General features: G+C 41.5%; 390 protein-coding genes, 3 tRNA genes, 3 rRNA genes and 10 pseudogenes (2 of these 406 running past the window's edge). 195 read left to right on the top strand and 211 right to left on the bottom strand.

All coding sequences use genetic code 11. From position 1 onward, the window contains the following. The 3 genes from AC20MK_RS07165 to AC20MK_RS07155 all read left to right on the top strand — a co-directional run. Positions 1–3,050 carry the 3' portion of a hypothetical protein gene (locus AC20MK_RS07165; protein WP_487355184.1) on the top strand. It extends 1,246 nt beyond the left edge of the window, so 3,050 of the gene's 4,296 nt are visible here — the last part of the coding sequence; its start codon lies beyond the left edge, outside the window; its stop codon occupies positions 3,048–3,050. Between the two features lie 288 nt (positions 3,051–3,338). Further along, positions 3,339–4,472, top strand: coding sequence for a hypothetical protein (locus tag AC20MK_RS07160; protein ID WP_487355183.1), 1,134 nt, complete (start codon positions 3,339–3,341; stop codon positions 4,470–4,472). A gap of 223 nt (positions 4,473–4,695) precedes the next feature. Next, positions 4,696–5,478, top strand: a complete 783-nt coding sequence (locus tag AC20MK_RS07155) for a hypothetical protein (protein WP_487355182.1) — start codon at positions 4,696–4,698, stop codon at positions 5,476–5,478. Positions 5,479–5,724: 246 nt separating this feature from the next. Here AC20MK_RS07155 and AC20MK_RS07150 read toward each other — a convergent pair whose 3' ends face one another. The 3 genes from AC20MK_RS07150 to AC20MK_RS07140 form a co-directional block, all read right to left on the bottom strand. Continuing rightward, entirely contained in the window at positions 5,725–8,325 is a 2,601-nt protein-coding gene (locus AC20MK_RS07150; RefSeq protein ID WP_487355181.1) for an S-layer protein domain-containing protein, read from the bottom strand. Between the two features lie 118 nt (positions 8,326–8,443). Further along, positions 8,444–9,280, bottom strand: a complete 837-nt coding sequence (locus AC20MK_RS07145; protein WP_487355180.1) for a mechanosensitive ion channel family protein — start codon at positions 9,278–9,280, stop codon at positions 8,444–8,446. 2 nt (positions 9,281–9,282) lie between these two features. Further along, complete coding sequence (locus tag AC20MK_RS07140; RefSeq protein ID WP_487355179.1) at positions 9,283–10,305, bottom strand: hypothetical protein; 1,023 nt, start codon at positions 10,303–10,305, stop codon at positions 9,283–9,285. Between the two features lie 508 nt (positions 10,306–10,813). On the opposite strand from AC20MK_RS07140, the gene AC20MK_RS07135 reads away from it, so the two are divergent. Next, positions 10,814–12,424, top strand: coding sequence for a glycosyltransferase family 4 protein (locus AC20MK_RS07135; RefSeq protein ID WP_487355178.1), 1,611 nt, complete (start codon positions 10,814–10,816; stop codon positions 12,422–12,424). Between the two features lie 30 nt (positions 12,425–12,454). Here AC20MK_RS07135 and AC20MK_RS07130 read toward each other — a convergent pair whose 3' ends face one another. Then, complete coding sequence (locus tag AC20MK_RS07130) at positions 12,455–12,697, bottom strand: zinc ribbon domain-containing protein (protein WP_487355177.1); 243 nt, start codon at positions 12,695–12,697, stop codon at positions 12,455–12,457. A gap of 288 nt (positions 12,698–12,985) precedes the next feature. On the opposite strand from AC20MK_RS07130, the gene AC20MK_RS07125 reads away from it, so the two are divergent. From AC20MK_RS07125 to AC20MK_RS07115, 3 genes are all read left to right on the top strand, one after another. Further along, a complete protein-coding gene (locus AC20MK_RS07125) occupies positions 12,986–13,222 on the top strand; it encodes a thioredoxin family protein (RefSeq protein WP_487355176.1) in 237 nt (78 codons plus the stop codon). 58 nt (positions 13,223–13,280) lie between these two features. Further along, positions 13,281–13,667, top strand: coding sequence for a putative zinc-binding protein (locus AC20MK_RS07120; RefSeq protein ID WP_487355175.1), 387 nt, complete (start codon positions 13,281–13,283; stop codon positions 13,665–13,667). A 151-nt stretch (positions 13,668–13,818) separates the two neighbouring features. Further along, positions 13,819–14,784, top strand: a complete 966-nt coding sequence (locus tag AC20MK_RS07115; RefSeq protein ID WP_487355174.1) for a permease — start codon at positions 13,819–13,821, stop codon at positions 14,782–14,784. Between the two features lie 114 nt (positions 14,785–14,898). On the opposite strand, the gene AC20MK_RS07110 is transcribed toward AC20MK_RS07115, so the two are convergent. From AC20MK_RS07110 to AC20MK_RS07100, 3 genes are all read right to left on the bottom strand, one after another. Beyond that, positions 14,899–15,492 (bottom strand): CBS domain-containing protein, encoded by a 594-nt coding sequence (locus AC20MK_RS07110; RefSeq protein WP_487355173.1) that lies wholly within the window; start codon positions 15,490–15,492, stop codon positions 14,899–14,901. 424 nt (positions 15,493–15,916) lie between these two features. After that, positions 15,917–17,500 (bottom strand): sensor histidine kinase, encoded by a 1,584-nt coding sequence (locus AC20MK_RS07105; protein WP_487355172.1) that lies wholly within the window; start codon positions 17,498–17,500, stop codon positions 15,917–15,919. 401 nt (positions 17,501–17,901) lie between these two features. After that, positions 17,902–18,693, bottom strand: a complete 792-nt coding sequence (locus tag AC20MK_RS07100; protein WP_487355171.1) for a beta/alpha barrel domain-containing protein — start codon at positions 18,691–18,693, stop codon at positions 17,902–17,904. A gap of 364 nt (positions 18,694–19,057) precedes the next feature. Here AC20MK_RS07100 and AC20MK_RS07095 point away from each other — a divergent pair, with 364 nt between their 5' ends. Together AC20MK_RS07095 and AC20MK_RS07090 are read left to right on the top strand one after the other, a co-directional pair. Then, positions 19,058–19,798 (top strand): Nif3-like dinuclear metal center hexameric protein, encoded by a 741-nt coding sequence (locus tag AC20MK_RS07095; RefSeq protein WP_487355170.1) that lies wholly within the window; start codon positions 19,058–19,060, stop codon positions 19,796–19,798. Next, a complete protein-coding gene (locus AC20MK_RS07090; protein ID WP_487355169.1) occupies positions 19,795–19,980 on the top strand; it encodes a hypothetical protein in 186 nt (61 codons plus the stop codon). Before AC20MK_RS07095 ends, AC20MK_RS07090 begins: the two co-directional genes overlap by 4 nt. Positions 19,981–20,034: 54 nt before the next feature. Here AC20MK_RS07090 and AC20MK_RS07085 read toward each other — a convergent pair whose 3' ends face one another. Both AC20MK_RS07085 and AC20MK_RS07080 read right to left on the bottom strand, forming a co-directional pair. Then, positions 20,035–20,571: a tRNA (cytidine(56)-2'-O)-methyltransferase gene (locus AC20MK_RS07085; protein ID WP_487355168.1), complete on the bottom strand. Its 537-nt coding sequence runs from the start codon at positions 20,569–20,571 to the stop codon at positions 20,035–20,037. Positions 20,572–20,576: 5 nt separating this feature from the next. Then, a complete protein-coding gene (locus tag AC20MK_RS07080; protein WP_487355167.1) occupies positions 20,577–22,097 on the bottom strand; it encodes an AMP phosphorylase in 1,521 nt (506 codons plus the stop codon). A 339-nt stretch (positions 22,098–22,436) separates the two neighbouring features. Here AC20MK_RS07080 and AC20MK_RS07075 point away from each other — a divergent pair, with 339 nt between their 5' ends. From AC20MK_RS07075 to AC20MK_RS07065, 3 genes are read left to right on the top strand one after another with little or no spacing between them, the layout of a single operon-like run. Then, positions 22,437–24,335 (top strand): type II/IV secretion system ATPase subunit, encoded by a 1,899-nt coding sequence (locus AC20MK_RS07075; RefSeq protein WP_487355166.1) that lies wholly within the window; start codon positions 22,437–22,439, stop codon positions 24,333–24,335. Beyond that, entirely contained in the window at positions 24,328–25,248 is a 921-nt protein-coding gene (locus AC20MK_RS07070) for a type II secretion system F family protein (RefSeq protein ID WP_487355165.1), read from the top strand. The genes AC20MK_RS07075 and AC20MK_RS07070 overlap by 8 nt, the downstream gene beginning before the upstream one ends. 2 nt (positions 25,249–25,250) lie before the next feature. Beyond that, entirely contained in the window at positions 25,251–26,237 is a 987-nt protein-coding gene (locus AC20MK_RS07065) for a type II secretion system F family protein (protein WP_487355164.1), read from the top strand. 116 nt (positions 26,238–26,353) lie between these two features. Here AC20MK_RS07065 and AC20MK_RS07060 read toward each other — a convergent pair whose 3' ends face one another. The 3 genes from AC20MK_RS07060 to AC20MK_RS07050 all read right to left on the bottom strand — a co-directional run bounded on the left by AC20MK_RS07060 (position 26,354) and on the right by AC20MK_RS07050 (position 27,911). Continuing rightward, positions 26,354–26,926 carry a FumA C-terminus/TtdB family hydratase beta subunit gene (locus AC20MK_RS07060; protein ID WP_487357081.1) on the bottom strand — a complete coding sequence of 191 codons (573 nt, stop codon included), beginning with the start codon at positions 26,924–26,926 and terminating at the stop codon, positions 26,354–26,356. Continuing rightward, positions 26,926–27,792 carry a fumarate hydratase gene (locus AC20MK_RS07055; RefSeq protein WP_487355163.1) on the bottom strand — a complete coding sequence of 289 codons (867 nt, stop codon included), beginning with the start codon at positions 27,790–27,792 and terminating at the stop codon, positions 26,926–26,928. Before AC20MK_RS07055 ends, AC20MK_RS07060 begins: the two co-directional genes overlap by 1 nt. 33 nt (positions 27,793–27,825) lie before the next feature. After that, positions 27,826–27,911, bottom strand: a tRNA-Leu gene (locus AC20MK_RS07050). Between the two features lie 230 nt (positions 27,912–28,141). Between AC20MK_RS07050 and AC20MK_RS07045 the strand changes: the two genes are divergently transcribed. The 6 genes from AC20MK_RS07045 to AC20MK_RS07020 all read left to right on the top strand — a co-directional run bounded on the left by AC20MK_RS07045 (position 28,142) and on the right by AC20MK_RS07020 (position 33,208). Beyond that, positions 28,142–28,594, top strand: a complete 453-nt coding sequence (locus tag AC20MK_RS07045; protein WP_487355162.1) for an ester cyclase — start codon at positions 28,142–28,144, stop codon at positions 28,592–28,594. Positions 28,595–28,716: 122 nt separating this feature from the next. After that, on the top strand, positions 28,717–30,465 hold the full coding sequence (locus AC20MK_RS07040) for a site-2 protease family protein (RefSeq protein WP_487355161.1): 1,749 nt from the start codon (positions 28,717–28,719) through the stop codon (positions 30,463–30,465). Positions 30,466–30,529: 64 nt separating this feature from the next. Continuing rightward, on the top strand, positions 30,530–31,534 hold the full coding sequence (locus AC20MK_RS07035; RefSeq protein WP_487355160.1) for a potassium channel family protein: 1,005 nt from the start codon (positions 30,530–30,532) through the stop codon (positions 31,532–31,534). Between the two features lie 9 nt (positions 31,535–31,543). Continuing rightward, positions 31,544–32,230, top strand: coding sequence for a potassium channel family protein (locus tag AC20MK_RS07030; RefSeq protein ID WP_487355159.1), 687 nt, complete (start codon positions 31,544–31,546; stop codon positions 32,228–32,230). A 22-nt stretch (positions 32,231–32,252) separates the two neighbouring features. After that, positions 32,253–33,026 carry a sulfite exporter TauE/SafE family protein gene (locus AC20MK_RS07025; RefSeq protein WP_487355158.1) on the top strand — a complete coding sequence of 258 codons (774 nt, stop codon included), beginning with the start codon at positions 32,253–32,255 and terminating at the stop codon, positions 33,024–33,026. Between the two features lie 86 nt (positions 33,027–33,112). Continuing rightward, positions 33,113–33,208: transfer RNA gene (locus AC20MK_RS07020), tRNA-Arg, on the top strand. 84 nt (positions 33,209–33,292) lie between these two features. Here AC20MK_RS07020 and pheT read toward each other — a convergent pair. Further along, on the bottom strand, positions 33,293–34,915 hold the full coding sequence (gene pheT, locus AC20MK_RS07015) for a phenylalanine--tRNA ligase subunit beta (protein WP_487355157.1): 1,623 nt from the start codon (positions 34,913–34,915) through the stop codon (positions 33,293–33,295). 219 nt (positions 34,916–35,134) lie between these two features. On the opposite strand from pheT, the gene AC20MK_RS07010 reads away from it, so the two are divergent. From AC20MK_RS07010 to rnhB, 3 genes are read left to right on the top strand one after another with little or no spacing between them, the layout of a single operon-like run. Beyond that, a complete protein-coding gene (locus AC20MK_RS07010) occupies positions 35,135–37,438 on the top strand; it encodes a type II/IV secretion system ATPase subunit (RefSeq protein WP_487355156.1) in 2,304 nt (767 codons plus the stop codon). Positions 37,439–37,455: 17 nt separating this feature from the next. Further along, positions 37,456–39,606 carry a type II secretion system F family protein gene (locus AC20MK_RS07005; RefSeq protein WP_487355155.1) on the top strand — a complete coding sequence of 717 codons (2,151 nt, stop codon included), beginning with the start codon at positions 37,456–37,458 and terminating at the stop codon, positions 39,604–39,606. Between the two features lie 45 nt (positions 39,607–39,651). Then, complete coding sequence (rnhB, locus tag AC20MK_RS07000; protein ID WP_487355154.1) at positions 39,652–40,293, top strand: ribonuclease HII; 642 nt, start codon at positions 39,652–39,654, stop codon at positions 40,291–40,293. Positions 40,294–40,373: 80 nt separating this feature from the next. Here the strand turns inward: rnhB and purQ are convergent, their stop codons facing one another. From purQ to AC20MK_RS06980, 4 genes are all read right to left on the bottom strand, one after another. Beyond that, positions 40,374–41,069 (bottom strand): phosphoribosylformylglycinamidine synthase subunit PurQ, encoded by a 696-nt coding sequence (purQ, locus tag AC20MK_RS06995; protein WP_487355153.1) that lies wholly within the window; start codon positions 41,067–41,069, stop codon positions 40,374–40,376. Further along, positions 41,070–41,318, bottom strand: coding sequence for a phosphoribosylformylglycinamidine synthase subunit PurS (purS, locus tag AC20MK_RS06990; RefSeq protein WP_250868002.1), 249 nt, complete (start codon positions 41,316–41,318; stop codon positions 41,070–41,072). Between the two features lie 154 nt (positions 41,319–41,472). Continuing rightward, positions 41,473–42,018: a CDP-alcohol phosphatidyltransferase family protein gene (locus tag AC20MK_RS06985; RefSeq protein ID WP_487355152.1), complete on the bottom strand. Its 546-nt coding sequence runs from the start codon at positions 42,016–42,018 to the stop codon at positions 41,473–41,475. Between the two features lie 105 nt (positions 42,019–42,123). After that, entirely contained in the window at positions 42,124–42,741 is a 618-nt protein-coding gene (locus AC20MK_RS06980) for a tetratricopeptide repeat protein (protein WP_487355151.1), read from the bottom strand. A gap of 241 nt (positions 42,742–42,982) precedes the next feature. Here AC20MK_RS06980 and AC20MK_RS06975 point away from each other — a divergent pair, with 241 nt between their 5' ends. Further along, complete coding sequence (locus AC20MK_RS06975) at positions 42,983–44,455, top strand: asparagine synthase-related protein (protein WP_487355150.1); 1,473 nt, start codon at positions 42,983–42,985, stop codon at positions 44,453–44,455. A 1-nt stretch (position 44,456) separates the two neighbouring features. After that, the gene (locus AC20MK_RS06970) at positions 44,457–45,152 is read left to right on the top strand and encodes a diphthine--ammonia ligase (RefSeq protein ID WP_487355149.1); all 696 of its coding nucleotides are present in this window, start codon (positions 44,457–44,459) and stop codon (positions 45,150–45,152) included. A gap of 86 nt (positions 45,153–45,238) precedes the next feature. Here the strand turns inward: AC20MK_RS06970 and AC20MK_RS06965 are convergent, their stop codons facing one another. Beyond that, positions 45,239–46,591, bottom strand: coding sequence for a multiheme c-type cytochrome (locus AC20MK_RS06965; RefSeq protein ID WP_487355148.1), 1,353 nt, complete (start codon positions 46,589–46,591; stop codon positions 45,239–45,241). Positions 46,592–47,257: 666 nt separating this feature from the next. Here AC20MK_RS06965 and AC20MK_RS06960 point away from each other — a divergent pair. Continuing rightward, positions 47,258–49,909 (top strand): annotated as a pseudogene (locus AC20MK_RS06960) (PAS domain-containing protein); the annotation flags it as partial. A gap of 36 nt (positions 49,910–49,945) precedes the next feature. Continuing rightward, positions 49,946–51,379, top strand: a complete 1,434-nt coding sequence (locus AC20MK_RS06955; protein WP_487357080.1) for a PAS domain-containing sensor histidine kinase — start codon at positions 49,946–49,948, stop codon at positions 51,377–51,379. A 522-nt stretch (positions 51,380–51,901) separates the two neighbouring features. Here the strand turns inward: AC20MK_RS06955 and AC20MK_RS06950 are convergent. Further along, the gene (locus AC20MK_RS06950) at positions 51,902–52,099 is read right to left on the bottom strand and encodes a hypothetical protein (RefSeq protein ID WP_487355147.1); all 198 of its coding nucleotides are present in this window, start codon (positions 52,097–52,099) and stop codon (positions 51,902–51,904) included. A 366-nt stretch (positions 52,100–52,465) separates the two neighbouring features. On the opposite strand from AC20MK_RS06950, the gene AC20MK_RS06945 reads away from it, so the two are divergent. Further along, positions 52,466–52,723 (top strand): hypothetical protein, encoded by a 258-nt coding sequence (locus AC20MK_RS06945; protein WP_487355146.1) that lies wholly within the window; start codon positions 52,466–52,468, stop codon positions 52,721–52,723. Positions 52,724–52,814: 91 nt separating this feature from the next. Next, on the top strand, positions 52,815–54,248 hold the full coding sequence (gene pyk / locus AC20MK_RS06940; RefSeq protein WP_487357079.1) for a pyruvate kinase: 1,434 nt from the start codon (positions 52,815–52,817) through the stop codon (positions 54,246–54,248). 45 nt (positions 54,249–54,293) lie between these two features. Here the strand turns inward: pyk and AC20MK_RS06935 are convergent, their stop codons facing one another. Then, positions 54,294–55,379, bottom strand: a complete 1,086-nt coding sequence (locus AC20MK_RS06935; RefSeq protein WP_487355145.1) for a (Fe-S)-binding protein — start codon at positions 55,377–55,379, stop codon at positions 54,294–54,296. Positions 55,380–55,427: 48 nt separating this feature from the next. On the opposite strand from AC20MK_RS06935, the gene AC20MK_RS06930 reads away from it, so the two are divergent. Next, positions 55,428–56,684, top strand: coding sequence for a GntP family permease (locus tag AC20MK_RS06930; RefSeq protein WP_487355144.1), 1,257 nt, complete (start codon positions 55,428–55,430; stop codon positions 56,682–56,684). 42 nt (positions 56,685–56,726) lie between these two features. After that, positions 56,727–57,272 (top strand): O-acetyl-ADP-ribose deacetylase, encoded by a 546-nt coding sequence (locus AC20MK_RS06925; protein WP_487355143.1) that lies wholly within the window; start codon positions 56,727–56,729, stop codon positions 57,270–57,272. A 71-nt stretch (positions 57,273–57,343) separates the two neighbouring features. Here the strand turns inward: AC20MK_RS06925 and AC20MK_RS06920 are convergent, their stop codons facing one another. From AC20MK_RS06920 to AC20MK_RS06910, 3 genes are read right to left on the bottom strand one after another with little or no spacing between them, the layout of a single operon-like run. Beyond that, positions 57,344–58,549 carry a hypothetical protein gene (locus AC20MK_RS06920; protein ID WP_487355142.1) on the bottom strand — a complete coding sequence of 402 codons (1,206 nt, stop codon included), beginning with the start codon at positions 58,547–58,549 and terminating at the stop codon, positions 57,344–57,346. 32 nt (positions 58,550–58,581) lie between these two features. Beyond that, positions 58,582–62,760 carry a NosD domain-containing protein gene (locus AC20MK_RS06915; RefSeq protein WP_487355141.1) on the bottom strand — a complete coding sequence of 1,393 codons (4,179 nt, stop codon included), beginning with the start codon at positions 62,758–62,760 and terminating at the stop codon, positions 58,582–58,584. A 21-nt stretch (positions 62,761–62,781) separates the two neighbouring features. Then, entirely contained in the window at positions 62,782–63,480 is a 699-nt protein-coding gene (locus tag AC20MK_RS06910) for a hypothetical protein (RefSeq protein WP_487355140.1), read from the bottom strand. Positions 63,481–63,769: 289 nt separating this feature from the next. Here AC20MK_RS06910 and AC20MK_RS06905 point away from each other — a divergent pair, with 289 nt between their 5' ends. After that, positions 63,770–65,461, top strand: a complete 1,692-nt coding sequence (locus AC20MK_RS06905; protein WP_487355139.1) for a hypothetical protein — start codon at positions 63,770–63,772, stop codon at positions 65,459–65,461. A 678-nt stretch (positions 65,462–66,139) separates the two neighbouring features. After that, positions 66,140–67,519 carry a PAS domain-containing protein gene (locus tag AC20MK_RS06900; protein WP_487357078.1) on the top strand — a complete coding sequence of 460 codons (1,380 nt, stop codon included), beginning with the start codon at positions 66,140–66,142 and terminating at the stop codon, positions 67,517–67,519. A 121-nt stretch (positions 67,520–67,640) separates the two neighbouring features. Here AC20MK_RS06900 and AC20MK_RS06895 read toward each other — a convergent pair whose 3' ends face one another. Then, positions 67,641–68,603 (bottom strand): mechanosensitive ion channel family protein, encoded by a 963-nt coding sequence (locus AC20MK_RS06895; protein ID WP_487355138.1) that lies wholly within the window; start codon positions 68,601–68,603, stop codon positions 67,641–67,643. 235 nt (positions 68,604–68,838) lie between these two features. Here AC20MK_RS06895 and AC20MK_RS06890 point away from each other — a divergent pair, with 235 nt between their 5' ends. Next, entirely contained in the window at positions 68,839–69,546 is a 708-nt protein-coding gene (locus tag AC20MK_RS06890) for a DUF432 domain-containing protein (RefSeq protein WP_487355137.1), read from the top strand. Beyond that, positions 69,543–70,382 (top strand): mechanosensitive ion channel family protein, encoded by an 840-nt coding sequence (locus tag AC20MK_RS06885; protein WP_487355136.1) that lies wholly within the window; start codon positions 69,543–69,545, stop codon positions 70,380–70,382. The genes AC20MK_RS06890 and AC20MK_RS06885 overlap by 4 nt, the downstream gene beginning before the upstream one ends. Before the next feature lie 30 nt (positions 70,383–70,412). Here the strand turns inward: AC20MK_RS06885 and AC20MK_RS06880 are convergent, their stop codons facing one another. Next, positions 70,413–70,847, bottom strand: a complete 435-nt coding sequence (locus AC20MK_RS06880; RefSeq protein ID WP_487355135.1) for a phosphate-starvation-inducible PsiE family protein — start codon at positions 70,845–70,847, stop codon at positions 70,413–70,415. Positions 70,848–70,921: 74 nt separating this feature from the next. Continuing rightward, on the bottom strand, positions 70,922–71,842 hold the full coding sequence (locus AC20MK_RS06875; RefSeq protein ID WP_487355134.1) for a mechanosensitive ion channel family protein: 921 nt from the start codon (positions 71,840–71,842) through the stop codon (positions 70,922–70,924). 533 nt (positions 71,843–72,375) lie between these two features. Here AC20MK_RS06875 and AC20MK_RS06870 point away from each other — a divergent pair. The 4 genes from AC20MK_RS06870 (at position 72,376) to AC20MK_RS06855 (ending at position 75,552) form a co-directional block, all read left to right on the top strand. Then, positions 72,376–72,495 carry a symporter small accessory protein gene (locus AC20MK_RS06870; RefSeq protein WP_487355133.1) on the top strand — a complete coding sequence of 40 codons (120 nt, stop codon included), beginning with the start codon at positions 72,376–72,378 and terminating at the stop codon, positions 72,493–72,495. A gap of 3 nt (positions 72,496–72,498) precedes the next feature. Beyond that, a complete protein-coding gene (locus tag AC20MK_RS06865; protein ID WP_487355132.1) occupies positions 72,499–74,091 on the top strand; it encodes a sodium:solute symporter family protein in 1,593 nt (530 codons plus the stop codon). 135 nt (positions 74,092–74,226) lie between these two features. Further along, positions 74,227–75,036 (top strand): DUF1638 domain-containing protein, encoded by an 810-nt coding sequence (locus tag AC20MK_RS06860; protein WP_487355131.1) that lies wholly within the window; start codon positions 74,227–74,229, stop codon positions 75,034–75,036. Positions 75,037–75,120: 84 nt separating this feature from the next. Continuing rightward, positions 75,121–75,552, top strand: a complete 432-nt coding sequence (locus tag AC20MK_RS06855; RefSeq protein ID WP_487355130.1) for an FAD synthase family protein — start codon at positions 75,121–75,123, stop codon at positions 75,550–75,552. A 46-nt stretch (positions 75,553–75,598) separates the two neighbouring features. Here AC20MK_RS06855 and AC20MK_RS06850 read toward each other — a convergent pair whose 3' ends face one another. Both AC20MK_RS06850 and ribH read right to left on the bottom strand, forming a co-directional pair. Beyond that, entirely contained in the window at positions 75,599–76,741 is a 1,143-nt protein-coding gene (locus tag AC20MK_RS06850) for a pyridoxal phosphate-dependent aminotransferase (RefSeq protein ID WP_487355129.1), read from the bottom strand. Positions 76,742–76,791: 50 nt separating this feature from the next. Then, entirely contained in the window at positions 76,792–77,208 is a 417-nt protein-coding gene (gene ribH, locus AC20MK_RS06845; protein WP_270096836.1) for a 6,7-dimethyl-8-ribityllumazine synthase, read from the bottom strand. A 151-nt stretch (positions 77,209–77,359) separates the two neighbouring features. On the opposite strand from ribH, the gene AC20MK_RS06840 reads away from it, so the two are divergent. Further along, positions 77,360–78,406: a calcium/sodium antiporter gene (locus AC20MK_RS06840; protein ID WP_487355128.1), complete on the top strand. Its 1,047-nt coding sequence runs from the start codon at positions 77,360–77,362 to the stop codon at positions 78,404–78,406. 67 nt (positions 78,407–78,473) lie between these two features. On the opposite strand, the gene AC20MK_RS06835 is transcribed toward AC20MK_RS06840, so the two are convergent. Beyond that, a complete protein-coding gene (locus AC20MK_RS06835; RefSeq protein WP_487357077.1) occupies positions 78,474–81,137 on the bottom strand; it encodes a cation-translocating P-type ATPase in 2,664 nt (887 codons plus the stop codon). A gap of 411 nt (positions 81,138–81,548) precedes the next feature. Then, complete coding sequence (locus tag AC20MK_RS06830) at positions 81,549–81,716, bottom strand: hypothetical protein (protein WP_487355117.1); 168 nt, start codon at positions 81,714–81,716, stop codon at positions 81,549–81,551. A 395-nt stretch (positions 81,717–82,111) separates the two neighbouring features. Between AC20MK_RS06830 and AC20MK_RS06825 the strand changes: the two genes are divergently transcribed. After that, a complete protein-coding gene (locus tag AC20MK_RS06825; protein WP_487355127.1) occupies positions 82,112–82,381 on the top strand; it encodes a hypothetical protein in 270 nt (89 codons plus the stop codon). A gap of 21 nt (positions 82,382–82,402) precedes the next feature. Then, positions 82,403–83,224 carry a NosD domain-containing protein gene (locus tag AC20MK_RS06820; RefSeq protein ID WP_487355126.1) on the top strand — a complete coding sequence of 274 codons (822 nt, stop codon included), beginning with the start codon at positions 82,403–82,405 and terminating at the stop codon, positions 83,222–83,224. 161 nt (positions 83,225–83,385) lie between these two features. Here the strand turns inward: AC20MK_RS06820 and AC20MK_RS06815 are convergent, their stop codons facing one another. Continuing rightward, on the bottom strand, positions 83,386–83,808 hold the full coding sequence (locus AC20MK_RS06815; protein ID WP_487355125.1) for a hypothetical protein: 423 nt from the start codon (positions 83,806–83,808) through the stop codon (positions 83,386–83,388). A gap of 204 nt (positions 83,809–84,012) precedes the next feature. Between AC20MK_RS06815 and AC20MK_RS06810 the strand changes: the two genes are divergently transcribed. The 7 genes from AC20MK_RS06810 to AC20MK_RS06780 all read left to right on the top strand — a co-directional run bounded on the left by AC20MK_RS06810 (position 84,013) and on the right by AC20MK_RS06780 (position 94,497). Beyond that, positions 84,013–85,818, top strand: a complete 1,806-nt coding sequence (locus AC20MK_RS06810) for a glycosyltransferase family protein (RefSeq protein ID WP_487355124.1) — start codon at positions 84,013–84,015, stop codon at positions 85,816–85,818. Positions 85,819–85,894: 76 nt separating this feature from the next. Next, on the top strand, positions 85,895–86,884 hold the full coding sequence (locus AC20MK_RS06805) for a galactose-1-phosphate uridylyltransferase (protein ID WP_487355123.1): 990 nt from the start codon (positions 85,895–85,897) through the stop codon (positions 86,882–86,884). Positions 86,885–86,988: 104 nt separating this feature from the next. Then, complete coding sequence (locus tag AC20MK_RS06800; protein WP_487355122.1) at positions 86,989–88,116, top strand: glycosyltransferase family 4 protein; 1,128 nt, start codon at positions 86,989–86,991, stop codon at positions 88,114–88,116. Positions 88,117–88,175: 59 nt separating this feature from the next. Next, positions 88,176–89,306: a glycoside hydrolase family 57 protein gene (locus AC20MK_RS06795; RefSeq protein ID WP_487355121.1), complete on the top strand. Its 1,131-nt coding sequence runs from the start codon at positions 88,176–88,178 to the stop codon at positions 89,304–89,306. Beyond that, positions 89,303–90,505 carry a glycoside hydrolase family 57 protein gene (locus AC20MK_RS06790; RefSeq protein ID WP_487355120.1) on the top strand — a complete coding sequence of 401 codons (1,203 nt, stop codon included), beginning with the start codon at positions 89,303–89,305 and terminating at the stop codon, positions 90,503–90,505. Before AC20MK_RS06795 ends, AC20MK_RS06790 begins: the two co-directional genes overlap by 4 nt. A gap of 21 nt (positions 90,506–90,526) precedes the next feature. Next, positions 90,527–92,470 (top strand): glycoside hydrolase family 15 protein, encoded by a 1,944-nt coding sequence (locus AC20MK_RS06785; RefSeq protein ID WP_487355119.1) that lies wholly within the window; start codon positions 90,527–90,529, stop codon positions 92,468–92,470. Between the two features lie 44 nt (positions 92,471–92,514). Further along, positions 92,515–94,497, top strand: coding sequence for an amylo-alpha-1,6-glucosidase (locus AC20MK_RS06780; protein WP_487355118.1), 1,983 nt, complete (start codon positions 92,515–92,517; stop codon positions 94,495–94,497). Between the two features lie 148 nt (positions 94,498–94,645). Here the strand turns inward: AC20MK_RS06780 and AC20MK_RS06775 are convergent, their stop codons facing one another. Beyond that, positions 94,646–94,813 (bottom strand): hypothetical protein, encoded by a 168-nt coding sequence (locus AC20MK_RS06775; RefSeq protein ID WP_487355117.1) that lies wholly within the window; start codon positions 94,811–94,813, stop codon positions 94,646–94,648. A 481-nt stretch (positions 94,814–95,294) separates the two neighbouring features. On the opposite strand from AC20MK_RS06775, the gene AC20MK_RS06770 reads away from it, so the two are divergent. The 3 genes from AC20MK_RS06770 (at position 95,295) to AC20MK_RS06760 (ending at position 99,938) form a co-directional block, all read left to right on the top strand. Beyond that, the gene (locus AC20MK_RS06770) at positions 95,295–95,726 is read left to right on the top strand and encodes a VOC family protein (protein WP_487355116.1); all 432 of its coding nucleotides are present in this window, start codon (positions 95,295–95,297) and stop codon (positions 95,724–95,726) included. 413 nt (positions 95,727–96,139) lie between these two features. After that, on the top strand, positions 96,140–97,756 hold the full coding sequence (locus AC20MK_RS06765; protein ID WP_487355115.1) for a NosD domain-containing protein: 1,617 nt from the start codon (positions 96,140–96,142) through the stop codon (positions 97,754–97,756). Positions 97,757–98,207: 451 nt separating this feature from the next. Next, complete coding sequence (locus AC20MK_RS06760) at positions 98,208–99,938, top strand: NosD domain-containing protein (protein WP_487355114.1); 1,731 nt, start codon at positions 98,208–98,210, stop codon at positions 99,936–99,938. Between the two features lie 62 nt (positions 99,939–100,000). Here the strand turns inward: AC20MK_RS06760 and AC20MK_RS06755 are convergent, their stop codons facing one another. Next, positions 100,001–100,483, bottom strand: coding sequence for a hypothetical protein (locus AC20MK_RS06755; RefSeq protein WP_487355113.1), 483 nt, complete (start codon positions 100,481–100,483; stop codon positions 100,001–100,003). Between the two features lie 337 nt (positions 100,484–100,820). Here AC20MK_RS06755 and AC20MK_RS06750 point away from each other — a divergent pair, with 337 nt between their 5' ends. The 3 genes from AC20MK_RS06750 to AC20MK_RS06740 all read left to right on the top strand — a co-directional run bounded on the left by AC20MK_RS06750 (position 100,821) and on the right by AC20MK_RS06740 (position 104,257). Further along, positions 100,821–101,501, top strand: coding sequence for a cohesin domain-containing protein (locus AC20MK_RS06750; protein ID WP_487355112.1), 681 nt, complete (start codon positions 100,821–100,823; stop codon positions 101,499–101,501). A 348-nt stretch (positions 101,502–101,849) separates the two neighbouring features. Next, entirely contained in the window at positions 101,850–103,898 is a 2,049-nt protein-coding gene (locus AC20MK_RS06745) for an ATP-binding protein (protein ID WP_487355111.1), read from the top strand. A 179-nt stretch (positions 103,899–104,077) separates the two neighbouring features. Continuing rightward, on the top strand, positions 104,078–104,257 hold the full coding sequence (locus AC20MK_RS06740; protein WP_487355110.1) for a hypothetical protein: 180 nt from the start codon (positions 104,078–104,080) through the stop codon (positions 104,255–104,257). Positions 104,258–104,282: 25 nt separating this feature from the next. Here the strand turns inward: AC20MK_RS06740 and AC20MK_RS06735 are convergent, their stop codons facing one another. Beyond that, complete coding sequence (locus AC20MK_RS06735) at positions 104,283–104,564, bottom strand: DUF2769 domain-containing protein (protein ID WP_487355109.1); 282 nt, start codon at positions 104,562–104,564, stop codon at positions 104,283–104,285. A 259-nt stretch (positions 104,565–104,823) separates the two neighbouring features. Further along, positions 104,824–105,249, bottom strand: coding sequence for a hypothetical protein (locus AC20MK_RS06730; protein ID WP_487355108.1), 426 nt, complete (start codon positions 105,247–105,249; stop codon positions 104,824–104,826). Between the two features lie 384 nt (positions 105,250–105,633). On the opposite strand from AC20MK_RS06730, the gene AC20MK_RS06725 reads away from it, so the two are divergent. Next, positions 105,634–107,373 carry a nuclease-related domain-containing DEAD/DEAH box helicase gene (locus AC20MK_RS06725; RefSeq protein WP_487355107.1) on the top strand — a complete coding sequence of 580 codons (1,740 nt, stop codon included), beginning with the start codon at positions 105,634–105,636 and terminating at the stop codon, positions 107,371–107,373. A 150-nt stretch (positions 107,374–107,523) separates the two neighbouring features. On the opposite strand, the gene ribC is transcribed toward AC20MK_RS06725, so the two are convergent. The 9 genes from ribC to AC20MK_RS06680 all read right to left on the bottom strand — a co-directional run bounded on the left by ribC (position 107,524) and on the right by AC20MK_RS06680 (position 118,402). After that, complete coding sequence (gene ribC / locus AC20MK_RS06720; RefSeq protein ID WP_487355106.1) at positions 107,524–107,988, bottom strand: riboflavin synthase; 465 nt, start codon at positions 107,986–107,988, stop codon at positions 107,524–107,526. 15 nt (positions 107,989–108,003) lie between these two features. Beyond that, entirely contained in the window at positions 108,004–109,146 is a 1,143-nt protein-coding gene (locus AC20MK_RS06715; protein ID WP_487355105.1) for a pyridoxal-phosphate-dependent aminotransferase family protein, read from the bottom strand. Between the two features lie 173 nt (positions 109,147–109,319). After that, complete coding sequence (locus AC20MK_RS06710) at positions 109,320–109,877, bottom strand: CBS domain-containing protein (protein ID WP_487355104.1); 558 nt, start codon at positions 109,875–109,877, stop codon at positions 109,320–109,322. A 68-nt stretch (positions 109,878–109,945) separates the two neighbouring features. After that, positions 109,946–111,874, bottom strand: a complete 1,929-nt coding sequence (locus AC20MK_RS06705; protein WP_487355103.1) for an ATP-binding protein — start codon at positions 111,872–111,874, stop codon at positions 109,946–109,948. A gap of 115 nt (positions 111,875–111,989) precedes the next feature. Continuing rightward, positions 111,990–113,918, bottom strand: coding sequence for an ATP-binding protein (locus AC20MK_RS06700; protein ID WP_487355102.1), 1,929 nt, complete (start codon positions 113,916–113,918; stop codon positions 111,990–111,992). A 231-nt stretch (positions 113,919–114,149) separates the two neighbouring features. After that, positions 114,150–115,331 carry an ABC transporter permease gene (locus tag AC20MK_RS06695; RefSeq protein ID WP_487355101.1) on the bottom strand — a complete coding sequence of 394 codons (1,182 nt, stop codon included), beginning with the start codon at positions 115,329–115,331 and terminating at the stop codon, positions 114,150–114,152. Positions 115,332–115,334: 3 nt separating this feature from the next. After that, a complete protein-coding gene (locus AC20MK_RS06690) occupies positions 115,335–116,279 on the bottom strand; it encodes an ABC transporter ATP-binding protein (RefSeq protein WP_487355100.1) in 945 nt (314 codons plus the stop codon). Next, positions 116,276–117,310 carry a COG1361 S-layer family protein gene (locus AC20MK_RS06685; protein WP_487355099.1) on the bottom strand — a complete coding sequence of 345 codons (1,035 nt, stop codon included), beginning with the start codon at positions 117,308–117,310 and terminating at the stop codon, positions 116,276–116,278. The genes AC20MK_RS06690 and AC20MK_RS06685 overlap by 4 nt, the downstream gene beginning before the upstream one ends. A 60-nt stretch (positions 117,311–117,370) precedes the next feature. Further along, positions 117,371–118,402 carry a COG1361 S-layer family protein gene (locus tag AC20MK_RS06680; protein WP_487355098.1) on the bottom strand — a complete coding sequence of 344 codons (1,032 nt, stop codon included), beginning with the start codon at positions 118,400–118,402 and terminating at the stop codon, positions 117,371–117,373. 413 nt (positions 118,403–118,815) lie between these two features. Here AC20MK_RS06680 and AC20MK_RS06675 point away from each other — a divergent pair, with 413 nt between their 5' ends. After that, positions 118,816–120,735: an ATP-binding protein gene (locus AC20MK_RS06675; RefSeq protein WP_487355097.1), complete on the top strand. Its 1,920-nt coding sequence runs from the start codon at positions 118,816–118,818 to the stop codon at positions 120,733–120,735. Between the two features lie 100 nt (positions 120,736–120,835). Here AC20MK_RS06675 and AC20MK_RS06670 read toward each other — a convergent pair whose 3' ends face one another. Beyond that, the gene (locus AC20MK_RS06670) at positions 120,836–121,957 is read right to left on the bottom strand and encodes a DUF8173 domain-containing protein (protein WP_487355096.1); all 1,122 of its coding nucleotides are present in this window, start codon (positions 121,955–121,957) and stop codon (positions 120,836–120,838) included. 441 nt (positions 121,958–122,398) lie between these two features. Here AC20MK_RS06670 and AC20MK_RS06665 point away from each other — a divergent pair, with 441 nt between their 5' ends. The 5 genes from AC20MK_RS06665 (at position 122,399) to AC20MK_RS06645 (ending at position 129,197) form a co-directional block, all read left to right on the top strand. Then, a complete protein-coding gene (locus AC20MK_RS06665; protein WP_487355095.1) occupies positions 122,399–123,244 on the top strand; it encodes a metallophosphoesterase family protein in 846 nt (281 codons plus the stop codon). Between the two features lie 754 nt (positions 123,245–123,998). Continuing rightward, the gene (pscS, locus tag AC20MK_RS06660) at positions 123,999–125,378 is read left to right on the top strand and encodes an O-phospho-L-seryl-tRNA:Cys-tRNA synthase (protein ID WP_487355094.1); all 1,380 of its coding nucleotides are present in this window, start codon (positions 123,999–124,001) and stop codon (positions 125,376–125,378) included. A 10-nt stretch (positions 125,379–125,388) separates the two neighbouring features. Further along, positions 125,389–126,684 (top strand): O-acetylhomoserine aminocarboxypropyltransferase/cysteine synthase family protein, encoded by a 1,296-nt coding sequence (locus tag AC20MK_RS06655; RefSeq protein ID WP_487355093.1) that lies wholly within the window; start codon positions 125,389–125,391, stop codon positions 126,682–126,684. Between the two features lie 2 nt (positions 126,685–126,686). Continuing rightward, positions 126,687–128,153 carry a homoserine O-acetyltransferase MetX gene (gene metX / locus AC20MK_RS06650; RefSeq protein WP_487355092.1) on the top strand — a complete coding sequence of 489 codons (1,467 nt, stop codon included), beginning with the start codon at positions 126,687–126,689 and terminating at the stop codon, positions 128,151–128,153. 339 nt (positions 128,154–128,492) lie between these two features. Next, the gene (locus AC20MK_RS06645; protein WP_487355091.1) at positions 128,493–129,197 is read left to right on the top strand and encodes an ATP-binding protein; all 705 of its coding nucleotides are present in this window, start codon (positions 128,493–128,495) and stop codon (positions 129,195–129,197) included. 405 nt (positions 129,198–129,602) lie between these two features. Here the strand turns inward: AC20MK_RS06645 and AC20MK_RS06640 are convergent, their stop codons facing one another. The 14 genes from AC20MK_RS06640 to AC20MK_RS06575 form a co-directional block, all read right to left on the bottom strand. Continuing rightward, a complete protein-coding gene (locus AC20MK_RS06640) occupies positions 129,603–132,740 on the bottom strand; it encodes a type I restriction endonuclease subunit R (protein WP_487355090.1) in 3,138 nt (1,045 codons plus the stop codon). A gap of 17 nt (positions 132,741–132,757) precedes the next feature. Next, on the bottom strand, positions 132,758–133,942 hold the full coding sequence (locus AC20MK_RS06635; protein ID WP_487355089.1) for a restriction endonuclease subunit S: 1,185 nt from the start codon (positions 133,940–133,942) through the stop codon (positions 132,758–132,760). Further along, positions 133,939–136,524, bottom strand: coding sequence for a type I restriction-modification system subunit M (locus AC20MK_RS06630; protein ID WP_487355088.1), 2,586 nt, complete (start codon positions 136,522–136,524; stop codon positions 133,939–133,941). The genes AC20MK_RS06635 and AC20MK_RS06630 overlap by 4 nt, the downstream gene beginning before the upstream one ends. Before the next feature lie 194 nt (positions 136,525–136,718). After that, a complete protein-coding gene (locus AC20MK_RS06625; protein ID WP_487355087.1) occupies positions 136,719–139,781 on the bottom strand; it encodes an ATP-dependent helicase in 3,063 nt (1,020 codons plus the stop codon). A gap of 586 nt (positions 139,782–140,367) precedes the next feature. Then, positions 140,368–141,495, bottom strand: coding sequence for a HEAT repeat domain-containing protein (locus tag AC20MK_RS06620; protein ID WP_487355086.1), 1,128 nt, complete (start codon positions 141,493–141,495; stop codon positions 140,368–140,370). Positions 141,496–141,877: 382 nt separating this feature from the next. Continuing rightward, positions 141,878–144,283 (bottom strand): phosphoenolpyruvate synthase, encoded by a 2,406-nt coding sequence (ppsA, locus tag AC20MK_RS06615; protein ID WP_487355085.1) that lies wholly within the window; start codon positions 144,281–144,283, stop codon positions 141,878–141,880. Positions 144,284–144,460: 177 nt separating this feature from the next. Then, complete coding sequence (locus AC20MK_RS06610; protein WP_487355084.1) at positions 144,461–145,204, bottom strand: hypothetical protein; 744 nt, start codon at positions 145,202–145,204, stop codon at positions 144,461–144,463. A gap of 146 nt (positions 145,205–145,350) precedes the next feature. After that, positions 145,351–147,792, bottom strand: a complete 2,442-nt coding sequence (locus tag AC20MK_RS06605) for a vWA domain-containing protein (protein ID WP_487355083.1) — start codon at positions 147,790–147,792, stop codon at positions 145,351–145,353. Beyond that, complete coding sequence (locus tag AC20MK_RS06600) at positions 147,789–149,660, bottom strand: DUF7408 domain-containing protein (RefSeq protein WP_487355082.1); 1,872 nt, start codon at positions 149,658–149,660, stop codon at positions 147,789–147,791. The genes AC20MK_RS06605 and AC20MK_RS06600 overlap by 4 nt, the downstream gene beginning before the upstream one ends. Next, positions 149,660–150,541, bottom strand: a complete 882-nt coding sequence (locus tag AC20MK_RS06595; RefSeq protein WP_487355081.1) for a DUF58 domain-containing protein — start codon at positions 150,539–150,541, stop codon at positions 149,660–149,662. The genes AC20MK_RS06600 and AC20MK_RS06595 overlap by 1 nt, the downstream gene beginning before the upstream one ends. A gap of 57 nt (positions 150,542–150,598) precedes the next feature. Further along, positions 150,599–151,573 carry an AAA family ATPase gene (locus AC20MK_RS06590; protein ID WP_487355080.1) on the bottom strand — a complete coding sequence of 325 codons (975 nt, stop codon included), beginning with the start codon at positions 151,571–151,573 and terminating at the stop codon, positions 150,599–150,601. Positions 151,574–151,730: 157 nt separating this feature from the next. Then, positions 151,731–152,624, bottom strand: coding sequence for a DUF7502 family protein (locus tag AC20MK_RS06585; protein ID WP_487355079.1), 894 nt, complete (start codon positions 152,622–152,624; stop codon positions 151,731–151,733). A gap of 60 nt (positions 152,625–152,684) precedes the next feature. Continuing rightward, positions 152,685–153,539: a prephenate dehydratase gene (gene pheA / locus AC20MK_RS06580; protein ID WP_487355078.1), complete on the bottom strand. Its 855-nt coding sequence runs from the start codon at positions 153,537–153,539 to the stop codon at positions 152,685–152,687. Positions 153,540–153,586: 47 nt separating this feature from the next. Beyond that, complete coding sequence (locus tag AC20MK_RS06575; RefSeq protein ID WP_487355077.1) at positions 153,587–154,972, bottom strand: sulfatase-like hydrolase/transferase; 1,386 nt, start codon at positions 154,970–154,972, stop codon at positions 153,587–153,589. A 669-nt stretch (positions 154,973–155,641) separates the two neighbouring features. On the opposite strand from AC20MK_RS06575, the pseudogene mtaA (AC20MK_RS06570) reads away from it, so the two are divergent. From mtaA (AC20MK_RS06570) to AC20MK_RS06520, 11 genes and pseudogenes are all read left to right on the top strand, one after another. After that, positions 155,642–156,658 (top strand): annotated as a pseudogene (gene mtaA, locus AC20MK_RS06570) (methylcobamide:CoM methyltransferase MtaA). Between the two features lie 149 nt (positions 156,659–156,807). Continuing rightward, complete coding sequence (locus tag AC20MK_RS06565) at positions 156,808–158,466, top strand: methylamine methyltransferase corrinoid protein reductive activase (protein ID WP_487355076.1); 1,659 nt, start codon at positions 156,808–156,810, stop codon at positions 158,464–158,466. A 286-nt stretch (positions 158,467–158,752) separates the two neighbouring features. After that, the gene (locus tag AC20MK_RS06560) at positions 158,753–162,103 is read left to right on the top strand and encodes a PAS domain S-box protein (protein ID WP_487355075.1); all 3,351 of its coding nucleotides are present in this window, start codon (positions 158,753–158,755) and stop codon (positions 162,101–162,103) included. Positions 162,104–162,223: 120 nt separating this feature from the next. Further along, positions 162,224–162,988 carry a methanol--corrinoid protein MtaC gene (gene mtaC, locus AC20MK_RS06555; protein WP_487355074.1) on the top strand — a complete coding sequence of 255 codons (765 nt, stop codon included), beginning with the start codon at positions 162,224–162,226 and terminating at the stop codon, positions 162,986–162,988. A 6-nt stretch (positions 162,989–162,994) separates the two neighbouring features. After that, positions 162,995–164,383 carry a methanol--corrinoid protein co-methyltransferase MtaB gene (mtaB, locus tag AC20MK_RS06550; RefSeq protein WP_487355073.1) on the top strand — a complete coding sequence of 463 codons (1,389 nt, stop codon included), beginning with the start codon at positions 162,995–162,997 and terminating at the stop codon, positions 164,381–164,383. Positions 164,384–165,188: 805 nt separating this feature from the next. Next, positions 165,189–165,959 carry a methanol--corrinoid protein MtaC gene (mtaC, locus tag AC20MK_RS06545; RefSeq protein WP_487355072.1) on the top strand — a complete coding sequence of 257 codons (771 nt, stop codon included), beginning with the start codon at positions 165,189–165,191 and terminating at the stop codon, positions 165,957–165,959. A gap of 13 nt (positions 165,960–165,972) precedes the next feature. Beyond that, entirely contained in the window at positions 165,973–167,358 is a 1,386-nt protein-coding gene (gene mtaB / locus AC20MK_RS06540) for a methanol--corrinoid protein co-methyltransferase MtaB (RefSeq protein WP_487355071.1), read from the top strand. A gap of 385 nt (positions 167,359–167,743) precedes the next feature. Further along, positions 167,744–168,298 (top strand): acetate uptake transporter, encoded by a 555-nt coding sequence (locus AC20MK_RS06535; protein ID WP_487355070.1) that lies wholly within the window; start codon positions 167,744–167,746, stop codon positions 168,296–168,298. A gap of 109 nt (positions 168,299–168,407) precedes the next feature. Next, on the top strand, positions 168,408–169,256 hold the full coding sequence (locus AC20MK_RS06530; protein WP_487355069.1) for a cation diffusion facilitator family transporter: 849 nt from the start codon (positions 168,408–168,410) through the stop codon (positions 169,254–169,256). Positions 169,257–169,295: 39 nt separating this feature from the next. Beyond that, a complete protein-coding gene (locus AC20MK_RS06525) occupies positions 169,296–171,212 on the top strand; it encodes a hydantoinase/oxoprolinase N-terminal domain-containing protein (protein WP_487357076.1) in 1,917 nt (638 codons plus the stop codon). 163 nt (positions 171,213–171,375) lie between these two features. Continuing rightward, a complete protein-coding gene (locus AC20MK_RS06520; protein WP_487355068.1) occupies positions 171,376–172,521 on the top strand; it encodes a GTP-binding protein in 1,146 nt (381 codons plus the stop codon). Between the two features lie 178 nt (positions 172,522–172,699). On the opposite strand, the gene AC20MK_RS06515 is transcribed toward AC20MK_RS06520, so the two are convergent. The 5 genes from AC20MK_RS06515 to AC20MK_RS06495 form a co-directional block, all read right to left on the bottom strand. After that, complete coding sequence (locus AC20MK_RS06515) at positions 172,700–173,398, bottom strand: RAD55 family ATPase (protein ID WP_487355067.1); 699 nt, start codon at positions 173,396–173,398, stop codon at positions 172,700–172,702. A 97-nt stretch (positions 173,399–173,495) separates the two neighbouring features. Then, positions 173,496–174,587 carry a hypothetical protein gene (locus tag AC20MK_RS06510; RefSeq protein WP_487355066.1) on the bottom strand — a complete coding sequence of 364 codons (1,092 nt, stop codon included), beginning with the start codon at positions 174,585–174,587 and terminating at the stop codon, positions 173,496–173,498. Positions 174,588–174,597: 10 nt separating this feature from the next. After that, positions 174,598–176,241, bottom strand: a complete 1,644-nt coding sequence (locus AC20MK_RS06505) for a DUF835 domain-containing protein (RefSeq protein ID WP_487355065.1) — start codon at positions 176,239–176,241, stop codon at positions 174,598–174,600. A 153-nt stretch (positions 176,242–176,394) separates the two neighbouring features. Then, positions 176,395–177,501, bottom strand: a complete 1,107-nt coding sequence (locus AC20MK_RS06500; protein ID WP_487355064.1) for an MFS transporter — start codon at positions 177,499–177,501, stop codon at positions 176,395–176,397. 170 nt (positions 177,502–177,671) lie between these two features. Further along, positions 177,672–177,899 carry a hypothetical protein gene (locus AC20MK_RS06495; RefSeq protein ID WP_487355063.1) on the bottom strand — a complete coding sequence of 76 codons (228 nt, stop codon included), beginning with the start codon at positions 177,897–177,899 and terminating at the stop codon, positions 177,672–177,674. A 196-nt stretch (positions 177,900–178,095) separates the two neighbouring features. Here AC20MK_RS06495 and AC20MK_RS06490 point away from each other — a divergent pair, with 196 nt between their 5' ends. Then, on the top strand, positions 178,096–178,608 hold the full coding sequence (locus AC20MK_RS06490) for a shikimate kinase (RefSeq protein WP_487355062.1): 513 nt from the start codon (positions 178,096–178,098) through the stop codon (positions 178,606–178,608). Positions 178,609–178,638: 30 nt separating this feature from the next. On the opposite strand, the gene AC20MK_RS06485 is transcribed toward AC20MK_RS06490, so the two are convergent. The 21 genes and pseudogenes from AC20MK_RS06485 to AC20MK_RS06385 all read right to left on the bottom strand — a co-directional run bounded on the left by AC20MK_RS06485 (position 178,639) and on the right by AC20MK_RS06385 (position 197,674). Next, complete coding sequence (locus AC20MK_RS06485; protein WP_487355061.1) at positions 178,639–180,000, bottom strand: DUF711 family protein; 1,362 nt, start codon at positions 179,998–180,000, stop codon at positions 178,639–178,641. A gap of 14 nt (positions 180,001–180,014) precedes the next feature. Next, the gene (locus AC20MK_RS06480; RefSeq protein WP_487355060.1) at positions 180,015–180,293 is read right to left on the bottom strand and encodes an ACT domain-containing protein; all 279 of its coding nucleotides are present in this window, start codon (positions 180,291–180,293) and stop codon (positions 180,015–180,017) included. A gap of 388 nt (positions 180,294–180,681) precedes the next feature. Next, positions 180,682–181,626: a calcium/sodium antiporter gene (locus AC20MK_RS06475; protein WP_487355059.1), complete on the bottom strand. Its 945-nt coding sequence runs from the start codon at positions 181,624–181,626 to the stop codon at positions 180,682–180,684. Between the two features lie 44 nt (positions 181,627–181,670). Next, positions 181,671–182,111: a universal stress protein gene (locus tag AC20MK_RS06470; RefSeq protein WP_487355058.1), complete on the bottom strand. Its 441-nt coding sequence runs from the start codon at positions 182,109–182,111 to the stop codon at positions 181,671–181,673. Between the two features lie 73 nt (positions 182,112–182,184). After that, on the bottom strand, positions 182,185–182,709 hold the full coding sequence (locus AC20MK_RS06465; protein ID WP_487355057.1) for a VIT1/CCC1 transporter family protein: 525 nt from the start codon (positions 182,707–182,709) through the stop codon (positions 182,185–182,187). 99 nt (positions 182,710–182,808) lie between these two features. Then, the gene (locus AC20MK_RS06460) at positions 182,809–183,213 is read right to left on the bottom strand and encodes a response regulator (RefSeq protein WP_487355056.1); all 405 of its coding nucleotides are present in this window, start codon (positions 183,211–183,213) and stop codon (positions 182,809–182,811) included. 120 nt (positions 183,214–183,333) lie between these two features. Beyond that, entirely contained in the window at positions 183,334–183,807 is a 474-nt protein-coding gene (locus AC20MK_RS06455; protein ID WP_487355055.1) for a class II SORL domain-containing protein, read from the bottom strand. An 86-nt stretch (positions 183,808–183,893) separates the two neighbouring features. Next, a complete protein-coding gene (locus AC20MK_RS06450; RefSeq protein ID WP_487355054.1) occupies positions 183,894–184,142 on the bottom strand; it encodes an AcrB/AcrD/AcrF family protein in 249 nt (82 codons plus the stop codon). A gap of 13 nt (positions 184,143–184,155) precedes the next feature. After that, on the bottom strand, positions 184,156–184,425 hold the full coding sequence (locus AC20MK_RS06445) for a monomethylamine transporter (RefSeq protein WP_487355053.1): 270 nt from the start codon (positions 184,423–184,425) through the stop codon (positions 184,156–184,158). Positions 184,426–184,441: 16 nt separating this feature from the next. Further along, positions 184,442–185,812, bottom strand: a complete 1,371-nt coding sequence (locus AC20MK_RS06440) for an APC family permease (protein ID WP_487355052.1) — start codon at positions 185,810–185,812, stop codon at positions 184,442–184,444. 252 nt (positions 185,813–186,064) lie between these two features. Then, positions 186,065–187,441: pseudogene (locus AC20MK_RS06435) on the bottom strand (monomethylamine:corrinoid methyltransferase). 15 nt (positions 187,442–187,456) lie between these two features. Next, positions 187,457–188,110: a methyltransferase cognate corrinoid protein gene (locus AC20MK_RS06430; RefSeq protein ID WP_487355051.1), complete on the bottom strand. Its 654-nt coding sequence runs from the start codon at positions 188,108–188,110 to the stop codon at positions 187,457–187,459. Between the two features lie 378 nt (positions 188,111–188,488). After that, positions 188,489–188,893, bottom strand: a complete 405-nt coding sequence (locus AC20MK_RS06425; RefSeq protein ID WP_487355050.1) for a response regulator — start codon at positions 188,891–188,893, stop codon at positions 188,489–188,491. 12 nt (positions 188,894–188,905) lie between these two features. Then, entirely contained in the window at positions 188,906–191,092 is a 2,187-nt protein-coding gene (locus AC20MK_RS06420; RefSeq protein WP_487355049.1) for a histidine kinase dimerization/phosphoacceptor domain -containing protein, read from the bottom strand. Between the two features lie 36 nt (positions 191,093–191,128). Further along, entirely contained in the window at positions 191,129–191,908 is a 780-nt protein-coding gene (locus AC20MK_RS06415) for a helix-turn-helix transcriptional regulator (RefSeq protein ID WP_487355048.1), read from the bottom strand. Positions 191,909–191,921: 13 nt separating this feature from the next. Next, positions 191,922–192,707: a helix-turn-helix transcriptional regulator gene (locus AC20MK_RS06410; RefSeq protein WP_487355047.1), complete on the bottom strand. Its 786-nt coding sequence runs from the start codon at positions 192,705–192,707 to the stop codon at positions 191,922–191,924. 215 nt (positions 192,708–192,922) lie between these two features. Then, positions 192,923–193,153, bottom strand: a complete 231-nt coding sequence (locus AC20MK_RS06405; protein ID WP_487355046.1) for an AcrB/AcrD/AcrF family protein — start codon at positions 193,151–193,153, stop codon at positions 192,923–192,925. Between the two features lie 12 nt (positions 193,154–193,165). Further along, positions 193,166–193,429 carry a monomethylamine transporter gene (locus AC20MK_RS06400; protein WP_487355045.1) on the bottom strand — a complete coding sequence of 88 codons (264 nt, stop codon included), beginning with the start codon at positions 193,427–193,429 and terminating at the stop codon, positions 193,166–193,168. 13 nt (positions 193,430–193,442) lie between these two features. Then, on the bottom strand, positions 193,443–194,819 hold the full coding sequence (locus tag AC20MK_RS06395; RefSeq protein ID WP_487355044.1) for an APC family permease: 1,377 nt from the start codon (positions 194,817–194,819) through the stop codon (positions 193,443–193,445). A gap of 807 nt (positions 194,820–195,626) precedes the next feature. Next, positions 195,627–197,003, bottom strand: a pseudogene (locus tag AC20MK_RS06390) (monomethylamine:corrinoid methyltransferase). A gap of 17 nt (positions 197,004–197,020) precedes the next feature. After that, a complete protein-coding gene (locus tag AC20MK_RS06385; protein WP_487355043.1) occupies positions 197,021–197,674 on the bottom strand; it encodes a methyltransferase cognate corrinoid protein in 654 nt (217 codons plus the stop codon). Positions 197,675–197,837: 163 nt separating this feature from the next. Between AC20MK_RS06385 and AC20MK_RS06380 the strand changes: the two genes are divergently transcribed. The 7 genes from AC20MK_RS06380 (at position 197,838) to AC20MK_RS06350 (ending at position 203,850) form a co-directional block, all read left to right on the top strand. Then, the gene (locus AC20MK_RS06380; RefSeq protein WP_487355042.1) at positions 197,838–198,248 is read left to right on the top strand and encodes a helix-turn-helix domain-containing protein; all 411 of its coding nucleotides are present in this window, start codon (positions 197,838–197,840) and stop codon (positions 198,246–198,248) included. Positions 198,249–198,600: 352 nt separating this feature from the next. Next, positions 198,601–199,476, top strand: a complete 876-nt coding sequence (locus AC20MK_RS06375) for a damage-control phosphatase ARMT1 family protein (protein WP_487357075.1) — start codon at positions 198,601–198,603, stop codon at positions 199,474–199,476. Between the two features lie 129 nt (positions 199,477–199,605). Further along, complete coding sequence (locus AC20MK_RS06370) at positions 199,606–199,794, top strand: CooT family nickel-binding protein (RefSeq protein WP_250867935.1); 189 nt, start codon at positions 199,606–199,608, stop codon at positions 199,792–199,794. 143 nt (positions 199,795–199,937) lie between these two features. Then, positions 199,938–200,945, top strand: a complete 1,008-nt coding sequence (locus tag AC20MK_RS06365; protein ID WP_487355041.1) for a type II glyceraldehyde-3-phosphate dehydrogenase — start codon at positions 199,938–199,940, stop codon at positions 200,943–200,945. Positions 200,946–200,966: 21 nt separating this feature from the next. After that, complete coding sequence (locus tag AC20MK_RS06360) at positions 200,967–201,767, top strand: bifunctional fructose-bisphosphatase/inositol-phosphate phosphatase (RefSeq protein WP_487355040.1); 801 nt, start codon at positions 200,967–200,969, stop codon at positions 201,765–201,767. A gap of 4 nt (positions 201,768–201,771) precedes the next feature. Continuing rightward, positions 201,772–202,608, top strand: a complete 837-nt coding sequence (locus AC20MK_RS06355) for an NAD(+)/NADH kinase (RefSeq protein WP_487355039.1) — start codon at positions 201,772–201,774, stop codon at positions 202,606–202,608. A 72-nt stretch (positions 202,609–202,680) separates the two neighbouring features. After that, positions 202,681–203,850, top strand: coding sequence for a homocitrate synthase family protein (locus tag AC20MK_RS06350; RefSeq protein ID WP_487355038.1), 1,170 nt, complete (start codon positions 202,681–202,683; stop codon positions 203,848–203,850). Positions 203,851–203,923: 73 nt separating this feature from the next. On the opposite strand, the gene AC20MK_RS06345 is transcribed toward AC20MK_RS06350, so the two are convergent. From AC20MK_RS06345 to AC20MK_RS06335, 3 genes are all read right to left on the bottom strand, one after another. Beyond that, positions 203,924–204,481 (bottom strand): TIGR00288 family NYN domain-containing protein, encoded by a 558-nt coding sequence (locus tag AC20MK_RS06345; protein WP_487355037.1) that lies wholly within the window; start codon positions 204,479–204,481, stop codon positions 203,924–203,926. Between the two features lie 207 nt (positions 204,482–204,688). After that, entirely contained in the window at positions 204,689–205,111 is a 423-nt protein-coding gene (locus AC20MK_RS06340) for a hypothetical protein (protein ID WP_487355036.1), read from the bottom strand. Then, a complete protein-coding gene (locus AC20MK_RS06335) occupies positions 205,108–205,986 on the bottom strand; it encodes a rhomboid family intramembrane serine protease (protein WP_487355035.1) in 879 nt (292 codons plus the stop codon). Before AC20MK_RS06335 ends, AC20MK_RS06340 begins: the two co-directional genes overlap by 4 nt. 391 nt (positions 205,987–206,377) lie before the next feature. On the opposite strand from AC20MK_RS06335, the gene cdhA reads away from it, so the two are divergent. From cdhA to AC20MK_RS06300, 7 genes are all read left to right on the top strand, one after another. Beyond that, positions 206,378–208,792 carry a CO dehydrogenase/acetyl-CoA synthase complex subunit alpha gene (gene cdhA / locus AC20MK_RS06330; RefSeq protein WP_487355034.1) on the top strand — a complete coding sequence of 805 codons (2,415 nt, stop codon included), beginning with the start codon at positions 206,378–206,380 and terminating at the stop codon, positions 208,790–208,792. A gap of 2 nt (positions 208,793–208,794) precedes the next feature. Then, entirely contained in the window at positions 208,795–209,310 is a 516-nt protein-coding gene (cdhB, locus tag AC20MK_RS06325; RefSeq protein ID WP_487355033.1) for a CO dehydrogenase/acetyl-CoA synthase complex subunit epsilon, read from the top strand. Between the two features lie 48 nt (positions 209,311–209,358). After that, positions 209,359–210,762, top strand: coding sequence for a CO dehydrogenase/CO-methylating acetyl-CoA synthase complex subunit beta (gene cdhC / locus AC20MK_RS06320; protein ID WP_487355032.1), 1,404 nt, complete (start codon positions 209,359–209,361; stop codon positions 210,760–210,762). Positions 210,763–210,774: 12 nt separating this feature from the next. Further along, positions 210,775–211,527 (top strand): ATP-binding protein, encoded by a 753-nt coding sequence (locus AC20MK_RS06315; RefSeq protein WP_487355031.1) that lies wholly within the window; start codon positions 210,775–210,777, stop codon positions 211,525–211,527. A 39-nt stretch (positions 211,528–211,566) separates the two neighbouring features. Further along, positions 211,567–212,883, top strand: coding sequence for a CO dehydrogenase/acetyl-CoA synthase subunit delta (cdhD, locus tag AC20MK_RS06310; RefSeq protein ID WP_487355030.1), 1,317 nt, complete (start codon positions 211,567–211,569; stop codon positions 212,881–212,883). A 3-nt stretch (positions 212,884–212,886) separates the two neighbouring features. Next, entirely contained in the window at positions 212,887–214,293 is a 1,407-nt protein-coding gene (gene acsC, locus AC20MK_RS06305; protein WP_487355029.1) for an acetyl-CoA decarbonylase/synthase complex subunit gamma, read from the top strand. 70 nt (positions 214,294–214,363) lie between these two features. Continuing rightward, positions 214,364–215,308 carry an alpha/beta hydrolase gene (locus tag AC20MK_RS06300; protein ID WP_487355028.1) on the top strand — a complete coding sequence of 315 codons (945 nt, stop codon included), beginning with the start codon at positions 214,364–214,366 and terminating at the stop codon, positions 215,306–215,308. A 38-nt stretch (positions 215,309–215,346) separates the two neighbouring features. Here AC20MK_RS06300 and cobN read toward each other — a convergent pair whose 3' ends face one another. Beyond that, on the bottom strand, positions 215,347–220,533 hold the full coding sequence (gene cobN, locus AC20MK_RS06295; protein WP_487355027.1) for a cobaltochelatase subunit CobN: 5,187 nt from the start codon (positions 220,531–220,533) through the stop codon (positions 215,347–215,349). Between the two features lie 588 nt (positions 220,534–221,121). Between cobN and AC20MK_RS06290 the strand changes: the two genes are divergently transcribed. The 7 genes from AC20MK_RS06290 to AC20MK_RS06260 all read left to right on the top strand — a co-directional run bounded on the left by AC20MK_RS06290 (position 221,122) and on the right by AC20MK_RS06260 (position 228,708). Beyond that, positions 221,122–222,348 carry an NAD(P)/FAD-dependent oxidoreductase gene (locus AC20MK_RS06290; RefSeq protein ID WP_487357074.1) on the top strand — a complete coding sequence of 409 codons (1,227 nt, stop codon included), beginning with the start codon at positions 221,122–221,124 and terminating at the stop codon, positions 222,346–222,348. A gap of 127 nt (positions 222,349–222,475) precedes the next feature. Next, positions 222,476–223,537, top strand: a complete 1,062-nt coding sequence (locus tag AC20MK_RS06285; RefSeq protein ID WP_487355026.1) for a 60S ribosomal export protein NMD3 — start codon at positions 222,476–222,478, stop codon at positions 223,535–223,537. A 23-nt stretch (positions 223,538–223,560) separates the two neighbouring features. After that, the gene (locus tag AC20MK_RS06280) at positions 223,561–224,706 is read left to right on the top strand and encodes an ATP-grasp domain-containing protein (RefSeq protein WP_487355025.1); all 1,146 of its coding nucleotides are present in this window, start codon (positions 223,561–223,563) and stop codon (positions 224,704–224,706) included. A 218-nt stretch (positions 224,707–224,924) separates the two neighbouring features. Beyond that, a complete protein-coding gene (locus AC20MK_RS06275; protein ID WP_487355024.1) occupies positions 224,925–225,422 on the top strand; it encodes a transcription factor in 498 nt (165 codons plus the stop codon). Positions 225,423–225,424: 2 nt separating this feature from the next. Beyond that, positions 225,425–225,928 (top strand): TIGR00295 family protein, encoded by a 504-nt coding sequence (locus tag AC20MK_RS06270; protein WP_487355023.1) that lies wholly within the window; start codon positions 225,425–225,427, stop codon positions 225,926–225,928. Positions 225,929–226,061: 133 nt separating this feature from the next. Further along, positions 226,062–226,694: an archaeal proteasome endopeptidase complex subunit beta gene (psmB, locus tag AC20MK_RS06265; RefSeq protein WP_487355022.1), complete on the top strand. Its 633-nt coding sequence runs from the start codon at positions 226,062–226,064 to the stop codon at positions 226,692–226,694. 103 nt (positions 226,695–226,797) lie between these two features. Beyond that, positions 226,798–228,708, top strand: a complete 1,911-nt coding sequence (locus AC20MK_RS06260) for a beta-CASP ribonuclease aCPSF1 (protein ID WP_487355021.1) — start codon at positions 226,798–226,800, stop codon at positions 228,706–228,708. A gap of 16 nt (positions 228,709–228,724) precedes the next feature. Here AC20MK_RS06260 and AC20MK_RS06255 read toward each other — a convergent pair whose 3' ends face one another. Beyond that, complete coding sequence (locus AC20MK_RS06255) at positions 228,725–229,378, bottom strand: HAD family hydrolase (RefSeq protein WP_487355020.1); 654 nt, start codon at positions 229,376–229,378, stop codon at positions 228,725–228,727. 142 nt (positions 229,379–229,520) lie between these two features. Here AC20MK_RS06255 and AC20MK_RS06250 point away from each other — a divergent pair, with 142 nt between their 5' ends. Together AC20MK_RS06250 and AC20MK_RS06245 are read left to right on the top strand one after the other, a co-directional pair. After that, positions 229,521–229,646, top strand: coding sequence for a hypothetical protein (locus AC20MK_RS06250; protein ID WP_487355019.1), 126 nt, complete (start codon positions 229,521–229,523; stop codon positions 229,644–229,646). Next, entirely contained in the window at positions 229,643–229,855 is a 213-nt protein-coding gene (locus AC20MK_RS06245; protein ID WP_487355018.1) for a ubiquitin family protein, read from the top strand. The genes AC20MK_RS06250 and AC20MK_RS06245 overlap by 4 nt, the downstream gene beginning before the upstream one ends. A gap of 78 nt (positions 229,856–229,933) precedes the next feature. Here the strand turns inward: AC20MK_RS06245 and mreA are convergent, their stop codons facing one another. The 6 genes from mreA to AC20MK_RS06215 all read right to left on the bottom strand — a co-directional run bounded on the left by mreA (position 229,934) and on the right by AC20MK_RS06215 (position 236,254). Continuing rightward, on the bottom strand, positions 229,934–230,308 hold the full coding sequence (mreA, locus tag AC20MK_RS06240) for an MreA family transcriptional regulator (protein WP_250869086.1): 375 nt from the start codon (positions 230,306–230,308) through the stop codon (positions 229,934–229,936). A 678-nt stretch (positions 230,309–230,986) separates the two neighbouring features. Next, positions 230,987–231,979, bottom strand: coding sequence for an aspartate-semialdehyde dehydrogenase (locus tag AC20MK_RS06235; protein WP_487355017.1), 993 nt, complete (start codon positions 231,977–231,979; stop codon positions 230,987–230,989). A 442-nt stretch (positions 231,980–232,421) separates the two neighbouring features. Further along, complete coding sequence (locus tag AC20MK_RS06230; RefSeq protein WP_487355016.1) at positions 232,422–234,008, bottom strand: sodium:solute symporter family protein; 1,587 nt, start codon at positions 234,006–234,008, stop codon at positions 232,422–232,424. Continuing rightward, positions 234,008–234,127 (bottom strand): symporter small accessory protein, encoded by a 120-nt coding sequence (locus AC20MK_RS06225; protein WP_487355015.1) that lies wholly within the window; start codon positions 234,125–234,127, stop codon positions 234,008–234,010. The genes AC20MK_RS06230 and AC20MK_RS06225 overlap by 1 nt, the downstream gene beginning before the upstream one ends. A 415-nt stretch (positions 234,128–234,542) precedes the next feature. Then, on the bottom strand, positions 234,543–236,135 hold the full coding sequence (locus AC20MK_RS06220) for a sodium:solute symporter family protein (RefSeq protein ID WP_487355014.1): 1,593 nt from the start codon (positions 236,133–236,135) through the stop codon (positions 234,543–234,545). Beyond that, the gene (locus AC20MK_RS06215) at positions 236,135–236,254 is read right to left on the bottom strand and encodes a symporter small accessory protein (RefSeq protein WP_331522285.1); all 120 of its coding nucleotides are present in this window, start codon (positions 236,252–236,254) and stop codon (positions 236,135–236,137) included. Before AC20MK_RS06215 ends, AC20MK_RS06220 begins: the two co-directional genes overlap by 1 nt. Positions 236,255–236,669: 415 nt before the next feature. Here AC20MK_RS06215 and AC20MK_RS06210 point away from each other — a divergent pair, with 415 nt between their 5' ends. Further along, positions 236,670–239,177, top strand: coding sequence for a sensor histidine kinase (locus AC20MK_RS06210; RefSeq protein ID WP_487355013.1), 2,508 nt, complete (start codon positions 236,670–236,672; stop codon positions 239,175–239,177). A gap of 75 nt (positions 239,178–239,252) precedes the next feature. Here AC20MK_RS06210 and AC20MK_RS06205 read toward each other — a convergent pair whose 3' ends face one another. Beyond that, a complete protein-coding gene (locus AC20MK_RS06205) occupies positions 239,253–240,077 on the bottom strand; it encodes a molybdopterin synthase (protein WP_487355012.1) in 825 nt (274 codons plus the stop codon). 130 nt (positions 240,078–240,207) lie between these two features. Between AC20MK_RS06205 and radC the strand changes: the two genes are divergently transcribed. Beyond that, positions 240,208–240,897 carry a RadC family protein gene (gene radC / locus AC20MK_RS06200; RefSeq protein ID WP_250869092.1) on the top strand — a complete coding sequence of 230 codons (690 nt, stop codon included), beginning with the start codon at positions 240,208–240,210 and terminating at the stop codon, positions 240,895–240,897. 258 nt (positions 240,898–241,155) lie between these two features. Here radC and AC20MK_RS06195 read toward each other — a convergent pair whose 3' ends face one another. Together AC20MK_RS06195 and AC20MK_RS06190 are read right to left on the bottom strand one after the other, a co-directional pair. Continuing rightward, entirely contained in the window at positions 241,156–242,115 is a 960-nt protein-coding gene (locus AC20MK_RS06195; RefSeq protein ID WP_487355011.1) for a hypothetical protein, read from the bottom strand. A 55-nt stretch (positions 242,116–242,170) separates the two neighbouring features. Further along, a complete protein-coding gene (locus AC20MK_RS06190) occupies positions 242,171–243,250 on the bottom strand; it encodes a type I restriction endonuclease (RefSeq protein ID WP_487355010.1) in 1,080 nt (359 codons plus the stop codon). Positions 243,251–243,640: 390 nt separating this feature from the next. Between AC20MK_RS06190 and mmp11 the strand changes: the two genes are divergently transcribed. From mmp11 to AC20MK_RS06170, 4 genes and pseudogenes are all read left to right on the top strand, one after another. Then, a complete protein-coding gene (gene mmp11 / locus AC20MK_RS06185; protein WP_487355009.1) occupies positions 243,641–244,549 on the top strand; it encodes a methanogenesis marker protein 11 in 909 nt (302 codons plus the stop codon). Next, positions 244,546–246,081 carry a thiamine pyrophosphate-dependent enzyme gene (locus AC20MK_RS06180; protein ID WP_487355008.1) on the top strand — a complete coding sequence of 512 codons (1,536 nt, stop codon included), beginning with the start codon at positions 244,546–244,548 and terminating at the stop codon, positions 246,079–246,081. The genes mmp11 and AC20MK_RS06180 overlap by 4 nt, the downstream gene beginning before the upstream one ends. A 333-nt stretch (positions 246,082–246,414) precedes the next feature. Continuing rightward, entirely contained in the window at positions 246,415–247,224 is an 810-nt protein-coding gene (locus AC20MK_RS06175) for a tryptophan-rich sensory protein (RefSeq protein WP_487355007.1), read from the top strand. 244 nt (positions 247,225–247,468) lie between these two features. Then, a pseudogene (locus AC20MK_RS06170) lies at positions 247,469–247,795 on the top strand (transposase); the annotation flags it as partial. A 78-nt stretch (positions 247,796–247,873) separates the two neighbouring features. Here the strand turns inward: AC20MK_RS06170 and AC20MK_RS06165 are convergent. Then, positions 247,874–248,677, bottom strand: coding sequence for a dienelactone hydrolase family protein (locus AC20MK_RS06165; RefSeq protein WP_487355006.1), 804 nt, complete (start codon positions 248,675–248,677; stop codon positions 247,874–247,876). A gap of 54 nt (positions 248,678–248,731) precedes the next feature. Between AC20MK_RS06165 and AC20MK_RS06160 the strand changes: the two genes are divergently transcribed. Further along, entirely contained in the window at positions 248,732–248,905 is a 174-nt protein-coding gene (locus AC20MK_RS06160; protein ID WP_487355005.1) for a hypothetical protein, read from the top strand. An 84-nt stretch (positions 248,906–248,989) separates the two neighbouring features. Here the strand turns inward: AC20MK_RS06160 and AC20MK_RS06155 are convergent, their stop codons facing one another. Further along, a complete protein-coding gene (locus tag AC20MK_RS06155) occupies positions 248,990–249,736 on the bottom strand; it encodes a class I SAM-dependent methyltransferase (protein ID WP_487355004.1) in 747 nt (248 codons plus the stop codon). A gap of 163 nt (positions 249,737–249,899) precedes the next feature. On the opposite strand from AC20MK_RS06155, the gene AC20MK_RS06150 reads away from it, so the two are divergent. Both AC20MK_RS06150 and AC20MK_RS06145 read left to right on the top strand, forming a co-directional pair. Further along, positions 249,900–250,733 (top strand): TrmB family transcriptional regulator, encoded by an 834-nt coding sequence (locus AC20MK_RS06150; protein WP_487355003.1) that lies wholly within the window; start codon positions 249,900–249,902, stop codon positions 250,731–250,733. A gap of 158 nt (positions 250,734–250,891) precedes the next feature. Continuing rightward, positions 250,892–251,224, top strand: a complete 333-nt coding sequence (locus tag AC20MK_RS06145; protein ID WP_487355002.1) for a winged helix-turn-helix domain-containing protein — start codon at positions 250,892–250,894, stop codon at positions 251,222–251,224. Between the two features lie 667 nt (positions 251,225–251,891). Here AC20MK_RS06145 and AC20MK_RS06140 read toward each other — a convergent pair. The 7 genes from AC20MK_RS06140 to AC20MK_RS06110 all read right to left on the bottom strand — a co-directional run bounded on the left by AC20MK_RS06140 (position 251,892) and on the right by AC20MK_RS06110 (position 257,983). After that, positions 251,892–252,506: a YkgJ family cysteine cluster protein gene (locus tag AC20MK_RS06140; protein ID WP_487355001.1), complete on the bottom strand. Its 615-nt coding sequence runs from the start codon at positions 252,504–252,506 to the stop codon at positions 251,892–251,894. A gap of 620 nt (positions 252,507–253,126) precedes the next feature. After that, a complete protein-coding gene (gene phoU, locus AC20MK_RS06135) occupies positions 253,127–253,777 on the bottom strand; it encodes a phosphate signaling complex protein PhoU (RefSeq protein ID WP_487355000.1) in 651 nt (216 codons plus the stop codon). 4 nt (positions 253,778–253,781) lie between these two features. After that, entirely contained in the window at positions 253,782–254,549 is a 768-nt protein-coding gene (pstB, locus tag AC20MK_RS06130; RefSeq protein ID WP_487354999.1) for a phosphate ABC transporter ATP-binding protein PstB, read from the bottom strand. 22 nt (positions 254,550–254,571) lie between these two features. Then, positions 254,572–255,432 carry a phosphate ABC transporter permease PstA gene (pstA, locus tag AC20MK_RS06125; RefSeq protein ID WP_487354998.1) on the bottom strand — a complete coding sequence of 287 codons (861 nt, stop codon included), beginning with the start codon at positions 255,430–255,432 and terminating at the stop codon, positions 254,572–254,574. Then, the gene (gene pstC, locus AC20MK_RS06120; protein ID WP_487354997.1) at positions 255,429–256,322 is read right to left on the bottom strand and encodes a phosphate ABC transporter permease subunit PstC; all 894 of its coding nucleotides are present in this window, start codon (positions 256,320–256,322) and stop codon (positions 255,429–255,431) included. The genes pstA and pstC overlap by 4 nt, the downstream gene beginning before the upstream one ends. A 37-nt stretch (positions 256,323–256,359) precedes the next feature. Next, positions 256,360–257,217: a PstS family phosphate ABC transporter substrate-binding protein gene (locus tag AC20MK_RS06115; protein ID WP_487354996.1), complete on the bottom strand. Its 858-nt coding sequence runs from the start codon at positions 257,215–257,217 to the stop codon at positions 256,360–256,362. Positions 257,218–257,410: 193 nt separating this feature from the next. Continuing rightward, positions 257,411–257,983 carry an acetate uptake transporter gene (locus AC20MK_RS06110; RefSeq protein ID WP_487354995.1) on the bottom strand — a complete coding sequence of 191 codons (573 nt, stop codon included), beginning with the start codon at positions 257,981–257,983 and terminating at the stop codon, positions 257,411–257,413. A 226-nt stretch (positions 257,984–258,209) separates the two neighbouring features. Here AC20MK_RS06110 and AC20MK_RS06105 point away from each other — a divergent pair, with 226 nt between their 5' ends. Together AC20MK_RS06105 and AC20MK_RS06100 are read left to right on the top strand one after the other, a co-directional pair. After that, entirely contained in the window at positions 258,210–259,577 is a 1,368-nt protein-coding gene (locus AC20MK_RS06105; protein ID WP_487354994.1) for a dihydroorotase, read from the top strand. 68 nt (positions 259,578–259,645) lie between these two features. Further along, entirely contained in the window at positions 259,646–260,551 is a 906-nt protein-coding gene (locus AC20MK_RS06100; RefSeq protein WP_487354993.1) for an RAD55 family ATPase, read from the top strand. On the opposite strand, the gene AC20MK_RS06095 is transcribed toward AC20MK_RS06100, so the two are convergent. After that, positions 260,528–261,154, bottom strand: a complete 627-nt coding sequence (locus tag AC20MK_RS06095; RefSeq protein WP_487354992.1) for a DUF1614 domain-containing protein — start codon at positions 261,152–261,154, stop codon at positions 260,528–260,530. The two genes, AC20MK_RS06100 and AC20MK_RS06095, sit on opposite strands and share 24 nt — an antisense overlap. A gap of 533 nt (positions 261,155–261,687) precedes the next feature. Here AC20MK_RS06095 and AC20MK_RS06090 point away from each other — a divergent pair. Then, complete coding sequence (locus AC20MK_RS06090) at positions 261,688–261,867, top strand: hypothetical protein (RefSeq protein ID WP_487354991.1); 180 nt, start codon at positions 261,688–261,690, stop codon at positions 261,865–261,867. Positions 261,868–262,059: 192 nt separating this feature from the next. On the opposite strand, the gene AC20MK_RS06085 is transcribed toward AC20MK_RS06090, so the two are convergent. The 3 genes from AC20MK_RS06085 to iorA are packed head-to-tail and all read right to left on the bottom strand — an operon-like array spanning position 262,060 to position 265,887. Beyond that, the gene (locus AC20MK_RS06085; RefSeq protein ID WP_487354990.1) at positions 262,060–263,376 is read right to left on the bottom strand and encodes a phenylacetate--CoA ligase family protein; all 1,317 of its coding nucleotides are present in this window, start codon (positions 263,374–263,376) and stop codon (positions 262,060–262,062) included. A gap of 19 nt (positions 263,377–263,395) precedes the next feature. Further along, on the bottom strand, positions 263,396–264,010 hold the full coding sequence (locus AC20MK_RS06080; protein WP_487354989.1) for an indolepyruvate oxidoreductase subunit beta: 615 nt from the start codon (positions 264,008–264,010) through the stop codon (positions 263,396–263,398). Further along, positions 264,007–265,887, bottom strand: a complete 1,881-nt coding sequence (iorA, locus tag AC20MK_RS06075) for an indolepyruvate ferredoxin oxidoreductase subunit alpha (RefSeq protein WP_487354988.1) — start codon at positions 265,885–265,887, stop codon at positions 264,007–264,009. Before iorA ends, AC20MK_RS06080 begins: the two co-directional genes overlap by 4 nt. A gap of 487 nt (positions 265,888–266,374) precedes the next feature. Between iorA and AC20MK_RS06070 the strand changes: the two genes are divergently transcribed. The 7 genes from AC20MK_RS06070 to AC20MK_RS06040 all read left to right on the top strand — a co-directional run bounded on the left by AC20MK_RS06070 (position 266,375) and on the right by AC20MK_RS06040 (position 273,971). After that, a complete protein-coding gene (locus tag AC20MK_RS06070) occupies positions 266,375–267,787 on the top strand; it encodes a sodium:solute symporter family protein (protein ID WP_487354987.1) in 1,413 nt (470 codons plus the stop codon). Positions 267,788–268,034: 247 nt separating this feature from the next. Then, positions 268,035–268,382, top strand: a complete 348-nt coding sequence (locus tag AC20MK_RS06065; protein ID WP_487357073.1) for a hypothetical protein — start codon at positions 268,035–268,037, stop codon at positions 268,380–268,382. A 91-nt stretch (positions 268,383–268,473) separates the two neighbouring features. Continuing rightward, positions 268,474–269,979 (top strand): flavin monoamine oxidase family protein, encoded by a 1,506-nt coding sequence (locus AC20MK_RS06060; protein WP_487354986.1) that lies wholly within the window; start codon positions 268,474–268,476, stop codon positions 269,977–269,979. A gap of 118 nt (positions 269,980–270,097) precedes the next feature. Further along, positions 270,098–270,769, top strand: a complete 672-nt coding sequence (locus AC20MK_RS06055) for a hypothetical protein (protein ID WP_487354985.1) — start codon at positions 270,098–270,100, stop codon at positions 270,767–270,769. A 497-nt stretch (positions 270,770–271,266) separates the two neighbouring features. Next, positions 271,267–272,391 (top strand): acyltransferase family protein, encoded by a 1,125-nt coding sequence (locus tag AC20MK_RS06050; RefSeq protein ID WP_487357072.1) that lies wholly within the window; start codon positions 271,267–271,269, stop codon positions 272,389–272,391. Between the two features lie 12 nt (positions 272,392–272,403). Then, entirely contained in the window at positions 272,404–273,402 is a 999-nt protein-coding gene (locus AC20MK_RS06045) for a hypothetical protein (RefSeq protein ID WP_487354984.1), read from the top strand. Between the two features lie 101 nt (positions 273,403–273,503). Continuing rightward, complete coding sequence (locus AC20MK_RS06040) at positions 273,504–273,971, top strand: GNAT family N-acetyltransferase (RefSeq protein WP_487354983.1); 468 nt, start codon at positions 273,504–273,506, stop codon at positions 273,969–273,971. Positions 273,972–274,231: 260 nt separating this feature from the next. Here the strand turns inward: AC20MK_RS06040 and AC20MK_RS06035 are convergent, their stop codons facing one another. The 4 genes from AC20MK_RS06035 to AC20MK_RS06020 form a co-directional block, all read right to left on the bottom strand. Beyond that, a complete protein-coding gene (locus AC20MK_RS06035; protein WP_487354982.1) occupies positions 274,232–274,354 on the bottom strand; it encodes a CxxC-x17-CxxC domain-containing protein in 123 nt (40 codons plus the stop codon). A 514-nt stretch (positions 274,355–274,868) separates the two neighbouring features. Then, positions 274,869–275,309: a hypothetical protein gene (locus AC20MK_RS06030; protein WP_487354981.1), complete on the bottom strand. Its 441-nt coding sequence runs from the start codon at positions 275,307–275,309 to the stop codon at positions 274,869–274,871. Positions 275,310–275,349: 40 nt separating this feature from the next. Next, a complete protein-coding gene (locus AC20MK_RS06025) occupies positions 275,350–276,339 on the bottom strand; it encodes an NAD(P)-dependent alcohol dehydrogenase (RefSeq protein WP_487354980.1) in 990 nt (329 codons plus the stop codon). Positions 276,340–276,383: 44 nt separating this feature from the next. Continuing rightward, entirely contained in the window at positions 276,384–277,109 is a 726-nt protein-coding gene (locus AC20MK_RS06020) for a DUF4386 domain-containing protein (protein ID WP_487354979.1), read from the bottom strand. A 108-nt stretch (positions 277,110–277,217) separates the two neighbouring features. Between AC20MK_RS06020 and AC20MK_RS06015 the strand changes: the two genes are divergently transcribed. Then, positions 277,218–277,451 carry a hypothetical protein gene (locus tag AC20MK_RS06015; protein WP_487354978.1) on the top strand — a complete coding sequence of 78 codons (234 nt, stop codon included), beginning with the start codon at positions 277,218–277,220 and terminating at the stop codon, positions 277,449–277,451. A 129-nt stretch (positions 277,452–277,580) separates the two neighbouring features. Here the strand turns inward: AC20MK_RS06015 and AC20MK_RS06010 are convergent, their stop codons facing one another. The 4 genes from AC20MK_RS06010 to AC20MK_RS05995 are packed head-to-tail and all read right to left on the bottom strand — an operon-like array spanning position 277,581 to position 280,870. After that, a complete protein-coding gene (locus tag AC20MK_RS06010; RefSeq protein ID WP_487354977.1) occupies positions 277,581–278,315 on the bottom strand; it encodes a DUF4386 domain-containing protein in 735 nt (244 codons plus the stop codon). Positions 278,316–278,345: 30 nt separating this feature from the next. Then, entirely contained in the window at positions 278,346–279,050 is a 705-nt protein-coding gene (locus tag AC20MK_RS06005; protein ID WP_487354976.1) for a DUF4386 domain-containing protein, read from the bottom strand. A gap of 37 nt (positions 279,051–279,087) precedes the next feature. Next, positions 279,088–280,086, bottom strand: coding sequence for an NAD(P)-dependent alcohol dehydrogenase (locus AC20MK_RS06000; RefSeq protein ID WP_487354975.1), 999 nt, complete (start codon positions 280,084–280,086; stop codon positions 279,088–279,090). A gap of 34 nt (positions 280,087–280,120) precedes the next feature. Continuing rightward, positions 280,121–280,870: a DUF4386 domain-containing protein gene (locus AC20MK_RS05995; RefSeq protein ID WP_487354974.1), complete on the bottom strand. Its 750-nt coding sequence runs from the start codon at positions 280,868–280,870 to the stop codon at positions 280,121–280,123. Positions 280,871–281,164: 294 nt separating this feature from the next. Here AC20MK_RS05995 and AC20MK_RS05990 point away from each other — a divergent pair, with 294 nt between their 5' ends. From AC20MK_RS05990 to AC20MK_RS05970, 5 genes are all read left to right on the top strand, one after another. After that, positions 281,165–281,689 (top strand): pentapeptide repeat-containing protein, encoded by a 525-nt coding sequence (locus tag AC20MK_RS05990; RefSeq protein ID WP_487354973.1) that lies wholly within the window; start codon positions 281,165–281,167, stop codon positions 281,687–281,689. A 135-nt stretch (positions 281,690–281,824) separates the two neighbouring features. Then, positions 281,825–282,133 (top strand): CRISPR-associated protein Cas1, encoded by a 309-nt coding sequence (locus tag AC20MK_RS05985; protein WP_487354972.1) that lies wholly within the window; start codon positions 281,825–281,827, stop codon positions 282,131–282,133. A 620-nt stretch (positions 282,134–282,753) separates the two neighbouring features. Beyond that, positions 282,754–283,374, top strand: coding sequence for a magnesium transporter (locus tag AC20MK_RS05980; protein ID WP_487354971.1), 621 nt, complete (start codon positions 282,754–282,756; stop codon positions 283,372–283,374). After that, entirely contained in the window at positions 283,371–283,931 is a 561-nt protein-coding gene (locus AC20MK_RS05975) for a magnesium transporter (protein ID WP_487354970.1), read from the top strand. The genes AC20MK_RS05980 and AC20MK_RS05975 overlap by 4 nt, the downstream gene beginning before the upstream one ends. Positions 283,932–284,070: 139 nt before the next feature. Continuing rightward, complete coding sequence (locus AC20MK_RS05970; RefSeq protein ID WP_487354969.1) at positions 284,071–285,276, top strand: potassium channel family protein; 1,206 nt, start codon at positions 284,071–284,073, stop codon at positions 285,274–285,276. A gap of 24 nt (positions 285,277–285,300) precedes the next feature. On the opposite strand, the pseudogene AC20MK_RS05965 reads toward AC20MK_RS05970, so the two are convergent. After that, positions 285,301–285,409, bottom strand: a pseudogene (locus tag AC20MK_RS05965) (IS5/IS1182 family transposase); the annotation flags it as partial. Between the two features lie 308 nt (positions 285,410–285,717). On the opposite strand from AC20MK_RS05965, the gene AC20MK_RS05960 reads away from it, so the two are divergent. From AC20MK_RS05960 to AC20MK_RS05940, 5 genes are all read left to right on the top strand, one after another. Then, positions 285,718–286,155 carry a hypothetical protein gene (locus tag AC20MK_RS05960; protein ID WP_487354968.1) on the top strand — a complete coding sequence of 146 codons (438 nt, stop codon included), beginning with the start codon at positions 285,718–285,720 and terminating at the stop codon, positions 286,153–286,155. A 200-nt stretch (positions 286,156–286,355) separates the two neighbouring features. Continuing rightward, positions 286,356–287,105, top strand: coding sequence for a phosphocholine cytidylyltransferase family protein (locus AC20MK_RS05955; protein WP_487354967.1), 750 nt, complete (start codon positions 286,356–286,358; stop codon positions 287,103–287,105). A 232-nt stretch (positions 287,106–287,337) separates the two neighbouring features. Next, positions 287,338–288,453 (top strand): pyridoxal phosphate-dependent aminotransferase, encoded by a 1,116-nt coding sequence (locus AC20MK_RS05950; protein ID WP_487354966.1) that lies wholly within the window; start codon positions 287,338–287,340, stop codon positions 288,451–288,453. After that, positions 288,453–289,094 carry a CDP-alcohol phosphatidyltransferase family protein gene (locus tag AC20MK_RS05945; protein WP_487354965.1) on the top strand — a complete coding sequence of 214 codons (642 nt, stop codon included), beginning with the start codon at positions 288,453–288,455 and terminating at the stop codon, positions 289,092–289,094. Before AC20MK_RS05950 ends, AC20MK_RS05945 begins: the two co-directional genes overlap by 1 nt. 308 nt (positions 289,095–289,402) lie before the next feature. Further along, a complete protein-coding gene (locus tag AC20MK_RS05940) occupies positions 289,403–290,416 on the top strand; it encodes a hypothetical protein (RefSeq protein ID WP_487354964.1) in 1,014 nt (337 codons plus the stop codon). Between the two features lie 221 nt (positions 290,417–290,637). Here AC20MK_RS05940 and rpiA read toward each other — a convergent pair whose 3' ends face one another. Further along, complete coding sequence (gene rpiA, locus AC20MK_RS05935; protein ID WP_487354963.1) at positions 290,638–291,333, bottom strand: ribose 5-phosphate isomerase A; 696 nt, start codon at positions 291,331–291,333, stop codon at positions 290,638–290,640. 41 nt (positions 291,334–291,374) lie between these two features. After that, a complete protein-coding gene (gene aspS / locus AC20MK_RS05930) occupies positions 291,375–292,706 on the bottom strand; it encodes an aspartate--tRNA(Asn) ligase (RefSeq protein WP_487354962.1) in 1,332 nt (443 codons plus the stop codon). A gap of 420 nt (positions 292,707–293,126) precedes the next feature. On the opposite strand from aspS, the gene AC20MK_RS05925 reads away from it, so the two are divergent. The 5 genes from AC20MK_RS05925 to pdxT all read left to right on the top strand — a co-directional run bounded on the left by AC20MK_RS05925 (position 293,127) and on the right by pdxT (position 300,006). Continuing rightward, complete coding sequence (locus tag AC20MK_RS05925) at positions 293,127–293,738, top strand: ASCH domain-containing protein (protein WP_487354961.1); 612 nt, start codon at positions 293,127–293,129, stop codon at positions 293,736–293,738. A gap of 270 nt (positions 293,739–294,008) precedes the next feature. Beyond that, positions 294,009–295,907 carry a DNA topoisomerase (ATP-hydrolyzing) subunit B gene (gene gyrB, locus AC20MK_RS05920; RefSeq protein ID WP_487354960.1) on the top strand — a complete coding sequence of 633 codons (1,899 nt, stop codon included), beginning with the start codon at positions 294,009–294,011 and terminating at the stop codon, positions 295,905–295,907. A gap of 10 nt (positions 295,908–295,917) precedes the next feature. After that, positions 295,918–298,410, top strand: coding sequence for a DNA gyrase subunit A (gene gyrA / locus AC20MK_RS05915; RefSeq protein ID WP_487354959.1), 2,493 nt, complete (start codon positions 295,918–295,920; stop codon positions 298,408–298,410). A gap of 67 nt (positions 298,411–298,477) precedes the next feature. After that, positions 298,478–299,374 (top strand): pyridoxal 5'-phosphate synthase lyase subunit PdxS, encoded by an 897-nt coding sequence (pdxS, locus tag AC20MK_RS05910; protein WP_487354958.1) that lies wholly within the window; start codon positions 298,478–298,480, stop codon positions 299,372–299,374. A 35-nt stretch (positions 299,375–299,409) separates the two neighbouring features. Then, the gene (gene pdxT, locus AC20MK_RS05905) at positions 299,410–300,006 is read left to right on the top strand and encodes a pyridoxal 5'-phosphate synthase glutaminase subunit PdxT (RefSeq protein WP_487354957.1); all 597 of its coding nucleotides are present in this window, start codon (positions 299,410–299,412) and stop codon (positions 300,004–300,006) included. A 6-nt stretch (positions 300,007–300,012) separates the two neighbouring features. Here the strand turns inward: pdxT and AC20MK_RS05900 are convergent, their stop codons facing one another. Then, on the bottom strand, positions 300,013–300,768 hold the full coding sequence (locus AC20MK_RS05900) for a class I SAM-dependent methyltransferase (protein WP_487354956.1): 756 nt from the start codon (positions 300,766–300,768) through the stop codon (positions 300,013–300,015). A 225-nt stretch (positions 300,769–300,993) separates the two neighbouring features. Here AC20MK_RS05900 and AC20MK_RS05895 point away from each other — a divergent pair, with 225 nt between their 5' ends. Next, positions 300,994–301,398: a pyridoxamine 5'-phosphate oxidase family protein gene (locus AC20MK_RS05895; protein WP_487354955.1), complete on the top strand. Its 405-nt coding sequence runs from the start codon at positions 300,994–300,996 to the stop codon at positions 301,396–301,398. Between the two features lie 100 nt (positions 301,399–301,498). On the opposite strand, the gene AC20MK_RS05890 is transcribed toward AC20MK_RS05895, so the two are convergent. Genes AC20MK_RS05890 through AC20MK_RS05880 form a run of 3 tightly spaced genes read right to left on the bottom strand, consistent with a single transcriptional unit; the run spans position 301,499 to position 303,212 of the window. Continuing rightward, positions 301,499–301,804 carry a helix-hairpin-helix domain-containing protein gene (locus AC20MK_RS05890; RefSeq protein WP_487354954.1) on the bottom strand — a complete coding sequence of 102 codons (306 nt, stop codon included), beginning with the start codon at positions 301,802–301,804 and terminating at the stop codon, positions 301,499–301,501. After that, positions 301,801–302,532: a SagB/ThcOx family dehydrogenase gene (locus AC20MK_RS05885; protein ID WP_487354953.1), complete on the bottom strand. Its 732-nt coding sequence runs from the start codon at positions 302,530–302,532 to the stop codon at positions 301,801–301,803. The genes AC20MK_RS05890 and AC20MK_RS05885 overlap by 4 nt, the downstream gene beginning before the upstream one ends. Positions 302,533–302,570: 38 nt before the next feature. Beyond that, positions 302,571–303,212, bottom strand: coding sequence for a class I SAM-dependent methyltransferase (locus AC20MK_RS05880; RefSeq protein WP_487354952.1), 642 nt, complete (start codon positions 303,210–303,212; stop codon positions 302,571–302,573). Between the two features lie 69 nt (positions 303,213–303,281). On the opposite strand from AC20MK_RS05880, the gene AC20MK_RS05875 reads away from it, so the two are divergent. Next, positions 303,282–303,860: a DNA-3-methyladenine glycosylase I gene (locus AC20MK_RS05875; RefSeq protein WP_487354951.1), complete on the top strand. Its 579-nt coding sequence runs from the start codon at positions 303,282–303,284 to the stop codon at positions 303,858–303,860. Positions 303,861–303,921: 61 nt separating this feature from the next. Here the strand turns inward: AC20MK_RS05875 and AC20MK_RS05870 are convergent, their stop codons facing one another. After that, complete coding sequence (locus AC20MK_RS05870; RefSeq protein ID WP_487354950.1) at positions 303,922–304,626, bottom strand: DNA alkylation repair protein; 705 nt, start codon at positions 304,624–304,626, stop codon at positions 303,922–303,924. 382 nt (positions 304,627–305,008) lie between these two features. Here AC20MK_RS05870 and AC20MK_RS05865 point away from each other — a divergent pair, with 382 nt between their 5' ends. Beyond that, complete coding sequence (locus AC20MK_RS05865; protein WP_487354949.1) at positions 305,009–305,560, top strand: TMEM165/GDT1 family protein; 552 nt, start codon at positions 305,009–305,011, stop codon at positions 305,558–305,560. Between the two features lie 424 nt (positions 305,561–305,984). Here AC20MK_RS05865 and AC20MK_RS05860 read toward each other — a convergent pair whose 3' ends face one another. From AC20MK_RS05860 to purE, 3 genes are all read right to left on the bottom strand, one after another. Next, the gene (locus AC20MK_RS05860; protein WP_487354948.1) at positions 305,985–306,209 is read right to left on the bottom strand and encodes a hypothetical protein; all 225 of its coding nucleotides are present in this window, start codon (positions 306,207–306,209) and stop codon (positions 305,985–305,987) included. A gap of 322 nt (positions 306,210–306,531) precedes the next feature. Beyond that, positions 306,532–307,077: an LbetaH domain-containing protein gene (locus AC20MK_RS05855; protein WP_487354947.1), complete on the bottom strand. Its 546-nt coding sequence runs from the start codon at positions 307,075–307,077 to the stop codon at positions 306,532–306,534. Between the two features lie 705 nt (positions 307,078–307,782). Further along, complete coding sequence (gene purE, locus AC20MK_RS05850) at positions 307,783–308,337, bottom strand: 5-(carboxyamino)imidazole ribonucleotide mutase (protein ID WP_487354946.1); 555 nt, start codon at positions 308,335–308,337, stop codon at positions 307,783–307,785. A 40-nt stretch (positions 308,338–308,377) separates the two neighbouring features. Between purE and AC20MK_RS05845 the strand changes: the two genes are divergently transcribed. From AC20MK_RS05845 to AC20MK_RS05815, 7 genes are all read left to right on the top strand, one after another. Then, positions 308,378–308,476, top strand: a complete 99-nt coding sequence (locus tag AC20MK_RS05845) for a phosphoribosylaminoimidazolesuccinocarboxamide synthase (RefSeq protein ID WP_487357071.1) — start codon at positions 308,378–308,380, stop codon at positions 308,474–308,476. A gap of 158 nt (positions 308,477–308,634) precedes the next feature. Beyond that, complete coding sequence (locus AC20MK_RS05840; RefSeq protein WP_487354945.1) at positions 308,635–310,677, top strand: cation:proton antiporter domain-containing protein; 2,043 nt, start codon at positions 308,635–308,637, stop codon at positions 310,675–310,677. A gap of 123 nt (positions 310,678–310,800) precedes the next feature. After that, the gene (purC, locus tag AC20MK_RS05835) at positions 310,801–311,562 is read left to right on the top strand and encodes a phosphoribosylaminoimidazolesuccinocarboxamide synthase (protein WP_487354944.1); all 762 of its coding nucleotides are present in this window, start codon (positions 310,801–310,803) and stop codon (positions 311,560–311,562) included. 55 nt (positions 311,563–311,617) lie between these two features. Next, positions 311,618–311,905, top strand: a complete 288-nt coding sequence (locus tag AC20MK_RS05830) for a sugar-specific transcriptional regulator TrmB (RefSeq protein ID WP_487354943.1) — start codon at positions 311,618–311,620, stop codon at positions 311,903–311,905. 632 nt (positions 311,906–312,537) lie between these two features. Further along, on the top strand, positions 312,538–313,350 hold the full coding sequence (locus tag AC20MK_RS05825) for an anti-sigma factor (protein ID WP_487354942.1): 813 nt from the start codon (positions 312,538–312,540) through the stop codon (positions 313,348–313,350). Between the two features lie 218 nt (positions 313,351–313,568). Further along, positions 313,569–313,970: a VOC family protein gene (locus AC20MK_RS05820; protein ID WP_487354941.1), complete on the top strand. Its 402-nt coding sequence runs from the start codon at positions 313,569–313,571 to the stop codon at positions 313,968–313,970. A 253-nt stretch (positions 313,971–314,223) separates the two neighbouring features. Further along, positions 314,224–314,601, top strand: a complete 378-nt coding sequence (locus AC20MK_RS05815) for a DUF5684 domain-containing protein (RefSeq protein WP_487354940.1) — start codon at positions 314,224–314,226, stop codon at positions 314,599–314,601. 85 nt (positions 314,602–314,686) lie between these two features. Here the strand turns inward: AC20MK_RS05815 and ftsA are convergent, their stop codons facing one another. The 3 genes from ftsA to AC20MK_RS05800 form a co-directional block, all read right to left on the bottom strand. After that, entirely contained in the window at positions 314,687–316,042 is a 1,356-nt protein-coding gene (gene ftsA, locus AC20MK_RS05810) for a coenzyme F390 synthetase (protein WP_487354939.1), read from the bottom strand. Positions 316,043–316,054: 12 nt separating this feature from the next. Next, a complete protein-coding gene (locus AC20MK_RS05805) occupies positions 316,055–317,620 on the bottom strand; it encodes an ABC1 kinase family protein (RefSeq protein WP_487357025.1) in 1,566 nt (521 codons plus the stop codon). Between the two features lie 249 nt (positions 317,621–317,869). Continuing rightward, the gene (locus AC20MK_RS05800) at positions 317,870–318,034 is read right to left on the bottom strand and encodes a hypothetical protein (RefSeq protein ID WP_487357024.1); all 165 of its coding nucleotides are present in this window, start codon (positions 318,032–318,034) and stop codon (positions 317,870–317,872) included. Between the two features lie 13 nt (positions 318,035–318,047). Between AC20MK_RS05800 and AC20MK_RS05795 the strand changes: the two genes are divergently transcribed. The 3 genes from AC20MK_RS05795 (at position 318,048) to acs (ending at position 322,050) form a co-directional block, all read left to right on the top strand. Continuing rightward, positions 318,048–318,920, top strand: a complete 873-nt coding sequence (locus AC20MK_RS05795) for a 4Fe-4S binding protein (RefSeq protein WP_487357023.1) — start codon at positions 318,048–318,050, stop codon at positions 318,918–318,920. A 363-nt stretch (positions 318,921–319,283) separates the two neighbouring features. Beyond that, positions 319,284–319,685: a DUF3795 domain-containing protein gene (locus AC20MK_RS05790; protein WP_487357022.1), complete on the top strand. Its 402-nt coding sequence runs from the start codon at positions 319,284–319,286 to the stop codon at positions 319,683–319,685. A gap of 475 nt (positions 319,686–320,160) precedes the next feature. Continuing rightward, positions 320,161–322,050 carry an acetate--CoA ligase gene (acs, locus tag AC20MK_RS05785; RefSeq protein ID WP_487357021.1) on the top strand — a complete coding sequence of 630 codons (1,890 nt, stop codon included), beginning with the start codon at positions 320,161–320,163 and terminating at the stop codon, positions 322,048–322,050. Positions 322,051–322,537: 487 nt separating this feature from the next. Here acs and AC20MK_RS05780 read toward each other — a convergent pair whose 3' ends face one another. Together AC20MK_RS05780 and AC20MK_RS05775 are read right to left on the bottom strand one after the other, a co-directional pair. Continuing rightward, entirely contained in the window at positions 322,538–323,926 is a 1,389-nt protein-coding gene (locus AC20MK_RS05780) for an amidase (RefSeq protein WP_487357020.1), read from the bottom strand. A gap of 426 nt (positions 323,927–324,352) precedes the next feature. Then, a complete protein-coding gene (locus AC20MK_RS05775) occupies positions 324,353–324,769 on the bottom strand; it encodes a DUF1801 domain-containing protein (protein ID WP_487357019.1) in 417 nt (138 codons plus the stop codon). A gap of 73 nt (positions 324,770–324,842) precedes the next feature. On the opposite strand from AC20MK_RS05775, the gene AC20MK_RS05770 reads away from it, so the two are divergent. Then, positions 324,843–325,250, top strand: a complete 408-nt coding sequence (locus AC20MK_RS05770) for a VOC family protein (protein WP_487357018.1) — start codon at positions 324,843–324,845, stop codon at positions 325,248–325,250. A gap of 226 nt (positions 325,251–325,476) precedes the next feature. Here the strand turns inward: AC20MK_RS05770 and AC20MK_RS05765 are convergent, their stop codons facing one another. After that, positions 325,477–325,668, bottom strand: a complete 192-nt coding sequence (locus AC20MK_RS05765; RefSeq protein WP_487357017.1) for a TRAM domain-containing RNA chaperone — start codon at positions 325,666–325,668, stop codon at positions 325,477–325,479. 423 nt (positions 325,669–326,091) lie between these two features. Here AC20MK_RS05765 and AC20MK_RS05760 point away from each other — a divergent pair, with 423 nt between their 5' ends. Next, positions 326,092–326,376, top strand: a complete 285-nt coding sequence (locus tag AC20MK_RS05760) for a hypothetical protein (protein WP_487357016.1) — start codon at positions 326,092–326,094, stop codon at positions 326,374–326,376. A gap of 145 nt (positions 326,377–326,521) precedes the next feature. On the opposite strand, the gene AC20MK_RS05755 is transcribed toward AC20MK_RS05760, so the two are convergent. After that, positions 326,522–326,896, bottom strand: coding sequence for an HNH endonuclease (locus AC20MK_RS05755; protein ID WP_487357015.1), 375 nt, complete (start codon positions 326,894–326,896; stop codon positions 326,522–326,524). Between the two features lie 157 nt (positions 326,897–327,053). Here AC20MK_RS05755 and AC20MK_RS05750 point away from each other — a divergent pair, with 157 nt between their 5' ends. Next, entirely contained in the window at positions 327,054–327,341 is a 288-nt protein-coding gene (locus AC20MK_RS05750) for a putative quinol monooxygenase (RefSeq protein ID WP_487357014.1), read from the top strand. Positions 327,342–327,520: 179 nt separating this feature from the next. On the opposite strand, the gene AC20MK_RS05745 is transcribed toward AC20MK_RS05750, so the two are convergent. From AC20MK_RS05745 to AC20MK_RS05700, 10 genes are all read right to left on the bottom strand, one after another. After that, complete coding sequence (locus AC20MK_RS05745) at positions 327,521–328,138, bottom strand: DUF8147 domain-containing protein (RefSeq protein ID WP_487357013.1); 618 nt, start codon at positions 328,136–328,138, stop codon at positions 327,521–327,523. 87 nt (positions 328,139–328,225) lie between these two features. Next, the gene (locus tag AC20MK_RS05740) at positions 328,226–329,653 is read right to left on the bottom strand and encodes a 2-oxoacid:acceptor oxidoreductase family protein (protein ID WP_487357012.1); all 1,428 of its coding nucleotides are present in this window, start codon (positions 329,651–329,653) and stop codon (positions 328,226–328,228) included. A gap of 2 nt (positions 329,654–329,655) precedes the next feature. Then, a complete protein-coding gene (locus AC20MK_RS05735) occupies positions 329,656–330,717 on the bottom strand; it encodes a 3-methyl-2-oxobutanoate dehydrogenase subunit VorB (protein WP_487357011.1) in 1,062 nt (353 codons plus the stop codon). A 22-nt stretch (positions 330,718–330,739) separates the two neighbouring features. Then, positions 330,740–330,982 carry a 4Fe-4S dicluster domain-containing protein gene (locus AC20MK_RS05730; protein WP_487357010.1) on the bottom strand — a complete coding sequence of 81 codons (243 nt, stop codon included), beginning with the start codon at positions 330,980–330,982 and terminating at the stop codon, positions 330,740–330,742. A gap of 119 nt (positions 330,983–331,101) precedes the next feature. After that, positions 331,102–332,775 carry an AMP-binding protein gene (locus AC20MK_RS05725; protein ID WP_487357009.1) on the bottom strand — a complete coding sequence of 558 codons (1,674 nt, stop codon included), beginning with the start codon at positions 332,773–332,775 and terminating at the stop codon, positions 331,102–331,104. A gap of 52 nt (positions 332,776–332,827) precedes the next feature. Then, positions 332,828–333,382: a helix-turn-helix domain-containing protein gene (locus tag AC20MK_RS05720; protein WP_487357008.1), complete on the bottom strand. Its 555-nt coding sequence runs from the start codon at positions 333,380–333,382 to the stop codon at positions 332,828–332,830. 174 nt (positions 333,383–333,556) lie between these two features. Continuing rightward, a complete protein-coding gene (locus tag AC20MK_RS05715) occupies positions 333,557–334,948 on the bottom strand; it encodes a COG1470 family protein (RefSeq protein ID WP_487357007.1) in 1,392 nt (463 codons plus the stop codon). 279 nt (positions 334,949–335,227) lie between these two features. Then, positions 335,228–337,675 carry a heavy metal translocating P-type ATPase gene (locus AC20MK_RS05710; protein WP_487357006.1) on the bottom strand — a complete coding sequence of 816 codons (2,448 nt, stop codon included), beginning with the start codon at positions 337,673–337,675 and terminating at the stop codon, positions 335,228–335,230. Further along, positions 337,672–337,881: a heavy-metal-associated domain-containing protein gene (locus tag AC20MK_RS05705; RefSeq protein ID WP_487357005.1), complete on the bottom strand. Its 210-nt coding sequence runs from the start codon at positions 337,879–337,881 to the stop codon at positions 337,672–337,674. Before AC20MK_RS05705 ends, AC20MK_RS05710 begins: the two co-directional genes overlap by 4 nt. 83 nt (positions 337,882–337,964) lie before the next feature. Next, the gene (locus tag AC20MK_RS05700) at positions 337,965–338,168 is read right to left on the bottom strand and encodes a heavy-metal-associated domain-containing protein (RefSeq protein ID WP_487357004.1); all 204 of its coding nucleotides are present in this window, start codon (positions 338,166–338,168) and stop codon (positions 337,965–337,967) included. 234 nt (positions 338,169–338,402) lie between these two features. On the opposite strand from AC20MK_RS05700, the gene nadA reads away from it, so the two are divergent. Then, positions 338,403–339,323, top strand: coding sequence for a quinolinate synthase NadA (nadA, locus tag AC20MK_RS05695; RefSeq protein ID WP_487357003.1), 921 nt, complete (start codon positions 338,403–338,405; stop codon positions 339,321–339,323). A gap of 38 nt (positions 339,324–339,361) precedes the next feature. Here the strand turns inward: nadA and AC20MK_RS05690 are convergent, their stop codons facing one another. The 4 genes from AC20MK_RS05690 to AC20MK_RS05675 all read right to left on the bottom strand — a co-directional run bounded on the left by AC20MK_RS05690 (position 339,362) and on the right by AC20MK_RS05675 (position 342,936). After that, positions 339,362–340,234, bottom strand: coding sequence for an ATP-binding protein (locus tag AC20MK_RS05690; RefSeq protein WP_487357002.1), 873 nt, complete (start codon positions 340,232–340,234; stop codon positions 339,362–339,364). Positions 340,235–340,277: 43 nt separating this feature from the next. Beyond that, positions 340,278–341,132 carry an ATP-binding protein gene (locus AC20MK_RS05685; RefSeq protein WP_487357001.1) on the bottom strand — a complete coding sequence of 285 codons (855 nt, stop codon included), beginning with the start codon at positions 341,130–341,132 and terminating at the stop codon, positions 340,278–340,280. Between the two features lie 27 nt (positions 341,133–341,159). Then, positions 341,160–342,395 carry a cation diffusion facilitator family transporter gene (locus AC20MK_RS05680; RefSeq protein ID WP_487357000.1) on the bottom strand — a complete coding sequence of 412 codons (1,236 nt, stop codon included), beginning with the start codon at positions 342,393–342,395 and terminating at the stop codon, positions 341,160–341,162. 76 nt (positions 342,396–342,471) lie between these two features. After that, positions 342,472–342,936 (bottom strand): NifB/NifX family molybdenum-iron cluster-binding protein, encoded by a 465-nt coding sequence (locus AC20MK_RS05675; RefSeq protein ID WP_487356999.1) that lies wholly within the window; start codon positions 342,934–342,936, stop codon positions 342,472–342,474. Positions 342,937–343,119: 183 nt separating this feature from the next. Between AC20MK_RS05675 and AC20MK_RS05670 the strand changes: the two genes are divergently transcribed. After that, the gene (locus AC20MK_RS05670; protein WP_487356998.1) at positions 343,120–343,821 is read left to right on the top strand and encodes a DUF169 domain-containing protein; all 702 of its coding nucleotides are present in this window, start codon (positions 343,120–343,122) and stop codon (positions 343,819–343,821) included. A gap of 256 nt (positions 343,822–344,077) precedes the next feature. Then, complete coding sequence (locus tag AC20MK_RS05665) at positions 344,078–344,758, top strand: DUF169 domain-containing protein (protein WP_487356997.1); 681 nt, start codon at positions 344,078–344,080, stop codon at positions 344,756–344,758. Between the two features lie 123 nt (positions 344,759–344,881). Here AC20MK_RS05665 and AC20MK_RS05660 read toward each other — a convergent pair whose 3' ends face one another. The 3 genes and pseudogenes from AC20MK_RS05660 to AC20MK_RS05650 all read right to left on the bottom strand — a co-directional run. Then, the gene (locus tag AC20MK_RS05660; protein ID WP_487356996.1) at positions 344,882–345,457 is read right to left on the bottom strand and encodes a c-type cytochrome; all 576 of its coding nucleotides are present in this window, start codon (positions 345,455–345,457) and stop codon (positions 344,882–344,884) included. Positions 345,458–345,577: 120 nt separating this feature from the next. Beyond that, the gene (locus tag AC20MK_RS05655) at positions 345,578–348,397 is read right to left on the bottom strand and encodes a DEAD/DEAH box helicase (protein ID WP_487356995.1); all 2,820 of its coding nucleotides are present in this window, start codon (positions 348,395–348,397) and stop codon (positions 345,578–345,580) included. A 49-nt stretch (positions 348,398–348,446) separates the two neighbouring features. Further along, positions 348,447–348,629, bottom strand: a pseudogene (locus tag AC20MK_RS05650) (IS5/IS1182 family transposase); the annotation flags it as partial. 414 nt (positions 348,630–349,043) lie between these two features. Here AC20MK_RS05650 and AC20MK_RS05645 point away from each other — a divergent pair. The 4 genes from AC20MK_RS05645 to AC20MK_RS05630 are packed head-to-tail and all read left to right on the top strand — an operon-like array spanning position 349,044 to position 352,986. Next, the gene (locus AC20MK_RS05645) at positions 349,044–350,039 is read left to right on the top strand and encodes an ankyrin repeat domain-containing protein (protein ID WP_487356994.1); all 996 of its coding nucleotides are present in this window, start codon (positions 349,044–349,046) and stop codon (positions 350,037–350,039) included. After that, positions 350,036–351,109, top strand: coding sequence for a radical SAM protein (locus AC20MK_RS05640; RefSeq protein WP_487356993.1), 1,074 nt, complete (start codon positions 350,036–350,038; stop codon positions 351,107–351,109). The genes AC20MK_RS05645 and AC20MK_RS05640 overlap by 4 nt, the downstream gene beginning before the upstream one ends. Before the next feature lie 12 nt (positions 351,110–351,121). Next, positions 351,122–352,318 carry an AAA family ATPase gene (locus AC20MK_RS05635; protein ID WP_487356992.1) on the top strand — a complete coding sequence of 399 codons (1,197 nt, stop codon included), beginning with the start codon at positions 351,122–351,124 and terminating at the stop codon, positions 352,316–352,318. Then, entirely contained in the window at positions 352,315–352,986 is a 672-nt protein-coding gene (locus AC20MK_RS05630; RefSeq protein WP_487356991.1) for a uracil phosphoribosyltransferase, read from the top strand. Before AC20MK_RS05635 ends, AC20MK_RS05630 begins: the two co-directional genes overlap by 4 nt. A 414-nt stretch (positions 352,987–353,400) precedes the next feature. Here AC20MK_RS05630 and AC20MK_RS05625 read toward each other — a convergent pair whose 3' ends face one another. From AC20MK_RS05625 to AC20MK_RS05600, 6 genes are all read right to left on the bottom strand, one after another. Further along, on the bottom strand, positions 353,401–354,012 hold the full coding sequence (locus AC20MK_RS05625) for an ABC transporter permease (RefSeq protein ID WP_487356990.1): 612 nt from the start codon (positions 354,010–354,012) through the stop codon (positions 353,401–353,403). Then, entirely contained in the window at positions 354,006–354,638 is a 633-nt protein-coding gene (locus AC20MK_RS05620) for an ABC transporter permease (RefSeq protein WP_487356989.1), read from the bottom strand. Before AC20MK_RS05620 ends, AC20MK_RS05625 begins: the two co-directional genes overlap by 7 nt. Before the next feature lie 29 nt (positions 354,639–354,667). Beyond that, positions 354,668–355,798 (bottom strand): ABC transporter ATP-binding protein, encoded by a 1,131-nt coding sequence (locus tag AC20MK_RS05615; protein ID WP_487356988.1) that lies wholly within the window; start codon positions 355,796–355,798, stop codon positions 354,668–354,670. 79 nt (positions 355,799–355,877) lie between these two features. After that, on the bottom strand, positions 355,878–356,804 hold the full coding sequence (locus AC20MK_RS05610) for a glycine betaine ABC transporter substrate-binding protein (RefSeq protein ID WP_487356987.1): 927 nt from the start codon (positions 356,802–356,804) through the stop codon (positions 355,878–355,880). Positions 356,805–357,018: 214 nt separating this feature from the next. Then, on the bottom strand, positions 357,019–358,242 hold the full coding sequence (locus AC20MK_RS05605) for a SufB/SufD family protein (protein ID WP_487356986.1): 1,224 nt from the start codon (positions 358,240–358,242) through the stop codon (positions 357,019–357,021). After that, positions 358,221–358,970 carry an ABC transporter ATP-binding protein gene (locus AC20MK_RS05600; RefSeq protein ID WP_487356985.1) on the bottom strand — a complete coding sequence of 250 codons (750 nt, stop codon included), beginning with the start codon at positions 358,968–358,970 and terminating at the stop codon, positions 358,221–358,223. Before AC20MK_RS05600 ends, AC20MK_RS05605 begins: the two co-directional genes overlap by 22 nt. 410 nt (positions 358,971–359,380) lie before the next feature. On the opposite strand from AC20MK_RS05600, the gene AC20MK_RS05595 reads away from it, so the two are divergent. Further along, positions 359,381–359,599, top strand: coding sequence for a hypothetical protein (locus AC20MK_RS05595; RefSeq protein WP_487356984.1), 219 nt, complete (start codon positions 359,381–359,383; stop codon positions 359,597–359,599). Positions 359,600–359,771: 172 nt separating this feature from the next. Here AC20MK_RS05595 and AC20MK_RS05590 read toward each other — a convergent pair whose 3' ends face one another. From AC20MK_RS05590 to AC20MK_RS05575, 4 genes are all read right to left on the bottom strand, one after another. Next, entirely contained in the window at positions 359,772–360,323 is a 552-nt protein-coding gene (locus AC20MK_RS05590; RefSeq protein WP_487356983.1) for a hypothetical protein, read from the bottom strand. A 182-nt stretch (positions 360,324–360,505) separates the two neighbouring features. Beyond that, on the bottom strand, positions 360,506–360,877 hold the full coding sequence (locus AC20MK_RS05585; RefSeq protein ID WP_487356982.1) for a class II SORL domain-containing protein: 372 nt from the start codon (positions 360,875–360,877) through the stop codon (positions 360,506–360,508). A 221-nt stretch (positions 360,878–361,098) separates the two neighbouring features. Beyond that, positions 361,099–361,434, bottom strand: a complete 336-nt coding sequence (locus tag AC20MK_RS05580) for a DUF1622 domain-containing protein (RefSeq protein ID WP_487356981.1) — start codon at positions 361,432–361,434, stop codon at positions 361,099–361,101. 290 nt (positions 361,435–361,724) lie between these two features. After that, complete coding sequence (locus AC20MK_RS05575; protein WP_487356980.1) at positions 361,725–362,108, bottom strand: DUF5830 family protein; 384 nt, start codon at positions 362,106–362,108, stop codon at positions 361,725–361,727. A 447-nt stretch (positions 362,109–362,555) separates the two neighbouring features. On the opposite strand from AC20MK_RS05575, the gene AC20MK_RS05570 reads away from it, so the two are divergent. The 4 genes from AC20MK_RS05570 (at position 362,556) to AC20MK_RS05555 (ending at position 367,911) form a co-directional block, all read left to right on the top strand. After that, entirely contained in the window at positions 362,556–363,725 is a 1,170-nt protein-coding gene (locus tag AC20MK_RS05570) for a quaternary amine ABC transporter ATP-binding protein (protein ID WP_487357070.1), read from the top strand. Positions 363,726–363,728: 3 nt separating this feature from the next. After that, positions 363,729–364,559, top strand: a complete 831-nt coding sequence (locus tag AC20MK_RS05565) for an ABC transporter permease (protein ID WP_487356979.1) — start codon at positions 363,729–363,731, stop codon at positions 364,557–364,559. A 77-nt stretch (positions 364,560–364,636) separates the two neighbouring features. Next, on the top strand, positions 364,637–365,512 hold the full coding sequence (locus AC20MK_RS05560) for a glycine betaine ABC transporter substrate-binding protein (protein ID WP_487356978.1): 876 nt from the start codon (positions 364,637–364,639) through the stop codon (positions 365,510–365,512). 254 nt (positions 365,513–365,766) lie between these two features. Continuing rightward, the gene (locus tag AC20MK_RS05555; protein WP_487356977.1) at positions 365,767–367,911 is read left to right on the top strand and encodes a PAS domain S-box protein; all 2,145 of its coding nucleotides are present in this window, start codon (positions 365,767–365,769) and stop codon (positions 367,909–367,911) included. A gap of 136 nt (positions 367,912–368,047) precedes the next feature. Here the strand turns inward: AC20MK_RS05555 and AC20MK_RS05550 are convergent, their stop codons facing one another. From AC20MK_RS05550 to AC20MK_RS05535, 4 genes are all read right to left on the bottom strand, one after another. Continuing rightward, complete coding sequence (locus AC20MK_RS05550; protein WP_487356976.1) at positions 368,048–368,296, bottom strand: ATP-binding protein; 249 nt, start codon at positions 368,294–368,296, stop codon at positions 368,048–368,050. Between the two features lie 24 nt (positions 368,297–368,320). Then, complete coding sequence (locus AC20MK_RS05545) at positions 368,321–370,024, bottom strand: PAS domain S-box protein (RefSeq protein ID WP_487356975.1); 1,704 nt, start codon at positions 370,022–370,024, stop codon at positions 368,321–368,323. Between the two features lie 133 nt (positions 370,025–370,157). After that, positions 370,158–371,006, bottom strand: coding sequence for an EamA family transporter (locus AC20MK_RS05540; RefSeq protein ID WP_487356974.1), 849 nt, complete (start codon positions 371,004–371,006; stop codon positions 370,158–370,160). 218 nt (positions 371,007–371,224) lie between these two features. Continuing rightward, positions 371,225–373,240 (bottom strand): ATP-binding protein, encoded by a 2,016-nt coding sequence (locus AC20MK_RS05535; protein ID WP_487356973.1) that lies wholly within the window; start codon positions 373,238–373,240, stop codon positions 371,225–371,227. Positions 373,241–373,660: 420 nt separating this feature from the next. Here AC20MK_RS05535 and AC20MK_RS05530 point away from each other — a divergent pair, with 420 nt between their 5' ends. The 5 genes from AC20MK_RS05530 to rocF all read left to right on the top strand — a co-directional run bounded on the left by AC20MK_RS05530 (position 373,661) and on the right by rocF (position 379,048). Then, entirely contained in the window at positions 373,661–374,824 is a 1,164-nt protein-coding gene (locus AC20MK_RS05530) for a poly-gamma-glutamate biosynthesis protein PgsC/CapC (RefSeq protein WP_487356972.1), read from the top strand. After that, positions 374,821–376,410 carry a Mur ligase family protein gene (locus tag AC20MK_RS05525; protein ID WP_487356971.1) on the top strand — a complete coding sequence of 530 codons (1,590 nt, stop codon included), beginning with the start codon at positions 374,821–374,823 and terminating at the stop codon, positions 376,408–376,410. The genes AC20MK_RS05530 and AC20MK_RS05525 overlap by 4 nt, the downstream gene beginning before the upstream one ends. A 158-nt stretch (positions 376,411–376,568) precedes the next feature. Then, a complete protein-coding gene (locus tag AC20MK_RS05520; RefSeq protein ID WP_487356970.1) occupies positions 376,569–377,207 on the top strand; it encodes a MarC family protein in 639 nt (212 codons plus the stop codon). A gap of 286 nt (positions 377,208–377,493) precedes the next feature. After that, positions 377,494–377,850, top strand: a complete 357-nt coding sequence (nrdD, locus tag AC20MK_RS05515; RefSeq protein WP_487356969.1) for an anaerobic ribonucleoside-triphosphate reductase — start codon at positions 377,494–377,496, stop codon at positions 377,848–377,850. Positions 377,851–378,151: 301 nt separating this feature from the next. After that, complete coding sequence (gene rocF, locus AC20MK_RS05510; RefSeq protein ID WP_487356968.1) at positions 378,152–379,048, top strand: arginase; 897 nt, start codon at positions 378,152–378,154, stop codon at positions 379,046–379,048. 191 nt (positions 379,049–379,239) lie between these two features. On the opposite strand, the pseudogene AC20MK_RS05505 reads toward rocF, so the two are convergent. Together AC20MK_RS05505 and AC20MK_RS05500 are read right to left on the bottom strand one after the other, a co-directional pair. Further along, a pseudogene (locus AC20MK_RS05505) lies at positions 379,240–380,469 on the bottom strand (aspartate aminotransferase family protein). A 63-nt stretch (positions 380,470–380,532) separates the two neighbouring features. After that, on the bottom strand, positions 380,533–382,005 hold the full coding sequence (locus AC20MK_RS05500; protein WP_487356967.1) for an aldehyde dehydrogenase family protein: 1,473 nt from the start codon (positions 382,003–382,005) through the stop codon (positions 380,533–380,535). A 421-nt stretch (positions 382,006–382,426) separates the two neighbouring features. On the opposite strand from AC20MK_RS05500, the gene AC20MK_RS05495 reads away from it, so the two are divergent. From AC20MK_RS05495 to AC20MK_RS05475, 5 genes are all read left to right on the top strand, one after another. Beyond that, on the top strand, positions 382,427–383,884 hold the full coding sequence (locus AC20MK_RS05495; RefSeq protein ID WP_487356966.1) for a radical SAM protein: 1,458 nt from the start codon (positions 382,427–382,429) through the stop codon (positions 383,882–383,884). Next, the gene (locus tag AC20MK_RS05490) at positions 383,881–384,723 is read left to right on the top strand and encodes an arsenite methyltransferase (RefSeq protein ID WP_487356965.1); all 843 of its coding nucleotides are present in this window, start codon (positions 383,881–383,883) and stop codon (positions 384,721–384,723) included. Before AC20MK_RS05495 ends, AC20MK_RS05490 begins: the two co-directional genes overlap by 4 nt. Before the next feature lie 191 nt (positions 384,724–384,914). Further along, positions 384,915–385,115 carry a hypothetical protein gene (locus tag AC20MK_RS05485; protein ID WP_487356964.1) on the top strand — a complete coding sequence of 67 codons (201 nt, stop codon included), beginning with the start codon at positions 384,915–384,917 and terminating at the stop codon, positions 385,113–385,115. A 224-nt stretch (positions 385,116–385,339) separates the two neighbouring features. Beyond that, positions 385,340–386,797, top strand: a complete 1,458-nt coding sequence (locus AC20MK_RS05480; RefSeq protein WP_487356963.1) for a TrkH family potassium uptake protein — start codon at positions 385,340–385,342, stop codon at positions 386,795–386,797. Then, positions 386,794–387,453, top strand: a complete 660-nt coding sequence (locus AC20MK_RS05475) for a potassium channel family protein (RefSeq protein ID WP_487356962.1) — start codon at positions 386,794–386,796, stop codon at positions 387,451–387,453. The genes AC20MK_RS05480 and AC20MK_RS05475 overlap by 4 nt, the downstream gene beginning before the upstream one ends. Before the next feature lie 81 nt (positions 387,454–387,534). On the opposite strand, the gene AC20MK_RS05470 is transcribed toward AC20MK_RS05475, so the two are convergent. From AC20MK_RS05470 to AC20MK_RS05445, 6 genes and pseudogenes are all read right to left on the bottom strand, one after another. Then, on the bottom strand, positions 387,535–387,792 hold the full coding sequence (locus AC20MK_RS05470) for a hypothetical protein (protein ID WP_487356961.1): 258 nt from the start codon (positions 387,790–387,792) through the stop codon (positions 387,535–387,537). Positions 387,793–389,133: 1,341 nt separating this feature from the next. Beyond that, on the bottom strand, positions 389,134–390,573 hold the full coding sequence (locus tag AC20MK_RS05465; RefSeq protein WP_487356960.1) for a dicarboxylate/amino acid:cation symporter: 1,440 nt from the start codon (positions 390,571–390,573) through the stop codon (positions 389,134–389,136). Positions 390,574–390,750: 177 nt separating this feature from the next. Further along, positions 390,751–390,930: pseudogene (locus tag AC20MK_RS05460) on the bottom strand (IS1 family transposase); the annotation flags it as partial. Positions 390,931–391,308: 378 nt separating this feature from the next. Next, positions 391,309–391,384 (bottom strand) — tRNA-Gln (locus tag AC20MK_RS05455). A gap of 78 nt (positions 391,385–391,462) precedes the next feature. Next, positions 391,463–391,864, bottom strand: a complete 402-nt coding sequence (locus tag AC20MK_RS05450; protein WP_172367394.1) for a hypothetical protein — start codon at positions 391,862–391,864, stop codon at positions 391,463–391,465. A 28-nt stretch (positions 391,865–391,892) separates the two neighbouring features. Next, positions 391,893–392,213, bottom strand: a complete 321-nt coding sequence (locus AC20MK_RS05445; protein WP_487356959.1) for a DUF2551 domain-containing protein — start codon at positions 392,211–392,213, stop codon at positions 391,893–391,895. Positions 392,214–392,329: 116 nt separating this feature from the next. Between AC20MK_RS05445 and AC20MK_RS05440 the strand changes: the two genes are divergently transcribed. From AC20MK_RS05440 to AC20MK_RS05415, 6 genes are all read left to right on the top strand, one after another. Continuing rightward, a complete protein-coding gene (locus AC20MK_RS05440; RefSeq protein WP_487356958.1) occupies positions 392,330–392,845 on the top strand; it encodes a hypothetical protein in 516 nt (171 codons plus the stop codon). Between the two features lie 3,318 nt (positions 392,846–396,163). Then, on the top strand, positions 396,164–398,278 hold the full coding sequence (locus AC20MK_RS05435; RefSeq protein ID WP_487356957.1) for a thioredoxin domain-containing protein: 2,115 nt from the start codon (positions 396,164–396,166) through the stop codon (positions 398,276–398,278). Positions 398,279–398,331: 53 nt separating this feature from the next. Continuing rightward, a complete protein-coding gene (locus tag AC20MK_RS05430) occupies positions 398,332–398,874 on the top strand; it encodes a TlpA family protein disulfide reductase (protein ID WP_487356956.1) in 543 nt (180 codons plus the stop codon). After that, entirely contained in the window at positions 398,868–399,572 is a 705-nt protein-coding gene (locus AC20MK_RS05425) for a cytochrome c biogenesis CcdA family protein (protein ID WP_487356955.1), read from the top strand. Before AC20MK_RS05430 ends, AC20MK_RS05425 begins: the two co-directional genes overlap by 7 nt. Then, positions 399,569–400,675, top strand: coding sequence for a DUF3179 domain-containing protein (locus tag AC20MK_RS05420; protein WP_487356954.1), 1,107 nt, complete (start codon positions 399,569–399,571; stop codon positions 400,673–400,675). The genes AC20MK_RS05425 and AC20MK_RS05420 overlap by 4 nt, the downstream gene beginning before the upstream one ends. Before the next feature lie 38 nt (positions 400,676–400,713). Continuing rightward, the gene (locus AC20MK_RS05415; RefSeq protein ID WP_487356953.1) at positions 400,714–401,250 is read left to right on the top strand and encodes a DUF2115 domain-containing protein; all 537 of its coding nucleotides are present in this window, start codon (positions 400,714–400,716) and stop codon (positions 401,248–401,250) included. 5 nt (positions 401,251–401,255) lie between these two features. Here AC20MK_RS05415 and sp36 read toward each other — a convergent pair whose 3' ends face one another. The 7 genes from sp36 to AC20MK_RS05380 form a co-directional block, all read right to left on the bottom strand. Then, positions 401,256–401,435 carry a Sp36 family protein gene (gene sp36 / locus AC20MK_RS05410; protein WP_011498679.1) on the bottom strand — a complete coding sequence of 60 codons (180 nt, stop codon included), beginning with the start codon at positions 401,433–401,435 and terminating at the stop codon, positions 401,256–401,258. A 121-nt stretch (positions 401,436–401,556) separates the two neighbouring features. After that, a complete protein-coding gene (locus tag AC20MK_RS05405) occupies positions 401,557–403,764 on the bottom strand; it encodes a PocR ligand-binding domain-containing protein (RefSeq protein WP_487356952.1) in 2,208 nt (735 codons plus the stop codon). 295 nt (positions 403,765–404,059) lie between these two features. After that, the gene (locus AC20MK_RS05400; RefSeq protein ID WP_487356951.1) at positions 404,060–404,608 is read right to left on the bottom strand and encodes a GNAT family N-acetyltransferase; all 549 of its coding nucleotides are present in this window, start codon (positions 404,606–404,608) and stop codon (positions 404,060–404,062) included. Positions 404,609–404,776: 168 nt separating this feature from the next. Continuing rightward, a complete protein-coding gene (locus AC20MK_RS05395) occupies positions 404,777–405,382 on the bottom strand; it encodes a hypothetical protein (protein ID WP_487356950.1) in 606 nt (201 codons plus the stop codon). A gap of 272 nt (positions 405,383–405,654) precedes the next feature. Next, entirely contained in the window at positions 405,655–406,260 is a 606-nt protein-coding gene (locus tag AC20MK_RS05390; protein ID WP_487356949.1) for a hypothetical protein, read from the bottom strand. Between the two features lie 238 nt (positions 406,261–406,498). Further along, positions 406,499–407,659: a sensor histidine kinase gene (locus tag AC20MK_RS05385; RefSeq protein WP_487356948.1), complete on the bottom strand. Its 1,161-nt coding sequence runs from the start codon at positions 407,657–407,659 to the stop codon at positions 406,499–406,501. 194 nt (positions 407,660–407,853) lie between these two features. Further along, positions 407,854–409,344 (bottom strand): small ribosomal subunit Rsm22 family protein, encoded by a 1,491-nt coding sequence (locus tag AC20MK_RS05380; protein WP_487356947.1) that lies wholly within the window; start codon positions 409,342–409,344, stop codon positions 407,854–407,856. Between the two features lie 149 nt (positions 409,345–409,493). On the opposite strand from AC20MK_RS05380, the gene AC20MK_RS05375 reads away from it, so the two are divergent. Beyond that, positions 409,494–409,919: a cupredoxin domain-containing protein gene (locus tag AC20MK_RS05375; protein WP_487356946.1), complete on the top strand. Its 426-nt coding sequence runs from the start codon at positions 409,494–409,496 to the stop codon at positions 409,917–409,919. Positions 409,920–409,984: 65 nt separating this feature from the next. Here the strand turns inward: AC20MK_RS05375 and AC20MK_RS05370 are convergent, their stop codons facing one another. Next, complete coding sequence (locus AC20MK_RS05370) at positions 409,985–410,827, bottom strand: MerR family transcriptional regulator (protein ID WP_487356945.1); 843 nt, start codon at positions 410,825–410,827, stop codon at positions 409,985–409,987. A gap of 225 nt (positions 410,828–411,052) precedes the next feature. Between AC20MK_RS05370 and mtaA (AC20MK_RS05365) the strand changes: the two genes are divergently transcribed. Further along, positions 411,053–412,090: a methylcobamide:CoM methyltransferase MtaA gene (gene mtaA, locus AC20MK_RS05365; protein ID WP_487357069.1), complete on the top strand. Its 1,038-nt coding sequence runs from the start codon at positions 411,053–411,055 to the stop codon at positions 412,088–412,090. A gap of 55 nt (positions 412,091–412,145) precedes the next feature. Here the strand turns inward: mtaA (AC20MK_RS05365) and AC20MK_RS05360 are convergent, their stop codons facing one another. Then, a complete protein-coding gene (locus AC20MK_RS05360) occupies positions 412,146–412,970 on the bottom strand; it encodes a nitroreductase family protein (RefSeq protein ID WP_487356944.1) in 825 nt (274 codons plus the stop codon). 215 nt (positions 412,971–413,185) lie between these two features. Here AC20MK_RS05360 and AC20MK_RS05355 point away from each other — a divergent pair, with 215 nt between their 5' ends. Together AC20MK_RS05355 and eif1A are read left to right on the top strand one after the other, a co-directional pair. Then, complete coding sequence (locus AC20MK_RS05355) at positions 413,186–414,091, top strand: pirin family protein (RefSeq protein WP_487356943.1); 906 nt, start codon at positions 413,186–413,188, stop codon at positions 414,089–414,091. A 412-nt stretch (positions 414,092–414,503) separates the two neighbouring features. Then, positions 414,504–414,824, top strand: a complete 321-nt coding sequence (gene eif1A, locus AC20MK_RS05350; RefSeq protein ID WP_487356942.1) for a translation initiation factor eIF-1A — start codon at positions 414,504–414,506, stop codon at positions 414,822–414,824. Between the two features lie 254 nt (positions 414,825–415,078). Here eif1A and thrC read toward each other — a convergent pair whose 3' ends face one another. Further along, complete coding sequence (gene thrC / locus AC20MK_RS05345) at positions 415,079–416,422, bottom strand: threonine synthase (RefSeq protein WP_487356941.1); 1,344 nt, start codon at positions 416,420–416,422, stop codon at positions 415,079–415,081. Between the two features lie 230 nt (positions 416,423–416,652). On the opposite strand from thrC, the gene AC20MK_RS05340 reads away from it, so the two are divergent. The 4 genes from AC20MK_RS05340 to AC20MK_RS05325 all read left to right on the top strand — a co-directional run bounded on the left by AC20MK_RS05340 (position 416,653) and on the right by AC20MK_RS05325 (position 419,368). Next, on the top strand, positions 416,653–417,480 hold the full coding sequence (locus AC20MK_RS05340; RefSeq protein ID WP_487356940.1) for a hypothetical protein: 828 nt from the start codon (positions 416,653–416,655) through the stop codon (positions 417,478–417,480). A 103-nt stretch (positions 417,481–417,583) separates the two neighbouring features. After that, positions 417,584–417,853, top strand: coding sequence for a hypothetical protein (locus AC20MK_RS05335; RefSeq protein ID WP_487356939.1), 270 nt, complete (start codon positions 417,584–417,586; stop codon positions 417,851–417,853). Between the two features lie 7 nt (positions 417,854–417,860). Continuing rightward, positions 417,861–418,394, top strand: coding sequence for a winged helix-turn-helix transcriptional regulator (locus tag AC20MK_RS05330; protein ID WP_487356938.1), 534 nt, complete (start codon positions 417,861–417,863; stop codon positions 418,392–418,394). Positions 418,395–418,435: 41 nt separating this feature from the next. Next, complete coding sequence (locus tag AC20MK_RS05325) at positions 418,436–419,368, top strand: nucleoside recognition domain-containing protein (RefSeq protein ID WP_487356937.1); 933 nt, start codon at positions 418,436–418,438, stop codon at positions 419,366–419,368. 39 nt (positions 419,369–419,407) lie between these two features. On the opposite strand, the gene AC20MK_RS05320 is transcribed toward AC20MK_RS05325, so the two are convergent. Continuing rightward, the gene (locus AC20MK_RS05320) at positions 419,408–420,787 is read right to left on the bottom strand and encodes a hypothetical protein (protein WP_487356936.1); all 1,380 of its coding nucleotides are present in this window, start codon (positions 420,785–420,787) and stop codon (positions 419,408–419,410) included. A gap of 236 nt (positions 420,788–421,023) precedes the next feature. On the opposite strand from AC20MK_RS05320, the gene AC20MK_RS05315 reads away from it, so the two are divergent. From AC20MK_RS05315 to AC20MK_RS05305, 3 genes are read left to right on the top strand one after another with little or no spacing between them, the layout of a single operon-like run. Continuing rightward, positions 421,024–421,986, top strand: coding sequence for a serine O-acetyltransferase (locus AC20MK_RS05315; RefSeq protein ID WP_487356935.1), 963 nt, complete (start codon positions 421,024–421,026; stop codon positions 421,984–421,986). Positions 421,987–422,039: 53 nt separating this feature from the next. Continuing rightward, a complete protein-coding gene (cysK, locus tag AC20MK_RS05310) occupies positions 422,040–422,969 on the top strand; it encodes a cysteine synthase A (protein WP_487356934.1) in 930 nt (309 codons plus the stop codon). Between the two features lie 5 nt (positions 422,970–422,974). Further along, complete coding sequence (locus AC20MK_RS05305; protein ID WP_487356933.1) at positions 422,975–423,286, top strand: cupin domain-containing protein; 312 nt, start codon at positions 422,975–422,977, stop codon at positions 423,284–423,286. A 58-nt stretch (positions 423,287–423,344) separates the two neighbouring features. Here the strand turns inward: AC20MK_RS05305 and AC20MK_RS05300 are convergent, their stop codons facing one another. The 5 genes from AC20MK_RS05300 to AC20MK_RS05280 form a co-directional block, all read right to left on the bottom strand. Continuing rightward, positions 423,345–423,551 carry a hypothetical protein gene (locus AC20MK_RS05300; RefSeq protein ID WP_487356932.1) on the bottom strand — a complete coding sequence of 69 codons (207 nt, stop codon included), beginning with the start codon at positions 423,549–423,551 and terminating at the stop codon, positions 423,345–423,347. 234 nt (positions 423,552–423,785) lie between these two features. After that, positions 423,786–423,906, bottom strand: a 5S ribosomal RNA gene (gene rrf, locus AC20MK_RS05295). Between the two features lie 69 nt (positions 423,907–423,975). Beyond that, positions 423,976–426,901: ribosomal RNA gene (locus tag AC20MK_RS05290) — 23S ribosomal RNA — on the bottom strand. 211 nt (positions 426,902–427,112) lie between these two features. Next, a 16S ribosomal RNA gene (locus AC20MK_RS05285) occupies positions 427,113–428,588 on the bottom strand. The 16S, 23S and 5S rRNA genes sit together here, the layout of an rRNA operon. 721 nt (positions 428,589–429,309) lie before the next feature. Further along, positions 429,310–429,828, bottom strand: a complete 519-nt coding sequence (locus tag AC20MK_RS05280; RefSeq protein WP_487356931.1) for a pentapeptide repeat-containing protein — start codon at positions 429,826–429,828, stop codon at positions 429,310–429,312. A 406-nt stretch (positions 429,829–430,234) separates the two neighbouring features. Between AC20MK_RS05280 and AC20MK_RS05275 the strand changes: the two genes are divergently transcribed. The 5 genes from AC20MK_RS05275 to AC20MK_RS05255 all read left to right on the top strand — a co-directional run bounded on the left by AC20MK_RS05275 (position 430,235) and on the right by AC20MK_RS05255 (position 435,441). Further along, positions 430,235–431,353 carry an iron ABC transporter substrate-binding protein gene (locus AC20MK_RS05275; RefSeq protein WP_487356930.1) on the top strand — a complete coding sequence of 373 codons (1,119 nt, stop codon included), beginning with the start codon at positions 430,235–430,237 and terminating at the stop codon, positions 431,351–431,353. A gap of 38 nt (positions 431,354–431,391) precedes the next feature. After that, the gene (locus tag AC20MK_RS05270; protein WP_487356929.1) at positions 431,392–432,483 is read left to right on the top strand and encodes a FecCD family ABC transporter permease; all 1,092 of its coding nucleotides are present in this window, start codon (positions 431,392–431,394) and stop codon (positions 432,481–432,483) included. Continuing rightward, positions 432,483–433,235, top strand: a complete 753-nt coding sequence (locus AC20MK_RS05265) for an ABC transporter ATP-binding protein (RefSeq protein ID WP_487356928.1) — start codon at positions 432,483–432,485, stop codon at positions 433,233–433,235. The genes AC20MK_RS05270 and AC20MK_RS05265 overlap by 1 nt, the downstream gene beginning before the upstream one ends. Before the next feature lie 198 nt (positions 433,236–433,433). After that, the gene (locus tag AC20MK_RS05260) at positions 433,434–434,870 is read left to right on the top strand and encodes a TrkH family potassium uptake protein (RefSeq protein WP_487357068.1); all 1,437 of its coding nucleotides are present in this window, start codon (positions 433,434–433,436) and stop codon (positions 434,868–434,870) included. 382 nt (positions 434,871–435,252) lie between these two features. After that, positions 435,253–435,441, top strand: a complete 189-nt coding sequence (locus AC20MK_RS05255; RefSeq protein WP_487356927.1) for a CxxC-x17-CxxC domain-containing protein — start codon at positions 435,253–435,255, stop codon at positions 435,439–435,441. A gap of 296 nt (positions 435,442–435,737) precedes the next feature. Here AC20MK_RS05255 and AC20MK_RS05250 read toward each other — a convergent pair whose 3' ends face one another. Together AC20MK_RS05250 and AC20MK_RS05245 are read right to left on the bottom strand one after the other, a co-directional pair. Next, entirely contained in the window at positions 435,738–436,757 is a 1,020-nt protein-coding gene (locus tag AC20MK_RS05250; protein WP_487356926.1) for a hypothetical protein, read from the bottom strand. Between the two features lie 145 nt (positions 436,758–436,902). Continuing rightward, on the bottom strand, positions 436,903–438,186 hold the full coding sequence (locus AC20MK_RS05245) for a gluzincin family metallopeptidase (protein WP_487356925.1): 1,284 nt from the start codon (positions 438,184–438,186) through the stop codon (positions 436,903–436,905). Positions 438,187–438,486: 300 nt separating this feature from the next. Here AC20MK_RS05245 and AC20MK_RS05240 point away from each other — a divergent pair, with 300 nt between their 5' ends. Further along, the gene (locus AC20MK_RS05240; RefSeq protein WP_487356924.1) at positions 438,487–439,656 is read left to right on the top strand and encodes an ABC transporter permease; all 1,170 of its coding nucleotides are present in this window, start codon (positions 438,487–438,489) and stop codon (positions 439,654–439,656) included. Between the two features lie 143 nt (positions 439,657–439,799). On the opposite strand, the gene AC20MK_RS05235 is transcribed toward AC20MK_RS05240, so the two are convergent. Next, positions 439,800–440,738, bottom strand: coding sequence for a UbiA family prenyltransferase (locus AC20MK_RS05235; RefSeq protein WP_487356923.1), 939 nt, complete (start codon positions 440,736–440,738; stop codon positions 439,800–439,802). A 262-nt stretch (positions 440,739–441,000) separates the two neighbouring features. On the opposite strand from AC20MK_RS05235, the gene AC20MK_RS05230 reads away from it, so the two are divergent. Beyond that, on the top strand, positions 441,001–442,302 hold the full coding sequence (locus AC20MK_RS05230; RefSeq protein ID WP_487356922.1) for a phenylacetate--CoA ligase family protein: 1,302 nt from the start codon (positions 441,001–441,003) through the stop codon (positions 442,300–442,302). 75 nt (positions 442,303–442,377) lie between these two features. Beyond that, positions 442,378–443,226: a methanogenesis marker 8 protein gene (locus AC20MK_RS05225; protein WP_487357067.1), complete on the top strand. Its 849-nt coding sequence runs from the start codon at positions 442,378–442,380 to the stop codon at positions 443,224–443,226. A gap of 76 nt (positions 443,227–443,302) precedes the next feature. Here the strand turns inward: AC20MK_RS05225 and AC20MK_RS05220 are convergent, their stop codons facing one another. The 5 genes and pseudogenes from AC20MK_RS05220 to AC20MK_RS05200 form a co-directional block, all read right to left on the bottom strand. Further along, positions 443,303–443,701: a formylmethanofuran dehydrogenase gene (locus tag AC20MK_RS05220; protein WP_487356921.1), complete on the bottom strand. Its 399-nt coding sequence runs from the start codon at positions 443,699–443,701 to the stop codon at positions 443,303–443,305. Then, on the bottom strand, positions 443,702–444,946 hold the full coding sequence (locus tag AC20MK_RS05215) for a formylmethanofuran dehydrogenase subunit B (RefSeq protein WP_487356920.1): 1,245 nt from the start codon (positions 444,944–444,946) through the stop codon (positions 443,702–443,704). It abuts the gene before it with no gap. Between the two features lie 16 nt (positions 444,947–444,962). Continuing rightward, on the bottom strand, positions 444,963–445,421 hold the full coding sequence (locus AC20MK_RS05210; protein WP_487356919.1) for a (Fe-S)-binding protein: 459 nt from the start codon (positions 445,419–445,421) through the stop codon (positions 444,963–444,965). A 55-nt stretch (positions 445,422–445,476) separates the two neighbouring features. After that, a complete protein-coding gene (locus tag AC20MK_RS05205; RefSeq protein WP_487357066.1) occupies positions 445,477–445,761 on the bottom strand; it encodes a ferredoxin-thioredoxin reductase catalytic domain-containing protein in 285 nt (94 codons plus the stop codon). Between the two features lie 57 nt (positions 445,762–445,818). Continuing rightward, positions 445,819–446,106 (bottom strand): annotated as a pseudogene (locus AC20MK_RS05200) (thioredoxin family protein); the annotation flags it as partial. Between the two features lie 229 nt (positions 446,107–446,335). Between AC20MK_RS05200 and AC20MK_RS05195 the strand changes: the two are divergent. Next, complete coding sequence (locus tag AC20MK_RS05195) at positions 446,336–446,527, top strand: hypothetical protein (RefSeq protein ID WP_487356918.1); 192 nt, start codon at positions 446,336–446,338, stop codon at positions 446,525–446,527. A gap of 205 nt (positions 446,528–446,732) precedes the next feature. Here the strand turns inward: AC20MK_RS05195 and AC20MK_RS05190 are convergent, their stop codons facing one another. From AC20MK_RS05190 to AC20MK_RS05145, 10 genes are all read right to left on the bottom strand, one after another. Then, positions 446,733–446,978: a winged helix-turn-helix domain-containing protein gene (locus tag AC20MK_RS05190; RefSeq protein ID WP_487356917.1), complete on the bottom strand. Its 246-nt coding sequence runs from the start codon at positions 446,976–446,978 to the stop codon at positions 446,733–446,735. A 524-nt stretch (positions 446,979–447,502) separates the two neighbouring features. Further along, a complete protein-coding gene (locus AC20MK_RS05185; protein WP_487356916.1) occupies positions 447,503–448,180 on the bottom strand; it encodes a hypothetical protein in 678 nt (225 codons plus the stop codon). Between the two features lie 81 nt (positions 448,181–448,261). Then, positions 448,262–449,974 (bottom strand): COG1361 family protein, encoded by a 1,713-nt coding sequence (locus tag AC20MK_RS05180; RefSeq protein WP_487356915.1) that lies wholly within the window; start codon positions 449,972–449,974, stop codon positions 448,262–448,264. 62 nt (positions 449,975–450,036) lie between these two features. Then, a complete protein-coding gene (locus AC20MK_RS05175) occupies positions 450,037–452,262 on the bottom strand; it encodes a hypothetical protein (protein WP_487356914.1) in 2,226 nt (741 codons plus the stop codon). Positions 452,263–453,038: 776 nt separating this feature from the next. Then, positions 453,039–453,725: a hypothetical protein gene (locus tag AC20MK_RS05170; RefSeq protein WP_487356913.1), complete on the bottom strand. Its 687-nt coding sequence runs from the start codon at positions 453,723–453,725 to the stop codon at positions 453,039–453,041. Between the two features lie 81 nt (positions 453,726–453,806). Beyond that, positions 453,807–455,519 (bottom strand): COG1361 family protein, encoded by a 1,713-nt coding sequence (locus tag AC20MK_RS05165; RefSeq protein ID WP_487356912.1) that lies wholly within the window; start codon positions 455,517–455,519, stop codon positions 453,807–453,809. 62 nt (positions 455,520–455,581) lie between these two features. Then, positions 455,582–457,810: a hypothetical protein gene (locus AC20MK_RS05160; protein ID WP_487356911.1), complete on the bottom strand. Its 2,229-nt coding sequence runs from the start codon at positions 457,808–457,810 to the stop codon at positions 455,582–455,584. 479 nt (positions 457,811–458,289) lie between these two features. Continuing rightward, positions 458,290–458,685, bottom strand: a complete 396-nt coding sequence (locus AC20MK_RS05155) for a Mov34/MPN/PAD-1 family protein (protein WP_487356910.1) — start codon at positions 458,683–458,685, stop codon at positions 458,290–458,292. A gap of 97 nt (positions 458,686–458,782) precedes the next feature. Beyond that, positions 458,783–460,195 (bottom strand): TIGR00297 family protein, encoded by a 1,413-nt coding sequence (locus AC20MK_RS05150; RefSeq protein WP_487356909.1) that lies wholly within the window; start codon positions 460,193–460,195, stop codon positions 458,783–458,785. Positions 460,196–460,248: 53 nt separating this feature from the next. Beyond that, a complete protein-coding gene (locus tag AC20MK_RS05145; RefSeq protein WP_487356908.1) occupies positions 460,249–460,986 on the bottom strand; it encodes a Sir2 family NAD-dependent protein deacetylase in 738 nt (245 codons plus the stop codon). A 160-nt stretch (positions 460,987–461,146) separates the two neighbouring features. On the opposite strand from AC20MK_RS05145, the gene AC20MK_RS05140 reads away from it, so the two are divergent. Next, positions 461,147–461,373, top strand: the beginning of a protein-coding gene (locus AC20MK_RS05140) for a diaminopimelate decarboxylase (RefSeq protein ID WP_487356907.1). The gene runs 1,036 nt beyond the window's last position; only the first 227 of its 1,263 coding nucleotides appear in the window; the start codon lies at positions 461,147–461,149; its stop codon lies beyond the right edge, outside the window.

Genomic DNA, 461,373 nt, shown 5'->3' with positions numbered 1-461,373 from the left:
ATAACCTTATGGATGCCGGTTCAGTGAAGTACTATTCCGATGAATGGTATGATCTTGGATCTACTACTGATGGAATTGTTTCCCGAGAATTATTGCCTGAAACATACACATTCGAGATGACATACGAGCATGCATCCAACGATATAACTCAGGATGTTGGAACTGATCCAACAGTGGTTTTCTCCACTGTCAACACAAGCGTTGAACTCAGGGATAGTAATAATGACCTTATGGATGCGGGTTCTGTGAAGTACTATTCCGATGGCTGGTACGATCTTGGAACTACTACTGATGGAATTGTTTCCAGGGAATTATTGCCTGAAACATACATATTCGAGATGACATATGAGCATGCATCCAACGAAATAACTCAGGATGTCGGAACTGATCCAATAGTGGTTTTCTCAACTGTCAACACAAATGTTGAACTCAGGGATAGTAATGGTAACCTTGTGGATACCGGTTCCGTGAAGTATTATTCTGGTGACTGGCACGATTTCGGAACTACCACTGATGGAAATGTTTCCGGGGAGTTATTGCCAAACACGTACAGATTCAGGATGACCTACGAGAACATATCCCACGATATATCTCAGGATATCGGAACTGATCAAACAGTGGTTTTCTCCACAGACAACACTAATGTTGAACTCAGGGTGCTAGTAACAGTAGATCTGCAGGATAGCATGGGTTCACCTATCAGCAACGGTGCCGTCAAATACTACAGTGGGGGCTGGAATGACTTCGGTACGACTGATGAGAATGGTCAAGTGAGCAAAGAACTGCCAATTGGAATGTACAAGTTCAGGATGAACTACGATCATGGATCCAACGATATATCTCAGGATGTCGGAACTGATCAAACAGTTGTTTTCTCCACTGTCAACACAACCGTTGAACTCCGGAATAGTAATGGCAACCTTATGGATGTCGGTTCTGTGATGTACTATTCAGGTGGCTGGCACGATCTCGGAACTACCACTGATGGATATATTTCCCGGGAATTATTGCCTAACACTTACAAGTTCAGGATGACCTATGAGCATGCATCCAACGATATCTCTCAGGATATTGGAACTGATCCAACAGTTGTGTTCTCCACGGTCATGACAACCGTTGGACTCAGGGATAGTACTGGTAATCTTATGGATAACGGTGTGGTAAAGTATTATTCCGGTGGATGGCACGATTTCGGCACTGCCACTGATGGAAGTGTTTCCAGAGAATTATTGCCGAAAAGGTACATATTCAAAATGACATATGAGTATGCATCTAACGATCTCTCTCAGGATATCGGAACTGATCCCACAGTGGTTTTCTCCACGGTCATGACAACCGTTGGACTCAGGGATAGTACTGGTAACCTTATGGATGACGGTGTGGTGAAGTATTATTCAGGTGGTTGGCACGATTTCGGCACTGCCACTGATGGAAGTGTTTCCAGAGAATTATTGCCTAACAGATACACATTCAAGATGAGCTATGACCATGCATCCAACGATATCTCTCAGGATATCGGAACTGATCCAACAGTTGTGTTCTCTACGGTCAATACAAACGTTGAACTCAGGGATAGTGATGGTAACTTTGTGGATGCCGGTTCTGTGATGTACTATTCCGGTGGCTGGTATGATTTCGGAACTATTTCTGATGGCAATGTTTCCCGGGAATTATTGCCTAACAGGTATACGTTCAAGATGAGATATGATCATGCGTCCAACGATATCTCTCAGAATATCGGTAATGACCCAACAGTTGTGTTCTCCACTGTCAACACAACCGTTGAACTCAGGGATAGTGAAGGTAACTTTATGGATGCCGGTTCAGTGATGTACTATTCAGGTGGCTGGCACGATTTCGGAACTATTTCTGATGGCAATGTTTCCCGAGAATTATTGCCTAACAGGTACACGTTCAAGATGAGATACGGGGATGCATCCAACGATAGATCTCAGGATGTCGGAACTGATCCGACAGTAATGTTCTCCACTGTCAACACAACAGTTGAACTCCGGGATAGTGATGGTAACCTTATGGATTCCGGTTCTGTGAAGTACTATTCCGGTGGCTGGCACGATTTCGGAACTACCTCTTATGGAATTGTTTCCAGAGAATTATTGCCGAACAGGTATACTTTCAAGATGAGTTACGATCATGCTTCCAATGATATATCTCAGAATGTCGGAACTGATCCAATAGTGGTTTTCTCCACTGTCAACACAACCGTTGAACTCCGGGATAGTGATGGTAACCTTATGGATGCTGGTTCTGTGAAGTACTATTCCGGTGGCTGGCACGATTTCGGAACTATTTCTGATGGCAATGTTTCCCGGGAATTATTGCCTAACAGGTACACGTTCAAGATGAGCTATGATCATGCATCCAACGATATCTCTCAGGATATCGGTACTGATCCAACAGTTGTGTTCTCTACGGTCAACACAACCGTTGAACTCCGGGATAGTTATGGTAACCTTATGGATGCCGGTTCTGTGAAGTACTATTCCGGTGGTTGGTACGATCTCGGAACTACCTCTGATGGCAATGTTTCCCGGGAATTATTGCCTAACAGGTACACGTTCAAGATGAGTTATGAGCATGCATCCAACGATATTTCACAGGATATTGGAACTGATCCAACAGTAGTTTTTTCCACGGTCAACGCGATCGTTGAACTCAGGGATAGTGATGGTAACCTTATGGATACAGGTTCTGTGAAGTATTATTCCGGCGGCTGGTATGATCTCGGAACTACCACTGATGGAATTATTTCCAGAGAATTATTGCCGAACACGTACAGATTCTTCATGACCTATGAAAGTACATCCAACGATATCTCTCAGAATATCGGAACTGACCCAACAGTTGTGTTCTCCACAGGAAAGTCCATTTCAGATTCTGATACATGTACCCACTATTACTCTGCTGGTTGGCAAGTATTCACTAACGACATGGAAATGCTTCCAGGGTCATATAAATTCAGTTTTAGTGATGAAACGCCGGACACCTACTACAATATAGAGGCTGATATTACAAACGCCATCCATTAAATACAATATCGAGAGAGAAAATTATTGTAGAGAATTGATATTTTCAATTTCAATTCTCTTCTTCTTTTTTATACTTGTTTCATTCATCTAATATAATTTCAAATTGTAAGTTGCATCTCTATAATAAAGAGGATAAGCAAAAAAGTCAACAAACTCATTCTATTCATAAATTTCATTGTACGCCAGTTTATTTGAATATCTCTGCAGAGCCGAACCATCATGCTTATATTCTTGAGATTGTAGTGTATCTATGGGGCATCTTATTAATTTCTTATAGGGGGTTATAAAATGAAATATACTTATCAGGATTCTACTGAATTGTCGGTGCAAGTGGATTTTATCCAGGATCTGCAGAATTTCATGAAGGTCTCGAAGGAAGTCATACCTCTTGAAAGGTCTGCAACAAAAATTAAAAAAGAAAATAAAGAAGACGTAGTGATCCTGGAGAATACAATTAAGGAAATTGATCAGTTCCAAAAAGACACAACCGATTTTATCGAAAAGATCACGCAAGGAATTGATTCAAAGCACATTATTGAAATCAGGGATCTGATCCTTGATACATGTTCATCTGTATCTGCAAGCAAGGATAATGAATTATTTGAAGAAATTGAAGAAAAAACTAAACTTGCTCAGCATGAGGTGAAAGACCTTGAATCAAAAATGCTCTCGATCTTGAGTCCCTTTTTTGAAATTTCCGTATATGATGCTGATAATTCATACTCTGCTTTTGTAATGGATAAAAGAATGATTGGAACGCAGTTTAGTTCTATCAACAATATGCAATATGAATTTGATCTGACCTTCACTGATGGTCTGATCAAAGTTGAAGATCTGCAAGAACTCACATTACCGATCTGGTCTATGAGTGGGATATTGCATAAAGAGAATAAATTAAAGAAGATCAATGTCTCTGACTTCTATGTCAAATCCATCGATTATGACGGTGAGAACCTTAAAACGGTGATCGAAGATAAAGATTCTGAACACAAATTCACAATATCGGGAGATGAGAATACTTACATAATTCACTATGGCGAATATGATATAACAGGTGATAGTGCCCTGGCAGATTCGATAAACATGGGCTATGTCGATATAATTGCAAAAAAACTCAAGGAAATATTCTCTGAATCTGTAGGATCAAAGAAACTTAAACGGATCTTACTTGATAACAAAAATGCTATGGATGATAACAGGATCCTGGAATGTCTCAAGATCATCGCCACTGAATATGGTGAGATCATTAAGGAATGCACTGACAGAGGATATGCAAAAGAAGAGGTCACCATAAAGATAGAGCAGCCTGATGGTACAAGAACTGAAAAATTCATTGCAAAGTCAGATATTTTGAGCCAGCTTTCAGCAATCGGTGGCGAAGGACTTGAGATTGCAGGGATACTTGGGGTTGCAAATAGATAATTATCATGGGTGAATGGATAGATCTTATCTCAAATAAAATGGGGGTTTATGGAATGTAATTGTTGCAGAAGCAACAACTATATTCTCTCTTATTGGTTCCGGGTAGATGAGCTGGGATTTGTCTACAAATATTGAATTGATCAATTCTAATTTTGATACTAGCATAGCTTTATATCTTTGACCTTTCTTACATTTAATGGGAATAATCTTTTGGGGGTAAACTATGAAGAAAATACTTGAAGAGATAGATCAAGACGTAGATAAATTGGTAGAAAAGACTGGCGAAGAAGCAAAAGTTATAAATGAAAAGATTAAGATGAGGCTTGCTTCCTTTGCTACAGATGTGAAGTCTATAGATATCAAGGCTGATATCCAAAAACTTGGAGTAAAGGTGGATCAGCTGGTTGACAGGACCGGAAGTTCTGCAAAAAGGCTTGCTTCCGAGGTAAAACAGGAAATTACCGTTATAACTGACAGGATATCCATGCAGAAGCATATGGATGATCTAAGTAGTGATCTCGATGAACTGGTGGTAAAGACTGGAAGCGAAGCATCGAAGCTAGGAACAAAAATAAAGCAGGATATGCGATCCCTTGCAAGTTCTGTTAAATCCATAGATCTCAGGAAAGAGATCGATGATGTCATTACCAGAGTCGATAAGCTTGTAGATTCTACAGGAGAAGCTGCAAAAACATTGAGATCTGAAATCAAAAATGAACTAGTTTTGATCAACAGCAAGATCGATCTGAATCATCGACTTGAGAAACTTTCCAATAATGTCGATGAACTGGCAGAAAGCACTGGTAACGAAGCATCGAAGCTGGGACTGAATGTAAAAAAAGAGATGAAATCTATATCAGATTCGATCAGATCGATTGACATAAAGGAAGAGATCGAGGCGATCATCTCCAAGGTTGAAAGACTTGTAGATTCTACAGGTGAGAGTGCAAAAAAGCTGGCAATTGAGATTAATGAAGATATTAAAGATCTCTTGAAAAAGATTTGAAATTTATTAGATGGTATTAAATCAAGCGGTGTTTCTGCTTTCACCACCGCTAATTTTTCTACAGGGTAGGTTTCACCTGTTACTGTAGCTTCATTAACAAGAGATTCTTTTGAGTCCCATCTCCAACTTTTCATTATAGTGATGCCTAGTTATGCATCCAAGCATTCTCAATGTTTGTAATTAAAAAAGTTCTCTGCCCATTAAGGGCAGGGAGTTTCAATTACTTTCAATTTCGATCTCCTGATCTCAGTCCTCCTTTCTAGATCTCATTGCGACAAATGCTGCAGAGACCAGAATCAATACTGAAACGAAGATTCCCAGGCCCGGAATTCCACGAGTCACGGTGTAAGTTCCTGATTCGATTCCGATCTGGACTAGATATTCACCTGCTTCTGATTCAGTATGTGTGAACTCAACCGTGGTTTCCTCATCTACACCAAGGGTAACACTCTTGGAATCTACGACTTCTCCATTTATCTTGAGCCGTACATCGACATCGCCCTCATCGGTACCGGTGTTCATAACATCGATCATGATCGTTACAGCTTCCCCTGCATCGACCTCTGCAGGTGCTATAACGAGGTTAGAGAACTCAAATTCTGGTTCAAGAGCTATTACTTCGAGGTTAAACTCTGCATCCAGTAATCCTTCAGCTTGTGATGTTATCTTGTGAACTCCGGAATCCAGTACCTTGAAGGAAAGTGTGCCTTTTGCAGAAGTATTGCCTATCGAGACCCCATCATAGAATATCTGCGCGCCTGCAACCGGATCTGCACCGATGGCCTTTATCGTGGAAATTGTGATCGTATCTCCTTCATACACGACTTCAGGCGAGACTTCAATGGATACCTTTCTGGTCACATCATCAGGAGATATGACTTCCACTTCTTTATCTGCAGATGCAAATTCTTCTTTCTCAGCACTGACACTAAAAGTGCCTATCCTTGTCGGCCTATATGATATCGTGCCCTCATCAGAGGTCAGTCCAACCTCATCGCCATCGAATTCAACAAGTGCTTCGCTGACAGCTGCACCACGGAAGGTCACTTTTATGTCAATGGTATCACCCTGGACCAGCACAGAAGGCATTTCAATTGAAAGTGCCCGAGATGGGGGTGTGGTATGTGTTACGAATGGATAGTATCTGATAGTGTCGGAATCTGCGACTTTAAAGGAGATATCGCCCATGATCGGTATGGTCTTATCTTTTGAAAGTGCAATTGATTTCTCATTCTCCATCTCGATCGTCTGGGAGTTGATCCTCGTTATTTCCATCTTGTCGTAATTATCCCCATTATTAACTTCGACGAACTTCTCAGATATCTGGAACATTCCTTGCACAAAGACTGCATTTGTTTCCGTTCCTCTGAATATCTCTGTAAAATGGACTACTATTATTGGTACGTTCTCAGCGGATCCCAGATCCTTTTCAAATACTAGGTCAGCATTTGATTGTATGACCCCACTGTCAACCTCTTTGCCATTTCTCATCAGTGCGACCAATATCTTGTCACCGGAGATATCCACCTCTACGACCTCGATCTCATACCCTTCTTCGAGCACAAGGGACGAACCAGCGACAAGAGTACTCTTCTTGTCATTATCGATCAGCACTTTGGAGAGCTGACCCTCAGAAAGCATGCTTGTCTCATCAGTGAACCTGTTATCTGGGTACCCTGCAAAGTATTTCTCCGCCATGAACCCTACAACATTGAATTTGCCCCACTGGCCATACTCAAAGCTCACTTCCTCCGCCACTGTTGAATATACAAGGTCACCTTCTTCGATCGTCCTGCCATCAAGGCTTACTACCTCAAGTGATTCGGTTCCTATTCCCTCATCGATGTTGTAGTAGAAACCTTCAAAGTTGAGTGGTGTCCAGGTCATATTCTCTTCTTCAGTAATAGTGCCCCTAAGCTCATAGGTTCCGGGTGCCGTGAGGTCCAAAAATGGAGCAAATCTCAATGTATCATCGTCAGCTACAATAAACTTGAGTTTGCCCATGATGTCTATTGTCTTTCCTCTGCTAAGAGATATGCCCTCATTATTCTCCATTGATATCTCGCTTGCACTTACAGTTTGGATCTCCATTTTGCCAAAATCATCTCCACCATCGATCTCCACATACTGGTCCGAGATCTGGAAGGTACCCTGAACAAAGATCGCATTTGTTTCCGTTCCTCTGAATATCTCTGCAAAGTTTACAGCTATTATTGGTACGTCCTCAGCGGACCCCAAATCCTTTTCGTAAACATAGTCATTTCCTGAGGACAACACAGTACTTTCAACCTGTTTGCCATCCTTTGTAAGTGAAACAAGTACCTTGTTGCCGTCAAGGTCGACTTCAACTATGCTAAGCTTATAGCCTTCTTCCAGAACCAACGAGGATCCTGCGAAGAAAGACTTTTTGTCGTCATCATCTGTAAGCACTTTTGCCAGCTGACCTTCTGACATTAAACTGACATCATCCCTTGCAAATGCGGAGTCATCCGTGTATCCTGCAAAGTAACGCTCTGCCATGAAACCGATAACCTGGTATGAACCCCATTCATTGTGCTCAAAATCGGTTTCTACAGGCTTTGTAGAATAAACAAGATCACCGTCACCAATTGACCTGTCGGAATCACTGTCAAGATCGATGGTCAGTGTTTCCGAACTTATTCCGGAATCAAGATCATAATAGAATCCTGAATAGCTTTGAGCTGTCCAGGTGTATTCAAGCGTCATATTTGCATCTGCATCCCAGATCCTGTCTCCTGTGGCCCCCTGTGCAGATGCTGCGGTACATATCAAGCTGAATAGTATCAATATTATCAGCATATATTTAGCATGTGTGCTAATTTTCATAGTTTTACCCCCATTATCATGCCTCAAAATGGTTAATTCCAAGGCATACAGTAAAATTAGTATTCAATATTATTTAATATGTTTTTTTATATCCTTCATGATATGTTCAATGATCTCTTCATTGATCCTTTTGATCTGCCATTGAGCCGGAAGCTATTAAATTTGCACCTGGTGGTTTTATGCCCTTCTTTTTCAACTCTTTCCAAGCCCTGTTGCTTACGTCCGACTCAAAGTTGAATTCGTATCTAAGGTCACGTGTATATGCCTTTGCTCGAAGTCTTATGTAAAAAGGAAAGCCCTTGGTATGTATTGTAACTGGATGTTTTTCAGACATATAGACGAACCTTGAAGTTACTACTGCCTCCTTTAGTATCTTCCTGGCGATTTTCATATCAGACCCATGCTCAAGGAATATGTCTGTGATGACCATCATCTCGGAATTTCCAGAATTTGCACTTGATACTGATTGTGTGAATATGACATAATTTGGGATGGAAACGTAGTTATCATCTGGTGTGGTGATCGTCGTAGCCCTTATTCCGATGTCCTTTACCTCTCCATACTGGTCTCCGATCCTTATCTTGTCCCCTATCTGATAGGGCTTTTCGAATACTATTATAATTCCTCCGATCATATCTGCAAAAAGGTCTTTGAGTCCAAAACCTATTGCAGCACCGAGAAGTCCTCCAAAGAGGATAAGTTCCTGGGCAGATACCTCGAGAAGTTTAGCCATTATATAGTAAACTGTGTATCCGTATATTGAAAACTTCAAAATTGGAAGGAGCATCTTTATTTTAATTCTGTACTTTCCCACTTTCTCTGAGAAAGCTGTCAATAAAATAGAGATCACTCTTGTGACCATATATGCGATGACAAGCAGTGAGATTATGCTCAATAAAGTCCCGGTATCGATCGAGGGTATGCCTGCTAAACTTCCTACTTCTTCTCCAACCATGGTCACACCAACCTCGATCTTTTAAGGATGTTTGTAGCACATTTGAGCATTTCAGGCTTGATCGTGTACTGTTCCTCCTCACTGCTTATAATATCCTTTTTTGATAGTACTTGCAGTGCCCTTTCGATGTCAATATCATCTCCTGCAATTTCCATTATATCTGATCTACTGGTCTTCTGCATTGAAACTAAAATGGAGAGGATGAACGATTCATCATCATCAAGTTCCATGTCCTGGCATGGGTCCTTTATATCCCCCGGTTTTATCTGGGGATATATAAGGTATCGTTCCCAGATCGCTTTTGACATTCCTGGGTTGCCCTGTGAGGTGGAATATATCTTTTCAAAGACTTTTTCCTCTGGTGTGAGGATGATCTTTTTTCTTGAGATCTTGCCTTTTATCTGCCTGTAATTTACTTTTAAGTGGGGAATACCTATCTCTTTATTCAAAAAAGTAGTACTATCAATAACAACGCTTATCATCTTCTCTTTATGATCGGTTGGATCTTCAATGAATTGTATCTCTCCTTCTTTGTATTCGGAGAGTATGAATTGTCTTGCTTGCTCTTGTGTAAGCCCCTGGAGTTTTATCTGAACTGGGAAATATTTTCCTATTCCATGTGTATTTTCCAGATAATTCCAGGAATGGATGTTCCACGTGGTTATGTATTGTTTATTTTCCTGGGATGTAATATTCTTTAGAAAACGCTCTATAATATCGAATCCGCCGATCTTATGTCTATAGAGTAAGTGACAGTTTTCAATTATCTTTATCTTTTTTTGTTTTTCAGTCTCTTGCAGTTTTTTTTCATCTTTTATGACAGATGAAAGGGATATCATCTCTACCTTATTTTTGTTCATACTGCATATTTCGTTTATCAGGGTGGTCTTTCCTGCAAACGGTTCTGCTATTATGGCTATGCTTGTCCCTTTGCCATTTTTAAATTCATCAATAATGGATTGGATCTGTTCGATCTCATTTTCCAGTCCTATTATCGAAAGGCCAGCTTCCCCCGCCGTTTCCATAATATTAAATTGTGTTTTGATGCTAATATAATTAATGGATTTGTAGAGATCATTTTGATCAAGGAGTTTTGGATCACTGTTTCATTCATCTGTTATTCATTTGAGTCTCTTCTGGTCTATCGATCAGCAGGTATGCTGAAGTAAACTGATACAGGACGATGCCTGTTTTCACCTGTTGGTGAACTACCCTTGAATTTCATTATTTTTGAGCATATCTGCAGAGCCCACATGTTCACTTTTATAGAGGTCTAATGATGCGATAAGCGATCTGAAAATAATAATATTATTTAGACTTCCTGCCGTATTCCGTGTATGTGGTTATGAACAAATTAATACAGTAACAATTATGGATGCTAATATAAGAAAGAATCATTTATACCAGAAAATAGCATTGTTATTGGGGCTGTGAAATATCTTCAGTAATTTAGAGGACAACTCCAAATGATAATGTTAAATATGTATGCAAAGATTTTACTATCCATATCTAAAATAATTGGGTTGAAATACAATGGGGAAAAATTTAAAGATCGGGATGTTCTCTTGGGAGAGTTTACATTCTATAAAAGTGGGCGGTATAGCTCCGCATGTTTCCGAACTTGCTGAAGCTCTTGTGGAGGCAGGACATTCAGTACACATATTTACCAGAAATAATGGACTTGATCCATATGAGAAGGTCAATGGAGTTCACTATCATCGGGTAGAACATTCTCTCGCAGGAGGCATTGTCCAGCAAATGGATAGCATGTGTGATTCAATGTATTCGAGATTCCTTGATGTTACGAAGGAATATGGCAAGTTCGATATATTGCATGCACATGACTGGCATCCTTTCAATGTGGTTTCAAGGATCAAACATGAATTTGGTATACCTTTTATGTTCACATATCACAGTACCGAATGGGGGCGGAACGGTAACAAACATGGAAACTGGTGGGAAGCCGAGGAAATATCTCACAGGGAATGGAAAGCTGGCTATGAATCCGTGAAGGTCATATCTACGTCACAACAACTTACAGATGAGATCAAGTTCCTCTACCAGATACCTGATGAGAAGATATCTATCATTCCAAACGGTATCTTCCATGGAAAAATAAAAAAGGATGTTGATGCCGGTGAAGTGAAAGAAAGATTAGGTATTCATCCTCTCGCACCAGTTGTTCTGTTCATAGGACGTATGAGCTACCAAAAAGGTCCGGATCTGCTTGTTGAAGCTATCCCTAAAGTAATGGATCATCGCTGGGACACGAAATTTGTTTTCATCGGGGAAGGTGAAATGCGCCCTCCCTGTGAAGCTCTTGCAAATGCAGAAAATGTTTCAGATCATTGTCATTTCCTGGGATATGCGGATGATGAAACGGCCAGGGACTGGATCAATGCCTGTGATATTCTCTGTATTCCAAGCAGGAACGAACCGTTTGGGATCGTTGTTCTTGAAGGGTGGGATGCTGAAAGGACCATTGTCGCAACAGATGCTGTCCAAATAATCAATAATTTCGTTGATGGTATCCTTGTCTACAAAAATCCGGATTCTATTGCATGGGGCATAAATTACGTACTTGATAATCTCTCCAATAGTAGCATGAGAAAAGCTGGTAAAGAACTTATCGAGACCAGGTACAACTGGCTCAAGATCGCAGAAAATACAAGTGAAGCATACAATTTGGATAATCAAAATGATTGGATGCATGGGACGACACTTGGTAACTCAAAAAAATTTCGGTGGAAAATTGATGATGATCTCAACCTTTCCATAAGTAGGGAATATAATTCGTCAAATGGTACACTCAAGGTTGATAAGCTTATAACGAAAGATGAATTGAAAAAATTGGATGATTATATGGCAGAGGGACAGTGGGAAACTCTCTCAAATAACGTATCAAAATTAAGAAACGGTACCGAAAAAGAAGGAATTGGCAAATTCCTTTATAGTGATCTCCATTGGACAAATAAAGAAGCTCGATTATCAAGCCAAATCGGCTCAATATTCTATCGAGCTGGGGTTTGGGAGTACAATGGAAAAAAGAGGGGAATTCAATTTCGAAGAATAACAGATGAGTGGCAAAAGTTGATGAAAAGCTACTATGGTGGATTCAGTGAACTACCACATGCTTACGAATGAGGCTTCCTGATTCATTCTTTGAACTATCGTTCAGTGGAAACCGCATACAGTACATAATTTAGAAGATGGGTCTAACTGACCGATCTTCAATAATGTTTTTCCGTACCAATCTGCTTTATATTCGAGTTGTCGGAAAAACTCACTCCATGAAACATCACTTCTCGCTTGTGCAAAACAATGATCTTTTAACATGCCTGAAACATTCAAGGTTTCTAATGCAATTGCTTGTTTCTCTCTTATGAGTTTAGAAGTGTTTTTGTGCAGGAAATCCATTCTATGATCTCGTATTTTTCGTGAATTTTTGCCATGACGTGCCTTGATCAATTTCTGTTATTTGATTATTTTTGTTTCTTAATCATATGTTTTTATAAGATTTTCATTCTACCAATGCTGTTTGGAATATGTTTGGAAGTTGCAATGTATTTCAAATTAATTTGAAACCGAAATCTATAAATATCCATTTCAACATTATTTGAAATAGAAAGTTTCAATATTATTTGAAATACTTTCAAATTGCTCAAGTAACAAAGATCGTTATAAATAAAGACTGGATGTGATCGTATGAAAATAGAAATACTCGGTACGGGATGTGCAAAGTGCGTCAAGACAAAAGAAGTAGTTGAAAAAGCCCTCCAGGAAAGCGGACTCCAGGCGGATGTTGTCAAGACTGAAGATTATGAGACCATTCTTTCCTATGGTGTAATGATCACTCCCGGGCTTGTCATTGACGGTGAGGTAATGATCGCCGGCAGAATCCCCAGTGTGGACAATGTTAAAAATTGGATCACCGGACAATAATACAGCCCCATGTCCATGATACGGTATTAAGATCATAAAATCGAAAAAGGTGTTGAAAATGACTGAAAGTATGAAATGTGGCTGTGAATGTGAGTGTGAGTCAGAGATCGTTGGTATCTATCCATGTTCAGGCTCAGCGAATGTGGGCATCATCTCTAACCAGCTGGCAATAGGACTGACAAAAGCCGGAAAGGGCAAGATGCTGTGTACCGCCGGAATAGGTGCTAAGATCCCTGGTCAGTTGAAGTCTGCAGAAGGGTGTGACAGGGTGGTTGTGATAGATGGCTGTCCAATGAACTGTGCCTCTAAAATTTTCGAGAACGTCGGGATAGCAGTGGATGGACATATAGTTGTCACTGAACTTGGCGTGAAGAAGACAAGGGATATGGATATCGAGGATTCGGTGATCTCAGAGAGTCTGGAAAAGTGTGTCAAGCTTTTCTGATCGCTCCCTGTGATAATTGTGAAAACGAAATGGATGCTAAAATGTAATGCATCCACTAAAACAGTGATGTTCTAAAATACATGACAGGTGCGAGCCAGCCATATAATTCAAAGATGCTGGTCCCTGTTTATTTACTCTGGAGGAAATGATAATGGTTGACGTGTTCTATCCCATGCAGTGGGTAGCAGATAAGGTCACCTACGATCTACTTGGGATCGAAGCTACTACAGGTCTTGCAAAAAGCCTGAATTTTATCATCTACGATGTACTGAAGATATTTGCACTTCTTTCTGTAATGATCTTCCTTATAGCTTACATGAGGTCCTATATTACTCCTGAGAAATCCAGAAGGATACTTGGAGGTAAAAAAGGACCGGTATACAATGTAGCTGCATCACTTGTGGGTACTGTCACCCCGTTCTGTTCATGTTCATCCGTTCCGATCTTCATCGGTTTCATTGAAGCGGGAGTACCTCTTGGTGTGACATTTTCATTCCTCATCACCTCACCCCTTGTTAATGAAGCGGCCATTGCTGTGCTTTGGGCCACACTGGGATTCAAGGCTACTGCACTCTACGTTGTTTCAGGTGTCGTTATCGGTGTTGTCGGAGGTTCTGTAATAGGCCTGCTCAAGCTGGAGAAGCACGTTGCAGGTTTTGTCTATGATGTTCACTCCTTACCTTTTAAGGAAGCTGAGATGAGCTCCAGGCAGAGGTTCGATTACGCTTCTGATGAGGTCAAGAGCATTGTAGGAAATATCTGGTTCTATGTCATTATAGGTGTAACTCTTGGAGGTATATTTCACGGATTTGCTCCAGAAGGAATACTTGCACAGTATGCAGGAAAAGATAATCTCCTCGCTGTCCCGGTTGCAGTATTAGTAGGCGTCCCTCTCTATTCCAATGTCATGGGTCTGATCCCCGTGGTTGAAAGTCTTATTGGAAAAGGACTCCCCATCGGTACTTCTCTGGCATTCCTTATGTCTGTCACTGCAGTATCACTGCCTGAGATGATCATACTGAAAAAGGTCCTGAGCAATGAACTGATCGCCCTTTTCGTGGCGATCGTGGCATTAGCTGTGATATTCACAGGCTATATGTTCAATGCGGTCCTGTAAAAATGGATGCCGGATGAGCAAGATATTGGATCTTGCTCTTCTTGCTTTTTCCAAAAATATCAATAGGGCTCTTCCACTCCAATACTTCCATTGTGCAGCTCAGTGATCTTCCCTTTAATCTTCTTCATCTCTGCAGCTCTCGCACAATATTCTTCCATTTACCGTTGCAAGATCAACTAAATAGTAACCACATCTCTGGCATATTCCCCCATGATATTCCTCTTCCGCCATAACATATTCCTCGTGGTTCATTTCGATATGGTCAGCCAGTATCGTAGTCAATCCGGGTGTTATCATAAGTAGGTCCCTGACTGTGATTATACCCTCGATCTTCCCATTCTGCATTACAGCAAGCCTGCGGATATTGGTCTTAGACATTATCTTAGAAGCATCTATGACATTCGTGGATGGTTTGATCATTATCAAGGGGGAAGACATGAGCATGGAAGCAGAGACATTTTCAGGTTTCTTGTTCTTTGCCGTTATCTTTTTCATCATATCTCTTTCAGTTATGATTCCCACTGCTTCACCGTTCTTTGTTACGATTATGCTGCCCACATTGTGCTTTATCATCTCCTTTCCGACTTTTAGAGCACTTTCCTCGATATCTGTGGTGATCACTTTTTCTGTCATTACTTCCTTGACCGAGATATATTTCTCGATCTCTTTGATAGATTCGTCTGTCTCTTGATCATTTATAGTGTCCATAACCAGTTTCCCCCATTCCTATTTTTAAAAATGAGATGTTAATCCCACTGTACTATTAATTTCCCACTATTCAGAAAGTTTGTTTTTGATTATATATATGTGCTTGTGTTCAATTTAACTCCTTAATGCAGCTAGGGTGATAATTGAGAATTATGGTCGAGATGAGTCGATCACAATGAAATTATTTCGAAATTGAGCTATGTCTCTATGAGTCGTTTACTTTGGATGCTAGTGTGAAGGGGGAGTTTGGGAAATGGGCCTGAATGTCTTTAGGTTCAGGGTGAGTGTTTTTCGCAGTAACTGCAAATGTTCTTAAGGTCGGTCACTGACGTATGTATTATGAATTGAGGATCTCTGCAAAGTTCCCAGCTTCCTCTCTGCAGGCCAAAGAAAGTTCTTTATACTTCACCCGAAAAAATGAGCCTCATGCTTTCTTTACCGTTACCCAGAAAACACTGCCCTTTGCAGCAGGATTGTCTTCCACTCCAATGTGTCCGCCGTGCAGCTCGGTTATCTTCTTTGCTATAGCAAGCCCGAGCCCTGTACCCTTGACACCACTTTTGTCCACTCGCTTGAAACGTTCGAACAACTTCGGCTTGTCCTCATCTGCAATACCTGGACCAAAGTCTGTGACAGTTACTTTCCACTCGTCACCGGAATCCAGTATATCTATGATCACTCTTTCTTTTTCGGGACTGTATTTTATGGCGTTTGATAGGAAATTGACAAAGACCTCTTCTATCATGGGATTTACCTTTGCCACATATGCACTATCAGGCATTACTTCGATGTTCATACCCCTTTCATCGATCTGGAGTTTGAGATTTTCCACGATCTTCCTTAACATCAGGGCAATATCCATGTCCTTGAACTCTATATTCTCAATGGTATCCAGTTTTGCAAAGCTGGCTGCACTCCTGATCATCTCGATAAGTTTTTCGTTGTTCCTGTCGATGGTCTGCAGGATCTTTATCCTTTCCTCATCTTCCTCACTCTCGAGCAGGATGTCGGTATATCCTTTAACTATCCCTGCCGGATTGAGTAGATCATGGCGCAAAATATCTGTAAAGAGGTCTTTCATCTCATTAGACTTTTTTAACTGATCTGCATGTTCCCTGAGGTTCTCGATACCTTCTCTGCGTTGCATGAGATTCCATAATCCCTGCATCAGCAACGTTAATTGCCGCACGTCTGATCTATCATAATCCCCATCCTTGTTGCCCACCCCGGCGGTGGCAACTATTCTTTCCCCTTCGAACACAGGTATGGTCAGGTAATTGAACATCTCCACATGACCGGGTGGAAATCCTTTCTTGAGGGGGTCAGGAGCAAGGTAATCATTGACTATGATTGGCTTCCTTTGTCGTATGGGCTCTCCCCAGAGTCCGATATTTTTCACAGGATACACGAATTTCTTATCCGGGATAGTACATTCCTGCATCACACTATTGGACCATGTGTGCATTATTAGGAGGCTCTCATCTTCGTTGAGAAATGCAATGTAACCGATTGTGCTCTGCGTAAGCCTGACAGCTTGTTCATGCACAAAATCAGCTATCTTCTGCATTGGAACTTCGGTCATCTGTTCAAGTTCCAGGAGGGCCTCAAGACGATACTCGTCAAGCTTCAGGGCATTTTCCATTTCTACCCTTGAAGTTACATCTTCCAGGATACAAACAGTACCATGGGGGGTATCCTGGTCCGAGATACCAGGACTGCAGTATATCTCTATCTCTATCTCTATCTCTATTGCATCATCCTTTTCAGGAGGATGAAAATTGACCTGATATTGTGCAGACTCTCCAGAAAGGGTTGTTCCGATAATATTTTGCATGTCTTCATCTATGAAAATATCGGCCATGTTCGAACCGACAATGTCCTTTTTCTGCATATTGAGAATACTGGTGAGTTTTTCATTGCAGAAGGTGATCATCCCATTCTCATCGAAGTAAATGATGCCCAGTGGAGAACTTTCAAAGATCATGCGATAGTAATTATCAGATTCCAATTGTCACACCTCATTCCATAGTTTGTCTGGTCCACAAGCAAAAGATCATGTGGGATATATCGATCAAGGAGCTTATTACATCGTGAAACTAAGTTTACCGCTCATAATATTCAGTAACTCTTTGTGTTCAAGTTCTTCATGTTTAGACATTTAAGACCCCCAGTTGCCTTACATTAATTTTGTGATTACTTATTATTTACTTATTATGCTGGCAGAATGCATATAGCACAAATGGTAATTAAAAGTATTATCACTAATTTATGGGGTTTCAGGGGGTCAACAGAGAAAGCTAAAGACTTCATTTCTCTGTGAAAAATTGATATTCTTCAGGACCTTACGTTATTAAGATAATGCTATTCTTCCTATCGATGGGAAATATTGGGATCTTGACAACATCCCGTTCACAACCTCTCTATATTAGTTGTAAGGTCGAAAGGCTCTGCATAGAATGGGGCTGTGGTAACGACAAAATCCACTGAAGCTGCATATTTGGGGATGTCCTCGAATGAAATACCGCCGACAGCAAGCTCGAGCTTTGGATTTATCTCTCTAAGCTTTGGTGCCACTTCCTTCAGTTCCTCGGGGCTGTAGTGGTCGAGTAGCAGGATATCCGCTATGGTGGCGTACTGGAAAACTTCTTCTTTTGTGCGTGGTTCTATCTCTATCTTCCTCATTGCCCTGAGCTTATCAAAGGAACCGACCACGTTGAAGTGGTTCTGTGTTATCAGTATGGAATCACTAAGGGAATTTCGATGATGGTCCCCGCCACCGACATGTACGGACCTTAATTCGTATTTACGAAATCCGGGATGTGTCTTTCTGCTTGTGGCTATCATGATGTCAGGATTCACTTCTTTTGCACTGTCCACCATTTTCCTTGTCTTTGTGGCAATGGCGCAGGTCATTGAAAGGAATGTCTGTGAGATCCTCCAGAGCTTGAAAAGTTTACGCAGGTCGCCTTCCGCTTCAAAAAGCACAGCATTCTCTGCAAACTCCTTCCCGTTTTCGAGATGCATGTTCACTTTCAGGTCTTTCTTCTCATAGAATTCTGCCAGATCATCTGCACAGGAGGCAATACCGGGATCTCTTGACCTTATTGTCAGACTTCCTTCTCCTTCTATGCCGAGCAGTTCTGTGGTCTCATCTCCGTAGGGGCAATCCTCAAGCAGATAATGTTCGAATTCTTCGATCATGGTTTCACCTATTGTTTCATAATTTTGATATAACATCATATCTGTTAAAAATACGATCGTATGACCACTTTGGTCAATAACTGCTGTTGTTCTGACGGAGTAGATGAACGGACAATGTGGCAGTTCTAATGGAGAGCTTAGTGGAAATCAGCTATCCAATTATGCCTGTTTGCAATATTTAGCGGTCATACATTCGAATTTAACATAGTCTAAGCAAGCGTTATGTATGAACGAACATAACGGTTATAAATGTATCGATTTGGCAATGTTTCATTGTTTAAGCTGCTTAAATTTGACATTTTTGGCTCAACTTGGTCTTGTTTTTCCGATAACTTGATATTTCCAAGAATTTTATTGATATAACATGGAGCTATCAAAAGTAGTCGAAACACTTGAGGAGATCGCCCCTCCTGAACTTGCAGAGGATTTCGATATTGGGCGAATAGGTCTAACCCTTGATCTCGACAATGATATCAAAAAGATCGCAGTTGCACTTGATCCTACCGAATATGTGCTGGAGCGTGCAGCACAGATAGGTGCAGACCTACTCATTACCCATCACACATTGATATTCCATTCTGTGAACCTGATCTCAAAGGAACTTGCAGGCCTGCTGAAAATTGCACTCGACAATGGTATCTCCCTTTATTCGATGCACACGAACTATGACAGCTCAAAAGGCGGTGTGAACGATGTGCTCGCCCAAAGTATGGGGCTTAATGATGTATATGATGTGGGTATGGGGCGTATTGGTACTATTGATGAATGTCCTTTGGATGTGTTCATCGACCATGTGGCAAAAAGTCTGAACACCCATCTTCAGTATGTTGGGGAAAAGGATACTATTAAAAAAGTAATGGTCTTTGGTGGTAGTGGTTTCAAGGATGAATATCTCGATATCGCAAGGGACAACGATGTGGATGCCTATGTTTCCGCTGAACTGAAACACGATGTTCTCCGCAGTTATGATGATCTGCTCCTGATAGATGCGACCCATTATGCAACAGAGAACCCTGCAATGGAAACTCTCTGCGAACGTTTGAAGGACCTATTAAAGCTCGATGTTGAATTCATTGCGAACGATCCTTTCATCAAGGTGAGATGATGGCAGAAAAAGAACATGAAGAACTTTCCGATGAAGAACTGGACGAACTGATGATGGAGCAGTCAAAAGCACCTGGTTGCAAGAAACACCGCGGTTATGGGAAGTTCGATAAACCTCCGGTCAATAGGGGTGTTGCGGCCGCTTCTTCCGAAGAAGGTGACGACGAGTTCAATGAAAAGTAAAGTAAAAAAGAAATGCTGGATCGAAAATCTCAAAAAGAGTAGACCAAATTGGTCTCACTCTTCTACAATATTGTTAATAACTCGTTTTCCTCGTTCCATTGGAACAATCGTGAGTTCCGCATCTCCAAATTCAAGATTTAGCGGCTCTTCCTGTGAGATCCTGTCCATGGTGAGGGCGACAGCAGCGACTTCGGAATGCGGCTGATTACCAACGGCAACATTCCAGTCGGCCAGATTATATATCTCCGTGGGTACCTTTTCAGCACCGACCACTATCATGAGCTTGTCGCACAACTTGATCTCTCCGGCAGCATCAGGAAGATTGATCCCGTACATGGAAAGGTGGCATACTTTACCGCCTTCCTCTTTCCATTTTTCTATCTCGCTCTTCCAGTTGACATCATTCTCAACATAGAAATCGCCACCCCAGCGCTCGGCTACATCCTCGATGGCATTCTTAATGCCTTTATCATTTGATGCCAGGAGCATACCTTCAGCACCGAGGGCGCGAGCTGTAAGGCCTACGTGGGTGGTAATTCTTTTATCTCTCTCTGGACGATGTCCGAGTCGGAGGATCACAATCCTTTGCATTTTAATTATATCTCCTTGAAACTCTGGATGCGCTCCAGCATCATTCCCTCTACAATGAACGGTGGTCTTTCCTTAGCGCTCTTGGCCGCGTTTTCAAGTTTCGATTTCTTCTCTGCATAAATGGTCATCACAGGATCTCCTTCTTTCAAAGGTTCTCCCTGTTTCCTATGCAAACGTATTCCTGCACCTTTATCGTTAGGTGCTCCTGCAAGCCTTGCGATCTGAACTAGACGCTTGTTATCCATCTCAAGTATATATCCGTTAGTGGGGGCAATGATATCTTCAGTGAATTCTCCCACAGAAATGTCCTTGTGGGTCACATCAGGATTTCCACCCTGTACCTTGATTATTTCTCTGAATTTCGCCAGTGCTTTTCCGTTCTTGAGGGTCTCAATGGCAAGGTCATATCCCTGATCTTTGTTAGCTACATTTCCCATCTCAAGAAGCATTCCTGCAAGTGATGCACTCTTCTCTATCAGGCTGTTTGGCCCCTCAAAGCTCTCAAGGACCTTCAATGCCTCGATCACCTCAAGTGCAGGTCCGATAGTGCGCCCCACAGGTGATGCGCCATAGGTCAGAGCACAATCCACATCCATACCAAGCCTGTCTCCTAGATTGATCAAGTCTCTTGCGAGCTTTCTTCCTTCCTGTACGTTCTTGATCTTCGTACCGGGTCCTGTGGGTATGTCCATTACTACATGGTCGGCACCAATAGCACCTTTCTTTGCCATGATAGACGCAAGCATCTGGCAATGAGGGTCAATTGAAAGTGGATATTCTACCTTTATGAGCTTATCATCTGCAGGTGCGATGTTAGTAGCACCACCCCATACAAGTACGCCACCAACCTCTTCGGTCATCCTTTTAATTTCAGCAGCATTGAACTCCACGGGTGCAAGTATCTCCATAAGGTCTGCGGTTCCTCCTGCGCCAGTGATGGCTCTTGAGCTGGTCTTTGGGATAAGTAATCCGTTTGCAGCTACTATCGGAACGATGAGCAATGATATCTTATTACCGGGAACTCCGCCGATGGAATGTTTGTCCATTATCGGATGGCTATCGAATTCTAGCTTGTCTCCAGAATCTATCATGGCACGAGTAAGCCATTCGGTTTCATCATCGGTCATGTCATTTATATATGTGGCAGTGAGGAATGCAGCAATTTCTATCTCGGCAAGGTTCTCTTCGACAATATCCTTAACAAGTAGGTCTATCTCTTCCTTTGTGAGCTTCTGTCCATCCATAGTCTTCCTTATAATATAGGTTGATTTTGGTTTTTCAGCAGGGAATACCTCGACCGTCTCAGTCCATTCCTTATTCAGTGCCTCCTTTACTTCATGGTATAGCCCTATCATTCCGGGTGATATCATATCTTCCGTAAAATCCACGATGGCTGTTAGGGTCTCGTGGTTCTTTATGCGTATCCTATCTCCTTCATGGACACCTAGCTCCTTAGCATCAATTGTGTTCAGGATAACTTTATATTTGCCTACTTTGACATCAATGGGTTGTACTTTTAGTTGCATTGTTTCACCTTTATCTTTTTAGTACTTTCATTTTTCTGGATATATAGGTTTACATTGGCTGACATTTCTGGGGTGGGTTGATGCTAGTTTTACTTCTTGTATAACCAATAATCTTTTATAAAACGCTACTATAATAATTATAATGATGGTGATGCTGTGCAACTTGTAGTAATCGTATGCACTCATTCTGCACAATAATGAAGACATATCATGGGGGTAGGTCCTATATTTTGGTCCATCAAAGAATATCGATCACAAAGGGTTTGGTAGAATGGTAAAAAGTTCTGATACTGGATTCGACGCAAAAAAAACGAAAATATGTCTGCGGAGAATATTGCAATGAATACAATAGATGTGGTAGTGGATGACTTGTCATCAAGTCCATCTTCAGAAGAAGTGGGTAAGGGCAAGTCTTCGGAAGATCAATTGTCAAATATTGTAGAGGTTGTTGAGGGTGATTCTCAGGCTGAGCTACTTTCTAAAGAAGAGGTCGACGGCGATATTGAGGAGTTACTTGATCTTGCCGATGAAAATGTTGACGATTCCTCTAAGTTACCGGATGAGATCAATTCAGCATGGGAAAAGACCCTGAGAGAACTTGGTGCAAAGAAAAGCATTCCAAAGGATCTTCCTCTTGAGATCAAACCGGATTCGTTTTTCAAGAAGTTCTTGAGTATGATCAGCGCAAAAGCTTTTGAACTGGAAGATTATGATCTCGCAAAACATGGTCCTCTTGTGGAAATAACTCTTCCAGAAGGTTCTGCTTATAAAGAAATGGAATTCTATAATGTGAATCCGCCATATTCTTACATTAGGGTAGCTTATAATCCTGAAATTCATGAATACCTGTACCAGGTACTTGAACCTGAACTTTCCAAAGAGGAAACAAGGCTCTTCAAGATGATAAAAGAACGTCTTGGCGAAGTTATGGATGTTCATCTGAAAAGTATGAACAGACTTGATTCCGAAGAGTATTTGAGGTCAAATGTTAATTCTTTCCTTATCGATTACAGGATCAGACTCACCTCCGTAACTCGCGAGAAGATCAATTATTACATTATTCGTGATTATCTTGGTTATGGTGAAGTAGATGCCATTATGCGTGATCTTGAGATCGAGGATATTTCAGGTGATGGTCCGAACACTCCTGTTTATGTATATCATAAAAAGTATGAATCCATACCTTCCAATATAATTTTCGATGATGAAGATGTATTAAATGATCTGATCATAAGGCTAGCTCAAATTTGTGGCAAACATATTTCCATTGCGAATCCGATCCTGGATGCAACATTGCCTGATGGTTCCCGTATACAGATGACTCTTGGAAGGGAGATCACCACAAGGGGAAGTACTTTTACTATTCGTAGATTCAATGAGAATCCAATTATGCCTGCTGATCTTGTAGGATATCATACATTTTCTACTGCAATGCTTGCATATCTCTGGCTTGCTGTTGATTCAAGTAGGAGTCTTATTTTCGCAGGCGGCACTGCTTCAGGCAAGACCACTGCGATGAATGCCGTTTCCACTTTTATTCAGCCTGAAATGAAAATTGTTTCCATCGAAGATACAAGAGAATTGAACCTTGCTCACCCTAATTGGATACCTGGTGTTACGCGTGATGCTTTTGGAGGTGAAAATAAAGGTTCCATTGAGATGTATGAACTTTTGAAGGCTGCACTTCGTCAGCGTCCGGAATTTATCCTCGTGGGTGAAGTTAGGGGTGCCGAAGCATATGTGCTTTTCCAGGCGATGTCCACAGGGCACACAACATTTTCCACTATGCATGCAGATTCCGTATCATCGATCGTACACAGGCTTGAGAATCCTCCCATCAATGTGCCCAGGATCATGATCCAAGCACTTGATATTGTAGCAATTCAGGCACAGGTAAAAATTGGGGATGAGAGGGTAAGGAGATGTAAATCACTTACCGAGATCATAGGAGTTGATCCGAGAACTGGTGAACTTCTGACGAACGAAGTATTTGTATGGAATGCAGCAACAGACATGTTCCAATATTCCGGTCGTTCCTATATCCTTGATGATCTAATGGAATCAAGAGGCTGGGATGATGCCAGGGTCAAGGAAGAATTGCAGCAGCGTCAAGACGTCATCGAATGGACGCGCTTGAAGAATATCACATACTTCAGGGATTTCTCCAAGATAGTGGTTGCGCACAGGCGTGAGCCTGAAACATTAATGAAAGTTGTAAGGCAGGATCTGAATGGATAAATATCTCAATATAGCTTTTGCGCTTTTTGGTAGATACTATATGGACAAACGTTCAAAGTATTTCAACTTAAGGCAAAATCTACTAAGGTCCAGGATGAATATGGGATATGATAGGTATCTTGCTGGCGTCCTCATGGCATCTATCATCGCCACATTATGTATATTTCTCCTATTCCTTTTTGTTATAGCACTCATTGGTGTGCCGGTGATAGAGGCGAACCAATTTGGTTTTCCAGCGTGGACTGCTGCTTATCGTCCTTACCAGCCTATCCTGGTAGCGGTCTTTGGAGGTTTTACTATTGCAGCTTTATGTTTTGGCAGTGTTTATTCCTTCCTGAACTATTACCCTGCCATTGTTGCAGGTGATAGAAAACGTAGGATCGAACAGATGTTGCCTTATGCTATCAACTATATGTCTGCAATGTCTGGCGCGGGGGTTCTTCCAGTCGATCTTTTCCGTGCTCTTTCAAACAATGACATCTATGGTGAGATGTGTGTTGAAGCAAAGTACCTTGTACGTGATCTGGAAGTTCTTGGCAGCAACCTTGTGTCTGCAATGAAGAACCTTGCATCTGCAACACCATCTCCGATGTTACAGGAATTCCTTCAGGGTGCGATCACCGTTGTAACTTCTGGTGGCGAGCTTGATCCATATTTCAAGATAAAGGCTGAACAGTATATCATTGATAACAGGCAGAGGCAGAAAGAGTTTCTGGAAACTCTCGGTCTTCTTGGTGAGACCTATGTTACTGCATTTGTAGCTGGTCCTTTGTTCCTTATTATCACAATAGCTATTGTATCACTCATGGGTGGTGCGGATGATATGTTCCTATACATTCTTGTTTATGGCCTGATCCCAGTTGGAAGTGCGATGTTTCTCGTGGTAATAAGTTTACTAACTCCGGAGGAATGATCATGAAGTTCAATAAAAAGACCGGAAGAAATATTGTTGAAATTGATGAACTTGATGAGGATCAGCTCAGTGCCCATGAAGAGCAGGTCATCCTAATGAAGCTTGATGATGTCAAGAAAGATGACCGTTTAAGAGATTTTATGAAGGATCCCAAAGGTTCCTTTTCAACATATCCTTATTATGCCATGATCTTCAGTGGACCGGCAGCAATTATATTCATGATCGCTGGTTTGTACTTGACCTGGGGAACACCCGGCATTGATAATGTTCTAATTATTTCAAGCTGGATATTTATGCTCCCTCCTGCATTGACATACTATCGTAAAGCAAGTTACATCAACAAGGTAGAGGAATATCTTCCAAATTTTCTTCGTGATATTGCAGAGATGAGCAGAGCAGGTCTAACCCTTCCGTCTGCTGTAGGGACTGTTGCAAAAGGTGAATACGGTGAAATGACCGCGGAGATCCGTAAGATGGATGCTTCTCTTTCCTGGGGTATCTCTTTTGAGGACACGCTTGAGAATTTCGGAAAAAGGATGAACACCAGTCTTATTACCCGGTCAGTCGCACTTATCACTCAGGCAAATCGTGCGGGAGGTCGTGTTTCTTTTGTCCTCGAGGCTGCTGCAAGGGATGCAAGTGAGATCAAGACCCTTGAAAGGGAGCGCCGTGGTAACATGGCTGTTTATGTTGTGATCAGTTACATGTCATTCTTTGTATTCATTTTCGTGATATTGATGCTGGCCACAAAGTTCGTTCCTACTATGCACATGGCAAGTGTGGCTTCATCTTCTGCACCTGCCGGTGGTTCTTTCATAGGTAGTTTCGATGCTGATAATTTTGTACGCATACTTTTCCATGCCACCATCATCCAGGGTTACATGAGTGGCCTTGTTGCAGGGCAGATGGGGGAAGGGAAGTTGAGTGCCGGGCTGAAACACTCTTTCGCCCTGACGCTAGTTGCATGGCTTTCATTCATAGTGCTTTAAACAGTAACTGGACTATGAATGTTGGCTGATCGAATAGTTGGAACATCGGTTGAACGAATGAATTAATGAAAGAACGCCCAGTCAAATAAATGAATTAAAAAAAGAATATCAGAAGCTCAAAGTTTTAAAAATGAGCTTCTTGCCTTTTCTTTTATCGACATGAAAAGGTCTTGTCCTTTTGTGTCTATTCCTACTATAAGAGGTCCGAATTCATCAACTTCAAGTTCCCACACAGCTTCCGGCATTCCAAGGTCGAGCCAGTGAACTGCAGGTACGTTCTTTATGGAGCCTGATGCAAGGGCGGCACATCCGCCGGTATAGGCAAGATATACGCATTTTTCTTTCATGGCATCGGCCACATTGTTCATTCCGCCTTTTCCAATGAGGACGCGAACATTGAAGTTCTCAAGAAGTGCAGGTGTCATCTTCGACATCCTGTCACTTGTTGTGGGGCCTGCTGCAACGACTTTCCATTTTTCATCTGTCTGTTGCATAAGTGGACCACAATGGTATATGGCTGCACCTTCAAGGTTGAATGGAAGTTCTTTACCTTCTTCTTTTAGTTCGAGGATCCTCGCATGTGCTTCATCACGAGCCGTCAGTACTGTTCCGGAGATATAGACAATGTCGCCGGCGTTGAGTTCTTCGATATCTTCTTTTTTCAGGGGGGTGCTAAGATGATATTCCATCATTCGTCACCTCCGAGGACAACGGATGCGTGTCTGTTCGCCCAGCACTGGATATTGATGGCTACAGGAAGCGAGGCGGTGTGGCAGTAGGAAGTAGCAAGATGTACAGCAAGGGCTGTGGTATCCCCTCCTAGTCCCATAGGGCCGATGCCGAGTGAATTTATGTCCTTAAGGATATTCCTCTCTTCTTCCGTCATGTCCGTTACCTTGCGCAGCAGGGCAGATTTTGCAAGGCGAGCGGCCTTATCAAAGGACCCGCCGATGCCAACTCCTACGATTATTGGGGGGCAGGGTCTTCCGCCAGCGTTGAGAACGGTCTCAAGGATGAATTTCCTGATATCTTTCAGTTCTGTGGGATTCATCATCTTAAGTGCACTCATGTTCTCCGAGCCTGCACCCTTTGGCGCGACCGTTATCTTCAGCTGATCGCCTTCGACAAATTCGTATTTGATATCGGGGAGGCCATCCCCTGTGTTATCGCTACTGTTGCTTCTTGTTATGGGGTGTACCGCATTTGGCCTGAGGGGTACTTCCTGTGTGGCTATCCTGGATGCTTCAAGGATAGCTCCTTTAAGGTCAATATCAAGTTTCAGTTCCCTTCCGATCTCTACATAAAAGATAAGGATGCCTGTGTCCTGGCAGAGGGGGATGTTGTTGTTGCTTGCAATATCAATGTTCTTCAGTATCGCATCGATCTGTGATCTTGCAACGTCACTTGACTCATTTTGTCTTGCGCTTTTAAGTGCGTCTATAACATCATCAGGGAGTTGTGTCTCTGCCTCTCTGATCATGTCTACAGTGGCCTCAACTACATTTTTGTATGTCACCATGCTTGTCACCATGTCTGTCACCATGACTATTGTCATGCTTGTAAAAAAAGATCAATTTAATAATTAAAATGGTGCGGGAGAAGGGATTCGAACCCCCGAACGTCTACACGAGCAGATCTTGAGTCTGCCACCGTTGGCCACTTGGTTACTCCCGCATTTGAGAAATACGTTGCTATTAATAGCAGTATTTGTTATAAATATATCTATTCAAATTATTTGCATTTGTTATTATCAGATGCGTTTATTTAGGTTCTTTAATATGTGTCTTTGATATGTTCTCATTATGAATTTATTATAATTTGTTCGAATTCTTATGTTATCATTACAAATATTCTGTTATTTTTGGAATTATATTTATTAGTGAGTAAGTAATTATATTATCCTGATGACAACCGTTCGATCTGATAGTAATCTATCTTCTGGTCCATGCAGTGGCAATGAGGATAATATAGAGCTTGTTCTGAGTGTAGCCAGTCGTGGATGGCATCCGGAAATGCTGATCAAGAAGTGCAGCAATGATTATCAGATGCATTTCGGGGGTTCTACCCTTGATCTTGAAGGATTGATCGAGTTCATGGGAGCTATCCATTATGCCCTTCCAAATCTTGTGTTCGAGATATATGATGTCATTGCAGAAGGTGATAAGGTAGTGACACGTTGGAATGCAAGTGGTACCCATCTTGGTGAGTTTCAGGGAGTTGTGGCCACAAAAAAACCTGTGCATTTCACCGGAATAACTATCAGTCGCATTGAAAATGGAAAAATAGTTGAAGACTGGGAAGAAGTGGATCAGCTTAATTTTGCACAGCAGTTCGGTTCCTTCTCTGATATGTTGTGATACTGTTCATTCTTATCCTTATGAAATCTCTTTTATAGAAACAGATGACTTTACAAATGACAATAATACATTAATTAAAAACGTGATCTTAATTTCAGTACCACTAACAAAGGAGAGTCCATTTGGTCAGCACTAGCACCTTGTTTGCCCTTTTCCTTGTATATTGGGCAATCATATCAATACTTGACAAGAAAGGAATACTTGAGCGATACAACATATCTACCTATGGTCCTGTCCTTATGATCAGGACGGTCAAAGGTCAAGCTTTATTGGATCTTCTTGCACGCCCGAAGAGAAGTTGGAGGACCTTTGCGAACATTGGCATTGTTCTTATGTTCGTTGGCATGTTCGCCATGTTCTTCATAATCATACTTTCAGATGTTGCAATGCTGGCCTCTATAGGCGAAAGCACATTGCCGGAACCTGGGAAGTTCAATGAGGCAAGGAATATTTTTCTGATACCTGGTGTCAATGAGTTCATACCCCTGACTTGGGGTGTTATAGCCTTGCTTGTTACTCTTGTAGTCCATGAGTTCTCCCATGCTATCCTCTGTAGGGTCGAGGGTATCAGGGTAAAATCCATGGGAATTCTCCTTGCCATCGTTCCCATAGGCGGTTTTGCCGAGCCTGATGAAGAGGAGCTCTTCGGGGTCAAAAAGGAAAATACAGAAGGCCTTAGTGCTGATACCACCGATGGCCCCATCGAAAGACGTATTCTGGGCACCGTTAAAGAAGTAGTACCTAAAAAAGTTGCTTCCAGGGAGCAGAGGGCAAGGATACTTGCTGCCGGGGTAATGTCCAATTTCGTTGTTGCTTTAATAGCATTCATCCTTTTCTTCGGTCCGGTCCTTGGTGCTATAGCTCCAATGAGCGATACCATGATCATCAATGTGACCTCTGATTCGCCAGCCGATATTGCAGGGCTTCAGGACGGTATGGTCATAACACAGATAGATGATACTTCTATACAGAAGGCTAATGACATTATTCTTTACATGAACAATATAGAAGCAGGGACAGTTGTTCAGGTACATGCTTCAAAGGATCAGAACTTATTGGTCTATGATGTTGAGGTAGGAAATGATACGGATGATGGTATAAAGGGCATATATGTCAATAATATCGTTGCGGACTCTCCGGCTGAAGCAATTGGTCTTGAAAGCGGTATGCTGATAATAAAGATCGATGATACTCCAATTGGTTCATCGGAAGATTTTGTCACCTTTATGAACTCCACCAAGATAGGTCAGATCATCTCTGTGGAAACCGTGATAGCTGATAAGGCTGCAGAAGAGAACGTCTCTTCTGAGGTATTTGAGATCGAACTGGCTTCCCATCCAGATAATGGTTCCGATAAAGGGTTCCTTGGTATCTATTATGGTTCCAATGGACTTGAAATTGTACCTCTTGGTATGTCCATAGGCGAATTCCCTGCAAAGGACTACCTTGCGGCTCTGAAAGCTATACCTTCGATGCTTGGAGGATTTACTGGCTGGATAATCATTCTGGGCCTTCCAATATTTGGATTTGCAGGAGAGGGTTTCCCCGGATTTAGTGGTCAGCTTGCACAGTTCTATTCTCCGATAGGATGGGGTGAACCATTAGGAATAGGCGTATTCTGGATCGCGAACACATTGTTGTGGGTAGGTTGGCTCAACTTTTATGTTGGCCTGTTCAATTGTCTGCCGGCAGTACCACTCGATGGTGGTCATGTGTTCAGGGACTATCTGCACGCTTTTATCAGCAGGTTCATTTCTGATGAAACCAAAGCAAAAGAGGTATCTTCCGCCATTGCAGCATCCTTTACAATGCTGATACTGGCTTCGTTCCTCTTTATGATATTCGGTCCTTATATTGTACACGGATTCTAAGTGTACAATACCTTTGCATAGGTCTGATATTAAGAATAAAATATAGATATAAGAGGTAAATTGGATGAAGTACCCAAATTTCTTACGCACGCATATGGCAGGGTATATTGGCATGTCCATTGCTGTCGTTGTTATCTATATTTTTATTTTTATTAAGATCATGCAGTTTGAGCAGCAGCTCGAGCACATAAACTTCCACGATGCCTTCTACTGGGTGGTCTCAACTATCACAACGGTTGGTTATGGTGATATCGTATTCAGGTCGGTTATCGGAAAGTTATTTTCCATAGTTGTACAGGTGTCTGGTATTTCCATGTTCTTTGGAATTCTGATAACCCTTGTTGTAACTCCCTGGTTCGAGAAGACAATGAAACTTCCTTTACCTGCAAGGGTTCCTAAGAAGATGTCCGACCATATTATTGTTTGTGGCTATAACCAGCTTGTAGAGACATTGATCGAAGAGTTCCAGGAGCAGGAAATGGACTTTGTCATCCTTTCGGATGATGAGGAAGTCCTTCGTTCCATAAATAAAAAACATATCCCGTGTTTGTATGGTATAGCCAGTGAGGAGTCCTCCCTTGAGAATGCGAATATCCATTCTGCAAGGTTTCTCATTGCCAATATGTCGGACAGTGAGAATGCGAATATCACTCTGACCGCACGCAAGCTAAGTGATGTCCGGATAATCGCTGTGGCCGAGGATGCATCTAATGTGAAGTACCTGAAATATGCAGGTGCTGACAGGGTAATTTCGCCAAAGCTCGTGCTTGGCAGGTTCATTGCAAAAAAGGCGGTAGATCCTATCCTTGGAATGGTTTCCGGTGCAACCGAGTTCTTTGATGGTTATCGAATCGTGGAACTTCCGATACAGTCAAAAAGCACTCTTGTTGGAATGACCCTTTTTCAGGCATCGATAGAAGATAGGACGGGTGCCAGGGTAATAGCTCTGCGTAAAAGCGGGAAGTTAACATTCGATTTTGATCAAAGTGATAGAATTAAACATAATACTGTAATCCTTGCAGCCGGTACAGTGGAACAACTTGCAAAACTTGAAAATTTAGCTGGGTGAAGCATTGCTATGAGAACAGATGAACATTTGATAGTACTTGGTTATGGTGATGTGGGTAAACGCATTGTAGAGGTGCTCCAGGACCATCAGCTCAACTTTATGGTCGTTGATACAAGTGAGCAAAAATTTTCAAATGCTGATTTCCCTTATGTTGTAGGCAATGGTACGGATGAAGATGTCCTTAAGGAAGCCGGAATCGATAGAGCATCAACTTTGATAATCACTTTGAACGATGACAATGATGTCATTTTTGCAACCCTTATTTCACGTGGCATGAAACCGGATTCTCTCATATTCTCGCGTGCTAATTCTGTAAGGTCCATTGATAAGATATACAAGGCAGGCGCTGATTATGTGGGCTCTCTTTCCATTGTTGCAGGACAGATGCTTGCAAAGATAACTTCTACCTGTTCAAAATATGAATGTGACCACCTTTTCGAAGATATTGTTCTCTATGAGGGGATAGGGATCGAGAAGTTCCGGTTACATGAAAATTCTCCCATGGTCGGTATTTCTATAGTTAAACTTGATCTTATCAAAAAGATTGGTTGCAGAGTACTGGGGGTTGAACGTGGTAAGGAAGTAACTATCGATCCGCATGACTCGTTCGTTCTTGAACTTGATGATCTGGTTGCAGTTGTAGGTAGCAGGGAACAGATGGAACTTTTCCACAATGCGTACGTGATCAAGAATTGATATATTCCTGGAAAACGATATCATGGATCCTTTTACTCTTATCGCATTGGTGCTATTGCTTTCCATCCTCTTCTCATTTCTCGGAATGGGTGGTGCTGTTATCTATGTGCCGCTGTTCTATTGGCTCGGTATCGATCTTATAACTGCCATTGCAATGGCTCTCATGCTAAATGTGGTCACAACTGCTTCTGCATCCGTTACTTATCTAAGGAAGAAAACAGTTGACCTCCCGACAGCAGCACCGTTCATCTTATCCTCTGCAATAGCTGCGCCCTTGGGTGCGTATGTTTCCACTTCTGTACCCGAAGAGTTCGTTCTTCGTGTCTTCAGTGTGGTCGTAGCTGCTGCCGGTGTGCTCATGATACTCTCGAAAGATGTAGGGGAGAATGATACTGCTTCTAATATGGGTGTAAAGGAACGTTTTGCTATCGGAATAATAGCGGGTATGTTCATAGGTTTCATTGCAGGATTATTGGGGGTCGGTGGCGGTATTTTCCTTGTACCTATACTCGTGTTCCTGGGTTTCAGTGTCAGGCGTGCCCCTGCAACATCTGCTCTGGTGGTGCTGTTCTCTTCCCTTTCCGGTTTCCTTTCCCACATAAGCAATGCCCAAATAGAACTTCATACGCTGGCGATCCTTGGGATCGTGGCCTTTATCGGAGGTCAGCTAGGGTCTCATCTCATGTACCTTAGAGTTTCATCCCTGCGTGGATTCTTTGAGAACTATTTTAAAAAGATATTCGGTCTGCTGTTGATACTGATATCCATGATGCTACAGTTATCCCTTCTCAAATGATGGTATACTGCGTTCTATGATTCTGATTTCATGATGGAAAGATTTAATAGTAACAATTACAATGATAGCATCGTAATTTTGAAAGAGGGCCCGTAGGGTAGCCAGGACATCCTCGTGGGCTTCGATGTAGTATTTTACTGCGAAGACACCCACTGACCCGCGTTCGAATCGCGGCGGGCCCGTATCTTTTTTATCGGTTTTGAAGTCTTTAAAATATCAAATAAAAAAAGAATTGTTCCCGGATATTTCCGGGAATGGTCAAATACTCATTCTGTAAGGTCTATCTCAAATCCAACGATGGGCTGTCCGAGACCGAAGTTTGTAATAACTTCAGGATATAGCTCTCCCATCATTCCGACCTTTTCACCGTTGACAAGAATGTCTGCACGCCTGCCTTCGATAAATGCCGGGTCATCAGATACGGCGACCTCGTATTCGATATCCCGTTCCCTCATGACCGCGTCAAGGACCTCTCTTATCTCTGTGAAGTTAGCCTGGGCGTGTATGGAGGCTGCTGCGAGGTGCAGGCGGTTCCTTGAATTAACGACTACCTCACCTACTTCAAAGAGGCGCTGTGGCAGTTCATGATGCTGGTTCAGGGAAAATATCTCAATAAGGTTCGGCAATATGGTGGTACGTACCATTGTCTGGTCTTCGCTTATGGGATGAAGTACGAAGGTAACATCGTCTGTCTCTTCCCTGTTCATCCATTCGAAATGTACCTTCTGGCTTGTGAGGGTGAAAGGCATGACCTCGGAGTAACCAAGGCTCACCATTATCTCGCGCATGACGCCTCTTGTAATTGAGATGGGGTGTGCACATCCAATGGTCGCACTCTTTGGAAATTCGCTTTTGATCTTATCAAAGCCGTATCCAATGGCAATATCCTCGACGATGTCATAATTATGGAGGATATCAGCTCTGTAGGTCGGAACGCTTATCTCGAACAATTCGCCGTCCTCAAGGACGGTTGCATCGAACCTCATTCTCTTTAGTTCGTTGATGATCTCATCAGCTGTGAGTTCTATGCCTATCAGTGAATCTATCTCTGAGCGAGGTACCTTGAGAGTCCTTGGTGTCATGTCCGGTGTGACCTTTTCGGTCCCGTCAGGATACACAACCTTTACTGACTCTATCTTTCCGCCTCTCTCGGCAAGTGCGCTCACAACGATGCTGAGTGCGGTATATACTGCATCTCCAAGACCTGTGACGTCAACGAAAAGGTCTGTGGTACTCTCCTCGACCCTTGTAAGGGTTCCGTTGATGATCGGTGGGAATGAAAGGACGTTCCCTTCAGAATCACTTATCAGGGGATATTTCTCCATTCCTTCGAGGATGTTTGCAAAGCGAACACCCTTTGGATGCTTTTCAAGTATCTCATCCATTGTCATCGGCTCAGTAAAATCAAGAGGCACGAACTCGAAGTCAGGGTCGACAGCCTGGTATTTGAAAGGTGGTCTGATGTTCGCCATATCGTGAACCCCTATAGACACTTTCTTCCTGTTCCTTCCAAGGCCCCAGTGCAGGTCTTCCTGCAGGTCCATCAATGACTTGATGGAGCTGGATGTGAAATTGATACCCCTTACAATAGCGCATCCTATGACAGGTCTTACATCCTTTATTCCTTCTTCGAGCTCTATATGGATGCCAGATGGCGTTACTTCATATTGGCAAAGGCCGGTCTCGATGTTCATAAAACCTCTCATTGCTCTTGCCACTCCCTCGACACTGTAAAGATCAGGTCGGTCAGGGAAGAACTCGATGTCGATGGCTTCCTTTTCAATACGCTCGATATCCGCGCCTATCATTGGCACGCGGTCTATGATCGTATCCTTGTCTGCTTTAGTTAGTGATTCCAGATCCTCGTATTGTAAGGTGATTATTGGCATGGGGGATATCTCCATGGTCATCTATTCATGACCAGATTGCAATTTGAACCGATAATAGAACGAACATGTATAGCTTTAGATTTAATATTTTTCATTACTTTTCATTATAATACGCAAATCAACATCAATAAGTATAATAATAAGTAATCATAATAATGATAATGATAACATTGGTTGCCATATCTCTGGTATTGGCTCCATATGAACCATTGCGGTGTAATGATGGTCAAAAAGACAGAAAAAGGAACAGACGAATCTGGATCGGATGATGGAATAGATGCCGATCTGAAGGCTGCTGTTAAAAATGATCCTGATCTTATAAATGGTACAGAAGAGAGTTTGTCAGGACTTCAGACCTTGAGCACAAAAGAAATAGCTCAGGAAAATGAGATCAGGACTTTCCCACATCCTTCTTCCAACCATGAAGAGCCAGAGGCCTTTAAACCCGAAAAAGCGTCTTCTTCATCAACTCTTGATCGGTTTGCTTTTGAAGAGCCAAATATATTCAAACCTGCGTCAGGCATGAATATTGAAAAAGAAGACCTTGATGCTGTTATACTGAGACCACGCAGTAAAAATAACTCGTATCCTTTGGATATCCCGGAAACTTCCGACGATAAAGAAATGGAAGAGGAATTAGGAATACTTCTGCCAAGGTCCGATAAATTTGCTAATCCTCATCTTTCTGCCCATGATCCTACAGAAGAATGGGTGCCTGTTGGGGCTAAATATGCTAATATTGACCAAGTATCACCTTCCGAAGATAAAATAGAACCCACATCGGTGAATTCGGAGGCAAATATTGTTAATGTCACGGATGAGACCTTTGATATGGATAAAAAAGCTGATCAGCAGTCCAACGAAATACATGATGATCAACTTGCTGAAGGGACTGATGAAGCACTTGTTGAACAGTCTGTAGATGCTAGCTCAAAACCTGTTTCTGCTGAAAATATCGGATTTATTCAGAAGATCAAAAATCTTTTCTCTCATGAAAATGAAGAGATAGAGGCATATAACCCAGAATTACATGGTATGCTTTCCTATTTTGAAGGTATCGATAATTATGAAGAAGTTGATCGTTACTGGGTCAATGAACCTTATGTTTTCATTGTCATCCTTTACAACGAAGATAATAATGACCATATCTATTATGCTGTTGAACCTTCGATGTCTGATTTTGAAACAGTTTTCCTGGCCGAGGTACAGGACAGACTGCGTAATAAACTTCTTGTAGAAAAGATCGATGAAGATGATAACAAGGAAAAGGTAATTGAAAGGGAAATAAGGGATATAATCAAGGATTATGCTATCGGTATAACTCCTGCAATGCTCGAAAAGATCTTCTATTACACCAGACGTGATTTCATAAGTTTTGGTAAGATCGATCCTTTGATGCACGATGATTCCCTTGAGGATATTTCGGGTAATGGGCACAGCAAACCTATATTCCTGTATCATAAAAATTACCAGAATATTGCTACAAACATTGTTTTTGATGAAGAGGAATTGAACTCTTTTATAATACAGCTTGCACAGAGGAGCGGCAAACACATCTCTGTTGCTGACCCGATGGTGGATGCCACCATGCCGGACGGCTCAAGGATACAAATGACGTTGGGGACGAGTGTCACTACCCACGGCAGTACTTTCACTATCAGGAAATTCAATGAAGTGCCGATAACCCCTGTAGACCTTCTGAAATGGGGCACTTTTTCACCGGAATCTATGGCATATCTCTGGCTATGTATAGAGAACAATAAGAGCCTTATCTATGCAGGCGGTACTGCCTCAGGAAAGACATCATCACTGAACGCAGTATCTCTTTTCATTCCTGAAAAAGCGAAGATCATCTCCCTTGAAGATACAAGGGAATTGAAATTACCACATCCGAACTGGATACCGGGTGTAACAAGGGATTCGTTCACATCGGATGAGAGAGGGGCAGTGGACATGTACGATCTTTTGAAGGCTGCACTCCGTCAGCGTCCAGAATACCTTCTTGTGGGTGAAGTTCGAGGTAAGGAAGCACTCACTCTTTTCCAGGCCATGTCCACAGGCCATACCACATTTTCTACAATGCATGCGGATTCAGTTCCATCTGCAATTCACAGACTGGAAAATCCTCCTATCAGTGTTCCGCGTAACATGATACAGGCACTTGATATCATGAGCATTCAGGCGCAGACCTTTTCCCAGGGCAAACGTGTCAGGAGAAATCTGAAACTTGTGGAGATCGTTGATATAGACCCTAATACGCACAATATCAGGACTAATGACGTGTTTGTATGGGATTCGAATACTGATATTTTCCACAGGACCGGTGAATCCAAAGCCCTCCTAGACATACGTATTCAAAGGGGCTGGGATGCTAAGGATGTCAATAATGAGCTAAGGAACCGTCAGCGTGTTCTTGAATATATGGTAAATAATGACATCAATGATTTCAAACAGATATCGAACATAATCAATACATATCAATCCAATCCGGAAAAGATCATGAAGAAATTAGATCTGCTCTGATCCTCAGGAGTATCAAAGTGACGGAAAGCAACTCTTTGGAAAAAAAAGATGAGCATGTTGAAGCCCAGGCTTCTTCCACTGTTGAGAAGACATCGCTACTTGCAAAGCTAAGGAACAAGTTCTCTGGCAGTACAGACGATACGACCTATTCCAAAGAGAAGGCCGGTACATATTTTAATATTCTCAAAAAAATACCTTTTGCATTGCTTGGTGATTATGTCCAGGAGAGGAAAGATAAGTATGAGAACCTTCAGTTACATATTTTCCAGGCCAGGATCCCCTTATCTTATGAGGTCTATGTCTCTAATGCAATATTCTATTCGTTACTAAGTTGCGTGTTCGGCCTGCTAATAGGTCTTTTTATTGCGTATATCTCTATCTATGTGGTAGGATTGCCGGAATCCATGACAAAACTGGAATTCTCTGCATCAAGTGCATGGATATTCCAATTCAGGAATATATTCGTAGGTCTTCTTATCACGGTCTTCTTTGCTGCTTCACTTGGTGGTGTTATATATGGTCTGTTCATGCTTTATCCCAAGTTTCAGGCGGGTGAAAGGAAGGGTAATATTGACAGGAATCTTCCGTATGCGGTCACTTTCATGTATGCACTTAGCAAAGGTGGTATGAACATAATAGAGGTGTTCAGGTTGCTTTCCCGCTCAGGCAGTACCTATGGGGAAGTTTCGAATGAGGTCAATGCCATTATCCGCGAAATGGATTATTTCGGGTATGATATGAAGACCGCTATCTTGAATATCAGTGAGAGGACCCCTTCTGATAGATTCAGTGAACTAATGGATAATCTTATTACAATTATCGATAGTGGTGGCAGCATTCCACGCTATTTTCAAGATAAAGCCGAACAGTATCTTCAAAAAACAATTATCGACGAGAAAGGGTTTTTGGAGACCCTCGGACTACTTGCGGAGTCGTATGTGACCGCATTCGTTGCTGGTCCTTTGTTTATTATAATCATGGGCGTTATGATGGCGGTCATGGGTTCCGGTTCGGCGATTATGGTCTATGCTATCATATATGCTGTTTTACCTATAGGCTCTCTTATGTTCGTGGTAATGATCAGTATCATAACTCCGAGTGAAATGGGTGAACCTGAACTATTGCCTACCAGAACCATACTTGAGCACGGTATTCCTGATCTTCCTTCATATCTGGAACCGGTTTATGATGATGCAGGAGAACTTGTCAATGATGATGAAGAAATTGTCCGCAATAGAGAATATTATCTGAATTTTGCGAAATCCAAAAAATCACTTTCTTTCAGGAAATTCCTGAAAAATCCTTTCGATCTGGTGATGCACAATCCATTATATTCTCTTGCTATCACAATTCCTGTGGCAATTCTTATTCTTATTATATCTTTCGGGTTAAATATGGAAAGTCTTGCGACAACAGCACAAAAGGTTGGATTCATTGACGACTATCTCGTGCTTGTACTGTTCATTGTTATGATACCAATGGCACTCTTTCATGAGATAATGTCCCGTAAGAAAAAGAATCTTGAAAAGAATTTCCCGGATTTTTTGAAGAAGCTCGCAAGTACCAATGAGACCGGGATGACACTTCGGGATTCTATCAAACTAATGGCAAATTCAAAATCCGGACAGCTTGAAAATGAGATCAAGATGATCTGGGCAGATATCTCATGGGGAATGAATGTCAATGATTCTCTTGTCAGATTTGCCAACAGGCTCCGAACACAGGTAATTGCACGTTCACTGACGCTTATTACAAAGGCCAATGAATCAAGTGGTGATGTTGGTGAGGTGCTTCTGGTAGCGGCTCGCGATGCGGCTTCCGAACAGTCAATGAAACGTGAACGTGCCATGAGCATGATGATCTATATTGTGATCATCTATATCTCCTTCATGGTGTTCGTAGGTGTTATCTATGTTATTTCCACGACATTTCTAGCGGAGATGGCAGCGGCTGGTGAAAAGATGGCAGAATCCGGGGGTAGTGGAGGTTTTCTGGGCAATTTCGACCTTGATGCATATATACGCCTTTTCATGCACGCGTCTCTTATTCAGGGTCTAAGTTCAGGCCTTATGGCAGGTGCTATGGGCGAAGGTAGTGTAATGTCCGGGCTTAAGCATTCAATTATCATGATGGGAATCGGCTACCTTATATTTACTGTGTTCGTATGAGTAGTATACTCTAAGACCATGGTAATCATATCAAGGAAGATCTCAATGAAGATACTGGGAATTGATGAAGCAGGAAAAGGTCCGGTCATCGGGCCGATGTGCATAGGCGGTGTGAGGATCGATGAGGAGCGAAGCAATGCTCTGAAGAATCTGGGAGTTGCGGATTCCAAGAAGCTTTCCCCGAAAAGAAGGGTGCAACTTGCTGCCCAGATAAAGAAATATGCGGATGGTTGGTTCGTTTATGAGGTATCCCCCAATCAGATCGACGAGCTTCGAAAACTGATGAGCATGAACGATATCATGGTACTTGCTTTTGGTTCGGTCATCGAGGAACTTCCTTCAGACAAGATATATGCGGATGCAGCGGATGTGAAGGAGGAACGTTTTGGAAAGCGTCTTCTTGACAATTATATGGAAAAGCATTCAGATATATCAGCTCCGGAAGTTATCTCTAAACATGGAGCCGACGATCTATATCCAGTTGTTTCAGCGGCTTCTATACTGGCAAAGGTAAGGCGTGATGAACTTATCGAGCAGATAAAAGTAGACTTAGGTGTTGACATCGGCAGTGGTTATCCCTCAGACCCCAAGACCAAGAAGTTCCTTGAGGAATGGTATCGTGAGAATGGCTCTTTTCCCGATATTGTCAGGCATTCATGGAAAACGGCACAGAAGTTCATTCAATGATCAAATGAATGGGATCTGCTAGTAACTTATAAGATCAATTAAAAAAAGAATTAAAAAGATAATGGGAGTATAACAGGTGTTCACCTGCTTGAAATATACTCTACCATTGACTTGAACATCCTGATCCCATCATTGGATCCGAGGACTTCCTCAGATGCCCTTTCAGGGTGGGGCATAAGACCCATTACATTTCTGTTGCCGCTGAGTATCCCTGCAATGTTCTCCTGTGAACCATTGGGGTTTACCTCATCGGTCGCATGACCTTCGCTGTCAACATATCTGAACGCTACGAGATCCTTGTCTTCCATGTTCGAAAGGGTTGCTTCATCGGCGTAGAAGTTACCTTCCATGTGGGCTATGGGTATGCTGATGACCTCTCCTTTCTTGAATGCGGATGTAAATGGTGAATCGCTTGTTTCGACCCTTAATTTTGTCCATTCGCATCTGAACTTTGGATATTCATTGGTGGTAAGTGCTCCATCCAGGAGACCTGATTCAGTGAGTATCTGGAAACCGTTGCAAATTCCCATTATAGGCTTTCCTTCGTCTGCCATCTTCTTGATGGAGTCCATAATAGGTGTTCGTGATGCGATAGCACCTGCGCGCAGGTAGTCGCCGTAGGAGAATCCTCCGGGGATGATGGCACCTTCGTACTTATCAAGGTCGTGTTCCTTGTACCAGACAAGTTCTGCATCTGTTCCAACAACATCTTCCAGTACATGCAGAACATCAAGATCGCAATTGCTTCCACCAAATTGAATGATGGCGATAGTCATTTAAACTTCCCTCAAGTCGATCGTATAATTATGGATCATCGGGTTTGCAATAAGTTTCTGGCACATTTCATCAACTTTAGTCTCTGCCAGCTCTGCGGACTCTTCCTCGAGATCGATGATATATCTCTTTGAGGTCTTGATATCGTTTGTGTGGTAGCCAAGGTGTTCAAGTGCTCTCTTGATAGTAGTGCCTTCAGGGTCCAGCATTCCTGACTTACGTTCTATGGTTACTTCTGCACGGTATTGCATTTTTTTCCTCTGTGTTTACTTATGATGTGATTATGGCTATTAATGGACACCAAGCAATTAAAAATATCGCTTTGACAATGATCCCTTTCTTAATGTAGTGTGCTCATTATCTGATCGATATCTTGTACCTTAAATTATTATCTTATATATAGGTTCATAAGGTCTGTTTGGCTTTCCATATCCTTTGTAAAAGCGTTACGTGTGTAAGGATGGCGATAAGTGCTACTGCGACCATGATCTGAGAACTGAATGCTCCCAGTACCAGTATGATCATGCGCTCTGACCTCTCCGCGATACCAACGTTCATCGATGAAGAGCCTGCGGCTTCGGCACGGGCACGCGTGTAGCTGACCATGTAAGAACCGATCAGCGCGATGATACACAATAACCACAAAGGTGCCTGTAGAAACGTGGGTTGCAGTATCATGCCTGTTATTGAACCGTATATGATCCCGGCAAAGATAATCGCGTCAGCATATCTGTCACATACCGAATCAAGTACTCCTCCAAAGGGCGTTATCATCCCTGATGCTCTTGCAACGGCTCCGTCAAGAACATCAAATATGCCACTTAGCATTATATAAGCAGCTCCCATTATCAGATCCCCTGTGGCGAATTCGATGGCAGCCAGAAAACTGATGCCAAGGCCTATCACAGTAAGCACATTTGGTGAGATCGGAATATTCTTTGCAATTGGCAATGCAAGTGTTCTAATATTGTTCTTCAGTTCATTGAAAATAGTTCATCCCTCATGAGATCAAGGATCATCTGTCTGACTGTACAACTTGTAGGCTGGATCTAATTATTATGTTTCATCGATTTTTAGCTTTGCCATTGCTGCGGCCATATTGGTCTTTGCATCTTTATAATCGGGATCTGCATTCAAGACCTTTGCAAAGCAAGTGATGGCTTCTTCATATTTTTGCATGTGGTGGTAAGCGACACCTTTTTTGTTCCATGTAATAGTGTATTTTGAATTAAGTTCCATGGTACTATGGACATTCTCATAACATTCAATTGCATCTTCATATCTGCCAAGCATGTCAAATATGATTCCCTTATTTATCCATGCATTATCATATTTTGGGTCGATATCAAGAGCTTTTGAATAAGATCTTATCGACTCTTCATTCTCACCAACATAAGAATGAGCGATACCCTTGTTGTACCATATATCAGGATTATCGGTATCGAGCTCAAGGCCCTTCTCAAAACAGTGGATGGCTTTATCATAAATGCTAAGGTCGCAATATGCAATGCCGGTGTTGGTCCAGACCAATGCGATAGCTTCTTCATTCCATAACAGGGGGTCCTTTGATTCGGATTCAAGTACTGCAGTATAGTACTCTATCTTCTCATCCGGGTACTCTGCATAGAATCCCATATGGAATAGTTGCTCTACTGTCTTGCCTTTTCCTTCCACTAAAGTCTAACTCCGTTTTTATTTTTGAAACAAAAAATAAAAGCATACCGATTATCAAATATACAATATTTTGATGGCTTTTTATTCCAAATGACCTACATTATTAGTGCATAATTAGAATATATAATCAGTGGTTCATTGTTAAATATCCAGTAATTATCCAGTCTTATTCTATCAATGTATATATTCCATGTGCCGATTTCCGATAAATAAATATATGGTCGACAAGTGTTCCAACTACATGGGCAGAATCGCAGGTTTCTTTAAATTGGCTTCTTCCATCATGCCGGTTAAGATCTTTAATGAAATGGAAGCTCGTGGTGAATACAAAGCTTTCATCTATACAGGCGATGGCATTCATAAGGTGTGTTCTGCCTCTGAAATACAGTCCATATCACTCAATGAAGCCATGATCGGTTTTGATAGTCTGGTAGCTTCATCCCCATTGAGTTCATCATCAGACCAGTTCGAACTTATCGGGGATACTGACATCTACAATTTAGATGAGCTTGCACGTGAACTTCATTGTGATGCTGTGGAGAACATGTCAATTCTGAAACGACTTTTGCAGGATACTTTCAGCCTCGAAAAATGCAGCGATCATGAGATGTTCCAACGCTTTGATAGTTCATTAAGGACTATTCGCGGGGTTTATGCGATTTCTTGTCATATGGGTGATAAAGTGTTTCTCGCAAGGGACCTTATCGGTGTGAAACCTCTCTGGTACGACACCTCATCAGGCTTTGCATTCGCTTCGGAAAAGAAGTTCTTAGAAATGTCCGGGCTTCATGATGTGGTGGAGCTTGATCCTCGACAGATCCTATGCTATGATCTCAATAACGATACTATAAAGGCATACGACAGGGAATTTTTGCAGGGACTTACAGAACATAAAGGATCTTTCGTGGAGGTCCGGGACGATCTTATTTCTTTGCTTGAAGAAGCGGTATCCATTCGTGTGCCTGATGAGGATTTTGGTGTGATGTTCTCTGCAGGAATTGATTCCACTATCCTCGCCCTGCTCTGCAAAGGCTTGGCCGAAGCTAAAGGTGTAAAATGTAATTGTTATACGGTGGGACTTTCAGGGCAGACCCCGTCACCGGATATCATCTGTGCCAGAAAGCTGGCAGATGAGCTTGAACTTGAATTAAATGTACATGAGATCGATCTCGATACTGTGGAAGAGTATCTAAGTACAGTTGTCCCTTTGATAGAGGATGCGACCGTTCCGAAGACAGGTGTCGCATTGACGATGTATGCAGCTTGTAAGGCTGCAAAGAAGGATGGCATAAATGTATTGTTCGCAGGTGCCGGAGCTGATGAACTTTTTGCCGGATATAACAGGTTCAAGAGTTCAGTATCTATAAATGAGGATTGTATCAAGGATATCCTGGAAATGCATGAAGTGAACACGTATCGCGATGATACGGTTGCGGCGTTCACGGGGATGCGAGTGCGCCTTCCTTATCTCGATGGGAAGTTTGTGGAATTTGCCCTCGCTATTCCAAAAGAGTATAAGATATCCGATGAGATGAACAAGATCATCCTGCGAAAGGCAGGTGAGGAGCTTGGGCTGCCAAAGTATGTGGTCGAGCGGGGAAAGAAGGCCGCTCAGTATGGTAGCAGGTTCGATCAGGCTTTAAAGAAGCTTGCAAAAAGAGCAGGTTTTGCGAATAAGACAGATTATATCAATAGTTTTCAGGAGAGTAGATAAAGTGAAACTCGGCGTTCTTTTCAGTTCAGGCAAGGATTCCTGCTATGCATTGCATATCATGCAGGAAAAAGGAAATTCAATTGAGTGTTTGATCACCATAAAAAGCAAAAATCCTGATTCTTATATGTTCCACACCCCGAACATCGACCTGTCAAGGTTACAGGCAGAAGCCATGGGATTCCCTCTTCTGGAGACTTTTACAGAGGGAGAGAAGGAGCTTGAGCTTGATGATCTAAAGAATGCCATTCTGGAAGCACAAAGGGAATACGGTCTTGAAGGGATCGTGACAGGTGCCCTGTATTCCAATTATCAGAAGGACCGGATCGAGAAGATATGCAATGAGCTTGGTCTCGAGGTGTTCTCACCGCTGTGGCATATGGATCAGGAGCAGGAAATGCGGGACCTGCTTGACAAAGGGTTCAGGTTCATTTTCAGCAGCATAGCTGCCTATGGTCTTGACAGTGGCTGGGTCGGAAAGGAAATAACTTCTTCCGAAGTGGATAAGCTCGTAAAGCTCAATGAAAAGATCGGCTTGAACATTGCAGGGGAAGGCGGTGAGTTCGAGAGTTTTGTCATCGATGCACCAATGTTCAAAAAGAGGATACAGATAAACAAGTATGATCTTGTGGAGAGGGATGAATATACAGCGAAGGTCATTATAGAGGATGCTGTGCTTGTGGATAAGCCAGTTGAATGACCCAGGTCTAATAAATTAATGATGGTGGCACAATGTCACATTGTGCTTTGCCATCTTACCTCAAGATAAAATTAAGGTATTTTTCATTACTTTCCTTTTCTTGACATGATCAATACTATGCTCAGGATCGATGCTACCAGGACCAAAGCTTCAAATCCGGGAGTGGCTTTTGTATCATTTTCGGTTCTTTCAGAACTTACATCGATACCAAGACCTGCTTCTATCTCTGCGTTAAGCCTGATCTGTTCTGCCATTTCCACAATTTCAGCTTTGTCCTTTAGGAGCTCATAGAATCCGTGCCATTGCACGTAATCCGGTCCCATCATGAATGCACCCATTCTTGCACGTCTGCCTTCGTGGTGCCAGAATTCATATATCTTGAACTCAACAGGTTCATCAAAGTCCTGCTCTGTCAGCAAGCCATCTTCCCTTAGCTCATTAACTATTGAACTTGAATCTGCATATTTTTTGTTGTAGAGCTCTACAGTAGCATCTGCATTTTCGTAATAGTTGTCCACCCATGTCTCTGAATGGCATTGTTCGCAAACGGAGGTCATCCTCTCACGTTTTTCCTGCCAGGTGGTTCCGTCGCTTATTGGAGTTCCCAGTATGTTAGCCGTGTTGTCGGTATGCCTGGATACAGGTGGTTCAAGTTCCCATGAAAGACGTGAACTCACATCATGGGTGGCCTTTAGCTCATCTGTTCCTGACATATGACAGACTGCACATGTAGGTGCTCGATAATCTTCTCCGGCTTTCCATTCTTCATCGAGCCAGTTCCAGTCATTGCCTTCCGTACTGTATATGCTTCCGTGCTTTGATTCAAAGTAGATCTCGGTCTGCGGATGGTCAGGTCCAAGATGGCATTGCTGACATGCTTCAGGCTTTCTTGCCTCTTCAACTGAAAATACATGGCGTGTGTGGCAGGATGCACAAGATCCTAAACTACCATCTGGATTTATCCTTCCAATCCCATTGTTCGGCCACACTGCAGGGTCTTCTGTACTTTTGCCGGTCATATTGGTGCCGTGACATGCCTGACAGCCGTTGACAGTTGCATTGTGACTGGCGGTTGTATATCCATCAAGTGTGATCTCGCTTTCAAGATATGGTAGTTTTTCACCGTCAAAATCGACCTCATAATAAAGAGTGCCAAGGGAATGCAGGCTTCTTGTATTCTCCTCGAATGCAGCAGCGTGACAATTGCCACAGTCAGCAGCCGATACCACCGGGGTCATGTAAAGTCCCATATGTGCTATGGCATCCGGATCATCAGCTTCAGCAGTATGGCAGCTCTCACATGTTATGCCCGCTTCAGCATGCTTACTGTTCTCCCAATCATCGATGACGGCTGGAAATTTGTTCATGGAACTGTGACAGTCAAGACAATTGTCAGATACAGCAGCAGATACTGATATTGTAACAATTATCAATGTCAATATTGCTAAAAGAGTTAGTTTTAATATATACCCTTTCTTCATTCTCTACCACCCGGATCGTAATTACAATACAAGGTAAAACGATAATATTCCCCTTTATAAATGCGTCAAACTCCAATAAAAGGATTTGTAGAAGCGTTACTATTCATTATATGAAGAATGCCAATATGGAAGATCAGGCTCTGTAGAAATAAGTAAAAAATACATTCTTGAAATTGGAATCAATTATTTCGATAGATATTCATCGATTTGTTGTGCTAATTTTGTGGACAATATTTTTATTAGCATGTATACTAATTAATAAGTATCAAATCTGATTGCTCAAGAAACGATCATATGTTTCTAATAGTGCAGAAAAACGAAGTGTTTTGGATTGTAGGGCTTGCTCTCTCCGACACTATGAATTCGTGATATCAAGGTGCTAAAATATCCTTGTGCAAACACGATCAAATTTTAAGATATATGAAAGAACGCATCAAAATATTCAGATACGCTTGTGTGAAAAGCATTGCATACAGCACATTCCAATATGAAATATATTGAAAAGAGTGGCAATTACTAGAGGATACTACTACATAGAACGCTTTATATGTAGAAATTAATAATATATTTAGAATAAAGTGCTGTGCAATTTCTATATCATATATAATCCGAGGAGACCTGTTGATGAAAAAAGAGAAAAGCCGCATTGACAGCATATTGCGTGTAGCATCTATTGGTATTGGAACAATTCTCGATAAAAATATCCTGGAAGCTGATGATGAAATTTGCCGGATCATGGGGTATGAAATATCTGAACTGGTCGGTAAAGATGCTCGCATGTTCTATCTTTCAGACAGTGATTTCGAAAAGGCTGATCGTGAGATCTACAACAATCTGAAAGGAGCAAGCATCTCTAACATTGAACAAAAATTGAAACGAAAGGACGGACATATCATTGATGTTTTTATGAGTTTTACACCAGTGGACCCAGAGGATCTTTCAGAAGGCTACACCTTCACAATTCAAGACATCACTGGAAAATTACTTGCTGAGAGGAATGTTGAAGAGAAGAAAGAAAGGCACATCCGGAGTATTTTCCAGGCAACACCCACAGGAATAGGGGTAACCTGGGATCGCAAGCTACTTGATGTCAATGAGAAGATGTGTCAGATAGTGGGACGTTCAAAAGAAGAGCTTGTGGGGGCAAGTACGCGAATACTCTATCCAACATCAGGGGAATATGAACGTGTGGGAAAAGAACTGGAAGTCCTTATAGACAAAAAGGAACCTGGTGTTGTTGAATCCAGGTGGATCAACAAGGATGGTGGCATAAGGGATGTCTACATGACGTTTGCGCTAATAGATGTTGATGATCCTTCAGCAGGACTTACATTTACAGTGCAGGATGTTACAGAAAGAAAACTGGCAGAAGAAGAAATATACAAACTAAACCAGTTCCAGCAAACGATAATTGAAAGTGCAGATGTCTGGATAAACGTCTTCAACAAGAATGGTGAACTTGTAGTGTGGAACAATGCTGCCGAATCAATAAGCGGATATTCCAAAGAAGAAATGCTGGGAAGCACCAGGATATATGAAATGCTTTGTCCGGACGAGACCGAGTTTAAAGAAGTAGCTGGTGCTAAAAAATCCATTTTCGGTGAAGGAAAGAGGATATCTGATCTTGAGACCTCGATCACAAGAAAAGATGGGGATAAGCGAATAATATCATGGAACTCAAGAGAACTTTTTGATGAGGATCAAAATGTTGTCGGGTCCATAGTTATTGGAAATGATATTACGAGGCAGAAAGAAGCCGAGAAGATCAATAAGCAACAGGTTCATTTCATGCAGGAACTTATCGATGCGATCCCTGCACCTATTTTTTATAAGGATTCGGAAAACATTTACCTTGGTTGCAATAATGCTTTCGCAGAATTCACAGGGATCCCAAAAGATGATCTGATCGGAAAAGGTGTTTATGAGCTGTATGAAAAAGACATCGCTAATAAATACCGCAAGATGAATATGGATCTTCTTAAAAAGGGTGGCTCACAGACATACGAATACTACTTACAATCATCTTCCGGCCATAGACGTGCAGTTATTTTCAATAATTCGATCTTTACAGATATTGATGGGAACACTGCGGGACAGATAGGTGTAGTATTTGACATAACTGAACGTAAAGTTGCAGAAGAAGCCTTAAAAGAGCATTCTCATTTCATACAGGAGCTACTCGAAACAATTCCTGCACCTGTATATTATAAAGACAAGGAAGGGACATACCTTGGATGTAATAGAGCTTTTGAGAACTTTTCCGGCCAAAAAAGTGAAGACCTGATAGGAAAAGTAGCATATGATGTGTATGATGAAAAGCAGGCTGCGGAATATATCCAGATGGATCGGGAACTTGTAGAAACAGGTGGTATGCAGTCATACGAATCAGAAGTCGTGTACGCAGGAGATAATACAAGACATAATGTCCTTTTCAATAAATCTGTATTTACAGACATGAATGGGGATATAGCCGGGATCATAGGAGTCATTCTTGATATTACAGCCCACCTAAGATCAGAAGAAGAAAAGAAAAAGAAAGAAAGACACATCCGAAGTATTTTCCAGGCAACACCCACAGGCATAGGAGTTACCTGGGATCGCAAGCTACTTGATGTCAATGAGAAGATGTGTCAGATAGTGGGACGCTCAAAAGAAGAGCTTGTGGGGGCAAGTACGCGAATACTCTATCCAACACCAGAAGAGTATGAACGTGTGGGAAAAGAACTGGAGGTCCTTATCGACAAAAAGGAACCGGGTGTTGTTGAATCTCGGTGGGTCAATAAGGATGGTAACATAAGAGATGTCTACATGACATTTGCACTAATAGATGCTGACAATCCTTCAACAGGACTTACATTTACGGTGCAGGATGTTACAGAAAGAAAAATAGCGGAAGAAAAGATATACAAATTAAACCAGTTCCAGCAAACAGTAATTGAAAGTGCAGATGTCTGGATAAACGTCTCCAACAAGGATGATGAAGTAGTTGTATGGAACAATGCTGCAGAATCAATAAGCGGATATTCCAAGGAAGAAGTTCTGGGTAAGAGCAGTATATAGGAGTGGCTTTACCCAGATGAGGTCTATTTTAAAGAAGTGGTTAGTGCTAAAAAAGCGATCTTCGATGAAGGAAAGAGGATATCTGATCTTGAGACCTCGATCACAAGGAAAGATGGAGCTAAACGAACCATATCATGGAACTCAAGGGAAATTTTTGATGAGGACAAAAATGTTGTCGGGTCCATAGTCATTGGAATTGATATTACAAGGCAGAAAGAAGCTGAGAATACTATAAAGCAACAGGTTCACTTCATGCAGGAACTTATCGATGCGATCCCTGCACCGATCTTTTACAAGAACAAAGAAAATATTTACCTTGGTTGCAATGATGCTTTCGCAGAATTTACAGGCATACCAAAAGAAAAGATGGTCGGTAAAGGTGTTTATGAGCTGTATGAGAAAGAGATCGCAAATAAATACCATAAGATGAACAAGGAACTCATTGAAAAAGGAGGAACTCAGACATACGAGTACTACTTACAATCATCTTCCGGACAAAAACGTTCAGTTATCTTCAATAATTCGATCTTTACAGATATTGATGGGAACACTGCGGGACAGATAGGTGTGGTATTTGATATAACCGAACGTAAGATGGCAGAAGATGCCTTAAAAAAGCATTCTCATTTCATACAGGAACTACTCGATACGATTCCTGCACCTGTATATTATAAGGACAAGGAAGGGGCATACCTTGGATGTAATCGAGCTTTTGAGAACTTTACCGGTACAAAACGTGAGGAACTTATCGGAAAGGTTGCTGATGATGTTTATGAAATTCATCAAGCAGAAGAATATAACAAAATGGATCGTGAACTCCTAAAAAATAAAGGGACCCAGATATACGAGGCCGAAGTCGTTTATTCAGGAGATAATACAAAACACAATGTAATTTTCAACAAATCTGTCTTCACTGATATGAATAATAATGTTGCAGGATTAATAGGAGTTATTCTGGACATTACCGAACGTGTAAGATCAGAAAAATTACTTGAAGTATATTCTCAAGAGCTTGAGCATTCAAATGAACTCAAAGGCATCTTTACGGACATCATGCGACATGACCTTTTGAATCACGCAACTGTGATAAGTGGATATACATACATGATGCTTTCTTCAGAAGATGATGAAACGAAGCTGAAAAGATTGGAAAAGATCGATCTCAGTACCAAGAAACTGATAGACCTCATTGAAAGTGCGGCGGCCTTTGCCAAACTGGAATCAACCGATGATCTGGAGTTTGAGAACATTAATGTTGGTAACATGATAAATGACATTATAGCCAACTTTGAGTATCAGGCAGAAGAAAAGGGTGTGGGTATCAAGATAAGGTCGGAAGGGTCATGCACTGCACTTGCAAATCCAATGATAGAGGAAGTTTTCGTCAATTTCATATCAAATGCATTGAAATACGGATCTGACAAAGAGGACATAGTGATCAGGATCGAAGATACTGGTGATAACTGTAAGATCGCGGTCACTGATTCAGGTGAAGGCATTTCAGACGAAGATAAGCCATTGGTATTCGAACGCTTCAAGCGTGTGGGAATCAGTAGTGCAAAGGGAAGCGGACTTGGCCTCGCGATCGTAAAGAGGATAGTTGACCTGCATAAAGGCAAAGTTGGTGTGGAAGATAATCCTGAAGGACAAGGTAGTATGTTCTGGGTCACATTGAAAAAAGCATAAATAACTATTGAGGTGGCTTTAATATTTAGGGAATGGGGGGTTAAATGAAAAAATTCACAACTGAATAGCTTCAAAAGTACAATGGTAAAGATGGAAAAAGTGCTATGTTGCACAGGTGAATGCATATGATTCTTGAGGTTTTTAATGCCTCATTTGTTTTTGCAACAAATAATAATATCAAATCATATGGCCTACCTTTTGCAGTTTTATTTAAGCAAGAGATATAATGTGGTTAAATCTGATCTTAATAAGGATATAACATTCGGGCTTTGTAGAAATCCTTTTCTTAAAACCCAGGTGATAATCTATAAATTTAATACTCAAATTTAGCAGTTTAAAGCTATACTAGGAAATGTATACGCAATCTACTAAATTTAGAATATCAAAAATAACTTCATCTTTGTAGTTCGTGGCCGAAAATCTTCTGTTATTGTGCACCTAAAACTAAGTATCAAATCAAATGTCCTTATAAGACCGATCAATGTATGTCTTGGACACGAGGACTTTGTCTCCCCGATGACTTTACTTTTTTGTTTCCTTTTCAATTGCTTTTTTTGTATCAGTTTTGCTTTCTGAACCCTTGCACCATTCATCGATCACAAGGTCATCAGCACTTTTGCTATCGGAATTTTCAGTGGATATCTCACACCAGCTGTCTATCTCATCATCCAATGTAGGCAATTCTATATCTTCTTCCTTTTTGTCTTTTTTGTCTTTCATTGATAGCCCCTATTTACTATATCTAAAGGAAGTTGAAATATTTACTGGTTTTTGATGTTACAGTTACCAAGGTATCAAATGCACCTGTTCCAAATAAACAGTAGACATTTAAGTCAAAAGACCAATATTTTGATCGGGGTGTAATCTTAAATACCGATATTGCAAAGATCCTGGTTCTACTAGGTTTATTATGGCTTCTGCTTAAAATTTATGTGTTGCTTAAAGAAATGTCTCTGTTTCAATTTTGAAAAGCTATCTGGAACGCAAGTTTCTCATTTCCACAATAAGCTTTATCAGTTCAGTAGCCATTAAATCACATTACGATTACGATATGTGTCGTTCATAATTTCTTAAGAGGTATTCTATATGGAAAATGACCCGTTCAAGCAGATCCAGAGGCAGATAGATGAGCTTAAGCGCCAGCTGGATGAGAAGGATAATAGGATCGCTGATCTGGATGAACAGATCGTTGAACTGACCAGTTATATCAATATGCTTCATGAGCGATTTTCAGGGCACTCTGATGAGATGAACCAGCTTTTCGATGCAAATCCTTCACAAAAAAGGGGAATTTACGCCCGCGACTCAATTGTCTATTCTGCTGATACTGAAGAGCTTAAATAACCGTATTTGCTTTTCCCTTCTTTTTTTGTAGTACCTCTCTAAAAAAGGTAATGTTTTAAGTCAGCCGGTCAATAATTGAGCAGTGAGTTTAATGAATCTGCCTGACCACAAGACCAAGATCGTATGTACTATAGGACCCGCTTCTTCTTCAGAAGAAATGCTGCGTGAGCTTATCTTTGCAGGAATGAACGTGGCGAGGATCAACTTCTCGCATGGCAGTTTTGAGGACCATAGTAAAGTTATCCGGCTGATAAAAAAGCTGTGTGATGAGCTCAACGTTGTCGTTTCGGTGATGGCAGATCTTCCGGGACCGAAGATACGTGTGGGCGAGATCAAAGATTCCCCTATAAATTTACAGAAGGGGGATAAGGTGAAACTGACCACTGAAAGGATCGTAGGTTCAAAGGACCTTATTCCTGTGGACTTTGACAAGCTTCCTTACTGTATAGCTAAAAAGTCTGATGTTTATTTCAATGATGGTTTCATTCAGATGAGGTGCAGTGGTATTTGTAGCAATGAGGCTGAATGTGAGGTTATCGTAGGTGGTCAACTCTCATCCCACAAGGGCGTGAATCTTCCCGGTATCGACCTTTTGCTTGATCCTGTCACTGAAAAGGATATTGAGATCCTGGATTTTGCATTGGACGAGGGTGTGAACTGTTTCAGTATCTCGTTCATCGAGCAGGGTTCCGACATACAGAAGATAAGGGATCATGCTGCTAAAAAAGGAAGGGAGGTGTTCCTTGTGGCGAAGATAGAAAGAGGTCCCTCGGTCGAAAATATCGATGACATAATGGATGCTACCGATGCCTTGATGATAGCACGTGGTGATCTCGGTGTGGAAATTCCAATAGAGGAAGTTCCCATCGTACAGAAAGAACTGATACACAAGGCCAATCTACGTGGAATTCCAGTTATAACCGCTACTCATATGCTCGAATCCATGACCGATAACGTACGACCAACACGTGCCGAAGCTACGGATGTTGCAAATGCTATTCTTGATGGTACCGATGCTATCATGCTTTCCGGAGAAACAGCAGTTGGTAAGTATCCGTTGGAGGCCGTTCATACGATGGTCAGGGTCGCAAGGAAGACCGAAGCATGGCGTGATAGTACAGAAGGGGGAATGGGTCTCATAAGGAATGCCATCGGTGAGACTGAGATGGGTATAAGTGATGTCATTTCCTTGCAGGTCTATGATGCTATTCGTAAATTATCCATCGAATTCGTAGTGACACCCACTTATTCCGGGGCTACCCCAAGACGTATCTCACGCTTTAAGCCGGAGAACTGGATAATCGCCATGAGCCATCTTGAGCTTACATGTGAACAATTGGCATATTCCTATGGTGTCTATCCAATTTATGTGTCCGATGACAGTGAGGATATCGAAAAGAAAGTGCTTGTTGCCCTCCTGTCCAGTGGGATAGGCAAGCCAGGTGACACGATCGTTCTGACACAAGGCTATTCAGGCGGCACCAACCTGTTGAAGATAATCGAGATCGAGCATTTGGTCGAGTGATCTTTCGAGCATTCAATTATTTGTTCTGCATGGTGAGATGCGTTCTTAAAGAACGCTCTCCAAAAGCAGTTCAGTAATATCCTTTATCCTGAACTCTTTTTCTTCCTGTCGGCATACATCCTCAAGATGATGATAGCAGAACGGACAGTAAGAGACTATGCCATCAGGATGGTCCTTTGCTTTTTCTATCGTTATCATACCGACCTTTGATGAGATCTCCGGGAAGTTCGGTTTCACGCCTGCAGGTCCTCCGCAGCACCCGTGTTTACCGCCGAACATCTCTGTGACCTCAACCTGCATGGACCTTAGTATATCTCTTGGAATGTCTGACATCTCCAGAATAGCACAGGCATCTCTTACAGCTACTTTTCTGTCCAATGCCTTGGGGACGAGCTTGCCTTCCTGTATAAGATCTCTGAACAATTCAAGAGAATAGACCATTTCGAATTTAGGTTCCCTGAAAAGTCTGGCATATTCTTCCTTTAGTACAATATAGCAGCCGGGACAGGAAGCTATTATCTTTTTGATCCCGAGGGATTCAATATATTCGACATACTCTTTGGCATATTCCTTTGCTTCTTCCATATGACCGTTGTCAATGAGGAAAAGACCACAGCATCTCTCTTCAGGAATAGTCCTTGGTGTGATCGCTGCCTTGTTGAGCACTTTTATTGTAGAGCGGGCGATATCCTGGTGTGCAAAGGCTATCCAGCAGCCTGCCATGTAAGCTACATCGGATGTTTCGGAAAGCTCGATCTCATCGTTTATCCAGGAGTTCCTCAGTGTGACATCCTTTCTTCCGGGGCTTCCGGCTTCGATGATGTTCTTGCATATCTGTGATGTTCTTGCAGGCTCCTTTCCCTGTTCTGCCAGTATCTTCCTTTCTCTCTGAATGATATCGGTGATGGGGATGTTCATGGGGCATATATCGTCACATGCACCACATCTGGTGGAAAGATAGATGTCGTCTACCTCGTCCTGATCAAGCTCATCACCCTCGATAAGTTTCTGTAACAGCATTATCTTCGATCGGGGTGTATATTTGTTGTCCGTGACCTTTGCGATATGACAGACATCATAACATTTTCCACAGTCGATACAATAACTAATAGCAAGCAGGTCTTCATCCATATTATTGCTCCGATGCTATCATATATGTCCTGATACATCAAGGCTCGTATGGAATCCCTGCTTCTGTTCGTTCTCACAATAATCTTCATCAGTGTCCTTACCATTCGGTATCATATCACTCCGTTCCTGACACTTATAGCAGCAGCTTTTCTTTTTGGGACCTTCAGCGGAATGGACTGGCTCATACAATATGTGACAGGTGGTGCCGGTCGTATCTTTTCTCTGCTGGGTATCCCTATCTATTGTGGTGCGGTCATTGCACAGATATTAAGGCATGGGCATTTCATAGAAAAGATAGTCGAAGACGTTAAACGCACCATCAAGGCTCCTGACATGGCAGCCGGAGTGGTAGGTTATCTTCTTTCCATTCCTTTGATGTGCTGTCTCACCACCTATGTTGTGATGCTTCCTCTCATCGAGCAGATGGAAAAGGAGCAGTCTACAGGAGGGAGACTGTTCTACATGGCAGCATTTGGAAGTGTGCTTTCCTTTGTGCTTATACTGCCATTGCCGGTCGTTTATAGCATGACCACGGCATTCGGAGTTTCCAATTCGGATACTTTCAGTATCAATTTCATCACTGTCCCCCTTTCCCTGTTCCTTCTGGGCACAGGTTATGTGGTCGCAAAAAGGCTATCCTCGGGTTCCCAACATCCTCTTCCGGAACTTTCGGGCCTTGTAGAACCTGCTATGCTCGAATTACCAAGATGGAAGGTCTGGTTGCCCATAGCATTACCAATAATCCTGATATCCATTGGTTATCTGTTCTCCCCGCTTTCAATAATAAGTGATGTCAATATCGCCCTTGTGATATCCGTGTTCGTTTCCCTGTTGCTTGTTGATGAAAAACCTCGCAAGATAGCCCTTGAGAAAGGAACGAAGAATGCAGGTATAATTCTCTTTGACCTGTGCGGTGCAGGTGCACTTGGTTTTGTGATAGCTGCCAGCAGTTTTCCGGATGATGTTTTTGCTCTTATCAATGGTGTGTTCCCTGTCGTTGTCGTCCCATTCGTTCTGGCGGTGCTGATCCAGACGGCACAGGGTTCGCGTATAGTGACAGCTGTAATAACATCCACCATCGTTGCAGGAACTGATATTATCACATCCGTTCCGACAGTTCCGCTTATCCTCATGATAAGTGCCGGTACTCTGATAGTCTCCTATGTCAGTGACCCATATTTCTGGTTGATACAGCGTTCCACAGGTGACAGTATACCGACCGTTGTACGCAGGTTCACTCTGCCGCTTGCAGGTGCAGGCGTCCTTATCTTTTGCTGTGCCATGGTCTTGTTCATGTTCGCATGATCAAGCATAACTATAAATCCACACAAATTCCAACAATGATACATGCTTTCTGAAAGAATAGTGGTCACTAAAGGTGATATTGTAAAACTGAACGTTGATGCCATCGTAAATGCTGCCAACAATTCCCTTCTTGGCGGCGGTGGGGTTGATGGTGCTATACATAAGGCAGCAGGACCACAACTTCTTGAGGAGTGCAAATTTCTCGATGGATGCCTGACTGGCGAGGCTAAAATAACCTCCGGCTATCGTCTTCCTGCAAAATATGTCATCCACACGGTCGGTCCGATATGGAAAGGAGGTTTTTCGGGCGAGGATAGCATGTTGTCCAAATGTTACCGTAACTCTCTGAAGGTCGCTGTAAAGAACGGTGTGAGAACGATCGCTTTTCCCTCGATAAGTACGGGTGCATATGGTTTTCCTGTGGAGAAGGCGGCGAAGATAGCCATGCGTGAGATAGCTGGTTTTCTTGAGAAGAATAAGACCATTGAGAAGGTATTGGTCGTCTGTTTTAATGAGGAGGCTTTCAGGAGCTATTCGAATGCTCTGGAAGAAGTTTTGGGTAGGATTGAGGGCAATGATCCTCTTTAACGTCAAGTAGGTAAATTTAGTGGTCTGCAATCAAATAGTTGTAATTGCAAATTGTCTCCTCACTTAACTACTTATTTAACAATGTGATATTTTATTCCAGCAATCAATATTAATCCAATTAATATGGGTGTTAGTATGTAAAATAAATTGTAATTTTCTTCTTTATCGTCATTTTGGACCTTAGTCCCCTCACAACTAATCCGGTCCATTCCATCTGGTGACGGGGGTGGGGATATAGATATTGTAGTGTAGGAACCATCAATTTTGCTTTTCTTCTCCTGCTCTCCATAAACAACAGAATTTATAACAAACCCTCCAGTATCAGCAGGATTCAGGGGCATGGAATTTCCGGTTATTGTGTAAGGTATTGTATAATATATCCTTGCAAAGAACACGGGAGTTCCTGAATAATCATAAGTGAACGAATCAGACCAGGTATCGTCAGGCTTGAGGTTTACGTCCAAGTCATATTCCTTAATTTGTGTTGTTTCGTTCAACATCGTGTCTGATACATAGACCTCAACTCTGTATAGAGAATAATTGAAATCGCTTGCATCCTCTACGATAACTCCTACTTTCCATCTTCCTTCTGTAATCATTTGTTTTTCAACTGTAAATGTTGTTGATGTAACAGCTGATAATGATAGATTTCTTGATGCCACAATTGCTGTGCTGGTAAATGACAGGCTTGAAGGTTGTAGGATTATGTCTGATTCTGGAGTTGTTCTGAAGATAAGGTCAAGGCTTTCACTGGAGTGGGGTGGTATCGTGAAGTTCTTCCACAGTGACCTGTTCTCTGCCCAGTCCATGTTGCCTGCTGAAGTGGTGTAGCCTGTGTAATTAAGTTGGACTGGGAATGATTTTTCAAATGAAAGTATGTCAATCTCCTCGCTTCCCGGGTTGTTTATCTCAACCCTATAGACAATTTCCTGTTCAGCATTCAGGTTGAGGGTGGAAGGTGCCGTAGTCTCTATAACTCTTGGTAATGCTATTGTTCCTGAGCCTGGGAGCTGATAGGATATTATGGTCGTGCTGTTTGGCACCAGCTCATTTATGTATTTTTCTGTGGGTGTTATCCCATCACTAAAAATTATATTGATGTCAGATACACTGTGATTTGACGAGGGGTTTGTGATTGACAGATATCCTGTAATATTCCCACAATCGTATGTTCCGTCTGAATAGAAGGCGAGATCGTTGATGTACTCAGTTGTGTCAAGTTCAAGGTTCAGGGACACCGCACCAGCTTGTGGGAGAAAGATTACCAGACTTAACATGATCGCAATAACTATGCGTTTGTAACAATATTTCATACAGTATCAATCCCCACGGTGAATGCATCAGTTAGGGAGTATTTTCCGTTTCCTATGAGAGTATAAGTAATATTCTTGCTCTCTCCGGCAGCAAGGTCCAATGACCAGTAGTAGATGTTAGACTGCGAACCATTGTAATTTGGCACTGGATCTGCTATAGTTAAGTTGGCAGGGATGAGGTCATAGGCTCTGATCCCCGTACTATCGAAATCAACAAGGCTTGTAAGGTTCAGGGTTACATTATAGTTGTCTGAAGATGTTCCGGATTCAATGGTCTTTGTGATGCTGAAGTTCATGTATTGTGTTGCTACACCATTGACTGTGATTGTAACTGTATTTGTATCATCCAGTTTTCCATCAGATGCTGTAAAATTCACGTACTGTACACCAATATCATCATTACCTGGTGTCCATGTGAATACGTTGTCTGTGAGATCGCCGAAGGTAGCATTTGTGCTGTAGCTCAGTGTATCGTCATCAGGATCGGTTGCATTGAGTGTGATGGTCAGTAATTCTGATTGGTTGACCTCGAACAGAAGCGGCTCAGCTTCCAGCTTGACAATCCATGTATCTGTGTACCATGAATCTTCTGGCATCATATCACCAACAAGTATGAACTCTTCTTCAGAGGTCAGGGCAACGGAATACATATATTCGTCAGAGCTTCCACCAATTGTTCTATTCCATAGCTCGTTCCCTTCTGAATCTGTCTTGAAGATCCACCCATCGTATTTGTAACTTCCAGCGGGTGATTCCGTGTTACCTGCAACTATATATCCTCCGTCATCTGTTATCTGGACATCATAGCTCTTTCCGGCTTGCACATCTCCAAATGTGTTGTTCCATGTGTGATCTCCATTGCTGTCCGTCTTTATCAGCCAGATACTTCTGGATCCCCCTGAATTTGTTCTTTCTCCTGCAACGATGTATCCTCCGTCATCGGTTTGCTTAGCAGAGTATGCCTTGTCATCCCGTGTCCCATCTAGACCATCAAAGGTTCTGTTCCATTCCTCTGCGCCGCTTGAATCAATTTTTATCAACCATGCGTCACGGGAACTGGCTCCAAAAGAACTGGTCTCTCCTGCAATTATGTATCCTTCATCACTTGTTTGCTGTATGGAGTAAGAGTAATCACTACCTGAACCGCCAAATGTCTGATTGGAAACATGATTCCCATTTTCATCAGTTCTTACCAGCCATGCATAGTCTACGAATTCCAATACTTCATTAATGTAGGAAGTCCTGCCTGCAAAGGCATATCCTCCATCACTGGTCTGTATTACGGATTGTGCATAGTCTTCCATGTCTTTTCCAAATGTCTGATTCCATTCCTCTGTTCCGTTAGAATCCGTTTTTATCAGCCATGCATCCGTGCTGCCTGCTCCAAAGGACTTTGTCTTTCCTGAAATGATGTATCCGTTATCGCTGGTCTGTCGGACCGAATAGGCATAGTCGTCACTCGTACCACCAAAAGTATTGTTCCAGTCTTCGGCTCCATTTGAATCCGTTTTTATCAACCATGCATCAAAGTAACCGTTTCCAAAAGAGTCTGTGTATCCTGCAATTATGTACCCTTCATCACTTGCTTGCTGCACGGAGTATGCATAATCTCTATCACTTCCACCAAACGTCTGATTCCATTCCTCCGCTGGTGCAGTATACTCTCTATTATCACTTAGAACTGAAAGTATAGGTGCACGATTTGCTGGAGGCGTGGTACATGGTGAAGCTAGTGGGAGATAGTCGTAGTGATCCGGTGTTGCAATCGTATAAGTCTCGTCGCATATGCCATCACCATTCGCATCAGAGTTATTGGTCTGGCTAAACCCGGTACCGTCTGGTGTAAGCCAGTAGTTGCCGCCAAGATAGGAACCACCTGCAATATTCATGCCTGCAGTCTTTGTGGTGTTCCAGATATTACTGTTGGTTCCAAGAAAATATGCGTTGTTAGAGTTGTTTAAGTAGTTGTTGAAGAACAGATTGTTGTTGGAAGAAAACATATAGATGCCATCGTCATTATTCTCCAGCGTGTTGTTGTTAAGAGTGTTGCTTATGGAAAGGACTAGGAGGATGCCGATGGGATTATTTGCTGCTGTGTTGCTGTTTGCCGTGTTGTAGTAGGAAAGTTGTAGTAAAAAACCACTAGCAGAATTGTTCACCGCTGTGTTGTCGGTCAGAGTGTTATTATCGCAGGAATCAGTGACACCATACAAACGTATGCCCATTGAATTTTTCTCTAACATGTTACTGCTCAGAGTGTTATCGTCAGAAGAAAACAAATGGATACCATAGAAAGAGTTGTTCACTCCCTTATTGTTGCTCAGAGTGTTGTTGTGGGAATAACGCAGATGGATACCGTCGTAATTATCTCCCGCTATGTTACTACTCAGAGTATTATTGGAAGAGGACAAATAGATACCCGCCTTCTCAGAGCCTGTAGCACCGCTCACATTGAAACCGGTAATGGTCACACCATCAGACGAAACATCAAATACATGATAAGATGAAGATGCAGCAGTTACATTCGTGACCGAAGCACCACCAACTGAGGTGATGTTCAGTTGCTTGTTCACGTCCACATTCTCATTATACGTGCCTGGATACACAAGAATTGTGTCACCCGCGGTAGCAGCGTTGACCGCTGCCTGGATGGTGGTGTAGTCACCTGTCTCATCCTTTTTCACGAGTATGTGTGGCGTTGTGGTTGCAGTATCATTAACCCAAGTAATATTGATATTTTTGGAAGTATCAACTGTCCTTGTGCCGATGGTATAACTGGTGGATGTTGTCAATTCTGTAGCTGTGTAAGAGGTACCAGTCACGTTTTCCATGAACTCATTATTAATGTAGACCATGGTATAATTGAAATCAGTATCATTGGGTTTTGTCCAAGTCCAGTTGATGGATGTTGATTTTACGAGTGTGTCAGCCAATCCGGTTACACTGGCGGGTGGTGTGGTATCCGGTGCAACATTTGTTTCCAAAGTATATGTTACAGATATGGGTATCCAGTCAAGATTGACAGTGTTATCTCCTATGTCCTCAACTTTAATTTGTATATTGTCGTCATTTATTTTTTCAGGAGTCCATTGTGTCCAACTTGCAACGTTAGTGAAATAAGTTGCCTGGGTGCCTGTTAATTCCTGAGAGTATGTTTGTGTTAACCATGTATTTCCACCATCGCAACTTAACTGAAGCTTTATGCTGTCAGGGCTTCCTCCGGGAGGATATGATGACATGGCATAAATTCTTACATTTACTGCGATTATATTTGCGTTATCAGGTATGTTAAAATTATAGCCCGAATAAATATTCCATGCCCCATTAAAAACTGAATAATTTCCATCATTTGCATAAGCATTGGTTGGATCTGTACACGTACCATTGTTGTTAGTAGGGGAAATGTATAAGGTTTTGTAGATTGGTATTGGTTCAATATCGATTGGGTCTATTTCGATTGGATCAATTTCTATTAGGTTAGTAGCACTAAATTCCACATCTGCAGTCATGGTTGGTGTGGTAGTTGTTTCCAAAGATTGTAATGTACTGGGCGCCAGGTTCTCGCCAACAGGTGCATATATTTCGAATTCTGTGCTGATTGAGCTTGTTATATTCTCATCATCAATAGCCGTAATACTCACAATTTTCGGGCCTGTTGAGTTGGCGAGGTAATTCGTCGAAAAAACACCATCTAATGCATAGGTGTTAATGGTCAGGTCATCTATCGTAATATTCACTGATGCGTTCACTGATGCTTGAGTAGCAGCATCTGTGATATTCCCAGATAAGATTATGTCACCTACCGGATATTGTTGCTCAATATCTGTATTTATGGAAAGTGTCCGTATGTTGAATTCGCATGTTTCGCTGATCTGTTCTCCACTTACAAGGATCGTATATTTCCCGAGCACCACACTCTGATGCGAAGAGTATTCTGTAAGATAGCTATCTACGTACGGGGTAAGTATTAGCTCGGTCAGACTGTTCCATGGGTCGATGACATAGGCCGTGACATTCGATGTTTCGTTTATGGATATATGCACGGTTTCCCATGGATTATAGGATGTCTTGTCTGTGCTGATTATCGGCTGATCGGCAAGTGCTGTTGATGCACACTGGATTGTCATTGATATGATTACTATCAGTACAAGTAGCTTGAATAGCACAGATTCCATCCCTCTTACCCCCATTTTATCTCATTTATCGAATTTCCACTGGCGGTATGTCCAAATACATATTATTCCAAACATCAGGATCAAGAAGATATGTGACCACTTGAATGGCAGATTTGGGAGTGGAAGAGCTCCGTACTCAAAGTTCAGTTCCCATGTATTGTCGTCGATATCACTATTTGTCCAGACCACTGTATCATCGATCTTCAAAGAAGGAGAGTTTGAGTATGATACATGCTTTCCGTTAATATCTGCTTCTACCCTTGCATTTTCTATGGGTATGCTGGATGGCTGTATCATATATGTGATACCGTCAAAGAGTAACCCTTGTTCGACGATGTCATCAGTTGTGTATTCTATGATTATTGTCCTGCTCTGCCCTGGTATCACAGGCGTCCAGAAGCCATAACGTATGGTTGTGAGATTATCTTCTTCTATCACCAGGATATCTGTTATTACGCTGCCATCATCAAGCCTTGCAGAGACATCGGAGACAACCATCCCCTGTATTTTTTCCGTGAATGGTATGGATATCCCCAGTAGATCTGAGCTCTGCTCCCTGCTGAGGGTGATATATCCATATCCTGGAACAACTGACTTATCTATGACATTTTTTATTGTAAGCTCTTCCGTCACATGGGCTGTGGTGGAGTCGACTTCAATGGATACATTATAGTTTTCCCATACTTCTACAGTGGTACTAGCACACACTGGTATGATCATTTGTGAAAATGCTATGATAATTATTAGTGCTATTGTTCCTGTTTTTATGTGTGACACACCCTATTATATAGTATATCCATTCAATTTTTATAATGAGACTTCATTTTATTAAACAACTTTTATATACCATAATGATTTAATCTTACTGTATATACGATGATGATGATAATTCCTATTTCCATCATAATGATGTGTGCAAGTATCATGATAATTATGATATGTTATTATTATTATTAAATAGTATTTATTTGTATGTACTTATAACGTTTAATGGGAGGGAAATTACTACATGTATAAAGTAACCATAGAAGGAATCTTCAGACAAACCTTCATTGGAATTGTATTGATATCTATATTGACTCTACCGGCTGCTGCCACAAGTGTGCTGGATATCCAGGTCACGGAATCTTTGAATGTGGAGGATCTGTACAACGGGACACTTACTCAGGGAACTGCCACAGGTTCAGGTGTGATCACCATAACAAATGAATTGTCATCAACATTCCTTTATGACATTTCACTTAACTTCAGCAATGGCACAACTCTTTCTTCTTCATGGATTCCTTCTTCGGGTATGACCCTTGACACAAGTGGGGATGACTATGTAATAGTCCATATCAATTCTCTTGCTGACGGAGCAACGGAGACCATAAACTATGTATGTTCCGGTTCAAGACCTATACTTTTCGAGGAAAGCTATAGTTCTGATAAGATACTTGTTGGTGATAGCACCAATGTTTCCCTAACACTGAACAACACAGCAAGTTCTACTATTAGCAATATCGAACTTGTCAAGACTGCAACAGACAGCGATGATGACTCGACTCCTGATTTCCTATTCTCCAATAATGAATCCGCTGATGGAAGTACACTGATATCAGTCAGTGAGAATGTGATCACATGGAATGGATTTAGTTTGAATGCTGGTTCAACTGCCACCCTCAACTTCACAGCCACAGAGAACGATGCGGATGCACATGCGAATTCAGAATCTCTGTCCTCAGTTGAATATTATATGGGCAATGCGACCCTGCAGTTTACAATTAATGACGGTACAACTTCCGGTAGTGGGATCACATTGAATGGAGATCCGACAGCGATCACATCAAATTTCGAGATAAGTCTTGACAAGAACCAACTGGATCAGTCAGAGGGCGGAAATGGCGATGGTGATGACTGGGGATTCACACCTACGATCACCAACACGGATTCTGAAAGTATCGATTTCAGCATATCTGCAGTAAATGTATATGTTACGAACAGCACTGCTCTGGACAAAGATTCGGCTGTTGCCACTACTTCATATGAAAGCGTATCCCTTACAGCTAATGCATGGACAGGGACAGAATGGGATGTATTGGATTTCCCTGACCCTGTACCAGTTGGTTGGATCGATGTAGATCTTTCCGTAGACCTTTCAGATACTCAGTTAACAGACAACTATGCCACAACCAATGGGACATATACGCTCATTGAGAAGATATACATCATCAACGGATATCTTGTTGAAGCAAAGAAGACCATCACCAAGAACGCCACAGACGATAATTATGATGTTTCTCTCTGGGTACACAACAAGGGTAACCTTGCAACGCCACCACATGTGGTCGTATATGACATTGTTCCACAGAATTTCTCTCTGATATACAATGAGACCGACCCTACTGGCAACACTGCAGTAGTATCTCCTATCCAGGGAATAGCATACTGGTGGGATGTTGGTTCTCTCGAGGCAGATGGGACTGTGGGCAACCAGACATACATCAACTATACGGTATCGGGTGAGGGCATTTATCGGATGTCTGACCTGTTCATACTTGGTATTGATCCTGCCTATTCACTGAATATGCCGAGTACGCCGGTGCTGACAACAGGAACAAAGGTTGCAACAAGTACAAATGTTGAATCCGTTATGTCTGTGCTGATGCTCGTCTCCCTGCTTGTGGGAGTCGTGGGTATGCGCAGGAATAAGAGATATTGACCTAAATAGATCGAAATGGGATAATTCCCTTGTGGTTTTTATCCCTCCTCCCTTTTTGGTTTTAGATATTTTTTATTGTTCTAACCTAAGTTTGATATTTTGACCTCTTTCATAAGAGAATGTATTCTCGGCTTTGTAGTAAGCAGGTAATTAAAGTAAAATATAAGGTACTAATGCACAACACTGACAGGGGGTGGCAAAATTGGATGAGCTTTATTTGAGGATTTCTACAGAGCCTATTTTTTCATTTGATTGCAGGTACTGATTAGATCCTATCAACTTTTAAATCAAGGTAATTGTTGAAATGTTAATATGGTCGATTGAGATTTCTTTTGTGATTTGAAATACATGTCGAAGAAATTATACCACGCCTAAACACATCTCATGATATTATTATATGTGATTGAACTGAGATTCACGAACTACTATTGTTTCATAATTACATCATTATAATGAATAACTTTATATTTAGAAATAGTGTCATTGCTTACATCTAATTTATTTGCTCTATAATATAATTTATAATCGCAAATTTTTACAAATGGGGATAGATTAATGGGTAATAGTTTAAAAAAACGAATCTTAACCTTTGAAAAGGAATTATTACTAAAAAACCAAGCGATTGAATCAAGTATTAATGCTATTGCGTTAACAGATATTGAAGGAAATATCGTCTAAATAAATACTTCTTTTTTAAAGATGTTTGGATTTGATAACAAAAACATATTTTTGCGTAGAAATGCGGATAGTTTTTGGGATAAACAAGTTGAAGCAACAGAACTAATTGAAAATATTCATAATAAAGGTTCTTGGTCTGGTGAACTCTCAGTTCGAAAAAAGGATGGCTCGCTTCTGATAACTTTAGCTTCCGCTAACATCATTCGGGATAATTTGGATGAGAAAATTGCTATAATGATATCGTTTATAGATGTTTCCAAGCAGAAACAATTGGAAAACGATTTTCAAACGATATTTAATTCCGTAAACGATGGAATCATTATATATTCTCTTGAAGGAAAGTTTTTGGAAGCAAATCAGATTACTTTCGATAGCTTGGGGTATCTGAAAGACGAATTAATGCAAATGACGGTAATGGACATAACACCTCCTGAAATTAGGGAAACAATAGGCGAGCAAATTATTGAAAAAATGCATCGGGGAGGTGGGATCGTCGAAACTATTAGTAGATGTAAAGACGGTTCTTTGGTACCAGTTGAACTTAACATTCGTCCAATCAAATACAAAGGAATTAATGCAATCTTAGCCGTTGCCAGAGATATAAGTGAACGTAAGAAAGCAGAAGCTGATTTGAAGATGAGTGAAGAGAAATACTTCACTCTTGTAGAAAATGGGAACGACGGGATTATTGTAGTTCAAGATGATTTGCTTAAATTTGCAAATCAAAAGTTCATGGATATCTGTGGTTTTTCAAAAGATGAAATAATCGGAAAATCTTTTTTTGATCTTATTTCAACTGAATATAAGAAAATAGTACAGGAAAGGTATAATAAGAGATTTCGCAGCGAAAATATTCCAAACAATTATGAAATTGAGATTCTTTCAAAGGATGGAAACTTTATTCCAGTAGAAATAATTGGATCTATTATCGCATATGAAGGCAAATACGGAGATATGATAATAATTCGTGATATCACTGAGCGAAAGCATATAGGGGAAGCTTTACAAAAATCAGAAAAGAAGTTCAGAGACATTTTTAACAACTCTAATGATTCAATTATCATATATGATCTAGATGGTAGTATCATTGAAGTGAACGAAGTTGCTTGTAAATTCACAGGTTATAGCAGGGATGAAATGCTGAGTATGTCGGTGATGGACTTAGATTCTCCTGAACAGGCAGCAAAGATACCTGATAGTATCAAGTGTTTACAAAAGGGAAAACGTGCTATATTAGAGAGCGCAGCTATTTGCAAAGACGGCACTCCTATCCCTATAGAACTAAGTAACCGCCTTATTGAGTATGAAGGCAAAACCGCTGTACTCAGCATTGCCAGAGATATTACAGAACGAAAAAAAGAACATAAAATAACAAAGTGAAACAAAATAGAAAGACGTTGTTTTGTCAATGGACGTTAGATTCTATGCTGGAAGATTATCTAAGATCAAACTCTTAAAAATAGTGGATCGAAAGATCACACCACCGTTTCCTCGTTCTTAATTACGACCTATTTACTGTAATTTGCGAAGATCTCATTATGTCAATACTTGTTGCAGTGCCCAAATAAATGTCCTTTTCTTGTTCGAGTGCCTGAAAGAGTTTCTGGACCAGCATATGTTTTATTTTCCTTCGCTGGCGAGGGTCCACCACATATCTGATACGCATATCTATCCAGTTATCCTGAGGCTTCATGTATAGCTTAGTTTCCGCATCATAGGAGGTGATGAAGTATTTCTCACTCATGTACAGGAGTTCTTTTTTCGCAGAATCTTCAAAATCATGTATGGCATCTTTTGTGACCTTCGTTGCAATTTCTTCTGCTTTTTTCCAGTTGCTTCCGTATACCAACATGATCTGTACTTCGTCCCAAATGAAGGAGAAGTCCTTAGTGTAGTTCTTAACCGTACCACTTAAGATGAAACTGTTCGGTAGCTGAACGATCCGACCGGTATATTGATCCCCGTCAACCCATTCGCGGATCTCCATTATGGTGGTGCTGTAATTCTTTATATCAAGTACATCTCCGATTATATCTCCCACTTCTATCCGGTCACCAGCCTTGAAAGGACGGGATATAAAAATAATTAGCCCGCCAGCTATACTTTTTAACAGGTCCTGAAGGGCTATAGCAACACCTGCACTTAGTATACCATAGGCTACTATCAGGCCGGTGGTTTCTCTGAACCACAAGGCAAAAAGGGATGCCAGAACAAGGAATGTGATTATTATTGAGACCGTTTTGCGGAACGTGTACCTTTCTTTGTTATCATGTACTTTTAATTTAACAATGTCTTCGGCAATGGCCCATATTATGTAGAATACTAGGACAATGATCACAGAATGCAGTAATTTTATCAACAGGGTCTCATAACCAATTAGATAGTCTGTAAAATAAGTGATATATGTGATGAATATTGCTATGGATAACAAAACAACTATATTCAGCCCTCTCAAAAACCCCATAAAATTATTTTATGAGCTCAATCATTATTAACCCTTTTGTTTAAAGAATGGATCACAGAATTGAAATATAGATCTCTACGAAAATTAAACGAATGAGCCACTATCTGGAACTTTAATTCATATTAGTGAAGGAAATAAAAGTTTTTGATACAGGATAACATTCTTCTATAAAGGTAAATAACATAAGAACAAAAGCATATTCTACAAAATCATTGTTTAATAAATCTGGAGCATCATGTACGGATCATATACTATACCTTTCAGATCAGAAAAAGAAGGGCTGGCTATATTAGTGGAGAAAGAAGGGGAGACCTATCTTTATAGAAGGCAATTTCTCGATGAGATTCTGGAGAAACTCCTGATGAAAGGCGATGGGAAGGTCCTCATAAACCCAATTGAGCCTTTGAACAAGCCCAAAAAGATAACCTCTAATTTGCTTATAGAATTTGATAAAACTGTAACCATCGCTCCGATGGCAAGAGTGAAGGTTTACATAAAATTTCCGGTGGAGATGGGGATCTTCATTTCTGCTAAAGATGAGTTCGAAATAATCGATATCCTTACAATTGCAAAGGAAAAGTTCACCCTCTACGGAGAGGCAAGTGGCGGGTTGATATGTAAGTACTGGAAAAGTGAGGTATATTCCACGATCCCTTCTTCAGATCCAATGTATGAAGGAATTATGGAATTGTCCATCATAAATAGTACGAACCATTGGGTAGAGGTGAGTAAATCTGTTTTTAATGCTTATGGCATGAAGATCTACTATGACCATGACCTCGTATCCATGAAAGCTAACATGAAAATAATGAGTTCTATTATTGCAGAAACGGATTTCATTGATTCTCCTATAAGATACGGGATGGAGAAGTCAATGGAACTGTATACTGCCAAAAGGATCTATGTGAACGGAACCAAATGTATCATGGAGGCGGGCTTTTGATCCTTTCAGATATATCGGAGATCTTTTTTGCTAGTGGTGCATTGATCATCAATATCGTCACTGCTGTTGTAGTCTTAATGCTCTCTGTGTTTATAGGTAAAGTACTGGCATTATATTTGAGAAGGTCACTCAAGGAAAAAATGGATAAAAGCCATCTGGACATTATTCTAAAGGTGGCATACTATGGCATAGTAACAATAACTGTCGTATTTATCATTCTCCCAATTTTGGGAGTTGCACCCTCAAGTCTGTTGGTTGCAGGTAGCATATTAGGACTGGTAATAGGTTTTGCCAGCCAGAGTATAGTTGGTAACCTTATATCTGGCCTATTCCTGATATTTGAGAGACCCATAAAGCTGGGCAATCAGGTAAATATCGATGGGAATGTGGGTGTCGTAGAGGACATCAGCCTGATCTCAACCATAATCAGGACCTTTGATGGGCTCTATGTAAGAATTCCTAATGAAAAAGTTTTCACAACCACAATAACAAACTATGTGGCCAATGTTGCAAGAAGGTTTGATTATGTCGTTGGAATAAGATACAGTGACGATGCCGATGAGGCCATAGGCATAATCAAGAACCTTATAGAAGAACATTCATTTGCTCTGAAGAACCCCGCACCGGGTGTTTTTGTTAGTGAGCTTGGAGACAATTCAGTTAATATAAATGTGAAGATATGGGCACCTTCAACAGACTGGTATGCTCTTAAGACCGAACTTCTCTGGAAGATAAAAAAGACCTTGGAAGAAAATGGAATTGAGATCGCCTTCCCACAGCGTGTGGTCTGGTTTGCAAATGAATCAAAGGATCAGCATATTGCTGATCCTGAGTAAAATTTTTATTTCATTATTTGATGCTTATTTTCAGGAGATATTCTGGTCTTCCTTGGGTGAATATTTGACGGCTAGGATTCTTATTGCACCCAATGCCAGTAGCACTGCCGATAGGGTTAGCATAAATTCATATTCAATTTTTTGGCCATAAATTCCAATTGCAATCTCACGCATAACGATCAAGATCGTGGCATCTGTTATATATGTAAGTCTGATTCGTTCATGTTCACGATAATCAATAAAAGCCTTGAAAAAGTCAATAAGAACAAAAACTGTGAGGACACTATAGACTATGTTTGTAAAACTTATCTGAATAAAATTGCCATCAAAAATCCCTATTATAATTAAGCCAAGACTCGCCAAGATCTTTAACACTCCCACAATTACCGCGAGTAGCAGTATATAAAGGATGAGTGTAGTGACATAGCGTATCACAATATCAAATATTTTATCATGAGTTAACATAACTCCCTCCCTTGAAGAGTTGATCAACAAGAAGTTTCTAACTGATGTTAAAAATAAAAAAAAGAAAAGTGGGATTATTTCTTCTCTTTGGCATATGCCACAAGTGCCTCTTTGATCCCCCACTTGAAAGCCACGACAACGGCGATTCCCCATGCAAGTGGTCCTATCAGCAGATAGAAGATGCTCGTATCGATGAGCATCGTATCAAGTGCCAGCAATACCAGTACTAGTGCAAGGAATCCCTTGAGTAATGGGATCCAAACATTACTTCCTTCTACTTCCATTCCTTCCATGATACCTTTTAGGTAATCTGTAAGGAGATCAAGTACCAATAGTCCAACTATAAGTATGAGAACACCTGCAAATAAACTGGGTATATAATTGAGTACTGCTGCTAGGAAATTAGATACAACATCCAATCCCAGGATATTAGAAGCTGCCAGAATGAAGATCAAGTATCCAAAGGCTTTTATGATACCTGCAATTATTCCCGAAATTTTCAAGTTCGCTGCTTCAAGACCTTTTCCAATGCCGCTGCTTCCGATATTTTCATCAATACCTGATGCTATCAAGAGCGTCTTTACGATCCCTGCCAGGAAATCAACGATAAGCACTCCAATTATAAGAACTATAGCTGCCGATACTATAAGGGGCAGGAATAATATGATCTGGGCAAGGAAATCAGCCACTATCTGTATCTTCAGTATGTCTATAATAATTACAGCAAAGATGATGTAGATGAACCATTTGATTACGCTATCGAACATTGCCACGGTGGTCGATCCGGTTCTTTTTATCATACCGCCTAAGAATGTTTTATCAATGAGGTCATCCAATCCTATCTTATCAAGGACCTTTGCTCCGATCTTTCCAAGTATTTTCCCGACAAACATTCCTACTATCAGCAATACTATGACAGCGACAAGTGTCGGAATAAATGCAATGAACTGATCCACCATTCCAAATAAACTTTCCAGTATAGGTGATTCCACCATTATATATTCCCCCAATTATTTATTTATTTATTTTATTTATTTTTGTAGAAGAAATGTTCTAAACCCGGATATCTCTCCTACACCACTCCATATTTAAGTTTAGTATGTTCGTATTTAAGGCTTCTGCCTAAAATATTTCGTATAGTAATTTGAAACAAAATATATTAAAAATAGGCTAAATATCTTGACTTAAAACCTAGTCTTTCCAGTGTTCTGTAGAAATCCTTATAAGACGAAAAGGTGAAGTTTGCATAACTTGTACTTAACAAAAAATGGTACCATAATTACAATATAAGTTTTTTACAGGATCATTTTCTTCCATTTCTTTTTGTGATATGTTTGTAATATGAGGCTGTTCATTCTAAATCATCTATGTACTTTTAGTTTCATTGATGTCTTTTTTAAGTCATCCGATTATACCATTTTACAAGAAAAACTTCGAAACATTAATGTATGGTACATGTTAACAGATATCAACATCAGTGTGTGTTATGTGGTAGCATATATCAGGCAAAAAATGGCAAGTGATAATTATGTTAGGAATTGATGATCCTCAAATCTGGTTGGCATACATACTGTGCATTGTTAGTGCATTGGGTTGTATGGTGTATGGTCTTTTAAAGTGGAACGAAGAAGAAACTGAGGAGTGGTGATAAGTGGCGGTAAATACTTCAACGCTCGGCATTTTCATTCTTGTATATCTTCTCGCAGTCTTCTATTGTGGCTGGTTGGCTTACAAAAGGACGAAGGATGTAGATGACTACATGCTTGCCGGAAGGAAAGTAAATCCTTATATTCTTGCTCTTTCTTATGGTGCTGCTTTCATCAGTACAGCGGCCATCATCGGTTTTGGAGGAGTGACGGGAACACTTGGTCTTGGAACTCTTTGGCTTGTGTTCATGAATATCTTTGTAGGTATCTTTATAGCGTTCGTGGTATTTGGTGCAAGGACCAGAAGGATAGGTTTGAACCTTGGTGCTGTAACTTTTCCTGAACTTCTCGGAAGGCGTTTCCAGTCTCGTTTCATTCAAGGTTATTCCGGTGCTCTCATTGCCCTTTTTATGCCTCTCTATGCAGGTATCGTCCTTATTGGCGGTGCAAGGTTCATGGAAACCGCACTTTCAATAGATTACAATATTGCAGTACTTATCCTGATAGTCATCGTAGCGGCTTATGTTATTACAGGTGGTCTGCTTGCTGTCATGTACACCGATGCACTTCAGGGAACTTTGATGCTTTTTGGAATGGCAATTCTTCTGGTACTGACCTATGCTAAGCTCGGTGGTGTCGTAGAAGCTCATCAGGCACTTACGAACCTTGCTCCAATGGTTCCTGAATCTCTTGCAGCAGGTGGTCATCAGGGCTGGACTAGAATGCCTGAATTTGGTTCTCCGATCTGGTGGACAATGGTCTCGACCATTATTCTTGGTGTTGGCATTGGTGTATTGGCACAGCCACAACTTGCTGTCAGGTTCATGACAGTCGATAGCAAGAAATCCCTTAATCGAGCAGTTTTCGCAGGCGGTCCGTTCATTCTTATGATGGCAGGCGTGGCATACATTGTAGGTGGTCTTTCAAACGTCCATTTTTTCAATACGGTGGAAATGATCTCCATCGATGTTGCAAAAGGAAATCTCGATCTTATCATGCCTGAATACATTAACAGTGCAATGCCTGAATTGTTCGTTATCTTTTTCATGATAACTTTACTTGCAGCGGCGATGTCCACATTAAGCTCACAATTCCACACAATGGGAACAGCTATCGGACATGATTTTTACCGTGAGTTCCTCATGAAAGGGAATGCACGTAGTACTGTTACTGTTACCAAATTAGGTATCATTGTGACCATTATATTCAGTGTCATACTTGCATACATTCTACCTATCAGCATAATAGCAAGGGCAACCGCTATCTTCTTCGGACTTTGTGCAGCAGCTTTCCTTCCGATGTATATTGGTGCATTGTTCTGGAAGAGAATGACAAAAGAAGGTGCGATCGCGAGTTTGATCATAGGCACTTTCAGCAGCCTGTTCTGGCTGGCATTCGTGCATGTAAAGGAAGCAGCACCTCTTGGCATCTGCAAGGCTCTTTTTGGAACCGATACTTTACTTACAGGTACCTGGACAGTCGTTGATCCAATTCTTATTGCCGTTCCTCTTGCAACGATAGCTGCAGTGAGTGTAAGTCTTTTGACAAAACAGCCATCAAAGGAACACCTTGACACGTGTTATGGTAAGAAGTTCTGATATAAGTTCATTGAAATACACGATATTGGGCAGCATTTGGCTGCCTCTTTCTTTTTTTTGCCTTTTTAAAATGATGAACATCCTTATATAGTTCCGATAATCAACATTATCCAGCTATTGTATGAGGAATAACAGATGCCTGTAATGAGTCTTATTGGATGCCGGATGTTCGAGGATGAGATAGTCCATCTGGTGGAGAACGATCCGCTTATAGATGAGCTTATTGTGGTGGAGAACAAGGATTGTTCTCGTCTGGTTGAAAAGCTTGATGATATCGGAATTTCCTACAAGCTTGTTCCTGCAACATCCCTTAATTCTGCTTACAAGGACAATTGTGCAGACAAATACTGTTTCATCATCAATATCCTTGAGTTTGCTCTGCATGCTATTCCTCAGAACCTTAAGTCCGAGGTATATAAGGCAGTTGAGGACATGGCGGTCTTTTCCGATGGTGTCCTGCTGTTCTACGGGCTTTGTGGAAATGTTCTTGGCAAGATCGAGGAAGATCTTGATGATCTGGATTGCAGGATCTGTATACTCAAGGAAGAGAATGGCGAGATCGTTGATGATTGTATTGGGGCTGTACTTGGTGGCAGGGATGCATATCTTGAGCACCTTAAGAGTTTCAAGGGTGTAGGTACGTTCTTCCTGACTCCTATGTGGGCAGCCAATTGGGGGGATATGCTCGTTGCCGGAGGTTTTGGTAAAGACCCGAATGATGTTGAAACCTCAAAATGGGTGTTCGATTCCATTGGCTACAAGAAAGTTGCAAAATTGAACACCGGTCTGAAGTATGAAAAGGAGTTCGATGATGTCGTTAAGGAATTTGCTGATATCTTTGAGTTCGATATTTTGAACATCGAGGGTACCCTTGACCTTGTGGAGAGATGCTATCGTAATTTCAGGGATGAAATTCTTGAAGGTCATCATGAAAAGCTCGATTGAGCATTCTTCTTTTACATACTGTTATTAAGGATATTGTCAATGATTAGAGCAAAATTAAGCTATCTATAACTATGGTGATATTTCTTGACACGAGTACTTGCTACGGGAACTTTTGATCTTCTGCATCCGGGACATGTTTTTTTCTTGACACAGGCACATAGTTTAGGGGATGAGCTCTATGTCCTTGTCGCAAGGGATTCCATGATAAAGCACAAGGCACGACCCATTGTTCCTGAAGGACAGCGCCTTGAGATGATAAGTGCTTTCGGGGTCGTGGACAAGGCCCTTCTTGGAAGCGAGAGTGATATCTTTGAGCCTTTAAAAGATATCGACCCTGATATCATCGTCCTGGGACATGACCAGTTCTTCGATATCGCTGAGCTTGAAAAAAGTCTGGGTGAGAGGGGCTTTAAAGCAAAGGTAGTACGTGTCGATGATGCGATGAAATGTGAACTTTGCAGCAGTGGAAGAATTATTAAGAAGGTACTCGAAAGATACGGACCAAATGAGAAATGAAAGTTCTCTTAATGATTCCTAAAAAAGGTAGAAAAAAGATGTGAGATCAGAGGAGTGTTTCCTCTATCCTCTGAAGTGCCTGTTTAATCCTTTCCTGTGATGTTGCGTAGGATATTCTTACGAAATCCTTTCCACTGACTCCGAATGCCGAGCCTGGTGTTACGGCCACGTGGGCTTCCTGAAGCAGTTTTTCAGCTACCGTATCACCGTTGCCGAATTCACTGACATCGGCAAATGCATAGAAAGCACCGTCCGGTCTTTTACATTTGATGCCAATGGAGTTCAGTCCATCGATGAGGATATCCCGTCTTGCTTTGAACTCTTTGAGCATGTCATTGACAGGTTCCTGTGGACCTTCAAGGGCAGCTACACCGCCGAATTGTGCGAAAGTGGTCGCACTGCTTACTGAGTGTGAGTGTATCTTCTTGAACCCTTTCATGAGCTCAGGTATTGCTGTTACGTAACCAAGTCTCCAGCCTGTCATTGCGTATGCTTTTGAGAATCCGTTGACCGTTATGGTACGTTCATGCATGCCGTCGAGTGAACCCATGCTGATATGCTTTTTGTCGTAGATGATCTTCTCATATATCTCATCTGACAGCACCAGAAGGTCGTGGTCGATGGCAAGGTCTGCAATTGTCTTGAGCTTTTCCTTGTCAAATACTCCGCCTGTAGGGTTGCATGGTGAGTTCACCACAATGAGCTTTGTCTTGTTCGTGATGAGCTCCTCGATTCCGTATGGCATGAAACCGTTATCAGGGTCTGTTGGTGCCCAGACGGGGTTTGCACCTGCGAATTTGATGCAGGGGCTGTAGGATACCCATGACGGGTCCGATAGGATAGCTTCATCATTATCATCGAGAACTGACATCATGATCTCGAAGATAGCCTGTTTTGCACCGGGTGTGACGAGCACGTCATCTGCGGTCACTTCCAGTTCGTTCTCTGTCTGTAACTTGTTCGCGATGGCTTCCCTCAGTTCAGATATCCCTGTGGAAGGTGCGTAATGGGTTTCACCGCGGTACATGGCATCTGCTGCTGCTTTACAGATATGTTCAGGTGTGTTGAAATCAGGCTCGCCGAGGCTGAAGCTGATGATGTCGATACCTTCGCTTTTCATCTTGTTCGCAGCGTTGGCGATCTTGATCGTAGCTGACTCTTCTACACGTTCAAGTCTGGAGGATGGCATTTCAGATCACTCTCTATATATTCGTTTTTAATTCAAGGATAATTCTAATATCACAGACGCTGGACCAGTTTCACAGCGGCTTCAACGGCACGCTTGGCATAATCCACACGCTGATGTGCTTCCATACGTGTCATTCCCGGTCCTGCTATTCCAAGGGTCACCGGCTTGTCATATTCAAGTGAAAGGTCTATTATCTTCCTTGCTGCCTGCTGCACGACTATCTCATCATGTTTGGTGGCACCTTCGATGACGATACCAATGGTTATAACAGCGTCAATATCATCCTTCAAGCAAAGCTTCTTGATAGCAAGAGGCATATCATAAACGCCAGGAACAAGGATAGTTTCTGTAACTTCTGCACCAAGGAACTTTGCGTGTTCAATTCCCATAAGTTCCATCTGGTAGGTCAGATCTCTGTTAAATTCAGCTACTACAAATCCCAATCTAATAGTTTCACTATCACTCAAAGCATTTAACTCCTTTACAATGTCTTACTTATTATTTATTAAACATCAATCTTGCATATAAATATGCGTATGGGCTATTAGAGCATCAAATTCCTTTTATTTAACACTATCATACACAAAGATAAATAGGAATACTTTCAAGTAACAGTTGATGCTATCGAACGTCATTATCCTGCTTATCGGTCTTATCCTGCTTGTCAAGGGCTCGGACTTTTTTGTCAGTTCAGCATCTGCCATTGCAAAAAAACTAGGAGTTTCAGAGTTCATTATTGGTTTGACACTTGTTGCTATTGGAACTTCGATACCTGAGCTTGCTTCTTCTATGGCTGCTTCACTTTCACACTCAAGTGGGATCGTGATCGGTAATGTTGTAGGTTCAAATATTGCAAACATAGCCCTTATAGTTGGATGTGCTGCGTTCATCTCGGTGGTGAAGACCGAATCAGATATGCTCAAAAGAGATGGCTACATTATGCTTTTTGCTTCCGCTCTTTTCTTCCTTCTTGCATTTGATCTTCAACTGTCAAGAGCTGAAGCAGTTATACTTATCCTTTTCTATCTAGCTTATGTTTTCTTTTTGTTCGAGGATAAGTCAAAATATGAAACTCGATCATATTTCGGGGAGTTTATCAGTTATTTTATCAAATTCAAATATGTGGGGTCTATTAGCCAGCGTATTCGAACAGGGATCAATAACCACAATTCTGGTAAAAAACAAGAGAATAAAAAGGAACTTGGGAATCTCTATAAACATCTTCTGATTCTTGCCTTTAGTGGAACTGCAGTGATATTCGGTGCTAAATACTTTGTCGAGGAAGCAATATTCTTTGCACAGATCTTTCAGCTTCCCGACACTTTCATTGGGGTTACACTGGTTGCAGTAGGTACCTCCCTTCCCGAACTAATGGTGACCATATCTGCTGCACGTAAAGGCTATGGGAACATTGCAATTGGGAATGTCATCGGTTCCAACATCACGAATATCTTTCTGGTACTGGGGCTCTCTGCATTTGTGTTCCCTCTTGAGATAACCGGACTTAGCATCATGTTCACGATCCCGTTCATGATAATGATCAGTGTCGTTCTGTTATGGTTCATCCAAACTCACTGGGAGATCAGGAGAATAGAAGGGATCGCATTGCTCTTGCTGTATTTGATCTTCCTTATATTGTTGTTCAGTTTCGGTGCAGATGTCTAAATCGTGCCCATAGATTAGCCTTTCGATCATTGGTTGATCGGTCAAACAACAGCATAGTTTGACTTGATCACCACTTCAGGAAAGTCTTTGCAAGCAATGATCCCTTTCTGATGTAATATTTCCTTATCTCATCCTGCACGAACAGCAATATTGCAAAAGGAATTGCAAGTACAAGATATTCCATTGGTACCGGTGCTGTTCCAAATACCTTGTTCGCAAATGGATTGAACATTATCATGGAAAGTATCCCTAATTCGCTCACTACCGCCAGTAGTATCATTTTATTCGTGAACATATTCCTGGATAATGCAGACTCGATTCTTGTACGGGATACAAGCAAATTTGCTATCTGGCAGATTATGACCGCAGCAAAAAATGCCATTATGGCCTGTCTGTAGAGAAGATCATTGCCTAGTAAGGCCTGTCCCCAGGTCCACCCCCCATCCAGAAGTACTGCAAAATAACATGTAAAGCCTGCCAGGGCTTCGATGGGTCCTTTCATTCCATAGGATGTCAAAAGTATCTGTGGTGTCAGAAGCCTTTCATATTTAGAGCGTGGAGGACGCTTCATTATGTCTCCTTCCCCTTTCTCAACAGCCAGTGCCAGTGCCGGAAGTATGTCTGTACCAAGGTCGATGGCAAGGATCAGCTGCACGTTCATGGGCAGGGGTATCGAAAGCAGAACAAATGCAATGAATGGCAGTATTTCCGGAATATTGCTTGTAAGGATGTAGGCAATGAACTTCTTGATGTTATCGAAGACTGTCCTTCCTTCTTCCACTGCATTGACGATGGTGGCGAAATTATCATCAAGAAGGATCATGTCGGCAGACTCTCTTGCAACATCCGTACCGCTCCCCATGGCGACACCCATGTCTGCGTTCTTTATTGCAGGTGCATCATTGACGCCATCCCCGGTCATGGTCACGATCTCTCCCCTTGACTGAAACGCCTGTACTATCTTCAATTTCTGGACCGGGGATGTTCGTGCGAATATAATATACGGAGCCTTTAGTTTTTTTGAAAGTTCATCAATTGATAATTTGTCCAGCTCAGCACCTGTGATCATCACCGGCTCATGTCCATTGCTACTAAAACCAACGTTCTTTGCAATGGAAAGGGCAGTTACCGGATGATCTCCTGTTATCATCACTACTTTAATTCCCGCCCGGTGACATTTGTGGATAGCATCTTTGACCTCAGGTCTGTGAGGATCGACCGCACCGGCAAAACCGATAAATGTAAAACCTTTGTCGTATTCGATCTCCTCATCTGCCCTGCGATAGGCAAGAGCAAGCACACGCTCACCCCTTCCAGCGATCTTCAAATGCATATCAAGGAGCTTGTTCCGTTCATCTTCGGTGATGGGTACTTCGTCCCCGTCCATCAGGACATGGTCACACATTTTAATAACAACTTCAGTTGCGCCTTTAAGGTAGGATTCCTGTTCACCCTGATCAGTATGATAAATGACCTGCATTCTTTCTTTCAGGGAGTCGAACGAATATTCCATTAGGCGGGTATTATTTCTCCGCATCAGATCAATATCAGTAAATTTGGATGCGTACATCAACAACGCACCTTCGGTGGGGTCTCCCTTATATCTCGAAGGTCCTTCAACGAGCCTTGAATTATTGCAAAGTACTGCTACTTTCATTAGGATGTCCGGTGGGACTTCCCCATTGCTCACATCAATTTGCTCGAAGCCCAGGGTCATTGAATGTATGGCCATTTTGTTCTGGGTCAGTGTCCCGGTCTTATCAGTACAAATGACCGTGGTAGATCCAAGGGTTTCCACAGATTCGAGCCGTTTGATAAGTGCATTCCTTTTTGCCATTCTTTTTGAAGCCAGGCTTAAGGATAGGGTCACAGTCGGAAGCAATCCTTCAGGGACATTGGCAACTATGATACCTATTGCAAAAATGAGATTCAACAGGAACAGGTCCTGTGTCACAAAGCCGATCGTAAAGAAGGATATTCCGAGAAATATTGCAATTACGGAGATGACCCTGATGAAATTATTGAGCTCTTTGCGAAGGGGCGTTTCAACTGATGCTGTCTGTTCCGTCAGGGTTGCAAGCTTTCCCATCTGTGTATTGTGCCCAGTTCCATAAACAACGGCTTTTCCGTTACCTGTCAATACAAGCGTTCCCGAGAAGACCATATTCCTGCATTCGAGTATGTTTGGGTGAGTGCATTCAAGGGAGCGTAACTGTGGCTCAGCCTCACCGGTCAATGACGAATTGTCAACCTTTAAAGTATTCTCTTCAATGAGCCGGCCATCAGCAGGGACCTTGTCTCCTTCTTCAATGAATATGACATCTCCGACAACCAGTTCGGGTGCCAATATTTCCTTTATTTCCCCATCCCTCAGGACCTTGGCAACAGGAGGTATAAGCTGGCGAAAACTCGCCATTATCTGTTCTGCCTGATATTCCTGTATAAAGGTGAACGTGGCATTGAGAATAACAACTCCAAAAAGCGCAATGGCGATGTACAAGTTGCCTTTTCCAGGGTCCAGCAGCTCTGATGTATAGGCAAGCAAAGCCCCTGTAATAAGCAGGACCGAGAAAAAATTGTTGAATTGCTTTAGGTACTTTTTAAGAACTGATTCTCTCCCTATATTCTCAAAAATATTCCTTCCACATATCTCCAGCCTTTCTAAGGCTTCACGTGTTGTTAATCCCTCGATACCAGCATCGAACCTTTCGAGGAAATCTTCAAGAGAAATGCTATGCTCATCGCCTTTTGTCTCGCAATCAAGATCTTTATCGTTGAGTATAATGTTACCCCCGTACTCTCAACATATTTGCAGATATAACTGTAATAATAGGATATAGATTGTTCTATCTGTTCAAATTACAGGGTTAAAATATTCATGGATCTTTTTAGAAAAGGCGAAGTTCCGGCAGATCGGCTTTTCAATTTAATACGTGCTGTTTTTCAGGAAAAATAGAACGAATCCAAGCACAGCTCATGAATCATGTTTATAGTATAGAAAAGTGCAAGCCCATGAAACATATCTGAATATTTCCGGGCGGAATTGGTATCATTTGGTTGTGATCACAAATTTGTAAAATGGAGAATAATAAAAAGGTGATGAAGTAAAGGAGTTTCCGGTCTTAAGGAAGATTCCTTTACTTTAGAAGAGGTTAGCATAAGATGAAAGTCTGAGGAAGGCCATCAGAGCAATGGATACTGTAAGGGTGGCAATGAATGCCCCGTTTCCATCAATTTTAAGTCCTCTATTTGTCCATTCAAGGATACTGTCTTCATCATCCATTGTAGTGCCTGCGTAGTATGTTTCCATTTCTTCTTTCCCCCTGGTTTTATGGGCAATGAACATCTATCACGATTAATCATTGCACACATCTATAATGATTAATCATTTATTAAGGTTTCGGAGTAAAGGATTATTTGTATAATTCATATTTTTCAAGATGCCTATGTCCTCGCACAGTAAGTTGGAGCTATAGGTAACGCGAAAAATGTGCACAACGTCTTTGCAAAGCTGGAATTGTTGTGTAAAATAAATATGATATGTGCCTAAAATTAGCAACATTTATTACTAATTCAGTTTCCAAAAAAAGTATTAATACTTTAAAAACAATTTTCATAAATAAACTAAATTCTGAATATATCTTTTTAATTATCTGGTGGGGGTAAGTGATGAGAATTAAACAAAGTATGATAATTTGTTTTGGAATGGCTTTAGTATTGATGACCATTGGAACAGCAACCGCAGGTACATTCACAGTGAATAACAGCACTGGACCATTAGCAGATTTCACATCGATACAAGCTGCCGTAGATGCTTCATTTGATGGGGATACAATCCTTGTTTTTCCAGGATTTTATGAAGAATACGTGGATGTGAACAAGCAACTAAACATAACGTCAACTGGTGGCTCTGCAGTCACGCATATCACTGCTGCATCAAGCGGTGGTAATGGGTTCAAAGTTACTGCTGATTAGGTAACCATTAGTGGGTTCAATGTGAGCGGCGCTACAGGTTATCAGAAAGCAGGCATCCATTTGACTTCTTCCAGCAACCATACGACGTTAACGGGCAACACGATATCGAACAATTACTTTGGAATCATGCTGTTTCAGTCCAGCAACAACACGCTAATCAATAACAAGGTGTTGAACAACACTTTTGGTATCTATATGCTTCGTTCCAGCGACAACACGTTGACCAACAACACGGCATCGAACAACAAGTTCGGTATCACCCTGGAGTCTCAAGGCAATAGCGCGTTGATCTGCAACAACACTCTGATCAGCAACACGGCGTTGAACAACAAGTTCGGTATATATATTACTTTTTCCAACAGCAATACGTTGATTAGCAACACGGCGTCAAATAATAGCTATAGCGGCATCTGGTTACATTCTTCCGGCAACAATTTCATCTACAACAACTACTTCAATAACTCTAAAAATGCTGGTTTTTCCAGGAATGACAAGAGCAATGTCTGGAATACCACAAAGACCGCAGGTCCAAACATTGTTGGTGGGCCATTCATTGGCGGAAACTACTGGGCAAAACCGGATGGTACAGGTGTCAGCCAGATCAATGTAGATGTGGATTGTGACGGGATATGTGATTCACAGTATAATATTGACGGGAATAATATCGACTACCTTCCGTTGTGTTTAGTTGCATACAATCCATACGATGAAAATAAGGACTTTATAATTGATATTGGTGAAGTGAGTGCAGCAATCAATGACTACCGTTTACAGGGCTCAACATCGATTTCAGATATCAATGAGCTGATAGATATGTATCGTTTAGATGAGCCCTATTGTTAAGAATTAGTTGAGGGGAATTATCCCCCTCTAATATTTTGTCAAATATCTTGGTTTTATGTCTTCACAACATATCGATTTACCATTATTACTTTTTGATTTACTGATGAATTAACAATTGGTAAATTAACCTTAAATTCCTTCAAACATACTTTTCGTAAATATCATTGTGACCCCCTGTCCGCTGGAACCCCGAGCATCCTGTTGGCAAGCCAGGGCGATGTAGCTGTTACGATCAGCACGAGTAACCAGATACGTCCTTCGAAGATATTGTAATCATATAGCAGGCGCTCCCATGAGTGACCTATGATAAAATGTCCGAAGAGGAATTCAAAGGATATTGTCAGGCACAACCACATCAGGCCAACATAAATGAACTGCACAGATGTCCCCGAAACATCTGAATGTTTCAGGAATACGTAGGTAACTGCAAATATGATCGTGCTGAAGATCATCGAACTTATCTGGTGGGCAAGAAGTTCACCTGTGTAGGGTGCATAAAACCCTCTTGCTATACCATTTAATATGGCAGGTACTATGAACAGCAACCAGACACCAAAGGAATACAAGTAAAGTTTTGGGATCATATTAGTAAATTTGAGTTTCACTGATAAAGACTTATTCTCGTATTCAAAATTAATATTGCAAGTTTTCAGCTTTAATTCAGCACGTGTGGTCAATTTCGTGTGTTTATCTTGGTTGAGGCTCTCCACATAGCCTATAACTTTACGAAAACTAATATAGTATATTGCCAGTGTCTATAAACAATTAATAAGTCCGGGGGGTACTGGGTGATCGAACGTAAATGTATTATTATTGCCGGCGAAGAAGCTGGTCCAAAGTCCAATAAGATGGGCGGTATATGGAATGTTATTGATGCGGAAGTAAAGAATCTTGCACAAATGTTTGAAGACGGGACCATCGAAGAGGAATCTATTCCAAGGATCTTCGTTGTGGGCTCTTATTATGGGCATAGTGGTTCGGATTGGAACAAGGGTCTGAACCGTATCACAGACATGAGTGAATTTGATGATTTTGTTCCTGATGAAGAACTTTCAATGATCATTGAAGAACTCAAGGTAAAAGGCATTGAAGTTGTTGTTGGGGCCATAAAGATCAAAGGGGTAGAAATTGTTTACTTGATGTTCAAGACCAATGATTTTTGCAGGGTGATCGTTGAATATAAAGGCGAACACATTTGCCTGGAAAATAAGATCAAGGCTGAAGCTTATGACCTCATTGGCCTTGATTCCTTATCCTTTGAGGATATGGGGAACAGGACCGAATATGCACATTATCTAAATCTTTCATATGCAATATCTGAATTTGTTCATACTCTCGTATCTCTCAGGGAAGATACTGCCGGTGCCTATGAAGATAAACTGATATCCGAATTTGCCAGTTCCTTGATGCCTACATTGTATGTTTCATTGCACTGTCACGAGTTCGGTGTATTTTATGCAATTGCCAGACTCAAGAAGATCGGTGTTACGATCAATACAGTTGCAACCTATCATGCAACTATTCCAGGAAGAGTTGCAGGACATCTTTCCATAAGGAAAATACGTGAAAATGATAGTTCATTTGGTGATGGGGTTCCAAAGAATATGGCGACTCTTGAGTCGTTGTCCTCATATGCAGATGTTGTAACTGCAGTAGGAGATTCTACAAAAAAAGAGATCAAATTGTTCTATGACATTGATTCCATTGTTGTAAGGAATGGTATCGATCTTGAGATCGAGGATATCGATGAACTATTGGATAAAAAGTTAAAATGCCGTACTAAGATCCAGGAATTAACTGCCAGTAAGCTTTATAATACGCATCACAGTGTAGAGCTTTTACCGGAAAAGATCATTCCTATATTCTCTATATCACGTATCGAAATTGAGAATAAGGGTTATCCTGACCTGCTGGATTCACTTCTTCTTCTTGACAGGATGGTGAGGATCGAGGTCGAATCCGGTAGGCTTGATAATAATTACAGGGTCGTGTGTTTCATCATAACTGCTCACGGTCCAAAAACAAATCTGCCGGATAATTTCCCGATCATGCTCAATGAAGATATACTGATCGGTGAAGAATTAAGGATCCAAAATATGATCGAGAACAGGGGACTTGAATGTTCCAAACTTCCAAATGGTGATAGGTACGTTTCTGCTATTCTTTATCCCCAATGGTTGTCAGATCATGATGGCGGTTTCAACATGAATGTCGATGAATTCATGGCTGGTTGTATTGCCGGCATATTCCCCTCACGATACGAGCCTTTCCTGTTGACTGGTCTTGAAGCTGGAAAGGAAGCAACTCCCAGCATTGTCAGCAAGGTTTGTGGATTCAGTGATGCGTTAAGCACTGCCAAGCGTCTGGTGATGGGAATGGGTGGGGTGCTGGTGGTTGATAATATCGATCTTGCCTATCTTGAAACGATAGCAGATTACGCACTTAAAATGGATTACTTCATAGACACTTACACCGATGATAAGACAAAATACAACTTCCTCTGCCAGGAAGCAAATCTTCTTGCTAAGGATATGAACTGGCAGGAACCTACTAAGCAATACTATGAGATGCTCACAGGTACAAAATCAAAATGAGCTAAGGACCTGTAAAAGAAAAGTTTTGCTCTTATGAAAAGAAACTGAATATATCTATATTGGGGATGATGGGAATATGTCAGAGATACGCAAGCACTATTTTCTGGATGAATATTGCATAATAGCACCAGGAAGAAGTAAAAGGCCTTCAGTGTTCAAAGCAGAAAAGAAAGAAAAGGCCGCCAATAAATGTGTTTTTTGTGCAGGCGAAGAAGAAAAAACACCTCTTTCAACTGCTGTTTATAAAAATGGCAGCATTCTGAAAGATTCCGAGAGTTCAAGAGTAACAGGGTGGGATGTACGTTGCATACCAAATCTTTATCCTGCACTTGCTCCGGATGCAAGTGAAGTTAATTCAGATCATGAGGTATTTCCAGGGTATGGTTTTCATGAAGTTATAGTTGAAACACCTGCGCATGAGAATATGATCCCTGATCTTTCAGATGAAGAGATGTCATTACTTATGAAGGTCTATCAGGACCGTGTAATTCACTACGAAGCGATTGATAAGATCGAATACGTTTCGCTGTTCAAGAACTGGGGGGAAAAGGCCGGTGCGTCTCTGGAACATACTCATTCCCAGCTAATAGCGATGCCCATTAAACCTCCGCTATTAATGGAAGAGATGAGGGTCATAGGATCATTTTCAAGATGTCCTTATTGTGACATCGTAGAAAAAGAAAGCAAAAGTGAGAGGCTCTTGTATGAAAATGATCATTTTATAGTCATAACACCATATTGCTCAAAGGTCCCGTATGAGATGTGGATCCTGCCTAAGGAACATACAAATCATATCTCAGGTTTTGATCAGGACCATTTAGACTCTCTGGGAAAAGCAATACGTTCTGTTCTCTCATGTCTCCGGGACAATATGGGTGAGATACCTTATAATTACATGTTCTATCAGCTAAGAGATGAACCTAGATATCACTTTAACTTGAAGCTTCAACCGGTTACAACGAAAGCAGCGGGTTTTGAGAAAAATACCGAAGTATACATCAATACAATGCCTCCGGAAACAGCTGTGAAATATCTTCAGGGTAATTTTGAGGTTGGTTCTGAATGATACGCTTAAGTACATGTGCAAATATTTAACTAATACTATAAACTAATTGGATTTGAACTAAAATGGGGAAAAATTTAAAGATCGGGATGTTCTCTTGGGAGAGTTTGCACTCGATAAAAGTGGGTGGTATAGCTCCGCATGTTTCCGAACTTGCTGAAGCTCTTGCTGAGATGGGACATTCAGTCCACATATTTACCAGAAATAATGGTTTTGATCCATATGGTGAGGTCAATGGGGTTCACTATCATAGAGTGGACCATTCTCTCTCAGGCGGTATCGTTCAGCAAATGGATAGTATGTGTGATTCAATGTACTCGAGCTTCCTTGATGTTACGAAGGAATATGGCAAGTTCGATATATTACATGCACATGACTGGCATCCTTTCAATGTGGTCTCAAGGATCAAATATGAATTTGGTATTCCTTTCATGTTCACATATCACAGTACCGAATGGGGACGTAATGGTAACAAACATGGAAACTGGTGGGAAGCCGAGGAAATATCTCACAGGGAATGGAAATCTGGCTATGAAGCCACGAAGGTCATATCCACCTCACAGCAACTTACAGATGAGATCAAGTTCCTGTACCAGATACCCGATGAGAAGATCTCGATCATTCCGAATGGTATCTTCCATGGAAAGATAAAAAAGGATGTTGATGCCGGTGAAGTGAAAGAAAGATTCGGCATCCATCCTCTTGCACCCGTTGTGCTGTTCATAGGGCGTATGAGCTACCAAAAAGGTCCGGATCTACTTGTTGAAGCCATCCCCGAAGTGATGGATCATCGCTGGGACACGGAATTTGTTTTCATAGGGGAAGGTGAAATGCGCCCTCCATGTGAAGCTCTTGCAAATGTCGAAAAAGTTTCAGACAATTGTCATTTCCTGGGATATGTGGATGATGAAACGGCAAAGGACTGGTTCAATGCATGTGATATTCTCTGTATTCCGAGCAGGAACGAACCGTTTGGTATAGTTGTTCTTGAAGGGTGGGATGCTGAAAGGACCATCGTTGCAACAGATGCTGTTCAAATAATCGATAATTTCGTCGATGGTATCCTTGTCTACAAAAAGCCGGATTCTATTGCATGGGGCATAAAGTACGTACTCGATGACCTATCCAATGGTAGCATGAGAAATGCCGGTAAAGAACTTATCGAGACCAGGTACAACTGGCTCAAGATCGCAGAAAATACAAGTGAAGCATACCTTGATGCTCTCAAGAACTAAATTATGGTTATCAATAGTGTTGATGCCATCAATAATATAATAAAATAGGAGGTTTGGGAATGCAGTCGGTTTGCATCTGTTCAGAAGTACATCTTCCTTGTGTGCTAAAATGGTACTGGCCATCGGAGGGCTATCGCTCTCCGGAATTCGAAACATATTTTGATCAGTCCAAAATGTACTCTGCTTTAGAAAAAAGTGTCCCGGAGATAATTCGTACGAATGAAGCTTTGCTTGATTCCATAGATAACGGCGCAAAATATACCTTTGATATCTCCGGTATATTTTTAGACCAATGTAAATGGAATCCTGCTGTAGTAGAATCATTTCAGGAGCTAAAAGACAGGGGTGCCGGGTTTTCAGCATCAACCTATTATCATTCCATATCATCTCTTTTTCCTGATAATAAGGAATTTAAAGAACAGGTCTCAATGCATCGGGATAAGATCAAGGAAACCTTCAATACCAATCCCCGTACCTTCATAAATACTGAACTGATACTTACAAAGGAACTAAGTGCTCTCCTTAAGGAGATGAAGTTCAAGTGCCTCATTTCAGAAGGTTCGGAGAATCTATTGTATGGGAATGATCCAAACCATGTTTATGATAATCATATACCCACGCTGTTACGTCACATACCCTTAAGTGAGGATATAGAGATCCGCTTTTCAGATCAGAAATGGATAAGTTATCCTTTGATAGCTGATAAATTTGCTTCATGGATAGCCAACATGGAAGGCGATGTTACCACATTACATTTCAAATACAGTTCTATCCTTTCCCATCAGCATAACAGAAGCGATATACTTCAATTCCTCATCGACCTTCCGGCAAGTTTTGAGAAATATGGAATTTCCATGATAACACCTGAAGAAGCTTTGAAGAACTTTAAGACAAAGGAACTTCCATCTATCATGAACAAATCCACTTCTCGCTATGGGATGCATAATCTGATGGGTAATCACCCGCAGCACCTGTACCTGCATGAACTGATAAGTATCGGTGAGATCCTCCAGTCCAAAAAAGGTGCTCCTGAATATGATAAACTGAACTGTATCTATCGATACTTGCAGCAAAGTGAAATATTGCTGGAGATGGGGTCTGATAACCAGAATCTCGGTTATGAAAAGGCAGTCAATATCTTCTCCGCACTTTCGGACTTTAAACGCGCAATACTGGAGGTGAAGGTATGAAATCCGTATGTATGTACTTCCAACTCCATCAGCCGTATCGTTTGAAGTGGTTCTGGCCGGATGATTCTAAAGGGTTTGAAAGGTATTTCGATGTTGCAATAAACAGGAATATCTTCGAGAAGGTTGCTCGTAAGTGCTATCTTCCAGCCACGACCCTTCTGGCAGAGCTCGTTGACCAGCATGAAGGCAATTTCAAGTTCAGTGTTTCAATAACCGGCACTCTTCTAAGCCAGTGTGAAAAATGGAATCCTGATGTACTTGACGTTTTCACCCAACTTGCAGACTCAAAACGGGTGGAATTTATCGATGAGACCAATTATCATTCCCTTGCAGGTCTTTTCGATGATAAGAACGAGTTTCGGGAACAGATCCTGGAACATCATGAGCTTACTTCAGACCTGCTTGGTGTAAAACCACAGGTTTTCAGGAACACGGAACTCCTTTACAATAACAGTGTTGCGGAAACCGTTTCATCCATGGGTTACAAAGCAATACTCACAGAAGGGGTTGATCAGCTGTTGGATTCCCGATCCCCTAATTATGTATACAAAGCCAAGGACTGTGGTCTACCTGTTCTTCTCAGGAACTATAAGATGAGTGATGACATAGGTTATCGTTTCTCTGCGAGATGGTGGGAAGAGTATCCATTAACTGCTGACAAGTGGGCATACTGGGCGGCCACAGAACAAGGAGATTGTATGAACATCTTCATGGATTACGAGACCTTTGGTGAACATCAATGGTCCGACTCCGGTATCTTTGATTTCCTCAGGGCCTTACCTGGTGAGGTTCTCAACAACGGTATTGAGTTCAATACTCCTTCTGAGATAGTCGAGAAGTATGAACCTGTGGGAGAGGTAGATGTCGGGGACTTTAATACTATCTCATGGGCAGATATGGAGAGGGATACAAGTGCATGGCTTGGTAACGACATGCAGCGTAGATGCTTCGAAGAGGCAAAACGGCTTGGACCCTATGTGAAAAGAACGAATGATCCCAAGCTCATCAATATATGGAGGCATCTTCTTACATCTGACCATTATTACTACATGAGTACAAAATGGTTAGGGGATGGAGATGTACATTCATATTTCAGTATCCATACATCACCCTATGATGCGGCCATAAATTTCATTGCAGCATTGTTGGATTTCAAAACCTGTGTTTTCAGGAAACTGGCTGAAATGAACAAAGAATGATCCTTGAAAGGAGGGATATATTTGATCAGGCATCCAAATGCTATACTCGGCAATGATAAACTGCTTGTATCAATGGGTGAGAAGGGCAATATACTGGGATATTTTTACCCAAGGCGGGATTGGGCTCAACACATTGGTGAGTCCAAAGCCTGCATTTACACAGGTGGGAAGTTATTATGGACGGATTCTCCAGAATGGACCTCTAAACAGGAATATGTGGATGATACGAATGTAGTCACAACCCATCTGTCCCATTTTTCCGGTATCGAAGTATCAATTCATGACTTTATGCATCAGGATATGCCGGTCCTTGTACGGAAGTATGAGATCACATCAAAAGAGCATATCAGTGGCAAATTCTATTATTATTCTAATTTTCAGGCAGGAGAGACCCATCGAAGAAACTCTGCTTTTTGTGACCCGGATGCCGGTATGCTTGTTCAATACATGCAGAACTTCTACATTGGTCTGTCAAGTGCTCCGAAATTTGAGGAATGGCAGGTTGGCAAGATTCAGGAGAACGGATGGGTGGCAAGTGCCAGAAGTGATATGGAGGATGGTTATCTCCAGCGAAATGTTGAAGAGATCGGGAATCTGGACAGTTCGATCGGATGGGAAATTGACCTCTTGCCTGGTGAAAGTACAACCGTCACACTGTTCATCGGTATCTCTTCAGAAAGACAGTTGATATACAACCTGCTTGCTGATGTTATGGAACAGTCCCCTGAGAACATAATTCATGGATATGAGGATCGCTCGGTTCGATGGTTATCAAAAAAGCTATATTTAGAATTACACGTACTGGATGATGATCCCCTTTTCAAAAAAGAGGTGAATAGTCTATACGTTCGTTCATTACTTTCTCTGAACTTACTGAATGACCCTGATAAGGGGTCATTTGTAGCTTCTCCGGAGTTCGACCCTGCTTTTGAGATGTGTGGTGGGTATGGTTTCTGTTGGAACAGGGATACTGTAGAAGTCGTTCTTGCTCTGTTGAATGCCGGCTATACTGAATTTGCGGCAAAGTTCTTTGAATGGTGCAAAAGAACACAACTTCCTAATGGTTCGTGGTTCCAGAGGTACTGGCTTGATGGAAAGGAAGCTCCTTCCTGGGGAAATTTTGATGATTCGACCCAGATCGATGAGACCGGTTCAACGCTTTATGCGATCGATCAATATTACCTAAAACTGGAAGTGGTTGAAAGATCTGAATTTCTTAATACCATGTGGGAAACGGTGCTTAGGGGCGCAGAATATCTCATGGGAAGGACCTCCAAAGGTCTTCATGATCCCTGCAGGTGCCTGTGGGAATCCGATAAAGGCATATTCAGCTATACGAATGCTGCTATCTATGCCGGTCTGAAAGGTGCTGCTCATCTGGCCAGGGACAATGGTGAACCTATATTTGCAGAAAAATGGTTCGATAGGGCTGACATTGTCAGGAGGGAGACCATTGAGAAACTGTGGCTTGAGGAAGGTTATTTTTCCCGGGGCATTATTGAAAACAATATCCACAGGACCGTAGATTCGAGCATGATAGGGACTTTCATTCCTTTTGCTCTTCTTTCACCGAACGACCCTGATGAAAAGGCCATGATACTCTCAATGGTAGAGCATATCGAGAGGGTTCTCAGGGTTCCTGTCAATGGCTATTTTGGGATCAAACGTTATGAGAATGACAATTATATAGATGGTAATCCGTGGGTGGTGACAACATTATGGCTCTCCCGGGCCTTGCTCGCTCTTGCTATATCACTGGAGAAAAAGGACGATGAGTATGACCTGCTGGTGAATAAGGCAATTGAATACATTAAATGGACAATTAGAAGCACTACCAGCACCGGTCTTTTGTCCGAGCAGGTGGATAAGAACACCGGGCAAGCTGCATGGGCCAGACCTTTAGGCTGGAGTTGTGCACTATTTATAGAGAATGCTCTGCTTCTGAACGAATTAAAAGAAGCGTGAAAGGGATATGGTTCGAACTGAATATATCTTAAGGTGTAATTCGGATGTACTCATATACAACATATAATGGTGAATTCGATCATACATCCGCTATTTCCCGTGAATGGCTTATCACGAACGGTATCGGGGGATATGCATCATCTACCATCATTGGTGAGAATTCCAGAAAATACCATGGTCTCCTGGTCGCTTCTACAAATCCTCCGGTCGACCGAAGGGTGCTGCTTTCTTCTCTTGATGAAGAGCTCATTGTCGGAAATGAGGTCTATCGCCTTGCAAACCATAGGTATCCTGATACAGTGTATCCTTCAGGTTTCAAATATCTCGATCGATTTTCCGCTTCTCCTTTACCGACCTTTGAGTATAGTATCGGGAACATTAAGCTGATAAAGAAAGTATTCATGATCCATGGACAGAACACGACAGTTGTCAGGTATGAGCTATTAAATCCTGATAATGAGGATATCGTTTTCCGTATATTGCCTCTTGTGACCAACAGGGATTTCCACCAGCTTAAAAGGGCAGATGATATCAGTTTTAGTGAAGTATATGATGCTACAGGAGTTCAGCTGAGAACTGGTGATGGTGTTCTGCAACTGCGGTCCAATATGCAATATGGTAAGGAACCCCACTGGTATTATAATTTAGAGTATGACAGTGAAAGGGAACGGGGGGAAGCTTATCAGGAAGATCTCTATAACCCTGGCCATTTTGGAAGACATATTCGGGATAATGTAAGTGAAATTTATGTTGTAGCTTCGACCGGTATTTCAGAAAATATGGATATTGATCTTGAACTTGTTAATTCTGAATATGAAAGGGAACTTTCAAGGCAAAGGTATCTGCATGACTGCTGCGATCTGACCGATGATCTCGCAAAGAAGCTCGTCAATGCTGCAGACTCTTTCATTGTGCAACGCAACTCTACCGGTTCAAAAACCATCCTTGCAGGTTATCATTGGTTTGCTGATTGGGGACGGGATGCGATGATATCGCTTCCGGGACTTACTCTTGTGACAGGAAGATTCGATGATGCAAAAGATATTCTGACCACCTTTTCGGAATACTGCTCAGAAGGCCTTATACCAAACCGTTTTTCAGATGACGGTTTTTCTCCTCCTGACTATAATACAGTTGATGCTTCCCTATGGTTCATACATTCTCTTGGGCGATACTATTCCTATACCAAGGATGTCGAATTTGTTAAGAAGATGTGGGATACGGTTGTGTCAATTATCCATAATTACATCGAAGGAACCCTATACGGGATCCGTATGGATGAGGATGGACTCATTGAGCATGAAGGTCAGCTTACCTGGATGGATGTGAAGATAGGGGATCGGGAGATTACACCCAGGGCCGGAAAAACCTGTGAGATCAATGCTTTGTGGTACAATTCTCTCTGTATTGCCAGCTGGCTGGGGGAATTGATAGGTGTGGACACAAAGCGGTATCTTGAGATTTCTCAATTGACAAAAAGCAACTTCGTTGATACTTTCTGGAATCCGACGGAGAAGTGCCTTTATGACTGCGTCTCTGTAAATGAGGACATGTCTGTCAGTAAAGATGCATCCATCAGGCCGAACCAGATATTTGCAGTATCATTGCCATATACGATGCTTGATCCTGACAAGGAGAAAATGATCGTTGAAAGGGTAGGTGAAGAACTCTTAACTCCTTATGGTCTGAGGACCTTATCACCGGCTGATGGGCAGTATATGGGAAGATATAGGGGTGACAGGGATTCCCGGGACCGTGCATATCATAATGGCACGGTCTGGCCCTGGCTACTCGGACCATTCGTTACTGCATATACAAAGGTGCACGACAGATCCCCCTCAAGCCTGGAATACTGCAGACAATTGTTGCTCGATCTTGGATCTCATCTTGATGAGGCTGGGATAGGAACTATTTCCGAGATATTTGATGGTGATCTTCCACACAGGCCGGATGGATGCATTTCCCAAGCATGGAGCGTTGCTGAGATATTACGGGCTTATGTCGAAGATGTGAATGTTCAAAGTTAACACTGGTTGGGAAAAGTAACTCGAAAAATAAGCTTCAAGGCTAAAAAGGCAGAATTGATAGTTACCTTTGATCAGAAATCTGTAAAATGGTGATAAGTAAAAAGCTGACAAATAAAGGAGTTCCCGGTTTTACGGAAGGCTCCTTTATTTAGAAGAGGTTAGCATAAGATGAGAGTCTGAGGAAGGCCATCAGGGCAATGGATACTGTAAGGGTAGCAATGAAAGCTCCGTTACCATCGATCTTAAGTCCTCTGTTTGTCCATTCAAGGATACTGTCTTCATCATCCATTGTAGTGCCTGCGTAGTATGTTTCCATTTCTTATTTCCTCCTAATTTTATGGGCAGTGATTATCTATCACGATTAATCATTGCACACATCTATAATGATTAATCATTTATTAAGGTTTCGGAGTAAAGAATTATTTGTATAATTCATATTTTTCAAATTACCTATGCCCTCGCACAGTAAGTTGGAGCTATAGGTAAAGTGAAATCTAGCTTAGCATTCCGTTTTATTAGATTGAAAGTGTGTTTTTCTAAACTGTATAGTAAATTGAAAATATATACAAATTGAATAAAGTGTGCTCAATTTATTTACAATGCTATATAATATCTCCAATTTATACAGTTCTATATATACACCCCTTAAAATCAAAAAACTTAATAAGTTCCCAACTCCTAAATAAATTGTGCGTGAAAAAACGAGCATTTAGCATCACAGCTCAAATCGATAAATAGTTCAATGCTCAACTGCTCGTCAATACACACTGAACTTACAACAATTACAGGTGGTAGATATGGTAGACAATGATTTTCCGGCACCGTATGAGGGGTTTGTGCTCACACATACGGTGATAGTGAGTGATGTTAAAGCTTCGTGCGAATGGTACAAGAAAATTTTCGACGGTAAGGTGGTAATGGAGCCAAGTGCCGATGGTACCCCATGTATCATCAAAGTGGCAAATAGTTGGATCATACTCAATTTTGGTGGCGGAGAGCCGACGGACGACAAGCCTAATACTACCGTCGCTGTGAAGCAAAACCATGATATATTGAGTGCGTTCTTAAATGTTCGAGTGGCTGATCTTCAAGATTTTTATGAATCACGAAAGGAACTCGGTGCTGAGTTTATAACAGAGCCCAAAGATCACAGTGCTGAATATCGTTGCTATATGGTAGACCCAGACGGCTACTTGATAGAAGTTGGTGAAGCTAAGCCTCGTGAATAATTCCGCACCCGATCCTACACATATTATGTAGACCACTAGTCACAGCAACTTTTAGAAACTATTGCCCATGTCCTATGAATATGCAATGGTTGCAGAGGATAAATTTGTAGAAAACTAATAATCGACTAGTAAAATGCTGAATTTCATTTTGTTAAAGCCTGATGTTCGGATATTGTACCTAGCACAGAAAGTCGGCTATATAGGCAAGTCTATTTTTTTGTACGCTGATCTTTTGAAAAGTTAATAATCTAAATAATGAAGTTATTTTATTATTCATTTCGATTTTTATGGCTCTCGAATTAGTAACATTTTTTAGAAATTTTGATTACCATTAACTATAATTCCTTGTAGTACAAACATCAAACTGTATAAAATTTCATGATAAAGTTTAACAATTTTGGTGGGGGATTTAAATGTTAATTAAACAAAGTATAATATTTTGTTTTGTAATAGCTTTAGTATTAATGACCATGGGAACTGCATCAGCAAGCATATTTACAGTGAACAACAGCACCGGACCAGTAGCAAATTTCACATCGATACAAGCTGCCGTGGATGCTGCACTCGATGGCGACATTATCCTTGTCTATCCGGGAACATATATTGAGAACGTGGACGTGAACAAGCAACTAAACATCACATCAATAGGCGGCTCTGCCGTCACGCATGTCACGGCCGTATCTTCCAGTGACTATGTCTTCGATATTACTGGTGACGGAGTGACCATTAGCGGGTTCTATGTGATCGGAGCGGGTTCTGCTCATGGAATCTATCTCAATGAAACTGAAAATTGCATTGTTATTAACAACAAAGTGTCGAACAATCCCTATGGCATCTTTCTGTATCGTTCCAGCAACAACACACTTATCAGCAACACGGCATCGGGAAATTCCCGTGGCATCTATCTGTATCGTTCCAGCAGCAACAATACGCTGATCAGCAATACGGTATCAGGTAATTCCCTTGGCATCTATCTGGGTCGTTCCAGCAGCAACAACACACTCATCAGCAACAAGGCATCGGGAAATTCCCTTGGCATCTATCTGTATGATTCCAGCAGCAACAACACACTTATCAGCAACACGGCATCGGGAAATTCCCATGGCATCGCTCTGGATTATTCCAGCAGCAACAACACTTTGACTAACAACACAGCGTCGGATAACGGCCAAGGTATGGATCTTGATTATTCCAGCAACAACACTTTGACTAGCAACACAGCGTCGGATAATTCCAATGGTATCACTCTGTGGTCTTCCAGTAACAACACACTGATCAACAACAAGGTGTCAAACAATACCTACTACGGCATCGTTATGGATTATTCCAGCAACAACAGTTTGGCTAACAACACAATATCGAATAATACCTTAGGCGGGATCAATCTTGATGATTCCAGCAACAACATGATTATTAGAAACAAGGTATTGAGCAATATCGGGCATGGTATCAGACTGGAATATTCCTACAACAACACGTTGACCAGCAACACGGCTTCGTACAACAATGGTATTGGCATTGATCTATATGTTTCCAGCAACAATACGCTGATCAGCAACACAGTATCGAACAATACCTACTACGGCATTCTTCTGCGAGGTTCTAGCAATAATCTCATCTACAACAATTATTTCAACAACTTTGTTAACACTGATTTTTCCAGGAGCAACACAGGCAATATCTGGAATTCCACAAAGACCGCAGGTACAAATATTGTAGGTGGTCCCTATCTTGGTGGAAACTACTGGGCAAAACTGAATGGTACAGGTTTCAGCCAGATAAATGTTGATATGAATTGTGATGGTTTCTGCGATTCACCTTTAAGTAAATATGAATTGGATATGAATGACATTGACTACTTGCCGTTGTGTTTAGTTGCATTCAATCCGTACGATATAAATAAGGACTATGTGATCGATATTGGTGAAGTAAGTGCAGCAATCGATGACTACCGTACACAGGGAACAACATCTATTGCAGAACTCAGTGAACTGATAGATATGTATCGTTCAGGTGAGCCCTATTGTTAAGAATTAGTTGAGGGAATTATCCCCCATCTAATATTTTTTCAGGCATCTTGGGCCTTATACCTTTGTAACATATCGATCTACTATTTTTGCTCATTAATTTACTGATTAATTAATAATTGGTAAATTAACCTTCTATTCCTTCGATCCATACATCTCGTAGATATCATTGTAATCCCCGGTCATTTGTAATTCCAAGTACCTGTTGGCACAGTGGATGTCGCTGTTACAACAAATACAATTAAACAGGTGCGTCCTTAACTGGAATTTTTGTGTAAAATAAATATGATTTGTGCTTAAAATTCGCAACAGTTATTGCTAATCCAGTTTCCAAATAAATTATTAATACTTTGAGAACAATTTTTAAATACAATCTAAATTTTAAAAATATCTTCTTAATTATTTAGTGGGGTAAATAATGAGAATCAAACAAAGTTTGATAATTTGTTTTGGAATGGCTTTAGTATTAATGACCATGGGAACTGCATCAGCAAGCACATTCACAGTGAACAACAGCACTGGACCAGTAGCAGATTTCACATCGATACAGGCTGCAGTAAATGCGACAGTTGATGGCGACATCATCCTTGTCTATCCAGGAACATACAATGAGAATGTGGACGTGAACAAGCAACTAAACATCACGTCAACAGGCGGCTCTGCCGTCACGCATGTCACGGCTGCATCTTTCAGTGACTATATCTTCGATGTTACTGGTGACGGAGTGACCATCCACGGATTCAATGTGATCGGCCCAGGCTCTGCTTATGGAATCTATCTTCATGAAATTGAAGATTGCATTGTTATTAACAACAAAGTGTCGAACAATGCCTATGGTATCTTTCTGGATCCTTCAAGCAACAATAACACACTGATCAGCAACACGGCTTCGGGTAATTCCTATGGCATCTATCTAGGTCATTCCAGCAGCAACAACACACTGATCAGCAACACGGCTTCGGGTAATTCCTATGGCATCGTTATGGATTATTCCACCAACACCACTTTGACTAACAACACAGCGTTAGGTAATGGCCAAGGTATCGTTATAGATGATTCCACCAACATCAGTTTGATCAGCAACACAGCATCGGGTAATGGCCAAGGCATCGCTATGGATAATTCCACCAACATTACTTTGACTAACAACACAGCGTCGGGTAATGGCCAAGGCATCGTTATGGATTATTCCACCAACAACATTTTGATCAACAACAAAGCGTCTGGTAATGGCAATGGCATCATTCTGGATAGGTTCAGCACCAAAAATACGCTAATCAGCAACACGGCATCGAGCAATACCCAGGAAGGTGTCGTTCTGCTTTCTTCTCACAACAACAACCTGACCAGCAACACAATATCGAATAATACCGTCGGCGGGATCAATTTGATTTTTTCCAGTTACAACATGTTGACCAACAACACGGTATCGGAAAATATCGGGACTGGTATCAGACTGGAATTTTCCTACAACAACACGCTGACCAGTAATACGGCGTCGAACAATCTCGGATCTGGCATTACTCTATATGATGCCAGTGACAACAATACGCTGACCAGCAACACGGCATCGAACAATATCGGGACTGGTATCAATCTGGTGCAATTTTCCGACTACAACACGCTAACCAACAACACGGTGTCGAACAATACCTGGCATGGCATCCATCTAAATGATGCCAGCAGCTACAACATGCTGACCTGCAACACTGTGTCGAACAATACCAGGCATGGTATCGATCTGAATAGGGCCTACAACAATTTTATCTACAACAACTACTTCAACAACTCTGAAAACGTTGGTTTTACTAGTACCTGGGGTAACACAAGCAATATCTGGAACACCACAAAGACCGCAGGCACGAACATCATTGGCGGCCCCTATCTGGGTGGAAACTACTGGGCTAAACCGGATGGCACAGGTTTCAGCCAGATCAATGTAGATATGGATCGTGATGGTTTCTGCGATTTACCCTTAAGTAAATATGAATTGGATATGGATAACATCGACTACCTGCCGTTGTGTTTAGATGCATACAATCCGTACGATATAAATGAGGACTATGTGATCGATATTGGTGAAGTGAATGCGGCAATTGATGACTACCGTACACAAGGACCAACATCTATTGCAGATATCAATGAACTGATCGATATGTATCGTTCAGGTGAGCCTTATTGTTAAGAATTAGTTGAGGGAATTATCCCCCATCTAATATTTTTTCAAGCATCTTGGGTTTAACACCTTCACACATATCGATCTACTATTCCTTCTCTTTTATTTACTGATAAATTAACAATTGGTAAATTAACCTTCAATTCCTTCAATCCATACTTCTCGTATATCTCACTGTGATCCCCTGTCCGTTGGAACCCCAAGTATCCTGTTGGCAAGCCAGTAGATATCGCTGTTACAACTAACACAAGTAACCAGATACGTCCTTCGAAGACATTATGATCATAGAGCAGGCGCTGCCAGGAGTAACCTATGACAAAATGCCCGAAGAGGAATTCAAAGGATACTGTCAGCCGCAGCCACATCAGCCCAACAAAAATGAACTGCCTGGATGTCCCCGAAATACCTGAATGTTTCAGGGAAACATGGATGACTGCAAATATGACCGTGCATAAGATCACCGAACTTATCTGGTGGGCAAGAAGTTCACCGGTATAAGGTGGATAAAGCTCTATTGATATACCAGTTAATATGGCAGGTATGATGAACAGCACCCAGATACCAAAGGAATACTAATAAAGTTTCGGTATATAATTAGTAATTTTAAGCTTCAGTGATAAAAACTCATTCTTTTATTTAAAAATTAATAATGTAAGTTTTCAGTTTTAATTCAGCAAAGTAGAAAGTTTACGGTAAACTTTCAATATATTATTTTATGGAATAGTTTGGTTATTTTTCAAGTAATAATTTTAGCTCTAATATATCAAATAAAGTAGATTCTTTTAACTCTTGTATAAATTCTCTATTAAGAAGTACCAAATTGATTTGTTTATAATATATATTATATTATTATAGACATGGTTGAATAATTATATATGGGTATAAATCCTCATGCTCTATAATAAGGAGGCCCTACCTATCAAACTCATTACAATAATAACTATATTTTTACTTCTGTTTGTTTTTGGCTGTTTCAATTCAACTGCAGCAGGCGTAACACTTGAACCATCAACTCAAATGGCCACAAGTGGTGAAAGCTTCACCGTGGATGTTTTTATAACTCCGGATGTTGCAATTACAGGACTACAGTTCGATCTCGAATTTGACAGCTCAAAGATGCAGGTAGAAAGCGTATCTGAAGGCAGATTCTTAAGTCAGGATGGAGCTGCAACATTTTTCAACGACGGAAACATAGACAACAATGCAGGGATCCTTTCAAACGTTTACGGTTTGATAATGGGTTCTCCAAGCATCCTAGAACCCGGGTCATTTGTAAGCATTACAATGAGTGTTAAAGAGCAGGCTGCAAGCACATCAACAATTTATCTGAAAAACGTGATCATAAGTGACCCAGCAGGAAACCCCATAGATTTCGTGATCAAAAATACGACTTTGAATCTTAACGAAGCCCCTGTAGTTACATACAATCCATACGATGAAAATAAGGACTATATGATCGATATTGGTGAAGTGAGTGCGGCAATCGATGACTACCGTAGACCCGGGACAATATCTATTGCAGAACTCAGTGAACTGATAGATATGTATCGTTCATGTGAGCCTTATTGTTAAGAACTAGTTGAGGGGGTGTTATCCCCCATCCTATGTACAGCAATTCGCAGAAGCCCCCTTATCCTGAAACTGATGCCATGACATGTCATCCACATTATTTTTATACCCTCCAAAAGCTTTTGTACAATTTTAAAGCCGTTGTCCATTTTGATGCCTCAGTACATTTTACGCATCCGATGCCGATTATAACGGGATTGGGCTATATCTGAACGACAACAACCTATCTATTAGATCAAGAGTTCCTGTTTCTTCTACTCTTGATCGACTCCTTTATGACTTTTTGAAGATTGTGATCTTCAACGCACAGCAAGTCGGAGATATGGATAAGGGCAATTGTGGGGGACTTTGATGAGCGATCTATCTATCGAGAAGGGACTACTGGAGAGTGAAGAGATATACAAAGCGTTGTTTGAAGGTACTGCCGAGGGGATACTTGTTGCAGATATTGAAACAAAAGAATTTCTGTTTGCCAATCCAGCTATGTGCAAAATGTTGGGTTATACGGAAGAAGAATTGCTGCAAAAAAGTTTATTTGACATTCATCAGAAAAATGATCTGCAATCTGCGATCTCTGAATTTGAGGACCAGGCACGAGGGGAGAAAACCTTATCGTCATCCAGACCATGTTTGCGAAAAGACGGAACAACGCTATATGCAGATATTAACACAACCAATATCCTGATAAATGGAAGAGAATGCAATGTAGGTTTCTTCACAGACATCACTGAGCGTAAGGAGGCAGAGGAGGAGCTCAAATGGGAGTCCACTGCCAACAAAGTATTGGCGGAGTTATCGAATGCATTGATCGATCCTAAAGAGACAGTAGAGAATATTACGAAGCTGGTTATGGATCTCGCCATGGATCTCACTATGAGTAAACATGGATTTGTTTCTACCATTGACCCTGAAACAGGTTCCAATGTTGCACATAGCCTTACCGAGATGATGGAAGTGTGTCAAGTCTCTCTGGAAAACAAACGGATTGCTTTCCCGATAGGTGAGGCTGGAGTTTATCCCAGTCTCTGGGGGCATGCGTTGAACACGAAAAAGGCCTTTTATACCAATTCTCCTCGGACTCATGAAAGATCCGGTGGAATACCAAAAGGGCATATCGTACTCAACAATTTCCTCAGTGCTCCGGCTGTGGTACGGGACGAACTATTTGGACAGATCGCACTTGCCAATTCTGAAACAGGTTATACAGAACGGGAACTTTATGTGATCAAAAGAATTGCTGATCTCTATGGCCTATCAATGGAACGCAAGCGGATGGAAGAAGCCCTGCGTAAGAGTGAGGCTAGTTTGGGCAATGCACAGCGTATTTCCCATGTTGGAAATTGGGATTGGGACATCGTCAACAATGAGCTGCACTGGTCAGATGAGGTCTATCACATCTTTGGGCTGGAACCCCTGGAATCCAGGGCTACTTATAAGGCGTATATAAGATCCATCCATCCTGATGACAGAATGTTTGTTCTGGAACATGTAAATAAGGCAATATATGAAAACAAACCGTATGGTATTGACCACCGCATCCTTTTGCCCGATGGCTCAGAACGTATTGTTCATGAGCAGGGCGAAGTTACGTTTAACGAAACCGGTCATGCTATTCGAATGGCTGGCACAGTTCAGGATATTACCGTTCGCAAGAAAGCAGAGGATGCAATGTTCAATGCAAAACTTGTTGCAGAAGCTGCCAACAGATCCAAGGACGAATTTATTGCAAATATGACCCATGAATTAAGAACTCCTCTTAACGCTGTAATCGGATTCTCTGAAATGCTAATGCTGGGAACTTTCGGAACGCTCAATGATAAACAAACAAAATATGCGAACAATATCAATTCAAGCGGAAAACACTTGCTGGATGTTATCAACGATATCCTTGACCTTTCAAAGATCGAAGCTGGAAAGATGGAATTACATCCTGAAGAATTCAACGTGTCTTCTGCAATAGAGGAAGTGAACATGTTGGTCGCACCCATGGCCGAAAAAAAGAGGATAGAGATATCTACCGATATTGCAGACAATACTATTGTTGTTGAAGCTGACAAGACCAAGTTCAAGCAGATACTATACAATCTGCTGAGCAATGCCATTAAGTTCACGGATCAAGGAGGGTCAGTGACAATTGGAGGAAAGATCTCAGAGGACCTTGTGCATATTTCTGTAAAGGATAGTGGAATTGGCATTTCACCAGAGGATCAGGATAAACTGTTCAACCCTTTCTTTCAGGCGGACTCTTCAAGTACCAGAAAGTATGGGGGTACCGGTCTTGGCCTTGCCCTTATCAAGAAATTTGTTGAAATGCATGGTGGTGAGATCTGGGTCGAATCCGAAGTTGGAAAAGGCAGTATCTTCACATTTACAATTCCTATGGCGAGCAAAGTGCAATAAAATATTATTCAGGAGTATTAGTGATATTATTAAAGGCTATATAGCACCTGAATATTAACATAAGTAATATTACTAAACTCCTCTGTTGCTATCGATTTTCTCTTTTATCGATGCAAAACCTGTATAAAAGTAAGTATTGAAACGATCAAAATGATCAGCGATAAAAAGACCTTCTTATTTTGATGAGAAATAAGCTGAGATGCACGAACTCCAAGCTGGGCACCCAATATGACACCAGAAAAAAGAAAGGGCTGAAGAATACGGCACCTCCGATTCCTGCAGCCATTGCGATCATAGAGATTAGAACGCCCACCGGGAACATGAACCAATATTCGATCATATCGATCCTGTTGATATGAAGGTGTTAAAATACACCCTCATCAATTATTTTCCATTCATTTCAAGACAATAATACGAATCTGAAAGTTCATTTTCAGTATATACCTTGCAGTCCCCGCAGACGCATCCTTGTTTCTCGGTAATACATTTACTTTTTCCAAAAGCACAAAATAGTCCTTCCATATGTTCAGCTTCTGAAACATCACCTTTCATCATGTGCATCATATTACTTGGCATAGCCTTTGCCTTGCATGCAAACGTATAACTTGGACATTTCATACACATGCACTTACTTAGATTATCTTTACTTTTCTCTACATTTCCCATTGTACCACCCTTATTTGATGTAAATTACATCATTTTCTAAAAAACGACTATGTATGTCACATGTCGTATATTTATAAAATGTACAGTGTTACTATTTAGCCTTTTTGGATTTTGAGAAAGCCAGCCACAGAGGAGGCATCAGTTCTAGTTCCCGTTCCCATTCTCTGTCAACTCTGTGGTTCGAATCTAACCATAGGTTTTCTACAGAGCCCAAAAAGCTAGAATTAATGTCCTGTATTAGTGCCTGACAACACAAACATCAGCGATCCCAGACTCCTGCCTGACCCTGGGACAGTATCCTGTTGGCAAGCCAGGGGGATGTCGCAGTTACGATCAGCACAAGCAACCAGATGCGCCCCTCGATGATATTGTAATCATATAACAGCCGCTGCCAGGAGTAACCTATGACAAAGTGTCCGAAGAGGAATTCAAAGGATACTGTCAGGCGCAGCCACATCAGCCCAACATAAACGAACTGCCTGGATGTCCCCGAAACACTTGAATGTTTCAGGAAAACATAGGTGACTGCAAATATGACCGTGCACAAGATCACCGAACTTATCTGGTGGGCAAGAAGTTCACCTGTATAGGGTGCATAAAGCTCTATCGATATACCATTCAATATGGCAGGTATGATGAACAGCACCCAGACACCAAAGGAATACAAATAAAGTTTCGGGATCACATTAGTAATTTTGAGCTTCAGTGATAAAAAGTTATTCTTTTATTTGGAAATTAATATTATAAGTTTGTAGATTTAATTGAGTATTTATGTGTTAATTAGATATGTATTGTCCAGATTATGAACATTTGTACTTTGTTAAGGTTCGAATCTTATCTCTCACACATTAAGTTAGGGATATAGATAACTCTATTTTTTTGTACGCTACGTCCTTTAAAGTTCAAAATTTGTAATGAAACATTGTTTTAATAGATGTATAATTTTTAGATAATAAACCCTTGATTTTAAGATTTTTCAAACAATTTTTTAAATAAATTTTATGAATTTTGTCAAAATTTAGTAAGTTATAAGTATATATGAGTTTATTTAATGATGGGGTGGATAAATTTGGCAAATATATATCCAGAGTGGGAAGATATCAATAAATTCCACAACGAACTTACTGAAGGGGAACGTCATATTGCAGAATATCTGCATTCAAATCTATCTGATGAATGGAAAATTTATGTTCAACCCTTTTTAAATGGTACTAGGCCAGATATTGTTTTATTAAGCCAGCAATTTGGTTTAATTATTATTGAAGTCAAAGATTTGATTCTTGAAAAGTATTATTTTGAAAATGGTACGTTATATGTAAAAAAAAATGGGAATCATCCTGTACCAAATCCAGTCAATCAAGCTAGACACTATTACGATAAATTGAATATTCTTATTCCTAAGTTAGAATCAAAAGTCAAAAAGGATAATAAACTAATACGTAAAATTACTTACTTTCATAAAGGATCGCAGAATTCCGTTGATAAATTTTTTCCAAAGGCTTGGAGCAATGAGACATTAGTTGGCAGTGATGGGCTTCATACCAAAAAACTAAATGATTTTATTTATTATGCTATCAATAAACGCCACAATTTAATGGACTCTGAAACTGTTAAGCATATTAAGACATGGCTTCAACCACCATTTCATTCTAAAGAACAGGGTGAGACTATTACTCTCAATAGTGAGCAAAAGAATCATGCCAAACCTAAGCCTGGCTCACATCGTTTAAAAGGGGTGGCTGGAAGTGGTAAAACATTAGTCGTAGCACACAGAGCTGCAGCTTTGGCAGCAAATGGACATAAAGTCCTCATTGTATCATATAACAAAACATTAGTGCACTATATGCATGATATGGTTAAAAGAACACCTTTTGATTTTGAGAATAAACAGATTGTTTATAATCATTTTCATGGATTTTGCAATGATGTTTTGAATGAATTGGAATATCCTAAACCATATAAAGAAAATGATAAAACATATTATTTAGAGAATATTGTTCCTTTTGTCAACAAAGCACTTAATAAATTTGTTGAAAATGGAGAAAATATTGAAGAATACAAATATGATGCAATTTTGATTGATGAAGCTCAAGACTTTAAAGCCGAATGGATTGAATTATTAAGACTATTCCTTAAGGGCCGAAAAGAGTTTTTGTTAGTTTGTGATGAAGCACAGAACATTTATAAGCGTGATTTAAGGTGGACTGACAATATAGGGACAAAAAAAGGTTTTACTGGACCATGGGGAAAATTATCCAAATGTATTCGTCTTCCCAAGTTGATTGCTGAAGAAGCTAATCGTTTTTCAAAAATGTATCTATCAAATATTGAGCTACATCCAATACCCACTCAAACCAAATTATTTGAATTTGATCCTATATTAAAGTGGATATCTTGCAAAAATGATGATGAAGCAAAAGACCAAATTGAAGCTGCATATAAATACTTATTTAGTGAAATTTGTCAACATCCAACTGATATTGCCGTGCTTTTCCAAGAAAAAAAAATGGGAAAAGAAATGGTTGAAATATTTGAAAATAAAAATATTAATGTAAACCATGATTTTAATAATCGTCACAAGAACTCATTCTGGATGGGGGATTCTCGCACTAAAATGAGCACAATCCATAGCTTCAAAGGATGGGAACTAAAAAATATTATAGTCGTTGTAACATTAAACAAACCACATCAAATATACACAGCAATATCAAGAACTATGGAAAATTTGATAGTTATAAACCTTGTCAGCAAATATAATGAATATGGTCAAAACTGGCCTAATACCGAATCATTCAATGTAGGGAATTGATTTTCTATGCCTTAAAGGTAGATTATATTCAACATCCTTCCCACTTATCCAAACGATCTCATATAGCATTAAGCGTAAAAGGCTTATCAACCATATCAAGAGATTTCTCTCTTCTTCAACAAATCCAAAAAAAAGAATAAAAAAACTACCTTAATGCCTCAATGTCCCAACATCCTCAAACCCTTGTCTCTGACCAGTACCGGCCTGCTTGACAAGTTTTTCAGGGTGGAACAACATGTTGACGACATTTAAGGCGTGTTCGCGGGAGCGCATTTCCATGAGGAATGCGAGTTCCTTTTCGTCCTTTCCCTCGTCCTCATGTACGAACACTTCGATAATGTGGGTGTTCGTCATGAGTTGGGCCTGGATGATGCCGGTGGAGGCTTCGTGGGCACAGATCTTGTCCTGTTCCTTGGAGCCGGGCATTCCCAGAGCTATTACTATGTCGCATCCTTCTTCTTCGATGAGCTTCTTGGATGCTACGGGGAGGTCCTTGACACCGGGAACGGTTATCCGCTTGATCTTAGCGGATACGTTCTGCTGGATCTCGTCGACGGCTGCACGTCCCATATTGAAACGTGCAAAGGTCGTATCGGCAACGCCTATAGTTTTCATGTATTATACTATGGTTTATAGTGTGTCAAATACTTTGGCAGCAGCCTCGGTACCTGCCCCCATCTCATCAACGACATTGAGTTTCTTGAAAACAAGTTCAAGGTGCTGGATGGTCATCATGAGGTCCTTTGGAGCAACATTGCCCATACTGCCTATCCTGAAGATCTTGCCGCTGAGTCTGTTCTGACCGCCTGCGATAATGATGCCCTTGTCCATCATTCCCTTCTTTATATCGTTGCTGTCAACACCCTCAGGTGCCTTCATTGCGGAAACTGTACTGGAATAAGCACTGGTTGCGTTAAGCTGTGGGAACATCTCGATGCCCATTGCATCCATAGCTGCACGGACAGCAGCAGCGCCTGTTGCCTGCCTCTTTATCCTTGCATCCATGCCTTCTTCCATAACGATCTTCAAAGCTTCCTGAAGACCGAAGAACAGAGGCACAGCAGGTGTATATGGGGTCTGTGACTTGGCTGCACTCTTCTGGTATGCCTTAAGGTCAAGATAGTATGGCAGATTCTCCTTGTTCATAGCTTCAAAAGCACGTTCGCTTACTGAAAGCATGGAAAGGCCTGGTGGTGCAGCGATGCACTTCTGTGAACCGACAACAGCGATATCAACGCCCCAGTCATCCACTTTCACATCATCTCCACCGATGGAGGTCACGCCGTCCATGATGAACAATGCATCGTACTTCTTTGCAAGCTTACCAACTTCAGGAGCTGGATTGCGTATACCTGCTGAGGTCTCGTTGTGTACCATGGTAACGGCCTTGGCACCCTCGGAAAGCTTCTCCTCTACAACATCGAGGTCAACGGAGGTTCCCCATTCGCACTCGACAGGAACTACCTGTCCGTATCGGGCTGCGATATCCTTGAACCTCTCCCCGAACTTACCATTCTCGATAGTGACGACCTTGTCATCTTTATCGATGGTGCATCCAAGAGCTGCTTCCATGGAAGCTGTTCCTGAACCGCTGATGGTCAAAAGATCGTTCTCGGTCTGGAAGATCTCTTTCAGCATTGTGGTACAGTCATCGAACATTGCGGAAAATTCCTTGCCCCTATGATTGATCATAGGTCTTGACATTGCCCTGAGCACGCGAGGTGCAACAGGAACAGGGCCAGGCATCATAAGTAGTGTGTCTTCAAGGTCCATGTAATATCTCCTGTAAATTCAATAAATAATTGATCCTATTAGTGTCTATTTCTATGAATAGCCGCTATAAATAATAAATAATTGAGCTACCTTATGTAAATCTACTATATAATTGTAGTCAGCAAAAAAGAATAGTGGCATGGGTTTGGCAAACAAATGCCTGCAAGTCCGTTTTAGCCATGCAACAGCTTGATCACATCATGTTTTGTAACGAATCCCGTGGTAACCCCTTTCTCGACCACAAGGACCGCCGGATTTCTCTCAAGCAGATGGGATACTTCATTAAGTTCAGTGGTAGGTGAAACTGTTGGGAAGGTATCGCCCATGATATCCCTGACCCTCATCTGGGAAATATCCGATGCTTTTCTCTCTGTCATGACCTTAATAATAGTGTCCTCGGAAATACTGCCCAATGGAACACCCTGATCGATGACCGGAACCTGGGAAAAGCCATTCTCTTCCATCAGATGCACAGCGGATTCTACCGAATCATCGGAAGATACAAAAATAACAAGCGTGTGCATGATATCCCTTGCCAGCACTTTCTCCTTCTCTACTTCCTCAAAGGCAGTAAATATCTTCCTGAGTGTCGATAACCTCGGGTCGACATCACCTGCTTCAATACGGGCAATAAGAGGTTGACTGACACCGGCACGCTTTGCAAGTTCGCTTTGTGTAAGGTTCAGTTCGAGCCTTTTCTGTCGTAGCCTCTCAGGTGTTGGAAGTTGCATAATATTACTGATAGTAATTATAGTATTTAAGGAATTTGACCCGTCAACAATCTAAAAATATTACTTGATCATTCAATGTTGCTTTTCAACGGTATTGTGAAAGTAAAAGTACTTCCTTTTCCAACTTCACTCTCGACCCAGATCTCGCCACCATGCATTTCCACAAAACGTTTCACAAGTGTAAGGCCAAGTCCTGTTCCCTGCTGGACCTTTGTATTCATTTCTTCGAGTTGCTGGAACGGACTAAAGATAGTTCCAATATCTTCTTTGGCAATTCCCATTCCCGAATCCTTTACACTAACATAGAGCAATTCATCCTTTATGTTCGCAGATACGACAACATTTCCGTTATTTGGCGTGAACTTTACTGAATTGCTCAACAGATTGTAGAGTATCTGTTTGAACTTGGTCTTGTCAGCCTTAACAACAATGGTATTGTCTGCAATATCGGTAGATATCTCGATCCTCTTTTTTTCGGCCATGGGTGCGACCAACATGTTCACTTCCTCTATCGTAGAAGATACGTCGAACTCTTTGGGATGCAGTCCCATCCTTCCAGCTTCGATCTTTGAAAGGTCAAGAATATCGTTGATAACATCCAGCAAGTGTTTTCCGCTTGAATTGATGTTTTTCGCATACTTTTTTTGTTTATCATTGAGGGTCCCAAAAGTTCCCAGCAGTAACATTTCAGAGAATCCGATCACAGCGTTAAGGGGCGTTCTTAGCTCATGGCTCATATTGGCAAGGAACTCACTTTTTGCGCGGTTTGCAGCTTCTGCCTCGAGTTTTTCCTGCATGACCGTTTCAGCTTTTTTGTACTCAGTAATATCCCTTATAATTGCCATGTCTGCCGAACGCCCCTCGTATTCGATAGCAGATGGACCTATGTCCACTGGAATTCTCCTCCCATCCTTTGAGATTATCTCTATCTCATAATTAGTGGGGACATCTTCACCACTCAATCTCTTCATATACCTTTCTTGTACCAATTCTTTGTATTCGGGTGGAATGAAATCAATAAATGGTTTTTCGATTTCATCCTTGATAGAAAACCCCGTGATATTTGCCATTTTTTGGTTTGCATACTTTATTAGACCATCTTGAAGAATGACTATCCCGTCATTTCCCTTTTCAACAAGGGTGGTATATTTCTCATCGCTTCTCTTCTTTTCTTCAATATAGTTTTCAAGAAGAAGGTTCTTCGCCGTAAGTTCATCTGTTTTTCTTTTGACCTGATCCTTAAGTACTAAATTTAGTATGATCAGAAGAGCGATAACCCATAATCCGATGGTCAAATATGGTAGGATCAATTTAAAAATATCTTCTTTTTGTTTTGGTAATTCCTGTGGAGGAGTTCCTACCAATTCTAAATATGAATTCATATCATTGAGCAGGTCGATATTGTTCCCATCCGTAACTGCAAAATACTGTCCAACAGGTTCTGTTTCTATAGGTGTTGCTTTCACATCATATTTATTACTGTAATAATTACCAAAAGTATAGTCAATTACTCCTGCATCAGCTTTTCCGCTATCGATATATTCCAGGATTGTAATATACTCAGCAACTTCGATATAATTAGCCTCAATCCTATATCTTTCCATATATCCTTTGAAATGATTAAAACCGAAGTCATCTTTATTTCCTACGATGGTTTTGCCTGAAAGGTCAAGTATGGAATTTACTTCGATCTCTGGAGTTACATAGACCTGGCTCCAGTAGACATATGAAGGCTCTGTTGTGAAATTGAATACATCATCCCTTTCTTCAGTATAAGCAATATTGGTGACAATATCTACCTCACCTTTTTCAAGGAATTCAAGTGCTTCTGCCCAGGTGCACTCTATGTATTCGATCTCCCAGTCATTCTGCTTGGCCATGTCATTGAGAAGATCAATAGTTATCCCGGCAGCATTACCATTCTCATCAGTGAATATCATTGGTTCATACTGATATAATGCAACTTTCACTTCTCTTGCATTAACTGGGTTTGTCATTGAAAATAAGAGTATCAAGACAATTGCAATGAATAATATCCATCGGGTATTTGCTTTGCAGTCCATGTTCAAGTATCCGATGATCCAACGAAAGTCAATATCAATAAGTGCATGATCAGGATGCTATAATGAGGGGAATTGTGAACGTAAAAGTACTTCCTTTTCCAACATCACTGTCGACCCAGATCTCGCCACCATGCATTTCCACAAAACGTTTCACAAGTGTAAGGCCAAGTCCTGTTCCCTGCTGGACCTTTGTATTCATTTCTTCGAGTTGCTGGAACGGACTAAAGATAGTTCCAATATCTTCTTTGGCAATTCCCATTCCCGAATCCTTTACACTAACATAGAGCAATTCATCCTTTATGTTCGCAGATACGACAACAGTTCCGTTATTTGGCGTGAACTTTACTGAATTGCTCAACAGATTGTAGAGTATCTGTTTGAACTTGGTCTTGTCAGCCTCAACAACAATGGTATTGTCTGCAATATCGGTAGATATCTCGATCCTCTTTTTTTCGGCCATGGGTGCGACCAACATGTTCACTTCCTCTATCGTAGAAGATACGTCGAACTCTTTGGGATGCAGTACCATCCTTCCAGCTTCGATCTTTGAAAGGTCAAGAATATCGTTGATAACATCCAGCAAGTGTTTTCCGCTTGAATTGATGTTGTTCGCATACTTTTTTTGTTTATCATTGAGGGTTCCGAAAGTTCCCAGCAGTAACATTTCAGAGAATCCGATTACAGCGTTAAGAGGAGTTCTTAATTCATGGCTCATATTGGCAAGGAACTTACTCTTCTCAAGGTTCATGGCCTCTGCCTTGATCTTTTCCTGAAGGACATCTTCAGCTTTCTTTCTCTCAGTGATGTCTCTTATGATAGCCATATCCGCAGGCTTCCCATCGTATTCAATATAAGAGGCAGTTAGCTCAACCGAGATCTTCTTGCCATCCTTAGATAAAAAATCTAATTCGTATCTGTACGGAATAGTCGGATCGTTTTTTATTCTCCTTTCGTACCTATCCAGTACCAATTCCTTGTAATCTTCAGAGATAAAATCCAAAAGTGGTAATCCTATTGCTTCCTCTTTTGTGTAGCCAGTGATCTCGCCAAACTTTGGATTTACGAACTTGAGCAGATAGTCCTGAATAATAATAATACCATCATTTCCTTTTTCAACAATGGTGGAATATTTCTCTTCGCTTCTTTTCTTCTCTTCTATATAGCCTTCAAGAAGCACGTTCTTCGCTGTAAGCTCATCTGTTTTTCTTTTGACCTGATCCTTAAGTACTAAATTTAGTATGATCAGAAGAGAGAACACCCATACTACGATGGCCAAATATGGGAGTAACTCTTTAATAAGATCTTCATTTGGTTGAGGTACTTCCTGTGAAGTTGCTCCTTTCAATGCTAAATATGAATTCATATCATTGAGCAGGTCGATATTGTTTCCATCCGCAACTGCAAAATACTGTCCAAAAGGTTCTGTTTCTATTGGGGTTACTTTCACATGATAACCGCTACTGTAATAATTACCAAAAGTATAGGGGATTATTCCTGCATCTGCTTTCCCGCTATCGATATATTCCAGGATCGTGATGGTCTCAGCGACTTCAATATAGTTAGCTTGTACCCTATATTTTTCCATCCTTTCTTTAAAATAATTAAAACTAAAGTCCTCTTCATTTCCTACTATCGTTTTGCCTGAAAGGTCAAGTATGGAATTTACTTCGAGCTCTGGAGTTACATAGACCTGACTCCAGTAGACATGTGCGGGTTCTGTTGTAAAATTGAATACTGCATCCCTTTCTTCAGTATACGCAATATTGGTGACAATATCGACCTCACCGTTTTCAAGGAATTCAAGTGCTTCTGCCCATGTACACTCTACGTATTCGAGCTCCCAGTCATTCTGCTTGGCCATGTCATTGAGAAGATCAACAGTTATTCCGGCAGCATTACCATTCTCATCAGTGAATATCATTGGTTCATACTGATACAGTGCAACTTTCACTTCTCTTGCATTAACTGGCGCTGTCATTGAAAATAAGAGTATCAGGACAATTGCTGTGAATAATATCCATCGGGTATTTGCTTTGTAGGGCATGTTCAAGTATCCGAGAAGTCAGGGTAACTCAAGATCAATTAGTGCATAATTGGGAGGCTATTATTTTGTGCTTTATAAAATCGATTTGGTAATATAAATGTGTTTTGATATCAAAAATGTATTGTGTTATAAATTTAATCAATTAGGCAAAATAGGTCCAGTATTTCATTCAAACCTGAACCTGGAAATAGCCACTCCAAAAAAGAGAATCGCCATAAGCAGTAGCACCCCTACTTCTTTCAAAATCCCGGCAAGTCCCAGGTCAAAATAGAACAGATCATAAAAACCCTCCATTGCCCAGGCAGTGATGGTAAGACGGGCCAGATCCTGCATGAACTGGGGTTCAATGAACAGCGGCCACCAGGAACCGCCAATTGCAGACATTATCAGTACGATCATGTTCGAGACCGAATCCGCCTGATCCTTGGTTGTCACAAGTACTGCCACCAGCAGACCGAGTCCTGTGCTGGCCAGTGTGATGGCAGAGATCAGTACTATCAGGGCCACCATGCTACTTCCCAGGTCCAGGTCGAAGACCACATGTCCAAATGCCATCAGGACAGTGAGTTGCACAAATCCCCTGAAAAATGTACTGGCGATCTTTCCTCCGATTATCTCGGGTTTGCTGATGGGGGCAGTGACAAGCCTTCTCAATGTCCCGGATTCCCGTTCCTTTAAAAGACTGACCGCTCCCACGCCAATGGTCGTGAACAGGAGGAACATGACCGCAAATCCGGGTACATACTGTGTAAATGGTGTAAATTCCTCCAGTCGGGAAGAGGTACTCTCTGTGACCACCTGCACTGGAGGTGGTTGTGTGAACTGTTCTGCCACATCCACGACCTGATCGATCTGCTCTTCACTATATACCGGAACTCCATAGGCAGCCACAGTCTTGACCGCTACAACGTTGGTAGATATCCTGCTGGCATAACCTTCCACGATCTTCTCGACAACTGTATTCTGGTCCTCTTCGGTTGGATCGGTGATTATCAATAGTTCGCTATCCTGTCCTCTCCTCACGGTTTCTGTAAAACCATGTGGAATGATGATCAATCTGCCGTATTCCTGGTTCCTGATCCTTTCTCTGGCTGCAAACTCATTGGATTCCATGTCCACATCCAGTATATCGATATCTTCCAGAAACTCCACAAATCCCTTTGAGATCTCACCATTGTCCAGATCCACTATCAGTACATCGATACCGATATCCTGGCTGAACGAACCACCCAATGCCAGCCCTGCCACTGATATTATGACCATGGGTAAAATGAACATCAAAATAAGGGCATTGCGATCCCGAATAAGGATCTTCAGGTCCTTGGCAGCAATGATGTGGAACTTCATGTCTTACCTCCTCAACCTGGTGCCTGTCAGGTGGAGGAACAGGGTTTCCAGATCGGGTTCTTTTATCTGGATGGACTCCACCTTTGTCCCTGAAGCTGTCAGTGTTTCGATTATGTGTGCCATTAATTCCCTGCCCTGCACCAGTTCGATGGTCATACTTTCGTCATCCACAGACACCTCTTGAACGTTATCTATCCGCTGAATAACGTCCAGGGCCTCTGGGGGGATAGCTTTTGCTGTCACCTGGATAATGTCAGTTTCACCTACCATTTTCAGCAGCCCGTTCAAAGTATCCAGGGCAATGAGCTTTCCTTTGTCCACTATGGCAATACGATGGCACAATTTCTCTGCATCTTCCATCTGGTGTGTGGTCAAAAGTACGGTCATACCCTGCCGGTTAAGGTCCTGGATGGTATCATATATTCTCTTACGACTCTGGGGATCAACACCGGTGGATGGTTCATCCAGAAACAGTATCCTGGGATCGTGGAGCAGTGCAACAGCAATGTTTATCCTGCGTTTCATCCCCCCTGAATAACCCTCCAGCTTGTCGTCTGCTCTATCTGTAAGACCCACCATGTCCAGCAATGCTGTAATCCTGTCTTTCATTCCCTTCCCGGAAAGCCCGTATATTTTTGCATAAAATGTAAGGTTCTCCCTGGCTGTTAATGTATAATACAGGCTGATCTCCTGGGGCACGATCCCGATGATCTTCTTTATATCATTGGCATTTTTTTCCACATCGAAACCGTCGATGGTCACCCTTCCTGCAGTTGGTTCCAGCAGGCAGCACAGTATAGAGATGATGGTGGACTTTCCTGCACCATTGGGACCCAGCAGCCCAAAGATCTCACCTCTTTTGATATCAAAAGAAACATCTTCCACAGCTGCAAATCCATCATATCTTTTGCTCAGCTCTTTCACGTTAATGATGGCATCATCGATCATCGCTGTTCCCGCCGTTTCATATAAACATATACCAATGCTGTCAGTATCAGCAAACTTCCGCCCAGCATGAATGGGTTCTGGTATATTGCACCGCTGTCCTCAGGCTCCCCGACCTCTGCAGGCACATAGATCGTATCTGAGATCTTAGTTCTTCCCTCGTGATCTTCGTACTCTATCTCGGCTTTAATGGAATATGTCTTGGCAGTGGCATCCGGGTCCACGTCGATATTGAACATGGTCTGAACCTCATCACCAGGTTCCAGGTCTCCCAGGAAAGCCGTATGGTCCGTACTGCTTAAGGGGTCCGAGAGCCTCAATCTGGCAGTAGCTCTGGAAGCTGTCTCTTCACCCGTGTTCTTGAACTTGATACTGAGGATACCAGAACTTTCAGGCAGCAGTTCGCTTTCCACTCCAATTACCTCAAAATCGGCCTGTTCCCTGATGATGACAAAAACATTGTGGTTTTCATTCACTTCCTGATACAGAATATTACGGTCGATCTGGTTGCTGGTAACATTCCCTTCCACATGTACATCTTTCTGGAACTGGTATGAAAGGTTTACTTCCAGGGGGTAAGTGCCTGCGGTTGCATCTTCCCATACTTTGATCTCGAACTGTAGGGGTTGGGATACCTGACCTGAAAACAGGGTGCCTGCACTTTGTGAAGGTGTCTTTATGTCCAGCGGTGCATCCTTTGCTGACAGGGATACTATCACCCCAACAGCCGTAGTGACATCATATTCCATTTCCTGCTCTATGGTTGATAATGCGATCTCATTGGCATCATCGGGCTCGTTCTCAGATTCAAATCCAAGGATCTTGCCCTGGTTCATGATCTGTATGAGCACAGCGGAGGTTTCGCCCCTGTCGTATTCAGGGTTGCCCACGATGTTCACAACCATTTCAGGACTGCCGTGTACGGTAAAATAATCGCCATTGAATGTCCATTTATTTGGAGGAATTGTCTCGCCATGTACCTGAACCGTAGACAGTGTCAAGAAAAGCATTGCAAGTATCAATAGTCGTTTCATAACCGTACCCCATACACATTTTTCGTCTGATCATATATAATACAACCTCAAACGAACGTTTCAACGAATATTTTTCGTACTTCGCTTAATGTAGATATAGATTCCAGCAGCACCCACTATTATAATGGCAAGCAGGTATCCAAACAACATCGCACTGCTATCAGTTTCCTCCACTGTAGCCGACACCTTCATCACATCAGATGTTCGGGTATTGCCGTTGCCATCCTTGTATTCTACCTCAGTATCGATACCATAGGTTTTGGCCAGTGCATCACTTTCCACTTCTATACGGTAATGCGTCTGGTATGAATCGCCGGGTCCAAGGGTGCCCAGAAATGCCTCATTATCGGTTGTGGTGAATGGGTCTGACACTGTTATCCTGGCCACTGCATCCTCAGCCACTTCATCTCCTGTGTTCCTGTATGTGACGTAAAGAAGGCTTTTTTGATCTGGTATCAACTGGGACCTGACACTCTCAACGATAATATCGGCCTTGGGCTTCACTTCAATATGGATGGGCAGGGTCTGGTTCTTCGTGACATACCAATAATCTATCTTCTGGTTCGGATAGCCATCAACCTTAACGTCACTCTGGTATTGATAGTTAAGATCCAATGTGAGCTCATATGTTCCGGAGGGGGCATTCTTGAAGATCTCTATGTCGAATTCCATCGGGAGTGCTATCTCACCGCTCCTGAGATATTCCACATTCTGAGGCGTGCTGAAAACCCTTATTGGTGCTTCGTCAGGATCTTCCAGGGTACCCTGGATATTTATTGCTGTGGTAATGTCATATTCAAGATCAAGTTCCGTGCTGGCATCCATGAGCTCATTAGGTCCCAAGGGCATATTTTCAGTATCAAAGGTAGTTGTCTGACCGGTATTCAGCAACCGGACGAATATCTTGGAAGTTTCCCCGCTTTCAAATTCAAGGTCCCCTATAACAGAACCCGATAGCTGTGGTTCTCCTGTAACATCATAGTAATCATCCAGGAGTTCTCCAATGTTGGGGGGAATTATCTCAGAACTAACATTAGGGGTTGCTGCAAGCAGTAGAAAGACTCCTAACAACACCAGCACCTTTTTTGACATACTCATATCCCCCTTCATTTTTGGACCATATAGGACGCAAAATGCAATTTATAATTTAACTTTGTCACTCAAAATAAATATAAGTGTGCTTGGTTTTGTTCGATCCTATCAGAACTGCAACAAAAACTGAATGCATAAGACCAGTTCTAAATAACAATCTATTTTTTATGATCGGAAAGATATGCGGAGAAAGTTTTGCCCCCTATTGATCTATCCAATGATGTCGTTTATGGGGGTGCTGAATAGTTGCAACAGGTAGACATTTATACAATAGTTATTCAAATGTAATAATGGGGGTCGAGGTTAGTGCAACCGTTACATAATAGAGTTGTGTGCTTTCCTTTGAGTTTCTGCCTTCCGATAATTTGATCTAATTTATGTGAATTCTGTGCCCTTTCAGTAAGGTGTTCGGTATGAAAATGGATGATGTGCCTCTAAAAATAAAATTGATCCTATACATAGGGTTCAGTGTTCTTTTAGTGATGGCTGCTACTACAGCTATCATTATTTCTACCAGCACGTCCCAGCATGAGGACCTCGCATATAAGAAGTCCATAGAGAAAGCAAGCAACTATGCAAACCAGTTCAATTCGGATATGCAATCGAACATGGCCATTGCAAGGACAATTGAAAACACGCTTACCGTTTACAATTCCTCTGATAGGGATGAGGTCAATGATATTCTAAGGGAGGTGCTGATCGCAAATCCCAATCTGATCGGTACCTATACAGGTTTTGAGCCCAATGCTTTTGATGGAAAGGATGCTGAATATGCAGGTACTGAAGGGTATGATTCCACAGGCCGTCTTGTACCTTACTGGAACAAGATCGGTGGCACCATGTTCGTGGAACCCCTTATTGACTATGAGTCATCAGATTACTACCAGTTGCCAAAACAACTTGAGCAGGAAGTACTGACGGAGCCATACCTGTATCAGGGGGAACTTATTGTTAGTTATGTATCTCCGATAATAAGGGATGATGAGTTCGTTGGCATCGGTGGTGTTGATGTATCGCTTAACTATATTGATGAGATCGTTTCCAATGTCACTGCTTTTGAGGCCGGTTATGCTTTCACTGTTAGTAATACCGGCATACTTTTGTCCCATCCTGTGCACAAGGAATGGATCGGGATGAAGACCCTTAATGATTTCAACGATCCTGAAATCGCAATCATGGCAGAGGATATCCTTGTCGGGCAGGGGGGGAATATAGAGACAGTTGACCCGACCACAGGGGAGGATGTGATCATATTCTATGAGCCGGTCCGTACGGGTAATTATTCTTTTATTCTGGTTATCCCGAAAGAGGATATGCTCGCAGATGTCACAGCCCTGCGGAACGAACTTATACTCATCTCATCGCTTGCACTTATTTTCATGGCAGGTGCAGCCTATCTCGTCGCTATGTCCATAACCCGTCCGATAAATGAGATCGTTTCCAATTTTGAGGATATCTCTGATTCTGCCCTGAAAGGTGATCTGAACAGAAGGGCTGAGACGGATGTGGGGGTGGATTTCAGGAAGATACCTTCTGGCCTGAATGATATCCTCGATTCATTACAGACATATTCGGATGATCTGGAAAAGGCCAATAAGGAGCTTAAATCACTGGACCAGATGAAGGACGTTTTCCTCTCAAATGTCAGCCATGAGCTAAGGACACCGCTTACCAGCATAAAGGGCTATACTCAGAATGTGTATGATGAGTCCCTGGGTGATATCAACGGCCCACAAAAAACATCACTTGGAGCCGTGCTTCGTAATGCCGACAGGCTCAGGCGCCTGGTAAATTCTCTGCTATATATAAGTCAGGCACAGGCAGAGACCATTGAATACAATTTTAAAGAGTGTCATATGGCGAAAATAATAAGCGACACCATCATGGATACCATCATGCTCGTTGAAGCGAACGATCTCCATATCGAAAAGAAAATACCTTCAGATCTCCCAACCATCGAAGCCGATGAGGCCCATCTGGTCGATATGCTGAACAATATAGTAGATAACGCCATCAAGTTCACTCCTCCTGATGGTATGATCACCCTCGGAGTATCTGATGAAGAAAAGGATCTGCACCTCACTGTCAGTGACACTGGAATCGGTATTCCCAAAGAACTTATCCCAAACCTGTTCAAAAAGTTCTACCAGATCGATTCGTCCATAAGGCGAAAATACGGTGGAACAGGACTGGGTCTCTACATCTGTAAAATGATCGTTGATGCTCATTCCGGTGAGATCTGGATCGAGAGCGAACCTGATCAGGGGACCACTGTTCATATCAGACTTCCAAAGGTCAGGGATGGTGGGGAAGTTGGTGGAAGTGAGGAATGAGCTATCTCTTTTTTTATAGGTCCACAATACTATTTATTGTTAAAAAAGTAAAAAAGTAAAAAAGTAAAAAAGTAAAAAAGTAAAAAGTACGTCCCCAGCATCAATTCTTCAATGCAAAGTACATACTTCCCATGGCCACCAGTGTGATCAGAAGGCCGATGATCCCGCCTACATACGGAATTTCTGTAAGGATCAGCACTATAAGGAGGCCGACTGCCAGTATGGCCCACTGGTTATATTTGAAGCCCGCTTTTTTGAACGTAACCTCTCCGATCCACATTGCAGTGTATATCTTTGCTATTATCAGGACGATGGCCAGCAGCAATAGCAGGAAGAGTGCAATTGGGATGCCGATGACGGTTATTAAGAGGATGACTGCTCCTATGAATGAGCCTATCAGTATCAGCAGTCCCACTGCGATCTTCTTGAGAGGTTCTTCCTGTATTTTCTTTGCGATCTCATCGGTCTTTTCCGGGAAGACCAGGATGGACATTACACCCAGAGCGAACAGGAATATGTAATATGAGATCTTGCCAACGATGGCTATCCCTTTGAATACTCCGTCAGCATCGGAGCTGTCAGCACGCTCTCCTCCCCTGTCAAATTTGATATCTTCCCCTACAACACCGGTAGGTATTGGTATTTCTTTGGGGGTGGTGTATTCCAGGTTACCTTTTACGCTTGAATCGGGTTGGATGGTTATATCTGCTGAGTCCAGTTTTGCATCCCCTTCGACATTACCTGAGAGCACCAGTGAACCTGCTGAGACCTCCAGTAAGCCTCCGAAGTTTCCTGCAAGATTTGCATCGCCACTTCTTATGGTCGTATCACCGCCAATGTTTGCAGTCTCAGTAGTGGATACTGTGCCGGCAGCTATCAGAAGATCGTCACCTATCCAGCCGCTAAGTTCGAAAGTTCCACAGGCGACCCTCGCATCATCGCCGATAATGCCGGTAATTGTCACATCACCTGCAGTAACAATAAGATCCCCGGAAACGTTCCCGTTGATCTGCACAGTACCTCCGGCGGCCACGACATCTCCAAGGACATCCCCATTCACTATCAGGGTGTCTCCGGCAATGTAAACATCATCTTCTACCGTTTCATTGATGACCACCAGGCTACCGCTCTCGAACATACTGGATGCGGTTGCATTAGCTGTAAAAGATAACAATAACAATAAAATTACGAATATCATCCATAGACTATCTTTCAATTTCATATTACCCCACCTTTCAATTTTTAATGTAAAGTTTGGGATTAATGACTATTAAATGTTTCTAAATTTTGAATAACTTATTTAAAAATTGATGGAGTGCAGACAAATACATCTGATATGGAGCATGTCGGGAGACTAATGAGTGATTTCAAAACTCTAAATACTACCTCATACAATTATTTGTATGGCGTATTAATGAAATTTGAAGAACTTTCCGATTTACAATGGGGACTTACTAAATCTTTCTTACCGCCACAACCAAGTACTGGTAGAAAAAGAATTTATGGTTGAAAGATCACCAATGGTATTCTTTGTTTATAACAGGATATTGATGGGACTCAGAAAACTGGTTATCAGGTTATAATCTACGTGAACATAATTAGCATAAGTGAATATGTCTAACTATTATTCCATATTTGCAACAGTTATAACAAGGGGGATTTAATGAATATTTTGCATATTTCGGACCTGCATTTCGGTCCACGACACTGGTATGGAGACGATCAGATCCTGCTGGAGATGATCAATTCATTTGATGCCGATATTGTCATCAATACCGGAGACAATACAACAGATGGTCTGGAAGATGAGTGTGCTGATGCGGGTCATTTTCTAAAGGCACTTAAGTGCAAAAATGTCATTTCCACCTTGGGCAATCATGACAAACGAAATATGCGATCCCATGAACTATTCCATAAATATATTGACAATTCCGAGATCATCTCCATCGCTGAAACGATAAAAACACGCAAGAAAAACATTTTTTTAAACCGGGAAATTACCAAGGTTGATGAGAATTTCACCGATATAAATTTTATCAGATCCATTTCGATAAATGGAAAAACTGTATTAATTATCAGTATCGATACCAATGAACTATACAGTGATGATGGTTATGTTGAAAAAGAGATCCTGAATGCTGTTTCAAAAGAAATTGAGCAGACAGAATATGACCTGCCTTTGTTGATCACCCATTATTCGATTTTAGGTACTGACGAGTCTCCTCTAAAAAATTCTGCAGACCTGATTGATTTTGTACAAAAACATAAAATTGAATACGTTTTTTGTGGCCATACCCACGAACTGGAAATTATGCGAGCCAATGATCTATATCGAGGTCATTCCTTTACCCATTTTATGTGTGGCAGTTTGTCCTCCAGTAATCATCCCAAAGATGATAATATGTTCTTGTATTATGAAAATGTGGGTAGCGAGGACATGCATCTGCATCTGATACGGATCTTTTTGGAGATGGGTAAGGTACATTTCAAACAGGAAAAGGTCTTTTAAAAGAAATGGTGCAGTGAGGGAAACAGTATGGAGAGGTCTTTTGATGTTGAAAATTAAATTTTGAAATGGGCTCAATAAAAAGGAAAGTTACCATAGTAAAGATGATATCGAACATTATAAACAATTTGTTCTATCAATTGATAATCGATGAAAAAAATGATATTGGTAAGTTGTTGATGTATGGACATGCTGAAACTTCGAAGTTCCAGACATGCCAATACGGTTAGCCCCCACGACTTTTCAACCCCGAAAAGTTAAGGCTTTTCGACAATATTGCTTAAGGTCAAGAGAAACGGCATAACTCTCGACCTTTACTTACTATATAAGTTTTTTAGTACTTAAAGTAAACGCCGTTAACAAACTATGAATTTTTGCAGAGCATAGCTTGCGCAATAAATTTGCAAAAAATAATACTATTTAAAAGTTATCGTATTTTATTGTCTAAACTTCTAATACTTTGAATTCTATTTTTTTAATATTGACACTATAGTGATAAACACCTCTCAATTAAATTGCTCTTATATATCATGGAAGACTAAATTTATTTGAGTGCGGGAAGACTTCGGCAATTTGCATATATTGTCACGATAGGTAAATATAAATAAGAACTGAAGTAAAGCTACAGAATGTTAACACTGTTAACCGCGCATCAGAGCCGGATAATCTTGCCGGTACATGTACAGCAAGCCAAAAGCGCTGGGAATTTGGAGTGTTTGAAGCTTCACATATCCCGAACGAACAGGTGGTAACTTAATTGGATGAACAGATGAACAAAAAATATCTCGCCAACAAATTATTTGAAACCCAGTTTGCACTGGAAGATCTCAGGGAGATAGTCAGGCAGTCTCTACCTACAGGTATGAGCAATGACCAGTCTGCACGCTACGATGAGATCGTATCTGGACTTGGCGGCCTTCTTGAGGATCTTGGTAAAAAGAATGGTCAAACACAACCCGTAAAGATCGTGGGTGACCTTATGTGCCGGACAAGGGAAGAGGAGTTCATAAATATCCAGCCTATACAGGCCGGAGGGAGACTTACCCCTGAAGCACGTAAAGCGGTCATAGCCTATGGGGATGGATACTCGACCTGTGACAACTGCCGAAAACCGTTCAGGCTTGATAAGATCGAAAAACCTTCCATCTCAACCTTCCACACGGACCTTGCAGAATTCGTAGGTATGGACCAGGCACGTGTGGTTCCCGGAGCTAGACGAGGTTTCCAGGCGGTGGCTTCCACAATTGTTGGAAAAGGTGACACTGTGGTAGTATCGGCATTTGCCCATTATACTGAGTTCCTTGCCGTGGAAGGTGCTGGAGGAATTGTAAAGGAAGCTCCTGTGAACGAGCATAACATCCTCACGGCTGAATCAGTTGCCCACAAGATCGATGAAGTGAAAAGAGAGACCGGCAAACTTCCAGTTCTCATAATGATCGATCACTTCGATTACCTGTTCTGTAATGAACACGACATCTATGGTATCGGAAAGGTGGCGCAGGAATACGGTATCCCGTTCCTCTATAATGGCGCATATACCGTGGGCATCATGCCGGTAGACGGCAAAAAGATAGGTGCGGATTTCGTTGTCGGCTCAGGCCATAAAAGCATGGCATCAGTAGCTCCTTCAGGAGTGCTGGCGACAACTGAAGAATGGGCTGATAAGATATTCAGGACCACTCAAATGGTCGGTGATGTCACTGGAAGAAAATTCGGTATAAAAGAGGTCGAGTTCCTTGGATGCACACTGATGGGAGCTCCATTGCTGTCAATGATGGCATCGTTCCCGCATGTGAAGGAAAGGACAAAGCACTGGGACGAGGAAGTCAAAAAGTCCAACTATTTCATTAACGAGTTCCTGAGGATCGAAGGGAATGCGGTGCTTAGCGAGTTCCCGAGAAAACATGCTCTTTCCAAGGTGGATACCACCGGAAGCTTCGACAAGGTAGCAAAGACACACAAACGCAAGGGATACTTCTTCAGTGACGAACTGAAGAAACGCGGGATCGCAGGCGAGTTCCCCGGTGCCACAAGAAGCTGGAAACTGAGCACATACGGACTTTCGTGGGATCAGATACACTATCTCTCCGATTCTTTCATTGAGATAGCCGAGAAATACAATATTAATATTAACTGAGGTGTAAACAATGACTGACAAAACCTATGGATTAGATACAATAGCATTACACGGGGGCCATGTGCCAGACGCAACAGGATCAAGGGCTGTTCCCATTTACCAGACAGCAGCATATGTTTTCAATGATGCTGAACATGCAGCGAACCTTTTTGCCCTGAAGGCATTCGGGAACATCTACACACGTCTGATGAACCCGACAACCGATGTTCTTGAACAAAGGGTAGCTGCCATTGAGGGCGGTACAGGTGCATTAGGTGTAGCTTCAGGCATGTCTGCCATCACTCTTGCAACCCTTGCGGTAACACAGCTCGGGGATGAGATCGTTTCTGCAAATAATCTCTATGGTGGCACATACCAGCTCTTCAATCACACTTTCCCCAAACTTGGAAGGAAGGTAAATTTCGTTGATTCAACAAAACCAGAAGAATTCGAAAAGGCCATTACTGAGAAGACCCGTGCCATCTATGTCGAGATAATCGGGAACCCTAAACTTGACATCCCTGATCTTGAAAAGATCGCTGAGATCGCTCACAATGCTGGTGTCCCTCTCATTGTGGACAACACCGTAGGTGTAGGTATTGTAAAACCGATCGATCATGGTGCTGATATCGTGGTCCTGTCCGCTACCAAGTTCCTCGGAGGACATGGTACTTCCATTGGTGGCATAATAGTCGATTCCGGAAATTTCAGCTGGGACAACGGCAAGTTCCCGGAGTTCACCGACCCTGACCCCAGCTACCACGGTCTGAAGTTCTGGGAATCATTCGGCAATATTCCCGGAATGGGAAACCTTGCCTTTATCCTTAGGGTACGCACACAACTTTTGCGTGACCTGGGACCTGCAATGAGCCCATTCAATGCGTTCCAGTTCATACAGGGTGTGGAAACACTATCCTTACGTGTGAAAAAGCATGGAGAGAATGCTCTGGCGGTTGCCAGACACCTAAACTCACACCCGCTTGTTGAATGGGTGAACTATCCAGGTCTTGAAGACCATCCATCCCATGAGCTTGCACAGAAGTATCTTAACGGTAGTTATGGTGCTATTCTTGGGTTTGGCGTGAAAGGCGGACTTGAAGCAGGCAAGAAGTTCATCGAGAATGTTGAGCTGCTCTCACACCTTGCGAACATCGGGGATGCAAAGACACTTGTGATCCATCCTGCATCCACCACACACCAGCAGCTTACAAAAGAAGAGCGTGAGCAGACCGGTGTGACAGATGATTTTATAAGGATGTCCGTCGGACTAGAGGACATAAATGACATCATAGCTGATATAGATCAGGCATTGGAGAGGTCGCAGTAAGTATGAGTGAAAGGTCTGTAGGCATTGTGGCAACGAACTACCATACCATAGAAGGTGAGTTCCAGTTAGAAGGTGGTCATACCCTGAAGAACATCAGGGTGGCCTATGAGACCTATGGTAATCTCAATAAGGAGAAAAGTAATGCGATCCTTGTCTGCCATGCTCTAACAGGCGATGCACACGCAGCAGGCAGGCACAGCGGCGATGACAAAAAACCGGGATGGTGGGAAGATATCATCGGTCCCGGGAAGGCCCTTGACACTGACAGGTATTTCGTGCTATGCTCCAATGTTCTGGGTGGCTGTAAAGGCACTACCGGACCAGCTTCCCTCGATCCTGACACGGGCCGGCAATATGGTATCACTTTTCCGGTCATAACGATGGGGGATATGGTGAATGTCCAGAAAGAGCTGATAAGCTATCTCGGCATCTCCACTCTTTTTGCAGTAGTTGGCGGTTCCATGGGCGGTATGCAGACGCTTCAATGGTGTGTTGCCTATCCTGAGCTTGTAAAGAAAGCCGTGGTCATTGCTTCTACGGCAGTCTCATCTCCGCAGCAGATAGCTTTCAATGAGGTTGGCAGGAATGCCATTATCTCTGACCCTGACTGGAATGGGGGAGACTATTACGAGGGTGAACCCCCGGCAAATGGTCTTTCCACAGCAAGGATGATCGCTCACATCACATATCTTAGCGATGCTTCCATGCATGAGAAGTTTGGAAGGAGATTGCAACAGGGTGAAAGCTACAAGTTCGATATGACCAATGATTTTCAGGTGGAGAGCTATCTGAAATATCAGGGAGACACATTTACCGGCAGGTTCGATGCCAATTCCTATCTTTATGTTACAAAGGCTGTGGATTATTTCGACCTTTCAAAGAATGGTTCTCTGGCAGAAGGCCTGAAAGATGTGCAGGCAAAAATGCTGGTGATCTCGATAACTTCTGACTGGCTGTATTCACCCTATCATTCAAGAAAGATAGTCGAAGGTCTTACTGTAAAGGAACATGATGTAAGTTATCGTGAGATCGAATCCAGTTATGGACACGACGCCTTCCTGCTCGAAAGCGGCCAGATCAATTATGTAATTCATAATTTCCTGACTCACACATCCGTTGCTGATGTAATGACCGAAAAAGTTGCTACCATCAGGGAAGGTGTGAGCATAGAAACAGCTGCAAAGGTCATGTTCGAGGAGGCCCTTACTCATCTGCCTGTCGTTAATGAGAATGGCTGTCTTGTTGGTATTGTCACTTCCTGGGACATCTCAAAAGCGGTTGCATTGAAGTGCAACAAGCTGGAGAATATAATGACCAGGGATGTTCTGACGGCTTCCCCTGATGAACCGATAGTAGCTGCTGCCAAGAGACTGGAGCGCCACAGCATCTCGGCTTTGCCTGTAGTTGGCGAGAAGAAAAGACTGATTGGTATCATCGATAGTGAGGATATCAACCGACTGATCGGTTGATCCTTTTACTTTCTATTTATTCATATTATTTATTATGTATGTATTTTATATAATTCAATAAATTGCAGATTAACCCATCTGCTCTGGAGTAAAGTGTTTACTAAACTCTAAAGATATGGCTGGTAGCACCGATAAGACATCCACTTGTGGGATTTTATCATGTTCTATTATGCGTTGAACGTTTTTTCAATAGCTTAAGAGCATTTATTAAGGATTTCTACAGAGCCAAGATGTAGTTACACTTAAATAGTATCGTCTCTTTTAAAATTTTAAAATTCAAGTATATATATTTCGTTTAAAATAACAAATTATTAAAAGGGAACAAGTAAAGAGAAATTGATGGACGACCTTACAGAAAGGATGGCTGAGAATAAAGGAGTCGAGTCGAAGATCAAAAAACTTGCACCTCTGCCAGAAGGGATTGATGATGCTGATGAGTTCCTCGGGGAATACCAAGAAGCAAAAGACGGCTTGGGATCTGAAAAAGAGATAAAGAACCAATTGCTGATAGATAGAGCTGAAATGGATGAACCTGACATATCATCTGAGGAACTGGAGATCCTCCTAAGAGAAGCAGAAGACAAATTCCAGTCAGTCCTCAGAAAAGGCAAGGCCATTGAAAAGGTAATGGAGGTCACTTCACAACTCTCAAATGATATAGATTCTGATACATTCGGTGATCTGAGAAAGGACATGGAAGAATACGTATCTCTGATGACCAACAGCCGCTACACTAAGATCGAGATGGATGAGTGTCTTCCAGAAGGCTTTGTTCGCGATGATGGAGAACTCCTGACCTATGACCTGCTTTCTGCAGGAACCAAGGATGTGCTATCACTGGCTTTGCGTGTCTCAATGGCCAACCATTTCCTGGGAGATGATGGTTTCATGATAATGGACGATCCATTTGTCGATATGGATCCTGAAAGGCAGAAGAATGCTGCTGAGCTGTTGAAGCGGGTTGCTGAGGACAAGCAGATATTGGTATTTACGTGCCATCCATCGCATGGGGAGTTGTTGGAGGGGAGTCGGCAGGAAGTTTAATTATAAACTAGTGTTGACGAAATAAATTACTGCTATTCGCATCTACAAATCAGAGATTTTTAAAAATTAATTAATGTAACATAGACAAACAAGAGGTAGCATATGAACAATAATGAGAATGAATTGGTGAAAACAGGAAGCTCTATGTAAATTGTTGAAAAGTGCAAATGAAGGTACAATAAATGCTGCCGTAATTGAAACCTTTGAATAATAATACGATCGTTATCATATTATGTACTCACGCAGTAGCAAATGCATTAAAGAGTGAAGTTGAACCTCACTCTTCTTCAATTTAAAAAATATTTGATGTTGGGCAATTAAGTGTATCATATATCTCATTCTTTGCTTCGTTAATGAGATCAATTGCTTCATTTCTTAATCCAAAAGTCCTTTTTATTTTGTTAGTTATTTGTTTTCATCCCCGTCTATATCAAAGCCTCCGCTGATGATAAAGTCTTTGAGTAGCTTTTCGATTTTGATGCTTAACCGGAATTCGGGGATACTCATGCCTTCTACGGCTTCAAAGTAGGCTTTTGCTTTGCCCCTGTCTACGGTTTTCTTCAGGTCGTCGAATCTGCCGTATTCATTGATGTTCGCTTCGGTAATACCGACATTCATAATGTTTTCCAGCTTTGGAATATCAATCCCTAGAGCATTAGCTAATTGGCGAACTTGCTCGTTTTTTGCACGGAACTGGTATTCATTGATGTAGTCCCTGAAAGGCTTACCGTCCTCAATTTCAACATTTCCGCTTTGTACATCATGGATAAAGATATTCGCATATTTCTGTTCTTCTTGGGTAAGGGTCGCAAAAGATTTATGCAACTCGTCTAGAGTTGCTTGAAGCTGGTCTTGGTCGATACCGTCTTGAAGCAACACTTTAAGATATTTCTCAAAGCGTGAGTTCATGTAGTCGATATCGATTCTGCCAGTGTCGATAGCTACCAAATATCCATCGATATCAAATGGGATATCCCCGATGCCAAAGCCGTTGCCTCCTGTAAAAAGCTCTTTATAACGCAAAGCTAAGATCAGATAAGTATTCTCGTCGAATGCCATCTCGACGACTTTATTGGGATTCTTAAAAGTATATTCCTGTTGCTTCCAAGTGAAACCTTGTATCTTAGCTGCTTCCAGATAGTCATTTAGACTACTGAACAGCGTGGCAAACCTGCCGCACTCGTCCACATCATCTGGCAGGTGGGAAAAGTCCGTGATCCCTGCCAAAGTAAACAGGTGCGAAATATCTGCGAAGATTTGATTCATCTTCCCCAGGTTGTAGTCCAGATGTTCCACGAACAATCCAAGTGGCTTATTGCCTGAGTAGAGAGCTACCGCATCGTTGATGTTTCGTTCCATCGTGCTTGGCTTACGGTAATAGCGAATCGTACCGAAAGGCTTATCTGGACCAAACAGACGGTTAGTACGAGAGAACGCCTGAATGATGTTCTCATATATGGGCATCTTATCCATATAAAGGGTATTGACCCATTTGGAGTCAAAACCTGTGAGCATCTGATCAACAACAATCAAAAGGTCAAGCTGTTTTTCAGGATTTCGCTCGATACGCTCATAGGGCTTTTTATGAGCCAAGCGTGCTGAAATATCCTTCTTGAATTTCGCATGAGTAGCCAAAGTAAAGTCCTGATCATACCTTGCATTGTAATCTTCCAGAATCTCAACAAGGCCGTCTTCCTTGAACTTCACGCCACCGTTATTATCAATGTTTGGATCAAAGAGTGCCGTGATTTTCAAGCCCTTCTTTGTCTCTTTGATGAGCCTATAATACTCGATGGCTTCTGAGATACTGCTCGTAGCAAAAATCGCATGGAACTTCGAGGCATGACTCAACCGCAGCCAGTTATCCAAAATATCCTGAATGACCGTTTTCTGGTGTTCGGCACGCTCATACTGTTCTCTTGGCAGATAGTCTTCAATACCTTTGACATATTTACCACTCTTTTCGTAGTATCCAGCCATTTTTACAATATTCACGTAGTGGTAATATATTTCTGCTTTCCTCGGGTCTTTTATAGCTTCTTGTTTCGTAGCAGCATTCGCCTCCCTCAGCGCCACCGCTTCACGCAGATCAATGTCCTTATAGGTAGAGACTTTATACGGGTCGAAGCCGAGCACATTCCCGTCACGAATACCGTCAGCAATACTATAGCGGTGTAGCTCATCACCAAAGACGGTTGAAGTCGTGTTCTTTTTTTTCTGATTCTCTTTCTGAATGGGTGTACCGGTAAATCCGAAAAACACGGCATTTGGGAATGTCTGCTTAACGGTGATCAACATCTCGCCAAAAGTAGAGCGATGTGCTTCATCCACGATAAAAACGATACGTTTCGATTTCATCACCTCAATGTCTGCAGCATTAAACCCTCCTTCTTCGTCCTTAATGTTACTCATTTTCTGAATTGATGTAACAATCAGGGTATCGGCAGGATTCTTACTTTTGAGCTTCGTTATGAGAGCGTGGGTGTTCTCAGTCGCTTGCACTTCTTCATTATCTTCCGCAAAAGCACGATACTCATGAAGTGACTGCGTACCAAGCTCGATCCTGTCCATAAGGAAGATTACCTTGTCGGCATCCTTCGAGTTAGCGATAAGCTGAGCAGACTTAAAGCTCGTCATCGTTTTACCAGATCCGGTTGTGTGCCAAATATAGCCACCGAGTAGTTGTTTATCGCTCCAGTCAATCTTTGACACACGGTCAGAGATTGCATTGGCCGCATAATACTGATAGCTGCGCATAACCTTCAGCACGCCATCAGAATCATCGGCAACCGTATAGAAACCAATCAGCTGGTGAGCCATAGGAATCGATAAAAGAGAAGTCGTGATATCTTTCCAGTTGTTGATGGGGTCGTTATTGAAATCTGCCCAATGGAAATAAAAGTCCTGATTAAAAACACCGTCTGGGCCGGGATTAGCAAAATAGACCGTCTCTTCTGGTTGCATCGCCACAAATACCTGCACCAAAGAGAAGATTCCCGAAAAGATACCCTCATCAGAGTACTTCTCAATCTGGTGATAAGCTTGGCTCACAGGAATGCCATTCTTTTTCAGTTCAACATGAATAACAGGCATACCGTTAATAAGCAGCATCAAATCGCCACGTCGGTCGTTGAGAATCTTCGACTTAGATTTAAATCTCGGCTGCTGAGCAATCTGGTACCTGCTTTGCCCAGCAGCTATCTCACGTCGGTCATAAATTTTGAGGCTGACTTCTTTACCGAGATGGTCAGGATCGTCCGGGCTATCACGGGTAATGGAGACCGTCTTTCCGTTAATAAAGCCATTGAGCTTTAAAGGACTGCGAAGTTCTAGAAGTTGTTCTAAAATCTGCTGCATTTCCGTATCTGTCAAAGGAGCTTCATTCAAACGATCAATGTCACGATTATTCTCAAACAGAATATCTGCCCAGTTTTTGAGTAAATCTTCTTCTGTCGGGCATTTCAGAACATGATTTTCCCAACCCCTATTTTTCAAGGCATCAATCATGGCTGCTTCTAATTCCGCTTCGGTTTTAAATATCACAAAATCACGCTCCTTTCTTATACAAACATCTTCTCAAGACAAGCTTTTTTCATATTTTGCAATTTTTCAAGCTTACGCTGATGAAGGGTGATGAGGTTATCGAAGTTGTCAAAATAGCTACCAATTTGTTCTTGTTCATCTAAATCCATTGGTGCATTAATACTAATTTTCATCATTGTATCCGCATTTAATTTAGCACGACCACCGCCAACTAAAAATGATTCAATATTTGTCTGTGTAATACCATATTTAAGGAACTTGTTATCGGCTATCATTACCTTCGCTTGAAGCACGTGAGCGTGGTTATTTACCCATATTCTCCCGTTTACATACTGCACAGGATAGTTTTTTAAATCGTTCGCACCATCTTCTGCGACAAGAATAAATTCGCCATCGTGAGTATAGCCTTCAACATAGTCTTGGATACCGTTCGCACCGTAGTAAGGGGTGCTGCCCGATACTCTATCTGATGCCGTAATCGGTACTCGTAAGTTATCATATCTATCTGCCAAAGCATTTAACTCATGTTGTTCCCAAGTGTCAGTAAATCCGGCGAATCGAATCTCTGGGCCATTGCAACCATTTTTTGGAAACATTTTTTCCAGCATGGCTTTTTTAACATTTTTCAATTTTTTAAGCTTGCACTGATGAAGGGTTATAAGGTGATCGAGGTGATCAAAAAAATCACCTATTTTCTTTTGTTCTTTTTTTGAAGGAGAAATCATTTCCTCAAGTGAAAGTAATTTTTCCGGACTAACTAATTGTCTTTTTACTACAGTACCTTCTTCAAACCGCAATGCCTTTAATTTGAACCTTTCTGTTGTTACAATTCGTTCTATAAACGATGGTATTTCTTCCGTAGTAAAAGTTACATAAATTGGTGAAATCACGCCTTTCCCAAGTTTATTTCTATCTATCGCACCATATTTTAAATTTGCTGGATTATATACAATATCATTGTATTGTGTCAACAAATAATTCTTGGAAAATTCATCTGCAATTAGTTGATCTCTGTTATTAGTTTTTCTTTCACTCAAATCTATAACTCCTTGTCCAGAAGCAAATGCAAGACGTGGAGCATCTTTAGATTGACGTTGCAATATTCTTCTAATAACCAGCACATCACTCAACTCACGCGGTTCCCAATCGTCGGTGAAACCTTTGAACCTGATGACAGGCGCTTTTGCTTTTTCAGCCATCATTCACCTCCTAGCAGAGCTTTCAGTTCAGTCAGCCCATTCATATCCACATCGCTGCCGGTGAGCTGCTCAAGTGTGGACGAGATCGTTGCCTCCATTTTTGTGATTTCTGATTCTACCTCAGAGAAGGTAATAGCGTATTTATCCGCCAGTGTTTGCACCTTCGTTGCGAGGTTGTCAAGGATGACTACAGGCAGCTGTTGTAATTCTGCCATCAGCGGCGTAATCCATTTCTTTTCCAATAAAGAATGAACTTGTTCGTCTGCCAGGTTTTCAACGGTTTCTTTTGTGAGCGAGTTCAGTTTGGCTGAATCAGTCTTAATGGATTTCTTCAGGTCCTTTTTTTCATCGAGTAAGCTCTTCACGGCGAGGAGTTTCCCCTCTGGGCTGTCCTCTGCGTAGTCGGCAGTATCGTGCCCCTTGAGCAGATCGTTAGCCGCTTTTTTCACAGGGTCTGTCAGAAATGCGGTGTTGTCGTCATTTAAAACATCGGTAAGGTCCTCTATTTCTTCTTCCGTCAGTGAATCAAGGATTTCTTGCTGCTCTATTATGACCTGCGTTAGGCGTTCTTCTTTATCTTTTAAGGCTACCGCTTCCTCGTGAAGCAGCATTTCTTGTACTAGGTCAAATGGGATGATTCTACCTAGCCAGCCTTCTTGAACTTCAACATCTTTGCCATTCTTTTTCTTTACAACTATATTGGGTTCGACTTGTTTAGTAGCTCCGAACCCTTCTGTTTGGATAATTTCCAAGTCAACAGTTATCTTGACCCACTTATCATTAAGAAGCTGGTATGCCCTGTATTCATCCACCAGCGGCACAGATGCTAGACGATTAAAGATTTCATTGCTAAGCACAGTTTCTTCTTTGGAAATGTTCAAAGTTTCCATGCCCTCCACAAGATGGCTGTACAGCTCGGCATCAAAACCGACGAAAGCACTTGCATAGTGTTCTTTGAAAGAGACTACATTCGGATGGTTTTTGATGATATCCTTGAGGTTTCCCTCAGCGATATGCACATGCTCACCAGAGCCTACCGTAAACAAATCCATCTTCAGCTCAGGGAAAGCCTGCCAATAAGCAGAGAGTTCTTCAATTTCCTTTTTTGGTATACCTCCGAACATGGAAGCGTAAATGTCCCAGCTTTCAGGAGCTTCGGAAGAATCCACATAACGTGGGATATTAAGATTGTATTCATTTCTTCGAATCTCGCTACGGCTGACTACACGAGCAAACTTCGGCACATCTTTACGCTCAGCTACAGTATCAGCGATTCGTTTGATATTTGATGCCTGAAGCTTGTTATTTTTACCGACCTTAATGAAACCCTTAGAGGCGTCGATGATAAGCACGTCCGTGTTCTCACGCTTTTGCTTAAGCACCATAATGACGGTTGGTATGCCTGTTCCGAAGAAAATATTGGCTGGCAGTCCGATAATAACATCGATATGGTTGTTCTCGATCAGATTCTTACGGATTGTTCCTTCTTCACCACCACGGAATAAAACACCGTGCGGAAGAACGATGGTCATGATGCCATCGGGCTTGATGTGATACAGATCGTGCAGTAAAAAGGCGTAGTCTGCTTTACCTTTTGGTGCCAGACCAAAACGGGCATAGCGTGGGTCAGTGTCTTTGCCGTCCGAATCCCAGTGTTGCGAATACGGTGGATTTGAAACAACCGCATCCACATAAAGCGGGTTATAGGTGCCAACTGGGTCGCTATCTTCTAAATACGGCCAGTCGTCCTCTAGGGTATCAGCGTTGCGAGTCGTGATATTTGACGGCAAAATACCACGCATGACCAGATTCATACGGGTAAGGTTATATGTGTTTTCTTTCAGCTCTTGTGCGTAATATTTGATGTTGTTATCATCATCGATGTGCTTGGTAACGCTACGCCCGATATTAATTAACAGGCTGCCTGAACCGCTCGTCGGATCGTATATCTGGATTTCCTTACGATCTTTCAGGTGATTAGCGACGATTTCGCTCATCAAAAGCGATACTTCATGCGGAGTGTAGAATTCACCGGCTTTCTTGCCTGCGTTAGCTGCAAAGTTGGAAATGAGATATTCGTAGATGAAACCTAAAACGTCATAGTCCTGTTTGCCGTCCATCGGGATATCTTTAATCAGCTGAATGAGATTGCTGATGGCTTTCGTCTGTGAGCCAGGGCTTTCGCCCAGCTTGGATAGACCTGTTTGCAGGGTCTTAAAAATGTCATCATAAACTTTTTTATAATTGCTATCAATTAGGCGACTGAAAGCCGAAAGCGCATCACGCACATTGGAAACATCAAAATCTTGGTCCATTGACAGCCAAGTAGAAAACAAGTCTTCATATGCGATGAAATAGCCGATATTGTCTTGGATGTACTTGACGGTTTCAGTATCTTCTTCACTTAATTGCTTGATGTCTTCAGCTGTAGCACCATTGCTTTGCATGAAGCGGACTTCTTTATCAGACAGGAATTTATAAAAGATAAAACCAAGAATGTAATCCTTGTATTCGTTCGCCTCGATTTTGGAACGCATCTTATTTGCAGATTCCCATATTTTTGTTGCTAATTTTTGTTTATTCATAATACCCCTCCAATAATCTCTTTTTTTGTTGTTTTATTAAAAATTCTTTCAATACATACTCGGCAGCATCTGCGATTGTATTTTTTTTATTTGACATAAACACACCTCTTTAAAACATCAGGATATCTTTTAAATTTAAACTATAATATTTATTAATTTTACTTTGGATAAATAAATTGAATTTAGTTATTCATTTACTTCCCATTCAACCACTCACAAATGCCCTTATAATCACAGAAGAAACAATTAGGCTCTTCCTTCACCTCAAAGTCCTCCTCCATGATATCTGCAACTGCCGTCTTGATCCTCTGAACCACAGCCTCCACATCCTTCTCAGAAACATCCACAAGCCTGAGTTCCTCAACACCTGGATTCACATACAGATGTCCTGCCTGAACTGGGAGCTTGCCGTATTTTTCCTTCACAGCAAGGCAATATAGTGCGATCTGGACATCCTCTTTCAGCTTCTTCTTGCTGGTGGTGGTCTTTCCTGTCTTGTAGTCGATAACAACATATTCTCCGTCAGGGGTCTTATCGAGTCGGTCGATGAGTCCTGCAAAGTGGGCTCCATCAAGTTCAAGGTCGAACCATTCTTCGACCTCAACGGTCTCATTCTTACAATCCTTTTCAAGATCGAGCCAGAACTCAAGCATTTGTTCCATCTTTCCAAGTTCCTGCTGCTCCTGGGTATCTGAGGGGAAAGCTGAGCCATCCCAGATATCATCAAGCATTTTGTTGGCAAGCTTAAGGTCTATGGATTCGCCCTGCATCTTGAGCTTTGATAGCTGTTCGTATACCGAATGCACATCAGTACCGACCTGGAAGTAGGCTTTCTGAGGAGTCGGTATGTTGAGGACTGAATTGTATTTGAACCTCAAAGGACAATCCATGTATTCCTTTATCTTTGAGGCAGAGAACCGCATGTCCGGATCAACAAGTGGTGGGACATGGTCATCGATCAGATCCTCTATCTCCTTTGGCTCTTTAGGGTTCACCCTTAGCAGATCATCCAGATCGAAGGTGGCAAGATTTCCATTGAGCTCGACCTCTTTTAGCTGTGCAAGTACCACAAGGGATTCCAGAGCCTCCTTGATCTGACCCTGCCTGGTATACATGCTGGCCAGCCGTTGGTACTCATCCATCTTGACCTTCAGAGGGGATTCCATGCTTAGCTCCTCTTGCACGTCTGCTTCTTCAGTCTCTATATACTCAACAAGAGGATTGGACATGTAGTTGATCTGTTCCAGGAACTCGCTGGGTTTCGCACCTCTCTTGTTCCCGGCATATATTTCCGGGAATACAAGGTACAGATGTTCCCTGGCACGGGTCATTGCAACATACGCAAGTCTTCTTTCCTCTTCAAGATGCAGCACCTTCTCCTCTTCGTCCCTCTGAGCACCTTTTGCAAGCTGGGAAGGCACTGTGAAAGGCTTTTTCATATGGGTCAGAGGCAGGTGTCTTGCAGCCATATCACAAACGAACACGACCTTAGCTTCTTTGCCCTTTGACTGGTGTATTGTCATGACCTTGACAGTGTTCTCTTCACTGGACTCACCATCTTTTATGTCCAGCCCGAAAACAAGTCCTACGTGTTCCATAGCAGTCTCGAACTCACAACCTCCATCGACAAGTTCAAGGTCTTCCACCATCCCAACAAGCGAGTTAAGGATGCTGATGTTCTTCCTGGACTTTGTCGTATCCTCATGCATCTGGGAACGGTAGAGGTCCGTTTTCTCCATCAGCAAATGCTTTACAGTATCAGATGGAAGATGGTTCTTCTTGAAGTCCAGCATTCCCTCGATCCTGGCCAATATTGACCGGACAAGGTCTTTCTGCGTGATAGCTATCTCATCAAGATGGTCAAGAAGAACAGAGTATATCCCATCGCCTTCCAGCTTATGCTTCCTGCTCAGCTTGCGGGCAAGGATGTTTATCTTCTGAAGGTTATGCTCGGTCACACCCTCCCTTGCAAAGATCTTTGCAAAAGCAATACCGTTGTTGAATGGATCTGCAACAACATGTATGTAAGCCAGAGCTTCCTGTATTATAGGGAAACTCGTTAGCCTTAGACTGCCAACGTACTCCACAGGTATCATTTTGCTTTTCAAAGCATCGTTGAACTTCTTTCCATCGGCTCTTTTTCTGGTAAGTATGTAAATGTCGTTCGGCTCAAGTCCCTCTTCATTTACAAGCCTGTTTATCTCATTGGCCACCCATTCAGCTTCACTGATATCATCAGGGGTCTTTACCACCTTCACCTTATCCCCATCACCTTTGTGGGACACAAGGTTCTTTTCCTGTCTTTCAGGATTGTGCTTTATGAGCTGCTGTGATATTTCCACTATCTGTGAGGTTGACCTGTAATTTGTCTCAAGAGGGATTTTTTCAAGAGATCGATAGTATTCCTGGAGCTGGTTTATGTTGGAAAGGTAGGCACCCCTGAACCTGTAGATACACTGGTCATCATCTGCAACACAGGTCAGGTTATTCCCATCTGCGATCAGATGTATGAAGTAGAGTTGGGCATAGTTCGTATCCTGGAACTCGTCCACAAGGATGTAATCGTAACGACCTTTTACCTGATTTTTCACAACCTCGTTATCCTGCAGGAGGTTACAGGCAATGTTGATCATATCATCATAGTCGATGAAGTTGTTGTCTTTCTTGTACTGCTGATAATGTTCATAGAACCTGGCAAGGTCACTGAGCAACTGCAGAACACTTTTTCTCTCTTCATCGAGATCAGGTTCACTGGCTAATCGGTTGTCGATATGATCCTGCAGCTCAGAAGGGGAAATAAGATGGTCATGGAACTGGGATACACCCTCAAGCATACTGGTTATAAGGTCATAAGGCTTTGAAGGAATCTCAATATATTCAAACCCAAAAGAATCGATATTGTTAATACCCCAAACATGGGAATGCTCCTTTGAGATAAGCCTCACATTGTGGTTTATTCCAAGATAAAGAGAGAATTCCCTAATCAGGTCATTGCAAAATGAATGGAATGTGGATACGGTTATCCCGGTTCCCACACCAATTTTCTTTTCGATCCTCTCCTGCATCTCCCCGGCTGCCTTCTCTGAGAATGTTAATGCCAATGTCCTTTCTGGAGATATTCCATTTCCAATAAGGTTGACAACCTTCTCTGTTATAGTAAGCGTTTTGCCAGATCCTGGTCCTGCTAAAATTAGCAAGGGGCCATCAGTATGATCAACAGCTTTGGATTGTCCTTCGTTAAGTCCCTTGGATTCCATTTTGATACTCCTACATCCCTATCATTTTGCCAGAAATTATTCTTGGTACTAAGATCCACTGAGCATATTCAATTCTGCTATTTTTGGAATGATTCTTATTTAGATATTAAACAAATTATACTAGTCCAAACATAGTAACTCTTTAAATAACTATCTGAAACATATGCAATTCTTCCAAGATTGTTTCTTGATAATTCTGCGTAGAATCGATTATCACCATGGCTCAGATACATTACACAGTTAATACAAGATCCATCATCCGGTATTTCCATCTACATTTTCCACTAATATTCTTTTTGTATGAATGGAGATGTTAAGATGGCCCTTAACTTATCAATAATTAAAAAAACAATATTCCACCTAATTTCAAGATGTATAGTTTTGCTGTGAGCTTCTAATCAGAATTGATTATCCCTGATGTCCATCACAATATCTTTTCTTTAAATATCCACTACCCACTTCATATTTTTTACCTCTTTTATCATGTGGTAATTTTAACAGTTTCAAATACGATAACTTGTGGAAGGAGCTAGAGCTCGCTTCCAGATTTTTTAAGCTATCTTTCTCTTTTCATTACAACTGTTTGTCACTGGCACAGAACTCTTAATGCCTTCCTAGCTTCATTTTTCACATCGGAATCTTCAGATACATCCTCGATAACCCTTTCAAGTGCCTTCAGTGCACGCGTCGACCCTATAAGTCCCAAGGCCTTCGTCGCATAGTAACGGACAGTCACATTTTCGCTTTTCAATGTTTTCACAAGTGGTAAAACCGTGAGAGTTTTCGGCATCATTGCAAGTGTTTCACATATCCTTTTATTCACAAAGGTTTCTTCATCATTCACTGAATCAATAATGATCTCAACTGCTTTCCTGGTTCTGAATGATGCAAGAGATCGTTGTACAGCTTTTTTGAGTAAAAAGTGTGGCCCGTTAAGTCTCAGCGAGTGGACAAGCGGCTTTATTGCTTTTTCATCACCGAGCTGAGAGAGGATATCTGCAGCAAAAGCAATACTGTTGTAATGTCGCTCATCAGATCCAAGCATTTCAATGAATCTGTCAACTGCTCTTGGATCATTCCTTCTATGAAGAGCTTTTGCAGCTTCAGTGGCAATTTCCCGATCACTTTTGGACATTAACTTGAAGAATGGTTCAGTGACGTTCTCATCAGTAAGCTGGTCAAGTTTTTTTACCGTACTCAAGCAGATGCTAACGTTCTGCTTTTTGAGTATCTCTATAATAGTGTTCAAGGCAGCCTCATCATCTTCTTCAATCAGTTTTTCTGCTGCCATGGTCCTTATCTCAATGTCCTGGTCATTTAGGAGTTCGTGAAGGACGGGTAGTGTCTTTGGATCATCAATGTAACAAATAGCCTTTAAGGATCTAAGACGGGATGATCTGTCTTTGCTCTGTAACAATAGAATAAGAGGTTCAAGGGTCAGATTGCCCATGTTCCCGAGGATGCGGGTAATGTCATTAGCAATTTTTGATCCCGGGTCCTGCAGTTCAGTGATAAGGGGCTGTATAGAAGTGTTTCCCATCTTTTCTAATAGATTGCGAATACGTTTCTCTTTTCTGGGAGTATTGTATATTTTTAGTTGTTCGATGAGTGCGGTTGCAGCAGCAGGACTCTGTTTGATGAGTTCTTGTTCTGCTTTTTTCTTTACTGAGCGGATGTCGCTGTCAAGGTCTTTGATATAGTTTTCTATAGCCATAAGTTTTGCTCCATTCAAAAATAATTTTATTTATATACAAGTCTATCTCAGTGATACTTAAATCAATCGCTTAATTGCTAATATATATTCTAATTAATTTTTATAACCGTAGTTGAAATTATGGTTATGATCTTTTGAATTGATTATCTAAAAATTTAATGGTAAGAAGTTCCCTGTACAAATTTGTAACAAAAAAATACAAGGTATATAAATTCGAAAACATTCATTAACTGACTAGGAATAACTTAGATGTACAGCAATTATTCCATTAAGAAAACGTGAACGAAAGTCAATATGCTGGGATGCTATGTAAAAGAAAATATAAAGTCCAAGTAAAAAAGGAATTGATCAAAAAAAAGAAAGGAGGTTTATTCCCTCCTTTTCATTCCATCTCTTTTTCGGTTTCTAGGACCTTCAATGATATCTTCATCACAGAATCCGGGTTGAGCGAGATCGATTCGATACCTTCTCTCACAAGGAACTCTGCAAATTCGGGGAAATCACTGGGTGCCTGACCACAAATTCCACTGTGTTTGCCATTCCTCTTTGCTCCCTGAATTGCCATGGAAACCATTTTCTTCACAGCTTCATCCCTTTCATCAAAAGAAGAGGCCAGTATCTCAGAATCCCTGTCCACTCCAAGGGTCAGCTGGGTAAGGTCATTGGAGCCAATGGAAAAACCATCGAAGTATTTGCTGAACTCATCTATCAACAACACATTGCTTGGTATCTCACACATGACATATACCTGCAGGCCGTTCTGCCCTCTTTCCAGACCGTTCTTTTTCATTTCAGCGATCACTTTTTCCGCTTCTTCCACACGCCTGCAGAAAGGTATCATAAGGATAAGGTTTGTAAGTCCCATCTCATCCCTGACCTTCTTCATGGCCTTGCACTCAAGTGCAAATCCTTCCCTGTAGCGTTCATCATAATAGCGGGATGCTCCCCTGAAACCTATCATGGGGTTGCTCTCTTCGAACTCGAAATATTCTCCCCCGATCAGGCTTGCATACTCGTTCGATTTAAAATCGCTCATGCGCACCACTACGGGTTTCGGATAGAATGAAGCCACAATGGTCGCTACACCCTGGGAAAGCTTTTCCACGAAATAGTCTTCCTTGCTCTCATATCCTGCCGTGAGCTTTTCAATTTCCTCAACCACACTCTCATCTTCAACCTTTTCAGGATGGATCAGTGCCATTGGGTGGACCTTGATGTAACTCGAGATGATGAACTCAAGTCTTGCAAGGCCGATACCATCGTTCGGGATCATGGAAAGGGAAAAGGCCTCTTCCGGATTGCCGAGGTTCATCATCATCTCGGTTTTTGTCTTTCCCAGACCCTTGAGGTCAACGGTCTCTATGTGGAAAGGCAGTATACCTTCGTAGACCCTGCCTATATCCCCTTCAGCACAGCTTACTGTGACATCCATACCGTTATTCAATTTTTCAGTTGCATCCTCTGCACCCACGACTGCCGGAACCCCGAGCTCACGGCTGACGATAGCCGCATGGCATGTCCTTCCACCTTTATTGGTGATGATGGCAGCCGCACGTTTCATGATAGGTTCCCAGTCAGGAGTGGTGGTGTCAGCTACCAGTATCTCCCCATGTTTGAAAGAAGAAAGCTTGGACACATCATCGATCACATGCACCGTACCAGTTGCTATCTTATCACCTACACTTCTGGCAGTGACGAGAACGTCCGACCTCTCATCAAGGTAATAGGTCTCAAGAACATCCTTTCTTTTCCTTGACTGCACGGTCTCAGGTCTTGCCTGTACAATGAAAAGCTCCCCGGTGTTGCCGTCCTTTGCCCATTCTATGTCCATTGGCACAGCCTGGCCTTTCTTTTTGGAATAGTGGTCTTCGATGGTAGCAGCATATTTCGCAAGCAGGAGTATCTCATCATCGTTGATGCAGAACTTTCTCTGGTCTGCAAGCGGGACTTCCACATTACGGGTAAGTATGCGGGAATCTCCACGTCCGTATATCATCTTTATCTCTTTACTGCCTGGCTTCTTCTTGATTATGGGCGCATAACCTTCCTTTAAGGTGGGCTTGAATACGTAGAACTCATCCGGATTGACAAGCCCCTGCACGACGTTCTCGCCAAGACCGTAGGCGCCTGTTATGAATACAACATCCTCGAACCCGGATTCGGTGTCTATGGTGAATATGACCCCGCTGGATGCAAGGTCTGAGCGTACCATCTTCATGACGCCTATTGACAGCCCTACCTTGAAGTGATCGAACTTGTGGTGCACACGGTAGGAGATCGCCCTGTCCGTGAAAAGAGAAGCAAAGCACCGGTTGCATGCATCTTTCAGGGAGTGGTAGCCGTGTACATTGAGATAGGTTTCCTGCTGCCCTGCAAATGAAGCATCTGGAAGGTCCTCTGCTGTTGCAGAACTGCGAACCGCTACATCGGTCTCAGATCCATACTCTTCGCTCAGTTTGTCATAAGCTTCCTTGATCTCTTCCCAGAGATCATCCGGTATCCCGGCATCGAGTACTATGCTCCTTGCTTTTTTCCCTCTTTCAGCAAGGTCAGTGACATCGTTTGTATCAAGTCCTTCCAGACTATCCTTGAGTTCTTGCAGCACACCTGCAGATTCCAGGACATGCCAGTAAGCATCCGCTGTAACTGCAAAACCGTTTGGTATCTTAATATCCTTCTCGGTCAGTTCCCGGTACATCTCACCGAGTGAGGCATTCTTACCTCCCACAGAAGGTATATCCTCTATGCGTATCTCTTCGAACCATCTAATGTATTTGCTCTCTCCCATTGATTAACCCCCAGTTATTAGAATGAACTATTCTTTTTAACTGTTAATTAGATTAATTTCTATGGGTATTAGACTTTTTGGAGAAGGGGATATAGTTGATAGAATTGATTCCAAAAAAGAGGAGGTATGATACAAAAGCTGATCACCTTTGTATCCATGCACTTGTTTTTTCTTATCTCACTCTGACAGAACCACAATGCTCACAGCTCCACTTTGTGGGGGCAGACTCATTGCAACTGCAGGTCCATAGTAAGCTTCCACGCGTGTTCCTTTTGTGAGGTCTTCAACAGACAACTCATTTCCATTCTCGTCTTCAATTGTTGTCTGCTCGCCGATACTCAGGTAGATGTCACATGGATATCCTTCACCTATCTCAACATCGTCCTCATCCAGAAGGACCATTGTGCTGCTGGTCCATTTTTCAGTTCCAAGAATTGTCCCGATGGTCTTTACAGGCTGTAGAACACCCGGTTTTTCGTCTTCATCAAGGACGACAATGCTAACGGCTGCACTCTGTGCTGGCAGGCTTCTGGTTGTAGCAGGTCCGTAATATGCTTCTATCCTTGTTCCGTTGTCAAGGTCTTCAATGGTGAGTTCGTTCCCATTGCTGTCTTTAATGGTTGTTTCCTGGCCGATCTTCAGATAGATGTCACATGGATAACCTTCACCAATGTCGCTTTCATCCTGGTCCAGAAGGAGAACTGTTGTACCATCCCATGTTTCTATTCCGATGATAGTAGCAATGGTATTCAGAGGCTGCAGTTCGTCGTTGTTTCCACCATCAGCAGTTGGACCTTCTGCTTCCAGCCCACCGTTGTCTATCAGTATCTTTTCATCTGCATTAGCATTCATTATCGTGGCACCGGCAGTTATGACTGCGAGTACGAGGAGTACAAATAATGGTATGTATGTGTTTTTCATTTTATCACCTTGGGCTATATGATGTTATTAATTGGCTTCAGGTGATAGAATGAGTACTTCTTATATATCCATTACTTTAACTACAGTTCAATTTGTAGTCTTCTGAATGCGTTTTTTTAAAAAAAGAAGGCGGTTTGACTCCGCCTTTAATCGCCCTTTTTCGATTCCCTGATCTCCCTTATGCGCCTTACTGCAATTTCTCCAAGGAACAGTAATAATGCAGCGATCAGGAAGTAAAGCTTCTGGCTTTCGGACCTTTGTACACTCTTAAGGGAATTTCCTCTTGCATCAGTTAATAAAAGAGCAAGAGCCTCATTCTCGGTGTATGTCTTACCGCCATTTGCTTTGATGGATACAGGAAGGTCCTCGTTCATGCCTACATCACGGTACTCGATGGCATAGTTCACAGCTATCGGATAGCCTGAAACATCGTGGAAACCAATGTTCTTCGGGTCGATCGTGGTCTCATAGGTGTTCCTTCCGGTGACCGCAAGTTCAAGGGTATCGCCTTTGTATCTCAAGACAGGTGTGTTCCCATCGTAATGGGTGATGTAAAGCGTAGCCGGAGTTCCGAACCATGTATCCTCAGCCTCAACGACAGTGCCCTCCTTTACCTGCGGATTGCCGATAGCCCAGTTCATGGTAGATGATATGAGCTTTGAATTGTTACCCGAATAAATCTGGGAAGCCCATGTGTTCTGCCCACCTCTGCCGTTATCCGTGGTAATGGTTGCTACCCTGCCAAGTCCGTATCTCCATGTGGTTACGACCGGTTTACCGGTGGCTGTGATGATTATTCTGTCTGCGCCTGGTTTTGGGGTAACGTCATTGTAACCGGTGATGTTACCTTCGATCTCGATGTTGCGGGTGATGAAGTGATTTGGATTGTATTCTATAAGCGGGAATGATGTTATTTGTGGAACATCTTCTGCCTCCTCATCAGGGATCTCTTGATCCTCGAATACAAGGTTCGCACGTTCCCCCTTCTCAATGAAGAAATATGTTCCGTCCACACTCTTCATTAATTCCTCTGAATAACGGTTTCCAGATCTGTCATACTGTGAAGGAGCACCCTGTTCATGGATGTGGATGAAATAGAAATCGATCCCTTCATCGTGTATCTCTTCTACTACTGCAAGGCTCTCATCATATGATTGCGCGAAACCACCATCTGATATTATTATAATGTCAAGTTCTCCTGATTCGGTCTCAAGCCATTCTTGTGCTATCAAAAGACCCTGGTCAAGGGATGTGTCACTTGTAGCACCTGGAGCAAGTGAACTGATACTTTCTTCAAGTTTTTCAAGATTTGAATGTGTTCCGAGATATACCAGACCATCGGAAACATCGACACCTTCGCTTCCAAAGGCGATAACTCCTGCATATGCATCCCTGAGGTTCTCGTTCTCAAGTATGAATATAGCATTGCCGAGAATGTCAGAGAGCGTTTCATGGGCAGCTGTGCTTTGGGAAACATCAAGTATGAGAACAATGCTTCTGCCACCTTTCCAGTCAGTGGGCCTTGAAGCTACAGGAAGCAGATCTTCAAAGGAAGAATCAAGATAGTTCCCACGGTCGAACGAAGCCTCGCCACCTACCAGGACCAGGCCATTGCCTTGGGATACGTATTCCTTGAGCTTATCAATGTCACTTTCCGATAGTTCTCTCATATTGACATTATCAAGTACGACGGTTTTCTTATTGTCAAGATCGGTAAATTCTTTTGAATTCGAGACATCGTATAGGTTGTACAGTATATTTCCAAGGGGTGCACCTGTATCGCTTGTGATCAGATTGATATTAGGTTTTGGAACAACGTAGACGGACTTGTAGTACACGTTGTTGATGTCATCTTTATCCTCGGTCAGCGGTTTAAGTTCCACTCTCATCTCCTGAGCACCGAGTTCTCTGAAAGTGAATGGAACACGAATTGTCCTTGTGCGTGTTTCCTGTGTGAAAGTACCACTTCTGATGAGTGTGTTCCCTGCATAGACCTCAAAGCTGTATCTGATCTCATCTTCCTCTGCCTGGGATACCAGTATATCGAACTGGTTCTCGTTCCCGATGACCACGATCTTGTCCCCAAGCATCTGGACACTTATATCGTTCCTTTCGAGGTCTGGTGCAACGGAATAAACTGTCGTACCCATCTCCTTTGCATACTGGAGGGATTCGTCAATGTCCTTTCCGAAATTGCTGTTACCGTCACTGACGAGCACTATCTGGTTGTCTCCGGTGGAATATTGTTCGATGGCATCTCCAAGGGATGTGCTCTCGCCGGTCAGGCGGATGAACGTTGTCGGAGTATTGGCTGTGAGCGACTCATAGACGTTCATTCCCACACCTTCCTCGAACAGGCTCATACTGGCGGTCTCATCGGAGATCACCACAAGGTTCGGGTTCTCGTCACTTGTCACATCACTGACAATGGCAGTGGGAGATGCAAGTGCGATTACCAGAAGTGAGAGCACTATCATGCGTGAGATGATAATTGGTCTTCTTGCTCCTTCCCTGAGAAGGAAAAGGCCTCCTATTATTACAGGCACTATCAATGCAAACATCAATGGTTGTTCGAACGTGAAGGTCATAGTTCACCCCGGTTTCTAATGATAAGGATCTCAAGGACTACCAGCAGCATGGCAATGATGATTAGGTAGATATCAATGTATTTATTTGCAGTATATGTGGTCTGCCTTATGGTATCGCCACCTTCATTCGATGTTGCTCTTTCAAGGACGTTCGAGGAGTCTATCGTGGTATCGGACTCCATATCATCGTAAAGGTTCACGGCTATTCTTTTGCCGGCGACCTCATAGACACCCACTTCATCATAGAGCAATCTGCTAGTGGTCATAGTACCTGAAGGAGTTGTGACCTCCTGCTCCTTTGACAATGCTGAAACGGCACCGGTCTGGACATTGTAATCTCCTATGTCGCCAGTACCTCCAAGCCATGCGATAACCTTTGCCCAGAACACAGGATATTCCGGAAGGTTGTGGAAGTTGTTCCATGCCTCCTCTCCGAGCATATCGCTCAATCCGAGGTACATGACAGTACCGTCACCTACATTCCAATATGCAAGTATGGGTATATCCGAGGGAGTATCAACAAGGGACACTGCATCAGACCTGATGGTAGAGTTCAGATAAGTGTAGACGGCTATATCCTCGAACTTCACTTTTTTTGTAAGCCTCGTTTCCTGTTCGACCTTCAGTGCCACACCTTTACTGCTCTCTGATGTGGCGATGATCTTTACAGGAAGCAATTGCATCATGTCGATGTTCGCATTCTTCGGGTCAAGTGTGGGCGAGGCGATAACAAGAATGTTCCCGCCGTTATTGGTAAAAGTATTAAGCCTTGCAGCTTCTTCAGAGGTTATTGCCCTTTTTTGTGTATCGACAACAATGACCTTATAATCACTAAGGTCGGCAGGCACGTTATTGGATTGGGTGGCCTTTATGTTCGGTAGCAGCGAAAGGGCAGTTGACGATGGCGAGCCTTTTACATCGGTAACAAGGAGCAGCTCGTTCTGCACGTTTGCCGGAATTGATACATAGGCAGTATTATCGACTGCAAGTTTGTCTTCCCTGTCTATCGTTATCTCCGTAATGCCGGTTCCAAGGTCTGTCAGCTTGAACTGCTTGGTCGAAAATGGGGCAATATCAAGTGTCACACTCTTCTTGTTCTGGCTTCCCGGTGTGTCGATGATCATCTTGACGTTCTGTGTCGTTTCCATGTAGTTCTTGACAACACAATTGTAAGTGTAGCCCTCTTCCTCTGCATCGATCCAGCCTTGAATTATACCTACATTGTCAGTTGGTGAGCCTACTCTTACAAAGGTCACTTTCAGTCCGTAGGATTCAGCAAGTCTCATGGCCGACACAGGGTCTTCTCCCTTCCAGTTAGTAAAATCTGAGATGACAACTATCCTACCTCCTTCATTGGAAAGGGTTCTCATGGCATTGGTAATTGCACTGGACAGGTCTGCAACAGAACCTTTTGGAGTAAGGCTGTCAAGGGCGTTCTTAGTAGCTGAAGAACCGCCGGCTTCCAGCACATTCACCGGAATGTTCTCTGCAAGTATTATGCTGTTCTTCTTACTGACATAGGTCTTGGCAATATCAGTGGCACTATCGAACCTGCCCTCAGTGTTCATACTGGCCGAGGCATCGATAACGAATATCGTATGTTCGCCGCTAAGTTCCTCCTCAGCGGTATAGAACGGTCCGGCGATAGCAACGGAGATCAATATCAAAATGAGCAGTTGAGCAAGGAATATCGGGTCCTTTATAAGTCGCCTCAATGATGCAAATCTCTTCTTTTTCTTCTCTGCAAGCATCAGGAACATGAGGGAAGGTATTTTCAGTTCCAGAGGTTTTGGGCGTAACAGGTACAATATGATAAGTGGGATGATACTTGCCAGTGCAGCAAGTCCGAGTATGTTAGCAAAAGGCATTACATGTGCCTCCTGTTGATGGCATTGAAGAACGCCTCGAAGATGGGCGTATCGGTCGTGAATGTATACAGATCAGCACCTACGTGGTTACAGATGTTCTGTATGCCATCGATGTGTGCCTGTAGTTCTTCCTGGTACTTGTCCTTGAAATTATTACTTAGATAGGTCTTCAGTTCATCATTGGTCTCAAGGTCCATCAGCTTGACATGACCGTGCATTGACAGATCGCTTTCGGAAGGGTCAAGCACCTGTATGAGAATAAGGTCATGGTTTGAAAGTCTGTAGATCGCTGATTCAATGGATTTGAGGTCTTCCATGAAATCTGAGATGATGATCACGAGTGAACGTGACTTTATCATCTTTTCATATAGCTGGACACAGTGGTCAAGAGCTGTCTGACCTTTAAGTTCCACTTCCGCAAGTTTATCGATATCCCTTAATAAATGCCGTCTTCCTCTGTGCGTCTGGGATATGGCGATATCTTCGGAGTAGGTGGATATGCCAAATTTATCGTTATCCTTTGTGACAAGGTATGCAAAGCCGGCAGCAAGCATTGCACCATATTCGAACTTTGTGACAGTGTCAAGGGCATAGTCCATGCTATTGCTTGAATCGAGAAGTATGTGTGTGGTTACTGATTTGTCTTCCTCGAATTCCCTTACATATAGCTTTTCTGACCTTGCATAAACGTTCCAGTCAATGGATTTTAGGTCATCTCCTGGGTGGTATTCCGCATAGCCCATCGTATCGAGCCCCTGTCCCTTCCTGTGGGAGCGTCTGCTTCCTGCATAAGCACTGGAGACCCGCTTCCTTACCAGAAAAGTAAAGCGGTCAAGCTGGCGGAAGAAATCCACATCTATACGGTGTTTTCTGTCACTCATGGTTCAAGCATCATATTGTTGTTTGTAGGCTTTCCTTCTCAGACTTAACGATGCTTATCATTTAACTTTGGCAAGGATCTCCTTTATCACATGATCCTGTGATATTCCACGTCTTTCGGATTCGAAAGTGAGGATGATCCTGTGCCTTAATACCGGATATGCCATTGCATCAATATCTTCAACGCTTACAAAGTTCCTGCCCCTTATCAATGCACGAGCCTTTGCTGCCAGAATAATTCCGATAGATGCCCTTGGGGAAGCTCCGACCTCAATAAATTCCTTCCATGTACGGGTTGCCATAACTATCTTGATGGCTCTTTCTTTTATATCATCTGCAATTGGCATGTCCCTTGTAAGACGCTGGAGCTGCAATACCATATTCTTGTCAAGCACTTTGCCCACATGCGGTTCGTCAGACTTGGTGTAGCGTCTGACGATCTCTTTTTCTTCTTCAAATGAAGGATAGTCCAGAACGATCTTCAAAAGGAACCTGTCAAGCTGCGCTTCCGGCAATGGGAAAGTTCCTTCCATTTCTATGGGATTCTGGGTTGCAAGCAGGAAGAAAGGTTTGTCAAGGATAAATGTATCGTTGCCTACTGTGACCTGTTTCTCCTGCATGGCTTCAAGCAATGCAGATTGTGTCTTTGGGGAGGCACGATTAATCTCATCGGCAAGGACAATGTTGGCAAAGACGGGTCCTGGCTCGAATTTGAACTCTTTTTTCCCGCCCGTCTCTTCAATAAAGTGTGTGCCTGTGATATCTGCCGGCATAAGGTCAGGAGTACACTGGACCCTACTGAACCCAAGGTCCATTGTCTTGGAGATAGTAGAAATTGTAAGTGTTTTTCCAAGACCGGGGTTACTTTCCATCAGTGCATGTCCGTTAGAAAGGATCGCAATGATTATCTGTTCTACCGTATCCTTCTGTCCTACTATGACCTTGGATATCTCATTGAAAAGTGCTGTAAATGCATCACCAGCACCTCTGTAAGTTTGTTCAAGGTTTCCTGACCTTGCATCATTGGAATTCATGTGGTGTTCTCCTTTTATTGCAATTGGTGAAATTTATTGGTGGTGTAAATTGATATGTCAATGTGATGTATCGATGAGCGTCGATGTTAATTTAATAATAATGATATATTAATAAAATCATTGGTATATTTATTATCATTATGTGGCTATATGAGCTTTAGTTATTAGCCATCTGCTCAAAGTATTCTTTTATAATACTCTCATATCCTTCCGGCAGTTGCTCATAGTAAGCAGGTGATGATATCCTTCCAACCTCATATGCCGATGAACTCTCAAACTCAGGTGGAAGTGATTCCTCATCTCCACTTTCAGTAAAGCCTGTTCCTGCTCCCGGTGGCAATGAGAGGTCGACCTCTTCTCCCTCTACCACGATGATAGCGGTCTCTCCGATAAGGTCCTCACTGGTTCCCCCTGAGTCTCCTTCTCCTTCAAGTGCGAACTGTTCATCAGGGGAGGTTCCATTCTCTGCTGAGGGTATGAACGGTATCTCATCTATTAAGCTATTGATGTCCTCGGGTGTGACCTCTGTCCTGTAATCCATTACGTTTATGGTGGTGAACATAACAAGAACTGCTAGCAGGAGTACCATGCTCTTCTTGAGCCTTTTCTTTTCAATAAGCTTTGAATTGTCGATCTTAGATGCCACATCCAGTACATTTCCCATCAGGTCGTCTGAAATTATATTGTGCACTTCTCTGTTGTCAAAGGCAGTCCTGAGCTTTTCGTGAAGTACTGGAAAACGTTCCTCTATGAATGGTATCAACAGTACCTTCCTGTCCCTGTAATGGAAAGCAAAGGTAAGGATGATGGCAAACAATATAGAAATAGCTGCAAGGAGAAGTTCTCCTGCTGAGATCATCCCCGAAGGGCCATAGGTAGAATCTGCGTAAAGTTCAAATGTTCTTAATGTAAGGATAAATTGGTCTATATTCAGTATCTTTAAAATAGTGAACAAGGTCAGTGCAATTATAGTGAGATCGATGATCTTGTAGATACGCTGGTATTTATTGACCGTAGCTTCCTGTTTCTCTACAAAATTATCAATATCCATGATCACTATCCTCTTTAAAGCAAACTTGAATGAACATTCATACCTTATATGAACACTTTTTTAGTTATCCAGCTTGTATCCATTGTAGGAACCAAGGACCTTGAGCATAGATACTTTCGAATTTATATAATATAAAGCATCTTTTATAACTGCATCGCATGTACTTCCTTCTATGTCAATATAGAACAGATAATCCCCCAAAGAACGTTTCGATGGTCTTGATTCAATACGGGTCAGATTAATGTCCCTTTTTGCGAATTCCCCTATGATCTCATAGAGTGAACCAGGTCTGTCCTCATCGATATCAGCAATGATGGATGTCTTGCATGTATCGTTTGTAGTTGTGCAGACCTCATCTTCCTGCCACTTGCCCTTTTTTATGACGATAAAGCGTGTATGGTTCTTCTCCCAGTCCTGAATATTGGGGACAAGTATCTTCAATCCATATTCTCTGGCGGATTCCTTTGATGCGATGGCTGCCATCTCGCAGAACTCATTAGCAAGTTTAGCAGCATGGGATGTACTTCCTGTCGTACGTATTTCTGCTTTCTTGAAATGTTCCCTTATGAACTTACTGCATTGGCCCAGTGCCTGAGGATGTGACATTATTATTTTTATATCTTTCATCTCACCCTTCGAGAGAAGACAATGCTCGATGGGTACAACTATTTCCCCGATGATGGTCATATCGCTATCAAGCAACAGATCCAGCGTGATCCCAACGGACCCCTCTATGGAATTCTCTATTGGTATTATTCCTATGTCCGAATCTCCATTGATGACTGATGCAAAAGTATCGTTTATGTCATCATAATAGACAAGGGATGTTCCCTCCGTCTTTGATTCTTTGCTTATCCAGCCTTTTGCTGCTTTTTCCGAGTAGGATCCGGCAGGCCCGAGTACGCCAACGATCATCGGTGCAAATGGGCTTGCCTCTTAAAAATAGTTTGTGATGGCAGGCTTTAACTTTTAACGACCCTGAATATCATTGCAAGCCCTGTCAGATTGATACCTATAATAAGTGTCGAACCAATGATCTTTCGCATCCCTTTGGGTATCATATCCTTATTTTTATCCGGCTCTTTATCTACATCGAATCGAATGACCTTATCAGAATCAGCAAAGATGGTTCTTTCATGTACCTGTTCATGATTTCCGGAAAGTTCAGCAGTGATGATGTATTCCTTTTCCTTTTCGAGTCCGTAAATAACATACTCGCTATCCCCTTCTGTTTCCAGAATGGTCTGTTTGTCCGAAGTTATCCTAAAACTTCCGGTTTCCGGAAGTAATACTTTGAAATTAGCATACCTTTTAGTGGCAAACGGATTACCAGTCGAAAATCGGAGCTCGTTCGGCAGGTCAAGGATACTGAGGATAGTGGGAGCAATATCTTCCTGACCTAGCTGTTCATCAATGATCTTTCTTTCGATATTGGATGATGTTGCAATGAAGGGTATCTGAAGCACTTCCGGTGAGGTTGCATATTTTCCGGACTTGCTGCCACCACGTCCGTCAGTTGATTGGAATGACATCCCGTGGTCAGAAGTTAGTATGAAAGCAAGGTTGTTACCTTCCGTTCTTTCAATAAGGGGCTGTACCATGATGTCGAGTTCTTCGATACAATCGACATATCCTTCATTTCTGCGATAAAGTCCGGCAGTATCAATGGCACCGATATTTATTGTCAGTATGTATTTCTGGTCAGGATATTGCTCCATCAGTTCAATGACCTCAAGGGCTGTTTCGATCCCCCAGAGGTTGTAAGCGTTATAGCGTTCGATCTCTCCTTCCTTATACTGCTGTACATAGGCCGGGGCCAGAATGGCATATTCGTTGAATATCTTTTCAACATCGAAGATCATCTCGGCATCTTGTTGACTGATATGGTCATTGAGCAAGACTTCCATCTGCGGATCATTTATCGATGTGGTGCTATCATATATGGCAATATCCTGTTCTGCAAGAAGTTCGTTCGTGTCACCCTTTTCCAGTATTGCGAACATAATGTATCCATTCTCGCGGGCAACATCATAGATGGTGGCATCATTATGTGATATCATTGCAGAGGTAGCTCCGGGATTTCCTGTAATGATCACGGAATGCCCATTTTCACCTTCTGTGGATGGTGTTAGGACATTGAATGCCTGAAGTCCATTCTTTGCAAGTGCTGAAATATTTTGAATCTCTGGCTTTTCCAAAGGGCTTCCGTCAAGTGCATACGGGATCTTTTCCTGAGATATGTAGCTTGCTCCGAGACCATCAACTATCAGTATAACAGCTCCATTATCTGTTTCTATATTTTGGACCTCTATTGGGGTGAGTGCCACAACAGGAGTTGAAAGTTGCACTATTATAAGACAAAATAGAACTAAGATCGCTCTTCTTTTTAAATTATGGTTTAATGTAGGTACGTTCTTCACGATCACTGCAATATTATTTTAGACTAATATAATTAATTATATTTCATCTCTTTGACATTTTTTTAAAATAGATGTTGTTTTTTGTTTTTTTCCTCTAATATTGTCAGGTATTTTATAATTTTATATATGTACTTTTCTACTATAAAATATCTATATTTTAAATAATTAATTATTATTATTATAAATTACGTTTATTGATATTGTTTTTTAATTTTATCTATTAAATTATAGATTTTTAATAGTAGCTTTGTTTTTATATTAGTTTTATTTTTCAAATTTTAGAGTATAATATATAAGTATATTGGTATTGGATTATGCAATAATTTTTAAGAAAATTTTATTTTTAATAAAAACAAAATCAATAGGCGCAATTATTTTGATAACTAATACATTTAAAAATATGTACTATATAGTAACCTATTTATACTAAATATTAAACATACAAATGATTATATATGATAATTTCAGTTTGAAATTTGGGTATAGTTACCCAATATCAGTTGTTCCATCTCTGGATTAATTGGATGGTGTGAACGACGATCTAAAAATATCAGTATCCGGCTGTACCGGGTCTTGAATTATGAAGGAGTGATCGAAATGACCGATTTAAACCCAAAAGAAAGATTATTGAACGCGTTAAACCGCGAACCAGTTGATAAGATCCCGGTAGTCTCTGTAACACAGACCGCTATAGTTGATCTTATGGATTAGACCGGTGCAGAGTGGCCTGAAGCTCATTCTGATGCAGATAAGCTGGCAACACTTGCCGTAGCATCACACGAGATCGCAGGCCTGGAAGCTGTAAGGTATCCATATTGTCTGACAGTTCTTGCAGAAGCTATGGGTTGTGAAGTTAATATGGGAACAAAGAACAGACAACCATCTGTAACTGATCACCCACATAAAGGCGTTGACAACCTAGTGATGCCCGAGAACCTTCTTAGCAATGGCAGAATACCTGCTGTACTTGATGCAACAAAGATCATCATCGACAAAGTTGGAGATAAAATTCCTCTGGTAGCTGGTATGGAAGGACCTGTTACCCTTGCATCCGATCTTGTAAGTGTAAAGAAGTTCATGAAATGGTCTATCAAGAAACCGGATGACTTCGAGACCATCCTTGACTTTGCCACAGATGCATGCATAGTGTATGCGAATGCACTGGCAGATGCTGGTGCAGATGTGATATGTGTGCCTGATCCTGTAGCATCCCCTGACCTCATGAACCCTGAAACATTTGACAAGATGCTTAAGCCAAGGCTTGCAAGGTTTGCAGAAGGAGTCAAATGTCCGATGGTGCTTCATGTTTGTGGAAATGTGACTCCTATTCTCGATATGATGGCAGACTGTAAATTCGAAGGACTTAGCATTGAGGAAAAGGTAGCTGACCTTAAAGGAGCCATTAAAACTGTCGGAGACAGGGCTGTGATCGTTGGCAATGTGTCCAGTCCGTTCACATTACTTTCGGGTGATGTGGAAAAGGTCAAAGCAGATTCAAAGAATGCTCTTGAAGACGGTGTGGCTGTTCTCTCTCCAGGATGTGGCATTGCACCCAATACTCCTGTGGAGAATGTTAAAGCCCTTGTCGAAGCAAGGGACGAGTATATTGCATAATATCTGTACAAACGGACTATCTAATAAATCTTAACACCCAGTCGGAAAGGTCTTGTTCTGCAGGACCTTTTATTTATTTATTTATTTATTTATGATCATCTGTCAATAATTGTTGCTCACATTGATCGATCAGGCAGGAAGGTAATACTATGCGAACAGGAATTGCAATAGATCTTGGTACAAGTGGTTTTAGGGCACAAAAAATAGACCTTGGATCAGGTGAGATACAGAGAACGGTCATCACAATGAGAAATCCTCTGCCCGGTGCGAACGTTATGGATCATCTGGATTTTGCCATGACATATGGTCAGGACAAAGCTCATGACCTTGTGATCAATGCTTTCATTCACATATTGAATGAACTTGAACCGGAAGGTGGACTTGTTGAGAGGATCGCAATATGTGGAAATCCTATACAATTATCATTTTTCCAGGGAATCCCTATCGATGACCTTGCCTATGCAGGAGAGCGAAAAAAGAAGCTGATGAATATCGAGGAACAAAAAAGGAATGCTTGTATCATTGACAGCACTCAGGTAAAAGGCCTTGAATTCCTTAATTGTAAAGTAGTTATTCCTCCTGCCATCAAACACGAGGTCGGTGCAGATGCTCTTGCATTGATAGTAAAGTCCGGAATGCTTGAATCTGATAAGATAGCCATTGCAACCGATTATGGTACCAATGCGGAAATGGCGTTAAAGGTCGGCAATGTTATATTCACAGGTTCTGCAGCAGCCGGTCCTGCACTTGAAGGTCAGGAGATCGGGGACGGAAGTATTGCACGGCCATTTGTGATCTCAGATGTTGAATTTAACAATGGGGATCTATTGAATTACGTTCTTGATGAGGAAATGAACACTGTCATTGGTTCCCTTGTCAACTATAAAAACGGTGATGTTCTCAAAAATGGTGATGTGCATGCTATCGGCATCACAGGTACTGGCGTTATTGCACTTATCGATGAGGCCATAAAAAATGGGACCATCCAATTACCAAATATAAATACGCCTGATAAAAAACTATACCTCCAGGATGATCTGCATTTCACAGAAAAGGACCTTGCTGAAGCTGGAAGGGCTATCGGTGCGATACGTGCCGGCCATGTGACATTATGTAATGCTGCGAATATTGCAATGGAAGATGTGGAGGTCGCATACATGTCCGGTGCTGCCGGTACTTATATGGATGCGATAAAAGCTCATCGTATCGGCATGATACCTTACAATGTCTCTAATATCTGCCAGATAGGGAACACTTCTCTTATTGTTGCAAGGGAGATCCTTCTTTCAGAAGAACGGTTATGGGACCTTCAGGAGATCGCAGTAGAGATTGTTGGCACACATGTAATGTTTGCAATGGATGAAGCATTCAAGGATGCTTACATTCTTGAACTTTCCTATTGGAACGAAGGCATGCCTTTCAAAACACTGAAAAAATATCTTAAGAAAAAAGGTCTTCCTACAATTGATGAAGTAAATCGGGAGCCAGAGATCGAAAAACGTGTCGAGAAAGATATTCCGGATCTTGGGGACGAAGGGCTTCATGTGCTCGACCAGATAGGTACATTTCTGGTAATAGATATGGATGGTTGTACCGACTGTAAGAAATGTGTGGATGTGTGTCCAAATAGTGCATTGGAACAGGAGGATCGGTCTGTGAGGATAAGGACTGATCTTTGTGACGGTGCACACTGTCAGAAATGTATTCATTCATGCCCGGAAAATGTCCTTGACTGGCATTTTCTCAAAGTAGTAGAAGAACGTTTATGGAGAGAATATGAAACGATTTGCTCACACCTGTTGTACTGACGTACTGGATATAGATCTAAAAAGTAAACAGATTGGATCGAAGGAAGCTACTATAGATCTTAGATGTGAGCAAATTTATTTATTCATTGATTTAAGATAATTCTTTCGTTCAGAAATATCATCAAAATATGGATATTCTATCTTTGTGGAAGATAAGATATAGATAATGGGTTGTTTACTTGTATTTACTTGTAATAAGATTCAAAACAAATATATAATTGAAACAAACAAATTCCATTATCAAAAACAAAAGGTCGTTTAGATCAAAAAAACGCAAAAACGGGAGATGTATAAGATATACAGTTCCATGGAAAAGACCGGTAATATATCTGTCAAAAAGACTTCATCTAAAGTTGTATCTGATGAAATATCAGAATCTGATAGCTGTAGTTCTTTCTCTTTTTCTGATGATCCTGGAAACTATTTCGAGGCTATTGTAGCATCTTTGAAAGAAGCTCTTATGGTACTTGATCCTGATCTGAACCTATTATATGCGAATGATTCATTCTACAAAATGTTCAGGATCAATCCTGCCGAACTCTTGGGAAATGATGCTGACATATTTGTTGATTTTAAGAAAAATTCACCTGAGCTGTTTGACAGGCTTAGCAGAGTTTGTAAAGAAGGTTTTTTACTTGAGGACTTTGGACTAACCTATCCTTTTATCAATGCCGGTACAAGGTCTGTGCTGATCAACGGAAGGCAGATCAGATACGATGGCAGCTGTGTTGCTCTTGTTACCTTTGAATATATTGACGAATTGAAAACCTCGGAAGAAGGAATTGCCCGATACGAAGGTCAATATTCAACGTTGATCGAAAAAGGCAATGAAGGGGTAATTGTTGTCCTTGACAATGAAATACGGTATACAAATAAGAAGTTCTGTGAACTGACTGGATCGTCAAAAGACGATATCATTGGTTCGCCTTTCCTTGATCATATTTCGCTTGAATATCGCAGAATGGTCTCCAAAAAATACAATAAATGTCTTTCAAGCAAGAAGAACGACTCCAATATTTATGAAGCAAATATTGTTTCGCTTACTGAAGGTGAAATTCCTGTGGAGATGACTAATTCCTACATTGAATACGAAGGACAATCTGCGGTTATGCTGAACTTAAATGACATTAGAGAAAAAAGAAAAGCAGAGAAAGCTCTTGTTGATACTGAAAAGAACTTCAGGATCATCTTCGAAAAATCTCCCATAGGTATAGTTCGTTTTGACCGGAAAGGAATTATAACGAATTCAAATGAAGTATTCAATGAGATATTCGACCACTTAAGGAATGTGATAACAGGCTATAATGTCCTCGATCTTTTCAGTGACAAAAATGTTCGTAGCGATATAAGTGATGTGATCTCGGGAAAGATAAGGAACTATGAGGATGATGTTCACATAATTGTAAATGACAATAATTCTATCCTGCATGTCACTTTCAGTTCTTTGATCGTAGATGGATCATTGCAGGGTGGGATGGGCATATTTGAAGATATCACCCTGAGGAAGATGGGTGAACGTTCTCTGCACCTAAACGAGTCCCGTCTTGAGACGCTTCTTGAACTCAACCAGATGTCCGATGAATCCATTGAAGATATATTAAATTTCACTTTGGAGGCTGCTGCAAAGCTCACTCAGAGCAATATCGGTTATCTTGTCAGTGTCCGTGAAGACAATTCTTTTGACATGGTCTTCCTCCTTTTAACAGACGATAAGGGTCAATACAAATTGAGCAAGGACCTGGGTGATTATCCGTTTGACATTTCCACCAGGGTTATCAAAGTGAGCTCAAGCGGGAAATATTTGCTCTCAAATTACTCTAATGATCTTTTTGAAATGGAAAATGACCATAATATAACCGGTACGATCACACGTCATTTTGATATCCCTGTCTCCAACGAAGAAGGTGAGCGATTCGTTCTGGGAGTTGGCAACAAAGATTCTCCTTATGATGATCTTGATACTCGTAACCTGGCACTATTGATCCAGGAAATGAAAAAACTGATCGAGCATAGGGAAGCTGATGAAGCTTTGCGTGTGTCGGAAGAAAAGTACTCAAATCTCGTTAAGAACGGGAATGACGGCATTATCATAATTCGTGATGATGTGCTGGAATTTGTAAATTCAATGTTCTGTGAGATCGTTGGCTTTACTCCCCAAAAGGTACATAACTCCAGTTTTTCTTCTTATCTTTCACCTGAATATCGGCGAATGGTGACTAAGCAGTTCTCGAAGATAATGGAAAAACAGAAGAGCAGCTCTAATAAATTCGAGGTCAATCTACTTGACCGTAAGGGTGATACTGTTCCGGTTGAGATTAGTCCTTCACGCATATATGATCAGGGCAAGCCTGCTGTAATGGCTATTATACGTGACATAACTGAGCAGAAAAAGAAAGAACAGGAACTGCTTGATGCACTGGAAGTACAAAAGGTATTGCAAACGGTTATCAAAAGCAGTCCTGCAATTGTATTTTTCTGGAATGCTCAGTCGGGATGGCCAGTTGAATTCGTTTCTGAGAACATTGATACATTTGGATATTCTCCGTCGGATTTCCTTTCTGGAAAACTGCAATATGGCGACATTATTCACCCTTCTGATGCGGAAAGGGTGCACAGCTATTTTGCCCGGAAATTTGCAGAAAATGCTTCAGAATATCGTCTCGAATACAGGATAATCACTAGGTCTGATGATGTTCGATGGGTTGTTGAGAGGTCCACTCCGCAGTATGATGAGGAAGGTCATCTTGTCCACATACAGGGTATCATCATGGATATAACTGAGCGTAAAAGAATCAATCAGTTCCTGAATATTGAGTCTGAGGTAGGTAATTTCTTCACTCCTTCAGGGGATCTTCAGGAAACCTTTGACCAGCTTCTGGAATTTGCTTTACATATAGAAAATATCGATTCTGGTAGTCTCTATCTGATAGACAAGAACAATGGCGGATTGAACCTTATCTCCCACAAAGGACTTTCACAAGATTTTGTAAAAAATAATTCTCACTATGCAGCAGATTCCATGCAGAGTCGATTTTTCATGATGGGTTATCCGCTCTACAAAATGTATTCCGATATCTATCCTGTGACAAAGCGTGATAACAGGGTAGATGAAGGGCTGCTGGCAACCGCTGTGATCCCGGTGAAATATCAAGAGGAAGAAGTGGCTGTTCTTTTCCTTGCATCGCGTACTGAATATGAAATGCCTTACAATATTCGTACATCGGTAGAAACAGTTGCTGAACAGATGGGTTCCATCATCGGTCGCATTGAAACGGAAGTCGATATGCAAAAGAACCAGAACGACCTTAAATCCCTTGTTGATGGTATTGAGGATCTGATCCTTGTTCTGGACAGTGAGGGTTGTGTACTCTACAGCAATGAGGCAGTCTCGAAAAAACTAGCTCACTCAAAAGAAGAGATCACTGGTATGAATTTTATAAAGATGCATCCGCATAATAAGGTACTCGAAGTAGCAAGTCACTTTGGGGATGCACTTGCAGGTAATAAGATCGAGTTCAGTTTACCTTTGGTTACAGGCTCTGGCATGCTTTTATCTGTGGAAACAAGATTAAAAAAGGGTAAATGGAATCGTCAGGATGCGATCATTGCTATCTGTAGGGAGGTTGACAGAAATTGAAAGGACCTGCATGCTTTGTCTGCCTGACAAACAATGTTCTTGTCACATGTTTGCATTTATCTTATCAAATCAGTATATTTGTAGGCATTTATATTAATTATTTTAATGGAGGGCTAAATTGTGATCGATATTAATCCTCAACGTATATTAGTACGATATAATGTAAAAGTGGAAAAGGAAATGACCCCTGAAGAGGTGGCTGAGAAATTATTCCCTGTGGAAGAGAATATACGCGAGGTCGCAAAGGCTGTCTTTGAGGGGGACGAAGACGAGGTCGTGGAAAGTATCCAGAATGCGATCAATAACGGACTTGACCCACTGAACCTTATTAACAATGCACTGATGGTGGGTATGGAAATAGTTTCCACTCTTTATGATGACGGTGTCCTCTACCTTCCGGATGTCATAATTTCAGCGCAGGCAATGATGGAAGGTATCGAATATTGCAAAGAACGTTCCGGTCAGGAACATGAATACAAGGGTAAGATCGTTTCCTATGTTGTGGAAGGGGATATCCATGATATTGGCAAGAAGATCGTGACCGTTCTTCTCAGAGCTAAGGGGTATGAAGTTGTAGACCTTGGAAAGGATGTCTGTGTGGAAGAGGTCATTGCGGCTGTCAAAAGGGAAAATCCCATTATGCTTACTGGAACCTCGTTAATGACGACAACCATGGTTGGCTTCAAGGATGTAAATTCCCGTTTACTTGAAAGTGATATTAATGTGCCTGTAGTGTGTGGTGGCGGTGCAGTAACACAGGATTTTGTATCCCAATATGAACTTGGTCTTTATTGTGAAGAAGCTGCTGACGTACCAAAGATCGCAGATGCTATCATCAACGGCTTGAATATTAGCCAGCTCAGGAAGGAGTTCCATAAACACTGAGGAGGAATGGGTTTGAGTTTGAAACGTTATAATAAAATGGCTTATGATGACTTTGAAGATATGGTCTTTGGACATTCTGTCTATCCAGTCAAGACCGGTTTTGATCTGGAGATCGGGGCTGGATATACTTCGGCAGAAGTTAACTATGCACCCAGGCCAGCAGCTGGTGAGTCTAAAGAGAAACTTATTGCAGAATACCACAAGATCACAACTGATATACTGCAACGAATGGTACAGGTGGGTTTCCCTTCTGTGGTGCTTGAAACGGAACATGTGCAACAAATGACCGTCAATCCGTCATGGGGTGCAGAGATAGCACATGAACAGAAGACAATTATGGAAGAGTTTCATGATGAATATGGCATCAAGTGTGCATTGCGCCATACGCCTGCTGATATTCGGGGCGGAAAAGAATCCCTCGATCTTAGGGGTGATTCTTATGGTCTGCTGCTGGAATCCTTTGAAGCGGTCGCTTCCAATGGGGCTGATATGCTTTCCATTGAATCACTTGGTGGTAAGACCGTCTTTGATTCATCAATATTAAGGAACGATATCTCAGGTGTGCTTTTTTCAATAGGTATCCTCGGCACTCTTGATGTAGAGTTCATATGGGAAGATATTAGCAAAATAGCAAAGAAACATGATGTTGTGGCTGCTGGTGATACTGATTGTTCTCAGGCTAATACTGCAATGTTCATTGCAGGTGGTCTGCTTGACAGAAAGCTTGCACACACCCTTGCTGTTGTAGCAAGGGCGGTTTCAGCACCGCGTTCACTTGCTGCATATGAGGCAGGAGCTGTTGGTCCCGGTAAAGATTGTGGGTATGAGAACACTATAATCAAGGCCATTGCCGGTGTCCCTATCTCGCAGGAAGGAAAGGGCTCAACTTGTGCTCACTCTGATGTCATGGGTAATCTCACTATGCAATGTTGTGATCTCTGGTCCAATGAATCTGTGGAGTACCGTGGGGAGTTTGGTGGTACAAGTGTTCAATGTTGGGGGGAGACCCTATCTTATGATTGCTCCATGATGAATACGGCAATAGAGGCTGGATATGCGAAGGTCTTCAGGGATGTTTTCATGGTCTCAGATAGATATAGGGATCCTCAGGCATTCATACTTGCATTCGATAATGCTTATAGGATAGGTGAATCGATCGTAAAGGATGGTAATGATATCTATCTGCGTGCTAAGAATGCTGCGATAGAGGCATGCGATATCGTTGATGAAGGTTCTCGTGGACAGCTTGAACTTTCGCGCTTTGAGAAAGCATCCCTTGCAAAGGCGATCAAGTCCCTTCATTCACTTACTGATGAAAAGGATGTTTTCATTGAAGAAAATTTGGATAAATTTTCAACGATGGAGAGCTTCAGACCTGAAAATTACGGTTACTGAAGTTTTCATTTTCATTTTTATCTTTATCTTTCATCTGTCTATCTTACGACCCATTTTCTTTTTTTCTTTTCGTTACGATTGTCGTGCAATGAATTTTTCAGTCATCTATTTCCATTCTTTGGATTGGATCTTTGATGCCTCAATATGTAGTATTTAAGTCTTTTGTATTATTTAAAAATATATAAATCAATATGTATATATACTAATTATTTAATAATTTATGTATATACAGATTATTGTTTAATTTTGTTGATATAATAAAATGATCTTGAATTGCTATTTTCAGTTAGTCCCTTTATTGATGTCGTTTTCTTTTTATTTAACCAAATTTGTATCATAGTAGCTGATATTTATAAGTTTCTACTATCAAGTGTATATATTTCTCTAAAATCAATCGATATTTTCAAAAATAAGCATCATTAACCTTTATTTTTTCATATTATTATCGATTAAAGATTTCCTTTTTACAAATGTTTTATATACTAGTTATATTTAAAGCAAATTTAATTATATTATATAAACATATTTACTAAATTTATTTCTTTTGTTTCAAGTATTGTTGATTTTTTTATGCATTTTCGATATCAATAAAGCTTATTATTGCTACATTTTACCTTTTTAATTTTTTTTAATAAAATGGTAATGCTTATATATAAAATCATTCAAAAACAAATGTTTATATACTGGTATGAGAGACGTTTGAATAGGTTTTCAGAACGAAATCCTATGATTGGATCGAGGGTGGTATTCTTCCCAAGAAGAATGGCACTTCAATTATTATTTAAAAAAACAAAGGAAGTAAAACATGACCAGTTTGGATATAGACCCCAGTGAAATTCTGGTAAGATACAATGTGAAATTGGAAAAGGCAATGACGCCTGAAGATGCTGCAGCTGAACTTTATCCTAAGGATGAGTTATACAGACAAATTGCAGTAGCAATCTTTGACGGTGAGGAAGACGACGTCATCGAAGGTCTTGAAAAAGCTATCGCAGCAGGAAAGGACCCAATTGCTCTGATCGACGATGCTCTAATGGTTGGTATGAAAGTAGTTACTGATCTGTATGATCAGGGAACGATCTTCCTGCCAAACGTAATGATGTCCGCGGATGCAATGCTCGACGGTATCGAGTTCTGTAAGTCACAGTCCAATGAAACACCTGTTTCAAAGGGTAAGGTCGTCTGCCATGTTGCAGAAGGAGATGTTCACGATATCGGTAAATCTATCGTAGCTGCACTTCTCAGGGCAAACGGATATGAGGTAGTTGACCTTGGCCGTGATGTTCCTGTAGATGAAGTCATTGAAGCTGTCAAAGCAGAGAAACCTCTCATGCTTACAGGTACTGCACTGATGACCACAACAATGTATGCTTTCAAAGCAGTCAACGACAGGTTACTTGAGGCAGGTCTCAATGTTCCATTCGCCTGTGGTGGTGGAGCTGTTAACCAGGACTTCGTATCTACCTATGACCTGGGTATTTATGGCGAAGAAGCTGCTGACGCACCTAAGATCGCTGACAAGATCCTTGCAGGATCTAGCATTAGCGCACTGAAAGAAGAATTCCACAAACACTGAAGAGGTGAGAAAAATGGCAATCAACCGATATACAAAAATGGCATATGATAGTGCAGATGACATGATCTTCGGTAAATCAAAGCACCCTGTAAAAGCAGGACTTGGACTCGAGATCGGTGGCGGATACACTATACCTGAAGTTAACTATGCACCAAGGCCTGAAGCCGGTGCATCAAAAGAGAAGCTCGTCAAGGAATATCAGAGGATAACCACAGATATCATGAACCGTATGGTCCAGGTAGGTTTCCCTGCTGTTGTTCTTGAGACAGAACACGTCGAACAGATGACCAATAACCCAACATGGGGAGGAGAGGTCGCACACGCACAGAAGACCATCATGGAAGAATTCCACGATGAATATGGCATTAAATGTGCATTAAGACACACCCCTGGTGACGTCCGTGAAGACCGTGACTTCCTTGGTCTTAGAGGAGACAAGTTCAATGTCCTGATGGAGTCCTTTGAAGAGGTCGCTGCAAACGGTGCTGACCTTCTTTCAGTTGAATCAATGGGTGGTAAAGAAGTATTTGATTATGCTATCCTGAGGAACGATGTTCCTGGTATGCTCTATGCTATTGGCTGCCTTGGAACCATGGATATGGACTTCCTCTGGCAGGAGATCAGCTCTGTTGCAAAGAAGCACGGAGTAGTTTCCGCAGGTGACACTGACTGTTCCGAAGCAAACACCGCAATGTTCATTGGTGGCGGTCTTCTTGACAAGAACCTTGCACACACACTTGCTATCATCGCAAGGGCTATCTCTGCACCAAGATCACTTGCTGCATACGAAGCTGGTGCAGTTGGTCCAGGTAAGGACTGTGGATATGAGAACAGCATCGTAAAAGCTATCTCCGGTGTACCAATCTCACAGGAAGGTAAGTCCTCCACATGTGCACACTCTGATGTCATGGGTAACCTTGTCATGCAGTGCTGTGACCTTTGGTCAAATGAATCTGTCGAATATCATGCAGAATTCGGTGGTACTTCCGTACAGTGCTGGTCAGAGTCCCTTGCTTACGACTGTGCCTTGATGAACACAGCAACTGCAACAGGTCAGGAAAAGACCCTCAGGGACCTCTTTGTGCTTTCTGACAAGTACAGGGACCCACAGGGCTATGTTCTTGCATATGACAACGCATACCGCGTGGGTGAAGCTATTGTCAAGGACGGTAATGACATTTACCTCCGTGCAAAGAACGCTGCACTCAAGTCAGTAGAGATCATGGAAGAAGGAATAGCTGGCAAGCTCGAACTCACTAAGTTCGAGAAGGGCGCCCTTGCAGACGCAAAAGCTGCACTTATGGCACTCACAGATGACCAGGACACTTTCATGAGCGATTGCATGACCAAGTACAAGGAAGAAGTTAAGGTCTTCCTGCCAGAGAACTACGGTCTCTAAGCATTTAGCATCGAAGTCTCCAAACGTGGACTGTAGCCCCGTATTGCTCGGGGCTACTTTCATCACCTTGAAAAATGTGTATTGCACGATTTTGTAAGCTTCATCCCTATAATCATAGAAACACCCCTTTCTAAAAAATAATACTGGAGGTGATATTCAGACATTTAAGACTCCTTTATCTCCTTTATGTCTTTTTGATATTTATTAACGGGTGCATGTTTGTCCCGAATCACATTTAACAATCATTTGTATGTGTCGAGTTGTAATATTATTTATTGAATTTTATAAAAATTATTAATCGAACTAACGGAAGTGATTATATTTGACAAATAATGAAGATATACCAGAGAACTGTATTTTATGTAACCCTGCGGATGGATTTCACATGATCGATAAAACAGCAGATCATGCACCACTCGGATTTGCAGGTCTTGGTTTTGCAGCCACAATGCTGGGAATGATGGGTTCAGGTTTTTTCGCAGATGCTACAATGGTCGTCTCAATGTCAATCTTCCTCGGAGGATTTGCTCAGGTCTTTGCGGGTATAGAAGGTTGGAAAAAAGGAGATGTATTCGGTGCAACTGCTTTTTCAGCATTTGGTCTGTTCTGGTTCTCCTTTGCGTTCATCTTGATGTCCTCAGGTCTTGCAAGCGGAGTTCTTGGAGCAGCCAGTGCAACTTCAATAGGCTTCTATCTATTCATATGGGGGCTAGTTTCCCTTGTGTTGCTGCTTGTAACACTCAAGATCGGTGTTAAAGCGATAACCATCGTTTTCATCACTCTTACTCTGACATTCTTCCTTAACGCAGCTGCAAACTTCGGAATTGGTATTGGTCCACTTGCAGGTTACATGACCTTGTTGCTTGGAATATCAGCTCTGTACACATCTCTGGCGCTTGTCACAAATTCAGTTTTTGGAAAGACAGTAGCTCCACTCTAAGGTAAGATCGGGCTAGAATGTCATGTATGTAATATTCAGATCGTGACCGTCCATAAGGTCGGTCATTCCCCTCCCTTAAAAACATAAATAAAATGCCAGGTGGTAACAATTGATAACCTCTACCAGAAAGAACGGAACTGGATCTCTTGCTCTTTCCGTCTTTATTGAAATAGCTCTGGTAAGGATATTCGCAGGTATCTATTCTCATATTCTTGCTGTGCAGGTGATGGGATATTTTGCCTTATTTATCGGTGTCATTACCGCAGTTCATCACTTTGTACCTAATATCATCTCACTTTTGACCGACCACTTCCATCCATACGGTTATAAAAAATATAGTTCTCTTGTATCATTGTTCATCGCGATCATCTTTATTCTGGCAAGTCTGTATATCCTCTCTGAAGCTCACTCTATCATTAATGGAAGTAACTCTTTATTGCCGGAGACTTCCATCTATATCTTGCTTTTAATATCTGTTATTCTATCAGCAGCTATACTGAAATATTGCCCTTTGGATGAATTTGATCAGGTTGGAATATCTAACTCATTTGCACTTAAGTTAGATGTTCTGTTTTCACTTTTGATCGTTCTGACCTTGTTAATTCAAGTAAGTCCAACTGTTCTAATGTTGGAAACAGTACTGATAGCTCTTATACTCATGAAATATTGCGTATCTGTCGTGGTCATGTCTTGTAACGTATTATGCGATGCATGCTGTATTGATGAACACAACGTTCGCCGTCTTGTAAGGTCCATTGAAGGAATTGAGAATTGCTATAAAGTGCGAACTCATGGTTCACCTGACGATATGTTTGTAGATATTCACGTAAAAATTGATTCCGATATCCATGTTATGGATGCTCATCGGATCGTTGAAAATATTGAAAGGGAACTTAAACGGACCTTTGCAGGAATTTCCGATATACTGGTTCACATCGAACCTTCTGATGGAAGGTGAAACAATTGAATACAATTTTCTTAGGGCAATGGTGAAATGATGCAATATAGTCTTGGTATCGATGCAGGTGGAACCTATACTGATGCGATCCTCATAAGTGATAATGACAGGTCTGTAGTGATGTCCAACAAGGCATTGACAACCTATCCTGATCATATTGAAGGAATACGGAATGCAATTGACGGGATCGATGAAAAATATCTGAAAAATGTAGATGTCATATCGGTTTCAACCACACTTGCAACGAATACTGTGCTGGAAGATACTGGCTACCCCGTAGGTCTCATTCTCATAGGGGATCATTCTCACAATAAGAATTTCCCGACAAGTGATATCATCTTCATATCAGGTGGTCATGATCACATGGGCGATGAACTAAAACCGCTTGATATTGATGCTATAAAGGAGTTCGTAATTGGTTCAAAGGATAGAGTATCTGCTTTTGCAGTCTCATCACATTTCAGTATAAGAAATCCTGAACACGAGCTAAGGGCAAAACAGCTCATATCAAAACTTACGGGAATGCCAGTCGTTTGTGGGCATGAGCTGTCACAGGATATTGGTGCTTACGAAAGAGCAGTCACAGCATACCTTAATGCACAGCTTTTGCCTGTCGGTGAGAATTTCATAGACGCGATGATCTCTGAGATAAAAAGACGTGAGATGGATGCAAGATTACTGATGCTTAAATGTGATGGTTCTGTAGTTGGTATCAGGGATGCACTTGAAAGACCTATCGAGACAATATTTTCAGGTCCGGCTGCAAGTCTTATTGGTGCTTCTTTTCTTTCCGGTCTTGACAGTTGTGTTGTGATAGATGTCGGTGGTACAAGTACAGATGTATCGATGCTTTCTGAAGGTGTGCCGGATATTAGTGAATCGGGTGCAGTTATCGGAAAATGGCAAACGCGTATAAAAGCTATCCATATGGAAACATCGGCAATGGGTGGTGATAGTCATATATGGATAAGAGATAATGATCTGGCCATTGGTCCCAGGAGAGTTGAACCTATCTGTGTTGCAGCGGTCAAATATCCTGGTTTTCTTGAAAAACTTAAGAACATTAAATGGATCTCAAGAAAACTGCTGGATGAAAATATCCAACCTACAAAGTTCTTTGTAAGGACCAGACAGGAACCTCTGGAATTGACTGAAAATGAAAATATTGTATTATCTGTTATTGGGGATGATCCCGTCTCATTTGATGATATTTCAATGATGCTTAAAAAATCACCTTCTCCTTTTGTTTTGAGTTCTCTGATAAGTAAAAGGCTTGTGCAGGCTATTGGTTTCACTCCTACTGATGTATTGCATGTTCTGGGAGAATATGATCAATGGGATCAAGAGGCTTCAAAAATGGCTGCTGATGTTCTGGCTAAATTGAACACTATGGGCAAATATGAAATGTGCTCTCTTCTCAAAAAGCGTTTTGCGAGGAATATGACATTCGAATTGATGTCATACCTTTTGCCAGGTGTTGGACCTGAAGGCATCGGTGAGATAGTTGATCGCAAGTTCAAGGTCAGGTTCGACGTAGAGGTCCCTGTAGTACTTATTGGAGGTCCGGTGTCTGCTTATGGGGATGAGTTAAGCTCATTTATCAAAGCAGACACCATAGTTCCTAATTATTCAGATGTGGGAAATGCAGCGGGAGCTTTGTTTGGCAAAGGTGTCAAGCGTCTGGAAATAATGATAAGGCCATTATCTCTTAATGAACCTGATAAAGAATTCTTTGTCTATTCACCTGAGGGGAGAGAGAAGTTCAATACTTATGTAGAAGCACTTGAATTTGTAAATGAACGTGGGAGGTCGTTGATATATTCCTATATGGCAGAATGTGGGATCATAGAAAACAAAGTAAGTATAACTGTTACAGAAGAATCCCTTTCACCGGAAGGTTGGCATCATCCTCCGATGGAGACTAAACTCATATTTGTAGGTGTGGGTTTTGCTTGATATCGTGTGTCTTAGAAATGGAATCGAGTTTCAGAGGGCCGATTTGAGAGCTGAAATTACTATATACAGATATAATGACCAGTAATATTGAACATATAAAAAAGAACGCATCATTTTTGGATCGGATGATGCGTTCGTGGAAAACAAAAAAGGAGCTATTAAAATGTTAACACTTGTAGTTGGTGGTTTTCTTGGAAGCGGAAAGACCACCACGATAATCAATACGGGAAAATATCTCGTGGACAAAGGGCATAAAGTTGCTATTATTGTCAACGAGATCGGAGAGATCGGGATCGACGGTGATATCATCAGCAAGTTCGGCTTCGATACAAAAGAAATCACTAACGGATGCATCTGTTGTTCACTCAAGATGGGGCTTCGCTCAACTGTGATAACACTTTTTAATTCTTATGATCCGGATGTCCTTATAATCGAACCTACTGGAATTGCATTTCCAAATGTGATCAAAAGAGAGATCGAACTGATGGACCTTGGAGAAGGTTCCAAGATCGCACCTCTTGTGACCCTTATCGACGGCAGCAGGTTCAAACACATATTAAAAGAGATGAAGAATTTCTCCACCCGTCAGATAGAGGATGCAGAGATCCTTGCCATCAACAAGATCGACCTTATGGACAGAATACAGATACCTATCGTAGAAGAATCTGTACAGCAGCTTAACAAAAAAGCAAAAATAATACGGATATCTGCAAATAATAGCGATGAGAATTTCTGCAGTTTCATGGACATGATTCTTCCTGAAGAACTTCTTAATAGGTCTCTTGATGTCAAAGTTCAGGAAACAAAGCCAAAAGAGATGGGAAAAACATCCATTGCCTCTGCAAATGGTATATCACTTGTCAGCAAGAAAGAGATGGAACTTATCAGTGATGAGCAGGAAGCAGAAAACTCCATTGATGCATCAGGTGTTGCAACCTATGCTGCAGAATATAATCTCAAAGCCAGGACAGATATCAATAAAGCAAAACTGATCGCTAAAGAGATCATGACGAACATAAAAGCAGAAGTTATGGAACATAGCCCCGAGTTCATTGGCCATATCAAGATGTTCTTAGATTCTGATACGAATACAGTAAAAATGAATGTGACTGCATACTTCGAAGATCCACAATTAGAACTGATCGAAACAGGTAACAATGAGATCCTTAAGTTAAAGATACTTTCAGCGATCTCTAACATGGAAAAAAAAGAACTTGTGAAAATCGTCGATACCTTCGCAACAGATATATCCAAACGTTATGGAATTGAGATCGAACAGGTTGAAGCGTATCATGAGCACGATCATTGATACGTTTGCTTACAATTTCAATATTCTCCTGACAAATATTTAGCTTTGTTCATCTCTTTATTTTGCATAGAATTGTTGCAGAAGAATGCCTCTCACCGGAAGATTTGCATCATCTTCCGATGGAGAATTAACCTATATTCGTGGGCGTGTATCTTGCTTAAGGTCGGGTATTGAAATGTCAGAAGATATTTCCTCTATACACCTTAAGTCCTTCATCTGAGACCGTAAGGATGAAGGGATCCATGCTGTGTGCTGAAGAACGCATTTTTCTAGCCTGGATATAACGGTTCGTTGTATTGTCCTTCATGTGAATTCCCAGTTCTATGATACCGTCTGCAAGATAACTTTCAAATTTATCTGCATAGTTCATTCCAAGGGATTCAGTGGTTTCAAGTATCACGAAAGTTGTCAGATTTTCACGCCTGAGTGGTTCGAAAAGATGGTAAAGTCTTTTTCTCATCTTTTGAGGTTCAACATCGAGGAGCGAGTAAAGGGCACCAAGGGAGTCCAATGCTACACAAGTAAACTTATCCCCCATCTTCTGCTTATATTGCAGAATATTTGTCTCTATAAGGTTTAGCAGATCGCCTGAAAATTCATCGTATTGAAGTCTATAATCGCTAAAATCAGATATTGATAGATTATCCGAAAGTTCCAGTCCCATACTTTCCATGTTCGCAAGGTGGTTATCTTTGCTTTGCTCAAGGGTAATGTAGGTCCCGAACTCTCCGACATTATCCAGATATTTTGAAAGGATAGAAAAAGTAAGTCCGGATTTAAGAGTTCCAGGTGCACCCGTTATTAAAACCACACTTCCTTTTGGTATGTCCGTATTGAATATTTCGTTCAGCCCTTCAATAGTATCAATAAATCTCACCAAATTCCTCCACTCAATATTAGTATCTTGAAATACGTTAATTTTATTTATTCTCTAATGCGCTTAGTTATCGAAAAATATTTTGTTCCTTTCTGGATCAATTTTTGATCTTAAGGATCTGTTTTACTGTCTCTATCCCTTTTTCAGTGAGATTGTTTTCAGTGTTTATCACTTTACTCTCAACCAGTTCTTTTATTGAGATCTCAAGCTCATTAGGGTCAATGTACAGAAGGTTGGCTATATCCTTTTCTTCCCTGATTCCGATGTAAAGGGAATTCAATACTCTTATATGCAGGTTCTCTTTCATATTGAGTATTCTCGATAGTGCCAGCAGGATCCTATTATCTTCTGATTCTATCAATATGGTCGCCCCTGAAACATTCTGCAAATGGAGCTCCATATCGAAAATATTTACCTTATTTATGGTGATGTCCCTTATCTCGGGGGATATTACAAAATACCAGATATCTTCAAGAAAAACACTTCCTGATACTGATGAATATTCATATTTCTTAGTAAATTTCACAATATCGTTCTTTGGTGTGAATATATCGTTTGTTTCACTTGATGAAGACAAAGATAGTAATGGCAGAGAATTATCGAATGGATCATCTTCTTTGAGATTTTCAAGGTAATAATGACCCTGTTGTGTTATTTGTGCATTTTCATCAACAAGCTTTCGTATCTTGAGTGTATCAAAAGCACGTTCGAGAACTTCCCTGTCAGTTGAAACACGTGATATATGTTTATTGATGTCCTTTGTTCCCAATCTAAGAAGGCTTAAAAGTCTTGTTTCTTCTTCTTTTAATCCGTCAAAATCCGTATTTGCCCTGAAACCTATCCTTTCAATTAAATGGTTCTTTATATATTCTATATCTCCAGGATTCCCTGCAAATATCATTGAATAGTTGATATGGGAAGAACCAAAAATCGGATTCTTCTTATAATCGATAGCTATCTCTGCAGCATATCCTGTATCTGCTCGTACATTATTTTTTACAGAAGGTGATAGTTCACGGTCCACAGTTTCGATAGATCTGTAAGGGATCATGTTCCAACCGGAACCTGAAGGGAACCAGATATCATTATCTGTAAAAGCCACAACAGCATTTTTCCATGCCAAGCTATGACTACTCATATTTATCATGATCTTTGGCAGATCGATAACGTATGATAACTTAATTTCCATCTTTCTTCACTCACTCGTTATAATTGTCTTCCTCTGTAAGCGATCTCATCCACCTCTTCAAAAGATGATGGTCCTTTGTATCGAAGATCAATGGATCGATCTGAAGGATCAATCTGGAATCAGATGCCATAATGGAGTCATTGGTCTGTTCCATGAACTTAATAACTGACCTGAGATCATTTTCAAGTATGAGATACTCAAGGCCATCTATCAGTATAATGCCGTCATTTACCTTTTTGATAAAATTCTCTATTGTAGGATGAAGTTTGAACAATTCTACAGGATCGACCGAAGGATATTCTGATCCTTTTGTCTTCGTAAGCCAGACAATAGGTGTCTTTGTAATATTGTACTTGGTCCTTATCTTTGCAGGATTTTCCCTTGTGATGCAAAGTCCAGGTCTTCCTTGCTTGACCATGGTGGCGAATATTTCATAAGAAGTATTCAGATCGCCACTATCCTGTATGTAGGTGCAACTTGGTTCAAGTCTTGGAGTATCTTTTATTTCTCTATTCTCTTCTATAGAAGGATCAATCAAAAGTCCGCTTAGTTCGGAAATATCCTGGAGTGTGACAACAAGTCCTTTCTTATTCTCATTCTCCATTATGACAGAGGTTGCTATGTTAAGATCGATATAGTCCCCATCTTTTTTAGACAATCCTAATATAAGGTTCTCCTGATCAGTAAATTCGAACAATTCATTATTGCAAGTTATTGTCGATATCGAATTATCGATAAGCTCATCATTGGTATACCCAAGAAGTTTTGTAGCTTTCTCATTAGCCGTAACGATGTTTTGTTCGATGTCAAGTATAATTGTTGCAATTGGTGATATCCTGATAAGCAGATTGAGGTGTTCATTAGCTTTTTTAAGTTCCTCTTCTGCGATCTTACGAGCGGTTATGTCCTCTCCTGAACAGAGAATTCCAGTTGTATTCCTGTCCTTATCTTTCAGTTTGATAGCATTCCATGAAAGTACTTTCTTCTGCCCGGATCTTGTAATGATAGACATTTCGAACACAGAACATTCTTCTGTTTCTACCTCACCCTGAAAGTCTTCAAAGCGTTCTTTTATGAACTCTCTGTCTTCCACAGGGATAAAATTATCAAAATAGTTTCTACCGATCAGTTCCTCTTCGGAACATTCGAGTATCGTTTTCCCCTTTTTGTTTATCTCGACAATATTCTGATCATTGCCGATTATTAGTATCATGACACCTGCAACATCGAGATATTTCTGGGCAGAATCCCTTTCTTTGAGTACCATATCCTGTTGTTGTTTCAGCTTCAACAAAGAATGTACCCTTGTCTTCAGTTCCAGCATATCAACAGGTTTGGAAAGGAACTCATCGGCTCCTGATTCAATGCCTTTTATCTTGTCTTCTTTTTCAGATAATGCTGTAACAAGAACTACGGGGATTATTTTAGTGTTGTCATCTTTCTTGAGGATTTCACAGGTTCGATAGCCGTCCATTTTTGGCATTAGGACATCGAGAAGGATCACATCAGGTTCAAAATCCTTTACTTTTTCAAGGGCTTCAATGCCATTAGTAGCCATTGCGAGTTCATAATCACTTGAAAGGTATGCTTCCATTAGCTCAAGGTTCCATGGTTCATCATCGACAACAAGTATCTTTGGAAGCAATTCACTCATATGTTATACTCCTAAAAAGTAAAGGTATTTCTGATACGATTTTCATCCTTTTGTTTCTCCACTCATTGATAACTGGCATAAGGATATTTCATCTTTAAATTGTTATTACTTAAATAAATATGTTACTATATATAGTTTCATATTAAGATAATGTCAATCTTTGCTTAGAAAAATTGTGAGGCCGAAAAGAATAGCTGTCATGAGAAAAATGGTCTTTATCTCTATACTCTTAGCAAGTGCTCCGGCCATCAATGGCATCAGTGCAAGTCCCGCATAGATACAGGTATTATAGACACCCATTGCAATCCCATTCTCGACCTTCATGGAAGCGATGGCAATTGGAAGCCCTACAAGCATCAGGCCGGAACCAGCACCAATGATGAAAAAACCTAACATCGAGCTATAAATTGTAACGACTATGCCAACGGTTGCTATCAGTATCCCTCTTTTAATGAGTTTTGCGTAGCCGATATCCATATAAGATGCCAGAAGGGATGAGATCATTGTAGACACATAGAGAAGTGAGATCGATATACCTAGTTCTGTCTTTGAGAGTGTATCGATCCCATATTCAGGATAGAGGGATACAAGGACGCCGCTTGATCCTGCAAGTATAAATGAGATGATCCATATTCCGCGAGTATCCTTTGAGGTGAAAATATGTGACTTTGAGTGTTCCCTTTTACTTACTTTCTTTTGAAGTTCTATCTTTCCTATGGTCCTTGAAGGGATTATAAAAAGGTATATTGCAAAAAGAATTGTTAAGAATGTCAAAATAGAAAAAAGAATTATACCGTTCTTGATATTAGTATGGACCAGATAACCGGTAACTGCAACACCGGAAGCTAGTCCGGCATTGAGGAGAAAGCTGAATTCTCCCATATAACGTGCTCTTTTTGTATAAACTGCCAGCCTTGAATATGCTGCAGGGAAGAATGCACCACATGCAGCCCCTTCAATGAAGCGTGCTGATACGAACATCATGAAGTTATCCGTAAAGATCATCCACAGCCCTGATATAAATGATAGCAAGAGACCAAGACCAATCAATTTCAGAGTATCAGTTCTATCGCTTAATATTCCAAATGGGAGCATAGTACTTAATGCTCCGAGGAAGAACGAAGAATATACCAAACTTGAGGAATTTATGCCGTATATTTGTCCACTGGCAGAAAGTTCTGGCAGTACAGGTATGACAGCATTTGAAAGTCCCATTATGACTAACACGGATGAATAGATCAAGAACCTGTCATTATCCATAATAGCTGATAATATAATGGAAGGTAGATACGTCTTTGTATCTGTATATGATAACTTTTAATGCTCCTTACAAGAGCTTGTTCATAAAGTAGGACAGTTGCAGTAGTAAGAATGAAGTCAGAACAAATGTCTGCATTGGGCATTAATTTCTCATTGAAGCCCAGATATCGTTAGTTGAGGATCTCATATCTTTTATTGAAAGTATTCTTTTCAACTACAGATACCCTTCCTGATCTATCCTTTATGATGTAATCTCCGGCTTTGCCCTGTACTGTACCTTTAGGAGTTTTCACGCTGAAATCGGCAGTCATTCTTAATGCATGACCTATCGGTGTTTTCTGCATATCTTCATCGGTTGAAGGTGAATTTGTATGCAGATCTTTCTTTGATCTACTCATTTTATTCCTCCTTCATAATTATGGGTTATTCATTGCTTATATATTTGTCCGACATAATTAATTATTTCTAATTGTGTATAATTTTATAGTTATTTTGATTCTATGCATTCCATCTCACACCTTTATTTCTGTCAGTTTCATACTATACTATTTATTCCAGGTTGACAAATGAGGATAGAAAGAATAAGGAAAAAGTATGAACATTACACTTATTGGCATGTCTGGGGCGGGTAAATCCACTATTGGAAAACAGCTTGCAAAAAAACTTGATCACAAGTTCATAGATATTGATGATCTCATACGCGGAAAGATCGGTACGGACCTGCAAACATTCATAGATGCTCACGGTGACGATGAGTTCATTGAACTTGAAGAACAGATAGTCATTGGACTTCGTGAACTGGATAACTATGTTATTGCAACTGGTGGTAGCATAGTCTATTCAGAAAAAGCGATGAAGCATCTTAAGGAAATTTCCACGATAGTTTATCTGGATGTATCTTTTAGTCTGATCGCCCGGCGTATCTCTCCTTCCAATAGAGGGCTTGTTGGCTTTAAGGACAAAGGGCTGAAAGACCTGTATCACGAGCGGAAAAAATTATACGAACATTATCTGGACGTTCGGATAAAAATAAAGAAAGGTGAGAAAAAAAGGGATATTGTAGAACGTATCATTGCTTCATGCTCTGATAAAAGTTCTACTTTTTGAAGCGTCCGAAAGATATACCGGTTTCAAATTTCAATTTGTAAGCGCCTGAATAGGAGCTGGTATCCTTCCACCACGTGCTATAAACTCTTCCGAACTGAATTCGGATACTTTCATAACCGGTGCTCTTCCAAGTAATCCTCCGAATTCCACGCTGTCACCTACCTTTTTGCCCGGGGCAGGTATAAGGCGTACAGCAGTTGTTTTCCTGTTTATCATTCCAATGGCCATTTCATCGGCAATGATGGCTGAAATGGTCGCTGCGGATGTGTCTCCTGGAATTGCTATCATATCCAATCCCACGGAACAAACGCTGGTCATGGCTTCCAGTTTATCAAGGCTCAATGCACCCAATTCGACTGCACGTATCATTCCCGCATCTTCGCTGACCGGAATAAAAGCACCACTTAAACCGCCCACATAGGATGAGGCCATCGAACCACCTTTTTTCACTGCATCGTTAAGAAGAGCAAGAGCTGCAGTTGTTCCATGTGTTCCACAGTTCTCGAGTCCCATGGCTTCAAGGATGGCTGCAACACTATCGCCTATTTCAGGGGTAGGTGCAAGGGAAAGATCGAGAACTCCAAAATCTACATTGAGCCGGCGGGAAACCTCTCTTCCTACCATCTCTCCCATCCTTGTTATCTTAAAAGCGGTTTTCTTGATGGCCTCTGAGATCTCACCAAGGTCGGGGTCTTTCAGTTCGCGTACAGCTGAATTTACGACGCCTGGTCCACTGACTCCGACATTAATTACACAATCCGGTTCTCCTATACCGTGGAAAGCACCTGCCATGAAAGGATTATCTTCAGGTGCATTTGCAAAGATAACAAGCTTTGCACATCCGATGCCATCAGCATCTTTAGTTGCCTCCGCTGTCTTTTTGACTATATGTCCCATCATTGCCACAGCGTCCATGTTTATCCCAGCTTTTGTAGTAGCTACATTAATGGATGAGCATACTTTTTTAGTACTGGCAAGAGCTTGCGGAAGGGAATTGATGAGCTTCAGGTCACCAGGGGTTATCCCTTTATGAACAAGGGCACCGAACCCTCCTATGAAATCTATGCCCACATCTTCAGCAGCTCTGTCAAGGGTCTTTGCTATGGAAACATAGTCCTCAGTATCACAACTTTCAGCAACTATGGCAATGGGAGTGACAGCAATTCGTTTGTTAGTTATGGGGATGCCGTAAAGGTTCTGAACTTCCTCTGTGGTCTTCACAAGTTCCTTTGCATAACCAGTTATCTTGTTGTAGATATTCTTATTGAGGACATCGATGTCACTATGGCAGCAATCACGAAGATTAATTCCCATGGTAACTGTCCTTATATCAAAGTTCTCAGCTTTGATCATGTGGATGGTCTCAAGTATCTCTTCTGGATGAATAAGCATCTTGATCACCTGTTTTAGATCCTGTGCATAAAGCGGAAGGCATCTTCGTGTTGTACACGCACTTCAACACCAAGCTCTTCCCCTTTTTCAACCATTGCTTTTTGGAATGATGCAAGGTCAAAGTTCTCGGAATCCACGCCTGCCAGCATGATCATTGTAAACAGGTCTTCCATTATGGTCTGGCTGATATCAACGATATTCACATTAAAATCTGCCATCACTTTTGTAATGCTGGCAACAATACCTATTTTGTCGATACCGATAACAGTGATTATGAAGCGGGTTGAGGTCATATTTTTGTCCTTCTTTCAATGACTTGATAGTTCGTTAGAATGAATGTTCACGTATAAGGTGTGATTTATTATAGTTCTTTACCTTCGTTAAAGGATATTTTAACAAAGTAAGTTGTGGATGGGGTCTGATGTCAGAAATACCAATAATTAGTAAAATAAAAATATATTAGCAGTCACTTCCATATCATCAACAGTATAAGTTGTATTTTCTGTGTCATTCGCTACACACCCTGCGATGATAAGGCTGCTACCATAAAGATCAGTATCCATATTTTTCATAACAAAACCTGTAAGAATATTTCATCTGGCATGATTTAAGCCTGATGGATCCTGTGGTGCATGCTGATCAATATGGCTATTTCTCTGAATAAATGTATCTAAAAAGGATTCAGTTGTAGAGCAGGAAAAGACCTGCAATATAACCGAAATAGACCAGCATGATAACTACGCCTTCCCATCTGTCAAGCCGTTTTTTCGTGATCCCGAAAATAATAAGCAAGAGCATGATGACTATCATGAATGGGAAATCATACATAATGGATTGGTCAAGGATTGGAATTTCTCTTATCTGTGAGGAGAATCCCAGTATGAGAGCAATATCCATGGTGTTTGCACCGAGGATGTTTCCGATGGAGAGGTCCTGGTGTCCTTTAAGGGTTGCAGAAATTGCGGTTATAAGCTCAGGAAGGGATGTCCCAAGTGCTACAAGGGTTAGTCCTATTATCATTTCAGGAATGCCAAACCAGCGTGCTATCTCGGTGCCGGTGTCCACAAGTATGCGGCTTCCGATAACTACAAGTGCTGCTCCAAGTAAAAAGTAGAAGATATCTGACCGCATTTCGCCTAAAGATAGTTTTTCCCTTTTATTCTCATTGCCACTAAATATGGCAGACTGTAGGCGATAGTTATAGTAAAGAAAACCTACGAATATGATCAGCAGGATAATACCATCGAACGAACTTAATGTTCGATCCAATGTCAGTGCTATGAGTGTGAGGGCTGCTATCAGCATGATAGCACCTTTATGAATGAAAGAATCTCCATCAACAGGTATTGCCTTTACTGCTATTACCACTCCAAGTGCAAGCCCTATATTACAGATGGCAGAACCGACCGCATTCCCTATCGTCAGGTCGGTATGGCCAAGGTATGCGGCCATTGCAGAAACGGTAAATTCGGGTGCTGTCGTAGCAAAACTGACTATGGTAGCTCCGATTATTATCTTTGGAAGACCACTTTTGGCGGAGATGGATACCGCGGCTTCAATGAACCAGTCCGCACCTTTGGTGATCAGGACAAGGCTTAACAGGAAAAGTAATAGGGTGGATAGCATAATGTTCACCCCTATAGCTTCCCATTAGATTTAAAATGCGTGTATCAGTCTTCATCAGTGATAACGAGAACAGGTCCTATATTTGCTGCAATAAGCCATCGGGTAATACTTCCAAGGGGCTCAGACCTCAAAGATTCGGAACCCATTATTGTCAGGTTCACATTATTTTCTTCGGCTATTCTGATAAGGTCCTTGGCAATGTCATCATTTTCAAGTATGATCTTTTCAACCTCTACGCCTGTTCTTCTTGCATTTTCAAGTGCATAGTCCATGTTGGCTTCGATGTTCTCCTTTACGATCACCATCATTTTTTCAGCAAGTTCTTTTGGAAAGATACCTTCCAGAGTTTTTTTCCTTTCCACATAGACAATGATCAACTTGCCTGATTCTTTATCCGCGACATGCAGTGCGTGATCGATGACCCTTTTTGAAAGTTGCTTTTCATCAATGGGAACAAGAATGTTCTTATAAGCGATCTCTTCCATACTCTTTCACCTTTTGATATTATAATCTTTGATCGTTTAAGTCATTGTCACTGATACGATATCCATCATTCTGTCATTGAAGGCCTAATGAGGTCACAGCTAGAACGATCAATATTCCCAGTCCTACCATTCTCACGGCATGTTTTATGAGACTTTGTTTCGCGATCTTACCTGAATAGACTCCAAGTATGGCAAGAACAGATATGCTGAGTATGACCGCTATCTCAAGTGACAGTGTATCAAATAATACGAAGGGCATTATCGGTACAAGGGAGCCAATAAAGCTTGATCCGCCGTGTGTTATGGAATCATTCCATATCTTTTTCTTTGTATCTTGCTCCAGTGTTGTGGCCTCAAGACTTCGTAGAAGGGGTTTTTCCAGTTCTGCAAGATTGCCGTACTCTACCGCACTTTCAGCAAGATATGAACCTAGGCCGTTAGTCAAGGCAAGGGCAACGGCACCACCAAGAGCAGCATTGATAATGATCGATGGATCTTCCACAACATGGGATGTTCCTATGACAACACCAAGCACTGCCAGTATTCCATCTATACTTCCTAATATGATGTATCTTCCTTGTTCGTGATCAAGTTTCATGTTCCATATCCTGTGGAGAATTTGACCATTTTCATGTATAAAAATGTTATAATAGTACTAAAACAATGTCATACTAGTACTAAAACAATGATGTTCTGATCAATTTGCAATAGAAACGTCTCTTGTCTGGGCAATGTGCTTGTGCATGGCAGATTCGATTACATATTCTAATTCTTCATCCATAAAGGGTTTCTGTAAATAGCCTACAGGGTTTGCAAAGGACGCCCTTGTAGTTGTTTCATTTGATGAATCCCCTGTTAAGAAAATGATTGGAACTGAGCATCTATTTTCTATTTCTAACGCTGTTTCGATACCATCAAGATTTCCTTTGATAAAAATATCCATTATAATGAGATCTGGAATATTTTCATTGATCATCAATAATGCTTGCTCCGATGATACTGCATGTCCTGCTACCTTGTATCCCATTTCAAGAAGTTTCAGCTTGATCATCATGGCGACTATCATTTCATCTTCGACTATTAGGATGCTCTTTTCTTTCATACTACCACAGTTGAACTGACTATAAATTGTAAATTCATTGCAAAAAAGAAAAAGGTCCGGAGTATCAACTCCGGGTTTAGTAGTTATGACGTACCCCCATACATCAACACTTTAAAGCGATCATTTGTGCCATGCACAGGCTTTTCCTTCGTCTTCATGACTTGACATGATCGTGACTTCCTTCTTTGATTCCCACAACCCATGAACGTTGCAGTTTGCCAGCGCATCCAACTTCATTATAACAGATTTGCTGCCACATTTTCCACAAACATTTACGCCACGAATGTTGCATACCTGGTAGGCATGGATACCTACAATCTCTTCTGTTGGTTCAACAGTAAATGTTGCTTCAGCTTTCTCATCGGAAGGTGATAGCTCTACCCTGCCGATCTTCATATCCCCGAGCGAGAGTTCGATCCACTCTATATAGTGTTCGTCCTGCATAACGTGTGGTAATTCCCCCACTTTTACAGTAACTTCGAATGAACCTTCTGCGGTCATCACTTCATCAGCTTCGATAACAGGTACATGTTTCTGTTCTGTTTCTGTGATGTTTTCCGGGTCTTTAAGTCGGTTGATTACTTGTTCACTCATAAGATCACCCATTACTTCATTATTATATACGATATTTGAAAATATATAAGTTGCCAGCAAAGATACTGGCAACATTTCTCACATGTTCAGAACCTGTAATTCTTGACCGAGTGGTAGAGTACCACAAAGAAGAATGCAAGAATTACTCCCAGCAATCCAAAGTATTGTACTGGATCCCAGACGAATTGCATGGTTCCTGTTCCTTCCCAGCCCACAAGGACCGTTCCCTGAATGATCACCGGGACTACGATACAGATACCTGCCAGTATGAATATGAACAGGATATCAAATATCGTCATGAACATGCTTCTTTCTGTCTTCATTTCGCTTGCCATGTCTTTCTCCCCTTCAGTCGTAATACTTAAAGTCGTACATGTGTTCCTTGATGGACTTGTACACTCTGATACATCCGATCGTTTCTATCCCAAGCAAAAGTACTACGAATATAATGTAGAATGGGAGTATTGTCGTGATCTCGGGTACTTCTCCTGATCTCCATATTGTGGAGATGATCCTATAGACGATGAACGTCTCAGAGAAATACAGCAATCCTAGGACCAGAAGAATTACTCCTGCATCCTGTTTCAGCTTGTTGTTATATAGTGCTTCATCTGCCATGATATATTCCTCCTGTTCACCTCTTATGTGCAGGTTCAGGCCATCCAAGGTCTTCTCCCCAGTCGTGCTTTGCGTCTATGCTCCTGTATCTCCATGAGAAGTAGAAGTATGCTACTACATAGAAGACAAGTCCGAAGATAAGGTTGTAGCTGTATCCCCAGTTAAGTGTAGACATGATCACGATCGCCAGGAATATTGTGAAGTATGCCAGATAAGGTTGCAGTGGTCCGACAAATGGACGTACTTTTTGTGTGTGTTCCGGGAACATCCTCCTGAAACGTATCAGGGAGAATGGGATCATCACGTAGCATACAAGTCCTGATGTGATGGAGAAAGTAATGACCTGGTCCAGGAAACCACTGTATGCAAAGGCAATAGCAATTGGCATTGTGAACACAACAGCTCTGTATGGTGTGCTGTACCTTGGGTGCACTGCAGCGAACCAGTTGGTCAGGAAATGATCTCTTGAAAGAGCAAACCAGGACCTTGATGAATCACAGACAGTACCGTTGGCACTTGCAAGACAGGTGAATAGAGTACCTACTGCAAGGAATGCAACCAGGAATTTAACACCGCTCTGGTTTGCTGCTTCAAAGAGTGGATAAACAGATACACCGAGTTCTGCGGTTGGAATGAGACCTGAACAGACGTAGAGTGTCATACCTGCTCCGAGGAGAAGGGTGATCATACCTGCCTGTTGTCCAAGAGGAATAGCTCTTGTTGGGTGTTTACATTCTTCAGCACACATTGCTGCTCCTTCGATACCAAGGTAGAACCATGGTCCAAACTGCAATGCGGCGAAAACTCCGATAAATCCGTTGGGTATAGCTCCTGAAATAAGGTATTCCGGATGCCATGTTCCACCAATTCCACTAATATTCATAAAGAAGAATGCTATAATTGCTATCAATGCAGTGAATGTAAGAGCAAAGTTAAGATTAAGTGCTGCTACAACTCCACGATAGTTCATAAATGTCAAGGCCGCGATAACGAGCAAAGTTACCGGGAATGTTTGTATTTCCGGGAAGATCGATTGTGCGATAGATGCTACAACAATAGCGTCCGCAGCTTCCAGGGCAATATATTCCATATAAACAGCAAGACCTACAATGGCCGCCGCACCGGGTCCTACGAATAATCTTGCCCAATCGTATGGTCCACCGGCAAGTTTAGTGGATGAACCTAGTTCACTGGCACACAGTGAAACCATTACATACATGGTACCTGCAACCAGCAGTGCAAAGAGTGAACCTAGTATACCACCTTTTGCAACTGTGAAGTTCCAACCCATGTATTCGCCGACCAACACGATACCGACACCGAGTGCCCATACATGATATGGACGCAGTGACTTTACCAGCTCGACTTCATTTGAATTTTCTGACATTTGTCCTCCTCCTGTAGCATTACTTGTTGGATACTTTGCTTGCGTCCAACAACATCCAGCCGATCAAGGCAAAACATATGAGGTATATTACCCCGTTTATTAAAGTCCACATATCCATTTTGAATGCCCCCTTAGCATCTTGTTTGACTTTTTATTCTGATGTTTATTTGTCTATTAAAATAATGACAAATGGCGTTATAAAAAAAAACCAGCGATCTCTCGCTGGTGAAAACGTCATTGCTAATTTCAGGGTTAGAAGGTAAGACCGAATTCTTCGAGTTTCTTTCTTGCGCCTTCGTAGACCTTGACATACTCGTCGGTTGGTGTGACGGTTGCAACGTCATAGCATTCCTGGAATGTCTTTCCTTCAGGAGCGTTTGCGTAGTTGCCTTCGTAGGAGCTGACGATGTTGTTGATAACAGCGTTCACGGAGTCGATGTCCATGCCTGCTGTTGCACGTGCGACTTCTCCCATCATCCTTGCTTCCATTCCGGTTGTCTTGTCAGTGATGACACCCTTTGCTGCTGCGACACCTGAGAGGATCTCACGGCCGGATGCTGTGTCAGTTACGGACTGTGCTGCTGCTTCGAGGAGGCACATCTCGGTACATGGACCTGCACATGGATAGTACTGGTTACCGGTCATAAGGTCTGTGAACTCACTGAGAGTTGCACATGCCCATCCTGCTATCTGGAGGGTTTCTCTGGTGTTGGTGGATCCCCATCTGATGTGGACAGGACCATCAAGGTGCCAGCTTGCACTGCTCATTACCATGGAGTTAATGCTAGTTGCAACGTCTACAATGGTTGTTTCCTCAATACCACCAGCGTATCCGCCGAAGATAGGCATCTGTTCGTCCATGATGATGTCGCTGTTACCCTTGTAGTGTGCGATAACTGCGATTGCATCGAGGTCGATCTTAAGCTCGTTGAGCTGTGATACTTCGTGGCTGTCACTTGTTACCTGGCCGCCGACACAGTCGGAAGCGATGTTTCCCTGTGCTGACAGGGAAGTCTCAGGTCCCTAAACAGCCATACCAGGTCTGCCAGCCATTGCTGCTGCGTTCTTGATGATCCTTGTTTCGGACTTTGCTGCGAGGATCTCGTATGGGCTGCCTGGTATAGGCGGCTTACCACGGACCGTCATCATAACACCATTTACAATTGTGTCAACTTCTTTCTCGAGTGCATAGCTCATGTGAATTGCAGAGAACATATCTTCTGAGATAGGTGAGCCGGTTGGACCGCCCTGTACTATAGGCTTTCTCTTGTCGCCTACTTCTCTCTTCTTCATCTGTACTGAGTCTCTGCCGGTACCGAGCTGGAATGCTGGCATTGGGTTGTTGATAGCGTCCCAGATCTCGTCCTCTGTGTATTTGACGATCCTCTTTGTGTCTGTGCAGTAGATACCACATTCAAGGAGCATGTCGATACCTGCCTTGAAGAGTCTCTCCATCTGGTCCTTGTCGGTTGGAACGGTCTCGGTACCAAAGTCAAGGTTGTATTTCTGCTTGAGTTCCATTGCCTTCATTGGAATGGTCATCAGATCCCAGTCATCCTGGGTACATTTCTCGCCTTTCTGTGCTCGGTCGTAGAAGTCAAAGCAGGTAACTGATTTTGTAAATGTCATTTTGATCTCTCCTGCTCATGCCATAAGTTCAAGTGCTACTCTTGCTGCTTCTGCTGCATTTTCGGCTGTGCCGTCTGCACCACATTCTTCGATCCATGCATCTGTGACTGGTGCGCCACCGAACATGATCTTAACAGAATCTCTGAGGTTCTCTTCTTCGAGTAACCTTACTACATCTTTCTGTCCAAGCATTGATGTTGTCATAAGTGCGGAACCGACAAGGAGCATTTTCTTACCCTTGTTCTTTGCAATTGCTTCAACTACATCCTCGTTTGGAATATCTGTTCCAAGGTCAAGGATCTCAAAGCCGTTTGCACCGAGCATTGTTGTAACAAGACGGTGACCGATATCGTGAATATCTCCTTCCTGCACGAAAGTTACTGCCATGCCTACACCCTCTTCGTCGCCTTTCTCTTCTGCGAGAATTGGCTCAAGGATCTCCATTGCAGCTTTCATTGCCTTTGCAGACATCATGATCTGTGGAAGGTAGATAGTTGCTGCTTCGAAGTTGTCGCCTACGATCTTCATTCCTGGTGCAAGTGCTTCGTTGATAATGTCGAAGGCAGTAATTCCTGCATCAAGTGCTTCCTGTGTTATTGCAGGGCAGCCGTTGATATCCTGATTCACTATTGCATTTTTCAGCTTGTCAAAAAGTTCTTGATTTCCCATTTCTATTTCACCTTTCTTGTATTACGCAATATTGTCTGTTCAATGCCAATTTAGAGTAGGCATCAGTAAATTAACATCAGTTCCAAAAACATATAACCTAGCCGATAGCGTTTTTGTAAACTATATTAAAATATGCCCATGCTGTTTGAACTTGTAATGTCTAAACAAATTGATGTGGGCGGGTATATTCGAATAACACTGCATATTTTATCGTTTAGCTACAATCAGCAGGATGGATAAAAAAAGACAATGCCTTGAAAATCGACAATGGCATTGAAACGTTGAATGTAAAACATGGGGGGTGCCGGTGAGACTACTACTGCACCTTAAATGAAGTGAAATGAAATGAGGATGAATGATAAAAAAGTTCCCTTATTATCATTTTTTAGTTGTATCATTTTCCATTTCACGTCGGTGTTTATGGATAGCGATCTCTATATTGCTACTTAAGTCCCTTTCTGTGAACGGTTTTATTATGTATCCATAAGGTTCGGTAAGTTTAGCTCTTTCGAGGGTTTTCTCATCAGAATGTGCTGTAAGGTATATCACAGGGATCGAGAACCTTTTACGTATCTCCTCAGCAGCTTCAATACCATCCATGTCTCCTTTCAGCATAATATCCATAAGCACAAGGTCCGGAAAGGTTCCTTCTACTTTATTAATGGCATCTGCTCCGGTAGCTGCGATCCCTGAGACAACATAACCAAGTTCCATCAATCTTTTTTTTATCACCATTGCTACGATCGCTTCATCTTCAACTACTAATATCCTGATATTTTTCATAGTAACACCTTGTTATTTGCCATCACGGAAAGTTATTGTAAATGTAGTCCTGTCGGTCGTATCAAGTTTAACTTCTCCTTCTATCTGGGAAACGAGATTCGTCACAAGCTGTAATCCAAGGGATTCAGTATTCTTAAAATCAATATCTTCCGGGAAATGTTTGCCTGTATTGCTAATGGTAAGTTCAAATAGTTCTCCCCTTCTGAAAAAATCGATATCGATCTCGCCTTTTATGCCGTTTTCAAAAGCATGCTGGAGTGCGTTGGATGTAAGTTCATTTATGATGATCCCAAGAGGTACAGCAGTATCCATTCCAAGGAAAACATCATCGACATTGAGAATAAGTTTCACATCTTCTTCCTCTACTCTATAGGAGTGGAAAAGATGATCTGTAAGGTCTCTGATGTAGTCGGCAAGATCAAGGCTGACAAGGTCCTTTGACTGGTAGAGCTTCTCATGGATAAGGGCTATTGAACGTACACGGTTCTCGCTGTCCCTGAATGCATCTATTACTTCCTGGTAACGGAAGTTGAGTGATTCCAGATACAACATTCCAGAAACGACCTGAAGATTGTTCTTAATGCGATGATGTATCTCTTTCGTTCTTATTTCATCCATTTTCTTCAGTGCATTCTCAGCTTCGACACGCTCGGTAATATCAAGTATCGTTCCCTGGAAGTATGCGATCTTTCCTTCATCATCGCGTTGTATGAACGTATCTTCATGCACCCAGCGTATTTCTCCGCTTTTGGTGACAATACGATAGTCTTTGTGGAAATGATCGTGCCCTTCATCTGCACATTTTTTCAGTTCGGACCAGACACCATCATGGTCATCTTTGTGAATTATGTTGCCATACAAAAGATTTCCTGATAAGAACTCTTCCAATGAATAACCAAATTGAGCAACATTGTCAGAAACGAATTCAACAGGATATTCCTGATCGAACTTCCACCAGAATACCACAACTTCACTGCTGTTCACTGCTGATTCCATTTTTTGTATCAATTCATATGAGTTTTGTAATTCTTTGGAGTAATCAGTTAAAGCATCCATTATTTCGTTCATACCTTCGGGTATGAGCTTAAAGTCGATCTCTACATCCGTATTGGCCCTGGCATCGAGATCCCCCTTTATCGCAGCTCCTGATATCTTCTTAAAATCAATGACTATTTCGTTGATCCTGTCTGTAAATGAAGCTGCTATTAAGTATGCCATGGCACCCATGAAGATGATGGAGAATGTATAGATCGTGATCAGGGTGGAGCGCAATGATTCCACCCCGGCTAACATCTCTTCGGTAGGAACAACGAGTACAATAGCGAATTTACCTGTTTCGATGGGTTCGTAGAACATTACTACTTCTTTTTTGGTAACCGGATCGATGGTATTGATATGTCCTCCAATACCATTATTGATGTCTTTGGTAGCTCTTTCTATCATCGGGATCTCAAAATCGACCATTGATTTTAGGCCGATCCAGTCCTTTCTGGTTGGATGGGACAGTAACACTCCGGTATTGCTTACCATGAACAAATAACCGGTATCAAATGCTTTTACGCTGCTTACGGTCTCATCAACATAGTTTAGTTCTACATCGACCCCACCGATGCCGATGAACTCTCCGTCTCTGACAATGGGTGCATCATAACTTACGATAAGAGCGCCCTGGTAAAGATATGGTTCTGTGATGATGTCCTGTTCCAGTTCCTTTGTAAGCTGATAATAATCAAGGGTATCATAATCTACAAGTGGCTCTACGAACATCTCGCCTCCGATCTTGTTCCAGTAAGGAATGAAACGGCCGGTTTCGTCGTGAGTTGCATCAGCATCGATGAACTCCGAATCCCGGCCGTCAAAAGCGTTTGGTTCGAAAGCAACATATACGGCAAGAAGGTCTGGATTTTCCAGTAATAGTTCTTCCAGCATGGCATTTATTTCATTACGGTCAGCATTATCATATCTGACCAGAAGTGCTGCAAGGGTCTGTGCAACTGCCATGTTAGCTTTCATATCGGCATCGTAGCTATTTGCAAAACTTTTTGCATTTTGAATGGAATCGTGATATGCAAGCTGTTCTTCCTGTTCGGTGACTGTGGAGATGACAATGAAGGTAGAAGCGGATAATATCAGAAAGACCCCTGTTACAATATATAGTACCAGTTTTACTTTTAATGACAGATCTTTCCATTTCATCATCGTTTCACTTCCATTGTGATATTCAAATTAATTTATTCAATAGGATGAGGATAGGTTCTTATAATGTTCGAACAACATTTCTCCCCATTCTAATGCACTGGCTTCAAAGCTCATAATGTCGTGATGATCATATCTGCCTTGAATATTGAAAAGGCTCATGTAGATGAAATTATCAGTGACACTGAATGAGGGTGGCCTTATTGTATCTTCACAGACAAGAATTGTAGTGTTCTTTGAATTAAGGAATGATTCCATCTCCTTTTCGGAATCGCTCAACATTCTTTCAAGCACGGATTCTGTAAGTATGATATCTATACTGACTCCTGAAGTATCCAGTTTACTGAAAAGGTCCAGATTATCCGGATGGTAAAGGGAGAGTACGGATGATACTTTGTTCGACATTTGCATGTTATTCAGGTAGTGATCCTGTAGTTCATACATGTGATCCAGGTCAGGTACTATTAATTGAATATTTCCAAGGCTTCCAATGTTGTCCAAAAGCTCATCTGGAATTGCGGTCAGATCTCTTTCGTCCCAGTATTCACAGGATATATCAAAGACTTTAAGCATGTTTGAGAGGGGCTTCATGTTCTCTACGACCAGTCTTCCTATACTGGTCAATTCATATGATCCGTTCTCATTCTTATCTATAAATCCTACCTCCCGTAGTTTTTTTATCTGTGGGAGTATGGATGAAGAGGTAACTTCAAGTGTAGAATCTATTGTTTTGATATCAGCAGGATTATTAAGTAGCATAAGGAGGAGATTTTCTCTTTTCTCGGAGAGAAAAATAGTTTCAATAAGTTCCATTGGCATCTTGAATACTCCTTTATATCTCTGTTATCTCTGTTGATCGGTCACAATAATACTGGAAAAGCTCTTTTCCCCATTTCAAAGCGGTCTCATCGAAGCTCATTATATCTCTGTGATCATACCGTCCCTGTTCATTGAAAAAGCTGACATACATGAACCAGTCAGAGACATCGATAGCTGGTGGTCTTCCTTCGCCTTCATAAAGATACAATCTTGTGCTCTCTGACGAAAGTAGGAAATCCAGTTCTGAAGCACAATTCTTTTCCATTCTTTTAAAAACGGATCTTGAAAGTAATAGTGTGAGACTGTCTGCTTTTTCCGCAAGTTGGGAATAGAACTTTGGATATTCAGGGCGGAAAAATGAGATGATGGACATTATTTCCTTTGATCTCAATAGGTTCTCAGTGAATTCTTTTGGTATCTCAAAAGTATAGTTCAGGTCAGGTTCAAGAAGGAGATAATTACCAAGCTCGTGAAGTCGTTTAAAAAGGTGTGGTGGGAGTATATTAATATCGTGCTGTTCCCAGTAACTTCGATTCTCGTTTATCATTCGCACTGTGTTAAGTAAAGGGAGCATGTTTCTGACTATAAGTCTGCCAGTATTGGAAAGTCTATAAGTTTCATCTTCTTCAACGATGAGACATTTTTCTTTCAGCTTTTTTATCTGTGGCATCATTCCACGAGAGGTCACATTAAGTGAGACCTTGATCTGTTCTATGTCTCTTGGCCCTTCCATAAGTAACAAAAGCAGGTTTGTCCTTTTCTCAGAAAGCCAGATATTATCTGTCAATGAAGAATTCATTATACCCCTTTACCCCAAAATACTGCCGATGATAGATTTCAGCTTTTATTTGTAACGGTATAATGATTGTTTGTTAGATAAGAAGGTTTCTATTTATTATTGTGAATTCAACTGAATTTCAGTTAGAAACATCTTATGAAATTAAGTTCAAATGAAAGTAAAAAATATAAAAAGGAGAAGTTGTGGCAATTATACCACAACCAATTGGAGTCAGCTTAATAAATATAGTTCTTAAGTGAATGGCGCAGGATCACAATAAAGAATACAAGGATCACTGAAAGCAATCCAAAATATTGTACTGGATTCCATTCGAACACCATGGGTCCAGTATCTCCTCCTCCAAGTATAATTACGGGAGCTATTACACAAATACCTGCGACAACGAAGATGAACAGGATATCTGCGATCTGCATGACCATACTACTTTTTACTTCAGATTTTGCCATATTTCCATCTCCTTAATCGTAATAGTTAAAGTCGTACATGTGTTCCTTGATGGATTTGTACACAGTGATGCAACCTATGGTCTCGATCCCGAGCAGGAGCACCAGGAACAAGAGGTAGACCGGAAAGATGATACGAACTTCAGGAACTGCATCCCAAAGGGTTGACATTATCTTGTAAAAGACAAATGTTTCTGAGAAGAACAATAGTCCTAGCACAAGAACAATAATGCCTGCATCTTTTTTGAGGTCGTTGTGATATTTTGTCTTATTTACCATTTTAGTTCCTCCATTATCTCCTGTGTGATGGTTCAGGCCATCCGAGGTCCTCTCCCCAATCGTGATTGATCTCAATGCTCTTGTATCTCCACGAGAAGTAGAAGTATGCTATCACGTAGAACAAGAGTCCGAAGATAAGGTTGAAACCGTATCCCCAGTTAAGGGTAGACATGATCACAATGGCAAGGAAGATCGTAATATATGCAATTGTTGGCTGCAGAGGACCCACAAACGGGCGGACCTTCTGGCTGTGCTCTGGGAATAACTTCCTAAAGCGGATCAGGGAAAATGGGATCATTACATAGCAGATAAGACCTGATATGATTGAAAAGGTGATGACCTGATCGAGGAAACCACTAAATGCAAATGCGATCGCGATAGGCATTGTGAAAATGACTGCCCTGTATGGGGTGCTGTAACGTGGATGCACGTCAGCGAACCAGTTTGTCAGAAATTTATCCCTTGAAAGGGCAAACCATGACCGTGATGCGTCACAAACTGTACCGTTTGCGCTTGCAAGACAGGTGAAAAGTGTACCGATACCGAGAGCTGCAATAAGGAATGTTGAACCTGTTGATGTTGCTGCTTCAAAGAGTGGGTATACTGAAGTACCGAGTTCTGCGGCTGGGATCAGACCTGAACATATGTAGAGGGTCATACCTGAACCGAGAAGAAGGGTTATCATACCTGCTTGCTGACCAAGAGGAACTGCTCTTGTTGGATGTTTACATTCTTCTGCACACATTGCTGCTCCTTCGATACCAAGGTAGAACCAAGGTCCAAATTGCAGAGCCGCAAAAATACCGATAAAACCGTTAGGCATAGCTCCTGATATGAGATATTCTGGATGCCAGGTGCCGGCAAATCCGGTAATGTTAGCGAAGAAGAAAACGATAATAGCTATCAATGCAGTGAACGTGAGTGCAAAATTAAGGTTAAGGGCAGCCACGACTCCACGATAGTTCATAAATGTTAAGAATGCGATAATTAACAATGTGACCGGGAATGTTTGTATTTCCGGGAAGATAGAATTTGTGATGGATGCAACGACAATAGCGTCAGCAGCTTCCAGGGCAATGAATTCCATGTATACTGCAAGACCCACAAGTGCAGCTGCACCGGGCCCTACGAATAATCTTGCCCAATCATAAGGTCCGCCTGCAAGTTTAGTTGATGATCCTAGTTCACTGGCACACAGTGAAACCATTACAAACATGGTACCGGCAACCAGCAGTGCAAAGAGTGAACCAAGTATTCCACCTTTTGCAACTGTGAAGTTCCATCCCATATATTCGCCTACCAGAACAATACCAACTCCAAGCGCCCATACGTGATAGGGTCGGAGTGTCTTTACGACACCGGCATGTTCCGAATTTGTATTTCCAGACATTTAACTCTCCTTAAAAACCACAATTATTTTGAGACTTTACTGGCATCTAACAACATCCAACCTATCAAAACAAAACAGGTCAAATAGATGATTCCATTGATTATAGTCCATATATCCATTTTCGTGCACCTTTTCCTTAAGAGGTAAGTTACCACTTTACCTTGCTAATGGCAACTTTTAGATATGGGTTGCCTCTTTTCAAGGGATTTTGTGCCACCTATTACATTGTATTATTTATATTTTTTGGTCAGTCGGGTGGAGGAAATGTCCTTCTGGTACTCTATAATATAAATTTTTCTATTATAAAGTTGGTATTAAAATATTTTTAAAGAATATGTGCAATTTTATTTTAAAAAATAAGGCAGGGAAGGTCCACTTAAATTTATTACATTTATAATTTATGATATGCTATTTTGAAATGCTGACTCTTTAGTATCTACTCGATATACTGGACAGTATCGAATCTCTTTATAGAGATGGCCATGCGTGTAAGGGAGCAGGTTTTCTTCACAGCATTTAAAAGCTGTGATCAGGCTGTAGTACTCGTGGGTCGTTTGTTAGCCTCTGTAGGCCATGTGTGGCTACTGTGGTGGCTGGTAAGTTGTATGCAGTAGGATAGGATGCAATATTGTCCCTGTAATGATCATGGACTGAGTGTGATCTATGTAGGGATTGAAGATCGTATGAGTATGAAAACCTCGCAGTAATATATAGGTGCTTTATGGGTCACCTACTTGGAAAAACATGCAAAAAAGGAAAGAATGCCAGCACATAGGCTGGCAAAATATATCATGTAATGTTTTGATCTTAGAATGTAAGACCGAATTCTTCGAGTTTCTTTCTTGCGCCTTCGTAGACCTTGACATACTCGTCGGTTGGTGTGACGGTTGCAACGTCATAGCATTCCTGGAATGTCTTTCCTTCAGGAGCGTTTGCGTAGTTGCCTTCGTAGGAGCTGACGATGTTGTTGATAACAGCGTTCACGGAGTCGATGTCCATGCCTGCTGTTGCACGTGCGACTTCTCCCATCATCCTTGCTTCCATTCCGGTTGTCTTGTCAGTGATGACACCCTTTGCTGCTGCGACACCTGAGAGGATCTCACGGCCGGATGCTGTGTCAGTTACGGACTGTGCTGCTGCTTCGAGGAGGCACATCTCGGTACATGGACCTGCACATGGATAGTACTGGTTACCGGTCATAAGGTCTGTGAACTCACTGAGAGTTGCACATGCCCATCCTGCTATCTGGAGGGTTTCTCTGGTGTTGGTGGATCCCCATCTGATGTGGACAGGACCATCAAGGTGCCAGCTTGCACTGCTCATTACCATAGAGTTAAGGCTGGTTGCAATGTCTACAATGGTTGTTTCCTCAATACCGCCAGCGTATCCACCGAAGATAGGCATCTGTTCGTCCATGATGATGTCGCTGTTACCCTTGTAGTGTGCGATAACTGCAATTGCATCGAGGTCGATCTTAAGCTCGTTGAGCTGTGATACTTCGTGGCTGTCACTTGTTACCTGACCACCGACACAGTCGGAAGCGATGTTTCCCTGTGCGGAAAGTGAGGTCTCAGGTCCCTAAACAGCCATACCTGGTCTGCCAGCCATTGCTGCTGCGTTCTTGATGATCCTTGTTTCGGACTTTGCTGCGAGGATCTCGTATGGGCTGCCTGGTATAGGTGGCTTGCCACGTACTGTCATCATGACACCGTTAACAATAGTGTCAACTTCTTTCTCGAGTGCATAGCTCATGTGAATTGCAGAGAACATATCTTCTGAGATAGGTGAGCCAGTTGGACCGCCTTGTACTATAGGCTTTCTCTTATCGCCTACTTCTCTCTTCTTCATCTGTACTGAGTCTCTGCCGGTACCGAGCTGGAATGCTGGCATTGGGTTGTTGATAGCGTCCCAGATCTCGTCCTCTGTGTATTTGACGATCCTCTTTGTGTCTGTGCAGTAGATACCACATTCAAGGAGCATGTCGAAACCTGCCTTGAAGAGTCTCTCCATCTGGTCCTTGTCGGTTGGAACGGTCTCGGTACCAAAGTCAAGGTTGTATTTCTGCTTGAGTTCCATTGCCTTCATTGGAATGGTCATCAGATCCCAGTCATCCTGGGTACATTTCTCGCCTTTCTGTGCTCGGTCGTAGAAGTCAAAGCAGGTAACTGATTTTGTAAATGTCATTTAAAGTTCCCCCAATATTATGCCATAAGTTCAAGTGCTACTCTTGCTGCTTCTGCTGCATTTTCGGCTGTGCCGTCTGCGCCGCATTCCTCGATCCATGCGTCTGTGACTGGTGCGCCACCGAACATGATCTTAACGGAATCTCTGAGGTTCTCTTCTTCGAGTAACCTTACTACATCTTTCTGGCCAAGCATTGATGTTGTCATCAGTGCGGAACCGACAAGGAGCATTTTCTTACCCTTGTTCTTTGCAATTGCTTCAACTACATCTTCGTTTGGAATATCTGTTCCAAGGTCAAGGATCTCAAAGCCGTTTGCACCAAGCATTGTTGTAACAAGACGGTGACCGATATCGTGGATATCTCCTTCCTGTACGAAGGTTACTGCCATACCTACACCCTCTTCGTCGCCTTTCTCTTCTGCGAGAATTGGCTCAAGGATCTCCATTGCAGCTTTCATTGCCTTTGCAGACATCATGATCTGTGGAAGGTAGATTGTTGCTGCTTCGAAGTTATCTCCTACGATCTTCATTCCTGGTGCAAGTGCTTCGTTGATAATGTCGAATGCACTAATTCCTGCATCAAGAGCTTCCTGTGTTATTGCAGGGCAGCCGTTGATATCCTGATTTACGATTGCGTTTTTGAGCTTGTCGAAAATTTCTTGATTTCCCATTTTCATCACCTTTAATATACCAATCTTGCAGCCCGTCCGCATTATTTCAACGCGGTCGGTCGTTTATCCTGCTTAATTGCAAATCTTCCTTGATGATACTCGTATATAAACATTTGCAGAACGGAACTAAACTATTTATACTTTTAAACCATTATCGGAAGCCATGGTAAAAACTGAAATGTATCCTATTCAAAAAAAGTTGACTTACGAAGAACTAAATAAAAGAATTAGGTATATCGAGATCCTTATTAAAATACTTGATCGACTATATTTTGTCCGATACAGGTATAATGGTGATTCTGTCGAAGAGGCTGCAAGGAAGGTAGGAGTGACAAAAAAGGTTGCATACGTATGGCAAAAAAGGTGGAACCGTGATGGTTATTCTGGTCTATTGCCTCGTTATTCAGGTGGCCGTCCTTCCAAGCTTACCGATGATCAGAAGAGTGATCTCAAGTTCTATCTAAGGATGCAAGGGAACTGGACGACTGCACGTGTTAGAGAGCTTATCAAAGAGAAATTTGGTGTCGAATATTCTCTAAAACAAGTTAGAGTTATTATGAAGGGACTGAATTAAAAGGTTATTTAGTTTGGTTCCAAATGCATCTTTTTGGTCTCTTTACGAACTTAATTCAATGTAATGGCGTTACTATGCGAAATAGCTATATACTAGGTGACGGAAAAGGCAAACCCCTCCATTCGCCCTCTTTTTTATTTTCCTTTAAGGTAAATTTTTCAACAAATTTTTAGATATTGCTTACTATACTTTTAATTCAATTTATCGAAAAAATGGGGTTGTTCTACTAAAGTTGGGACACATAGGGCACATTTCGTTAAATTTATTTATGGTGCGTCTGTTTGGTATGACAATCTGATCTCTGGTCAGTTCTAATGGCCACATGTTCACTATAATTAGAAGGATCAAAACAATGAAAATGGATGCAAGATGTACATATTGCCTTCTTTCGAGAGTTCACTACGAAGCAAAACTTTCCACAAACGATGATGAACTTATTCACAAGACAATGCTTGCGGGCATCGATGTTCTTAAAGATACTTACGTCCCTGGTGTTCCGGCAGGTGTTGTCTCGACAGCTATCCACAGGAAAGCATATGAGGTGCTCAATGATGATGACCCTTATCTCGATCTTAAAATATTAAGCAATGAGATAGCTGAAAAGGTCTATCCTTATGCTCATTCTCTTGTCCATGAAGGCGAGCCTTCTGACCTGGTAATGTTCAGAAGGGCAGTGCTTGCATCCGTAATAGGTAATTTCTTCGATTTCGGCATAATGGGATTCGATGTAGGGGAGGATGTCTTTGACAGGACCTTTGCAGATATATTCCGTAAAGGACTTGATGTGGATGATACTCCTGAGATGTTCGACCTGCTTGATAATGTCGTTTATGTCGTAGACAACTGCGGGGAGATAATCCTTGATACGCTGGTCTTAGATATTATACGAAAGGTCGGTGGTAAGATAACTCTCGTAGTAAGGGGTGCTCCTATGCTCACAGATGTGACCATGGATGATGTAAGAAAATACGAGCTTGATAAGAAGGTCGATCGTGTCCTGACCACCGGCTGTAATGCAGTGGGGGTCAGCTTTGATGAAGCACCGCCTGAGTTCATTGAAGCTCTTGAGGACGCAAGTCTTATCATAAGCAAAGGAATGGCGAACTATGAAACGATGTCTGAAAGGTCATTTGGTCCCATAGCATACCTCCTCCGCACAAAATGTGAAGCAGTTGCCGAGGACATGGGGCTTGAAATGGGTTATTCCGTAGCAAAGCTTGTTCAGTGAGCTCAATTGATGTGAAAGTAGTTATCTATAATAAGGACATAGTAAAAGTATTTAGGGTAAGTTTGGTTTATATGAAGTATCCCAAAAAGGTATTTCATAAAACAGAATGCCATAAAAACAGGTGGATATATGTGTGAACTTAATGTGATCGTCATAAAAGGCGATGAAAAGGAACTGGTGATGGAGTCCGTCACAAAAATGTTGGTGGATGGAGATTCCATTGAACTGACTGGTATATTCGGGGAAAAGACGATAATCTTTGGCACTATAAAAGAGATCGACTTCTCAAAAGGGGAAACTATAATTATTGGAAACTGAATTAACAGGACATGCCTATCACAAGTGGTCTACGGGATTACTTCCTGCCATTTATGTGATCGTGGTTCAGCATTAAAGATGTTTATCATTAAAATATTTTATACAATACTGATTTGTCAAATCCAGGATGGAAGGTGTATTAGATGACAAAGGTTAAAGTTGCAATAAACGGATATGGAACTATTGGGAAAAGAGTGGCAGATGCTGTAGCACTTCAGGATGATATGGAGATCATCGGTGTTGCAAAGACCCGTCCTAACTTTGAGACCGTAATGGCAAAGGATAAGGGATTCAATGTCTATACCCTTGCAGACAGGGTAGGGGCCATGGAAGCAGAAGGCATCGAGGTCTCCGGCACCGTTGAGGAAATGGTCGAAGCCGCAGATGTCGTAGTTGACTGTACCCCCGGGAAGGTCGGCGCTACTAACAAGGGTCTTTATGAGAAGGCAGGTATCAAGGCCATCTGGCAGGGTGGCGAATCCCATTCTCTTACAGGTTGTTCATTCAATGCTGAGACCAACTATGATGAAGCTCTTGGAAAGGACTTTGTCAGGGTAGTTTCATGTAATACCACTGGTCTTTGCCGTGTCCTATCACCACTCGATAAGGAATTCGGGGTCAAAAAAGCACGCGTGACCCTTCTTAGAAGGGCTGCTGATCCTGGGGACATTAAAACTGGTCCTATCAATGCTATTGTTCCAAACCCCATCAAGCTTCCATCCCACCATGGTCCTGATGTAAAGAGCGTTATTCCGAACATCGATATTGCAACTACTGCTGTAAAACTCCCTACAACACTTATGCACCTGCATACCGTTAACCTTGAGCTTGAAAAGGAATGCACTGCTGAAGATGTTGAGAGCATCCTTGCAGAACAGAGCCGCGTAAGGTTCGTAGGGCAGGGTATCACATCCACAGCAGAGATCATGGAGCTCGCAAAGGACCTTGGCAGGCCAAGGGGTGACATGTGGGAGAACTGTGTCTGGAATGAATCCATTACAATGTATGGGGGAGAACTTTATTTCTTCCAGGCTATCCACCAGGAATCAGATGTAATTCCTGAGAATGTCGATGCTATTCGTGCAATGATGGAACTCGAATCCGATGCATCAAGGTCCATAGAGATAACAAATAGAACAATGGGCATCTGATGCCCTTATTTTCTTTTTACCATGTCTGTCTCTCAACAAATGCTGGAATTCTGTGATCTTCTTGCGGAGTCTGCATCAAATGCAATTTCTGATCTTGTGGGCACGGAAGAAGCATTCAGGACCGTATATGTGGGAGCTGATGGGACTGACACTAAACTGATAGATGATGTTTCTGAGAAAGCCATCATTGAAATTTTAAAGGCTGATGGCCGTTCGATCCGTTTATTGAGCGAAGAGCTTGGTGAGGTTGTTTTCGGTGATGATCCGGAATTCACCATAGTACTGGACCCGCTTGACGGAACGTACAATGTTTCCAAAAATATCCCTTTTTATGGTATTTCTATTGCCATTGGTGATCCGGACCTGTCTTCCACCTATTTCGGATATGTGAGAAATCTTGCGAACGGGGATACGTTCTATGCGGAATCCGGGAAGGGTGCATATTTCAATGATAAAAGGATCTCCCATTCTAAATGTTCTTCCTTAAATGATTTCTGTGTAAGTCTCTATGGGTATCGCAAAAATGTGGAGCGAACGGTGGATCTGTGCAAAAACGTTCGAAGGATCAGGATATTTGGCAGTGTTTCTCTGGAATTGTGCTATGTGGCATCTGGGAGGCTGGATGCTTTTGTGGATGTCCGTGGCTCTCTTCGTCTTGTTGATGTTGCAGCGGGTAAGTTGATAATAGAAGAATCAGGTGGTATCGTCACGGATGGAGCTGGTAATGCTCTCAAATTGAAAGATAGTGTGATAAACCCTGTATATATGGTAGCATCAAATGGCTGTGCTCATTCAGACATATTAAAGCTTGTGGAGAGGTGAATAGATGACCATCAGGAAGATCGGGATCGTATCAAGATGTGACCACGCGGATGCACTTGAGATGGTCAGTAGTATCGTTGAAACTTTCAGGTCAAAAGTGGAAATAGCATTATCTCCCAATACTGCTCTACCATTAAAGCTCGAAGGTGTGGAGATAATACCTGTTGAGCTGATGAGAGCGCAGGGGGTTGAACTGCTCATCTCTGTTGGCGGAGATGGTACTGTTCTTCGAAATATTGCCCGTATGGAGGACCCACTTCCTATACTTGGAATTAATATGGGTACTGTGGGTTTTCTTGTGGAGGTCAATCCGTCCGAAGCAATAAGTACCATTGAGGAAGTGCTTGAAGGTTTCAAGTATTCCGAACGTTCCAGGTTGGCCATTGACCTTAATGGGGAAGTTATTCCTGCTGCGACCAATGAGGTTGTGCTAACGACCGCAAGGCCCGCAAAGATATTGACCTTCAGAATAACCATCGATGATCAAAAAGCAGAAGAGATGCGTGCAGATGGTGTTGTTATCGCAACTCCTACCGGCTCCACTGCTTATGCTATGAGCGCAGGTGGCCCTTTGATCGATCCTGCAGTGAATGCTACATTGATCGTCCCGCTTGCACCATTTAAATTATCGGCAAGGCCCTGGGTGGTTCCTGCAAGCAGTATTATTAAAGTAGAGATGATCGTACCGGAGAAGAAAGCTGCACTTGTTGTCGATGGGCAGTACACGCACACAATTCAGAAAAACGATGTGGTGACACTTACAATGTCGGACATGCCTGCCAGATTTGTGGAGATACTTGGCAGCGGGTTCTATGAAAGGGTGCAGAACAAGCTTAGATGATCGAATATATTGGAGACAAAACCTACATATTTATATAGTGTCCTTTCAAACACTCGAACGGGAATCAATATTATGGCGAATACTGATTATTCTAAAAATGAACTGATGAACTTCATTGATCAGAGTCCTCTTGATATCGAGATATGTGATGTCACATTAAGGGATGGCGAACAAACCCCTGGTGTTGCTTTTACAAGAGATGAAAAGATCGACCTTGCCCTTGAACTTGATTCTATCGGCGTTGAGGTCATTGAAGCTGGTTTTCCAGTTGTCTCGACTTCAGAGAAAGATATTGTCAAGGATATCAGCAATTTGGGTCTTGATGCCAACATCTGCTGCCTTGCACGCTCTGTCATAAATGATGTCGACGCAGCTATTGATTGTGATGTTGATATTGTCAGCATTTTCATTGCTATGTCGGATCTTCATTTAAAGTTCAAATACCACAAAAGCTGTGCAGATGTTTTCAGTTGTGCGATGAGCGCCATCGAACATGCAAAGGACCACGGCCTCAAGGTAAGGTTTGCCGCTGAGGATGCCACAAGGACGAACATTGAGACTCTCAAAAGGGCCTTTCTGGCAGCAGAAGATTATCATGTGGACTATGTGAGCATTGCTGATACCATTGGTATATTGAGCCCTGCTACAACACACTACCTTGTTAGTGAGGTCAAGAAGGTCGTTCATACGCCTATCTGTATCCACTGTCACAATGATCTTGGAATGGCGACTGCAAATACTCTGGTTGCTGCCGAGGCTGGTGCAAAGCAATTACATACAACTATCAACGGTATCGGTGAACGTGCAGGTAATGCCTCTCTTGAGGAACTGCTGGTGGCACTGAGGGTGCAGCATGGTATTGAAACATATGATACGACCAAATTGAACAGCATTTCCAGAAAGCTTGAAGAATATTCGGGTCTTCCCACAGCTGTCAATAAAGCAGTTGTTGGAAAGCATGCTTTCACGCATGAATCTGGCATCCATGTAATGGCAATTCTTGAAGAGCCAAGGACCTATGAGCTTTTCACTCCTGAAATGGTCGGTGGGAAGCGTAACCTCATTGTCGGTAAGCATACTGGCAAAAAGGCTTTGAAGGGCATTGTAAATGACCTTGGCTATGAGCTTGACCAAGACGAACTATGCGAATTGATCTCCAAGGTGAAGAACTGTACTGAGGTCAAAAAAGGTCTTTCAAGAGAAAGGCTTGAAGAAATGATCCGTAATGTGTGTTCACATTAATGTTCAGGCAAGGATCTTACGATCTTAAATAATACTGATGTAAAAGAGATCTGCATGCCATCATGCAGAATTCTCAGCTTATTTTATGAGCGTTTAAAGAAGCTTTTTGTATTCTTTTTTTTTCAGCTACTTCTTCTTCATAGTAGTTCATTTGGTTGTTCTCAAGTATGACCACATAATCTGCTGAATTTCGAAGTGCTGTTGAGAATCCAGGTTCAACGCCAAATAATATTGTCTCTTTCCCATGCTCGTTGGCCTTGTTCAGAAGAGGCTTAAAATCAGCATCCCTTGTTACAAGTGCTATTGTATCGATCGTTGGGTTGTAGACAAGCTCCATCCCTTCTACTGCAAGACGGACATCGACATCACTGGAGCATATTATAGGTTCGAATCCATTGTTCTCAATGGCTTCTACAAGTTTGTCTGATGCATACTGGTTCAGGAACACCCTTCCGATCTTCACGTTGCCGTATTCTTTTAGTACGTCACGTATCTCCTCAAGGTTGACGTTGAATTCCTTTCGTAATACATTCGGACCATCGACCAAAAGACCAATGCTCCTTCTGCCGGTTTCCTTCTTTGTACTAAGGTATTTTACAATGGAACTAAATCCGGTTTTAACGTTCTGCATATTTCCCTCGGCCATTTCTTAGAATAATGATATCAATCCACATCCAATCGATTATATTCGTTTTTCAAATATATAAATACTAATCTAATATAATCATCCTTAATAATTCTGTGTGATCGGATGTAATAATTCTATGGTCAACTCCCCTGAGTTACTTCTTAGTAAAGAAATGAGGGTATACTATATATATATTCTTTCTGCTCTCTTTTAAAGAATATCTGTCATTGCGACCCTTTTAGCACGGGCAGTTATCGGAACTTCTGCAAGCAAAAAGCAATTATGTATCTTTTTACCCTGTTTTTTACGTGTGTAACGAACCTCTCCGCCGTAAAGGAGATGGTCATTCAGGATATCTTCAAATTGTATCCTCTCCTCTGGTTTTAGTTCTATAACACTGATCCCGTCGAGGAACCAATTATAGACCTTAAGGAGGAATACTTCTCTGACCCTTTTGAAATTATCAGGGTCATATTCTGATGCCTTGTCCAGATATATGGTCCTTTTCAGTTCAGGTGCCCATCCTGCGATCTTTTCTTCCATCTCTATGAACTGTATGGGTATCTCTTCCCCGGTTTCAGGCCGTGGGCGGTAATTTGCAAGACGGGACCTTTTATCATTCAGGCGGATCACCTTCGAAAACTGTAGTAATTTCGATTGCGCTGTTCAATCGTTTTTTTGAGCCTGTAACCCATGTAAACTCCTACGAGGACTCCGCTAAGGTGAGCTGTGTGGGCTACCATATCGTTTGCATTCAATAACATAAAGTCAAGAAGTACAAACAGTGCGAGTGCGTATTTTATTTTCATCGGAATGAAATATACATATACTTCCATCTCAGGTGCCAGTATCGTAAGTGCTGCAAATACTCCCATGATCGCGCCGCTAGCTCCTACGATAGGGTAGCCGGCTGTACTGGTTATGGAATATCCGAGTGCTGCAACTATTCCTGATATAAAGTAAACATAGATGAAAAGGTCTTTTCCTATGCGTTTTTCAAGTTCTCTGCCAAAGAAGAACAAAACCAGCATATTGAAGAACAGATGTCCGAAACTGGCATGGAGGAACATGTGTGTGATGAGTGTCCATGGTCTTGAGAACATCAGGCCCGGAACTAACTGGAACGCTGCTGCGTAGCCCGGTATGGCTTCCAGGAAGAACGAAATGATGCAAATGAAGATGATGGCCATTGAAGGGCTTGTCTTTATTGATGAACGTGTTTTGCGAGCAGCTTGTGATGCAGCTCCTTTTGCTGCGGTCTTTGCCGCTTCTTTCATCATGTTCTTCACAAGTTCATCCATATTAGTATTGGATGTTTGTCCTGAGCTTCTTTGGCCACTGTGGTAATTATTGTCCGAATATCCCTTATACTGTCCACTAGCACTGCCAAGTCCTGTACACGCATGCCTTTCAGGCAGTCGGTGATCGGAACAGTATTCCTTTCCACAAAAGCGACAGGTATACATCATAGGTTCCTGTTTGCCACATATCCAGCATTTATTGTCCAAGCTATCCTCCCAAACACTATATTGGAGTGTATTCATTAAGTTAATATCTGCTATCTAATAAAATGATTTCCAACAATTATTTAATGATGCTTCTATAATACTATACTTCTACAGTCCAATATTTCCATAATTCGGACATGCTCATGGATCTATACTCAACATGGGATCATTTGGTCCTTCTATTTGTGTAACGGCGTAAACAAGCCAAATAATTTGTCTAGTATAATCATGATAAATAGGCAAAATGTTTATATATTGGTTTTGCATATTACATCCAACAGTCCAAAGACTGCCATATGTTTATAATGTTTATTCAATTCGTAACGTCTCGGGAAATACCTTAAAATTACAATATAACCATGAGAAGTTCAACCCAGGAGGGCATAAAAATATGAGTGAGCCAACTAAAGGTAAATTTTCAATGGCTATCAGCGACCTTGAAAATGTTCAGATCACCATCAATAACATTGTAGGTGCTATTGAAAAACAAGTAGATGAAACTGACCTTGAAATGGGGCCAACGGTCAAGCCCGGAGTTTCATCACTAAGGGATTGGGATCATAATATCCTTGATAGGTATAATCCAGTCTACACTCCAATGTGTGACCAGTGTTGTTACTGTACCTTTGGACCATGTGACCTTAGCGGTAACAAAGAGGGTGCATGTGGTATTGACCTGTCAGGGCATAATGCACGTGAGTTCATGCTTCGTGTTATCACAGGGGCAGCAGCACATTCAGGACACGGAAGACATCTTCTTCACCATCTGATAGGTATTTATGGTAAGGACCATCTTCTCGATGTTGGTGCTACTAATATTATAGCTCCAAATGTCCAGCTTGTCACAGGTGTAAATCCAAAGACACTCGGGGATCTTGATTCCGTTCTCAGCTATGTCGAAGAGCAGATCACACAGTTGCTTGCAGCTGTTCACATGGGTCAGGAAGGAGCAGCAATTGATTTTGAATCAAAGGCACTTCATGGCGGTATGCTCGATCATGTTGGTATGGAGATCTCAGATATTGCACAGATATCCTGTCTCGACTTCCCTAAATCAGATGATGAACCACCCCTTGCAGATATTGGTATGGGATGCCTTGATGCTTCAAAGCCTACTCTGATCGTCATCGGGCACAATGTTGCAGCAATTACTGACATCATCGATTATATGGATGAAAAAGGCCTTAACGACAAGATGGAGCTCGGTGGACTTTGCTGTACCGCTCTTGATATGACCCGTTACAAGACCGGCGATAAGACCCTTCCAAGGGCAAAGGTCGTTGGTACCCTTGCAAAGGAACTTAAGACCATTCGATCAGGTATCCCTGATGTTATCATTGTCGATGAACAGTGTATAAGAGCCGATGTTCTCAAAGAGGCAAGCAAGCTCATGATACCTGTCATCACGACAAACGATAAGGTCATGTATGGACTTAAGGACAGGTCAAATGATAGTATTGAGGACATCCTCGAAGACCTTACAACCGGAAAGGAAAAAGGCGCTTTGATGTTCGATTACGAGAAGCTTGGAGAACTTGCACCTCGTCTTACTATGATGATGTCCGAGATCAGAAAGCAGAAAGGCATCAAAGGACTTCCAACAGATGAAGAGCTCAAGGAGCTTGCAGATAGTTGTGTTCACTGCCTTAAATGTGAGGTTGCATGTCCTAATAGCCTGCCTATCAGTGAGGCAATGACCGCTCTGAGCGAAGGTGAACTTTCAAATTTCGAGCTGCTGCATGACAAATGTATTGCATGTGGTCGTTGCGAATATGCATGTCCGAAGGATATCGATATCGTCAATGTTATCGAAAAGTCCTCACAGCGTGTCATAAGCGAAGAGGTTGGAAAGGTTCGTGTCGGTAGAGGACCTATCAGTGACCCTGAGATCAGGGAAGAGGGTGTCAACCTCGTTCTCGGAACAACTCCGGGTATTGTCGCACTGGTCGGATGTTCCAACTATCCGGATGGTACGAAAGACCTTTTCAGGATCGCAGATGAGATGCTCAGAAGGAACTACATCGTTGTAGTCTCAGGTTGTTCTGCAATGGACCTTGGTATGTACCAGGACGACGATGGAATGACCCTTTATGAGAGGTACCCTTCAAGGTTCAAGAGTGGAGGTCTGCTTAACACAGGTTCATGTGTCTCTAACTCACATATCTCAGGTGCGGTAATTAAGGTCGCATCGATCTTTGCACAGAAGAACATCTCCGGAAACTACGAAGAGATAGCAGACTACACACTCAACCGTGTTGGCGCTGTTGGTGTTGCATGGGGTGCATATTCCCAGAAGGCAGCATCCATCGGAACAGGATGTGCAAGACTTGGTATTCCGGTCATTCTCGGCCCACATGGCTCAAAGTACCGCAGGGCACTTATTGCAAAGCCATATGAGGAAGAGAAGTGGAAGGTTTACGACGCGAGAGATGGCAGTGAGATGCAGATCCCTGCAGCTCCAGACTATCTGCTCACGACCGCAGAGACCGTTGAGGAAATGATGCCTATGCTTGCAAAGAGCTGTATCCGTCCAAGTGACAACAACATGGGTAGGATGATCAAGCTAACGCATTACATAGAGCTCAGCCAGAAATATCTCGGCGTCATGCCAGAGGACTGGTACAAGTTCGTCAGGACTGAGACCGACCTTCCTCTTGCAAAGCGTGAGAAACTGCTCAAGATACTGGAGGAGGAACAGGGCTGGGAGATCGACTGGAAGAGGAAGAAGATCCTTTCAGGCCCAGCGATGAAATCCGATGTTTCAGCACAGCCGACCAACCTCAAGAGACTTTGTAAGGAGGCCTAATCATGGTTGACGTTATTAAGAACACTCAGATCCACTGCACATACGGTTGCAAGAGCTCAAAGGCAGTGCAGCCAGATGTTGCCGGAAAGATGATCTCAAAGGCAAAGCGTCCTTTGTTCATCGTGGGATCCCAGATACTCAAGAATGAAGAATTGTTGAAGCGTTCCATCGAGATCGCAAAGAAAGCAGATCTGCCGGTAGCTGCTACCGGCCACTCTATGAGTGGTCTTGTCGATCAGGGGGTTAATGCAAAGTACATCAATGTGCATGCACTGGCAACCTATCTTTGTGATCCTAACTGGACCGGTCTTGATGGTAAAGGCCCGTATGATACCATCATCGTACTGGGGCATTTTAAATACTATATCGACCAGGTACTTTCCGGCTTGAAAAGCTTTTCAAGCATTAAGTCTATCGCGATCGAAAAAGAGTATATACAGAACGCTACTATGTCCTTTGGGAACATAACTCCTGATGTACATATTGAAGCGCTGGATGAACTGATAGAGAACTTATGATTTGATGCATTATCACGAATAATTTGATTATATTACGGAGGACAAAATATGGCAGACGAATACCCTTTCGAGATCTCACCGATGTTCGAAGGGGAGAGGATTAGGAAAGACGGCATGCATGTCGAACTCTCAGGACCGAAATCTAAAGGTTATGAGCTTGTAAGAGCTACTCCAATGGATGAGATCGAGGACGGTAAGTTCACACTTATCGGTCCCGATCTTTCTGAAATGGAAGAAGGTTCAAGACATCCGTTCGCAATGATCTACAAGATCGCAGGAGAACTTGTGGAAGAGGACCTTGAGTCAATTGTAGAACGTAGGAATCACGATTTCCAGAACTACATTCAGGGTTTAATGCATTTGAACCAGAGATATGATGTATGGATCCGTGTCAGCAAGGATGCTGTGGCAAAAGGCCTTACTTCCTTTGAGCCGATCGCTCAGGCTGTTATGATGCTGTTCAAGAACGAACTTCCATTCATAGAGAAGGTCGAGGCTGTCTACATAACCGATCTCGCTGAGATCGAGAAAGAGATGGACAATGTAAAGGCCATCTACAAGTCAAGGGATGACAGAACACGTGACCTTCACGATGAGGATGTTGACACCTTCTATGGATGTACTCTCTGTCAGTCATTTGCTCCTTCTAACGTTTGTGTGATCACACCGGACAGGATATCACTCTGTGGTGCTATCAACTGGTTCGATGGTCGTGCAGCTGCAAAGGTAGATCCTGAAGGTCCGCAGTTCGCGATTCCTAAAGGTGATACGATCGATACAGAAGCTGGTGAGTATTCCGGTGTTAACGATCTTGCAAAATCCCTTTCAAGCGGTGAATATGACCGTATCAATCTTCACTCTTTCTTTGATTACCCGCACACATCCTGTGGCTGTTTCGAGGTAGTAGGTTTCTACATACCGGAAGTCGATGGTATTGGATGGGTTGACAGGGATTATGCAGGTGTTGCACCGAACGGTCTTCCATTCTCTACAATGGCAGGTCAGACAGGTGGCGGAAAGCAGGTAGTTGGTTTCCTCGGTATTGGTATCAACTATTTCAGATCACCAAAGTTCATCCAGTCCGATGGTGGCTGGGACCGTGTCGTATGGATGCCAAAGCATTTGAAAGACCGGGTGTTGGCTGATATTCCAGCTGATATCGCAGAAAAAGTTGCAACCGAAGAAGATGCTGCAGACCTTGATTCCCTCAAGAACTTCCTGACAACAAAGGACCATCCTATCGTTCAGAGATGGGAAGAGGAAGTCGAGGAAGAACCTGAAGAGGAAGAAGTTCAGGAAACAACAACGTTCGCAGCACCTCCAATGATGCAGGGTATGCCAATGCAAGGTATGCCAATGATGATGCCATCTTCCGATACAGGCGGCGTTAAGATCATTCTCAAGAATGCAAAAGTAAGCATCGAGAAAGTGATCATCCAGAAAAAGGAGTGAACGAGGTTTTCTGTGACAAAAGTTATCGCAATAACAGGTAAGGGTGGAACCGGGAAGACTGCAATTACAACTCTTCTCATCCGCCATCTTACAAAAACAAACAAGGTCGTCCTTGCTATTGACGCAGACCCGGATACAAATCTGCCGGAGACGCTTGGATGCGAGGTAGCGAAGACTGTCGGTGACATGAAACAGTTCATGCAGGATGAGAGGGACAATCTCCCTCCTGACATCAACAAGGAATCCATTTTCGAATCCAAGATCTATGAAATTCTGGAGGAGATGCCAAAGTACGACCTTATTGTAATGGGTCGTCCGGAAGGATCCGGTTGCTACTGCTATGTGAACAATCTGCTTCGTGGTATCATGGACAGATTTGTCAAGAACTACGATGTAGTTATCCTTGACACCGAAGCCGGACTTGAGCATTTTAGCCGTAAGATGATTCGTGATGTCGATGACCTTATTGTAGTTACCGACGGTTCAAGACGCGGATTACGCACAGCAGAACGCATAAGGGACCTTACTGAAGAACTCGATACCAATGTCAAGAACATAGTTGTTGTTGCGAACAAGGTCACAGATGCAAATAAGGCTGAGATCGAGAGAACAGCAGGTGAACTGAACCTTGAACTAATAGGGACGGTTCCTGTTGACAGCGTTATTGCGGAGAGGGACCTTAAAGGTCTACCTCTTTTCGATCTTCCTGATGATTCCGTGGCTGTTCAGGAAGTTGACAAAATAGCAAAGAAGCTCGGTCTGTAATTACGGTCATTATTTCACAAAGTAAAATGGTGAATTCATATGTCAAACAAGATGAAATTATCAGGTCTTACTGATCTCCTTAAAGACCTCGATGTCGAATCACTCGAAGGAGTGAGTATTGAAGGTGACATCGAGCTCGATATCTCCGGAGGCGGTGGACTTAATCCCGCAATGGCCTATGCACTGGGGCACGAAGCTGCTCAGATATCAATGCATGTTGCCAATATTGCAAGAATGTTGGGATACCCTGTTGACCAGCTTTTCGCAGCATCAATGGGCGGACTTCCACAGGCACCTGTCGCAGGTGCATCAAGGATACCAGAACTCCTTCCTGCAAAGTTCGATGTTTCAAAGATGAGCGAATGGGCAACACCTATCCAGGAAGTCACCCTCGGTGCAACATCGGCAGATGGCGGTTCCCGTAAGAGCACTGTCACCCTTGGTGGGGAAAATGCACTTCCTTATTACTTCGATGCGGAAATGCCACATCGCAATTATGTTACAATGGACGTCTTCGACATGCCAATAGGCATGGCAAAGTCTGTCAAAGAGAACTATGGTGATGTTATCAACGATCCTGCCGAATGGGCAAAGAAGGTCGTAAAGGACTTCAATGCAGATATGGTGACAATTCACCTGATCTCAACCGATCCTCTCATCAATGATACTCCTGCAAGGGAAGCTGCAAAGGTCGTAGAGGATGTTCTCCAGGCGGTCAAGGTGCCTATTGTCATCGGTGGTTCAGGTAACCCGCAGAAAGACCCTGAAGTCCTTGAAAGGGCTGCTGAGGTTGCAGAAGGCGAGCGTGTTCTCCTTGCATCCGCAAGTCTTAATCTCGATTATGAAAGGGTTGCAAAAGCTGCTACAGACCACGGTCATGCAGTACTCTCCTGGACTCAGCTTGAGATCAATGCACAGAAGGAACTTAACAGGAAGCTCATGAAACAGTGCAATGTCCCAAGGGACAGCATTGTCATGGACCCAACAACTGCAGCGCTTGGCTATGGTCTTGACTATGCATACTCAAACATGGAACGTATTCGACTTGCAGGTCTCATGGGTGATGAAGAACTTACATTCCCAATGTCCTCCGGTACGACCAATGCATGGGGTGCCCGAGAGTCATGGATGAAGGAATCTCCACTCAAACAGGATTCTGACTGGGGTCCACGTGAGTACAGAGGTCCTATCTGGGAGATAGTCACAGGTCTGACCCTCTCACTTGCAGGCAACGATATGTTCATGATGATGCACCCAACATCAGTTCAGGTGCTTAAGGAAATAACACAAACACTCTACGGCTCAATTGAGGCTGAAGAGATCGATATCACTAAGTGGATCGGAGCGGAGGTGTGATAAATGAAAATAAACAGCCCCCTCGAAGCATACAAGTTCCTTCCTGGAACTAACTGTGGTCAGTGTGGTGAAACATCATGCATGGCATTTGCTTCCCATCTTATCGACAGGTCACTGCAGGCAACCGATTGTATCCCTCTTATTGAGGAAAAGAAATACAAGAAGAAATATGATGAACTTGTAACTCTCCTTGCTCCTGAGATAAGGGAAGTTGTCATTGGTGTCGGAGATAACGCTATCAGTATCGGTGGAGATGATGTATTACACCGTCACAAGCTTACTTTCTTCAACAAGACCGCACTTGCCTATGATGTCTGGGACACCATGGAAGAAGCTGACCTTGTCGAGAGAGTGAACAAGATACAGGACTTCAAGAAGTTCTATGTCGGTGATTACCTCACCCTTGACATGATCGCTGTCCGCAGTGTATCAAATGACCCTGAAAAGTTCGCAAAGACCGTAAAGAAGGTAATGGAGACAACTGACTTCCCAATGGTACTTTGCTCCTTCGAACCTGCTGTCCTGAGGGCAGGACTTGAGGTCGCAGCTGAAAAGAGACCTCTTCTTTATGCAGCGAACAAGGATAACTGGCAGGAAGTCGCAGCTCTGGCACAGGAGTTCAATGTCCCTGTAACTGTCTTTGCACCAAATGATCTTGATCTTCTCAAGTCAATGGCAAAGACCTTCGCAGACAACGGCATTGAAGATGTTGTACTCGATCCGGGAACATTCCCGACAGGAACAGGTCTTAAGACGACCCTTAACAATTTCCTGAAGATCAGAAGAGCAGGCATCAATGGCGACCGTGATATTGCATTCCCGATCATGGCAGTTCCGTTCACAGCTTGGATGGCACACGATGATGAGGTTAGCGCATCATACTGGGAAACCGTTGTAGCTTCCATATTCACTATCAAGTACGGTGACATCATGATCATGCACAGCATCGAGCCTTACGCATTGATGCCACAGTTGCATATACGTGATACTATGTACACTGACCCAAGGAAGCCTGTAACGGTCGATCCTGCAGTCTATGAGATAGGTTCACCAACAGCGGATTCACCATTGCTTGTGACCACCAACTTCGCACTCACATACTACACAGTTGAGAGTGACCTTTCATCTAATGGTGTGGACTGTTACCTCACAGCTATCGACACTGATGGTATCGGTGTAGAGGCTGCTGTGGCAGGAGGACAGCTTACAGCCGCAAAGATCAAGAAAGGACTTGATGATGCAGGCTTCGACATGGAAAAGCTGACTCATAAGGTAATCGTGCTTCCAGGACTTGCAGCACGTCTGCAGGGCGATGTGGAAGACGAGACTGGTGCAGGGGTAATGATCGGTCCGGCAGATTCAGGCAGGTTGCCTGGATGGATGGAACAGAACTGGCCACCACAGAAATAACTCCATTTGCCTTATCCGTGTCATAATTGACACGGAAATCTTTTTTTATTTCAGCACTGTTCCTTTAGCCATGGCTAAGAACAGATCGAAGAATAAAGACGCTTTGAAAATGAAAAGGATCCTGAAGAACAATAACCTCGTTCTGGTCATTGGTATCCTTTTGATACTATCTGGTCTTTTCGGGATAATATTTAACCAGGATGATAAGTGGTCAGTTACAGAAGAGGGCCTGCTTTCGTATCCGGAACGCGATGCTATCCAGTATTCAGTTATTGATGTCGATGACTCTAATTCGAACTACACTGTCAGTACGATCGAATATATGAGCAGGGGCAGAGCAGTTCCTTCGCTTTTGACAATTCCAACAACAACAACCGATGCACAGATGCCGGCAATAGTTGTTCTGCCAGGCGCTGGTGTCACAAAAGAGAACGAACATAGTCTCTCGATAATACTCGCTGATATGGGCTATGCTTCGATTATTATTGACCAGAGGGATCTTGGGGCAATTGATCTCGAATCGGATGTTGAAAGGTTCAAGACCGGTGTCGAGCCTGTGCAGTATCTAATGGTCTACGATGCACTGAAAGCTTCCGATGTATTGGCCGATCAGCCGGAGGTAGATGCATCAAAGATCGCAATGATGGGTTCAAGCAATGGGGGCAGACCTGCCATTATTGCCACAGCAATTGATGATTCCATTTCTGGAGTTGTTGCCATAAGCACATCCGGATATGATTCCTATGCAATCGATCCTGCTCAGGTCACAGACAAATTGGCTTATGAATTCTTCAGGTCCATAGACCCTGACAATTATCTTGCGGAGGTATCACCACGTCCATTTGTGATGCTGCATTCGATCAATGACAGTGTAATTCCTTATGGTTCTGCACAGATCACATTTGAAAAAGCAGAAGATCCAAAGTCATTTACAGCCATTGATAGTAAAACTCACGGCTACACCGGTTTGATGCATCCATATCTTGAAGAAGGACTTGAAATAATATTCGAATAAAAAAGGATTTGGCATCCGTTTAGGGATGCCACTTATTTTTACAACTTTTGCTTGCGGAATCCATATGCTATGGTTCCCACTGCAAGGAAGACGATGGCAGTAGCCAGAATATCAGACCCTGAGAACCCACTTGAAGATGCCTCTTCTTCAGAGTTCGTTTCCTTTGTCATCTCATACCCTTCCACATAATTTTCATCCTTCGCAGATTTCTGTTCTGTGGTAGTTCCGTAGCCTTCTGCATCATTGCTTGTGCTTGTGCTATTGACGATGCTTGCAGAAGGTGTGTTCGAAGTGCTCTTATGGGAACTACTCTTTTGGGAACTTGTTTCAGGATATCGATGTGTTGCGTCCTGCATTAGTTTGTTGTACGCATCAAGGGTATCCTGGTCAACCTCGATTCCCAGAAGAGATATCTGTCCGGAAATAAACTGGTCGAGTGAAGGGTTTCCACAGGTATGGTGACAACAGGTAACATCATTCTCGACTACAGATTCGACATAATCTTTTATTAGAGTCTTAAGTACCTCATCAGATACATCCCAGTTACCTTTTCTTGCAGTTTCGATCATCCTTGCATTCATGGACTGGTATGCATACGGGTTATTCTCTTTGACCCAATCCGCATTATCACCGGTCATGTATGTGTCATAAACACTGTCCCATACATGATTATCTATCAGGTCAGGGCATACGGCTTCCCATCCCCAGAGATTTTCAATGAATTCACCCATCGCACCTGCACCTTCAAAACCATGCTGTTGCATACCTTCGATCCAGGAAGGGTTGAGGTACCTTGTAACGATCTCTCTTGAGAGATATGTTTTCAGTGTTTCTATGGTTTCAGCATCCGGGTTCTGGAGATTCATTATGTAGGTATTCGGAGTTGTACCGGAAGCTTCTCCTACAACCAGCATCAATCCACCCATGTACTGGAAGAAGTCATCTGTGTCAAGAGCACCATAGGTGCTCGAACTGCGACTGTGTAAGATCGCATTTACATCTTCAAGGTTGTCCCCAAAGACGTCCTCATTATCTATAGAACTACCAGCAACATCCCACTGGCTAACGATATCTTCTATGCTTTCTCCCCAGACATATTGTCCATAGGCATTGCTCATCCTTTCCATGTAAAGGTCAGCAAGAACTGTGTTGTCTTCCCAGGTGTCACTTGCAGAGATTGCATTTGCCATACCTGTTCCATAGGCACTGTCCTCAGGGCCGAAGATCCTGAGCAGGGAAATGGTCATTGAAGCAGTTTCATTCTGGAATGTTGTATTCAAGCCTTCGTAGATGTTGTTGGTATTTTCCCTCACATAGTTCGTATTCTCTACGGGATCATATGGGATATATTCAGGCATAGGACGTTCATCCTTTTCACCATATCCATTATCAGGGGCATTGTATGCCAGATAGACTGCCTTGTCGATCAATTCCACTTTGTGTGGGAATGTGTCCCTGTAAAGACCGGAGATCTGCACAAGTACATCTATGCGTGGGCGTCCCAGTTCTGAAGAATCTATCAACTCCACGTCCACAACTTCTCCGTTATCCCAAACAGGTTTAACACCAAGGAGGTACAGGATCTCTGCTTCCATCACACCTTCGTGACGTGTGGATTCTCCTGCCCATAGTATAAATGCAACCTTTTTCGGATATTCTCCTTCATTTTCATCCATGTACATATCTACGGTCTGATTCGCGAGATCCCTTCCAAGGTCCCATGCTTGTTCTGTTGGGATGAGCTGCTCATCGAAAGCATAGAAATTCCTGCCTGAAGGAAGTGCATCCGGGCGAAGTATTGGGTCTCCTCCAAGGTTTGACTCTATATACTTTCCATCCATTGCGTTGAGAACTTGGTGGATCTCATCTTCGCTCTGGCCAAGTTTATCAGCATATTCTTCAGCATCTGACAGGTAATCATCCATTGTAACTGAATTGTTACCAAAACCAAGAATCTGTTCCTGCGCAAAAGTATAATTTTGTCCCTGATTCAGTACGAGGTCAAGAAGTGTCACTGGTGCAGTCTCAGATCTATTGTACAGTGCAACTTCTTCCTTGAAATTATTTCCAAGCATAGAACAAACCATCTCATTTAGTTGTTCATTCTGAGGGGAAGTGCCCAGAATGTGTAAACCGTATGGCATGGATGTTGTCCTGAGTTCTCTGAGAACATCATCAAGTTCATCCAGGAACTCTTTTCTGGTCAATTCATCTTCGGAAAGACTCATATTGATTCTTTCATCCAGATGTAACTCAAGTGTAAGGTTAACTATTTCGTTATAGCGATCTTCCTGAATCTCTGGTTCACTGGAAAGAGCATTATACTGATTTATTTTTTCATTCAATTCAGTGTAGTTCCCATAACTTCCAGACATTACAACTGGGGGTATAAGGTGGTCGATTATAATCGCATTTCCCCTGCGTTTTGCCTGCATTCCTTCTCCCATGCCGTCCATTACATATGGGTAAACTACAGGTATGTCACCAGCCATGATGGCAGGCCATTCATCCCTGAAAAGACCGAATTCCTTTCCAGGAAGCCATTCGACTGTACCATGCCTTCCCATGTTAACCATAACATCAGCATCAAACTCGTTCTGTAGCCAGAGGTAGAATGCAATGTACTGATGGTGAGGTGGCAGATTTCCTGAATGGTATAGTGCTTCATTGTCCTGTAACCAGCCCCTTGTAGGTTGTGGAGCAAGGATCACATTATCACTAACTTCTATTTTAGGTATAACGACGAAGCTGTTACCTGAACTATCTTCGTACATCATGACCTCTCCAGGGGCTTCACCCCACATTTCAACTACTTCCTGCTTTCTTTCTTCCGGAAGTTCATTAAACCAACCTTTGTAGGTTTCTTCAGGGATCAATGTTACTTTTCCTGTCTCGACAAGATCTTCAAGTTCTCCAGGAGCCCAGCTTCCGATATTTGTACCCTGCTTCACAAATAGATCTACAAGTTCGGTTTCGTTAGGAATGCTTGATATATCTACATCATAACTTGAGTTGGCCATGCCTTTCAGAAGATTATTGATACTTGGGATAACCTCTAGATATGAAGCACCGATGTTGTCCTTTCCTGCTCCATGGTTGTAATAGATGATGACAACCTTTTTCTCAGATTCGTTCTTTGAAGACAGGTCAGTCTGTGCTTCAGCTCTCTCAACAAGCCAGTCAACCTGATCATCGACCGGGACGTAGACTTCGTTACCCTGAGAATTAATTTCTTCGGAAGATATCATGATCGGATCGATCCATCCTAATGTTTCCGGTCTGTATAGCCTCAACATATAGGTATTTGGTAGTGGATTATTTGTGTCCTGCCACTCGGTAAGGTTCATGTAACCGTTTAGTACTGTGTTCATTACCGGTACGCCCAAACTCTCGATGTCAAAATACTGGCTTCGATAAGTGGTTGAAAGTATCAGGTCAACTTTGGTTTCAGGACTGTAGTCAAAGAAAGGGTCCACATATTCGCTGCTTGAACCATAGCACGCTATAACATTCATACCTCTATTTTCGAGTTTTTCTATTATCTGATCATAAGTTGCCATATCATCAGGATAGTATGAACTGTAGAATGTCATACCAACAGTTGGAGCATTTTCATCAAAAGAATGTTCTGTTGAATTCCTGTTGCTATACCACTCGAAGTATTCACTGGTATTGTCAGTAAAATATGGTGCAGACATCTCGGGATGGTATATTGCGCTATCTGAACCTGTCGGATCTTCTACTTGTAGGTCATTACGATTACCAAGAGTAGTTGATAAAAAGAATATCATATTATCAAAGTTAGACTCATCTATAGCACCATATATCCAGTAATCCTGAAGATAGTTCTCGAAATCCTCTTCATTGGAGAAACCATCTGGAACTTCATAGTTTTCATTGAGATAGGTGTTATATCCCACAACGATTGTTCCATTTGCAATTGCTGCATCAATATTGTCTGATATCACTGAAGCAGTGGCAGTAAACATATTGACATAAATTATGTCTGTTTCTGAAAAGTCGATATCTTCTTCGATTGTAGATGGTAAATAGCATAAAATTGTTATGTTGTAATCAGAATTGCTGTTTATCCTTTCAACTACACTGTTTAATTTTGAAGAATAACTTTCATAACCCGTAATTATAGAAATATTGAGGTGATGATCGTTTATATCCAACAATTTCTTCTCTTTTAAGAGTAATACATCCACATAAGGATGAATTGGATCAGGTCCCATTATAGCTGTGAAGGTCTGTCCTGAAATCACCGACCTATCTAGGAAACCGTATAGTTCATCAATCCTGTCAACTGCATCTCCACTTGATTTGATATTCAGAGATTGTTCCACAGAAGAACCATTTACTGAAACATCAACCTCTATTGCTCTCAACTTGTCTGAATAGTTCATTGCAACAAGTGTATAGTTCCCATTTTGAATATCTTCGAAACTATAGTAACCATTCTCATCACTTGTAGCATTGGAAATAAATTCATCTGCCTTCTCATTTAAGAGCAATACATCCACATAAGGATGAATTGGATCAGGTCCCATTATAGCTGTAAATGTTTGTCCTGAAATCACTGATCTGTCTAGGAAACCGTATAATTCATCAATCCTGTCAACTGCATCTCCACTTGATTTGATATTTAGAGATTGTTCCACAGAAGAACCATTTACTGAAATATCAACCTCTATTGCTCTCAACTTGTCTGAATAGTTCATTGCAACAAGTGTATAGTTCCCATTTTGAATATCTTCGAAACTATAGTAGCCATTCTCGTCACTTGTAGTATTGGAAATAAATTCATCTGCCTTCTCATTTAAGAGCAATACATCCACGTAAGGATGAATTGGATCAGGTCCCATTATGGCTGTGAATGTCTGTCCTGAAATCACTGACCTATCCAGGAAACCGTATAATTCATCGATGTTGTCAACTGCATCTCCACTTGATTTAATATTTAGAGATTGTTCCACTGAAGAACCATTTACTGAAATATCAACCTCTATTGCCCTCAATTTGTCTGAATAGTTCATTGCAACAAGTGTATAGTTCCCATTTTGGGTATCTTCGAAACTATAGTAACCATTTGTATCACTGGTCGTGTTTGCAACAAGTTCATAGGAAGAAGCTGCTACAGGCATTGCACAAAGGAAGATCAAAAGCAGCAATGCTGGTAATATGAATTTAATTTTTTTATATGCCGTTTCTTTATTTTTCATGACTACACCAAACTAGTTAGTTTTCGTTGTTTTGTATAAACTTTACTTGTCTTAAATTGCGAAAAAAAGAGAGATGAATTGGCACCGATAAGTGGTCTAAAAAAGAACGAAGCTATTATACGCATTGCTCGCTCTGCTTTTACGATCTCGTTCGCGATCTCGTGATAAAGTTTCGTTTCAAACTCCATATTTATCTCCCCACATGCTGAAATAGGGAATTCTCTATGTCTTCTATAACTCATTTGTACCACACCAAGAAAATAGATAATAAATTATATTTTATTGTCTATTTGCCAATTCACAAGCTGCATTAGCTATTTGCAATACTCAAACAGTACAAAGTATATAAATATGAGTTTTATGGTCATATATGTTATCTTAAAAACTAACATGGGGTTACATGGCGATAGTCATCTTATTCATTATTGTTCTGCTACTTCGTTGTAAACTTGATATGTGTACAATATTCTTAAATAAAATAACCCGATTGTAATCACCGCCTGTTAGCTTTATTCGATCTGAATATAGGAACAGGACATATCTTATCGAAGTTTGAATACAATTAATTGACCTTTTTAAGGGTGAATGATGAAAGACCAATATGATCTAATAGTTGTAGGTGCCGGTCCCGCAGGTTCGATCGCAGCAACGACCGCTGCTCAAAAAGGACTCTCGGTCCTTATGCTTGAGAAACGGCAGGAGATAGGGGAGCCTATAAGATGTGCTGAAGGTGTTGGTAAAAGAAGGTTAAGGCAGCACATTGAACCGGATGAGAAGTGGCTTCGTGGCGAAGTTAGTGCTGCCAAGATAATCTCTCCCAACGGTACTACCCTTACAATGGCTGAGGAGAATGCCGGATCAGAGGTCGGTTATGTCCTGGACCGTAAGATCTTTGACCGTACGCTTGTGGAACTTAGTGGTGAAGCCGGTGTGGATATTATGGTAAAGGCCAGGGTCACCGGTCTTATCATTGAGGATGATACTGTTTGTGGTGTTGAGATGATGCATCTTGGCAAGAACCATTCAATTCGTTCTAAGCTTGTGATCGGTGCTGACGGTGTGGAATCCAAGGTTGGCAGATGGGCAGGTATTGACACATCACTAAAACCATCTCAGATCGAAACGTGTGCTCAGTTCCTTGTAAGTGGAGTTGACATCGACCAAAGTTCCTGTTATTTTTACATGGGCAACAAAGTAGCACCTGGTGGATATGTCTGGCTGTTTCCGAAAGGAGATAATATGGCAAATGTGGGTATTGGGATTCTCGGCAGTCGTGCCGGAGAAAAGAAGCCCATTGAATACCTGGCCGAGTTCGTTGAGGCAAACTATCCGAACGGCTCTATCATTGAGCACGTAGCAGGTGCAGTTCCTGCAAGTGGTCCCATTGAAAAGACAATTGCCAATGGCCTGATGCTTGTCGGGGATGCTGCGAGGCAATCTGATCCTTTTACCGGTGGTGGCATTAGCAATGCAATGGATGCCGGGCTGTATGCCGGTGAGGTTGCAGCTGAGGCTATTGCTCAGAACGATGTGTCTGAAAAAATGCTTCAGGAATACGAGAGACGCTGGCGTGGTTCGTTCGGTAATGAAATTGCCAATAATCTTATCGTTAAGGAGACTTTTTTCAGTCTGTCGGATGAAGACCTTGATTCACTTGCAGGGTCTATAAAGGATGTCGATTTTAAGAGGATGGACCTTCTCGATTTTGTGGCAGCACTTTTTAAGGCGAACAAGAAGCTTCTCTGGAACTTACGTCCATTGTTCACACAGAAGTTAAAGCAAAAGATATCTGGATTGACTAAATTCAAAAGGTAAGTATGGATGTTATATTTAATATCCATATTCTTTTTTTAGAGTAATGATCTCAAGTTGATGTGCCTGACATGCGAATAACTTAGTGTACAAAAGACTAATATCCAACTACTGACCATTCAGACCTTTGATGAGTCAGATCTTATGCCCAAAATGTGGGGCGAAAACGGAAAAACTCTACAAGAACACTTGTAGGGAATGCTTTTTAAAAACATTTACTTTAGCTGAGCTTCCACTTGTTCTTCATGCAAAGATCTGTGCCAAATGTGGTGCACGATTCGACAGGAACAAATGGAGGGATGTGGGTGATCTGGATGAGATCGTCATCAGGACTGTGGAAGATGCACTTTTGATACACAACGAGGCTGAAGATGTCGAGATATATGTCAACCCTCACCAGATGACCCCTCATCTTTACAAGGTAAGGGTAGAGGTCGAGGCCATGGTGGAAGGTGAATCTCTCCATCAGAACCTTAATGCCGAAGTGCGTGTGCTGCGTGAAGCATGTGACCGATGTAGCCGCATGGCAGGCGGTTATTTTGAAGGTATTTTACAGATAAGGGCGACCAACAGGGTCCCGACAGCAGAAGAGATCGATTCCTGCAAGATGATCTGTGCTGTGATGGTAGAAAAGTTATGGAAGAAGGGGGATAGGCTTGCCTTTATAACCAACAGCAGCGATTCAAAGGATGGTGCCGATCTCTATCTTGGCTCTTGTAACGCATGCCGGCATATATGCAAGAGCATCTCCAATGAGCTTGGTGGCAGTTTTACAGAATCAGCTACTCTGCATAGTCACAAGGAAGGCAAGGACATATACAGGATGACCTATGCGATGAGGTTGCCGGAATTCATGCCTGGTGATATCATTCTTTTTAAGGGCGATGTTATAGAGATCAAGAACTCCGGTAAGAACACAAAGGGTATTTCTCTGTCAACAGGTTCGCGATTCCTGATCGAAACGAGTAGTCTGAAAGGGGCTAAATTGATCGGTAATCGTAAAGATGCGGTGCCTGCGGTCCTTGTAGCCGTGGAGGGTGATGATATTATGGTACTTGACCCAACTACATATCTTACCGTCACATTGAAAAAACCAATGTTCTTTTCATCTTCAGAAGGCAGTGAGATCCCTGTAATAAGCACTGAGCAAGGGCTTTTTGCATTGCCAGAGGATAGCGAACATAAACTATAAGGTGGTGTCCGTTTCTGGAGAATGTGCTTATTATAGGATACAGCAGCCGGAACATTGCTTGTTCGGCATCCAGGGCAGGTTATAATGTCTATGCCATCGATGCATTCTGTGATATGGACCTTCAGGAGAATACAGTAGATTCCAGAGCCCTTCTGACATGTGATGGTATCGACATTAAGAATATAGATAGGAAGGTCATCATCGAACTTATTGATAGCTTCGATGTCTTTCCCGATGCTATTGTTCTGGGGTCAGGTTTTGAAGAACTTGACCTTTCCGGTCTTTCCTGCAGGATATTGAACAATGCTCCTTCTATTATGAAACAGGTATCTGACAAATATTCCTTTGCAAAAGAGATGGAGTCTATGGGAATCCCTCATCCTCTATCAGGTAATGTCGATGAAGCGGAAGATATTGGATATCCTTTAATGGTCAAACCAAAATGTGCAGGCGGGGGAAGGTTGAACCGGGTCGTTCAGAACGAAGCGGAATTGAACACTGTTCTTGAAGAATTGCCTGTTATTGACCCGACACTGGGAATTGCTGATATTATGGTACAGGAATTCCTTTCCGGTTTTCCTGCAAGTGTTTCGCTTATTGCTAATGGGACAAGCGCAGTTCCCATTGCAGCCAATGAACAGCTCATAGGCGTACCCTGGCTTTCCGGTCTGCCTTTCTCATATTGTGGTAATATAACTCCTTACAGGACCCCTTATGCAGGTCAGATGTATGAGATATCGGTAAAGCTTGCAGAGAACTTTGGGCTTGTTGGGTCTAATGGGGTGGATTTCTTGTTAACTGATAAAGGTCCTTTCGTTATAGAGCTTAACGCAAGGTTCCAGGGTAGTCTTGATTCAGTGGAAATAGCTACCGGCCTCAATCTTTTTGATCTGCATGTCAGGTCCTTTGATGGTATCCTTCCAACAAGTACGCCTGATATTCTAAAATATGCAATAAGGGCGGTCATGTATGCTGATAGTGCAGTTAGCATCACTGAGTCTATAAGTGAAATGATAAAGGACATGGCTATTGCTGATGTTCCTACTGCGGGATATGAAGCCCTCCCTGATGATCCTCTGACCTCTATTCTTTGCAGTGGAGATACACGTGAAGATGTCATGGGAAAGACGCTCGAGATGCGTAGTACTTTAAAGGATATATTCCAATGAACTGTTTATGCTGCCAAATTTTAATGGCAAATGATCAGACTACAATTAAAATAAAGTAGGATTCTGCTAGAAGCTTCCATATAATATTAAGATACGAAAATAGGCTAAAAAAGCACCGATCTGTGTTTTTGTGGATTAGCTATAAATAACAAAATACCTAAGAAACCTATTCTTAACATATTATCTATTCATGCTATCTTATTTACAAGGTGATATTAGTGACAGATTCAAATGATCCAGTCGTCCGGGGCTATCTAATGCAATTGATAGGTGAAGAGGGGATAGAGATGATAGAGAATATGCCGGAAGGTGAGGTCACCGATGAACAGATCGCTGAAGCCTCTGGTGTAATGCTCAACATCGTCAGAAGGACCCTTTTCATCCTGAATGAGAACAAACTTGCCGTTTGCAGAAGGGAACGAGATTCCAGCAGTGGTTGGCTTACTTACCTCTGGCAGTTGGATCTTAGTGATATTGAATCACATCTGGTGAAGGAAAAGAAAAGGATTGTCAAGAACCTTGAAATGAGATATAATTTTGAGTTTGATAGTGTATTCTACACCTGTCCGGAAGGTTGTGTAAGGTTCGAGTTCAAAGAAGCCAGCAAGTGTGAGTTCATGTGTCCGGTTTGCGGTGAGGACATGATGTTCGAAGACAATTCGGAAATGGTTAAAAAGCTGCGTGAAAGGCTCGATGCACTTGATGCGAGCAGCTAAATATGCTATCAGCTTCTGATGCACTGAAACTGCTTAAAGATGAAGGTTGTGCAGACAACGTTATTCGGCACTGTCAGGTCGTATCAGAAACCGCTGTAAGCATTGCATATGCTTTTCAGAAAAAGGGACATAATGTCGATGTACAGCTTGTTGAAGTGGGTGCTCTTCTGCATGATGTCGGAAGGTCACGCACACATGGCATAAGGCATGCCATTGAAGGTGTTTCAATTGGGGAAGGGCTTGGTCTTGACCCTCGTATCATCCAGATCATAAGAAATCATATTGGTGCAGGCATAACTTCTGGGGAAGCAAAGGCCCTGGGTCTTCCGGAAGTTGACCATCTTCCAATAAGCACCGAAGAGAAGATCGTAGCCCATGCTGATAATCTTGTAATGGGTGATGAGCGTGTTCCGCTTGAAAGATCTATTCAGCGAATGCGTGACAGAGGCATGAGTGAAGAAGCTATCCAAAGAGTGCAGGCTCTCGCTGATGAGTTCGGGTTTTAATTATTATATGGCGTGTTGTGGGCATGGATGCAAACAGTTATATAATAAAAAACCTAAAGAGGGTTTGTATTGCGGGAAGCAAAACACATTTTTACCTATTGATTTTCTCGTTTTTTGCTATGAGGTATAATTAATGGATAATGATAAGCATTTAAAAGGTACAACTACTGTAGGTATAGTCTGCACTGATGGTGTAGTTCTTGCTACTGAACAGAGGGCAACCATGGGTCACTTTATTGCAAGTAAGACCGCAAAGAAGATCTATCAAATAGATGATCTGGTTGGAATGACAACTGCGGGTTCTGTAGGTGATGCTCAGCAGATTGTACGTATTATAAGTGTGGAATCCAAGCTTTTTAAGATGCGCAGGCAGGAATCGGTAACTATCAAAGGCATTACCACCCTTCTTTCGAATATGCTTAGCGGTCAGAGATATTATCCACTTATGGTCCAGTTACTTATTGGCGGCGTTGACAAGAACGGTCCTGCTATCTATTCTCTTGATGCTCTCGGAGGTAATATCGAGGAGACAAGGGCAGTTTCAACAGGTTCCGGTTCTCCAATGGCTTACGGTGTTCTTGAAGACCGTTACACTGAGGATATGACCGTAGTGGAAGGTGTTGATCTTGCTATCCGTGCTCTTCACAATGCTATGAAGAGAGATTCAGCATCAGGCGAAAGCATTGATGTTGTTGTCATCACAAAGGACAAGTATGAAAGACTGGATCAGGAAGAGGTTAAGAAAAAGCGTGAACTATTGAACTGATCTTAAAAGGACCATTGCTTTTTCGAGTTATGGTCCAATTCACACATTTTTTTTAATATACTATAACATTTTTTTAACTTTTTTGAAATAGGAAGGCTGTTTAATGGCAATAGAAGACGTATTAGCGGATCTGAAAAAGAAAATTGAAGAAAAGGTCCCGGACAACACAACTATAACCAGTGTTGAATTTGAAGGACCGCAACTCGTTGTTTATACTGAGGATCCAAAGAACTTTGCAGACAATGGCCAGATCGTGAGAACTCTCGCGAAAACCCTACGTACAAGGATCGTTGTTCGTCCGGATCCTAAAGTCTTGGTCCCTCCGGAAGAAGCTATTGGGAAGATAAAGGATACCGTTCCAAAGGATGCTGTTCTATCTAATTTTCATTTTGACCCTGATGTAGGGGAAGTTGTTATCGAAGCGGAAAAACCGGGTTTGGTAATAGGTAAGCATGGTGAGACCCTCCGTGAGATCACGAAAAAGATCGGCTGGACCCCTAAGGTGGTTCGTACGCCTCCAATCAAATCCAGGACAGTAAAGAACATCAGGGAGTTCATGCGTACCAATCATAAGGATAGGAAGGAAATACTCAAGTCTGTAGGTCGTAACATTCACAGGGAATGTACTTCCAAGGACCACTGGGTCAGAGTGACCTCCCTTGGTGGATGTAAAGAGGTTGGTAGAAGTTGTTTCCTATTATCAACACCTGAATCCAAGATAATGATCGATTGTGGTGTGAACGTTGGTTCTGATGATAATATGACACCATACCTCTATCTGCCTGAAGTTCAGCCACTTAACCAGATAGATGCCGTTGTGCTTACACATGCACATCTTGACCATCAGGGACTTGTTCCGCTGCTTTACAAATACGGATACGAAGGTCCTATCTATTGCACATCCCCTACAAGGGATATCATGACACTTCTGCAGCTCGATTTCATTGATGTTGCTGCAAAGGATGGTAAGAAGACCCCTTACGAATCCACAAATGTGCGTGATGCACTCAAACATACCATTGCACTTGATTTTGAAGAAGTTACAGACATTGCTCCTGATGTTAAGCTGACCTTCCATAATGCAGGACACATTATCGGTTCTGCAATATCACATTTCCATATCGGTGACGGATTACATAACGTAGTTGTCACAGGTGATTACAAATATGGTCCTACAAGGCTTTTCGATCCTGCAGTGAACAAGTTCCCACGTGTAGAGACCGTGATAACCGAATCTACATACGGTGCTTCCTCTGCAGTACAGCCATCACTAAAGGAAGCCGAGAAGAACCTTCAGCAGATTATAAAAAGTACCATAGATAACAAAGGCATCGTGCTTATTCCTGCTTTTGCTGTGGGAAGAAGTCAAGAGGTTATGATAGTTCTTGAAGATGCTATCAGGAGAGGGATCCTCGATGATATTCCTGTTTATCTCGATGGTATGATCTGGGAAGCAACAGCGATCCATGCGACCTATCCGGAATATTTGAACAACAATCTAAGGAAGCTCATATTCCAGAAAGGTCAGAACCCGTTCCTTGCAGAATGCTTCAAACCGGTAGATTCGCACGAGCTTAGAAAGAAGATCATAGAAGACCCTCACCCATGCGTGATCCTCTCTACCTCCGGTATGATGAACGCAGGACCTGTTATGGAGTATTTCAAGGCGTTTGCACCTGACCCTAACAACACTCTTGTTTTTGTCGGTTATCAGGCAGATGGTACCCTTGGAAGACGTATACAGAAAGGCTGGAAGGAGATCCCGGTTTCATCCAAGAACGGAACTGAGGTCGTAAAAATGAATATGGGCGTCGAGGTAGTTGATGGTTTCTCCGGTCACTCGGACAGAAAACAGCTAATGGAATACTTCAAGAAGATGAAACCACAACCAGAACGTGTTTTCACAGAGCATGGTGATGAACGTTCATGCATCGACCTTGCAAGTTCATTACATAAAAAATACCGTCTGGAGACCCGGGCACTTACAAACCTTGAAACTGTAAGGTTGGTGTGATATCCACACCACCTTTTCATTCTTTTTTGATATCCAGCTCTTTTAGGAATTTCAGAAGTTCACTGTGATCATTAAATACCTTATCTGCTTTTTCAAGTTTTTCCGGTTCAACGTGAGTTGAAACAGCAACGCAATAAAGACCTGCGTTCTTTGCGGATTCCACTCCCAGTGGTGCGTTCTCGATAACGAGGCATTTCTCTTTCTCTACACCAAAATTTTCCACGGCCTTAAGATATGGTTCCGGGTGAGGTTTTCCATGGGTGACATCAGCGCCTGAGATAAGCAGGTCGAATATGTCAGGATAGAGCTCATTGAACATTTTATCGATTATGGGGCGGTCAGAACCGGAAACAACAGCTAAATTGTACTTGTCCTTTTTTTCTTTTAGGAAGTCGTACATGCCATCGAAAGCAGTTACTTTTTCATATAGGAAGAAAAGTTCACGCTTTCTCATACGTAATCTTTCTATTAGTTCAGGAGTTGTTTCTCTTCCTGCCTTTTTATAAATAAGCTCGATGACCCCTGCGAAATTTGAACCTTCTATATCATAGATCTCCTGCCTGACCACATCGATTCCAACTTCTGAGAAGGTCTGTATCCATGCATCAGCATGAAATGGCATGGAGTTCACAAGGACGCCATCTGCATCGAAGATCAATGTGTTGAACATAGTTGTCAGTTCAGGTCTAATATAACTTAAAGATTACTTGCAAGTACCTCATTTTAATTAGTAAATAAAGTAGTTCGATGGCTCAGGGGTTTAGAAAAGATTAATTACTATACGATACAACTTATTTACTGAGGTGAAATGTATGTCTAAATTTAACAAACGTGATTCAGAACGTAAAGGCGAAAAAAAGGTTGAGCTTTTGGATGATAAATTGATACACGAAAACCTCGACGATCTCAAGGGAGAGGGTGGTGAAGTACTAGATTGAGCACAACAATTAAAGTCAAGATATTTCCTGATAGCCCGGATGGACAGATAATAAATGTTCCTGATGATTCTACCTATGAGGACCTTCTGAATACTATGGGTATCAATCAGGAACTTGTTATTTTATTAAATGATGGAAAAGCTGTCCCTATCGATGACATAGTTGTCGAAGGTACGGTCACCATCTTAAAAGCGATATCTGGCGGCTAAAAGCAAAGCTGATCAAGACGATATAGCCAAAAAAGAATGGATTAAATAAAAGTTGGATATCCTTATATTGGATATCCTTTATTTTGCAAGATCCTTTAATTTATCGATTATACGCATTCTTGCATCGTTCTCTTCTCGGATCTTTGCCTCATAATGTTTTACAATATCATTGAAAGGTGTTTTCAAAGTGTAGATCTTAGTAGGTCTTCCTTTACCTGTAACCTTTTCATTATGGATCGAAATCCAATCGTGCTCGCGCATTGACCTCATTGCAACACTAACTTCCGGTTGGCGGAGTCCAGTCTTCATCTCTATTTCTTGAGATGAGGCTTCGCTCACATTTGAAAGATAGGCTACAGTAGTCGCAAGGTTGCGCGTCATTCCCAAACTCTTTAACGAATCGATAATCTCTTCGCTAGAGTCATCTAATAGCTTTCCACCAGTGCTAATCATGTCCATCACCGTACCAATTATATATAAAGCACATTAAGTACCCAATTTAAGGTATGCGATTATTATATTTAAATCCTCATGTATCACAGTATATACCTATGATTTTGGAATGGATGCACAATGATGTATATAAGCTTTATTATAAATTAAAAGGACATTTTAAACATTGTGTTTAAATTCACATAATATTTTATACAAATATATAATTATTTAGTATACTATTAAACAATATTTATTGAATTTATTCAATAGATTAAAAGAAGGCGCATAATTCGCATTTTTTTAATTATATAATTTTTATATTCATCTCCATTTTCTTAATATTATTTCCAGATATTCTGCAATGTGCGCACCTACTCTGTCAATATAATTTAGTAGTTTCAATATTACTCAAATGTTGGGAGCTTCGGTATTAAGTTTTTACAGGATCACTATAAAGTGGTCATCACGAATACATTTATATTTTATGTAAACAAATTAGACTTAGGCAAAAGTCAAAATTTCAATTATGAAATAATCTATCTATCCCCTCTAGAACTTCGTCATATGACTTTTGCCTCTATGATCATATATCATTGCAATGTCAACTGAGAAATTGTTGACTTAAATATCAAAAAAGTAAATGGATGAAAGTCACAGACGACCTTCGATCCTTTTTATATAAATAGTATTTTTATATTAGAGCTTTTCAGCAATTTGAACAGCATTCAAAGCTGCTCCCTTAAGGATCTGGTCACCGCAGACAAAGAACTCAAGCCCGTGGTCTCCAAATACAAGGTTCCGCCTTATTCTGCCAACTTCCACATCATACTTTTTAGTAGCGTTCAATGGCATTGGATAGATATTGTTCTCAATATCGTCCTTTAATTCAACACCTTCGACCTGTCCTAATAATTTCCTTGCATCAACCGGATCGATCGGTCTTTCTGTCTCTATGACAATACTCTCACCATGAACTCTCATGGTAGGTATCCTTACACAGGTACAACTGATAGGGATATCTGGTTCTGAGAATATCTTCCTTGTCTCCCAGACTACCTTCATTTCCTCACGGGTGTAATCGTTTTCCTGGAAACTGTCGATATGGGGGATCGTATTGAAAGCGATAGGATATGTAAAGACCTTGTTCTTGGCCTCTTTACCTTCAAGATAGTTCTTCGTTTCTTCGGTCAATTCGCTCATGCCGGCTGCTCCAGCTCCGCTGGTCGCCTGATAAGTGCTGATGATGATCTTCTTCAGCCCATATTCCTTATGAAGTGCGTATAAGGGGATCGCTGCAATGGCAGTTGTGCAGTTCGGGTTGGCAATAAGCTTAGAATCTCCGATCGCATCGGCATTTATCTCAGGTACCACCAACGGAACCTTATCATCGTATCTGAAAGCACTGCTGTTATCGATAACATAGCAGCCGGCACTTGTTGCCTTATCTGCATTTTCCTTGCTCCATTCACCACTTATCGCAAAAAATGCAATATTGAGTTGTGAATAATCTGCCATGTCAGCATTTTCAATAGTAATAGCTCCAAAAGGAGTATCTACTGTCTTGCCTGCACTTCTCTCTGATGCAAAAAGCCTTAGTTCTTCCACGGGAAAGTTCCTATCGTGTAGTACTTCTATGATTTCCCTGCCTACTGCACCAGTAGCACCCATAATACCTACTTTATAGCTCATTTTAGTTCATCCCTTAGTTGCTGGAAGTTCATAGAATCCCAATTCTTAAAAAACCTATCGACGATTCAAGTTCCAATGCTAAAACACTCTATCATCAACAAAGGTTTTTCACAAAATTTTCATTTATGGTCATATAAAATATCTTATAATATCTTGGTTGGTCTTCATAAGCGTTAAATTTATAAATAGGAATCGGCAATGAGAATCCTATTATATCAAAAAATCATATTTAGTGGAGAGGAATCAGATATACTTAAAGATCGAAATTTGGCAGATATTTTTCATATTGGCAATAGCCTTGCTTTTTTGGTTTCTTGAATGTTTCTTATTAGGATGGATCTGATCTTAAAAGATCATATTAATGGAACGATCCCTTACAAAACTTCCATTTATAAACAAAAAAAGAAGTGGATGCTGTCATCCACTAAGAGTTCTTCAAAGTTCATTTTCCATAGCATTTCTTAAGATGTTCAGCTGAAGGCGGCACCGTAGCAAGGCTTACGACAATTGCAACGAATATTGCTATTGGAGTTGCCACAATTATAGGGTCGACAACTGTCCATGTTCCCGTGAGCAAGGTATCAACTCCGAAAAGGGCTTTGCATATACCAAGAGGGACTGCTTCCTTTGAATGTACGAATGTCAGCCAGAACAGGCTTCCTGCTGTACCCACCAGAAGACTTGCAATAGCCCCTTCCCTTGTCATCCTCTTCCAGAACAATGCGCCCACGTACATGGGCAGGAAAGCTGCTGCACAAAGCCCGAAGAAAATTGCAGTTGCCCTTGCGATGATGCTGATGGGGAGGACATAGGCAAGAATCACACTTGCAATGATGGTCAAAGCTATCCCAAGCCTTGTTATGTTCACTGTCTGTCCGACCTCCCCTTTCTTAATGAACTCGCGGTAGAAGTCATGCCCAATGGCTGTTCCCATTGTATGGAACTGTGAGCTCAAGGTTGACATCGCAGCTGCAAGAAGCGAAAGCATGAATAATACCACGAACAGCTCTGGCATAGAACTGTTGATGTACTCTGGGATTATAAGGTCGGTATTTCCTTTTGCTGCTACTACTGCAATAACTCCCTGTGTCTTCTGGAAATATACATTTGAAAGAGCACCGACAGTAAATGCTACTCCGGTCATCATCAGTATGAATGGTCCACCCACAAGTACAGCACGACTTAATGCCCTGTCATTCTCAACGGTCATGAACCTGACAGCAAGCTGAGGTTGTGCAAGAACACCTATGCCCACACCAAGGACAAGTGTGGAGACCAACGTCCACCATATAGGTGAACCAAAGGCAGGCATAACCGTCCATCCTAAATGTCCTCCTGCAGCAAGGGATTCTGGAACAAGGTTTGACATGCCTGAAAGTGCTTCGTGTGCTGCAGTGACGCCACCGAGCTTGATGTATGTCAAAGCAAGCAGTACCATCATACCAACGAACATGAAAGCACCTTGCAATGCATCGGTGTACATGACAGCGATCAGCCCGCCTGTGATAACATAAGCAGCTACTATGATCGTCAGGATAAAGACCGCAATGTCATAGTTCACGCCAAGTGTTGTTTCGAGAAAACGGGCGCCACCGATCAGGACAATACCTGCGTAAAGGGGCATGAAAATACCGATTAACGCTCCGGAGAATCCCTGAATGAACCGTGACTGGAAACGTCTTCCCAGAAATTCCGGGAATGTGACCGCATTAAGGCGGAAACCCATACTTCTTGTCCGTTTTCCAAAGACAACGAACGCAATGAAAATACCTACTATAATGGTCATTACTGCCAGCCATAGAAGCCCCATTCCCAGAGCACCAGCGGCACCACCAAAACCAACGATTGCAGAAGTGCTTATAAAAGTTGCACCATAGGAAAGTGCGAGGATATAGGGATTAATGTTCCTTCCGGCGACCATGTAATCATCGATCTGCTTTGTTTTCTTGTATCCTAATAATCCCAGATAGAAGATTATCATCAGGTAGATAAGTACAATAATTCCGAGCAGAGGTGTACTAATTGCCATTAGAAGTCCTCCTGCTCTTCTTCATTCCATCTAAAAAGACCATAGACCATACAACCAAGAGCGCTTACAATGCAAAGCACGTAAGCCATCCAGATATAAGGGTCATCTATTCCTAACATAATCATCACCATTTTTAATGTAAATTTAATTATGTCACATGATAATAATGCCATATATTAAGATTTCGTATGAAAAAAGTATATATTAAGAAGAAATTAGGCAGTTGTTCACAAGTTGTGAAGATATATACTGACACATACGGATCAGAAATGTGACAAGTTAACAATCTACTCTCTTCAAATGGATAAATCAATGGATGATTGATTGATTGATTGATTGATTGATTGATTGATTGATTGATTGAGTTATGATATGATAAAAAAGAATAAAAAAAATTGACCTGTAGTTACTGCGCTGAACTTAATTACAGCTCAAGCATAATTCTACCGGTCATTTGATGGATCAGGACAGCAACGATACCGTCCATTGGTTTCATTCATTCATCTTCTGAATGTTTGGATCAGCGAGTTTCACTCATTTTCGAACACTGTAACAAGTCTCAAGATGTTCCTTCGATGGAGGTTTTGTAACAAGGCTCACACCAACTGCAACGATCATTGCTATTGGAGTTGCTACAATAATAGGGTCGACAACTGTCCATGTTCCTGTGAGCAAGGTATCAACTCCGAAAAGAGCTTTGCATATACCAAGAGGGATCGCTTCCTTTGAATGTACGAATGTCAGCCAGAACAGGCTTCCTGCTGTGCCCACCAGAAGACTTGCAATAGCTCCTTCCCTTGTCATCCTCTTCCAGAACAATGCGCCCACGTACATAGGCAGGAAAGCTGCTGCACAAAGCCCGAAGAAAATGGCAGTTGCTCTTGCGATGATGCTTATGGGCAGGACATAGGCAAGGATCACACTTGTAATAATGGTCAACGCGATCCCAAGCCTTGTTATGTTCACTGTCTGCCCGACATCTCCTTTCTTGATAAATTCACGATAGAAGTCATGTCCGATAGCTGTTCCCATTGTATGGAACTGTGAGCTCAAGGTTGACATTGCAGCTGCAAGAAGTGTCAGCATGAACAATACCACGAACAGCTCTGGCATAGCAGCGTTGATATATTCTGGAATTATGAGGTCTGTATTTCCCTTACCGGCTACAACTGCAATAATTCCCTGTGTTTTCTGGAAATATACGTTGGAAAGGGCACCGACAGTAAATGCTACTCCGGTCATCATCAGTATGAATGGTCCACCTACAAGTACAGCACGGCTTAATGCCCTGTCATTCTCAACGGTCATATACCTGACAGCAAGTTGTGGCTGTGCAAGAACACCTATGCCTACACCAAGGACAAGTGTGGATATCAATGTCCACCAGATCGGCGAGCCGAACGCTGGCATGGCTGTCCAGCCCAAATGTCCTCCGGCAACAAGTGACTCAGGCACAAGTCCTGACATGCCAGAAAGCCCTTCATGTGCTGCCTTTACACCACCGAGCTTGACGTATGTAAGTGCAAGCAGTACGATCATTCCAATGAACATAAATGCACCCTGCAATGCATCCGTGTACATAACAGCTATCAGTCCGCCGGTAATGACATAAGCAGCTACTATGATCGCCAATATGAGTACTGCAATATCATAATTGACCCCAAGCGTGGTCTCAACAAAACGTGCTCCACCTATCAGAACAATGCCCGCATAAAGGGGCATGAAAATACCAATGATAGCTCCTGAGAATCCCTGTATGAAACGTGACTGGAAACGTTTGCCTAGAAACTCAGGAAATGTCACGGCATTAAGGCGGGCACCCATGCGACGTGTGCGCTTTCCAAAGACAACAAAAGCAATGAATATACCTACGACGATGTTCATCACTGCCAGCCAGAGAAGCCCCATTCCCAAAGCTCCGGCAGCTCCGCCAAAACCAATTATCGCAGAAGTACTGATGAATGTCGCACCATAGGAAAGTGCAAGAATGTACGGGTGAATACTTCTTCCGGCTACCATGTAGTCGTCTATTTCTTTCGTTTTTTTGTATCCAAGTAATCCAAGGTAGAAGATTATCATAAGATAAATAAGTACGATCACTCCAAGCAAGGGTGTGCTTACTGCCATTAAAGTTCCTCCTGCTCTTCTTCATTCCATTTCAATAAACCATAGACTATACAACCCAGAGCACTTATGATACAAAGGACATAAGCCATCCATATATAAGGGTCATCGATTCCTAACATAATTATCACCATTTTTAATGTACATTTGATTATGTCACATGTTAACATAAGCCATACATTAATGTTTCGTAGATCATTTTATGAAATTTATAGTGTATTCGAAATATGTTAAAAAATAATATTGATATTAAAAAGAGCCATGAATTTTTATTAAAATAAGAACGAAAAAATGAATGATGAAGAAATAACGATTCTGTTGCTTGCTGCACGTGCCACGATATAAATTGTCCTTATGTGTCAAGATCATTTACTAATAATTTATACAAACCTGTATTTATGTTTTTAAAGAATCTTCATTGTCTCCAAAATTTACTTTAAGAATTGTATATAATTTTATTTTATATATCGATAAATAATGGGGAAGTATATATAGATATATTCAATATTATGCATGGGGATAACAGAGGTAACAAATATGGTTGGAGAAGAAGATATTCTGAACGATCTAGCTGCCGAAGGGTCTTATAATATTCCAGCTGAATCTAGTGTAAATCTGGATATCTTAAAATCAATTTTCGATGATATTCCTTTGATCATGATCCTCGTCAATCATAAGAGTAAAATTGAAAACATTAATCAAGCTGCTACTATTGGATTAGGGAAGGAAAAAAAAGATAGTTTTGGTCTTCTTGTTGGTGAAGCACTTAATTGTATGACTTCGTTCAAAGGGGCAGAGTGTGGGAAAAACAGAGAATGCTCTGAATGTATTATACGAAACTCTGTAATACACACTTTTGAAACCGGCAAGAATATTTACAAAAGGGAAGGTGAAGTGGAAACAGTAGTTAATGGCCAGCCTGTGACAATTTATTATTTTATTTCCACGATCCTTATACGAGATGAAAATGGTCCAAAGGTCGCATTGATAATTGATGACATATCAGAGATCAAAAAGACAAATCTACTCATAAAACGGAAACTTGAGATCGAAAGTATGGTAGCATCCATTTCGTCGAAGTTCATTTTCAGCAAGGATATAGATGCTAATATTGATTATGCTCTAGAGAAGATTTGCAATTTATGTGGGAGTAATAGAAGTTATATTTTTCAGTTTCGCGAGAATGGAACTCGAGCAGACAACACGCATGAATGTTGTGTGGATGGTGTTGAACCACAAAAAGAGAATCTTCAGGATGTATCCCTCGATCAATATCCATGGTGGATGAACAAACTATATCACGATGAAGCAATTCATATCAAAGACGTTTCAGCCCTTCCCCCTGAAGCATCAGCCGAGAAAGAGATACTTATGGCACAGGAAATACGATCATTGATCGTTTTGCCCCTGCACATAAAAAATAAACTTGCTGGTTTTATTGGAATTGACAATGTTCTGAGTGCCGGGGAATGTAACGAAAAGGATCTTGTTATTCTTAATATGGCAGCCCATATCATTGGATCGGCACTCGAAAGCAAGCAAGCGGATGTGGTATTGAAGAGAAGTGAAGAGAAATATTCAAATCTTGTGGAAAAAGGAAATGATGGGATCATTATCATTCAGGATTATGTACTTAAATATGCGAACAAAAAAATGTCGGATATTTCCGGATACTCAATTGAAGAGATAATTGGAAAGCCTTTCATTGAATTTGTTTCTCCCAAATATAGGGGCCTTGTAAAGGAGAGGTATGAAAAAAGAATATGTGGGGACCAAATTCCAAATTTTTATGAGATCGAGATCATCTCAAAGGTTGGTAAAAATGTTCTCGTGGAAATAAATGCATCCATCATAGAGTACGAAGGCAGACCTGCAGATATGGCAATTATTAGGGACCTGACCGAGCGGAAGCAGATCGAAAATGCTTTACAGATCTCCGAAGAAAAATATCATCGACTGTCCGAAAGCATAAATGATATCATCTTCAGTCTTGATCCTGACACGCTTGTAGCAACCTATGTAAACCCAGCTATCGAACAGATTTATGGTTATACTGTAGAAGAGTGGCTCAATGACCCGACCTTATGGTCGAACACGCTTTATCCTGAAGACCGGGAATGGGTAATTGCAAAGACGAAAGAGTTGCAAACAAAATTAGAAGATGGCGTTTTAGAATACCGCATCATAAGCAAAGACAAGACGATGCGGTGGGTAAAAGCAAAAGTAAATTGGGATAAGGACCAGCAGGGAAAACCGCTTTCACTGAATGGGATCATTTCTGATATAACTGAAACTGTAAAAGCACAGGAAACAATGCTGCAAGCAAAAATAATGGCCGAGGATACAAATAGATCCAAGTCAGAATTTATAATGAACATGAGCCATGAAATAAGGACACCTTTGAATTCGATAATAGGTTTCTCAAATGTTTTGCTTAAAAGATCCGAGGGTCTGGGTGAAAAACAGACAAAATATGTCAAAAATATACTATTTAATGGTAAACATTTGCTGGAGATCTTCAATGAGATCCTTACCACTTCAAAGATAGAATCCGGTGCAATGGAATTCCAGCCAAAAAAATTCATAATAACCGATGTAATTGCTGAAGTTGAAACCTCCATGATGTCCTTTGCTTTGGAAAAGAATATCATTTTGAACCATATTATCGATCCTGAGAATACGATCCTAAAAGCTGACAAATTCAAATTCAAGCATATAATCTATAACCTTGTGCATAATGCCATCAAATTCACACCCAATGGTGGGCATGTTACGATCGAAACAAAGAAATGTGGGGATTCAATGTGCTTTTTTGTAAAAGATACAGGTCCTGGAATTCCACCAAATGTTCAAAGCAAATTGTTCGAGCAATTTTTCCAAGTCGATTCTTCAACCACTCGGAAACATGGGGGTATTGGATTAGGGCTTAATATTGTAAAAAAGTTTGTGGAAGTACACGGCGGCAAGGTTTGGGTCGAAAGTGAAGTTGGAAAAGGAAGTACATTTGTATTCAGTATACCAATTGATCTTGAAAGTGCTGCTTGAGAATAGTGATCGTAATGATGCCTGATCGTTGAACCAAACATCATTTACATATTTTATATGATCATCAGAATAGTATCAGGCATGATCATGCACCCAGAAATTGCCATCGATGGTTATTTCTTTTTTCCATATGGGCACTTCTGATTTTACCCGTTCCAGTGTCTCACTGAGGGCTGCGAACAGTTGCTGGCGGTGGCCTGCTGCTATTACGATATATACGATATCTTCAAGTGGCATTATTCTTCCGGCCTTATGATGAATGAGAACATCGATGATACCATCTTGCTGCATAATTTCTTCCCTTATCTTTTGGATGCTGGCATCTGCAACCTTATCATATTTCTCGAATTCGAGCATCCGGGTCTCGTAATCCTCGTTATCCACCCTCACGATACCGATGAAAGTACCTATTCCGCCCGCCTTTACGATATCGGGATTTGCTCTTACCTGTTCTATAAGGGAATTGAGGGTGACGTGGTCTGGCTGTTCCATTAGCAGTTTGACAATATCTTTAAGATCCCAGTCGGCCTTTTCAGGAAGTCTTGCGATGACATTGGAAACGTTCTCATCCATGTCCCCGAGAACGACCTTTGCAACCTCACTATCCTTTGCACCTTCGACTATGGCAAAATCCATTCCCGCATCAGCAAGTTCATCCAGTGCTTTTTCAAAGGAGGGGTTGCGAGCAATGGTCACCAGTTCCCTGTCCGTGACGGCGGTGACCATGTCGGCACCGGAATCGAAATGTTTGCCGGTATCAGTATTCGGGTCATCAAGACGATGGTCAAGCATCAGTTTGACCGTTCCCACACGACCAAGGTCTGAAAGTTCCTTTACCATTCGGGTAACGAAGGTCGTTTTCCCTGTGTTCTTGTAACCTATGACTGAAATGACTTTCATGCCCATTCCTATTCCTGAATAATATATATAAGTAAGGGAAGGGGTGACAAAAGTTTATTCTTTCTAAAAATATAAAACCTAATCTTAAATCTCGATTGCTTTATATTACCAAAGAATATTACTCTGTTACATGTGTGGTTATCAGGTACGAATACATGACATGCCCTCGGAAGATAGGCCAAGGGAGCGCTTGTTGAAACATGGTCCCGGTTTTCTTTCCAATGCGGAACTGCTTTCCGTCATCCTTCGCACAGGTTCAAAGGATGAGAACGTGGTAAGTATGTCCAGTCGTATCCTCTCGGAATATAATCTGAAACAACTGAGCCAGGCGAACATCAGCCAGCTCACAAAGATACGGGGTATCGGTCCTGCCAAAGCTACCCAGATAGCAGCTGTCTTTGAACTGGCGAGAAAACTGGAGATATTCACAGATGATCCGAAAAGAAAGATACGCTCGGCAAACGATGTATATTCCCTGCTCTATCCCAGACATCGCGAATTGAAAAAAGAACATCTTACAGCCCTTTATCTTGATACGAAGAACAATATCATCAAGGAAGAGGTAATCTCCATTGGCAGCCTGAACGCAAACATCGTGCATCCGCGTGAAGTGTTCAAATCAGCTCTCATGGAATCCTCAGCATCCGTCATACTAACGCATAATCATCCCTCAGGTGACCCTGCACCAAGCAGAGAGGACATAGCCGTAACGGAAAAGCTCGTTGAAGGCGGAAAGATCCTTGGCATAAGTGTCCTGGACCATGTGATCATCGGGGATGGCAGGTATGTCAGTTTGAAAGAGGAAGGTTATATTAACTGATGGCTGAAAGTCTGCATTGAAGCAACCCATGATCACAAAGTTATTCTATTCTGGATAAATGGACTGGGCATAAGTGAGCACATCATATGGTGCGTTGATCTCTTCTGTGACCTCGTTTGGATCAGTGTGGGTAGACCATCTGACTGCATCAAAGTTGCCCTGGGTAGAACTGATAGCTGCAATGTATAGCTGCCTGTGGAATGGATCAGTACCTTCACAAAATAAAGATGCTGCCTATCAGGACAATACATACCGAATTCAAATTTTGTCCTTTAACAAAGTTACACCACTCGATGAAAGTGAGTCTAAATCGTTTTTTGATTTTTCGACATCAATTTTTTCGAATTGTTTTTTTGCATCTTCAATTGTAACTCCATTAAGCATGTTTGCCAAATCATCATCATTGACACCATCTCGAAAAGCATCAAAGACATCATTCTTGAAACCAATTACATGTCCTTTAATTGACCAATAAATTGTGCTAAGCAAGTATCCATATCCACTATATCCTAAATAAGGAACAGATTTCATTAACTTTAATTCAGAATTTAAAGTCCTAACAGATTTGAACACACCTTTATGGACTCCACCCGATTGAATCAAAGCTATATCTACACTTAACAAAAATGCACAAATATAGAATCTCTTTATATATTCATCATTGGTTTTATCAGAAAGAACGTAGTCGGAACTATATATAAGCTCATTATAAGAATCAACTACAGGTAAATATTTTTCACCCTTATTAACAAGCGAAATAAAATAATTATGCGATGCCTGATCTAGAGGAATGTGTTTAAACTCATGATCCATCTGCTCATTAAGAATATCTAAAATCCGATTTATTCTGTTCATTTCTGATTTATAGTTCCCATATTCTTTCAATGAATGACCATCCAATGGTTTCAACCCATAATTCTCCATTTCTTGCGAAACGGTGTGTGCTGTTTCTGAGGCCATCTCTTTTTCATATGCATAATCATGGGTTTCAATAGTTTTAAGGATGTTAATCAATTCTTTATCATAGTTTGTACCTATATCAGATTCAGCAATTTCCTGGAACTGATTTATATTAGATATAATAGTTGTATCCCGGATATGGTTTTCATAATCAATATTTTGTGAGTTTGAAATAGAAACGCATCCACTATTGCTTAGTATTACAAGAATTATAGTGAATACAAAAACACGATGTCTTAAAAATACATAATTTTGCATGAGATCACATTGTAAAAAAGAGAATGTAGAATTAATTAAAAATTCTACTTTATACTCATTCGTTCAGATAATTATCGACACTTGCCTTTAGCTCATCAACAAAATCATATATCTCATTCAGATCTGAAATTGGATTCTTCACTTCATTCTTCCCTTTATCCACGGTAGCGAAGTACTTTTGTTTTGTGTTGAAATAGAATCTACAAATTGGTTTGCGATTGTTATCATCAAAAAGTACACCACAATAGCTCTTTGTGTCCCTCATAACAATCTTTTTAGAATCAACAACTTCTCGAAGAATTCCACGAACGATTAGGAAAGCTTCCATTTCTTCTTCAGTTGTTACAACACCATCATCCACAGATGAAGATTCCTCTTCTTGCTCTATAGTAGATGCATCAGTTACTTTGATGGAATTACTTTCATTCGCCATTGCCGATTTCAAACGTTCATTAATGGTTTCATTGATGAATTGATTGAATGCATTTTTAGTAATTGAACTGAATTTTTCTCGAATTTGTGGAGTTAATCTGCCACCATAAACACGAGTCGCAAATAACTTGATAAAATCTTCTGAAGGAGATTTCAATTCAGTGGAAAGGTTTTGTTTAATCTCTTTCGTATATTTTAATTCACTTGCAACATTTGTGAGTTCATCGAGATTAAATGCTTCTTTTTTGAATCTTTTCAGTTCATTGATTAACGGTTCACGTATATTGTTTAAATCAACTTCCAAAAATGGTTTATCATCCATCTTGTTGGTTGCTTCGAGATCGGAGAAAAACTTATAGATGATACCATTAGTCAAAATTCCGATTTTAGCTTCGGTCACACTAAAATATCTAAACAATTGGGATGCGTGGTCTGGTGTTAAATCTGAATCGATACTTTTGCACTCGATTAGGAGTATGGGCACACCATCTTTGAAGATCGCATAATCGACCTTTTCACCCTTTTTTGTACCATGGTCAGCAGTAAACTCTGGAACAACTTCAGTGGGGTCAAAAACATTGTAACCGAGTATGTTTATCATCGGCATGACCAATGCATTTTTTGTAGCTTCTTCTGTTTGTATGTTTTGACTGTGTGTTGGAATCTTCTTTGCTAATGCTTTGATTTCATCTATAAAATCCAAATATATCCCACCTTATATGTTTTGTTTCAACTGCAGCCTTAAACGATTCAGAAATTATTGTATTTCCTATCTTAAAATTTGCAAATCAGTATTATGTGAACTTTTGATAGTTACATTAGTTTTGTATCGCTTTACAAATGTAAATAAAAGTACTATCAACAGAATTTTAACAATATATAAAATCTCTGTTTCGTAATTGTAGTTTAATGTTGGTTGCTTAAACAAATTTTAAGAATTACTGCAATGTGCTGTCAATTTCTGATAAAATACAAATGCTGGCGATTAGGACAGTACATATCTAATATTTCTGCAACAACTGGATATTCTTCTTCACGTATCACGAGCTTTTAACAAAAGCTTTAAACCATTACCCATAATTCATCCAATCAGATGAAAGAAGTAGAACTTACAGATCCCTATACGATCCCCTACAGGGGCATCTATGTGGTCTGTGATGAAAATAACGAGTATGCAGAGATCATAGAGCATACGAATTGCTATAGTGGTGCTGCATGGTCACGCTTCCATTATGCCCGGTCACCCCTTGTACAGAAGGCACGTGCAGTGGGCAACATGAGCCGATACCTCGTGAAAGCTGATGTTTGCGATCTTACACTTAAGCCATCTGTGGCTGCTGCAGGGATAGAATCTGTTGTGGTTGACGGGGATGAGGTATCCATAACCTATGCAGGTCTTGGAGGCGGAGGCGTGGGTGCCACGAAATGCAGGGCATTTGCACAGGGAGTGCTACGCTATGATGTGGGTGACTCAGGTGGCGGAAAGGCTGCCAAGGGCACCATAGTCGTTCCAAGGCGGCAGCGTGTACTTATCGGGATAGATGACACCGATACAAAGGAAGAGGGTGCTACGTGGTCAATGACACACAACATTGCTATGGCACTAAATAGCAATGAATCCGTCTATCTTTCCCATTCCCTTGTTCAATTGTTCCCGGTCTCGGCTAAGACACAGAACTGCGTATCCACAGTGCTTGAATTTGGCTGTGTGAGCGAAGAGGCGAAGCAAGAGCTCCTTAAGGACATGAAAAATGCACTGCTCAAATACAGTGTGTCCGATGAGACCGGAATGGTGGTACTTTCCTCGTTCGATACATCCCATATGGAAGAATACAGCACCATGTGTCGCAGCGGTGAGCTGACCAAGGACATTGCAATGGAACATGCAGAGAAGAATGGTGTGGATGTCTGGCTCGATGGTAATGGCGTTATAGGTGCATTGGCATCCCTTGCATGGTTTGCCCGTCCTGATGAATCGATCGATCTGGAAGCTAAGTTATGAACGCTCCTGAGGGTCAGAATGGACTTGTGGAGGTCACGGGGCTTGAAGCCCTTTATGCTGCAGCCATGGACTGTGGTGTAAAGATGATAACGGCAGTTGCCGGATTTCCCACAACAGCCGTGATCGAACATTTTGAAAAGAACTCTCCCGCTGACGTCACCACTCTGTGGATGACCAACGAGAAGGCTGCACTGGAGACGGCACTCGGTGCTTCCGTTTCAGGCAGAAGGGCATTGACCATCACAAAACACGTTGGCATGAATGTCCTTTCCGACCCTCTCGTGACCTCTGTCACACATACGATTGGCGCAGGACTTGTAATAATCGCAGGCGATGATCCGGGGGTACTTGCTTCCCAGAACGAGCAGGACTCCCGCTGGTATGGGGAAGTTGCCGAAGTTGCGGTGTTCGATCCATCGAACCCGGGTGCTACATACAGGTCACTTATCAGAGCATTCGAACTCTCCGAAAGTACAAAGACCCCGGTTATAGTCAGGATAACGGACCGTCTGGAAAAAGCCACAGGTCCTGTCACAAGATCCGGGGAAATTAAGAAGACAGAAGCTACATTTGACAGGTCTGTCTGGAAGCTGACAATGCGTGGCAAACACCAGCATTTCCACATAAATGTACAGCCATTGCTTGTGGATGAAGCAGAGAACACTTCTCTGACACGATATGTTAAAGCAGGCAAGACAGGCATAATCTCTTCTGGCTATCCCTCTTTGCTTGTAGATGAGCTATTGTCCGAAAGACAGCTTGAGGTTTCGCATCTTTCACTTAATGTTGTATCTCCGCTTCCTGTCAGGAAATTAAGGGATTTCATATCCGACCATGAAAGAGTTCTCGTTGTTGAGGAAAGTGAAGCCTTTATCGAATCCCACATCAGTATCTGTAAGAACGTGCTGGGAAAAATGAGCGGGCATCTCCCATATGGTCGCATTGAAAAAGAGCAGATCGGTTTTGCGATCGAGAACATCGATAAGGATAAGGTAACTGAATATACTTTTATTGAGGCCATTGGTGAAAGGGGTTCACGTTCTTTGTGCGAGGACTGTCTTTTCCTGCCAGTCTATAGAATGCTCCATGATCTTGATATTTTCATAGCAGGTGATATGGGCTGCTCCATACGCAGTGCTCCTGCACCCCTTGAAGCCGTTGATGTAGGATTTGCACTTGGTGCTGCTATTTCCACAGCTACAGGTTTCGATAAAAAGTCCGTTGCTGTCATAGGTGACTTCGGACTGTCACATTCCGGCATCGTAGGCCTGATAAATGCTGTCGAGAACAAACGTGACGTGCTCGTTATGGTGCTGGACAACAGGACAGCAGCAATGACAGGCGGACAATCCACACCTGACCTTACGGAAGCTGTAAAAGCGCTCTGTGATGATGTCACTGTCTTTGAGTTCAATGATCCGGAGCTTGCTGGTAGCAGGATAAAGGAACTTGAAGGGCTTGTAAAGGACAAGCTTGCAGTAAAAGGCATTTCGGTTATCTATGTCAGGGCTGAATGTGTTCTGTATAGTTGAAGAATGAGGGATGGCTTTTTTGTTTGTTCGGTTTATGGTCCACGCATTTTTTCTGAGTTACAATTACTCAGGAAAACACAACTCTTCTAAATGTTTGATTTTTCTGTGAGTTTGAATCTTACTTTCCGCATAGCAAGTTGGGGATATAAGTAACTAAGAAAAATGGAACTCTTCTAAAAATTCAAATAGTTAGTAGGATTTCTACAGAGCCGAAAAATCAGTTTCATCCCATAGCAACAAAAAAGTATAGTTAACATTTACTCGATTATGCAAGGATGAAAAGGAAAATAAACTGATGAGTTGTATTAGTATTATTGGGGGATCGAATCTATTATGACCATAAATCAAAGGAAACAAATGATTAAAATTATCACAGCAGTAACTTTTCTGATAATGATTGTTGTCAATTCACTGGCTAATATTCTCCCGATAAATGGAATGGATACTGGCCAGGTCTCAGACTCCTATCCCAATCTTTTTGCCCCTGCCGGAGCGACTTTTGCGATATGGGGACTTATATATCTATTACTGGCAGGTTATACACTTTACCAGCTTGGTATTTTTCAGGGAAATACAACTTCCGGCAAGACTGAGCTCATGAATAAAATTGGAATACTATTTTCAGTATCTTCCATTGCCAATGCATCATGGATCTTCGCATGGCACTATGACATAATCCCATTATCCATGTTGCTGATGGTTGTGATCCTCATTTGTCTGATCCTGATAAATCAACTGACATGCAGGGAACAGTTTTCTAATACCGAATATTTCTTTATCAGGCTTCCATTTAGCGTTTACTTCGGATGGATCACAGTAGCAACCATTGCTAATGCTACTATACTTCTTGTTAGCTGGGGCTGGAAAGATTTTATTTTGAGTGACACTTCCTGGACTGTTATAGTAATTGCTATTGGACTTTTTATCGGCCTTGCAACCATGCTGAAAAACAGAGATGTTGCCTACGGACTTGTTATTGTTTGGGCTTATGCAGGAATATTACTAAAGCACACATCCCCGGAAGGATTTGGATCTCAATACCCTGCAATTATCAATACAACGATCGTCTGTATTATATTATTACTTCTTGCCGAAGTTTATCTCTTAATTTCAAAAAAGAAAATTCAGAATGGGAGTAACTGAAAATTTAAGAAATTTGTAGAACCAAACCAGAGGCTCATATTAACATAAGCACAGATGCTCTAAATGAGAGCACAATACAATCACAAGTAATGCTGGAAATGAGGATATGGGCAACCACTTGATATCATCTATAACAGCATAAATCTTATTTTTTTAATTTTTGTCACCAGACTCTTTAATTCAAAAATACTGTCAAAAAAGAGTTTAGGGACATTTGTTCTCATCTCATAAGAAACAAACGAGGGAAGTGACACGTGAAAAACTCGGATCAATCGCACTTGTTCCACTTTGACAACGTAAAAGAAAAAACATCAAGGGAAGATATAGAAAGAAAACGATGCATGAATTTGATGATGAAATATATCCTCTGCGAAATCAGAGTGAAACGATGTTTTCAGTATTGAAAAGGAGATATGGGGAGAAATTAGGTGCAAGAAAGTATAGAAATCAGGTAAAAGAAGTAAAATTCAAAGTGATATTACACAATCTTGATAGGTATGTCAAGACTGTGTTTTTCGTTTGGATGAGGATTTCTACAGGGCCGTTTAATAAACTCCACCTAACTACATAAAAAAATAAAAAATGACAAATGATTTTTGGAAGTGTGGCGGAAATATTTACTTTACATAAAGAACTTAATATTTATCCCTTAGTTCAATGTCCTGTCAAAGAATGTAACCATCTGCCAGTAAGCATCCTCGGCTTCAAAACTCTGTGACAGTTGGCCATTCTCAAGCATGAAACCATGTGGTTGACCCTGATATACCTTCAATTCAAAGTATTTGCCGGCGGTATCCAGTTCAGTGCAATATCTGTAGATATCCGATATATTGCTGGCCTGGTCACTCGTCCCGTGGATGATCAACATGGGAGCATCAAGCCCCTCGATCACGTCAGAAGGTGCAGCCGGTCGCTTCTCCTCTCCTCCTGAATATGGGAAACCATACCATGCGACCCCGGAATTGAAATCCTTGATTTCAGGAAGTAAGAGCATGGTATATCTTCCACCTGCACAGAAGCCTGTCAATCCGAGAAGATCAGTATTCACATCAGACCTTGTTTTTGCATAGTCAACAGAATCCCTTATCAATTGTTCTACAACTTCATCAGATGGAGATGTCTCAAAGGTCTGCCACTCAGGAGCCACTACCACATATCCATCAGAAGCAAACCTGTCGATAAGTTCGATATATCCTGGTTCCATTCCTCTGAATGAGTGTATCAGGACTATTGCCGGTTTTCTGTCTTCAGTTGTAGGTGCTGCTACGTACGTCGGATAACTTAGGTTAGCGCTGATGATCACTACTTCCGTACCTTCTGCTTGGAACTCTCTTGATCCTGTTAGCTCTTCAGTATTATCTGTCCTGTCATTGGCAGCTTCATTTGTATCATTGATACAACCGGATAAACTAACAAAGAATATCATTAACAGACAAATTATTAAATGTTTCATTTTAACCCCCGATAAAATATAAGATTCTATCTTATTTCTACGATGTGCCTGATTATGGCAAATCTAAAAGAGCTTGACAGGGTTAGATTTCTTAACATCAAAAAATACACTGGCCTTACGTATGTAAAAAATATCGATGAAAGGATGGAAGAACATGCAAAGCTGTTCGGATACAGTACATTTGACATTAGGAGTAATCAGAAAACATTTGAGAATTGTTATCTTTAAATAAAACAAAAAAATAAAATTAAAAATGATTTGTATTCGGATGTGACCTGCTTTTTATGAGCAAGTCACTCCACATATACGCTATTAGAGTTTGTTCTTCTGAAAAATGTAGAACGCATAACCATATTCATCCGGGCGTTCTCTGAAGAGTTTTATCTCTTTTCTGTTAAACTCAAGTATCATTTCTGCCTCAGTGTTTCCTTTATAGGTATCACTGATTTCATCAACTCTTTTTTCCAGATTGTCATAAAACTCGTACCAGACAGAAACTGGCAGTTTAAAGTGATCAATGACATCATATCCTACTGCCGCAATAACTTTTTCAGTATCAGGTATATTCATGATACCTGGATATATTTCCTGCCAGAATTCAACAACTTCTGAAGAAGGGTCATCCGTGAACCATGTGTTCTCTGTCACTGCCATATGCCCCCCTTCTTTCAGGAACTGTTTCCAGTAGCTAATTCCTTTCTCAAAACCAAGGATAAAGATGGAGCCTTCTGCCCAAATGACATCGAATTCCTCTGCCTCAAAAGGCAGATCATCCATGGAAGCGCAAACTGTGGTAATCCTGTCATTTAATCCTTCTTTAGCCGCATTTTCCATCAGTGTGTCAAGAAAAGGCTGGTAAATGTCTGTCGCAGTGATGTGACAATTGTTGCAAATCCTCGCAAGATGTATTGTCTGCATACCTACACCACAACCAATGTCAAGGATCTTAGTTCCTGCAGGAAGGGAAGAAAGCAAATTAAAGGCTTTTTCCGTACATTCGTTACTGCCAGGACCCTGTCTGGGTAAACCGTCAAATATCTCAAAAATAACTGATTCCATTTTTACACCTATGCTCATCATTTATTTTGCTTTATATAAATATGTAATAAAGTCAATATGACTTTTTGACAATTATAATTTTATATGTTCAAGCAGTGATTCTTAATATCACACAGAATATATAACAATTTTACTTTACAATAAACTCAGAAGTAGTGAAAAGATGGATGAAAAGTTACTTGCAAATATCGGTTTAAACAAATATGAGAGGTCTGTTTACTGGACTCTTTTGAAAAAGAATGATCTGGAAGCAAGTAAATTATCACAGCTATCACGAGTTCCCATTGGAAAGATCTATGAGATTTTGAGGGATTTGAACAAGTATGGCCTTGTGGAGATCCAACCTTCAAGGCCACGAAAATACAGGACTGTTGATCCGAAAATTGCTTTTGAACTCATGTACAAAAGAAGAGAAGAAGAAGCACTCAATGAGCTCAAACTACTCAGGGAAACATTTGCTGAAATTGAACGGCAACTTTCCAATGGCGATTCTCCAAAGCATGTTGAAACAATATTCTGGCCCGACAAGTTCCATGATAGTGAACTAAAAGAGATGGTGAATTCATTTTTAGGGGATATTGAGCATGAGCTATGTGTTGTTACTCCCCTTAAGTACAAGCCAGGAGTATCAGAACAATATGATGATTCAATGTCAGTATTCAGCAAGGCTTACTTAAATTTGGCACAACGTGGCATTCATGTTAAAATTATAGATTCCTACTCTCAACTGTTACCGTCAATAAAAGAACTTATTAATTCAATAGAAGATGAATCAGTCAAAAGTAATTTTCATAAATTCATGGAAATAAGAATTTTGGAAACAAAGCATGATTTTGTAATCTTTGATTCAAAGACCATCTTCCTTGATATTGAAGATCAGGTTAATAAGGGTACTAGTCTCGGCATGACACAAATTCGGGATGAGGCATATACAAAGCGTTTCAAAGCTAAATTCGACGACCTCTGGACTAAGGGGAAGCGATTCAATTTCACATAAACTGGTCCAGGTTATGAGCTTCTGATTGATGCCTGCTAGTTTGTAACCTCATTGAATTGTTGCATAATACTTTTTGAATAAATTGTAATTTAATCAATGACCAAATAATTTCCGAAGCTATCGATCTTTTTGAAAAACAGGTCAGCCTTATGCAGTCCATGAGGACATATGATACAAACGAGGATAAAAAGTATGATATCTCACTTATTCCAGCTCAATCAGCTATTGATGACATGCTCGATCCTCTATGTCACGCAAAGCGTTTCGAAATTCTAAAAGCAATTTCCGGTCAGTCAATGAGCTTTTCAGCCCTTTCCAAACTCACAGACCTTCGTGGAGGAAACCTTTTGTTCCATCTCCAGAAATTGTCTGATAGTGGAATGATCATCCAGCAACATGAAAGAGGTGATTATATGATCACTGGTAAAGGATTCAGGGTGATGGAAGGTATTAGTGATATTTATTTTTCACTCAGCAGTGACGAAAATTAAGTATGGATCATGGAAAAAGAAGAAGAAAAATGATTATGCGGTGATCTCCTTCTCTTTATCTTCGAGATCTTTATTCTTGATCAAGTTCTTAATATTTTCTGACAAGATGAACAGGTGTTCATTAAGATCCATCTTATCACTCCGTTTTTAAATGTAATTTATTTATTACGTTTTGTAGAGAACAGTCTATCTCTGTACACACCATCACGCATATCCTGCAATGCTGCACTGTACACAATAACTGCTCCAACCAAAACTATAGTCCACTGCATTATGTCTGTCCAGTTCATCGGCTGCACTATTACATAGATATTAATATAGATTGTGGTTTATTTTAGAAGTTCCCTTCGTATAGGCATCGACACACTATTGTGCGGGGATATGGGTAACTAGGAAAAACCGAACTCTTTTAATTTTATAGTAAACTGCTTTGTAAAACCAAGAATATATAATAAGTGGGACTTCTAATAAACAATTCAACATAAGTATAAATGGATTCAATAATTGATAATTTATTCCTCTCTATCCGAATATTTCATCAAGATTCTTTTCATAGCAGGTTCATGGCAGAAAGATCAACAATAAACCTGCTAACTCTCTTAATTTAAGGAGACCTGCTTGTGAGCAGCTTTTATGCTAAAATATCAGGGGGGAAGCATTGATCTTTTTATATTGAACAATGGGTCTCCTGTATCTCAGATATGCCATTGATCTTCTTCAATGCATTTTTAGATCGTAGGAACATGGACAGCATCTCAAGTTCATCATAAGGTATCTGCATTTCTTGCAGGGATTCTCTGGAATAGAAATCCGAAGCTTCCGTTGCATAAGACTCAAGGCTCATCTCCCATTGCAGCAGTTTTTCAACTTTTTCAGCAGCAGGAATATCTGCTATCGATATTGTGTCCATTGCCCAGGATGATATGTCTTTTATGATCATAAAACCCAATGGACATGGTTGTAATCCCAATGATATCCCTGAATCGTTCACTTTGAATGGGTACATACCACAAACAGTTAGTCTTTTTTCATAGATGTCACACCTGTTAGCCGGGTTAAGAAAAGAACATGGGCTGGTCATAACATAAAGAGCCGGAACAAGAATATCACTTTTAATATCCTTCGTTCTTTCATGATCATTTTCTTTTAGAAGGTTGAACTCATCTTCGAATATATGGACCCGACCATTCCTGCAACATTCTGCCTTACAGGTATCAGGGCATTCATAATGTTGAAGAATGTTCTGTATCACATTGTAGCGAATAGCTTTTTTTACCATCATAATAGAGTTCAAAATACTTAAGCTCCATTTTTAGAAATTATTTTATAATTTAAAAACTAGAAGTAGCTTCAATAAGGATATAGCACATATATAGAGACTTTGCTTTATTAAAAATGGATATAATACGTTTTTTACGTTTATAATTATTAATAATAGCTCCATTGTTTTTAAAAATAAATAAGAACATAATAATAAGATTTTAAAGTCTAAATTTTACATTTTGAAGATATAAATAAAAAATAAATAAAAATAATTAATTTTAAAACATTAATTATAATTATATATCAATTCAAAGCTATTTAATAGCTTTTTTTGTTTATTAATAAATTAAATATGAATATTTTAGAAAATAAAGCATTAATAACCTGTATATTCTTAAAAATGAGATGAAATATCTATATGGATATTCAGACTGTTATTTCTCTTGATTTGTCCTTCTTGAGTTCTTTGTCTGTTATGAACCATGGAGAAAATGAGTTGGACCATACAAGCAAGTTAATTTCACAGTGTCATTATCCATCCTGGTCCTCCTTCCCCAGTAGGTCTATGAGGTCCCGACAAATAAGAAAATAAAAGAAAAAATGATGTCGACAAGGCTCGCAAACCTTATCTCCATTTTTTTAGTTCAAATTGGCCCTTTGGTTAGTTGCGATATAAACAACACCTTCGCAGATGTTGCATGCATGGTCAGCAATACGTTCCAGATATCTGAGGACAAAGATAAGATCGACTGCATTCGGTATCAGTGCAGCATCCTCTATCATCAGGTTCACCAGTTTTTGCCAGGTGGAATAGAACAATCTGTCAACTTGACTGTCTTCTTCAGCAGTAGCCTTCGCAAGTTCAGCATCATTTTCAGCATAGGCTTTCATTGAATTTTCCATCATCATTTGTGTAATGGATGCGATAGTGTTTATCTCCTCCAATGGTATGACGTGTTCGCCTTCAATCTTACTGACAAGTTCTGCTATGTTCACTGCAAAATCGCTCATTCTTTCAAGGTCGATGGCGATCTTGTAAGAAGCGGTTATCAAACGAAGGTCCTTTGCCATTGGTTGCTGCAAAGCCAGTAAGTGTACTGTAGCTTTCTCGACATCATATTCAAGCTCATCAACAATGGAATCCATCTCAATGACATTCTTTGCAAGTTCAAGGTCAAGATCTTCCAACGCCTGTACGGAATCGACCAGCATTTTCTGGGATAATTCTCCCATCTCCTGAATTTCCGACCTGAGGTCATCAAGTCGTTGATTAAATATTTCTCTGACCATGATATCAACCGAACCTTCCGGTTATGTAATCCTCGGTGCTCTTCACCTGCGGATCTTCAAATATATGTTTTGTCCTTCCAAACTCGATAAGTTCTCCAAGGAGGAAGAACGCTGTATGGTCGGAAATACGTGCTGCCTGTTGCATATTGTGTGTAACGATCACAATTGTATAATCTTTTTTTAGCTCAAGGATAAGATCCTCGATCTTGGAAGTGGATATGGGGTCAAGAGCACTGCAGGGTTCATCGAACAATATTATTTCAGGTTTGACGGCAAGTGTTCTTGCAATGCATAACCTTTGCTGTTGTCCGCCACTAAGCGCAAATGCCTTTTCTCCAAGCCTGTCTTGGACCTCTCCCATAAGGGCAGCATCTTCGAGTGCCTGGTGTACCCTTTCTTCGGTCTCTGACTTGGAACAACCGTGTATCTTCGGACCATAGGCAATGTTATCATAGATGGACATGGGGAAAGGGTTTGGCTTCTGGAAGACCATTCCAACCTTTTTCCTCAGCTCAACGACATCCAGATCTTTATCATAGATGTTCTCACCATCGACAAGTACTTCGCCCTCTATCCGGCATGATTTAACCAGGTCGTTCATACGGTTCAGGCATCTGAGAAAAGTGGATTTTCCACAACCTGAAGGACCTATCAAAGCAGTAACGCTTTTTTCCGGTATGTCAAGTGAAATATCCTTGAGCGCGTGTTTTTCACCATACCAGAGATTGAGGTCTTTAATATTGATATTCGTATTAATTTCATTTTTAGACATAAGATCATCCTCGAATTCTCTTTTACCTGTTCAATTTGTTCCGGTAATGTCTTCTTATAATTACTGCGATACTGTTCATCATAACAACTATCAAGAGCAGTATCAATGCTGTTCCATACTGTATCGGACGTGTTTGTGTGATACTTGTACCTGAGGTCGCCAGCACGAAAAGGTGGTATGGCAATGCCATGAACTGGGAGAATACCGAATCAGGTATCCTTGGCAAGAAGTATGCTGCTCCTGTAAGCAGTATGGGTGCTGTTTCACCTGCAACCCTGCCGATACTCAGGATTATACCTGTCATCATTCCAGGGATCGCTGCAGGCAGTACGACCTTCCTTGTGGTCTGCCATTTAGTGACACCAAGCGCAAGGGAAGCTTCCCTATATTCCTGTGGTACTGTCATCAATGCTTCTTTGCTTGCACGGATTATCACGGGTACTATTAGCAAAGCCAACGTCAGGGAGGCTGACAGGAGCGAGGCTCCAAATCCGAAGTACTTGACGAACAATGCAAGTCCGAAAAGACCGAACACTACGGATGGTGTACCTGCAAGATTATTGATCGCCATCTCGATCGCCCAGGAAGCACGTCCAGGGGTTGAATATTCATTCAGGTAAATTGCTGAGAGTATGCCTAGAGGAATGGCAAAGGCCATTGAAAGTCCTATAAGCATCAGACTTCCCACGATCGCCGGATAAATACCTCCCTGGGTCATTCTTTTCATCGGCATCTGGGTTATGAAGTCGAGACTGAGCGCACTGTAGCCATTGACAGTGATGTAGATCACAAGGATCGATACGAAAGCGAGTACAATTGCCATGGAGAGCTTCAGTGTGGCGAATGCCAGTTTCTCGGATGTCTTTGCACCAAAGAACATCATACCCCCTCCTGGAGTCTGTATTTCTTCTTTACGCTGTCAGCGATAAGATTGATTATGAATGTTATTAGGAAAAGTACTGCGCCTACTGCGAACAGGGCATGGAAATGTTCACTTCCCTGTGGGACCTCTCCCATTTCAAGAGCTATGGTCGCGGTCATTGTCCTTACCGGATCAAAAAGACCTTCGGGAATTCCGGGTATGATCGCAGTGTTTCCTGTTACCATCATGACGGTCATGGTCTCACCTATCGCCCTTCCCATACCAAGCATGACGGCTGCGGATATCCCTGATAGTGCTGCCGGTAACACTACCCTGTAGATGGTCTGCCATTTGGTACTTCCAAGGGCAAGGGAACCTTCCTTGAGTGCTGTGGGAACTGAATTGATGGCGTCCTCTGACACCGATATAATTGTAGGCAGTGCCATCATTCCAAGCATGATAGAACCTGCGAGGGCTGTCTGTCCTGTGGGAAGATCTAACACATCCTGAAGCAATGGAACCACTACGATAAGTCCGAAGAAACCATAGACAACAGAAGGTATGCCTGCGAGGATCTCAACAAAAGGTTTGATCAATTGTGCCACTTTGGGGTCTGCAAGTTCTGATATATAGATAGCAGAAGCAATTCCAAGAGGCACTGAAAGGACAATGGCGCCGGCTGTTACGATCAATGATCCTGTCAACAGAGGCAACAATCCGAATTTTGCCGGTGATGATGATGGATACCAGGAAGTTTCGGTAATGAAAGATATGACTGAATAATCACCGAATAAAAGGTAACCTTCTCTAAAAAGGAAAAAACAAAGAAGGAACAGGGCTACGACTGTAATTCCACTAACCATTAAGAGCGTGGATTCAATTGCTTTTTCCTTCTTTTTTCTATGCATCATAATTCATCCCTGATCCTTAAGGGGATCTGAAAAAAGATCAAGCAGGGAAGTACCCTACTTCAAAGATGGTTTCTTCTCCGGTCTCGCTGGAGATGAATTCAATGAACTCAAGTGCAAGGCCTGTTGGTTCACCGTTGGTGTAGAAGTAAAGGGGTCTTGCAAGTGGGTATGTGCCTGCGAGAATGTTCTCGGAGGTTGGCTCCTCAGCACCGCTGCCGTTATCCACTGCAACTGCCTTTATGGTTCCATCAAGGTAAGCAACACCGACATAGCCGATAGCGTTCTTGTTCTGTGCTACGGTCTGGATGATCGCTCCGGTTGATGGATTGATAAGTGCATCAGCCCTGTATTCGTTGCCTCCCATTACTTCGTCCTTGAAGTATTCGTAGGTACCTGAACTGCTGTCACGTGAGAGTACTACTATTTCACGGTCTTCGCCACCTATTTCATTCCAGTTGGAGACGTCTCCCACATAGATCGCTTTGATCTGCTCGAATGTCATTTCAGATATGGGGTTTTCCGGGTTCACTACAACAGAGATACCATCCCATGCAATTGTCTGCTCAAGAGGATTGATGCCATTTGCCTGTGCATTCTCTATCTCTGACTCTTTCATTTCCCTTGATGCCATTGCGATGTCTATCTCGCCATCGATGAGTGCTGCAATACCCACACCGGATCCTCCTCCGATAATGGATACACTTGTGTCAGGGTTTTCCATCATGAAAACTTCAGCTTCTGCCTGTGCAAGTGGAAGAACTGTATCTGATCCCTTGATCATAATTGACTGAATTTCTTCTTCACTACCGTCATTGCCAACACAACCTGCTCCAAAAAGAGCAAGTGAAGTGACCAGCAAGAGCGTAATCATATATGAGATTGTTTTCTTGGACATTTTTTAGACCTTCTTGAACCTATCCTTTTTGCTTGGTGGACCAGTCCTATGGAGCTGCAAATGTGTTGAACTACATATATAATCTCTCAGTATATTATATAGGGGTGTATATATGACATCATATAATCAATATTAATATATATTCTATATATTTGCCCATGTATGTGAGGATAAAGCAAATATGAACAATTCATTATTCACCTATCGGTAAGACCGTTTTGCCGAACTTTTCATTTATTATTTCAGCCATTGCCAGATATATTGCACTGAGACCACAAAATATCCCTTCATAACCAGCGAATTGCTTTAGTGCTGCATTACCTGTGAGATCGGATATGGCCAGCAGTACGAATAACAATGTCAATGATCCGAAGACGACTTGTAAGGCCCTATTGGCTTTGAAGGTCCCTATGAACATCCCGAAGGTGAACAATCCCCACATGAATAGATATGCTGACATCTCTATTGCACTTGGAGATTCCCCTATTCCTAATTTTGGTGCGATCAGTATGAACACTAAAGTGAGCCAGAATGCTCCATATGAAGTGAACGCTGTTGTTCCAAAGGTATTACCACTTTTCCATTCCATGACCCCTGCTATGATTTGAGCGATCCCTCCATAGAACAAGCCCATGGCCAAGATGGTCACTCCCAGTCCAAAGAATCCTGCATTATGTAAATTAAGCAACACTGTGGTCATTCCAAACCCCATTAACCCCAATGGTGCCGGATTTGCTGTTGTGATCTTGCTTACACTTTCATCCATGCTCACATTCCCCCCTTATCAATTACTATATCACTTACAATAAAGTTTATGGGTGATGTGAATATAAACATTATCAATTATTAGTGCTTTAATTTTGAATTATTGATGTATACTTAAATGGATGGCCTCATCAAAAAAGGACAATCTTATAATGCATAAACATCTAAATTCAGATATATTCTCACACATCATACTTTATCCAAACTAACATCGGAGATCCAAAACCATGACCGATATCCTCATCACAAACACAAAGGTCTTCTACAATAATATTCTGCAGCCTGGTGAAGTTCAGATCAATGACGGAAAGATCCAACGGATAGCAAAGAATATAACTTCGGCAGATCCGGACCTTCTCATCGATGCAAAGGGAGCATTGACCATCCCTGCTGGTATCGATGTGCACGTGCATTTCAGGGAACCAGGTATGGTGAAAAAAGAGGACTGGTACACAGGGTCATGTTCAGCGGCTGCTGGTGGTACTACTACTGTTATAGAGCATCCGAACACCATTCCGCCTACCGTTGACAAATCATCATTCAATGAAAAACTTAAGCTTGCAAACCGCAAATCGATAATTGATTTCGGCATCAATGGCGGTGTGACAAAGAACCTTGAGTCGCTTTCCCTTCTCTGGGAACTGGGTGTTACCTCATTTGGCGAGATATTCATGGCCGAGTCCACAGGTGGGCTAAACATAAATGAAGAGGACTTTTCGGAAGCTCTCGGGATCATCAAGGAACTTGATGCTGTCGCCTGTATCCATGCAGAGGATGAGAACATCCGCCTTGAGAATGAGATATTATTAAAAAAGGACCTGTCCCCTAACTCACATTCCAGGATACGCTCTAATCTTTGTGAGGGGATCGCTGTCCAGAATGCGCTTGAGACCATCGCAGAAAAGGGCACAAGATCACACTTTTGCCACATAAGTACACTTGATGCGTTGGGTCTGATACGCAAAGAGGCATATGTGGCCAAAAATGAAGGGCGTGAGAACATCGTTACCTGTGAGACAGCACCACATCACCTCTTCCTTTCGACAAGGGACTGGGACCGGCTCGGTACTTTCGGGAAGATGAACCCTCCACTGCGTGATCGCAGGAACGTTAAAGCACTTATGAATGCCGTAAATGACGGAACTGTTAATGCGATAGCTTCCGATCATGCACCGCATTCCGAATTTGATAAGGACCTTGATATCAGGAGTGCTCCTTCCGGTGTGCCAGGCGTGGAGACACTTATGCCTCTTATGCTCATGGCCGTCAAGAAGAACCTGCTTCCGATCGGCAGAATGATAGAGGTGACAAGTAGAAACCCTGCTCGGATCTTTGGCCTTGATAAAAAGCATTCAAAGGGTGTATTTGCTGAAGGGTATGATGCTGATCTGATCATTGTGGATACACATGCAGCTGCCCCCATAAAAGCAGACAAGCTTCACAGTAAAGCCGGATGGACCCCATTTGAGAACATGGATGCAATATTCCCGAAAATGACCATTTCAAAAGGCGAGGTCATTTGGGATGAGGAACTAATTGCTGAAAAGGGCCGTGGCAAATTCCTTGAAGGCAATGGCTACACTGAGAAAGAATGATGGACATAAAGTTCACATTTGTGTACACAAATGTAAATACTTAAATACTTAGACACCAACATAATTCTATGGCCCGAAATAAGTTCCCTGTTCACACGACATTAAGTTCTGAAGCTGTTAAGATACTTGAAAGATATGAAAAGGAACTCGGAGCCAAGAATCTGGTACTTGAAAAGGCCTTGTTGTCACTTGACAGTACTAAATTCAAATCCAAGATCGATATCAACAATATCGATAAAGCCATAAAGAGAATAGGCACAGGTGTATTCGGGCTCGACGAAATGCTTGAAGGCGGTATTCCAAAAGGTTTCTCCGTGGTTGTCACAGGACCCCCGGGCACAGGCAAAACAACTCTTGGTATGCAATTTTTAATGGAAGGCGTAAAAGCTGATGAAAAGTGTCTTTTCTTTTCATTTGAAGAGCGTATTCCACAGCTCATCCAGCATTTCATGCGGTTTGGCTGGGACCTTGGAGGTCACATAGATGATGGATATCTTGAGATCTTCGGGATGTCAATGCTGACGTTTGAAGAGATCGGTGAGATAATAGAAACCTACAAACCACAAAGAATAGTGTTCGATTCACTGAATGTTTTCACAGATCCGCAAGAGTTCCGTAGATCCGTTTCCTGGCGTTCTTTGCATAAACTTCTCAAAAAGATGAACATTACCACACTCCTTATTACGGAAAAGGAATTTGGTATAGGAACAAGGGCATATGACACATATGATTTTGTAGGTGATGGCATAATTTTCCTGGACAAGATACAGGTAAACGAAGTAGAGCCTACTCTCACACCTGTAATGGCAGTCCAGAAGATGAGGGCTACAAAGATCGACACAACGCCTCAGCCATTCAGGTTCACGGATAAAGGGATCGCAAAATATAGAACTGTCAACCTCATGGCAAACAAACTTCAGGAAAGAATGAATGCGGCTCACAGTCCCTTATCAGAGGAACCACGAGACCAGTGAAGCCAATATCGCTGTAACATATATCGCTTTGAACATTCCAACTCCGCCGATACTGATAACGGCACTTCCCTTTTTTTCCCTGTCGACCATCAAAAGATTAGCTATGCTTCCAAAAATTATTCCGCCTATGCCGGAAATGAATATGACAGATGCTACGTTATCAGGGGAGATTATGAGTGCAAAAGGAATCGCAAGTACACCTATGTAATCAGGTACAATAACACCTATACCATTTCTAAATTCAGATAGGAATATCACAGCTACCATCATTATCAACATAACTTCAAGGGCAACGAAGTCAGCCTGGAATACAAGGAGAAATATCATTACAAGGAAAGGTATGATAAATCCACCGATGTTCAGGGAGATAACAGTATTAAAAGCCTGTTTACTGCTATAGGAAAGCTCCTTGACCAGTGGGATCGAAAATAGCTCTTCGAGGATAAGTGCATCCCTATCAAGTGCCTGAAGCTTCTTTGTTTTAATGGAGCTTATCGGGATCTCAATGTTTGCAGTAACAAGCATTATGACCAGAATTAAAAACAGTGGTAAAGAGGATATTATGCCTAAATACAGTTCTTTCTGATAGCATAGGAATGCCATGGGCAAAAGCATAAAGCCAAATAGCATAAACATGCGTTTTTCCGAATTATTGATATAGCCTCTCATTTGTTCTCTTTTATAAATAGCCCTTTTTTAGTTCTTAAATATTTCTAAAGAATATTCAATTAAGAAACCGATGAATGTAAGTTCACCTCTAACTTCAATTTACTTAATGATCAGTTCAATTGTTCATAAGAAGCCAGTACAAATCTCTATTTTTGGATGTCTTGATTCTATTTCTATGAGTGCTTCATCGAGCATTTATCATAATATCATAGTTATTGAACTGAACGATGTGTGCAATGAACATATTTTCTCTTGCTAATTTTATCCCATCTGCCTGAATCAGAAAAGCTCCAACGATGAAATAAATAATCTATATATTTTGTAATGTTATACATAAAATAAATACGTATACTATATATCCTTATAATGTATATTATCAAGTGTAATACAAGGACAGAGCAAAATAAAGTGAAAATTCAAAAAGTCATAAATGGTAGCATAGGGGAAAAATCATTGGAGGGGAAAATATGGCAAATGAAGAAAAAATGCTATGTAGAAATTGCAACACAGAACTTGAGAGACAAATGATAGGATTGAACACATTTTACTGTTGCAGGGAATGTCTGAGCATGACATCTGTCAGGGAAATGTCTAAGGCCAAACTGGGTATGATGAAAGCGATCGATACAATGGAAGCAAGTTCCTGAAGTTAATGGTAAGCTAGTGTCATTTTTGAATGGAGTGTGCAAGAAATGGGAGGGATATTAATATGAATGATATCCCAGATCTTCTTGCAAAGAGTATTATGTGAAGATCTTATACATCATTGTTTATTTTATATTCAGAATATGGCAACTCCCTGCAATGATCATGCATTTGAAAAAAGAATGGGACTCTTCTCACATATCTCTGTTATCGATCACCCTCTTACTCTTTTTCTCACTGCGGGGAAGCTCGCCCATACTCACACATTCCACATCCACACTGACACCTATGAAGTCCCTGAAGGCTTTCTTAAGTGCTCTTGCAGACCCTGAACTCATCCCAGGTTCATTTGCACCCTCGGTCTCGACCCTGAATAGCATTGAATCCCTGCCCTGGTTCCTTTCAAGGACTATCTGGTATTCACTGCTGACACCTTCGACCCTCTGTATGACATCCTCGATCTGACCGGGATAGACGTTTACTCCTTTGATCTTTATCCTGTCATCGGTACGTCCTAACAAACGGTCTATGCGTGGGAAGGAGCAGCCACATTTGCAGGGTTCGGGGATGATGCGTGTAAGGTCCCTTGTCCTGTAGCGTATGAGGGGGGCACCTTCCTTTGTCAGGGTTGTTATGACAAGCTCTCCAAGGGTGCCATCGGGCAGCTTCTCTTCTGTGACGGGGTCTATGATCTCAAAGAGCAGGTGGTCTGACCAGTAGTGAAGACCATCATGCATGGAGCAATCTATGGCTATACCGGGTCCATATATCTCAGTGAGACCGAAGATGTCAAAGGTTTCTATCCCTAGCTCATCCTCGATGCGGGACCTCATCTTAGGGCTCCAGCGCTCGGAACCTATGATACCTATCTTCAGGTCGATGTTGTCCTTCAAACCCCTTTTGTTTATCTCCTCTGCGAGAAGTAGGGCATAGGATGAAGTGCTGGCAAGGGCTGTGGACTTGAGGTCAAGCATCATCTGTAACTGTTTTTCTGTATTTCCAGGCCCCATTGGAACTGCCATTGCTCCAAGAAGCTCGGCACCCGCCTGAAAACCTATGCCAGCGGTCCAAAGTCCGTAACCGGGTGTGATCTGTATCCTGTCATTTCTGGTAAGACCTGCCATCTGGTAGCAGCGCATCATCATATCTGCCCATACATCGACATCCCCCTGTGTATATGGGATGATGACAGGACTGCCTGTCGTACCTGATGATGAATGTATCCTTATGATATCCTCATCCGGTACAGCCTGAAGACCCAGGGGGTAGGCATCCCGCAATTCCTCTTTAGTGGTCAACGGAAGCCTTGCGATATCTTCCAGGGTTTTGATAGAATCGAGATCAATTCCAGCTTCATCGAACTTTCTCTGATAGAAAGAACTTCCCAGAACGACCCTTTTAAGAAGCTGTTTGAGCTTGACAGTTTGGTCTTCCCCATCGAAATTGGAAAATTCATTCTCATTGTCAGGAGCAGTTTTATTAAGATCATTATCCACACGAACATTGCACATTTGCATCACCTCTGAATGATCAGATGCCCATTGTAAGTTGTTCAGGGTCGTTTATGCCTGAGACCTTTTCGAGGGCCATATCAAAGGCCTTTCTGTTAACATCTCTGTACTTTTCCGGCACCATTTTCTCAAGCACATTCCACAGATCTCCGGAAGAGAATGGAAGGAAATCAGCACCCGATGCTGCTGCCAGCATGGCAACATTTGCTGCCCTGTAGGTCCCTGCTTGCTTTGCAATTTGTGTGAAATCGAGAGATATGATATTCTGACAGTTCTCATTCAGGAATTCGAGCACCTGGTCTGGATCGTATTTAACAGATCCGTTTACAGAGGGCATCACAGCATGTTCATTTACAACAATGCTGCCATCCTTGCCCAAAAAATGGATGTTCCTTGCAGTCTCCGCAGGCTCAAGCCCGATCACGAGATCGGCATTTCCCGATGGTATAAGGGAGCCGCAGACCTCATCTCCTATCCTTATATGACTGGTAACCGACCCTTCCCTCTGGGCCATGCCTATGGTCTCGGCAGTGGTCACATGGAAACCAGCATCCATGGCAGCCGTTGCAAGCAAACGGGATGCAAGTACAACACCCTGTCCACCCACACCTGCGATAAGAATATCGAATTTCATTGTGAATCCTCCTTCAGAACAATAGCATTCGATGGACAAACCTGTGCACACAGACTGCAACCTGTGCAGTTGTCCTGTATGGCCGGTGGTTTGTTGGATGACGAGAATATGGCAGGACATCCAAGTTGAGAGACACAGACCCTGCAACGTGTGCATTTATCTTCATCGATCACATATTGCCCTTCTGCTTTTGTGATCCCTACACATTTACCTTTGAATACAACAGCAGAAGGTCCTTCGAACTCTATGGCCCTTTTTGCTGTGTCTATGCATTCACCAAGGTCATTGACATCCATGGTCTCGACAAGGTCAACTCCGCAGCTTTTGAGGACCTCGGCTATATCGATGATCTTTGTGGAAACGCCTGTGGCCGTCAGGCCAATTCCCGGATGGGGTTGATGACCTGTCATGGCCGTGGTCCTATTGTCAAGGACTGCAAGGGTGATGTCAGCATTGTTGTACACCGCACTTATCACGGCGGCTACTCCGGAATGGAAAAAGGTGGAGTCTCCGATAAATGCCACCTGTTTTGCTTTATTACCTTCTTGATAATGATGTGTATGGGACAGCCCTGCTGCTATGCTTATCCCTGCCCCCATGCAAAGACATGTGTCCACCATGTTGAGGGGTTTGGCATTTCCAAGGGTGTAGCATCCTATATCTCCTGAGAATATGGTATTGATCTTTTCGGTTTTCAATTTCCCAGCTGCTTTTTTGAATGCGTAGAAGACCGTCCTGTGCATGCAACCTGCACATAATGTGGGAGGTCTTATGGGAAGAGGAGGTATATTCTCCTTATCGATCACAGGCGATGAATGGAACAGTAAAGGAACGTCTGCATTGATATCTTCAAGGGAGCTGTTCACCCCATCGATAACGACATCTACATTGTATTCCCCGCTTATTGGGAAATGACCGTTCTTCTTTCCATATACGTTCACATCGAGATGATGCTTGCCTATCAATTGCAGGAACTGCTCCTCAAGGTAGGGGTCAAGCTCCTCTGCTACGATCAGGTCTGTGATATGGTCCAGGAATTCAAGGGCTGCTTTTTCAGGGAAAGGATGGACTGTTCCGACCTTGAAAAGAGAGAAGGTTTCAGAACGATCCTTTATAGCCTCCTTTGCGTACAGATAGGAAACACCAGAGGCCACAATGCCGATCTTGCTGTTCCCCCTTGCTATTGAGTTAAAGGAGTTCTCCTGGAAGTACTCGGAAAAACGATCCGAGAGCCTGATCTGGAGCTCCTCGAGCCAGGGGTGTCTCTGAGCCGTCAGTTTCGGGAATATTGTCCAGCGTGGATCCTTCACAAAACCCTCGATATTACGGGAGACCGTATCTATATCCTCGACAATTACATCAGCACAGCCATGGGATACACGGGTCGTGGTCCTGAGTATAACAGGGATCTCCATCTCATGTGATAGCTTGAAGGCAAGCTTTGTCATATCATAGGCTTCCTGAGGTGTGGACGGGTCCAGGACAGGGATATTTGAAAAGTGACCAAATGCTCTTGTATCCTGTTCGGTCTGAGAGGAATGGGGGCCGGGGTCATCTGAGACAAGGATAACAAGAGAACCCTTTACTCCTATGTAGGAAAGGCTCATTAGGGGGTCTGATGCCACGTTCAGTCCTACCTGTTTCATGGTGACCATGGTGTTAGCACCCGAATAGGCAGCTCCGACAGCCGTTTCAAGCGCCACCTTCTCGTTGGTGGCCCATTCGGCATATATGCCATATTTGTTCGCATGGGAGGCGATGGTCTCCATCACTTCGGTGGAAGGTGTACCTGGATAGCCGCTTGCTATCTGAACACCGGCCTTCATCGCTCCAAAAGCGATCGCTTCGTTGCCCATTAATATACGTTTACTGGTCAATATAATACCTCTTGAATGGATAATAGTAAAAGAAAATCAAATCATACAGCAGATCATGTCCGGAACATGAAATATTGCACATATTCATACATTGATGCTGGTCTATGCACTTGTTTGATACAATATAAATATTTTGCCATTTCTTTTTTGGCTTTGCCAGAAATCTGATAGTAACTACTCCCAGTTCACCATTCTTTCAATGAAAGTATGGAGTGTGAAATACTTTTAGAAAGCTCTCTGGCATTGGGATCGAACAAAAATGTTTTAAATTTTGAATGTACTTTAGCGGACATTGGAGTATATAGACGCCCATTGAAGAGGAGGCTAGGAATTGGTATTGACACACAACACATTAAAAATGACCATTAATAAGAATGAAAACAAGAGCATGGGGATGAGATCCTGATGCCCATACCCTACATATACCTGATTATCTCCATCATAATAATGCTGGCCACGACATTCTATTTCGTATTGAGGCAAGACAATGATTAATCATGTTCTTCTGGTGCTATATATACTTGGGATACTTTTGCTTTCCCTGAAGCTCAGGCAGGGAACCTTTTCAGGATTTGTGGTCTCGGACCGGAATGTTATGCATCCTGCGGTAATAGGTATTGCCTATATGGCTGCTTACTTCAGCGCTGCCTCTTTCCTTGGGGGTGGAGGCTATGGGCTCATTGCCGGCCTTCCATGGGTCATCTGGGGAGTATTCTTCCACGTAGCTTTTGCCTGCCTGGCATTCATCATTGCACCAAAGATCTGGATGTTCTCACAGAAGTATGATGCCAAGACAATACCCCAGCTATTGGAACGCAGGTACGATTCACAGAAAGGCAAGATCTTGCTTGCAGGGATAATGCTGTTGATGTACACAGTATACCTTGTTGCCATTTTCAAGGGATGTGCTAACCTTTTCCAGGGACTGCTGGGAGTGACATATGTCCAGGGTCTCCTCATAGCTGTTGCCATTGTGGCACTCTACTATGTGATAGGAGGACTGCCTGCCATCATCTGGATAAGCTTCTTGCAGGGTTTGATCATGCTCGTGGGTGCAGTGCTGCTCTACACAGGTCTTATTTCAAGTGGTGGTGGCATGGCAATATGGGATATGGTCCCCGCCGATGTGCTGAATATGGGAGGTTCAGCAGTACCATGGCAAAAAACCTTCGGAATGGCGTTCTCCATCAGCCTTGGACTTCTGGCATTACCCGATCTGCTGATCATGCTGTTCTCTGCAAAGGACAAGAGAGTTGTGCGTTTTGCAGGCATCTATGGTCCAATATCCATCACCATTTATTCCCTATGTATCTTCTCTCTGGGAGTCATGGTCCACGGCGCATTCAGCCCGGAGCAACTGAGCCCTTTCATGACAAACCCGGATGGTCTGATACCGTTCCTGGCAACATCACTGCTGCCCCGTGGATTTGACAGTGTTGTGCTGCTGGCTGCCATCTCTGCTGCCATGTCGACAATGAGTGCCATTGTGCTGGTCACAACAACAGCCCTTACTTCGGATATACTGAGGTACCTGCGTCCAGCCACCCCCGATGATAAGGTGCTCCGCATGACAAGGATAGTAGGAGTTATCATCATCATAGTATCGGCATTCTTCGCAATGGATGTGCCACAGATGATAGTCCCTCTGGTGTCCGTAAGCATGGGCGTGATCGCTTGCTGCGTCTTCATACCACTTATTTTCGGACTTTACTGGGACCGTGGTACTTCAACCGGATTTGTTGCCAGCCTTGTGGCAAGCTTCGGTTCTGTGGTGCTGTGGCAGCTTCTTGGCAATCCCCTCATCCACCCCGTGTTCATCGGTTTGATCTGCGGTACCGTGGCATATCTGGGAGGAAGCCTGGCAAGTCCCCGTCCGGCCCCTATGGTGGAAATGGAATAATGGGTAAGGGTATTCGATCCTTGAAACGTTGCTGAAAGATAAATCTTCAGCACCATTTCTTCTTCATTTATGTATTTCTTCTGGCTTGCAAGGAGCTCATATTTGATAGAAATTCCTGGGTTGGTTCATTGTCATATGTACTGCAGACAGTGGCGTCTTTTGATGAATTTCCATTCAGGATCACTTCATGAAAACAGATTTAACTTATCAATATCAATAAAATAGAAGGTGTTCTAATTTGAAAAATGTGATCAACAAGAGTTTCGAGATAAAGGATTATGCCATAGATGATTCGCAGATCAATGGGTTCTGGATGACACTGTTGGACAAGGAAACACTAACAACCGAAATAATCTATAGCCCCGATAAGGATGGCGCCTTTGATGCAGATGAAACGAAAAGGATGGTTCAGGAGATCACAAAAAAATGTGATGGTTTCAGTTCATTGCTGCCAGAGAACATTAATTGTGAAGTCATTTTCAAAGGTCTTGATGACCTGACATATATTGCAGATGAAGGTAACTTTGAAGTGGAATACAGGGAAATGGATGAGATAAGGGTTGTTTATAGGTTCCATGTTCAATATCACATTTGATATTTTCAAGGTTTATTTTTTTAAAGAATGAGGTTTGGGGCTTTGTGGGAGTCCTAGTACCTTCTTAACTTCGAATGCAGGGGGAGATATAGTGGTTGATATTATCAATTCCGATACGGTCATAGTTGGAGGAGGCATTACCGGTCTTTATGCCTGCTACAAACTAAAACAGTTAAAAGGCATTAACCATACCATTTCTCTGTTTGAAGGTACAGATCGCTTTGGAGGTAGAATTGAGACCGTGGAAATGGGTGGATTTTTAGCAGAATATGGTCCAATGCGATTTGAGAAGATGGCACAGCCCCTTCTAATGGATCTCATCGCTGAACTTGGCTTGGAGACAAAATACTTCGTTCCCTACACAGCAGCAAACGACCCTGATTCTCTTTTTGATCTAACTTTCGATGAATCCGGGGGCAAGCGGTATGGGAGTAAGTTGACGACACTCGAGCTTTTAAAACTGGGAATTCTGCGCCTGTTAAATGCAAGTGGCGGGGATATGGACGACCCCAATGATCCTCGACATTGGGAATGGTGGGCTACCCTTGACGAGGGATACTACAGCTATGTCCGCAATAAGGCTGAATATAATGGCAGATATCTCCAACAGATGGGGTTATGGAATGCACTCAGTCTTGTTCTTAGCCACCGTGCAGTGAGTAAGATCATTCATTGCGGGACATTTTATCATGTTATTCATTTTAACCCTAATGCAGCAGAGTGGATAATTTTTTGGCTGCGTGGATTACATCCCAATGATGAGCTGGTTGGTATAAAGCAAGGGACCGAATCCCTTGTTCGCGAGCTGGTTTCCAGGTTGGGATCTACAACAGAACCTTCGGTCTCGTTACATCTTGATCACAGATTGACAGCCCTTTCTCCCCAGTCGGATGGGCGGGTCTTGCTGGAATTCAAGACCGATCATACTACAGTCAAGGTACTAACAAGGCATGTTGTGCTGGCATTACCCCGTTCCCCGCTGATGCAGCTTCGTTCTCTGTTACCAGGACACATTGGAGAGCTGGTGAATTCTGTGATCCCCATTCCATTAGTAAAATGTTTTTTTGTTAATGAGGATCCTTGGTGGGACGAAGCCACACCCCCGCAGACACGAGTATCATCCACTCCAGCAAGGGAGATCCATTATACTTTTAGGAAGGATGGAAATAATAAACGTGGAATCGTAATGGTCTATGGTGACCCGCCCAGTATGCACTACTGGACACCATTTGTACAACAGCAAGACCATCTAAAAGCAGAGCTGAACTCCGATCAACGTCTTGTTGAAGGCTATCTTCAGTATCTACGCTCAAACCCCGATAATAAGGACATTGAAGAAATAGAAGCAGAGGCTAAATTAATAAGCTGCTTCGGTATCAGGGATTGGAGTCGTGAGCCCTTCGAAGCTGGTTGTCATGTCTGGAAAGCTGACGTAAGTGTCGAAGAGGCAATAAAGGAGTTAACTGCATTCTCACTATATGGTGCATCGGTATCGAATCAGAATGTCCATATATGTGGTGAGGCTTATTCGGACTTCCAGGGCTTTATCGAAGGCGGTTTGCGCACAGCTTTGCAAGTCATAAAGCACATTATTTGAATATCGCAATTCATCAGGTATTGCCAGTGCTCCGAAGTACCATATAATAGTGCATCTAGATCAGATAGTTGCGGACATGAAGTTTTTATATGTGTCACACTTACTTTTTAATGGTAACATGAGTTTGGCAATTAAGAAGATATCATTGGCAGTAATTGTGCTTATCGGTTTCTTAGCACTTTCGAGTCCGTCACTTGCAGAATTTGTAGATATGATAGGGGATGAGCTGAGCGATCTGATCGAGTCGGAAACTAAACCTATTTCAGTATCCGAAAACGAAAAAGCAACAAGTTCAAAAGATGTGAAGCACTCAGGTTCAAGCTCTGCTTCCAATTCCAGACAGGTTTCCCAAGAGACTGAAAAACAAGTTTCTTCTGAGAATGATGTAAACGTAGTTAAGCCAAATCCTGTGGAAAAGAGCCTTTACGATGATCTGAAAAGGTACACATCATACTACAACAATGGAATCGATGAAGTTCCTGATCTGATCAAGAAGGTCGCAGGAAATGATGTTATAGTACTTGAGATAACAACGAACGACAATACTGACCTGAAGATAAAGGCTGTTACAAAGGATGGTGTCATCACAGAGTTTAAAGAAGTTTCCTCGCTCAGTGGAATTGATCCCACAGTGTCCGTTTCATCCAACGAGGATGCCATAAAGGTCTTACTCTCCAGCGATGACCCCATGGGACAGTTGTCCTCTTCGCTAAACAATGGAGATATTGAGATCGAATGCAAGGGATTTTTGAAGAAGGCTGCGGTTTCTGCGTTGAAGAATGTTGGGTGAGTTGTACTTTTTTTGTTGGCTATCAAAGACAAATCAAAAGCTGAATAAGATACAATATATCCCGTTCAAAAAATACAGTTCAATTTTCCTTTTTTGTGCTGACCTTGTATGAGCTTACACCTTCTGGATAAAGGTTGCAATGGAAAGTAGGAACTTAATCACATTTACTGGCCAACCCCTGCGATACATTGGAAGAATAGGATCCATGACTGCAGGCATCACCCTAATTAATCTCACAAAGGACGGGGGTGGAGTGATAACTGGAGGCGAATTACAGATTTCAGGCGAATAAGCTCAGGCTGGTATGCTGTGATTCTATTAACCATCCCTTAATTCTATGAAATTTATGTAACTTGGATCTTTTATTGAATTGCTAACGTAAACTTTGGGATGAAATTGATCGATTTTGGTCTGGAAAAAGGAGTTTATAGAATGGTTGTATAATTATTTAAGGGGGTTAAAGTACGGATAGTAATAAACCTGAGAGACGTTACGATCTGGACTGGCTGAGAGTTATAGCCATACTTGCAGTCTTGATTTTTCATGTTACGAGATTTTTCGATCCGATGGACTGGGATGTAAAGAACAACGTCCTGAGCGAAAATATCATGGTACTTATTTTGTTTATTGTCCAGTGGCTGATGCCCTTGTTTTTCCTGATCTCGGGTATGAGTATCTATTTTGTGCTGAGCTTCAGGACAAAGGGTCAGTTCATTAAGTCGCGATTTCTGCGCATCATGGTCCCCTACCTTTTGGTGGGCATATTTGTCATACTTCCTCCCCAGCATTACCTGAGGGTTCTAAGCGGTGGAGAAACAGGGTTTACATTCCTGGAGTTCTATTCCATATATCTCGCAAACACTTTTGTTAATGCATTCCCGGGTATCAATCTGCCCATGGGCCATCTTTGGTATCTTTACTACCTTTTCATATTCTCTATGGTTTTGTTGCCGCTTTTCGTTTATCTTAGAACAGAATCCGGAAGGTCGATCATTTCACGCAGTGCTTCCATTTTTGAAAAGACAGGTGCCATATTCCTGCTATCATTGCCAATCGCTGCCCTTACATCGATCCTTGACCCGACATCATTTGCAGGAAATCCAAATTATTTTGGTGGCTGGGGCATATTGGTCTATCCTATCATTTTGTTTTATGGATACCTTATAGCCTCCAATAATAAGTTAGAGGATGCTATTCAAAGGCATGGAAAAGTTGCATTGGTGCTGGCAATAACAACTTTCCCACTTATTTTATGGTTGATACAGTCTGTACTTGATGGAACATTCCAATTCGGAACCTATGAATATGCAGGAGTTATGTTGCTTCGTTCATTCAATCTATGGTGCTGGATGATCGCCTTTCTGGGCTTTGGCAAGAGATACCTGAGCTTTAACAACAGCACGCTGAAATATGCCAGTGAAGGACTCATAGCGTTTTACATACTCCATCAAACTGTCATACAGATCGTGGGATTCTTCATTGCAGACTGGGATATGGGCATACTTCCCAAGTACATAATACTCCTTACCACTTCGTTCATAGCGATCATGATGATATATGAAATTGCTATCAGGCGCATCAATATTGTAAGATTCCTGTTCGGCATGAAAGCAAAGAAATAAGGCGGTGACAAAATGAGATTTCCGCCGATCAAACAGATAATATACCAAAAACCGTCAACCCTTGGTCTGACCATAAGCAGCATTCTCCTTTTCGGCCTGCTGCTACAAGAATACTTACTGGGCCGTTTCACGCTGATATTTGAAGAGAAACATTTGCTACAGGACTTCTGGATCGCTGTTGTCCATTGTCTTCTGGCAGGCTACCTCCCCAGCGCGTATTTTTATCTCTTACGTGGTACAAGGAATACCTTTGAAGAACTTGAATATGTCCTGAAACCAGCAACTGACTCCTCGTACGTGGACTCTGCCATACATATTGAGAAAAGGGAACTGATAGTTTGGGGATCATTGGGCATACTGGTTGCAGTGTTAATGCCTTACCAGACTGCTATATCGCCCTGGGATCCGTCTACATGGCACCCTGAGGTTGTCTGGCATCGTGTTCTTGAGCCTTTCCTAGGTTTGTGGGCTGGTTGGTTCTTTGGTGCAGTCTGGGCTACCTCGACACGAACATCTCGGCTGGCGACCAGGATCGATTCGGTGGATCTGTTGGATCTGAGTCCATTGTTCCCTTTTGTTAAACAGGGTCTTTTAACGACCCTGCTAACAGTTGGTATGGTATCGATCTTCAGTTTGCTTCTGCTCGATCCAGGAGAGTGGCCTGTTGTTGTCCGGGCTTATTTAGGATCTCTGGCGATTGCATTACTCGGCTTCTGGTTGCCGATGAGAGGGGTGCACCAACGAATTCATGAGATAAAGGAAGCAGAGCTAAAATGGACACGCGAAAGGATACACCAATCCAAAACCCTCCTGCATAGCGGTTCACCGGACATGGAACCTGGACAGATGGCAGATCTGGTTGCAAATCTCAAACTCATTGAAGATTTGCCTGAATGGCCTTTTGAAAGCTTGACAATTGTACACGTGATGGCCTATTTACTGATACCGCTGGCGTCCTGGTTAGGTGGATTGCTGATCGAAAGTCTGCTGGAGATCGTTTTTGCAATGTGATAATGATGTATGAAACTCATTGAATAACATAGTGATAAATTGTTATATTTACAAATTATATTTGTTAATTAATAGCTATGATCAAAATACAAGGTCGAAATATGGATCAAAAAAGCTGGAAAATACGGAAAGCTATTGTTAATGATGCAAAGGGTCTCAAAAATTGCATGGATCTGGCATACACAAAGTATTTGGATAGGCTCAAAGGGGAACTTCTGCCACCCATGAACGTTGATTACGAAGAGGAAATTGCCAATTTTCCGGTCTGGGTCGCAGAATCTAACAAAGAGATAGTCGGCGGCTTGATCTTAATGTTCGAAGATAATTATGCTACAATAGCAAATGTAGCGGTACGTCCTGATTTTCAGGGAACCGGTATAGGACGGGGGCTAATGGATCTCGCAGAGTCAGAAGCTAAACGCAGAGGCTATTTGGAAATCCGTTTAGCAACTCATGTATTATTGACCGAGAATATTTCTTTTTATCATCATTTGGGGTGGTCAGAGATAGGACGTGATGATACCCGTGTTTACATGAGAAAAACTATCGATGCCGAGCAATCTACTTGAACTTTCATACAATTTTTTGTTTAAATGTAACTTATCTAATGCCGGATTAAATTCAAGTTAGTGTACTCAAAATAGAGTTTATTTATGTAGGAAAAGTAAGGATATTTGCATAAGGGTCTTGCTTATGATCCTCAAGAATGCTTAGAACAAAAAGGGATTTTAAAATTGATCCAAAAATAGATCAGCGGTCATGATAGAAATGTTCTATCTAACCGCACATTTAACTTTGGTCTTTAAAAAATATCATTATTCACATCCACTTATTGTTCTTTAGGTGGTCTGCGTTTCTGGAAGCATTCCCTACAGTATACCGGTCTGTTTTGGTCCGGTACGAAAGGCACTTCTGTTTCATGCCCGCAGTCAGCACATTTTGATTTGTGCATATCCCTTGGGCCTTTGAAATCTCTTTTTTGTATTTGTATCCCCCCGTTGTCATTTATTAAATATTTAAAATCCACTCAATATTTTATTGAAGCTACTTGTTCAGTTTGCTTGCAGGGTGCAATAGTCTGGTCATAGCACATGAACTGGCCATAATCTGTCTGCCAAATACTGATCTCTTCATCAATATTTCAGTATAAGTATAAACTTAAATATTGTATTGATCCAGAAAATCTGCAACACCCCGAATTGCATTTCCCCGTTAAAAAAATGTGTTCAATTTAATATATATTTATTGGAGATCTCAAGATGAATCAATTGAGAAAAATGAGTCTGGATTACCTTACGTTGAATGCACTAAGATAGGGTTCTCTAATGGTACATTGCATTACATGAAGCAGAATAACAGGAGTTATAAGCCGTTTACGTTGAATGTTCATGTGAAGGGGAGGCTGGAAATGTGAGGATAATCGGTGTTATTCTGGTGACATTTAAAATGTTGCCTACAAATTTCTATTATAGAAGAAATACCATCTCAAAGTGGATAACTGACCATATAAGGTAAAGTAAACCGAGCAAAATCCCAAAAGGATAAACTATAAGCCAGCTAGCGGTAATTACTGGTTTTTCAAACCGTAAGCTGGTAATTGTAAAAGCAGTGTTCACCCACACATGCCAGAAACTTATCATTCCGAGAATGTAAAACCCCCAGTGGGAATCGATCAGTATTAAGGCAATACCAACAAAAGTAGCTGGACAAATGATGACTATATCTGCAAATGACATTCCAAACAATATCCTTTGTTCATGCCAGTCATCGCTTGAACCATCCGGGTTATCCATAGCTTTTCCTTTATAGACATTAATCTGGAACCAACAGATAGCAAGTGTAATTAATCCAAACAATAATAAAAGAACATATAAAGTCACTCGTGATAGAAAATCCAGTTCCTGCATATTCTAAACCTCTGTTTAAATTTTAGTTTCCCCAAGTTTGTTAAATATTGTTATTATGTTTCACAGTTATGACCACACTTCCTTTTTTGTGCCCGGTTTCGACATACCTGTGAGCCTCAGCAGCCTGTTCCAGAGGATAGCTCCTATCTATGACCACTTTCAGCTTCCCTGCCTCAATAAGCTCTCTGAGAATAATTAAATCTTCAGCTCGCTCTTTTAAGAGCGGAGATATTGCTTTCTTGTTGCTTGTCAGATTAAGCCATATTATTCGAAAAAGCCGTGGTAATTTATAGGTAGTAAGAAGATAGCCCCCTCCTTTCCTTAATGATCTTACACTACCCGAAAATGGACTCTTGCCTACAGTATCAAAGATAATGTCATACTTCTCATCACTTTTTGTAAAATCCTCTTGAGTGTAATCAATTACCTTAGTGGCTCCCAGAGATTTTACGAACTCTAATTTCGTGGTACTACAAACCCCCGTAACTTCTGCCCCAAAATGCTTGGCAAGCTGTACCGCAGATGTACCTACCCCTCCGGAAGCACCAAAGATAAGGATCTTTTGTCCACTCTGGATATTTCCTTTTCTTAGGAAAAACAGTGCAGTCAATGCCCCTTGCTGAACCCCGGCGGCTTCCTCATAGGTCATATTTGTAGGTTTTATTGCCAGAGCACCGTCTTCAGGCAGACATATGTACTCGGCATATCCACCTAAACCCATTCCTGGATAGGCAAAAACCGGATCTCCTTTCCTGAACAGTTTTACATCTCTACCTACTGCTTCAATTGCCCCGGCTAACTCAGTTCCAAGAATAGGTCTTTTTGGTTTTGTGAGACCAAAATTCATTTCAAAAAGGAGAGCTAGAAAACGGGCAGACGGTTTAAAACTTCGCACCCAGCAGTCATATTTCGTTGCTGTTGTCGCATAGATCCGAATCATAACCTCGTTTGTCCGGGGAATGGGTTTTTCTACCTCTTTTAATTCAAGAACGTCCGGTGGCCCATATTTTGTGGCTACGATCGCTTTCATTTATTTATCACCCATTATTCTAAATGTGCTTCTTCAAACTTCATTTATTCTTTCCTCTTAGCAGAACCGGAATCGATTGCATTAGGATTGAACCCTTTAACTATTAGCCATACCGCCAGAACCATTTCATTCAAAGCCAGTGGAGCGAACAAAATTATCGAGACCATCGAGAAGGGATCAAGGCCAAACATACCTAATACGCCTGCTGCTAACGCCAATGGAACTCCGATAAGACCCCATACCGATATAAATCGAGGAAGGATCTTTGTTCGATAGAATGAATAATTCAATATCAGAGCAGTTAGACTAAAAACGATCTGAGTGCCGATCAGATCTGTCCAATCACGTACAGCCAGCAACAAAGTGCCAAAAATTTGAAAATAGGAAGTATCTGTAGCTCCTGGTTGTACTAATTCCTGACTTAATGTCAATAGTGACAGTAGACTTATCGTACCAACAATGACCGGTATGGCCTCAAAGATCCTGGCCACAAGATAGCCAAGAGCTACATTTATATTATGCTTCTTTAAGATCGGAAACAGCATAACCGGAATGCTAAAAATTGCAGCAGCCATGATCAGATCAAGGAATGCACCCACCAACACCTTGTTTTCATTTGCAGAAACACTAATAAGATAATCCTGATCATTTAGAATGGGTCCTAATAAAAATTGACTTATAATACCTGCAATTGTCGCAGTTATAAATAATACTCCCACAATTATTGCGGTCTTTCTGTTTGAATTCATTTTTTCATAATTTTCTTCCATCTGTACCGCATCCCCATTATAAAATGGGAATGATTTACTATTTAACATTTTTGGATGTGTTCTACTATTTATATTGGGAAAGAAGCCAACAATATTAATGAACAGGAATTGGATTTGAAGAAAGCTCAGGAGTTCTTGGACAAGAAAGAAGCCATGAAGAAAACACTTGAGTTATTCCAAAAACAGGTTGAAGAATGGGGAGTAGATAGGAAAGCTTTTCAGAGAATCAAGAGGAGAATAATTGAGAAAGGTAACATTAAATTGAATATGGTTGCTGTCAATAAATTGGTAAATAATTTAAAAAGATGCTTTTATCTCATTCTCAATTTAGCTTATAGCTAAAAAGTAGGTTTGACTGCCTCCTTTAGTTCAAGAACATCCGGTTGCCCATATTTTATCCATATAGTAGCTTTCATTTGGGTATCTTTCCTCATTTGATCCATAATATACTTCAGTTGTACTCTTTTTTATTCAGGAAGCTTCTTCTATGTGGTTATCCCCCTGTTGGACATTTATACCTTTAAACAAAAGCCATAAACCAATTATGATTTCAAAAAGACCGCTCGGTGCCCAAAAAATGACTTGATTTATTGGCATCGTTGCGTATTCGGGTGCAAGAATATACATTAAGGCGTGAATGAAAATAAGCGCAAATGAAAGGATCCCAAAGCTGGCTAATATCCTTGGTATATATTTCGATTTGAAAAACAAATAAGAAAATACCATCATGTCCAGACCAAGAAATACCATTGGTATAGAATATAGTGCAGTATGTTCGTTGAGAAGAAATCCGACAGGGACCTGTAACTGTTCTGGAGTAAATACTGTTACATATGCGTCTCCATTTAAAAACTGCAAAGCAATAAAAGAGATAAGCACAATAGTAGCCGCCATAGTCGCCTCTACCAACTTCCAAAGGAGTGCAAGTAAAGCAAGATTATTGTTTACCGGTTTGAGTATTATATAAAGAGCCATAGCCAATACGATCAACCCGGCAGACATGATCAGTTCGATAGTAATACCAATACGAAATAGTAACTGATTGGCCACAATATTATTGGCTGTAGCCATGACATTTTCTGCAACAATAAATTTGGAGAGCAAAAAGGTCCAGTTAAGAAGGGGAACTAATAAACTAAATAGGAACATGAAGCCTGCAACTCTTGCAGCTTTACGTTGTGATGTATCGGTGATACTGTTTGTCATTTCAATTTATCCTATTTTACTTTGATCTGGTCATTTTATCTCGTTAATATCTGTTTTTGCAGTCGCGGAATCGATTGCAGATGAATTGAATCCTTTAACTATCAGCCATACTGCAAAAACCATTTCCTGCATGGCTATTGGAATGAATAGGATACCAAGCAGATCGATGTTGAAAGGCTCCAATAGATAATATACCCACAATAATGCGGCTCCAACAAAACCCCAGCCTGATAACCATCGTGGAACGAGTTTTGATCGATATAATAAATAGTTCAAGATCAGAGCAGATAGGGTAAAAGCAACTGCGAAACCAAACAAAAAGGCCAGATCACCTGCTGCCAGCAATATAGTGCCAAAGGTTTGATAATAGGAAGTATCCAGAGCTCCTGCCTTTACAAATTCCTGACTTAATGCCAATAGTGTTAGTATGGCGATTACATTAACAATAAAAAGTACGCCCTCTGCGATCCTGGCACCAGCGTACCCAAGAGCTAAAGCCTCATTATGTTTTTTTAGAATTGGATACATCATAATTCCAATACCAGCAACTGCAACGGCATCAATTAACACAAGGAAAGAACCCATTATCATTTGGTTTTCATTTTCAGAAGCACTAGTAAGATAATCTGAAGCACCTAGAATTGGATCCAATAAAATAACACCAAGTGAGTATGCAACTGTCGCAATTATAAACAATACTCCTACAATTATTGCTGTCTTTCTGTTTGAATCCATCTTGTTGACCCCTATTTTATTATTAAAGTAGTCCTATTCATTTATCTTGCCCGGTATTATTATTCTTTCCAACAGTTATGACCACATTTCCTACTTCGTCCCCTGTTTCGACATACCTGTAAGCCTCGACAATTTGTTCCAGCGGATAGCTTCTGTCAATGACCGATTTCAGCTTCCCAGTCTCAATAAGCTCTTTAAGATCTTTGAGGAATATCAGACGCTCTGGAACTGGTAGAAGGCCTGTGGCCGAAAATTTAGCTTTCTTACTACCGATCTTTGAAGTCCACAACATTTGAAGAAGAATTGCTATCCCTGGAAACGTTTTAAGATAGATGCCTTTTTGCGTTAGCGAGCCTTTACAACGTAAAAATGAGCTCGTGCTTTCTGCATCAAAGATAATGTCATAAATCTCACCGCTTTTGGTAAAATCCTCTTTAGCATCATCAATTACTTTATCTGCCCCCAGAGATCTCACCATTTCTAAATTCGTAGTACTGCATACTCCGGTAACTTCTGCTCCAAAGTACCTGGCGATCTGTATCGCAGCTGTACCCATACTTCCAGAAGCGCCATTGATAAGGACTTTCTGTCCGCTCTGAATATCTGCCTTATCTATGAGGAAATTCCATGCTGCTAATGCTCCGCAGACGGGAGCAGCTTCCTCATACGTCATGTTGGTTGGTTTTATTTCCAGAAAACCCTCTTCAGGAATACATACAAACTCGGCATAACAACCACAATCGGCACCAGTGGATCCAAAGACCTTGTCACCTTCTTTAAATCGCTTTACATCTTTACCTACTGCTTCGATCGCTCCGGCAAACTCAGTCCCTTGTATAGCCCTTTTTGGCCTTATAAGACCAGTGAAGAATCTTGTAATAAACGGGGCACCCTTTAGCATCATGATGTCCGATATCGTTACTGCTGCCGCATGAATTTTTATGAGAACTTCATTGTCCTTTGGGATAGGTCTAGCTACTTCTTTTAATTCAAGAACATCCAGTGGCCCATATTTTGTGGCTACAATAGCTTTCATTTGTTTATCCCCTCATTATTCTAAATGTGCTTATTCAAACTTCGTTTGTATCTGTGTTGACAGACCCGGAATCGATTGCAGCTGGATTGAACCCTTTTACGATAAGCCATATCGAGAGCATAATTTCAGCCACAGCAATAGGAAGGGCAAAGATGAGCTCCAATCCCATTTCCGAAATTCCAGTGAACATGTCAATATTAGCCAGCACAGAACCAGTTAACAAAGCTATAGCAGCAATAAAACCCCAGGCAGATATGAATCGTGGAACGAGTTTTGATTGATACAATACATAATAAAGCATCAGGGACCCTAAAGCAAAAACGATATGGTAGATCAGTCCTTGTGTGCCGGCCCAATGATCTACTGACTGTATCGAGCTGCCTATGTATTGAAAATATGAAGCATCCACACCTCCTTTATTCAAATAATCCTGACTTAAATTGACCAGTAACAGCTTGCTGATATAAGCAACACTTAAGAGCGCAGCCTCAAACAATCTGAAACCGACATATCCCAGGGCTAAGGCTTCATTGTGTTTTTTTAAGATGGGAAACAAGAATACTGATAAGAGAACTACTGCAGGAACACCTGTAAACTCTAGCAGTACTCCAATTATCACAACTATTCTATTTGGATAAGTATTATCCAGGTAATCCGGAGAATCTAGAATGGGTTTGTAAAGAGCTTCTCCAATAAAGAGCATGACGATCGCAAATATGAATAATACTCCCACAATTATTGCGGTCTTTCTGTATGAATTCACTTTTTCATATTTTACTTCCATCTAACACCACATCCCCATAATAAAATGAGAAAGTCGACTATTTAATATTTTTGGATGTGCCAGACATTGCAAAAATCTAGAGGGTAAAACGATTGAGTTTAGTAAGCTTGCTTATGCTGGGAAAAGGGATGATACGAATTTGTTGAGGAAGAAGCTCATTGACATTCCTTATATTGAATGGACGAAGATGGATTTTTCTAATGATACATTACATATATCACACGACAATTAATTCATTTCTGAAAATATTGCCTATGTACGAAAGACCTATATCAAAAACTAGCATTTCTCCAAATGATGGAGTACCAGAACGGAGAATTTGAAGCTGAAACCTTTAAGGATATCGACTTTAGGGATACATCTTTCAACTATTCAAGGTTTATTGACTGTGTTTTTGAAAACTGCAATTTATCAAATGTCGATCTGACCAACACAAGACTACAGGATGTCAGATTTAGGAACTGCAAGATCATGGGACTGGATTTTTCAAAATGCAATGATGACTTCATACTCGCTTTTGGATTTGAAGACTCTTTCCTTTCAATATCAATATTTTCCAATATGAATTTAGAAAATACTGATTTTATCAATTGTCAGATACATGACTGTGATTTTTTAAATACTAACCTTACAAATGCGAATTTTGAAAATTCCGATCTAAAGAACAGTCTCATTCAGAATGCGAACCTGAGCTTTACATCGTTCAGGAATGCAAAAAACTATGATATCGACCCAACTAATAATTTCTTAAAAAAGACAAAATTTTCTATCCCTGAAGTTCTTTCCTTACTAAATAGCCATGACATTGAACTGGAATGAAAAACTTTTGAACCAGAGCTTAACAGCTTTTCGTTTCTATCAAGGGTCTCCTATAGTCTCTTTATCGGGCTTGCACTAGGAGATGTTTAGTCCGATGAGAAATGGTTGAAACCCATGCAAGATCTCGGACAGAACATGGCTATTGAAAAAGAAATTATGGGTAGTACGGATTTTATCAGGACTGAGAGCTTTTCATTGAGGCTTAGACCTACTGAAGCAAGAAAGGTTACTGAAGAGTTTAATTCTTTGATGAATGGTAAAGTTGAGTATAGGAAGAAGAATAGTTATTGGGGATCTGTTCTTTTGGTTAAAGCAAGGGAATTAAGCCATCAACTTGTAGGGAAGAGGAAAACGATTGAGTTTAACAAGCCTGTTTTTGTTCATGAAAGGGATGATTCAGATTTGTTGAGAAAGAAGATCATTGATATGCCTTATACTGAATAGAAAAAGATGGGTTTTTCTAAGGGAACTCTTCATTATATGAAGCAGAATGTCAAGAGTGAGGTATGAACTGAACCTCTAAGATCATATAAAATTTTCAAACAATCAAATTATTAATAAGGTTATATTTTTCTTAGTTACCTATATCCCCGAATGATCGTGCAACGTTCGTTCGTCTTGTGAGTGTCATGGTAAGTCCATCAGGTCTTCTTTTAAGTTTAATATCCATATCACCGCTCAAGTTGCATAGATCTTTTAGGGTTATTTCTAATTTATCGCGTCTCGTACTCACACCACCTATAGTTTCTAGAGGGGATAAAGGAGGAATGGAAATCCCCTCTCCTAATTAGTTATGGATTAGAACCACCACCACCACAGTGTTCGTGTTCCAGACCGTACCACCGAAGTCGTGAATTACACATGGTTCTTAATATATAATAATAAATTAATGGCATATTAACTTATCGAATATACTTTGAATGTTATAATACTCATTATTATGGGATATGGATAAAATTCGAACTCGAATAATTATTAATAATTTGTAATCAACCCCCCATATTTTCACCATAATTCTCCACCCTCGCAAATCGTTTTAATACTAAAAGTGCAAATAGCAATCCATGTCCTACAGTTCCCATGCTGACGAGGACGACGATGTCGAGATCGAAGAAGAATATCTGGGAGATTATGCCAGTGTTCGGTCAATAGTCAAAGAAGCATTGCCGTTCCAGATACTTGCGACCATTGGTGGAGCAGTAGCTGGTTTTATATTTGCGGGAATGACAAATGAACTGGAAATGATACCTGGGCTTATCGTCATCGCACCTGCGGTCTTGGGAATGAGGGGGAATATATCATGCACTCTTGGTTCACGCCTTGGTAGTGCTATTCACATGGGTCTAATAACAAAGATCGAGAATAATCCGGAACTTACAAACAATATCTACGGTTCATTGCTATTGGGGCTTATAATGTCCATAGCTCTGGGAATTATCGGGCATACAATGACAGTTCTGCTTGGATTTGAAAGTGCAGGTATTCTGGCACTTACTTCGATAGCAGTCCTTGCTGGCGTCTCATCAGGCATTATATTATCTGTTATAGCAGTACTCCTTGCTGTGGGTATGTTCAGGTTCGGATTTGATCCGGACAATGTTGTGACACCTTCTATTGCTACTATCGGTGACATCGTGTCCATGCTCATGCTATTCCTTTCTGCAAAGGTGGTGCTGATGTTATGAGCTATTATACCATTCGCGGAATTCTGTCAAGAGGGATGCCGATCCTCTTTTTCACATCTGTACTCGGGGTTGTTACGGGTCAGATAATGAACTCGGAACTTGATAATCTCATATCAGTTCCAACCATATTGCTACTGGTACCTGCGCTCATTAAGATCGGCGGTGACACCGGAAGCGTACTCGGTGCAAGACTTTCATCTGCTTTCCATATGGGTATCGGAACGACCCATATTCACAAGAATCCGGTTGTAAGGAACAGTGTGATAGCAGCATTCATTGTCGGGATCACTGCGTCTGTAGTATTGAGCGTTATTGCATGGATGATGTCCGGGTTTTGGGACAGTCCATTGGGATTTTTTACGCTTTTCAAGATCTGCACGATCTCCGGAACCCTCGAACTTTTGTCGGTCTTCTCTGCTACCATAGCTATTGCTTTTGCTTCACATAGGTTCGGGATAGATCCGGATGATACGGTCATCCCTGTGATAGCAACATTGGGAGACCTTGTAGGAATAACAGCCATATTTTCAACATTATATTTGTTTAATGTCATCTGAAATTCTAAAAGAGAGCTTCAATGAAAAATATATAAGAGATATGTGCTAATAATTAAAAACGAATAGTTAAAAGCGCTAACAATTATAATCTATAATAAATTATATTTAATGAATACGGATAACATACGGAACACAAAAAATGAGTCCAAAAGTAATTAGGTACATCCCAAGGAACCTTAAGGATCTTCTTATTGAAATGAAAGATACATCTGAACTGATGGTCGATCTTGCATATTCCGCAATGGTCTATGACGATGAGGATATTTCAGGAGAGGTTCTCGATCTCGAAGAGAAGATGGATACACTCCACTATCATATGAAAATGGCAGCTATGCTGAGTACACGCAGGATAGAGGAAGCCGAAGATATGGTGGGTGTCCTTCAGGTAGCAGCTTCTGCAGAGAATATTGCAAACGCCGCCGGAGATATTGCCAAAATAATCGAGATGGATATGGGGATCCCACTTGAGCTTAAGCTAGCCCTAAGGGAAGCTGAAGAGACCATTGTACGTGTCACGATCAATGAAAATTCCGATATGGTGGGTTCCACACTTGGTGACCTCGAGCTTGAGGTCGAGACCGGTATGTGGATAATAGCTATTCGAAGACATACCGACTGGGTATATGACCCGCATCACGATACCCGTATTCGTGCTGATGATGTGATCTTTGCAAGAGGACATGATGAAGGTGTGCCTCTGCTTGTTGAACTTGCCACAACACAAAAATACGTTCCTCGAAAGATTGAGCCTAAGAAGGGGTTGAACGATCTCGATAAGGCGGTCGACATCATTGTTGACATGAAGAACACAGCAGAACTTGCTGTAGGACTTGCTTATTCCGCATTGCTCTTTGACAATACTGATATCGCTGAGGAAGTGAAAGCCCTTGAGCGAGAGATGGATGAGATGAAATACGATCTCCAGCATTGGGTACTTGAAACAGCTAAACATGTTTCCGATGTCAACGAGCTGAGAGGGCTGCTACATCTTGCAAATGCATCCGAATCAATTTCCGATGCTGCTTACGGAATTGCAGATACGGTCCTTCGAGATATAGACCTTCACCCCGTCATTACGATCGCTGTGCGTGAATCAGATGAAGTGATAACAAAGCTTCGGGTCGAAGGCTGTTCACCCATCATTGGAAAGTCATACCGCGAACTGAAGCTGGGCACTGAGACCGGTATCCATATCATGGCAGTCAAACGTGCTGAACGTTGGGTATATAGCCCAAGTGCCAAAACAACAGTTCAGGAAGGCGATATTCTGATAGGCCGTGGCTCTCATACAAGCGAAGAAGCATTACTGGAAATGTGTGCCTGTCCTATAAGAGGAGATAGCTGATTTTTCGCTCTGTAGAATCCTCAACTAAACTAAATACATAACCTTGACATACCTATCAGGGTTGTGTATCAATATTTTAAATTTCACTTCTTTTACTTGATTTCCGTACTTGTTTGCAAAGATTTTCGAATGTTTTTTTCAGAATTGCAATAACAATGTTATGTACATTTTATGCAAGGATACAATTGCAGTGGGCAATTTTTGCAAAAACTGCCCAAAATATTTATAAATAATAAACCATTTTCTTGCAATGTATGGGTTCAGCAAAGTCCAGCAGCAACAGCTAAACCCTACAACAAAAAGGTAAGATGATATTTGTCTTAATTTAGTCTAAAATGTTTGTAATCATACTTCTGTTGTATATGAAATGAAGTGAAAATATGAAAAGAAAGGATAGATTTCTACAAAGTCTGAGTTTTAGTAGTGGGGGGTTTTTGCTAAATGGATAAAGCAGTTGTATATGGCCTGCTTATACTTTTTTTAGGAATAGCAATTGGGTACAGTATCAGTGACATGGCAACTATCGAAGAGTCTCCCGGTGGTATGAAAGTACCGGAACTGTCAGTCAGCTTTGGCTCCATTGATGAGAACAATACTGTCAGTCGCGTACTTAGTTACAATATATTTTTGTCTAATTATGGGGATGAAGATGTATACGTAAATTCAGTAGAACCAATTTTCGGTGAGCATATCTCAAGAAGAGTAGTGACCGAAAACAATACTATAGCTGTGGACAGAACTATAAGTGCAAAATCTTCGGTAGAGATTAGCGGTCAGGTAAAATTGAATTCCACTGGTTCTCCAAAAGCAGAAGGATCCATCATAGGATTCAACATATCTTCAACGGAGACCATCTATAATTCCTGGGCAGAAATTTAAAAAGATCGTGGAATATACATGCATTATTGGTCTGGTAATCATTTCAGGTCTATCGACCTGTTTTTTTGTAAGATGATTTCAGCATATCCATCTTTAAATTAATTTAGCAGCGGAGGCAAAATTAGCCGATATTAACACCACCCTCCTTAAGTAGTAACAACTCCTTTATATATGATGGAAGAAAAACAATCGGATTTACAATGAACTCAGACCACAGTAATCGTGGTAATGGAGCTATAACTACAGCATTACTATTGGCAGCCGGTAAGGGAAGCCGCCTTTATCCTCTGACACAAAACACACCAAAATGCCTCACAATGGTTCATGAGGCGTCTATTCTTGAACGACTTGTCATCAATTTGAAAAAGCAAGGCTTCAAACGTCTTGTTGTGGTCACGGGATTCCAGGAAAAATGTATTCGTGATTTTTTAGAAACGCGGGCTTGCGGAATGGAAATTGAGTTTATTATAAGCCCCCTTTATGCGACCACCAATAACATCTATTCCCTCTGGATGGCACGTGATATTATTAATGAGCCATTCTTACTTATTGAAAGTGATCTTGTTTTTGACGGATCCCTTCTGGATGAAATGTGTTCTCCTGATAGAATTGCCGTTGCACGCATGGAACCGTGGCTGAATGGTTCCACTGTCACGGTCAATAGCTCCCAAAATGTTGAGAAATTCCATAACGGGATTGCAGAAACTCTTGATGAGGTCAGATATAAGACCGTTAACATTTACAGTTTTTCGCTCTCTTCATGGCATCGTATTACAGAAAGACTTGACCAGTACATCTCAGCCGGCAGAGTAAATGACTATTATGAAACCGTATTTGCAGAAATGGTGGCTGATGATAATCTCGCTCTTAAAACAGTCTCATTTGACAGCAAAAGATGGTATGAGATCGATACAGTTGCAGATCTGGCAAAGGCTGAGACACTATTTTAGGCGGACAAATACGAAACAATAATTCCTTACGACACCAAACCGCATACCTCTGGAAGATCAAGGCAGTTTTTCCAACAATCAAAGTGCGGGTTGAAGGGGAGGATCGTTCGTTCACTTTCCGGTTTAAAACCATTACCTCAGTCCAACTCTTTAAATTTAAAGCCAATTCATGAGGTTAAGGCTTTAAAAAATGAAGTGCCACATCAAAATAATTTAAGGGAAATAATACCTGATGCAACATAATTACAAGACTCAAACTGAAAAATACGAATTTGTTTCCGGACAGCATGGTGGTTACTATCGCCATGACTTTATTGATCATGCTTATCTTTACAATCTGTATTTCCCGCCAGAGGCCGTTTTTACAACCCTTAAAGATCAAATCCACGACATTGTCCTTAACTATCCGATTGCACAGGATGCACTTGCCGGTCTTATAGGGGATGTGATCCACCAACCTGCTGAAAGGATCGTTGTGGGAAATGGTGCTGCCGAACTTATCAAGATCATCTCCGGCCACATATCCAACAAGCTGATCGTTCCAGTGCCCTCGTTCAATGAATATGCAAATGCAGCACCTGCAGACCGAGTAGTTGAATTTCCACTTGAGTTTCCATCTTTTCAACTGGATGTGGACAAGTTTGCTGCTGAAGCGATCAGGGTCAAAGCCGATGTTGCTGTCGTGGTAACACCCAATAATCCAACATCTCTTCTGGTACCCAAGTCCGATCTGATATCTCTTGCACAAAAACTTGCAAACCATGACTGTATGCTGATCATCGATGAATCCTTCCTGGATTTTGTACATGACCCGGATCAGACAACCCTGGAGAATGAACTCGAACGTTATCCAAATATAGCGATCCTCAAAAGCATGAGCAAAGCCTATGGTATCTGCGGGATCAGGATCGGTTATATGCTGACTGCAAATTTAGCATTTGCTGAATCTGTAAGGGAAGGCGTACATATATGGAATATCAACGGATTTGCCGAAGAGTTTTTGCGGATATTGCCCGATTACAGACAGGAATTTGTCGAAAGCTGCAAGCAGGTACGTATCGACAGGGATAATCTGTACAAAAAACTGTGCGATATCCCGGGAATGACGGTTTACAAACCCGATGCAAACTTTATTTTCTGCCGTCTGCCAGATCACGCACAGAGTGGTCCTGAAGTCACGCGGAGATTGTTCATTGAGCATAACATGTACATAAAACACTGCCAGGACAAGACTCTGCCTGACTCTAGCCGCTATGTTCGTATTGCCAGCCGTACTGAAACAGAAAATTGCAAATTTGTTGAAGCATTGGTAGATGTCATTGACTTGAAAAAAGTGGAAGTAGCCTGATGATCGGTCCAGAGAATCAAGGATCACATCAGACAGGAATGCTTGCTTTCGCCTGTGATCTTCCAAATATCTGTTCGCTTGTAGGACTGTTGTGTGCAGTCCTTAGTATATACTATGCCATATTAGGTAACTTACCATTTGCAATAATAGGGATGCTCTGGGCTGTTGTTTTTGACTGGGGAGACGGACTCATTGCTCGCCTGATGAAGGGGAGAACTGATGAATATCGAGCTTTCGGAGGACAGCTTGACTCCTTGATAGATATTGTAAGTTTTGGCATTTGCCCTGCTGTATTTCTTTTAAGCTATGGGGAATTCAGTCCATGGTTCTTGCCTGGAGCGTTCGTGGTCGTCGCTGTTAGTGCAATACGGTTGAGTTATTTCAATGTTTTCGGCCTGGTCGATGATTCGACATACATGGGATTGGCACTTGACAACAATGTCCTAATTCTTGCTTTTGTCTTCCTGTTTAACAGTTTTTTCAGCCAGCCGATCTTTTTAGTCGTTATATATACACTGTTTATGATCATAGCTGTCTTTAATATAGCACCAATCCGAACGCCCAAGTTTTCTGGTAGTTGGTTTTATGTTCTCTTGATTTATGCCTTGGTTTTAACAGTCACCTATGGCTGGATGCTGTGAAACAAGTAACAATAAAATGGAAAGTACTTATCTAAAAAAAGGAAGAATTAATGTATGAATATCAATCACTCAGAAAATGTATCTCAAACAGCGACAATGAGCTAATAATTTACGGAGCAGATCGTTTTTCACAGTTCCCGCGCCGTGATGAGTCCGTTAATTCAAAATGTGACCGAGCGCTTCCTATAGCACGCCGTGATGATGTAGTAGTTCTACGCGGAAAGCTGGACTGCGAGTATCATAAATGGCTGCGTTCCCATGGTCTGGGGTCGGATCATATCGTAGAATATAGTGCTAAATCAAGGGAAATGTCGCTCTCTGAACTTATCATTAATGATCCTGAACCAGTTAAAAGATATATCAGGCAGAGCGGAAAAAAACCTGTATATGTACCATGGTTTTCAGGCCGCATGGAAACTGAAGCTGCAAAAGTTCTTGGCGCTGAACTTTTTGGAGCAACTGAAACTGCAACACTAAAATATAATGATAAGTCCTCTTTTAAGACCGTATGTAAACAATTGGACATAGCTGTTGTTGAAGGCAGTTCATTTGAAATGAATCCTGAAGACAATGAAAATTGTACAGATATGAAAAACATCATAAATGGATATCTTTCAACCTGCGAAACTGTTATTATTCGTGGAACTTTGGGTGAAGCCGACATGTCGTTGTACAGAACTAAAGGCAATGATATTTCTGAAATATACCATGAAATTGCAGTTAGCGGTGAAAGATCTGTTATCATTGAGCCTTTTTTGAATGTCTCATCTTCTCCGAATGATCAGTGGGCGATCAGCAGAGAAGGCAATATAAACTCTCTTGGTATGCGGGATCAAATATGCGAAAGAGGTATGGTACACATTGGTACACTCAAAGGAGAAGATCCCTCCCCAGAAATTTCAAATTACATTGCAAAAACATCTGCAAAAATTGTAACTAATATGGCTGAATTCGGTTATCGGGGTGTAGTCGGTATCGATTATATTGTATCAGATGATGGCATATTTCCGGTTGAAAATAATGCTCGTTTTAATGGTTCCTCCTATGTGAGCATGATTGTGGATAATATTGAAGAATTGATATCTCCCATTCCATACTGGAAATTTATAAAGATCAAGACAGCTGCATGTTCATTTCTTGAGCTCACTGAACGTATTGGGCCACTACTCTATGATGGCAAAAAATTAAATTCCGTATTTCCTTTTAGTTGTGATACATTGCCGTTGTCCGGTGATTTTGCTGTTATACTCTTAGCCGAGAATATGGATGAGATCTTCAAGATGGAAGGATCATTGAAAGAAATGGGTGTTAAAAGGTTTTGATCAACCTTATACACCAATAAATTTTCGATCAAGAACAACAATGAGAAGTCTTCATAGTTTGTGTTAAAGATACACAAAAATACAGATGAAAGCCTTTCATAACTTTTTTTGTTGCCAATATGTAAATCAAATTATAACAGCAGATCTAAAAAAAGAAAGAGTATAATGCAGGTTCCCGATCGGTCTTCAGGAACCACGCATTGGAATTTATAAAAAGACGATCACTTGATCATCTTAACTGAACCGTCCTTCATACCAACATAGACCTCGTCGGTATTCAGGAAGATACCATGTTCTACAACACCCACGCAAGCGGAAAGCTTCTGTGAGAGTTCAGCAGCATCTTCGATCACGCCGAATTCGACATCAAAGATAACATTACCGTTATCAGAGATAACAGGACCATCCTTGCGGGAAGCCAGGCGTATCTGTGGTTTTCCACCAAGCTCGATGAATTGCTTCTTTGCAAGTTCCCTTGCATATGGAAGCACTTCAATTGGTACGAAGTGATCAAGTTCCTCGCTCATCTTTGATTCATCTGCGACAACAATGAAACGTTTTGCAGAATGGGCAACGACCTTTTCTCGTGTATGCGCAGCTCCTCCGCCTTTGATGACGTTCAGTTTTGCATCCACCTGGTCAGCACCGTCTATTGCAAGATCGAGAACCGGATGCTCTGCAAGGCTTGTCAGTGGCACACCAGCTTCAATGGCAAGCATTTCTGCCTGATATGAGGTGACGACAGCAAGTATGTTCAAACCTTCTTCACGTACACGTCTGCCAACTTCCGCGATTGCGAAAGCAGTTGTTGAGCCGGTACCGAGACCGATCATCATGCCATCTTCCACAAGACTGGCAGCAGCTTTGCCTGCAGCTTCCTTTTCAGAGCTTGAAGCATTTGCGTTCCTTTCTTTCATGGATATTCCCCTTTAAAAAAGAATAATGAATTGTCCCCACATCAGGGAGACAATCGCTTCCTGTCCCTTGGGAACAGAACAGTATCTCGGATATTATCTACACCGAGCATTGTCATAACAAGACGCTCGCAACCAATACCCCAGCCGGAGTGTGGTGGCATACCATACTTGAATGCACGCAGATAGAAATCGAAGCCATCGGAATCAAGTCCTTGTGACTCGATCCTTGCTTTTAGCATATCATGAATGTGGATACGCTGAGCACCGGATGAGAGTTCCATTGTCCTGTGCATCATATCAAATGACTTGGAGACAAGGGGGTTGTCCTCATAGGGCATTGCATAGAACGGCTTGATATCTGTTGGCCAGTCAGTAATGAAGTAGTGGGATTCTCCGGTCTCTTTGAAAACATGCTCACCGATAGTATGTTCTGCAACTGTTCCGAGGTCTCCACCCCATTCGACCGTTTCATCGCTCTCAGCATTGACGATGTCAATAGCCTGACTGTATGGAACTTTCATGAATGGTGTCTTTGGCACACTGAGTTCGATATCGAGTGCTTTAAGGGAAGCTGCTTCGTTCTCAATGACCTGCTCATAAACATAAGCGACCATGTTCTCGAGAATTTCCATCACATCGAAATGGTCAAGGAAGCTTGCTTCAATATCGATGGATGTAGCTTCATTCAAATGTCTGCGGGTATCATGCTCTTCTGCCCTGAATATAGGACCGATCTCGAACACCTTGTCAAGTCCGCCTGACATGAGTATCTGCTTGAAGAGCTGAGGGCTCTGGTTCAGGAATGCTTCCCTGTCAAAGTATGTGATAGGGAAAAGAGATGTACCACCCTCGGTAGCTGTTGCAACTACCTTTGGACTGCATGTCTCGACAAAACCATCCTTTGAAAGGAAATCTCTTACAGCCCTGAGGACCTCGTGGCGTATCTTGAAGATAGCAGTAGTTCTCTCACGTCTCAGGTCCATGAACCTTGAGTCAAGACGTGTGTCAAGTTCAGCATCCACTTTGCCGGTGGTATCCATTGGCAATGGGGATTCAGCTTCATTGAGAACAACGATGGACTCAGGAATGATCTCGTAGCCATTTGGTGCTTTACCTTCAGGCTTTGCTGTACCTGTGACTGCTACGATGGACTCACGTACCAGTTTCCTTGCAGCATCGAAGATCTCCTTGTCGATCTTCTTCTTTACAAGTGTGATCTGGGCTCTGCCTTCACGGTCACGTACGACCACGAAACAGATACCACCAAGGTCTCTTACTTCATGTACCCATCCGCAGACGGTAACCTTTTCATCACCGATCTGCTCAATGTCGATCTGGGATGTATAATGTGTTCTGGGGGTTTCTAATGACATATATTCACCTTCCAACGTTATCAAAATGATATGTATAGCGCTTTATGACGCTTTTGATAAGCCTGTTAGTATATAAGCTATTCTTGTACTCTAAAATGCATTAATGTAAATATAGCTAACTATTGAAATTATGTATCACCGATCTAGATATCCAGCTAATATTAAAAGAAATTTAAACTTCGGTCTGAGCTATTAATCCATACTATCTTCATATATTCGAATAATATTGAAGCTGATAATGGCTTGCGAATCAAAGAATATATATAAAAACGAGTAGAAGAAGTACTAAGTATTAGATACATCACTTATTGATGATCAAACTGATACACTCAAAAACAACAACAAACCCCTGATAAATAATAATATATACTTCAAAGAATCTACATAAAATTATTTAAGTGAAAATCGATATAGGTGTATATGATGGTTCAAGATACAACACCCACAAAAGCAGACATCAGTCTACCTGATACATGGGATGTTGCCGTTATTCCAAAAGAACCAACCTATTTTGATCGTTTCTTACCCACCACACATAAGCAGACCACGCTTACTGAATGCGGTATAGACCCAGGGGACGAATATGCTTTACCCCATCCCAAGATACATGTCCTTGCAATAAGACAGCCTTGGGCCTCACTGATAATTCGTGGTCTTAAGAATATAGAAGTACGTTCAAAGAACACGTTCGTCCGGGGAACCATAGCTATCTATGCAAGCAGGGCAATTGTTCGAAAGAAGGACCTTAAATGGGTGAACGAGAACTATGATGTTCCTACTGAACAGCTTGAGGATCTGCCCACTGGGATGATAATTGGAACAGTGAACCTTATTGAATGTAAGGAATATGAATCTGATTTTCATTTCAAGCTTGACCATAAGCGCCATCTGAGTCCGGAAGAGAGCTATTCCAAGAACATAAAAGGATGGTTCTTAAAATCCCCACGCCCGATAGAACCTGTCAGCTATAAGTTCAATGGTGAGGTCGTCTGGAGTCTGGCAGACACCGATATCCTCCGGCAAACTGCTTGAGGGCTTGTTCTGATAAGAGATAATGTCCGAGGGTATCCTTGTATTATCCATTATGCTATTTTCAATATGAACTATAGATCGTTCAAATTTATAGCTAAACATTTAATATAGATGAATGCATAGATGCAGACTAAATATATGGATTAAAATAGATACAGGGAATACGATAACTGAATTATTTACAACGATTTTTTTATCTATTTATCACATCTAACTGATTAAAGGATTTTATTTATATTCGAATATCCGTATCCTAGGGAGAAAATCGCGATGAGTGACGATTACGATGCAACACACATTCAGGTTCTTGAAGGGCTGGAAGCAGTACGCAAACGACCCAGCATGTATATTGGAAGTGTAGACACTAGAGGACTTCATCACCTCGTATACGAGGTCGTTGACAACAGCATTGATGAGGCACTTGCTGGTTTCTGTAAAAATATAGACGTATCGATCAATGCAGATGGTTCTGTCACCGTTGTAGATGACGGTCGTGGAATACCTGTCGGCAATCATCCGAAATATAAGAAATCCGCACTTGAGGTCGTACTGACCGTTCTCCACGCAGGTGGAAAGTTCGACAAGAGCAACTACAAAGTATCAGGTGGTCTCCACGGTGTCGGTGTGTCCGTTGTGAACGCCCTTTCCGAATGGATGGAGGTCGAGGTCAAGCGTGATGGTAAACTATACTACCAGCGTTATGAACGCGGAGCGCCTACCTCCGATGTAACGGTCATTGGGGATGCAAAAGGTACAGGAACGAAAAGCACGTTCATGCCCGACTCCAAGATATTCGAGACGACCGAGTTCAATTACGGGACACTTATTACAAGACTCAGGGAACTGGCTTTCCTGAATAAAGGTATCAAGATATCCATTACAGATTCACGTAAGGAAGAACTTGAGCAGGACGTTTTCGAATACGAAGGCGGTATAATCTCGTTCGTTGAACACCTGAATCAGAGCAGGACAGCTCTTCATAAGGCACCTATCTATTTCGAGCGTGAAAAGGAAGGTACCATTGTTGAGATCGCTATGCAATACACCGACAGCTACGGTGAATATGTATATTCTTTTGCCAATAACATCAACACGCATGAAGGTGGTACTCACCTTATCGGGTTCAAGACAGCATTAACGCGTGTTGCTAACGATTATATCAAGAAGAACAATGTGGTCAAAGGCGATGAGAAGCTCACAGGTGAGGATATCCGTGAAGGACTTGCAGCCATCATCAGTGTTAAGCTGACAGAGCCACAGTTCGAAGGTCAGACCAAAACAAAGCTCGGTAACAGTGAACTCAAAGGGATCGTTGATTCCATGGTCTCCGAGGGTCTCTCCGAATACATGGAAGAGAACCCGAAAGTTGCATCCGTTATCTTCCAGAAGGCACTGGATGCCAGACGTGCAAGGGAAGCTGCCAAGAAGGCACGTGAACTCACACGCAGGAAAAGTGCCCTTGAGATCGGCACCCTTCCAGGTAAACTTGCAGACTGTTCCGAGAAGGACCCCTCTGTAAGTGAGGTCTATCTCGTGGAAGGAGATTCTGCAGGTGGCTCAGCTAAACAGGGACGTAACCGCAGATTCCAGGCGATCCTTCCATTCAGGGGTAAGATCATCAATGTCGAAAAGGCACGTCTTGCAAAGGTCTTGAAGAACAATGAGGTCCTCTCCCTTATCACTGCCATGGGTACAGGCATAGCTGAAGATTATAACATCGAAAAGGCACGCTATCACAAAGTGATAATAATGACCGATGCTGATGTTGATGGTGCACACATTCGTACACTGATCCTTACATTCTTCTTCAGGTACATGGCTCCGCTTATCGATGCAGGATATGTTTACATTGCACAACCCCCGCTTTACCGCATAAAGAAGGGCAAAGCCGAACATTATGTATATTCTGACAGGGAACTGGCAGCGAAGCTTGAAGAGATCGGTGAGAATAACACCTATGTACAGCGTTACAAGGGTCTTGGAGAAATGAACCCTGAACAACTTTGGGAGACCACAATGAACCCTGATACAAGGACATTGTTGCAGGTAACCATGGACGATGCAGCCGCTGCGGATGAGATGTTCTCCGTCCTTATGGGTGATGAAGTTGCACCACGTAAAGCGTTCATACAGAAACATGCGAAGGAAGTCGTTAATCTGGATCTATGAGGTGATATAAATGGCAGATAACATGAATAATGAACCAGGCGATGTAAAGCCAAATGATGAACCTCTGGATATAAAGCCAACAGATACCAGTGAAAGGATCGTCCCCATCCTTATTCAGGATGAGATGAAGAACTCCTACATAGATTATGCAATGAGCGTAATAGTTGGAAGGGCTTTACCGGATGCACGTGACGGTCTCAAACCGGTACACAGGCGTATACTCTATGCCATGAAAGAAGCCGGCATGACATATGATAAAGCATACAAGAAGTCTGCCCGTGTAGTGGGAGACGTTCTTGGTAAATACCACCCACATGGCGATACTGCAGTTTATGATTCTCTTGTGAGAATGGTGCAGGAATTTTCCCTAAGATATCCCTTGATCGATGGTCAGGGTAACTTCGGTTCAATTGACGGTGATTCCGCAGCAGCTATGCGATATACCGAATCCCGAATGGACCGTATCTCCAACGAGATGCTCGCAGATATTGACAAGGAGACCGTTCTATACAGGCCCAACTACGATGGTTCTCTAAAGGAACCTACAGTACTTCCTGCGAGACTACCAAATCTTCTGATCAATGGTTCTACAGGAATTGCAGTGGGAATGGCTACCAATATGGCTCCACACAATCTTGGAGAGGTCATAGATGCCACTTTAATGCTTATTGAGGATCCAGAGACACCCATTTCCAGTCTAATGGAGGTAGTCAAAGGTCCTGATTTCCCCACAGGCGGAGTGATCCTTGGTCATCAGGGTATAAAGTCCGCATATGAGACCGGAAGAGGTCCTATCAAGATACGGGCAGTGACCTCGCTCGAGGAAATGAAGAACGACAAGAACCGTATCGTTGTTTCAGAACTGCCATATCAGGTCAATAAATCAAGACTTATCGAGAACATTGCGGCTCTTGTAAGGGAAAAGAAGATAGTCGGTATTTCAGACCTTCGTGATGAATCAGATCGTGATGGCATCCGCATCTCTATTGAACTTACAAGGAACACAAATCCTGAAGTCATACTGAACCAGCTTTACAAGCATACTCAGATGCAGACCACTTTTGGTATCATCAACCTTGCACTTGTCGATAATGTGCCAAGGGAACTGACCCTTAAGGAATTGCTTCAGATATACCTTGAACATAGGATAGAGGTCATACTCAAACGTTCCATGTTCGATATGAGAAAGGCCGATGAGAAAGCCCATATCCTTAAGGGATTGATGATCGCTCTTGACCATATCGATGAGGTTATAGCCCTTATTCGTGGTTCAAATGCTGTGGATGAGGCTAAGGAAGGGCTGATGAGCAAGTTCGGGCTTGATGAAGTTCAGGCAAAGGCTATCCTTGATATGCGTTTGCAGAAGCTGACAGGACTGGAAAGACAGAAGATAGAGGATGAGCATGAAGAACTTGTCAAGCTTATCAAGGACCTGAAGGACATCATTGAAAGTGATGAAAGGAAATACAGCATCATAAAGGAAGAATTGCAGGCCATACGCGAAAGGTTCGCAGATAAGCGCAGGACAGAGATCACAGGTTCACATGTTGAATTCGAGGATGAGGACCTGATCCCTGTGGAAGAGGTTGTCGTTACGATCACCAATAGCGGCTATATCAAGAGGATGCCTGTGGACACATACACTCAGCAGCACAGGGGTGGAAAGGGTGTCATGGGAATGGAAACAAAGGACACGGATGTCGTTGAGGATATCTTTGTATCATCCACTCATGACTACCTGATGTTCTTCACCAATCGCGGTAAGGTTCACTGGCAAAAGGTCTACGGTATCCCGCAGGGAAGCCGGCAGTCAAAGGGTAAGGCTGTTGTGAACCTGCTTGATCTTGCTGAGAACGAATCCGTCACTGCGACGATAACAGTGAAGGAATTCGAAGAGGACAAGTTCTTGTTCATGGCAACAAGGATGGGAACTGTGAAGAAGACCCCATTGTCTGATTTCGGTAATGTGAGAAAGGCCGGTATCATTGCGCTCAAACTTGATGAAGGGGATGAGCTTGTTAATGTTGCACTCACGGACGGTTCCAAGGAAATAATGATGGTCTCAAGACATGGTAAGGCTATCAGATTCTGTGAAAGGGATGTTCGTCCAATGGGTCGTACCGCAAGAGGTGTTCGCGGAATGAAGCTTGCAGGCGATGATATTGTGGTAAGCCTTGATATTGTGGACCTGGCCACGAAGCTGTTGACCATCACAGAGAACGGATACGGTAAGCGTACAACGTTTGATGAGTACCGTGGAATGAAACGTGGTGGACAGGGTGTGATAACCATAGTGACAAGTCTCAGGAACGGTCCTGTAATAAATGTAAAGGCCGTTAAAGAGGAAGATGAGGTCATGGTGACAAGTTCCGAAGGAATTATCATCAGAATACCTGTGAAGGATATACGTTCACAGGGAAGGAACACACAGGGTGTTAAAATTATGAATGTGCGCCCGGGCGACAAGGTTGTGGGTGTTGCAAGAATTAAAAATGAGGAATGACACGAACTAAACACTTTTAAATATTGACCATATTTACTAGACTAAATCAGCTTAAAGGATGATCATTATGGAACTTGAAAAATTAAGACACGGTACAGAACTTATCAAACGCGGCTTTGCAAAGATGCAGAAAGGCGGCGTTATCATGGACGTTACGACCCCTGAGGAAGCAAGGATCGCTGAAGAGGCAGGAGCTGTTGCAGTTATGGCACTCCACGCAGTCCCTTCAGACATCAGAAAGGAAGGCGGCGTTGCAAGGATGGCAGACCCACAGGTAACTGCTGACATCATTGCATCTGTAACAATCCCGGTAATGGCAAAAGCAAGGATCGGACACTTCGTTGAAGCTGAGATCCTTCAGGCACTTGGCGCTGACATGATCGATGAGTCCGAAGTACTTACACCTGCAGATGAGGCTTTCCACATCGATAAGACACAGTTCACTGTTCCTTTCGTATGTGGTGCACGTAACCTCGGTGAAGCACTGAGAAGGATCAACGAAGGCGCAGCTATGATACGCACAAAGGGCGAAGCTGGTACCGGAGATGTAAGAGAGGCTGTACGCCACATGAAGCAGATCATGGGCGAGATCAGAACCCTTAAGGGAATGTCAAAGGAAGAGCTTATCATGGCTGCAAGGGACATCGAAGCACCTATTGAGCTTGTCATGGAAGCAGCAGAGATGCAGCGTCTTCCTGTTGTGAACTTCGCAGCTGGCGGTGTTGCAACTCCTGCAGATGCAGCTCTTATGATGAGACTTGGCGCTGACGGTGTTTTCGTCGGTTCAGGTATCTTCAAGGCAGAGAAGCCGGAAGTGATGGCAAAAGCTATTGTTGAGGCTGTCAACAACTACAACAATCCTGAAGTACTTGCTGAGGTATCAAAAGGCATCGGCGCAGGTATGAAAGGCATCAGTGTAGATTCCATCCCAGAGGATCAGGTTCTCCAGACTCGCGGCTGGTAACCTTTCCTTTTTTACTTCTTTTTTTGGTGTTAATTATGCGTATTGGCGTTATCGCTATTCAGGGTGATGTTTCTGAACATGTTGAATCTCTTGAGCGTGCTCTCGCAGAACGCGGAGCAACTGCTGAAATAGTTACTATCAAGCACAAGGGCATCGTTCCCACATGTGACGGACTTGTATTCCCTGGCGGAGAAAGTACGACACTTGGCCGCCTCATTGTAAGAGAAGGTATTGACACAGAGATAAAGGCTGCAAAGGAAAAAGGCATTCCAATTATGGGAACCTGTGCAGGTCTTATACTGACCGCAAAAGCGGGTGATTCACAGGTCGAGAAGACACACCAGCATTTGTTAGGACTTATGGATATAAAGGTCAACAGAAATGCCTTTGGAAGACAATTCCAATCGTTCGAGGTCGGGCTTGAGATATCATTCCTCGATTCCCCATACAATGCCGTCTTTATCAGAGCTCCTGCAATTACCGAAGCAGGGGAGGGTGTAAAGGTCCTCGCATCCATTGATGGCAAGATCGTTGCTGCCGAGCAGGATAATGTGCTGGCATTTGCATTCCATCCTGAACTGACAGATGATATGAGGGTCCACCAGTATTTCCTTGACAAGTTATTCAATTGACCTGTCTTATTCTTTTTTTTGCATCATGTAGAAGACATATCCGTAATCATCAGAACATTCTCCATACATATCGATTTCAGCATAGGTATCTTCTGCGATGGCAGCAAATACAGAGTTATCGTTATATTTTATTTTCATCTGTTCAAGGCGCTTTTCAAGCGGAACATAATAGTCATCCCACCATGCATTTTCAGGAAGCACAAAGGCACCAATGCATTCAAGACCAAGGTCTGAAATGATAGCTTTTTTCTCTTCAATGGTACCCATGGCGACCTCTGGATAATTATTCCAGAATGAACGTGCTCTTTCAGACGGAGAACTTTTGAGCCATGTGATCTCAGTTACGGCAATATAACCGCTTTTTTTAAGGAATTGCTTCCAGTAAGCAAGACCTTCCTTGAAACCCATTATGTATATCGCCCCTTCAGCCCAGATAAGGTCAAAGCTTTCCTTTTCAAATGGAAGCTCCGTCATAGAACCAACATGGGTGCTGATGTTCTCTGAAAAGCCATTTTCTTTTGCTCTTTCATTGAGATCGTCCAGAAATATCCCATTCAGATCAAGGGCATCGATGTGCCCTTTTGATATTTCTGCAAGCACAAGCGTCTGTCTTCCGGAACCACAGCCTATATCAAGAATGTCAGGTCTTTCCGGAAGTTCTGAGAGCATTGAATATGCTTTTCTTGTGCATTCATCTTTGCCTGGCCCCTGCCTGGGTAGCCTATCGAACATCTCTAAAAATATATCTTCTTCTGATCCCATTTTTGCACCTTTTCAAACATTAATTCTTATCATCCACAATAGAATATCGTATTACTCTATAATAAACTTGCAAGTAGTGAAAAGATGGACGAAGAACGATTCGACTGTCCATAATATCGGGGAAACACTAAAACCACACAATAAATAAGAAATTCTTATAAAGGTTTAGAGTGTTCTCTTTTTAGGTCTCCTAAAGGGATCCTTATCAATGGAACAGTGATCTATATGGTTAAACTCACAGAAGATATGAAAGAAGCATTTTCAAAAGTACAGATATTCCCATTTGCAACAGCATCAAAAGTAGGGGTTCCAAATGTTATCCCTATAGGCATGTGCAAGTTGGTTGATGATGAGACTATCTGGGTTACGGACAATTATTTCCTGAAGACCCGCCAGAATCTGGATGAGAACCCAGTGGCATCTATTTTTGTATGGGGACCTGAGGTCGGCGGCTGTTTCCAGATAAAAGGAGATGTAGAGGTCAAGACCAGCGGAGATGACTATGACAAAGCCTATGCCGGAGCAAAAGCAATGGGAGACAGATTCCCTGCAAAGGCGCTTATGGTCATGAACATCACCGATGTCTTCGAATGTAAGTCCGGTGATGATGCTGGCAAGAAGCTCGTTTGATCACAAACAGTTGATCTATTCGAAATTCAGCCAATAATTATCGATCTTCTTTATTTTGCACCTGATAAGTATAAATGAGGAAATGAATTTATCATTAGCATTACTTTTCTTCACTCTTCCTTTTTTCCATATTCTTATCGGACCAGTTCCACCATTTGAGCAGTTCAGGGTCATGGTCCTTGTGGGATGCATAATAAACCGCCTCCCTGAAACCATAGAGTACACATCTGTCTATGTGCATCCCCCTCATATCAATTAATTTAAGATACATCATTTCGGGGTCTTTACCCTTAAGTTGGGAGATGGAATGTATCCCTAGGTCCCACAGTTGCTCAGCTGACTTCTTCCCGAAGCCAGGCATTTGCATCAGTTCCTCCAATGCCTTTTCTTTTTTTGATAGAGTCATTTCTTACCCACTGTAGCAATGTATATCACAAATTCATCCTCACCATCTATCCCCAGCACAGTATTGAGCTCATCATCAAAGAAGGCTCCAATGGCACAGACCCCACAGTCGATGGACTGGGCACTCAGGTAGAGATTCTGGCACACATGACCTGCATCCAGGTTTATGTACCTGTATCCTCTTTCCCCGTATCTCCACTTCATTCTGTAGATCACCGCTGTCCATATGAACGTGACAGCGCTCGATCTTATGAAGGACTGGTCCAGACATGCAGCAGTAATATTCTCAGCAACAGCGGACCCTGTTTCTATCTTAGCCAGTTTATGCTCAATGGGCAGGAAAAGGTAGATCCCCTCTTCAAGTCCTACCACGTTGTTTACGAGTATGTATGTCTCAAGAGCGTGTCTTGCACCTGCAGAGGGTACATTCCTCAGCGTGGCTGCATTTCCCATTAATTCTCTCACTCCCTGAGTGCACCAGAGGAGGTATGACAGCTCCCCGAGAGACAACGCTTCCTGTGAAAAGCTTCGAAAGCTGGAACGTCCTTCTATGGCTTCTCTCAGGTCGATATTCTTGACATTTAGTTCTCCGGGTGCAGGAAGCTCAATGACCTCTCTGTCACCAGGACCTTTCTGCAATGGAGGCTGTTGATAGCCCATTGACTGGTCCGATCTTTCTGCATACTGGAATTTAGTTTTATCAATAAACTCTTTACCAATTTCGTTCAAAATGATATTCCCCCATCATATCCTTTTAAGAAAGTTCTTCATTCGTGCTTAATACTTCTTGCCCTTATGACAACAAAGGAACCTTTTCCGAAATCCTTCTCCGGTTTTTCCATATCCTGTATCCTGGCTAGAGGCTTGAAAAGAGTTTGTCTGATATGTATATCCTCAAATCCGTGTTCCTTCAACATCGACAGGACTTCCTCTGTGGTGTGAAATTCAATGTTTTTGTAAAAACTACTCTCTGATGCCTTCTTGCGGTATTCTTTTCCCAGAAGACTATTCCTTTCAACAAAAGCAACGATCAGGGATCCTTCCGGAGCAAGCATACGGTACGCCTCCTCCAGTGCATTCTCAGCATCCATAAAACAGAGACTTGTAACCATAAGTGCAAGTTCCATTGAAGATCCTTTGAAAGGAAGTGACTCACCAACTCCTTTTATGCATTCAACCTTACGTGACCCTGCAATATTCAGCATCCGGGCAGAGGGATCAAGCCCGTAAGTGATGCCCAATTCTGATGCAAACCTGCCTGTTCCCACTCCGATCTCGATACTATTGTGAGCTATTTTCGATGGGATAAGCCCCCTAATGGCCTCCAGTTCAGATGCATAGACTGCTGGATTCTTGTCGTACCAGAGATCGTATTTCTCCGTATGGATATCAAAAGCGCTTCTTTTCATAATGCCCTCATACCCCCTGTAAGATTTTATAAAAGAAACTATAAAAGCCTTGATATCTGTCTGAGATATATGAAAGTTCGCTGTGAATGGGCCAATGTGAACGAGTTTGAAATAGAGTATCATGACAAGCAGTGGGGTGTACCTGTACATGATGACAGGAAGCTCTTCGAATTCCTGATACTCGAAGGTGCACAGGCAGGTTTGAGCTGGGACACTATTTTGAAAAGAAGGGATGGGTACAGAAAAGCCTTCAAGGATTTTGATTTTAATAAAATTGCAGCCTATGATGCTGCAAAGGTTGAGATATTGATGCAGGATAGTAGCATCATACGCAACAGAAGGAAGATCCTGTCTTCAATAAAGAATGCCCGATCATTCATTGAAATAAGAGATGAATTTGGTTCTTTTGACAAGTATATATGGGGCTTTATCCACGATAGACCTATACAGAATTCTTTCAGATCAATGAGTGATATTCCAGCAACTACCGATCTATCTGAAATGATAAGCAAGGATCTAAAGAAAAGAGGATTTTCGTTTGTGGGCCCAACCATAATCTATGCATTCATGCAGGCGGTTGGAATGGTCAATGACCATGAGATTGATTGTTTCAGATATGAAGAATGTAAGAAGCTGGCTGAGAAATGAATAAAGGTGAGCGTAAGTGAGCTAAAAATGAGATCAATGTTCCACTCACAAACGGCAATTATCATTTCATAATTTCAGCTCTCATTTTTTCAGGCATCTTTTCAGCAGCATAACGCAAGGTTATCCTCGGCATTACTTCTTTGTTTTTCATAAGGTAGTCAAACACCTCTTTTTGAAAGGATTTACTTCCTTCCTTGAGCATCCAACCAGAAGCTTTGAGAACTATGTCTTCCCTTTCATCCAGTAGCTTATCTGCGACACTAAATGCTGTTTTCAGGAATATACCTCTCCGAAGTCCCAATATCAGAGATACGGCTGCCCCTCTTCGGACCCATTTGTTTTTGGAATTGGTCCATTTCTCCATTTGTGCTGCAAATTCCGGATAGCTGAACAGAAATTCTCCCATAACGTTGGTACAAAGGGTGTCACAATCGCTCCAATCGTTCACGTATTCAGAAAGCCATCGGTAAAATGTATCGAAATGTTCAGGTAGAAGATCCTTTTTACACCTTTGAGCCCAGAGAAAAGCAATGATCTTGTGCTCGTAAATACCAGTGTCCAAAAGGTCTTCGCATAGGGATAATATTTCTTTGATCTTTTTAGTCTTATCAAATTCACTGGTAGCTATTTGACGCACTACTGGCATCCTTACTCCAAGAAAACTGTCCACATTCATGTGAAAGTGATCTCTTATAGTGTTGCGATAATCCTGATCGATGTTAACTTCCAGTTCTTTCTGTATATTCTCGATGAAAACAGAGTACATATTAAAAAAGTAGGGTTTCTTCCTTTATATTTTCTGTGAGAGCTTTTTCCAAGATATATATCGAGATAAATATTCAGAACCCACATCAAATGCACTATTTAACGTAAAATGCTGAGAACAAGTGTCATGTTAGATATCCATTGCAATGATTGGGATGGGAGTTATATTAATATTGAGTTTACTGTAAGAATAAAAGATATAGAAGTTACAACAAATTCGGCTTTGTAGAAATCCTCTATATTCAAGGGACAAATCTGATTGTGATTCTTTTTAACTTCACCATCGATATTGACATGAAATGACCTTTATTGGTAGGGAAATTGATTTTAATAGTTTTCTACAAACCAAAAAGTATATTGCTAAATCATGTATCGGAGCTACAATGATTCAAGATATATTGATCCCTTTTCTGCTGGTCGGGCTTGCTGAACTCGGCGATAAGACACAGATTGCAGTGCTGCTTCTTTCTACAAAAACAAAAAAATATACATCACTGCTTTCGGGCATTATGCTGGCATTCTTCTTTACTACCGGGATTGCCATACTTTTTGGAAATTATATTGCCCAGAAAATTCCTGTGGATTATGTGCGGATAGGCGCCGGATCATTGTTCATTTTGTTTGGTCTGCTTACCCTCTATAAAAGGGGCCAAACTGAAGAAGAGGGGTCCAATGAACTTAAAGGTCCTTTCCTGTCAGGATTCTGGTTAATCCTCATTGCAGAAATGGGAGATAAAACGCAGCTTGCTGCAGCTCTTTTTGCCACTCAGTACAACCCTTATCTGGTATTTGTCGGGGTGATACTGGCTTTGTTCACAATGTCTGTTATGGCTGTGTATCTTGGGAAGATCATCATGGAAAGAGTGGATAAAAATATCATATCCACTATTGCAGGAATCCTGTTCATTCTGATAGGCGCTTCATTCTTCCTTTAAATCGTGGTTCTGCCTGAATCAGTTATGTAGAAGGTAGGTTTTCTACATAGTTTTTATTTGGCCAAACTATTACTGCAACTTATATCCACAAATAAAATTATTTAATTCAAAGACCCATCCATGTCATGATTTCTTTTGATGAGCTAAAGAAAGGAATCAAGGTGGCGCAGGCAGCGCATCATTTTCCCGATCCAGGCCACATTGGTTATTTGAGTTCAATGTATGAGAAAAACAGCTTGATAGCCTCCCATGGACATCATCGAATTTTATCACTTCATGCCATTCCCATGCCTTCTGATTATGTAATCAATTCCAAATACACCCAGATCCTGCGCCCATGTAGACTTGCAGGAGTAATGTCGAATCATGAATTTAATAATTTTTTAAACTTTGTCATTCACCAATTGTCTAATTAATGTGATTGTTATATTTTGGCGCGACGCGCAAGGGCGTTTGTTAGTAGTGTATACATAAATATTGCAACTCCAGCCCACATAAGGATAGATGCAACCTGATTTTGTCCAAGAAACATTAGCAGGAATCCTGCACCGAGTATGAATATATTCATTTTATTGATTTTCTTGTTTCTAACAAGAATACTGCGTGAATTCTGATTTCTGATTACTCTTTCCTTTTTCTCTAGTTTCAATATGGTCACCTCACTTCAAATCCCTGATACAACATCAACTAATTTTGTTCAATAATTATATCAGAACCTTTTCAATACATACCACATTCACATGTTTTAAAATGCACATCTTGTATAACATATGACTAAATATATTTTGTATGTAAGTACTTTATTCAAAGATAGTTATTGAATTGAGTCTTGCAGTGCCCTGTTTTGTACAGTATTCACACAAATTACAAGCCTGTATATCGTTACTGCTTATCGTTAAATCTAATGTTAAATTTCGGACATGTTGATATTTCAAAGACCTTAAACTCCAGCTTGTCCGTGATTTCGCATATTACATTTGCTCTGCAAGAGCCTTATAACCATCCACAAGGTCTAAATTTGCCATAATAACAGATCTTTTAAATTCTGCAAGATCCTGTGTTATATCTTCGAGATCCTTGATATCAGCTTTCTCAGTAATGGTTTTTCCACTTGTGACCACTTTGCTATCTGGTATCTCAACACCATGGACAGTGGAATTGTGGAGGATTACCGATTTTGTCCCTATTTTGCAGTCAAAAATCACTGATCCAAATCCTATAAAACATCCTTCGCCGATAAGACAAGGTCCATGCACAATACACCCATGGGCAAGAGACGTGTTGCTGTGAATCATCACTTCTGAATTAGACAGTGCATGAATCACCACATTATCCTGTACATTGCAACCACTGTCTATAACAATGGATGAGCCCGGCTCATCTGCCCTGATGACAGCATTGGGAGCTACGAACACATCATCTGCGATGGTGACATTTCCTACTATGACTGCAGTTTCAGATATCCATGCTTTTTCACTTATGTCTGGCTGTTGTTTTTGTGGATTTTGCATTTGCATTTAGATCACCTTGTATTACTGCAACGGTTTTACACCGAAAATATGATTTATGGAGGCTTCGACGGCCTTATTGAGTCCTTCCTGAGTTGACATGTACCTGGATACCGAGTCTGGATGCTGTGTACATCGCTCTTGGAGACCTGATCCTTACTGTCATTTTTGATTTACATATCCAGCAGTATGACAGATTATGACAAGTTATTAAAACATGTCGATGAATTATAGATCACAGTTTGCTTTCAAATTCAGCAGTTCGTTAATTTCGATTCAAACTCATATAAACGACATCAAAAAACACATTTAGATGTGTCAAATTGCCTCTGCACGTATTTCCGATCACAAAAAAGCACCCAATACTCGATTTGAATTCAAACCTACTGAATGCACCTAAAACAACCTCTTAGCGACCATCTTAACGTTCCAAATGGTTCACTTAATAGTAAAGATCTATTTCATGCGGTCATAGAGTCAGCATTAGTATTGATCATGTAATAGAGATATCTTCCCTCATGATCAGACATATAATAGTTACAGACAGTATTCTTAGTTCAATTTTTATACTGACAAAGTGCAGGAAGTAAAAGAAATGAATTTGAGGGTGTATTCGACACACCCTATTTTTAAAAAAAATGAACCGTTTTTTAGTTTGACATACGTCCTGAACACAGTGTACTGCGAGATCAGGAATTTGATAATATAGCCATATCAGTCAAACAATGTTTCCGCATCATGTTCAGTCTTTTTTGTAAATTCTATCCTATAGTTTTCCATTTTCTCTCTTAATTCATCATTTTCCACTGCCATTATCTGGACAGCCAGGATCGCAGCATTGTCCCCTCTTCCTATTCCCACACATGCAACCGGGATCCCGGCAGGCATCTGTGCGATCGATAACAGGGCATCCATTCCATCAAGTGCGGCATTCACAGGAACCCCTATCACAGGTTTTATCGTATGAGATGCCACGACCCCGGGAAGATGTGCTGCAAGTCCTGCTATGGCAATGAACGCCTTGACACCGTCGTTGTGCGCATCATCGATTAGTTTCGCCACCCTTGCAGGCGTTCTGTGTGCTGATGCCACCGTGACGGTGTATTCAACACCAAACTTATCAAATATGTTAATTGCCTTCTTTGCTATTTCCCGGTCCGATTTGCTTCCAAGTATTATTGCTACGTCAGTAATTGTATAAACCTCCTTTATATGAGATATGATAATATATGATAATATATTTAAACTTTGAGCTGCATCAACTGCCATAGGCGAAAATGAAATACTTAGGACAGGAAAGTCAAAGTAGATCCATGAAGCATCCAACGACAAACTGCCATTCGAATTTACAGATAGGGCAACTGCTTTTGATGGCAAGAAAAAAGCAGAATACCAGAAAAAGGGTTGATAGAGTATTTAACCCCTGACAAGTCAACATGGAAAGCAAATATATATTTTAACTGATTTTGGGAAGAAAGTATTGCATAAAATGGAAGATACATATTTATACATATTTATACATATTTTTAATCACAAATATGCTTGATTATTATATAGAGAATGAACATGTTACCATCAACCCCCATACATGAGCCTGTATTGATCTTTGCGTTGGCGATGCTTATTTTCCTTATAGCACCTCTTCTATTCAAATCATTAAGATTACCGGGGATGATCGGTGTAATTCTTGCCGGTGCATTGATCGGTCCCAATGCTTTGCATATACTGGAGAGGGATGCGACCATTGTGCTTCTTGGCGAAATTGGTCTTGTTTACCTGATGTTTATAGCAGGATTGGAGATCAATATTAACAAGTTCATTGAGAAGATAGATCGGAGCCTGGTCTTTGGTACATTAACATTTTTAATTCCACAGGTTGCAGGGACTGCTGTAGGATATTACGTATTGGATCTGTCTTTCACTGTAGCCCTCCTTTTTGCTTCCGTGTTTGCTTCACAAACCTTACTTGCATATCCTATTATCAAGAAGCTTGGCATAGTCAACAATGAAGGCATTACTGCTGCAATTGGGGCTACTTTACTTACTGATACACTCACCCTGATGATCCTGGCTGTTGTGATCTCTTCCCTGGATGGGAGCCTTGATATGTTCTTCTGGATCAAGTTGCTTTTCGGTTTAGTCGTTTTCTTTGTAGGGTCGTTGTTCATTGTACCACGCATTGCACGATGGTTTTTCAGTAAACTTACAGATGAGAGTTATTTTGAATTTCTTTTTGTGTTGGCTATAGCATTTGTACTTGCATATCTTGCAGAAATTGCCGGAATTGAACCTATTATTGGATCTTTTTTTGCTGGGCTTTTGCTTAATCGTCTAATTCCAAATACCGGCCCCCTGATGAACAGAATAGAGTTTGCCGGAAACGTACTGTTCATACCTTTCTTCCTTCTTTCAGTGGGAATGCTTACAAACTTTCATTCATTCTTTGGAGGCGGAAATCAGCTCACCCTGGGATTCTTGATGATAGGCGTTATGATCATTGCCAAGTTTGGAGCTGCTTGGCTTGCAGGAAAAACCTACCATTATAGCAAGGACCAAATAATGACCATGTTCGGTTTGTCCATAGGGCATGCTGCAGCAGCACTTGCAATTGTGCTCGTTGGTTTTGAAGCGGGTCTTTTCAATGAGAGCATGATAAACGCCGTAATAATGATGATACTTATTGTCGGGATAATAAGTCCTCAGATCGTTGAAATATATGGTAAAAGAGTTTCCCTTGCAGATAGTATCACATGCAATACTCTGGAATCAGACTCCCGGGTACTGGTTTCTTTTTCGACGCAATCTACGTACAAGCAACTTTTAATAGATCTGGCCCTGATGATTCGAGAGAAAAAATCCATTGAGCCGTTGCATGTACTTTCTGTGGTAAAACATGATACAAATCCAGAAAAAAAGGTCATGGAAGCCGAGAAATCTCTTATGGAGACTATTAATTATGCTGCATGTGCTGAAGTTCCTGTAAAGACTCATGTACGTCTTGGATACAACATAGCTTCAGGTATAATGGGAGCATCTCTTGAGAACAGGATCTCAACCATCGTAATGGGATGGGATGGTATCCATTCCCCAAAGGAGAGTATCATTGGTTCGGTCATTGACCAGGTACTAAGGGGAACTAAGAAACTTGTGCTCGTTTCAATGATCAGGAATCCTTTGGGAAACACGCAGGGAATCACCCTTATAATCCCCCAGGACATGAATCACAATCCAGGTTTTTGTTCCGTAGTGGATTCCATAAAAAAGATAGCGCAACATACATCGGCACCTGTAAAAGCAATGGTGATCGCTGATGACCCTGAAAAGTACAAGGAATTTTTCGATAGTTCAGGTTCTGATATTTCCATAGCTTTTGAAGGTATAGAAGAATGGGATATGCTTATGAACTCTCTGGATGCTAGAGACAAAAGTCAAAATGATCTAATAATAATTGCAAGTACTCACCGAGATACTCCAGGATGGCATTCGATACTGCAGGTACTGCCAAAACGTATTATTAAATTGTTCAAAGGCAATCTTATAATAATGTACCCACCATCTGAAGAAATATCAAATGATAAAATTGATCACAATGTTTTCCTTAATCGCTAAAGTTATGGTATAATGTGGGAACAGTCAACTACCCCCCTAATTAATGCGACAAAATCGCATTAACTTCCTTTTTTATGAAAATATATGATAATATATTTAAACTTTGAGCCATATCAACCCAGTATGCCGGAAAATAATGTGACATATATATCATCAGGAAAAGCAAAGGACATCTATGAAGCAGCTAACGACAATCTGCTATTCGAATTTACAGATAGAGTAACTGCTTTTGATGGCAAGAAAAAAGCAGAATACCAGGAAAAAGGCGAGATCACATGCCGTATGGCAGAATACTGGTCCAAGATTCTGGAACAGGAAGGCATACCCACTCATTACATATCTTGCCCGACACCGACCAGCATGCTTGTTAAGCGTTTGGATATTGTACCCGTGGAGGTCATCTGGAGAAACTATGCTGCAGGTTCACTCCTGCGTCGGCATGAGGCGGGAGAGGTTGAACTTCCCGATGGCGTGGAACCCGAAGAAGGTGCTCCAATACCAGGAGGGATGATCGAGTTCACAACCAAGTTCGAGGCAGTGGACAGACCGGTCGATATCAAGGAAATTATATATAATGGCTGGATGAATGAACAGGAGATAGAATACGTAACAAAACTCACTAAAAGGATCAACGAAATACTTGGCATTGAACTGGGTAATGCGGGTATAATACTGGCTGATTTTAAGGTAGAGTACGGCAGAACCTCTGATGGCGAGATAATCCTTGCTGACGAAGTCGGAACTCCTGATGGATGCCGCTTCTGGGATAAAGCTGAATTTGAGAACGGTGTGATCAAAAGCCTTGATAAGGATGTATTCAGAAAAGGTACAGGTGACCTGACTGCTGCATATAGCGAATTATTTGAACGAATCCAAAAAGTCTGACTTTAAATATTATACGAGCAGTTCATTTACGATAGATTTGTGCAGGTAAGTTACGATGGAAAACAAAAATGAAAAATTAATAAATGAACTGCTTATGTGGATCATCAGTGTTGACCGCCGTCTGGTACTCATGGAAGCCATGAAAGGTCACACCGTATTCAAAGCCTCAGATATTGCTCATGAGACCAACAGGTCCACTCAGAATATCAGCCGCGCTTTACATGAACTTGAAGAAAAGGGGTTGATCGATTGTTTAACCCCTGACAAAACAACATGGAAAAAGTTTATATTAACAGATATGGGTAAGGAAATTTTGAAAAAATTGGATGGAACATATTTTTAATAGTATTCAATTTAAGCTCTGCACACATCCTCCAAATAAACTAAACATATGATCTTGACACCTGTCAAAGTTGTCGGCTAAGTCAGAGGGATAAAACCTTCTTTCTCACTTAAGAACTGTACGTGAGATTTTTAACTCAGACAGCTCAGGCATCATTTAACCTTTACAGGCAACAGTGGTTGTTATTTTTTTGGATTAATAGCATAATGCTGTCTATGACAGTGAACATGCACATAAACTAAATTTGAGATCTTGTTATCTTTATGATTTCCATTCTTAATGATGCAGGGGTCTTTCTCCTGCACCAATGTCAATCAAATGATCACAGATAGGACATTTGCTTTTTTGATCATCCCATACTGTCTTGAACTTTCCTGGACTCTGTAGAAAACCTCATGAGATCTACATCAATAGACTGAAATGCAGATCTCATTATGATCCCAGGTAATATGTATGCCAATGGTTTAGACTTGGATCGTTGTCTTAATATTGAGGATTTTTACGGTGCCAATAACTCTTCCATAATTATATATGGTTAGTTGTTCAAAGTTTAATATACTGATTTAATTTAGATAGTGGGAGGTATTGATACGAATAGTAAACAAACAATCATTCTTGCTTGTGGTATTTTTATGATATCACTGTTCGCTGCAGGATGTGTGCAGGATACACAGAATGAAATGGTATTGACATTTGATGGTTTAGAAGCACTTGAGGAAGGTCATTATGAAGGATGGGCCATCTTTGGTGAAGAAAAGGTAAGCACAGGAACATTCAACGTGGGCGATGAGCTTTCATTTGTTGCTCCTGAAAACATCGGTGATGCTGATGCGATAGTTATTACAATTGAACCCGAAGGTGATGCAGATGCAGCTCCAAGTGGAATTGTAGTATTGGCAGGTGACCTGAGCGAAGGTTCCGCAGCCCTTGAGTTCCCAGTTGATCTCTCCGGTGCTTCTGGTACCTACATACTGGCCACTCCAACAAATGGAGCAAACACCAATGAGAACAGCGGCATATGGTTCTTGGACCTTCCAGACCCATCACCAGCTCTAGTGCTACCAATGTTACCTGATGGCTGGGTATATGAAGGTTGGGCAGTCTTCGAGGGTACACCATTGACCTCAGGCAGATTCACAGCTGTTGACGAGGCAGATGATTTTGATGGTTACAGCGATTTTCAGCAGGCTCCACCATTCCCTGGAGAGGACTATCTTATCAACCCACCAGCAGGTGTCACTTTCCCTATCGATCTTGATGATGGGGCAAGTCTGGTAGTCATTTCAGTTGAACCGGATATGAATGGTGTCGATCCAACAGGAGAAGCTCCTTTCCAGATCAAACCACTGGTTGGAGAAGTGCCTGCTGGAGCAGCAGACCACTTAAATTATCAGATGGAACTAAGTCTGGATTCAGTACCATCTGGAACTGCAACAATTAATTAACTGAGAAATTCAGTTAAAGATTAACTTTTAATTCTTTCTTGGGACACCTTTTTGGTGTCTCAGAGATCTTTTTTAATCAAATATTGCAATAAATTAAATGCTTTGATCTTTCACATTTCATTTTAAAATTTATCGACATCTTCATTATTCTGGTTGATAGAAACCTTTTTGATTTTCCATCAACATACTGATATTGGGTAATAATGGGGGTATAAGAGATGGATAAAGTTACACATTTTCAACTGCCAGTAGACAACGTAGATCGTGCAAAAGAATTCTATCAGAAACTTTTCGACTGGACAATAACAGATATGGGTCTTAAAAGGGATTACCAGTTGATCACTACAGTTCCAACCGATGAGGATGGAGTGCCATTGGAGGCAGGTGCTATCAATGGTGCAATTTTCAAACGTGAAAGTGCAGATGAATATCCTTCAATTGTTGTCACTGTAGATTCGATCGAGGCCTCGCTTAAAAAAGTGGAAGTTTCCGGCGGTAAAGTTGTGAGACAGAAAGAGACTGTAATGGAAATAGGATACTATGCAGAGATAATTGATACCGAAGACAACCTTATCGGTTTGTGGGAAAAACTCCCAAAGGAACTGAAATTTGATATATAATTCAGCTTGAATAACCCGACAGAGCACATTGTGGTATTAGATAACAATATAACATTATAATAATAGGCAGGAGATGCCTGCTACACTTTTTTATAATTTACTGCCGCACTCGCATATATATTCGCAAAGCTTTCCAATATATCGACAACTATATATCTAAAACCTGTTGTAGAGAGGTTGCCTAAATTTAGACATGTTTGTTTTTTAAAAAAGAACTGATGACCTTTAAGCAAAATTATACTTGGTGATAGTCATGGAAACTGAAATAATATTGATCCTATTGTTCGTGCTGCTTGGTTATATCTACGCTTCAGTCTGTTTACAGAAAATTGCGATCAAGACATATACTGAAAATGCCTGGATGGCATGGGTACCTTTGCTCAATATACTCCTTATGTTCAGAGTAGCAAAATTATCCCTATGGTATGCTATCATCTTACTCATACCCTATATCAATTTCCTTATGGCAGCTTACCTTTGGGGAGAGATCGCAGGAAGACTTAACCGATCTAAATGGCTCGGAATACTCTTCCTCATACCTGTGCTCGATCTGATCTTGCCGGGCTATCTGGCTTTCACAGATGCAGATGTAAATAGAAATGGCTATAATGCTGAATATGCAGATCTATGATCTGCTTATTCTCTTTATTTCTTTATTTGCATCTTATTTCTTATCCATTCTATCAAAGGGTAAATGGAATAAATTCACTATAAGATCAAGTTTTTCTGCGGTCAACAACTCTTTTTGGTCTTCCTTTTAACTTGAATATCTCAAGCTCGCCCATGCCGACAAAATTGATATCAACATCCAAACCCCCTTTTTCATAAAGGTTCAGAGTGCCTGTATTTGGATTTAGGAATCCCTTCAAAAAATTGTCTTTTATACTATCTCTGTCGCAGTTATTCTTATCAAGGCATTCCAGATTTACCTTTAGTAAGGCATTACCATCACTATTTTTATCCAAAAATGCTTCATATTCACCGGTCAGATGATCCATGTTCTCCCTCTGGAAAACACCCTGTTCAACATCCACACGATTGAAAGGTGAACCTGATACCCAGAGGCTTTCAGCTTCGCGCTCAGGAGTGTAAATTCTCATATGGGTCCTGCCACAGGCACATTTTTCACGAGAATGCACAACAGTGGTATCCTCTGTATCATAATTGATCAGAAGGCTGCCACACTTTTCCCCCGGACTTAAAAGGGTCGTTAACACTATCCTGCCACATTCCCCATCCTCGAGGAATTCCTTTCGATATGGGTCATAGACATCAAGATGAACAAGGTCTTCCGGGACATGGAGCCCATTCTGCTCGACACACTCCCCACACATCGTTCCTTCAGTACTTCCGTAGGTATTGTAAGCAGGACAACCCCACACTTCCTCAAGATAACTACGACTCTGCTCGGCAAAGCTTTCCCCACCTACGACCAATTTATTGATGCTCGTCTCTTTCGGGTCAATACCCTCGCTCTTGAGTCTGCGTGCAAGCCGTAACAATTTGAAGACACTGGCTACTATACCAGTGGGTTGATAGGTCTCAAAGATACGTGTCGGAAAGGTGCATTTACCTTCAGGGATGACCGCCATACCGACATCCCTTGCAGCAAGCGTCATTGTATTCGCACCCACGTTCATGCCATAGGAGGCACACATGACCATCCTGTCACCTTGTCCGAATCCCTGTGAACAAAAGCTACGTCCGTATTTTTCAGCATAACGTAACCAGTCCTGCCAGGTGAGGAAGAACGATTTGGGGACCCCACTCGTGCCACTGGTCTCATGAATGGTGTAGATGTCATTCCAATCTGCACTCATGAATTGAAAATCATCGGTCTTGGGTGGCTGGTTCTTTCTAATAAGATCGCCTGAGACAAGCGGCAATTCCAGCAGGTCCTCATGATCTCTGATGCTTGAAGGAGAAACACCATTTCTTTCGAACCATCTTCTGTAAAAAGGAGAATGCTTTACAGCATAATCTATAGTGTAACGCAATTTTTCTTCAACGAGGGAATCGAGTTCCCCCCTTTCCATTATCTCTATCTCTTTGTTAAAATACTCCCCACTCAATTTATCGACCCCTTACTGATGTTTTAAGAACAGCACCCCGAACAGGAACAAAGCTACAACGAAACCGGCAATTCCGAGATTTGCCAGATTTGTGTCCTGTTGTGTTGCAAGATAGGCAGAAGAAACAAGTATTATTGAAAGGAAAACGTATTTTGCGAGAGAATCTAACATTTTATCGTGTTTGATCTCCTTGGTTTTCTCATCAAGTTTTTCAAAGCGATAACCTCTGATGGTCTCGATAACATCATTAACGCCTTGTGGAAGGTTCTTGAATATCTCGAAATATCTGTCGCCTTCCAGAAGGAAATATTCGGCTGCATTCAATGGTGAATAGCGTTTCATCATGACCATAGTTATCAATGTTTTTGCATCTTCTATGAGATTGAATTTAGGATCGAGTTCAAGGCAAACTCCTTCAACCAGCACCAGAGAACGTTCAAGGGTTGAAAAATCACTTGGCAGGGACAGATTATACTTGAGTGCCAGATTTGCATAACTATCGTTCTGACGTTCGCCGAGTGCGAAATTCTGAAGGGATATCAATGAGTCAAGATCTACCTTGAACTTGTGTATATCGATCTCATTTTTATTGATGTTAGCTATTTTAAGGAAGGCTTCAAAAGCAATATCCACATTTTTCTTATAGATGCCATAGAACAGGTTCAACATATTCCGCCTGAGCTCGGAATCGATTATCCCCACTTCACCAAAATCAATGAATGCAATTCCATCTTCTCTAAGCAGGATATTACCTGAATGCGGATCGGCGTGATAAAATCCATGTACATAGACCTGTTCAAGATAGCTTGAGCTGATTATATGGGCATATTTTGAACGTCGATCTTGATCATTTACATCAAGGTCTTTTACAAGTATCCCTTCCATATAATCCATTACAAGAACGCTCTCTGTACAGAGATCTTCATACACACCCGGGATATGAACATTCTTTGTTGATCCAAATATTTCACCGAACCTCATAATGTTACGAGCTTCATTACGAAGATCCACTTCCTTGTTCAGCAATTCTTTGAACTCATCAAGAAAACTATCAATATCGAAGTTACTTCCAAAGCCCCCTATCCTGGCCAAAAGGGGCTTCAGATCATTGATTATTGCAAGGTCGACATTGATCTGGTCAATGAGATTAGGGCGTGCGATCTTAACTGCTACCCTTTTTCCGTTCAGTACAGCTTCATATACCTGTGCAATAGAAGCGCTTGCAATAGGCTTTTTATTAAATTCATCGAATTGTGAAATGAATGCAGCGATAGATTCCGAATATAGATCACAAACTTCTTCGGTTTGACATCCGCAACTGGAACCTTCAAAGGATGCTCCCATTTCTTCAAATGAAATTGATCCAACCTTGTTCTGTAGTTGAGATAGTTCCTGGACATAACTGAATGGGATCAGGTCAGGACGTTTGCTCATTATCTGTCCGAGCTTGATGAATGTTACACCAAGGTCTTCAAATGCAAGTCTGAGCTTTCGTGCATTTTTCTGTGCTTCCCTATCGACAGAGCAGGTGATCTTCTTGTTAGATACATAATTGTTCTGTATCTCTTTATAGAGCAAGCTGAATAAATTATATTTAAAAAATACCTTTATGATAGCAAAATATCTTCTAAGCTTTTTGAACATTAATATAATATGTTACATTTATTGGTTAATAAATACAAGGGTGTCTGAAAGCTAAAATCGTATCTTGATCTAGCATTGGAAGTACCTATTTTATCCTAGATCTTGAGGCTATCTTCACTATTTATATAGATCCATTATATTTAGGGGATCTATGTAAGTTGAAAAAACACTACGCTTTTGCAATTACCATTCACAATCAGCTATTATTGTGTAAAACAGAACTATTAAAATTAATTCTAAACAAAAGTTTGTCCTAATTGTTTCAATTAAAACCTTTTTATTATCTTCGGAATTATGCAAATAAACGTAAAATGGTGTTTTAATTTTTTGGAAACTATCTTTTACCATTGGAAATTACCACTTGATTAAGGTTATATGTATCGGACACATATTTTTTGTTAATATAGCTTTATTTTCTGTTAGAATACTTGTGATGGGAAAAATGGAGGAGAAAATGAACTTAAAAGAAGAAATTCAAGAACGTGCTTTCCAAGAAGGTTTCCAACTATTTGGTGTTTCAGATCTCGTAAAACTAGAAAAGGTTGATTTTCCAAATGATAGAGGGATGATGCGGCCATCTGAAGTAATGCCTGAAGCCAAATCTGTATTTGTAATGGGTTTAGTTCTCTGGGATGAAGGCTTAAATGCCGCGATATCATCTGTAAGTACGGGGGATTTTTCTGGAGGAGAAGCTGACTACTACAATTTGTACTATGAAGTAACCGAAACCCGTGCATGGCGTTTGATTTCGTGGTTAAATGAAAAGGGATACAAAGCAATTCCATCTCATGCAGTTCATGAAAAAGTTGCAGCATCTCTTGCAGGATTGGGATTTATAGGGCATAATACTCAGGTTATAACTCCGGAATATGGGCCAAGAGTCAGATGGGTAACAGTATTAACAGATGCAGAACTTGAGCTAGATGATCCTTTTGACCGGGATCTGTGTGCAGAACAACCACTTTGTCAGGAACAGTCTCTGTGTGTTAAAAGTTGTCCATATCAAGCAATTATTCCCGGCCCATCCCAGGGAGTAGAACCAGGGAAGAAAGTTATTTATGACAAATGTGTAGTTTCCCATGAATTTGACAAAGAGATTTCTCCTCAAAATGAGAAATACATACGTCGTATAACAGAAAGGGGATTCATGGAATGTACAATATGCAATCTGATATGTCCCTACGGAAAACCAGTGGAAGAAAGTTTAATTCCTAGTAAAAGGGGCCTTGATTGAAGAGGAATTAATATTTCTTTCTTTTTTTAACGTTCTATTTCACAAAATCTGAGTGAAGTTCCTAACAGACGCTAATAGATAAATATACCACACATCTAAAATGATTAATTATCTTTTCAATACTCATTCCAACCTTCCAACCTTTCCCTTACATGAGAATTGAGAGTAAAAGGCGTATCACTCATAGAATTCTGCTTCATATAATGCAAAGTACCCTTAGAGAAACCCATTTTCTTCCAGTCAACATAAGGCATATCAATTGCAGATTATTTCACACAAATAGGGTTAAAATAATTGAAATTCTCTTAATGAGAATTACTGTTAGAATTACTGTTAACAATAAGGAATAAGAAATTATATACTATGGAAACCTCGAATGATCTCTCGCTTATCGCTCCGTGTGGGATGAACTGTGGTATTTGCATAGCTTATCTTAGAGATAAAAATAAGTGTCCCGGCTGTAGAGGATTAGATGTTGATCGATCCAAATGTAAACAGATCAAGCACTGTCCTACTTTTGAAAATGGTAGGGCACAATTCTGTTTTGAGTGTGAAAAGTTTCCCTGCAGCAGATTGAAACATTTAGATGAAAGGTATCGAACCAAATATAACATGAGCATGATCGAAAATCTCGAATATATCAATAAATTTGGTTTAAAAGAATTTGTGGCAAATGAAAAGATAAGATGGAAATGTCCTGAATGTGGAGGCACTATTTGTGTCCATAAAGGATATTGCCATAGTTGTGGTAAGAAAAAAGAGTGAATATGTGAAATATTCCAGTATTCATCTTCTTATGCTCAACATCGTCATTCAAGAAGTAGTTGCTTTTAAAATGCTCTGCAATTCTTTACATGAGAATTTTGAGCAAATAAAGGAATATTAGATCCTGAATTTATTGACTGGATCTCCAAGATAATTTCATTTAACTTTTGTTCATTGATCACAATTCCAAGTAGAAATATCTTGTTTAAAATTCAAAACGTCCTTCAATGGGAGGCTTGATCCAAGGACCACAACAGGCATATACATCATTCATTATTATTCATGATGGATGGGAACTATTAACCTATGGTTTCATTATCTCTTCCTTATTTGGTTCCATCAACATCCATATCTATCGACAGAATTCTCTGCCTGTTGGATTTTATTGAATGGTTCCGAAGCTGAGTTCAATGATCTGAAACGAAGTCAGGTCATGTGAAATATATAATGAATAATAGTTAGGAATAGAGAGAACATGTCTGAAAATTTTAACGTTAAGCTGGAGAGTAAAAGCTATTTTCCGGATCCATCGGTAAAGGAAAATTCCTGGATGCAGGATTATGAAAAGGTTTATAGTGAATCTATCAAGGACCCTGAAAAGCACTGGGGAAGTGTTGCAGAGGAACTTGAATGGTTCGAAAAGTGGGATAAGGTGATGGAATGGGACCATCCTTATGCAAAATGGTTTACCAATGCCAAGATGAACATAACCTACAACTGTCTTGACCGCCACGTATTCAATGGGAAAAGAAACAAGGTCGCAATGATCTGGGTAGGCGATGGTGGAGAAGACAAGGTCATCACATATCGTCAGCTTTACCGAGAGGTCATGAGATTCTCCAATGGTCTCAGATCCCTGGGCGTTGAGAAAGGTGACAAGGTATGCATATATATGCCACAGGTCCCTGAGCAGATCGTGGCCATGCTGGCATGTGCACGTATCGGTGCGATCCATAGTGTCGTATTCGGAGGTTTCGGTGCCAAAGCATTACATTCCAGGATAAAGGATGCACAGGCAAAGATCGTCATTACTGCAGATGCAAGCATTCGTCGTGGTAAGCGTATTGACCTGAAGTCCCTTGTGGATGAAGCTGTGGTCAATGCCTCATGTGTTGAGAAGATAGTGGTCCTGAGAAGGATGACCCCACAAATGGAACTCTTTTCCGAGATAGAAGTTGACTTCTATGAGATAATGGAAGATGTGGAAAAGGAATGTGAACCCGAGATGATGGATTCCGAAGACCCACTTTTCATTCTCTATACCAGCGGAACAACCGGCCCGGCCAAGGGAATCGTTCATGCCTGCGGTGGCTACATGGTAGGCACCTACTACACCACAAAGAACATTTTAGACCTGAAAGAAAACGATGTCATGTGGTGTACTGCGGACCCCGGGTGGATCACAGGTCACAGCTACATTGTCTATGGTCCCCTTTCCATGGGTGCAACTATCCTCCTTTCTGAGACAACGCCCGACTATCCCGATCCAGGTGTCTGGTGGAGCATGATAGAGGAGTTCGATGTAAGCGTCTTCTATACGGCACCAACAGCGATACGCATGTTCATGAGGATGGGAGAGAAATGGCCCGGGAAATACAACCTAAGTTCCCTGAGGATCCTGGGTTCGGTTGGCGAACCTCTGAACCCAGAAGCGTTCAAGTGGTACTATAGTGTGATCGGTAAGGAAAAATGTCCTGTTCTGGATACCTGGTGGCAGACTGAGACAGGTATGCACATGCTCACCACAGCGGTCGGAGAACCCATGAAACCGGGATTCACAGGAAGGCCCGTGCCAGGTGTGGTCGCTGATGTTGTAGATGAGAATGGTGACCCGGTGCCTGCAGGAACAGGTGGTTTCCTTGTAATAAAACAACCCTGGCCTTCCATGATGAGGACCGTTCATGGTAATGATGAAAGATATCGCCAGTATTGGACAACGATCCAGAATTACTACAGTGCAGGTGACCTTGCCGTAAAAGATGAGGATGGTTATATCATGATACAGGGACGTGCCGATGATGTCCTTATCGTTGCTGGCCACAATATTGGCAGTGCAGAGGTCGAGAGTGCACTCGTATCCCATGAGGCCGTGGCTGAAGCTGCTGTAATAGGAAAACCTGACCCTCTGAAGGGTGATTCCATCAAAGCTTTCGTCATACTTCGAATGGGCTTCAACTATTCCGAGAAACTGAAGCTTGATCTCATGTATCATGTAAGGATGAACCTGGGCCCAATTGCAATGCCTTCTGAGATCGAAATTGTTGACTCGCTACCAAAGACCCGCAGCGGGAAGATCATGAGAAGGTTGCTTAAGGCACAGGAGCTTGGAATGGATCCCGGAGACGTATCCACATTGGAGGACTGAGTTCCTTCAACCAGATTACGCTTCTGGATTGTAAAGTGAGGTGATGAGCTATGCTCGCCACCTCATTTGAACATGATAACTAAACTATTTTATAATTTTATTAATAATAAATTATAGGAAGTGTGAATATGGATGAAAGTGTGATCGTTTTGAAAATTTCTTTGGGTCAAACAATAACACAATGAACACTATGTACAATGTCTTAAAAAAATGTACTGAATTCATTTCCCGATTTATTCTTTTGACTTCAGATGTTCTGCAATCTTTTTAGCCAGTTCTTTTGCTTCATTGACAGCTTCAGGCTGGTCTTCAAATAGGTTTAGATCTGCCATTCTTATATAGGAAACTGAACTTGCCTTCAGTCTTTTTTTGGCCTTCTATTGACTCAATTGAGGTGCAGATATCAATGTATTTTCGATTGTAACTGCTGTTAGATAAATGATAGAAAAATATATTCTAAAATCTCTCAGCGTCCTCTACATGCTTCTCAGAGCTGCGGAGGCTGCCAGCCACCCAGGACTTTCTCGATGTATTGCACCACAGCCAGAGCAACATCTTCTCGCCATGGACGGGCCACCACCTGTACACCAATGGGCAATCCCTCCGGGGAAGTACCGGCACGTACAACCGCAGCAGGCCATCCGGTCAGGTTATAGGTCATAGTATAGCTAAAAGCAGGGAACTGTTCGAACGAGGTTCCATGAGGCATAGCAGGATAGGCACACACAGGACAGATCATCACATCATAGTTCTCCATGAAAGAGAGCATTTTACTGCGGAACATGTCCAATTGGATCACCAATTCACTGAACTCAGCAGATGATCTGGCTTTAGAGTGGCATTCTTCTAAAATACCTTTTGTCCAGGGATGCATTTCAGTTGTCCCTGCAATCTCTAAGAACTTCTCGATCCAATATCCGGCGTCTGCTTCAAACATAGCATTCTCGAACCAAAAAGACTGTTCAATAGCTTCAGGCATGTCTTCTGTCACATCCATGCCTGCATCTGAAAGTACCTGTGCGGTTTTCCTCACCACCTTAACTGTTTCTGGTGTGGGCGATATGATGCCGTTATCTGTGTAGACAGCAGCACGCAGTTTATTGATCTCAACTTCATCAGGATCACCCAGTGGCATAGGGACGATCGCAGGATCGTGCCAGTCCATACCTGCAATAATTGGGAGTGTTAAAATAAGATCTTCTACGAATCTTGCCATTGGTCCGGCCTGCCATAATGGAATTATGTGCCCAAATGGATCCGGAAAGTGCCCTGTTAATGGCACTCGTCCTGCAGTCGGCTTAATGCCAGCTATGCCACAGAAATGGGATGGTAAACGAATGCTTCCTCCTGCATCATTGCCCAGACCTAATGGAGATCCACCCGCAGCAATAATGGCTGCTTCTCCTCCACTGCTACCTCCGGATGTACGCGAAAGGTCGTAAGGGTTCGATGTACATCCATAAACCAGATTGTCACTCTCAAAGGCAAGAGCAAACTCCGGGAGATTGGTCTTTCCCAAAATGATCGCGCCTGCAGCTTTCATTCGGGCTACAATGGTAGCGTCCTGAGCTGGAACAAAGGACGAACGTCCTTTAGTTCCTGATGTGGAAATAATTCCTTTTGCCTCTACATTATCTTTGATCGTAAATGGTACACCGTGAAGCGGTCCTTTAATATCTCCCCGTGCAAGAGCAGCATCGGCTTTTCGGGCCTGTTCCCGAGCCTCATTGGCTTGAAGTTGTACGATCGCGTTCAATTTAGGATTTACTTCTTCGATCCGCTGTAAGTATGCTTCAACCACTTCTTCGGAACTTATCTCTTTTGTACGAATGGCTTTTGCCAGTGCCTTCGCAGATGAGTAGATGATTTTGTCCAATAAATTTACCCCGATTATAAATTTGTTACGTACATTGATATAAAATCTTCGCTGATCTTACATTTCACCCTTCAAAATCGGTTCCATGTTAAGTATCTCAACATGCATCTCCATTCAAACCAATCATTTGCACCGGAATTTCAGTTTTATGATGGTTATTCGGAAACCTCTAACTATGAGGAAGCATAAGAAAGAGGGTGGATGCAGTCACCGCGTAAAAAGGTACAAGAACTGCATCTGATGATAAATGTTCATTTTCTATTATAGTCATGGGCTTTATGCACTGAGATATACGCTCAACAATGCTGCGTACACCAGCAGTCTAGATGTAATCGAGACTCATCCCATCCATTTAATTGTTAAGATCATTTTCTTAAACTCCATAACTCCCATCCCTTTTGGAACGTGGAGAGGAGATAATATACTTCAGATATTTGTTTCTTTCATATATTCCACGGATTGCTTCACCAATTCCTGCAAAACATCCAGATCCACATCTTCCAGCTTCTTGATGTACAGACAGGATTTACCTAGTTTGTACTTACCGAGCTTACTAAGAAGATCAGCATATTGTTCAAAGCCAGGCATGATGTAGAGGGTCAGGTTTTGTTTTCGAGGGGAGAAACCTACCAGCATCCAATCTCCCGTACGTCCGGTGGCATATTTGTAGGTGTAACTACCAAAGCCAACGATGCTGTTACCCCACATGGCGGGTTCTTCACCAGTCACGTCCTGCATAAGATCAATTATGGCTAAAGAATCGGTGCGCTTCTTTTCGTTCTCAACACTATTGATGAAATCTTCTACGCTTGCTTCATTCTTCCTGGTCTTCAATTCTGCCATTTATACCACCCCATATTTTATCAGGTTCTCTAATTTAGAATAATTTATAATCAGTTAAAGCTATCTTAATGGTATGACCACTCAAATGTTCGTGAACTTACCTGTAAAAGACCTGAAAGGATCAATTGAATTCTTTACTAAACTTGGTTTCGAATTTGATCCGCAGTTATCTGATGAGAAAGGTACCTGTATGATCGTGAACAAAGAGAGTTTTGTAATGTTATTAACTGAAAGTTTTTTCAAAATATTTACTACAAAGCAGATATGTGATGCTAAAAAAAGTACAGAGATGGCGGTTTCTCTATCTGCTGAAAGCAGGGAAAAAGTAGATGAAATGATTAACAAAGCCATAGAAGCTGGTGGTTTAGAAGAAGGAGAGCCACAGGATCATGAGTGGATGTACGGACGCAGCTTTGAAGATCTTGATGGACATGTTTGGGCAATATTCCACATGGATGAAAGCGCTACTAGTAAAGATTGATCGGAACTCAGATCGAGTTAATTTAACTTTTTACCTATTCACAGAAACTATCTCATCTTCAATCATCTAAACTCTCATACATGAAGATTTAGAGTGAACAGCTTATCATTCTTGATATTGCTTCAAAATAAAAATCAAGATCCAATAGAGAGATAATGAAAAAATAAGAAATAAGAATGGAATATCAAAAACTGATATTCCAATCGTATTTAATTAATTATAGTAATTAAACTAATTCGCCAAATGCGAATTTGCTCATGACTTTGGTAACTTTGATTGTTACTTCGTCACCGACTGATGCGTTAGGTACAAAAATTACAAAACCGCTTACTCTTGCGATTCCGTCGCCTTCTCTTGCGATATCTTCAATTGTTACGTCGTATGTTTCGCCAGCTTCTACTGGAGCAGTTGATTCCATGTTGTTGAACAAATATTTCACTTCCTTTAAAGTGCTTAAAAAGATTATAACCAACTCGTAAACATACGAAAAAATAGTAAATACAGTTAAGGAAATACCATCTAGACCTATAATTTATTAAAGTAGTTTTTGCCTTTAAAAGCAATCTTAATAAGATGGTATCCTATATAAATCTATTTGTACATCAATTACTCTATTTCATACTAAAATTTAATGATTCCAATATTCATGGTAAATTAATATTTGAAACCATAATTGGATACGAATAATTTACCATGTAACAGTCTATCCTTCGCGTATCCAATAAAGGCAAATAACTTTCTAATATGGAATTCCGCTTCATATAATGCATGATTAATAAATTCAGTCTAATTGAAAAATACTAAATATAGGTTAACCAGATTGATAATGGGGGTATAATCAATGGCATATTTACTTGTAAAACATACAGTAGAAGATTTTTCTAAATGGAAGGTCGGATTTGATGACCACGGATCTAAACGAAAGGAGAAAGGTTCCAAAGGGGGAATGCTTTTTCGCACCACAGAAGACCCTAATAGCCTCGTGATCCTTCTCGAATGGGATAATATTGAGAACGCACGCAAGTTTGTCGAATCCGATGAACTGAAAAAGAAAATGGAAGAATTGGGTGTTATTACCAAACCGGACATATTCTTCCTGGACAAGATCGAAGACGTAGCATTCTGATCGAAAAAATAATATTTGACCGGGATTCACTCTCGGTTCACTTTTTTGTACTTTTCCATGGGATGATAATAGTACCGACTTTTGAGTAGACTAAGAACTGTACGTGAAGGTTCCCTTCATATAGCTCAAGCATCTCTTAACCTTTTCATATTACAGTGATTATTTTTTTAGATTTAGGATAATTAGCATGATATTGCTTATGACAATGTTCATGTGTATAAACTAAATTTGAGATCTTGTTATCTTTATGATTTCCATTTATGTGATGTAGATGCCTTTCTTCTGCATTAGCACTAATGTCCATCGGCAGACCACAAAACGGACATTTACCTTTTTGATTCTCCCATATTTTCTTAAACTTTTCTGATGGCATTTTAGCACCTTGATCAAATTTGCGTTCAACAAAATGTTCTTTGTCAGTATAAGGGCTTTTTGTTGTTGAAAATACCCATATTCTTGTCCCTTTGGTATACCAGTATTTATCGACAATCCAATGTTTTGATCTGGAAGGTGTCTTCACTTAGCCATTTATAAAGTATGTACCTTATTCTGTTGTTCAGAATGCTAAATATTTTTTTGGATACTTATGCCCAAAATGTTTCACATACTGCATCATACGACACTAAATACTTCAAATTGCAATGCTATAATAAACAAATTATTAGGAGGAATAGACAATGATCATGATAGTAGCAAAAACCAAGGTAAGAGAAGATAAAAAACAAGAATTTTTAAAAATTACTGAAGAGCTCATACAGAAAAGCCAGAATGAAAAAGGTTGCATCTCTTATGATCTGTATGAGGATATAGATGATACGTACACTTTGACGTTTATTGAATCCTGGGAAGATATGGAGGCTATCGACCTTCATAATAAGACTGAACACTTCATAACGATAGTTCCTAAATTGGCAGATCTAACCGAAGAAGAAATAGAAGTGATAATGTATAAACCGGCGAAGTAATTTAATGTATTTCAAAATACTTCCAGTAAGTATACATTTATTTTGTATTAAGATATAAAGAACCGAACTTCTCGAATAATTTGCTTATTTTACGAAAAAGGTGAAATAATGGAGCTTGTCTCAAATCATCAAAACTCATTTTGTATAAGTTAAGGCGTTTTTGGGATAGCCTCGATCAATTAATATGCTCTCTTTTTTACATCTAAAACAATTATTTCATAATCATTTGCATTAATTGCATGTTGATCTTTCAATTCATCTTTAATTTGCATTCGTAAAATTTCAGTATCATCATTTGTTTCATTCACAACCAAACCTATCAACTTATTACAATATGGTGCATAGTTTGCAATTTGATTGTATAATTCTTTATTGACCCGATTTCCACCTCGGTGGACTTTCATTTCAATGCCTATATTTCCATTAATTACAAAATCAACCCTATGTTTACCTTTTACAGATTCGTACTTAATATCATATCCATATCTTTCAGTCAGGACTGATAATTTACCTTCCAGATCTTGTTGATAATCTTTTTCGATCTTGTTTTTACCAAAGCGGAGTGAAACTTCATTTTGGAGAAAATCAACTATGTTATCAAAAGCAGTATCTACTTTTGACACTACAACCCTGCTCTTCCATTTAAGGTACAAAAAGGTCATAAGTCCTGCAAATATGCCTACTGGGAAACCAACAAAGACTGAGAAGAAAATCCTATCCTGAAGGATAGCTGTAACAGCGATCCCCACTATTGCAAACACTATAAAAGAAACAAATAGGTTTGTTATTATTTTCATGAAAATAAAAAATTAAGGCGTATCCGGCAAAGTGCCGGACACATTATTTTGTTCTATATTTAGAACTTATCAGGTCTTATTTTGATATCACTTGACATTCTCTCTTGTCCACTTTGCAGCGGCTTCGAGGATCGTCAGGTTCATCGGGATAAGCTTTGGTTTGCTTGCAAAGGTATCCTCGATAGCTTCCCTGAATACCTTTTCAGGAAGACCAGTGTCCCCAAGTTCCATCATCACACCGAGCATAACGGTGTTTGCAGCTTTAACTGAGCCTGCATCCTTTGCTATCTGCATGGCAGGAACTGCAATGGACCTTACATTTTCAGGAACTTCGACACCACTGATAGTTGCATCATAGAGAATGACACCACCCTCTTTCACATCACCTGCGAACTTCTCAAGTGATGGCTGGTTAAGGGCTATGAGCACATCTGATTCATACACAACAGGTGAGCCTATATGTTTTCCTGAAATTACAACGGAGCAATTGGAAGTTCCACCCCTCTGCTCAGGTCCGTATGACGGATACCAGGAAGTATAGCGCTGATCACGGCAACCTGCACGTGCAAGGGTAAGTCCCATGCTCAGAACACCCTGGCCACCGAATCCGGCTATCTTAACTAAGGCGATCTTGAAGTCCTTGTCCGGTACTGCATCCGGGGAAGCATTGTCCTCAAGGCTGTAAAGCTTGTCAATGGAAGCCTTGGAGAAATCACTTTCATCCCTCCACAATGGCTCGACCTCATCGAACCTGTCCCTGAAGTTCTGGAGTGGGAATTCCACCTCCATCATATCGTTCACGAAATCAGTGCTCTGCTGTGCATTCTGCCTGAGGTTCGTCGGACATGTGGAAAGCACTTCGACAAATGCATATCCTTTACCGTCCCTCTGGACCTCAAGAGCTCTTCTAATAGCCTTCCTTGCTTTCCTGATATGTGATATATCGGAAATGGATACACGCTCGATGAACACAGGTGCTTTCAGGTTATCAAGGATCTCGCACATGTGAAGCGGATAGCCGGCAAACCTTGGGTCCCTTCCATCCGGACATGTGACTGTCTTCTCACCGATAAGTGTGGTTGGTGCCATCTGACCGCCGGTCATTCCGAAAACGGTGTTGTTCACGAAGAATACCGCCATCTTCTCACCACGGTTAGCGGCCTGCATGGTCTCATTAAGACCAATTGAAGCAAGGTCACCATCGCCCTGATATGAGATGACCACAGCGTTGTCCTGTGCCCTTGACATACCAGTACCAACAGCAGGTGCACGTCCATGTGCTACCTGGAGGTTTCCGCAATCAAAGTAGTAATAAGCAAATACAGCACACCCAACAGGGCTTATCATGACGGACCTGTCCTGAATTCCAAGGTCGTCCATAGCCTCACCGATCAGCTTGTGAATGATACCATGTCCACATCCCGGACAATAGTGGGTTGCAGTCGGTGCAGCTCCTCCCTTTCTTGAGAACTCTTCATAGATCGCTGCCGGTTTTCCAATGATCTTCTCTGCCATATTCATGCCTCCCTTGAAGCAACTTCTCTGATCTTTTCCATTACCTGATCAAGTGTGATCAGGTTTCCACCGAGGCGATTGACCAATTCAACCGGTCTGCTGCACCCGATAGCAAGTTTCACATCTTCCATCATCTGACCGTTGCTCATCTCGACTGCAATGAAAGTACAGTCATAGGAATCAGCAATGCCCTTAAGCTCATCTTCAGGGAATGGGAACAACGTGATAGGACGGAACAATCCTACCTTGAGACCTTCACGTCTTGCAACCTCTACAGCTGAATGGCATATCCTGCTGCTGATACCATACGCAACAAGAACGATGGAGGCATCCTCTGTCATGTACTCTTCATGAACGGTCTCGTTCTCCTTGATCGTCTCATACTTCTCCTGAAGCTGATAGTTGAAATCTTCAAGTTTGTCGAAATCCAGGAAGATAGACGAGACAAGGTTCTCCTTTGTCTCCTTCGTACCACATACAGCCCATGACTCATCAATAACAGGTGTTATAGCTTCGTCAGGGAACTGAAGGGGCTCTATCATCTGTCCGAGCACACCATCAGCAAGAACGACAACTGGGTTGCGGTATTTGCTTGCCAGCTCGAAGGCCTTTATCGTATGGTCGCACATTTCCTGAACGGAATTAGGTGCAAGTACGATATTGCGATAGTTTCCATGTCCTCCGCCTTTTACTACCTGAGCATAATCAGCCTGTTCAGGACCGATATTACCAAGACCCGGACCTGCTCTCATGATGTCAACGATGACACTGGGCAGTTCAGCCCCTGCAAGATATGAGATACCTTCCTGTTTCAAGCTCATACCAGGACCTGATGATGCTGTCATAACCCTATGGCCGGCAGATGCCGCTCCATAGACCATATTAATAGCGGCTTCCTCTGATTCCGCCTGTACGAATTTCCTTCCAAGCTTCGGGAATGTCTGGGAAGCTTCATGGAGGATCTCACTTGCCGGAGTTATCGGATAACCGAAATAACAGTCGCATCCGGCATATAAAGCGCCAATAATGACAGCTGAGTTACCTTTGATCAATTGTGTAGCCATAATTTTACCTCACTTTCCGGGCTTATTCTTCCTTTATAGGGATGTGCACTGCAATAGCCAGCGTCTCAGGACAGGTGTAGTAGCAATTTCCACAGCCTGTACAGCCTTCACCCTTGTATTCAACATAGCGATAACCGCGTTCATTGATATGCTCGCTCATGAATAGAACATTTTTTGGACATGCGGGAATACATCTTTCACAGCCTTTACATTCAAGATTGTTAAGCTGTGGATAAGGTTTCATTTTTTCACTATTTTCAGACATGATATCAACCTGTGATTAAATAGATAAACTCCAAATAAAAGATTTTAGCCATTGGAACATTCGAATATTTAAATATGTTTCAGGAACTATTATAGTCCTGAAACGTTCTATGATATTTATCAGTTCTTTCCTTCATCGTGGTCGCGTATCTCAACACGCCTGATCTTGCCGCTGATGGTCTTGGGAAGCTCATCAACAAAGTCCACAGCACGTGGATATTTGTAAGGTGCAGTAGCTTTCTTGACATGGTCCTGAAGTTCCTTCTTCAATTCCTCACTTGCCTCATAGCCTTTTGCAAGAACTATCGTAGCTTTGACTATCTGTCCCCTTGTGTCATCAGGAACACCTGTTATGGCACATTCAAGTACGGCAGGATGTTCTATCAAAGCACTCTCGACCTCGAAAGGTCCGATCTTGTAACCGGAGCTCTTGATGATATCATCAGACCTGCCAACGAACCAGAAATAACCATCCTCGTCCGTCCAGGCCATATCTCCGGTATGGTAATAACCATCATGCCATACCTCGTTCGTCTTCTTCTCATCAGAACGATATCCAGAGAACAGGCCCACAGGCTTTCCTTTTGAGGTATTGATGACGATCTCGCCTACTTCCCCGAAATCACAGATCTCACCGTCAAGATTCAAAAGCTCGATATCGTATTCAGGTGAAGGCTTACCCATTGAACCGGGTTTAGGTTCCATCCACGGATAAGTAGCAATGCTTACAATGCTCTCGGTCTGCCCGAAGCCTTCCATGAGCTTCAGTCCGGTGAACTCCAGGAACCTCTCATAAACTTCAGGATTAAGAGGCTCACCTGCCACAACACAATATTCGAGACTGCTGAAATCATATTGTGAAAGGTCTTCCTTGATAAGGAAACGATAGATGGTCGGAGGTGCACAGAAGGTCGTTACCCCGTACTTGCTTGCGAATTCAAGCATGTTCTTAGCATCAAAACGCTCATAGTCATAGACAAAGACCGCAGTTCCGCTTATCCACTGACCGTAGAGCTTACCCCATACACATTTTGCCCAGCCTGAATCAGCAACTGTAAGGTGCAGACCGTCATCGCGAACGTTCTGCCAGTACTTCGCAGTGATGATATGTCCGAGAGGATATGCAAAATCATGCTGTACCATTTTTGGCAGGCCTGTGGTACCTGAGGAGAAATAAAGCAAGGCAATGTCCTCGTTCTTTGTAGCAGCTTCTCCTTCCGGACGTGTGAAGTCGGCAGAAGATTCCTCAAGTTCCTTTGTGAAATTAAGCCACCCTTCACGTCCTCCATTCAGGGATGCCTTGTGGAGCAGGATGTCCTCATAGCCTTTGTGACCTTCATCGATATATCCCATCAAACCTTCATCATCCGCACTGACTACCATCTTTATATTGGAAAGTTCAATGCGGTATGTGACATCCTTGGTGGTCAGCATATGTGTTGCCGGAAGGGTGATCGCACCGAGCTTATGCAGAGCGAGGATACATATCCAGAACTCATATCGGCCTTTAAGGGTCAGCATAACAACATCGCCTTTTTCGATGCCGTACTTTTTGAAGAGATTGGCTGCTTTGTCACTATAGTGTTTCAGGTCCTTGAAGCTATAGACCAGTTCATTGCCTTCATCATCACACCAGACAAGTGCCCTTTTATCAGGCTGTTCTTTTGCATATCTGTCAACGACATCGTATGCGAAATTGAAATTATCAGGAATGTTGATTTTGAAATTTTCCTTAAAGTCCTCATACGATCCGAAGTCTGTACGTGAGATATATTCTTCCAATAAAGATGACATATTTACACCCGTTTTCTATAAAAAGATAAATAAGGTTCAGATAGCAAAACTATCATAGAACCATTGCAAGGAACTTTGCTGGCTCATCTCCAACCGCTTCCATTGCATGAACGAAGCTGGAATCGAAATAAATGGAATCGCCTTCCTCAAGGATTATCTCATTGTCATGTATCCAGACCTTGAGCTTACCGCTTATCACATAATCGAATTCCTGTCCAGGATGGGAGTTCATGGAAGGGGTATTAGCACCTGAACGCGGCTCCACACTGACGATGAAAGGTTCTGCCTTTTTATGAACAAAGTTCGAGGCAAGGTTCTGGTAATTGTAATCCGCCCTTCTTTCCACTTCAGTACCCTTGCCTTTTCGGTTGACAGCAAAGATATGCATGCGCGGTTCCTCTCCTGTCAGAAGAAGTCCCAGGTCCACATTGAGTATCTGTGATATCTCAAACAGCATGCTTGCAGGAATATCAGATTTCCCGGAATCATATTGTTTGTAAGTATCCACAGAGATACCAAGCTTCTCTGCCATGGCCTCAAGACCTATGTCGGACAATTCGCGCAATTCGGATAGACGTGATGCGATTTCGATTATTTTTTCCTGCATGTTATCAACTTATTAGGGCCGTTACAAAAAATGCTTGCAAGACGACAATTCTTTTAATATAGGCACTGAACTTTCAGCATTGATATATTATATCATTATCTGCTGTGATGTTAAAAGAAGAAGTAAAAAAAGGTATTGAGTGCCATGTTAGCACATGACACAATGAAAATAGATTCAATCAACAGGACCGATGTTGACAGAATATTCAAAGTTCTCTGTGTTATGAGGCATTATCTCAAGTGTCCATTCTCCAACAGCACCCTCAGCAAGATAGACTTCCGTATATGTTGTTGAACCCTGCTGATAAACATTGAATTGGTCCTCGTCTGCACTCTCTTTTGAAACAGCCATATCACTCATAGCTCCATCTCTTGCCTCATCCATTGCAATTCCATAATAGACAGGAGATTGCTGTGAAAGACTGACAGTGCTACTGTGGCCTGTACTGATAAGGACCGACTTGACCTGACCATCAGCGTTCTTCAACACAACATCGAAGGAAGGTGCTGTAGAAGATGTGCTGCTGCCACCATAATTATAGTCCCTTGAGATTATCTTGAGGGTGACCGGATCATCTGTCCTTGAAACAAAGATTGTTGTGAACGGATCTTCCGGCTGTTGCCAGACATCGAGGTTAATGCTGACCTTCTGGCTCCATTCGTTCATTGTCCTGTCATCGATGTTCAGGTTGATCCTGCCATTGAGATTCCCTTCTGCATCAGCTGGAACTCTGACCTTTACTGTTACGGTGGCCTTCTCTCCTGCCTTGATGACAGAAGGTGCTGTGATAGTCACGTCCTTCTTATCAAGAGATACCTGTGCACTGTATCCATACCATTCATCCTCACTTATCTCGAATTCAGGGTTGATGGAAATTGCCTTGTCAGCAACGTTCTTGAGCTTGATCACATATTCATATTCAGAACCTGCTTCCACACGGTCATTGATGTATGAATTGAAAATCTGCACATTTGGTGGCAACCAGACGTTCACTGAAAGCTCAAGTGCACCATTGTAACCAGGGTACAGGGCTGCAATATCCCCTTCGAGGTCACTGAAGAAAACGTTTGCATCATAACTATCAAGTTCAGCATCCTCAGGAACTGAGACCTTGATGGTGAACTCCTGCTTTTCCCCGGACTTGAGTTCAGCCTTTGCAGGTGAGATGGTGACCCAGTCCTCGTCAAGCATGTTTTCACTGAATACCTTCGGTGCAACATAAGGCTCAAGTGTCAGTGGCTCTTTTCCGTGATTGAAAAGCACCACGGTCATCTCATCGGACTCTCCCGGCTTAATTCTAAGATAGGAATATCCCGGGTCAACAAGCAGAGGGACTATCTCTCTTTCGATCTCAGGATATAGCATGTCCTGATAATATCCATCTGCAGAGATCCTTTCAGCTATCAGTGCAGGTTCAGATATCAATACTGGTTCAGCTATTAACATGGGTTCGGCAAACAATTCTGGTTCTGCTGCTGCATTTTCAGGGGCAGCAATGGCAACTGTTATTGCCGTCATGCTGAGCAACAACAGGCCAATTGACATAAATGCAAAATATTTTTTCATATCGATTCTCCTTTTATAATTTGGTAATAGTGAGCGTCTTTCGACATGTTACAGTAGGAGTTACACTTATTAAAGAATTGTCTAAACTTCGAATTCATCCGTAGTTATCAAATTAATAAAAAAAGGAGTGGCATGCTTGAAACATGCCAAATTAATAATTATTTAATTCTGCTTCTCTTCATCAGCAGGGAGTTCGTCACAACCGAGACCGAACTCATTGTAATGATTTTTATTGATATATCTTCAAGTCAAAGAAGCATCTGCAATCTCCTACAATGATCACTTTTTGGGTTCAGGTTCAGGATCAATGTTTGTGCGTCTGAGTCTCAATGAATTAAGTACAACAGTCAGTGAACTCAGTGCCATTGCACCAGCTCCTATCATGGGATGAAGTAATCCAAAGAAAGCTGCAGGGATAGCTACCGCATTATAGATCCAAGCCCAGAAATAATTCTCTTTGATCTTACGGAAAGTTGCCTTTGATAATTTGATAGCAGAGATAACTGACTTGATATCTCCCCTCACCAGTGTGATATCAGAAGATTCAATTGCTATATCAGTACCCGTACCTATGGCAATGCCGACGTTTGCCTGTTTGAGTGCCGGGGCATCATTGATCCCGTCCCCCACCATTGCGACTATACCATATTCGGATTGCAACTTTTTGATCTCATCCACTTTCCCACCAGGCAGCACATCGGATATCACATAACTGATCCCAACCATCTTTGCCACTGCTTCTGCTGTCTTCCTGTTGTCGCCGGTGATCATTGCGGTTTTTATACCCATTCTTTCGATCTCCCGGATCGCCTGAATGGAATCTTCCTTGATAGTATCTGCAATTGCAATGGCTCCGATCACTTTTCCATCCATTGCCACCAATACAACTGTCTTGGCAGCAGCTTCAAGGTCGCCCATTTTTTCCTCAAATTCCTGATAATCCACACTGAACATGGAGAAGATCTTGCGGTTTCCCACGATGATCTCATGACCATTAATAAGGCCCTTCACACCTTTACCTGTTACAGATTCAAAATCCTTAACTTCATGGGCACTCGCCCCGCTCTCTTCTGCTTTCTTGATTATGGCAGATGCCAGAGGGTGCTCTGAAACTGATTCCAGGCTTGCTGTATAGGACAATACTTCCTCTGATGACGAGGCATCAGAAACCAGTACATCAGTTACCTGAGGTTGGCCTTTTGTAATTGTACCCGTCTTATCAAAGGCAATGATCTTTACATCTTTCATAGTCTGTATTGCTTCACCACTGCGAATGAGAATACCTCGCTGTGCTCCTCTTCCACTCCCAACCATCAGGGCTGTGGGGGTTGCCAGACCAAGGGCACAGGGGCAGGAGATAACGAGTACTGCTGTTGTGGCAAGGAGTCCAAGGGTGTAAAGAGGAACATCTGTATTACTCCATGGGAAATTGAAATACTCAACTATCGAGATATGAAAACTGGAAAATAGTATCCATGAGACAAAGGCACCTATAGCGATGATGATCACAGTCGGTACAAAGTACCCGGTCACCTTGTCAGCAAACTCCTGGATCGGAACCTTTGATCCCTGTGCCTGCTCTACCATGGTTATGACCTGGGACAAGAAAGTATCCTTACCGAGCTTTGTGACGCTTACACGCAGGACCCCATTCTGGTTAATGGTGGAGCCGATAACCTCATCTCCTTCTTTTCTTTCAACTGGCATTGATTCGCCTGTTGCCATGGACTCATCCACAGTACTGCTACCGGAAACCACAACACCATCGGTCGGTATTTTCTCGCCGGGTTTTATGATCATTATGTCATTTATATTAAGTTCTCTAACCGGGATCTCTTTTTCGACTCCATTCTCAATGATGCGGGCATTCTTGGCCTCCAGGGCGATAAGTTTCTTGATCGCCTGGGATGCTCTGCCTTTTGCCTTTGTTTCCAGATATCTCCCAACAAGGTGCAGTGCCATGATCGTAGCTGCCATTTCTACAAATGTGGTCACCTTGAACCAGAAGCCAAGCATGCTGAGAAAATAAGGGATCAGGGAACCCATGGTAATGAGCGTATCCATGTTGACAGTTCTGTGTTTCAGAGCTTTCCAGGTTGTCCTGTGGGTATCAGCCCCTGCTATAAAAACAGATGGAATGGCCAGTATTAGGGTGATGATGAAATAATATGGGATTGACACGAAGAACATATGGGTCGTCATAAGGACCATGATCACGCTAGCGGAAGACCCTGCGATCCACATCTTGCGTGCTGCCTTATTGATCGTGAGCTGTTCACGGTCAACCTCCTCTTCTTCTTCAAAGCTCATCGAATAGCCTGAATCATCAACAGCCGCTTTCATATCGTCAATCGATGCAGCAGAGGGCTCGTAAGAAATTGTGACTTTGGATGAAGCAAAATTGACATTTGCTTCATGGACCCCGGGAATCGAAGAAAGTGTTTTTTCAACAGTTAGTGCACATGTTGCACAGGTCATTTCACCGATATTTGCAGTGATGGTCTTCGTTCTCTGACCTGCAGGAGTCGCACTATATCCTGTATCATCAACAGCTTTTATCAGGGCATCCACATTTGTGATATCCGGGTCATATTCCACAAACGCTTTTTCGGCAGGCAGATTGACATTTACAGATGCAACACCTTCTGTTTTTCTTAAGGCATCTTCAACCCTTTTTGAGCATGAAGCACAGGTCATTCCTTCGATCTCTAATACTATCTTTATCATACTTTCACAACCTCATAACCAGCACCTGTAACAGCCTGACGGATCTCATCAAGGGTGACTTTTTCAGGATCTAAGCTAACAGTAGCATTGTTCTCTTCAAGACTTACATCAACATTTTCCACGCCTTCAAGCGAGAAGATGGCTTTTGTAACCCTCTCGTGACAATGCATACATGTCATTCCAAGAACAGATATCTTAGCTTCCATGTTGTTGCACCATTGTTAATAGGATATTTCTGTCTGAAAATACTGCTTATCGTGCAGCATAAAAAAATAATAAAAACAAGGCTTTATGCCTTGTATCCGGAATCGTTCACAGCTTTTTTAATAGCATCGATATCCGTTACAGTTTCATCATAGGAGACTTCAGCTTCACCTTTGTCGAGATCGACATCTACGGATGAAACTCCTGCAACCCCGGATATCGCCTTTTCAACGTGCATCTTGCAGTGCCCACATGACATGCCGCCAACTTTTAGTTTTGTCTCTACCATTTATTTCACTCCCAAAATTAAGAGGGTTTTACAATAATTTATACTTATGCAATATTTTATGCTGCCGTTAATTACTTAAAGCAACAAATATTTACAATCGTCTGTTAACGGCGTTAACATAAAGTATTATCGCTTATTTGATTTAAATAGACTACGACGATAACATTAAATATAATTTATAAAAATTAGGTAAGATTGATATAGCTCAATAAGCGATATTTACATGGTGAGAATATGCAGGATATGAAAGAGATCATTGAAAGGATCAATAATTTAAAAACAGAACTTAATGCAGTTATTCTTGCTCATAACTATCAACGTCCCGAAGTACAGGACATTGCAGATTTTACAGGCGATTCCCTGGGATTGAGCCAGCAGGTAGTAGATTCAGATGCTGATGTCATCGTATTCTGTGGTGTTGATTTCATGGCGGAGAGTGCAGCCATTCTGAGTCCGGAAAAGACAGTGCTTCTTCCTGAAAAGGAAGCAGGCTGTCCCATGGCCGAGATGGTCGATGTCATATCCCTTGATGACGAAAAGAAGAAACACCCTGATGCCGCTGTTGTGTGCTATGTGAACTCATCTGCACTGATAAAGGCACAGAGCGATATTTGCTGCACCTCAGCCAATGCCATCGATGTGGTGAACTCTCTTGATGAAGATGAGGTGATCTTTGTTCCGGACAAGAACCTCGGGAACTATGTTGCAGGCTTCACGGATAAGAAGATCTACTCATGGGATGGTTTCTGTCCCACACATCACCAGATGCGTGCACATGACGTAATTAAAGCAAAAGAGGAACATCCTAATGCACTGTTCCTGGCACATCCCGAATGTCGTACAGAAGTGCTGGACCTTGCTGATGAGGTGTTGAGTACAACCGGCATACTGAACTATGCAAAGAAGTCCAATGCAAAGGAATTCATTATAGGTACGGAGAACGGACTCCTTCACAGGCTGGGTAAAGAGAATCCGGAAAAGAAGTTCTACTATGTTTCCGAGTTCACCATCTGTACTAACATGAAGATAACAACTCTTGAATCCATCCTCGATGCTCTTGAGAACATGCAGTATGTGATCACTGTGCCTGAAAATACAAGGCTCAAGGCAAAGAAAGCCCTTGACAGGATGCTTGCGGTCAAACGTACTATGTGATATTATATGAAAGCGTGGCCTGAAGCATAAACCATGTTTCAGTTCAGGCTTCTCATAACGTTTCCCCACATGTCCTTTAGTTTTTCTGAGAACTCCCCTGACAATTCATTACATGAATATTCCATCACCGTTTTTTCCTGGATCATTGCCTCGGTCGGAATTCTGCTAAGAGGAAGCTTTCCCACAACATCGATTCTCTTATCCCTGCAATAATCTTCAATAATACGGGTGTTCTCTTCATTTATATCGTACTTGTTTATACAGACCACAGCCGGGATATTAAAATGTTCGGCTACGTCCAGAACCCGTTCTAGGTCATGAATTCCTGATACACTGGGTTCGGTTATGACCACAACCATATCAACACCTGTAATGGATGCGATCAAAGAGCAACCTGTGCCAGGAGGACCATCAATGATGATAAGATCTTTTCCATATCTTTCAGCAAGGTCCCTGGAATTATCCCTGACAAGAGCTACCAGTTTACCACTTGCTTCCTCTCCTACGCTGAGTTTTGCATGTGCCATTGGTCCGAATCTGGTTTCAGAAAGATAAGCTTCTCCTGCTTTTCTTTCAACCATAGTTATGGCTCCTTCGGGACAGATATGAGCACATACTCCACAGCCTTCACATTCGAAGCTATCGACCTTGATATCATCAGTAATTGCATCGAACCTGCAATTCTCTTTACACAGTCTACATTGGATGCATAGGGAGCTATCAATATAGGCTTCCTTCAGACCATAGAAGTCTATTGTTCCAATTATCTCCGGGTTCAATATCAGGTGCATATCGGCTGCATCCACATCACAATCAGCTATCACAGCATTTTCTGCAAGTGAAGCAAACGCTGCTGCGATAGTAGTCTTTCCGGTGCCACCCTTTCCGCTTATTATAGTGAGCTGTTTCATGTAAATTCTCCGAGGATCTCCATCACCACATCACTTCCTTTGATCATTGTTCAGAGCATTTCCACATTTCATACAGAGAGGTGACATCCCTGAAAAGTATGACAAATCGTTCTTTCCACTCGGGCATTTCATTGACAAAGGGAATTCCCTGCGAATACAACCTTGCAATCTCCCTATCATAAGGGATCTTCATCAAGACCGGGATTCCCTCTTCGATACAGTATTCTTCCACCCTGCTGTCACCGATATCGCACAGATTTATCACCACACCGAACTGTATTCCCAGAGTCCTAATAACATCAACAGCAAGCTTCAGGTCATGGAACCCAAAGGGTGTCGATTCGGTCACAAGAATACAGTAATCGACATTCTTCACTGAGGCAATGAACGAACAAGCAGTACCCGGAGGTGCATCGATGATGGCAGTTTTACTCGTATCAATATGATCCTGCAAGACTTTGATCACAAGTGATGTCATGAGTTCCCCTATATTCAACATACCTTGATAGAATACGAGGCTTTCATTCACCGAACCCTCGATAACTCCTACTTTTCTGCCCACCTCGCTGATAGCTCTATTTGGACATACAATACTGCATCCACCACAGCCATGACAGAGTTTTGGGAAGAACATTACATCTTCAGGCAGAACGGCAAGGGCGTTGAACTGGCAAAACTCAGAACATTTGCCACAAAAGTCACACTTATCCTTATCAATTACCGGGTTTAGAACATTCACATCCTCGACTTTCTCAAGATCATACCCAAGGAACAGGTTGCAATTAGGTCCTTCCACGTCACAGTCAAAAAGCTGTGCATCCTTTAGAGAGAGTGCAAGATTAACTGCTACTGTGGTCTTGCCTGTTCCGCCTTTTCCACTTGCTAGAGAAATTTTCATGTATGGGTCTCCAATCCTTAAATGATATTACTCTGTAGGAGAGCTGATCACTCTCAGTTCAGGGATCTTTCCAATAAGTGTTTCAACATCTTCTACATCATCCGGCATCTCTAATAGTTTGATAAAGCTGTCATGGAATTTGTGGAATGGACCTTCTCCAATATCCTTTACGATGACAATGTTGACATCCCGTTCTTCCAGGTACTCCGCTGTCTTTACACCTCTTTTTCGATCCAGATCAGCAGCAGGGTTCTCACCAATATGCCAGTTCATTATTTTGTTGTCTTCCAGCTCGATGAAAATATAATAGGGAGCTTTTCCGATATGTCTGGATAGTTTCGACTGCAATCCATCCGGCTTCATTACAGGTATCGCCACCCTAAGCACGGATATTTTTCCGGGTTTGATATCAACTGAAAGATGTTCAAGATTTGGGATCTCACTTTTAACCGCCTCTTCGATCTTAACGGAAAGCATTTCCACGATTTGTAGGTCGTATTCTCCTGCACTTTCTACCTGCATCTCCCCAAATACCACAAGACCGGACCTTCTGAGCCTGATCTCATCAACCTTGCTGACACCGGAGATATGGTCCACTGCACGCCGGATACGTTCGATAGAATCCCTGTCCAGCCATGCATCCATTAATGTCAGTGCTGATTCCTTTGCTGTCGTGATACCGAGCTTGAAGATCATCAACGATATAATAAGAGCACCTGCACTGTCAAGACAGTGCATGCCAAACATTGAACCGATGATCGCAACAACAACGACCATGGAACTGAATACGTCCGTATACGAATGCCTGGCATCCGCGATCAGTGCCTGTGAACCTATCTGCCCTCCTATTTTGAACTTGTACTGTGAAAGGGCATAGATACTAATTACAGAGAACACAGCCGCTCCAAGCGCCAGTCCCTGATGTTCCAGCTCAACAGGGTTTTTTATAGATTCCAGGGCTCCACGGACAAGTTCAACTCCGGATAATAAGATAAGAACTGAGACAAAAAGAGCCACCAGGTTCTCTGCTTTGTAATAACCATAAGGGAAGTGCTCCCCGCTACTTTTCAGGCTTAGCCTTAGCCCGATCCACACTGCAAGGGACGTAAAGATATCTATTGATGTGTGAATTGCATCTGCGATAAGGGAAGAGCTTCCTGAATAGAAGCCCACTATACCTTTTATTGCTGCAAGAAAAACCAGTGTAATGGTAGAGTTCTTTGAAGCCTTCGCACCTATCCGAAGTTTTTCCTTTACAGCCACCTTATACTCCCCCAATAATTAATGGACAACAAAAAAGAAAAAATGAACCCTTATGGGATCTCCTCATGTTCTGAACTTAACGATTCATTCCCCCACCCCTGCCGGCTCCACCGCCACCTCCCATACCTCTACCGGACCCTCCAGACCTGCCACGTCCACCCATGCCTCTTCCGGGTGCAGCCATAGAAGCATGTGCCTGTGCTGTCGGAGTGCCAGTTTCATTCAACTGACCTTCCTTATACTGGCGGATCGCATCTTTAACTGTCCCACTGGCTCCTGCCATTACCTTTATTCCGGCTGCGGAAAGGATCGGGAAAGCATTAGGACCAACGCTACCTGTAAGGAGAACATCGATCCCCTTGTTAGAAATACTCTGGGCAGCCTGTATACCTGCTCCACCAGATGCTGAAGCTGCTTGGTTGTCAAATGCTTTGAATTCCATAGTTTCCGGATCAACGACGACAAAGTACGGACACCTGCCAAATCGTGGATCAAGTTCTGTATCAATATTTTTCCCTTTAGCTGTTACACATATCTTCATATAATTTCCTCATTTGGAAGTCTCTTTTTATTATATAACACTCAGATGAGAGGAAATATATAAAGATTTCCAATAGATATTATATATTTATCCACCTATGAGAGATAATAGAATATGTAATTATCAGAGAGAGATAGATAAATTTTTATCTTTGATAAAAGTAAAAATTTCAGAGGTAATAGCATGGATTATACAAAAATGAGTGAGAAGCTTATTGAGACACTTGACCTTAAAGGGAAACCAGTAGCAATATCATTATTAAAAAGGGAAATGGATATTCCTGAAGATCTACAAAAGATAGAGATCCCAAGAAGATACTGCCAGATGCTTCAGGATGCCAGGTTCAATGATACGGTCACTTGTGCTACCAGGGATGAGCATGCCTGCAAAGGTGGTGCTGCAGCCATAGGATTGCAAGACTATCCTGACAAGATCAAAAGTGGGGAATTGTATTTCGATAAACTTGGAAAGGAAATATCCCTGAGTGTTGCCAAACGTGTTGTAGACAACATGCCAAGACCTGAACCCGGATCAACCGTTGCAACGATCGTTGCCCCCCTGGACAACACACCAACAAAACCTGATGTTGTTATCGTGATCGGAAACACACTTGTAGCCAGAAGGATCGCACATTCTGTGATCTATAGACGTGGTGGTCGTATGACTGCAAATTTTGCAGGGATCCAGTCCACATGTGCCGATGCTACCGGTTCACCATACACCACCGGAGAGGTTAACATCTCTATTGGTTGTGATGGTGCTGCCAAGAATGCAGGACTCAAGGACGACGAGATGGTTATCGGTATTCCGGAGGAACAGCTTGAGGACATTACCAATATCCTAGAAATGAAGGCTGGAGCTTGGAACGACTGGATGAGATCATAAACATCAAGCATAATGATTCCCTGTAGAATACATATTTCCCTACAGGGATATCAAATACCTTAATATTCTCTATCATTTTCCTTTTTTTTAACCACAATAAGCACAACTGATAGCTGTAAACGGTGCTAACCATGAATAGAAATACTTAAGTATAAGCAGTTGTGTACATTTATACCATAACCGTAAAAAACCTACTGTACCGGTAGATAGATACAGTTCAGATCATAAATATATGACAAGTATGGAGTGAATCAATATGGATCTCAAAGAGCTAAATGAATTCGGTAAGATACTCACAGAAAAACTCAACCTTAAGACAAAGCCTGTTGCAGTCTCTCTTATTCCGGAAGGACGCGATATTCCTGAAGGCATTGAGAAGCTTGATGAGACTACAAGACACTGTCAGATGGTAGACATGGTCAGAAAGACCGGCAGGGAGTTCTATGCAACCGCAGATGAGCAGGCATGTAAAGGCGGTTCCGCAATGATGGGACTTAATGAAATGCCAAGGAAGTTAGCTACAGGCGAGAGCTACTACAACCTTAAACGTTTCGACACTATCAATGCAGCAAGACGCACAATGGAAAGTGTCACTAAATTAGATGCAAATTCCATCAAGGCTGCTGTTTATGGACCTCTTGAGACTGCAACATTTGCTCCTGATGTAATTGTAATAATCACTACACCAAAGCAGGTAATGCAGCTTTCACAGGCTCTTATATACAAGCACGGTGGCAGAGTAGAAACAAGCTTTGCAGGAATACAGAGTGTTTGTGCTGATGGTGTTGTAAGACCATACAAGGAAGGAAAGGTCAGCGTAACCCTTGGATGCGGTGGCAGCAGAAAGTTCGCAAACATAGCAGAAGACGAGATGATCATAGGAATCCCTGTGGAGAGAGCCCACGATCTTCTGGAAGCAGTTAATGAGATGCTCTGAAAAGATCATCTCTTCTTTCATTCTATTTTTAGGATCCTAACGGTCTTTGATGTCGTATCTATACATAAACTCGTTTTAATAAAAATAGTACCCAGCCTTGCAAAAATGCAAGACCGGCAATAATTAGAGTGTTTTTAGATAATCTATGAGGTCTTCGATATCATTATCTGACATATCCCATCTTGGCATTGTATAATCCAACTCTTCCCCATCAGGTTCGACACCATCCCTGATGGCTGCTTTTATCGTTTCATCAGTATAAGCAGGGTGTTCATCATGTTCAATTGCATCCTGAACTTCATCTGCATGATCATCTTCAGCAGTTAAAGTACTGTACCTTATATCTGAAGGGATATCCGTCCCCATCATTATCAGAACACCACCTCTGCCACTTACTCCATGACAGCTTACACAACTGCCACCATGCACATATAGCCAGTGTGGACCACCGCTTGCCGGGATCAGTTGCCCTTCATCATTATACCCTGTATAATATATCAGCTCACCATTCGAATCGAATTGTGAAGCGACATTTGAAGGCAAGGAGCGGTCGTACTGATCAGGATACATGTATCCCGGACCATGCCAGAACTCCTCCTGAGGTGGCGAATTATATGAATCCCCAATCAGGCTCACACATCCTGATATCACTATAGCGATACCGATACCGATCAAAAATAATAGAATTGGTTTTTTCAAATATCATTCCCCCCACTTAGAATGAATATAGAAAAAATATAAGGTGGAGACTATTAATATATTGTGATTGGATTTGGGGTTATTTGAAAGCAAAAAAATAGATGATGTGAGATACAACTCTCACATATCATCAGGATACAAAGCCCTATCCATTTTCCTCAAACTATCCCGTGCCTGCTTGATCTTAACATCATCGGGCTTCAACCTCAAGGCCTCATTATAACATTCAATGGCACCTGCACGGTTATCGAGCATGCGTAAGCAATCCCCTTTGCACTTCCACACCTTGGCATTGTCCCTGTAACCGATGTTCAGCATTCGATTAAAGCACTCTAATGCCAGAGGATACATCTTCATCTGAAGATGGGTGATGCCCTTATTGAACAGAGCAGTAACATTGTCCGGCTCCAGCTGTAAAGCCTTATCAAAGCAATAACAGGCCTTCTTATGGTCCTTCTCATCCCTGCCGGCAGCAACTCCCAGTTTCACCCACTCGGCAGCACTGCCTGATCCCTGCTTCTTAAGCTTCCTCTTTGCTCTGTTCAAAGCTTCAGCAGGACTGTCACCGGCTTTGACCGGTCTGGAAATTCCACGACCCGGTACAGCACTGCTCCTCTGCTTTGCAACCTCGGACAGATGGGTCCTCTGAGGAATATATGCAGGTTTGCCAAGCATCTTCCTGAGGATCATTATTGCAGCATCCTTGTCCAGGGGCTCATTGTTATTGCCGCATTTGGGGGACTGGATACACGAAGGACAGCCACCCTTGCAAGGGCAGCCCTCTATGGCCTTCAATGTGACCTCGAGCATCTCCTCGATCTTTGCATAACCGGCTTCAGCATAGCCCACGCCGCCGGCATGGCCATCATAGATGAAAATACCGCTCCTATTGCCTATATCTCCATGCTCGGAAGTTGAAACACCGCCCACATCATTGCGGTCAGCCAGCAAATGCAAAGGATACATAGCGATCAGAGCATGTTCGATGGCATGGATCCCGCCATTGAAATCCCTGTCGTGTTCCTCCACAAGCCCCACAAGGCCATCAGGCAGCTCAAGCCAGAGAGCTTCGGTCTCAAGACTGAACTCCGGCATATCAAGGTCGAACCTCCCAAGTTCATTTTCAGAACGAAGCTGGAGCTTCCTGTATCCCGTCACCTGCTGGATGACCTCCACATACCCGAAACCAACACTGACCCCATCAAAAGTGGAAAGGGGCTTGCTATCTATGACATCACGCACAGCAATATCAGACGTTACCTGAGCCCTGGTATGATACGCATCTCTCGCCTTCTCGACCTGAATGATACGCTTCTCATGGTCCAGTTTCGTCACACAATACGGAGTACCCTTATTGAAGTAGATAGCACCTTTAAAGCCTTCACGATAAGCCCGCAACCTGTCTATATCCTTCTCAAGGGGCTTGCGGGAACCTTTCTCAAAGATAGTATAACCATTGCTATCAGTGCCTCTGATATGGACCCGCATATGTGTCCCGCCATCCAGGGAACGCTTCTCAAAACCGCCTTCAAGTAGACCTTCTTCCTCAAGGGCAGCGACTATTCGTTTGAACTCCTCACCGAAATAACGCTCATCCTCATCCCTTAAAGGCAGCTCCTTTGCTGCACAGAGCAAATGGTCGGCCTGAATGTTCCTATTCGAGACATTGATGACAGCCCGCTCGCATTCCTTAACGAAGAAATCTCCCGGATTCCTCATATAATACTGATCAAGAGCATTAGAATCCGCGACCAGAACAACAATGCTCTCACTGCTGCCCCTGCCTGCACGGCCTGCCTGCTGTCTCGCACTCATCAAAGTGCCCGGGAATCCATCGATAACACAGGCATCCAGACCTCCGATATCGATACCAAGTTCAAGGGCCGTAGTCGATATCACGCCTGCGATCTCACCTCTTGACAATCCCTTCTCTATGGCCTCCCTCTCATCGCCATAATAACCGCCTCTGTAAGAGCTTATGGTCTTTTGGACACCTCGGCCTTCGAGTTGGTTCCTTGCCTCCACGAACATCTTTTCGACCTTCTGCCTCGCCCTTGTAAAGACGATGGTCTGAAGATCGTTCTGGACGAAGGTGGTGAAGATGTTGACAGTATCACCAAAGCTCGCTTTTCGAACAGTGAAGTTCTTTGAGCGGGAATAAAGAGGTGGGTTCCAGAACATGAACTTTTGAGCACCCCTGCCGGAACCATCATTATCTATCAAAGTAACATCCTTGCCTATCAAGGCTGAAGTATGTTCCATTGGATTTCCAATGGTCGCAGTACAGCATATATACTGCGGACTTGAACCATAGTGGTCACAAATGCGGTTAAGCCTCCTCAAAAGGTTGGCCATATTGATACCCGTAACACCGCTATACGTATGGCTCTCATCAAGAACTATATATTTGAGGTTCGACAGGAACTTTTTCCACTGCTGCTTCCACTGTAAAAAGCTCAGATGTACCATTTCAGGATTTGTAAAAAGGATACGCGGATTCCCATACTTCACTGCGGATTTCTCCTCAGGGGGCATTGTTCCGATGAACTTGTTAATATTGAGGTCAAGTCCCATGGAATCCCTGAACTTCTCAAAGCTCTCAAGCTGATCGTTCACAAGAGCGTTCAGAGGAGAAATATAAAGAGCAGTGGCATTAGGATCATCCATCAATGTCTCAAAGATGGGAAGCATGTAACACAACGATTTCCCGCTGGCAGTACTGGTGGAAAGCACGACATCCTTACCGTCCAGCACCTCCTTTACAGCATCCGCCTGATGGGTATAAAGTTCTTTAACACCCTTCTCAGCAAGAGCATATCGTATCAAAGGTTTAAGTTCGACCGAACCGAATTCCGCATCCCGTGGCAAAATATTCTCTACGTGAACTATCTGACCTTCATAGCCACGTGAAGAACTGATGATCTTGATGATTCCTGACATATCCATTAATGAAAACCAACCGTAAAAACACGTGATTATACTTAAAATCTCAGGACAGGGGGTTTGTAGAAATCCTCATTTGAATAATAAAAACAGCTCTGACATATCTGTCAAGGTTATGTACTAATACCTTGAATTTAATCTCTTATAGTTGATTACAGTACTTTTTTGCCTTAATTTCCTCACCATATTTTCTTTTCAGTACAGAAAACATCGTTTCTACCAGATTTCTAATTTGTTAAACAAAACACAATCTTCCCTTTTGTGTTTTCTTGTGCTAAGTAATACTCAGTGGATAATCCTGTTTAAAATTTTATGTGAAAATTAAATGGAAAAATAGGTTTTCTACAGAGCCAAACTTGTTTACATGCAACTCATTTAATTATGTGTTTTGATGCAAAACTAGCGTAAGAAATACGCTTTAAACAACTTGTTTTTTTACATCATCTTTCGATTTGGTATAGCATGTATATTAATAAATTTCATCATTAAAAATCTAATATTTAGTTAGAACTTTTTAAACTAAGAAGTATATAATATTTTGAATATAATGAATAACTTTATTAATTTTGACTGTCATCGTTGAGTAGTTAATATTTAGGAGAAAGATGCAGCAGTAACTGCTCTCAGGGAGAATTCGATTTATATGAAATACCTATTTGACACCAATGTTCTTTTGAAGAATCCAGCTCTGCTTAGGGATTACCATCGGGATGCTGTTGTCTCACCCACGGTACTTAGCGAACTCGATTATAGGAAGAGGTTTCCGGAGCATCAGGAAAATGCTCAGCTTTCTATCAAGCACATCAACTTTCATCACATAAAAGTGCTTGACAGATCCAGGGACGGCAACGAATGCAACAATGATGCAAGGATAATCAATGAAGCTAAAAGTGCGACTTCTACTGGCCGGATCACAGTCGTATCAGATGATGAAGGATTGCAGGTGGTTGCCAGGACTGCGGGTGTGAACTGCATTAATCTTGCTTCGTTCCAGAAAGAGATGATGCATTCAAAGGATGTTCCCACAGAGGATGATAGGAAGCTGTTCGTTATGGTAAAGGAAGGAAAGTTCAAAGACGCTGAAGCGTTCCTTCAGGAACATCGGATAAATCCGAATTTCATCGGTGAGGACAACCTGACTCCTCTTATTCATTTTGTTCGGGCCAGGCAATTCGAGAAGATGAAGTTCTGTATGTCACTGCCGGGGTGCGATCTTGACAAATATGATAGCGGGAAATTCCCAATGCCGCCATATGTGCATGCTGCACAAAGAGGCTGGTTCAAAGGAGTTCAATATCTCCTTGACAACGGTGCCGATCCCAGCCTCCTCGGCAAAGGAAAGAACAAAGGGAACAGTGCATTGCTGATTGCAGTATGGGATGGGCGTTTTGAGATAGTCAAGTATCTTCTCGAGACCAAAAACCTGCAGATCAGTATAAACCAGGCTGATGGGAACGGTTTTACACCTATTATGAAAGCTGCGATTAAGGGACAAACAAATATTGCACGCTATCTTCTCGAACAACCGGGTATTGACCTCCTGATACGTGACCGGGATGGGAGGTCTGCACAGGACCATGCTCAAGAGAAAAACCATTCAGAAATATTAAGAATGATAACAGATTATAATATTCGATGAACTGCGAAATATATTCCACATGTGATATGGTGGAAAGAATCTGCATTTCTGTGAACAGCCACTGCAATTATGCATGCAGGTACTGCTATTTCTTCAACCCTGAGAACCGTGTGTCTCCGGAACCTCCTCTCAGTGCAGAAGAAATAGTATCCATAATGGAACGCTGCTTCGAATACCACCAGAAATACGATTTCACAAAAAAGATCAAGATCAACTTTGTGGGAAGTGGTGAACCTCTGCTTAACTGGAAAGAAATAGCCATGGCAGTGTCAAAATTCCGGGAAATGCACCCAAAGCAGGAACGTATAAAGTTATACACAGTGACCAATGCTTCACTGGTAACCCCTGAGATAGCTCAGGAAATGAAACATCTCGGAATAATCCCCAGCGTTTCACTCGATGGACCGCGGGAAATGCATGATGCAAATCGTCTTTTCCATAATGGCAAAGGAACCTTTGATGCAACGATGAAAGGTATTTCCATTTTGCAGGAGGCTGGATTCGATGTGGCGATCAATACGACCCTCAACAAACATCTGCTGAATCATCTTGACATCTATTTTGATTTCGTGAAAGAGCAAGGCTTCAACAAGGTGATCTTTGACCGATTGGTCGATGTTCCTGAAGGGATAGAATCCATCTCCTGCCAGGATTACTATGGTTTCCTATCTGCAGTTGCAGACATTCTGGATCAAGCTGATCTCAAACATCTTGAAATTGGCAATCTGGAAGCGTATAGGCGGAACTTCTCAGGAGCACCCGATCACGTTTGTACTATGTTCGGTGGTAGTTGTGGTGCAGGCACGCATTTCCTGATATACATGGGCAAAAATGTGTACCCTTGCGGCAGAATGTTCGGAAAAGGTGAGTGGCTGCTCGGAAACTATGAGCAGGAGATCGACATTCTTCAGCAACATATGCACAGCAAGATCCCACACAGGACCGATTGCCTTTCTTGCAACGTTTCTAACGAATGTGTTCGGGATTGCCTTCTCGAACATAATACAGCTAAATACAGTTGCAATAGTCGTCAAGACTTCCTTTGCAGCTTTCAAAATAAATCAAATTGATAGGAGCCATCTATGATCATCGCTATATATGGAATCTCAGGTTGTGGAAAAACAACCCTATGCAGGAAAATTGAAAGATACACTAATAATTTCAAAATTGTCGATGGCTCATCCTTAATGGATGAAATTATCCCTGGTGGGATATCTGCATTCAAAAAAATGAGTGATGAAGAGAAATACCGATACAGAGAAATTGTCATTCGGGAGATTGAGTCAAGGCATCGCCAGGCACCCTATCACACAATCGTGACTGGCCATTATGCATTCCTTAAAAAGGATGGAAGCTATGAGATAGCTTGGACCGAAGCAGATGGGGATGTATATGACCATATATTCTGTATCAGATCAAACGCTGAAAGGATCAAGGAACAATGTCTTCGAGATTCCCAAAGGACACGCACAGATCATTCAGTTTCACAATTAGAAAATTGGCAGGACCTCGAATGTAAAGAACTTGAAACAATATGCAGAAAACGAAACATACCTTATTCCATATTGTCGTCGTCTGACATTGATAGCAGACATGTGGAATTTTACAGGATCCTGGCACAATCGAATATCTCTGAATTGTGTAAAGAACTAAAACCTAACATGGGTAGTTCGTATTCGGTATTCGATTGTGACGGCACACTGTTTGCTGGTGATTGCCTCGATTATTTGACAAGTTCGGATAACATTGAAAGTGAAACTATTCGTTCCATCTTTGAAAAGAGAGGAGATTATTGTTTCGAATCGTTTTTCGAGGTTGCTCAGTACTATTCAAAGATACCATCTGAACAAATGCAGGATTTTATCGATCGGACTGCCCAGTCAATAATCCTGGACCCTGTCATCCTGGATACTCTGAAACAACACAGCATCAACAGAACTCTTGTCTGGATAACATCTGGTTTTCCGGAAATATGGAAAATAGTGGCGAATAGATATGGTCTTAACGTAAAAGTAATAGGTGGCAATAATCTCGCATCGAGTGAAACCATTGTGAGTAATGAGGAAAAGGCAGCTCTTGTAAGGACATTGGTAAACAACGGAGCAGAGGTAATTGCTTATGGTGACTCAATGGTAGATGCAGAGATGTTGAAAAGTGCACATCAAGCAGTAGTGGTCATAGGGAAAAAAAGAAGAGATGACCTTTTCGATTACCTTGACGATCACAAGAATTTGTCAGTTATCGATATACGCCAAACAAAAGTGGAGGTAGCAAAATGATCATCAATCTCGAAAATAGTAGCAATGCAATTAAGATCTTATCAACTCAATCCCGCCGTGCAGACCTCAGCCCTGTTCAATTAAAAGAGATTCATCGCAGACAAGGCCAATTGCTCAGTTACGAATATGTGAATGGATTGGACCTGGGACCAGTCGAAATAGAGCATGTCCAAGGAGTGAGACAAGGTCTTGATATTGCACCACATGAGTTCACTCTTATCCTAACGATGATGCGGTCAGGCCTCTATGTTGCAGATGGTTTCAGAGATATTCTTGATTCATGTTCACAACTTGAATTCATTCATGAAAAAACAGAGATCAATGAGCTTGTCTCGAAATATCAACTCAATGAAATGAATGTTGTAATTGTTGATTCGGTCATCAATACCGGTAAGTCCGTTGAGAAAGTGATTCAGGCACTGCCACCCTGCAAAAGTCTCACAGTGGTTTGTCAGGTAATGCAAGTTGATTTTGCACGTTCGTCCTTTGCAGAATGTGAAAATATTTGCTTTATTACCTGTAGAATTTCTGAAAATTTCTATGTTGGCAAAGGAAAAACAGATACAGGTAACCGACTTTTTGGCAATGTACTTTATATTCAAACTGCGCGTTCTGGTTGCATTGTCCAGGAAGAGTTCTGCTCTGATAACGCAAAACAAGCTAACTGAAGTAATAAAATGCATCGATAAAGTATTGCATTATAGGCTCGATCATGCCGATTCTCTCTTCACAAAAGGCTATATGTTTTAGAAACAGAACCAACTTGGAGAGGCATTAGAATGCATAAATAGGAGCCTTCAATTGGATCGAGTCAAGGAACTTCTGATAGCGTGCAAATCGAGGGCATCTTAAATTCAAATTCGGAAATAGAAGACCTTGTTTCAAAATTAAATAGGAAGGTTTCAGCATGTATAAATTGATAAAATTTTGACCCTGTAGAAATCCTCGATATTCGGAAACTAATTCAATTTAAAAAATAATGGAATGTGTTACATGATATTGGAATATAATCACAATTTCAGCCCATAGATATTGATTTTGAGAGGTTTTCTACATACCCAGTAAAAGATAATCTCAAAAGCTCATTTTCTGTAATGAGGTGTTAGCTTCTTTTCGATCCTGGTAAATATGATATCAAATGCTATCGCTATCAGAATAGCCGGAATAGCACCTGCGAGGATCTTCTCATTATTGAACGCGACCAGTCCCTGGAATATAAGCTCGCCAAGGCCACCACTTCCGATATATGCAGTAAGGATAGCAATACTGTTGATGAGGATAAAAGCGAACTTAATACCTGCAAAGATAGCGGGATAAGCATTTGGCAGGCGAACATAGCGCAGGATCTGCCATTCGTTCAACCCGATACCGTCTGCATAATCAAGCATTGATGGATCTACCGTTGAAAGCCCGATATACGTGTTCTTGATTATGGGAAGCAATGCACGAAGTAATATCGCCACCACGGCAGGATAGAAACCGATTCCCATAAGAGGGACCACGATAGCAACAACTGCAAAGCTTGGGACCGCCTGTGCAAGATTTGCGAACTTGGTCACCACATAACCAAAACGCTTGTTGTAAAGTGAACCAAATGCAAGAGGCATGGATATGAGAATGCTTATGATCAGTGTCATAATCACCAATACCATGTGGTCAGCAGTATGGCTGAGTATAGTCTCAAGAGTTACCATATACCATACCTCCTCTGAAGGCGTTTCTCAACAATTCCGGCAAGCCCGTCAAAGATGACAGCTAACAACCCCGTCCAGAGACCGGCTACCAGGATCGTGTTTATCTTATAGAGCTGTATTCCGGCAATAAGGGCTGCTCCAAGTCCACCTGCAGCAATGAGACCACCAAGTGTTACAACACCCATGGTAAAAACAAGAGCTATACGCAAACCTCCGACGATCATAGGTAAAGAAAGAGGTATCCTGACCTTGAACAAAATATCCTTTTCGGATAGTCCCATTGCACGTGCAATCTCAACATATTTGAGATCCACTTCTTTAAGACCGGTATAGGTATTTCGTGTAATGGGTAAAAGGGAATAAAGTACTGATGCCACAATGGTAGGGTCTCTTCCAAGCCCGAATATAGGCAATAGCAGAACCAATAATGGAATGTCGGGTATGGTCTCTACAAGATTTAAAAGATTGAGCATGGGATGTGCTATCCTTGGTCTGGAGAAAAGGAACAATCCAAGAGATACACCTATGATGGAAGCCAGAACTATGGCAATGCTGAACATCGTCAAATGCTCGATGGTACGCAATGTCAATGAGTTAGTTTCCCAGACTTCAATAAGATCAGACAATAACAGAGAATCAACCCCTTTTGTGTTCCTTATCCAATTACCTGACTGAAAGCATCATTTGGAAACAGGAAACCGCTTAGTTTTCCATCGGTCAGGACAAAGGCCATGGAATGTCCATCCTTTTGCATTATTTTCAGTGAGGATGAAAGCAGTTCATTTCTGGAAAATGAAGGAATTTTAACAACATGATCTACGATCTTGCTCTCCTTATCATCCATACGCAAGAGATCTATAAGCTTTACAATACCAAGCGGACCCGAACCATTAGAAACCACAGCGATCTCTATGTTCTTCTCTATCATGGAACTAATAGCACTCTCAACATCAAGGGACCCATCGTGGACATACATGCACTCAAGAGGGGATATAAGGTCCTTTATTTTCAATGTATCAAGGTGCTTGAACTTCTTACTGGTATCCACAATGCTTGCCACCATCTCGTTTACGGGATGGAAGATCAATTCTTCAGCTGTGCCTATCTGAACAAGTTTTGCCTCATCCATTATCGCGATCCTGTCAGCGAGCTTGAAAGCTTCCTCGATATCGTGTGTTACAAAGATTATGGTCTTTCCCAGTTTTTCCCGGATCTCACAGAACTCTTCCTGAAGTTGTTTTCTTAGGATAGGGTCAAGGGCACCGAAGGGTTCGTCCATGAGCAAAAGAGGAGGGTCCATCACAAGTGCTCTTGCAAGTCCGACCCTCTGCTGTTGTCCACCACTTAATTGATGGGGATATCTATCCATGAACATCTCGGCAGGAAGGGAAACAAAATCAAGGAGATATTCTACTCTGTCCTTGATCTTTTTCTCGTCCCAGCCTTCCAGCTTGGCAACAAGACCAATGTTCTCGGCAATGGTCATGTGAGGGAACAGCCCGATATTCTGTATGACATAACCGATGTTCCTGCGAAGAGCGACCGGTTCAAGTTCCATGATATCCTTATCATTGATGAGAATGGTTCCTGAATCAGGTTCTATCAAACGATTGATCATACGGAGTGTGGTGGTCTTTCCTGACCCACTGGGCCCTATGAAAATTACCAGTTCCCCACCTTCAATATCAATAGAAACATCATTGATAGCAAACCTGTCATCATATTTCTTCGTCACACCACGAATCTGTATCGAATCGATCCTGTCGAATAACCTTTTGGATGGCATAATAGATCTCACATTAAAAAGCTGTTTTTCAGCTATAAAAAAAGAAAGATAATATGAACCAAATAGATTGAAGAGGAAATTACTCCTCTGCCAATTCAGTTCCTATCAATCCATTCTCTATTAAAAAGTCCCTGGCAATGTCCTCAGCCTCACGCTTTTCGACATCGAACTGGTAGTTAAGACCTCTCATGGTCTCTGTGTCTATCTGACCATCCAGTTTCTCAAGAGCCGCAACAGCATCAGGATTTGCTTCTGCAAATTCAGCAGACATTACAACGATCGCATCATATGGAGGTAATGCATTCATGTCATCTTCCAGTATCGTAAGATCGAATAACTCGTTCCTTGTATCTGTAGTATAAGCTGAGATGACATCGACCTCATCGAGTTTGATAGCCTCATACATGAGTGTAGCAACTGTTGGCTTAACCTCTTTGAACTCAAATCCATAGAGAGTGCTTATGCGTGGAAGACCGTCTTCACGAAGTGCAAACTCAGGATCAGTGCCGATTATCAGATCAGGTGCATGGGTTTCAAGATCACTTATTGTGACAACATTGTTCTCCTCTGCCCACTGCTCTTTCACTGCAAGTGCATAGGCATCTTCAAAACCAAGATCGCTTACTACCAGTACTCCATCTTCCTTCAGACCTTCTTCAGCTTTCTGGTAAACGACTTCCGGGTCCCAGACTTCAAGAGCAGGCTCTTCAAGTATCTGGCTGTATGCAGTACCAGTATATTCAACATATACATCCACACTGCCCTGTTTCAGACCCTCATAATTTACGAAAGTACCTCCAAGGCCTTCCTTAACATCGACCTCGTATCCTGCTTCTTCAAGCATTATACCGGCCATGTGAGCCAGGATGTATGATTCCTGGAACAGCTTTGAACCTATGACCACAGTTCCCTTCTCCACTTCTGTATCATCAGAAGCAGGTTCTGTACATCCACTAAGAATAACAGCTAAAGCAACAAACGTTGCAAGTAGAATTTTCCAATTCATATTTTACCCCTTCACAAAGTGAACTTTAGAATATTTATACATTTGGTTGTCAGCAATTTATTTTCACTATGCATCAACCAAAAAGTGATAAATTACTTGAAAATAATAAAAGGAGTAAGATTCGTTTTAACAGTAGCTTCAAAGAACAATAAAAAGAAGAAAGAAAGACCCTTATAAGGGCCAAGATCCAAATAAAAAAGGAACAGGATGCTTATCAGACAGCATCCTTTCCGATCTGTGCAATAGTATCATCGATATCCTTTGCCAGCTCTTCAGGAAGACCTGTAATACCAACATCGAGGAAACCACGGACGATCATTCCCACTGCATCTTCTTCTGAAAGACCGCGTGCCATCAGGTATTCTACCTGTTCCCGGGCGATCCTTCCGACAGCAGCTTCGTGAGTGAGTTCCACATCTGCCACGTTCGCTTCAAGGACCGGAATGGCAAGCTGTGTACCTCCATCCTTAAGAACAAGACCATGGCATTCAAGGTGACCCTTACAATGCGGTTCATTTGCCACCATTTCGCCTCTGGCAATGACCTTACCACCTGTTGTGATAGTCCTTGATATCAGTTCAGCCTTTGTGTTTGGTGCATTGAAAAGGACCCTGCTGCCAAGGTCAAGCTCTGAATTCGGATGAGCAACGGCTATGGTATGGAACCTTGCAAATGCTCCTTCCCCATCAAGTATCGCAGTCGGATAGGACTGAATTGACCTTACGGGTTTTAGCAGGATGTAATTATTGACGAAAGATGCCCCCTCTTCCAGATGGATAACTGTCCTTGGTCTGACACCGACATCATCCGCCCAGTTGTGTATCATGGTGAAGTTCAGAACACCGCCCTTCTTGACATATATTTCTGAGATACCAAGATGCATTGCCCTTTCAACACCCTTTTTGGTGGTACATCCTGTAATGACATCGAGCTTTGCATCCTCTTCCACGATAAGGATGTTGTGAACGGTCTGTGTAACGTTCTTATGGCCCATCATAAGACAGGTCTGCACAGGCATGGAACTTTTTTGTCCGGCAGGTGCACGGATAAAATAACCGTTAGCATTTTCAAGATAGCTCTTTGCAGTGTACTTGTCAGCATCCACTGCGACAAGCTTCCAGGAATAATCCTTGAGCCAATCATGTTTTTCCAGGGCTTCATGAAGTGACATCAGCTCGATGTTGGGGTCCTTAAGTGAAGAGTGGGAAACCGCATTATCGAGCATCAAGAAACTGCCTGAGCGGTCCTTCTCATCCGTCAACACACCAACGTTCAGGAGCGTTTGCTTGAACTCATCATCAAGGTCCTCAAGATCCTCTGTTTGTGGAACTTCCTTTGCAGCAACCTCGAATTCGTTAAGGTCGAAATCCTCTCCATACATCGCAGATTTTTCAATGGCCTTCTCAGCCCTTTCCTTTAGAGACGTGCCACTTTGCATTCTATACACTCCTGATATCCCTGTGCTTTTATTTCCTTGAGCATTTCACGCGGATTGCCTCTGCACATGACAGTACCATTGCAGAGTATGTATCCCACGTCCGGTTCAACGTAATCGAGAACCTGACCTGTATGTGTTATAATAAGTGCGGAATTTCCTCTCTTGTGATGGTCAACAAAACATTTCGACCTGCTTGAGAGCAGCTCATCGATGGTCGTACCGATCTCTTCGATACTCACAAGATCCACACCTGATTCCGGTTCATCGAGCAGATAAAGACATGGGTTCTGTGCGGAAAGCTGCAACAGTTCAGACCTCTTGATCTCACCGCCGGAAAAACCGACATTCACATCCCTGTCCATGAAGCGTTCCATATCCAGCTTCTTAGAAGCGGCTTCGGTGTCAAGGCTGTGTTCATTGCTTATGACCTTTACCAGATCCTTAAGTTTAACACCGGTGAGGTTGGGTGGTCTCTGTGTCATGATCCCAAGACCACGTTCTGCCCTTTCATTCACTGGAAGGTGGGTGATATCCTCTCCCTTGAACAATATCTGTCCACCCACAATATCATAACCGCTAAATCCCATAAGCGTCATGAGAAGAGCAGATTTGCCGGCACCATTTGGGCCAAAAAGGACAGTCGTGCTGCCCTGTTCCACTTTGAGATTGACCTTGTTAAGGATTTTCCTTCCGCCAATCTCTACTGTAAGATCTTTTATCTCGAGCATATTTCCTCCGATCATTTTGAAGAGATCTCTTTTTCGTATTGAAGTACAAGAATTCCAGACTTCACAGATTGTTAACAGATAATAAATGTAGACCGTTTTGCAAATCAGAATACGTGTCTAATACTTACGTCTATCGATATTAATTGCAGATTAGACTTAAAACACATTCAACATAAAGGTTTTGAATAGATGTTAACGGCGTGAAATTGCGTTCGATAAGATATATAATTTTTCTTTGCGAATTCAAGGTTCTTGATCTTTCAACTGGTAATAATCCCAGGGAAATGTCAAACAGTCTAAAATCGAAATGTTTATAACATATTAGATAAATTTTAGAGACTGTTGAGTTTCATATTGAAGTTATCGATTGGATAATAATATACATGAAATCATTGATGGGGATACCACACATGAAAATAGAATATTCTATATTTGGGACTATAATATTATCTTACTTGACTTTGGGCATATTCGCAGAAATTCACAACACTTTAGTAACCGGTGTTCTCTTAACGAACTTTGCACCACTTTCAATAACAGAAAGAGTTCTTTTTCTCATTATAACCACTTTATTTGGGGCCATGCTCTTCAAATTCGTTGGAGCGAACAGGCTTGCTGATCAGCAATAAGATCAGCAAGCCTGTGGATCCTATGCTGATTTAAAATAAAGGGATCTTCACAGAGAACTTCCTGAAAAGTGTTTCGCAAATGTGATCAAAATTGATGCAGGTAAAATAAGATATTTAAGCTGTTCATCTTTTTTATGATAAAGAACAAGTGTCAGAAAGATACCTGCATATCTTATGCTCCAGTTGAAAGATCAGAATGCCACCATACATATTCGAAACTGGCATTCTTAAGCTCCTTTTGCCCCCCAGGAACGTTGAAATCATCCCAATCAACATAAAGAGCATCATCAAATGCTATCTCGGTCTGGAAGATCTTTACCATATTCTGATCCCCCATTCCATTCCGCCTTATTGCACTTCCAGTGAAAACGATCTTTTTACCGGCTAATTCCCCTGGATGTGTGACAATTACTGAAGTAGCTGTGAAAACAGAATCAACGATTGAAGTTTTCACTTCAGGATTAGTACAAAGCCACTTTTTTTCAAATCCAATAACAATGGAATCTATATTTTCATAGTAGCTCACTCCGGTTATGCGGACTTCAGAACCATCGAGTGCCAAGGATATTTCATCAAACAGGATATCCTCGATAGTTTGGTTTTCCTGTTGTACGGAGTTGATCGTTGGGTTACTATCAAGAGGGAGATTACTATATACCAGAGCAGTAAAGCAAAGAATGAGAAATATTAGTAGAAAATGTCTGCGTATTTCTAAGTGTAGCATTCTTTTTTACTCCCCAGTGACATTATTGTGGAAGTAATAAATAAAATAACTTATAAAAAAGGTTTTCGACTTTATCTAAAAAAAGATAAAAATCAAATGAAATAGATAAAAGTGATATTGCCTTTATCGAGAATAGTCTCGAAAACTCAACAAAATAACTTTTGCTATGGAAGTGGACTTTATCAGAGATCAGTTAGATCCAGAGTCCCTTCCCATACACCATGGACATTACAGTATTCAAGGGCACAGAATGACTTAAATTCCTCGATGTTTTCGATCTTGAAACTAACGTCCGGTATAGTATTACCCGGACTAAGGACCATCCTGCCAAGATTTACTGTAGCTCCTTCCTGTTTTACACCATAGAGTTCGATCCATGCGATGTGGTGTTCAATTGTGTTTGGATGCGCAACCTCTTTGCCAACGATCACCCGAACTAAGTTATTCCCATCTCGGCCATGGCCACTCAGGATCTCGATCGTTGGAACATGCTTTTCAAGCATCACATTCTCAGATTCCGTGTATTCCCCTTTCAAAATATTTTTAAAACTCATGTAATCACCTTTTAACTATAATACCCATTTTTTATTAACAACTTCGGTATATGCTATTTTTGGTATTGTCATAAGATCAAAGAATCAAAAATGAGAAGAATTGACAGATGTGTGTGAAAAATAGTTGGAAAAATAGGTTTCCGGGGAAATAAAATGTATTAATTTGGACACTCCAGGTGATCCAGAATGTCAGTTCATTGTTTTGAAAATATTCTGTTGATTCAATCTAAAGGATACTCTTTTGCTTCTTTACCCAAGAAATATCCCATAACAGTCCTGATACCTACAACTGCACCCAAAAGTATAATTTCTTCAGTTGTGGGAGCTAGCACCGTCTCAATAATGTCAGCTGCTATGTAAAACTCGAGTCCGAATATTATTCTATTAGTTAGATCTCTTCGGATCTCATTATATTCGTATTGCTTTTTAAATATCTCAAACATGATCAACTTGTACGTTGATCTCAAGCCACCGTACGTTATTAAGACCGTTCCCACCATTGTGAATAAACTGCCAATTGATCTCAATATGATCTCTACGATCGTATATGTATCCACTTAATTCCCCACTTACTAATAATTAGCAATATGTCGCTATTTCTACTTAAAGTTTGATGAACTTCGAATCTGATCCAGCAATTAACATCCATTGTGTATATGAAAGTCAAATTGACCTTAGAAGATAAAGGAAGATCCAATTGTATTTGCAATAATTCGGATATTAACAATAGATACACTGTGATAAGCATTTTAATTTCTTAAGATCTTGAAATACTAATGCTGATCCAAGCATTCACAAAAAAAGCTGATTATGGAATTCAGTTAAACCTCTTAAAAGTATTTGGATTTCACTCGTCTTCAAATAGATGATCAAGGTACAGCTTTCTGACACATGTGGAACCGTATGGACCAATTATTCCAGACTTTAGTTCGATATACCAGCATTCGTTCATAGCCCTACCACAACATCGACATTTACTGCTTTCTTTTTTGAAAACTATTTTTGGCTTGTAGAATTCCAGTTCATGTGCTTCACGACAGAAATGATAAGTGCCATCCCTCTTTTCAACAATTCCTTCCGTTCTGGCAGCTTCCATTATATCGTTCACTACATCATAGTTCTTTGTCACTGTTTTGGACAATAGTGTTCTGATCTCAAGTGGAGATAGTTCAGTTGCACAAATTGTTGCAATATATTCCAGCCCTTTCTGGACGGTCTTTGAATATTTCATTTCATCCCTTTATCCATTTGCCATATAGAACGGAGTGAATCCCGCTTTATTATCATTAATTGTAAATAATGAACATATGTCTTCGTCCATCAAGTTGTGTATCTGGTACAAACATATACAAGGGAGTTTTTGTTATTAAATATTTACATAATTATTGAATTCTTGCACTTGAAAAGAAATATCTCACAGGTTTCATCCACTACAACAATCCATGCGATTCATCGGAAGATCAGTTATACAAATATTGTCGATAGGAGGAAGACAACTCGCACTGCATGACAATGAAATATCAGAGGGACTAATTAAATTTCCATTAAGCCACAAATATTATAACACATGATTTCATTTAGAAGACCTAATCTAATTAAAACCTAAAATCTGTTTTACCCAGCGTTGGGCTAGTATCCAATGTTAACTGGAGATTTTAATATTAAGTAGGAAAAAAAAATCGAAGTACGAAATCTAACTAAAATTTTTGGGAAAAAACCCAAGAAAGCACTTTCTCTCATTGAAACCGGATCCTCAAAAAGTGAAATTTTTGAAAGGACAGGACAGAACGTTGGACTTTACAACGTCAATTTTGATATATATGAAGGCGAGATCTTTGTGATAATGGGCCTTTCCGGCTCAGGAAAATCCACTCTTTTGCGATGCATAAACCGCCTCATAGAACCAACTGCCGGAAACATAATTCTCGATGGTGATGATGTGGCCACAGCAGATTCTGAGGAACTGCGAGAGATACGCAGGAAAAAAATGGGAATGGTGTTTCAGAATTTTGCACTCATTCCCCATAGAACTGTCCTTGATAACGTTGCATACGGTCTTGAGATACAGGGCATATCTAAGGAAGAGAGAGATGCTAAGGGAAAGGAAGCTATCGAGACAGTTGGCCTCAAAGGCTATGAAGATAGCAAAACATCCCAGCTCAGTGGAGGAATGCAGCAGAGGGTCGGACTTGCAAGGGCTCTTGCAACTGATCCAGACGTACTGCTGATGGATGAAGCCTTCAGTGCTCTTGATCCCCTCATACGAAGCGAGATGCAGGACGAATTGCTTGCACTGGAAGAGAAGATGCAGAAAACGATCGTTTTCGTATCCCATGACCTTGATGAGGCCTTAAAACTGGGTGATAGGATCATGATCATGCATGATGGTCAGATAGCTCAGATAGGCACTGCTGAAAATATCCTCACAGAACCTGCAGATGATTATGTATCTAAGTTCGTAGCAGGTGTGGACAGGACAAAGATCCTCACTGCAGAATCGGTCATGAAACGTGCCGATCCTGTTGTATCAATGAACTCCAGTCCAAAAGTAGCCTTGCAGTTGATGAGAGAACATGGCATATCATCCATATTCGTCGTAAACAGGGAGAAGCATCTGAAAGGTATTATTTCAGTTGATGATGCAGTAATTGGTTCAAAAACCGGGGAGACCATAAAGGACGTCATGACAAGCGATGTCACAGTAACCCACTTAGATACACCTTTGAACGAACTTATCCCGACAATAGAAACCAGTTCGCCGATTGCAGTTACAAAGGAGGATGGAAAACTCCTTGGAGTAATTGTGAGGGGAAGTGTACTTGGTGCACTTGCGATAGAGGAGGTGTGATCAATGGCAATACCAAAAATACCGATAGGTGAAGGTATGGAAAAAGTGGTCAATTGGATAGAAGATGATTTTGGAATATTGCTGGATATATTTAGCGATATAACAGATTACATGATATCCGGTCTTAATGATGCACTGCTCTTGTTCCCCCCCATTGTATTTGCATTGATAATTGGTATCGCTGCATATTTCATCGGCAGGAAGGACCTAAAACTTGCGATTGGCAGTACGGTTGGTCTGCTTCTGATAGAGAACATGGGACTATGGGTACTATCCATCGAGACTATTTCCCTTGTGATCACATCGGCTTTCCTTGCATTAATTATCGCAATACCATTGGGAATAATTTCAGCAAAGAATGAATTTGCATACCACGCCATCAAACCTCTGCTCGATCTGATGCAGACAATGCCATCGTTCGTCTACCTCATCCCTGCGGTCATATTCTTCGGGCTTGGAAATGTTCCGGGACTTGTTGCAACCATCGTTTTTGCAATGCCTCCTGCGATCAGACTTACTACCCTGGGAATTCAACAGGTGCCCAAGGAACTTACCGAGGTCGCAGATGCATTTGGATCAACACCCTGGCAGAAACTGACCAAGGTGGAACTGCCAACTGCTCTGCCAAGCATAATGGCCGGTGTGAACCAGTGCATCATGCTTTCCCTTTCAATGGTAGTAATAGCTGCCATGATCGGTGCAAGGGGTCTGGGATATCAGGTACTCATCGGGATTCAGAGGGTAGATATAGGCCAGGGATTCGAAGCAGGACTTGGAATTGTGATCATTGCGATCATACTCGACAGGTTCACGCAGCACCTCACACCAAAATGAGGTGCCTTATCTTTTTATTTTTATTGCGGAACCACCGCATATTACCTCATAAATAAAAAAATAGTGTTTGTGATATATTGAACGGAAAAATAAAATCATTATTACTGGTATTGCTAATTGCAATAAGCCTTGTTGGCGCAGGATGTGTCCAACAGGAAGATGGAACTGATACAGAATCAAAGGAAGTAACTGTAGGATATGTTCTATGGGACGGCGAAATAGCAAGCACGAATGTGATCGAACAGGTTCTTGAGAAAAAGGGCTATGATGTTGAGATCGTTGCAGTGGATGCAGGCGCCCTTTATCTGGGAGTCGCACAGGGAGATTTCGATTTCACAACATCCGCATGGTTACCTGTAACACAGGAGAACTACTGGAACCAGTATGGAGACCAGTTGGTCAGTGTCAGAAACAACCTTGAGAACTGTCCTCTGGGACTTGTTGTACCAGCGTATGTAGAGATAGATTCCATCGAAGAACTCAACGAAAACAAGGAACTGTTTGACGGAGAGATCATCGGTATAGACCCTGGAGCAGGTATCATGCAGAACACAGAGAATGCGATCGAGGCCTATGATCTGGATTACAAGTTGGTCTCAAGTAGTACCGCAGGTATGACCGCACAGCTTCGCAAAGCTATCGATGATGAAGAACCCATCGTTGTTACACTCTGGTCCCCACATTGGTCATTTGGTCGCTGGGACTTGAAGTACCTTGATGATCCAAAAGGAGCTTTTGGTCAGGCAGATAATGTAGAGACCCTTGCTCGCACAGGTCTTGAAGAAGACATGCCAGAGGTCTATGACGTACTCACAAGATTCCACTGGACCCATGAGGACATACAGTCAGTGATGAGTGATATGGAAAGTGGAATGGCTCCTGAGGATGCAGCAGCAAAGTGGATAGAGAATAATCCTGAAAAGGTAAACGAATGGCTGGGAGAAGAATTATAACTTCTCTCTCATTTCTTTTTTATTAATTTTATACATATCATAAAAATATCAGAATTTATCGTTTTCTACGAACAGGTTTGTATCTTTTTTATTGTAAAGAATCTCTAAAGAACAGAAAATCTGGCTCTTTAGAAATTCCAAAATAAACTGTGCACTCAAATGTTGCATGCTTTATTTTTTAGTTATGCATATAATTTATATAATATATTACTTAATTGATATTAAGTTGGTTTTCAATAGGTATATAGGAAAATATGGTCCTAAGTGATAGAAATAAACTCGATGTAAGTGATAAGAAAAGATCACCATTAGACAAAGTCTCATCTTCGAGTCCAATTATATGGAAATTATTGATCCCATTACTTCTTACAGCATTGATATTGATCGCTTCCTTTTCAGTTTTACTATGGTGGCAGCAGGATCAACAAATGGAAGATGGGATCCAGAAAACAATAGATCTCGTTCAGAATGAGTATGAAATAACCTTGGAGAAACAATCTTCTAGCATGGTTACTGAATTGGATTGGATCGCTGTAAATGAACCTTTGATCGATGCCTTGGAAAAGCAAGACACTGATACTCTTTTAACAAATTCCCAGAATATATATGAGAGACTATCTCAGGTCCATGATATAACCCACTTTTATTATCAGGATCGTAATAGGATAAATGTGTTGAGGGTACATAGACCTGATCAAAGAGGAGGCTCCATTGAAAGATTCACCCTACTCGAAGCTGAAAGAACAGGGAATGTTGTTACTGGAGTGGAACTTGGTTCACTGGGATTTTTCACCCTACGTGCTGTAAAACCTGTATATTCCAATGGAACATTGATCGGCTACATAGAACTTGGCAAAGAAATAGAGGATATTCTCAACTCCATCTCAGAAAATACGGGTGCTGAGTTGACCGTTTTTATCTACAAGGATTCTCTTGATAGGGATAACTGGGAAAATGGCATGCTTCGATCAGACCGGGAAGCAGAGTGGGACCGATATTCTTCAAAAGTTATTATTTATGGCACAGTTCCTTTATCGACTGCTTTTGAACAGCCCATCGAATTAGAAAAATCTATAACGAAAGGTAATTCTCTTGAAATAGAAGATAATGAAACTATATGGCATACGTCATCAATTACATTAAATGATGCTTCAGGCGATGAAGTCGGTTTCATGCTGATCAGACAGGATATAACAGCAGAAAAAAACCTGTTCGTTGAAAATTTGAAAACATTAATTGTAAGATCAATTTTGCTCTTCGTATTATTGTGTTCCTTTTACTTTTTTATGTTGAAGAGAACTGCTCAAGACATATTTGAAAACGAGTTTATAGTAAAGGAAAGTAGTGATCGCTTCAGAGCCGTTATCGAATCTGCACATGATGCAGTTATGATCGTGAATTCCAAAGGAAAGATCGTTTACTGGAATAAAAGAGCTGAATCAATATTCGGTTATGATAGGGATGAAACAATAGGTTCCAATCTTTTGACATTGATCCCGGAAAGATATAGGGAAGCTCATAAAAATAAATTCAATGGGTCAGATATAACTGGCCTAACTGTCCAGATCGAGGGATTGAAAAAAGATGGTTCTGAGATCGCAGTTGAACTTTCAATATCAAGCTGGAATTCGAAACATGGTCGTTATTTTGGTGGAGTGATCCGTGATGTCACTAAGAGGAAAGAAGATGAGGATATGCTGACAAAATATGCAGCAGAACTTGAGCGTTCGAATGAACTCAAGACCATTTTTGCTGATATCATGCGTCATGACCTGATGAATCCTATAAGCTTCATAAATGGATATGTTGGTGTGTTACTGGAAACAGAAAAGGACCCTGATAAAGTCACCAAGATAAAGCGTTTGAAAAGCGTCACCTCAAAATTGATCCTCATGATAGAAGAAGCATCAAAGTTCTCAATGCTGGAGGAGTCGGATGAAATTACTTTAAAGGTCTTTGATCTGGAATTGATGTTAAGGTCATCTGCCATGTATATTCAAAAACAGGCAGACGAAAAAGAAATGTCAATTGAGCTCGATCTTGAAGGACCTTATTTTGTGAAAGCTGACCCCATGGTAGAAGATGTGTTTGCAAATATTCTTTCAAATGCTATAAAATACAGCCCGGAAAAAACAAAAGTTATAGTTGATGTTGCTGATCAAGGAGAGTTCTGGAAAATAAGCATTACCGATTCAGGCGAAGGAATTTCAGATGAAGATAAGCCTCTGGTATTTGACAGGTTCAAACGTGTTAACAAAGGTAACATCAAGGGAACAGGTATTGGCCTTGCGATAGTGAAAAGGATCATGGAGCTACATGAGGGCGACGTGGGAGTAAGTGACAATCCAGAAGGACAGGGTAGTGTTTTCTGGGTAACTCTGAAAAAGGCTGATCTTTAAGCAGAGCAGGGATATTCACGAACAAATTTACAGATATGAAGATCACACATCCGAGAAATAGCGATCATAAATTTAGAACATAAGCTATGAAAAAAGATCAGTCTGCTGAAGACGATCACATTCGAACTAAAGTCAATTAAAAGGAAGTGTTTTCAGGATCAATTGGAATTGTAAATGTGAACGTACTTCCTTGTCCAACTTCACTCTCGACCCAGATATCTCCGCCATGCATTTCAACAAATTTCTTGACAATTGCAAGCCCAAGACCAGTGCCCCCATAACTTCTGGCAATTGAAGAATCCACCTGTTTGAAGGTATCAAATATTTCATCTTGTTTATTTTTAGGAACTCCAATACCGTTATCTGACACAGAGATCTCCAACATATTGTCACAATCAACAGCATTGATCTATATACAACCATTTTCAGGTGTGAATTTCAAGGAATTACTTAATAGATTAGACAATATTTGTTTCATCCTTAATTTATCAGCATACACTTCGATATTTTCAGAACTAAACTGATTACAGATCTCAATGTTCTTTTTATCTGCCAGATGTTTAATTATATATTCCATATTACGAAGGAAGGAAGATAAACTAAACTTTTCACATTCAAGTTCTATTTTCCCGCTTTCGATCTTCGATATCTCAAGAATATCATTGATCAAATCCAGTAAGTGTTTCCCGCTGTCCATAATATTGTATGAATAATTAATTTCCTTTTCATTCAGGTTACCGTAAGTATTGTTATTTAGCAACTGTGAAAAGCCAATTATGGAATTAAGAGGTGTGCGTAGCTCATGGCTCATGTTTGCAAGGAATTCAGATTTGGTACGGTTGGCAGCTTCTGCAACGAGTTTTGCATGGATCATTGCATTTTCTGCTTGCTTCCGCTCTGTGAGATTTCTAGAAGTTGAGAGGACAGCTGGTTTACCATCATACTCAATAATGCGATTGCTTAGTTCTATGGGGATAAGAGTACCGTTTTTACAAATTGATACACTTTCAAATATGGAACACATCCCCTTTTGTAATTGCTTGATATTATCAGGTATGCTTGATGCATATTCAGAAGAATCCAGGTCCATTATCGACATATTCAGCAGTTCATCTCTGCTATAACCCGTGAATTCGCAAGCAACTTCGTTCACTTCCAGGATGATGCCGTCAAAATCGTATATTAGGGTTGGATCATTAGAATTATTAAAAAATGTTCTGAACTTATGTTCCGATTTTTGTAAAGCAGACTCTATCTGCTTGTGTTCGCTGATGTCTACGAGTATTCCCCTAATACCTATTGTTCTATCATTATGAACAATTCTGCTTGAATATATGCTGATAGGAAATGTACTGCCATCTTTTCTCAGAGCTGTGTATTCGTTAGCCCCTCGATCTTTTCCACGCACAACCTTCTCTACATTCAGTTTAGCCCTATCCAGATCCTCGGGGATCAGTGTCTGATAAATATTTGAACCTTTGGCAAAGTCTTCCTGGGCGTAACCGAACATTTCAAATGCATGATTGTTTACGAATGTGAGATTTCCTTGTAGATCAGTTTCAAAAACAGTTTGGGGCAAGGAATCAGCCAACTCTTTATACTTGGTCTCGCTTTCTTTTAGTGCCTTTTCAGACAGCTTCTGTTCTGTAATGTCATCAGCATTGAGCAAAACCATTGGTTCGTTGTTTTGCTTTATCAGAATAGTTGAAATTAAAAAATGAATTGTTGCAGACCGGTCATTGGTCATTATTTCCAATTCACATTTCTTTTTGTAAATGTTCTCACTGGTCTCAAAAGTGTGCATTACAGAATTTCGCACAGTACATTCTGTGCATACTCTGTTTTTCCCACACCCTTCTTCTTTCAACGAATTCATACATCCAAACAGTTCGCCACCAAGAAGACCAATGCTATCTTTATTTTCCTTTCCTAATGTAATAGAGGCAGCACGATTGATGTTTTCAACTCGACCTTCCTTATTGACAAGGACCAGAATCAGAGGAAGATTCTCAAAAATAGAATTTAAGATCCCAGGACCTTCAAACGATCCAGCAGGAATATTATAAGGTTCTTCGGCAGATAAATTAGTCAGAACATCTTCTATTCCATTCATATTTGATTATCTCTCAACAGGTCATATTTTCAGTATAAAATAAATAAATTTATATTATATATAGTAGTCGTCATTATATTGAATATATTATACAATTACCAAAGAAAATATGGAATGAAGATGGCATTGACTTTCAAGACGAGATAAATATGATCGCAATCAAAGCAGCAGCTAAACCTAACCATTGTTTTGAAGAAAGCTTTTCTTTGAGTATAAACCATGCAAGCAAAACTGTCCCTGCGGGGTAGAGGGAAGACGTAATAGATGCTATGTCGAGTCGACCTGCCTGAGATGCAAAGGCAAAAAAGGTGTTTCCTCCTGTATCAAAGATTCCAGCAATGATGATTATGGGAAGGACGCTTTTGGGTGGTATATAGACCTCCCTTTTCAGCGCTATAAATGTGATCAATGTTATAGCTGCGGCTATCCTGGCAGCGGTAAGAGGCCAGAGTACAGCCGTATCACTAACCTTGTCGATGGATATAAAAAATAGTCCGAATCCCATTCCGGCTATCAGTGGAAGTATGAGATCGGTACGTTCGATTTTACTGTGTCCATCTCCTCCACCTGCAATGAGCCAGACTGCTACAAGTGCGAAAGCAAAGCCTATCATTTGATGAACAGCAGGAAGTCCTTCGTAAAAAGTACCGTAGATGACTGGTACGGAAGCTGCAACGATTGCCGAAATGGGGGCAACAAATCCCATGTTACCCTGTGAAAGACCACGATAAAGGGCCAGAAGTCCAATGCCTATGAAAACTCCTGCAACAGCTCCCCAGACCATACCACCAAAAGGCGGCATCTTTTCTGCCATTAAATGAGCTGAAAAGGCAAGAAGGAAAATACCAACGATCTGGGTTATCAGAACAACACTATAGACATTTGCACGTTTTGATGCAAAGCCTCCACTGAAATCTCCGGCACCCCAGCACATAGCTGACATGAGGCCAAAAAAAACCACAAGGAATTCGACAGGTATCATATATCTGATTCTCCGAGAATAACTATATTGTATTGTATCTGCTTGGATTTATATCCTTACTTTTTTGTATGGCAACATACTGCTAATTAGTTAAGCAACAATATGAACCATTATTTTGAGATGCAGAACTTGTTAACACTTCTACGGATCTTCAAATAAGAGAAGCAGAAATCGGTCCTATAATGAAATCAAAAGATAAAAATTGATCATTCAGCAGATCATATATTGATATTCTGAAGGTTCGAATTCAGAGGATCAGTTGGAATGGAAAAAGTGAACGTACTTCCCTTTCCAACTTCACTCTCGACCCAGATATCTCCACCATGCATTTCAACAAATTTCTTAACGATCGAAAGGCCAAGACCAGTGCCCCCATAGCTTCTATTGAATGAAGATTCTACCTGAAAGAAAGGGTTGAACAGTTTATCCTGATCATTTGGTGAAATGCCGATTCCATTGTCTTTAACAGAAATATGCATGAAGTCCTCTGAGATCCTACCCCCGATAGTCACTGCTCCCCCTTGATCGGTGAACTTGATGGCATTGCTTACGAGATTGTAAACGATCTGCTTGAATTTGACCATGTCTGCTTTTATAGCAGGCATTCCAATGTCAATTTCACAGTTCATGGCGATATCTTTCTCTAATGCAATAGGCATCATCAATGCTTCTACTTCATCAATAGTGTCGGATACGAAGAATTCACTTATGTGAAGTTCCATCTTGCCAGATTCGATCTTTGAGATAGACAGAATGTCATTGATAATATTCAAAAGATGTTTACCATTACCAAGAACATTAGAGATGTATTTCTTCTGAGAATCATTCAAAGAACCGTGAGTTTCATTGTTGATCACATCCGAAAAACCAATGATCGAATTTAAAGGTGTCCTCAGCTCATGGCTCATGTTTGCAAGGAATTCGCTTTTGGACTGGTTGGCAGCTTCTGCAACGAGTTTTGCATGGATCATTGCATTTTCTGCTTTCTTGCGTTCAGTAACATCCCTTATGATTGCCATGTCTGCTGGCCGACCTTCATATTCAATAGCAGATGGACTTACGTCCACTGGAATTCTCCCCCCATCCTTTGAGATGATCTCGATCTCATAATTAGTGGTGACCTCTTCACCCCTCAATCTCTTAATGTACCTTTCTTGTACCACTTCTTTGCATTCAGGTAGAATAAAATCAATGAAAGGTTTTTCGAGTTCTTCCTCGATAGAGAAGCCAGTAATATTCGCCATCGTTTGGTTCCCATATTTTATTAGACCATCTTGAAGAATAATTATCCCATCGTTTCCTTTTTCGACTAGCGTTTGGTACTTATTTTCACTAGCCTTAAGTGCCCTCTCTGATTGTTTGTGCCCGAGGCTAGCCCCGATAATGTTGGCCACCATACGTAAAAGGCTAATGTCTTCTTCTGCCCACTCTTCAATATCAACCACATTGTCCAAACCGATAAACCCAGCAAGCTTATTATTTATATGAAGGGGGAAAGCTAGCAATGATCTGATATCTTGTATTTCAAGTAGTTCTTTCTCTGACGATGCTTCTTCGGGTAAAGCTGAGACATCGCCGATGCAAATTGATTCGCCATTATTGAGTTTTTTCATCCACCAAGGGAACATATCCAAGGGGAGGTCCTGAAGATTTTCTTTTTGGCATGAAGTACCTTTTTTACAATATTCATGCGTATTATCCATCGTATTTCCATCATCATTGAACAGAAAAATATAACTTCGACTGCTCTCACATATTTTGGAAATATCCTCAAGAGCTTGATCGATATTAAGGTCAATATCATCAGAAAGAACAAACAAAGAAGAAATAGAAGATACTACTTTTTCAATTTCAAGCTTCTTCACAAGGCGCGATTCTGTATTTTTTATATGTGATATGTCAATAAAACTTTCGACAATAACCTTACAATCATCTCTATTCACCAGCGTTGCAGTTTTCAAAATAGGAATTTTTTTGTCACCTTCGACCAGCAGTTCACGCTCTGATTTATCGATTATTAATTGCATGTCACTAATTGGACATTTTCCTCGTTCTGCAGGACAGATATATTTGTGACATATATGACCAATAATTTGTTCTTTCGGTCTACCGATCATCTCAGAAGCTGCAGCATTCACATCAATTATTTCATGAGTTTCCAGATCAATGATCACAATGCCAGCAATTAAGGAATCCATGAGGATCGATAAACAATGATCATTTTCAAATTCCATATCATCTTCCCCTACAACATAGTAAATTTACCAGCATCACGAAAATATTATCCCCTGAGCATAATAGTTCTTATTTAATATAAATAATATCCCACACATCGTATTTTATTTAAAAAGTCAAACACAAGGGCATTTATCAGACTTCCCTAAAAACCATAAATTGCTAGATAATGAAGACAAAATGACATAACTTGAATCAATCATCAAATAAAAAGATGAACAGATAATTGAAGATATTAAATCCACAGATACTAACCTCCAGGAAGCCCTTATGTTTAATATAGAATTCTTTTTTTAGATTCCAATTAATTTATATAATGCTACTCGATCTCGAAAAACAAGAGGGTGTGCATGAATGAATGAGTCTAGCTTTGCAATACTTATGAAATAATTCATATATAATAAAATCATTTATATATTATGCTTCTTGCAGTCTTACTTGCGGTCATTGGAATTGCCTCGGTCATCATACTCTCCCAGTTATTTGGTTATCGTCTTGGAGGGGTGATAGTTGTACCTGTTCTTGCTGTTTATACGTGTAAGAATTTTCTTATGCTACCTTTGTTCCTTGTGGGTACCATAGTTGCATATCTGGGAATGCGTTACCTGCAAAAGAATACTATGATCTATGGTAGGGATGAACTTATTGCAACATTGCTTCTTGGTTCAGTACTGCCTGTTGCAGGGCTTTTTTTCATGAAAGGGATTGGATACGACCTTACCGATATTGTCTTCTTTGGCAGTATCCTCCCAGGACTTGCAGCTTATAATTATTCCAGAATAAAGCCAGAGTATAGGTTCCATGATATTCTGGCATCTTGTACTATATTTATTGGACTTCTGGTAGCAGCCTGGGTATTGGTGAATCCCTTTCTCAGTGAAGCGATAGGTGGACTCACACCCCCAGTTCTTTTTAGTCCAACATCTGATCTGGCAGTTTTAAGGAATGCAACGGTTGATACTTATCCCGCACCTGCGATAATCGATCGTTTTTCTGCATTTATCCTTTTTATGATATCCCTGATATTATCGGAGTTCGTCAGGAAGAATGCAGGCATACGCCTAGGCGTGGTCTCAATGGCCATACTTGCCATATTCGCACTTGAGAACAAGTGGTTCTTTGTACTTTATTTTGTCAATCTTTTTGTTTCTTTCATTGGTATCTCTCTGATACAGAAAACAACGTTGCTCTATGGAAGGAATCTTATTGGGCTTGGAGCTTCAATTTCGCTGCTGCTGACAATTCCATTTGTGTTTATCATCCCGATGTCGCGTGGTCTGTCGATATTCTTCCTTGGATTGATCGCAGGTTTGAATGCATATAACCTTCATGTCACATCTCCTGCCGAAAGAAAATTGTTCGTACCCCTGCAGATATCCCTGCTGGCACCGCTTATAGTCCTTGCAAGAGCTCTTGGCAAAGGACAACCTCAGGGCATATTCCATGAATTTGGTGCAGTACAGTTACTTCTAGTTGCCGTGGCAGCTATCATCTCCATATTATTTGTAAAATACAACTGGGTTCCCAAACCACTGGATAATCATGTCTGGAATGCTTCACTGTTCTCGGAGGAAGATGAATGAAACGGGCAATTTATGAGATATATAATAGATCAGGCGGATGGACATGGAGATTACGGAATAAAGAGGAGATCCTTGCTTACAGTGGTAAGATGTTCAAAAGTTCTTCTGATGCCTGGAGAGAAGTTGATCGTGTCCGAGCAATGGCTGCAAGACTTGCGGGAATAGGCGCATATCAAGATGTAAACCTTGATGAACTTCCTTCAATGGAAATTGCCAATGCTGATTCTGAGGACTGGCATTTGACATTTTGTAGTGGCAATACCCTTGCATGCAGTGCAAAGCACTTTGAGATATATGGAGAAGCTAAAGATAAGCGCAAGGAACTACTTCGGGACATGGTTGGTGCACTCAAGATCTTTGTAATGGATGAAAGTGATGATCTGCTTACTTTCAAGATAGAGAAACATGGACCATTGAACTGTTTTGGGTGTATCTTTAAAAGAGGTCGTAAGCACCGGGATCTTCTGGATATGACCGATATCCGCATTGATGTGGTAGGGATCCGCGGAAAGTCTTCCACTGTTCACCGTCTTTCGGAGATATTCACAAGGCGTGGCTATAATACATTGGCCAAGGTAACAGGAAATCGCCCTCATCTTATCATCAATGGATTTGTAGTACCGATCGAAAGAATGGGTCCAAACGTCACCCTTTATGAGAACATGCGTGGTTATCAGGAGTTTGTGCCTGTCATCGAGTCCTATTCGCCAGATGATAGGAAGGACATCGCTATCTTTGAAAATCAGGCCATTACTGAATATACCACAAGGATGGTAAATGAGGTCTTTGTAAAACCACATATTGTGGTGATCACCAATGTGAGACAGGATCATCTTTCCACACTTGGCAAAGATAAAAGTGAAATCGCACGAGCCTTTGCCCGTTCGATACCAAAGGGCACTGTTGTTATTAATTGTGAGCAGAATGAGGTTTTGCAGGATTACATGAGAACAGAGATCGAAAAACGTGGGGCTACTGTCAAGAATGTGGAAATTCCGAAAAAACACATTGGTCTTTTAGGTGCTGAAACAATACATTCTTTAAACTACGTTCTTGATGAAGTTGGTAGCGTTCCCATTCCCTTTGATGAGCTGGATGCATATCTTAAGTCCATGCAACCCAGCTGGATGGAACTCGATGGTTGTACGCTCTTCAATGCGGCTGAGGTAAACGATGTTGAAAGCACTGAGATGATACGCCAGCAACTTGCCGGGAAGAACAAGATACTTCCATTTGTATACCTGAGGGACGAGCGCAGGGGCAGATCATTCTCCTTTGTGAACTACCTCAATTATCTTTTTGAGAAAGGCTACATTGATGAGGTTTTCATTGCCGGGCGTACTATTGCTCCGTTTGCGAGAAATCTAAAAGCTCCAACACGTAAGTTCAGTACAAGTGATGATGTATCCATGGTCCTCGATGAAATGGAAAAGGTAGGCATCCCCATTATTCTTATGGGCAATACAGTAGATGAATTTATGAGACAGATGGAAATTGAGATCTCAAAAAGAGTCCGAATGGGAGACAACACTCATTATTCACCTCATGTAGATACCCTGGAGAAAGTGAATACAAAATTCGTTTAATTCATGAAATGGATGAATTATACTATGTAATAGGACCTTATGATGCATATCAGAGAGACAAAAAGGTCAAAGATCATTTCAATAAAGGGCATAGGAGCCATTTATCAGAGAATACCACAATCGTATATTTTTTAAGCAATGTAGACTTATATTGATTAATGGATCTTGTCGGTTATTTCATTTATTCTTTTATCACATTGTTCGTTATTGTGAGCCCTATTACCGCAGTAATTACATTTATAACGCTCACTAATAATCTGACTCTGGGTGAAAAGAACGTAATTGCAAAGAAGTCGGTTGCTTTAGCTTTTGTCATTGCTGTATTTTTCATGTTTACGGGGAACATTATATTAGATGTTCTTGGGATCAGTCTTGATTCACTGAAAGTTGCTGGTGGTCTGTTACTTATTATGATAGCTTTTGAAATGATGCAGGCCAGGACCTCAAGAGAAAGTATTACTGATAAAGAGATAGATGAATCTTCTAAACGTGACGACCTCTGGATCTTCCCAATTGCAATGCCTATACTAACAGGGCCTGCCACCATAACAACAGTCATAGTCCTTACAGAGACCGCTGAATCAGTTCAGCAAAGAACACTCATTATGCTCGCATTGGTACTAACTTATTCAATAGCCCTGGTAACATTTCTCTTTTCCAGGAGAATACACAAAAAGATTGGATACAATGGAATGCTGGTACTTACCAGACTGTTTGGTCTGTTCCTGGGTGCAATTTCAGTAAGTATGATCGCCAGTGGGATCTGGGGAATCTATTTGAGTCTGAATCCAGTATAAATGTGACCGCCGAAATCTTTTTGGATAATCGATGTTGACTTCTATACTGAATCTTTTTTCGTTCACTAATAATAAGAATTATTTTTCAATTTTCATTTATATAGTTGAAAGTAACCCCACTGAATAACCAATTCGTATGGACCTACAAAAATTGATGAAAATTTCCGATATATATTATCAGCTTTGTTACCAGTTTAGGTTTATTAGTATTCAATTATGGGAGTAAAAACCGTTATTAATCAATAAACCAACTTTCAAGAGTAGTAGAACACAGGAGAAATGAAACATGTCAAATTCACAAACAATGTCAACAGAAGAGCTGTTTGCACTCCCAAAGAATGAATTCATTAACAGGTGCAAAGAATGGTGTAATGAGTTCAATGATGGAAAACCTATGAGAACAAATGAAGATAATCCATGCCCGGTTCACGCATGGGTAGCACTTAATGGGAAGAAATGCGCTCATGAGACCGTTGCTAACATTGCACAGTGTCCCGTATGCGACCAACCAATGTGCCCGGATTGCATGAATCATAATGTCCACCAACTCTCAAGGGTAACCGGATATATATCAAATGTTAGTGGATGGAACGCTGCAAAAAGGCAGGAACTTAAAGATCGGGTACAATCGGATCTAAAATGATGTGATCTACAGATAAAGGGATAATTGGGGGTCTAATTATCTATCTTTTTTTCAACTCATTATAGTTACATTCGAATTAGATATGTCATCAGAATATTGGATCTGTAGAAAACCTATTTAACATTTAATTTTCACGGCTCTTTAGAAAACTTATCAAAATCAACATCTAAATTGAGTTATTTTCCGAATATTGAAGATTTCTACATAGCCAATTTTAATGAAATTAAAAAAGATCCAATCCATCTGACGACACGATTTAAGTATCTGATACAGATAAATAATCTATTGGGGGGAATTGAGATTGGAGATCAAGATCATAGGAGTTCCAACAGATTTTGGAGCAAATCGCATCGGGGTTGACCTGGGGCCAGCTGCGATCAGATATGCCCGTTTATTTGATACTCTAAATGATATGGGTTTAGAGGTTGAGGACCTGGGAGACATTGGATCTCATTTAATTGAGAACGATCCAAAGAGCGAAGATAAAAAATATGAATTACAGGTGTTGCAGGTAACTGATGTTTGTGAGGAACTGTCATTAATGGTCAATAGGGCAGCTAACATGGATCAGATCCCTGTTATCCTGGGCGGGGACCATAGTGTTACCATAGGTATTTTGGGAGGTATGGCAAAGGTAAAAAAAATGGGTTTGATATATTTTGATGCCCATGGTGATTTCAATACTTCCGGGACCACCTTAAGTTACAATATCCATGGGATGGGCCTAGCTGCTATAGTGGGAAGGGGATCACCGTGTTTGGTAAACTGTGTTGGGGTCACACCTAAAGTTAAAGAGGAAAATGTAGTATTGGTTGGTGCAAGAGACCTGGATCCGGCTGAAAAAGAATTATTGCGAGAATCCAGGGTAACCGTTTTTACGATGGATGATATCGATAGATCAGGTATCCGTCAGGTCATGGAGCAAGCAATTGATATTAGTAGCAAGGGGACCGAGGGAGTGCATATCAGCATTGATATGGATTTTGTAAATCCCCAGGAAGCACCAGGGGTGGGAACCCCTGTGAAAGGGGGGCTTACCTACCGTGAGGGTCATTTGGCTCTGGAGATGATCGCTGAGGCAGATATTCTGGCTTCTCTGGACGTGATGGAGGTGAATCCGATCCTGGATTGCCACAACCAGACAGCAGAACTGGCAGTGGAATTGATCGCTTCGGCTCTGGGGAAGAGAATTTTATGATATTATTCTCAATATCCCATTTTTTATTGTTTCATAATTCTCAATAACGATCACTTTGCACTGTTAGAGTTACTGTTTCTACTTAGCCACAGCTACCGGAGGCTTTTCACATATTTTGTTCAAAACAAAAAATAAAAAATAAAAAAGGAAATTATGGTTACTTTTGCTCTTTCTCGAGCCTGACCATAATATCACCTTTTCTCAGCTGTTCTAAGGGCTTCTTCGAAGATGTCAAGGCCCTTATCTGCTTCCTCTTCTGTCAGAACAAGGGGCGGGGAGATACGAATGACAGAATCACCACTTGGCAGCAGGATTATACCCTGCTTGAAACCTTCAACGAGTATCTTGTCCCTTAGGCCCGGGTCTGGGGCTTTGTCTGGTTTTACAAACTCCACCCCTATCATCAGGCCCATTCCACGAACATCCCCTATGACCGGATGTTCCTGCTGCATTTCCCGCAGCCTTTTCATGATGTATCCACCCAGTTCCCTTGCATGTTCCCCGATCTTCTCCCTTTCCATGAACTCGATGCCAGCAAGGGAGGCTGCTGAGGCTAGCAGGTTGCCTCCGAAGGTATTGGAATGGGTGCCAGGAGGCCAGTCCATAAGGGAGCGGTCTGCAAGTGTGGCTCCCATGGGAAGACCAGCTCCAAGTGCCTTTGCCATGCAAACGATATCCGGTTTTATCCCAAAATTCTCCATTGCCAGGAACTTACCTGTGCGGTAGCATCCGGTCTGTACCTCATCAGCCACCATAAGTACATCATTGTCATCGCAGATGCGTCTGATCTCTTTGTGGAACTCAGGAGGTGGTACTATATATCCTCCCTCTCCCTGTATGGGTTCCACGACTATGGCTGCGGTGTCCTAGGGACTCAGCTCCTTCTTGAAAACGGTGCTCTCTATCTGTTTTGCACACTCTATTCCGCATTCCGGATATTCCAGGTTCAGGGGGCACCGGTAGCAGTATGCGTAATGGGAATGCACGGCCCTGATGCTCGGGAAATTTGTCTTATGTTTTACCTTGGAACATGTCAGCGAAAGGGAACCCAGTGTCCTTCCATGGAAGCAGTTGTAGAAACTTATGAGGCTCTGCCTCTTTGTCTTCCACATTGCCAGTTTGATGGCAGCCTCCACGGATTCCGTGCCACTGTTTGTGAAGAACAGATGGTTGTACCCTGTCACCTGCTCCAGTTTCTCTGCAAGTTTAAGGGGCGGCTCTGCAAAAAAGTCTTGAAAACCGCAATGTATCATCTTCTCCATCTGGGCTGAGATCGCTGCATTGACATTGGGGTTAGAATACCCGACGTTCATGACGGCAAAACCGGCTGCAAGATCGATGTATTCCTTGCCTTCTACATCTGTGATGATAGCACCTTTGCCTTTCTCGATCACCAGGGGATAGGGTCGTGTGATACACATTGATATAACGTTGCAATCGCGGTCGATGATATCCTTTGTTATTGGATCGGTCATACTCCTGCCTCACTGGTCAATCTGGGCTCTCTGGAGCTTCCCGCTGTAATCGAAGTACACGGCCTTGATATCTGAGAACTCCCTGACGGCATCGGTTCCCGCTTCCCTGAAACCATTACCTGTACCCTTCACACCTCCAAACGGCAGGTGTACCTCGGCTCCGATGGTTGGGGCATTGATGTATGTTATACCTGAATCTATCTTTTCGATCGCCTTGAACGCACTTGTTATGTCCTTTGTGTAAATGGAGGATGAAAGTCCATATCTGGTATTGTTCGCTACCTCGATGGCCTCTTCAAGACTTGAAACGGTTATCAGGCATAGCACAGGTCCGAATATCTCTTCCTGGGCAATGGTCATGTCGGGGTCCACGTCAGTGAAGACCGTCGGCTCGAAGAAATATCCCGGCAGTCCGGGATCGGTCACATTTCCACCGGTCAGCAACCTTGCTCCCTCTTGCTTGCCGATCTCGACATATTTCTGTATCTTGTTGAGCTGGCTCTTGTTGATCACCGGCCCCACATCGATATCAGGCATCAGTCCATCCCCAAGCTTTAGCTTTTCTGTCATCTCTACAAGTCTTTGTGTTAACTCGTCCTTGATCTTCTCATGCAGTATGATCCTGCTGGCGGCAGTACATCTCTGCCCTGTGGTCCCGAAAGCACTCCAGAGCACACTTTCAAGTGCAAGGTCGAGGTCGGCATCGTCCATTATGATGAGTGGATTCTTTCCCCCAAGCTCGAGGGACACCCTTTTCATTTGTTTACCGCATTCGCTCATGATCCATTTGCCTGTCTCCAGGCTGCCGGTAAAGGAGATTGCCTTTATCTCCGGATGGTGGACAATGGCCTGTCCCACTATCTCCCCCGGCCCAAAGACGAGGTTGATAACTCCCGGTGGCAGCCCTGCTTCCATTAGTATCTCAACAAGTTTTATCGTCAATAATGGCGTGTCACTGGCAGGTTTCATCACAATCGAATTTCCGGCCACAAGGGCAGGCATTATCTTCCATGCGGGTATGGCTATTGGGAAGTTCCAGGGCGTTATCATGCCAACCACCCCTATCGGCCTGAGCACGGTCATGCAGAACTTGTCCTTCAACTCCGAAGTGGTGGTCTCTCCGAAAAGCCGCCTCCCCTCGCCTGCAGCGTACACGGCTATGTCGATGGCTTCCTGGACGTCCCCCCTTGTCTCATCAAGGACCTTACCCATCTCCTCTGTCATCAGGCGGGCAAGTTCTTCCTTTCTCTCCTCCAGTATCCTGGCAGTCTTGAAGATGATCTCGGCCCTCTTTGGAGGTGGTGTCTCACTCCAGATCTTAAAGCCCTTTAAGGCAGCCTCAACGGCCTTATCAACATCATCGATCGCAGCGATCTGCAGGCTTGCTATCTTCTCCATCGTCGCAGGATTGATATCATCAAAGCTATCTTCAGTGGATGATTCTGTCCACTCTCCGTCTATAAACAGTTTGTACTCTTGCATTGGCAACTCCCCAATAATCGTTGGGGGTCATATTTTATAAAGGCATTGTCAAAAATTGGATATGTATAGATCATTTTCCTTAAATTCAGCTAAGCTACTAAAATTTTAATAATAAGAAGTTCCCTGTGCAGGAAAGTATAGAAATCAAGTGAAAGAAGTGAAATTCAAGGTACTAATACACGATCTTGATAGGGTATGTCAAGATTGTATTTTTAGTGTGGTTGAGGATTTCTACAAAGCCAAATTTTGGTATCTTCGGCTTCCAGGATGAAGTCTAACCTTATATATAGTTTAAAGAAAAAAATAGAGTATAGTAATATTGTGGGGGAAAGGCAGTATTGCTATTAAGAGGGGGGAATTTACAATTACAAAGAATCCTGAAACCGTTCCAGATGTAAATAGATCGCCTCAAAAGGACTTAGTGAGTGGTGAACTTATTGCAGGAACATCAAAAAGCGTGTGTCCTGAATGCCTTGAAGTTATAGATTGCCAGATAATACTGCGTGAGAACATGGTCTTTTTGCGTAAGCATTGTGCGGATCACGGTTCTTTCGAAGTCCCTGTATATTCGGATGCTAAGGATTATCTGGATGCGGTAAAGCACAACAAGCCCGGTTCAAAGCCCTTGCACCCAACTCCTGTTTCCAAGGGCTGTCCTTATGATTGTGGATTGTGTGAGGCTCATCAACAACACACATGCGTTGGGATCATAGAGATAACTGATATGTGTAATCTGAACTGTCCGGTTTGTTTTGCAGATTCAAAAGGACTTTTTACACTGCCGTTTGAAAAAGTAAAGGAGATGATAGACCTTTACGTTGAGAATGAAAAGGAACCCGAGGTACTTCAGATAAGTGGAGGTGAGCCGACATTACATCCGGACATCCTTGGGATCCTGGAATATATGGGCCAAAAAAATATCCTTTACCCAGTACTGAACACCAACGGCCTGAAACTTGCTGACATGGATTTTGCAAAAAAAGTAGCATCTACCGTGCAAAATGATGTATCTGGAGTTGGCAAGCCAGTCATATATTTTCAATTCGACGGGTTCGAGGACAAGACCTATACAACCATTAGGGGAAGGCCACTTATCGATATAAAATTGAAGGCGCTTGAGAACTGTGAAGAACTTGGTTTAACTGTTGCTCTGGTAGCCACCATTGTCAAAGGAGTAAACGAGCACGAGATTGGTTCCATCATAGATTATGCGTTGGGCAAAACAAACATAAAAATGGTCAATTTCCAGCCAGCTACCCTGACAGGAAGGTATGAACTGGAAAAGAAGGTAGAAACAGCGCTTACGATTCCTGAAGTATTACATGAGATCGAGGATCAGACAGGAGGTCTATTGAACAAAAAGAACTTCATTAGCATCCCCTGCCCTCATCCAACCTGTTCGGTTTGCTCCTATGTTTACAATCACAAGGGAAAGAACATCTCGCTAACCAAATTCCTGAATTCCAGTGCCTGCAGGGATTATCTTGTTGACCGTACGATCGCAGACCTTAAGGTCACTTCCAAGATCGAAAGATCGATCAATGCTCTCAATATGGTCATGTCCAAAACGAACATGTGTGGCGGCGATGGTGGACAAAAGTGTGATTGTACATTGTTCCAAGGTATGGTTTCAGATACAGGCAAAATAATCGACAATGTCACCCTTATCTCGGTCCATGCATTCATGGATGAATTTAATTTCGACCTGGAAAGAGCGAAGAAATGCTGCATAACAGAGATCCTTCCTAACGGACAGATGATACCTTTCTGCGTGTACAACATACTCTACCGGAAAGGATCGAGCGAACAGTTCAGGAACATGTATCAGAACGAATTCATGAACAATGGTGATCATATAAATAAAACCGAGGGTCAATGATGGAACCAAAAGAAATCAAGAAGATGGTAAAAGAAGGTTATGCCAAAGTTACAAAAACCGGATCAACCTGCTGTTCAAAGACAAGTCCATGCTGCAGTTTGAGTGGTGTGGCAGAGAAAATAAGTAAGGAGATCGGGTATTCTGAGAAAGAGCTTGATGAGATACCGGAAGGTGCAAACCTTGGCCTTGGTTGCGGGAATCCCACTGCATTAGCGTCTTTGAAATTAGGTGAGACCGTCCTTGACCTGGGTTCGGGTGCAGGCTTTGATTGTTTCCTTGCAGCCGCCAAGGTGGGAAAGGAAGGTAAGGTCATCGGTGTGGATATGACACCGGAGATGATAGAGAAAGCCAGGGAAAACGCCTCAAGTGGGGGGTATGTGAATGTGGAATTCAAGCTGGGGGACATAGAAGAGATACCTGTTGCTGATGCTTCCATTGATGTTGTAATCTCAAACTGTGTCATCAACCTCGCCCCTTCAAAGGATAAGGTATTCAGGGAGATTTTCAGGGTACTGAAGGACGGGGGACGTTTCATAATATCGGATATGGTCCTGTTAAAAACCATTCCTGACAAGATAAAAGAATCAGCAGAAGCTTATATTGGCTGCCTTTCAGGTGCGATGCTGAAGGATGATTATCTGGATACGATCAAAAATTCAGGGTTCGAGGATATTGAGATAATAGAAGAGACGAACTATCCTTTCGAACTGATCGTTGAAGTGGTCTCTTCCGACGAGATGGCCGCAATACTGAAGGATCTGGAGCTTTCCATGGAAGAAGCAAGAGAGATCGCTGAATCGGTCATTAGCATTGAAGTGCGTGGGGTCAAGCCGTCCTGATCATCGGTTAGCTGTTGTATCCCGCTTTTCAAGCAGCTGCTTAACAGACAGGTTTTGGATTGCTTAAGTTGGAAAACCTTGATGTTGCAACTGTACTGACAGCTCCATTTGGAAGCATTACAAGTACTGACAAGGACTAAAGAACTGGTTTACAATAAATTGATAAAGCAGAAAAATAATGGTGACATGATATGAACGAATTAGATGCAATAACAACTGAAGCACCTGAATGTATAGGATGTAAACATTTCATCGAATCGATTGGCATACCTGCATGTAAGGCATTCCCATATGGCATTCCATCAGAAATATGGCAGGGGTTCAAGAAACACCATGAATCATACGAAGGTGACCATGGATTTTGTTTTGAAGCTATTGTTCAAAATGAATAAAATTGTGGAATATGGAATTTATTTCTAAAATATAATATAAATATATTAATGAATAAAGTTCTTTTAATATTTTACCTACTTCCCTTCTGTGCTTAAATCCTTCTTGCTTCTCTCCCTCTATGTGAAGTATCCACATTTTTAACTCGCACAGGGAGAAACATAAAGAGAATTCACAGAGGCATTTCACGAGACAATTTATAAGCTAATAAGCAGCATTATAAACTATGTACGAGCTACACACTCCTGTTAACCATAAAGCTGTAGCAAAGTACATTGGATATTACCTCATAGCTTTTACGTTCGTATTGATTGTTCCGGCAATTGCTGCATTCGTACTTGGAAATATAGAAGCTGCCATCGATTATGGAAGCACTGCTGTCGTAGTGTTCATCATTGGCTCTTTGATATATCGCGCTCTTCCGGACTATGACCTTGAAACGAAGGAAGCACTCATCATCGTTGCACTGGTTTTCCCGATCTCAGCGTTCCTGAGTGCTGTTCCAATGTCACTTACAACGGGAATGCCTTTTATTGATGCTTATTTTGAAAGTGTGTCAGCCGTTACGACAACAGGACTCAGTGTTGCACCTGCAGATGTAGGACCCGTTTTCCTGTTTGCACGTTCCTGGGCGCAGTGGGTGGGCGGGATTGGAATAATTCTAGTGGTGCTTTCCGTCCTGATACGACCTGGAACAACAGCATCCAGGATGTACAAAGCCAACTATGGAGATATGAAGATCAAACCAACTGTAATATCCACCACCCGTACCCTTGGAAAAGTCTACATTATAATAACATTGATCTCCTTAATTCTGCTTTTAATGAGTGGGATGTCCCTGTTCGATTCTATTTGCCATGCATTCTCTTGTGTATCTACCGGTGGATTTTCAACACGTTCTGAAAGTATAGGAGCATATCAGGGAAGCCTGATACCCACTGCAATAAGTATATCGTGTCTTCTGGGAGCAGTCAGTTTTGTACTTTATCCATACCTCTTCAAGAAACCGGAGAAATTCTTCAAAAATCTGGAACTTCGGTATTTCCTGGCCTTCATAACCATAGGATCAATTGTTTTTGCTTTTACTCTCGAAAGAGAAAATATGGACTATGATCTGATACAGGACAGTCTTTTTCAGATAATAAATGCAATTACTACTGCAGGGTTTTCTACTATAGACCTTTCCATTTTGTCTGAGGCTTCAAAAGCAGTGTTGATATTTATGATGTGGATGGGGGGTAATGTAGGATCCACGGCAGGCGGGATCAAGATATTAAGAGTGCTTTTGCTCTTAAAAGTGGTACATAATGTACTGTTGAGATTGTTCCTGCCCAGGGAGACCATTACACCGATAAAGATAGAGGACCACGTCATAGAAAGTGACGAGATCTACAATCTTGTGACCTTTATGTTGCTTTATACGTTGATCCTTATCGCATCATCATTCATCTTCATGCTTTACGGGACGAATATGAGTAGTTCCGTGTTCGAGGTATCTAGTGCTTTGAGCACGGTGGGACTTTCCGCAGGAACGACCAGTGCATCAATGCCTGCGGTCCTTAAGTTAGTGTTAATAATTGACATGTTGTTTGGAAGGATAGAGATAATTCCATTGATATTGCTATTCATGCCGGGAACATGGATAAAAAGAAAATGGGCAAATAAGAGGAAGGTGAGAACATGAGAGTCATTATAGTCGGAGCCGGTTCACTGGGAATACATCTTACCAGGAATATGATCGCACAAGGTAAAGAGGTCATACTTATCGAGAAAGATGAAGCCATAGCTAAAGAGCTTGCAGAAACCTTGGATTGTACGGTGATAAATGCCGAAGGCACAAGACCCGATATCCTTGAAAAAGCAGATATAGATAAGGCAGACGCAGTTGTTGCTTGTACAACCAATGATCAGAACAACATCCTGATCGGATTGATAGCCAGAGATGCTAAGGTTGGGAAAGTTGTTCTCAAGTTAGAGGACAGGCAATTCATGGATATCGCAAGCAAGCTTGGGTTCTCTTATATGATAAATCCATCCAGCATATCTTCCAGCTATATATCAGATGTTCTCAGAGGAATAAACACAATTGAACTGAGTAATTTGGTACGCTCTGATGTGCGTTTTATGGGCGTACTGACTACTGACAAAATAATTAATATGAAACTGTCCGAGATCTCACTACCAGAGGATAGTGCATTCATAGGCCTCTACCGTAAAAGTGAATTCATCCTTGCAGAAAAGGATCCGAAATTGTATGAAAAGGATGAACTGATCCTTGTCACCAAGGCAGATATGATAAACAGTGTTAATGAAGTTTTGGGCAGAAATGTCAAGACATGAAGTAGATCTTAAACGAGATGTAATGGCGTAAATTGCAAAAAATAAAAGAGATCTATTCAATGCCACATAAGAGCAAAAATATCATAAAAGCGGATTCAGGCTTTCAAATATCTTTTTTTTGGATTCCTTTTCAACTTCTCTGATAGTAGCAGTAATGTATGTGAGCTTTTCAGGATCTTTGGCAATTTCATCCAGGATTTTCGTTTCAACCCAGATCTTTGCGCTAAATTCATGCCCTCTTGGTTTTACCTCTACAAAGTAACGGGTCGAGCCGAGTGGTTCTAAAACTTCACCTAATTTAGAATGTATCTTCTTTTCCAGTAGTGTTGAACGTTTCATAGGTCTGATTTCCTTTATTCATTTATAGAGTTTTAGACAGGATCTCTAAGGAGGAGGGCTTTTTACATTTATTAGATGAATTTCTTCTATTGGGTTTCCATATATTCGACATAAGCCTGATTGAACTGGTACTCTATAGGCTGACAACTATTGGTACGTTAAAACTCAGTGGTCGTATTGAGATTGGTACTGAGGACTATGAACTGATCTAGATGAACTAAATTATGCATCCATGTCAGAGGAAAATGGCCAAAGATCATATTAATAATGGGTATAGGAGCCTTTAATCAGAGAATACACATTAAAGTGAACCCTCTTCCCCATAAGCCCCAAGCTCGCTTCATATCATACGACTCCCACACCCAGGCAAAGTAATTGTCCTGTAAGTTAAAATCAATTGCGGTAAGATGTTTAATTATTTTAAGATATATTTATTTCCTTAACTATTATTCGAACAAAAAGAGGGAACTATTATCTAGATGCGAGTAAGCTGATGAGTGAGTTAAATAAGGGCAAGAACTCGGAAATGGAGCACGAATTGGCAACTATCCCAGGAGAACTCAATAATAGAAACTGTCATTTTTTTGCATATATACCTATCTTCAATGAATAACTGAAGAAGAAAGTGACAATGATAGGAATAAGGCACAAAGTTATGAAGAAACAGAAGTTTTAGATGAGTTCTAAAAGAGCAAAAAAGAAGTTTTGGGGGGTGGGGGGTAATGCCCTTAAAGAACTCGCTAAATCCACGTAAACATTATGCATCTATAAATAGATTTCCACATAGAATAGTCGAAGAGGAACATTTCACTGATTGAAATCAGAGCACAACCCGGTCCGCAACACCAGTTCCCGGAATGGGAGCTTCGCTTAATTCATTAGATAGGTTATGAGATTGGAATAAAACATACTATGCAAAAGGGATTTGTTATGCATCCTTGGAGTCATAAAATAGGTAAAAGATCACTTTGATCATGGGCATGGGAGCCATTTATCAGAGAATGCCACCTTTTAGTGGAATTCTCGTCCCCCACAAGTCCCCAAACTCGCTCTACGCCATATAACTCCCACACCCATTTAATATATTGGTTTGTAGGTTAAAACCGATTACGGTAAGACATATAATTTATTATACAATATATATTGATTTTGAGAAACTAATAAAAATCTAAATGCTATATTATAATTAATTTTTGTAAAATTAGCAATAAAAAGAAGAACTTCAAAAAAGAATTTCGTACCCCTCCCCCTCCTTTTTTAGTATTCACAATACCTGATCGTTACGATCAAACAGACTTATCCCGTAAAGGGCCTCAGCAAATGGTATTGTTAAAGACAGGATCACGCATCGTGTGAATTAACGAGAACATCTTCTCCCAAGACCTTTCTTTCTGTTTCACGTTTTGAGTGCTCGAAACGTTCTTGCATTGCTGGTTTCTTGCTACCCACCCATTTGTCCATAATAACACAGGTAACAAGGTCCCCGGTGACGTTCACGGATGTGCGACACATGTCAAGGATCCTGTCCACCCCAATTATAAGTGCTATACCTGCAGTTGGAACGCCGACATTGGTCAATATCAAAGCAAGAATAACGATACCTACACCAGGAGTGGAAGGAGTACCTATGGAAGCACCTACCACGGTGACCATAAGCAACAGAAGAGCACCAAAACCAAGCTCCACACCAAATACCTGTGCCAGGAAAACTGCTGCTATACTCTGATAGAGAGCTGTTCCATTCATGTTTATAGTTGCACCCAGCGGGATGACAAATTGGGAAATGGAAGGTCTTACACCTAATTTATCCTCAGCGGTCTTAATTGACAAAGGCATGACAACAGCAGAGCTGGATGTTGAGAACGCAAGTAACAATACATCCCTTACAGATTTCATGAAATCAATCGGCCCCCTTCTTGAAACAATGAAAACTACCAGCAGGTAAAAGACAAGTAGTAACAGGAGCCCTAAAAGTACAGTCCCTACATACACCAACATTCCCATAAGTGCAGCCACTCCAAGGTTCAACGTGAACTTGCTGATAAGACCAAACACAGCAAACGGAGCAAGTAACATGCTCCATCGTACGATGGTCATGCTTACTTCCTGGAGTGAACCCAGCAGGTCAAGCAGAGGTTTTGATTGTTCAGGTGATATGGATACCAGAGCCAGACCTATTATGATAGAGAAGACCACCACCTGAAGCATCTGTCCTGTTACCAGGGACCCGAGCGGATTGGTAGGTAGTATGTTCGTGACCATACCAGGAACATCTGCAATGCCAGGGGTTGTGGTACTGATCTCATTGACCGGAGTTATTTCAGATCCCATTGTGCTCTGGACCAGTTCACTGCCGATATAACTACCCGGATTTATAATTAAAGCAAGTGTCAGACCGATAAGTATGGCAATTGCCGTGGTTGCGAGGAAATATGCAACCGTACGCAACCCTATCAATTTGAGCTGCTCCATATCCTCACCTGAAGCTATACCCCGGATGATAGATGCAAAAACAAGAGGAACAACTATCATCTGCAATAGTGCCAGGAAAATATACCCAGGTAGCGCCAGCCATTCACCAATTGTATATGAGACAGTTTGATTCACCAATCCTGTCGATGGTCCGAGCACCAGGCCGACAATGATCCCAAGAAACATCCCGATCATGATCTTTAGCCAGAGTCGTCCCCTAACTAACGACTGCAGCTCGAAGCTAAGGTGTTTCAATGAACGTGGATGTATCAGAGTAAGTGGTTCGGGAATATGGTATCTTTTTGACATGTTGGCAAATTTAATTGTCTGTTCGTTTTTTAGATATTAGTTATACGCAGATGGAGAAATAATCGTACTTAAATGGTGGTTTATCTCTTTATGTCCCCTCTAATAAATAGGTATTTTGCATAATTTAAAGTCTTTGAATTAAAGAACAACTGTAATTTAGTAAAGCATTAAAAGAAATTAAAAAGCTTGTAAATTAAACATAGCTAACCCTTTATTTCTGTACTTCATTAAAAGAAGAACAGAGTACTTCAGTATTTCAAGACTCTTAGTATAACACTTTAAATTTCGTCTCAATCTTGCCAGAAAGTGTCTAATTATACTTTTATATCCTTCAACTGTATTTATCTCTTTCAATGATTACATCATCATCTGTTTCCATAGAACGATATTCTAAAATCGAAAACTGGAAATTTTTCCGTGCGTAATCAATACCGTTTTCTTTTATGAGTTTTGTAAGTTCATCATTCCAACCATGACCTATGCCAATGCTCCAAACCTTCAAACTTGTTGCCTTTACGGACAGGCTTTATTTCATTGTCTACAAGCGTGGTTGTGGCATATCTTCAAAGAAAGTATATTGAGTAAAAGTTATCAAAAAGACAAAGAGATCTTCTCGATTTATTTATTTATTTATTTATCGAAAACCACGTTTGATACATCCATCATAATTAAATAAAATCTGTAGAGTATAGTTTTAAAATAAGCATCAAAAAAATAGGACTTCCAAAAAGAATTTGGTAGCCCGGCACGGATTCGAACCGAGGTTGCGGGATCCAGAGTCCTGCATGATTGACCACTACACTACCGGGCTGCTTATGAGTACAGCACCTACATGGTAAACCTAATTAATAAACCTATCGCCCGGTGCTTAAATGATTTTTAAATAAAATTAGGAATCGTCCGGATTTTCACCCAGGATAGCGGTTTGCCACCATCTGGCAAGATCCATCAGATCACGGCTGAACTGGCCGGAAAGACGATATTCATTGTTTCTGTTAGAAATAAGACCGGCACCAAGAAGCTTATTACGCATTGAATAGAACGAAGCACGACCCACATCCAGCTCCTTGATGAGGTCTTCCCATTCGCTGGTCTTGACCGGATTGCCACTTTTTTGCCTTTCTTCGACCATCATAAGGAACTTTTGCCCGCGCATTGCAGTGGCATCTTCCTGAAATAATCGCCTCATGAGACTGAAATATGGATCCCTTGAACGGGTGATGCGTGCATTTGCATCGGAACGTATGACTATAGTTGTAGAGGTTCGAGGAGCATCTTTTACTGATACCATGATCGATCAAAGCCGACTGACCGAAAGATCAGGATAAAGTGATTCCCTTAGATTTAAGCTCAGCTTTTAAAAGATCAGCATACTCTTCCTTTAAAGAATAGACGATCGGTGTCTTATAAGACTCCTTGTGAGATCGCAGAATGCCAAGCTTTGAATGGATATATCCCACCATAGAAGCCACTGCGCTTCTGGAAACATCGTACTTTTTAGTAATGGCCTGGTGTAATTCATCCACTGTGGATTTTTTAACGCTTAAAAACACAGATAAGACATAGCTCCGAAGCCCATTTACATCCAGCTCAATGAACTTATTAAGCCGGTCCTTAATTCTAGATCGAATAGATGCCATGATAGAATTCTCCCCAATAGAACAGTAAACCTATTATGCAGATGACACTATATATATGTTTGCGAACTGATGCCCTCATAATGAGTTAACTACAATATCCGCAGCGAGATAGCACTATGAATATACAGGACACAACAAAATACACCTACGACCTTAAGAAGAAAACACTTCACATCGAGCATCAGATACCAGCTGCTGAGTCCGAAGAAAATGAAGTAGGTACTTGCTCCAAATGCAGATCACCCATTATGAGCCTGAGCTATCATGCCATTGACAAGGAATTCATAATAGTAGGCAAATGCACTAAATGCGGAAAGCTCTCTGCAAACATTTATGACCAGAACTGGAACTGGGTAAGCGAAATATCTAACTCTCACTTTTCCGGACCGGTTGCCAAAGCAGGAATTTCAACCCCTCTGAAGAATGAAGTAGAAGATGGTCAGCAACTATCAGGCATAGAACTGCTCGAAAGCATTCCAGAAAAGCAACTCCAGACCGTTTTTTCATCCACAGAGATCACTGCCATGTTCGCACGTGCAAAAGGAGAAAGCTGCGTACGACAATACCTCTATAATGCAAGGAAAAAATATCCGAAATTTGAAGATATTTTTGGTTTTCAAATCGATGTATAATGTATAGTATATACTTTTATGTAATTATGAACTATTACATTACCCTTGATTTTATACGAGTAATTTAATTATATTACATAATTTATAACACTGTCTTAAATAAATATGTGGACAGTTATTATATTAATATAATTTCTAATTATATATAGATATAATCAAATTTTAAATATTGGTTTCCACATATATACAATATTAGTACAGACATACAAATCTAATTTTATTCGAGCAATAAAACAAATAAAAAATAGTGCCAATTCAACTTTTATTTGAATGAGAAAAGTAAGTGCAATAATTACCATATAATTACGTGAGTGTTTTCAGCACCACACCCATACAAGTTATAGGTCAAAAAATGCATGAAACACATAGGCAATTGTAACATGAAAGAACAAATATCAATAAAAAAATTGAGGATAAGAGACTACCAATTGAAAGAATAATGAAAATTGTAGAAAAACAGTTGTTAAAGTGCAAAAAAGTAAGATGAGATCATAAAATAACGGACCATACCAAGATCCAAACATCCCACTGAAGTTATAGCCCCAAATTTAATAAAGCCAAATCCTTATTACACTGACTATATGCATAGATGTGCGCCAAATATCAGATATGCATTTCTTGATATTATTTTGTGTAGAATGGGGGGGTTGCAGGTTGTAAAACATGTATTGCCATAGTATATAGAATGAACTTGTTAAGAAAAACATAGCATTTATGTAAACGTTACAAGTTGGTTCTATAGTGTATATGAATAAGCAAAAATTACCATACATCAAAAATAATCGAATCAATAAGGCGAACATTACAGCATATTAGAAGAAATTGAGCCCATTATGCCCATAACTAGAAGTAATGATAAGGTTGATTATAATAACTCATAATAATTATAACACTATGCGCATCAGCATATTTTAGAACCATGCCCTATACACTCAGTGCATTGAAAATGCACTAAAACACATAGGCAAATTTCACACAATTTTTTGCTAAAGTGATATATATTAAGCCAAAATAATTATATTTGAATTAATTATAAAAGATTGAATAATATTTACTTTTATTTTGTCAGTATTATTTATACACCCACGTGCTTTGTCAAATTTTCTGAAAATTTAATCAATATTTCAGAAATAATAGAGACGATCAAAGAGAGCACTTACAAAATAAAGCAATTGTGTAATCAAACAATGATACGGCATTGGACGATTTTGAGCAAACTGAGGCCCCAACATAAAAAGAATTAGTGATGAAAAACTAACCTATTTTAGTGAGTGCTGCTTATCATAGCTCCTTTGAACATCTCTTAATTGAGTCATGGCTTTTTAAATTCTTCGCATATACTTATCATTTTTACGCCCATTAAATGACATTAGGAATAAAGTGGTTGCCCATGGCACCAGCCCCTTAAGTTTTTTGCAAGTACTTTCGATATTTCATAGATTCACCATCCATAAACAATGGTTATTTTTTATTGCATGATAACAACCTATAGCGATATTGCAAACTATGAAATCATTTTTTGATGTGAGAATTATTACACAATTTTAACCTCATTGTGCACACATCAGGAAAAGAACGCCGGGACAGCTGGAAAATTCCAACTAACCAATGTCACAAAAAGGAAAATGAGATTATATTCATTGCATCGTGAAATATCATGATACACAAAGATGAGATCATATTTAGGGATAACTCCGAGCTTTATACATGCCCACCCCCTCCACCAGGAAAGCAAATTTTTCACGATCTGACTGATTATATACAGGAATAGTACAACATACCCCCAGTTTACTAATATTGCAATAGGCAGGCTTCAGCAGGCCCTGAATAGATTAATCACATTGCTACCCCCACCTAAATACCTGTGCAATAGGTACATTGAACCAATATCCATATTGAGACCCATAAACTCATTTTGCCATTAAGATCGTTTTAGTATTGCACACGCATGCACCAGTAGCCATGGCAGAAGGTACACAGACAACCCGACCCCCACCCACACATGCGATTTTTCGTTTGATTCACCATACACCAGAAATAGAAGATAATCAAGGCATCATAAACGTTTTTTAGCAAAATACCCATCTGAATACATCCCATATTGAGTCATATAATTTACTAGCTTGTGCAAAAATGGCCAGAAACCAATAGGCAATCATACTGACATTTAATTATTTCATATATGACATTACAACACAATGAGCACTTGATAGTATATTGTAAATAATGTATAGTTAAATATCCATATATAGATATGTATTTTATAACTGATGTTTCAAACCACGTGATATCGAGATTGCGCTTTAAAATATTAATAATAAGTAATAAAAATAAATGGCCCATTTATGACTAAATTGAAAAAATCACACCAACCACATTACAAAAAAATAGAGATTTTTTACTATGCGAATTTGACTATTTTTGATACACTACTCGTATACTATGCAGACAAAAAATGGATAGAAACACATAGCTATTTTTTCGATTTTGTTAAGACATAATATGACCATTAAGATCATGATCTCAATTATATTACAAAATGACTTGACCAAAATAGAATATTTTTAAAATGCATAAAAGCATTATTATTTAAATCTAAATATTATATCTAATTTTATTCGATTTGTCATATAATATTGTGTTAAAGAGTATTGTCAAATATATAGTAATTAAAGAATATGTTATAAGATTTATAATTAACAATATAGTAAATCTAAATAAATGCATATTTATTTATAAAAGTATACTATTTAAAATGAATAATTAATAAGATACTGTAATTAGTAGATAAAAAATAGTATATAATATAATAAAGCATTATTATCATGCATATATAAAAGTATATAATGAATAATACATATTTGGCAATTTTAGAAATATCAAATACTTTGAAAGGTCTTGCTCAAAATGAGTACAAATCTATAATTGATACTAGAGAACACTAAATGGGACTCACCCCAACAATTACATTTCATCGATAAGAGGACACAGCCCCCAGTTCCCCTATAAGGCATTTCATAATAGCAAGGCCATAAACTACCACATCCAAGAGCAAGAATTGAAGTCAGTTCATCGAACATAATCTAAGGCTTCATCACAAGAACCATAGCAACCCTTTATTGTTGACCATCAGAAAGTGAGCCCCGACTTACAGTGGTTTTTTCCAATAACAGCACCCTCAATAACAGTATTTTATTAATAGCACTGCCTCGCACATTTAAAGATCGCCTGCAGGGATAAAACCATATAGCGATAAGACAACATTCATTTAAGGCTTTCTTTCTAAAAGAAATTAAATTAAAATGATTTGGGGAAATCATGACAAACAATGATAAGGGTACTGAAAATAGATTGATCGATGAAAAAAATCCATACCTCCTACAACATGCTAACGACCCTGTAGATTGGCATCCATGGACAGAAGAAGCATTTGAAAAAGCAAAAAGTGAGGATAAGCCAATATTCCTCTCCATTGGATATTCAACGTGCCATTGGTGCCATGTGATGGCAAGAGAATCATTCAGGAACAAAGATGTTGCTAAAATGATGAACGACACTTTTGTAAGTATCAAGGTGGACAGAGAGGAACGTCCGGATATCGATTCAGTATACATGGACATCTGCCAGAAAATGAACGGCAGCGGAGGGTGGCCACTTACCATTATAATGACCCCGGAGAAGGTTCCTTTCATTGCAGCCACATACATCCCCCTTGAAAGCGGATTTGGAAGAAAAGGAATGCTTGAGATCATACCATGGGTAAAACACCTGTGGAAAGAAGAGCACAACAAAATTGTCGAACAGGTCGAGCTGATAAAAACAGCCTTATCCGATAAAAGTGAGAGCTCACATACCGAGGAGCTAACTGAAGAGATCATTCATAGAACTTACTCATATCTTGCAAATAATTACGATAACGAGAATGGAGGATTTGGAACCTCACCGAAATTCCCATCCCCCCATAACCTATCATATCTTCTGCGCTACTGGAAAAGAACAGGGAACCCAACGGTCCTGCAAATGGTCGAAAGAACATTGCAGGCAATGAGAAAAGGTGGAATATATGACCACATCGGATTTGGATTTCACAGATATTCCACAGATAGCTCATGGCTCGTCCCGCACTTCGAGAAAATGCTGTATGACCAGGCACTGCTCATCATTGCATATACGGAAGCATATCAAGCCACTTTCAAAGAAGAGTATTCGAACACAGCAAATGAGATCATTGAATATATCATACGGGATATGACCTCACCGGATGGTGGGTTTTATTGTGCCGAGGATGCTGACAGCGAAGGAGTGGAAGGTAAATTTTACACATGGGATATTTCGGAAATTGAGAGTATATTGGGCAATGAAGATCATCTCATCTTCAGAGATGTTTTTAATGTTCGACCCGAAGGCAATTTCCTCGAAGAAAGTACGCACCAGCTTAGCGGAAAGAACATACTGCACCTAGGAAAAGACCTGGAAGGTATTGAAAAACAATACAACATAACAACCAAAGAGATAGGTGACATACTAGAACGATGCAGGAAACAACTATTTTCCACACGTGAAAAAAGGATACATCCTTCAAAGGATGATAAGATAATAACAGACTGGAACGGACTCATGTTAGCAGCACTCTCGATAAGTGGTCGCGTAATGGGCAATAAAAGATACATTGATATTGCAAAAAGAAATGCCGACCTGCTAATATCCGAGCGTATGAATGAAAACGGTGAGCTCCATCACAATTATTCCAGCAGCAAAGGACCAACAATTGGATTCCTCGATGATTATGCATTCTTCACATGGGGATTGATAGAGCTATATGAAGCTACATTTGAGGTCACTTACCTGGCAAAGGCCCTGCAACTTACAGACCATATGATCGAAAATTTCAAAGATGCGAAAAATGGAGGGTTCTACCAGACATCAAATAAAAGTGAGACTTTGCTTTTCCGAAAAAAAGAGGCATATGACGGAGCTATGCCAAGTGGAAATTCTGTGGAACTGAGCAACCTCCTAAGGCTGTCAAAGCTTACCGGCAATCCCGAATTAAATAGTGAAGCGATAAAGATGTCAAATGCTTTCGCATCAACGGTAAAGGCCATGCCATTTGGTTATACACATTTCATCGCAGGCCTCGATCTTGCATTCGCACCCTCAGTGGAAATCGTGATAGCGGGAGAGCTTGAATCCGAAGATACACAACTCATGCTAAACAACATCAACAGAGAGTTCATTCCCGGAAAAACAGTTATTGTTAAAAACGAAAAGAATGAGAAGGAACTGGAAAGTATAGCACCATATACATCCACACTTAGATCACAAAAACAAAAAGCAACTGCTTATGTCTGCCATAACCATGAATGTTCATTGCCGACAACTGATCCAAAAATAATGGCAGAGCTCTTGAAGAAACTCAATAATATCCAGCGATGATCCCTTAGAAACGTTTATTAAAAAGTAGACCACACTTTTAATAGGGGTATTAAATGTACGATATTAAACATGCCTATGGACTATTTGTTACATTGATCATCACATTGGTCCTGATATCAGGATGCATTGGCAGTGAGACAAACGAGGGAACTGGACCTGAAGAAGTTATGGACTGGAAAGAAGTAGAACTAACAGATACTATCACCGGTGACACTTTCAAGGTAAGCGATTTTGAAGGACAAACGGTAATGTTAGAGACTTTTGCAGTCTGGTGCCCAACCTGCTTACAACAGCAAAAAGAGATGGAAAAGCTTGCAGGAATAGAAGCAAGTGTGATCCACATCTCCCTTGATACTGACCCTAACGAAGATGCGGAACTCGTCAGAGATCATGCTGAAAAGAATGGGTTTGACTGGTATTTTGCAGTAGCACCAATTGAAATGACCGAAGCTTTGATCGATGAATTCGGAGTGGGAGTTGTCAATGCCCCAAGCGCTCCAGTAATACTCATTTGTGACGACCAGTCGACACGATTGCTGGATAGAGGCTTAAAGCAAACTGATGAACTTTTAGCAGAGCTAGAGGAGGGATGCTGATAAGCACAATTCTTCCTTTTATCACCGACCTATTTTTTTCTTTCACACTTGGACTATTGACACCACTTACAGCAGTTTGTGTCTTACCATTATACCCTGCATTTCTGGCATACCTTTCCAATCAGATGTCAGGGAAAGAGAAAAATGAGAAGCTACCGATCATCTTCGGACTAATAATCAGTGCCGGAGTTATTCTTTTTATGGCACTCCTGGGAATATTGTTCACCACAATATTGCAAGTCTCTCTTACAAAGGTAATCGGAATAATCTCACCAATTGCATTTGGCATACTGTTCATCATCAGTATACTATTGATACTTGATTATGACGTAAGTAAATATTTACCAAGAACTAACATTTCAAACGACAGAAGCCCCGTCATAACAGCCTTTTTGTACGGATTCTTTTTCGGGGCAATCGTAGTTCCATGCAATCCTGCATTCATTGCGGCCCTGTTTGCTAAATCGCTTACAAGCATGGGATTTGTGGAGAATTTCCTGAACTTTATTGCCTTTGGACTGGGATTGAGTTTCCCATTGCTGGTCTTCTCTGCAATATCAACAACAAAGAGCAAGAGGATCATCAGATACCTTGTTGCCAACAAAAGAAAGATAAACCTTTCAGCAGGCATCATTATGCTTGTCATATCCGTATATTACCTTATATTCGTATTCAAAGTACTGGAGAGATTACTATGAACACCTTTGGAAAAATAGCAGTATATGTATGCATACTTTTCCTGATCATTCCATTAGTAGCAGTTGCTGAAGAGGAAACTGCTGGATCGATCGAAAAGCTGCCTGAACTCACTGAGATGGAAAAAGAAACAGGCATAATGGTCACAGAACTGGGAGTGAAGTATATTGTAGACCCAAATAAGATCACATCGGGAGGGCCACCCATGGACGGGATACCCTCAATTGATGAACCGGAGTATGTAACTGTTGATGAAGCTGATAGATGGATACAGGACAACGAGCTGGTGCTGGCACTCATCTACAACGACACTAAAAGAGTGTACCCCCTTCAAGTGATGGTCTGGCACGAAATTGTCAATGACCACATAAATGGCGAGCCGATCCTCATAACATACTGCCCACTTTGCGGATCAGGCATTGCCTATGAAAGAACGATCAACGGAGAAGAAGTTGAATTTGGCACCTCAGGAAAGCTCTATAATTCAAACCTTGTAATGTATGATAGAAAGACAAATTCATACTGGACACAAATAGGTGGACAAGCAATTGTAGGTGAGCTTACAGGAATGGAACTGAAAGCAATTTCCATAGAAACGGTTGTATGGAGGGACTGGAAAGTGATACATCCTGATTCAGAAGTCCTCTCACAGGATACAGGGTTCAGCAGACCATATGGTACGGACCCATATGGCAATTATTATGAGAACAGTTTTGTGCTATTCCCTGTGGAGAACAGTGATGACAGGATCCATCCTAAAACTGTCATTTTCGGCATCGAAGTGAATGGAACTTACCAGGCATATCGTGAAGAGAACCTTATCGCAACCGGCACTATAAAAGACACCGTCAATGACATTGAGATACTTGTTGAAAGAGATGAAGCAGGAATTGTCAAGATAACTAACCTGGAAACCGGTGAAGAAATTGTAAAAGAAAGGGATTTCTGGTTTGCATGGTATGCATTCCATCCGGAAACAACAATATACCTTCCGGAAGGTTTTGAACCAGAACTTCCAGAAGACGAAAAAAGCACACCTCTTGGAATTGTGCCACCGGCAGTTGCCATATTGTTTGCATTGGCAGCCAGTAAGAGGAGAAGATGATAAAAAGGTGAAACTCTTCGAACAGGGAAAATACATTAATGAGCATATCGAAAATGATGAACATGAACACCAAAGAACTTCTTGCATCCCTGGAAAAGGATGCAAGAAGGCTATCGAACAACGATATTATGAAAGCACGTTCATTCATGCTCAATCACGTGAAGTTCCTACCAGAGAAATATAAAAAGGCCTATTCAACAGAATTATTTAGTTATTACTATGAGACTTTTATGGAAATAAAGGGCTTAAGATCGAATCCTGCGATCGAAGAGATAGATCCTGAAACGTACAAAGAACTTATCAAAAATTACGAGCAGCAAGTCAGCGAGGACCCTCTTGAAGATTACTTTCAGAGATTTATGAGCATAGTAACACCATACCTCATATTCATCACAAAAAAACCGTTGCATCCAGTGGGCATGATCCTTCCCGGAGGAATGACAATAATGGAACTGGACGGTGAATATTACTGTCCTATCAAAAACAAGCAAAAGGAAGTTGACATTGCCCTTTGCAAATATTGCATTTGTAAGGACAACGAAGAAGTTGCAAAAACAGATGGAGATATATGGTAAAAACTTTAGATATTAGCTCCATCTAACAAGCGCTTGAAATATCCGGTAGTTTTACCGGAACTATCGAGTTGACCATCAAACTTGATTAACTCCCAGCCATCAATCCCAAGTGAATTTAGATCTTCCTTGGTAGTGTCGATCTTGTCCATTCGAATCATCTTAATATCATATTCCCAGCAAGCCATATGTTTTACCTCTTATTTTAGGAGTATTGGTTACAATAAAAAGACTGCTTTGATGCTATATAACAGTTTTTAAAAATTAGATTTACCTATAACTCAAGTAAATTTGATTATTATGGCAATATCACTCCAAGTAAGGTATGGATGATTCTCCAATATGGACAGGTTCTATCGGTAAGCTGAATGAAAACTTGCTTCCCTTACCAAGTTTAGATTCAACCCAAACTCTACCCCCCTGAAGCATAACAAAACGCTTGACAAGAGCAAGACCGAGTCCGGTCCCTTTTTCCACTTTTGTTTCAAATTTCTCAACTTGTGAGAAAGGATCGAAGATACAAGAAAGGGAATCAGGTGCGATACCTTTGCCAGTATCTTCAACACTAAAATGATTCTCATTTTCAATAATTGAACCAGTAATTGTTATAGAACCGCCTTCTGAAGTGAATTTAACAGAATTGCTGAGTAGATTATAAAGTATCTGCTTGAACTTTATAAGATCCGCAAATATCCATTTCACATCCTCATCAACAAAAAAGTTCAATTTAAGGTTCTTATTAAGAATCAGGGGCATCAAAGAATAGCAAACTTCATCGATGGCATCTATAGAATTGAATTCTTCGATAAAAAGTTCCATCTTTCCTGCTTCTATTTTTGAAAGGTCCAGAATATCATTTATGATCTCAAGAAGATGACTACCGCTTGAAGAAATATTATTTACATACCGTTCTTGCTTTTCATTAAGGTCACCAAAATTCTTACTCGCGAGCATTTCTGAAAAACCGATAACTGCATTTAGAGGGGTTCTTAGCTCATGACTCATATTAGCAAGGAATTTGCTCTTGGAAAGATTTGCAGCTTCAGCCTCTGCTTTTTCACGAAGTATTCTATCAGCTTCCTTTCGATCAGTAATATCCCGAATGATCGCCAACACCTCGTCTTCCCCGGTGGCAACAAAACGAGATTCATAATAACGAACGCCGTCATCCTGATCAATTTGATAATTAAGTATCTCAATATTACCATCCTTCAACGCTTTTTTAATGTTCACAATTGAAGGAGCTGAAATGTGTTTTGGAAAAATATCGGAAATATTCTTTCCAATGAAATCACTAGCAGGAACAATTAGAGATCCCTCAGAAGGGGAATTATAATCTATAAACATCCCATCCCCATTAAACTTGAACATGAGATCAGGAATGGAATTTAGTATTGATCGATTTCTCCCCTCACTTTTGTAAAGATCATCTTCCGCTTTTCTGCGCTTTACCATCCTCCACATACCATCCATTAACAGGGTTAGTTGACGAACATCTGATTCAACATATGGCGTTTCCTTATTCCCTACACCCACAACAGCCACTATCTTTTCACCATCGAACACAGGAATATCCATATTGCGCAGGATCTTTAAGTGTTCTCCAGGATAACCTTTTTTGAGAGGATCAAGTGCTCCATGATCATTGGTAATGATCGGCCTTCCATACCTAACGGCCTCAACCCATAGTCCAGCAGACTCAAGAGGAAAGTCTGGAACGTCATCTTTGATAATGCATTCATTCGCAACTTGAGTTCGAGAGTGCATAGAAAGCAAGGTCCCATCATCATTTAAAAATACCAGATAACCGATCTTACTATTGGTAAGGGCAATACTTTCTTCACGTACAAAATCGGTAATCTCCTCGAAGGTGGCATCATACATCTGGTTAAGCTTTAAAAGAGCTTCAAGTCGTTTTTCATCAAGTAGAAGGGCTTCTTCAGCTCTTGCAAGCTTCAGGTTTTGTAAACCGATATCCGTAAGAAAGGAAGCGAGCTTGATATAATAATCTATAATGTGAGTAATCTTATCTTTACTAAAGATAGGAACCTTATCAAGAGCTTTAAGGTACTTATCAACGTCAAAACCAACTTCATTTGCCTGCTTTATAAAAAAATCAGAGTCTGGTTTTTCGTAAACGAATTGACCAAGGAAAATATTTGCAAGATGTTTTCCCTCAACAAATATCGGAATACCAATATCGATCATTCCATTCCCACAGATATATTCCATATAGCCTTTGTCCTTTACAGAACTATCCTCAAAGAGCTTAATGAAATGTTTATCACTTTCCCTGCAACGCTTCTCGGTAACAGGATCTAAACGATGGAATTTCACACAAATATCCTGCCATCCAACAGCAACCAGGATATTACCTTCCATATCAAGGATCCCACAGGGAATGGTAGTTGCAGCATAAAAACTTTCCATAAGGGTCTGTAGCTTGCAAGTATCAACAAGATCAACGAAATTGTAGTTCATTTCAGTAGTTGGACCTGATGAAAAAGTATTGATCAAAGTATGAACCCCCGCTTTTATTTCAAATGTTGTTTATTGCCAATTCATTGAATTTGTTATAGTTCCACTCGAACTCCTTAGGTTATAATTTGTCCATTATTGATTAAAAAGCTTTATGAGATTTAGCAAATAATACAAAACAAAATTGTCAGCTAATGCCTATATTCTGGCATTACAGGATATTTTAATACATTTGAAAATCTTGGGAAAACAGAGATAATAGAAGCTTTCAGGAATGTATTTTCATTAGTATTTGAACATGCCTGTAAATGTAAAACCATTGAATCGGATATATTTAAAGTAATTTATCGTGACCATCTTTTCTGATAACGAACTGAACATGAGGTTCATCGCATAGATCAATATCAACAATGCCATTGTTCACCATCCCCAGTTTTAGTGCAAATCTTTCAGATGCTATATTGTCTGGATGAGAATAAGCGGTCACCATTTCTAACCCGAGTATAGAAAAAGCATATTCAAGGAGCTTTTTAGTAGCTTCACTACCATATCCCATATCCCAGTACTCAGGAAGGATCAACCAGAACATCTGATATCCCGAACCTTTTCGATCCGGACCAAGCCCGACAGAACCAATGAAATTTCCATCGGTTTTACGCTCAACTGCCAGAGCATATATCTGTTCATCACTATAGTAATTTGCAATAGTCATATCCAGCAGCTCTTTAGTACCTTCGTAGGTCTTCTGCTCAGTAGTGAACAGAAGATATTTAGTAGCTGCCTCATCAGACATGAAAGCATAGAAGCCATCAAGATCATCCCCTTTGAAAGGACGTAGGAGCGTTCTCTCGGTTTCAAGTCCTTCAGGCACTTTTAAAGACATAAATGACCATAGTTCGTCAAATAAATAACAATAGCGGTCTTACCCGAATTGATAAAAAAATAATCCTGATGATCACTTGAATGGTCAGTAAAGGAAAGAAAGGTATTGGGAATGGTAAAGGAGGTAGAAAAGCATCCCCAATTTACCCTTATTCTTTTCACTTTTTGATCAATAAGCACTGCTTTTTACAGAAACAGCTGCCAAACTGCTAGCACATTCCAAGGGAGTCAGATTGAATCCCAGAAGGAAAGAACCAACATAAACCCTATCATCATCCTGAGAAAGTGATCGTATGTATCTATCCGAAGCTACTGAAGGTGAAGCAATAATTGCTCCTGAAATACCATAGACCCCCTCAATGGAAGGGAAGGGATGTGCATTGATCACCATATCTATCGGATCAGTTGAGGACCTTATATTCAGGAACTCTTTGTTGAGTATTACAATATTACCCAAAACACGATATTTGGGATCTTCCAGGTAAGCCTGAAGTTCCACAGGATCGAGTACATCCATACCGATGAGCTTGCCACCGTGCATCAATTTAACATTATTTTTAGGCCACTGGAACTCACTGTTGGTCAAAAATCCTAGGATCATATCACAGCCAAGAACTTGACGGATACCAACGTTGCTCTTTTTGCCACACAGAATTAGTCCTTTTTGTTCATCCTCTTTCTCAAGCTTGAGTATCTTCTTCCGATCAGTTTTGCCAAGGAAAAGAACTGAGCTGATCCCTTTTGAAGATAGAAGTTCTGTTCGGACCCCATCCATAATATCTTTGTTTGTAATTTAATAACCCCCACTGATTTTAACTGATCGACCAAGATCAATTAATCAATGTATATTGTTATAATTCAATGTTACTTAAGTATTATTGAGTCAGCTACTTTTTGATGCGGACACAAAACAATAGATTTTCTAAAGAGCTTGATATAGATCATCTTTTACGATCATTTTAATGGTCAAAAAAAGAAATGGAAATATTGAGAATGTCAAAAGAGGTCGAAAACATCCCCAATTTCCTTTTTTCCTTCACTTTTTGATCAATAAACGCTACTTTTAAGAGGAGCGGCTACTAGACTGCTGGCATATTCCAAGGACTTCAGGTTGAATCCCAGAAGGAAAGAACCAACATGCAACATTTTATCATCTTGAGAAAGAGATCGCATGTATTCATCCGATGCTCTTGAAGGTGAAGCAATAAGCGCCCCGGAAATCCCGGAAACCACTTCAATGGAAGGGAAAGGATGTGCATTAATGACCATATATATCGGATCATTTGAGGACTTCCCCTTTAAGAACTCCTCGTAAAGTATTACGATATTACCCAAAACACAATATTTATGATCGTCATGATACTCCTGAAGATCCAGAGGATCGGACACATCTTCACCGATGAGCTTGTCACCGTGCATTACTTTGATATGATTTGTAGGCCACTGAAACTCATTATTGGTTAAAAAACCAATCATCACATCACAGTCAAGAACCTGACGTATTCCAACGTTGTTCTTTTTACCGCATACTATTGATCCATTTAATTCATCCTCTCTTTCAAATTCGATTATCTTCTTTCGGTCAGTTTCGTCAAGGAACAAAACTGAACCAATTCCTTTTGAAGAGAGAAGTTCTGTTCTAATCTCATCCATGATATCATTGTTTGAAATTCAATAACCTCCATTAGTTTTAACTGTTCGACCTAGAATTACTAAATCAACGTAACTTGATATAAGTCAATGTTATTTAAGTATTGTTGAATTACTTTTTGATACAGAGCCAAAATGACAACAATTAGACAGTAGGAAATAGACACAGTTAGCATGAATAATAAAGAAAATAAAAAAATGTGATATAAACCTGTACTATAAAAAAGCCAGATCATTTTTTTTATGAATAAGGAATAGTAAAATTAAAAGTACTTCCAGTATCAGGTTCAGATTCAACCCAGACAGTACCCCCATGCAATTCAACTATCTTCTTAACAATTGGCAACCTCAATCCAGTCCCCTGATATTTTTGCAAGTGGTAATTTCTAACCTGCATGAAAGGATGGAAAACGTTATCCAGTTCTTCCTTTGGTATTCCGACCCCTATATATTGGATACTAATATGTAATTCACTTTCATGAACATTGGCATGACATCTTATCGTGCTATTAGCAGATGCAAATTTGATAGCATCATTCATCAGATCATACAAGATCTCTTTGAACTTGACTCGATCAACCTTTATGATCCCAACATCAGATTCCACATTGCATCCTAAAATGATATCCTTTTCCAATGCAATAGGCTCTAATAGGACCTTTACCTCCTGCATGGCTTCGGATACATCAATATCTTCCATCTGAAGTTGTAATTTGCCACATTCTATTTTTAAAAGTTCCAATAAGCCATTAATAACTTCCAGCAGCTCCTTTCCACTTGTAGAAACATTGCTTAGATATTTTAATTGCTTTTCATTAAGCAAGCCGAATTGTTCAGTTAGCAGCACATCAGAAAAGCCTATGATCGAATTAAGGGGCGTGCGTAATTCATAGCTCATGCTCGCAAGGAAATCACTTTTTGTCTTACCGGTATTTTCGGACTCCATTTTTGCTTCAATGAGTTCCTTTTTAATTAGTTCGTTCTCATATGCCTTTGAAATAACTAAAAGATCAGTTTCAATTATTTCCTTAAACTCAAACACTAATTCGCGAGAAGAACTGGACAAAGAGTTATCGTTATTATCCAGGACACAAATTGTACCAAATGTTTCGCCGTTTGGCCATTTGATCGGAAAACCTAAATAATATTTCAGTTCGAGCTCAATATCAGGATCATGGAGCCACCCAGGATCAACCAGCTCTCCCGCTTTGTATGGATTGCCCTTTGTTTTGCTCGATACAAACACTTCGAGATGGCGAGGCTCCGCCTTCATGATGAGACCAGCAGGAACGTGTAAGGTCTGAGCCATCAGATCCACGATTCTTTGCCATTTAGAAACTGTTTCATCACTAATTTTGACATCATCAATATAAGAAGATGTACCTATTCTAACCAACCCCATAGAATATTAGGGTTTCAGTTTCTTAAATAGATATCATTTTTAAAATATGATATATGATATAGATTATATGCTTTATTTGAACTATAGGTTAAACAATATTTAGAGATGAACGTCCCAATACGTTCATCCCCAGGTCAATATGTAGTAGTTCATAATCAATGATAAAAGAAAAAGTGAATGATCCAGCCCTAAGTTCATTCAACTTTTTCGACAGCACTCATCTTACCGAGAATTAAATTATACGAGTCCTTTTCCTCATTGTACTTAACAAGAACGTCATATATTTTTATGATGCCACCATAATCCACTTCTTTGATCGCGTTGTTTTCCACGTTCATATTGTGGAATGGTAAGATCACATATACCTGCTTTCTTGAAGTGCCATCACATACTTTGTAAACACTATACTTATTGTCACCAAGATCACCTGACATCACGGAGCAAACGATATTGATGCGTTTGTCTGCAAATTTATCTATCGTTGCAAGTCTTGCGAATTTCGCTTTTAGAGGTACCTTGAACTTGATACGTGTCTGCTTATCCTTTCTCAGGATCACATAGGAATACTTGATATCAGTGTTCAAGTAACGGAACGGTTCTTCACAGTCTGCAAGCTTCTTCATCAGAACTGGCGGATTGATATCATTTTTCTGCTCAAAGCTCCAGCATTCATCCGGCTTACATCCGGCACACCAGATGAACGAGCAGGGGCTGTAAACATTAAGTCCTGAGCCTTTGAGAGCGAACATCAGCCTTCTTAGTTCTGTGGAATTCGCTTTGTCAGCAGGCTCTATCAGAACGATGTTACCATCATCAACGAGCTTTTTAGATAATTCCTTAAGAAGAGCTGCCTTCTCATCGAGGGATAGTTCACTTATCTCATTGAGCACGTTCGAGAAAACCATCATATCCACCTTATCAGGAAGATCATCAGCTGTAAGGTCTTTGATATTTGCCTTTATAGGCTCCTCAACCTTCACGTTCAAATTGTCCTTTGCATACTCAGGGACAATATGCCTATATGCTTCGAGGTTCTCATCGTAGAGCTCCACGCTATGTATATCGACCTCTGCATTGCCCAATCGCATGTAATGGTCTGCTATTGCAGCAGGAACGGTTCCCGGGCCGGTACCGAAGTCAACTATCTTCATTCTCGTCTTGAGCAGGCCGTCAAGCTCCATACCGTAGAGGACATGCTGGAACTGGATGAAATATACAGGGAACTGATAAGCAAGATAACCAAGGATACTGTAGCCTTTCTCATAGCTTATCTTCCTTGCCTTGCCTTCTTTCCAGTAACCGGCCTTCTGGGATTGTATCGCCCATCTTATTTTCTCCAGGACTATAGGGTCATCCCAGTCCTTAGAGGTCTTTTCGCCAATATACTGTTCAATGAGCCTTTGGAGCTTCTTAGGAATAGTACCAAACTTTAAAAATGAGCTCATCAATTCCTTATCTTCAGGACTGAGCACAAGGGTTTCTTTCCCAGGAGCTCGTATTATCCTGAAATCGTTCCCCATTGGTACGGCATTGAGCCTAAGGTCGAACAGAGATGGTGAAACCTCATCATAAATGGATTGTATAGACATTTCGTCTTCAACATAATCCTTGAGCTCAGAGAGCATGAACTCCTTTTTCATACGAGAGACATATTTCAGGACAGAGAGTACTTTATTAGCAGGCATCTTGTGGAGTGGAACGATTCCAAATGATAAAAGCATTGTTGAAGAAAAATTGATAATTATCATACTGAAAATATTCCCATTAAGAACCAAAATACATATTATCGATGTACATCGTAATTTTACTAAGGAATTAATGGGGGAATAATATCTTGAACAAACTAATTGTATTGCTCGTATTACTTACGGCGATCCTAGTCGCTGGATGTGCAGATAGCACTGAACAGATCATAGACGAACCAGATATCATAGAAGATGAGATGTCCGAGACTGAGGAAGCAGAAGACGATGAAAACATGCACACAGATACAGAAGAGAGCATGGGAACAACTGTAGAAGTGATGATCGAAGACTTCGAATTTGATCCACAGGAGATCCGCATATCCGTTGGAGATACGATCAAATGGACAAACCTGGATTCAGCACCACATACAGCCACAGATAACAACGATAATTTCGATTCAGGAATACTTGCCAAAGGAGAGTCATTCAGTATGACCTTTGAAGAGGCAGGAACTTTCGATTATATATGTACTCTTCATCCATATATGAAGGGAACTGTAATCGTTGAAGCCTGAAGAACCTGGATTGAAAGACATAGGTTAAAAGTTTGACTTTTTTCAAAAACTGAGGGGAATACCCCTCAAATTTCATTTACAGGGATCTGTACCTCGGTTAGCAATTCATCTTCTGTAACCTCTGCAGGATCATTGAGGTAGATGGCACGTGCAGGACCAGACATCGTAAGAGAGTGTTCAGACATATATTCGAACAATTTGGAATATGCCACATCTACTTCTTCATACGGCCCTTTGTGAATAACAGATACCGCTTTAATGGCAGGCATGCTTGTGAGACTCACAGCAGGAGTCTCGTTGGTGATACTCCCGGAAATGGGGAGAACTACCTCAATATCCGCATTATTTTCCTTGTATTCTTCATCATGACATATGAACATGACAGGGGCTATGATCTTAATATTGCTTTTCTTACCTGCTTGCCCTTCAACAAACCCGAAAAGCTCCCCGATCAATTTACCAATGGTCTCTTCATATGTTCCTTTTTCACGCATACTAAGTGCACGCATTTTCGGTACTTCTTTTAAGATTGGTTCTGATACTGACATACTTAACAACTCCAAGGTATCCATTTGCTTGAGCAGAAGCTTTTGTACATTTTGAAGCTTCGTAACTTCATATTGAGTTTCAGCATATTTTTTTTGCATCATATTCCCAATAACAACACCATCATTTCGTTTTTCAGCATCCAGCAATTTTGCAATATCTTCCAACCCAAACCCCGCCCATGAAAGAGTGCGTATCTTAATTCCTCTTTCTATCTGCGGATAAGTATAACAACGATATCCGGTGAACGCATCTTTTGATGCAGGCACAAGGAGCCCTTTGTGGTCATATAGACGAAGTGCTTTCTGTGTCAGGTGTGTCATCAATGAAAATTTACCAATTGGTATTCGATCGAATCTCATTCTGCTCAATTGATGATTGGCCTGAAACTATATAATTGGATTTTTTCTGCCATGGGTAAGAGTTTTTTAAGCTGGAACATCAAAGCAATACAATGAACTTCTGAATCACAAATTTAAAGTAGTTCAGAGCCTGAAATTGTATGGAACCAATAAACAGACATATCAACCCATATTGAACTATTCACAGAGGAATGTTAGCTCTAATCGAATAAAGGAGGGTTTCACCTGACAGATATTACACCAAAGGAAAGATTCATCAGATCGCTTGAAGGTAAGGAAGTCGACAAAGTACCCGTCTGTTCAGTTACACAGACAGGGACCATTGATCTTATGCAGGCTTCGGGCACACAGTGGCCAGAAGCACATTTTAATTCTGAGAAAATGGCCACACTCGCCATTGCAGGACATGAAGTAGCTGGCCTGGAAGGTATCCGCTATCCCTTCGATGGCACTGCTATCGCCCAGACATTAGGTTGTACCATGGGAGAGGGGACCTTTGACACACAACCTTCCATCAACGATTTTCCTTTTGAGACCGTTGATGATGTGAAAGATTTGACAGTGCCTGAGAATTTCCTTGAGTCTGAAAGGATAAAGACCATTCTGGATGCCACCGAGATCATCAAGAAGAGAGCTGACGAGGATATACCAATAATTGCAGGTCACCTCGGACCAGCTGCCATTACTTTATCGCTTGTGGGTGTGAGGAACTACCTCATGTGGTTCATTTCAAACCCCGATACCATCAAGGAACTGATAACATTCGGCACCGATATTTGCATAGAATATTCAAATGCACTCCTGGAACGCGGGGCTGATGTTGTCTGCATACCTGATTCGGAAGCAGGGCCAGAGTTGATCCCACCGGAATTCTTTGAAACGATGATATTTCCGGAATACAAAAGGCTTAACCGTGAGATAAAAGGAAAGACCATAGCCCACATGTGCGGGGATTCTGCCGATATCCTCGAAAAAGTTGCCATCTCTGGTTTCGATGGGATAAGCATAGAAGAGAAAGTAGAGGTCCAATATGCAAAAAGCGTCATCGGTGATAAGGCCTGCCTGATAGGAAATGTTTCGCCTGTGCATACACTTCTTGGGATGAAGCCCGAAGAGGTTAAAGAAGAAGCAAAACAGTGTATAGAGGATGGAGTCGATATTCTCGCACCAGGTTGCGGACTGGCACCTCATACATCACTGGAGAACTTGAAAGCATTCGTTGCTGCAAGGGATGAATATTATTTGGAGAAAGGGCTCCTGTGAGCCTATTCTCCAACTATTTATCTTATTTATATACCACAATTCGTATTATTTATTCTCATATCCAGTTTATCCTCGCAGGATCCCTTCCGGGAATGCCATTGACCTTATGCTCAGGATGACCGAACATCATACTGTATTGCACCACATGTCCTTGTGGAAGGTCAAGTTCATCCATGAGTGGTTTGTAGGAGGTTGCTGCAATGGCAAGGAAACCAGCCCAACATGTGCCTACCTCAAACGCCTGTGCTGCAAGCTCGAACCATGAAAGGGCTATGATACTATCGGTATAGCCAGTCGGATTCTCAGCCTCGGTGTGAGCAAAAGCCAAATGTGGCGCTCCTCTGCATATGGGGTCAACGCCATTTTCATAAACCGAGATCAGAGTTGGCATCAGTGACTTGAGAGGATGCTCAATGTCATCGGCCACAACCTCACGCATCCAGTCAATTGACAGAGAAGTGATCTTCTTTACTTTCTCCGGGTCGTGGACAATGGTCCAATGTACCGGCTGGTTGTTCATACCGGAAGGAGCATAGCGAGCAATATCAAGTATTTCTTCAATTGTAGACCTCTCGACAGATTCATCCGTGTAGCTTCTGACAGAGCGCCGCATCACCATATATTTACCGATCTCTGATGACGTAAGGGAAGGAAAACTATCATCCTGAAGCTGATAGTAGGTCGAGTCGAACAAAGTGGAAATTGCACCCTCTGGACAGAATACTTCGCAGTGTCCACATTTGGCACAATAGGCAGCTGCTTCTTCTGGACTGTAAGGAGTTCCACCTTCCGGACCAGGAAGTATTATCGACATCGGACAAAGTTCTACGCATACATCACAATTAGTGCACAGTTCAGGGTTTACAGAGATCACTTGCATACTATCACCTAACATTTCAAAATTAATGTTCGTTTAATGTTGGTGTTAAGAACGTATAAACTTTTCATCTGTTGAGTTCTAAATTTAAAATGTAATCATTTCAATTTCAGTTAGATCTTTGATCGACACAATTCAGATCTGTCGTTTCAGACGATCGATCTGTTCTGCATTAACAACATATAGTATCAGACAAACATGTATTATGGGGAATTTATGTGGGTACTACACGATCTATAAATAAAATAATGAAGAGCAGGCCGACCATTGAAGGAGCGGGAGTACACCTGAAAAGAGCTTTTGGTTTTAACCAGGTGCCTCAACTTGACCCGTTTCTCCTGCTTGATGACTTCCATTCGAACGATCCGAATGAATTTTTAATGGGATTTCCCTGGCATCCGCACAGGGGTATAGAGACCATCACCTATGTGCTCTCAGGAAAAATAGAGCATGGTGACAGCATGGGAAATTCAGGCGTTATCAATGCCGGGGATGTACAGTGGATGACTGCCGGAAGTGGGATAGTTCATCAGGAAATGCCAAAAGGAGAAAACGATGGCAGCCTCTGGGGATTCCAATTGTGGGCTAACCTCCCGGCATCCCATAAGATGATGGAGCCAAGGTATCGGGAAGTAAAAAGTGAACAGATCCCGGAAGTGAAATTAGATAATGATGTCCGTGTAAAGGTCATTTGTGGGGAAATAGAAGGAAATAAAGGGCCTGTACAGGACATTGTGACAGATCCTGAATATCTTGATGTGACAATTCCAGCTAATACAGTATTCACGCACCCCACTAAAATGGGATATACAGTCTTTGCATATGTGATGAAGGGAAACGGTTCTTTTGATGAAAATGAATACACTTATGCTTATGAAGCAGAAAGTGCTAAATATTCAGACCTTGAAAATTCATCTTCCATTGGCCCCGAAAATCTTATCATGTTCAATGACGGTGACCGTATCTCGGTAACTTCTGGAGATGAAGGCACTCGATTCTTACTTATTTCAGGAAAGCCACTTAATGAACCGGTTGCATGGTATGGCCCTATTGTGATGAACACACAGGAAGAGTTAGAGATAGCTTTTGAAGAATATAGGAAAGGGACATTTATAAAGTCCTGATATCAAAACTGTTCGATACCGCTGTTTTTGAAAATATCGGGCAGGCAATGGACAAAGGTATAAGAATATATGAAGAAGAAGGATGGGTTTAGGCCTGAAAATGTGCTTTAATGCCAACAAAATAGCTAAATATCATGAGATTAGAGTTGAATCCGACAACTTCTTCAATTGACTTTATATAGATTGAATGGATTTTATAACTAAAAAAGACGATTATGATTTGTTATTCAAAATCATCTCATTTTCAATAATGAATTGTATGGGTCCTTAAAGATCGAAAATGGTCTTGAGGCGGGAAGATGACCTCAATGTTTTGAGGTATTGCACCTATTGTCTGAGTGAAATGTGTCTAAAAATTTCAGAATTATCATTAAACTAAAGAGGAATTAATCTGGCCAATTATAGAAGTAATATGAAAAAAAATAATGGTGGTCGTGGTGGCAAGACAGATGCTCCAGCTGTCACAAGAGTTAGGACTCCACGAAGAGAGAACAATGAGATACTTGCAACCGTAAGTGCCCTCCTCGGAGGAAAAAGAGTTACCCTCCAGTGTATGGACGGTATCGTAAGAATGGGACGTATCCCTGGTTCAAAGAAAAAGAGAATGTGGGTACGTGAAGGCGATATTGTGATCATCACACCATGGGATTTCCAGGATTCAAAAGCAGAAGTAATATGGAAATACACAAGACCACAGGTCGAGTGGCTCGAGAGAAAGGGTTTCCTGAAATAATATATGAATAGCAATTTTTGCTTTTCATATCATCTTATTTTTTCTTAAATTTATTTTTCAGTTTATTTTTCCATTTGTTATTTTCGATATACGGAATACGTTTATTTGAGCTGAAGAACATTATTTTGTAAATCCATTGATCTGGACATATCACTGTCAGGTATGATTAAAAAAGTGCTAGAACATATTGACAGATCCAGAGCGGTTCTACCTTAAAAATAACAAAAAAGAAAATGAGAGATAAAAGAAGAAGCTTAGTCAAGCTTTTCCTTCAGGTAGTTCTTGAACTGCTCATAGTCAGCTCCTAAAAATTCCACGAATTCTTCCCTTGCCTCGACATCCTTGAGTGTCTGGGGTGGTTCAGGATCGATACCTATTGCAGACATCACTTCTTTAGGGAACTTTGCCGGGTGAGCGGTCTCGAGTGTCACAGCCAGTGTGTCGTCATTGGAAACTGCCCTGTAATCCAGAAGTCCTTTTATTCCGACTGCTCCATGGGGTTCAATGAAAATACCATATTCCTCATAGAATTCCCTGACAATATCCATTGTTTCCTCATCGGTAACTGATGTAGAAAAGATATCATTGTTGAGAACATCCATATCAGGCATCTTATTTATGTGGCCGGTCTCATCCATTTCACCACCATATATGGTCACCAATCTGGCAAGATTACTCGGGTGACCGACATTCATTGCATTTGAGATACAGTTTCTGGAAGGTTCGATCTTCGAGTACTCACCTGTGTTGAAGAAAACAGGCACTTCATCGTTCGCGTTCACAGAAGCTAATATCTTCTTAATTGGCACACCCATTTTCTTTGCGAGCACACATCCCATCATGTTACCGAAATTTCCTGAAGGAATAGAATAGATGATCTCTTCCGGGAACTCCCTAAGCTTAAGGTAGGCATAGAAATAGTATATGGACTGCGGTATGAGTCTGCCAATATTGATAGAGTTTGCTGATGAAAGGTTCAGGTGTTTAAGGTCAGGGTCTGCAAAAGCCTGCTTGACCAATGCCTGGCAGTCATCGAACTTCCCGTCCATTGCAATGGCAGAGATGTTGCCATCAAGGGTGGTCATCTGCTTTCTCTGACGGTCTGATACTTCGGACTCAGGGAACAGAACGATCACCTTTATGTTGTCAAGACCGTAGAATGCATGCGCTACAGCACTGCCGGTATCTCCGGAAGTAGCTGTTAGGATTGTCAGGTTCTTGTTCTCTTTTTTGAGATAGAACTGCATCAACCTTGCCATCATACGGGCAGCAAAGTCCTTGAATGAAGCAGTGGGTCCACGATCTAGCCTCATTATGTATGTGTTCTCATCCACTTCTTCCAGAGGAACATCGTAGTTGTAAGCATCATATGTGATCTCTTTCAATGATGCTTCATCGATCTCACCTTCAAGTATCCTGCTGAGCAACCTAAAGGCTATCTCAGGATATGGCTCATCTTTTATGGAAGTAAGCTCTTCCTCTGAGAAATGGGGGAGATCTTTTGGCATGTAAAGGCCTTTATCCGGAGCAAGACCTGTAATAAGAGCAGTTTCGAAGGATACTTCGTCTGCTTTGAGATTGGTACTATAGAGTTTCATTTTGATCAGATCTCAATTTGATTGGCGAACATTATGTTCTTTTGTTCTTTAAAGGCGTATGAAGTATGAAAAGCTTCCTTTTATAATTAATATTTCGATGGGATACTGTCCACCATTTGAATATGTCATAGAAAATTTATTATCATCCAAACATTTCGAGAAATGTACCAAAATTGCTATTATAGTAAGTCTCATAACTTTAACTAATAAGTTGAGGAGGAGATGCCAGTATGAAACAAAAAACAATATTGTTAACGATCTTTGTCCTAATAGGGATGGTCACCATATTTACTGCCGGCTGTATAGACAGCGAACCTGCCCCGGAAGCTACTATCGATGATGTAGAAGATGTCGTTGAACAAATTGATGCCGATGAAGTAATGGAAACAGATATTACCGAATCTACCGAAAGCATGAATACCACTGAATACGATCCGACTATCGATTTAGAGGGCTTTGTAGAGGTCATCGATAATCCATACTTCCCACTTATCCCGGGAACCACCTTCATCTATGAGGGTGAAAATGAGGATAAGGAAACAGAGCGAAATGTAGTCTATGTAACCCATGAAACAAAGGTTGTTATGGGCGTTACGACCACAGTAGTAAACGATAAAGTTTGGGAAGACGGGGAACTTATTGAAGAGACCGATGACTGGTACGCACAGGATGCAGATGGCAACATCTGGTACTTCGGTGAAGATTCAAAAGAGTATGAAGATGGCAAATATGTGGGCGATGAAGGTTCATGGGAAGCCGGTGTCAATGGTGCAAAGCCAGGCATTATCATGAAGATGGACCCACAGGTCGGAGATGAGTATCGCCAGGAATATCTAAAAGATGAAGCTGAAGATATGGCAGAAGTCATAAGCCTGACCGAATCGATCACCGTAGAATATGGCTCATTTGACAATTGCCTCTTGACCAGAGAATGGACACCTCTTGAACCGGGAGTTGCAGAGAACAAGTATTATGCTAAAGGCGTAGGACAGCTTAAAGAGATCATAGTAGAAGGTGATTCCGGATACATGGAATTGATAGAGATAACTACTGAATGAATATTGAACGAATAGATTTCTACTTTGGAAGAGAGGTTACATTTAATCAATTAACATTTCTTCCGTATTTATTTTAAAAATAAAGGATAGGTGAGCCTGGAAGATGCCTTTTGAAACAGACAACATAATAGTATTGCTATCAAGTCTACTGGCATTATTGCTCTTTGTTATAGCTTTCCTTACTTATGTTCGAGAGAGAAGACGAAAATTGCTTTTTGTAACAGGAGCTTTTTTATTCTATTTTCTGATGACATTTTTGGATGCGACCGAAGAGTTCTTTCCAAAAAATGGAGATACGATAGAGTTCATTGCAGGTTCTTTCAATTTTATCGTACTGCTGTTATTCTCAATTGCCATATTAACAAAAGACTAAAGCCACCATGGAACTCGAATTAAAGGTAAGAAGGCGGATCTATGACCTGATTCGAACATCTCCCGGCATTCACTTAAGGGAGCTTGAAAGACGTCTGGATATAGTGATAGGAAGTTTACAGTATCATCTTCATTATCTTGAAAAGGAACGGTTCATATATTCGTTCAAGGATGAAGAGTTCGTACGCTATTTTACCAGTGACAGGATACTGGAAGAAAGGGACAAAAATATATTGAGCCTTTTGAGAAGAACGGGATGCAGACATATTCTTATCAATTTACTCCAAAATGAAAGTATGAACAATGGAGAGCTTTCTAATGCTATTGGTCTGGCACCATCAACAACTTCCTGGCATCTGAACAAGCTGCTGAGAGGACAAGTAATAACAAAGGTAAAAAATGGTAGAGAAAGCCATTTTGTTCTAAACGAACCTGAACGTGTGGCTGAATTACTGATCTGCTATAAGGAAAGCTTTCTTGACAGTCTCCTGGATAATTTTGCTGAGATGTGGGACCTTAAGAAGAACAGAAAAAGGGATTGAATGCGTAAAGCTCTTAACCAATATAATCAATTGTTCCGCAAATGTGGATAGATGCACTTTTTCTAGCTTTTGAATATCTTATAAAGGTCCTTCCTCCGATAATCATAGGAACACTTGCCATGGCCATTCTGGTTGAAATGGGATGGGTCAATAAGTTTGGATTTATTGCTTCCCCCCTCATGCATTTTGGCCATCTGAGACAGGAAATTGGGCTTAGTTTTCTCACATCATTTGGGTCTTCTGCAGCAGGAAATTCCATGATAGCAAAATTACACTATGATGAGCACATAGACAGGAAAGAGACTATTATAGCAACAATGGTGAATTCATTCCCCTCAAGTATTGTGCTTTCAAGGGACCTTCTCCCCATAATAGTCGCATTGCTGGGAACAACAGGATTGATCTATCTGGGAATTGTAGTGCTCATAGGTTTTGTGAAAACGCTAATAGCCCTGGTAGCAGCACGACTCCTCCTCACACCGAGAACATCGGGCAAACTTAATACTGATATTGAAAAGAAAACGTTGAGAAAAGCATCCTTGATCGCACTGAAAAGGTCAAAGCGAACAGTAATGAGGATGGTCTTGACGACAACAATTGTATCAATAGCTATTTTCCAGTTAATGGAAACAGGAATATTCGATCTGATAGCCGATATTATGAAAACCTCTTTTCTTATCAATTATGTGCCAGCAGAAGGTCTGCCAATAATCGCAGGATGGTTTGCCAGTAATATAGCCGCATATACGATCGCCGGAAATCTACTCACCGCCCAAATGCTTAGCACAAGGGATATCATTCTAGCTCTTCTGGTGGGAAGGGTGCTGGCAAGTGTTCCAAGAATTAAGAGCATGCTACCATATTACACAGGAATATTCCGACCAGAACTGGGGTTGAAGATCATGACGATCTCCCTCATCATGCAGAATGGTATCATGCTGGCAATTATAGGCATTATCCTATTTTTCTGGTAAGCCTGGGAAAATATGTGCATTATTTGAGATATCCCTCTTTTAAGAGGATGTCCATTCACTAGAGATATATTCGGAATTGACGTTAGAACCCCATGCTGTAATACCCACGCGATAACTTTCACCAGCAGGCACCTTCAATCCGGAGACAGAGTAAGTGATACTGCTTTCCGGAACAATTGAAGGAATAGTTTCACTTTTGATCTGATACCAGACCATTCCTTCATCCGTGCTCTCAAGAGCTGTGTGTATCACTACATCTTCCGCAGTAATTGAACCAACATTCTCTATCGTAATTTCCAGATCAACAGAGGTCTGATAGGAATTCTTCTCACCAGCACCGGTAAATGTGAGCCGCAATTCAGGAGAAACTGATCCGATTGGGGTTATAATTACACTCTCATTTTTGTATTCATCCGGGATAACACCCACATCCCAACCGGAATTCGTGGGTTCCAGATAGAAATACTTTGTACCGTCATATTTGTAATAGCTTCCAGAGAGTTCATCGCCACCTTTCACACCTACTGCCATGTGTCCGGGAAGTTCGAGAAGTGCTACACCATAGCCCATGTCATAAAGCAAAGATGCAAGCAGTATAGATGAATCTTCACAGTCGCCGCCACCATGGTAGAGTGTTTCGAATGGGAACCTGGGATATTCATCATAACCAGCTGAAGCACTATCGCTTACATATGGAAGTGATTGCACAAAGGCCACGGTTATGTAAGGGATATCGTTTTCCCCATAGCCGCCATCATAGGCCATTTCCTCCATCTGGGAAGTAAGTTGGGATATTAACGTATCATCATATGTGTCTGTTACGAACTGTTCAAAATCACGGGATCTGGTTCTTTCGGAATATCTCTCATAGCTGTCTTTGTAATACTCGGCTGTCATACTGAATTTAGTACCATCGTATTCCCACTCATAATATCGGGTTATAGTATCACTTCCAATACTAGATTCAGGCACTTTCTGGAGATCATTATCTGAAATTTGAACCTCCCGAGAGATGGAAGACTTTGTCGTATAGGTCATGTCGATGAGAAAATTGTTATCGTGGATCTTATCTACAATCACTGAGTAGATAGCGTACTCACCGTTTGGGTCTTTTATGGTATAGGTGCTACCGGGGATCAATTTTGAGGTCAAATACTCCCGACCTTCTTTTCTAAAAGAGAAACGAACATAATTCTCCTTCCTGTTTATTTCCAGTAATTTCAGAGAATAACCGTTCTCAATATCAAGAACTGCCGTCTTTTTGAGGCTTATACTATGGTTTTCAATATTTGGACCAGGAAGAGCTTGATCGGCATACCGATCATTATTGTTTGATGGAACATCATCTGAGATACAACCCATGCATGAGATGAATAGCAAGATCATTAAAAAATATGCGAACGATCTCCTAAATTCCATACTATAAGAATTAGGCTTCCAGCTTAAAAATATTCTGGAATTCTTTTTGAGTATTCATATAAAACCGGCAAAATATGTCATAATGCTTAAATCAAAGTATACTACATTAAATTATAGGGACACAGGTAACAACTTTCAACATTTAAGGTCCAATATTTCAGTGTAGCTTATTCAAAATTAAGTTTTATTTTGGAATATATTAAACCGATGTGATATTTGAGGAGTGGAGACGGATCATGTTAGACAAAAAAGCGAAGAGATGTTCGATGCAAGATTCCATCATGGGAATGAACTATCGTTCAAAATTGCCGGAAATAGTCGATTCCGTTGTGACCAGCTGCTCAGATAAAGGCTGCTTCGAGCATATTGATTCTGCAGTCATACCTTCACGGGAATCCATTGTTGAGATCATCGACCTTTTCAAAGATGTGCTTTTCCCGGGTTATTTTGGGGACCAGACGATTGAAAGGAACAATCTGATATATCATATTGGATGTGAGATCACTGAACTTTTCGAGAAACTGTCAAAACAGGTGACGAACAGTATTCTTCATGAGTGCCATCGCACAGAAGAGGATTGTGCAGAGTGCATTGAAAAAGGACAGCAAGAAACGATCATGCTGTTAAGGAAGATCCCGCAAATAAGGACCCTTCTTGCTACTGATATCATTAAGGCCTATGATGGAGATCCGGCTGCGAAGAGTTATGATGAGATCATTTTCAGTTATCCGGGGATCTTTGCACTCATGGTGTACAGAGTGGCGCATGAGTTGCATGAACAGGATATTAAGATCCTCCCCCGCATCATGACCGAATATGCCCACAGTGCGGTTGGTATCGATATCCATCCCGGTGCAAAGATAGGAAAAGGGTTCTTCATAGACCATGGAACCGGAGTGGTCATAGGAGAGACTTCGGTGATAGGGGATAATGTACGGTTATACCAAGGGGTCACCCTCGGATCACTGAGCTTCCCAAGGGATGAAAAGGGGCAGATCCTTCGTGAACTTAAAAGACATCCCACCATAGAGGATGATGTGGTGATATATTCCAATTCAACTATCCTTGGCGGGGATACCGTCATAGGAGCACGTTCTGTTATCGGAGGCAATGTCTGGTTGACAAGGTCAGTACCTGCAGACACAAAGGTATTGATAGAAGAGCCAAAGCTGGTTTTCAAGGAGAGATCATCTTCCTGAATTAGCAGTGATCATTTTAATCATATTAAGTATTTATTATAGGGGGTTTTGATATGGAAAATATCTATGAAGATATAACAAGAACTGTTGGGAATACACCGCTTGTGCGATTGAACAGGATAACTGAGGGGTGCCATGCCACTATCCTTGCAAAAGTGGAGGCTTTTAATCCTCTGGGTTCGGTCAAGGACCGTATCGCTTTGAACATGATAGAGACCGCTGAACAGGAGGGAGTGCTCAAGAAGGGAGCCATAGTCATCGAGCCAACTTCTGGAAATACAGGCATAGGTCTGGCTTTTGTTTGTGCCACCAAGGGTTACAGGCTGATATTGACAATGCCTGAGACCATGAGCGTTGAGAGGAGAAGCATATTAAAGGTCCTTGGAGCCGAGATAGTGCTCACGCATGGCCCCAATGGCATGAAAGGGGCCATCGAGGAAGCGGAAAAGCTTGGAAAGGAGACACCTAATTCTTTTATTCCCCATCAGTTCATGAATCCGGCAAATCCTGATATCCATCGCTGTACTACGGCGGGGGAGATATGGGATGATACCGGAGGAAAGGTCGATATTCTGGTAGCAGGCGTCGGGACCGGTGGAACCATAACAGGTGTTTCAGAAACGCTAAAGTCCCGTAAGCCCGGGTTTAAGGCAGTGGCCGTTGAACCTAAGGATTCAGCAGTGCTTTCCGGGGGCAGCCCGGGACCACATATGATACAAGGCATAGGTGCCGGTTTCGTGCCGGATGTGTTGAACGTGGGCATCATTGACGAAGTGATAGCGGTCAGTAATGAAGATGCCCTTGAGACGACACGTGAACTTGCCAAGAAGGAAGGGATCCTCGCAGGCATCTCATCGGGTGCGGCTCTTTTTGCAGCATTGGATGTTGCGAGAAGGACGGAGAATGAAGGAAAAATGATAGTTGTAGTTCTTCCTGATACAGGTGAGAGATATCTTAGTACTGCACTTGTGGAAAAGGAGTGATAATTATGGACAAAGGGTTTACAAAGGATCTAAGTGAATTGATGCAATTCCCTTCAGAGGGAATTTTCAGTACGGTACTTGCCAAAGCAGAAGGCTATAACTATACCCTGATGTGTCTTGCTGCAGGAACGAACATTGATGAACATACGTCTACGAAGAACGGAGTTGTTCAGGTCCTGAAAGGAAAAGGGATCTTCAAATTGTTCGACAAGGATATAGAGATGAAAGAAGGTACCTTCATTTTTATGCCGGCAAATGCACCACATGCACTTCAGGCAGAAGAAGATCTGGCAATACTGCTTTGCCTTACGAAATAAGAGACATCAAAGGAAGGTGAGAAAGAATAGAGCATTCGTATCTCACCTTTTTACATTGTCAGTCCTCGACTTCCAGTGCATTTATTATATCGTTTATATTAAGCTCCCCCTTGACAGCTCTTTTTACCATTGGATAGATATGTGAGCAATCGTCTAAAGCTGCCCATCGCTTTTCTCCTACCTGTTTGATGATCTGTTCCATTACCTGTTCACAATCTGTACAATATGTTTTGTCAGTTTCAACTCCGCATACATTGCATTGCATAGTGTTACCCTCCACTGTTAATATTGATTTTAGAGGATATGAAGTTTTTGTATTTACAAACAAAATCAGAATATACATTTTATAGTTAATTCGAATATTTGATTGCTTGCATTTAAGCCACTCATTGATAGCATGATCAGTTAGAAATGAAATTAATGATCGTTGAAAATGCTGAAAATTAGAGTCACGACTATGGAGTTAAAGATCAGTTAAGAAAAGATTTGGATAGAGTGAGCATAGCAGCGATGTAGATTTCCCGAAGACTCTCGTACTTCAGTACAGTAAACAACGTGGGTAGACTTATCTTCTGTGTTCGGATGGGAACAGGAGTGGCCCTACCGCTATGGCCGCCATACTCATTCAAATTAACGGATTGTGATCACGTATATTGTATTACATATCAGATTTCGCCTGGACAAAGCGAGACAGATGAGGCACGGATATTAGTAAATGCGGACTGAACACCTCGTTGCCTTGGTGCTTACATCCCATTCCTATCGATCCGGTCTTTTACCGGAATCCTTAAAGTGGTCTCTTTTTAGGTTAGATTTCGAGCTTAGATGCATTCAGCTCTTATTCCTTAGCGCGTAGCTGCTCGGCAGTGCCTTGTCAGACAACCGATCGACCAGTGGCGCCGTTGCTCTGTTCCTCTCGTACTAAAAGCAACTTACCCTCAGACCACATACACCTCTAGTAGATAGTAACCGACCTGTCTCACGACGGTCTAAACCCAGCTCACGATCTCCTTTAATAGGCGAACAACCTCACCCTTGGCTGCTGCTGCACAGCCAGGATGGAAAGAACCGACATCGAGGTAGCAAGCTGCCGGGTCGATATGTGCTCTTGCCGGCAACGACTCAATTATCCCCGGGGTAACTTTTCTGTCATCTTTAGCCCGCACCAAGCGGGACATAAAGGTTCGCTAGAACCGACTTTCGTCTCGTGATCCACTACTGTGCTGAATCACGTCAGGCTAACTTATGCTCTTGCACTCTTCAGTAGGTTTCCGACCCACTTGAGTTAACCATTGCGCGCCCTTGATATCTTTTCAAGGGCGTCCCGCCCCAGGCAAACTGCCCACCTATCGGGGTCCTCCTCACGGAGTGAGGGTCGTAACTTTGGAAGGGTAGTGTCCCAATTGCGACTCCACCGATGCTGGCGCACCGGCTTCGACGTCTCCTACCTACACTGTACATCCAAAATCACAACCCAGCGACAGGCTGCAGTAAAGCTCCACGGGGTCTTCACTTCCCCCTAGAGGTCTCTAGACTCTGCACTAGAATGTAAGCTTCACCGGACTCTGGCTAGGGACAGTAGAACTCTCATTGATCCATTCATGCAAGTCGCCAATTAAGCGACAAGGTACTACGCTACCTTAAGAGGGTCATAGTTACCCCCGCTGTTTACAGGCCCTTCTTTCCGTTGAACCGAAGTTTCAGGTACCTGCACTGAGCAGGATTCAGAGATCGTACTAGCCCTTACGGGTTTGCGATCTCCTATGTTGATATTAGACAGTTAGAGTTCCCTGGTCACTGCGACCTGCCGTCTTCACGGCAGGCACTCCTTCTCCCGAAGTTACGGAGCCAATTTGCCGAATTCCCTTAGCCAAATTATTCCGACACGCCTTAGCCTTTTCAGCTAGGGGCACCTGTGTCAGATCTCGGTACGGATATTCAACTCCCTTTTCACGGGTTCCGGGGTGCAGCCGACTTTCGTCATAACATATTCGTCCGCTTCTCGCCATTACGGCTCTCCACGGATTTAGATGCTTAAACGGCGCGACAGCGCCGCTCAGCCTGCCCCAAAACGTCAGTTTTATTGTTGAATAGTACAGGAATATTAACCTGTTTCCCTTTTGATGTACTCGAATTACGGTACAACTTAGGACCGACTAACCCTCGGCTGACGATCATTGCCGAGGAAACCTAGCCCCTTCGGCGGTTAGGATTCTCACCTAACTATGCTGCTACTATTACCAGGATTTTCGTTTCCGCTCGGTCCACAGGACTTCACAGCCCTGCTTCTACCCAAACGCAACGCCTTCCTACAAGATTACCTTTCGGTACTCCGTGGTATCGGTGGTCGACTTGAGCCCCGTCCATTTTCGGGGCCCCAAACCTCGACTGGTGGGCTGTTACGCACTCTTTAAAGGATAGCTGCTTCTAAGCTAACCTTCCAGCTGTCTAGGGCTTGGGACGCCCTTTAGTATTAACACTTAGTCGACACTTAGGGACCTTAACCACGGGCTGGGTTGTCTCCCTTACGGACTACAGGCTTACCCCAGTAGTCCGGACTCCAACCTTCTACGACGACGGTGGGTTCGGAGTTTGACAGACGGGTGAGGAATTTCTTCCCCAGGACCATCAATCAGTGCTCTACTCCACCGACTATCTCCAGTTAGGTCATGCTACGACATGTTTCGGAAGGAACCAGCTGATGCCGGGTTAGATTAGCCTTTCACTCCGAGACGCAGGTCACACGAATGATTTGCAGATCAATACCGCTTGCGGTCCTCCACGTAGCTTTCGCCACGCTTCAACCTGCCCACGCCTAGATCACCCGGCTTCGGGTCGTAACTTAGTGACTCCACGCACTTGTATACGCCGCGTCTCACCCGAAGGTTGCACGCATGTTGCTTTCGCTTCGGCTTCCCAGATAAAAGGTTAGCCATCGCCACTTAGTTACACTCCCTGGCCCGTTCTTCAAAACGTATGATATGACATCGGCATTGGAACTCGTACTACAACCTCGCGGTTGATTCCTTCGAACCAAAGATCCTTTCATGCCATATCGCTCCATCACCATCAGGTTTCAGGCACTTTTAACCTCCCTTTTGGGGGTACTTTTCAGTTTTCGGTCACCCTACTATTTCGCTATCGGTCTCAAGACGTATTTAGTTTTGGAAGTTGGTGCCTCCCAAATTCTCGCGTGATTTCCAACACACGATACTCAGGAACATTTCCAATTCCTCTTTTCATTGCTTACGTGACTATCACACTCTATGGTCTAACGTTCCAGAAAAGTTCAGCTAAGAAAAGGTCGGAATCTTAGAAAGTTCCTACAACACCACATCTCCCTCACATTACTGGAGGGATTCAGTTTGAACTGTGCCGTGTTCATTCGCCATTACTAACGGCATCTCTTCGATTTCTCTTCCTGCCCCTACTAAGATGTTTCAATTCGGGGCGTTCCCGATCATTACTGATCAGCACAAATGTGCTAAGAGGTCTCATTAGGAAATCCCAGGTTCATAGGTTCCATGCACCTACCCTGGGCTTATCGCAGCTTGGCACGTCCTTCATCAGCGCTTGAGCCGAGCCATCCACCTGACGGCATAATTACCAGAGTCCATCTCACTTTGTCCAGTGAGCGTCTGATATGTAATACTTATACATGATCTCATAGCACCTGATATGGGGTACCAGGCACATCCATCCTTCCCGGGCAACGTTACTTGCCTGGTGCACTTGATGATTGTAATCATTGAAAGTGGTTTGTTGAATTTGACAGTTTATCGATTTCTGACTGATAGCGGTGATCCGCTTTGTGCGGATCTTGCTTAGGAGGTGATCCAGCCGCAGATTCCCCTACGGCTACCTTGTTACGACTTAACCCCCCTTGCGAAATTTAGGTTCGAACACGGCACTAAGTCCGTGCCCTCACCCATACCTCACTCGGGTGGTTTGACGGGCGGTGTGTGCAAGGAGCAGGGACGTATTCACCGCGCTATGTTGAAACGCGATTACTACGGATTCCAGCTTCACGAGGACGAGTTACAGTCCTCGATTCGAACTACGGTTGGGTTTAAGAGATTACCATCACCTTTCGGTGTAGGGACCCATTGTCCCAACCATTGTAGCCCGCGTGTAGCCCGGGAGATTCGGGGCATACTGACCTACCGTAGCCCGCACCTTCCTCTGGTTTAGCACCAGCGGTCCCCACAGAGTACCCATCATCCCGAAGGACATGCTGGCAACAGTGGGCACGGGTCTCGCTCGTTGCCTGACTTAACAGGATGCTTCACAGTACGAACTGACGACGGCCATGCACCTCCTCTCAGCGATTCAGGTAAAGTCTTTAGCTTGACCTACATTTTGCTGTCGCCCCCGGTGAGTTTTCCGGCGTTGAGTCCAATTAAACCGCAGGCTCCACCCGTTGTAGTGCTCCCCCGCCAATTCCTTTAAGTTTCAGCCTTGCGGCCGTACTTCCCAGGTGGTTCGCTTCACGGCTTCCCTACGGCACCAGAAGCGGTCGCACCGCCCCTGACACCTAGCGAACATCGTTTACGGCTGGGACTACCCGGGTATCTAATCCGGTTCGTGCCCCCAGCTTTCGTCCCTCACCGTCGGACCCGTTCTGGTAAGACGCCTTCGCCACTGGTGGTCCCACAGGGATTACAAGATTTCACTCCTACCCCTGTAGTACCTCTTACCTCTCCCGGTCCCAAGTCTGACAGTATTCCCCGGAAGCCTAACAGTTGAGCTGTCAGATTTCCCGAAGAACTGATCAAACCGGCTACGGACCCTTTAGACCCAATAAAAGTGATTACCACTCGGGCCGCCGGTGTTACCGCGGCGGCTGGCACCGGTCTTGCCCGGCCCTTGCTAACACATGCCGTTTACACATGTGGACAGCCAACATAAATGCTGGCACTCGGTGTCCCCTTATCGCGGTTTCCCGCATTGTAAAGTTTTCGCGCCTGCTGCGCCCCGTAGGGCCTGGATTCATGTCTCAGAATCCATCTCTGGGCTCTTGCTCTCACAACCCATATCCGTCGTAGGCTAGTAGGTACGTTACACCCACTACTACCTGATAGACCGCAGATCCATCCTTAGGCAACCGAGGTCTTTTGGCCAAAAAGCATTCCAGCATATTTGACCTATTCGGAATTATCTCCAGTTTCCCGGAGTTATGCCGAACCTAAGGGCAGGTTATCCACGTGTTACTGAGCAGTCCGCCATGTTCACGAAGAACATTTGACTCGCATGGCTTAGTCGAACACCGATAGCAGTAACCTCTGGCAGGATCAACCAGAGTTTGTTGTTAAAGCACACTAATTGGAAGTTAAACTTAAAAATTGTCGGAAAAGAACACTCTAAAGTGAATTAGAGAGTTACTTATTCATGCACAATTTCGATTAGTTCTCGATAGATAGATTTACACTATCAGTCAGAATTAATCGAACTGCCAAATTCAACGTCAGACCTGAAAAGCTCAGGTCTCCACCAATGATCTTGAATTGAAGGTGATTGAAATTCCACCCATTGAGTGGATTTCCTTAAACTCCTCCATGCTATATATACGTTCCGAATCGGAAAGCATAACCACATTTTTTGAGAATGTGAATCCAGTCATGAAAGAGCATAAACGTTTTTGAACCCTCATCCTGATCGTACCAAAATGGCACCAATCAGCTCAATGAGAGCACCCCTACCACTACGTTCTCGTATTTATAGGTAGTGTGACAATGTTTGACATGGTCGAGTCGTACATCAAAACTGGAATATCTAAAAAAGAAAGGATGGCACATGATCGTCAGTGGTAGCGCGTAAATCTGCATCAACACTGAAAATACCCAAGGACAAAAGTACGTACTTTCTTTGAGGATCTTGAAATCGAACTTCCCGATATTAAAATATAAGCAAACAAATATAAAAACCATTAATTATAGACACATATGAGTTCGTTATGATGAAAACAATGGAGTATCATTACAATTGACATAGATACTAATACCATATTATGATCTAGAAGTTGTTCATTCCAGTTCAATATCATAAATATTCAAGAGGGAGATGGCCCCAGGAATGGAAAATTTTGTTTTCCTTAGAAAATTATTATTTGGATCTATATCGTAGTTCTTTGCGTTTTTTAAAGATGCAAAGCTCAGGTTCGCATTTTGAAAATGAGTGCCCTTAAGATCCGAATTTTCAAAATTCGTTTTTGTCAGATTGGTACTTACAAAATCACAATCATGTATCTGACAATTGCTGAAATTCGTATTTTCTAAATTCAGATAAGAAAACAATGACAGGGAAATAAATGAGTCTTCGAACCCAAAGCTGAGTATGAAGTCATTGCATTTTGAAAGGTTCAATCCCAGAACCTTACAGTTCTTGAATTTAGTGTCCTGAAATTTGGCGTTATCCAAATCCACGTTTGATAAGTTGCAGTTTTCAAAAACACAATCAATGAACTTTGAATTTTTGAAAGATGCGTCTGAAAGGTCAATATCCTTAAAGGTTTGAGCTTCAAAGTCCTCATTCCGAAATTCCATGGATAAAAGATGTTTTTGCTGCGTTATATTCTTTGTTAGACTAAGCACTAAGTTGAACAGTTCATATTTATTTTTCAATTGAATTATCATTTTCTGCTGAAAAAAGAGAGAATCAAATGTTTAAAGCAGTTAAATAAGCCTTAGCACCCGCATTTTTGATAAAGTATAAGATTTTTCATTGTTAACGCTATTAACATAAAATTTAAATTATATGTGATTTATTAATACTAAAATTAAAATTAGTAACAACTTGTTAGTTTTAATTCTTCAAAAATCAAATGAATAGTTAAGACTTCAACATATGACACTAAGGTGAAAATAGCCAGTTTTCCCTTAGATTATTGTTCGACAGAATACAGAATATTCACCACATTGAACATGAGGAACTTGAGTTGGAGATAATACGATGAAAAAAAGAGCATATTTCGGATTAATTGCAATTTTTATGCTTGCAATTGCATCTTTTGGAATGGGCTGCGTTTCGAACCCTGAACGACCTAACAACGAAAATATTGCAGAGCATACAATAACCGACGGACTTGGCAGGGAAGTAACTGTCCCCATAGCTCCTGAAAAGATCATTTGCCAGGGACCAGGAGCACTTCGATACCTTTGTTATCTCGGAAGACAGGACACAATTGTCGGAGTCGAGGATATCGAACTGAGAAAGGATGAGAACAGAAGACCTTATGCTATTGCAAATCCTCAATTACAGAACTTACCGTTGATTGGTGAATACAGGGGAAATACGGACCCTGAGAAGATCGTAGCTGTTAATCCGGATGTCATCTTCTGGACATATGTACAGTCTGTTGAAGATGCAGATGAACTTCAAGCAAAAACCGGAGTTCCCGTTATAGCTCTAAATTACGGTGACCTTGGCATATATCGCAATGACATGTACCAGTCCCTCCGTATAATGGGAGAAGTAGTGGACAGAAAAAGAAGAGCCGAAGAGGTTATTGAATTCTTTGAGATTAACATAGAAGATCTTAAGAACAGAACGAAGGATATTGAAAATGAAGAGATTAAGAGCGTCTATATTGGCGGTATAGCATATAGAGGCCCTCATGGATTCCAATCCACTGAACCGTCTTATCCACCATTTGAATTCATCAATGCACATAATGTGGCAGCTTCCCTTGAGACTACTCACGCAGATGTGTCAAAGGAAGCAATAATTGAATGGGATGCGGAGCTCCTTTTTGTAGACCTTTCAACTTTCCAGACCAACCCTTCAGCAGTTGATGAGCTGAAGAAAGACCCTGCATACATATCACTTAGCGCTGTTAAAAATGGGGAAGTTTACGGAATACTGCCTTATAATTGGTACACTTCCAATCAGGGTTCAGTTCTTGCAGCGTCATACTATGCAGGAACAGTGATCTACCCAGAAAGGTTCAACGATATCGAACCTTCAGTTAAAGCAGATGAGATATACAAGTTCCTTCTGGGGAAGCCAGCCTATGATGACCTGAGAAGCGGATTCAGTAGTGGTTTTGGAAAGATAGCACTCGATGAATGATGGATTTTTAATAACTTTTTAAAGATGGTCGGGTATAAATGAGCTTTATAGAGAATGAGATAGTAAGAGGCGAAAATGACTCACTTACTTTGGCATATTCAGGATACATAAAGAAGAAAATGGCTTTTATGACCATTTCATCCATTCTTTTGTCCCTCCTGTTTATATATTCCATTGCCGTTGGTGCGATCACCATACCATTTACTGATGTTGTAGCAGCCCTTTTTGGATATGACCAGGGGAACATTTCAACCATTATATGGAATATTCGCCTTCCGCGGGCACTTGTTGCCATTGTTGCAGGAGTTGGATTATCGGTTTCCGGCGTTGCACTTCAATCAATACTTAGAAATCCACTTGGTTCGCCTTACACACTTGGCATATCACATGCCTGTGCATTTGGTGCAGCCTTTTCTGTAATAGTGCTTGGCAGCGGTACAATGAGAAGTAGTGGTGCAGATGCGATCATACTCAATAATCCGTATATGACCACAACTATCTCTTTCTGCTTTTCACTTTTGGCGACCTTTACCCTTATTACTATTGCAAAGTACAGGAATTCATCACCCGAGGTGATGATATTGACTGGAGTGGCTTTAGCATCCCTTTTTACTGCAGGTACCATGTTCCTGCAATATTTTGCTGATGATGTACAGCTTGCAGCAGTCGTATTCTGGTCATTTGGTGATGTGGGAAGGGCAGATTGGGACGACCTCATTATATTGTCTTTTTTGACCTTGCCAGCTGTAGTTTATTTCTTTATGAACCGTTGGAACTATAATGCCATTGATGCAGGAGATGAGACTGCGAAGGGACTTGGAGTCAATGTGGAGAAGGTTAGATTGAGGGGAATGCTTGTTGCATCCCTCATTACCGCCTTTATTGTATCTTTTTTAGGAGTCATTGGTTTTGTAGGATTGGCCTGCCCACATATAGCACGCCGTTTTGTAGGTGATGAACAACGCTTCCTATTACCTGCATCCTGCCTTACCGGAGGTATGTTGTTACTTGGAGCAGATACAGCAGCACGCCTTATGCTTGCACCCCATGAGCTTCCGGTTGCGATACTGACCGCATTTTTAGGTGCACCACTTTTCCTGTATTTACTTGTGAGGAGGTATAAAAACTAATGTTGAACGTTGCAGAACTTGATTTTAGTTATAATAATAGGGATATACTGAAGAAGATAGAGTTCAAACTTGAACCGGGGAAGATATTGGCAATTCTCGGACCTAACGGAGTTGGAAAATCTACCCTTCTTAGGTGTATTAATGCAATTCATCCACCCAAAGCAGGTACTATTATGGTAGAGGGGGAAGAAGTGCTTTCCCTTGAGAAGCATGAGATCGCAAAGAAAGTTGGATATGTGCCACAGCGGTCAGAGACTGGATGTCTTACAGCATACGATGCGATATTGTTGGGCAGAAAGCCGCATATTGGTTGGAATATCAGAAAAAAGGATAGACATGTTGTAGAATCGGTTATAAAGAAGCTTGGGCTGGAAGAACTGGCCCTTAGACACATAAATGAGATTAGCGGAGGGGAACTTCAAAGAGTGGCTATTGCCAGAGCTTTGGTGCAGGAGCCTAAACTGTTGCTGCTTGATGAACCTACAAGCAGCCTTGATCTTAAGAAACAGTTGGAGATATTACGCACGATCAGGCAAGTGGTGGATGAGAACAATGTATCTGCTGTGATAACTATGCACGATCTGAATCTTGCACTCCGGTTCGCTGATAATTATATTTTTCTTAAAGATGGTAAGGTCTTTGCACATGGTGGAAATGAGATAATTGTACCGGAAACCATTGAGCAAGTCTATGGTGTTGCAACCAGTGTCGAAAAGTTTAATGGTTTCCATGTGGTTGTACCACATGAGTAAAACCACCCATAAGATAAGGAATTGGAGATTGGTCGAATGCCAGATAGGCTAACGGATCAGACCACTAGTCTAAAAAAACATCACATACCTATACAACATACAGGTTGATCGAGTATGATATATATGGGGAAATGATAATTTCGATTTCAATCGAGCCTATTGTAAAGAACGAAGATTTAATAATATGGTGTGATCGGTCTGAGATATAATGTCGTGCTGGGTGTACTGGGTTCTATTTTCTGGTTACTTGCCGGATTCATGGTAATTCCATTGATAGTTGCTGTTTATTATGGAGAAAGTTTACAGACATTTGCAATACCTCTTGCCATTACCGTCGCTATAGCATCTCTTTTTACATTGTTCTTTAAGAGAAAGGATGAGGAATGGAATTTAAAAGAAGGATTTTTTATTGTTGCAGTTGGCTGGCTTGTTGCTGCAGTATTCTATTCATTTCCCTACATGCTTGAAGGCGTACCCCCGATAAGTGCTTTGTTCGAATCCATGTCCGGAGTAACAGCTACCGGAGCGACTGCACTTACTGATATCGAGAGCCATAGCAGAAGCCTTCTTTTCTGGAGAAGCATGACCCAATGGCTTGGAGGCATGGGAATTATCATGTTGTTCATTGCCATTCTGCCAAAGCTCGGAATTGCAGGAAGGCAAATGTTCCGCGCAGAGGTGCCGGGGCTTCAGGAAGAACAGCTGCGACCAAGGATAAGGGAGACTGCAAAGATCCTATGGCTTGTTTATATCGTGCTATCCATTTCGGAACTGCTTATCCTGATGATCGCAGGCTTGTCCCCCTATGATGCCATCACCCATACATTTACATCTATCTCGTGTTCCGGTTTTTCCCCATATTCAAACAGCATAGCAGCTTTTAATGACCCCATGGTAGAAGGGATCATTATGTTGTTCATGTTCCTGGGAGGAGCAAATTTTGCTCTTCATTATAAGTCGATATTTTCTGATAGAACAAGCTTGATAAAAGACCAAGAGTTCAAGTTCTATTTTGCGATAATTGCAATAGCAACCCTTGTTCTTGCCTATATGTTATTCAAAACGGAGGTATATTCGCTTGCTGATGCTTTCAGGTACAGCAGTTTCCAGGTCATTTCCATACTCACTACCACCGGCTATGCGACAGCAGATTTCAATCTCTGGCCGGATTCTTCAAGGTTCATCCTCTTTTTGTTGATGTTCATAGGAGGCTGTGCAGGTTCTACTTCAGGCGGTGTGAAGGTGGTACGCCTGCTTCTTCTATTAAAATATGCACAAAAAGTACTTTTTAAAGTAATTCATCCAAAAGCCATCATCCCGATACGCTTCAATAATAAAACAGTCCCAGAGGAAGTCATACATTCCATCGTATCCTTTATGGTAATTTACCTCATGATATTTTTTGCCAGCTCGACCCTGCTATCATTGATGGGAATGGATTTCGTTACTACCCTGACCGCTTCCATTGCAACTTTGGGCAATGTAGGCCCAGGTCTGGGACTCGTGGGGCCGATGGCAAGTTTTGATTCCATTCCAGACCCTGGCAAATTGGTCCTTATTGCCAATATGTGGATTGGAAGGCTCGAGGTCTTTACGGTCATTGTGTTATTAACACCGGCTTTTTGGAAGCATTGAGCATGATAATTGCTTCTGCAAAAAAATCCTGAACATAAGTGCAATGATGAGATAGGAATTTTTGATGAGAAACATGTTTCATATAATGCATTATGATCATATCCAAAAGCTTGAAATTATGAATTACACCCCCAATAAGTCCAGTTTAGGAGCAACAAATTATTCAAAGCTAATCCCCTAAGACCACATAAAAAAAGCATCAAAAGGCTTCACTGCCTCATTCCGAATTACCAGCAATCTAAAAAAACCAACAGTGCTATATATAATCAGACCATGGATTGCATCAGTCAACGAATCCATCAAGACCTCCCAAGAATCAGGAAGTCCCAAGTGCGGCTCTTTTTGGATGAATTTGGTATAAAACATAACGGGAGGAAAAGAGATGGAAAGAAGAAGCTTTAACGGCAGAGGCGGCGGAAGCAGTGGTTTCAACAATGGACCAAGAGAGATGCACAAAGCTAAATGTGCTGACTGCGGTCAGGAAACAGAAGTGCCTTTCGTACCGGACCCTGACAGGCCAGTATACTGCAAGGAATGCTACCAGAGCCACAGACCACCTAAACGATATTAAGTGGATGTGAATCTTACTATTCTTTAAAACGATCAAAATTAAGGTGTGCGATCAGATAAAATGTTTCTGAAATGATCGCCGCTATCTATTTTTAATTGATTTTTGTGCCATCCATTCTAAATTTATAGACTAATTGGACCATCCCAGAATTCAGTGAATAAACTTAGCTCACTCACAGGCAGAGATAGTAGTCTAGCTCATAGCCCTCAGTTTTCGAGAAGTACAGTTGTAGAAATTTCATAAAAAAATAAAATATCATTAAAAAGGGTACCCCCTGCAAATGGTACGCTTCTTTATTACCCTACTAATGCGTTCATTATGAAACCTGCGACCACTATCGCAATAATGCCCACGACCCAGAACTTGATAATCTCTTTCATAGGTATAACAAAAGGTACATTATCTGCGATCTTATATTGAGGCATTGCCTGTGGAGTAACTGTGTTAGGTGCATTCTGGACCATTGTTGCCTTTTCAACAGGAGACTCTGTTACGGAGATATTTGTCTTTTCTTCAATTGACGGCCTGACAACTTTTTGTACAGGTTCCTTTACCGCAACAACAGGTTCTGTTTTTATCATAGTCTGCTTTTCTACTGCACCTTCAGCAAATGTACTGCCGACATTTCCCACTGAAGCTTCAGCAAATTTAGACTCATTCGTCTTTTCTGTAGCCACAACGAATGTATCCTTATCATTCTCTTCTGGAATTACGAGAGGTTCATTCATTTCAGGTTCATTAGCTATGTAGGCCCCAGCATCATATTCAGAAGATGCTTCGGATTCCCCATTCAGCTCTTTGTTCTTTGCATCTTCAAAAGCTGTCCATTTGTTGCCCTTGATGCTCGAGTTCACTGATTCCAGCCCTTCATGTGGCTCTTCTATTAGCTCCACTCCACCCTCAGCAGGAATGGTCTCATCTGCTGAAACTCCTGCCATCGGAGAATCGTTTGAAAAGGAAAAGCTTTGTTGTGCAGGTATGCTCTCTTCTTCAAAGTTAAGGGAATCAGAACCAAAGTTAACACTCTCAAAAGAGTTTGTTTCAAAGGTCACATCATCATCCTGCTCAAAACCACTTGCAAGACCTTCTATTTCATCTGCCTTTGCCCTTGAACCAAGTGCTGCATCTATCAGACCCAGTTCTTGTTGAGCATCTGCCATAAGTCGTAATGCCTGCACATTTCCCGGTTCTATAAGCAGGCATTTTGTGAAATATTTCACTTTCTTATCCTGACTTTTTGTTTGAACTCCAAGGTCAAACCAGTTCTTAGCACTTTGATCCTTTTGTTTTTCCTTAAGCTTTTCAATAAAATCCATTAGAGATACCCCTTGGAACAAAACCTGCAGTTTGTCGGAACATATGTATGAGCAGGCTTGCTTAACATAATAGTCTTTAATAACTATAAATATATGTTCCTTGTTATATTAAAACCATATACACATTTTCACCATATCAAATGAGTTAGAGATATTGATCATAGATAGCATCAAGCTCCTTGCCAGAAATACTTTCCATAGTGCTTATATGATCACTTTTATCAACAGACCCCATATTGATGAATTCTATGCTAGCATCCCCAAAAGCATCCATGCCAACATCCCTGTAAAGAGAATAAGTTAAAAGAAATGCCCTTTTATAATTCAATTTGGTTTGATATGCATAGCCCGGAGCTAATTCAGAAGGTGTTGACCAGTCGGCAAGTTTCCCTTCATTCCTTTCATTATCCCCAATATCTGAGAGTCGATCCATTTCCTTTGTGGCTTGCAAAGGATCGAGCTCTTCAAGCACTCTCATAGCATAGAAATTAGCGTAACCTTCATCCATCCACAGTTGTTCGAAAGAACAGCATTCTGTCCAGTAATGGGCCAATTCATGTATCAATGTTATGTCCCTTGACGTATGAAGCAGTGATATTCCCTTGCTCCAGTTATTAAGGCCACCATAACCACCAGTATCTTCCATACTGCATTCAGTAATGGTTATGTCATAGCTAGCAGGATATGCAACACCCCACATATCTTCGAGAATTACAAGGCTACTGGATGTCGTATCCATAACATGTTCTGCCCACTGCTCTTCCCCATCCCAGTACCTGACTGTCACGAGGACATCCTTTTCCTTTAGTTTCACAGTTTCGGTCATACTGTTCAGTTCAGTATGCCTTACAAGATCAACTGTTATTGGTGCAACACTCTTTCCCAAATTGCCAGGGTCAATTACATACCTGTCTTTCAGAGGTACTATCACACTATTCTGATTATTTATATGCACCTCATATTCATCAGGCACGCTGATCTTTACAGTTGCACTATCGGTATTGTCCCATATATTGAAAACTGCGGTATTTTGGTTGACCATCAGATCATACTCAACTGTAAATTTGAAAACATCACCATACCATATCCGTTCATTGAAATTAAATACATAAAATTCCCCATCCCCCTTTGTATATTCCATACTACTGGAACTAGCATATGCCCTGATGTTCTCAGCACCATCGGGGATGTAATAATTATAGGTGTCATAATACCCCTGCCAGTAACGAGTATTTTCATCGATGTTGGTGAATGTGACCTCTTTGGTCACATGGACAATATTCTCGTTACCCAGTAGCTCGTAACTAAGTTCAGCAGATGTGGAGATCCCATCCTCCCCGGCTGAAACGATAGTTAATGATGTTATGAACAAAAAACTGAACAAAAGTATAATTGCCGCATCTATTGCAAGAACTTTCTTCCCAGACACCCTCATGATAAAGAAGTTCGCATGAACACACACTTAACTTGTATGGCATGAATTATATATTTCGCGTACATGAATTAATGCATAGATAAAAATCGAAAATTGATTATAATATACAAGTGCACAATTTTCAAGATGTATCAAGCAAATTATCTAAAATGATATCCATCAGCTGTGTGTACATGAGATCTGCACATAACTTCCCAGAAGTTTTAAATTAAACACAGGCAAAACAAAAAAGTATTAAACCGAAGCAAATACTATTGTTATATTAATATCTGTGTGTTTATTGGAGTGTTTTTTATGTTCGAGTTCACCATAGCAATGCGCCACATAAACTCTCGTCGTCGCCATGCATTTTTCTCTTTAATGGCAGTTGCACTCGCTGTGAGCACCATAATCGTCCTGATGTCGATGATGACCGGTTTGCAGGAAGAGCTCCTTGAGATAACTATCGAAAACGCCCCACACATAGTAATAAGCCCACAATCCGAAGATGGTGACGAACTGCACCTTTATAAGTATCTCATGTCAGTGATAAGCGAGAAAGAAGGTGTTGTGGCAGTATCACCTTATCTTTCGGGGCAGGCGGCCCTAAAATATAAGGACAATGCTGAAGGAGTCCTGCTCAAAGGGATAGAGCCAGAAGCTGAAGATTGTGTAATGCGTGTCAGCGAGGACATAGTGTCCGGAAGCTTTACGATGCTTGCACTTACGGGCCATGGCATTGTTCTTGGTGATAAACTTGCAGACAACCTTGAGGTTGGTCTCGGAGATAATGTGGAAGCAATTTATCCAGGTTCAAACAAACGGGTCTTTAAGGTAGTGGGGATAATCAACACCGGCACTCCGATCGATGAAAGTATTGCATATGCCCGACTGGGAACATTGCAAGAGCTTTTCAGGAAGAATGGTGTCGTCACTTCCATAGGTGTCAGAGTGTTCGATCCATATCAAGCGGAAGCAATTGCAGCTTCAATTGAAACCGATACCAGTGCTGATGCGATAAGCTGGCTGGAAGCCAACAGTGAGATCCTGGAATTGCTAAATACACAGCGAGTATTCATCTGGATATTTTATGCACTCATATACATCATTGCTGGATTTGGTATTGCCAACACCCTGGTGACCGTTGTCATGGATAAGAAAAAAGAGATAGGCATGCTCATGGCCATGGGAGTATCACGCAGGAGCATCACTTCCATATTTTTGATCGAATCAGCAGTTCTCGGAGCTTTTGGCGTTATTGCAGGTTGTATTATTGGCTATATCGCATCTGTTTCAATTGGAGCATATCAACTTGAATTGCCCAGTGAGATGTATTTGGGACTGGAGACGATGCCAATTACGATCCTTGCCAGTAACTTCTTTTATGCTGCAACCTTTGCATTCATCCTGAACGTTCTTGCAGGTGTTTATCCTGCAAGACGTGCTTCAAGGCTCGACCCTGTTGAATCCATTGAAGGCGATTGAACGTTCAATGATTGGAAATAGCGCATATCTGATCAAGACTGACTGCTTTGCCTGAAAAGTAGGGTTTCTCGCCCCATCCTTTTGCATTGTAAGCTTTCGGATAGAGCTTTTCCACAACTTCCAGATACTGGCACCTTTGACCTTCAAAATATCATAGTACCAATGTCAGCTGCATAAGGGACTAGTCTGGAGAACACTATACCCCCGCAAACAAGGGCTGCCCACACAACAGGCTCCCCTGCTGCAAGTATGTAGCACCTGTTATCATTTCTGGACATTAGAACTTTTCCTTTATATTTTACGGAATAAGCCATTACCAACATTATCATTAAGGCAAAAATTGGCAATATTTTTATATAGACACCAACTGCAAGCAATATCAAGGTTACAATATTGAGCATTTTGAGTAACGACATACTCTTATCATGGCCAAATATTGCTGGTATGGTCAACAGTCCTTTTATTCGATCCCCCTCGATATCCCGAATGTCGAACATTATCTGAATGCCCATCATCCTAAGGAATACGAAAGCTGATATGACCATTACAGATATGTCTATTTGATATCCATAATAAACGAACATGATGTAGATGAGAAGTCCCCAAACAAGTGATACGAACAGATTCTTGAATGCTGGCAACTTTTTTGTAATGGATTTAAAGTGTGAATGATACATAAGCCCAAGTACAAGGATCGCAAATCCGATGAACATGTTTTTGATATCACTGTAAATTAAATATGTGAATGCTATTGCCACAATGGAACCATATATTGTACCGATCAGCATTTTTTCGTCATTTTTCTGCAGATATTCTGAACGACTTGAGTAATTGTCCTTGTCTTCCTCTGCACCAGTAAAATAGTCATACACATATATCGTATAGAATATCAGGTAGATGATCAACATAAAGTCCCAGGTTATCGGAATCGCGAATATTATCGATGCCATAATAGCTACGCAGATAGCCCCAAATGCAAAAATATGTCCCCCATAGATAAAATCTTTCCATAATACCGTTGTGATATCCTGGAAGTTCAGATTATTGGCACTATTTCTAAATAGAGTACATACGTTGCTCATTTACATCCTCAAATATAAGCATCCGTGCACACGTATTAGAACTATTTGTCCACATAATATATAATTGTGTACATAATAGCTTATTTTGTGAACGTTTTATTGATATTATAGAAGAAATTTTCAGATATTCAAAAAAGATAGAGATTTCAAGATACTATATTTTGATTAATTAGATAATGTTCATGACCTGCCTGACATTAAACAAAGCATAGTAAATCATTTAAAGATTGAATTCATTCAGACGTGAAAAGGTGATCACATCATGAAATACTGGCAGCCAAAATATGAAACGATGGAACATGATGAACTTCGTGAATTGCAATTGAAACGCTTGAAAAAAACGGCTGCATCAGTCTATAATAATGTGCCATTTTATCGAGAGAAGTTCAAAGCTCTGGGCATCACTCCTGATGACATAAGATCACTTGAGGATATCAGAAAGTTGCCAATGACCAAAAAGACAGACCTTCGTGATAACTATCCATTCGGTCTTTTTGCAGTCCCAAAAAAAGATATTGTGCGTATTCACGCTTCTTCGGGAACAAGTGGGAAACCAACTGTTGTCGGATATACTGCCAATGATATCGAAACATGGGCAAATATGATGGCACGTAATTTTACTATGGTCGGTCTGGACGCGAACGATGTATTCCAGAATGCTGTCAATTATGGTCTTTTCACAGGCGGACTGGGTTTTCACTATGGTATCGAACAACTTGGCGCCATGGCCGTACCAAGCGGGACCGGAAACACAGTAAGACAGATCGAGATGATGCAGGACTTTGGCGTCACTGCTATTCATTGTACTCCTTCTTATGGACTTTACCTTGCGGAAACCGTCAGGGAAATGAATGTCCTTGATAAATTATCATTACGAGTAGGATGCTTTGGTGCAGAACCATGGTCATCCAGTACCAGAAAGGAACTTGAAGATGCTTTCAACATTAAAGCGTATGATTCCTATGGCCTTTCCGAGATGATGGGACCTGGCATCGCATTTGAATGCCAGGAACAAGAGGGCCTTCACATATGGAGCGACCATTATCTTGTTGAAGTGCTTGACGAAGATGGGGAACAGGTTGCTGAAAGCGAGAAGGGTGAACTTGTACTTACTTCACTGACAAAGGAAGCACTTCCTGTGATCAGGTATCGTACTGGAGATATCACAAGACTTCTCAAAAGTGAGTGTGCTTGCGGACGTACAAGCAACCGCATTTCGAGGATACTCGGACGAGCGGACGACATGCTTATTGTAAGAGGCATCAATGTTTTCCCATCACAGATAGAGGATGTTCTTGTAAGGATCGAGAAGATCACCGACCAGTTCGAGATATATCTTGACAGGAACAAGAAGAAACTGGATGAGATAACAGTCAGGGTCGAACTCGATGAAGGTGCGTTCACAGGCGAGATACAGGACCTTGAATCAACAAGAAGGTTTGTTGAAGGCGAGCTTAAGAGCGTATTGAACATAAGGGCCAATGTAGAACTTGTGGAAAAAGGAACGATTCCAAGAAGCACAGGTAAAGCAAAGAGGGTCTTTGACAGAAGGGAAGCTATCTGATTCCCTTTTTTTATTTAGCTATTGCACACCCAATTAGAATAATTGTTCTCAAATATCAGTTGCGAGGTTATGATAGTGCCACATGTAATGGAGATCCTTGGAAAGACGAAGGTCGTTGTAGACAATGGCGAAGTGGTTGAAGTCGGTGAACCGGAAATAGACTGGTGTCCACTGTTCGAGAAAGCAAGAGGTATTAAAAAGATCACACGCGAGACTGTTAAGGAGAATATGGAGTTTCGCATAAAGGATTTTGGTCTTTTTACAAAGGACCGTATGCTTGAGATGGATGTTTTCGTGGGTTTTGGTGCTTCCGAAGTCATGATGACAGGACTTGGAAGAGACATTCTTGACACCACAGTGACAGTTTGTGACGGGGCAGGTACAGTCATCACGAACAATCCGGTTCTTGTTCAGGGAATGGGTGCAAGAATATCGGGACTTGTGGAGACAGAACCTATTGAGGAGGTCATGGACCGCATTGAGAAAATGGGCGGCATCGTGCTTGAACCAGCTACTGCTATCATCGATCCTGTCGGTGGTGTCCTTAAGGCAATTGAACTTGGATTTAAAAGAATTGCTGTTACTGTTGTTGACCCCGAAACCTCCAGAATGCTTCGTGAAATTGAGAGCGAGAACACCCTTGAACTTATGATCATCGGTGCCCATACCACCGGCCTTAGCAGGGAAGATGCCCTAGAGATAGTAAAGTATCTTGACATCATTACTTCCTGTGCATCAAAAGCGATACGGGATGTCATCAAACCCCTGGCACAGGTAGGTACTGCAGTACCTCTATTTGCACTTACACAGAAAGGAAAAGAGCTTTTACTTGAACGTGCAAAGGAAGTTGAAAGCCCAATTCTTGTTAATACTATGCCATTGCCAGTATTACCAGAAAAGAAGCAGCCCAAGGAACTTATCTGAACTTTGGTCAGGCCTTGTACCCTAACTTTTACTAGACAACGCCCAGAACAAGTTATTAATAAATAAAAAAATGAGGTCACTCATCAAAACTGGTGACCTTTTCATCCTTTGCATCAGATATGGATGCAGCTATCATTTTGAATTTAGGTACTCCGGAACCACCGGTCTCAGAAGATACCAGTGCATTTGACCAGGGGCTGTTGTTCATGTATCCGATGCCTTCATGACTTTCTTCATAGCCGGAAGTTCTGAGATGCACAACAACCCTTCCGAAGTTGTTCTTAAGAACTGCCTTTCCCCCGCCCTTAAGCACCATCTTTTTCATGTCATCTTTATCCAGCAAAATGACCGCTGAACGTTCGGCATATTCATCCCCACATCCCGATGATTCAAGGGCTGTGCTTTGAAAGATATCTCTGTATGTTACTATTTTAATATCGTATTCAGGAGCTTTGAGGAATTGTCCAAATCCCATTTATAATTCCCCCATAATGCGTTCCAGTATTTCTGCATCACACATTCTATCAGTTTCAATGATGGCTTTGAGCTCCACTTCAACACCATCCATCCTGATAGCAGTTCCCCCACACTCCGAGCCTGCAGTAGCGGTAGGAATTGACACTTTTGCATTTCTGGAAGTCAGAGTATTGCAGGGGTCAATAGTGATGACTGGAATGTCCAACAGCTCTTTTGCAATACTGCCAGGAAGGCTTGACAGCGGGTCAGAACCTATTATAAGCGCTGCATCAACGGTTCTTGTCCTCAGTAATTCAACAACAGAACAGTGTGCCCCATGTTCAACATCATTCCCTGTGAATTTGACACGGTTTATGTATCCGGTTTCCTTATGCATGTTATGGTTGGACCCCCGCATATTATACTGACCTGCCATAGGGATGAGGTGGAAGTTGGAGACTTCATTGAGCTTATCCATTAATCGGACGAGCGGTTCAAGTTCCTCAAGGGAATAAACAAGGCCCAGACCAACACAGATCACTCCGAATTCAGCTTTTTTAAGCATATTCGCAAGTTCAAGTATCTTCTTCGGACCCATTCCGAAAGATACTTTCGGGACCTTGCCGGAAAGACCATCCGTGAGTGCATTAAGCAGCTCTTCATCCGCCTGTGGCGGTATCTGGTAGAACTTATCACCACAGATAATAGCAGTATCAGACTTCCTCACATCGATGCAAATAGCTGTACGGTCTTCTTCCCAGCCACGTTGTCTTTCTTTTCCACGAGGGAAATAGGTATATTTGGAGAGATGTCTCGGATGTGAGTTAGAGGGGTCTGCTCCCCAGTAGACAATTACATCTGCCTTGTCCTTTACTTCATCAAGTGTGCAGGTCCTTATCTTATTCTCAAGTATCGCTTCGACGACAGGCCCCTGGCAGAACGAGGAGGTGTCATCAAAATAAGCATCGGTCTTTTTTGCTACCTCAATAGCATTTTTCTGTGCCTGACTGGTCGAGTTCCCCATTCCAAAGATCACCGGAGAATCGGCTTCATTGAGTATTCGGGCAGCTTCTATAATAGCATCTTCAAGAGATGCAGGTGCGTCGTCGATCCTGCACTCAGCAGGTCTATTACATTCTTTCAGGCGAGCTACACCTTTTAGACATGCATTGTTCACCCTTGAGACCTTACCGTTCTCTAGCTCGACCTCTATATCATCACAGAGAAGTCCACAACCTGTGCAAACGTAATATTCATTTTCCATTTGTCTCACACCATGATCAGACGAATTCAATTGCTTTTGTGGGGCACGTAACGATGCAACCATTGCATAGTATCTTATTTTTTCCAAATCGGCGACACTGACTTACATTGGACAGACGTACAACACCATCTTCCACACGAAGGATCACATTATCACTGGTAGGTGCTTTTCCTGAACCTGCACCATAAGGATCTTCTGCCACATTAACAGGACATGCAACGACACAATTACCACATCCGATGCATTTTTCAGTATGCACGATCATACCAGACTCAGAAGCCTCTCCTGCAGGCGTGATGATCTCGGAAAGTTTTTCATAGTTCTCTTTGAACTTATCCTCTTTCAGAGGCGGGCAATCATCGACCACGACCTCTCTTGAAAGAAGTGCTGCTGCAAACGCCATACAGGTAGCTTTACCACACTGTTTGCAATTTGTTTTTGGTAGTAACTGGTATATTTCCAATGCATTTGTCATGAATTCACCTGAAAAATATTAAAAATAACGAAGGAAAGATATGTTATCTTTCGTTTCAGTCCTTTTTCTTAAAGAAAAGATCACAATGACAGGAGCCATCATCACTTATCTCGTCCTTGTGATAGATGCATGGACAGATTATCTTTTTGTCCTCCTGCTCATCACCGGTCACGATCCTGCAGGGACAGTAGTTCTTCCCATGTTTGTTCCTGTTCCTTGCCAGCCCTTCAAGAACAAGGTGCAATGACTCTTCGTCGGGATTTAACATATATCCAGCCTTATCGGCATATTTGGATGTCCATACGTGCATGTCTTCTTTAGTAGATTCATTATTTGTCATGTTTTTCACTTCTGATGGACTATTTCTGGATTGTTGCTCCAGTAAGTTATCAAGATGTTCCCGGAGTTTATCTTCGTTGGTGTAACCAACAACTTTTTCCCCCAGATCCCCACCTTTGAAGAAAAGAAGGGTAGGAACACCTAATATATTGAACCTTTTTCCGATTTCAGGTGAACCTTTAAGGTCAATCTTAATAAACTTTACCTTTGATTCGTATTCGCCTGCCATTTTTTCGAACACAGGACCCATCTTCTTACAAGGTGGGCATGTCTTTGTAAAGCAATCAACTACAACGGGCAATTCTGAATGTTCCACCTCTGCTTCAAAAGCAAGGGTATTTATCATGAAGAGATTCTTGTTCAACTCCTCAACCACGGGTTCATTAGATTTGACTTGCTTTTGCTTCCCGAAAATGCTTCCGATAAAACTTCCCAATCCCATTTATAACACCTTTTTTATCCAAAATACAATTTATGCTACCATTAATCATATGCACGTAAATTATTTAACATTGCACATTTGTGGATTAGGCTTCATTTAAATACTATCAGCTTATACAGAATTTATTATGTCGATGAAAAAGATTAGCAAAAAACAAGCGCAATATAGCGGATATGCAATATTTGTATTTATTTTTGTGCTGATAGCATTCCCCCTACTCATCCCCCTGGGTTTCAAAATGCTCATTCTTGTACCACTGGCTTTTGCTATAGGTATGGTCGGTTACTGGCTTGGTGGCTTAATTCACAGGAAAATGAGTGAATAAATCACTTATTGTTAAATGGCATTATTAAATAGACACACAAAGTAGAACTATAAAAAAAGCAATAAAGAAGAATGAACTATACATTCGAACGGATAATTAATACGTAAGATTAGTACGTGAAGTCATGACTGATGGTCAGAACTATTGGTTAGGATTGATGATGGCAAAGTTGATCCAAAATAAAATTAAAAAAATAGATTAAAGATCAAAGCTCAGCAGAAAAGATCGAATCCATATCATTTATCTTATAAAGATATTCAGACCCTAGATCCGTTATTGAATACTTGTTTGAAGTTTTTTCTACAAGACCAACATCCATCATCATGTTGATATACTGATCAGCCCTGTTAAAATTTAAGTTTGCATTATAAACTATTGCAGTTTTGGTCACCTGTGACTTCTTTACAACATTTAAAATATCTATCATGATTTCGATTTTTCCACGACGCATTTTCCCACACCACAGCTTTAATTCGATTTAATTATCCCCATTCAATCTTGGCTATACTTTTATTTAAAGGTTACGAAATGCTTATATATACTCATCATAATCATTAGGAGAAATTTTAATAGCTCATTACTTTCAGTTCAAACACATATAAACAGCATCATACGACATATTAATGTGTGGTAGAATTCACTCCGCATCCATTTTTAATCGAAAAATAAAGCCTCTTATTGCCATATTTGAATTAAAAAAAGGTTTAAGGTTTACACGATCTGCTTCACCTATAAAAAAAAGCAAACCAAAAATTAGTCCCCTCAGTACCGCATGTGTTAGATAATACAAGAAATAAAAGTAAAATCGTCTGTAAGCTTATAATTGGCAAGGTAAATACGGACGTTCTGGATTTCCATAGATCAAATATATCGGGTTTTTGGAAGATGTAGCATGATTTAAAAAAACGCTATCATCTTCCCAATTATATGGAGCTTTGTTTGTTTTACTATTCTTTTTCAAATGAAATTTTGCATTTACTTTTTACGCTTAACAATGATAATTGCGCCTACCAATGATACCAGTATCAAACCGAATAGTCCAGTAACAAGTGTAGAGGACTCTGCTTCTGATGATGGCACATTCTCGTTTGTAGTTTCAATTTCAGCCCCATCTCCTGCTAAAGCAACGCTTTCAAATGTATTTTCTTCATCTGAACTTATCTCTTCTGAATCATCAAATGATGAAGAAGATGAACTAAAACTTGAGGACCCACTTGAAGATCCGGCAACTTTTTTATCAGTTGGATTTTCACTTACATCAGGAGCTGATGATACAAGGGTTGTAGCTAGTGTAGCTCCCGGGACGGCATTTGTGAGGTCAACGAGGTCTGTTTCGACACCATTCACATAGAACTTAAGATTCTCATAATCATCGGGTTCACTGGTTATTAACAACCGGTTAGTAGGTAAATCGCCATATACTCCTTCAGATTCTACGATGGTTGTACCAACTGTCTTTTCCCCAAGTTTGACTGTAATTTCAGTTCCCACAGGTGCTAATTCTCCATCAATTGTAACTTCTCCTCCCATACTTAACGGAAATGATGGAATAGCTTCAGAAGCAGCACTTACAGGGATCGTTGCCATTGCAAATAATAATAGGAATATCTGTAAGATTATTGTGTATTTTGTAAAGCTCTTTTTCTGGATCATATAATCACCCTTTAATAAAAAAATAAATTAGGCGAGTTAAAAACTCACCTGTATTTTTCGACTTTCGGTCTCATACCTCCATTAGAACCCTGCAAGGAGATCTTCCTGAGTTACAAATACCCAGAATCCCTCATATGGGCTCATATCGAAGACGTCTGTTCCTACATGGACACCAGCGATAACTCCAGTTTGACCATTGTGGCCTATCTGTTCATAGGTCGCGGTTGCAGGGTCATAAGGACCTTTGACCTGCGTGTAAGATTCGTCTATCGAACCAAGTGCAATTTCAGCTGGCAGAACAGTCATGGAATCGGTATAACCGATAGCATTCCATCCTGGATACACTGTCATTACAGGTGGCACAGATGGTGTAATTGGTTCAAGAAGCTCGCTTGAGATCAGCTGATCAGCGCTTTCGTTGCTCTCGATCCAGTATGCTTTCAGTGGCTCGAAGTCGGTAGGTATTTCCCAGATACCGCCTGAATTGTTCCAGTACATCAGATTAGTGTAGTTGATATCCGCAAGGACAAAGTCAACACTGCTGTTGTTCAGTTCGAATGGTACTGATATGAAGTTCCAGTTAGGCTCGATCACAATACCTGGTTCTGGGCCTACTTCCTCCACTACATCCATCTCTGTTTCACAGTCGATTGTCTGGAGTCCAGGAGCTGCTACTGCGAGGTCGAACTCACCATTAAATGTGTACGTACCCAGTGCTGCATCTCCAGGGATCGTGACATCATAGGTTACCTGTGCGCCAGGTGCTGAGTTGGCATCGATCCAGCTTACTGTATTTGCATCAACGATTGATCCACCATTAGATGGATTGCTTACGACCCATCCTGCAGGTGCATTGTCCTCGATAACGGTCTTGTCGGCGCCATCAAGTGTGATGTCCAGAATCACAGTTATTGTTTCACCTGGGACGGCACTTACTGGAAGGTCTCTGCAGACATTTGATTCAGTAGGTTCTGGTATATCGCCTGCTACGACATTCATCTGTGTGTCACAGTCGATTGGCTGAACTCCAGGAGCTGCTACTGCGAGGTCGAACTCACCATTAAATGTGTACGTACCCAGTGCTGCATCTCCAGGGATCGTGACATCATAGGTAAACTGTGCGACACCTGGTGCTGCGTTGCTGTCAATCCAGCTTACTGTATTTGCATCAATGACAGATCCACTACCGGATGGATTGCTTACGACCCATCCTGCAGGTACATTGTCCTCGATAACGGTCTTGTCGGCACCATCAAGTGTAATGTCCAAGATCACAGTTATTGTTTCACCTGGGACGGCACTTACTGGAAGATCTCTGCAGACATTTGATTCAGTAGGTTCTGGTTCTCCATCTGGTGCTGCAATGACATTCATCTGTGTGTCACAGTCGATTGGCTGAACTCCAGGAGCTGCTACTGCAAGGTCGAACTCACCATTAAATGTGTACGTACCCAGTGCTGCACTTCCAGGAATTGTGACATCATAGGTAAACTGTGCGACACCTGGTGCATTGTTACTGTCAATCCAGCTTACTGTATTTGCATCAATGACAGATCCACTACCGGATGGATTGCTTACGACCCATCCTGCAGGTACATTATCTTCGATGACGGTCTTGTCGGCGCCATCAAGTGTTATGTCCAGAGTCACAGTTATGGTGTCACCTGGGTTGGCATTTGTTGGAAGGTCTCTGCAGACATTAGGAGCTGCTGCTGCTGCTGAGATCATCGAGAATGTCAATAGACACACTAAACTTAGGATTCCAAACATTTTGATATTTTTGGATATTTTCATATTGAACCCCCCATAAATTGAATGAGAGAGATATTTCATCTCCCTACACTCAATTCACAGTTTTATGCGCAGTATGATCCACCTGTGCGGTATAGATCAATTAGTTCACTTACAACTCCAATGCTGATTTGTGTTGCGCGGTAGTCATCGATTGCGTTGCTTACTTCACCAATGCTGATCATGCCATCCTGATTTGCATCATATGCATGGTATTCACATTCATCATCAGGTTCTTCACCATTCTCGCAGATAAGTTCTGGTGGGATGAAGAGTCTGATATCCTGGTGGGTCACAGCGAAGTCATCTTCACAGAACTCATCATCGATGCTCAGGTAAAGAGCGTCAACACAGGTCCAGTCACCACTGCAGTCGTTATCAAACATACTGACTGTGAATGGTGTGCTTTCGCATGGCAAGTCTACACATGGGTCATTGCCGTCAATATCTACGTATGGCACAACAGCCAAGAGGTCAAGATCAGACACTGTAACGTAGAGGTCTGAAGGCATCAAAGTGTCACCGAGGTCAAGATCATGCTGAGTCATGACTTTAGTGTTGTTTGGATAGAATGCTTCCTTGATGCTAACATCAGTAAGTCTGACATCATAGAGAGTTACATCGCCGGATTCATCCATATCAATGTACACGTGGTCGACGCCTTCGGTGAATTCACCGTCATTGTTCCTGTCGACGAACATTATGAGGTCGTAGTTACTGAATACATAAGTAACTGCATACTCAACATCAATGTCAGCACATGTTACTTTGGTACCACATTCTGGCCAGTCTTCCATTCCAAAGAATGGACTGTTTGGATCATTCACAGGCACATAGAGTCTGAGGTCACCTACTGTTACACCAAGATCCATGATTTCGTCAGTGATCTGCTGGATGTAGAGTTTATCTGGACAGGTCCAGGTTCCGGTACAATCAGAGTCAATGTATCCGAGATACATGTTCAGTGGGTTGTATGAATCGCCTAGACCAATGCCTTTGAGTACATCGTCAACATCAGCATCGTTGGATTCTACAACTGACCATGCATCGTATACGAATGCGTTAGGGAATCCTGGAAGGAAAGATTCGACTTCAACCAACCTTATATCGCCTGCATCCACAACATCATTGTCAGCAACGTCAATGTAGACTGCGTCGCCGAGAGTGTATCCCTCGAGACCATCTGTCTCAACATACCTGACAAGAGTCTGGTCTGCCCATGTAAGGTCATGTCCAAGATCGAATTCATCACATACTTTTACCTTGGTGTTTGGTCCATAGTGTGTGGAGACCTCTGTAAGTCTGACATCACCAAAGGATACAAAATTGTCAGCATCCATATCAACATACCATTCAGTTTCGCCACCAAAGGTGTAGTATGCGAGCTGTGCATTGAGGTTCTGCATTAACATGTAGGTTGCATCGTGGTCACCCTGTACGACCTTTGTACCACATTCAGGGATACAGTCATCGTCTGCAGGGATGTAGACTCTGGTGTCACCAATAGTGACTACTTCATCAAATCCTTCTGCTCCCTCTACTGATCTTACTGCCACTGAATCTACTACTTCTGTGTGAGGCTGAATGAGGTAGAGTTTGTCATCAAGGCTCCAGTCGTTGCTGTCATCTGCATCTACCCATTTCATGAGTTCAGATGCTACACCATTACCGATTGCGAAAAGCTCCATTCCCTTAGCTGGGTGAGCAGCATTTACTCTGTCCCATGCATTTCCATAGGTTCCCTGTGCCTCTACAAATTCACCGGCATCGAACTCTTCAAGGGAGTAGACATCGACCGCTGCGATATCTGTCTGGAGTATGTCACCGACAGAAACAAAACCATCATCATCAAGATCATAGACTACACCATCATAAAGATCATACATACCGTTGTCATTGACATCGACGTATGATATTGGAGCATCGTATACAGTCTCAATTACATCGAGGTTGTCCATGTCGTTTGGCATGACCTTGGTGTTAGGCTCGTAATTTGTATGCCAGTTGGAAAGACGGACATCATTTGCTGTAATGATCTCCTGACCCTGACCATTTGTGTCGAATTCCATGTCAACATATACATATCCATGGATTGTCTTTACAATCCGGGCTTCTGAGTCATAAAGTACAAAAGTAGTTTCTTTGTCACATTGTTCAACTGGGGTGCCACATGGCTTTGCCCAGCAACATACTTCTTCTGCTGGCTCTTCTTGTCCAGTTCCTGGTGCAATTGCTATACCAGACATAGCAAGGCATAACATTGCAACAATAAGAATTGTTTTAATTTGCATTCCTTTTACCTCCAACTTGAGATTTCGTTTCATTCAGAGCGGTCAAAATGGATGCAGTTTACCTGGACATATTATGTGTCCTGGTGAAAGGTCTTTTTGATCCTCCAATAAGGAGGTTAACATATCAAATACAGTAAACACTCTCGCAACGTACCAAATTACGATAGCCAAACTGCACCATACCCGTACCACTACAATACTAAGTTGTCTAGCGGAGGATATAAACTTCAAAGAACACAAAATTCGAATGAGAAGTAAGTATTGCTAGTAAGTACTTGTGGTAAGGGTCAAAAGATTTTAAGAATTAGATGCTCGGTGATATTTGGATGTATATGGAGCAACATATTTATTGTTAAAGAAAATCCCCATTCATCGATGAACAAAACCTGCTGAATGCTCCAAACATCTACTATCGATCACACCAATGATCCTTACAGGATAAAAAAGATGATTTCAAATTCAAAACAAATACAAGGATAAGCAATAGAATCAAAAAGCTCATTATTGACAAAATCAGTAATTTGAACTAGACACCTGTAAAAAAAAGCAAACCAAAAATTAGTCCCCTCAGTACCGCATGTGTTAGATAATACAAGAAATAAAAGTAAAATCGTCTGTAAGCTTATAATTGGCAAGGTAAATACGGACATTCTGGATTTCCATCGATCAAATCTATCGGGTTTTGGAAGATGTAGCATGATTTAAAAAAACGCCATCATCTTCCCAATTATATGGAGCTTTGTTTATTTTACTTTTTTTCAAATGAAATTTTGCATTTATTTTTTGCGCTTAACAATGATAATTGCGCCTACCAATGATACCAGAATCAAACCGAATAGTCCAGTAGCAAGTGCAGAGGACTCTGCTTCTGATGATGGCACATTCTCGTTTGTAATTTCAGTTTCAGCTCCATCCCCTGCTAAAGCAATGCTCTCAACTGAATTTTCCTCATCTGAACTATCCAGAACTTCTGAATCATCAAATGATGATGAAGATGAACTTGATGATGGATATGAACCAAAACTTGAAGATCCGGCAACTTTTTTATCAGTTGGATTTTCACTTACATCAGGAGCTGATGATACAAGGGTTGTAGCTAGTGTAGCTCCCGGGACGGCATTTGTGAGGTCAACAAGATCTGTTTCGACACCATTCACATAGAACTTAAGATTCTCATAATCATCGGGTTCACTGGTTATTAACAACTTGTTAGTAGGTAAATCGCCATATACTCCTTCAGATTCTACGATGGTTGTACCAACTGTCTTTTCCCCAAGTTTGACTGTAATTTCAGTTCCCACAGGTGCTAATTTTCCATCAATTGTAACTTCTCCTCCCATACTTAACGGAAATGATGGAATAGCTTCAGAAGCAGCACTTACAGGGATCGTTGCCATTGCAAATAATAATAAGAATATCTGTAAGATTATTGTGTATTTTGTAAAGCTCTTTTTCTGGATCATATAATCACCCTTTAATAAAAAAATAAATTAGGCGAGTTAAAAACTCACCTGTATTTTTCGACTTTCGGTCTCATACCTCCATTAGAACCCTGCAAGGAGATCTTCCTGAGTTACAAATACCCAGAATCCCTCATATGGGCTCATATCGAAGACGTCTGTTCCTACATGGACACCAGCGATAACTCCAGTTTGACCATTGTGGCCTATCTGTTCATAGGTCGCGGTTGCAGGGTCATAAGGACCTTTGACCTGCGTGTAAGATTCGTCTATCGAACCAAGTGCAATTTCAGCTGGCAGAACAGTCATGGAATCGGTATAACCGATAGCATTCCATCCTGGATACACTGTCATTACAGGTGGCACAGATGGTGTAATTGGTTCAAGAAGCTCGCTTGAGATCAGCTGATCAGCGCTTTCGTTGCTCTCGATCCAGTATGCTTTCAGTGGCTCGAAGTCGGTAGGTATTTCCCAGATACCGCCTGAATTGTTCCAGTACATCAGATTAGTGTAGTTGATATCCGCAAGGACAAAGTCAACACTGCTGTTGTTCAGTTCGAATGGTACTGATATGAAGTTCCAGTTAGGCTCGATCACAATACCTGGTTCTGGGCCTACTTCCTCCACTACATCCATCTCTGTTTCACAGTCGATTGTCTGGAGTCCAGGAGCTGCTACTGCGAGGTCGAACTCACCATTAAATGTGTACGTACCCAGTGCTGCATCTCCAGGGATCGTGACATCATAGGTTACCTGTGCGCCAGGTGCTGAGTTGGCATCGATCCAGCTTACTGTATTTGCATCAACGATTGATCCACCATTAGATGGATTGCTTACGACCCATCCTGCAGGTGCATTGTCCTCGATAACGGTCTTGTCGGCGCCATCAAGTGTGATGTCCAGAATCACAGTTATTGTTTCACCTGGGACGGCACTTACTGGAAGGTCTCTGCAGACATTTGATTCAGTAGGTTCTGGTATATCGCCTGCTACGACATTCATCTGTGTGTCACAGTCGATTGGCTGAACTCCAGGAGCTGCTACTGCGAGGTCGAACTCACCATTAAATGTGTATGTACCCAGTGCTGCACTTCCAGGAATTGTGACATCATAGGTAAACTGTGCGACACCTGGTGCTGCGTTGCTGTCAATCCAGCTTACTGTATTTGCATCAATGACAGATCCACTACCGGATGGATTGCTTACGACCCATCCTGCAGGTACATTGTCCTCGATAACGGTCTTGTCGGCACCATCAAGTGTAATGTCCAAGATCACAGTTATTGTTTCACCTGGGACGGCACTTACTGGAAGATCTCTGCAGACATTTGATTCAGTAGGTTCTGGTTCTCCATCTGGTGCTGCAATGACATTCATCTGTGTGTCACAGTCGATTGGCTGAACTCCAGGAGCTGCTACTGCAAGGTCGAACTCACCATTAAATGTGTACGTACCCAGTGCTGCACTTCCAGGAATTGTGACATCATAGGTAAACTGTGCGACACCTGGTGCATTGTTACTGTCAATCCAGCTTACTGTATTTGCATCAATGACAGATCCACTACCTGATGGATTGCTTACGACCCATCCTGCAGGTACATTATCTTCGATGACGGTCTTGTCGGCGCCATCAAGTGTTATGTCCAGAGTCACAGTTATGGTGTCACCTGGGTTGGCATTTGTTGGAAGGTCTCTGCAGACATTAGGAGCTGCTGCTGCTGCTGAGATCATCGAGAATGTCAATAGACACACTAAACTTAGGATTCCAAACATTTTGATATTTTTGGATATTTTCATATTGAACCCCCCATAAATTGAATGAGAGAGATATTTCATCCCCCTACACTCAATTCACAGTTTTATGCGCAGTATGATCCACCTGTGCGGTATAGATCAATTAGTTCACTTACAACTCCAATGCTGATTTGTGTTGCGCGGTAGTCATCGATTGCGTTGCTTACTTCACCAATGCTGATCATGCCATCCTGATTTGCATCATATGCATGGTATTCACATTCATCATCAGGTTCTTCACCATTCTCGCAGATAAGTTCTGGTGGGATGAAGAGTCTGATATCCTGGTGGGTCACAGCGAAGTCATCTTCACAGAACTCATCATCGATGCTCAGGTAAAGAGCGTCAACACAGGTCCAGTCACCACTGCAGTCATTATCAAACATACTGACTGTGAATGGTGTGCTTTCGCATGGCAAGTCTACACATGGGTCATTGCCGTCAATATCTACGTATGGCACAACAGCCAAGAGGTCAAGATCAGACACTGTAACGTAGAGGTCTGAAGGCATCAAAGTGTCACCGAGGTCAAGATCATGCTGAGTCATGACTTTAGTGTTGTTTGGATAGAATGCTTCCTTGATGCTAACATCAGTAAGTCTGACATCATAGAGAGTTACATCGCCGGATTCATCCATATCAATGTACACGTGGTCGACGCCTTCGGTGAATTCACCGTCATTGTTCCTGTCGACGAACATTATGAGGTCGTAGTTACTGAATACATAAGTAACTGCATACTCAACATCAATGTCAGCACATGTTACTTTGGTACCACATTCTGGCCAGTCTTCCATTCCAAAGAATGGACTGTTTGGATCATTCACAGGCACATAGAGTCTGAGGTCACCTACTGTTACACCAAGATCCATGATTTCGTCAGTGATCTGCTGGATGTAGAGTTTATCTGGACAGGTCCAGGTTCCGGTACAGTCAGAGTCAATGTATCCGAGATACATGTTCAGTGGGTTGTATGAATCGCCTAGACCAATGCCTTTGAGTACATCGTCAACATCAGCATCGTTGGATTCTACAACTGACCATGCATCGTATACGAATGCGTTAGGGAATCCTGGAAGGAAAGATTCGACTTCAACCAACCTTATATCGCCTGCATCCACAACATCATTGTCAGCAACGTCAATGTAGACTGCGTCGCCGAGAGTGTATCCCTCGAGACCATCTGTCTCAACATACCTGACAAGAGTCTGGTCTGCCCATGTAAGGTCATGTCCAAGATCGAATTCATCACATACTTTTACCTTGGTGTTTGGTCCATAGTGTGTGGAGACCTCTGTAAGTCTGACATCACCAAAGGATACAAAATTGTCAGCATCCATATCAACATACCATTCAGTTTCGCCACCAAAGGTGTAGTATGCGAGCTGTGCATTGAGGTTCTGCATTAACATGTAGGTTGCATCGTGGTCACCCTGTACGACCTTTGTACCACATTCAGGGATACAGTCATCGTCTGCAGGGATGTAGACTCTGGTGTCACCAATAGTGACTACTTCATCAAATCCTTCTGCCCCTTTTACAGCGTCTAATTGTTCAACTGCGCTTGCTACAAGTCTGTGAGGCTGAATGAGGTAGAGTTTGTCATCAAGGCTCCAGTCGTTGCTGTCATCTGCATCTACCCATTTCATGAGTTCAGATGCTACACCATTACCGATTGCGAAAAGCTCCATTCCCTTAGCTGGGTGAGCAGCATTTACTCTGTCCCATGCATTTCCATAGGTTCCCTGTGCCTCTACAAATTCACCGGCATCGAACTCTTCAAGGGAGTAGACATCGACTGCTGCGATATCTGTCTGGAGTATGTCACCGACAGAAACAAAACCATCATCATCAAGATCATAGACTACACCATCATAAAGATCATACATGCCGTTGTCATTGACATCGACGTATGATATTGGAGCATCGTATACAGTCTCAATTACATCGAGGTTGTCCATGTCGTTTGGCATGACCTTGGTGTTAGGCTCGTAATTTGTATGCCAGTTGGAAAGACGGACATCATTGGTCGTAATGATCTCCTGACCCTGACCGTTAGTGTCGAATTCCATATCAACATATACATAGCCGTGGAGTGTCTTTACAATCCGGGCCTCTGAGTCATAAAGTACAAAAGTAGTTTCTTTGTCACATTGTTCAACTGGGGTGCCACATGGCTTTGCCCAGCAACATACTTCTTCAGCTGGCTCTTCTTGTCCAGTTCCTGGTGCAATTGCTATACCAGACATAGCAAGGCATAACATTGCAACAATAAGAATTGTTTTAATTTGCATTCCTTTTACCTCCAACTTGAGATTTCGTTTCGTTCAGAGCGGTCAAAATGGATGCAGTTTACCTGGACATTTATGTATATCCTGGTGAAAGTTTAGATCCTCCACTAAGGGAGAAAATATCAAATACAGTAAACACTCTCGCAACGTACCAAATTACGATAGCCAAACTGCACCATACCCGTACCACTACAATACTAAATTATCCAGCAGAGAATATAAACTTCCAAGAACACAGGGTTCGGATGAAGAGTTAGTATGCCTGGTAAGTACTCGTAGTAAGTGTCAAATAATTTTAATGATGATAGATGCAATCGTAATTCGATGAATGTGGAGCAGCATCTTCTTTTGCTAAGAGAAAATGAAAACCAAAACCGATATTAACAGTTGAATGTTGCAGATAGATCAGGATCATTAAAAAATAAGTTGAATAATAATTGACTGCTGAAACTTGTTCAATTGTATAATGTAGAAGGGTATATTCAAAGAATATCATCATCATCCAGTTTAACATCCAGTACTGGAAGTTCTACAGGTTCACCATCTGCATTGTAGCATTGCCAGCTATTTTCATCGTATGGATAGCCAACAATAATATGACAGTTGCCTGTTTTGCCAAATAGTCTCAGGTCTGCATCAGATGGTCTTATATTAGGCCCTGGATGGCTGTGAACCGATCCGACAGATGAAACATTAGGCATCATAAAGAGCTTTATGACAGCATTTATCTCGCTGGATTCTGTTCCAGGCAGTATGAGGATCTCTGTGATCACTCCATCTTTTGCCTGCAACAAGCCGGCAAATTCATTCGGAGAGGATGATTCGCTTACCTTCAGAATAAAATCCAGAGTATCACTGGCAATACCTTTTATTTTCATAGTTAGAAATTGTTTTAGAAGATATTTGAACTTTGCTGAATCATTGTAAAAAATATGATCTGCTTAGAATACAATTTCATTGTAACATCGACCTTTTTTAGAACAATAGCACATACATCCCTGCAGAAATAATTGCACCTGCAAAAGTAGCTACGAAATTTACACCACTATTGGTCAACAAGCCCCTACTCTGTAGTGTTGCTCCAAGCAGACTATCGATGTTCGTACCCAAAAATCCTCCAACGACCGTTATTACCAGAGCTGCATAAAAGTTGTCGACCATTGCGAACATGATAGCGAAAATTGCAATTATTGCGGACCCGCCGATCGATGAAAGCTCACCAAGGAATGTCACCCCGCCATCGATCCCGGTTTGCACGCGCTTCAGATTTGTTATCATCCTTGGCTGCTGTTGTGCCGTCGTACCGATCTCACTTGCAAGAGTATCGCCAGCAGCTGTTGCTACTGTGCCAAGATATGCAAATATTATCAGTTCGCCGTACTGGGGATAGATACCATACGCAATAGCAAGTATAAGGGCAGCTGTGCTGTTACTGAACACGTTTTCGTATGTTCGAACCCCACCTTTTCCTTCTGCGATGCCCATTGATTCCTTGAGCTTGTACTTATATTTGGTGAACATTCCACCAAGAATGAAAAATGTCAGAAGGAGGATGAACCAATAGATGTTACTGAATGCGATTATCAGTACACCGATAAGGGTTGCACTAAGGGAAGCAGAGATATCAGCTATCTTTGCATAGTATGCCAGATAACCGAGGAACATCGAAAAGAGAAGTGCGAACAATACTTGGTTTGTTGGGATCGAATATCCAAATGAGAAGAACAACCACATTGCCATACCTGAACCAAGTGGGATAGATATGTTCTTATCTATCTTTGAAGGGATCGATTCGAACAATCCGGCAGTTATCGAACCTATCACTGCCACGAAGAATATCATATTATAGGATATATTCGCACCCTGCCAGTAGACTATCCAAAAACCAGCTAGTGATGCAAAGATTATTCCGACTATAAGCATCGTAATGCTTGAGGGTATGAAATTTATCCTCAGCTCATCATTTTTGAGATCGCCTTCCGGAGATCCTCCCTTAGTGAGGGGCATGTATGTTGATTCCTTATGGCAGCGAACCAACGTTGCAGACCCTAATCCTATCGTCGAGATGGCAACGACCTGTCCTACAACGAATATCGGATAGTTGCAGGCAAAGGAATCAAGTACGAAACTTACCATGAACAGTGTTAGGATCGAAGCGACAAATGCCTGTGTTGATCTCGTCCTGAGCATCGTGCCAAGACTTTTCAATAGATGAGGCTTGATCTCAAGATACCTGAAAGCAATAAGCATAACCAGAAATATGATTATCAGAACATTAACCTTAAGAAAAGGGAATGCAAGGAACGTGAACATGAAGATCATCGACAGTACCAACTGCCCGTGTGCACATGGATCGTTCCTTTTGATAAAATCCGGTATCAAATTCATCTCGGTGTCCTATATTGTAGGTATATTATTATAGTTTATTGATTAAAATTTTATTAAAGGTCAATATCGAAATGTTCTGCAATGGAAATGAACACACCCCCAAGGTCTTTGTATAGCTCTATTGCATATCCATCAAGGGGCGTTTCCATATTGTTCACAATAACAAGATTTCCCCCATTTCCAATTGTGTAAAGTGGCAAACTGGCAGCAGGTTGAACCACAAGGGTCGATCCGAGAACCAATAGAAGATCAGCCTTTGAACTTTCTTCAATTGCTTTTTCAATTACATCCTGCTTTAGCAGTTCCCCATAGAAAATAATGTCAGGTTTTATCAGTCCCCCACATTCATTACAGATCGGGACCTCTTCTATTCTAAGCAAGGCTACAATAAATTCGTAAGTATATTTCTTTCCGCAGGTAAGGCAGGAATGTTCTTGTGGAGAACCATGGACTTCAATGACATTCTTTGAACCAGCCTTCTGGTGCAACATGTCAATATTTTGGGTTATTATAGTTTTTATTATCCCTCTACCTTCAAGTCTAGAGAGCACCTTATGTACGATACTTGGTTGTCTGTGTTCAAGATCGTAGATGAGGTCCTTTGAATGTCCGTAAAAATATGATGGTTCTTTCTTGAAGTGGTCGATAGAGAAAATGAGGTCAGCATCAAATTCATTATATATTCCGGAACTTCCCCGAAAGTCCGGAATACCTGAAAATGTTGATACTCCTGCACCTGTAAGGACAACACAATATCTGGAGTTCTCCAGAAGGCTGAATAACTCTTTCATAGATAGATTCCAACTTTCATCATATAAAAATCATTATAGCACCTGCATATGTTGTCCTATTACTTTCTCTCTTGACCGGAAATAATTATCCTTATCGAAAATAGTATTAACTTTAAAGTTAGTAGAGTGCTTCAGAAACAGTAAAGGAGAATTAAAGGATATGGCATCAAAGACACTTCCATTCACAAAAGAACAGATACTGGAAATAAAGGAGCAGTTTCCAACCCCATTCCATATCTATGATGAAAAGGCGATCATAGCCAATGCAAGAAAACTCAAGGATGCTTTTAGTATAGTAGAAGGCTTCCAAGAGTTCTTTGCTGTTAAGGCACTCCCAAACCCCTACATACTCAAGGTACTGAAAAAAGAAGGCTTTGGTGCTGATTG

The organism is Methanococcoides sp. DA23, from assembly GCF_057593895.1.
The sequence above is the reverse complement of the archived record's forward strand: the minus strand, read 5'-3'. Positions and strand labels throughout refer to the sequence as shown.

Coding starts and splice junctions, on each gene's coding strand:
- AC20MK_RS06775 (WP_487355117.1), bottom strand. CDS start 94,813: ATGGAAACATACTACGCAGGCACTACAATGGATGATGAAGACAGTATC.
- pheA (WP_487355078.1), bottom strand. CDS start 153,539: ATGATCGTTGGCGTACTCGGGCCTGCCGGATCCTACTCGGAAAAAGCA.
- AC20MK_RS05610 (WP_487356987.1), bottom strand. CDS start 356,804: ATGAATTGGAAAATTCTACTTGCAACGTTTGTTGCTTTAGCTGTTATT.
- AC20MK_RS06110 (WP_487354995.1), bottom strand. CDS start 257,983: ATGGATGAAAGTGTAAGCAAGATCACAACAGCAAATCCGGCACCATTG.
- AC20MK_RS05800 (WP_487357024.1), bottom strand. CDS start 318,034: ATGGTAAAAGATAGTTTCCAAAAAATTAAAACACCATTTTACGTTTAT.
- AC20MK_RS06735 (WP_487355109.1), bottom strand. CDS start 104,564: ATGGGAAATGTAGAGAAAAGTAAAGATAATCTAAGTAAGTGCATGTGT.
- AC20MK_RS05235 (WP_487356923.1), bottom strand. CDS start 440,738: ATGAGCAACGTATGTACTCTATTTAGAAATAGTGCCAATAATCTGAAC.
- AC20MK_RS05525 (WP_487356971.1), top strand. CDS start 374,821: ATGAAACGGGCAATTTATGAGATATATAATAGATCAGGCGGATGGACA.
- ppsA (WP_487355085.1), bottom strand. CDS start 144,283: ATGGGAGAGAGCAAATACATTAGATGGTTCGAAGAGATACGCATAGAG.
- AC20MK_RS05950 (WP_487354966.1), top strand. CDS start 287,338: ATGCAACATAATTACAAGACTCAAACTGAAAAATACGAATTTGTTTCC.
- AC20MK_RS06430 (WP_487355051.1), bottom strand. CDS start 188,110: ATGGGAAATCAAGAACTTTTTGACAAGCTGAAAAATGCAATAGTGAAT.
- AC20MK_RS05645 (WP_487356994.1), top strand. CDS start 349,044: ATGAAATACCTATTTGACACCAATGTTCTTTTGAAGAATCCAGCTCTG.
- AC20MK_RS06180 (WP_487355008.1), top strand. CDS start 244,546: ATGAACGCTCCTGAGGGTCAGAATGGACTTGTGGAGGTCACGGGGCTT.
- AC20MK_RS06715 (WP_487355105.1), bottom strand. CDS start 109,146: ATGGACCTTGAAGACACACTACTTATGATGCCTGGCCCTGTTCCTGTT.
- AC20MK_RS05830 (WP_487354943.1), top strand. CDS start 311,618: ATGGAAAACAAAAATGAAAAATTAATAAATGAACTGCTTATGTGGATC.
- AC20MK_RS06270 (WP_487355023.1), top strand. CDS start 225,425: ATGCTATCAGCTTCTGATGCACTGAAACTGCTTAAAGATGAAGGTTGT.
- AC20MK_RS06840 (WP_487355128.1), top strand. CDS start 77,360: ATGCTATCGAACGTCATTATCCTGCTTATCGGTCTTATCCTGCTTGTC.
- AC20MK_RS06765 (WP_487355115.1), top strand. CDS start 96,140: ATGTTAATTAAACAAAGTATAATATTTTGTTTTGTAATAGCTTTAGTA.
- AC20MK_RS06610 (WP_487355084.1), bottom strand. CDS start 145,204: ATGAAAAACACATACATACCATTATTTGTACTCCTCGTACTCGCAGTC.
- AC20MK_RS06930 (WP_487355144.1), top strand. CDS start 55,428: ATGGAATCCCTGCTTCTGTTCGTTCTCACAATAATCTTCATCAGTGTC.
- AC20MK_RS06890 (WP_487355137.1), top strand. CDS start 68,839: ATGTACGGATCATATACTATACCTTTCAGATCAGAAAAAGAAGGGCTG.
- AC20MK_RS05855 (WP_487354947.1), bottom strand. CDS start 307,077: ATGCAAATGCAAAATCCACAAAAACAACAGCCAGACATAAGTGAAAAA.
- AC20MK_RS06670 (WP_487355096.1), bottom strand. CDS start 121,957: ATGAAATTGAAAGATAGTCTATGGATGATATTCGTAATTTTATTGTTA.
- AC20MK_RS06870 (WP_487355133.1), top strand. CDS start 72,376: ATGTTAGGAATTGATGATCCTCAAATCTGGTTGGCATACATACTGTGC.
- AC20MK_RS05385 (WP_487356948.1), bottom strand. CDS start 407,659: ATGGGGTTGGTTAGAATAGGTACATCTTCTTATATTGATGATGTCAAA.
- AC20MK_RS06195 (WP_487355011.1), bottom strand. CDS start 242,115: ATGCAAAATTATGTATTTTTAAGACATCGTGTTTTTGTATTCACTATA.
- AC20MK_RS05825 (WP_487354942.1), top strand. CDS start 312,538: ATGATATCACTGTTCGCTGCAGGATGTGTGCAGGATACACAGAATGAA.
- AC20MK_RS06685 (WP_487355099.1), bottom strand. CDS start 117,310: ATGAAACGACTATTGATACTTGCAATGCTTTTCTTGACACTGTCTACG.
- AC20MK_RS05730 (WP_487357010.1), bottom strand. CDS start 330,982: ATGTCTGAAAATAGTGAAAAAATGAAACCTTATCCACAGCTTAACAAT.
- AC20MK_RS06465 (WP_487355057.1), bottom strand. CDS start 182,709: ATGAAACTTGATCACGAACAAGGAAGATACATCATATTAGGAAGTATA.
- AC20MK_RS07130 (WP_487355177.1), bottom strand. CDS start 12,697: ATGGATTTCCTGCACAAAAACACTTCTAAACTCATAAGAGAGAAACAA.
- AC20MK_RS07055 (WP_487355163.1), bottom strand. CDS start 27,792: ATGACAATAGTCATGGTGACAGACATGGTGACAAGCATGGTGACATAC.
- AC20MK_RS05390 (WP_487356949.1), bottom strand. CDS start 406,260: ATGGATGAGATTAGAACAGAACTTCTCTCTTCAAAAGGAATTGGTTCA.
- AC20MK_RS07060 (WP_487357081.1), bottom strand. CDS start 26,926: ATGGAATATCATCTTAGCACCCCCCTGAAAAAAGAAGATATCGAAGAA.
- AC20MK_RS05360 (WP_487356944.1), bottom strand. CDS start 412,970: ATGCAAGTGATCTCTGTAAACCCTGAACTGTGCACTAATTGTGATGTA.
- AC20MK_RS05205 (WP_487357066.1), bottom strand. CDS start 445,761: ATGACAAATAATGAATCTACTAAAGAAGACATGCACGTATGGACATCC.
- AC20MK_RS05690 (WP_487357002.1), bottom strand. CDS start 340,234: ATGAAACAGCTCACTATAATAAGCGGAAAGGGTGGCACCGGAAAGACT.
- AC20MK_RS06445 (WP_487355053.1), bottom strand. CDS start 184,425: ATGGCAGATGAAGCACTATATAACAACAAGCTGAAACAGGATGCAGGA.
- AC20MK_RS06510 (WP_487355066.1), bottom strand. CDS start 174,587: ATGGAAATTAAGTTATCATACGTTATCGATCTGCCAAAGATCATGATA.
- AC20MK_RS06520 (WP_487355068.1), top strand. CDS start 171,376: ATGTTAACACTTGTAGTTGGTGGTTTTCTTGGAAGCGGAAAGACCACC.
- AC20MK_RS06635 (WP_487355089.1), bottom strand. CDS start 133,942: ATGATGGCTGAAAAAGCAAAAGCGCCTGTCATCAGGTTCAAAGGTTTC.
- AC20MK_RS06160 (WP_487355005.1), top strand. CDS start 248,732: ATGGCAAATCTAAAAGAGCTTGACAGGGTTAGATTTCTTAACATCAAA.
- AC20MK_RS07010 (WP_487355156.1), top strand. CDS start 35,135: ATGATGGTCAAAAAGACAGAAAAAGGAACAGACGAATCTGGATCGGAT.
- AC20MK_RS05675 (WP_487356999.1), bottom strand. CDS start 342,936: ATGAAGATATGTGTAACAGCTAAAGGGAAAAATATTGATACAGAACTT.
- AC20MK_RS06675 (WP_487355097.1), top strand. CDS start 118,816: ATGAAAATGGATGATGTGCCTCTAAAAATAAAATTGATCCTATACATA.
- AC20MK_RS05775 (WP_487357019.1), bottom strand. CDS start 324,769: ATGGCAGAATTGAAGACCAGGAAGAATGAAGCAAGCGTAGAAGATTTC.
- AC20MK_RS06710 (WP_487355104.1), bottom strand. CDS start 109,877: ATGCAACTTCCAACACCTGAGAGGCTACGACAGAAAAGGCTCGAACTG.
- AC20MK_RS05180 (WP_487356915.1), bottom strand. CDS start 449,974: ATGAAAATATCCAAAAATATCAAAATGTTTGGAATCCTAAGTTTAGTG.
- AC20MK_RS05500 (WP_487356967.1), bottom strand. CDS start 382,005: ATGCAAGAGTACAAACTGTTTATAGACGGAGAGTGGACAGAATCATCC.
- AC20MK_RS06250 (WP_487355019.1), top strand. CDS start 229,521: ATGTCTAAATTTAACAAACGTGATTCAGAACGTAAAGGCGAAAAAAAG.
- AC20MK_RS05300 (WP_487356932.1), bottom strand. CDS start 423,551: ATGCAATGCAATGTATGCGGAGTTGAAACTGACAAAACATATTGTACA.
- AC20MK_RS05430 (WP_487356956.1), top strand. CDS start 398,332: ATGTACGATATTAAACATGCCTATGGACTATTTGTTACATTGATCATC.
- cdhB (WP_487355033.1), top strand. CDS start 208,795: ATGGTTGACGTTATTAAGAACACTCAGATCCACTGCACATACGGTTGC.
- AC20MK_RS06620 (WP_487355086.1), bottom strand. CDS start 141,495: ATGGCTATAGAAAACTATATCAAAGACCTTGACAGCGACATCCGCTCA.
- AC20MK_RS06450 (WP_487355054.1), bottom strand. CDS start 184,142: ATGGCAAGCGAAATGAAGACAGAAAGAAGCATGTTCATGACGATATTT.
- rnhB (WP_487355154.1), top strand. CDS start 39,652: ATGAAGATACTGGGAATTGATGAAGCAGGAAAAGGTCCGGTCATCGGG.
- AC20MK_RS05990 (WP_487354973.1), top strand. CDS start 281,165: ATGATGGAGTACCAGAACGGAGAATTTGAAGCTGAAACCTTTAAGGAT.
- AC20MK_RS05595 (WP_487356984.1), top strand. CDS start 359,381: ATGAAAATAGAATATTCTATATTTGGGACTATAATATTATCTTACTTG.
- AC20MK_RS06355 (WP_487355039.1), top strand. CDS start 201,772: ATGACCATCAGGAAGATCGGGATCGTATCAAGATGTGACCACGCGGAT.
- pstB (WP_487354999.1), bottom strand. CDS start 254,549: ATGTCTAAAAATGAAATTAATACGAATATCAATATTAAAGACCTCAAT.
- mtaB (WP_487355073.1), top strand. CDS start 162,995: ATGGGTTTGAGTTTGAAACGTTATAATAAAATGGCTTATGATGACTTT.
- pstA (WP_487354998.1), bottom strand. CDS start 255,432: ATGATGTTCTTTGGTGCAAAGACATCCGAGAAACTGGCATTCGCCACA.
- AC20MK_RS06405 (WP_487355046.1), bottom strand. CDS start 193,153: ATGGCAAAATCTGAAGTAAAAAGTAGTATGGTCATGCAGATCGCAGAT.
- AC20MK_RS05750 (WP_487357014.1), top strand. CDS start 327,054: ATGATCATGATAGTAGCAAAAACCAAGGTAAGAGAAGATAAAAAACAA.
- AC20MK_RS06145 (WP_487355002.1), top strand. CDS start 250,892: ATGAGGACATATGATACAAACGAGGATAAAAAGTATGATATCTCACTT.
- mmp11 (WP_487355009.1), top strand. CDS start 243,641: ATGAAAGAAGTAGAACTTACAGATCCCTATACGATCCCCTACAGGGGC.
- AC20MK_RS06055 (WP_487354985.1), top strand. CDS start 270,098: ATGAGTTTGGCAATTAAGAAGATATCATTGGCAGTAATTGTGCTTATC.
- AC20MK_RS06905 (WP_487355139.1), top strand. CDS start 63,770: ATGTATAAAGTAACCATAGAAGGAATCTTCAGACAAACCTTCATTGGA.
- AC20MK_RS05790 (WP_487357022.1), top strand. CDS start 319,284: ATGGAAACCTCGAATGATCTCTCGCTTATCGCTCCGTGTGGGATGAAC.
- AC20MK_RS07125 (WP_487355176.1), top strand. CDS start 12,986: ATGAAAATAGAAATACTCGGTACGGGATGTGCAAAGTGCGTCAAGACA.
- AC20MK_RS05715 (WP_487357007.1), bottom strand. CDS start 334,948: ATGAAAAAATATTTTGCATTTATGTCAATTGGCCTGTTGTTGCTCAGC.
- AC20MK_RS05895 (WP_487354955.1), top strand. CDS start 300,994: ATGGTTAAACTCACAGAAGATATGAAAGAAGCATTTTCAAAAGTACAG.
- AC20MK_RS06140 (WP_487355001.1), bottom strand. CDS start 252,506: ATGATGGTAAAAAAAGCTATTCGCTACAATGTGATACAGAACATTCTT.
- acs (WP_487357021.1), top strand. CDS start 320,161: ATGTCTGAAAATTTTAACGTTAAGCTGGAGAGTAAAAGCTATTTTCCG.
- AC20MK_RS05470 (WP_487356961.1), bottom strand. CDS start 387,792: ATGAAACGTTCAACACTACTGGAAAAGAAGATACATTCTAAATTAGGT.
- purE (WP_487354946.1), bottom strand. CDS start 308,337: ATGGCAGTTGATGCAGCTCAAAGTTTAAATATATTATCATATATTATC.
- AC20MK_RS05770 (WP_487357018.1), top strand. CDS start 324,843: ATGACCACTCAAATGTTCGTGAACTTACCTGTAAAAGACCTGAAAGGA.
- AC20MK_RS06440 (WP_487355052.1), bottom strand. CDS start 185,812: ATGTCAGAAAATTCAAATGAAGTCGAGCTGGTAAAGTCACTGCGTCCA.
- mtaC (WP_487355072.1), top strand. CDS start 165,189: ATGACCAGTTTGGATATAGACCCCAGTGAAATTCTGGTAAGATACAAT.
- AC20MK_RS05880 (WP_487354952.1), bottom strand. CDS start 303,212: ATGAAAAGAAGCGCTTTTGATATCCATACGGAGAAATACGATCTCTGG.
- AC20MK_RS05320 (WP_487356936.1), bottom strand. CDS start 420,787: ATGGAATTTAGGAGATCGTTCGCATATTTTTTAATGATCTTGCTATTC.
- AC20MK_RS06385 (WP_487355043.1), bottom strand. CDS start 197,674: ATGGGAAATCAAGAAATTTTCGACAAGCTCAAAAACGCAATCGTAAAT.
- AC20MK_RS06410 (WP_487355047.1), bottom strand. CDS start 192,707: ATGAATTCTTCATTGACAGATAATATCTGGCTTTCTGAGAAAAGGACA.
- AC20MK_RS05335 (WP_487356939.1), top strand. CDS start 417,584: ATGCCTTTTGAAACAGACAACATAATAGTATTGCTATCAAGTCTACTG.
- AC20MK_RS06155 (WP_487355004.1), bottom strand. CDS start 249,736: ATGGAATCAGTTATTTTTGAGATATTTGACGGTTTACCCAGACAGGGT.
- AC20MK_RS05945 (WP_487354965.1), top strand. CDS start 288,453: ATGATCGGTCCAGAGAATCAAGGATCACATCAGACAGGAATGCTTGCT.
- AC20MK_RS06945 (WP_487355146.1), top strand. CDS start 52,466: ATGGAAAATGACCCGTTCAAGCAGATCCAGAGGCAGATAGATGAGCTT.
- AC20MK_RS05590 (WP_487356983.1), bottom strand. CDS start 360,323: ATGCTACACTTAGAAATACGCAGACATTTTCTACTAATATTTCTCATT.
- AC20MK_RS06535 (WP_487355070.1), top strand. CDS start 167,744: ATGATCGATAAAACAGCAGATCATGCACCACTCGGATTTGCAGGTCTT.
- AC20MK_RS06380 (WP_487355042.1), top strand. CDS start 197,838: ATGGTAAAAACTGAAATGTATCCTATTCAAAAAAAGTTGACTTACGAA.
- AC20MK_RS05170 (WP_487356913.1), bottom strand. CDS start 453,725: ATGATCCAGAAAAAGAGCTTTACAAAATACACAATAATCTTACAGATA.
- AC20MK_RS05230 (WP_487356922.1), top strand. CDS start 441,001: ATGAAATACTGGCAGCCAAAATATGAAACGATGGAACATGATGAACTT.
- AC20MK_RS06805 (WP_487355123.1), top strand. CDS start 85,895: ATGTCAGAGATACGCAAGCACTATTTTCTGGATGAATATTGCATAATA.
- AC20MK_RS06915 (WP_487355141.1), bottom strand. CDS start 62,760: ATGGAATCTGTGCTATTCAAGCTACTTGTACTGATAGTAATCATATCA.
- AC20MK_RS06100 (WP_487354993.1), top strand. CDS start 259,646: ATGGCCCGAAATAAGTTCCCTGTTCACACGACATTAAGTTCTGAAGCT.
- AC20MK_RS07045 (WP_487355162.1), top strand. CDS start 28,142: ATGACAACCGTTCGATCTGATAGTAATCTATCTTCTGGTCCATGCAGT.
- AC20MK_RS07120 (WP_487355175.1), top strand. CDS start 13,281: ATGACTGAAAGTATGAAATGTGGCTGTGAATGTGAGTGTGAGTCAGAG.
- AC20MK_RS05670 (WP_487356998.1), top strand. CDS start 343,120: ATGGATTATACAAAAATGAGTGAGAAGCTTATTGAGACACTTGACCTT.
- AC20MK_RS06665 (WP_487355095.1), top strand. CDS start 122,399: ATGAATATTTTGCATATTTCGGACCTGCATTTCGGTCCACGACACTGG.
- AC20MK_RS06750 (WP_487355112.1), top strand. CDS start 100,821: ATGCTCTATAATAAGGAGGCCCTACCTATCAAACTCATTACAATAATA.
- AC20MK_RS05155 (WP_487356910.1), bottom strand. CDS start 458,685: ATGAAAATAAAAGGTATTGCCAGTGATACTCTGGATTTTATTCTGAAG.
- AC20MK_RS06910 (WP_487355140.1), bottom strand. CDS start 63,480: ATGATCATACCAGTGTGTGCTAGTACCACTGTAGAAGTATGGGAAAAC.
- AC20MK_RS06235 (WP_487355017.1), bottom strand. CDS start 231,979: ATGAGCTATAAAGTAGGTATTATGGGTGCTACTGGTGCAGTAGGCAGG.
- pyk (WP_487357079.1), top strand. CDS start 52,815: ATGAATCTGCCTGACCACAAGACCAAGATCGTATGTACTATAGGACCC.
- AC20MK_RS05725 (WP_487357009.1), bottom strand. CDS start 332,775: ATGTCATCTTTATTGGAAGAATATATCTCACGTACAGACTTCGGATCG.
- AC20MK_RS06025 (WP_487354980.1), bottom strand. CDS start 276,339: ATGAAAGCGATCGTAGCCACAAAATATGGGCCACCGGACGTTCTTGAA.
- AC20MK_RS05635 (WP_487356992.1), top strand. CDS start 351,122: ATGATCATCGCTATATATGGAATCTCAGGTTGTGGAAAAACAACCCTA.
- AC20MK_RS05215 (WP_487356920.1), bottom strand. CDS start 444,946: ATGGAAAATGAATATTACGTTTGCACAGGTTGTGGACTTCTCTGTGAT.
- AC20MK_RS05265 (WP_487356928.1), top strand. CDS start 432,483: ATGTTGAACGTTGCAGAACTTGATTTTAGTTATAATAATAGGGATATA.
- AC20MK_RS07090 (WP_487355169.1), top strand. CDS start 19,795: ATGATGGCAGAAAAAGAACATGAAGAACTTTCCGATGAAGAACTGGAC.
- AC20MK_RS05425 (WP_487356955.1), top strand. CDS start 398,868: ATGCTGATAAGCACAATTCTTCCTTTTATCACCGACCTATTTTTTTCT.
- purS (WP_250868002.1), bottom strand. CDS start 41,318: ATGCAATACCGTGCAGAAGTAACCATAGAACGTAAGTCAGGAATGCTG.
- AC20MK_RS06895 (WP_487355138.1), bottom strand. CDS start 68,603: ATGGGGTTTTTGAGAGGGCTGAATATAGTTGTTTTGTTATCCATAGCA.
- psmB (WP_487355022.1), top strand. CDS start 226,062: ATGGATAATGATAAGCATTTAAAAGGTACAACTACTGTAGGTATAGTC.
- AC20MK_RS06475 (WP_487355059.1), bottom strand. CDS start 181,626: ATGCTATCCACCCTATTACTTTTCCTGTTAAGCCTTGTCCTGATCACC.
- nadA (WP_487357003.1), top strand. CDS start 338,403: ATGCAGGATATGAAAGAGATCATTGAAAGGATCAATAATTTAAAAACA.
- AC20MK_RS05890 (WP_487354954.1), bottom strand. CDS start 301,804: ATGACTCTATCAAAAAAAGAAAAGGCATTGGAGGAACTGATGCAAATG.
- AC20MK_RS06850 (WP_487355129.1), bottom strand. CDS start 76,741: ATGCCATCCTCCAGACTTGAACGTGTAGAAGAGTCAGCTACGATCAAG.
- AC20MK_RS05840 (WP_487354945.1), top strand. CDS start 308,635: ATGTTACCATCAACCCCCATACATGAGCCTGTATTGATCTTTGCGTTG.
- AC20MK_RS05165 (WP_487356912.1), bottom strand. CDS start 455,519: ATGAAAATATCCAAAAATATCAAAATGTTTGGAATCCTAAGTTTAGTG.
- AC20MK_RS05340 (WP_487356940.1), top strand. CDS start 416,653: ATGAAACAAAAAACAATATTGTTAACGATCTTTGTCCTAATAGGGATG.
- AC20MK_RS07025 (WP_487355158.1), top strand. CDS start 32,253: ATGGATCCTTTTACTCTTATCGCATTGGTGCTATTGCTTTCCATCCTC.
- AC20MK_RS06695 (WP_487355101.1), bottom strand. CDS start 115,331: ATGAAGTTCCACATCATTGCTGCCAAGGACCTGAAGATCCTTATTCGG.
- AC20MK_RS05315 (WP_487356935.1), top strand. CDS start 421,024: ATGTTAGACAAAAAAGCGAAGAGATGTTCGATGCAAGATTCCATCATG.
- thrC (WP_487356941.1), bottom strand. CDS start 416,422: ATGAAACTCTATAGTACCAATCTCAAAGCAGACGAAGTATCCTTCGAA.
- AC20MK_RS06780 (WP_487355118.1), top strand. CDS start 92,515: ATGTACTCATATACAACATATAATGGTGAATTCGATCATACATCCGCT.
- AC20MK_RS06625 (WP_487355087.1), bottom strand. CDS start 139,781: ATGGAATCCAAGGGACTTAACGAAGGACAATCCAAAGCTGTTGATCAT.
- AC20MK_RS05480 (WP_487356963.1), top strand. CDS start 385,340: ATGTACGAGCTACACACTCCTGTTAACCATAAAGCTGTAGCAAAGTAC.
- AC20MK_RS06290 (WP_487357074.1), top strand. CDS start 221,122: ATGAAAGACCAATATGATCTAATAGTTGTAGGTGCCGGTCCCGCAGGT.
- AC20MK_RS06375 (WP_487357075.1), top strand. CDS start 198,601: ATGAAAATGGATGCAAGATGTACATATTGCCTTCTTTCGAGAGTTCAC.
- AC20MK_RS06010 (WP_487354977.1), bottom strand. CDS start 278,315: ATGACAAACAGTATCACCGATACATCACAACGTAAAGCTGCAAGAGTT.
- AC20MK_RS05145 (WP_487356908.1), bottom strand. CDS start 460,986: ATGAAAGAGTTATTCAGCCTTCTGGAGAACTCCAGATATTGTGTTGTC.
- AC20MK_RS06595 (WP_487355081.1), bottom strand. CDS start 150,541: ATGAGTGACAGAAAACACCGTATAGATGTGGATTTCTTCCGCCAGCTT.
- AC20MK_RS05615 (WP_487356988.1), bottom strand. CDS start 355,798: ATGCCATCCAAAAGGTTATTCGACAGGATCGATTCGATACAGATTCGT.
- rpiA (WP_487354963.1), bottom strand. CDS start 291,333: ATGAAAGAAAGGAACGCAAATGCTTCAAGCTCTGAAAAGGAAGCTGCA.
- cdhC (WP_487355032.1), top strand. CDS start 209,359: ATGGCAGACGAATACCCTTTCGAGATCTCACCGATGTTCGAAGGGGAG.
- AC20MK_RS06920 (WP_487355142.1), bottom strand. CDS start 58,549: ATGTTAAGTCTGGTAATCTTTCTCCCACAAGCTGGTGCGGTGTCCCTG.
- AC20MK_RS05605 (WP_487356986.1), bottom strand. CDS start 358,242: ATGCAAAGTGGCACGTCTCTAAAGGAAAGGGCTGAGAAGGCCATTGAA.
- AC20MK_RS05720 (WP_487357008.1), bottom strand. CDS start 333,382: ATGCAGGAAAAAATAATCGAAATCGCATCACGTCTATCCGAATTGCGC.
- AC20MK_RS06645 (WP_487355091.1), top strand. CDS start 128,493: ATGGACGACCTTACAGAAAGGATGGCTGAGAATAAAGGAGTCGAGTCG.
- AC20MK_RS05710 (WP_487357006.1), bottom strand. CDS start 337,675: ATGATAAAGATAGTATTAGAGATCGAAGGAATGACCTGTGCTTCATGC.
- AC20MK_RS06590 (WP_487355080.1), bottom strand. CDS start 151,573: ATGAATTCCAATGATGCAAGGTCAGGAAACCTTGAACAAACTTACAGA.
- AC20MK_RS05600 (WP_487356985.1), bottom strand. CDS start 358,970: ATGCTCGAGATAAAAGATCTTACAGTAGAGATTGGCGGAAGGAAAATC.
- AC20MK_RS05210 (WP_487356919.1), bottom strand. CDS start 445,421: ATGACAAATGCATTGGAAATATACCAGTTACTACCAAAAACAAATTGC.
- AC20MK_RS06210 (WP_487355013.1), top strand. CDS start 236,670: ATGGTTGGAGAAGAAGATATTCTGAACGATCTAGCTGCCGAAGGGTCT.
- AC20MK_RS06455 (WP_487355055.1), bottom strand. CDS start 183,807: ATGAGTGAACAAGTAATCAACCGACTTAAAGACCCGGAAAACATCACA.
- AC20MK_RS05255 (WP_487356927.1), top strand. CDS start 435,253: ATGGAAAGAAGAAGCTTTAACGGCAGAGGCGGCGGAAGCAGTGGTTTC.
- AC20MK_RS06460 (WP_487355056.1), bottom strand. CDS start 183,213: ATGAAAGAAAAGAGCATCCTAATAGTCGAAGATGAAATGATAGTCGCC.
- AC20MK_RS06490 (WP_487355062.1), top strand. CDS start 178,096: ATGAACATTACACTTATTGGCATGTCTGGGGCGGGTAAATCCACTATT.
- AC20MK_RS06975 (WP_487355150.1), top strand. CDS start 42,983: ATGGGCAGAATCGCAGGTTTCTTTAAATTGGCTTCTTCCATCATGCCG.
- AC20MK_RS06080 (WP_487354989.1), bottom strand. CDS start 264,010: ATGAAATTCGATATTCTTATCGCAGGTGTGGGTGGACAGGGTGTTGTA.
- pstC (WP_487354997.1), bottom strand. CDS start 256,322: ATGATGCATAGAAAAAAGAAGGAAAAAGCAATTGAATCCACGCTCTTA.
- AC20MK_RS06880 (WP_487355135.1), bottom strand. CDS start 70,847: ATGTTAACTCATGATAAAATATTTGATATTGTGATACGCTATGTCACT.
- AC20MK_RS06220 (WP_487355014.1), bottom strand. CDS start 236,135: ATGGCAGTAAGCACACCCTTGCTTGGAGTGATCGTACTTATTTATCTT.
- AC20MK_RS06175 (WP_487355007.1), top strand. CDS start 246,415: ATGACCATAAATCAAAGGAAACAAATGATTAAAATTATCACAGCAGTA.
- AC20MK_RS06215 (WP_331522285.1), bottom strand. CDS start 236,254: ATGTTAGGAATCGATGACCCTTATATATGGATGGCTTATGTCCTTTGT.
- AC20MK_RS05195 (WP_487356918.1), top strand. CDS start 446,336: ATGAAAAAGATTAGCAAAAAACAAGCGCAATATAGCGGATATGCAATA.
- eif1A (WP_487356942.1), top strand. CDS start 414,504: ATGAAAAAAAATAATGGTGGTCGTGGTGGCAAGACAGATGCTCCAGCT.
- AC20MK_RS05820 (WP_487354941.1), top strand. CDS start 313,569: ATGGATAAAGTTACACATTTTCAACTGCCAGTAGACAACGTAGATCGT.
- AC20MK_RS06095 (WP_487354992.1), bottom strand. CDS start 261,154: ATGGCATTCCTATGCTATCAGAAAGAACTGTATTTAGGCATAATATCC.
- AC20MK_RS05940 (WP_487354964.1), top strand. CDS start 289,403: ATGTCGCTCTCTGAACTTATCATTAATGATCCTGAACCAGTTAAAAGA.
- AC20MK_RS06105 (WP_487354994.1), top strand. CDS start 258,210: ATGACCGATATCCTCATCACAAACACAAAGGTCTTCTACAATAATATT.
- AC20MK_RS05550 (WP_487356976.1), bottom strand. CDS start 368,296: ATGTTGGAGATCTCTGTGTCAGATAACGGTATTGGAGTTCCTAAAAAT.
- AC20MK_RS05445 (WP_487356959.1), bottom strand. CDS start 392,213: ATGGCATCTATTCGATCTAGAATTAAGGACCGGCTTAATAAGTTCATT.
- AC20MK_RS06680 (WP_487355098.1), bottom strand. CDS start 118,402: ATGTCAAAAAAGGTGCTGGTGTTGTTAGGAGTCTTTCTACTGCTTGCA.
- AC20MK_RS05395 (WP_487356950.1), bottom strand. CDS start 405,382: ATGGATGGGGTCCGAACAGAACTTCTATCTTCAAAAGGGATCAGCTCA.
- AC20MK_RS05970 (WP_487354969.1), top strand. CDS start 284,071: ATGAGTCCAAAAGTAATTAGGTACATCCCAAGGAACCTTAAGGATCTT.
- AC20MK_RS05415 (WP_487356953.1), top strand. CDS start 400,714: ATGAGCATATCGAAAATGATGAACATGAACACCAAAGAACTTCTTGCA.
- AC20MK_RS06825 (WP_487355127.1), top strand. CDS start 82,112: ATGGCTTTAGTATTGATGACCATTGGAACAGCAACCGCAGGTACATTC.
- gyrA (WP_487354959.1), top strand. CDS start 295,918: ATGGCAGATAACATGAATAATGAACCAGGCGATGTAAAGCCAAATGAT.
- AC20MK_RS05765 (WP_487357017.1), bottom strand. CDS start 325,668: ATGGAATCAACTGCTCCAGTAGAAGCTGGCGAAACATACGACGTAACA.
- sp36 (WP_011498679.1), bottom strand. CDS start 401,435: ATGGCTTGCTGGGAATATGATATTAAGATGATTCGAATGGACAAGATC.
- AC20MK_RS07140 (WP_487355179.1), bottom strand. CDS start 10,305: ATGGAAACGGCGGGGGAAGCTGGCCTTTCGATAATAGGACTGGAAAAT.
- AC20MK_RS06085 (WP_487354990.1), bottom strand. CDS start 263,376: ATGTGCAATGTTCGTGTGGATAATGATCTTAATAAAACTGCTCCTGAC.
- AC20MK_RS05900 (WP_487354956.1), bottom strand. CDS start 300,768: ATGGGATCAGAAGAAGATATATTTTTAGAGATGTTCGATAGGCTACCC.
- acsC (WP_487355029.1), top strand. CDS start 212,887: ATGAAAATAAACAGCCCCCTCGAAGCATACAAGTTCCTTCCTGGAACT.
- pdxT (WP_487354957.1), top strand. CDS start 299,410: ATGCGTATTGGCGTTATCGCTATTCAGGGTGATGTTTCTGAACATGTT.
- cobN (WP_487355027.1), bottom strand. CDS start 220,533: ATGAAAAATAAAGAAACGGCATATAAAAAAATTAAATTCATATTACCA.
- AC20MK_RS05490 (WP_487356965.1), top strand. CDS start 383,881: ATGATGGAACCAAAAGAAATCAAGAAGATGGTAAAAGAAGGTTATGCC.
- AC20MK_RS05875 (WP_487354951.1), top strand. CDS start 303,282: ATGAAAGTTCGCTGTGAATGGGCCAATGTGAACGAGTTTGAAATAGAG.
- pheT (WP_487355157.1), bottom strand. CDS start 34,915: ATGCCAATAATCACCTTACAATACGAGGATCTGGAATCACTAACTAAA.
- AC20MK_RS06955 (WP_487357080.1), top strand. CDS start 49,946: ATGCAGGAACTTATCGATGCGATCCCTGCACCGATCTTTTACAAGAAC.
- AC20MK_RS05150 (WP_487356909.1), bottom strand. CDS start 460,195: ATGAATTTGATACCGGATTTTATCAAAAGGAACGATCCATGTGCACAC.
- AC20MK_RS05185 (WP_487356916.1), bottom strand. CDS start 448,180: ATGATCCAGAAAAAGAGCTTTACAAAATACACAATAATCTTACAGATA.
- AC20MK_RS06005 (WP_487354976.1), bottom strand. CDS start 279,050: ATGGATTCAAACAGAAAGACAGCAATAATTGTAGGAGTATTGTTTATA.
- metX (WP_487355092.1), top strand. CDS start 126,687: ATGAGTGAAAGGTCTGTAGGCATTGTGGCAACGAACTACCATACCATA.
- gyrB (WP_487354960.1), top strand. CDS start 294,009: ATGAGTGACGATTACGATGCAACACACATTCAGGTTCTTGAAGGGCTG.
- AC20MK_RS06630 (WP_487355088.1), bottom strand. CDS start 136,524: ATGAATAAACAAAAATTAGCAACAAAAATATGGGAATCTGCAAATAAG.
- AC20MK_RS05685 (WP_487357001.1), bottom strand. CDS start 341,132: ATGAAAATTTCTCTAGCAAGTGGAAAAGGCGGAACAGGCAAGACCACA.
- AC20MK_RS05435 (WP_487356957.1), top strand. CDS start 396,164: ATGACAAACAATGATAAGGGTACTGAAAATAGATTGATCGATGAAAAA.
- AC20MK_RS06860 (WP_487355131.1), top strand. CDS start 74,227: ATGCCTGTAATGAGTCTTATTGGATGCCGGATGTTCGAGGATGAGATA.
- AC20MK_RS06935 (WP_487355145.1), bottom strand. CDS start 55,379: ATGGATGAAGACCTGCTTGCTATTAGTTATTGTATCGACTGTGGAAAA.
- AC20MK_RS05160 (WP_487356911.1), bottom strand. CDS start 457,810: ATGCAAATTAAAACAATTCTTATTGTTGCAATGTTATGCCTTGCTATG.
- AC20MK_RS05380 (WP_487356947.1), bottom strand. CDS start 409,344: ATGCCTGCTAATAAAGTACTCTCTGTCCTGAAATATGTCTCTCGTATG.
- AC20MK_RS06760 (WP_487355114.1), top strand. CDS start 98,208: ATGGCTTTAGTATTAATGACCATGGGAACTGCATCAGCAAGCACATTC.
- AC20MK_RS05190 (WP_487356917.1), bottom strand. CDS start 446,978: ATGCGTCGTGGAAAAATCGAAATCATGATAGATATTTTAAATGTTGTA.
- AC20MK_RS06285 (WP_487355026.1), top strand. CDS start 222,476: ATGAGTCAGATCTTATGCCCAAAATGTGGGGCGAAAACGGAAAAACTC.
- pdxS (WP_487354958.1), top strand. CDS start 298,478: ATGGAACTTGAAAAATTAAGACACGGTACAGAACTTATCAAACGCGGC.
- AC20MK_RS06090 (WP_487354991.1), top strand. CDS start 261,688: ATGGCAAATGAAGAAAAAATGCTATGTAGAAATTGCAACACAGAACTT.
- AC20MK_RS06705 (WP_487355103.1), bottom strand. CDS start 111,874: ATGACAAACCCAGTTAATGCAAGAGAAGTGAAAGTTGCATTATATCAG.
- purC (WP_487354944.1), top strand. CDS start 310,801: ATGCCGGAAAATAATGTGACATATATATCATCAGGAAAAGCAAAGGAC.
- AC20MK_RS07080 (WP_487355167.1), bottom strand. CDS start 22,097: ATGCAACTAAAAGTACAACCCATTGATGTCAAAGTAGGCAAATATAAA.
- phoU (WP_487355000.1), bottom strand. CDS start 253,777: ATGGTCAGAGAAATATTTAATCAACGACTTGATGACCTCAGGTCGGAA.
- AC20MK_RS05475 (WP_487356962.1), top strand. CDS start 386,794: ATGAGAGTCATTATAGTCGGAGCCGGTTCACTGGGAATACATCTTACC.
- AC20MK_RS05735 (WP_487357011.1), bottom strand. CDS start 330,717: ATGGCTACACAATTGATCAAAGGTAACTCAGCTGTCATTATTGGCGCT.
- AC20MK_RS05530 (WP_487356972.1), top strand. CDS start 373,661: ATGCTTCTTGCAGTCTTACTTGCGGTCATTGGAATTGCCTCGGTCATC.
- purQ (WP_487355153.1), bottom strand. CDS start 41,069: ATGACTATCGCCATCATTCAATTTGGTGGAAGCAATTGCGATCTTGAT.
- AC20MK_RS06040 (WP_487354983.1), top strand. CDS start 273,504: ATGGATCAAAAAAGCTGGAAAATACGGAAAGCTATTGTTAATGATGCA.
- AC20MK_RS05925 (WP_487354961.1), top strand. CDS start 293,127: ATGATGGTTCAAGATACAACACCCACAAAAGCAGACATCAGTCTACCT.
- AC20MK_RS05465 (WP_487356960.1), bottom strand. CDS start 390,573: ATGTCAAAAAGATACCATATTCCCGAACCACTTACTCTGATACATCCA.
- AC20MK_RS06830 (WP_487355117.1), bottom strand. CDS start 81,716: ATGGAAACATACTACGCAGGCACTACAATGGATGATGAAGACAGTATC.
- AC20MK_RS07100 (WP_487355171.1), bottom strand. CDS start 18,693: ATGATCGAAGAATTCGAACATTATCTGCTTGAGGATTGCCCCTACGGA.
- AC20MK_RS06470 (WP_487355058.1), bottom strand. CDS start 182,111: ATGGAAGAGATCGCTTATAAGAACATTCTTGTTCCCATTGATGAAAAG.
- AC20MK_RS06205 (WP_487355012.1), bottom strand. CDS start 240,077: ATGAAAGTCATTTCAGTCATAGGTTACAAGAACACAGGGAAAACGACC.
- AC20MK_RS07085 (WP_487355168.1), bottom strand. CDS start 20,571: ATGCAAAGGATTGTGATCCTCCGACTCGGACATCGTCCAGAGAGAGAT.
- AC20MK_RS05450 (WP_172367394.1), bottom strand. CDS start 391,864: ATGGTATCAGTAAAAGATGCTCCTCGAACCTCTACAACTATAGTCATA.
- AC20MK_RS06795 (WP_487355121.1), top strand. CDS start 88,176: ATGCAGTCGGTTTGCATCTGTTCAGAAGTACATCTTCCTTGTGTGCTA.
- AC20MK_RS05640 (WP_487356993.1), top strand. CDS start 350,036: ATGAACTGCGAAATATATTCCACATGTGATATGGTGGAAAGAATCTGC.
- AC20MK_RS07070 (WP_487355165.1), top strand. CDS start 24,328: ATGGATAAATATCTCAATATAGCTTTTGCGCTTTTTGGTAGATACTAT.
- AC20MK_RS05740 (WP_487357012.1), bottom strand. CDS start 329,653: ATGGCAGAGAAGATCATTGGAAAACCGGCAGCGATCTATGAAGAGTTC.
- AC20MK_RS05275 (WP_487356930.1), top strand. CDS start 430,235: ATGAAAAAAAGAGCATATTTCGGATTAATTGCAATTTTTATGCTTGCA.
- AC20MK_RS06360 (WP_487355040.1), top strand. CDS start 200,967: ATGTCTGTCTCTCAACAAATGCTGGAATTCTGTGATCTTCTTGCGGAG.
- nrdD (WP_487356969.1), top strand. CDS start 377,494: ATGTCAAATTCACAAACAATGTCAACAGAAGAGCTGTTTGCACTCCCA.
- AC20MK_RS05485 (WP_487356964.1), top strand. CDS start 384,915: ATGAACGAATTAGATGCAATAACAACTGAAGCACCTGAATGTATAGGA.
- AC20MK_RS06565 (WP_487355076.1), top strand. CDS start 156,808: ATGCGAACAGGAATTGCAATAGATCTTGGTACAAGTGGTTTTAGGGCA.
- AC20MK_RS07035 (WP_487355160.1), top strand. CDS start 30,530: ATGAAGTACCCAAATTTCTTACGCACGCATATGGCAGGGTATATTGGC.
- AC20MK_RS06485 (WP_487355061.1), bottom strand. CDS start 180,000: ATGCTTATTCATCCAGAAGAGATACTTGAGACCATCCACATGATCAAA.
- AC20MK_RS05745 (WP_487357013.1), bottom strand. CDS start 328,138: ATGAAAATAATAACAAACCTATTTGTTTCTTTTATAGTGTTTGCAATA.
- AC20MK_RS06395 (WP_487355044.1), bottom strand. CDS start 194,819: ATGTCTGGAAATACAAATTCGGAACATGCCGGTGTCGTAAAGACACTC.
- AC20MK_RS05700 (WP_487357004.1), bottom strand. CDS start 338,168: ATGGTAGAGACAAAACTAAAAGTTGGCGGCATGTCATGTGGGCACTGC.
- AC20MK_RS05535 (WP_487356973.1), bottom strand. CDS start 373,240: ATGGAATTTGAAAATGATCATTGTTTATCGATCCTCATGGATTCCTTA.
- AC20MK_RS07135 (WP_487355178.1), top strand. CDS start 10,814: ATGGGGAAAAATTTAAAGATCGGGATGTTCTCTTGGGAGAGTTTACAT.
- AC20MK_RS05370 (WP_487356945.1), bottom strand. CDS start 410,827: ATGAGATTCGATCGAATACCAATTGGTAAATTTTCATTGATGACACAC.
- AC20MK_RS05575 (WP_487356980.1), bottom strand. CDS start 362,108: ATGAAATATTCAAAGACCGTCCAGAAAGGGCTGGAATATATTGCAACA.
- AC20MK_RS05240 (WP_487356924.1), top strand. CDS start 438,487: ATGTTCGAGTTCACCATAGCAATGCGCCACATAAACTCTCGTCGTCGC.
- AC20MK_RS06500 (WP_487355064.1), bottom strand. CDS start 177,501: ATGGATAATGACAGGTTCTTGATCTATTCATCCGTGTTAGTCATAATG.
- AC20MK_RS06070 (WP_487354987.1), top strand. CDS start 266,375: ATGATTAATCATGTTCTTCTGGTGCTATATATACTTGGGATACTTTTG.
- AC20MK_RS07160 (WP_487355183.1), top strand. CDS start 3,339: ATGAAATATACTTATCAGGATTCTACTGAATTGTCGGTGCAAGTGGAT.
- AC20MK_RS06950 (WP_487355147.1), bottom strand. CDS start 52,099: ATGAAAGACAAAAAAGACAAAAAGGAAGAAGATATAGAATTGCCTACA.
- cdhA (WP_487355034.1), top strand. CDS start 206,378: ATGAGTGAGCCAACTAAAGGTAAATTTTCAATGGCTATCAGCGACCTT.
- AC20MK_RS06400 (WP_487355045.1), bottom strand. CDS start 193,429: ATGGTAAATAAGACAAAATATCACAACGACCTCAAAAAAGATGCAGGC.
- AC20MK_RS05330 (WP_487356938.1), top strand. CDS start 417,861: ATGGAACTCGAATTAAAGGTAAGAAGGCGGATCTATGACCTGATTCGA.
- AC20MK_RS06365 (WP_487355041.1), top strand. CDS start 199,938: ATGACAAAGGTTAAAGTTGCAATAAACGGATATGGAACTATTGGGAAA.
- AC20MK_RS07110 (WP_487355173.1), bottom strand. CDS start 15,492: ATGGACACTATAAATGATCAAGAGACAGACGAATCTATCAAAGAGATC.
- AC20MK_RS06165 (WP_487355006.1), bottom strand. CDS start 248,677: ATGAAACATTTAATAATTTGTCTGTTAATGATATTCTTTGTTAGTTTA.
- AC20MK_RS06585 (WP_487355079.1), bottom strand. CDS start 152,624: ATGGATATTGATAATTTTGTAGAGAAACAGGAAGCTACGGTCAATAAA.
- AC20MK_RS05705 (WP_487357005.1), bottom strand. CDS start 337,881: ATGGAAGCTAAGATATCTGTTCTTGGAATGACATGTATGCATTGTCAC.
- AC20MK_RS05540 (WP_487356974.1), bottom strand. CDS start 371,006: ATGATACCTGTCGAATTCCTTGTGGTTTTTTTTGGCCTCATGTCAGCT.
- AC20MK_RS05665 (WP_487356997.1), top strand. CDS start 344,078: ATGGATCTCAAAGAGCTAAATGAATTCGGTAAGATACTCACAGAAAAA.
- AC20MK_RS05305 (WP_487356933.1), top strand. CDS start 422,975: ATGGACAAAGGGTTTACAAAGGATCTAAGTGAATTGATGCAATTCCCT.
- AC20MK_RS07030 (WP_487355159.1), top strand. CDS start 31,544: ATGAGAACAGATGAACATTTGATAGTACTTGGTTATGGTGATGTGGGT.
- AC20MK_RS05955 (WP_487354967.1), top strand. CDS start 286,356: ATGAACTCAGACCACAGTAATCGTGGTAATGGAGCTATAACTACAGCA.
- AC20MK_RS06525 (WP_487357076.1), top strand. CDS start 169,296: ATGCAATATAGTCTTGGTATCGATGCAGGTGGAACCTATACTGATGCG.
- AC20MK_RS07150 (WP_487355181.1), bottom strand. CDS start 8,325: ATGAAAATTAGCACACATGCTAAATATATGCTGATAATATTGATACTA.
- AC20MK_RS05400 (WP_487356951.1), bottom strand. CDS start 404,608: ATGTCTTTAAAAGTGCCTGAAGGACTTGAAACCGAGAGAACGCTCCTA.
- AC20MK_RS06420 (WP_487355049.1), bottom strand. CDS start 191,092: ATGATGAAATGGAAAGATCTGTCATTAAAAGTAAAACTGGTACTATAT.
- AC20MK_RS06370 (WP_250867935.1), top strand. CDS start 199,606: ATGTGTGAACTTAATGTGATCGTCATAAAAGGCGATGAAAAGGAACTG.
- AC20MK_RS06020 (WP_487354979.1), bottom strand. CDS start 277,109: ATGGAAGAAAATTATGAAAAAATGAATTCAAACAGAAAGACCGCAATA.
- AC20MK_RS06260 (WP_487355021.1), top strand. CDS start 226,798: ATGGCAATAGAAGACGTATTAGCGGATCTGAAAAAGAAAATTGAAGAA.
- AC20MK_RS05440 (WP_487356958.1), top strand. CDS start 392,330: ATGAATATACAGGACACAACAAAATACACCTACGACCTTAAGAAGAAA.
- AC20MK_RS06700 (WP_487355102.1), bottom strand. CDS start 113,918: ATGACAGCGCCAGTTAATGCAAGAGAAGTGAAAGTTGCACTGTATCAG.
- AC20MK_RS06115 (WP_487354996.1), bottom strand. CDS start 257,217: ATGTCCAAGAAAACAATCTCATATATGATTACGCTCTTGCTGGTCACT.
- AC20MK_RS05630 (WP_487356991.1), top strand. CDS start 352,315: ATGATCATCAATCTCGAAAATAGTAGCAATGCAATTAAGATCTTATCA.
- AC20MK_RS05220 (WP_487356921.1), bottom strand. CDS start 443,701: ATGGGATTTGGACAATTCCTCAAAGCTCCTGAATACGATATTAAAATA.
- cysK (WP_487356934.1), top strand. CDS start 422,040: ATGGAAAATATCTATGAAGATATAACAAGAACTGTTGGGAATACACCG.
- AC20MK_RS05280 (WP_487356931.1), bottom strand. CDS start 429,828: ATGGAATTTCGGAATGAGGACTTTGAAGCTCAAACCTTTAAGGATATT.
- AC20MK_RS06480 (WP_487355060.1), bottom strand. CDS start 180,293: ATGACCTCAACCCGCTTCATAATCACTGTTATCGGTATCGACAAAATA.
- AC20MK_RS07155 (WP_487355182.1), top strand. CDS start 4,696: ATGAAGAAAATACTTGAAGAGATAGATCAAGACGTAGATAAATTGGTA.
- AC20MK_RS06600 (WP_487355082.1), bottom strand. CDS start 149,660: ATGCCTTTTGCTAACATACTCGGACTTGCTGCACTGGCAAGTATCATC.
- AC20MK_RS06030 (WP_487354981.1), bottom strand. CDS start 275,309: ATGCAGGAACTGGATTTTCTATCACGAGTGACTTTATATGTTCTTTTA.
- AC20MK_RS05960 (WP_487354968.1), top strand. CDS start 285,718: ATGGATAAAGCAGTTGTATATGGCCTGCTTATACTTTTTTTAGGAATA.
- AC20MK_RS06770 (WP_487355116.1), top strand. CDS start 95,295: ATGGTAGACAATGATTTTCCGGCACCGTATGAGGGGTTTGTGCTCACA.
- AC20MK_RS06345 (WP_487355037.1), bottom strand. CDS start 204,481: ATGCAGAACGTTAAAACCGGATTTAGTTCCATTGTAAAATACCTTAGT.
- AC20MK_RS06690 (WP_487355100.1), bottom strand. CDS start 116,279: ATGATCGATGATGCCATCATTAACGTGAAAGAGCTGAGCAAAAGATAT.
- AC20MK_RS05865 (WP_487354949.1), top strand. CDS start 305,009: ATGATTCAAGATATATTGATCCCTTTTCTGCTGGTCGGGCTTGCTGAA.
- AC20MK_RS06045 (WP_487354984.1), top strand. CDS start 272,404: ATGAGATTTCCGCCGATCAAACAGATAATATACCAAAAACCGTCAACC.
- AC20MK_RS06150 (WP_487355003.1), top strand. CDS start 249,900: ATGGATGAAAAGTTACTTGCAAATATCGGTTTAAACAAATATGAGAGG.
- AC20MK_RS05325 (WP_487356937.1), top strand. CDS start 418,436: ATGTGGATAGATGCACTTTTTCTAGCTTTTGAATATCTTATAAAGGTC.
- AC20MK_RS06560 (WP_487355075.1), top strand. CDS start 158,753: ATGTATAAGATATACAGTTCCATGGAAAAGACCGGTAATATATCTGTC.
- AC20MK_RS05545 (WP_487356975.1), bottom strand. CDS start 370,024: ATGAATGGAATAGAAGATGTTCTGACTAATTTATCTGCCGAAGAACCT.
- AC20MK_RS07145 (WP_487355180.1), bottom strand. CDS start 9,280: ATGGTTGGAGAAGAAGTAGGAAGTTTAGCAGGCATACCCTCGATCGAT.
- ribC (WP_487355106.1), bottom strand. CDS start 107,988: ATGAAAACTATAGGCGTTGCCGATACGACCTTTGCACGTTTCAATATG.
- AC20MK_RS06350 (WP_487355038.1), top strand. CDS start 202,681: ATGGCGAATACTGATTATTCTAAAAATGAACTGATGAACTTCATTGAT.
- AC20MK_RS06925 (WP_487355143.1), top strand. CDS start 56,727: ATGCTTTCTGAAAGAATAGTGGTCACTAAAGGTGATATTGTAAAACTG.
- radC (WP_250869092.1), top strand. CDS start 240,208: ATGTGTGGTTATCAGGTACGAATACATGACATGCCCTCGGAAGATAGG.
- AC20MK_RS06745 (WP_487355111.1), top strand. CDS start 101,850: ATGAGCGATCTATCTATCGAGAAGGGACTACTGGAGAGTGAAGAGATA.
- AC20MK_RS06415 (WP_487355048.1), bottom strand. CDS start 191,908: ATGCCAATGGAACTTATTGAAACTATTTTTCTCTCCGAGAAAAGAGAA.
- AC20MK_RS05995 (WP_487354974.1), bottom strand. CDS start 280,870: ATGGAAGTAAAATATGAAAAAGTGAATTCATACAGAAAGACCGCAATA.
- AC20MK_RS06035 (WP_487354982.1), bottom strand. CDS start 274,354: ATGCACAAATCAAAATGTGCTGACTGCGGGCATGAAACAGAAGTGCCT.
- AC20MK_RS05420 (WP_487356954.1), top strand. CDS start 399,569: ATGAACACCTTTGGAAAAATAGCAGTATATGTATGCATACTTTTCCTG.
- AC20MK_RS05270 (WP_487356929.1), top strand. CDS start 431,392: ATGAGCTTTATAGAGAATGAGATAGTAAGAGGCGAAAATGACTCACTT.
- AC20MK_RS06225 (WP_487355015.1), bottom strand. CDS start 234,127: ATGTTAGGAATAGATGACCCTTATATCTGGATGGCTTACGTGCTTTGC.
- AC20MK_RS07115 (WP_487355174.1), top strand. CDS start 13,819: ATGGTTGACGTGTTCTATCCCATGCAGTGGGTAGCAGATAAGGTCACC.
- AC20MK_RS05175 (WP_487356914.1), bottom strand. CDS start 452,262: ATGCAAATTAAAACAATTCTTATTGTTGCAATGTTATGCCTTGCTATG.
- AC20MK_RS05250 (WP_487356926.1), bottom strand. CDS start 436,757: ATGGATTTTATTGAAAAGCTTAAGGAAAAACAAAAGGATCAAAGTGCT.
- AC20MK_RS05980 (WP_487354971.1), top strand. CDS start 282,754: ATGTCCTACAGTTCCCATGCTGACGAGGACGACGATGTCGAGATCGAA.
- cdhD (WP_487355030.1), top strand. CDS start 211,567: ATGTCAAACAAGATGAAATTATCAGGTCTTACTGATCTCCTTAAAGAC.
- AC20MK_RS05555 (WP_487356977.1), top strand. CDS start 365,767: ATGGTCCTAAGTGATAGAAATAAACTCGATGTAAGTGATAAGAAAAGA.
- AC20MK_RS05655 (WP_487356995.1), bottom strand. CDS start 348,397: ATGTCAGGAATCATCAAGATCATCAGTTCTTCACGTGGCTATGAAGGT.
- AC20MK_RS06425 (WP_487355050.1), bottom strand. CDS start 188,893: ATGAAAAATATCAGGATATTAGTAGTTGAAGATGAAGCGATCGTAGCA.
- AC20MK_RS05815 (WP_487354940.1), top strand. CDS start 314,224: ATGGAAACTGAAATAATATTGATCCTATTGTTCGTGCTGCTTGGTTAT.
- AC20MK_RS05565 (WP_487356979.1), top strand. CDS start 363,729: ATGGCAATACCAAAAATACCGATAGGTGAAGGTATGGAAAAAGTGGTC.
- AC20MK_RS07095 (WP_487355170.1), top strand. CDS start 19,058: ATGGAGCTATCAAAAGTAGTCGAAACACTTGAGGAGATCGCCCCTCCT.
- AC20MK_RS06815 (WP_487355125.1), bottom strand. CDS start 83,808: ATGATCCCAAAACTTTACTTGTATTCCTTTGGTGTCTGGTTGCTGTTC.
- AC20MK_RS06495 (WP_487355063.1), bottom strand. CDS start 177,899: ATGAGTAGATCAAAGAAAGATCTGCATACAAATTCACCTTCAACCGAT.
- aspS (WP_487354962.1), bottom strand. CDS start 292,706: ATGTCATTAGAAACCCCCAGAACACATTATACATCCCAGATCGACATT.
- AC20MK_RS05625 (WP_487356990.1), bottom strand. CDS start 354,012: ATGGTAACTCTTGAGACTATACTCAGCCATACTGCTGACCACATGGTA.
- AC20MK_RS06255 (WP_487355020.1), bottom strand. CDS start 229,378: ATGTTCAACACATTGATCTTCGATGCAGATGGCGTCCTTGTGAACTCC.
- AC20MK_RS06605 (WP_487355083.1), bottom strand. CDS start 147,792: ATGACCTTCACGTTCGAACAACCATTGATGTTTGCATTGATAGTGCCT.
- AC20MK_RS07075 (WP_487355166.1), top strand. CDS start 22,437: ATGAATACAATAGATGTGGTAGTGGATGACTTGTCATCAAGTCCATCT.
- AC20MK_RS06790 (WP_487355120.1), top strand. CDS start 89,303: ATGAAATCCGTATGTATGTACTTCCAACTCCATCAGCCGTATCGTTTG.
- mreA (WP_250869086.1), bottom strand. CDS start 230,308: ATGATTAGCACTGGTGGAAAGCTATTAGATGACTCTAGCGAAGAGATT.
- AC20MK_RS06505 (WP_487355065.1), bottom strand. CDS start 176,241: ATGAGTGAATTGCTTCCAAAGATACTTGTTGTCGATGATGAACCATGG.
- AC20MK_RS05985 (WP_487354972.1), top strand. CDS start 281,825: ATGGCTATTGAAAAAGAAATTATGGGTAGTACGGATTTTATCAGGACT.
- AC20MK_RS06655 (WP_487355093.1), top strand. CDS start 125,389: ATGACTGACAAAACCTATGGATTAGATACAATAGCATTACACGGGGGC.
- AC20MK_RS05585 (WP_487356982.1), bottom strand. CDS start 360,877: ATGAGTTTTAAAAATATTTTGAAAGGGGAATACACGGAATCTGAGAAT.
- AC20MK_RS05760 (WP_487357016.1), top strand. CDS start 326,092: ATGGCATATTTACTTGTAAAACATACAGTAGAAGATTTTTCTAAATGG.
- AC20MK_RS06875 (WP_487355134.1), bottom strand. CDS start 71,842: ATGGTGGAATCACCTATACTGGAAAGTTTATTTGGAATGGTGGATCAG.
- AC20MK_RS05870 (WP_487354950.1), bottom strand. CDS start 304,626: ATGTACTCTGTTTTCATCGAGAATATACAGAAAGAACTGGAAGTTAAC.
- AC20MK_RS07065 (WP_487355164.1), top strand. CDS start 25,251: ATGAAGTTCAATAAAAAGACCGGAAGAAATATTGTTGAAATTGATGAA.
- AC20MK_RS05520 (WP_487356970.1), top strand. CDS start 376,569: ATGGATCTTGTCGGTTATTTCATTTATTCTTTTATCACATTGTTCGTT.
- AC20MK_RS06000 (WP_487354975.1), bottom strand. CDS start 280,086: ATGAAAGCTATTGTAGCCACAAAATATGGGCCACTGGATGTTCTTGAA.
- AC20MK_RS06300 (WP_487355028.1), top strand. CDS start 214,364: ATGGCTAAGAACAGATCGAAGAATAAAGACGCTTTGAAAATGAAAAGG.
- AC20MK_RS06230 (WP_487355016.1), bottom strand. CDS start 234,008: ATGGCAATTAGTACACCTCTGCTCGGAATTATTGTACTTATCTACCTG.
- mtaB (WP_487355071.1), top strand. CDS start 165,973: ATGGCAATCAACCGATATACAAAAATGGCATATGATAGTGCAGATGAC.
- AC20MK_RS05975 (WP_487354970.1), top strand. CDS start 283,371: ATGAGCTATTATACCATTCGCGGAATTCTGTCAAGAGGGATGCCGATC.